This is a genomic window from Paenibacillus sp. EKM212P, from assembly GCF_011066115.1.
GTDB classification, from domain to species: domain Bacteria; phylum Bacillota; class Bacilli; order Paenibacillales; family Paenibacillaceae; genus Paenibacillus; species Paenibacillus polymyxa_B.
Genome location: NZ_JAAMNR010000001.1, coordinates 860,113 through 1,306,558, shown reverse-complemented (window position 1 = coordinate 1,306,558; position 446,446 = coordinate 860,113). Strand labels below are relative to the sequence as shown.

412 protein-coding genes, 10 tRNA genes, 7 pseudogenes, 5 riboswitches and 1 other annotated feature are annotated in these 446,446 nt (G+C 46.6%); of the genes and pseudogenes, 322 read left to right on the top strand and 107 right to left on the bottom strand.

All coding sequences use genetic code 11. The annotated features are described in order from the left end of the window. From G9G54_RS06125 to G9G54_RS06115, 3 genes are all read left to right on the top strand, one after another. A tRNA-Gly gene (locus G9G54_RS06125) sits at positions 1-75 on the top strand. Positions 76-82: 7 nt separating this feature from the next. Continuing rightward, positions 83-159 (top strand) — tRNA-Arg (locus tag G9G54_RS06120). Positions 160-171: 12 nt separating this feature from the next. Then, positions 172-251: transfer RNA gene (locus tag G9G54_RS06115), tRNA-Leu, on the top strand. Between the two features lie 405 nt (positions 252-656). On the opposite strand, the pseudogene G9G54_RS06110 reads toward G9G54_RS06115, so the two are convergent. The 4 genes and pseudogenes from G9G54_RS06110 to G9G54_RS06105 form a co-directional block, all read right to left on the bottom strand. Next, a pseudogene (locus G9G54_RS06110) lies at positions 657-881 on the bottom strand (oxidoreductase); the annotation flags it as partial. Between the two features lie 14 nt (positions 882-895). Then, positions 896-1,060 (bottom strand): annotated as a pseudogene (locus G9G54_RS25435) (IS110 family transposase); the annotation flags it as partial. Between the two features lie 38 nt (positions 1,061-1,098). Continuing rightward, on the bottom strand, positions 1,099-1,266 hold the full coding sequence (locus G9G54_RS25430; protein WP_238807759.1) for a hypothetical protein: 168 nt from the start codon (positions 1,264-1,266) through the stop codon (positions 1,099-1,101). Next, complete coding sequence (locus G9G54_RS06105; protein WP_165176675.1) at positions 1,263-1,559, bottom strand: hypothetical protein; 297 nt, start codon at positions 1,557-1,559, stop codon at positions 1,263-1,265. The genes G9G54_RS25430 and G9G54_RS06105 overlap by 4 nt, the downstream gene beginning before the upstream one ends. Positions 1,560-1,984: 425 nt before the next feature. Here G9G54_RS06105 and G9G54_RS06100 point away from each other — a divergent pair, with 425 nt between their 5' ends. Beyond that, positions 1,985-2,449, top strand: a complete 465-nt coding sequence (locus G9G54_RS06100; RefSeq protein WP_165176673.1) for a phage tail protein — start codon at positions 1,985-1,987, stop codon at positions 2,447-2,449. Between the two features lie 455 nt (positions 2,450-2,904). Here G9G54_RS06100 and G9G54_RS06095 read toward each other — a convergent pair whose 3' ends face one another. After that, a complete protein-coding gene (locus tag G9G54_RS06095) occupies positions 2,905-3,735 on the bottom strand; it encodes an SDR family oxidoreductase (protein WP_165176766.1) in 831 nt (276 codons plus the stop codon). A 46-nt stretch (positions 3,736-3,781) separates the two neighbouring features. Continuing rightward, complete coding sequence (locus G9G54_RS06090; RefSeq protein WP_165176671.1) at positions 3,782-4,534, bottom strand: SDR family oxidoreductase; 753 nt, start codon at positions 4,532-4,534, stop codon at positions 3,782-3,784. A gap of 167 nt (positions 4,535-4,701) precedes the next feature. Between G9G54_RS06090 and G9G54_RS06085 the strand changes: the two genes are divergently transcribed. Together G9G54_RS06085 and G9G54_RS06075 are read left to right on the top strand one after the other, a co-directional pair. Then, the gene (locus G9G54_RS06085) at positions 4,702-5,358 is read left to right on the top strand and encodes a TetR/AcrR family transcriptional regulator (protein ID WP_235307440.1); all 657 of its coding nucleotides are present in this window, start codon (positions 4,702-4,704) and stop codon (positions 5,356-5,358) included. 593 nt (positions 5,359-5,951) lie between these two features. After that, positions 5,952-7,082, top strand: a complete 1,131-nt coding sequence (locus G9G54_RS06075; RefSeq protein ID WP_274597334.1) for a collagen-like protein — start codon at positions 5,952-5,954, stop codon at positions 7,080-7,082. A 258-nt stretch (positions 7,083-7,340) separates the two neighbouring features. Here G9G54_RS06075 and G9G54_RS06070 read toward each other — a convergent pair. Next, a pseudogene (locus G9G54_RS06070) lies at positions 7,341-7,826 on the bottom strand (aldo/keto reductase); the annotation flags it as partial. 662 nt (positions 7,827-8,488) lie between these two features. Here G9G54_RS06070 and G9G54_RS06065 point away from each other — a divergent pair. The 20 genes from G9G54_RS06065 to G9G54_RS05970 all read left to right on the top strand — a co-directional run bounded on the left by G9G54_RS06065 (position 8,489) and on the right by G9G54_RS05970 (position 39,971). Next, positions 8,489-12,514, top strand: coding sequence for a DUF5695 domain-containing protein (locus G9G54_RS06065; RefSeq protein ID WP_165176665.1), 4,026 nt, complete (start codon positions 8,489-8,491; stop codon positions 12,512-12,514). 136 nt (positions 12,515-12,650) lie between these two features. Further along, on the top strand, positions 12,651-13,949 hold the full coding sequence (melA, locus tag G9G54_RS06060; protein WP_053324745.1) for an alpha-glucosidase/alpha-galactosidase: 1,299 nt from the start codon (positions 12,651-12,653) through the stop codon (positions 13,947-13,949). Positions 13,950-13,962: 13 nt separating this feature from the next. Then, positions 13,963-15,789, top strand: a complete 1,827-nt coding sequence (locus G9G54_RS06055) for a cache domain-containing sensor histidine kinase (protein WP_165176663.1) — start codon at positions 13,963-13,965, stop codon at positions 15,787-15,789. 16 nt (positions 15,790-15,805) lie between these two features. Beyond that, entirely contained in the window at positions 15,806-17,398 is a 1,593-nt protein-coding gene (locus tag G9G54_RS06050; RefSeq protein ID WP_165176661.1) for a response regulator, read from the top strand. Between the two features lie 123 nt (positions 17,399-17,521). Then, positions 17,522-18,877 carry an ABC transporter substrate-binding protein gene (locus tag G9G54_RS06045; protein WP_238807757.1) on the top strand — a complete coding sequence of 452 codons (1,356 nt, stop codon included), beginning with the start codon at positions 17,522-17,524 and terminating at the stop codon, positions 18,875-18,877. Between the two features lie 33 nt (positions 18,878-18,910). After that, positions 18,911-19,816 carry a carbohydrate ABC transporter permease gene (locus tag G9G54_RS06040; RefSeq protein ID WP_061832109.1) on the top strand — a complete coding sequence of 302 codons (906 nt, stop codon included), beginning with the start codon at positions 18,911-18,913 and terminating at the stop codon, positions 19,814-19,816. Continuing rightward, on the top strand, positions 19,813-20,739 hold the full coding sequence (locus G9G54_RS06035) for a carbohydrate ABC transporter permease (protein ID WP_165176659.1): 927 nt from the start codon (positions 19,813-19,815) through the stop codon (positions 20,737-20,739). The genes G9G54_RS06040 and G9G54_RS06035 overlap by 4 nt, the downstream gene beginning before the upstream one ends. Before the next feature lie 164 nt (positions 20,740-20,903). Continuing rightward, a complete protein-coding gene (locus tag G9G54_RS06030; RefSeq protein WP_165176658.1) occupies positions 20,904-22,013 on the top strand; it encodes a M24 family metallopeptidase in 1,110 nt (369 codons plus the stop codon). A 68-nt stretch (positions 22,014-22,081) separates the two neighbouring features. Beyond that, entirely contained in the window at positions 22,082-23,608 is a 1,527-nt protein-coding gene (locus tag G9G54_RS06025) for an Ig domain-containing protein (RefSeq protein WP_165176656.1), read from the top strand. Between the two features lie 46 nt (positions 23,609-23,654). Continuing rightward, positions 23,655-24,863, top strand: a complete 1,209-nt coding sequence (locus G9G54_RS06020) for an NAD(P)/FAD-dependent oxidoreductase (RefSeq protein ID WP_165176655.1) — start codon at positions 23,655-23,657, stop codon at positions 24,861-24,863. Continuing rightward, a complete protein-coding gene (locus G9G54_RS06015; protein ID WP_165176653.1) occupies positions 24,860-25,861 on the top strand; it encodes a proline racemase family protein in 1,002 nt (333 codons plus the stop codon). Before G9G54_RS06020 ends, G9G54_RS06015 begins: the two co-directional genes overlap by 4 nt. Before the next feature lie 63 nt (positions 25,862-25,924). Next, positions 25,925-26,812, top strand: coding sequence for a dihydrodipicolinate synthase family protein (locus tag G9G54_RS06010; RefSeq protein WP_165176652.1), 888 nt, complete (start codon positions 25,925-25,927; stop codon positions 26,810-26,812). 15 nt (positions 26,813-26,827) lie between these two features. Then, on the top strand, positions 26,828-28,264 hold the full coding sequence (locus G9G54_RS06005) for an aldehyde dehydrogenase family protein (protein ID WP_165176650.1): 1,437 nt from the start codon (positions 26,828-26,830) through the stop codon (positions 28,262-28,264). Further along, positions 28,257-28,571: a (2Fe-2S)-binding protein gene (locus tag G9G54_RS06000; RefSeq protein ID WP_165176649.1), complete on the top strand. Its 315-nt coding sequence runs from the start codon at positions 28,257-28,259 to the stop codon at positions 28,569-28,571. The genes G9G54_RS06005 and G9G54_RS06000 overlap by 8 nt, the downstream gene beginning before the upstream one ends. Beyond that, positions 28,568-28,903 (top strand): (2Fe-2S)-binding protein, encoded by a 336-nt coding sequence (locus G9G54_RS05995; protein WP_165176647.1) that lies wholly within the window; start codon positions 28,568-28,570, stop codon positions 28,901-28,903. The genes G9G54_RS06000 and G9G54_RS05995 overlap by 4 nt, the downstream gene beginning before the upstream one ends. Beyond that, complete coding sequence (locus tag G9G54_RS05990; RefSeq protein WP_165176646.1) at positions 28,900-30,123, top strand: NAD(P)/FAD-dependent oxidoreductase; 1,224 nt, start codon at positions 28,900-28,902, stop codon at positions 30,121-30,123. The genes G9G54_RS05995 and G9G54_RS05990 overlap by 4 nt, the downstream gene beginning before the upstream one ends. Before the next feature lie 85 nt (positions 30,124-30,208). Further along, complete coding sequence (locus G9G54_RS05985; protein WP_165176762.1) at positions 30,209-32,509, top strand: glycoside hydrolase family 127 protein; 2,301 nt, start codon at positions 30,209-30,211, stop codon at positions 32,507-32,509. Positions 32,510-32,946: 437 nt separating this feature from the next. After that, positions 32,947-33,897 (top strand): copper amine oxidase N-terminal domain-containing protein, encoded by a 951-nt coding sequence (locus G9G54_RS05980; RefSeq protein ID WP_165176644.1) that lies wholly within the window; start codon positions 32,947-32,949, stop codon positions 33,895-33,897. A 3-nt stretch (positions 33,898-33,900) separates the two neighbouring features. Then, positions 33,901-37,194, top strand: coding sequence for a DUF5704 domain-containing protein (locus G9G54_RS05975; RefSeq protein ID WP_165176643.1), 3,294 nt, complete (start codon positions 33,901-33,903; stop codon positions 37,192-37,194). 356 nt (positions 37,195-37,550) lie between these two features. After that, positions 37,551-39,971 (top strand): rhamnogalacturonan lyase, encoded by a 2,421-nt coding sequence (locus tag G9G54_RS05970; protein ID WP_165176641.1) that lies wholly within the window; start codon positions 37,551-37,553, stop codon positions 39,969-39,971. Positions 39,972-40,364: 393 nt separating this feature from the next. On the opposite strand, the gene G9G54_RS05965 is transcribed toward G9G54_RS05970, so the two are convergent. Together G9G54_RS05965 and G9G54_RS05960 are read right to left on the bottom strand one after the other, a co-directional pair. Beyond that, on the bottom strand, positions 40,365-41,237 hold the full coding sequence (locus tag G9G54_RS05965; RefSeq protein WP_165176639.1) for a DNA-binding protein: 873 nt from the start codon (positions 41,235-41,237) through the stop codon (positions 40,365-40,367). Between the two features lie 258 nt (positions 41,238-41,495). After that, positions 41,496-41,996, bottom strand: coding sequence for a hypothetical protein (locus tag G9G54_RS05960; RefSeq protein WP_061831006.1), 501 nt, complete (start codon positions 41,994-41,996; stop codon positions 41,496-41,498). Positions 41,997-42,785: 789 nt separating this feature from the next. On the opposite strand from G9G54_RS05960, the pseudogene G9G54_RS25425 reads away from it, so the two are divergent. The 15 genes and pseudogenes from G9G54_RS25425 to G9G54_RS05885 all read left to right on the top strand — a co-directional run. Next, positions 42,786-43,118, top strand: a pseudogene (locus G9G54_RS25425) (GH32 C-terminal domain-containing protein); the annotation flags it as partial. A gap of 271 nt (positions 43,119-43,389) precedes the next feature. Then, the gene (gene nifB, locus G9G54_RS05950) at positions 43,390-44,889 is read left to right on the top strand and encodes a nitrogenase cofactor biosynthesis protein NifB (protein ID WP_165176637.1); all 1,500 of its coding nucleotides are present in this window, start codon (positions 43,390-43,392) and stop codon (positions 44,887-44,889) included. 6 nt (positions 44,890-44,895) lie between these two features. Next, positions 44,896-45,762: a nitrogenase iron protein gene (gene nifH, locus G9G54_RS05945; protein ID WP_023987270.1), complete on the top strand. Its 867-nt coding sequence runs from the start codon at positions 44,896-44,898 to the stop codon at positions 45,760-45,762. An 88-nt stretch (positions 45,763-45,850) separates the two neighbouring features. Continuing rightward, positions 45,851-47,299, top strand: a complete 1,449-nt coding sequence (gene nifD, locus G9G54_RS05940) for a nitrogenase molybdenum-iron protein alpha chain (RefSeq protein ID WP_165176636.1) — start codon at positions 45,851-45,853, stop codon at positions 47,297-47,299. Beyond that, entirely contained in the window at positions 47,296-48,825 is a 1,530-nt protein-coding gene (nifK, locus tag G9G54_RS05935) for a nitrogenase molybdenum-iron protein subunit beta (RefSeq protein WP_165176634.1), read from the top strand. Before nifD ends, nifK begins: the two co-directional genes overlap by 4 nt. Before the next feature lie 79 nt (positions 48,826-48,904). Further along, complete coding sequence (gene nifE / locus G9G54_RS05930) at positions 48,905-50,266, top strand: nitrogenase iron-molybdenum cofactor biosynthesis protein NifE (RefSeq protein ID WP_165176633.1); 1,362 nt, start codon at positions 48,905-48,907, stop codon at positions 50,264-50,266. After that, complete coding sequence (gene nifN / locus G9G54_RS05925; RefSeq protein ID WP_165176631.1) at positions 50,256-51,563, top strand: nitrogenase iron-molybdenum cofactor biosynthesis protein NifN; 1,308 nt, start codon at positions 50,256-50,258, stop codon at positions 51,561-51,563. Before nifE ends, nifN begins: the two co-directional genes overlap by 11 nt. Further along, on the top strand, positions 51,560-51,949 hold the full coding sequence (locus G9G54_RS05920) for a NifB/NifX family molybdenum-iron cluster-binding protein (RefSeq protein ID WP_165176629.1): 390 nt from the start codon (positions 51,560-51,562) through the stop codon (positions 51,947-51,949). The genes nifN and G9G54_RS05920 overlap by 4 nt, the downstream gene beginning before the upstream one ends. A gap of 103 nt (positions 51,950-52,052) precedes the next feature. Then, entirely contained in the window at positions 52,053-52,817 is a 765-nt protein-coding gene (locus tag G9G54_RS05915; protein WP_165176627.1) for a HesA/MoeB/ThiF family protein, read from the top strand. Continuing rightward, entirely contained in the window at positions 52,795-53,931 is a 1,137-nt protein-coding gene (locus tag G9G54_RS05910; RefSeq protein ID WP_165176626.1) for a homocitrate synthase/isopropylmalate synthase family protein, read from the top strand. Before G9G54_RS05915 ends, G9G54_RS05910 begins: the two co-directional genes overlap by 23 nt. A gap of 243 nt (positions 53,932-54,174) precedes the next feature. Continuing rightward, positions 54,175-55,911, top strand: coding sequence for an ABC transporter ATP-binding protein (locus tag G9G54_RS05905; RefSeq protein WP_185156277.1), 1,737 nt, complete (start codon positions 54,175-54,177; stop codon positions 55,909-55,911). After that, a complete protein-coding gene (locus tag G9G54_RS05900) occupies positions 55,892-57,730 on the top strand; it encodes an ABC transporter ATP-binding protein (RefSeq protein ID WP_165176622.1) in 1,839 nt (612 codons plus the stop codon). Before G9G54_RS05905 ends, G9G54_RS05900 begins: the two co-directional genes overlap by 20 nt. Positions 57,731-57,918: 188 nt before the next feature. Then, positions 57,919-58,575, top strand: coding sequence for a DJ-1/PfpI family protein (locus tag G9G54_RS05895; RefSeq protein WP_165176620.1), 657 nt, complete (start codon positions 57,919-57,921; stop codon positions 58,573-58,575). 318 nt (positions 58,576-58,893) lie between these two features. After that, positions 58,894-59,433 carry a TetR/AcrR family transcriptional regulator gene (locus tag G9G54_RS05890; RefSeq protein WP_238807753.1) on the top strand — a complete coding sequence of 180 codons (540 nt, stop codon included), beginning with the start codon at positions 58,894-58,896 and terminating at the stop codon, positions 59,431-59,433. Between the two features lie 148 nt (positions 59,434-59,581). Next, the gene (locus tag G9G54_RS05885; protein WP_165176618.1) at positions 59,582-60,493 is read left to right on the top strand and encodes an AraC family transcriptional regulator; all 912 of its coding nucleotides are present in this window, start codon (positions 59,582-59,584) and stop codon (positions 60,491-60,493) included. A gap of 69 nt (positions 60,494-60,562) precedes the next feature. Here G9G54_RS05885 and G9G54_RS05880 read toward each other — a convergent pair whose 3' ends face one another. The 4 genes from G9G54_RS05880 to G9G54_RS05865 form a co-directional block, all read right to left on the bottom strand. Beyond that, positions 60,563-61,963, bottom strand: a complete 1,401-nt coding sequence (locus G9G54_RS05880; protein ID WP_165176616.1) for a sugar porter family MFS transporter — start codon at positions 61,961-61,963, stop codon at positions 60,563-60,565. A gap of 226 nt (positions 61,964-62,189) precedes the next feature. Beyond that, on the bottom strand, positions 62,190-63,527 hold the full coding sequence (locus G9G54_RS05875) for a response regulator transcription factor (RefSeq protein WP_165176614.1): 1,338 nt from the start codon (positions 63,525-63,527) through the stop codon (positions 62,190-62,192). Continuing rightward, positions 63,502-64,950, bottom strand: coding sequence for a sensor histidine kinase (locus G9G54_RS05870; RefSeq protein ID WP_165176612.1), 1,449 nt, complete (start codon positions 64,948-64,950; stop codon positions 63,502-63,504). Before G9G54_RS05870 ends, G9G54_RS05875 begins: the two co-directional genes overlap by 26 nt. Continuing rightward, positions 64,947-65,945 carry a sugar-binding protein gene (locus G9G54_RS05865; protein WP_165176610.1) on the bottom strand — a complete coding sequence of 333 codons (999 nt, stop codon included), beginning with the start codon at positions 65,943-65,945 and terminating at the stop codon, positions 64,947-64,949. The genes G9G54_RS05870 and G9G54_RS05865 overlap by 4 nt, the downstream gene beginning before the upstream one ends. Before the next feature lie 218 nt (positions 65,946-66,163). Here G9G54_RS05865 and melA (G9G54_RS05860) point away from each other — a divergent pair, with 218 nt between their 5' ends. The 8 genes from melA (G9G54_RS05860) to G9G54_RS05825 all read left to right on the top strand — a co-directional run bounded on the left by melA (G9G54_RS05860) (position 66,164) and on the right by G9G54_RS05825 (position 78,817). Continuing rightward, entirely contained in the window at positions 66,164-67,663 is a 1,500-nt protein-coding gene (gene melA / locus G9G54_RS05860; protein ID WP_165176608.1) for an alpha-glucosidase/alpha-galactosidase, read from the top strand. A gap of 584 nt (positions 67,664-68,247) precedes the next feature. After that, complete coding sequence (locus G9G54_RS05855; protein WP_446723014.1) at positions 68,248-70,371, top strand: glycoside hydrolase family 6 protein; 2,124 nt, start codon at positions 68,248-68,250, stop codon at positions 70,369-70,371. A 173-nt stretch (positions 70,372-70,544) separates the two neighbouring features. Continuing rightward, a complete protein-coding gene (locus G9G54_RS05850; RefSeq protein ID WP_165176604.1) occupies positions 70,545-71,480 on the top strand; it encodes a nucleoside hydrolase in 936 nt (311 codons plus the stop codon). Between the two features lie 165 nt (positions 71,481-71,645). Continuing rightward, on the top strand, positions 71,646-74,321 hold the full coding sequence (locus tag G9G54_RS05845) for a PAS domain S-box protein (RefSeq protein ID WP_165176602.1): 2,676 nt from the start codon (positions 71,646-71,648) through the stop codon (positions 74,319-74,321). Between the two features lie 161 nt (positions 74,322-74,482). Continuing rightward, entirely contained in the window at positions 74,483-74,872 is a 390-nt protein-coding gene (locus tag G9G54_RS05840) for a GntR family transcriptional regulator (RefSeq protein ID WP_165176600.1), read from the top strand. Next, positions 74,865-75,767 carry an ABC transporter ATP-binding protein gene (locus G9G54_RS05835; RefSeq protein ID WP_165176598.1) on the top strand — a complete coding sequence of 301 codons (903 nt, stop codon included), beginning with the start codon at positions 74,865-74,867 and terminating at the stop codon, positions 75,765-75,767. The genes G9G54_RS05840 and G9G54_RS05835 overlap by 8 nt, the downstream gene beginning before the upstream one ends. Further along, positions 75,742-77,838 carry a DUF6449 domain-containing protein gene (locus G9G54_RS05830; protein ID WP_165176596.1) on the top strand — a complete coding sequence of 699 codons (2,097 nt, stop codon included), beginning with the start codon at positions 75,742-75,744 and terminating at the stop codon, positions 77,836-77,838. Before G9G54_RS05835 ends, G9G54_RS05830 begins: the two co-directional genes overlap by 26 nt. Positions 77,839-78,052: 214 nt before the next feature. Then, positions 78,053-78,817, top strand: a complete 765-nt coding sequence (locus G9G54_RS05825; protein WP_165176594.1) for a class I SAM-dependent methyltransferase — start codon at positions 78,053-78,055, stop codon at positions 78,815-78,817. A gap of 59 nt (positions 78,818-78,876) precedes the next feature. Here the strand turns inward: G9G54_RS05825 and G9G54_RS05820 are convergent, their stop codons facing one another. Then, positions 78,877-79,149, bottom strand: a complete 273-nt coding sequence (locus G9G54_RS05820) for a hypothetical protein (protein WP_165176592.1) — start codon at positions 79,147-79,149, stop codon at positions 78,877-78,879. A 99-nt stretch (positions 79,150-79,248) separates the two neighbouring features. Between G9G54_RS05820 and G9G54_RS05815 the strand changes: the two genes are divergently transcribed. The 4 genes from G9G54_RS05815 to G9G54_RS05800 all read left to right on the top strand — a co-directional run bounded on the left by G9G54_RS05815 (position 79,249) and on the right by G9G54_RS05800 (position 83,517). Further along, a complete protein-coding gene (locus tag G9G54_RS05815; RefSeq protein ID WP_165176590.1) occupies positions 79,249-80,700 on the top strand; it encodes a PstS family phosphate ABC transporter substrate-binding protein in 1,452 nt (483 codons plus the stop codon). Between the two features lie 148 nt (positions 80,701-80,848). Continuing rightward, complete coding sequence (locus tag G9G54_RS05810) at positions 80,849-82,090, top strand: WD40/YVTN/BNR-like repeat-containing protein (protein WP_165176588.1); 1,242 nt, start codon at positions 80,849-80,851, stop codon at positions 82,088-82,090. 13 nt (positions 82,091-82,103) lie between these two features. Next, a complete protein-coding gene (locus G9G54_RS05805; protein ID WP_165176586.1) occupies positions 82,104-82,967 on the top strand; it encodes an aldo/keto reductase in 864 nt (287 codons plus the stop codon). Positions 82,968-82,980: 13 nt separating this feature from the next. After that, positions 82,981-83,517 carry a mismatch-specific DNA-glycosylase gene (locus G9G54_RS05800; protein ID WP_165176584.1) on the top strand — a complete coding sequence of 179 codons (537 nt, stop codon included), beginning with the start codon at positions 82,981-82,983 and terminating at the stop codon, positions 83,515-83,517. Between the two features lie 96 nt (positions 83,518-83,613). On the opposite strand, the gene ald is transcribed toward G9G54_RS05800, so the two are convergent. Beyond that, positions 83,614-84,744, bottom strand: coding sequence for an alanine dehydrogenase (ald, locus tag G9G54_RS05795; RefSeq protein WP_165176582.1), 1,131 nt, complete (start codon positions 84,742-84,744; stop codon positions 83,614-83,616). A gap of 245 nt (positions 84,745-84,989) precedes the next feature. On the opposite strand from ald, the gene G9G54_RS05790 reads away from it, so the two are divergent. The 7 genes from G9G54_RS05790 to G9G54_RS05760 all read left to right on the top strand — a co-directional run bounded on the left by G9G54_RS05790 (position 84,990) and on the right by G9G54_RS05760 (position 94,656). Next, on the top strand, positions 84,990-86,654 hold the full coding sequence (locus G9G54_RS05790) for a PucR family transcriptional regulator (RefSeq protein ID WP_165176580.1): 1,665 nt from the start codon (positions 84,990-84,992) through the stop codon (positions 86,652-86,654). A 101-nt stretch (positions 86,655-86,755) separates the two neighbouring features. Continuing rightward, positions 86,756-88,279 carry a copper amine oxidase N-terminal domain-containing protein gene (locus G9G54_RS05785; RefSeq protein WP_165176578.1) on the top strand — a complete coding sequence of 508 codons (1,524 nt, stop codon included), beginning with the start codon at positions 86,756-86,758 and terminating at the stop codon, positions 88,277-88,279. Positions 88,280-88,468: 189 nt separating this feature from the next. Further along, positions 88,469-89,779 (top strand): galactokinase, encoded by a 1,311-nt coding sequence (locus tag G9G54_RS05780; protein WP_165176576.1) that lies wholly within the window; start codon positions 88,469-88,471, stop codon positions 89,777-89,779. Positions 89,780-89,895: 116 nt separating this feature from the next. After that, the gene (locus G9G54_RS05775; protein WP_165176574.1) at positions 89,896-90,813 is read left to right on the top strand and encodes a PD-(D/E)XK nuclease family protein; all 918 of its coding nucleotides are present in this window, start codon (positions 89,896-89,898) and stop codon (positions 90,811-90,813) included. Between the two features lie 167 nt (positions 90,814-90,980). Then, positions 90,981-91,640, top strand: coding sequence for an SGNH/GDSL hydrolase family protein (locus tag G9G54_RS05770; RefSeq protein ID WP_165176572.1), 660 nt, complete (start codon positions 90,981-90,983; stop codon positions 91,638-91,640). Between the two features lie 141 nt (positions 91,641-91,781). After that, complete coding sequence (locus tag G9G54_RS05765; RefSeq protein ID WP_165176570.1) at positions 91,782-93,122, top strand: hemolysin family protein; 1,341 nt, start codon at positions 91,782-91,784, stop codon at positions 93,120-93,122. Positions 93,123-93,384: 262 nt separating this feature from the next. Next, entirely contained in the window at positions 93,385-94,656 is a 1,272-nt protein-coding gene (locus G9G54_RS05760) for a methyl-accepting chemotaxis protein (protein ID WP_061831071.1), read from the top strand. 93 nt (positions 94,657-94,749) lie between these two features. On the opposite strand, the gene G9G54_RS05755 is transcribed toward G9G54_RS05760, so the two are convergent. After that, positions 94,750-94,962: a hypothetical protein gene (locus tag G9G54_RS05755; protein ID WP_025723740.1), complete on the bottom strand. Its 213-nt coding sequence runs from the start codon at positions 94,960-94,962 to the stop codon at positions 94,750-94,752. A 140-nt stretch (positions 94,963-95,102) separates the two neighbouring features. Here G9G54_RS05755 and G9G54_RS05750 point away from each other — a divergent pair, with 140 nt between their 5' ends. Beyond that, positions 95,103-95,885 (top strand): YwaF family protein, encoded by a 783-nt coding sequence (locus G9G54_RS05750; protein ID WP_165176568.1) that lies wholly within the window; start codon positions 95,103-95,105, stop codon positions 95,883-95,885. A gap of 113 nt (positions 95,886-95,998) precedes the next feature. On the opposite strand, the gene G9G54_RS05745 is transcribed toward G9G54_RS05750, so the two are convergent. After that, positions 95,999-96,790, bottom strand: coding sequence for an SDR family oxidoreductase (locus G9G54_RS05745; protein WP_165176566.1), 792 nt, complete (start codon positions 96,788-96,790; stop codon positions 95,999-96,001). Between the two features lie 259 nt (positions 96,791-97,049). Between G9G54_RS05745 and G9G54_RS05740 the strand changes: the two genes are divergently transcribed. Beyond that, positions 97,050-98,423 (top strand): N-acyl-D-glucosamine 2-epimerase, encoded by a 1,374-nt coding sequence (locus G9G54_RS05740; RefSeq protein WP_165176761.1) that lies wholly within the window; start codon positions 97,050-97,052, stop codon positions 98,421-98,423. A 118-nt stretch (positions 98,424-98,541) separates the two neighbouring features. After that, a complete protein-coding gene (locus G9G54_RS05735) occupies positions 98,542-99,213 on the top strand; it encodes an MgtC/SapB family protein (protein ID WP_165176564.1) in 672 nt (223 codons plus the stop codon). 184 nt (positions 99,214-99,397) lie between these two features. Here the strand turns inward: G9G54_RS05735 and G9G54_RS05730 are convergent, their stop codons facing one another. Together G9G54_RS05730 and G9G54_RS05725 are read right to left on the bottom strand one after the other, a co-directional pair. Beyond that, positions 99,398-100,075: a peptidylprolyl isomerase gene (locus G9G54_RS05730; protein ID WP_069291265.1), complete on the bottom strand. Its 678-nt coding sequence runs from the start codon at positions 100,073-100,075 to the stop codon at positions 99,398-99,400. Between the two features lie 331 nt (positions 100,076-100,406). Beyond that, complete coding sequence (locus G9G54_RS05725; protein WP_023987317.1) at positions 100,407-100,664, bottom strand: YqkE family protein; 258 nt, start codon at positions 100,662-100,664, stop codon at positions 100,407-100,409. Between the two features lie 130 nt (positions 100,665-100,794). Between G9G54_RS05725 and G9G54_RS05720 the strand changes: the two genes are divergently transcribed. Both G9G54_RS05720 and G9G54_RS05715 read left to right on the top strand, forming a co-directional pair. Beyond that, positions 100,795-102,027 carry an MFS transporter gene (locus G9G54_RS05720; protein WP_061831221.1) on the top strand — a complete coding sequence of 411 codons (1,233 nt, stop codon included), beginning with the start codon at positions 100,795-100,797 and terminating at the stop codon, positions 102,025-102,027. Between the two features lie 150 nt (positions 102,028-102,177). Then, positions 102,178-102,357, top strand: a complete 180-nt coding sequence (locus G9G54_RS05715) for an aspartyl-phosphate phosphatase Spo0E family protein (RefSeq protein WP_069291266.1) — start codon at positions 102,178-102,180, stop codon at positions 102,355-102,357. A 116-nt stretch (positions 102,358-102,473) separates the two neighbouring features. On the opposite strand, the gene G9G54_RS05710 is transcribed toward G9G54_RS05715, so the two are convergent. After that, the gene (locus tag G9G54_RS05710) at positions 102,474-103,376 is read right to left on the bottom strand and encodes a DMT family transporter (RefSeq protein ID WP_165176562.1); all 903 of its coding nucleotides are present in this window, start codon (positions 103,374-103,376) and stop codon (positions 102,474-102,476) included. A gap of 154 nt (positions 103,377-103,530) precedes the next feature. Here G9G54_RS05710 and G9G54_RS05705 point away from each other — a divergent pair, with 154 nt between their 5' ends. Continuing rightward, positions 103,531-104,391 (top strand): TrmB family transcriptional regulator, encoded by an 861-nt coding sequence (locus G9G54_RS05705; protein ID WP_165176560.1) that lies wholly within the window; start codon positions 103,531-103,533, stop codon positions 104,389-104,391. Between the two features lie 85 nt (positions 104,392-104,476). On the opposite strand, the gene G9G54_RS05700 is transcribed toward G9G54_RS05705, so the two are convergent. Together G9G54_RS05700 and G9G54_RS05695 are read right to left on the bottom strand one after the other, a co-directional pair. Beyond that, positions 104,477-106,096: a DUF1593 domain-containing protein gene (locus G9G54_RS05700; protein WP_165176558.1), complete on the bottom strand. Its 1,620-nt coding sequence runs from the start codon at positions 106,094-106,096 to the stop codon at positions 104,477-104,479. Positions 106,097-106,332: 236 nt separating this feature from the next. Continuing rightward, positions 106,333-107,415, bottom strand: coding sequence for a bifunctional 3-deoxy-7-phosphoheptulonate synthase/chorismate mutase (locus G9G54_RS05695; RefSeq protein ID WP_013309063.1), 1,083 nt, complete (start codon positions 107,413-107,415; stop codon positions 106,333-106,335). Between the two features lie 88 nt (positions 107,416-107,503). Further along, positions 107,504-107,775, bottom strand: a binding site (T-box leader). A 161-nt stretch (positions 107,776-107,936) separates the two neighbouring features. Here G9G54_RS05695 and G9G54_RS05690 point away from each other — a divergent pair. From G9G54_RS05690 to G9G54_RS05680, 3 genes are read left to right on the top strand one after another with little or no spacing between them, the layout of a single operon-like run. Further along, positions 107,937-108,797, top strand: coding sequence for a carbon-nitrogen hydrolase family protein (locus G9G54_RS05690; protein ID WP_165176556.1), 861 nt, complete (start codon positions 107,937-107,939; stop codon positions 108,795-108,797). Positions 108,798-108,813: 16 nt separating this feature from the next. Then, positions 108,814-109,485 (top strand): GNAT family N-acetyltransferase, encoded by a 672-nt coding sequence (locus G9G54_RS05685; protein WP_061831215.1) that lies wholly within the window; start codon positions 108,814-108,816, stop codon positions 109,483-109,485. A 24-nt stretch (positions 109,486-109,509) separates the two neighbouring features. Then, positions 109,510-110,181 carry a GNAT family N-acetyltransferase gene (locus G9G54_RS05680; protein WP_165176554.1) on the top strand — a complete coding sequence of 224 codons (672 nt, stop codon included), beginning with the start codon at positions 109,510-109,512 and terminating at the stop codon, positions 110,179-110,181. A 90-nt stretch (positions 110,182-110,271) separates the two neighbouring features. Here the strand turns inward: G9G54_RS05680 and G9G54_RS05675 are convergent, their stop codons facing one another. Next, the gene (locus tag G9G54_RS05675) at positions 110,272-110,436 is read right to left on the bottom strand and encodes a hypothetical protein (protein ID WP_238807751.1); all 165 of its coding nucleotides are present in this window, start codon (positions 110,434-110,436) and stop codon (positions 110,272-110,274) included. Between the two features lie 106 nt (positions 110,437-110,542). Continuing rightward, a complete protein-coding gene (locus tag G9G54_RS05670) occupies positions 110,543-110,803 on the bottom strand; it encodes a hypothetical protein (protein WP_061831212.1) in 261 nt (86 codons plus the stop codon). 183 nt (positions 110,804-110,986) lie between these two features. Here G9G54_RS05670 and G9G54_RS05665 point away from each other — a divergent pair, with 183 nt between their 5' ends. Both G9G54_RS05665 and G9G54_RS05660 read left to right on the top strand, forming a co-directional pair. Then, positions 110,987-111,274 carry a hypothetical protein gene (locus tag G9G54_RS05665; RefSeq protein ID WP_165176552.1) on the top strand — a complete coding sequence of 96 codons (288 nt, stop codon included), beginning with the start codon at positions 110,987-110,989 and terminating at the stop codon, positions 111,272-111,274. 132 nt (positions 111,275-111,406) lie between these two features. Then, positions 111,407-113,296 carry a sensor histidine kinase gene (locus G9G54_RS05660; protein ID WP_165176550.1) on the top strand — a complete coding sequence of 630 codons (1,890 nt, stop codon included), beginning with the start codon at positions 111,407-111,409 and terminating at the stop codon, positions 113,294-113,296. A gap of 98 nt (positions 113,297-113,394) precedes the next feature. Here G9G54_RS05660 and G9G54_RS05655 read toward each other — a convergent pair whose 3' ends face one another. The 4 genes from G9G54_RS05655 to G9G54_RS05640 form a co-directional block, all read right to left on the bottom strand. Then, positions 113,395-113,631 carry an NHLP leader peptide family RiPP precursor gene (locus G9G54_RS05655; RefSeq protein ID WP_013309068.1) on the bottom strand — a complete coding sequence of 79 codons (237 nt, stop codon included), beginning with the start codon at positions 113,629-113,631 and terminating at the stop codon, positions 113,395-113,397. Positions 113,632-113,706: 75 nt separating this feature from the next. Beyond that, a complete protein-coding gene (locus tag G9G54_RS05650; protein ID WP_165176759.1) occupies positions 113,707-114,642 on the bottom strand; it encodes a hypothetical protein in 936 nt (311 codons plus the stop codon). Between the two features lie 177 nt (positions 114,643-114,819). Next, on the bottom strand, positions 114,820-115,893 hold the full coding sequence (locus tag G9G54_RS05645; protein ID WP_165176757.1) for a polysaccharide deacetylase family protein: 1,074 nt from the start codon (positions 115,891-115,893) through the stop codon (positions 114,820-114,822). 36 nt (positions 115,894-115,929) lie between these two features. Further along, complete coding sequence (locus tag G9G54_RS05640; protein ID WP_442955655.1) at positions 115,930-116,115, bottom strand: hypothetical protein; 186 nt, start codon at positions 116,113-116,115, stop codon at positions 115,930-115,932. Between the two features lie 451 nt (positions 116,116-116,566). On the opposite strand from G9G54_RS05640, the gene G9G54_RS05635 reads away from it, so the two are divergent. After that, positions 116,567-117,073 (top strand): hypothetical protein, encoded by a 507-nt coding sequence (locus G9G54_RS05635; RefSeq protein ID WP_165176548.1) that lies wholly within the window; start codon positions 116,567-116,569, stop codon positions 117,071-117,073. A 56-nt stretch (positions 117,074-117,129) separates the two neighbouring features. Here G9G54_RS05635 and G9G54_RS25420 read toward each other — a convergent pair whose 3' ends face one another. The 4 genes from G9G54_RS25420 to G9G54_RS05620 all read right to left on the bottom strand — a co-directional run bounded on the left by G9G54_RS25420 (position 117,130) and on the right by G9G54_RS05620 (position 119,273). Beyond that, positions 117,130-117,411, bottom strand: coding sequence for a hypothetical protein (locus tag G9G54_RS25420; RefSeq protein WP_238807746.1), 282 nt, complete (start codon positions 117,409-117,411; stop codon positions 117,130-117,132). A gap of 11 nt (positions 117,412-117,422) precedes the next feature. Beyond that, positions 117,423-117,986 carry a hypothetical protein gene (locus G9G54_RS25415; protein ID WP_238807744.1) on the bottom strand — a complete coding sequence of 188 codons (564 nt, stop codon included), beginning with the start codon at positions 117,984-117,986 and terminating at the stop codon, positions 117,423-117,425. A gap of 147 nt (positions 117,987-118,133) precedes the next feature. Next, a complete protein-coding gene (locus G9G54_RS05625) occupies positions 118,134-118,592 on the bottom strand; it encodes a MarR family winged helix-turn-helix transcriptional regulator (RefSeq protein ID WP_165176546.1) in 459 nt (152 codons plus the stop codon). 213 nt (positions 118,593-118,805) lie between these two features. Continuing rightward, positions 118,806-119,273: an AbrB/MazE/SpoVT family DNA-binding domain-containing protein gene (locus G9G54_RS05620; protein ID WP_034094986.1), complete on the bottom strand. Its 468-nt coding sequence runs from the start codon at positions 119,271-119,273 to the stop codon at positions 118,806-118,808. Between the two features lie 180 nt (positions 119,274-119,453). Here G9G54_RS05620 and G9G54_RS05615 point away from each other — a divergent pair, with 180 nt between their 5' ends. From G9G54_RS05615 to G9G54_RS05605, 3 genes are all read left to right on the top strand, one after another. Next, the gene (locus G9G54_RS05615; protein ID WP_165176544.1) at positions 119,454-120,854 is read left to right on the top strand and encodes a helix-turn-helix domain-containing protein; all 1,401 of its coding nucleotides are present in this window, start codon (positions 119,454-119,456) and stop codon (positions 120,852-120,854) included. A 225-nt stretch (positions 120,855-121,079) separates the two neighbouring features. After that, complete coding sequence (locus G9G54_RS05610) at positions 121,080-121,265, top strand: aspartyl-phosphate phosphatase Spo0E family protein (protein WP_165176542.1); 186 nt, start codon at positions 121,080-121,082, stop codon at positions 121,263-121,265. Positions 121,266-121,562: 297 nt separating this feature from the next. Next, positions 121,563-122,027 (top strand): copper amine oxidase N-terminal domain-containing protein, encoded by a 465-nt coding sequence (locus G9G54_RS05605; RefSeq protein WP_165176540.1) that lies wholly within the window; start codon positions 121,563-121,565, stop codon positions 122,025-122,027. Between the two features lie 206 nt (positions 122,028-122,233). On the opposite strand, the gene G9G54_RS05600 is transcribed toward G9G54_RS05605, so the two are convergent. Next, on the bottom strand, positions 122,234-123,460 hold the full coding sequence (locus tag G9G54_RS05600) for an acyltransferase (protein WP_165176538.1): 1,227 nt from the start codon (positions 123,458-123,460) through the stop codon (positions 122,234-122,236). 218 nt (positions 123,461-123,678) lie between these two features. On the opposite strand from G9G54_RS05600, the gene G9G54_RS05595 reads away from it, so the two are divergent. The 4 genes from G9G54_RS05595 to hcp all read left to right on the top strand — a co-directional run bounded on the left by G9G54_RS05595 (position 123,679) and on the right by hcp (position 129,411). Beyond that, positions 123,679-124,686 (top strand): substrate-binding domain-containing protein, encoded by a 1,008-nt coding sequence (locus G9G54_RS05595; RefSeq protein ID WP_068938491.1) that lies wholly within the window; start codon positions 123,679-123,681, stop codon positions 124,684-124,686. Continuing rightward, a complete protein-coding gene (locus tag G9G54_RS05590) occupies positions 124,667-126,721 on the top strand; it encodes a cache domain-containing sensor histidine kinase (RefSeq protein WP_165176536.1) in 2,055 nt (684 codons plus the stop codon). Before G9G54_RS05595 ends, G9G54_RS05590 begins: the two co-directional genes overlap by 20 nt. Beyond that, a complete protein-coding gene (locus tag G9G54_RS05585) occupies positions 126,672-127,973 on the top strand; it encodes a response regulator (protein ID WP_165176534.1) in 1,302 nt (433 codons plus the stop codon). The genes G9G54_RS05590 and G9G54_RS05585 overlap by 50 nt, the downstream gene beginning before the upstream one ends. A 145-nt stretch (positions 127,974-128,118) precedes the next feature. Next, complete coding sequence (hcp, locus tag G9G54_RS05580) at positions 128,119-129,411, top strand: hydroxylamine reductase (protein WP_028543172.1); 1,293 nt, start codon at positions 128,119-128,121, stop codon at positions 129,409-129,411. A gap of 42 nt (positions 129,412-129,453) precedes the next feature. Here hcp and G9G54_RS05575 read toward each other — a convergent pair whose 3' ends face one another. Beyond that, positions 129,454-129,801: a helix-turn-helix domain-containing protein gene (locus G9G54_RS05575; RefSeq protein WP_023987345.1), complete on the bottom strand. Its 348-nt coding sequence runs from the start codon at positions 129,799-129,801 to the stop codon at positions 129,454-129,456. 452 nt (positions 129,802-130,253) lie between these two features. Here G9G54_RS05575 and G9G54_RS05570 point away from each other — a divergent pair, with 452 nt between their 5' ends. The 5 genes from G9G54_RS05570 to mmsB all read left to right on the top strand — a co-directional run bounded on the left by G9G54_RS05570 (position 130,254) and on the right by mmsB (position 135,383). Then, positions 130,254-130,790: a hypothetical protein gene (locus tag G9G54_RS05570; RefSeq protein ID WP_165176532.1), complete on the top strand. Its 537-nt coding sequence runs from the start codon at positions 130,254-130,256 to the stop codon at positions 130,788-130,790. A 76-nt stretch (positions 130,791-130,866) separates the two neighbouring features. After that, on the top strand, positions 130,867-131,199 hold the full coding sequence (locus G9G54_RS05565; RefSeq protein ID WP_165176530.1) for a nucleoside triphosphate pyrophosphohydrolase: 333 nt from the start codon (positions 130,867-130,869) through the stop codon (positions 131,197-131,199). A 368-nt stretch (positions 131,200-131,567) separates the two neighbouring features. Beyond that, positions 131,568-132,653, top strand: coding sequence for a multiple monosaccharide ABC transporter substrate-binding protein (gene chvE / locus G9G54_RS05560; RefSeq protein WP_061831190.1), 1,086 nt, complete (start codon positions 131,568-131,570; stop codon positions 132,651-132,653). Between the two features lie 32 nt (positions 132,654-132,685). After that, a complete protein-coding gene (gene mmsA, locus G9G54_RS05555; protein WP_165176528.1) occupies positions 132,686-134,236 on the top strand; it encodes a multiple monosaccharide ABC transporter ATP-binding protein in 1,551 nt (516 codons plus the stop codon). Next, a complete protein-coding gene (gene mmsB / locus G9G54_RS05550; protein ID WP_023987351.1) occupies positions 134,220-135,383 on the top strand; it encodes a multiple monosaccharide ABC transporter permease in 1,164 nt (387 codons plus the stop codon). The genes mmsA and mmsB overlap by 17 nt, the downstream gene beginning before the upstream one ends. A gap of 97 nt (positions 135,384-135,480) precedes the next feature. Here mmsB and G9G54_RS05545 read toward each other — a convergent pair whose 3' ends face one another. Both G9G54_RS05545 and G9G54_RS05540 read right to left on the bottom strand, forming a co-directional pair. Continuing rightward, a complete protein-coding gene (locus G9G54_RS05545) occupies positions 135,481-136,380 on the bottom strand; it encodes an SDR family oxidoreductase (protein ID WP_165176526.1) in 900 nt (299 codons plus the stop codon). Positions 136,381-136,456: 76 nt separating this feature from the next. Next, positions 136,457-137,209, bottom strand: a complete 753-nt coding sequence (locus G9G54_RS05540) for an MBL fold metallo-hydrolase (RefSeq protein ID WP_165176524.1) — start codon at positions 137,207-137,209, stop codon at positions 136,457-136,459. Between the two features lie 158 nt (positions 137,210-137,367). Between G9G54_RS05540 and G9G54_RS05535 the strand changes: the two genes are divergently transcribed. Beyond that, positions 137,368-137,793, top strand: a complete 426-nt coding sequence (locus G9G54_RS05535; RefSeq protein ID WP_025720601.1) for an Lrp/AsnC family transcriptional regulator — start codon at positions 137,368-137,370, stop codon at positions 137,791-137,793. Positions 137,794-137,858: 65 nt separating this feature from the next. Here the strand turns inward: G9G54_RS05535 and G9G54_RS05530 are convergent, their stop codons facing one another. Beyond that, positions 137,859-138,371, bottom strand: a complete 513-nt coding sequence (locus G9G54_RS05530) for a GNAT family N-acetyltransferase (protein WP_165176522.1) — start codon at positions 138,369-138,371, stop codon at positions 137,859-137,861. Positions 138,372-138,504: 133 nt separating this feature from the next. Here G9G54_RS05530 and G9G54_RS05525 point away from each other — a divergent pair, with 133 nt between their 5' ends. Beyond that, on the top strand, positions 138,505-139,431 hold the full coding sequence (locus G9G54_RS05525; RefSeq protein WP_165176520.1) for an EcsC family protein: 927 nt from the start codon (positions 138,505-138,507) through the stop codon (positions 139,429-139,431). A 50-nt stretch (positions 139,432-139,481) separates the two neighbouring features. Here the strand turns inward: G9G54_RS05525 and G9G54_RS05520 are convergent, their stop codons facing one another. Beyond that, positions 139,482-140,750 carry an MFS transporter gene (locus tag G9G54_RS05520; RefSeq protein ID WP_165176518.1) on the bottom strand — a complete coding sequence of 423 codons (1,269 nt, stop codon included), beginning with the start codon at positions 140,748-140,750 and terminating at the stop codon, positions 139,482-139,484. A 357-nt stretch (positions 140,751-141,107) separates the two neighbouring features. On the opposite strand from G9G54_RS05520, the gene G9G54_RS25410 reads away from it, so the two are divergent. From G9G54_RS25410 to G9G54_RS05510, 3 genes are all read left to right on the top strand, one after another. Beyond that, positions 141,108-141,509: a hypothetical protein gene (locus G9G54_RS25410; RefSeq protein ID WP_238807738.1), complete on the top strand. Its 402-nt coding sequence runs from the start codon at positions 141,108-141,110 to the stop codon at positions 141,507-141,509. An 83-nt stretch (positions 141,510-141,592) separates the two neighbouring features. Then, positions 141,593-142,426 carry a copper amine oxidase N-terminal domain-containing protein gene (locus tag G9G54_RS25405; protein ID WP_238807736.1) on the top strand — a complete coding sequence of 278 codons (834 nt, stop codon included), beginning with the start codon at positions 141,593-141,595 and terminating at the stop codon, positions 142,424-142,426. Positions 142,427-142,636: 210 nt separating this feature from the next. Beyond that, a complete protein-coding gene (locus G9G54_RS05510; protein ID WP_165176517.1) occupies positions 142,637-144,406 on the top strand; it encodes an acid phosphatase in 1,770 nt (589 codons plus the stop codon). 125 nt (positions 144,407-144,531) lie between these two features. Here the strand turns inward: G9G54_RS05510 and queF are convergent, their stop codons facing one another. The 6 genes from queF to G9G54_RS05480 all read right to left on the bottom strand — a co-directional run bounded on the left by queF (position 144,532) and on the right by G9G54_RS05480 (position 148,786). Beyond that, on the bottom strand, positions 144,532-145,029 hold the full coding sequence (gene queF / locus G9G54_RS05505; protein ID WP_013309106.1) for a preQ(1) synthase: 498 nt from the start codon (positions 145,027-145,029) through the stop codon (positions 144,532-144,534). Between the two features lie 305 nt (positions 145,030-145,334). Beyond that, positions 145,335-146,198: a 7-carboxy-7-deazaguanine synthase QueE gene (queE, locus tag G9G54_RS05500; RefSeq protein ID WP_165176515.1), complete on the bottom strand. Its 864-nt coding sequence runs from the start codon at positions 146,196-146,198 to the stop codon at positions 145,335-145,337. Next, on the bottom strand, positions 146,191-146,682 hold the full coding sequence (gene queD / locus G9G54_RS05495) for a 6-carboxytetrahydropterin synthase QueD (RefSeq protein WP_165176514.1): 492 nt from the start codon (positions 146,680-146,682) through the stop codon (positions 146,191-146,193). The genes queE and queD overlap by 8 nt, the downstream gene beginning before the upstream one ends. Then, a complete protein-coding gene (gene queC, locus G9G54_RS05490) occupies positions 146,675-147,358 on the bottom strand; it encodes a 7-cyano-7-deazaguanine synthase QueC (protein WP_165176512.1) in 684 nt (227 codons plus the stop codon). The genes queD and queC overlap by 8 nt, the downstream gene beginning before the upstream one ends. A 134-nt stretch (positions 147,359-147,492) precedes the next feature. Continuing rightward, a riboswitch (PreQ1 riboswitch) is annotated at positions 147,493-147,536 on the bottom strand. A 79-nt stretch (positions 147,537-147,615) separates the two neighbouring features. Further along, a complete protein-coding gene (locus G9G54_RS05485) occupies positions 147,616-148,320 on the bottom strand; it encodes an AIM24 family protein (RefSeq protein ID WP_013309110.1) in 705 nt (234 codons plus the stop codon). A 25-nt stretch (positions 148,321-148,345) separates the two neighbouring features. Beyond that, positions 148,346-148,786, bottom strand: coding sequence for a hypothetical protein (locus tag G9G54_RS05480; RefSeq protein WP_023987365.1), 441 nt, complete (start codon positions 148,784-148,786; stop codon positions 148,346-148,348). A 314-nt stretch (positions 148,787-149,100) separates the two neighbouring features. On the opposite strand from G9G54_RS05480, the gene G9G54_RS05475 reads away from it, so the two are divergent. The 3 genes from G9G54_RS05475 to G9G54_RS05465 all read left to right on the top strand — a co-directional run bounded on the left by G9G54_RS05475 (position 149,101) and on the right by G9G54_RS05465 (position 151,302). Then, the gene (locus tag G9G54_RS05475; protein ID WP_165176511.1) at positions 149,101-149,256 is read left to right on the top strand and encodes a hypothetical protein; all 156 of its coding nucleotides are present in this window, start codon (positions 149,101-149,103) and stop codon (positions 149,254-149,256) included. Between the two features lie 223 nt (positions 149,257-149,479). Next, positions 149,480-150,247, top strand: a complete 768-nt coding sequence (locus G9G54_RS05470) for a hypothetical protein (RefSeq protein WP_069291299.1) — start codon at positions 149,480-149,482, stop codon at positions 150,245-150,247. A gap of 71 nt (positions 150,248-150,318) precedes the next feature. Further along, positions 150,319-151,302, top strand: a complete 984-nt coding sequence (locus G9G54_RS05465; RefSeq protein WP_061831176.1) for a helix-turn-helix transcriptional regulator — start codon at positions 150,319-150,321, stop codon at positions 151,300-151,302. A 40-nt stretch (positions 151,303-151,342) separates the two neighbouring features. On the opposite strand, the gene G9G54_RS05460 is transcribed toward G9G54_RS05465, so the two are convergent. From G9G54_RS05460 to G9G54_RS05445, 4 genes are all read right to left on the bottom strand, one after another. Beyond that, positions 151,343-152,014: a 3'-5' exonuclease gene (locus G9G54_RS05460; protein ID WP_061831175.1), complete on the bottom strand. Its 672-nt coding sequence runs from the start codon at positions 152,012-152,014 to the stop codon at positions 151,343-151,345. 243 nt (positions 152,015-152,257) lie between these two features. Continuing rightward, the gene (locus tag G9G54_RS05455; protein WP_165176509.1) at positions 152,258-154,159 is read right to left on the bottom strand and encodes a 5'-nucleotidase C-terminal domain-containing protein; all 1,902 of its coding nucleotides are present in this window, start codon (positions 154,157-154,159) and stop codon (positions 152,258-152,260) included. Positions 154,160-154,353: 194 nt separating this feature from the next. After that, positions 154,354-154,779 (bottom strand): ImmA/IrrE family metallo-endopeptidase, encoded by a 426-nt coding sequence (locus G9G54_RS05450; protein ID WP_165176508.1) that lies wholly within the window; start codon positions 154,777-154,779, stop codon positions 154,354-154,356. Positions 154,780-154,790: 11 nt separating this feature from the next. Continuing rightward, positions 154,791-155,264: a helix-turn-helix domain-containing protein gene (locus G9G54_RS05445; RefSeq protein WP_165176506.1), complete on the bottom strand. Its 474-nt coding sequence runs from the start codon at positions 155,262-155,264 to the stop codon at positions 154,791-154,793. A 332-nt stretch (positions 155,265-155,596) separates the two neighbouring features. Here G9G54_RS05445 and G9G54_RS05440 point away from each other — a divergent pair, with 332 nt between their 5' ends. From G9G54_RS05440 to G9G54_RS05325, 24 genes are all read left to right on the top strand, one after another. Continuing rightward, positions 155,597-156,073, top strand: a complete 477-nt coding sequence (locus G9G54_RS05440) for an ArpU family phage packaging/lysis transcriptional regulator (RefSeq protein WP_013309118.1) — start codon at positions 155,597-155,599, stop codon at positions 156,071-156,073. Positions 156,074-156,435: 362 nt separating this feature from the next. Next, complete coding sequence (locus tag G9G54_RS05435; RefSeq protein ID WP_165176504.1) at positions 156,436-157,404, top strand: hypothetical protein; 969 nt, start codon at positions 156,436-156,438, stop codon at positions 157,402-157,404. 10 nt (positions 157,405-157,414) lie between these two features. Then, positions 157,415-157,633, top strand: coding sequence for a hypothetical protein (locus G9G54_RS05430; protein ID WP_028543149.1), 219 nt, complete (start codon positions 157,415-157,417; stop codon positions 157,631-157,633). Between the two features lie 2 nt (positions 157,634-157,635). Then, positions 157,636-159,102 (top strand): phage tail sheath family protein, encoded by a 1,467-nt coding sequence (locus G9G54_RS05425; RefSeq protein WP_134903949.1) that lies wholly within the window; start codon positions 157,636-157,638, stop codon positions 159,100-159,102. A 122-nt stretch (positions 159,103-159,224) separates the two neighbouring features. Then, the gene (locus tag G9G54_RS05420) at positions 159,225-159,632 is read left to right on the top strand and encodes a phage tail tube protein (RefSeq protein ID WP_025720555.1); all 408 of its coding nucleotides are present in this window, start codon (positions 159,225-159,227) and stop codon (positions 159,630-159,632) included. 87 nt (positions 159,633-159,719) lie between these two features. Further along, positions 159,720-160,154: a phage tail assembly chaperone gene (locus G9G54_RS05415; RefSeq protein ID WP_025678604.1), complete on the top strand. Its 435-nt coding sequence runs from the start codon at positions 159,720-159,722 to the stop codon at positions 160,152-160,154. Between the two features lie 181 nt (positions 160,155-160,335). Continuing rightward, positions 160,336-162,237 carry a hypothetical protein gene (locus tag G9G54_RS05410; RefSeq protein WP_165176503.1) on the top strand — a complete coding sequence of 634 codons (1,902 nt, stop codon included), beginning with the start codon at positions 160,336-160,338 and terminating at the stop codon, positions 162,235-162,237. Positions 162,238-162,276: 39 nt separating this feature from the next. Beyond that, entirely contained in the window at positions 162,277-162,915 is a 639-nt protein-coding gene (locus G9G54_RS05405; protein WP_165176755.1) for a LysM peptidoglycan-binding domain-containing protein, read from the top strand. Beyond that, positions 162,912-163,892 (top strand): XkdQ/YqbQ family protein, encoded by a 981-nt coding sequence (locus tag G9G54_RS05400; protein ID WP_165176501.1) that lies wholly within the window; start codon positions 162,912-162,914, stop codon positions 163,890-163,892. Before G9G54_RS05405 ends, G9G54_RS05400 begins: the two co-directional genes overlap by 4 nt. Continuing rightward, positions 163,885-164,292 (top strand): hypothetical protein, encoded by a 408-nt coding sequence (locus G9G54_RS05395; protein ID WP_165176500.1) that lies wholly within the window; start codon positions 163,885-163,887, stop codon positions 164,290-164,292. Before G9G54_RS05400 ends, G9G54_RS05395 begins: the two co-directional genes overlap by 8 nt. Next, complete coding sequence (locus G9G54_RS05390) at positions 164,285-164,749, top strand: DUF2634 domain-containing protein (protein WP_165176498.1); 465 nt, start codon at positions 164,285-164,287, stop codon at positions 164,747-164,749. Before G9G54_RS05395 ends, G9G54_RS05390 begins: the two co-directional genes overlap by 8 nt. Beyond that, positions 164,749-165,900 carry a baseplate J/gp47 family protein gene (locus tag G9G54_RS05385; protein ID WP_165176497.1) on the top strand — a complete coding sequence of 384 codons (1,152 nt, stop codon included), beginning with the start codon at positions 164,749-164,751 and terminating at the stop codon, positions 165,898-165,900. The genes G9G54_RS05390 and G9G54_RS05385 overlap by 1 nt, the downstream gene beginning before the upstream one ends. Further along, on the top strand, positions 165,893-166,567 hold the full coding sequence (locus G9G54_RS05380) for a YmfQ family protein (protein ID WP_165176495.1): 675 nt from the start codon (positions 165,893-165,895) through the stop codon (positions 166,565-166,567). The genes G9G54_RS05385 and G9G54_RS05380 overlap by 8 nt, the downstream gene beginning before the upstream one ends. A 1-nt stretch (position 166,568) precedes the next feature. Next, entirely contained in the window at positions 166,569-169,142 is a 2,574-nt protein-coding gene (locus tag G9G54_RS05375) for a hypothetical protein (protein ID WP_165176494.1), read from the top strand. 12 nt (positions 169,143-169,154) lie between these two features. Then, complete coding sequence (locus G9G54_RS05370; RefSeq protein WP_165176492.1) at positions 169,155-169,766, top strand: hypothetical protein; 612 nt, start codon at positions 169,155-169,157, stop codon at positions 169,764-169,766. Between the two features lie 19 nt (positions 169,767-169,785). Continuing rightward, positions 169,786-170,052 (top strand): hypothetical protein, encoded by a 267-nt coding sequence (locus G9G54_RS05365; protein WP_165176490.1) that lies wholly within the window; start codon positions 169,786-169,788, stop codon positions 170,050-170,052. Positions 170,053-170,139: 87 nt separating this feature from the next. Continuing rightward, entirely contained in the window at positions 170,140-170,586 is a 447-nt protein-coding gene (locus G9G54_RS05360; RefSeq protein ID WP_023987387.1) for a phage holin family protein, read from the top strand. A gap of 157 nt (positions 170,587-170,743) precedes the next feature. After that, positions 170,744-171,709: a glycoside hydrolase family 25 protein gene (locus G9G54_RS05355; RefSeq protein WP_165176488.1), complete on the top strand. Its 966-nt coding sequence runs from the start codon at positions 170,744-170,746 to the stop codon at positions 171,707-171,709. Positions 171,710-172,551: 842 nt separating this feature from the next. Further along, entirely contained in the window at positions 172,552-174,207 is a 1,656-nt protein-coding gene (locus G9G54_RS05350) for an ABC transporter substrate-binding protein (protein WP_165176487.1), read from the top strand. A 29-nt stretch (positions 174,208-174,236) separates the two neighbouring features. Then, entirely contained in the window at positions 174,237-175,241 is a 1,005-nt protein-coding gene (locus G9G54_RS05345) for an ABC transporter permease (RefSeq protein WP_069291317.1), read from the top strand. A 35-nt stretch (positions 175,242-175,276) separates the two neighbouring features. After that, on the top strand, positions 175,277-176,188 hold the full coding sequence (gene nikC / locus G9G54_RS05340; protein WP_165176485.1) for a nickel transporter permease: 912 nt from the start codon (positions 175,277-175,279) through the stop codon (positions 176,186-176,188). A 229-nt stretch (positions 176,189-176,417) separates the two neighbouring features. Further along, on the top strand, positions 176,418-177,833 hold the full coding sequence (locus G9G54_RS05335) for a deoxyguanosinetriphosphate triphosphohydrolase family protein (protein WP_061830290.1): 1,416 nt from the start codon (positions 176,418-176,420) through the stop codon (positions 177,831-177,833). A gap of 69 nt (positions 177,834-177,902) precedes the next feature. Next, positions 177,903-178,847, top strand: a complete 945-nt coding sequence (locus tag G9G54_RS05330) for an MsnO8 family LLM class oxidoreductase (protein WP_165176753.1) — start codon at positions 177,903-177,905, stop codon at positions 178,845-178,847. Positions 178,848-178,860: 13 nt separating this feature from the next. Continuing rightward, positions 178,861-179,847 carry a TRM11 family SAM-dependent methyltransferase gene (locus G9G54_RS05325; protein WP_165176483.1) on the top strand — a complete coding sequence of 329 codons (987 nt, stop codon included), beginning with the start codon at positions 178,861-178,863 and terminating at the stop codon, positions 179,845-179,847. A gap of 3 nt (positions 179,848-179,850) precedes the next feature. On the opposite strand, the gene G9G54_RS05320 is transcribed toward G9G54_RS05325, so the two are convergent. Continuing rightward, entirely contained in the window at positions 179,851-180,807 is a 957-nt protein-coding gene (locus G9G54_RS05320; protein WP_165176481.1) for a D-2-hydroxyacid dehydrogenase, read from the bottom strand. 226 nt (positions 180,808-181,033) lie between these two features. Between G9G54_RS05320 and thpR the strand changes: the two genes are divergently transcribed. The 24 genes from thpR (at position 181,034) to G9G54_RS05200 (ending at position 212,630) form a co-directional block, all read left to right on the top strand. Next, a complete protein-coding gene (thpR, locus tag G9G54_RS05315; RefSeq protein WP_165176479.1) occupies positions 181,034-181,609 on the top strand; it encodes an RNA 2',3'-cyclic phosphodiesterase in 576 nt (191 codons plus the stop codon). Positions 181,610-181,711: 102 nt separating this feature from the next. Then, entirely contained in the window at positions 181,712-182,524 is an 813-nt protein-coding gene (locus tag G9G54_RS05310; protein ID WP_025720522.1) for a cell wall hydrolase, read from the top strand. A gap of 155 nt (positions 182,525-182,679) precedes the next feature. Beyond that, a complete protein-coding gene (locus tag G9G54_RS05305) occupies positions 182,680-183,363 on the top strand; it encodes a metal-dependent hydrolase (protein ID WP_165176477.1) in 684 nt (227 codons plus the stop codon). Between the two features lie 462 nt (positions 183,364-183,825). Continuing rightward, on the top strand, positions 183,826-188,424 hold the full coding sequence (gene gltB / locus G9G54_RS05300; RefSeq protein WP_165176475.1) for a glutamate synthase large subunit: 4,599 nt from the start codon (positions 183,826-183,828) through the stop codon (positions 188,422-188,424). A gap of 326 nt (positions 188,425-188,750) precedes the next feature. Next, a complete protein-coding gene (locus G9G54_RS05295) occupies positions 188,751-190,388 on the top strand; it encodes a sensor histidine kinase (RefSeq protein WP_061830283.1) in 1,638 nt (545 codons plus the stop codon). 116 nt (positions 190,389-190,504) lie between these two features. Further along, entirely contained in the window at positions 190,505-191,143 is a 639-nt protein-coding gene (locus tag G9G54_RS05290; RefSeq protein ID WP_069291324.1) for a response regulator, read from the top strand. Positions 191,144-191,417: 274 nt separating this feature from the next. Next, entirely contained in the window at positions 191,418-192,161 is a 744-nt protein-coding gene (locus tag G9G54_RS05285; RefSeq protein WP_023987416.1) for a YveK family protein, read from the top strand. Then, positions 192,145-192,783 (top strand): CpsD/CapB family tyrosine-protein kinase, encoded by a 639-nt coding sequence (locus G9G54_RS05280; protein ID WP_165176473.1) that lies wholly within the window; start codon positions 192,145-192,147, stop codon positions 192,781-192,783. Before G9G54_RS05285 ends, G9G54_RS05280 begins: the two co-directional genes overlap by 17 nt. Before the next feature lie 39 nt (positions 192,784-192,822). Continuing rightward, positions 192,823-193,716: a UTP--glucose-1-phosphate uridylyltransferase GalU gene (gene galU, locus G9G54_RS05275; protein WP_013309151.1), complete on the top strand. Its 894-nt coding sequence runs from the start codon at positions 192,823-192,825 to the stop codon at positions 193,714-193,716. A 16-nt stretch (positions 193,717-193,732) separates the two neighbouring features. Next, entirely contained in the window at positions 193,733-194,431 is a 699-nt protein-coding gene (locus G9G54_RS05270; RefSeq protein ID WP_013309152.1) for a sugar transferase, read from the top strand. Then, positions 194,431-195,366 (top strand): glycosyltransferase, encoded by a 936-nt coding sequence (locus G9G54_RS05265; RefSeq protein WP_061830280.1) that lies wholly within the window; start codon positions 194,431-194,433, stop codon positions 195,364-195,366. The genes G9G54_RS05270 and G9G54_RS05265 overlap by 1 nt, the downstream gene beginning before the upstream one ends. 10 nt (positions 195,367-195,376) lie before the next feature. Then, entirely contained in the window at positions 195,377-196,714 is a 1,338-nt protein-coding gene (locus tag G9G54_RS05260; protein WP_165176471.1) for an O-antigen ligase family protein, read from the top strand. Positions 196,715-196,718: 4 nt separating this feature from the next. Continuing rightward, on the top strand, positions 196,719-197,489 hold the full coding sequence (locus G9G54_RS05255) for a WecB/TagA/CpsF family glycosyltransferase (RefSeq protein ID WP_028543109.1): 771 nt from the start codon (positions 196,719-196,721) through the stop codon (positions 197,487-197,489). 5 nt (positions 197,490-197,494) lie between these two features. Next, a complete protein-coding gene (locus G9G54_RS05250) occupies positions 197,495-198,937 on the top strand; it encodes an O-antigen ligase family protein (RefSeq protein ID WP_061830308.1) in 1,443 nt (480 codons plus the stop codon). A gap of 5 nt (positions 198,938-198,942) precedes the next feature. Further along, complete coding sequence (locus G9G54_RS05245; protein WP_165176469.1) at positions 198,943-200,322, top strand: lipopolysaccharide biosynthesis protein; 1,380 nt, start codon at positions 198,943-198,945, stop codon at positions 200,320-200,322. A gap of 22 nt (positions 200,323-200,344) precedes the next feature. Further along, entirely contained in the window at positions 200,345-201,184 is an 840-nt protein-coding gene (locus tag G9G54_RS05240) for a glycosyltransferase family 2 protein (protein ID WP_039269533.1), read from the top strand. Beyond that, positions 201,171-202,358 (top strand): glycosyltransferase family 4 protein, encoded by a 1,188-nt coding sequence (locus G9G54_RS05235; protein ID WP_061830277.1) that lies wholly within the window; start codon positions 201,171-201,173, stop codon positions 202,356-202,358. Before G9G54_RS05240 ends, G9G54_RS05235 begins: the two co-directional genes overlap by 14 nt. Then, complete coding sequence (locus G9G54_RS05230) at positions 202,355-203,503, top strand: glycosyltransferase family 4 protein (RefSeq protein WP_165176467.1); 1,149 nt, start codon at positions 202,355-202,357, stop codon at positions 203,501-203,503. Before G9G54_RS05235 ends, G9G54_RS05230 begins: the two co-directional genes overlap by 4 nt. 28 nt (positions 203,504-203,531) lie before the next feature. Further along, positions 203,532-204,632: a glycosyltransferase gene (locus G9G54_RS05225; RefSeq protein ID WP_165176465.1), complete on the top strand. Its 1,101-nt coding sequence runs from the start codon at positions 203,532-203,534 to the stop codon at positions 204,630-204,632. A 5-nt stretch (positions 204,633-204,637) separates the two neighbouring features. After that, a complete protein-coding gene (locus G9G54_RS05220) occupies positions 204,638-205,966 on the top strand; it encodes a UDP-glucose dehydrogenase family protein (protein WP_061830275.1) in 1,329 nt (442 codons plus the stop codon). A 630-nt stretch (positions 205,967-206,596) separates the two neighbouring features. Further along, the gene (locus G9G54_RS05215; protein ID WP_013309163.1) at positions 206,597-207,973 is read left to right on the top strand and encodes a sugar phosphate nucleotidyltransferase; all 1,377 of its coding nucleotides are present in this window, start codon (positions 206,597-206,599) and stop codon (positions 207,971-207,973) included. A 155-nt stretch (positions 207,974-208,128) separates the two neighbouring features. After that, positions 208,129-208,209, top strand: a riboswitch (cyclic di-GMP riboswitch). 14 nt (positions 208,210-208,223) lie between these two features. After that, positions 208,224-209,792 carry a glycosyl hydrolase gene (locus G9G54_RS05210; RefSeq protein ID WP_165176463.1) on the top strand — a complete coding sequence of 523 codons (1,569 nt, stop codon included), beginning with the start codon at positions 208,224-208,226 and terminating at the stop codon, positions 209,790-209,792. A gap of 48 nt (positions 209,793-209,840) precedes the next feature. Then, entirely contained in the window at positions 209,841-212,135 is a 2,295-nt protein-coding gene (locus G9G54_RS05205) for a hypothetical protein (protein ID WP_165176461.1), read from the top strand. Positions 212,136-212,447: 312 nt separating this feature from the next. Next, positions 212,448-212,630: a hypothetical protein gene (locus G9G54_RS05200; RefSeq protein WP_165176459.1), complete on the top strand. Its 183-nt coding sequence runs from the start codon at positions 212,448-212,450 to the stop codon at positions 212,628-212,630. A 53-nt stretch (positions 212,631-212,683) separates the two neighbouring features. Here the strand turns inward: G9G54_RS05200 and G9G54_RS05195 are convergent, their stop codons facing one another. Continuing rightward, positions 212,684-213,052, bottom strand: coding sequence for a helix-turn-helix domain-containing protein (locus G9G54_RS05195; protein WP_165176457.1), 369 nt, complete (start codon positions 213,050-213,052; stop codon positions 212,684-212,686). A 327-nt stretch (positions 213,053-213,379) separates the two neighbouring features. Between G9G54_RS05195 and G9G54_RS05190 the strand changes: the two genes are divergently transcribed. From G9G54_RS05190 to G9G54_RS05115, 16 genes are all read left to right on the top strand, one after another. Then, a complete protein-coding gene (locus G9G54_RS05190; protein ID WP_069291330.1) occupies positions 213,380-214,129 on the top strand; it encodes a YveK family protein in 750 nt (249 codons plus the stop codon). Next, a complete protein-coding gene (locus tag G9G54_RS05185; RefSeq protein ID WP_061830270.1) occupies positions 214,110-214,796 on the top strand; it encodes a CpsD/CapB family tyrosine-protein kinase in 687 nt (228 codons plus the stop codon). The genes G9G54_RS05190 and G9G54_RS05185 overlap by 20 nt, the downstream gene beginning before the upstream one ends. Positions 214,797-214,881: 85 nt before the next feature. Then, entirely contained in the window at positions 214,882-215,580 is a 699-nt protein-coding gene (locus tag G9G54_RS05180; RefSeq protein WP_165176455.1) for a sugar transferase, read from the top strand. 36 nt (positions 215,581-215,616) lie between these two features. After that, a complete protein-coding gene (gene fcl / locus G9G54_RS05175; RefSeq protein WP_165176453.1) occupies positions 215,617-216,555 on the top strand; it encodes a GDP-L-fucose synthase in 939 nt (312 codons plus the stop codon). Between the two features lie 21 nt (positions 216,556-216,576). Next, positions 216,577-217,566 carry a GDP-mannose 4,6-dehydratase gene (gene gmd / locus G9G54_RS05170; protein WP_013309172.1) on the top strand — a complete coding sequence of 330 codons (990 nt, stop codon included), beginning with the start codon at positions 216,577-216,579 and terminating at the stop codon, positions 217,564-217,566. Positions 217,567-217,690: 124 nt separating this feature from the next. Continuing rightward, positions 217,691-219,034 (top strand): flippase, encoded by a 1,344-nt coding sequence (locus tag G9G54_RS05165; protein ID WP_165176451.1) that lies wholly within the window; start codon positions 217,691-217,693, stop codon positions 219,032-219,034. Then, positions 219,021-220,283 (top strand): hypothetical protein, encoded by a 1,263-nt coding sequence (locus G9G54_RS05160; protein WP_061830266.1) that lies wholly within the window; start codon positions 219,021-219,023, stop codon positions 220,281-220,283. Before G9G54_RS05165 ends, G9G54_RS05160 begins: the two co-directional genes overlap by 14 nt. 758 nt (positions 220,284-221,041) lie before the next feature. Beyond that, positions 221,042-222,274 (top strand): glycosyltransferase family 4 protein, encoded by a 1,233-nt coding sequence (locus G9G54_RS05155; RefSeq protein WP_165176751.1) that lies wholly within the window; start codon positions 221,042-221,044, stop codon positions 222,272-222,274. Beyond that, positions 222,271-223,512, top strand: a complete 1,242-nt coding sequence (locus G9G54_RS05150) for a glycosyltransferase family 4 protein (RefSeq protein ID WP_165176449.1) — start codon at positions 222,271-222,273, stop codon at positions 223,510-223,512. The genes G9G54_RS05155 and G9G54_RS05150 overlap by 4 nt, the downstream gene beginning before the upstream one ends. Further along, positions 223,490-224,299, top strand: coding sequence for a WecB/TagA/CpsF family glycosyltransferase (locus tag G9G54_RS05145; RefSeq protein WP_185156273.1), 810 nt, complete (start codon positions 223,490-223,492; stop codon positions 224,297-224,299). The genes G9G54_RS05150 and G9G54_RS05145 overlap by 23 nt, the downstream gene beginning before the upstream one ends. A gap of 51 nt (positions 224,300-224,350) precedes the next feature. Next, positions 224,351-225,691 carry a UDP-glucose dehydrogenase family protein gene (locus G9G54_RS05140; protein ID WP_165176447.1) on the top strand — a complete coding sequence of 447 codons (1,341 nt, stop codon included), beginning with the start codon at positions 224,351-224,353 and terminating at the stop codon, positions 225,689-225,691. Positions 225,692-225,705: 14 nt separating this feature from the next. Further along, the gene (locus G9G54_RS05135) at positions 225,706-226,683 is read left to right on the top strand and encodes an LCP family glycopolymer transferase (protein WP_165176445.1); all 978 of its coding nucleotides are present in this window, start codon (positions 225,706-225,708) and stop codon (positions 226,681-226,683) included. A gap of 117 nt (positions 226,684-226,800) precedes the next feature. After that, positions 226,801-227,292 (top strand): hypothetical protein, encoded by a 492-nt coding sequence (locus tag G9G54_RS05130; RefSeq protein ID WP_061830260.1) that lies wholly within the window; start codon positions 226,801-226,803, stop codon positions 227,290-227,292. Between the two features lie 109 nt (positions 227,293-227,401). Then, entirely contained in the window at positions 227,402-228,322 is a 921-nt protein-coding gene (locus G9G54_RS05125; protein WP_165176443.1) for an ABC transporter ATP-binding protein, read from the top strand. Beyond that, entirely contained in the window at positions 228,315-229,097 is a 783-nt protein-coding gene (locus tag G9G54_RS05120) for an ABC transporter permease (RefSeq protein WP_165176441.1), read from the top strand. Before G9G54_RS05125 ends, G9G54_RS05120 begins: the two co-directional genes overlap by 8 nt. 244 nt (positions 229,098-229,341) lie before the next feature. After that, positions 229,342-230,427 carry an AI-2E family transporter gene (locus G9G54_RS05115; protein ID WP_061830257.1) on the top strand — a complete coding sequence of 362 codons (1,086 nt, stop codon included), beginning with the start codon at positions 229,342-229,344 and terminating at the stop codon, positions 230,425-230,427. Between the two features lie 18 nt (positions 230,428-230,445). On the opposite strand, the gene G9G54_RS05110 is transcribed toward G9G54_RS05115, so the two are convergent. Continuing rightward, complete coding sequence (locus G9G54_RS05110) at positions 230,446-230,907, bottom strand: bactofilin family protein (protein WP_165176439.1); 462 nt, start codon at positions 230,905-230,907, stop codon at positions 230,446-230,448. 45 nt (positions 230,908-230,952) lie between these two features. Continuing rightward, a complete protein-coding gene (locus G9G54_RS05105; protein ID WP_165176437.1) occupies positions 230,953-231,984 on the bottom strand; it encodes a M23 family metallopeptidase in 1,032 nt (343 codons plus the stop codon). Between the two features lie 146 nt (positions 231,985-232,130). Between G9G54_RS05105 and cls the strand changes: the two genes are divergently transcribed. Next, the gene (gene cls / locus G9G54_RS05100) at positions 232,131-233,561 is read left to right on the top strand and encodes a cardiolipin synthase (RefSeq protein WP_165176435.1); all 1,431 of its coding nucleotides are present in this window, start codon (positions 232,131-232,133) and stop codon (positions 233,559-233,561) included. Between the two features lie 195 nt (positions 233,562-233,756). Next, positions 233,757-234,701: a YitT family protein gene (locus G9G54_RS05095; protein ID WP_165176433.1), complete on the top strand. Its 945-nt coding sequence runs from the start codon at positions 233,757-233,759 to the stop codon at positions 234,699-234,701. 69 nt (positions 234,702-234,770) lie between these two features. Here G9G54_RS05095 and ligD read toward each other — a convergent pair whose 3' ends face one another. Beyond that, positions 234,771-235,673 carry a non-homologous end-joining DNA ligase gene (gene ligD, locus G9G54_RS05090; protein ID WP_165176431.1) on the bottom strand — a complete coding sequence of 301 codons (903 nt, stop codon included), beginning with the start codon at positions 235,671-235,673 and terminating at the stop codon, positions 234,771-234,773. Positions 235,674-235,887: 214 nt separating this feature from the next. Here ligD and G9G54_RS05085 point away from each other — a divergent pair, with 214 nt between their 5' ends. The 8 genes from G9G54_RS05085 (at position 235,888) to G9G54_RS05050 (ending at position 244,647) form a co-directional block, all read left to right on the top strand. Next, a complete protein-coding gene (locus G9G54_RS05085) occupies positions 235,888-237,156 on the top strand; it encodes a sulfotransferase family protein (protein ID WP_165176429.1) in 1,269 nt (422 codons plus the stop codon). Continuing rightward, on the top strand, positions 237,153-239,078 hold the full coding sequence (locus G9G54_RS05080) for an asparagine synthase-related protein (protein WP_165176427.1): 1,926 nt from the start codon (positions 237,153-237,155) through the stop codon (positions 239,076-239,078). Before G9G54_RS05085 ends, G9G54_RS05080 begins: the two co-directional genes overlap by 4 nt. Before the next feature lie 53 nt (positions 239,079-239,131). Then, positions 239,132-239,260: a paeninodin family lasso peptide gene (locus G9G54_RS05075; protein ID WP_134902123.1), complete on the top strand. Its 129-nt coding sequence runs from the start codon at positions 239,132-239,134 to the stop codon at positions 239,258-239,260. A gap of 191 nt (positions 239,261-239,451) precedes the next feature. Then, complete coding sequence (locus tag G9G54_RS05070; RefSeq protein WP_165176425.1) at positions 239,452-240,495, top strand: dephospho-CoA kinase; 1,044 nt, start codon at positions 239,452-239,454, stop codon at positions 240,493-240,495. Then, positions 240,482-240,784, top strand: a complete 303-nt coding sequence (locus G9G54_RS05065) for a lasso peptide biosynthesis PqqD family chaperone (protein WP_165176423.1) — start codon at positions 240,482-240,484, stop codon at positions 240,782-240,784. Before G9G54_RS05070 ends, G9G54_RS05065 begins: the two co-directional genes overlap by 14 nt. 1 nt (position 240,785) lies before the next feature. Beyond that, complete coding sequence (locus G9G54_RS05060; RefSeq protein WP_165176421.1) at positions 240,786-241,247, top strand: lasso peptide biosynthesis B2 protein; 462 nt, start codon at positions 240,786-240,788, stop codon at positions 241,245-241,247. Positions 241,248-241,318: 71 nt separating this feature from the next. After that, positions 241,319-242,815 (top strand): nucleotidyltransferase domain-containing protein, encoded by a 1,497-nt coding sequence (locus tag G9G54_RS05055; RefSeq protein ID WP_165176419.1) that lies wholly within the window; start codon positions 241,319-241,321, stop codon positions 242,813-242,815. A 20-nt stretch (positions 242,816-242,835) separates the two neighbouring features. Beyond that, positions 242,836-244,647, top strand: coding sequence for an ABC transporter ATP-binding protein (locus G9G54_RS05050; protein WP_165176417.1), 1,812 nt, complete (start codon positions 242,836-242,838; stop codon positions 244,645-244,647). 22 nt (positions 244,648-244,669) lie between these two features. Here G9G54_RS05050 and ku read toward each other — a convergent pair whose 3' ends face one another. After that, on the bottom strand, positions 244,670-245,584 hold the full coding sequence (ku, locus tag G9G54_RS05045; protein ID WP_165176415.1) for a non-homologous end joining protein Ku: 915 nt from the start codon (positions 245,582-245,584) through the stop codon (positions 244,670-244,672). 213 nt (positions 245,585-245,797) lie between these two features. Here ku and G9G54_RS05040 point away from each other — a divergent pair, with 213 nt between their 5' ends. Continuing rightward, positions 245,798-246,037, top strand: coding sequence for a hypothetical protein (locus G9G54_RS05040; RefSeq protein WP_165176413.1), 240 nt, complete (start codon positions 245,798-245,800; stop codon positions 246,035-246,037). Positions 246,038-246,093: 56 nt separating this feature from the next. After that, the gene (locus G9G54_RS05035) at positions 246,094-246,273 is read left to right on the top strand and encodes an H-type small acid-soluble spore protein (RefSeq protein ID WP_069291346.1); all 180 of its coding nucleotides are present in this window, start codon (positions 246,094-246,096) and stop codon (positions 246,271-246,273) included. Positions 246,274-246,517: 244 nt separating this feature from the next. Here G9G54_RS05035 and G9G54_RS05030 read toward each other — a convergent pair whose 3' ends face one another. From G9G54_RS05030 to G9G54_RS05010, 5 genes are all read right to left on the bottom strand, one after another. Further along, positions 246,518-247,174, bottom strand: coding sequence for a 3-oxoacid CoA-transferase subunit B (locus G9G54_RS05030; protein WP_165176411.1), 657 nt, complete (start codon positions 247,172-247,174; stop codon positions 246,518-246,520). Beyond that, the gene (locus G9G54_RS05025) at positions 247,171-247,836 is read right to left on the bottom strand and encodes a CoA transferase subunit A (RefSeq protein ID WP_165176409.1); all 666 of its coding nucleotides are present in this window, start codon (positions 247,834-247,836) and stop codon (positions 247,171-247,173) included. The genes G9G54_RS05030 and G9G54_RS05025 overlap by 4 nt, the downstream gene beginning before the upstream one ends. Before the next feature lie 41 nt (positions 247,837-247,877). Further along, on the bottom strand, positions 247,878-248,618 hold the full coding sequence (locus G9G54_RS05020; RefSeq protein ID WP_165176407.1) for an acetoacetate decarboxylase: 741 nt from the start codon (positions 248,616-248,618) through the stop codon (positions 247,878-247,880). Between the two features lie 55 nt (positions 248,619-248,673). Continuing rightward, complete coding sequence (locus G9G54_RS05015) at positions 248,674-249,858, bottom strand: acetyl-CoA C-acetyltransferase (protein WP_165176405.1); 1,185 nt, start codon at positions 249,856-249,858, stop codon at positions 248,674-248,676. 611 nt (positions 249,859-250,469) lie between these two features. After that, the gene (locus tag G9G54_RS05010) at positions 250,470-251,000 is read right to left on the bottom strand and encodes a cysteine hydrolase family protein (protein WP_061829613.1); all 531 of its coding nucleotides are present in this window, start codon (positions 250,998-251,000) and stop codon (positions 250,470-250,472) included. A 133-nt stretch (positions 251,001-251,133) separates the two neighbouring features. On the opposite strand from G9G54_RS05010, the gene tsaE reads away from it, so the two are divergent. From tsaE to tsaD, 4 genes are read left to right on the top strand one after another with little or no spacing between them, the layout of a single operon-like run. After that, the gene (gene tsaE / locus G9G54_RS05005) at positions 251,134-251,613 is read left to right on the top strand and encodes a tRNA (adenosine(37)-N6)-threonylcarbamoyltransferase complex ATPase subunit type 1 TsaE (protein ID WP_023987468.1); all 480 of its coding nucleotides are present in this window, start codon (positions 251,134-251,136) and stop codon (positions 251,611-251,613) included. A 3-nt stretch (positions 251,614-251,616) separates the two neighbouring features. After that, positions 251,617-252,453 carry a tRNA (adenosine(37)-N6)-threonylcarbamoyltransferase complex dimerization subunit type 1 TsaB gene (gene tsaB / locus G9G54_RS05000; protein ID WP_165176403.1) on the top strand — a complete coding sequence of 279 codons (837 nt, stop codon included), beginning with the start codon at positions 251,617-251,619 and terminating at the stop codon, positions 252,451-252,453. A gap of 17 nt (positions 252,454-252,470) precedes the next feature. Continuing rightward, a complete protein-coding gene (gene rimI, locus G9G54_RS04995; RefSeq protein WP_039269584.1) occupies positions 252,471-252,986 on the top strand; it encodes a ribosomal protein S18-alanine N-acetyltransferase in 516 nt (171 codons plus the stop codon). Next, positions 252,983-254,047, top strand: coding sequence for a tRNA (adenosine(37)-N6)-threonylcarbamoyltransferase complex transferase subunit TsaD (gene tsaD, locus G9G54_RS04990; protein WP_165176401.1), 1,065 nt, complete (start codon positions 252,983-252,985; stop codon positions 254,045-254,047). The genes rimI and tsaD overlap by 4 nt, the downstream gene beginning before the upstream one ends. A 546-nt stretch (positions 254,048-254,593) precedes the next feature. On the opposite strand, the gene G9G54_RS04985 is transcribed toward tsaD, so the two are convergent. Then, positions 254,594-256,558 (bottom strand): ABC-F family ATP-binding cassette domain-containing protein, encoded by a 1,965-nt coding sequence (locus G9G54_RS04985; RefSeq protein WP_039270134.1) that lies wholly within the window; start codon positions 256,556-256,558, stop codon positions 254,594-254,596. Positions 256,559-256,828: 270 nt separating this feature from the next. On the opposite strand from G9G54_RS04985, the gene G9G54_RS04980 reads away from it, so the two are divergent. The 7 genes from G9G54_RS04980 (at position 256,829) to groL (ending at position 262,174) form a co-directional block, all read left to right on the top strand. Continuing rightward, on the top strand, positions 256,829-257,461 hold the full coding sequence (locus G9G54_RS04980; protein ID WP_165176747.1) for a 5-formyltetrahydrofolate cyclo-ligase: 633 nt from the start codon (positions 256,829-256,831) through the stop codon (positions 257,459-257,461). A gap of 52 nt (positions 257,462-257,513) precedes the next feature. Further along, positions 257,514-258,002, top strand: a complete 489-nt coding sequence (moaC, locus tag G9G54_RS04975; protein ID WP_013309211.1) for a cyclic pyranopterin monophosphate synthase MoaC — start codon at positions 257,514-257,516, stop codon at positions 258,000-258,002. Between the two features lie 113 nt (positions 258,003-258,115). Continuing rightward, positions 258,116-258,598: a MogA/MoaB family molybdenum cofactor biosynthesis protein gene (locus tag G9G54_RS04970; protein WP_013309212.1), complete on the top strand. Its 483-nt coding sequence runs from the start codon at positions 258,116-258,118 to the stop codon at positions 258,596-258,598. A gap of 103 nt (positions 258,599-258,701) precedes the next feature. Then, complete coding sequence (locus G9G54_RS04965) at positions 258,702-258,953, top strand: twin-arginine translocase TatA/TatE family subunit (RefSeq protein ID WP_013309213.1); 252 nt, start codon at positions 258,702-258,704, stop codon at positions 258,951-258,953. A gap of 111 nt (positions 258,954-259,064) precedes the next feature. Further along, positions 259,065-259,832 carry a twin-arginine translocase subunit TatC gene (gene tatC / locus G9G54_RS04960; protein WP_165176399.1) on the top strand — a complete coding sequence of 256 codons (768 nt, stop codon included), beginning with the start codon at positions 259,065-259,067 and terminating at the stop codon, positions 259,830-259,832. A 358-nt stretch (positions 259,833-260,190) separates the two neighbouring features. Continuing rightward, entirely contained in the window at positions 260,191-260,472 is a 282-nt protein-coding gene (groES, locus tag G9G54_RS04955; RefSeq protein WP_007429271.1) for a co-chaperone GroES, read from the top strand. Positions 260,473-260,545: 73 nt separating this feature from the next. After that, positions 260,546-262,174: a chaperonin GroEL gene (gene groL, locus G9G54_RS04950; RefSeq protein WP_013369880.1), complete on the top strand. Its 1,629-nt coding sequence runs from the start codon at positions 260,546-260,548 to the stop codon at positions 262,172-262,174. An 80-nt stretch (positions 262,175-262,254) separates the two neighbouring features. On the opposite strand, the gene G9G54_RS26125 is transcribed toward groL, so the two are convergent. Together G9G54_RS26125 and G9G54_RS26120 are read right to left on the bottom strand one after the other, a co-directional pair. Beyond that, complete coding sequence (locus G9G54_RS26125; protein ID WP_342355952.1) at positions 262,255-263,055, bottom strand: site-specific integrase; 801 nt, start codon at positions 263,053-263,055, stop codon at positions 262,255-262,257. Positions 263,056-263,057: 2 nt separating this feature from the next. After that, complete coding sequence (locus tag G9G54_RS26120; RefSeq protein ID WP_342355951.1) at positions 263,058-263,492, bottom strand: hypothetical protein; 435 nt, start codon at positions 263,490-263,492, stop codon at positions 263,058-263,060. A gap of 1,203 nt (positions 263,493-264,695) precedes the next feature. On the opposite strand from G9G54_RS26120, the gene G9G54_RS04940 reads away from it, so the two are divergent. The 15 genes from G9G54_RS04940 to G9G54_RS04880 all read left to right on the top strand — a co-directional run bounded on the left by G9G54_RS04940 (position 264,696) and on the right by G9G54_RS04880 (position 275,106). After that, entirely contained in the window at positions 264,696-265,097 is a 402-nt protein-coding gene (locus tag G9G54_RS04940) for a hypothetical protein (protein WP_165083397.1), read from the top strand. A 35-nt stretch (positions 265,098-265,132) separates the two neighbouring features. Further along, positions 265,133-265,870 carry a DUF3800 domain-containing protein gene (locus tag G9G54_RS04935; RefSeq protein ID WP_165083399.1) on the top strand — a complete coding sequence of 246 codons (738 nt, stop codon included), beginning with the start codon at positions 265,133-265,135 and terminating at the stop codon, positions 265,868-265,870. Between the two features lie 622 nt (positions 265,871-266,492). Then, positions 266,493-266,777, top strand: coding sequence for a hypothetical protein (locus G9G54_RS04930; protein ID WP_165176397.1), 285 nt, complete (start codon positions 266,493-266,495; stop codon positions 266,775-266,777). A gap of 201 nt (positions 266,778-266,978) precedes the next feature. Continuing rightward, positions 266,979-267,569 carry a restriction endonuclease gene (locus G9G54_RS04925; protein ID WP_165176395.1) on the top strand — a complete coding sequence of 197 codons (591 nt, stop codon included), beginning with the start codon at positions 266,979-266,981 and terminating at the stop codon, positions 267,567-267,569. 552 nt (positions 267,570-268,121) lie between these two features. Next, positions 268,122-268,430, top strand: a complete 309-nt coding sequence (locus G9G54_RS04920; RefSeq protein WP_134903343.1) for a hypothetical protein — start codon at positions 268,122-268,124, stop codon at positions 268,428-268,430. A 251-nt stretch (positions 268,431-268,681) separates the two neighbouring features. After that, on the top strand, positions 268,682-268,924 hold the full coding sequence (locus G9G54_RS04915; RefSeq protein WP_134903344.1) for a hypothetical protein: 243 nt from the start codon (positions 268,682-268,684) through the stop codon (positions 268,922-268,924). Between the two features lie 73 nt (positions 268,925-268,997). Further along, a complete protein-coding gene (locus tag G9G54_RS04910; protein WP_238807732.1) occupies positions 268,998-270,167 on the top strand; it encodes a ParB N-terminal domain-containing protein in 1,170 nt (389 codons plus the stop codon). Then, positions 270,086-270,301 (top strand): DNA methyltransferase, encoded by a 216-nt coding sequence (locus G9G54_RS25400; protein ID WP_238807730.1) that lies wholly within the window; start codon positions 270,086-270,088, stop codon positions 270,299-270,301. Before G9G54_RS04910 ends, G9G54_RS25400 begins: the two co-directional genes overlap by 82 nt. A 138-nt stretch (positions 270,302-270,439) precedes the next feature. After that, entirely contained in the window at positions 270,440-270,658 is a 219-nt protein-coding gene (locus tag G9G54_RS04905; RefSeq protein ID WP_076294994.1) for a hypothetical protein, read from the top strand. 145 nt (positions 270,659-270,803) lie between these two features. Beyond that, a complete protein-coding gene (locus G9G54_RS04900; protein WP_076294993.1) occupies positions 270,804-271,304 on the top strand; it encodes a hypothetical protein in 501 nt (166 codons plus the stop codon). Positions 271,305-271,460: 156 nt separating this feature from the next. Then, complete coding sequence (locus G9G54_RS04895; protein WP_185156272.1) at positions 271,461-272,342, top strand: hypothetical protein; 882 nt, start codon at positions 271,461-271,463, stop codon at positions 272,340-272,342. A 165-nt stretch (positions 272,343-272,507) separates the two neighbouring features. Then, positions 272,508-272,696: a hypothetical protein gene (locus G9G54_RS25395; protein WP_238807728.1), complete on the top strand. Its 189-nt coding sequence runs from the start codon at positions 272,508-272,510 to the stop codon at positions 272,694-272,696. A gap of 118 nt (positions 272,697-272,814) precedes the next feature. Further along, the gene (locus tag G9G54_RS04890; protein WP_165176391.1) at positions 272,815-274,230 is read left to right on the top strand and encodes a helix-turn-helix domain-containing protein; all 1,416 of its coding nucleotides are present in this window, start codon (positions 272,815-272,817) and stop codon (positions 274,228-274,230) included. Between the two features lie 176 nt (positions 274,231-274,406). After that, positions 274,407-274,610, top strand: coding sequence for a hypothetical protein (locus G9G54_RS04885; RefSeq protein WP_165176389.1), 204 nt, complete (start codon positions 274,407-274,409; stop codon positions 274,608-274,610). Positions 274,611-274,686: 76 nt separating this feature from the next. Further along, positions 274,687-275,106 carry a hypothetical protein gene (locus G9G54_RS04880; RefSeq protein ID WP_076294991.1) on the top strand — a complete coding sequence of 140 codons (420 nt, stop codon included), beginning with the start codon at positions 274,687-274,689 and terminating at the stop codon, positions 275,104-275,106. 762 nt (positions 275,107-275,868) lie between these two features. Here the strand turns inward: G9G54_RS04880 and G9G54_RS04875 are convergent. Beyond that, a complete protein-coding gene (locus G9G54_RS04875) occupies positions 275,869-276,276 on the bottom strand; it encodes a MerR family transcriptional regulator (RefSeq protein ID WP_165176387.1) in 408 nt (135 codons plus the stop codon). A gap of 193 nt (positions 276,277-276,469) precedes the next feature. Between G9G54_RS04875 and G9G54_RS04870 the strand changes: the two genes are divergently transcribed. The 8 genes and pseudogenes from G9G54_RS04870 to G9G54_RS04835 all read left to right on the top strand — a co-directional run bounded on the left by G9G54_RS04870 (position 276,470) and on the right by G9G54_RS04835 (position 285,295). After that, the gene (locus tag G9G54_RS04870) at positions 276,470-277,414 is read left to right on the top strand and encodes an MBL fold metallo-hydrolase (RefSeq protein ID WP_165176385.1); all 945 of its coding nucleotides are present in this window, start codon (positions 276,470-276,472) and stop codon (positions 277,412-277,414) included. A gap of 999 nt (positions 277,415-278,413) precedes the next feature. After that, the gene (locus G9G54_RS04865) at positions 278,414-278,791 is read left to right on the top strand and encodes a hypothetical protein (protein WP_165176383.1); all 378 of its coding nucleotides are present in this window, start codon (positions 278,414-278,416) and stop codon (positions 278,789-278,791) included. A 426-nt stretch (positions 278,792-279,217) separates the two neighbouring features. Next, the gene (locus G9G54_RS04860; RefSeq protein WP_165176381.1) at positions 279,218-280,462 is read left to right on the top strand and encodes a hypothetical protein; all 1,245 of its coding nucleotides are present in this window, start codon (positions 279,218-279,220) and stop codon (positions 280,460-280,462) included. 43 nt (positions 280,463-280,505) lie between these two features. After that, on the top strand, positions 280,506-281,117 hold the full coding sequence (locus G9G54_RS04855; protein WP_165176379.1) for a hypothetical protein: 612 nt from the start codon (positions 280,506-280,508) through the stop codon (positions 281,115-281,117). Further along, positions 281,095-282,174 (top strand): hypothetical protein, encoded by a 1,080-nt coding sequence (locus G9G54_RS04850; protein ID WP_165176377.1) that lies wholly within the window; start codon positions 281,095-281,097, stop codon positions 282,172-282,174. The genes G9G54_RS04855 and G9G54_RS04850 overlap by 23 nt, the downstream gene beginning before the upstream one ends. Positions 282,175-282,452: 278 nt before the next feature. Next, positions 282,453-282,605, top strand: a pseudogene (locus G9G54_RS04845) (TCP-1/cpn60 chaperonin family protein); the annotation flags it as partial. Between the two features lie 379 nt (positions 282,606-282,984). After that, positions 282,985-283,866 carry an AraC family transcriptional regulator gene (locus tag G9G54_RS04840; protein WP_165176376.1) on the top strand — a complete coding sequence of 294 codons (882 nt, stop codon included), beginning with the start codon at positions 282,985-282,987 and terminating at the stop codon, positions 283,864-283,866. Positions 283,867-283,966: 100 nt separating this feature from the next. Further along, on the top strand, positions 283,967-285,295 hold the full coding sequence (locus tag G9G54_RS04835) for a prolyl oligopeptidase family serine peptidase (protein ID WP_165176374.1): 1,329 nt from the start codon (positions 283,967-283,969) through the stop codon (positions 285,293-285,295). Between the two features lie 203 nt (positions 285,296-285,498). Here the strand turns inward: G9G54_RS04835 and G9G54_RS04830 are convergent, their stop codons facing one another. Then, positions 285,499-286,287 (bottom strand): polysaccharide deacetylase family protein, encoded by a 789-nt coding sequence (locus G9G54_RS04830; RefSeq protein ID WP_165176372.1) that lies wholly within the window; start codon positions 286,285-286,287, stop codon positions 285,499-285,501. 371 nt (positions 286,288-286,658) lie between these two features. Between G9G54_RS04830 and G9G54_RS04825 the strand changes: the two genes are divergently transcribed. Beyond that, a complete protein-coding gene (locus G9G54_RS04825; RefSeq protein WP_165176370.1) occupies positions 286,659-287,033 on the top strand; it encodes a PH domain-containing protein in 375 nt (124 codons plus the stop codon). Positions 287,034-287,145: 112 nt separating this feature from the next. On the opposite strand, the gene G9G54_RS04820 is transcribed toward G9G54_RS04825, so the two are convergent. Beyond that, positions 287,146-287,466: a hypothetical protein gene (locus G9G54_RS04820; protein WP_165176369.1), complete on the bottom strand. Its 321-nt coding sequence runs from the start codon at positions 287,464-287,466 to the stop codon at positions 287,146-287,148. A gap of 192 nt (positions 287,467-287,658) precedes the next feature. Here G9G54_RS04820 and G9G54_RS04815 point away from each other — a divergent pair, with 192 nt between their 5' ends. The 6 genes from G9G54_RS04815 (at position 287,659) to G9G54_RS04790 (ending at position 294,384) form a co-directional block, all read left to right on the top strand. Beyond that, complete coding sequence (locus tag G9G54_RS04815; RefSeq protein WP_043882098.1) at positions 287,659-288,624, top strand: carbohydrate ABC transporter permease; 966 nt, start codon at positions 287,659-287,661, stop codon at positions 288,622-288,624. Next, positions 288,621-289,442, top strand: a complete 822-nt coding sequence (locus G9G54_RS04810) for a carbohydrate ABC transporter permease (RefSeq protein ID WP_165176367.1) — start codon at positions 288,621-288,623, stop codon at positions 289,440-289,442. The genes G9G54_RS04815 and G9G54_RS04810 overlap by 4 nt, the downstream gene beginning before the upstream one ends. A gap of 124 nt (positions 289,443-289,566) precedes the next feature. Then, positions 289,567-290,931 (top strand): ABC transporter substrate-binding protein, encoded by a 1,365-nt coding sequence (locus G9G54_RS04805; RefSeq protein ID WP_165176366.1) that lies wholly within the window; start codon positions 289,567-289,569, stop codon positions 290,929-290,931. Between the two features lie 255 nt (positions 290,932-291,186). Continuing rightward, complete coding sequence (locus G9G54_RS04800) at positions 291,187-291,771, top strand: TetR/AcrR family transcriptional regulator (RefSeq protein ID WP_025721531.1); 585 nt, start codon at positions 291,187-291,189, stop codon at positions 291,769-291,771. A gap of 23 nt (positions 291,772-291,794) precedes the next feature. Further along, positions 291,795-293,159, top strand: coding sequence for an HlyD family secretion protein (locus G9G54_RS04795; RefSeq protein WP_165176364.1), 1,365 nt, complete (start codon positions 291,795-291,797; stop codon positions 293,157-293,159). 1 nt (position 293,160) lies between these two features. Further along, entirely contained in the window at positions 293,161-294,384 is a 1,224-nt protein-coding gene (locus tag G9G54_RS04790) for an ABC transporter permease (RefSeq protein ID WP_165176363.1), read from the top strand. 93 nt (positions 294,385-294,477) lie between these two features. On the opposite strand, the gene G9G54_RS04785 is transcribed toward G9G54_RS04790, so the two are convergent. Both G9G54_RS04785 and G9G54_RS04780 read right to left on the bottom strand, forming a co-directional pair. After that, positions 294,478-297,075 carry a glycine betaine ABC transporter substrate-binding protein gene (locus tag G9G54_RS04785; protein ID WP_165176361.1) on the bottom strand — a complete coding sequence of 866 codons (2,598 nt, stop codon included), beginning with the start codon at positions 297,073-297,075 and terminating at the stop codon, positions 294,478-294,480. Further along, entirely contained in the window at positions 297,050-298,273 is a 1,224-nt protein-coding gene (locus G9G54_RS04780) for a quaternary amine ABC transporter ATP-binding protein (protein WP_165176359.1), read from the bottom strand. Before G9G54_RS04780 ends, G9G54_RS04785 begins: the two co-directional genes overlap by 26 nt. Positions 298,274-298,788: 515 nt before the next feature. On the opposite strand from G9G54_RS04780, the gene G9G54_RS04775 reads away from it, so the two are divergent. Together G9G54_RS04775 and G9G54_RS04770 are read left to right on the top strand one after the other, a co-directional pair. Further along, entirely contained in the window at positions 298,789-299,352 is a 564-nt protein-coding gene (locus G9G54_RS04775) for a GbsR/MarR family transcriptional regulator (RefSeq protein WP_028543060.1), read from the top strand. Positions 299,353-299,505: 153 nt separating this feature from the next. Next, the gene (locus G9G54_RS04770; RefSeq protein WP_165176745.1) at positions 299,506-300,987 is read left to right on the top strand and encodes a carboxylesterase/lipase family protein; all 1,482 of its coding nucleotides are present in this window, start codon (positions 299,506-299,508) and stop codon (positions 300,985-300,987) included. Positions 300,988-301,130: 143 nt separating this feature from the next. On the opposite strand, the gene G9G54_RS04765 is transcribed toward G9G54_RS04770, so the two are convergent. From G9G54_RS04765 to G9G54_RS04740, 6 genes are all read right to left on the bottom strand, one after another. Then, a complete protein-coding gene (locus tag G9G54_RS04765; RefSeq protein ID WP_165176357.1) occupies positions 301,131-303,161 on the bottom strand; it encodes a methyl-accepting chemotaxis protein in 2,031 nt (676 codons plus the stop codon). Positions 303,162-303,402: 241 nt separating this feature from the next. Beyond that, positions 303,403-304,350, bottom strand: coding sequence for a DMT family transporter (locus G9G54_RS04760; RefSeq protein WP_165176356.1), 948 nt, complete (start codon positions 304,348-304,350; stop codon positions 303,403-303,405). Positions 304,351-304,522: 172 nt separating this feature from the next. Next, positions 304,523-304,667, bottom strand: a riboswitch (FMN riboswitch). A gap of 121 nt (positions 304,668-304,788) precedes the next feature. Continuing rightward, complete coding sequence (locus tag G9G54_RS04755) at positions 304,789-305,484, bottom strand: ABC transporter permease (protein WP_165176354.1); 696 nt, start codon at positions 305,482-305,484, stop codon at positions 304,789-304,791. Then, positions 305,477-306,400, bottom strand: a complete 924-nt coding sequence (locus G9G54_RS04750; RefSeq protein ID WP_069291367.1) for an ABC transporter ATP-binding protein — start codon at positions 306,398-306,400, stop codon at positions 305,477-305,479. Before G9G54_RS04750 ends, G9G54_RS04755 begins: the two co-directional genes overlap by 8 nt. Before the next feature lie 127 nt (positions 306,401-306,527). Next, positions 306,528-307,472 (bottom strand): sensor histidine kinase, encoded by a 945-nt coding sequence (locus tag G9G54_RS04745; RefSeq protein WP_061829584.1) that lies wholly within the window; start codon positions 307,470-307,472, stop codon positions 306,528-306,530. 1 nt (position 307,473) lies between these two features. Further along, the gene (locus G9G54_RS04740; protein WP_165176353.1) at positions 307,474-308,181 is read right to left on the bottom strand and encodes a response regulator transcription factor; all 708 of its coding nucleotides are present in this window, start codon (positions 308,179-308,181) and stop codon (positions 307,474-307,476) included. Between the two features lie 1,177 nt (positions 308,182-309,358). Here G9G54_RS04740 and G9G54_RS04735 point away from each other — a divergent pair. The 5 genes from G9G54_RS04735 to G9G54_RS04715 all read left to right on the top strand — a co-directional run bounded on the left by G9G54_RS04735 (position 309,359) and on the right by G9G54_RS04715 (position 314,384). Further along, complete coding sequence (locus G9G54_RS04735; protein ID WP_165176351.1) at positions 309,359-310,657, top strand: right-handed parallel beta-helix repeat-containing protein; 1,299 nt, start codon at positions 309,359-309,361, stop codon at positions 310,655-310,657. Between the two features lie 211 nt (positions 310,658-310,868). Next, on the top strand, positions 310,869-311,339 hold the full coding sequence (locus G9G54_RS25220; RefSeq protein ID WP_185156271.1) for a hypothetical protein: 471 nt from the start codon (positions 310,869-310,871) through the stop codon (positions 311,337-311,339). A 289-nt stretch (positions 311,340-311,628) separates the two neighbouring features. Continuing rightward, positions 311,629-312,132 (top strand): DUF6933 domain-containing protein, encoded by a 504-nt coding sequence (locus tag G9G54_RS04725; protein WP_165176350.1) that lies wholly within the window; start codon positions 311,629-311,631, stop codon positions 312,130-312,132. Between the two features lie 98 nt (positions 312,133-312,230). Then, positions 312,231-312,539 (top strand): hypothetical protein, encoded by a 309-nt coding sequence (locus G9G54_RS04720; protein ID WP_013309242.1) that lies wholly within the window; start codon positions 312,231-312,233, stop codon positions 312,537-312,539. A gap of 213 nt (positions 312,540-312,752) precedes the next feature. Continuing rightward, on the top strand, positions 312,753-314,384 hold the full coding sequence (locus tag G9G54_RS04715) for a formate--tetrahydrofolate ligase (RefSeq protein ID WP_165176348.1): 1,632 nt from the start codon (positions 312,753-312,755) through the stop codon (positions 314,382-314,384). Between the two features lie 24 nt (positions 314,385-314,408). On the opposite strand, the gene G9G54_RS04710 is transcribed toward G9G54_RS04715, so the two are convergent. Further along, complete coding sequence (locus G9G54_RS04710; protein WP_165176347.1) at positions 314,409-316,139, bottom strand: ABC transporter substrate-binding protein; 1,731 nt, start codon at positions 316,137-316,139, stop codon at positions 314,409-314,411. 107 nt (positions 316,140-316,246) lie between these two features. After that, positions 316,247-317,239: an ABC transporter substrate-binding protein gene (locus G9G54_RS04705; RefSeq protein WP_165176345.1), complete on the bottom strand. Its 993-nt coding sequence runs from the start codon at positions 317,237-317,239 to the stop codon at positions 316,247-316,249. A 178-nt stretch (positions 317,240-317,417) separates the two neighbouring features. Here G9G54_RS04705 and G9G54_RS25390 point away from each other — a divergent pair. The 6 genes and pseudogenes from G9G54_RS25390 to G9G54_RS04675 all read left to right on the top strand — a co-directional run. After that, positions 317,418-317,549 (top strand): annotated as a pseudogene (locus tag G9G54_RS25390) (lysine transporter LysE); the annotation flags it as partial. A 100-nt stretch (positions 317,550-317,649) separates the two neighbouring features. Then, entirely contained in the window at positions 317,650-318,927 is a 1,278-nt protein-coding gene (locus tag G9G54_RS04695; RefSeq protein ID WP_165176344.1) for an outer membrane lipoprotein-sorting protein, read from the top strand. 259 nt (positions 318,928-319,186) lie between these two features. Further along, complete coding sequence (gene alr, locus G9G54_RS04690; RefSeq protein ID WP_165176342.1) at positions 319,187-320,383, top strand: alanine racemase; 1,197 nt, start codon at positions 319,187-319,189, stop codon at positions 320,381-320,383. Positions 320,384-320,677: 294 nt separating this feature from the next. After that, positions 320,678-320,959 carry a CopG family ribbon-helix-helix protein gene (locus tag G9G54_RS04685; protein ID WP_007429334.1) on the top strand — a complete coding sequence of 94 codons (282 nt, stop codon included), beginning with the start codon at positions 320,678-320,680 and terminating at the stop codon, positions 320,957-320,959. Between the two features lie 6 nt (positions 320,960-320,965). After that, positions 320,966-321,316, top strand: a complete 351-nt coding sequence (locus G9G54_RS04680) for a type II toxin-antitoxin system PemK/MazF family toxin (RefSeq protein ID WP_007429335.1) — start codon at positions 320,966-320,968, stop codon at positions 321,314-321,316. 179 nt (positions 321,317-321,495) lie between these two features. Continuing rightward, complete coding sequence (locus tag G9G54_RS04675; RefSeq protein ID WP_165176340.1) at positions 321,496-323,718, top strand: Tex family protein; 2,223 nt, start codon at positions 321,496-321,498, stop codon at positions 323,716-323,718. Between the two features lie 105 nt (positions 323,719-323,823). Here the strand turns inward: G9G54_RS04675 and cmpA are convergent, their stop codons facing one another. After that, positions 323,824-323,958 carry a cortex morphogenetic protein CmpA gene (gene cmpA, locus G9G54_RS04670; RefSeq protein ID WP_007429337.1) on the bottom strand — a complete coding sequence of 45 codons (135 nt, stop codon included), beginning with the start codon at positions 323,956-323,958 and terminating at the stop codon, positions 323,824-323,826. Between the two features lie 144 nt (positions 323,959-324,102). Between cmpA and G9G54_RS04665 the strand changes: the two genes are divergently transcribed. From G9G54_RS04665 to G9G54_RS04655, 3 genes are all read left to right on the top strand, one after another. Continuing rightward, positions 324,103-324,627, top strand: coding sequence for a SprT family protein (locus tag G9G54_RS04665; RefSeq protein WP_165176338.1), 525 nt, complete (start codon positions 324,103-324,105; stop codon positions 324,625-324,627). Between the two features lie 44 nt (positions 324,628-324,671). After that, positions 324,672-324,747 (top strand) — tRNA-Asn (locus G9G54_RS04660). Position 324,748: 1 nt separating this feature from the next. Continuing rightward, positions 324,749-324,837 (top strand) — tRNA-Ser (locus tag G9G54_RS04655). Between the two features lie 177 nt (positions 324,838-325,014). Here the strand turns inward: G9G54_RS04655 and G9G54_RS04650 are convergent. After that, complete coding sequence (locus G9G54_RS04650) at positions 325,015-325,890, bottom strand: Cof-type HAD-IIB family hydrolase (protein ID WP_165176336.1); 876 nt, start codon at positions 325,888-325,890, stop codon at positions 325,015-325,017. 69 nt (positions 325,891-325,959) lie between these two features. Next, a complete protein-coding gene (locus G9G54_RS04645) occupies positions 325,960-326,721 on the bottom strand; it encodes a DeoR/GlpR family DNA-binding transcription regulator (RefSeq protein ID WP_165176334.1) in 762 nt (253 codons plus the stop codon). 247 nt (positions 326,722-326,968) lie between these two features. Here G9G54_RS04645 and G9G54_RS04640 point away from each other — a divergent pair. The 6 genes from G9G54_RS04640 to G9G54_RS04615 all read left to right on the top strand — a co-directional run bounded on the left by G9G54_RS04640 (position 326,969) and on the right by G9G54_RS04615 (position 328,956). Beyond that, positions 326,969-327,040 (top strand) — tRNA-Glu (locus tag G9G54_RS04640). An 86-nt stretch (positions 327,041-327,126) separates the two neighbouring features. Then, positions 327,127-327,202: transfer RNA gene (locus G9G54_RS04635), tRNA-Lys, on the top strand. A 15-nt stretch (positions 327,203-327,217) separates the two neighbouring features. Further along, positions 327,218-327,300, top strand: a tRNA-Leu gene (locus tag G9G54_RS04630). A 163-nt stretch (positions 327,301-327,463) separates the two neighbouring features. Next, positions 327,464-327,919: a MarR family winged helix-turn-helix transcriptional regulator gene (locus tag G9G54_RS04625; RefSeq protein ID WP_165176332.1), complete on the top strand. Its 456-nt coding sequence runs from the start codon at positions 327,464-327,466 to the stop codon at positions 327,917-327,919. A gap of 185 nt (positions 327,920-328,104) precedes the next feature. Next, entirely contained in the window at positions 328,105-328,479 is a 375-nt protein-coding gene (locus tag G9G54_RS04620) for a helix-turn-helix domain-containing protein (protein WP_023987599.1), read from the top strand. 93 nt (positions 328,480-328,572) lie between these two features. After that, on the top strand, positions 328,573-328,956 hold the full coding sequence (locus G9G54_RS04615; RefSeq protein ID WP_165176330.1) for a helix-turn-helix domain-containing protein: 384 nt from the start codon (positions 328,573-328,575) through the stop codon (positions 328,954-328,956). A 124-nt stretch (positions 328,957-329,080) separates the two neighbouring features. Here the strand turns inward: G9G54_RS04615 and G9G54_RS04610 are convergent, their stop codons facing one another. Then, positions 329,081-329,302, bottom strand: coding sequence for a hypothetical protein (locus tag G9G54_RS04610; RefSeq protein ID WP_029516349.1), 222 nt, complete (start codon positions 329,300-329,302; stop codon positions 329,081-329,083). Between the two features lie 295 nt (positions 329,303-329,597). Beyond that, positions 329,598-330,335 carry an urease accessory protein UreF gene (locus G9G54_RS04605; protein WP_165176328.1) on the bottom strand — a complete coding sequence of 246 codons (738 nt, stop codon included), beginning with the start codon at positions 330,333-330,335 and terminating at the stop codon, positions 329,598-329,600. A gap of 261 nt (positions 330,336-330,596) precedes the next feature. Between G9G54_RS04605 and G9G54_RS04600 the strand changes: the two genes are divergently transcribed. After that, positions 330,597-330,679: transfer RNA gene (locus G9G54_RS04600), tRNA-Leu, on the top strand. A 147-nt stretch (positions 330,680-330,826) separates the two neighbouring features. Here G9G54_RS04600 and G9G54_RS04595 read toward each other — a convergent pair. Beyond that, entirely contained in the window at positions 330,827-331,312 is a 486-nt protein-coding gene (locus G9G54_RS04595) for a glutathione peroxidase (protein ID WP_165176326.1), read from the bottom strand. Between the two features lie 466 nt (positions 331,313-331,778). Beyond that, positions 331,779-331,946: riboswitch (cyclic di-AMP (ydaO/yuaA leader) on the top strand. A 115-nt stretch (positions 331,947-332,061) separates the two neighbouring features. Here G9G54_RS04595 and G9G54_RS04590 point away from each other — a divergent pair. The 5 genes from G9G54_RS04590 (at position 332,062) to kdpC (ending at position 337,362) form a co-directional block, all read left to right on the top strand. Further along, positions 332,062-332,457 carry a hypothetical protein gene (locus G9G54_RS04590; RefSeq protein ID WP_165176324.1) on the top strand — a complete coding sequence of 132 codons (396 nt, stop codon included), beginning with the start codon at positions 332,062-332,064 and terminating at the stop codon, positions 332,455-332,457. Positions 332,458-332,640: 183 nt separating this feature from the next. Next, positions 332,641-332,718 (top strand): potassium-transporting ATPase subunit F, encoded by a 78-nt coding sequence (locus G9G54_RS26200; protein ID WP_071559652.1) that lies wholly within the window; start codon positions 332,641-332,643, stop codon positions 332,716-332,718. A 151-nt stretch (positions 332,719-332,869) separates the two neighbouring features. Then, a complete protein-coding gene (kdpA, locus tag G9G54_RS04580; protein ID WP_165176322.1) occupies positions 332,870-334,546 on the top strand; it encodes a potassium-transporting ATPase subunit KdpA in 1,677 nt (558 codons plus the stop codon). Positions 334,547-334,583: 37 nt separating this feature from the next. Further along, positions 334,584-336,614: a potassium-transporting ATPase subunit KdpB gene (gene kdpB, locus G9G54_RS04575; protein ID WP_165176320.1), complete on the top strand. Its 2,031-nt coding sequence runs from the start codon at positions 334,584-334,586 to the stop codon at positions 336,612-336,614. A 19-nt stretch (positions 336,615-336,633) separates the two neighbouring features. After that, positions 336,634-337,362, top strand: a complete 729-nt coding sequence (kdpC, locus tag G9G54_RS04570) for a potassium-transporting ATPase subunit KdpC (protein ID WP_165176318.1) — start codon at positions 336,634-336,636, stop codon at positions 337,360-337,362. A 110-nt stretch (positions 337,363-337,472) separates the two neighbouring features. Here the strand turns inward: kdpC and G9G54_RS04565 are convergent, their stop codons facing one another. Next, positions 337,473-338,792 (bottom strand): Nramp family divalent metal transporter, encoded by a 1,320-nt coding sequence (locus G9G54_RS04565; protein WP_061829572.1) that lies wholly within the window; start codon positions 338,790-338,792, stop codon positions 337,473-337,475. A gap of 215 nt (positions 338,793-339,007) precedes the next feature. Beyond that, positions 339,008-339,292: pseudogene (locus G9G54_RS04560) on the bottom strand (manganese catalase family protein); the annotation flags it as partial. Between the two features lie 261 nt (positions 339,293-339,553). Here G9G54_RS04560 and G9G54_RS04555 point away from each other — a divergent pair. The 3 genes from G9G54_RS04555 (at position 339,554) to G9G54_RS04545 (ending at position 340,978) form a co-directional block, all read left to right on the top strand. Continuing rightward, the gene (locus G9G54_RS04555; RefSeq protein WP_165176316.1) at positions 339,554-339,973 is read left to right on the top strand and encodes an organic hydroperoxide resistance protein; all 420 of its coding nucleotides are present in this window, start codon (positions 339,554-339,556) and stop codon (positions 339,971-339,973) included. A 123-nt stretch (positions 339,974-340,096) separates the two neighbouring features. Continuing rightward, entirely contained in the window at positions 340,097-340,423 is a 327-nt protein-coding gene (locus G9G54_RS04550) for a hypothetical protein (protein ID WP_025722703.1), read from the top strand. A 129-nt stretch (positions 340,424-340,552) separates the two neighbouring features. Then, the gene (locus G9G54_RS04545) at positions 340,553-340,978 is read left to right on the top strand and encodes a thiol-disulfide oxidoreductase DCC family protein (protein ID WP_165176314.1); all 426 of its coding nucleotides are present in this window, start codon (positions 340,553-340,555) and stop codon (positions 340,976-340,978) included. 8 nt (positions 340,979-340,986) lie between these two features. On the opposite strand, the gene G9G54_RS04540 is transcribed toward G9G54_RS04545, so the two are convergent. Continuing rightward, a complete protein-coding gene (locus G9G54_RS04540; protein ID WP_165176312.1) occupies positions 340,987-341,763 on the bottom strand; it encodes a DUF3153 domain-containing protein in 777 nt (258 codons plus the stop codon). A gap of 238 nt (positions 341,764-342,001) precedes the next feature. Here G9G54_RS04540 and G9G54_RS04535 point away from each other — a divergent pair, with 238 nt between their 5' ends. The 16 genes from G9G54_RS04535 to G9G54_RS04465 all read left to right on the top strand — a co-directional run bounded on the left by G9G54_RS04535 (position 342,002) and on the right by G9G54_RS04465 (position 359,348). Next, positions 342,002-342,973 carry a metal ABC transporter solute-binding protein, Zn/Mn family gene (locus G9G54_RS04535; RefSeq protein ID WP_165176310.1) on the top strand — a complete coding sequence of 324 codons (972 nt, stop codon included), beginning with the start codon at positions 342,002-342,004 and terminating at the stop codon, positions 342,971-342,973. A gap of 14 nt (positions 342,974-342,987) precedes the next feature. After that, complete coding sequence (locus tag G9G54_RS04530; RefSeq protein WP_165176308.1) at positions 342,988-343,752, top strand: metal ABC transporter ATP-binding protein; 765 nt, start codon at positions 342,988-342,990, stop codon at positions 343,750-343,752. A 5-nt stretch (positions 343,753-343,757) separates the two neighbouring features. After that, positions 343,758-344,687, top strand: coding sequence for a metal ABC transporter permease (locus tag G9G54_RS04525; protein ID WP_165176306.1), 930 nt, complete (start codon positions 343,758-343,760; stop codon positions 344,685-344,687). After that, the gene (locus G9G54_RS04520; RefSeq protein ID WP_165176304.1) at positions 344,684-345,580 is read left to right on the top strand and encodes a metal ABC transporter permease; all 897 of its coding nucleotides are present in this window, start codon (positions 344,684-344,686) and stop codon (positions 345,578-345,580) included. Before G9G54_RS04525 ends, G9G54_RS04520 begins: the two co-directional genes overlap by 4 nt. 215 nt (positions 345,581-345,795) lie before the next feature. Further along, positions 345,796-348,123: a histidine kinase gene (locus G9G54_RS04515; protein WP_165176741.1), complete on the top strand. Its 2,328-nt coding sequence runs from the start codon at positions 345,796-345,798 to the stop codon at positions 348,121-348,123. A gap of 217 nt (positions 348,124-348,340) precedes the next feature. Then, positions 348,341-348,484 carry a hypothetical protein gene (locus tag G9G54_RS25385; RefSeq protein ID WP_238807719.1) on the top strand — a complete coding sequence of 48 codons (144 nt, stop codon included), beginning with the start codon at positions 348,341-348,343 and terminating at the stop codon, positions 348,482-348,484. 167 nt (positions 348,485-348,651) lie between these two features. After that, a complete protein-coding gene (locus G9G54_RS04510; protein ID WP_165176302.1) occupies positions 348,652-349,818 on the top strand; it encodes a ParA family protein in 1,167 nt (388 codons plus the stop codon). 15 nt (positions 349,819-349,833) lie between these two features. Then, on the top strand, positions 349,834-351,081 hold the full coding sequence (locus G9G54_RS04505) for a CpaF family protein (protein WP_165176300.1): 1,248 nt from the start codon (positions 349,834-349,836) through the stop codon (positions 351,079-351,081). Then, on the top strand, positions 351,078-351,869 hold the full coding sequence (locus tag G9G54_RS04500; RefSeq protein ID WP_165176298.1) for a type II secretion system F family protein: 792 nt from the start codon (positions 351,078-351,080) through the stop codon (positions 351,867-351,869). Before G9G54_RS04505 ends, G9G54_RS04500 begins: the two co-directional genes overlap by 4 nt. Before the next feature lie 6 nt (positions 351,870-351,875). Continuing rightward, positions 351,876-352,760 (top strand): type II secretion system F family protein, encoded by an 885-nt coding sequence (locus tag G9G54_RS04495; RefSeq protein ID WP_165176296.1) that lies wholly within the window; start codon positions 351,876-351,878, stop codon positions 352,758-352,760. Between the two features lie 13 nt (positions 352,761-352,773). Continuing rightward, positions 352,774-352,965, top strand: a complete 192-nt coding sequence (locus G9G54_RS04490) for a Flp1 family type IVb pilin (protein ID WP_013309278.1) — start codon at positions 352,774-352,776, stop codon at positions 352,963-352,965. Next, positions 352,965-353,633, top strand: a complete 669-nt coding sequence (locus G9G54_RS04485) for a TadE family protein (protein WP_165176294.1) — start codon at positions 352,965-352,967, stop codon at positions 353,631-353,633. The genes G9G54_RS04490 and G9G54_RS04485 overlap by 1 nt, the downstream gene beginning before the upstream one ends. 42 nt (positions 353,634-353,675) lie before the next feature. After that, on the top strand, positions 353,676-355,892 hold the full coding sequence (locus G9G54_RS04480) for a DUF5702 domain-containing protein (protein ID WP_165176292.1): 2,217 nt from the start codon (positions 353,676-353,678) through the stop codon (positions 355,890-355,892). After that, complete coding sequence (locus G9G54_RS04475; protein WP_165176290.1) at positions 355,861-356,856, top strand: TadE/TadG family type IV pilus assembly protein; 996 nt, start codon at positions 355,861-355,863, stop codon at positions 356,854-356,856. The genes G9G54_RS04480 and G9G54_RS04475 overlap by 32 nt, the downstream gene beginning before the upstream one ends. A 92-nt stretch (positions 356,857-356,948) precedes the next feature. Further along, on the top strand, positions 356,949-357,461 hold the full coding sequence (locus G9G54_RS04470) for an A24 family peptidase (RefSeq protein ID WP_165176288.1): 513 nt from the start codon (positions 356,949-356,951) through the stop codon (positions 357,459-357,461). A 63-nt stretch (positions 357,462-357,524) separates the two neighbouring features. Then, a complete protein-coding gene (locus G9G54_RS04465) occupies positions 357,525-359,348 on the top strand; it encodes a DUF6382 domain-containing protein (protein WP_165176286.1) in 1,824 nt (607 codons plus the stop codon). Between the two features lie 191 nt (positions 359,349-359,539). On the opposite strand, the gene G9G54_RS04460 is transcribed toward G9G54_RS04465, so the two are convergent. Further along, positions 359,540-360,454: a TIGR01777 family oxidoreductase gene (locus G9G54_RS04460; RefSeq protein WP_165176284.1), complete on the bottom strand. Its 915-nt coding sequence runs from the start codon at positions 360,452-360,454 to the stop codon at positions 359,540-359,542. A gap of 297 nt (positions 360,455-360,751) precedes the next feature. On the opposite strand from G9G54_RS04460, the gene G9G54_RS04455 reads away from it, so the two are divergent. The 4 genes from G9G54_RS04455 (at position 360,752) to ppnP (ending at position 365,769) form a co-directional block, all read left to right on the top strand. Next, on the top strand, positions 360,752-361,879 hold the full coding sequence (locus G9G54_RS04455) for a deoxyribonuclease IV (RefSeq protein ID WP_025722686.1): 1,128 nt from the start codon (positions 360,752-360,754) through the stop codon (positions 361,877-361,879). A gap of 22 nt (positions 361,880-361,901) precedes the next feature. Next, complete coding sequence (gene purU, locus G9G54_RS04450; protein WP_023987631.1) at positions 361,902-362,801, top strand: formyltetrahydrofolate deformylase; 900 nt, start codon at positions 361,902-361,904, stop codon at positions 362,799-362,801. Between the two features lie 392 nt (positions 362,802-363,193). Further along, positions 363,194-365,239 (top strand): transketolase, encoded by a 2,046-nt coding sequence (gene tkt / locus G9G54_RS04445; RefSeq protein ID WP_061829554.1) that lies wholly within the window; start codon positions 363,194-363,196, stop codon positions 365,237-365,239. Positions 365,240-365,454: 215 nt separating this feature from the next. Next, the gene (ppnP, locus tag G9G54_RS04440) at positions 365,455-365,769 is read left to right on the top strand and encodes a pyrimidine/purine nucleoside phosphorylase (RefSeq protein ID WP_023987633.1); all 315 of its coding nucleotides are present in this window, start codon (positions 365,455-365,457) and stop codon (positions 365,767-365,769) included. Between the two features lie 108 nt (positions 365,770-365,877). Here the strand turns inward: ppnP and G9G54_RS04435 are convergent, their stop codons facing one another. Further along, positions 365,878-366,777, bottom strand: coding sequence for an NAD(P)-dependent oxidoreductase (locus tag G9G54_RS04435; protein ID WP_165176282.1), 900 nt, complete (start codon positions 366,775-366,777; stop codon positions 365,878-365,880). A 251-nt stretch (positions 366,778-367,028) separates the two neighbouring features. On the opposite strand from G9G54_RS04435, the gene G9G54_RS04430 reads away from it, so the two are divergent. From G9G54_RS04430 to G9G54_RS04420, 3 genes are all read left to right on the top strand, one after another. Then, entirely contained in the window at positions 367,029-368,384 is a 1,356-nt protein-coding gene (locus G9G54_RS04430) for a glucose-6-phosphate isomerase (protein ID WP_013369975.1), read from the top strand. 148 nt (positions 368,385-368,532) lie between these two features. Next, positions 368,533-369,165, top strand: coding sequence for a YigZ family protein (locus G9G54_RS04425; RefSeq protein ID WP_165176280.1), 633 nt, complete (start codon positions 368,533-368,535; stop codon positions 369,163-369,165). A gap of 5 nt (positions 369,166-369,170) precedes the next feature. Further along, positions 369,171-369,752 (top strand): TetR/AcrR family transcriptional regulator, encoded by a 582-nt coding sequence (locus G9G54_RS04420; RefSeq protein WP_029516378.1) that lies wholly within the window; start codon positions 369,171-369,173, stop codon positions 369,750-369,752. 172 nt (positions 369,753-369,924) lie between these two features. On the opposite strand, the gene G9G54_RS04415 is transcribed toward G9G54_RS04420, so the two are convergent. Further along, the gene (locus G9G54_RS04415) at positions 369,925-370,326 is read right to left on the bottom strand and encodes a secondary thiamine-phosphate synthase enzyme YjbQ (RefSeq protein ID WP_165176739.1); all 402 of its coding nucleotides are present in this window, start codon (positions 370,324-370,326) and stop codon (positions 369,925-369,927) included. Between the two features lie 219 nt (positions 370,327-370,545). On the opposite strand from G9G54_RS04415, the gene G9G54_RS04410 reads away from it, so the two are divergent. Beyond that, complete coding sequence (locus G9G54_RS04410; protein WP_061829549.1) at positions 370,546-371,607, top strand: sulfate/molybdate ABC transporter ATP-binding protein; 1,062 nt, start codon at positions 370,546-370,548, stop codon at positions 371,605-371,607. 165 nt (positions 371,608-371,772) lie between these two features. Then, positions 371,773-372,543: an MBL fold metallo-hydrolase gene (locus G9G54_RS04405; protein ID WP_165176278.1), complete on the top strand. Its 771-nt coding sequence runs from the start codon at positions 371,773-371,775 to the stop codon at positions 372,541-372,543. Positions 372,544-372,558: 15 nt separating this feature from the next. Here the strand turns inward: G9G54_RS04405 and G9G54_RS04400 are convergent, their stop codons facing one another. After that, the gene (locus G9G54_RS04400; protein WP_165176276.1) at positions 372,559-374,052 is read right to left on the bottom strand and encodes an aminotransferase-like domain-containing protein; all 1,494 of its coding nucleotides are present in this window, start codon (positions 374,050-374,052) and stop codon (positions 372,559-372,561) included. Positions 374,053-374,184: 132 nt separating this feature from the next. Between G9G54_RS04400 and G9G54_RS04395 the strand changes: the two genes are divergently transcribed. Continuing rightward, positions 374,185-375,096, top strand: coding sequence for a DMT family transporter (locus tag G9G54_RS04395; RefSeq protein ID WP_165176274.1), 912 nt, complete (start codon positions 374,185-374,187; stop codon positions 375,094-375,096). Between the two features lie 138 nt (positions 375,097-375,234). On the opposite strand, the gene G9G54_RS04390 is transcribed toward G9G54_RS04395, so the two are convergent. Continuing rightward, complete coding sequence (locus G9G54_RS04390) at positions 375,235-376,035, bottom strand: Cof-type HAD-IIB family hydrolase (RefSeq protein WP_023987642.1); 801 nt, start codon at positions 376,033-376,035, stop codon at positions 375,235-375,237. Positions 376,036-376,197: 162 nt separating this feature from the next. Then, a complete protein-coding gene (locus G9G54_RS04385) occupies positions 376,198-377,199 on the bottom strand; it encodes a lipoate--protein ligase (RefSeq protein ID WP_165176272.1) in 1,002 nt (333 codons plus the stop codon). Between the two features lie 159 nt (positions 377,200-377,358). On the opposite strand from G9G54_RS04385, the gene cobD reads away from it, so the two are divergent. The 10 genes from cobD (at position 377,359) to G9G54_RS04335 (ending at position 387,826) form a co-directional block, all read left to right on the top strand. Further along, the gene (gene cobD / locus G9G54_RS04380; protein ID WP_069291415.1) at positions 377,359-378,462 is read left to right on the top strand and encodes a threonine-phosphate decarboxylase CobD; all 1,104 of its coding nucleotides are present in this window, start codon (positions 377,359-377,361) and stop codon (positions 378,460-378,462) included. Continuing rightward, complete coding sequence (gene cbiB, locus G9G54_RS04375) at positions 378,452-379,423, top strand: adenosylcobinamide-phosphate synthase CbiB (RefSeq protein ID WP_165176270.1); 972 nt, start codon at positions 378,452-378,454, stop codon at positions 379,421-379,423. Before cobD ends, cbiB begins: the two co-directional genes overlap by 11 nt. 44 nt (positions 379,424-379,467) lie before the next feature. Continuing rightward, a complete protein-coding gene (locus G9G54_RS04370; RefSeq protein ID WP_446723013.1) occupies positions 379,468-380,226 on the top strand; it encodes a histidine phosphatase family protein in 759 nt (252 codons plus the stop codon). Positions 380,227-380,348: 122 nt separating this feature from the next. Then, positions 380,349-380,542: riboswitch (cobalamin riboswitch) on the top strand. 208 nt (positions 380,543-380,750) lie between these two features. Beyond that, positions 380,751-381,758, top strand: coding sequence for an ABC transporter substrate-binding protein (locus tag G9G54_RS04365; protein WP_165176268.1), 1,008 nt, complete (start codon positions 380,751-380,753; stop codon positions 381,756-381,758). Continuing rightward, complete coding sequence (locus G9G54_RS04360; RefSeq protein WP_103047604.1) at positions 381,755-382,801, top strand: FecCD family ABC transporter permease; 1,047 nt, start codon at positions 381,755-381,757, stop codon at positions 382,799-382,801. The genes G9G54_RS04365 and G9G54_RS04360 overlap by 4 nt, the downstream gene beginning before the upstream one ends. Beyond that, positions 382,798-383,631, top strand: coding sequence for an ABC transporter ATP-binding protein (locus tag G9G54_RS04355; RefSeq protein WP_053324912.1), 834 nt, complete (start codon positions 382,798-382,800; stop codon positions 383,629-383,631). The genes G9G54_RS04360 and G9G54_RS04355 overlap by 4 nt, the downstream gene beginning before the upstream one ends. A 43-nt stretch (positions 383,632-383,674) precedes the next feature. Beyond that, entirely contained in the window at positions 383,675-384,745 is a 1,071-nt protein-coding gene (gene cobT, locus G9G54_RS04350; RefSeq protein WP_165176266.1) for a nicotinate-nucleotide--dimethylbenzimidazole phosphoribosyltransferase, read from the top strand. After that, a complete protein-coding gene (gene cobU / locus G9G54_RS04345; protein WP_165176264.1) occupies positions 384,742-385,302 on the top strand; it encodes a bifunctional adenosylcobinamide kinase/adenosylcobinamide-phosphate guanylyltransferase in 561 nt (186 codons plus the stop codon). Before cobT ends, cobU begins: the two co-directional genes overlap by 4 nt. Continuing rightward, complete coding sequence (cobS, locus tag G9G54_RS04340; RefSeq protein ID WP_165176262.1) at positions 385,299-386,168, top strand: adenosylcobinamide-GDP ribazoletransferase; 870 nt, start codon at positions 385,299-385,301, stop codon at positions 386,166-386,168. The genes cobU and cobS overlap by 4 nt, the downstream gene beginning before the upstream one ends. 38 nt (positions 386,169-386,206) lie before the next feature. Further along, a complete protein-coding gene (locus tag G9G54_RS04335; RefSeq protein WP_165176260.1) occupies positions 386,207-387,826 on the top strand; it encodes a cobyric acid synthase in 1,620 nt (539 codons plus the stop codon). A 219-nt stretch (positions 387,827-388,045) separates the two neighbouring features. On the opposite strand, the gene G9G54_RS04330 is transcribed toward G9G54_RS04335, so the two are convergent. Then, the gene (locus G9G54_RS04330; protein ID WP_165176258.1) at positions 388,046-389,746 is read right to left on the bottom strand and encodes a methyl-accepting chemotaxis protein; all 1,701 of its coding nucleotides are present in this window, start codon (positions 389,744-389,746) and stop codon (positions 388,046-388,048) included. A gap of 493 nt (positions 389,747-390,239) precedes the next feature. Here G9G54_RS04330 and G9G54_RS04325 point away from each other — a divergent pair, with 493 nt between their 5' ends. From G9G54_RS04325 to G9G54_RS04305, 6 genes are all read left to right on the top strand, one after another. Beyond that, positions 390,240-391,475, top strand: coding sequence for a PTS transporter subunit EIIC (locus tag G9G54_RS04325; protein WP_165176256.1), 1,236 nt, complete (start codon positions 390,240-390,242; stop codon positions 391,473-391,475). A 69-nt stretch (positions 391,476-391,544) separates the two neighbouring features. Then, positions 391,545-391,688 (top strand): hypothetical protein, encoded by a 144-nt coding sequence (locus G9G54_RS25380; protein ID WP_238807710.1) that lies wholly within the window; start codon positions 391,545-391,547, stop codon positions 391,686-391,688. Continuing rightward, the gene (gene licT / locus G9G54_RS04320) at positions 391,685-392,518 is read left to right on the top strand and encodes a BglG family transcription antiterminator LicT (RefSeq protein WP_023987656.1); all 834 of its coding nucleotides are present in this window, start codon (positions 391,685-391,687) and stop codon (positions 392,516-392,518) included. Before G9G54_RS25380 ends, licT begins: the two co-directional genes overlap by 4 nt. Positions 392,519-392,681: 163 nt before the next feature. Continuing rightward, positions 392,682-394,586, top strand: coding sequence for a beta-glucoside-specific PTS transporter subunit IIABC (locus tag G9G54_RS04315; protein ID WP_165176254.1), 1,905 nt, complete (start codon positions 392,682-392,684; stop codon positions 394,584-394,586). A 245-nt stretch (positions 394,587-394,831) separates the two neighbouring features. Next, positions 394,832-396,229: an L-cystine transporter gene (locus G9G54_RS04310; protein ID WP_165176252.1), complete on the top strand. Its 1,398-nt coding sequence runs from the start codon at positions 394,832-394,834 to the stop codon at positions 396,227-396,229. A 248-nt stretch (positions 396,230-396,477) separates the two neighbouring features. Beyond that, on the top strand, positions 396,478-397,176 hold the full coding sequence (locus G9G54_RS04305; RefSeq protein ID WP_069291426.1) for a queuosine precursor transporter: 699 nt from the start codon (positions 396,478-396,480) through the stop codon (positions 397,174-397,176). A gap of 67 nt (positions 397,177-397,243) precedes the next feature. Here G9G54_RS04305 and G9G54_RS04300 read toward each other — a convergent pair whose 3' ends face one another. Beyond that, entirely contained in the window at positions 397,244-398,332 is a 1,089-nt protein-coding gene (locus G9G54_RS04300) for a M24 family metallopeptidase (RefSeq protein ID WP_165176250.1), read from the bottom strand. 72 nt (positions 398,333-398,404) lie between these two features. Next, positions 398,405-399,133, bottom strand: coding sequence for an MBL fold metallo-hydrolase (locus tag G9G54_RS04295; protein ID WP_061829069.1), 729 nt, complete (start codon positions 399,131-399,133; stop codon positions 398,405-398,407). A 203-nt stretch (positions 399,134-399,336) separates the two neighbouring features. On the opposite strand from G9G54_RS04295, the gene G9G54_RS04290 reads away from it, so the two are divergent. Then, complete coding sequence (locus G9G54_RS04290) at positions 399,337-399,849, top strand: GNAT family N-acetyltransferase (protein WP_061829070.1); 513 nt, start codon at positions 399,337-399,339, stop codon at positions 399,847-399,849. A gap of 121 nt (positions 399,850-399,970) precedes the next feature. Here the strand turns inward: G9G54_RS04290 and G9G54_RS04285 are convergent, their stop codons facing one another. The 3 genes from G9G54_RS04285 to G9G54_RS04275 form a co-directional block, all read right to left on the bottom strand. Further along, complete coding sequence (locus G9G54_RS04285; protein WP_061829071.1) at positions 399,971-400,405, bottom strand: threonine/serine exporter family protein; 435 nt, start codon at positions 400,403-400,405, stop codon at positions 399,971-399,973. A 20-nt stretch (positions 400,406-400,425) separates the two neighbouring features. Further along, a complete protein-coding gene (locus G9G54_RS04280) occupies positions 400,426-401,181 on the bottom strand; it encodes a threonine/serine exporter family protein (protein ID WP_061829072.1) in 756 nt (251 codons plus the stop codon). 112 nt (positions 401,182-401,293) lie between these two features. Then, complete coding sequence (locus G9G54_RS04275; protein ID WP_165176248.1) at positions 401,294-402,148, bottom strand: hypothetical protein; 855 nt, start codon at positions 402,146-402,148, stop codon at positions 401,294-401,296. A 402-nt stretch (positions 402,149-402,550) separates the two neighbouring features. On the opposite strand from G9G54_RS04275, the gene G9G54_RS04270 reads away from it, so the two are divergent. Then, on the top strand, positions 402,551-403,237 hold the full coding sequence (locus G9G54_RS04270) for an HAD family hydrolase (protein WP_165176246.1): 687 nt from the start codon (positions 402,551-402,553) through the stop codon (positions 403,235-403,237). 137 nt (positions 403,238-403,374) lie between these two features. Next, positions 403,375-404,055, top strand: coding sequence for a serine/threonine protein kinase (locus G9G54_RS04265; protein ID WP_069291431.1), 681 nt, complete (start codon positions 403,375-403,377; stop codon positions 404,053-404,055). 84 nt (positions 404,056-404,139) lie between these two features. Here the strand turns inward: G9G54_RS04265 and G9G54_RS04260 are convergent, their stop codons facing one another. Both G9G54_RS04260 and speD read right to left on the bottom strand, forming a co-directional pair. Then, positions 404,140-405,558: an NAD-dependent malic enzyme gene (locus tag G9G54_RS04260; protein WP_081330736.1), complete on the bottom strand. Its 1,419-nt coding sequence runs from the start codon at positions 405,556-405,558 to the stop codon at positions 404,140-404,142. A gap of 272 nt (positions 405,559-405,830) precedes the next feature. After that, a complete protein-coding gene (gene speD / locus G9G54_RS04255; protein ID WP_013309324.1) occupies positions 405,831-406,637 on the bottom strand; it encodes an adenosylmethionine decarboxylase in 807 nt (268 codons plus the stop codon). A 684-nt stretch (positions 406,638-407,321) separates the two neighbouring features. On the opposite strand from speD, the gene G9G54_RS04250 reads away from it, so the two are divergent. Further along, positions 407,322-408,170, top strand: coding sequence for a hypothetical protein (locus G9G54_RS04250; protein WP_165176244.1), 849 nt, complete (start codon positions 407,322-407,324; stop codon positions 408,168-408,170). Positions 408,171-408,255: 85 nt separating this feature from the next. Here the strand turns inward: G9G54_RS04250 and G9G54_RS04245 are convergent, their stop codons facing one another. Next, positions 408,256-409,269, bottom strand: coding sequence for an RluA family pseudouridine synthase (locus G9G54_RS04245; protein WP_061829078.1), 1,014 nt, complete (start codon positions 409,267-409,269; stop codon positions 408,256-408,258). A gap of 223 nt (positions 409,270-409,492) precedes the next feature. Here G9G54_RS04245 and recQ point away from each other — a divergent pair, with 223 nt between their 5' ends. The 3 genes from recQ (at position 409,493) to G9G54_RS04230 (ending at position 414,814) form a co-directional block, all read left to right on the top strand. After that, complete coding sequence (recQ, locus tag G9G54_RS04240) at positions 409,493-411,391, top strand: DNA helicase RecQ (RefSeq protein WP_165176242.1); 1,899 nt, start codon at positions 409,493-409,495, stop codon at positions 411,389-411,391. Positions 411,392-411,447: 56 nt separating this feature from the next. Continuing rightward, positions 411,448-413,316: a B12-binding domain-containing radical SAM protein gene (locus G9G54_RS04235; RefSeq protein WP_165176240.1), complete on the top strand. Its 1,869-nt coding sequence runs from the start codon at positions 411,448-411,450 to the stop codon at positions 413,314-413,316. A 184-nt stretch (positions 413,317-413,500) separates the two neighbouring features. After that, complete coding sequence (locus G9G54_RS04230) at positions 413,501-414,814, top strand: alkaline phosphatase (protein ID WP_165176239.1); 1,314 nt, start codon at positions 413,501-413,503, stop codon at positions 414,812-414,814. A 257-nt stretch (positions 414,815-415,071) separates the two neighbouring features. Here the strand turns inward: G9G54_RS04230 and G9G54_RS04225 are convergent, their stop codons facing one another. Together G9G54_RS04225 and G9G54_RS04220 are read right to left on the bottom strand one after the other, a co-directional pair. Next, on the bottom strand, positions 415,072-415,677 hold the full coding sequence (locus G9G54_RS04225) for a DedA family protein (RefSeq protein WP_103047625.1): 606 nt from the start codon (positions 415,675-415,677) through the stop codon (positions 415,072-415,074). Between the two features lie 15 nt (positions 415,678-415,692). Next, the gene (locus G9G54_RS04220) at positions 415,693-416,268 is read right to left on the bottom strand and encodes a class I SAM-dependent methyltransferase (RefSeq protein WP_165176237.1); all 576 of its coding nucleotides are present in this window, start codon (positions 416,266-416,268) and stop codon (positions 415,693-415,695) included. A gap of 287 nt (positions 416,269-416,555) precedes the next feature. On the opposite strand from G9G54_RS04220, the gene G9G54_RS04215 reads away from it, so the two are divergent. The 16 genes from G9G54_RS04215 (at position 416,556) to G9G54_RS04140 (ending at position 428,580) form a co-directional block, all read left to right on the top strand. Continuing rightward, complete coding sequence (locus G9G54_RS04215) at positions 416,556-417,326, top strand: hypothetical protein (protein ID WP_165176236.1); 771 nt, start codon at positions 416,556-416,558, stop codon at positions 417,324-417,326. Between the two features lie 54 nt (positions 417,327-417,380). Next, on the top strand, positions 417,381-417,731 hold the full coding sequence (locus G9G54_RS04210; RefSeq protein ID WP_165176234.1) for a FlxA-like family protein: 351 nt from the start codon (positions 417,381-417,383) through the stop codon (positions 417,729-417,731). A gap of 295 nt (positions 417,732-418,026) precedes the next feature. Next, positions 418,027-418,455, top strand: a complete 429-nt coding sequence (locus G9G54_RS04205; RefSeq protein WP_165176233.1) for a GNAT family N-acetyltransferase — start codon at positions 418,027-418,029, stop codon at positions 418,453-418,455. Positions 418,456-418,466: 11 nt separating this feature from the next. Beyond that, the gene (locus G9G54_RS04200) at positions 418,467-418,928 is read left to right on the top strand and encodes a hypothetical protein (protein ID WP_165176231.1); all 462 of its coding nucleotides are present in this window, start codon (positions 418,467-418,469) and stop codon (positions 418,926-418,928) included. Between the two features lie 36 nt (positions 418,929-418,964). Continuing rightward, the gene (locus tag G9G54_RS04195) at positions 418,965-419,777 is read left to right on the top strand and encodes a helix-turn-helix transcriptional regulator (RefSeq protein WP_061829088.1); all 813 of its coding nucleotides are present in this window, start codon (positions 418,965-418,967) and stop codon (positions 419,775-419,777) included. A 105-nt stretch (positions 419,778-419,882) separates the two neighbouring features. After that, on the top strand, positions 419,883-420,839 hold the full coding sequence (locus G9G54_RS04190; protein WP_165176229.1) for an aldo/keto reductase: 957 nt from the start codon (positions 419,883-419,885) through the stop codon (positions 420,837-420,839). A gap of 254 nt (positions 420,840-421,093) precedes the next feature. Beyond that, positions 421,094-421,585, top strand: a complete 492-nt coding sequence (locus tag G9G54_RS04185) for an 8-oxo-dGTP diphosphatase (protein ID WP_165176227.1) — start codon at positions 421,094-421,096, stop codon at positions 421,583-421,585. A gap of 2 nt (positions 421,586-421,587) precedes the next feature. Then, entirely contained in the window at positions 421,588-422,592 is a 1,005-nt protein-coding gene (locus G9G54_RS04180) for a phosphotransferase family protein (RefSeq protein WP_165176226.1), read from the top strand. 38 nt (positions 422,593-422,630) lie between these two features. Beyond that, entirely contained in the window at positions 422,631-423,152 is a 522-nt protein-coding gene (locus tag G9G54_RS04175; RefSeq protein ID WP_165176224.1) for a GNAT family N-acetyltransferase, read from the top strand. A gap of 28 nt (positions 423,153-423,180) precedes the next feature. Beyond that, the gene (locus G9G54_RS04170; RefSeq protein WP_165176222.1) at positions 423,181-423,630 is read left to right on the top strand and encodes a hypothetical protein; all 450 of its coding nucleotides are present in this window, start codon (positions 423,181-423,183) and stop codon (positions 423,628-423,630) included. 23 nt (positions 423,631-423,653) lie between these two features. Further along, positions 423,654-424,010 (top strand): hypothetical protein, encoded by a 357-nt coding sequence (locus tag G9G54_RS04165; protein WP_238807702.1) that lies wholly within the window; start codon positions 423,654-423,656, stop codon positions 424,008-424,010. A gap of 133 nt (positions 424,011-424,143) precedes the next feature. After that, positions 424,144-425,178: an NAD(P)/FAD-dependent oxidoreductase gene (locus G9G54_RS04160; RefSeq protein ID WP_165176220.1), complete on the top strand. Its 1,035-nt coding sequence runs from the start codon at positions 424,144-424,146 to the stop codon at positions 425,176-425,178. Positions 425,179-425,428: 250 nt separating this feature from the next. After that, on the top strand, positions 425,429-426,094 hold the full coding sequence (locus tag G9G54_RS04155) for an HD domain-containing protein (RefSeq protein WP_061829093.1): 666 nt from the start codon (positions 425,429-425,431) through the stop codon (positions 426,092-426,094). A gap of 169 nt (positions 426,095-426,263) precedes the next feature. Beyond that, positions 426,264-427,325 (top strand): SPFH domain-containing protein, encoded by a 1,062-nt coding sequence (locus tag G9G54_RS04150; protein ID WP_165176219.1) that lies wholly within the window; start codon positions 426,264-426,266, stop codon positions 427,323-427,325. After that, positions 427,322-428,323, top strand: a complete 1,002-nt coding sequence (locus G9G54_RS04145) for a sugar kinase (RefSeq protein ID WP_165176217.1) — start codon at positions 427,322-427,324, stop codon at positions 428,321-428,323. The genes G9G54_RS04150 and G9G54_RS04145 overlap by 4 nt, the downstream gene beginning before the upstream one ends. A gap of 77 nt (positions 428,324-428,400) precedes the next feature. Continuing rightward, entirely contained in the window at positions 428,401-428,580 is a 180-nt protein-coding gene (locus G9G54_RS04140) for a hypothetical protein (protein ID WP_013309345.1), read from the top strand. A gap of 76 nt (positions 428,581-428,656) precedes the next feature. Here G9G54_RS04140 and G9G54_RS04135 read toward each other — a convergent pair whose 3' ends face one another. Beyond that, positions 428,657-429,748 carry a LuxR C-terminal-related transcriptional regulator gene (locus G9G54_RS04135; protein ID WP_165176735.1) on the bottom strand — a complete coding sequence of 364 codons (1,092 nt, stop codon included), beginning with the start codon at positions 429,746-429,748 and terminating at the stop codon, positions 428,657-428,659. Positions 429,749-429,921: 173 nt separating this feature from the next. On the opposite strand from G9G54_RS04135, the gene G9G54_RS04130 reads away from it, so the two are divergent. The 11 genes from G9G54_RS04130 (at position 429,922) to G9G54_RS04080 (ending at position 438,750) form a co-directional block, all read left to right on the top strand. Next, positions 429,922-430,689, top strand: coding sequence for a class I SAM-dependent methyltransferase (locus G9G54_RS04130; protein WP_165176216.1), 768 nt, complete (start codon positions 429,922-429,924; stop codon positions 430,687-430,689). Then, the gene (locus tag G9G54_RS04125) at positions 430,676-431,761 is read left to right on the top strand and encodes a saccharopine dehydrogenase family protein (RefSeq protein WP_165176214.1); all 1,086 of its coding nucleotides are present in this window, start codon (positions 430,676-430,678) and stop codon (positions 431,759-431,761) included. Before G9G54_RS04130 ends, G9G54_RS04125 begins: the two co-directional genes overlap by 14 nt. A 145-nt stretch (positions 431,762-431,906) precedes the next feature. Next, positions 431,907-432,185 (top strand): hypothetical protein, encoded by a 279-nt coding sequence (locus tag G9G54_RS04120; RefSeq protein ID WP_165176213.1) that lies wholly within the window; start codon positions 431,907-431,909, stop codon positions 432,183-432,185. Further along, positions 432,151-432,708 carry an SMI1/KNR4 family protein gene (locus G9G54_RS04115; RefSeq protein WP_165176211.1) on the top strand — a complete coding sequence of 186 codons (558 nt, stop codon included), beginning with the start codon at positions 432,151-432,153 and terminating at the stop codon, positions 432,706-432,708. The genes G9G54_RS04120 and G9G54_RS04115 overlap by 35 nt, the downstream gene beginning before the upstream one ends. Positions 432,709-432,958: 250 nt before the next feature. After that, positions 432,959-433,672, top strand: coding sequence for an HAD family hydrolase (locus G9G54_RS04110; protein ID WP_165176209.1), 714 nt, complete (start codon positions 432,959-432,961; stop codon positions 433,670-433,672). After that, a complete protein-coding gene (locus G9G54_RS04105) occupies positions 433,669-434,256 on the top strand; it encodes a GNAT family N-acetyltransferase (protein ID WP_165176207.1) in 588 nt (195 codons plus the stop codon). The genes G9G54_RS04110 and G9G54_RS04105 overlap by 4 nt, the downstream gene beginning before the upstream one ends. A gap of 222 nt (positions 434,257-434,478) precedes the next feature. Beyond that, a complete protein-coding gene (locus G9G54_RS04100) occupies positions 434,479-434,961 on the top strand; it encodes a ribosomal maturation YjgA family protein (RefSeq protein ID WP_165176205.1) in 483 nt (160 codons plus the stop codon). A 60-nt stretch (positions 434,962-435,021) separates the two neighbouring features. Next, entirely contained in the window at positions 435,022-436,233 is a 1,212-nt protein-coding gene (locus G9G54_RS04095) for a rhamnogalacturonan acetylesterase (protein WP_165176733.1), read from the top strand. A gap of 115 nt (positions 436,234-436,348) precedes the next feature. After that, a complete protein-coding gene (locus tag G9G54_RS04090) occupies positions 436,349-437,293 on the top strand; it encodes a class I SAM-dependent methyltransferase (protein WP_165176203.1) in 945 nt (314 codons plus the stop codon). Between the two features lie 309 nt (positions 437,294-437,602). Beyond that, positions 437,603-438,160: a hypothetical protein gene (locus tag G9G54_RS04085; RefSeq protein WP_069291458.1), complete on the top strand. Its 558-nt coding sequence runs from the start codon at positions 437,603-437,605 to the stop codon at positions 438,158-438,160. Positions 438,161-438,189: 29 nt separating this feature from the next. Then, a complete protein-coding gene (locus tag G9G54_RS04080) occupies positions 438,190-438,750 on the top strand; it encodes a GNAT family N-acetyltransferase (protein ID WP_165176201.1) in 561 nt (186 codons plus the stop codon). 2 nt (positions 438,751-438,752) lie between these two features. Here the strand turns inward: G9G54_RS04080 and G9G54_RS04075 are convergent, their stop codons facing one another. Both G9G54_RS04075 and G9G54_RS04070 read right to left on the bottom strand, forming a co-directional pair. Next, positions 438,753-439,094, bottom strand: a complete 342-nt coding sequence (locus G9G54_RS04075; RefSeq protein WP_069291460.1) for a GIY-YIG nuclease family protein — start codon at positions 439,092-439,094, stop codon at positions 438,753-438,755. A gap of 33 nt (positions 439,095-439,127) precedes the next feature. Next, positions 439,128-439,886, bottom strand: coding sequence for a DUF2087 domain-containing protein (locus G9G54_RS04070; protein WP_165176199.1), 759 nt, complete (start codon positions 439,884-439,886; stop codon positions 439,128-439,130). A 208-nt stretch (positions 439,887-440,094) separates the two neighbouring features. On the opposite strand from G9G54_RS04070, the gene G9G54_RS04065 reads away from it, so the two are divergent. The 4 genes from G9G54_RS04065 to G9G54_RS04050 all read left to right on the top strand — a co-directional run bounded on the left by G9G54_RS04065 (position 440,095) and on the right by G9G54_RS04050 (position 442,729). Continuing rightward, the gene (locus G9G54_RS04065) at positions 440,095-440,583 is read left to right on the top strand and encodes a HEAT repeat domain-containing protein (RefSeq protein ID WP_165176197.1); all 489 of its coding nucleotides are present in this window, start codon (positions 440,095-440,097) and stop codon (positions 440,581-440,583) included. A gap of 51 nt (positions 440,584-440,634) precedes the next feature. After that, positions 440,635-441,258, top strand: a complete 624-nt coding sequence (locus G9G54_RS04060; RefSeq protein WP_238807700.1) for a hypothetical protein — start codon at positions 440,635-440,637, stop codon at positions 441,256-441,258. Between the two features lie 80 nt (positions 441,259-441,338). Further along, positions 441,339-442,142 carry a barstar family protein gene (locus G9G54_RS04055; RefSeq protein WP_165176193.1) on the top strand — a complete coding sequence of 268 codons (804 nt, stop codon included), beginning with the start codon at positions 441,339-441,341 and terminating at the stop codon, positions 442,140-442,142. Positions 442,143-442,171: 29 nt separating this feature from the next. Beyond that, entirely contained in the window at positions 442,172-442,729 is a 558-nt protein-coding gene (locus tag G9G54_RS04050) for a hypothetical protein (RefSeq protein WP_165175375.1), read from the top strand. Positions 442,730-442,829: 100 nt separating this feature from the next. Here the strand turns inward: G9G54_RS04050 and G9G54_RS04045 are convergent, their stop codons facing one another. After that, positions 442,830-443,051 (bottom strand): helix-turn-helix domain-containing protein, encoded by a 222-nt coding sequence (locus G9G54_RS04045; protein WP_010349271.1) that lies wholly within the window; start codon positions 443,049-443,051, stop codon positions 442,830-442,832. 344 nt (positions 443,052-443,395) lie between these two features. Here G9G54_RS04045 and G9G54_RS04040 point away from each other — a divergent pair, with 344 nt between their 5' ends. Continuing rightward, positions 443,396-443,800 (top strand): hypothetical protein, encoded by a 405-nt coding sequence (locus G9G54_RS04040; protein WP_165176191.1) that lies wholly within the window; start codon positions 443,396-443,398, stop codon positions 443,798-443,800. A 41-nt stretch (positions 443,801-443,841) separates the two neighbouring features. On the opposite strand, the gene G9G54_RS04035 is transcribed toward G9G54_RS04040, so the two are convergent. Next, positions 443,842-444,147: a hypothetical protein gene (locus tag G9G54_RS04035; protein ID WP_165176189.1), complete on the bottom strand. Its 306-nt coding sequence runs from the start codon at positions 444,145-444,147 to the stop codon at positions 443,842-443,844. A gap of 166 nt (positions 444,148-444,313) precedes the next feature. On the opposite strand from G9G54_RS04035, the gene G9G54_RS04030 reads away from it, so the two are divergent. Continuing rightward, positions 444,314-444,387 (top strand) — tRNA-Pro (locus G9G54_RS04030). Positions 444,388-444,633: 246 nt separating this feature from the next. Here G9G54_RS04030 and G9G54_RS04025 read toward each other — a convergent pair. Further along, entirely contained in the window at positions 444,634-445,905 is a 1,272-nt protein-coding gene (locus tag G9G54_RS04025) for an MFS transporter (RefSeq protein WP_165176187.1), read from the bottom strand. Positions 445,906-446,446: the final 541 nt, after the last annotated feature.

The window sequence follows — 446,446 nt, the reverse complement described above, 5'->3', positions numbered from 1 at the left end:
GCGGACGTGGCTCAGCGGTAGAGCATCGCCTTGCCAAGGCGAGGGTCGCGGGTTCGATTCCCGTCGTCCGCTCCATTTATTAGTCCCCTTAGCTCAGCTGGATAGAGCGTTTGACTACGAATCAAAAGGTCGGGAGTTCGAATCTCTCAGGGGACGCCATTAACTTCATAAGCCGGTGTGGCGGAATTGGCAGACGCGCGCGACTCAAAATCGTGAGGGAAACCGTGGAGGTTCGAGTCCTCTCACCGGCATCTATTTCGGGATGTAGCTCAATGGTAAAACTCAGCCTTCCAAGCTGGTAGCGTGGGTCCGATTCCCATTACCCGCTTTATATAGATGAAAAAGGAGAGATGGCTTATTTTTATGCCATCTCTCCTTTTTTACTTTTAAACTGTTTCTATCGACATGACAACCAGTAGAAACCCCAAGGCAATCTCCTCCGTTCTTTTGCGTTATTAACATGCACTATGGATAGGGCGTACAACTAACGAGGAACGATAGTTAAATAACACACAATGTTGAGCAGGCGTTTCAAGTCTGCTCTTTTTATTAAATTAACGGGCAAGTTAGTTTTAAATTTACTTCACCAACTCAACACAGAAAGCGCAAAAGTCTGTCGGGAAACTCGACAGACTTTTGCGCTTTAGAAGATGAATTTACCAAGGTTGACTTGTTGGTCCAATTGAAAACTCATTAACGTTCGTATCTTCTGGCTGATCAATCGCGAACGCAACAACATTGGCAACTCGATCAGGTGAAATACCATGTTGTTCATACAATGCAGTTGCACCTTTTAAAGTATTCTTATCTGTGATGGTAGTCAACAATTCTGTATTTATTGCTGCTGGATAAATAGTTGCTGTACGGATGTTCGTACCTTCAATGAAGATCCCCGATAAACACCCTTGTATTCAGGAGACATCTGATCCAATGCGTTTGGAACTGCAGCTTAATTTGAATATATCGACCGGTAAACGTGTCATGCTGTCGCGTTAAGTTTCGGAGATTCAAGCAACTGAACGCCCCTTGTTTTATAATGATCAAAGTCTTCTTTGTAGAAATAGAATCATCTTCGGTTGATTACTCCTCGGGTAAGAGTTATGAACGGTTGACCTTGGCTTCAAAACGCTTTTCCAACTCGTCCCAGTTGGGTGTAGGGACCCGGGTCTGTTCCTTCCAAAGGTGAAACACGCAGCTCAAAGCTACGATTTCCCCTACGGATCCGTTAACCAGTCGGCTGATCGGCATCCTATGATAAATTTTCATAAAAAAGGCGCATTAACGCCGGTCGTTTGCGGATTAGTGAAGCTTGCGCGGCCGGCGTTAGCGGATATTGTAAGGCCTCTAACCACGCGAAAGCCTTCGTCCATAGCCGCGATCATCTGCCGCAACAACTTGTCGTCGCCGGCGTTTTTTTTCATTTGACGCTCGTGTATAACCGTTACAAAGTTTAGCGCAATTACAGGCACGATATAATTCTTCAACCGTGCATCTATATTTTCATGATAGATAGGTATCGTACTTATTTGGTTTACATATGCGGGTACGCCCCCTTCCATGCAGAGGGTCTTTCCCAAACAAACATGGACTAACGGCCACCATCATGAATGCAAATGTCTTGGCTTGTGAATCTGAACCTCCTTAATGGAGTACAGGGCACAGGCCGAGAGTTTTTTGTTAGGACATACTCTGAGTCCTTAATTTCCCGACCTAGAGGAACCATAGGCAACATCGTATTATCTCGCTGGTCGAATATTTAAAGCGGTGTTTGTGAATACCAGTCTATGTGAACACTATTTAACAAACTAACAAATTCGCCATTCAAATCTTCTCTTGAATCAATTTTGGTATACTATGTGGTAGATAAAAGAATTAATTTGAAGTCTGGCTATAAGTGTGTTTCTACAACAACTTGAGGAATGAATTTGATTTTGGTGAAATGCGGAAGCTGTTAGGGCGTAAAGAGAGAAGAGGAGGAATGAAAATGTCGTATCTCGTTGATTTTAAAGATGTATCTACGGTTGGTTTAGAGTCATCACCTGTAGCAGAAGCGCTTGCTGGTTTACGTGCTAATGAGGCCCGTTATTTTATGAACAAATACAAGCATGAGTTTACGGTTGTACCAGCTAGCGAAAGCCAGGAGAGCCTTGAATATGTGAACCGAATTTTGATAGAAGAACGTGATATTGCGTTTGCGGCTAAGCCTTTAGAAACGTCGCGTTTTCAAGTGGAAAATATCCAATTCACCTACGTTTTTTATGAGGATGGTCTTGCAATCAACGTCATGTATACGGTGGATGACCCTAAGAAGCGGGCCGTTGGTTTTAAGCTTTCTGAGGGGATGGAGGTACCAAAGGAGCTAGAAGGGAGGTTTAAGTTTGCTAGGCAGAAGTCTAAACTAGCTGGAACAATTCGGGGTTCGTTTTTTTTAATTAAAGGACAATATTAAAGTAAGCAAAAGCGCAAATGGAGGAACCAGCCCCTTATTCTCTTTACAAAAAAATGTGAAATTAAAGCAAGGGCTATCCCGCAAAAGGATGGCCCTTTTTTGAAAGAATGATGAAAAGCTACCGCTTATCATATGATTACAAACAGGAAGATGGTGGGTAGTCTCTGATAAGGAGACTATTTTTTTGAAAACTTGCCCCTTCAGCCAACGCGGTGAACCATGCCATAAGTGAAGATGAAAAATTTTCCTGTTGGAAGTGACCTAACAATACGATTAGCCAGAAAAGTTTGCTGCGAATGAAGATAACAACACTTAGTGTGGTATGCACTCGTGTTGATCTTGTTTTAATATCCAAACTTCTATTTCATACATGTTGTTGTTAGTCCATGTCTTGCTTCGCTTTTCTCAAGTGCTTTATTAAGCGGCCCATGATCGATTCTCGGTCTCGTCTCCAATCAGTTGTTGAAGTAGTGAGACTGTTCGAGGTCGTGGATCAGTGCAGGTTGCACAGGCCGCCATCCCAGAAGTTCCTGAGTTGCAACGCTTGATCTCGGGATATCGAGCGCTGCAAGTGTGCTGAGGAAGCCGAAGTGGGTGTCTGCTTCTTCACGTGAAATGCTGACTACAGGCACGTTCAGGTGTTTACCGATAACACTTGCGATGTCGCGAAATGGCACGCCTTCATCTGCGACCCCATTTAGTCGTGAACCGGCGGGTGCCTTTTCTAACGCAAGGCGGTATAGATGTGCGGCGTCAAGGCGGTGCACAGCCGGCCAGCGGTTGCTCCCCTCTTCCACATAGGCTGAGAAGCCCTTCGTTTTGGCAATGTTGATCAGTCTCGGCACAAATCCTGTGTCACCCTCACCGTGTACCGAAGGACAAAGCTCTACGATCGCTGTCCGCACTCCGCGCTCAGCCAGCAATAACATTACGTTTTCTGCTGTCACTCCATTGGCGTGCGTGGTGATCACGAACGGCTTCCCGGACCCTTCCAGCGCCGCCCCCATCGCTTCGACGGCGTGCAGATCTGCTGCAAGTGCCCTGGCGAAGTTCGAGAAGTCGTGATTGAATGCCAGATGAATAATGCCATCCGCAGCAGCCGCACCACTACGAAGGCTGTCGAGATCGTCAATGTCACCGCGGTGCACTTCGGCCCCGGCCTCTTTTAGTTTCGCAGCGCTATTGTCTGAGCGCACAAGACCGACGACCTGATGACCCGCATCAATGAGTTCACGGACGACAGCGGAACCGATGTAACCTGTTGCTCCTGTTACGAAAACACGCATCATGAAATCCCCCTTAAGCTACTAACCATTATTGTATAAATTATAATTACCACGCGATGGGTCCATCCTCATCTGAGAACGTTCCTGTTGGACCGTCCGCACCAATCATCGCAAGCCGGACTGCTTCACGCGCCCCTTGTTCAACACTACGAGTGCCAGCAAAATTATTGAGCGCAGTCGATGTAAAACCTGGACAGGCCGCATTGACCTTGATGTTTGTCGATTCAAGCGCAAAGGCAAAGGCAAGTGTCACCGCATGAACAGCCGATTTTGATGCCGAATAGGCCCCAAACATCGCACGATGTGAGTTTTCCGGAATGGAGTTCCAGCTAAGGGAGCCGCCGGTGCTGCCCATGTTGACGATGCGTGCTGCAGGAGCCTCACGTAAAAGTGGCAACATGGCCTGGGTGACAGCAATGACACCAAAAACATTAGTTTCATAAACCGAACGAATGTCTTCGAGCGAAGCAACGGTCAAAAGACCGCTCGTCGCGCCACTGCTCGGAAACGGATCGTCCGGTTTACCTGCGTGTGATATGCCCGCATTGTTCACAAGTACATCGAGACGACCAAATTCGTTCCGAATACGCTCTGCTGCAGCAACAATGGAGTCCTGATCGGTAACGTCGAGCTGGAGAGCGTGCGCATCCGAACCGATGCTTTTGGAGGCAGTTTCTCCATTTTCGAGGCTGCGTGATCCAACGAGCACGGTGAAGCCGTGTTCCGCTAGATCCTTCGCAATCTGTAAACCTATTCCTTTATTGGCACCGGTGATCAAGGCTACGGGTTTGTCCTGCATGGTTGTAATCTCCTTTTTGGTATGGGGCACCATCTATATATTTCCCGTTGGATGTGGGATAATGATATTAAATCACACAAAAACGAAACTGTAAAGTTCCGGAACTAATTAGTTTCTGAATATATATTTTAAAAGGAGCTAAGTTTATGAGTAAAATAAAAAAGGAAATGTCTGAGAGGGGCGAATTAACTGAGGTCGTGGCAAAAAAGCCTGCGAAAACATTGGGACGCAAGAGAGATCACACGCGGGATGATAAAATCCTCGAGGCGGCAATCGACATCCTCGCCGATACGAGTTTCGATGGTATGACAATGGACATGGTCGCGGCTCGAGCAAAGGCTGGGAAGGCGACGGTTTACCGCCGCTGGTCTTCCAAGGCGGAGTTAGTCCGAGACGCCTTGGCATGGATGAATCGAAATCATCTTGAGCTCGAAAGCTTGCCTGATACAGGAACCTTACGCGAAGATCTCCTCGTGCTTTTGAAGCCGCAATCGATAGCGGAAGAAGAACGCAAATTTCGAGTCCTAGCGGGCCTAGGCTCCTTTTTGCAGCATCCGGAATTTGCCGAAGCAGGAACAGCCGGGATTTTCGAGCCATGGGTTGTTGTAAACCGCGAGCTTATGAACCGAGCCGTCGTCCGCGGTGAAATTCCTGCTCACGCGGACATTGAGATGGCTTGCCAGGTCATTACTTCAATGGCTTCTTTTCGCGGACTCATCCAGCGCAAACCGTTCGACAAGCCTTTCTTCACAGCGCTAATCGATGGTATTCTACTGCCTGCACTCAAAAACCCGCGAACAGCACCAAATATCATGGACCGATGATGACCAGGCGCTTACCAGAAGAATCTACAAGGTGGATCAAGAGGTGAGCAGGATTGGTTTCAGGATAGTGAGCCTAGGAGAAAAATATTACGGAGTCGAACGCTCTGTTGTATTATCACAGAAATGATTCAATTAACGGGAACGATACTTGAATTTAGAACAGGGAGCACACTGCCACTGTGAGGTACAAAAAAAGAACCAAATGTGATTTTGGTTGACGCAGTGAAGGACGATTTAAATTATGTAATTATACTGAAAGATTGTTGTGGTTTGTGGTATAACATCACCCTACTAAACACCCAATATTCTAAAAATGGATTTTAGTCTAGCGAATAACCGGCTATTCGTCCATGCCTAAAATAAACAACTCACGTACACTGAACCATATTTATAGGGAGGTGTCGTTGTTGAGTTGTCCGGATAAAAAAAAACGTGCAAAAAGAAAACCACAATTGTTTGCCATCCAAAAGAAAAGAAAAAAGAAACTGTTGAGTTTTCTGGATAAAAAAAAATCGTGCAAAAAGAAAACCGCAATTGTTTGCCATCCAAAAGGAAAAAAAAAGAAACGACGTCTTCTAGTTATTAAAAAAATAGTGCGGGTACCGTGTCCCCCACCTAAAGGTCAGCAATTACTTCAAGGACTTGCGGGAGCAATTGCAGAAGCTGGACCTCAAGGACTTGTAGGAGCACTTGGCCCCCAAGGATTGGCAGGGATTGCAGGAGCGATAGGCGCACTTGGTCCCGAAGGACTTGCAGGAGCACTTGGCCCCCAAGGATTGGCAGGGCTTGCAGGAGCGATAGGCGCACTTGGCCCCGAAGGACTTGCAGGAGCACTCGGCCCCCAAGGATTGGCAGGGATTGCAGGAGCAATTGGCGCACTTGGCCCCGAAGGACTTGCAGGAGCACTTGGCCCCCAAGGATTGGCAGGGATTGCAGGAGCACTTGGGGCGCTTGGCCCCCAAGGACTTGCAGGAGCACTTGGTCCCCAAGGACTTGCAGGGATTGCAGGAGCGATAGGCGCACTTGGCCCCGAAGGACTTGCAGGAGCACTTGGCCCACAGGGACTTGCAGGGATTGCAGGAGCAATTGGTGCAGCTGGATTGGCAGGACCAACAGGAGCAACAGGACCAGCAGGACCAGCAGGACCAGCAGGAGCAGTAGGACCAGCAGGACCAGCAGGAGCAGCAGGAGCAGTAGGACCAGCAGGAGCAGTAGGACCAGCAGGACCGGTAGGACCAGCGGGACCAGTAGGAGCAGCAGGAGCAACAGGTCCAGCGGGACCCGCAGGGCCGGCAGGTGGAGTATTAGGCTTTGCAGATTTCTTTGCCTTGATGCCTCCTGATAATGCAGCAACTGTTGCTCCCGATACAGACGTAAGTTTTCCGCAAGATGGTCCAATCAGTGGGACTGCAATTACCCGTATAAATGCGAGCTCTTTTAACTTGGCTACAATTGGCACTTATCAGGTTTTGTTTCAGGTAGGTGTAAACGAACCGGGTCAACTCATTTTAACACTCAACGGCGCTGATCTGGCTTATACGGTGGTCGGGCGTGCAACAGGTACTTCTCAAATAGTAGGAATGGCTCTTGTGCAAACAACGGTCATTAATTCAGTACTCACAGTGCGAAATCCTGCTGGCAATGCCGCGGCACTCACGATCACTCCATTAGCTGGAGGAACAAGACCAGTTTCCGCGCACCTTGTTATTACGCAGGTTGCATAGAGGGAAAGAAATGCAGTATTTTTCGATAATAATGCCAATATCAACGATAGTTCAATAACCACGAGGAGACGGCAGACGATAGAGTGGCTGTCGTTTTCTCAACTAACGAGCAAATTAGCTTAATAAATACATTGATGCCGCAAACGAAAAAGAGGAGTAGATATCCTTAGGGCATCTACTCCATACTTTTAACGTTAATGTTAAATTGTTGGTTCTTTTGGCGTAATCAAAACCTACGGGTGATCTTTTGAAAGATGGTTAGATATCGAGTTTACGGGTACCGATCCATTTCACCATGTCAGGATCGCGATGTGAAAAGAACAGGCTCTGTTTCGTATCTAACGTAGTAATCGACTCCATATCCTCCTGGCTTAACTCAAAGTCAAAGATATTGAAGTTTTCGATAATTCTTTCTTTACGAACAGACTTTGGAATCACAACAACTTCTCTTTGTGTCAACCAGCGTAAAACCACCTGAGCAACGGATTTATTATACTTTTCAGCTATGGATACCAATACTTCATTCTGGAACAAGTTATTTTTCCCTTCAGCAAAAGGCGCCCAGGATTCGATCTGAACATTATTCTCTTTCATGAATTTTGCATTTTCGATTTGCTGGTTGAATGGGTGCGTTTCAACCTGATTCACGGCAGGAATTACTTCATTATGAATAATCAAATCGATCAGGCGATCCTCATGGAAGTTACTAACGCCGATTGCACGGACCTTTCCTTCACGGTACAAACAGACACCCACTTCACATCTTTATTATGCACCAGATGACAAAGCGATCGTTATCCCGTTCGTGCCAAATGTTTGCCTAATCCTCTCACTACCACCTATTTAACAGATAAATATGGACTATAATCGAACTTTAAAGAATGACGGCACGGGGAGGATCAAATGTCTGAAATAATCACTAAGCAGCAAATACCCCATACCCTATCCCCAAAATTCTTTACATACGCAGACTCCAAATTCTACCTTAGGAGCGAATCTATCTTAATAAATACCCTCGCATCTGGAAAACCCAACGTATCGATTAACCACTACAGCAACTCAAAATAAATTCTCGATTTTAAGTGTCCGTTTGTATAATCTGATCACACCCCGATATATCTAAAAATGCCTCCTTGCTCTCTATCTAAATTTCTTTCTCTCCATCCTCTGTAATCTTAATTCAGATAAATCTGTCGTTGCTTGGTTGATTGCCGATCTAACAGTATCCCTCTATTAGGTTGAAATCCTATATAAATCGGTTGAAAATGTTGATTTTACCAATGGACAAGGATTTGTACAATAGAGTTGTAGCGCTTACATTTCCAAGGAGGTTGCGGCGAAATGAAGAGAATTCAGCTGATTGGCAAACAAATCAGGACCCCGAGATCCAAAAGGAGGCCGTGTTGATGAAATTTAAGGGAATATTGGCGGCATTTTTGTTTTTAACCACAGCGTCTGTGTTGTTTGGGACGCATACGGCAGAGGCCCATGAACTATCCAATGACAAGCTGACGATTCAGACAGGGGAGCATGGCGAAATTTCATCCATACGTATCAAGGGAGATGCTTTCCCGACAGAGTATGTCATGAACGCAACGGTAACACCTGAACAGAACACCGCAGATCATCAGTGGCTAGGGGAGCTGATGTTCACGTACCGATTGGATGAAGGCAGCTGGACGAAGGCATGGACCAACAAGTCGGCAGACGCACGTAAGATCACAACCAGTGGGAACCGTGTCACTGTCACGTACGAGAATTCTACTAACGCAGAAGGCATACGCAATTTTAAAGTCATTGAAACGTATTCGGCAGAGTCGAATGGTTCGGTGCTGTGGAATATACAGGTGCAGAATACAAGTGGAAAAAAACTGGAGATTGGCGATTTCGGTTTGCCTCTGCCTTTTAATGAGCAGTGGACCAACGGTGATGCGATCTACGAAACTAGAGTGGTGACGCATTCCTTTGTCGGCAATAACAGCTCCTATATTACAGCTGGGCGTCCCAGCGGCATTGGTTCTTCCCTGCTGCTGATTCCTGATTCCTCAACGGGTGCGGGCTTTGAGTATCAGGATCACTGGCGGGATGAGGAGCATCCGGGCAGCAAATGGGCCTGGAATCCGGCCAACGAAGGTAAATGGCTGGAAGGACTCAATGTATTTTATATTCATTCCAATGTCATCAAGTCCACCAACCGGGGGTATTTGCCCAATACAAGCCTAATCCTGAATCCCGGTCAAAGCAAAAACTATGGTTTCAAGTTTCTGGCGGTGAAGGACGAGCATGATGTAAAAGATACGTTGTACCAAGAAAACTTGGTGGATACAACAGTCGTACCGGGTATGATCGTGCCTACGAATCAAAAGGCGAAGGTGGACCTGCGCTCCAAGCAGGCGATCAGCAAAGTAACCTATCCAGACGGAACGGCTATTCCGCAGACGGATAGCAAGGCCGGAGGACATTACATTTATGAACTGAAATTTACTAAGCTGGGCCCGAACTTCATAACGGTAGAATACGGCAACGGCAACAAAACGGTGTTACAGTTCTATGCCATCGAGCCGATTGATCAAGCGCTGCAACGGCATGCTACATTTATGGTCGACAAAACCCAATGGAATGTACCGGGTGATCTGCGCGACAAGGTATTTGACGATTGGATGATGCATACCAAATCCAAACGCAACATTTTTAACGGCTATTGGGGCTGGGGGGATGATTGGGGTCTGACCCACGGACAGTTCCTGGCTGAGAAAAACACACTGTCTCCAGTCGCCAAAGAGGTGCGGGCAGTAGACGATTATTTGGAGACAGCGATCTGGACGAATCTGATGAACGGACATCATGAGGATTATTTAATTCATGATTTCTTGATGCCAGAGCCTAACGATACACCGACCTATCGAGGGTATGCGTATCCGCACGTATACAACACGTATTTCAGCATGTACAAGATTGCTAAGGAATACCCGGATCTTGTCACTTACAAGCATCCAAAGGAAACCTATTTGCTGCGGGCGTATAACATTTTCAAAGCATTGTATGAAGGGCCAGTCGCGTACAACTGGGAAACAGGTTTGATGGGCGAACTGACCACACCGGATATTATTCAGGCACTTCATGATGAAGGCTATGATGATGAAGCGAATGATCTCAAGGAAAAAATGGATCGCAAATATAACAATTTTAAAAATACAAAGTATCCTTACGGTTCTGAATATAGCTATGACAATACAGGGGAAGAGGCTGTATATACGTTAGCCAAACAGAATATAGATACAGAGGGAGAGCAAAGCAAAGCCCTGGAAATGATGAGTAAAATTAATGCCAAAACCCGTGCGGCACGCGGTCACATGCCCGTATGGTACTACTACACCGATCCGGTGACGATTACCGGGGAAAACTGGTTTAACTTCCAGTACACGACTTCGCTTGCTGGATATGCGATGGATGACTGGATTCGCCATCATGAAGACAATCACCGTGAGGAACAACAACGGTTGTCCTATGCAGCTAAAATTGCCAATGTCGGAGCGATTAACTCCGGGCAAATCAGCTCGGACCCTGAAAACATCGGGGCGGTCGCATGGACGTATCAAGCGGAAAAAGGCAATAACGGCACGAACGGCACTGGCGGCGGTAAAAATGTTCCGCTCTTTAACGGCTGGCGCGGCATGAGCGGCGAGGCTGATCTCGGATTGTTCGGTGCGCTCAAAACATTAAGTGCTGATATCGCGATTGATCCTATTTTTGGATTGACGGGCTACGGTGCAGAGGTGAGCAAAAGCGGCAACGTGTATACGATCAAGCCACTGGACGGCCTGTTCAAGCGGGTCAATCTGATCACGGAAAAGCTGTATATCGAGCTGGAAAAGGACCAATATACAGAAGCCAAGTTGGCAACATCCAAGGATTATGTATGGTTCCAACTGAAAAATCAAACGCCGGGCCAAGCCCATTCCACGTACGTTACATTTGACGGTTTGAAGAAAGGAACGTATCTGGTTAAAGTGGGCGGTCAATCGCAAGGAAAGTTTAATGCGTATGCGACCACCAACAAACTTAAATTGGAGATTGGTACAGCATCCTCCTATACGGTAGAGCTGACACCGACCACACCTGATCCGAACAAGGCGCCTGTCGTGGATGCCGGCAAAGATTCGAAGGTAAAGCTGCCGGATCAGATCATTCTGAAAGGCACGGCTACGGATGATGGGCTTCCGCAAGGAAAGGTGACAAACGAGTGGAGTCTGGTTGAAGGACCACAGGATGCGAAGGTCACATTCAGCAGCAAAACATCGCTGCGCACGAAGGTGGACGTTTCCGAGCCGGGAACGTATGTGTTCAAGCTGACAGCCAGCGATTCTCAGTTGTCAGCGGAGGCTAAAGTAACGGTGGTAGCTGAACCGGCGGCTCCGTTACTTGAACAGCTCGCAGTTTACAAGTTTGATGAAACAAGCGGTTCTGTAGTTGCGGATTCATCAGACAGCGGCAATGATGCTGCCGTGAAGGGGACGGCTGCATGGGCTGCGGGTAAAACAGGCAATGCTGTCAGCCTGAACGGCAAGGACAGCTATGTGCAGCTTCCGGCGGGTATTGTCAGTCGGGCACAGCAATTGACCGTATCCGGCTGGGTTAAAGCGAACACCCTGAGCGATTATGTGCGGATTTTTGACTTCGGCTCCGGGACGAATGAATATATGTTCCTGACGCCTAAAGCAGGAAACACCATGCTGTTTGCCATTACCAACCAAGGCAACGGGCAGGGACAGGAGCAGACGATTGAAGGCCCTGTACTGCCGACAGGCGTATGGAAGCATGTTGCGGTCACGCTTTCGGGTTCCACAGGTATTTTATACGTGGATGGAAAAGAAGTGGGACGCAATACCAATCTGACCTTGAATCCTACCAGTCTGGGTCAGACCAAAAATAATTTCATCGGCAAATCTCAGTACCCTGATCCGTACTTCAATGGTCTGGTGGATGAATTCCGTATCTACAGCCGTGCTTTGAATGCAACCGAGGTGGCAGGACTGGCCTCTGGTACAGCACAAAACCTAACGGGAGCCGAGAAAATCACGGCTTTAAAAGAAGTAAACGTGACGACTCGTGCAGGTGAAAAACCCGAACTGCCAAGCGTCGTGGAAGCTACGTATGGAGAAGGCTCCACCAAATGGGTGGCTGTGGAATGGGAGGATATAGACCCTGCACAATATGCTGCTCCAGGTTCGTTTGAGTTGAAGGGTAAAGTAGAAGGGACAGAGTTAAAGGCAATTGCGAAGGTAACTGTGATTGAGGCTGGGGCTGCGGATTCATCGGTAACACCGGTTAGTCCGGAGAATTCAGTAACCTCGTCAACTACGACACCCTCGGTAACATCTGCCTTACCACTTCGGCCTATTAGCTCCGCTAAATCAGCGGGGGTATCCTGAATGGGAGGCAACAACGCATAGTTATGAGTAACCTTTCCCATCGTCACTTTCCTCCTAATAAAGGGGAGAGTGGCGGTGGGTATCCTTGCATTTGAGGTGCAAAACCGCGAACAAAAAGGTGAATGGGGGAAAAAGTATGAGCAAGATTACATTTCTGGGTGCAGGCAGTACGGTATTTGCTAAAAATGTGCTTGGCGATTGTATGTTGACGCCTGCTTTGCAGGGCTTTGAACTGGCGTTGTTCGATATTGACCCTGTAAGGCTAAAAGATTCAGAAAATATTTTATCCAATTTGAAAAAAACAACAGGGAGTACCTGTGTGATTCGCTCCTACACTGATCGCAAGGAAGCACTACGTGGGGCGACCTATGTGGTAAATGCCATCCAGGTAGGCGGCTATGATCCGTGTACAATTACGGATTTTGAAATTCCTAAAAAATACGGCCTGCGCCAAACGATTGCCGATACGGTTGGTATTGGCGGTATTTTCCGCAATTTACGTACGATTCCGGTGATGCTCGATTTTGCGGCAGATGTACGCGAGGTGTGCCCGGATGCATGGTTTCTCAACTACACGAATCCGATGGCAGTGCTAACGAATGTGATGAACGTTTATGGCGGTGTCCGTACGGTAGGGCTGTGTCATAGCGTGCAGGCGTGTATACCGGAGCTGTTTAAAAGCCTCGGGCTGGAGCAGGAAGGTGTAAAGGCAAAAATCGCAGGCATCAATCATATGGCGTGGCTGCTCGAAGTGAGCAAGGATGGTGTAGATTTGTATCCCGAGATTAAAAAACGAGCCGCCGCTAAGCAGCAGGAAAAGCATCATGATATGGTGCGCTTTGAAATGATGCTAAAATTCGGCTATTACATTACGGAATCGTCCGAGCATAATGCGGAGTATCATCCGTATTTTATCAAACGGGCATACCCTGAGCTGATCGAGCGCTTCAATATTCCTTTGGATGAATACCCGCGCCGCTGTGTGAGCCAAATTGAACGATGGGAAACGATGCGTGAGGAGCTTTTGGGCAATCAGGATCTGCGTCATGAACGGTCAAACGAGTATGCTTCTTATATATTTGAGGCGATCGAAACGAATCAGCCTTTTGCCATTGGCGGCAATGTGATGAACACAGGCTTAATTACCAATCTGCCGAAGGAAGCCTGTGTGGAGGTACCTTGTCTGGTGAATCGTAACGGGGTTACGCCAACCTTTGTCGGGGATTTGCCACCCCAATGCGCTGCGCTGAACCGGACGAATATTAATACCCAGCTGTTAACGATTGAAGCTGCAATCACCGGGAAAAAGGAGCACATTTATCACGCTGCTATGTTGGACCCGCACACGTCCGCAGAGCTGTCCATGGATGATATTGTTTCTCTGTGTGATGACCTGATTGCAGCCCACGGGACATGGCTCCCAGCCTATGTGTAAGGGAGGTAGCTGAATGGGAGGCCGGGGTCGTCAAAAGTTCGCCGGGATTCCTACAATCCGTGGGAAATTCATTGTACTGACGCTGGTACTTACCGTCATTCCGATGGTGGTACTGACCTTTACCTTTTACCGGATCGCGGCCCATTCCCTTGGTGAGAAGTCGGAAGCACTGGCTATGCAGTCCCGGCAAATGAGTGAAAATTACGTCAATGCGACGCTCTCCGATTTGAATGATCTGACCAATTCCATTCTCAGCAATCCTGATGTGCAGTCTACGCTGGAGACCAAGCCGGAAGATGATTATGAATATTTACGGAACGATGAAACACTCAGTATGGTTGTCCGTACGCAAACCCAGACCAAGCCGTATATCACGTCCTCTCTCATATATGCCGCCAATGGCGGGCTCAAGCATTCTCTCTATCAAGGGAATGTTTCGGTCCGTTTTGGCGGCCTTCCTACATTAGAGGAAGCACGTGTGTACTATCGCCGCCTGCTGGCCGAGCGGCCCATGATGTGGATGGCTCATTCGCCGTTTGAATCAGGACGCGGGATGGCGGAGGATCGCATCTATGTGGGAAAACTGCTCCGAAAAACGACTGGAGATTATGCACCCCTCGGATTTTTGCTGCTGGAAATCGACAAGGCCAGTCTGTTTCGGGGGCTTGCTTTTCATGAAACAGATGGCAATACCCAGATGTGGGTGCTGGATCAGGAGGGCGAGCCTGTATACCGATTGCCGGAGCAGGGTGTTGCGGATCAAGCGCTATTGCGGCAGATTGCCAAATCCGCTGTGGATAGGCCCGTGCTCACGAAGGACTGGAGAACATGGAACGGCCGCCAGACGATGATCTCTTACGGCCCGTTAAATGAAGGACAATGGACGCTGCTGCAAAAAGTCGATCAGTCCGTGCTGTTCGAGGATGCGCGGAAAATCGGCGCCTGGACCATCTGGACTTTTTTGATTGCACTGATGCTGGGCTGGATGCTGTCTTATCGGCTGAGTGACACGATTCGTCGCCCCCTGCTGCAATTGAGCCGATTAATGGCGGTCGATGGGAGTGTGAGCGCTACAGGCTCAGCCCAAGCTTTCGAAGCTCCTACTTCCGTTGTTTTTAATCCTAAGGATGAGGTAGGGCAGATCGGGGAGCGTTTTCTTCATATGATGCAAAAAAATCATGAACTGTACGGTCAGGTCTACGAAGCGTTGCTGTCGCGTAAGCAGGCTGAGTTCCGCGCGCTTCAGGCGCAGATTAATCCGCATTTTTTGTACAACACGCTAGAATCACTGAAGGGAATGGCCTTGGCGAATGGGCAACGGGATATGGCAGAGGTAATCGGTGCCTTTGGTAAATGTTTTCGCATTTCGCTAAGTTATGGCCGAGAACAAATCAGTTTGGGACAGGAAGTCGAGCATGTAAGCGCCTATGTGAAGGTGCAGCAGTTCAGGTTTAGGAATTCGTTCGAGTGGATTTGTGAGGTCGAGGAGGATATTTGCGGATTTTATGTACCCAAACTAATCCTCCAGCCGCTCGTCGAAAATGCTATTTACCACGGCTTAAAAGGGCGCACCGACCGTGGCTATATCATGTTATCCGGTACAAGGGAAGGGGATATGTTGCGTTTGACGGTCAGTGATGATGGGGGCGGTATTGGAGCCGAGCGTCTGAACGATATCCGGAAGTCGCTGGATGCGGAACGAGGGAGTGCTATTGGCTTTGGGCTGCGGAATGTGCATGAACGTCTTCGGCATTATGGTCCGCAATATGGACTGTCCGTGACAAGCGAGCCGGATCAGTACACCTCGGTTACCTTACTGGCACCCATTCGAACCGAATAAGAAAGGGGAGGATGGCATGTACCGGCTGCTGATTGTGGACGACGAATATCATATTCGGGAAGGACTGAAGCTGATGGTGGCGGAAAGTGACCTGTCAGTGGAAGTCAGTGATGTGGCGGAGGACGGTGCAACGGCATTACGTTTGTATACAGAGCAGCGACCGGACATGATTTTACTGGATATTAATTTACCGGATATGAGTGGACTGGACGTAGCAAAAACCATTCGGGAAAAGGATCAGCAGACCCCGTTATTATTCCTGACAGGTTACGAATCTATGACATATATTCGTCAGGCGGTTTCGCTTCAAGCGGTCGATTATTTGCTCAAGCCGGTGACCAGCGGGGATTTCGAAGCGGCATTGAGCCGGGCAGAAGATCGCATTGCGCAATGGCAAAGAAGCGAGGATGAAGCCATTCACCGCCATCGTTCATTGGAGCCATTGTACAGGGAGCATCTACTGCTGGATTTGCTCCAGCAGCGGCGTCCTGCAGCCGAGGTCATTCGGGAGATGGACGGGCTGGGATTTTTCGGCGAGACGAGTGGGCCGCCTTATACCGTGCTGTGCTGCGAGCTGGAGGAGGCGTCGCAGCAGGAGGCAACCGCCACTAGCAAGCCACACGGTTCCATGCATAAAAGCAGCCATGTATTCGCCGGAATGGCGGGGGAGGCTGCGGCAGCAGCCGGGGCGAAGGCACACAGTGCAGCGGTTTCCCGCGATCGGCGTGTTGTGTTGCTGGCGACGGCATCTTGCAGGGCGGCGGAGCGGACGGCACAGCAGATTCGGCAGGCTGTGCAGGAACGATTGAGCCAGGGGGTGTCCATCGGGATTAGCCGTCCCGTACAACGGATGGAGCAACTTCCCGAAGCGTATGAGGAAGCTGTGCAAGCGGCGGAGCATCGGGGGTGGGTGGGCTATAGCCAGATCATTCCCTATGAGAGCATTCAGGCGGCCGAGCCGAACAGCAATCAATTACTGGAGAAGGAACTGCTGATGATTACGGAAATTCGAGCGGGCAATGATGCTGCCGTACATGCGATTTTACAGGAATGGTCAGGACAATTGGCGGGCTTGCCTGTCAAGCAGGTGAAAATGATTGTCACTCAGCTCGTCCTGTTCGTCATGCGCATCGTCCAGAGTGATGCATCTGTAGGACAAACGTCCATGCAGGAGCAGGACCCGTTGTTGGAGCTTTCCCGATTACGACATGGGCCCGAGATGATAGATTATGTATCGCGCTATTTTGTCCGAGTGGGTCGCCATGTCCGAGAATCACGCGAGAAGGGCATTCCACGCAAATTCCAACAGGCCAAGGAATGGATTCGCGAGCATCTTCAGGAGGATGGCGGGCTGAACCGTTTGGCAGAGTATATGAATATGAGCCCCAAGTATTTGAGTGCCCGTTTCAAGCAGGTTACAGGTGAAAGCTTCGCCGACTACCAGACGCGTGTTCGCTTTGAGCGAGCCCGAGAACTGCTGCTGGACCCGAATCGCAAGGTGGCGGAGGTAGCGGAGGTAGTGGGATTCACAGATACGAACTATTTTAGTATTGCCTTTAAAAAGCATACCGGACTGACCCCGACGGAGTTTCGTAAAACATTTTTGTAAACGCGCTGTTAAAAAAATCATACCAAAACAAAGAGAGTCTGGAGTCGTTGGGTGGTCGGCTCTGGGCTCTCGGCGCATAATAGGCTTGTAAGGAGAAACCAGTTCAGGAAGGGGCCGGTTGATTTGCTGAAACGAAGGTTACGGACATGGATGGCTCTCGTGATGACGGTGATGTTGACAGGGCTGACGGCTTGCAGTGGTAACGCTGGCGAACCGGCTAATCCCAATGCGGTCGAACTCAAGTTCATGTACTGGGGAAGCAATGACGAGAAGCAGGCGATGGAAAAAATGATTCAAAGCTTTAATGCATCCCATCCGAACATCCGGGTGAAGGGCGAGCATGTCCCTGGTGATTACACGACGAAAATTAACACGTTAATGGCTGCCAATCAGCTTCCTGATATCGCCTACCTGGGCGATTCCCTCACGATGAAATGGGCAAGTGAAGGCAGACTCCTGGATTTATCCTCTTATTATGACGAATATCCCGAATTAAAAAACAAGCTCAAATCCTCCTATCTCTACAGCGAACCCGGCAAGTCTATCGGAAATTACACCGCATTGGAAGTGATGCAGTTATTTTACAACAAGGAGTTGTTTACAGAAGCAGGGGTACCCGTCCCTCCGGCTGATCCTCAAAAAGCGTGGGCATGGGATGAATTTCTGGAAATTTCCAAAAAGCTGACCAAGGATCAGAACGGCAAGCATCCGGGAGACAGTGGATTCGATCCGAAAAATATTGTGCAATACGGCTTTGCCTTCGGCAATGACCGCAGCTCCTGGGGGCCGCTTTTAGCGAGCAACGGTGGAGGTTTGACTGACAAAACAGGCAAGAAGTACACCCTGAACAGTCCTGAGTCGGTGGAGGTATTTCAGAAGTTGCAGGATCTGGTTTTCAAGGAGCATGTTTCTCCTGATTTGATCCAGCAGCAGGACATGCCGTCCAATACGATTCGGCTTCAGACAAGAAAGGTCGCCATGGTGGTGGACGGGACATGGTCCCTGCTCGATTTTTCGAACAACAAGCAACTGCAATGGAGTATCGGCGTTCTGCCGAAGCTAAAAGAGCCCAAAACGATGATCGTTGCGGGAGCCACGGTCATTTTCCAGAGCACCAAGCACCCGAAGGAAGCGCTCGAATTTTATTTGTACCATAATAATCCCGAAAAGGTGGATTTGTTCAAGTCCGGTCTGTGGATGCCTATCGAGGAAAAATATTATACCGATGAGCAGGCCATCCAGTCATGGACCAATAATGCCGCACATCCACCGGAATTTCAAAAGGCTGGCATTGAGTATGCCAGAGATTATGCGATCAAGCCGTCAACTTCGACCCTTCGCAACTGGCCTGATATCGGTTCCAAGCTGACCCCAGGGCTGGATCTGATTTGGACGAACAAGAAGACGCCGCAGCAGGCGCTGGATGAACTGGAGCCCATCATTCAGCCATTGCTTCAAGGGGTATACCCGGATGAATAATGCGGCGGGACAGCTGCGAAAGGAGAACAGCCCATGAAGCGACCAAAATCAGGAATGATGCGCATGGAGCGAAACTGGGGTCTGCTATTCGCGCTTCCTGCCATCCTCGGATTAATGATATTTACAATTGGACCGATCGCGGCCTCGTTCGTATTCAGCTTAACCGATTGGACGATTGGCGGACAGATGACCTTTATCGGATTGGACAATTATCGAACCATTTTGACCGAGGATGCTACCTTTTCCCAATCCATGTTCGTGACCACATATTATGCACTGGGCAGCGTACCTCTAGGCTTGGCGGCAGCTTTTATCATTGCGCTGTTATTAAATCAAAAGGTGAAGGGTTTGTCGGTGTTCCGTACGATTTATTATTTACCTACCATTGTGCCGAGTATTGCCAACACGATGCTGTGGCTATGGATGTTCAACCCGGATTTTGGTCTGTTAAATTCGCTGCTGGAGAGCGTTGGACTGCCGGGGAGCAAATGGATTTATGACGAGAACACTGCAATACCCTCGCTAATCATGATGAGCACCTGGGGGATCGGGAACACGGTCATTATCTTTTTGGCGGGACTTCAGTCGGTTCCCACCCATCTGTATGAAGCAGCTGAGGTAGACGGCGGCAATAGGTGGCATAAATTTTTTCACATTACCATTCCTTCGATGACACCAACCATCTTTTTCAATCTGGTCATGTCTTTAATCAGCACCTTTCAGGCCTTCAATCAGGCGTATGTTATGACCAACGGGGGACCTAACAATTCAACCCTGTTCTATGTGTTCTACTTGTGGCGTACGGCCTTTACGGAGACTAAAATCGGCTACGCCTCAGCGCTGGCCTGGATCTTATTTTTCGTCATCATGGTGCTAACCGTCCTGATTTTCTCCACATCCAAAAAGTGGGTTCACTATGAAGGAGGGGAACGTTCATGAATCAGGTCACTTCTTCTGTCCATCCTTCAGAAACACCACAACATCCGTTGCCACAGCCTGAACGCTCCCGAAGTCCTGCTACCGCCACCCGTTCCAAACCATTCCCAATCAGCCGTGTTGTACTGTATATCGTTTTAATTATAGGCAGTGTTTTAATGCTGTTGCCATTTGCATGGCTCATTCGCAGCTCACTGATGGGAACATCCCAAATTTTCGTGTTCCCACCAGAGTGGATACCCTCTCCTTTTCAATGGAGCAATTACCTGGAAGCGCTGACTTCAGTACCGTTCGGCAGGTATTTTATGAATACGTTCATGATTGAGGTATGTGTGCTGGCAGGAGTGATGTTGACCTCGATTATATCGGCGTTTACCTTTGCCCGCCTGCGCTGGCCTGGACGTAATCTGATCTTTTCTCTGCTGATCGGGTCGATGATGCTGCCTTACGCGGTGACGCTGATTCCCACTTTCGTGATGTGGCGTGAGCTGGGCGGGCTGAATACATTTCTGCCGCTGATTGTTCCTGCATGGTTCGGTGGAGGGGCATTTAACATCTTCTTGATGCGACAATTCATGCTGACGATCCCACGCGATCTGGACGAAGCGGCTTATATGGACGGAGGTACGCCTCTGACTGTACTATGGCGCGTCATTATTCCTTTATCTTCGCCTGCATTAATTGTGATCGGAATATTTACATTTATTGATGTGTGGAACGATTTTTTAGGCCCGATTATTTACTTAAGTGACGAAAAGCATTTTACGCTAGCGCTGGGGCTGGCGACTTTCCGAGGATTGAACAATACCAACTGGCCTTACCTGATGGCGGCTTCCAGCACGATTTTGGCTCCTATCGTCCTGATATTTTTTATCGGACAACGCTATTTTATCGAAGGCATCACATTGACAGGGATTAAAGGCTAAAAGGAAGCTGGGACGCGCTGATATGCTTGAAAAAGAGACGGAGAATTGGGCGCAGGACTTACGGGAATGCGGCAGCGAGAAGAGCATACATGTGTTCAAAGCAAGTGGAGAGTGTGTTCCAAGGCATATGCCCTGAAAAGAGATGTGGATAAGGAGGCGTACGAGTGAAAGAGGAAGAGAGTCAAAAGACAAAACCGTTACAGGGTGTTCCTGGCAGACTGGCCCGGTTACGCTCGGAATTCCCGGCTCTAGGGATAGATGCACTACTTATCACACATGGGCCTAATCGAAGATATATGACCGGATTTACAGGCTCCGCTGGAATTGCGCTTGTTACGCAGGAAGAGGCTTTTTTAGTGACGGATTTCCGCTATATGATGCAGGCAACAGATCAGGCAGTGGAATATTCAGTGATTCGACATGAGGCACAAATCTTTCAAACCGTGGCCGATCTCACAAGTAAATTGGGTGTCCACAGACTGGGTTTGGAGAGCCGACATATCTCACTTCAACAGTCGGGACAGCTTCGAGTCGCGCTGGGCTCGTTGGAGTACGTGCAAACGGAGGATGTCATTGAACGGCTGCGCGATGTGAAAGACGATGAAGAGATTCGCACCATTAGCGAAGCTGCGCGTATTACCGATGCTGCCTTCACGGAGGTGCTGAATTGTATTCAGCCTGGGGTTACAGAGCGACGGATTGCGGCGGAACTGGAATATCAGCTTCGGCTCGCAGGCGCGGAATCAGGCGGTTTTGCGTTCATTGTCGCTTCAGGTGAGCGTTCGGCGCTGCCGCACGGACTGGCCAGTGACAAGGAAATTGGTCAGAACGAGTTCGTCACAATGGATTTTGGCGCAAATGTGCGTGGTTATCTATCCGATATCACGCGTACCGTATTCGTAGGCCAGCCCTCAGAACGACATGAGAAATTGTATGCCATTGTGCTGGAGGCAAATATGAAGACGATTGCAGGACTTCGCCCCGGCATAAGCGGTCGGGAGGGAGACAGTCTGGGGCGGGATGTGATTGCCTCTTACGGCTATGGGGAGCAGTTCGGTCACGGGCTGGGCCACGGCTTTGGTCTCGAAATTCACGAGCAGGTACGTCTGTCCCGCGAAAGTAAGTCGGTGCTCGTACCAGGTCATGTTCTTACTGTGGAACCGGGCATTTATATTCCAGGCTTCGGCGGGGTTCGGATTGAGGACGATGTGCTGATCACAGATGACGGTGTCAAGGTTCTGACCTCCTCACCCAAGGATCTGCTTTTGCTATAAAACGCAGTGGCGCTATAGGTAACTATCCATAGTTTGTAAATCATCCAAAAACGAGATGGAGGGATCGAATGAACACGTATAAAAGATGCACCAAAATATGGATGACCACGCTGGCGGCTTCTCTCATTGTGGCTTTGACACCAGCTATTCCTGGGCAACAGACGGCTTATGCCGAAGCGGAGTCGGATGTAAAAGTCATCGACATCTTTAGTCGGACGGTGAACGATTATGGTATAGATCTGGTTGATTGGCAAGGGTATCTAGCCAACCCGTATGTGAAGCTTAAAGTGAAGCCGCCAGCGAGTGCCGCTTTTCCGTTAACGGTTACGTTAAATGCGCAGGGCACGTCCCGGCTGATGATGGATCTGCCAAGTACGTTGTCGGCGCAAGGTGCAAGCAAAACGCTGACTTTTGCCAATGCACAGGAGGAAAAAGATTTCCGGCTAGCCATCCATCCTGACCGGATTGGAGGAAACGGTGAAATAGAGAACTATACGCTGTCTATGTCCGTTGCTGGAAATGATGGTCACACGACTACTCAGTCCATTTCGATTCGCGTGCTGGATCAGGACGATAATAAAGAGCCCAACGTCCCCCTCCATTTTGACTACAGATTCGATACGATCAGGCCTTATTTCAATGATGCAGCTACCAAAAAAGCCGCAGAGCTGGCGGTGAAGGACTGGTTCTATTTCTTTGATCTGGCGCCGTTCGATGAGGTTCCTGCCAACGCGGAGGTAAACCATCTGCCAGGAGACGATTGGCAAAATGAAATACAGGTGACGAATGACAAACCCTATAAAGGCATGTGGGTGTTTATGAGAGGGCTGAACGGGCCTTATTCTACGGGCTTTCCAGCCACGAACGGCAATTATCATACACGTAACGGTGTGACCGTCCCGGGGAACCTGAACCGTTCCTATAGTTTGATTCTGGATTTCTATGATGATGCGATTCCATTCACATCCGTGGACGATGAAGAATGGTATCAATCCGATCTGTCCAAAGTGACGGATGTGCATGGGCTGATCATGCATGAATTCGGTCATGCGATTGTGTTCAGCGACACATTCCCGGGTGTCAAAGCGCTGAAGGAAGCGGCGGGCAATGACCCTGATATTATGGCTTATCAGCACAGACCGGCTGCATTGGATGACAGCTATCATCTATCTGGAGAGCTTGCAGAAGTCGACAGATTGAGCGGTCAAAATGGAGGCTGGCGCCATCTGTTCCCGACCCGGCGCTGGATGAACACGAAGCTTTCGCTACTCGTAGCAGAAAAAGCAGGCTGGCCGCTGCGTAAGGACCTGACTCCTTTCCTCGCGCCAGAAATCATGACGAAGGAATTGCCAGCACCCGTCAAAGGCAAAGCGTACACGGCTAAGCTGGAGGCCAAGGGAGGGGTTCCGTTTTACGATTGGACGGTGACAGGCGGTCAACTGCCCGCAGGGTTCACGCTGGACCGTTTTACAGGAACGATTAGCGGAACAGCAGGCAGCGGAGCAGGCAACAAGACGTATACGTTCACCGTACAGCTGCGGGATTATGATGAGCTGAGCAAGCCTGTGAAACAAAGCTTTACGATTAAGCTGTAAAGAATACCTCTCAAACAGATTAAACGGTCGAAGGGAGGAAAAGCGAGTGAAACACGATGCCGCAGATCTGGTCATTGTAGGCGGCGGAATCATCGGTACAGCTATCGCTTATTATGCGGCTAAGTCTGGGTTGAAGGTCGTGCTGGCTGAGCGAGGGGAGATTGCTGGAGGCACTTCGTCCCGTTGTGATGGCAATATATTGGCAATCGATAAAGAGCCCGGGTTTGACAGTCGAATGTCGTTGGTATCGCAGGAGCTGGTGGCAGAGCTGGCTAGGGAACTGGAGGATGAGTTTGAGTATCGTGCGCCTGGCAGTATTCTGGTCTGTGAAAACGATCAGGAGATGCAAGCGGCTGAGCAATGGGTAGCCCGTCAGCAGCAGGAAGGACTTCCGTTTCGCATGCTGGATCAGCAGGATTTGCGAGAGGAATGGCCGCATTTAGCGAAAGATTTGCCGGGCGGACTGGAGTGTGCGACAGATTCCACTGTGAATCCGGTATTGATGACGTATGCACTGGCCGGGGCCGCGCGTCTTATGGGAGCGAGGCTACTGCCCCGCACACCGATACAATCTGTCCTTAAGGACGAAGGGGGAAACGTCCACGGGGTAGAGACGCCCAATGGCCTTATCCATGCAGGTGCAGTGGTATTGGCGGCAGGTGTGTGGACACGCAGCATCGGTCATTCACTCGGTTTGGACCTTCCGATCATGCCGCGCAAAGGACATATACTGGTGTCTGCCCGAATGCCCTCCATGGGGAACCGCAAGGTAATGGAGTTCGGCTATCTGATGAGCAAGTTTGGCGGTCAGCGGAGTGTGGATGAGCTTTATGAAAAATACGGTGTAGCGCTGGTATTCGAGCCAACCGCATCCCAAAATATTCTGATTGGCAGCAGCCGTCAGTTTGTCGGTATGGACACACGTGTCGATCAGCAGGTGATTCGCTTAATCGCCCGTAGAGCCATTCGTTTTTTTCCTGCTTTAGCCAATGTACCGCTGATGCGGGCGTATACCGGCTTGCGTCCATGGACACCTGATCATTTGCCAATTGTATCAGCGGTGGACGAAGTACCGGGGCTGTATATCGCTTCTGGTCATGAGGGAGATGGCATTAGTCTTGCGGCGGTGACCGGTAAGCTGGTGACCGAAATGGTACGCGGTGAATCCACTTGCATTCCGGTAGAGCCGCTGCGATATGACCGATTTGGGGAGGCTTTTACCAGCCATGAGATTCACGGGGAGGTAACCGGATGAGTGTACCGGGCAGAATTACTACAATTGATACCCATACGGGAGGCAATCCGACGCGGACGGTTATTCACGGCGCGCCTAAGCTGGTAGGTCATACGATGCTGGAAAAAATGACTTATATGGCAGCACATCATGATGATTTTCGCCGTTTGCTGATGTTCGAGCCGCGAGGGCATGAGGTGATGTCGGGCTGCATTTTAACAGAACCTTGTCATCCAGATGCAGATATCGGTGTGGTCTTTATAGAGACTGGCGGCTATTTACCGATGTGTGGTCACGATACGATTGGAGTATGTACAGCGCTGATGGAAGGCGGGCTGATTGCCGCGGATAAAAAATCGATATTACTGGACACTCCGGCAGGCCCGGTTCAAGTGCGGCTGGAGGTGGATGCGGGCAAGGTGCGACAAGTAACGTTCACGAACATCCCTTCTTTTGTGTACCGCCATGAGGTGAAGGTCCAGGTAGAGAGTATCGGTCAAGTCACGCTGGATATTGCGTATGGAGGCAACTTTTACGGCATTGTAGAGGCGGCTTCCATCGGTCTTGCACTGGAGCAGAGCAATGGGGCAAAAATTGTACGAACAGCAGTGCAGATTCGGGAAGCAGTGAATGCGGTTGTTGAGGTAGTACATCCTGAAAATCCGGTTATTCAAGGGTTGACACATATTGAATTTTACGGGGAGCCTATGGCTCCACAGGCCGATTGTCGCAATGTCGTCGTCATCCCACCGGGAGGTATCGATCGTTCCCCTTGTGGCACAGGAACGTCGGCCAAGGTAGCGGTGCTGCACGCCAAGGGAAAACTGGGATTAAATGAGCCGTTTATACATGAAAGCATCACAGGTTCCATGTTTCGGGCTGAAATCGTGGGCGAGACGCAGATCGGACCTTATCCGGCAGTCATTCCACAAATTACAGGCTCGGCTTGGGTGACGGGACATCATCAATTTGTGTTGGACCCCGAGGACCCGCTTAGAGAAGGATTTTTGCTGATGTGAGCATTTTGCATCATTCCCGAATGCTGAATATGAAAATAAAGATGGGAAAGGGTTGGTAAGCATATGGCACGTTTTGAAGGTGTATATGTGGCCTTGGTTACACCGTTCACGGCAGAGCTGGAGGTAGACTATAAGCGTCTGACCGAGCTGTGCGAGCATCTGATTGCAAGCGGCATTAGCGGACTGGTTCCTACGGGATCGCTGGGAGAATATGCGGCTTTGTCCCCGGAGGAACGGTCGCAGGTTGTGCATACCGTAATTGACGCTGCGGCAGGGCGTGTCCCGGTTGTTGTCGGCTCGGCGGCTCCGTCCACCAAACAGGCGGTGCATTGGATTCAGCATGCGAAGGATGTTGGGGCTGCGGGTGTCATGGCACTGCCGCCCATTAATTACAATCCACTGCCTCACGAGGTAACGGCCCATTATGAAGCATTGTCGGAGGTAGGTTTGCCGATCATTGCGTACAACAACCCCCATGATTACAAGGTTGACTTGACTCCAGATTTTCTTGCGGACTTGTCGCGAATTGAAAATATCGTAGCAGTCAAGGAATTTTCCGGTGATGTACGGCGTATTCACGCTATTTTGGAACAGACAGAGCTGGAGGTCATGGTCGGAGTAGATAACCTGGCGATGGAGGGGGCATTATTCGGCGCAACAGGCTGGATTTCGGGGGTACCTAATGCGCTGCCCAAGGAAGGGGGAGAGCTGTTCCGACTTGCACAGGCGGGAAATATGGCAGAAGCGTCCGCGTTGTATCGCCGGCTGCTGCCGCTGTTCCACTATGATGCCAGCCCGCAATTGGTACAGTCCATCAAATATATGATGGAGCTGGCTGGATTTCCGGTCGGTCCGACACGTCCGCCCAGACTTGCGCTGCCGCAGGCGGATTATGACCGCATTCGCGAAGCATTTGAGGTGGCGGTTCGTCCAAGCGAAGTATCATCCTGAATGGAGGTGAAGACGATGGAGAGCCGAAATTGGATCGGCGGTGAGTGGCTGAGCCCTTCCGGCGAGGAAATGGTGGTTCACAATCCTTCGGCCTTGAAGGAGGAGGTGGGAGTCGTCCATTTTTCAGAAAAGGGCGATATTACACAGGCCGGGGATGCGGCACGGCTGGCTCAGACGGGCTGGGCCGCGCTAAGTCCCGCAGCGAGGGGAGCTTATCTGTTCAAAGCAGCCGGGTTACTAGAGGCAGCATTACCTGAATTGGCTGAGCTGGCTAGCCGTGAGATGGGCAAGCCGATTACCGAGATGCGCGGAGAGGTCATGCGAGGTGTCCATCTGCTCCGGTACTATGCGGCAGAGGGCGTACGTTCCATCGGTACAGTCATTCCTTCGAATGAGCCGGGAGTGCTCCAATACACGAAGCGCATTCCGCTGGGTGTAACGGCTGTCATTACGCCGTGGAATTTTCCGGTAGCTATTCCGCTATGGAAAATCGCCCCTGCACTCTTGTGCGGAAACACGGTCATCTGGAAGCCTGCCGAACATGCTTCATTAACTGCAGTACGGGTCGCCGAGCTATTCGAGGCGGTGCAGCTTCCGCCCGGTGTACTGAACTTAGTCATTGGGCAAGGTAACCGCATTGGCGATGCCTTACTGGAGCATCCGGTACTGGATGCGGTCAGCTTCACGGGTTCTACTGCTACAGGTTTGGGCATTGCGGGACGGTGCGCACGCCGTAATATCAAGTACCAGACCGAAATGGGCGGTAAAAATGCCGCTGTGGTGCTGAAGGACGCGGATGTAGCACAGGCGGTGGCGATGATTGCCAGCGGAGCTTTCCGTTCAGCCGGGCAAAAATGCACGGCCACCAGTCGGGTGATTGTGGAACAGTCTGTCTATGAGACGTTCACGGAAGCCTTACGCCAAGCGGTGGAAAAAATTCAGATCGCTCCGGCGCTTGACCCCAGTGCGTATCTTGGACCTGTGGCATCCGCAGGTCAGTATGAGAAGGTCATGTCCTATGTATCACTCGCCCGCCGGGAAGCCGACATTTTGGCTGAAGGCGGAGCCACCGCCGGGACGGAGAACGGGTATTATGTGCGCCCACTGGTGGTGACTGGACTTGATTCGTCCCATCCATTGATTCAGGAGGAGATTTTTGGACCCATGCTGGGTGTGGTGCAGGCAGTCGACTTCGAGGATGCGATTCGATTGTGCAATGATTCTATTTACGGGTTAAGCGCCTCTCTATTCACCCGCGATTTGCGGCTGGCTCATCGGTTTCTGGATGAGGCGAACGCTGGTATGGTCCGGGTTAATCAGGAGACGGCTGGTGTTGAATACCAGGCTCCGTTCGGCGGTCTGAAGCAATCCAGCTCACATACTCGGGAGCAGGGCCAGGCGGCGCTGGACTTTTATTCAGCGATTAAAACCTGCGCGATTAGCTATGAGTAAACGGGCGACGGGACGAAGTGAGACGATTGGGAGTGCATCAGGTCATTTGCTCGTATGTCGCTGCGAAGAAGTGAGTATCGCACAGATGGAGCAGGCCTGCCGCATGGGCGCGGACACCGTGCGCCAGCTTAAAATGACTACACGAGTGACGATGGGGGCATGTCAGGGCAGGGTATGCCGACAGTTGGTGGAGTCATGGTTTTACAATCAGGTTCCTGCCGCCCGCCGGGAGGCAGAGCTGTTATCCCAAAGGCCTCCCGTGCGTCCCGTAACGTTTGGGCAGCTGGCAGAGGGAGGTTCTTTATGAGCCACATGCGTATTGTAAATCATCCTATTTTGGGACCAAAGCCGGAACGGCGGCAGGTATCTTTTATTTTTGACGGTCGTCCCATGCAGGGATTGGCTGGAGAGCCATTGGCAGCAGCACTGCTGGCCAGCGGTGTCCGTTTGCTGAGAAGGCATGAGGAATCCGGTACGGCCAGAGGTGTATACTGCGCCATTGGGCATTGTAACGAATGCCGCCTGACGGTTCATCCGTTCGGTACCGTCCGTTCCTGCCTGACCAAGCTGGAGGAAGGTATGGTGGTGGAAACCGGACGGCAGCTTTCGAATGAAATCACAGGGAGAATTGTGACATGAATGAAATGGCGCATCTCATCGTCATTGGGGCGGGTCCCGCCGGATTGTCCGCAGCGGTATCGGCTGCTGAGCAAGGATTGCCAGTCACGGTACTGGATGAGTTTACAGAGCCGGGTGGACGCATGCCCGGGCAATATCATGAGGAAGGCAGTCAAGGCTGGTGGGTTGGAAAACACGTTTCGGATGAGTTGATTACCCGTTGCGTGGAGCTTGGGGTGGACATTCGCTGCGGCGTTTCCGTACATGGCATGGAATATACGACAACGTGGGAAATTTCCACTTCCTGTGGATTGTTCACTGCGGATTACGTATTGCTGGCGACTGGAGCTGCCGAAATTCCCGTTCCGCTGGATGGATGGACATTGCCAGGCGTAATGTCCATCGGGGCCGCGCAGGTAATGACCAACGTTCATTACGTCAAGCCGGGAGAGCGAGGCATCATCGTAGGCATGAACGTATTGTCGATGGCGATTGCTCGCGAGCTGTCCGTCGCCGGAGTGAAGGTGGCGGCGATTACACTGCCGTGCGCTAATCCGCTGGCTGGTGCGGCGGCAGATCCGACAGCCTCCGCGAAGCTGCTGCTTCAGCTGTCGGGGCTGGCCCCGGCCGCCTGGATGCGCGCCAGCGGCAAGCTGGCAGCTGCGATGCGGATGGAGAAACTCATCGCGTGCTGCTATCCCCACAGAGGTTTCCGTCTGTGGGATATCCCGATCCGGTTGCGGACGGCGGTGCTGTCCGTCAACGGGCAGGACCGGGTCGAATCCGTGACCCTGGTCCACGTTAAACCGGACGGCTCGCCTATTCCCGGCAGCGAACGCGTCGAACCCGTCGACTTCGTGGCGCTGAGCGGCGGCTTGTACCCGCTCGCTGAGCTGGCGGCGGTAGCCGGGTGCAAATTCGTGTACAGCCCTGAGCTAGGCGGGCATGTTCCACTGCATGGTGAGCGAATGGAAACCTCGCTCAAAGGGTTGTATGTTGCCGGCAATATTACCGGCATCGAAAGCGGGCTGGTCGCGATGGCCCAAGGTCGATTAGCCGCCGCTTCCATGCTCCATGCCGCTGGATTCGGCGGAACAGGCGGAGAACAGCGGGTGCAGGAGGCGATCCGTGAGGTCCATTTTGCACGAAAACATGCGCTGATTCAGTTTCATCCCGGCATTACAGAGGCGAGAACGCAGCTGTACCAGCAGTGGGGGCAAACCTCTGGCAGTGGCGCGTAACGGCTCGTTGTGTCTGATATGCGTTTTTTATCCCAAATTCGCCTTGAAGGAGGAACGGAAAGTGACTCTTAAAGCAAAAGCCCATATGAAAGCAAGGCCGTTCGCACTGAACGAGGTGGTATTGGTTGAAGGTCCCTTCAAACAGGCGATGGAGCTGAACCGATCTTATCTGTTGGAGCTTCAACCAGACCGCCTGCTGGCGCGTTTTCGGGAATATGCCGGACTTACGCCCAAAGCGCCTCCATATGAAGGCTGGGAAGCGATGACTATTTCCGGTCATACACTGGGACATTATTTGTCCGCTTGCTCCATGATGTATGCTTCAACAGGCGATGAGCGTTTTAAAGAAATCGCACATTACATTACGGATGAACTAGACGTTTGTCAGGCGGCGCATGGTGACGGATATGTATCCGGTATTCCAGGGGGAAAGGAACTTTTTGAAGAGGTGTCTGCTGGAAATATTCGCTCGAAGGGCTTTGACCTAAACGGTGCATGGGCCCCCTTGTATACACTACACAAGTTATTCGCTGGCCTGCGTGATGCGTATCATTTGACAGGCTGTGATAAGGCATTAGGTGTAGAACGCAAGCTGGCGGACTGGCTCGAAGGAATTTTGAAGCCGATGAGCGATGAGCAGATGCAGCAGATGATGTTTTGCGAATATGGGGGCATGAATGAGGTATTGGCAGACTTGTATGCGGATACCGGGGAAGAGCGCTACTTGTGGCTGGCTGAGTGCTTCTGGCACAAGCTGGTGCTAGACCCACTTAGCTCGCAGGAAGACTGTTTGCAGGGCATTCACGCCAATACACAGATTCCGAAGCTGATCGGGCTTGCCAAGGAATATGAGCTCACGAATGACACGAAACGCCGGGTAACGGTGGAGTTTTTTTGGGAGCGGGTGGTGGATCATCATTCGTATGTCATTGGCGGGAATAGTTTTGGAGAATATTTTGGAGCGCCAGATGGCTTGAATGATCGCATCGGGCCTCATACGACGGAGACGTGCAATACCTATAACATGCTTAAGCTGACCAATCATCTGTTTCAATGGAATGCTTCCGCCAAGGAAGCGGACTTTTATGAGCGAGGTCTATTCAATCATATTTTGGCCTCGCAGGACCCGGTTCACGGGGGCGTAACGTATTTTCTGTCGCTGGCGATGGGCGGACACAAGCATTTTGAAAGCAAATTTGATGATTTTACGTGCTGTGTCGGCACAGGGATGGAAAACCATGCGAGCTACGGCAGCGGCATTTATTTTCACGATCACGATAAGCTGTATGTCAATCAGTTCATTGCCTCCACGCTGGAATGGAAGGACAGAGGCGTTACGCTAAAACAAAACACTTCCTATCCAGATACGGATCATACGACGCTGGAGATTCAATGCGATCAACCAGCTCCATTTACGTTACTCATCCGCTATCCATATTGGGCTGAACAAGGAATTACCATTCGTGTAAATGGCAAGGAACAATCGGTCGTATCGGAACCGGGCAGCTTCATCTCTATCGCCAGAACGTGGGTTGACGGTGATGTTGTAGAGGTGACGATTCCGATGTCGCTGAGGCTGGAGCAGATGCCGGATAATCCGGGTCGGGCGGCTGTCATGTATGGACCGCTGGTGCTGGCAGGCGACCTGGGACCCTTAGAAGATCCTAAAACCAAGGAGTTTCTGTACACACCCGTATTCATTCCCCAAACGGAAAAGCTAGATGCCTGGATACAGCCCGTGGAAGGCAAGACGAATACGTTTTGTACCTTGAATGCAGGGCATCCCCGGGATGTGGAATTGTCTCCTCTGTATAAAATGCATGACCGTACGTATTCCGTATACTGGGACATTTTTACGAAGGAAGCTTGGCAGGAGGCGGAACAGGAATACACAGCGGCACGCGAAAAGCTGGCGATTCTGGAGCAGTGCACGATTGATTTTGCTCAACCCGGAGAAATGCAGCCAGAGCGGGATCATAACTTCCAGGGAGATGCTTCGACTCGCACCGGATATGTGAATAACCGACCTTACCGGAATGCGGGAATTGACGGCTGGTTTTCTTTTGATTTAAATACAGATCCATCTGCTCCGATGCTGTTGGTCATTACCTACACAGCTACGCTGGAAATGCCTAACTGCGGTTTTGATATTTTGATTAACGGTCATCTGCTTGAGCATTTTAGTGAAGGTTTTGATGAGGCTGATAAGTTTTACAACATTAATGCCGCTATTCCGGCTGCATATCTGGAGGGGAAGGATCAAGCGACGGTGACCTTCAAGGCCAAGCCGGGACAGCGTATTCGCAGATTGTTTGGGCTGAGGATGGTCAACAAGGACGTGTATGAGCAACTCTATCAAGCTGGAAGTTCAGGTATACATGAATGATCTTTGAAATGTTTCGTGAGAGAAAAGTAACGTTTGATTTTTAGTCCGGTATGATTTATGATGTAAGAAATATTGGATGATGCTGGAATAATCCATATGGTGGTATGAGCTGATACATTCATAGTTTTGTTGCGCGTGAAGCACACGGGCTGTTTCTTCCTTCATAGGGGAGAGGCAGCCCTTTTTTGTTGATATTTTGCGGAAATATAACTTTTTTAAAGAGTCAGTTCTATGAATTAGGGGGAGGGCTTGCTCAATAGAGTCTATTTGTTTGGAATGCTTTGTATTAGAAGTTTTTCTTATAGATTTTGTAATAGGGAAACCCTATAATATATAAGTTGTATCCAGTATTTTCCGAAAGTGGGGATGCGATAAGTTTATGAGATTAGAGATGATATACATAGTTTAAAGTTTAAGCTGACAAAGGGGATAGAGAGATGAGTATGAAAAAATGGATGTTGAGTTTGACCGCAGTCACGTTGCTATGGGGCGCGACAAGTACGATTCCAACGACGGAGGCGGCAAGCAGCACCAAACCCATTGAAGTCTTGTTAAACGCGAAAAAAATACAGTTTCCAGATGCTAAACCTTTTCAGGATAGTAACGATTATGTGATGGTTCCGATTCGTTTTGTATCCGAAGCGCTAGGGGCTAAGGTAGGCTGGGAGAAAACAGGCGGTCAATTGGCTGTATCGATTAAAAATGATGCACATGCCGTTAACATGACAGTGGGTCAAAACACCGCTACCGTGGATGGGCAGACCAAAACGTATGAGACAAAGATTATTTTGAAGCAAAACCGTACTTTTGTGCCGCTGCGGTTGGTAAGTGAGGGTCTGGGGCAAACGGTGGAGTGGGATAAGGTCAGCCGCTGGGTCTGGATTGGGAAGAAGGAAATTGCTGCGCTGGAGGATACGGGGCATCAGGCGGTGAGTATTGAGCCGTATAAGAAGGCGATTAGTACAATTCCCAACCTCATGAAGAACGTTGTTGATGGTACGACATACGAGAAAGTGGTTATTTTTAAACGATCTGATCTACCGATCAAGCTGCTTCGGGATATTTATTCGATTGAACCTTACACAACTCCTAAAGGTGTTCCTTACCTGCGGATGAGAGTAAAAACAAGCTCAAATACAGCAGGGAGTATTTTCTACCTGACCAAGAAGAAAGATGCGCATCTTCGCCCGCCATTGGACGAAATGACACAAGATAATGGAGATGGTACGAAAATGATATACTACAAAATATACTCTTATGCTGATGCTGATCTGTATGGAGAAAAGGACTATAAAACTTTTAAATTGCAGGACATTGAGTACATTGGATTCCGCTTGCAAGGCGATGGTTATATTCCGATGATGATCAACCCGTGGAAAGGTAATTAAGCCATGAAGAAGACGCAACGCATTCTGGCTGTATTGCTGGTGGGGGTACTGCTATTATTGCAGCTCCCACCTTTTTCTTTTCCAATCAACAAGGCAGCAGCAGATACGGAAGTTACGCCACTGTCCTATTTTGCAAGTAAAAATGAACGCTACTTTGTCGGGATGATGTACTTCGACATGTGGAAGAACACCGCGGGAACTTGGGTCACTGACGGGGGTAAACAGCCTGGAAAAGGAATGCACGGTGAGGCGAAGTTCACATACAAATTTAATTTTCCGGGTCGCAAGATCAAAAGCGTTGAAGCAAATTTGTACAATCCAGCAGCAGAGGCCAACAAAAACAATCCTTATTATAAAGATTATTTCTCAAAATCTCGATCTGATGATTACATTGAGTATGCAGACTATATAAGCGATGGCACTGAAGAAGATGACATCCGTCCTTTTCAGAAACAGGGAATTGGTACAGACACTACCATCATACCGATCATGGTGAATATTAGACTCAATGCGATAACCACGGAAAAAGATATTAAGGATGAATCCTGCCCGAATTGTGCTGCTAATGTAGAAGCGTACCGCATCTACCAGCCCATCCTGTTCAAGATCGAACTGGAGAGCAGTCTAATCGTCAAGCATTTTACAACTGATGGAAAATCACTTAACAACGTATTTACACCAATAGAAGATGAACTAAAAGCTGATCAACTGTATGATTTTACCCCGCCAACCAACCCGAAATATGAGTATGTGGGTTATAAGAAAAGCACGACCGGTAAACCGCCAAGCGGAGATATATTGCCGGGAATTGTACCCGGATTTACCTATGACGGTTCTTTTGAGCAGTTTACCGCTTATTTGTATTACAAAGAAACTCAGGGCTGTCCGAAGCCTGGAGAAAGCCAAGAGGGAGCACCCTCAGATTGCCAAGATAATGAACAGCCAACAAAAGGTGTTGTCTGCTCCCGCCCCGTTCCAGGTCTGCGCTTGGAAACTGCCGAACTGGACCCGACAGTATCTGCCGTTATCAAAGCAGACCAGCGTGGTAGCGAACAATTTGACGTATCCAAAGGTATTCCTACATCTGAAAGCCTATACGGTCATATGCAAGCGAAGAGATACCTTTTTCAACATAAGTTTGTGAACATGACAGGCCAGTGTACATATACGGTGAACGTAAAACGGGAATATCGATTGACCTGGCGGCCTAAGAAAAAATCTCGGCGGAGTGAGACCGTGAAGCGAACCTATACTTACCAAATCGTCCGTCCATACTCATATTGGACGATAGATAATTTGGAGGTGTACGGCATTAAGGAGGCTACGCTCCGAAATTATGCGTTACCTAATGAAACAATCACTTTGCGTCCGCAATCCTATACACCCCCTTCCTATATTGCAGCGACTCAGGGCAATTTTTATCCGCCCCCTGCACCCGGGACAGTGGATGGCGGTAGCCGTAGCAAAAACGGTGGCAGCAGCAAGCCGAGTGTACCTGATGACCGTAGTGCACTGAAATCCAAGGCAGAGGGGGCTGTTAAGGAAATCGAAGTGGAAAACGACACTCTAACCTTTGAAAACAAGATCATTATGAATCCGGAGCGCGTTAAGGTGAATGGCCCTAGGCCAGGCGTTATGCCCTCTTCCGGAGCGATTGGGCCGGATGTGCTGTACAGTCCGGATCATGTGATTGATAAGCATAAGATAAATAAGTCCAATACGCCCAGCAGCGGTGATATCACTTACGCCATTCTCAAAGGGAATATCAATGGAGGTACGGATAAAACGTTCCCGATACAGGGGATCAATACAGTGACTGTCCACACTCCCGTAGTGAATCTGTCTAGTGTGTCGGACGATGCTGCTCATAACCAGAAAACCAAACCTACGAAAGGACGATCCGCGCTTATTTTGGAGCGCCCTTTCCGGGTGACGATCTCGACAGCAGGCCCACATTTAAATATTCCTGGCTATGGTGATCGGGAGTATGCCAAATATGTACGAACCAAGCAGGTGCGATTTCCGTTCGATGTCTACGACAAAGGGAAGACGCAATTTTATCCGCGGGGTACCTGGATCGACATTCCGGTGCAGCAGCTCGACACAGACTTTTATTTGCCCGTATGGGTGGATGAAGGCAACTATACAGTTGAGTTCCGTACCATTGCCGAAAATGCACCGGACGGGTTCACCGAACAACGCCATGCCAACACGGATATCGCCCATCATGTTGCCAATGATGTGGTGAATATTGAGGTCATAGGACGGATGTACGATTTTCATATCACGGATATTGCCGATTACCATTGGGAGCGGGTGTTTCGGCAGCGAAAAGGAAGCTCGACGCATAGTGGCCTGTCCTATTGGACGGGGCTTGGCAATATTGACGGGTTGCCTAGAGGGAACCCGGAGCCATTCACCTTGCCTGTTCGTCCCGGCAGTCACCCATATGAAGGTTATGCAAATGTGGCGGTCAAGACAGGCTATCATTTCAAGTTTGACCTCAAGACCAAAGGCAATATGTTTAGCGCCAAGGACGGTATTCGCATCACGCCATCGTTCTATTGGGTGAGCAAAGATGGGCTACAGCGGGAAGAGGTAGATCTGTATACACATTCCGGCAGTCGAAAATTTATCCGTTTGGGATCGGCGGAGGATCGGGAAAAGCGCTATGTTATTTTGAATGAACGGCTACGCAATGTGCCGATGGAGGAAATGCAGGACGCGGCAGCCTACCAATACAAGCATGAGCTGAGTGAAGCACAGCAAAGCCAGTTGACACTGGAACGTTATGTTTCCCTGTATGCCCACCGTATTGCACGCAGCAAGACCTGGGTTGGACGCTACGACTGGCTGGTGCTGCCTGCGGCTGTGCGTACTTTAATCGGTCCAAAGACAGAACTGCCGGATGGGGTTAACGTAGATCGCGCTAATGCGTCGATTCAGCGCTGGTATGGTGAATATAGCCTGCCTGCTGATGTGTACGCAGTCACCAAAGGCACGGATTTGCGCGAGGTCAGTCGCCGTCAGGAGCTAAACGAGCATACAGATATATTCAAGAAAACGGGCTTTATCGTCGTCCGCTTTAATGTGGAGTCACTGCGTCAGGGGGACGCTGAGCATCCGCATTTACAGTATATAAATGGCCCGCTACTGAACCAGTGGCAACTGGAGGGTTACCGCCGAGAGATAAAAGACCCGTACGGGCATATCTTTCATTTACAGGACGGGGATGTAGTATTTTATCATGCGGATCAGTCAAGCAGGGACGATTTCAGTTCATTTGTCCCTCACTAGCTTGTAGTAACCAGGACGAATCCTAATCCATAGCTAGCGCGAACATACGAAAACGGACAATGGGAACAATCCACTGTCCGTTTTTTTATATTTCCTTTTGTGTTTTTGCAGTCCCCTGCCTTCATGGGGAGTTTGGCGGTGTTCAGCCCTTAACATGCCGTTTTCATACAGGCTTGGTGAGGGCTGTTTTATTTGGAATGAGTAAACAACACGGATTTGTGTAGAGAAATCCTCGGATATTTAAACGCGTTTGGGGGAACGGCAAAACTATAATAGTAAGGAAATTTAATTTATGTAAGCGCAATCATTTCAGGTATTAGCTTGTCATCACAATACAATTGAGGAGGACGACCTGAATGGCTCGAGGGAAAGGCGCATGGCGAAAGGGAAGCTTGACCGCCGCGTTGGCAGCGATGCTGGCGATGACGGGGGCGACTGGAGGAGTGGCTGCGGAAGACTTGTCCGAACCCACACTGCAGGCGGAATCAGTAATCGCAGTAGAACAGAACCGTAGCGGCAGCATTCAGCTGGAAAAGCTGGATCGCGGACTGGTAGCTGCGGTGACGCAGGAGGGGGTATTTTTAAGCTGGCGGTTATTGGCTCAAGAAGTGAACGGTTACGGTCCAACGGGGCTGACAGGAGCGGACTTTAACGTATACCGTGACGGTAAGAAGATCGCGACGGTGACCGACAGCACCAACTATGTGGATAAGGAAGGAACCGGAAATGCGGTGTACAGAGTAGCTTCAGTCGTAAAAGGCAAAGAAAAGGATCGTAGCGCCAAAGTGAAGCCATGGCAGCAGGGTTACTATGAACTTCCTCTTCAAAAGCCTGCCGATGGTGTAACACCAGCGGGTGAATCCTATACCTATTCGGCCAACGACATGAGTGTGGGGGATGTGGATGGAGACGGGCAATATGAATTTTTTATAAAATGGGACCCGTCGAACTCCAAGGATGTATCTCAGAAGGGGTATACCGGAAATACGTATGTCGATGCGTATACGGCCGAAGGCAAGCTGTTGTATCGGATCGACTTGGGCGTGAATATTCGATCAGGTGCACATTATACACAGATGATGGTGTACGATTTTGACGGCGATGGTAAAGCCGAGCTGATGTTCAAAACGGCTCCAGGGACCAAAACGATTTCTTTTGATAAGAAGGGCAAGCCGAAAAAAGAAAAATATATTACTCTGCCACGCGAGGATCGCAAAGCAGGGATTACACATGAGGACGATTACCGTTTGAGTCGCTCGGATTATTATGAGCATGTGGTGAACATGTTCATGAACTGGACGAAGCATGAAGAAGTGGTCAAGGGACAATGGCCTGCTACGCTGGAGGAATGCTTTGGCATCGCTCCGAAGTACAGTTATCCGTTATCCCGAAAGGATGCGGAAAGCCTGACAGACTACTTTATGGATGTATATGCACCATCACGGAGCGACAAAAACAAGCTGAGAGAGTTCGAGGGCTTTATTGTTGATGGACCGGAGTACTTGACGATTTTCAAGGGGAAAACGGGAGCTGAGCTGGATACCATCCGCTATGAGCCGGAGCGTCATGACGATGGCCTCATGTGGGGTGACTATGCTATGGCCCGAATTGAACCCGCCAACCGTGTAGACCGCTTCCTGGCAGGTGTGGCTTACTTGGACGGGCGCAAGCCGTACGCTGTATTTGCACGGGGCTATTATACGCGTTCCACCTTGGCTACCTACACATGGGATGGTCGCCATCTCCAAAAACATTGGATGGTAGACAGTGGCTGGGCACCAATGACCAATCCATTTAACGATAGTCCGCATGGACGTGATGGAACGGACCCGAAATTTGGCACCTTGACCACACAAGGAGCGCATTCTTTGAGCATGGTGGATGTGGATGGTGACGGCAAGGACGAAATCGTATACGGTTCTGCCACGATTGACCATGATGGCAACCTGTTGTACAGCTCATTTGATGTCATGCCTCCTGAAAGCGCAACTCCGGGTCAAACCGCCAGATTGGGCCATGGCGATGCGCTGCATGTCACCGATATTGACCCGGATCGCCCCGGCAAAGAAATCTTTATGGTACATGAAGGCGGCACTTACGCTCCATATGGCTATTCTTTGCGGGATGCCAAAACAGGTGAAATCATTTACGGCGCATATTCCGGCAAGGATACAGGTCGGGGAATGGTCGGTGACATCGACCCGGATCAGCGAGGTCTGGAGACCTGGGCCATAGGCCTGTGGACCGCAGCAGGTAAACAGCTGGATACGAAGATGCCCGGCACCAATATGAGTATCAAATGGGCAGCTGATATGACCACACAAATCGTAAACGGCGCAATTGATGTAACCCCAACCATTGAGGATTGGAAACGAGGTACATTGTTGACCGCTACTGGAACCAAAACGAACAACTATACGAAAGGAACGCCATCGCTGGTAGCCGACATTTTCGGAGATTGGCGCGAGGAAATGCTCGTCCGCACAGCGGATAGCTCAGCAATCCGTATCTATCTGAGCACAGAACCTACGACGCATAAATTGTACACGTTGATGCATGATCCGCAGTATCGCACGGATGTGGCGCGTCAAAATACCGGGTATAACCAGCCGTCCTACACGAGCTTTTATTTTGCATCCGATATGGATTGGGCGAATGTGCCGATTCCCAAGCTCTACACGCCAAAAGCCTTGATGGAGGAAGAGAGCAGTGACGAAGCGGATGAAGTAGAGGCAGCAGTCCCAGTAGTTCCTGTAGTTCCAGCAGAGGATTTATAAACGACTAGCTGAAGCCTAAGATTCTACTTCCGCATATAAATTAGTTAATGGATTTAGAAAAAAGGCAAGCCTCTGAATTTTAGAGGCTTGCCTTTCTGTATTCAAAAGTTTAAGAGTATAGACGACTCTATCCATGTAGGCATTTCTGGTTTTAGACCACCTCTAAAATAGCAGATCTGTTGAAAGCAGCGGAGAGGACGGAACGATTGCGAAAAAGCGTCAGTGGTCGCATATGACCCCAAATATTAAAGAACCATCAATGTCAGGAGGACTTCCCCAACACTGATGGTTCTCATTACAGAAAATCACATTTAGTTCCAACCGTGATTTTCTGGTGAAAAAGTTGTAAAAGATCCTGTGTTGCTGCTGGTAAAGCCACTTAGGGGGACAATACTAACGAGAGCGAATATCACCATCACAGATACTAACGCCTTCTTCATGCTTCAACAGCTCCTTACAAAGATTTTGATACTGCTCTGTTTGCTTATTTGAAGCATACTGCCGATAAACCTCAAATAGTACAACAAACTTTTTAAAGTCCGCATCATTAATCATATTATAAGATGTTAAAAACAGTAAAATAAGCTGTACAGAATCTTGATACCTTTGATGTTTAGCATAGTAAATAGCCCGATGATACAAGAATCTAAAATAGTGAGTTCTATTTGTAGTATCTTCGAGATTTCCAAAATCCTCGATTTTTTCTGAGAATTTTTCAAGTAGATCATCTATATTAATCGAATGAAGCGAAGCTGTCTCCATGATCGTGACGAGTCCGGGCAATAACTCTTCCGGATTATCTTCTAAAAATTGAACATACTCAGGTAGCACGCTCAATTTTCCAGACAGCAAATCATTCGTATACAGATTTGCTTTAGCAAAAAATTTGAATCGATCGACTTCTTCCCAGCCGATTTTGTCCAACCCCGAAAACCAGCCTAATTCCGAATACTTCAAAATATACTCTCTGGCCTGATCGTACAAACCGAGTTTTTGAAGAGCCGTTCCCTTGGCCAGATAGCTGAACCCGTAATAGAATACCAAAGGCCGTTCTGCCTTAAAGAGATAAGGCAATTTTTGCAAGCTTGCTTCTTGCGCTTCGTTATACATTTTCTCAGCAAGGCTGTGCAAATGATCGGCTATGGCCAATATATCTTCCCAGGCATGTTGAGAGAACCGCAAATGAAGTAATTCAATACATTTATCCAATCTATGATGATCCGTTAATAAATAAGTAGCGTCTTTCCCTTCCAAAACTTCTTCCATCCAACTTCCTCCCATAGTTTTTTTCGTAATATATGGAGTATGTACACCAAGATGTGAGTTCCAGAAATTATAACAATATAATACAAATATAGTCATTTTCTGTCCAGTGGTCAATTTTTTCTTACATAAATGCTAATTTTTTGTATTGTCTGATATGCTAAAAGATTTATTCAAACTACGATATGACCTAAAAAAATAAAACAAAGAAGCTCCAGACCGACGACGAAGGTCTGAAGCTCTCTTTGTTTTGATCAGCTATTATTTTGCGTCCGAAGGCAATGAACCGGCTACGCCCCATACTTCCACATTAACTTTGTTTGAACCACCACGGAACTGAATTGTATATCGTCCGGAACGCATAGCATCAGCACTTCTCCAAACAGTTTCACTGTTTTTGCTGATTGTCTGGCCGTCAACATACGCTTTACCAGAATCATTGTGTTCTACAGTAAAATCAACTGGGGCATTTGCATAGTTTCTAATGCGCAATTTAACATACCCGAAACCCTTAGGAACCTCGAAGCTGCCTGGTGCAGTTGCACTTCCCCCTACAGTAAAGTTAAAGGAATTTCCCACGCTTTGAGGAGTTATAACATGGTCGCTAGTAGTTGTTGTACCAGCATCTTGGGGTGCAGTAGTGGATGTATTTGCAGAATCAGTTACAGCATCTGAATCCGCAAAGATCGCACTGGGCACGGCAATAGCTCCTCCTAGTAAACCTAAAGATAAGGCTGACGCAATTAAATGTTTTTTCTTCACTGATTATTCCTCCCTATATTTGTATAAAACTACCACCTTATTATACTAAAAGATTCCACTTATTGTAGTGTTTCGACAAAAAAATAGTAATATAGTATTAAATATATTATTTATTTCCATATTAATCCTGAATTTAATTGTTCGTATTTACTCAAAAATCTGTTTGGATTTCCTGGACTCATTTGGCTCGTTTTACTCCGAAAATCCGAACAATTTCCCAGACAGTTTATTGGGATGAATAAAAAAATGGAACAATGCTTTCATATTATCAGAGCATCGCAAGAGCATTAATGAGTTTTATTACCCAAAACGATGTTCTCCAACCTGTATTAAGCTCTGATCAATTAGAAGAACTAAATTATGCCGTACTTCAATATTTTGATTGTTCGTTGTGTTGTAGAGATTACCTATTATCGGCAGAAAGCTATTCATCGCATCACTGGTACTTTGATAAAGTGTGATCTTATCAGCCTTAGCTCTACAGTATCATGCCAGTCATCCTAATTCAGATTTTGATGTTTGCGTTACAATAGTTGCAGCTGGAGCTAAAATAGGAGCTACAAGTGGTCTTTGGTTGCTGCAGCGGGTGCGGCACTAGAGACAGGTGGCGGAGTACCTCAGCACGGATGGCTTGTAGAAGGTTAACGGGATCTGTTCAAGGCGTGATGTAATTTGGGTCTCCAACAATCCTGAGATTGTCAAGATCACTGCGTCCGAGGACGTTAGCGTGCTAATGGAGGCGGTTGCCCCGGGAGAAGCTGTTGTTACGGCTTCCGATTCGGGGAATAAGGAAGTGCGGGATCACTGATATTTCGCGCCAATGCTGACGGAACGAGTGGCTATTACCTGAATTTGGACCTCAATATGAAATCGATTCGTCTGTTCTATAAAAAAGACGGCCGTTTCGAGGATCAGCAGGTGCTTGCCAAGGTTCCAAGATTCGTTCTGCCGGAAATGTTTCATCATATTAAAATCGTGGCAGAGGGCCTGCGCATTCGCATTGACGTAGACGGTGAGCATGTCATCGACCTGGAAGAGGGTACGTTTACCGAGGGACATGTGGGTGTGAATGTATTTGGAGGGCAGGCGTTTTACCAATATGTAAGGATCGAGCCAATTTGAATTTCTTGTCTCAATAGGAGAGCCGTATCTACGGACTCTCTTTTTTTACGTCTTGATGTTATTGAGAATATGAAATGTAACCGCACACATGTAAAGTGTACGATATATTACTTGACGTAAAATTTGACACATATGTGAATTGAGGATAAATGTCAGGGATTTCATGGAGAAGCGAATTGACTGTATTTGTCCCTGTCTCTAAGATGTAATTATATTCCAGACAAAAACAGAGAATTGTGTAAGGGAATATAACGTAGAGAGGAGGGAATGAATGGACTCTTTAGCTGATCTCTCGGAAACCCCCTTAGCATTGGACACCCTTAGACGACATCCCTGTTATAACGAAGAGGCACATCGCTATTTTGCGCGCATTCATCTTCCAGTAGCCCCGGCATGCAATATTCAGTGCCATTATTGCAACCGCAAATTCGATTGCGTCAATGAAAGCCGTCCCGGCGTTGTTAGTGAACTGCTCACGCCGGAGCAGGCGGCGAGCAAGACCTATGGCGTAGCGGCACAGCTGATGCAACTGTCCGTTGTCGGCATTGCGGGACCTGGAGATCCGCTGGCCAATGCGGAGGCAACCTTCGATACCTTCCGCCGGGTCCGTGAGACAGTTAAGGATGTCATATTCTGTCTCAGCACGAATGGCCTTACCTTGATCAGGCATATCGACAGGATTGTAGAGTTGGGTATTTCGCATGTCACGATCACGATCAATGCTGTAGATCCAGTGGTGGGGAGCCACATTTATGGATGGGTCTACGATGAAGGAAAACGCTATGCAGGAGAGGAGGCCGCGCGGCTGTTGATTGACCGCCAGCTGGCAGGCTTGAAGATGCTGGCTTCGAGAGGCGTATTGTGCAAGGTAAACTCGGTGCTGATTCCCGAAGTCAATGATGCCCATCTGCCAGAGGTAGCCAGGGTGGTCAAGGAGCACGGCGCGGTACTGCACAACATTATGCCGCTCATCATCGCACCCGGCAGTTGGTATGAGCAGGAAGGGATGCGGGCCCCCCGTCCCCGTCTGGTCCGGCAGCTGCAGGAGCAATGTGCTGAGGCGGGAGCTGTCATTATGCGCCATTGCCGTCAGTGCAGAGCGGATGCGATTGGACTGCTGGGCGAGGATCGCAATCAGGATTTTACATGGGAGAACATTGCGGCTGCTCCTCCCATGGATGAAGAGGCAAGGGCACAATTTCAGAAAGAACTGGATGAGAAGGTGAGAGTGAGAATGGAACGCAAGGAGGGACAATCGCACCACAAAAAAACGTCAACCGGGGTTGGATGTAGCTGCCCGTTATCGGAGGATAAGCCTGAAGCAAGCTTTACCTCAAAGCCAGTCCTAATCGCTGTGGCCAGTCGTGGCGGAGGGAAGGTGAATCAGCATTTCGGTCGTGCCAAGGAATTCATGATCTATGAAAGCGACGGGACTATCGTAAATTTCATAGGCATTCGTAAGGTGCAATCCTACTGCCATGGGAAAGCCGATTGCAATGGAGACAAGGTCGAGACGATGAAGGAGATCCTTTCCATGGTGCATGACTGTGCATTGCTGCTGTCGTCCGGCATAGGCGAAGCCCCCAAAGAGGCATTGCAGGATGCTGGCGTGCTGCCTATTGTATGCGGCGGGGATATTGAGGAATCCGTTCTGGAATATGTAAAATTTCTGCGTTATATGTATCCTGTGCAGAGCAATAAGGGAAGTAAGCGCAATAAGGGAGTTAAGGGCAATCATTCGGATTTACCCATTGAACATTTTGGAGGCTGAGAAAATATGAGACAAATTGCGTTTTACGGTAAAGGCGGTATCGGCAAATCGACAACCTCGCAGAATACACTGGCTCAGCTCGCGACCAAATTCAAACAAAAAATTATGATCGTAGGCTGTGATCCCAAGGCAGACTCCACCCGTCTTATTCTGAATACGAAGGCCCAACAGACAGTGCTACATCTGGCTGCTGAAAGGGGCACGGTAGAGGATTTGGAGCTGGAGGATGTTGTCCAAAAGGGCTTCGGTGACATTCTGAACGTGGAATGCGGCGGGCCAGAGCCTGGTGTCGGCTGTGCAGGACGCGGCATCATCACAGCCATTAATTTTCTGGAGGAAGAGGGGGCCTACGAAGGGCTGGATTTTGTTTCCTACGATGTACTGGGGGACGTTGTATGCGGGGGCTTCGCCATGCCGATCCGGGAGAAGAAGGCTCAGGAAATCTACATTGTATGCTCAGGCGAGATGATGGCTATGTACGCTGCCAACAATATTGCGCGCGGGATATTGAAGTATGCCAACAGCGGCGGGGTGCGTTTGGGCGGCTTAATCTGCAACAGCCGGAATACGGACCTGGAAGCGGAATTGATTACAGAGCTTGCAAGAAGACTGAACACGCAGATGATCCACTTTTTGCCGCGTGACAATGTCGTGCAGCACGCTGAGCTGCGCCGTATGACCGTTACCCAATATAACCCGGAACATAAGCAGGCTGCGGAGTATGAAGAGCTGGCAGGTAAGATTTTGAATAACGATATGCTAACGGTTCCGACTCCCATTTCCATGGAAGATCTGGAGGATCTGTTGATGGAATTCGGCATTATTGAGGATGAAGAAACCGCAATTAACAAAGCTGAGGCGTCCGGGCAGTAGGCTCCAGCTAGAAGGCTTAATGACGGAACCAACGTGTGATGATGGGGGGAGCTGAACGCGTAGCTCGCAGGAGGGAGGAATAGGCCAAATGAGCAGTATTGTGGATAAGGGAAAGCAGATCGTAGAGGAGATACTGGAGGTATATCCCAAGAAGGCCAAGAAGGACCGGACCAAGCATTTTGAGATCGCGGATGAGGAGCTTGTGAACTGCGGAACCTGTTCCATTAAGTCCAACATGAAATCACGGCCCGGCGTTATGACAGCAAGGGGCTGTGCTTATGCAGGCTCCAAGGGTGTGGTATGGGGCCCGATTAAAGACATGGTGCACATTAGCCATGGTCCCATCGGCTGCGGGCAATACAGTTGGGGTACCCGACGCAATTATGCGAATGGGGTATTGGGCATCGATAATTTTACCGCCATGCAGATTACAAGCAATTTTCAGGAAAAGGATATCGTGTTCGGCGGAGATAAGAAGTTGGAGGTGATCTGCCGGGAAATTAAGGAGATGTTCCCGCTGGCTAAAGGCATCTCCGTACAATCTGAATGTCCGGTCGGACTGATTGGTGATGATATCGGGGCCGTGGCTAAGAAGATGACAGAGGAGCTGGGCATTCCGGTCATTCCTGTACGCTGTGAAGGCTTTCGTGGGGTGAGTCAGTCTCTGGGCCATCACATTGCCAATGATGCTATCCGCGATTTTCTGATGGGGCGCCGCGAGCTGAAGGAGTCTGGGCCTTATGATGTCTCCATTATCGGGGACTACAATATCGGCGGTGATGCCTGGGCCTCACGCATTTTGCTGGAGGAAATGGGACTGCGGGTCATAGCGCAGTGGTCGGGTGATGGTACGATCAATGAGCTGGGGATTGCCCATAAATCCAAGCTCAATCTGATCCATTGTCATCGTTCCATGAATTATATGTGCACAACGATGGAGCAGGAATACGGAATTCCCTGGATGGAATATAACTTCTTTGGCCCGACGAAGACGATGGAGAGCCTCAGAGCGATTGCTGCCCGCTTTGACGAGACGATTCAGGAAAAATGTGAGCAGGTCATCGCCCAATATATGCCGCAGATGGAGGCGGTCATCCGTAAATACCGCCCACGTCTGGAAGGCAAAAAGGTGATGCTTCTGATTGGCGGACTGCGGGCAAGGCATACCATTGGTGCCTATGAGGATCTGGGTATGGAAATTGTGGCTACAGGCTATGAATTTGCCCATAAGGATGATTACGAAAAGACGTTTCCCGATGTAAAGGAAGGCACTGTTTTGTACGATGATCCAACGGCATATGAACTGGAAGAATTGGCCCAGCGGCTGAATATTGACTTAATGGGCGCCGGAGTCAAGGAGAAATACGTGTATCACAAAATGGGCATTCCCTTCCGTCAAATGCACTCTTGGGATTACAGCGGGCCTTATCATGGTTTTGACGGCTTTAAGATTTTTGCGCGTGATATGGATATGACCATAAACAGTCCAGTATGGAGCCTGCTGCCGTCCCGGCAGACTGCGGAGGTGCCGGTATGAGCGAGCGTCTGAACATTGTCGATCACAATCAGCTGTTTCGGCAGGATAAATATGTGCGCCAGCGTGAGGAGAAACGGGCCTTCGAGGCCCCTTGCTCGCCAGAGGAGGTTACCGCCACCCTAGAGTACACCAAGACCAAGGAATACAAGGATAAGAATTTCGCTCGTACATCTGTAGTCGTGAACCCGGCCAAGGCTTGTCAGCCGCTGGGAGCGGTCATGGCTGCGCTGGGCTTCGAAAAAACGCTCCCGTTCATTCATGGCTCACAGGGCTGTACGGCTTATTTCCGCAGCCATCTTGCCCGCCACTTCAAAGAGCCTGTTCCTGCCGTCTCCACCTCGATGACCGAGGATGCCGCCGTATTCGGCGGCATGCGCAACCTCATTGACGGTATAGAGAACTGCATTGCCTTGTATCAGCCGGAGATGATTGCGGTATGCACGACCTGTATGGCAGAGGTGATCGGGGATGATCTGTCTGCCTTCCTGGCCAATGCCCGTCAGGAGGGAGCCCTTCCCGAGGATATGCCGGTTCCTTTTGCCAATACCCCCAGCTTCTCCGGTTCACATATTACAGGCTATGACGCGATGCTGCGCTCTGTGCTGGAGACGTTGTATAACAAGTCAGGCCAGACGCCACAGCCTGGTCATGAATTGAAGCTGAATGTGCTGCTCGGGTTTGACGGATATACGGGCAATTTTGCGGAAATGCGGCGCATACTGGGGATGTTCGGCGTTACGTATACCATTCTAGGTGACCACAGCAGTAATTTTGATTCAGGAGCTACTGGAGAGTACAGCTACTATTACGGGGGAACGCCGCTTGAGGATGTGCCCAAGGCCGCAGATGCTGCCGGCACGTTGGCGATCCAGCAGTACTCTCTTCGTAAAACATTAGGTTATATGAAGCAAACCTGGGGGCAGCAGGTGTCCTCCATTTCCACACCGCTGGGCATCCGGGCTACAGATCGGTTGCTTGAGGAGATTAGCCGCCTGTCTGGAAGAGAAATTCCCGAGGCATTGAAGCAGGAGCGCGCCCGAATTGTGGATGCCATGATGGATTCGCATGCTTATCTGCACGGCAAACGAGTAGCTATGGCGGGAGACCCGGATATGCTCATCGGCCTGATTGGCTTTTGTCTGGAGCTGGGCATGGAGCCGGTGCATATTGTGTGCTCCAATGGGGACCGGAAATTTGAGAAGGAAGCAGAGCTTCTGCTGAAGTCCAGCCCTTACGGTGCAGAAGCCACGGTTCATTCCGGTCAGGATTTGTGGCATATGCGTTCGCTGCTGTTCCAGGACCCAGTAGACCTGGCTATTGGTAGCTCCCACCTGAAGTTCGCGGCGAAAGAAGCGAAAATTCCATTGCTCCGTGTGGGCTTTCCGATCTTCGACAGGCATCATCTGCATCGTTATCCGATTATCGGCTACCAGGGTGCGCTGAATCTGCTTACCCAATTCGTGAATACCGTACTGGATGTCATGGAGGAGCAGGCTCCGGATCATAGCTTTGATCTAGTGCGCTAATTGCTGTATCGCGTAGATGGAAGTTGACAGCTTGGCTTGTGATTTCAATGGATTCTATCTGAAATAAGGGGGTTTGCGGATGGAGCCGGCTGTGTCTAACGGAAGGCTGGAGGTATCCTGCGGCAACAAAATTCCCAAAAGCACGCCCTGTCCCCGGCCTGTGCCGGGGGAGGCTTCGGGTGGCTGCTCCTTTGACGGGGCCCAGATTACACTGATCCCCATTGCAGATGCGGCTCATCTGGTGCACGGGCCGATTGCGTGTCTCGGCAATAGCTGGGAGAGCAGAGGCAGCCTGTCCAGCGGCCCGGAGCTGTCGGCGTATGGCTTCACTACTGATCTTGGAGAACAGGACATCATTTTTGGTAGTGAACAAAAGCTGCATGAATCGATCCGCTACATCGTCAGCCGCTTTGCTCCTCCCGCTGTATTCGTCTATACCACATGCGTCACAGCCCTCACCGGTGAAGATATCGAGGGAGTTTGCAAGGCTGAATCGGAGCAGCTGGGAACGCCGATCATTCCGGTGAACAGCCCGGGATTTGTGGGCAGCAAGAATCTCGGGACCCGGCTGGCCGGAGACGTGCTGTTCCAGCATATTATCGGCAGCACCGAGCCGGAACAGACAACCTCCCATGATATCAATCTCATTGGGGAATACAATATCGCCGGCGAGATGTGGCATATCGAGCGGCTGATGCAGCAGGCGGGAATGAGTATCCTGTCCCGAATTACCGGAGACGGTCGGTTCCGTGAGGTGGGATGGGCGCATCGTGCCAAGGCCAATATGGTCGTATGCAGCCGGGCTTTGCTGGGTCTGGCAGTCCAAATGGAGCGTAAATACGGCATTCCTTATTTTGAAGGTTCATTTTATGGAGCAAAGGAGACGAGTTATTCCTTGCGGCAGATGGCTTACCTGACCGGAGATCGTGATGTGGAGCGACGGGTAGATAAGCTGGCCGCACGGGAGGAAATGAGGCTATCGCTGGAGCTGGAGCCCTACCGCAAGCAACTGAAAGGAAAGCGGGCAGTGCTCTATACCGGGGGTGTAAAGAGCTGGTCTGTCATTACGGCTTTGCAGGAGCTGGGCATTAAGGTGGTTGGTGTAGGCACGAACAAAAGCACTGCCGAGGATGTATCCCGGATTGCTGACCGTATCGGAGATGATGCGGAATACATCCCGGAAGGCGGCGCCCGGCAGATTCTCAAGACCGTACGGAGCCGCAAGGCAGACATGGTCATTGCCGGGGGCCGGAACATGTATATGGCGCTGAAGGAACAAATTCCTTTTGTGGACATCAATCAAGAACGGCACAAAGCCTATGCGGGCTATGACGGGCTGTTATCTCTGGCGAAACAGCTTGTGCATACGCTACAGCATCCGGTATGGGAACTGACCGCCAAATTGGCTCCATGGGAGGAGGAGACGGAATTTGCCGATTAAATCCGCCACGAAGCCTGTCAGTGTCAACCCGCTCAAGGTAGGACAGCCTTTGGGTGGCGTGCTGGCTCTGCAGGGGATGTATCGCTCAATGCCTTTGCTGCACGGCGCTCAGGGCTGCTCGGCCTTCTCCAAGGCGCTGCTGACTCGCCATTTTCGAGAGCCGATTGCCGTTCAGACCTCTGCGCTGCAAGAGATGGACGTTATATTTGATGCAGACCGGAATCTGGAGGAGGCGCTGGATCATATCTGGTCCAAACACCATCCAGATGTCATCGGCGTTATCAGCACGGCCCTCACCGAGGTGGCAGGCGTTGATTTTCAGTCTAGGGTAAAGGCGTTCAAGCGAGAACGGGCATTGAAGGACAGTCTGCTGTTTTCTGTATCGCTGCCTGATTTTCACGGCTCTCTGGAGACGGGCTACAGCAGTACAGTAGAGTCGCTAATGGATGCCGTACTCGGGTTAGCCGGAGGCAAGTCCCCCAAAAAACAGCGCCGGACGCAGGTCAATCTGCTGCCGGCTTCTTATCTGACTGCCGGTGATGTCATGGAAATCAAGGATATTATCGCTTCCTTCGGCCTAGAGGTTATTACACTCCCCGATATCTCCACTTCCTTGTCCGGTCACCTGCTGACAGGTTTTTCCCCTTTGACGAGAGGGGGGACTCCCCTGGATTCAGCCTGCCAGATGCTGAAGTCTTCCTGCACCATTGCCATTGGCGCGAGCATGGAGCGTCCGGCGCGCAGGCTGACTCATGCCGCAGGCATTCCCTACCACTTGTTCACGGGTCTGTCTGGCTTGGCCGCGAGCGATGCGTTCATACATTTTCTGCAGAAAATCAGCCGCGAGCCAGCCCCTGTTCGCTTCCGCTGGCAGCGTGAAAATCTGTTGGACAGCATGCTGGATGCCCATTTCTATTATTCCGGTGCTTCCGCTGTAGTGGCGCTAGAACCGGATCATATGCTGTCGACCGCAGCCTGGCTGGAGGAGATGGGAGTGGAACTGAAACGGCTAATAACACCCTGCAGCACGCCCGCACTGCAAAAGACAGAACGGGAAGTCTGGATCGGTGATCTGGATGATGCAGAGGAGAGCGCGCAGGGCGCTGATTTGTGGATCAGCAATTCGCATGGAAGAAAGGGAGCGGCACGGGCTGGCGCCTCATTCGTGCCGGCAGGCTTGCCGGTGTATGACGAGCTGGGCGCCCACACATCCGTAAGCGTCGGATACCGTGGAACCATGGAGTGGGTGAACAAAGTAGGCAATGTATTGCTTGCCGAAGGGGGTAAGGGAGGATGAAGGTTGCATTTGCGACGGAAGACGGTGTGCTTGTGAATGCTCATTTTGGGCAGAGTCCTATGTTCACTGTATTCGAAATCCGGCACTCAGGCGTTCAGTTCCTGGAGCATCGGCGGATAGCCCTGGGGAGCGATGAGAACGAGGCGGGCAAGATCGCCAGCCGAATTGGCCTGATCGAGGATTGTGCCTTGATCTTTCTGGTACAGATCGGCGCTTCAGCCGCCGCACAGGTTACCAAACGGACCATTATGCCTGTGAAGGTGGCCTTCGGCAGCACCATTGAGGAGCAGGTCCAGCGTCTCCAGAATATGCTGGCTCGCAATCCGCCCATGTGGCTTGCCAAAATCCTGCATGCTGAGGAGGGCAGCGGCAAAGCCGGATCATGAGTCTTCAGTAAGGAAGAATAACCGAAGAACAACCAGATATGGTGTCAAGATCCTGCGGACCGAGTATCTTAAAGGCGGGAGCCGCACATGGAGGGGTGGACGAATGGTACAGCTGCTGGAAGACAGTAGATACGGACGCCAGTTGAAGCTGCTGGGAGTGGAAGGTCAGAACAAGCTAAAGCAAGCTACTGTTATGGTCGCAGGCATCGGAGGATTGGGAGGAACAGCGGCCATGTACCTAGCCGCTGCCGGAGTGGGGAAGCTGATATTGGCCCATGAGGGCTTAATCCATCTACCCGATATGAACCGGCAGGTGCTGATGGACAGCGGACGAATCGGGGAGGAACGGATGGAGACGGCATTGCAGCATTTGCATCGTATTAACCCAGAGACCCAACTTGAGGGCCACGCCCACAGAATCACGGAAGAATCCTCTGGACCATGGGTAGAAGCGGCGGATATCGTGATTGATGCACGGTACGACTTTCCGGAAAGATATGCGCTGAACAGACTATGTGTTCGACATGGCAGACCGATGATAGAAGCGGCCATGTACGCCTATGAAGTATCATTGATGACCATTGATCCCGGTAGGACGGCATGCCTGGAATGTCTCTACCCGGAAGGCGGACAGCCTTGGGAGCCTCTGGGATTCCCGGTTCTGGGAGCTACCTCGGGTTTAATTGGCTGTATGGCTGCACTGGAAGCGGTCAAATGGATTACAGATGCGGGCAATTTGTTCACTGACCGTATGTACCGTATGAATGTGCTGGATATGAGTAGCTGCACTATAGCGGTCAAACGCAACCCGCGTTGTCCTTGCTGCGGAACGGGAGGGGATATAGATGAGCCAGTTGCATATTTGTGATACGACACTTCGTGACGGAGAACAGGCTCCGGGCGTTGCCTTTTCGGCCGAGGAGAAAACTGAAATTGCCATCATGCTGGATTCAGCGGGGGTGGAGCAGGCTGAGATCGGAATTCCGGCAATGGGAAAGGCAGAGTGCGGGTCTATTGCCAGGATTGCTGCTCTCGGACTTCAGATGAAGCTAATGACCTGGAATCGCGCGGTGTTCACGGATATTGATGCAGCTGAATCGACAGGTGTGGGCTGGGCCCATATTTCGGTTCCCGTGTCGACGGTGCAGATGAAGGCCAAGCTGGGTATGAATCCTGAGCAGGTGACAGAGCTGATCCGCAAGTCTGTCGATTACGGTCAGTGTAAAGGATTGACTGTTTCCGTAGGCTTTGAGGATGCTTCAAGGGCAGATGACCTGTTCCTTGAGCAGTTGGCGAATCAGCTCTACAGGGATGGCATCCGGCGCTTCAGATATGCCGATACGCTGTCTGTTTACCATCCCGCTGCGATAGCTGCCCGTATAGACAGGCTTGTATTACGCGTGCCGCAGGATGTGGAGCTTGAGATTCACTGTCATAATGATTATGGCCTAGCGCTTGCCAATACCCTGGCAGCTTTGCAGGCGGGAGCTGTCTGGGCCAGTACCACGGTGTCAGGACTTGGGGAAAGGGCAGGCAATACGGCGCTGGAGGAGGTGGTGATGTCGTGGAGGGACCTATATCAAGGAACCTGCAGCGTCCGTCCCGAACTGCTGAACCCGCTGGCTGCACTGGTGTCCAAAGCCTCCAACCGAATCATTCCTGAAGGCAAGCCAATTGTGGGAGACATGGTATTCGCCCATGAATCCGGCATACATATCAACGGTCTGCTAAAGGAGCGTGCCGCCTATCAGACCCTTGATCCAACCGAGCTGGGCACTGACCATTCGTTCGTACTCGGCAAGCATTCGGGCAGAAGTGCAGTTCAATATATGCTGGAGCAGGAAGGAATCGAGGCAGGCTCCGGTGAAATCAAGTTTGTGCTGGAGCGGCTTCGCCTAGTCGGTGAAGATCCCAAGCGTGTCATCCATAGCGCGGACTTAAAGCGCTGGTTGCAGTATTATCCGGCAGAGCTGCCGAAATAATCAAAAAGGCGTTCCCGTCCGGTAAGTGTGACCGTGACTGGAACGCTTTCTTGTATATCTTTTAATTTCACAACCGGAGTCCCAATTTGCTGGTTAAACGCAGCCGTTCAGAAGGGTATAATAAAATATAGTGCTGTATAAAGTGCGTATATATGGTTTTACAGCAGACAGGTTCGAATCTTATAACCATGACACGCTGATCTGGAAGGACGGCTATGGGCAATTGGAGGAATGCTTGTGGGAATGATGTTTTCTTTTCTGAAAAAATATCGGGTTCCAGCCATCGCAGCGCTCGTGATGATGTTGCTGGAATTGACGGTAGAGCTATCGCAGCCATATTTGATCTCTAAAATCATTGATGAGGGCATCCGACAGCAGGATTTGTCCGTCGTCTGGTTATGGGGCAGTGTACTGGTGGGGAGTGCCGTTATCGCTTTTATGGCGGGGATATCCAGCTCTTTTTTTGCTTCACATGCAAGTCAGGGCTTCGGCTATGATTTGCGGGAAAAGTTGTACCGTAAAGTGCAATCTTTTTCGTATCCTGTGTTTAAACGTTTTGCCACTTCGTCGCTGATTACGCGTCTGACCGGGGATGTCACGCAAGTACAGGATACGGTGTTTATGAGCCTGCGGTTTATGACACGGGTTCCGCTTGTAGTCATCGGCAGTATTGTGATGGCACTGGTTGTACATTTCCGGCTTGGGCTGCTATTGGCGGTTATGGCCCCGGTGCTGTTCGTGTTTGTGCTGGTGATGATGCGGCGAACGGTCACTTTGTTTAAAGGTGTCCAGCGACGCTTGGATGACGTTAACGGAGTGATTCAGGAGAATCTGACAGGCATCCGACTCATCCGGGTTTTTGTGCGGATGCGGCATGAAATCGAACGTTTTGCCCATTATGGAGGCGAATTGATGAAAGGGACGGTGTCCGCTCTACGCTGGACAGAAACGACGATGCCGTTCATTTTGTTTACGATGAATGCAGGGATTATTGCAGTACTTTGGTTCGGACGCGGCCAAATTTCCACTGGGGATGCCAGTGTAGGACAGGTGGTTGCAGTCGTCAATTATTCACTGCGGACGATAGGAGCCTTGTCTGCCTTATCAGGTATCGTTGTTGTATTTTCCCGAGCTACTGCATCTACCGGGCGGATTCGAGAGATATTGGACACATCTAATGAAGATAGGCAAGAACTGGAGTCTGTTTCAACACATCATACACGGATTGAGGGGCGGGTGGAAATGGACCGGGTGAGCTTTCATTATCCGGGCAGTGATCTGGCTGTACTAAAGGATATCTCTTTTAGGGCGCGACCGGGCGAGCGGATAGCTATTATGGGGGCCACTGGCTCGGGAAAATCTTCACTTGTGCAGTTGATTACACGTCTGTATGAAGAAGATGAAGGTCATGTGCGCTTTGACGGAAAGGACGCTCGTGAACTGGACGCGTCCATATTACGAGAGGCGATTGGCTATGTCCCTCAGGAGGTACTGCTATTCACCGGCTCGATTCGGGATAATATTGCTTGGGGGCTGGAGAATGCGAGCCTGGAGCAAATTCAGGAAGCCGCACGCATGGCGCAAATCCATAATATGATTGAACGCTTGCCGCAAGGCTATGACACGATGCTCGGGCAGCGTGGCGTCAATCTGTCTGGCGGACAGAAACAGCGGCTTTCGATTGCCCGCGCACTGGTACGCCAGCCGGCAGTGCTGATTTTGGACGACAGCACAAGTGCGCTGGATGTAGGGACAGAAGCAGCACTACTGAATGCACTCGATGGTCTGTCCTGCACGACATTTCTCATTACGCAGAAGATCAGCTCGACCGCATCGGCAAATCAGATTTTACTGCTGGATGAGGGTCGCCTGATGGCAAGCGGAAGCCATGAGCATCTCATGGATAGTTCGGATCTGTATCGGCGTATCTATGAATCACAATATGGAAAGGAGGAGTCGCATGTTCAAGGAACTCATTGAACCGTTCCGTCAGCCTACACCGCCGTCTGGTGTGCTGCGAAATCCAGCGGGAGCTGAAGGACGCCACAAGGCCAAAGCGAAGAACTGGTTTGGCACCTTAGGACGGATATGGGCTTATCTGGCTCGCCGTAAGGCCAAACTGATGCTGGTACTGTTCATGGTCCTGCTCAGCTCCGGGCTAGCTCTGCTGGGTCCATATCTGGTCGGCGTAGCGGTGGATGATTTTCTCGAAGGTCCAGGTGGACGCACGTGGATTTATTTTCTTATCGGATTAGGAGCTGTATATCTGCTCAACTCGCTGACCTCCTGGCTGCAAAATATCTGGATGATCGAGATTGCCCAAGAGACGGTGTACCGCATGCGTTTCGATCTGTTTTCACATTTGCATCGACTACCGATTCCTTTCTACGGCAAACGTCAGCAGGGAGAGATCATGAGCCGTTTGACCAATGATATCGAAAATGTCAGTTCTACGCTGAACAGCTCCGCGATTCAGATTTTTTCGAGCATATTGACGCTAATCGGTACACTCACGGTGATGCTGTGGTTAAGCCCGCTGATGACCCTGCTGACTTTTATCGTGGTACCGTTAATGGCTGCCGGGATGCGCTGGATCACACGTCGTACCGGGCCCTTATATAAGGAACGCCAGAAGAATGTGGGCGAACTGAACGGATACATCGAAGAAACGCTGTCCGGGCAGCAGATTATTAAAGCATTTTCGCAGGAGAAGAGAGTCATCTATGGTTTTGGCGAGCGTAATGACCGTATTCGGCTGTCGGGTTTCTGGGCCCAAACGATTTCAGGCTTCATACCGAAGCTGATGAACGGACTGAATAATCTCAGCTTTGCTATTGTAGCGGGGATCGGTGGGATTTTGGCCATTCGCGGCTCCATTACTATAGGTACAATTATTGTATTCGTAGAATATGCCCGCCAGTTCACCAGACCGCTGAACGATTTGGCTAACCAGTGGAACACCCTGCTGTCTGCCATTGCCGGAGCTGAGCGTGTATTTGAAATATTGGATGAAGATGAAGAGTCCAAGGATGAACGCGGGGCAGTGGAGGTAGCGCATGTGGAGGGGGCGGTGCGGTTTACGGATGTTTCCTTCGGTTATGATGAGGGAAGCGCTACGCTGGAAGGTATTTCCTTTGAAGCCAAACCTGGTGAAATGATCGCACTAGTCGGCCCGACCGGGGCAGGGAAAACGACACTGATCCAGCTCCTTTCCAGATTCTATAGCCCCGACAAGGGAACGATTACGCTGGACGGGCGCGACATTATTACCATCCGGCGTGAAAGCTTGCGTTCCCGTATGGCATTTGTGCTACAGGACTCCTTCCTGTTTCAGGGGACAATTCGTGAAAATATCCGCTTCGGCAGACTGGACGCCACCGATGAGGAGGTTGAACAAGCATCGAAACTGGCTAACGCCCATTCCTTTATCATTCGGATGAAGGACGGATACGACAAGGTACTGGAAGTGAATGGAAGCGGCATCAGTCAAGGGCAAAAACAGCTGCTGGCTATTGCCCGTGCTATTTTGGCCAACCCTTCTATCCTTGTACTCGACGAGGCAACCAGTAGCATTGACACCATTACAGAGATGAAGATACAAGAAGGACTGGAGCGGCTTATGCAGGGTCGAACAAGTTTCGTCATCGCGCATCGGCTGAATACCATTCGTCAGGCTGACCGGATTCTGGTCTTGAAGGATGGCCGTCTGGAGGAGCAGGGTTCTCATGATGAACTGCTGGCTCACAAAGGCTTTTACAGTGATTTATATTATGGTCAGTTGAGAAAGCAAAGCTCTTAAGTCGGCTCTCGATCAACAGCTTTGCAGGTATACTTAAAAAGGGCTACCCCGGGGTAGTCCTTTTTAAGTATGCCTTTTTACAGGTACGTACTATTAAAGGTTTACATCATCAAATATACCCATACCCCGTATATGTATGTTAGTATAGGTGTGCAAGAATAAAATCCCACTTCAAAGGAGAGAGCATCATGAAAATCGCAATCATGCTTTTCGATGGAATTACAGCGTTAGATGCAATAGGTCCATACGATGTGTTTGCTGCTACACTGAAATGTGAAGTGAAGTTTGTCGCTAAGCAAAAAGGGTTAATCAAGCTGGACTCAAATATGGGTTATTTGCATGCCGATTACAGTTTTTCTGAAGTTAATTCAGCTGATATTCTTGTTGTTCCTGGATGCAGTCCGCCAAATTATAAAACCCCAATGAATGACGAAGAAACGTTAAATTGGATTCGCCAAATACATGAAACTACAAAATGGACCACGTCGGTTTGTAACGGCTCTTTGATTTTGAGTGCCGCAGGCTTGTTAAATGGAACCGTAGCCACCAGTCATTGGGGTTCCTTAGACCTGCTCCAATCTCTTGGAGCCATTCCAACAGATGAGAGAGTGGTTCGTCAGGGCAAAATGATTACAGCAGCCGGTGTCTCCTCTGGTATTGATATGGCACTCCAGTTAATAGCTTGGGAATTGGGAGAAGACATGAGTAAAGGAGTCCAGCTGATTTTGGAATACGATCCTCAGCCTCCGTTTGACACGGGTTCACCCAAGAAAGCTCCTGCTAAATTGGTAGAACAAATAAGAGGCATGTTACAGGAGTTTGCAAAACAGGAGCCCAATAGCTAGGCTCAATAGGTCTGTATTTTTTTTACAATAGACCCTATTTCAACTAGTATAGTTTACACATAGTAAAGGGTTACATAGTGTAAATGGTTGAAGGGGGTTACAAACATGAGCAGCTTACCTAAGTCTGCTACATTTCCACTTTTCATTCTGATGTGAATTTGTTTATTGCATCATTACGGTTGGTGCAATTATAGGCATCGTTGTGCAGATATGGCTGCTCGATTATCTCATCAAGAGACTTGGAGAGATGAGGCTAATACGTCTCTCTTTGATCATGACAGCCATCGCTTTATTGTTAATGTTAAGGATGTATGCAACGTGGCTGGTGTAAGCCGGGTCACATTCTATAAGCACTTTCAGTCCATGAACGAACTGATCTTTGAGGTTCAGATGGAAATCCTGGAGAGCATGACCGAATTTGTTAGAAGGGCGCCTTCAGCCGAAATGAGCGGTAAGAAGATGCTTACTTCGATGCTTGATGCATGGATTGATTACGCTTGGCAACATCCGGAATACATCAAGTTTATTCTTTTATTCGATCTGCATTACGAAGCTTATGGTTCAAATCAAGAACTCAAAGAACAGTACAAAAATTTTGTTAGCAGGGGAAAGGAACGACATTTCCTGATGGATGCTCTGGAAGCTGGATTCCAAGATGGATCATTGAAGTCTGATACGGAACCCTTAAAGACCGCTCATTTTATCTTCACGTCTATGATGGGTATACTCCAGAAAATGAGTCTGACGTCCAAGGACGATTGGAATAACGAACTTGAGGATATACAAATTGCTAACCGATTTGTGGGAATGTTGATTCAGTATTTAAGTCCAGAAAGCGGTAAATCCCCAACCTTTTAGGCAGAAGTCGCCTGTCATATTCCAGAGGATTTCAGATCGTCTGATGGAGTGAAATAGAAGTACATGGCTCAGTCTGTTAAACTGTGAAAATAGAGCGGTTGCAGATACGTTGTCGTGTTAGCCTTATCTATTTTGTGGAGGTGCGGGGATGAACGGAAGTCTGTTTGAGCCACGGCTGCGTGACGGGGATTATATTCCCCGTTTTTTTGCTTACTATTACAAGCAATGGCATGACTATACCATGTCTTACCACGATCATCATTCTACCGAAATTATGTACATGATTTCCGGCTTTTGCAGGGTGGATGTACAAACGGGAGAGAATGTGGAAGAAAGCATCACGCTGCGTAAAGGCGAGTTTATTATGCTAGACGCAGGTGTACCGCATCGACTGGTGGTGGAAGGAGAACAACCGTGCCGGATGCTAAATGTAGAGTTTGGTTTTTCGGAGGGAGTGAGGGTAGGGCCGTCTATCCGACAAATGGCAGCAGAGGAGCAGGAGGTCACGACGCTCATGTCACGTCCGTTCCCGTATTTGGTACTATCGGACCCGGAAGAAGTATATTATGCGCTGAAAAGTCTCGTGCTGGAGCTAGACCAACGAAAAGAACAGCCGGGTGCAATGGCAGAGATGCTTTTTATGCAATTGCTAGTACGAATTGCACGTCTACGGGAAGAGGCAGAGCGCAGCAACACGCAGCAAACGGATATGTACATCAAACGATGCATTGAATTTCTCCATCTGAACTATGATCGAGATATTGTGGTTAAGGACATGGCGGCAGCCGTGAATCTGCACCCAGGTTATTTGCACCGTATTTTCAAAAAACATACTGGGCTAACGCTCACCGCGTATTTAACGATGCTGCGAATGGACAAGGCCCGTATGCTTCTTCAGCAAACGGACATCCCCATTCAAGAAATTGCCGATTATGTAGGCGTGGCCAGCAGGCAGTATTTTCATATGTTGTTCAAAAAGCACACAGGCAAGACGCCTGTAGAATACCGCTCAGCTGTGGAGCGCAATGTGAGGAACTATGCGGAGGAGGATGGGAGCTGATAATAAGAAGCCTCTGAACCATTACCGATTTAAGGTCGGTGTGACTCAGAGGGCGTGGCTAAAGTTGGGTCATTTCCCAAGCCACATATTTTCCATCTGTTCAAGTGATCTCCCCTTGGTTTCGGGAACCTTGCGCCATAAAAAGACTACGACGAACAACGAGATGGCTCCGAATAACCAGAAAGTATTGGACGGGCCGGCTGAACTCAGCAGAGGAGGGAATGCCTGCGATACCAGATAATCGCCGGCCCACAATGCCATCGAAGCGATGGCTACCGCTTTGCCGCGAATGCGGTTCGGAAAGATTTCCGAGATCATAACCCATACGATCGGCCCAAGCGATATAGCATAGGAGGCCACGTAGATCAATATCATGATGAGTATGAGCGGTCCGGTGGTCAAACCCATTTTGAATGCGGCGCCAATAATAACCAAACAGCAGGTCATCAATGAGGTGCCGATGATCAGCAGGACTTTTCGTCCCGCTTTGTCGATCAGCCATACGGATACGATGGTGAACAACACATTGATCAACCCGATCCAAATGGTCTGGGTCAAAGAAGCGTCCGTACCGAGTCCCATTCCTTTAAAGATAACCGGCGCGTAATACAAAATGGCATTAATGCCGGTAATATGCTGCATAATGGCGAGCATAACACCGATAAAGAGAGCGACCCGAATACCGGGAGCGAACAATTGCTTCAATGAGTCGTTCTCATTTTTGAATGATTCCTTGATATCAAGCACTTCCTGCTTAGCGGCTTCTTCACCGTGAATTTTCAGCAAAATCGGCAGCGCTTCATAAGGCCGATTTTGTTTAATAAGCCATCGCGGGCTTTCGGGTATGAAGAGCATCAAGAGCATAAAGATCAGTCCGGGAACGGCTCCCACTCCGAACATCCAGCGCCAGGCTGTTGAGACACCCCAGGCTTCATCCCCCATGCTGACGATCCACGAATTCTGAAAATAAACCAGGAAAATCCCTGTTACGATCGCCAACTGATTTAAAGCAACCAAACGACCTCGGTATTTGGCGGGAGCGATCTCCGCGTTGTACACCGGACAAACGGTGGAAGTGATTCCTATGCCAATGCCGCCGATCATGCGAAAGATAACATACCCGGTGAACGTGTCTTGAAGCGCAGAGCAGATCGAGCCGACGACGAATAAAAATCCGGCGGCCAGTAATACCTTTTTTCTGCCGATCTTTTCACTCATGTAGCCGGAGAGAGCTGCTCCGGTGACACTCCCGACAATCAGACTTGAAACGGCCCAACCAACCTGAAATTCGCTCAGCGAAAAACGCTGCTGTAGGAATTCGACTGCTCCCGAAACAACCGCGATATCAAAACCGAACAGGATGCCTCCGAGCGCAGCTACGATGGATACCAACGTCACAAAAAGCATATTGGGTTTTTCTGATTGAAGCGCTTTCTGTTGAGCGCTTTCATTATTGATGATTACTGCCATATGATCATCTCCCCTCCAGATCTCTGGAACCTCATTCCGTTCTTCGAGGAGAAGTATAACATGCGCTTATAAAAGAAAGGCCGGTTATCGTCTTCAATAAACGGACCTTTTCATGCACGATTTTGGCTTCGGTTCCCGAATCGGAGATAGAGGGGCTGAACCTAGCATTACCTTGTCATTCGAGCTTAAAAAAATCCATGCCGATAGTCGGCATGGATGAATCTCACTATTTTTGGCCTTTAAACTCAGTGGGAGGAACGCCCGTTATCTTTTTAAAGACGCGGCTAAAATAGTTCGGGTCCTTATAACCCACTTCAAAGCTGATTTCCTTAAGAGTAAGGTTGCCAGCCTTAATCAGAGAGATGGCTTTATCAATCCGTAGCCGGGTTACAAAGTCGATAAATGTTTCTCCGTATTCCTGTTTGAAAATTTTGCTGAAGTAGTGAGGATTCAAATGGACAAAATCAGCCACTTCTTCCAGCGAAAGATCATCGTTGAACCGTTCCTCGATATACATTTTCGCCCTACCCAGCATAGTCAGTGTTTGAACCTCTCGCTGTTCGCGTATCCGTTGCAGTGCTGACATGACGTACGTCTGCTGAAGCATTCCATTCTCCGCTTTGACGGCAAGCAAAGAAGCGTTTCCAGCCTCTGATGACTTCAGTTCGTCAAAGTGGCAGTAACCTCCATCCCGTTTGCGTAGGGTGGAGGCAAAAACGGCTTCGAAATAGGACTTGCGAAGTCCTTCCTCGCCGCTATGCAGCGATCCGATTCCAATGGCTGTCTTTATACCAAGTTGCTGCTGGGCAAGCTCGGAAAGCTGCTGAACGAGGTGTTTAACCAACTGGCGCCAGTCGTTTTCGCTGGTGGCAGGCGGCTTGCGTAAAAAAGTGGCTACATGATGGTCGATCAAAGAGCTTACAATGGCATTCGGGCCATGCGTTTTTACATAGCTTCGGAAATGATCGTAAATTTTCTTTTTATCCTGCTCGTCCGTATATCCGTCAAAGGCGGCAATGATGGCGCTTCCCTGATCAAGAGGAAAGTCCAGCCATTCTGATAGCTGGGAAGCGCTCGAATCCACGGTCTGGTCGACCATAAGCATTAAAGCCAGCTCATTTTCTGCGAGCGGCATTAACTGTGAGATTTTATGCCTAAGCTCCAATTCTTCCGTACGTGCCCGCTTCTCGCACTCAATTTCTTCAATCAGTCGTTTCAAAGTGCCGATGATGAGTTCTCGCTTTGCCGGCTTCAGAATATATTCTTTTACGCCCAAAGAGAGCGCCTTCTGGGCATAGGCAAAATAATCGTAGGCAGTGACGAGCACGAATCGGGTATCGGAAAGCCGCTCCTTTAATTCACGAAGCGCTTCAAGCCCGTCAATTCCGGGCATATTGATATCCAGAATGGCAATATGGGGACGGTGCTCTTCCGCGCATTCAATCGCCATGCGGCCGTTGCCAGCATGAATAAACCGGAATATCCCCGGCATCGCCCGTTCCACTGTCAATTCCAGTCCTTCCCTCTCCAAAGCCTCGTCATCCGCGATCAACAACCGATACATCAGTTCGCTCACTCTCCTTCTTGACTGGAATTCGTATGGTTATGGTAGTACCTCGTCCGATATTGCTATTGATTTCAACCATTTCTTCTTCCTTTCCGTAGAACAAGTGCAGCCGCCTAAACACATTTTGCATTCCAAGTCCTGTTGAACTGCCGCTTTCGGCTTCGCCTTTAAGACGGAGTACGGACAGTCGGGTTTCCTCCGTCATGCCCTTTCCGTTGTCCGAAATTTCAATTTGTACATCTTCGTTCGCTCTCGACAGCGTTAATACGATAATGGCTCCGCTTTCCATATCTTCCACACCATGAAGAAAAGCGTTTTCAATAAATGGCTGGATCGTCAGGGCCGGAATTTGCTGCTGAAGTACGGAAGCGTCAAAGTGAAGATCAAAGCGAATCCTGTCCCGGAAGCGCGCCTGCTGGATGGTTACGTATTCGCGGATATGATCCAGTTCCTCCTGGAGAGTTACGGGTTTGTCCAGCTTCTGCAGGCTGTACCGTAGCAGATTGGACAGCGAAACGATCAGGTCGCTGGTTTTCTCCGCCCCTTCCAGGATCGCCAGCTTGGAGAGCACATTTAAGGTATTAAATAAAAAGTGCGGGTTAATTTGATTTTGCAGAGCCAGAAGCTCCAGTTCCTTCACAAGCCGCCGCATTTCCAGGCTCTGTTTATCCTTCTCGATAAGGATGCTCAAATCGGTGGACATTTGCGAAATGGCGTCCGACAGTACGCCTAGCTCGTCATCCCGTCGCGGTTGGGGCCTAATATTCAGATCACCTGTGGCGATTCGTTTCGCCAGTCCGACAAGTCTGCCGACAGGGCCAGTAATACTGCGCGAGACCCAGATTGCAAGCAAAACCCCCATCAGCGCGTTCATGCCGAACAACGCCACTCCCCATCCGTTCATTCGCTCATTCTTGTTCCGGATGTTCTCAATGATTGGCCGGTAATAAGCCAGTTCAGCATCGATCAGTTGCTGACCCTCCTCATGAATATAGCTGACGGTTTTTTCCGCTTCAATATAATGTTCAAAAGCCGATTGAGGATCTTGTGCCTTTGCATCCAGAACTGCGGCTTGTTTCTGTTCAAGAAATGTGGCCAACAGATTCATGTAGTCCTCTTCGGCGAAAGAAGGGTCGGTCGAGTCGGAGACTTCCTGAATTCTGGCTTTCAACTGCATTAATTGGTATTCTGTCGGACCCTGCACAGCCTTATCGCCTCTTGGATTAAGCAGATAGGCATATAGGAGCTTTAAGTTGCTCTCCGCCGATTCGGAGGTTTGCTCAATGAGGAGAATGCGGCCAAGCATTTCATCGTAGCTCTGTTGTACGACCTTTCCGCTTTGGAATACAAAATAAGCGATGATATTGGCGAACACAACTAGAAGAGGGATGAACAGAAGCAGCTTCGTTCTGATCGTCATCGTCTGTCATCTCCGGTCATGTTGTCGGGAGTGTCCGCATGCATCTCATATATCCTGGTGTATGTTAATTCCTGAGGGGCATTCCCCTTTAGATAATCATTCAGCAATTTTATGGCCTTAGCCCCCATTTCCTCTGGCTGTTGAACAATGGTCAGTTCAATTTTGCAATCTCTGATGGCTTCCAACGTCTCGGTCATATCGTCAAAAGCGAAAATCTGCAAACTCCGCGCGCCGCGCCGCTCCGAGGCTTCCAGAATGCCAAGGCCGTCCAGCGCACTAAATCCGACCATGTAGCGGATCTGAGGATACCGGGTGAGCATGTTCTGAGCTTGCTGTGCTGCCTGAAGCCGTGAAATATTTGAGGAGCGAATCTCCACAAGGCGGAGCTTGGGATAGCGACCGATCACGGAACGAAATCCAGCAAGCCTGAGTCGCTGATTCTCGACACGCTCGCTACTGATCATAACTCCGATGTCGCCACGCTCTCCAGAGGCTTTCGCTAACAGCGCGCCCATCCGTTTTCCTGCTCCTTCGTTATCCGTTCCCACGTAAGCTAGTCTACGGGAGCCTGGTTCATCCGTATCGATCGTGATGACGGGGATGCCAAGTCCGGCTGCTTTGTCGATTAATCGGCGATACTCTGGATCATTTATCCCTTGAACCAGAATTGCATCCGCCTTACTGGCGATCGCTTTATCCAGCAGTTTGACCTGCTCAGACGGATTAATGCGGTCCGGCCCGATATAATCGAGCCGCATACCGTACTGTTCCGCTTCCTTTCGGGCTCCTTGTTCGATTGACCGCCAGTAATAATTATCCAACTCCTGTGATATCAGTACGACTTTTGTATCGGAAACCCCGTCTTTTGGAGAAACCGTCTTCAATAACTCTGCAAATTGGTGAATCTGAAAAGAAGACAGAGTGAACTGAAAGAGCAGCCAGGCAAATAGCAGAAAGACGGGGATAAGGATAAATGTCCATTTACGGTTTGACATGTCTTGCTCCTTTGTCAATATTTAGAGACTTAATTCATTATACAGCAATAAAAGAAGCGTAGGCAGCTATCGTCAACGGCAAGCAGCATTTATTGATGCGAAAGTTAGGATTTTTGACACCTAAATACGAAACTGGTCATGATTTTGATAACGCTTTCTACGGACCTATTGCTACAATGACGGTATATACCCATTCTAATTACCGGAGGTTGAATGCCGTGTCATTTAAAGTAGCGTTTATTGGAGCAGGAAGCATCGGTTTTACCCGTGGAATTTTACGAGATCTGTTATCGGTGCCGGAATTTAATGATATTGAAGTGGCTTTTACGGACATCAGTCAGCACAATTTGGATATGGTCACTGAGCTGTGCCAACGGGATATTCGGGAGAACGGTTTACCGATACAAATACAGTCCTCTACGGACCGAAAGATAGCTTTAAAGGATGCCAAATACGTCATTTGTACTATCCGGGTTGGCGGTCTTGAAGCCTTTGCGACCGATGTGGATATTCCGCTGAAATATGGCGTGGATCAATGCGTGGGCGATACCCTGTGTGCAGGAGGGATTATGTACGGACAGCGTGGTATTGCTGAAATGCTGGCCATCTGCAAGGATATCCGCGAGCTAAGTGCACCGGATGTATTGCTGCTGAACTACTCGAACCCCATGGCGATGATGACGTGGGCCTGCAATAAATACAGCGGTGTGCGTACAATCGGTCTATGTCACGGCGTCCAGCATGGGCATCACCAAATTGCCGAGGTGTATGGTCTGGAGAAGCAGGATGTGGACATTGTGTGTGCCGGAATCAATCACCAGACGTGGTACATTCAGGCGTCACATGAAGGCAAGGATCTGACAGCTGGACTGCTGGAGGCTTTTGAAAAACATCCTGAATATAGCCGCACCGAAAAGGTACGCATCGACATGCTTCGTCGTTTTGGCTATTACAGCACAGAGTCGAATGGTCATCTAAGTGAATATGTACCTTGGTACCGGAAGCGTCCGAATGAAATTATGGACTGGATTGATCTAGGCAGCTGGATCAACGGAGAAACAGGCGGCTATCTGCGTGTATGTACAGAAGGACGTAATTGGTTTGAAACAGATTTCCCTAACTGGATGAAAGAAGACCCATTGGAGTACAAGGCGGAAAATCGCGGTGAAGAGCATGGTTCATACATTATCGAAGGTCTGGAAACCGGACGTGTATACCGGGGGCATTTTAATGTCGTTAATAACGGTGTGATTTCCAATTTGCCGGACGATGCGATTATTGAAGCGCCTGGATACGTGGATCGGAATGGTATCTCCATGCCACATGTAGGAGACCTTCCGCTCGGTCTTGCTGCCGTCTGCAATGTAAGTATTTCCGTCCAGCGTTTGGCTGTTGAAGCGGCTGTACACGGAGATGATAAGCTGCTGCGGCAAGCGTTTATGATGGATCCGCTAGTGGGCGCGGTGTGTAATCCGAAAGAAATTTGGCAGATGGTCGATGAGATGCTGGTGGCGCAGGAAGCATGGCTGCCGCAATATGGAGCAGCGATTGCCGAGGCGCGTCAACGTCTGGCTGCAGGCGATCTGATTCCAACCCGACCCTATGAGGGAGCAGCACGACTTAAGGTGAAGACGGTTGAAGAAATGCAACTGGATCGGGATGCCGCCAATAAAAATGCAGGGCAATCCGACAAAGGCAAGGATCGCGAAAAAGTGTAGAACAATAAGAGCAGAGATTGACTTCACTACAATAAAAGGGTGTTTTCATGGTCATGAGGGCCTGAAAACACCCTTTTGCTGTCGATAGATCTGACGATTTGGCATAGTTGGCGTGCTGAAGTTTATCATTGTCGATTTAGGCTGACGGAAATTAAAGAATACGGTCTTACTTTTTATGAATTTGCTCTTTTGCCGTCGATCCTAAATCTCCCGAAAGCTTGTTATAGCAGGGATGTTCAACAAATGAAGAAACCGACTTCAGAAAAAGAGGGGCCGCGATGAACCACTAGGGTGGCAATTCATATGCCTAATTAATAATGTAGTCCTTAATTTATTCAATTTACAGCAGATTTCCAGCTCACTATAATCTAACATAGGAGGTGACAAAAAGGGGAAAATGTGAGCGCATGAACAAATAGAAAGCGCTTACCTTTTACAACTATGAACGCCGCTTTTTTTTGGAGAGAGTAGGCGTAACTCACATTTAATCATGTAACAATCAGGTGCCGACATAGGAAGATTCAACAAAATCCACGGAAAGATAGGTGAAGCAATTGAAAACAAAGCAAGTGCTTCGTAAAAGCATGAAGTATGCTTTTGCGCTATCACTCGTCGCAAGCAGCTTTCTACCAGGTGCAGGATTTACGGATAAAATACATGCAGAATCCCATGTGGACAATCCTTACCAAGGGGCGACAAAATACATTAGCCCTGATTATGCGGCTAGTGTCGACACATCGATTGCAAAAATTACGGATGCCAATCTGAAAGCAAAAATGCAAACGGTCAAAACATTCCCGACAGCCGTATGGCTTGATCGTATCGCTGCTATTAACGGCGGTGGAGGCAAGCTTGGCCTGGAAGCGCATTTGGACCAAGTATTGGCGCAAAAGAAAGGCAGCACACCGATTACGGCGGAATTTATTGTGTATGATCTGCCCGGACGGGATTGTCATGCCTTGGCTTCCAATGGTGAATTGCCACTGACCCAGGCAGGTCTGGAAACCTATAAAAAGGATTATATTGACAAAATAGCTGCTATTTTTGCGAATCCCAAATATAAGGATATTCGTATTGTAACGATCATTGAACCAGATAGTTTGCCAAATCTGGTAACTAATCTGGATGATCCGAAATGTGCACAAGCCAAGTCTACAGGGATTTATGAAGCTGGCGTGAAGTACACAATGAATAAGCTGAACGAGATTCCGAATGTGTACAAATACGTAGATATCGGTCACTCTGGTTGGTTAGGTTGGGATAACAACCGTTCAGCAACGGTATCCCTGTTTACAACCATTTTCAAAGATACTAGCAAAGGTCTGGCCAGTGTAGATGGCTTTATCACGAATACAGCCAACACTTCACCGCTGACAGAACCTAATTTGCCTGATCCAAATCTGAATATCGGCGGACAACCGATCAAATCGTCCAAGTACTATGAATGGAATCCTAATTTCGATGAATCGGATTTTGCAGAGTCATTGCATAGAGATTTTGTCAGCGCAGGCTGGCCGAGCTCACTCGGTATGTTAATTGATACAGGCCGTAATGGATGGGGAGGACCTAACCGTCCGACTTCCGCAGTCGGCAATGATATTAACTCCTATGTAAACTCAGGCCGTGTTGACAAACGCTCGCACCGTGGTAACTGGTGTAATAACAGCGGAGCAGGTATGGGAACGCCGCCACAAACGGCTCCAGCTGGCCATATTGATGCCTATGTCTGGGCGAAACCTCCGGGTGATTCCGATGGTTCCAGCTCACTCATTCCGAACGATGAGGGTAAAGGTTTTGACCGTATGTGTGATCCTACCTATACAACCAAGGATGGCACATTAACAGATGCTCTACCGAATGCACCTATTTCAGGAGCATGGTTCCATGATCAGTTTGTGATGCTGGTACAAAATGCGTACCCTGCTATCGTGCCTTCCACTGGTGGTGTGGACCCAGCGCCTACAGCTCCAGCTGTACCGTCTGGCTTAAAGGCCGTAGCTGGTAATGCTCAAGTAACGCTGACTTGGAATGCGTCTACTGGTGCCGATAGCTACACGGTCAAACGTGCCACTAGCGAAGCAGGTCCTTTTACAGCCGTTGCGCCTCTTGTAACGGAAAAAGAGTACACGGATAAGGGACTGACGAACGGAACAACTTACTTCTATGTTGTAAGTGCTACGAATGCGAAAGGAACAAGTAAGGATTCCGCAGCGGTAAGTGCTGAACCTAAAGGTACACCGACAGATCCGACGGACCCTACAGATCCTACAGAACCAGCGGGAGATCTGGTTGTAATGTATCGGGCCGGGGACACTGATCCAGCGAATAACGCAGTCAAGCCTTTCTTTAACTTGAAAAATAAAGGAACAACACCTGTGAAGCTGAGTGAGCTGAAAATCCGTTACTATTTCACGAAAGATGGCAGCCAGGAGCTGCAATCTGCAGTAGACTATGCGCAAGTAGGTAATGATAACGTGCTGCGTACCTTTACTGACAACTATATTGAAATTGGTTTCAGTCCTGCTGCCGGTACGCTTGCTGCCGGAGCGCAAACAGGTGATATTCAGATCCGCATGAACAATAGCGACTGGTCCAACCTGGACGAATCCAATGATTACTCCTTCGATCCAACCAAAACCTCTTATGCAGAATGGAACAAAGCAACGTTGTTCCACAATGATAAGCTGGTGTGGGGAATCGAGCCTTAGGATTTGGTCAGAACATGTGCCCTTGAATGATTGAAAAGTATTAAAAGAAGGTTACGGCATAACTGTCGTAGCCTTTTTTACGTCTTCGAATAAAGAATTTGATGACCAAGGGAATAAGCATTGAAATTGTGTATAATGAAAAAAAGAATGCTGTTCTACTGTGGAGGGTCATCATGAGCAAAAAGTTAATCTTAGATGTAGATACTGGCATTGACGACGCGCTTGCTATTGCGTACGCGGTCCATTCGCCGGAATTGGAGCTACTCGGTATTACAACCACCTTTGGTAATATCTCGGTGGAGGAGGCAACACGTAACTCACTGATTCTGCTGGAAAAACTGGGGGTAGAGGCTCCGGTCGTGTCTGGCGCTCACAAGCCGTATACTCGTGAGCTGTTCAAACCTTATTCCCGGCATATTCACGGCGAAGACGGTATTGGCAATCAGTTGAAAGGAGTACCCTCCCGTCAGGCTGCGTCTGGGGATGCCGCTGATTTTATAATCGGACAGGCTCGTCGCTATGAAGGCAAACTTACTCTGGTAGCTGTGGGACCGCTGACCAATCTTGCGATTGCATTGGATCGCTGTCCCGAATTGCCCCAATTACTTGACCGCCTGATCATCATGGGCGGCGCGGTCACAGTGAAAGGGAATGTAACTCCGACGGCTGAAGCGAATATTTACGCCGATCCAGAAGCCGCAGCCTATGTGCTGGGAGCGGGCTTTCCGCTTACGCTCGTTGGGCTGGACGTCACGATGCAAACACTGCTTCCACAGCAGGATGTGGACAAATGGCGTGAGCAAGGGACCGAGCTGGGTGCGTTTATGGCAGATATGACAGACTTTTATATGGAAGCTTATCGCAACTTCAGACCTGGTATTGCAGGCTGTGCTTTGCATGATCCACTGGCTGTAGGATTAGCGATAGATTCCAGCTTTGTGGAGACGCGTCCAATGCACATTGCCGTTGAGGTGGACGATTCCGCCGAGGTTGGCCGCACCCGTGAGGTGCAAAATGAGAACGAAGCTCAAGCACTGACTACGGTTGACGTGGCACTTAAAGTCGATGCGGAGCGATTTTTGCGTCATTTTCTTAGCCGGGTGGTATAAAAAAATAATTCGAAGATTGCCGATGAACCTGCATCGGCAATCTTTTGTGCATACATGTTTTAAGGGCATTCATCTAGAGGCGGACTCACCGTTATAAAAATTCCATATCATGTTAGAATAGGTATAGTTAGAAAAACTGCCGGACCACAAAGGAGGAGATTCATTGTGTTTTCTGCTGCTCGACGACTGCCTTTGCTGGAACATATGTATAATCATGCCCCGACAGGAATCGTGATTTTGTCGAGGGAGGGGAAGTGCCTGTACGTCAATCCCGCCTTTTGCAAAATGGTCGGATATGAGCAGGAGGAATTACTAGATATCCGATATTACCATCTCTTATATAAAGAGGCTCAGGATCAGCAAGGGTTGAGGGAGGCTTACGCAGGTTGGCTAAAGGCTACAGATCAAGTCTATAAGACAGAGCTGCGTTTGAAACATAAACGGGGAACATCCGTCTGGCTATCGCTGGAATTAACCATATTTGATGATGAGGCTACCGAACAATCTTATTTGATTGCGTATGCAATGGATATCACGGAGAAAAAAGATATGGAGCAGGTGCTCTCGGATAATGAGGATTTGTACATGCTGATTACGGAAAATACGCCGGATGTTATCTCATATAGCACGGCGGACGGCATACTCCAATATATTTCTCCTTCGGTGGAAAAACTCCTAGGCTATACAAAGCAGGAAATGCTCGGCAAAAAGCGGCTCCAATTCTACCATGTTGAAGATGCCGATTATATGCGTGTACATGGACTCTTCAAGGAAACAGGCATTATGAAGCGGCGTGTTCGTCATAAGGATGGGCACTATTTGTGGCTGGAAGTATCGTACCGCATTATTCGGGATGAACAGGGCAGAATCAAGCGAGTACTGTCCATCGGACGCAACATCACAGAGCGCCAGAAGAGCGAGGAGAATTTGGCAAAAGCTCAGCAGTTGGCGATGTTCGGCTCATGGGACTGGGATCTGGTCAACAATGTTATGCATTTCTCCAAGGAATTTCGTAGCATTTTTGGTTATCTTGTCAAGCCGGTTGAAACAAGTATTGACGCGCTCATGGCGGCTGTTCATCCAGAAGATACAGAGCGCATGAAACAGATTATCACCAACGTTATATTAAAGGGAGTTCACGAAGAAACCTTTTACCGGATTGTATTGCCCAATGGGGAACAAAAGGTACTGCGTTCAATCTGGGAAGCTGAAATGGACGAGCATGCAGGCAAGCCCGTTCAAGTGGTTGGTATGATCCAGGATGTTACAGAGCACCGGGAAATGGAGCAGCGTCTGCGCGAAAGTGAAAACCGTTATAGGTCACTGTTTCAGCATAATCCACTTGGGATATGCGCCGTGAATATGGAAGGTCATATCTTGAGTGTGAATCCGAGCTTGGTGGAGCTTACGGGTTATACGAAGGATGAGCTGCTTGGGGCTGACATACTTATCATGGCTTCCTCTGAGGAACAGGACAAAATCAAGCGTCATATGGAACTGGCCAAGCAGGGTGAGACGCAAACCTATGAATCGGAATTCATACATAAGGAGGGGGAGCGTCTATTCATTAAGATGACGAATATCCCGATTTTCGTGCAAGAGGAAATTGTAGGCTGCTACGGGATTATAGAAAACGTTACCCCTCTCAAAAGCTACATTGCTCAAATTGAAAAACTTAGTAATGAGCATTCGCTTATTTTGAATGCCGTATCCGAAGGAATTGTGGGTTTAAGTAACGAAGGACATGTCCGCTTTATGAACCCGGCAGCTGTCGAGATGTTCGGTGTAGGTTCGGCCAATCCGCTGAATGGCGCATGCATAGATATGATCCGCCATGCTGACGAAATTGGTAGTCATTTTCCAGACGAACAGTCCTCTATTCTTCAAGCGATTCGAAGCGGAGCCTCTTATCAGGCTGAGGAAGCAGTATTTTGGAAAAAAGACGGGTCCAGCTTTCTGGCCTCCTATCGAATCAGTCCTTTGATGGATAATGGCGAGCGAAAAGGGGCTGTGATGGTTTTTGTAGACAGGACGAATGAAAAGGAGATCATTCGGGCCAAGGAGTCTGCCGAACGCGCCGATCGGGCCAAGTCAGAGTTTCTCTCTGTGATGAGTCATGAGCTCCGTACACCGATGAACGGCATTATAGGCATGGCAGGGTTACTGGCAGATACTGAATTGGATGAGGAGCAGCGTAGCTATATAGACATTATTACCAGCAGCAGCGGTGCTTTAATGCAGATATTGAATGAGATACTGGATTTGAGCAAAATCGAAGCTGGCAAAATGTCTTTGCTACACGAGCCCTTTGTGCTAGATAATGTGGTCGGCAGTGTGGCTGACCTATTCATGACGCAGGCTATGGAAAAAGGCATTGAGCTGGAATGGCATGTGGATCAGGAAATGCCGGGAATGCTGGTCGGTGATCATGTGCGTATTCGACAGGTGCTGGTGAATTTGGTGAGCAATGCGATCAAATTTACGGAGCGAGGGCGTGTAAATATCTTTGTGGAGAGAAAGGCTTACAGCCGTCGTAAAAATAGATGCCTGATTGAGTTCAGTGTAACGGATACTGGAATCGGTATTCCAGCAGACCGCCAGCATCTATTATTTCAGCCTTTTTCCCAGCTTCATCCGGCACTGAACCGAAAATATGGAGGGACAGGACTGGGATTGTCCATCTGTAAAAACTTGGTTAAGCTGATGGGGGGTTCCATTGGTGTGGATAGCGATGAGGCCAGAGGAGCGACGTTCCGGTTCCAGCTGAATCTTAAGTTGCCGGAAGGTTCAACACTTGCGAATATAAGCCGTGATGAACCTTATGAGTCAAGGGAAGGCTAAAAAGCGATAACCGTGATGCATGATGCATCACGGTTATTTTTGTAAGGAATACCCAAAGAAAAGATTGACAAACTGTTCTAACTGTACTATCGTTAATAGTACAGTTAGAACAGTTAACCTATATAAATTGAAATTGAGCCAGTGTTGGAAGGAGGAAGTCCATGTTCGAGCTGGATATCCGCAGCCGCAAGCCGATCTACGAACAGCTTATGGACAGGGTAAAGGAAATGATCGTGTACGGATCGCTTCAGCAGGATGAGCAATTGCCTTCTGTAAGGGCATTGTCCGCTCAACTTACGGTGAATCCGAATACGATTCAGAAGGCGTATCGTGAGCTGGAACGTGAAGGCTATATCTATTCCGTTCAAGGCAAAGGCAGCTTTGTCACGCCTACCCAGCAGCAGCCGCAACAAATCAAGCGAGATGAGATTCGGGCGGCATTGTTAAAACAAATGGTCGAAGCTGTCCATTTCGGTTTTACACAGCAGGAAGTGGACGGCATATACGTGGAAGCTACACAAACAAAGGAAAGGGGGATGTCCCTTGATTGAATTAAGGGAAGTCACAAAGACATTTACAGAAGAAAAAGCTGTTGATCAGCTAGCCCTTACGGTAAAGAAGGGCTCCATTTTTGGACTGCTGGGCTCGAACGGAGCTGGGAAAACGACCTTGCTCAAAATTATTGCCGGGATTTACCGACCCGATGTTGGCAAGGTGTTAATCGGTGGACAGCCGGTATATGAGCAGCCTGAAGTCAAGCAGCACATTCTGTTTTTGCCGGATGCTCCCTATTTCTTCCCACAAGCGACAATTCGTCAGATGGCCCGGTTTTACCGCTCTATTTATCCAAGTTGGAGTGAAGAACGCTACACACAGCTAACAGGTATTTTTAAGCTGGACCCGAAGCGCAAACTTCACCGATTTTCCAAAGGGATGAAGCGTCAAGCCGCTTTTTTGCTTGCCTTGAGCTGTATGCCTGAGCTGCTGGTTTTGGATGAACCCATTGATGGTCTGGACCCCGTGATGCGTAGAATGATCAAAAATCTCTTGTTCCAAGAAACCGCTGCACGTGAGATGACCGTCGTAATTTCATCTCATAATTTGCGTGAGATTGAAGACATGTGTGATCATGTGGGCATTATGCACCAAGGACGGATGCTGTTGGAAAAAGAGGTCGACGACCTCAAATCTGATACGCATAAGGTGCAGGTTGCTTTTCGGGACAGCATGCATGAGGAAGCTATCTGTGGCCAACTTTCGGTCGTACATAAGGAGCGGAGGGGCAGTGTTCTGCTGCTTATTATCCGGGGTGAGCGAGAGCGGATTTCAGAGACAATTGAAGCGTATGAGCCGTATGTATTCGATTTGTTGCCGCTGACGCTTGAGGAAATTTTCATTTATGAAATGGAGGACGCAGGTTATGACATCCAACCGATTCTTCTGTAGCGGCGGCGTAATTCGCCAATGCTTGAGACAGCATGGCTGGATCGGTCTATTGTACTTGGCGGGATTGCTGTTTACAGTACCGCTGCCATTGTTTATGAGCATTGGTGATGAACAACCGCAAGTGGTTTTAAAAAGCTTGTTCGATAGCACAAACTCGGGTAATGAATTGCAAAAATTAATTTTAATGACCGTACCGGTGCTGGCAGGCGTGATGCTGCTTCGTTTTGTTCAGCGACAGGGGCCATCCGATTTGTATCATAGCCTACCTTTGCGTAGAGAGCATCTATTAACGGCACATTTCATTAGCGGTCTTATTCTTTTACTTGTACCTGTGTGGCTGACTGCGGGAGTAACTGCTTGGGTTAACACGTCAATCGAACTGCCTTATATTTTCCATATCCATGATATTGGATCGTGGGCTCTGGTCGTATCCGTCCTTACGATTTTCCTGTTTACCTTTACCGTGTTTGTAGGGACTTGTGTGGGACAATCGTTGCTACAGACCGTAGTAGTGTATGTTTTGCTGCTATTGCCTCAGTTTCTATTCATGATGATGGGGCGTTTTCTGGAACGTAATTTATACGGTTATGTGCGGGTGCGAGAAACCGTTGTCCAATATATTAACGGTTCGGAGTTTCGTAGCAATAATAATGTTTGGGAAAACTTATCGCCGTTTGTACGCATTATGGAGAACTTGCCGCAGCGCGCCTTTTCCTACATAGAGCTACTTGCCTATTTAGGTATCTCTCTGCTGTTTGTCGCCTTGAGTTATGGTTTGTATCGTATACGCTTGGTCGAAAAGGCGACTCAGGCCATAGCATTTCCTTTCTTACAGCCTTTGTTCAAGGCAGGGGTTATACTATGCGCCATGCTAGTACTAGGTGATTATTTTTATAATGCAGGTACAAGAGGAGTAAATTGGTCGATTTTTGGGTATACACTTGGAGCTATTTTAGGCTACATCGTTGTAGAGATGGTCATCCGCAAGACGTGGCAAATTGTGCGTGTTCGTGCTTTGGTGGAAATGGTTGTTTACGGTGTGATCATGGGGCTGGTACTATATATCCCGATTTCAGGTTGGTTGGGTTATGAGGGACGGATTCCAACAGCTCACTCCGTAGAAAAGGTTTATGTGGGGCAAGAGGAGCCTCTAGGGGGAGATGCACAAACAGAAGCTTATTACTCCCAAGACAGGGCTTATATCGCCTCTGTGCTAAATTTACATCGTGAACTTGTACGTGCACATGCAGCTGGCGAGAAAACGTTGTCCAAAAACCTGGCCGTCGAATCGGCAGTCATAGTCTACCGTTTGGATGATGGTTCCACCATGACTCGCCGCTATACATTCCCGGAGAAGCCCTTCCGGACAGAACTGACTAAAGTGATGGAAGCAGAGCCTTACAAAATGGTGAGGTACAAGTTGGATAAGCTGCAAGGAAAAGCAGAGACGATTAATATCCAATCCGTAGATGATAATGAAAGACGAGTGGTTTTAACCAATCCCAAAGAAGCACGTGAATTTGAAGATATACTCAGAGAAGAAGTATTAAATATGAGTTATAGCGAAATGCAATCACATCGATATCCCCTAGGGAGTGTTTCTATTACAAACAAAGAGTCATCCTTTACCAATAACGAACCGAGTTGGACTCGTGAATTTTCATTTGATTGGCCGGCTTCATATCACAAGCTTACAGGTTGGCTAGAGCAAAAGGGGCATGCGGATAAGGTGATCATTGATGCCAAGGATATTTTTTCGATACGGGCTGTTCCTATTATTACTGAAGAGCTTGAACCTTATCAACCCAATCAGTATATTGAAGACTATAAGCTATTTAAAAGCATCCAACAGAAGCATAAAGCAATAACGATTGAAGACCCGAAGCTGTGGAGCACTGTACTGGAAAAGCGTAGATCTAATAGCTATACTCCAAATATGACGAAAGGCACTTACCTGGTTCAGGTCAAGATCAAACCTTTATTTAGTTCAGATCCCCATACACGCTATTACTATTTTACTCCGAACGATATGACACCGGAGCTTGCCAAGGCATTACCAGCAGTTCCTTAAGCTCTTACGAAGGACAGTATCTGGTTTGGATAGCATATGGACGGAGGTAGATGAACATGGGATGGTTCGGACACGACATATAACAACCTTATCGACGGGTAAGAGCTCCTCCACATTAGGGCTGACATAATAAAGGCACAGAGAGGTACAACATAGAACATACAGAGAGAAGAGTTCAATTATGTCCAGTCCAATAGTGGAGGAGCAAAATAATATGAAATATACAGAAGATCGTGAATTTCTACAGTTGTTGGAGCATCATAGGCAGCCATTTTCCGGATGGGATTTTTCATTCATTTTGGATACAGGACGAGTGGCGAGCGAGCCTTTGGACTGGTCTTATGCCAGCAAGGCTTTTGCATTGATCCATTCCTCCAAAGCGATGCTGGATATGGGAACAGGCGGGGGAGAGCTATTGTCGCGGTTACGTCCTTTTCCAGAGATCGTTTGTGCGACAGAGGCATATGCACCGAACGTTCCTATCGCCAAGGCAAGATTGGAGCCGCTGGGTGTGCGCGTGATGGCTATACATGATGACGATTCCCTTCCGTTTGGCGATGCCGGGTTCGATCTTGTGCTGAACAAGCATGAGTCATTTTCGCCAGCGGAAGTGCGCCGTATTATGCGTCCAGGAGGTACGTTTTTGACTCAACAGGTGGGAGGCCTGGATTGTGCAGGCCTTAACGCCCGCTTGGGAGCACCTGATTACGTGTATGCGGACTGGACTCTTCCTCGGACACTTACAGGTTTGAAAAGCAATGGTTTTGAAATCGTAGAGCAGCGGGAACAGTTTCCAATACAGCGGTTTTACGATATTGGAGCACTTGTCTACTATTTAAAAGCCATTGAATGGCAGATTGCAGACTTTCAGCCAGAGAAATATATAGAACAGCTGTATGGTCTGTATTTGGATATCCAACGTGATGGGTACTGGGACGTGAAGCAGCACCGTTTTTTGATCCATGCCAGAGCGATATAAAGAAGATTCGATACCAAAAAGGTCCTTCCCGTGGGGGAGGCCTTTTTTTGCCATAAGCATTAGGGTAAGAACAATATCAGAAGCCACATGGCGGTTGGCAATGAAATACCAACGGCTATCGCTATATAGGGCAAGGGAGTTCGGAAGTAGTTTTTACAGTCCGCCTCCTTGTCCTTTTTCTCGTGATAGAACGCTACCTGGGTTGCAAAGCTGTGAAGTAGCTTGAGTGCTTCATCGCTTGGAATGTGCTGTAAGGAATGCCATAGATCATCATGTGCTTTTCGGAGCAAGGTTACATCAGATGTATGATTCGGGTGATCGGTTAAGGACATTTTTATCCTCCTCTCGTATACTAATCTTTACCATAATTGTACAATGAAGAAGCAATGGCTTACAGTCTCATTTCATTCATTAGATATAGGGGGATGTACATGTCTGATCCAAAGAGAGTTATAACCAAGCCGGAAAAGGATGAGTCTGTGCGGATAGCATGGTTTTGGCCATGGCTGGGCGGTACGTTTATGTTTGGATTGTTTTCAGTCATGTTTAATGTAGTTTGGAGTATGGTTGTGGCACCCCAAGTGCAGCTTCTGCTGAGGCATGAAGGTGTCACAGATACAACTGTGTTTGTAATATTACTTCTATATGCATGGATTATCGGTCTCATTTTTGCAGCTTATGGTGCCTTGAGTGCGCGTATGTCTAGCATGGGCAAGCTTTCGCTGATGCTGACTGGGCTATTATCATTATTATGTGGGCTGTGGTTGTGGATTGTAGGAATACAAGGGTCTGGTGGCCAACCTGCTGAAGTGGGAGGGGCGTGGGAGCTCTTTTCACTCTATCACGCTTGGGCGGAGCCTGTGTTGGAGGTATTGGGGCCATATACACAGCATGGTGAAGTTTGGTTTCTACTGGCAGCATTGCTGCCGATAGCTGGCATGGTAGTAGGAGTTGGGGTGAATCGTTATCCAGCGCTAACCGACAAGAATGGTAAGGTGGATCATAGATGGCAATGGATTGTTGCCGCGATATCTGCTGCGCTCGTCATTGTGCTAACGATTACACTGATGCTTCCTCAACGTCCGTACATCGCGGAGAAGGATTTTCCGGTAGTTGACGGGGCGACGGCGGCCATTCCGTTTGCACAGGATATGCTGCATGAACTGACCGGAATGAGCAAGGCGCGAGCGGCGCACGAGCTGAGATTCAACACGACCCATCAGGCATATGTCAATTTGATCGAAAAGAAGGCGGATCTGATTCTGGTGGCCGGTCCTTCCGATGAGGAACTGCGTCTGGCCAAAAGCCGGGGAATTCAAATGAAGCTCACACCCATTGGGTGGGATGCATTTATTTTTCTCGTACATCAAGACAATCCAGTCAGGGGACTTTCTTCGGAGCAGGTTCGTCGCATATATGAAGGGACTATCCATAATTGGAATGATGTAGGGGGCAAGGATCAGCCGATCATTGCTTACCAGCGAGAAGAAAATTCAGGCAGTCAGACATACATGCAAAAGAAAGTGATGGCAGGCCATGAGATGGCTGACCCGCCACGTGAACTACAAATTGGCATTATGGGTGGTATGATTAATGCAGTCGCAGATTTTAACAAGGATCACAACGCGCTCGGATATTCATTTTATTATTTTGCAAATGTGATGCATAATCGTCAAGAGGTCAAATTTTTGTCTATTGATGGAGTGGAGCCGAACAAAGAGCACATTCGCTCGAAACAATATCCATTCACAGCTCAACTGTTCGTGGTCACACGGGAAGGCGAGAAACCAAGCCCTTCGATGCAACGATTACTCGAATGGCTGCAAAGCGAAGCAGGAACCCGGGCCATCGAAAAAGGCGGCTTTGTTCCTGTAAACTCGTAATCCTGTAACACTGGTTTGCATTCAGTCCATTCCGTATATTCACCTTAAGAGTGAAACGAAGACAGCAGGGTAATACATAGAATATGCTTTGCTGTGAATACAGTACCCGCACAGCGTGTATATCACCAACATAAGGGGATGAACGAAAATGAAGAAAAAAACATCGGTCTGGGTGCTTTTACTCGCCGTAGCCATAGTGACAGCGGGGTGTGAAACAGGCTCACAAACAAGTTCGCAAACAGGACAAACAGCTCAAAATGAGCAAAAGGGTGCCGCCTCGGCACAAGCGAATGGTTCGGGAACCACTGTAGATACACCGAAAACAGGAGGACAAGCAACCATAGACACTACGATAGCGAAGGTCCGCATGGACAATATTACCGCGCTGCGTTTGATCGACGGCCAATCCGGCTGGATCGGCGGAAATGGCTGGATTGCCCGAACGGACGCGGTTGCATCCGGTTCAGTCGGATCGACGTGGAATGTGCAATATCAGGGCCAAGGTACGGTTCAGCAGATTTTTGCCTTGAACGGGCAGCAGGCTTGGGCTGTTATGGCAGACAGCGGATCGCTGCTGGCCACTCGCGATGGTGGCAAACGCTGGGAGGTTGTCGGGACTGTACCTGAGCAAGGGCAAGCGGGCTTTTTACACTTTGTATCATCCAAGGAAGGGTTCAGTGGCAACCAATATACGAAGGATGGTGGGCGAAGCTGGTCTTCGCTCCCCGTGCCTGGCCACTTGGTAGGACAGCCATATTACCATGATCAGCAAAACGGCTGGGCAGTTACGCAGGACACAGACCGTTCGTTTCAGATTTTACACACGGTTAACGGGGGCCAAAAGTGGACTACTGTCATGTCACGGACAACGGAGGCGCCTCTAAATGGAGCCATTATTCGTTCGGTAGAACGTGGCAACGCATGGATCGAGCTGGTTGGCGATACGGGGATGAATCAGACGTCGTATTCGCTTTGGCATACTGCCGATAGTGGACAAAGCTGGCGTGCTGTGTTGGCGAATACCACTGCTGGCGGCGGTCCGGCACCAGGTATTAGCCAGCAAGACAACCAGGTTCCCAAAAATGAAGGGGCTGCACCAGGTATGCTCTATGCGGTTAATAGCAATACCGCATGGATGGGCGGTTACTGCGCACCGTGCGACAAGCCCAATACCATCGGCTGGACGACTGACGGCGGCAAGACGTGGAACAATGGCAAGCAAGGCTTTGACGGTTATGGTGGTCAGCAAATCGGGATGGCAAATGCCAAGGAAGGCTGGGCTATTTTCTCGGATTCAGAGCAGGCCCCAGTCATGTATACCACCTCGGATGGTGGACAGCATTGGACGCAGAGCCATGTATTTGACAAGCCTGTGGCATCAGGCTCCTAAGGAGGGAATGCATATGAGCCAACATAAGAAAAGTGTGATTACCTGGACTGACGGTCGTGATGTGCCGCTAATCGGGCAGGGCACGTGGCATATGGGTGAAAAAGCGTCACTCCGGCAGGAAGAAGTGCGCTCGCTTCAACTTGGCTTGGAGCTGGGCATGACGCTGGTGGACACGGCTGAAATGTATGCGGAGGGCGGCGCAGAAGAGATCGTCGGAGAGGCCATTCGGGGTCGCCGGGATGATGTCTATCTTGTTAGCAAGGCGTATCCTCATCATGCGGACCGTCAAGGACTGGCTCAAGCGTGCGAAGCGAGCCTAACCCGAATGGGAACGGAGTACGTGGACATGTATCTGTTGCATTGGCGTGGGAATATTCCGCTGGAAGAGACGATACAAGGTATGGAAAAACTGCGTGAGCAGGGCAAAATCCGCAGCTGGGGAGTGTCCAATCTGGACAAGTCCGACATGGAGAAGTTATGGAGCCTAAGTGGAGGCGAAGCCTGCGCTGTCAACCAAGTGCTGTATCACGCAGCTTCGCGGGGCATCGAATATGATCTTCTACCTTGGAGCCGTACACATGGGGTGCCTGTGATGGCCTATTGCCCGATTGCCCAAGGTGGCCGCCTGCGACGGGGGCTGTTGGAGCATCCTGTTATGGTAGGCATTGCTGCCAGCCACGGGGTAACTCCATCCCAAATTGCGCTCGCTTGGGTCATACGGGACGGTGATGTCTGGGCAATTCCGAAGGCGGTGCAGGAATCGCATGTACGAGAAAATGCAGCGGCAGCAAGTATTCAGCTCACTCCTGAACAACTTCAACAAATAGACGAAGTTTTTCCTCCGCCAACGCGGAGGCAGCCGCTGGATATGGTTTGAGGAAGGAGGGCCCATGACAGAGCGAGAGACAGAACTGCATGAGGTAGATGATCATCTGGATTATGGATTATCCGTTGTATTCATCGGCTTTAATCCCAGCTTGAAATCAGGCGAGGTAGGACATCATTATGCGAATCCGCGCAACCGATTTTGGCGCATACTGGAGGGAGCAGGCTTGACACCTCGCTTGTACGATCCATCGGAAGATCGGGAGCTGCTGAAGCTGGGCTTCGGCTTTACGAACATTGTTTCCCGTCCCACGAGGGGAGTAGAGGATATTGCACGCGAGGAATACGCCGAAGGACGTCTGAAGCTATACGAGAAGCTAAAGGAATACCGCCCGAAGGTTGCTTGCTTTGTCGGCAAAGGCGTGTACACCGAATTCAGTAAAAAATCCAAAGTGAATTGGGGATTTCAGCCTGAACCGCTCATTCCCGAGATGCATGAATTTGTGGCACCTTCGTCTAGCGGACTGGTGCGCATGTCGCTGGAAGAAATCACAGATATTTATCGCCATCTCCAAACGTTCCTTTCGTCAGAAATCGTCTGAAATGCAGTAAGCACGGTGAATACAGCTAGCACAAAAAGAACCACACGCTTCAGTCCCTGCTGGGAAGAGCGTGTGGTTCTTTGAGCTGTTTCTATTCTATTGTAAGGCTTTCGCCTGCCATGCCTGTTCCACGGGAACATAAGGATATCCCAGATCACGTGCGACCGCTTCGTAGGTAATATGTCCGTTCAGGACATTAGTGCCGCTAAGCAGTGGCTTGCTTCTGCGAAGCGCTTCCTGCACACCCAAATCTGCGAGCTGGAGAGCAAAGGGGAGCGTCGCGTTCGTCAGAGCGAGCGTTGAGGTTTGCGGTACCGCGCCCGGCATGTTTGCTACCGCATAGTGAATGACGCCATGCTTCACATAGGTAGGCTGATCGTGTGTGGTGATATGGTCAATCGTCTCGACTATGCCGCCCTGGTCGATGGCCACATCCACAATCACAGAGCCGGGCTGCATCGTCTGTACCATGGCTTCCGTTACGAGCCGCGGAGCTTTGGCACCAGTGATCAGGACAGCACCGATCAGCAAATCACTTTGTGCCACGGCTTCAGCAATGTTGGACGGGGTGGACACCAGCGTATGGAGCTGATTGCCAAAAATATCGTCTAGTTGGCGCAGTCTTTGCAGGCTCAGGTCGATCAGTGTCACATCTGCCCCAAGACCGATGGCGACCTTGGCAGCATTGGTGCCGACCACCCCTCCGCCAATAATGGTCACTTTACCGCGTTTTACCCCCGGCACACCTGCCAGCAGAATGCCTTTGCCACCCTTTGGTTTTTCCAGCAGTTGTGCTCCAATTTGTACAGCCATTCGACCGGCAACCTCACTCATCGGAGTAAGCAGCGGGAGGCTGCCTTCAACATCTAGCGTCTCATAGGAAATGGCGGTTACGCCGTTGTCTGTTAAAGCGCGGGCCAGTGCTGGCTCGGCAGCCAAATGTAGATAGGTGAATAAAATCAATCCTGGTCGAAAATATCCGTATTCAGGGGAGAGCGGCTCTTTTACCTTGATAATCAGATCCGCCTGGGACCACACGTCCGCAGCTTGCTGCACAAGAGTCGCACCCGCAGTGGCATAATCTCCATCCGTAAAGCCGCTTTCAACACCTGCACGGCTTTCCACAAATACGTGATGTCCGTGTTGAATCATTTGAGCTGCACCTGCTGGCGTTAGAGCGACACGATTTTCATTGTTTTTAATCTCTTTCGGAACCCCAATTTTCATTTCATTCACCTCTCCTAAAAATAATTGTTAAGAAAATTACACTATCATTTTTGCGCAGCCCTGCCGATTAGTTACATGGACTCAAGCCGATAAATGCAATTCATGTTAGATTAGGTACAGTTTACAAGGGGTGAAGCTCCTTGACATCATACATTTTGTCGGATTATCTGACTTAAAGGCTCGACTTTTTGATGAATATATGTCATATAAAATGACATAAAGACATAAGCATAAGGAGAATGCCGATGAACGGTAAAAAAACATTTACCATTGCGGATGTGCTGGAACGTCCCGTTTTCCGGCGGGCGAAGCTGGCGGCGGGGGAACAGGGCGTACATCGCCTTGTGGGTTGGGTCCATGTGCTAGAAATCACAAATGTTTCTCCGTTTGTGAGCCGTCATGACTTGATTTTGACGACCGGCCTGTGGCTCACCCGGAAGGGGGAAGAGCGTGCCGAGTATATGGAGCAACTGATCCGCTCGGAAGCTGCGGGATTGTGTGTGGAGCTGGGCACGAGCATTCATGAAATCCCCTCTGAAATTCTGGAGTTGGCGGAACGACATCACTTCCCGGTCATCGTATTTGAGCAGCCAGTGCGTTTTGTTGAAATTACACAAGATATTCATTCCCTACTTATTAACCGACATCATGAACTCCTAAAAGATCTGGAGCGATTTTCACGTCAGCTTCAGCAGGAGACCCTGCGCAGCACTGATATGAACGCCCTCTTGCGTGTGCTTCATGACTATGCAGCCCGGCAGGTCATCTACATGTCTTCCATTGACACCAATCGATTCGTACCTTCCGTCCAGCCGGATCTAGCGGACCGTATTGCAGATTTTTATGCTAATGAAGTGGAATCTAGTATGACTGCCGATCGGGAGGGGCATCTGCTGTTTCACCTGAATGAATCCACTGCCGTCTTGTTCCAGCCCGTTGTATGCTTTGGTCAGGTGTTTTCCGCAGTAGGTTTGGTGCTGCATAGTGAAATGCCGACGGAAGAAATGTCGCTGCTACTCGATTACACTGCCAAGGCAGCCGCTACATTGGTGCTGAGAACACAGTTTCTTGAAGACCGATTGCTGCGTAATCAAAATGAATTGATTCAGGATGTGCTGAGCGGACAGCTTCCCAGTGAAGAACAGGCGCAGACCCGGATGGGCCTGCGATTGTTATCGAAGGGGCAGTATTTATTTTGGGCAGGGGTCATTGAGGTAGAACATCAGGACAAGGATGCCAGTCAGGTACGCAAGGAATCCATCAATCAGGATGTGCTAGTGCTGCTTCGTTCATTGTTGAAAAAAGAAACGTTGCACAACCTGCTGATGATGAAGGGAAGTCAATGCTACATCCTTTGTGCCAAGGAGGAATTAACACTGCGTTCCGCAGCGCAAATGAAAAAAGTGCTTGCCCATACTGTTCAATATATTCAGAATTATGCCGCAGGACAGCTTGATAAGGTGCGCATTCATGCAGGCTTTGGTAAGGTAAGGCATCGCATGACGGGGACGGATCGCAGTTTTGAAGAGGCATATAAGGTCATTGAAGTGGCACGAAGCGTCCCACTCATGAAGGATCGGTTATTTTACGACAGCATCGGAATCTATCAGTTGTTGAAGGCGGTGCCCCGCATTCCATTTCTACAAGAGTTCGTAGAGGACCATTTAGGCGAGCTGATTGCGCATGATCGTGAGCACCATATGCAGCTTTTGGATACACTGGATGCCTATTTTCAATCCCATGGCTCCAAGCGTGATACCGCCGGAATTTTGTACATTCACAGACAGACCCTTTATAATCGGCTGGATAAAATTAATGAAATCATAGAGGGAAATCTGGCAGACCCTGACAAACGTCGTTGCCTGGAAATGGCACTACTGGCTTACCGGATGCTTCAGGCTGAAAATTGATCCTAAATAACTAGTTCTATTTTCCATTCTACTCATTTACAATGCGTGTTAACACTGAGATAATAGAAGAGATTACGGAAATATCTTGAAAGGGGATTAATATGAATATAAAAAAATGGATCGCCGTCCCTCTTATTCTGTTGATGGTAGCTTTGACAGGTTGCCAGGCAGTAGGTGGATTTGATGTAAGTAAAAATTTATTGGGAACACTAGATGTGAAATCCCAGCAGACAACGGAGAAAATCTCTCTTAAATTGACTCCAAAAGAAGGAATCACGCAAGGAGATAAGGAAATCGTAGATTTGATTAATTCGATTTCCGTCACTGTGGATGAAGCCAAAGTACAATCGGAGGAACTTGCTTCTGCCAAAGGTACATTGCACATCGATAAGTATAACTTGCCGTTTGAACTTGCTTTAGACCGCCAAGGTTTGGCTATTCAACTGGAAGGTGCCAAAAAACCTTATTACATATCTTTGAACTCGCAAGAGAGTTTGAGCGGTCTGCCTGCTGGATTTGATCCATATGTATATTCCAAAGACGTGAGAGAACTGACGAAAACAGCCGCTGCACTTATGCTCAAGCATGCGCCTAACCCTTCTACCATTTCTACAACGTCTGTAACCGAGGAAGTATACGGTGAGAAAGACAAAGTGAAACTGACCCATCTGCATGCTGAACTTCGTGGTGATGAGCTGGTAACATTGGTAAAACCGTTCCTGGCGAATCTGGCAAAGGACGAAGCAGGCTTGAAAGAGCTGATCGGGCAAGCCATTGATATGACTAAAACGATTGCTTCCGGCATGAATATTGAAGGTAGTGAAAAAGTAACAACGGAACTGAGTGCTAACAAAGAAAAAATGGTCAATGAGGCTTATACCGAAGTTAAAAAGTATTTGGATCTGGCCGTTGATCAGTATGATGTAGGCGTTAGCACCATGTATGCACAGTCCCCTGAAATCAAAACGGTTCTGAGTGCTAACACGGTTCTGAAAAGCGACATGTATTTTGATGAAAAAGGAAATGTTCGCAAAGCGGCGACAGACCTGACGGTTGCTTTGCCAGATGTGGACGGTCTTCCGGTGAAGTCCTTCACAATTCTGACCGAAACTCAATCCTGGAACGTCAATGGTAGTGTGACGGCTGATAAAGTGGATATTTCTAACGGTGTTATTGACTTGAATAAACAAGCTGAATTAACTCCGGGAGCGACGCTGCGCAATTTTGAAGCGAATTCTCCGATCTATAACATTTTAAAAAATGATTTGGAAATTACAAAAGTAGAAACCATTTTCGATCCTAAAGACGATTACTACGTCTTGGAGAATCGTGGTGGTACTGCCTTTATTCCATTGCGTGAACTGACGAGCGAACTGAACTCCGAGTTAAAATGGGATGCAGCTGCCAAACAGACTACTGTAATTGATGATATTACAGGTAAGACGATTAAGCTGAAAAGTGGCTCTAAACAGGCTGTATTGGAAGGAAGCACATTGACGCTGCCACAAGCTCCATATACGGATGAATATGGCACATTGTATGTTCCTTTCAAATCAGTTGCCGAGGCGCTTGGCGCCACAGTAACTCGTAATAATGATGGGGAATATGTACTGAAACGCGACTAAAAAGAAATTCAAGGAACCGGCCCAATTAGGGGCTGGTTCTTTTTTAGTTATATTGGTAAAATGCTCAGTAAAGCGATTAAAATAAGCGCTTACAAATTTTAAAAGTGCCATACTTTTATACAGGGAAAATTGAGATAATTATAGTATCATTCCAGCATAGGAAAACACATACAATTAGGGGGATATACGATGAAAGATATGGAACTATTGAATTCCAGAGAGGGACAAATGGTGCTTGCCCGAATGTACGGTCAACAGCAAATCTCTGAGCAAACGACTCGATATGAATCACTTATACAGGCGTATCGGGAGCATTTTGGTGTAGGGGATATTGAACTGTTTAGTGCTCCGGGGCGCTGCGAAATTGGTGGAAATCATACAGACCACAATCACGGGAAGGTGCTGGCAGGCAGTATTACACTCGATACCATCGCTGCAGCTTCTAAAGTGGAGGAGTCTGTAATTACATTCTTTTCTGAAGGCTACAAGACGAAGTACGTCATCGATTTAACCGACTTGTCGCCAAAACCGGAGGATGACAGTACGATGCTGCTGATCCGTGGCATTGCCGCTGGTCTACTTGAATTCGGATACCGTATCGGGGGATTCCAAGCTTATATATCAAGCAATGTGTTCTCTGCTTCAGGTTTAAGCTCTTCCGCTTCTTTTGAAATGTTGATATGTACGATATTAAATCATTTTTATAACGAGGGAGCGTTAGATGCTGTTGCTAAATCCAAAATTGGTCAGTATGCGGAAAATGGCTATTGGAACAAGCCGTCGGGGCTGCTCGATCAGATGGCTTGCGCGTATGGCGGCTTGATTTCCATTGACTTTGAAAATCCCAAGGAACCGATCATAAATCCTGTTCATTGGAATTTTGAACAAAACGGATATTCCCTCGTTATTGTAAATACAGGTGGAAATCATGCTGATTTAACGGACGATTATGCGGCGGTGCCCAACGAAATGTTTGCAGTGGCTCAGTCTTTAGACGCTTCGGTTTGCCGTGACTTATTGCCGGAGGATCTATATGCCAACCTTAAAATGGTCAGGGAAAAAGCAGGAGACCGTGCAGTACTGCGGGCCTTGCATTTTTTTGAAGAAAATAGGCGTGTGGATGAACAGGTGAAATCACTGGAGGAGGGGCGCTTTACTGATTTCCTGAGGCTCGTTACCGAATCTGGTAATTCCTCATGGAAATGGCTCCAAAACGTATATAGAAGTGGGATTGCGCGGGAACAAGACGTATCGGTTGCACTGGCTTTAACAGAAATGTATTTAAAGTCAATAGATAGCAGCGCATGCAGAGTACATGGTGGTGGCTTTGCTGGTGTCATCTTGACGATTCTTCCGAATGATCATGTAGATGATTATAAGGAATGGATCAGCGGCATGCTGGGAACTCCGGTACTTGTTGTCAACGTCCGTGAGGACGGTGCTGTTAATGTTAGTGATTTGATACATGTTGAACGGACTCATTGCGAGTCTACAAACTAGTCAGTCAGTAGAAGACTTTAACCCATGGGTTAAAGTCTTCGTCCTTTTTATCGCCGATACAGCTTGGGTTTGCGTTATAATAAAGAGATGATAGTTTTAATGAAGGAGGGCCTGTCATGGCTATATACCCGTCCTGGTCCTATTCGCAATCAAGGGCTCAAACGTTCGATGAATGCTTACGCAAATACTATTATCATTATTACGGCTCGCATAATGGCTGGAATTCGGCGCAGGGCACTGAAGAGCAAGTTACATTGTATCGGCTCAAGCAACTGAGCAACTTATATATTTTATTCGGGAATATTACGCATCAAATGTGTGAATCAGTCATACGTGGATGGATGGAAAAAGGGGCTATCCCGCGCACAGCATACCTCGAGACAGCTATGAAGAACATGTTGAATAACAGCTACAAGGAATCGCTACACCGTGAGCTATGGCTACAAGATCCGAAAAATCACGTCATGCTGGCGGAGATTTATTACGACGACGAGGTGCTTCCAGAACGGATCGCCCTTATTAAGGAGCGACAGCACGCGGTGATACACAATTTGTACCGTACTGCGGTTTGGCGTGAACTGCAACAGGGAAAGGCCCGAATTGTAGAAGTGGAGAAGTGGGATACGATGCTCCTTCATGAGACGAAAGTGTATGTCAAAATGGATTTACTCTATCGTAGAGACAATGGAGACATGGTCATCGTGGATTGGAAAACAGGCAAGGAAGGCGATTTTTCCGACCAACTTTTTTTGTATGCTTCCTATGTGCAGGAGCACTATCAGCTTCCTTTGGAGAAGATCGAGGTACGTGTGGAGTATTTGATGACAGGAGAGCATGAGGCATATCGTCCCGCACAAGAGGATATCGACAAAGTGGTTGGTAATGTCGGACGATACATCGATGAAATGAAGTCCTGTCTCGATGACGATTACTATAATCGCCCCAAGCCCGAGTCTTTCTTCACTCCGATTCCTTCACGCAGAGCGTGCGGAGGCTGTAATTTTCGTGAGGTGTGTAAGTACCGAGCGGTGTGAAATGACTTGATCGCCCTTGCCCCCGGATTCCTACCCTAATTAAGCTAGTGAATCCGGCTATATGGCAAATCTATAATTCTTCTATATTTTGAAACCGCTTTATAATTTAGAAGATGCGAGGTATGATAAGGGTATTATTGGAAAATACGAAGGAGGAAGTTAGGAAGATGACGAGTACAGAACATGCACGTATTCTTTTTCAGGGAGATTCTATAACAGACGGAGGAAGGGGACGAAATGAGGACGCGAACCATTGGCTGGGTCAGAGCTATGTGTATCTGATCGCAGGTGCGTTGGGGAGCCGTTTGGCTACCACGCAGCCAGAATTTGTGAACCGGGGAATTTCGGGGGATCGAGTTTCGGATTTGTATGCACGCTGGAATGAGGACACGTTTAGCCTGAAGCCGGACCTGCTCAGTATTCTAATCGGAGTGAACGATGCCTGGCGGATCGTGGAGCAGGAGCCGTCCGGGGTGACGGACCGATTTGAACGAGCCTATCGCCACCTTCTAGAAGAAACGCGTGAAGTGATGCCCGATATCGGGCTGGTGTTGTGTGAACCGTTTATTTTGAAAACGGGAGCTACCGAGGCGCGATGGGATATTTGGCAAGAAAAAATAACGGGATACCAGCGTATTGTACGTCAGCTTGCAGACGAATATGGCGCCGTATTTGTGCCGCTCCAGAGCATGTTGAACGAAGCCGCTACCCAGGCGGACGCCTCCTATTGGCTGCATGACGGGGTTCATCCGACAGCGGTTGGGCATCAGTTGATAGCTGATCAATGGATAGATATCGTACAAAAGAGTCCGCTGGCGATTCGCTAACAGGGTCATACATAGTCTACTCCTTGTCATTTTTGGGTAATACACGATTATGGACATCATTACTTATGTTATGGTTCCATCCAAAAATGAATGTCAAAGGGGGTGCTTCTTGCTTCGTTATGAACGGAGCAAGAGAGGGCTATGGAAACGATAAATATCATTCTGGTCATATTACTTATCGCATTAACTGCTTTTTTTGTGGCCTCGGAGTATTCCATCATTCGTGTGCGGGTATCTCGCATCAACCAGTTGGCCTCTGAAGGCAACAAAAATGCGAAAGCTGTTAAAAACATTCTGTCTCGGTTGGACGAGTATTTATCTGCTTGTCAGCTCGGAACCACATTAACCTCAATGGCGTTAGGCTGGCTAGGGGAATCTACTGTTGAACATCTGCTACATCCCCTGTTTGTGTTGGCTCATATTCCGGCTGGTCTGACGGGAGTGCTCTCCTTTTTGCTGGCTTTTCTGATCTTGACCTATTTCGAGGTGGTCATTGGGGAGCTGGTACCGAAAACATTCGCCATACAGATTGCTGAACCCATGGCATTGTTTTTTGCCCGTCCGATCACGATATTTTATAAAATGACCTATCCCCTGAATTGGGTGCTCAGTCGTTCATCGCGTGTCATTACGGGTCTCTTCGGGCTCAAAAAGGTATCAGAAGAAGATGCAGCACTCAGTGAAGCTGAGCTTCGTTTGGCGTTATCTGAGGGCTTTCGTAGTGGTGAAATTACACCGACAGAATATCGATATCTGAACAATGTATTTGATTTTGACGACCGTGCAGCGCAGGAGATTATGGTACCGCGCATCCACATCCGTTCCATCTCCCACCAGGCAACAGTGGCCGAGTTTATGGAGCTGATCGAGGACAAAGTTTATAATTTTCTACCTGTAGCTGAACATGGAGACCGGGATCGTATTATCGGGATGATTCGCGTCAAGGAAGCCCTGCATGATTTGGCACGTGGGCATAGCACAGGGAATACGACGATGGCTTCTTATATTCATCCGGTGCTTCAGGTTATCGAGACGGTTCAGGCTCGGGATCTGCTGATTCAGATGCAAAAACGACGTATTCCAGTAGCGGTGCTGGTGGACGAATATGGTGGAACATCTGGACTTGTCACACTAGAGGACATTATGGAGGAGATTGTTGGAGACATTCCTTCCTATACCGACACCGAAACCCCCGCAGCGTTAACTCCACTCATTACAAAAACAGATGATCATCGTTACATACTCAAATCACAGGCGCTCATTCATGAGGTCAATCGGCGCTTGGAGACGGATATTGAGGCCGGGGACGTATATACGATTGGCGGATGGATGCTTTCAGAGCGTTTTGATATCCAGCAAGGAGAAAAGCTGACCATTGGTGTATGGGAGTTTACTGTACTGGAAAAAAACAGTCACCAAATAGACACAATTGAAGCGATTAAGAAAGCAGTCGTTGACCAGAAAAATGACAATGATTTTTAATAATGGAAATTGACTTTGTCGGTAACAGCTCGCTTAAGATGTGACGAATGGCCTGTAAAGCTTGTGACAGCGCGATTCGTCCGTTTTAAGATGCAAGCTGCTACCTGGTAACATATTGTTTTTTGTAATTAGGATAGGGGACTTAGGACTCTGTATCTTTATGCTCATAAATATATCTGTCTGTGAAAAATTCTACTAGAAATGTAGCAATTTTATGGTAAAATGGAATCAAATTTGAGTTTTTTGGGGTGGGCTACAGTACATGAAGATGTCACTAGGTACGAAAATGGTTACTGCATTTGTCTCAATTTCTGCAATAACCTATGGAACAAGCGCTTTTTTTATTTTTGTACTCAAGGACTGGCTTGCTCAAGGTACACAAGAATGGGTGTACACTTCGATCATTCTGTTATTGGGTGTCCTGTGGAGTGGCATTTTGGGCTGGTTGATCTCAAAATTACTCACACGGCCAATTGTTAGGTTGGCAAAGGCGGCAGAGGAAGCTTCGGCGGGGAATCTGTCTGTTGTAATTCCTGAACGTCGTTCGGAGGATGAAATCAAAGTTCTGTATGATGCATTTCGGCATATGATGCTGAACATTAAAGATATGTTCAATGAGATCTCGTACAGCACCAGAACAACTTCGCAAAGTGCGGAAAATCTGAGCTTGGCTATTGTGCAGGCTACCACACAAATTGAGTCCATGTCTTCGGTGGTAGAAGATATTTTGAATGGTGTGGAGCAGCAAAAGCAAGCATCTGCCCAATCTATTAAAACAGCAGACCGAATGCTGGGCGATTTTAAAATGATGCGTAGCAAATCGGGGCATATGCTGGAACTGTCAGGCCATATGGAGCATTCAGTAGATTCGACGCAGACTGTATTTTCATCCCTGATGGATGGAATGGGAGAGCTGACAGCATCACATGGTCGTTCGCAGCAGGTAATTGCACGACTGGAAAAAGAAGCTTCCCAAATTGAAGCGATTACAAGCACCGTGAAGGATATTGCCGAACAGACCCATCTGCTGGCGTTGAATGCTTCCATAGAAGCGGCGCGTGCGGGAGAAGAAGGGAACGGGTTTGCGGTAGTGGCTCACCAAATTCGCGCACTTGCCGCCCAAAGTACGGAGTCTGTGCAGCAAATAAATGCCATCGTTAGCCGTGTCCAGTCACAAATCGTAGAGACAGTGCAGTTGATGCATCAGCAAACGTCATTGGTCAGTGCTGAGGCGGAACGGACAAGCTCTGTGGATCAGACGCTGAACCGTTTGAACGCTATTGTACGTGAATTTGTCGAGAGCATCCGATTAATGGAAGAAGCCGTGACGGAGCAGACGAATCGGGTAGATCAAACCTTTGAGCAGATCCATCGTATTCAGCAAATGTCAGGGGCCTTCTCTGAAGGAGCTCATAAAATTTATAAGGCTGCTCATGAGGAGACAGCAATTATGCAGGAAATTTCGTCTTCTTCCGAGGATTTGAAAGTGCTTACGAATAAACTCATGATGAAAACACGTGGAATGCAACTATAACAGAAACCATCATGTGAGGCATGATATATACAAACAAAATATAGCCGCTATACACCGGAAAACGCAGCAAAATGGTTCCCCGGTGTGTAGTGGCTATTTTTTAATTTCAAAAAACTCACATTGTTTTCTGGGGTGGTAAGCCAGATCACTGACGCTGGATTGCACGACAATGGTTTGATCGTCGAAACGGATGATGATTCCGCCAGAGCCAATCAATTGGTCATCCTGAAATACCCGGACACGCAGATGACGTTCCAGTGCCTCGCTGAAATCCTGATCTGTAATTAATCGGCGATTAATGGCCATGAGGGTTCTCCTTTGAATATAATATCTTTTATCATAAAGGTAAGGTATGGAACAAGCAAGAAACACGGCTAGAACATCATCGGCTATTGGGTATAAAATAGAATGCAACGAAGAGAGAAAGAGATCAAAGGGGGCTAGCTATGGATAGGTCGTGGTCAGGGCCTTGGTTCGATGCCAACGCGCCAGAAGGGTTCAAGGCTTTTACTCCGTCACATGGGTTGGCTATATTGGGACTCATTGTATGCACTTTGATGCTGTGGCTGACTCGGGGATGGATTCGATCGAACAAGCCTATAAGCGAGGGAATTCGCTGGTTGTTAATTACAGTCCTCATTCTGTCAGAGGTGACTCTGAATATTTGGTATGTGATGCAGCATATTTGGGATGTCCAGACCTCACTGCCATTAGAACTGTGCAGTGTGACACTGTTGCTGTCTATCCTGATGCTCATTTTTCGAAGCCGCTGGTTATATCCGATCATCCTTTTGGCCGGAATTGGAGGGGCGCTTCAAGCCATACTCACGCCTAATTTGGCATACGCATTTCCGCATTATCGTTTTATCCATTTTTTCATAGCTCATAGTGCTATTATTTTGGCAGCCTTGTATATGACCTGGATAGAAGGACTCCGACCGACGTGGAAGAGTGTGGGAGGAGTGATGCTTTTTCTGAATGGCCTGGCGCTGATGGTGTGGATCGTAGACGATGCTCTCGGAGCTAACTACATGTTTCTGGCCGGAAAGCCGTCAACACCGTCGATATTAGATTTTTTAGGGCCATATCCTCTGTATATTATGGCTGAAGAAGTCATTGCACTGCTGTTCTTTTCTCTTCTGATGCTGTTGTTCGAGGTGCTTCCGGGAGGCAGGCTGTATGTCCGCTCGCGTAAAGGAGCTGTGCATAGTGCTGACAGGTCGACATAAAGTCGTTGTAAAGCCATACAAAAGCAGCCTATTCCACAAGTATATGACTAGGGATAAGGCTGCTAAGAATGCCTAAACAGTAGTATGGGTATAACGTTCCCCATTCTTAATACTTAACGCAGTAGTGATTCTGCTCCGTCTACATAAATTTCCGTACCCGATACATGAGATGACTCGTCTGAGGCGAGAAACAGGACCAGATTGGCAACCTGCTCTGGCTCACCAGGGGCATCCTCTAGCGGATGCTCTCCGCCCTTCGGAAATTCGACTGGAATTTGTACCTGCTTCAAGTCTTCCGAAGGGTACGTGTTATCGTCAATTTGCGTGTCGATAGCTCCCGGGCATATCGCGTTGACCCGAATTTTGTAACGTGCCAGCTCCAGCGCTGCCATTTTCATAAAAGCAACCTGAGCTGCCTTGGTGGAGGCGTAGGCTGAGAATCCAATACCCGAAAAGGTTCGATTACCGTTGATGGAGCTGGTAATGATAATGCTGCCACCGCGTTCTTTCAGGTACGGGACGGCATATTTAACGGTAGCAAAGGTGCCGCGAAGATTAATGTTCATCGTGCGGTCCCATTCCTCCAGTTCCAGTGTCTCGATAGGGGCCATGGTGCCGTTAATGCCTGCGTTGGCGAACACAATATCCAGCTTTCCGTACGTTTCCACGACTTTAGCGAACCCCTGCTGAATCATATCCGGCTTGGATATATCACATTCCAGTACAAGCGCCTCGCCGCCAGCCTGCTCGATGATTGCTTTGGTCTCCTCTGCATGCTTGGGTGTCCGATCCAGCATGACCACCTTGGCGCCTTGTTCTGCAAAACGGATCGCGGTCGCCTTGCCAATTCCTGAACCTCCACCACTGACCACTGCTATCTTTCCTTGCAATCTCTGCTCTGCCATTGACTATTCCTCCCATTCCGTTCATAAACTAAACCTGACTCGTTATTCCATACCTCTGGACGTTGAGGGTGAAACAGTCACAGCTGGATTTTATCCCATTTGCGAAATATGGTAACATAGGCGAACCAGCAGGAACTTGTAGCAAAAATATATAGCAGGAACAAGTATGGAGAAGACCGAGTGACGGAGGTGGATCGAATTGAGCTATAACGCAAATGACCGACCCGAATCGACAGATGCTATAGCACTGACCGGAAAAATGAAACCGTGGGCACTGAGCGGCTCCAGTATTCAAATCGATCCGTTGTTTCCCTATTACGCCAACCGTTCGCGGGACAGTATAGCAGATGAGATCGCCCTTGCGGGCTACCAGACCGTTCATTATTTTGTAGTACGTGAAAATGAAGTGGATGGAGCGCTTGTTGCTGCTTTTCAACGCAGAGGCATAGCGGTGTGGGCAATGGTGCTAGGCAACGGTTCTTTTGGCGTGTCCCAGCTGCCGCCGGAGTGGAGAGAATGGCGCATGGAGCTGCTGCGCGAACCGAACGACGGATTTCAGCGGCTTTCGCATTTTGCTCAGGAGTATGTGGAATGGAAAAAGAAAGCCGCTGCCCGGCTCGTCACCGACATTCCGTTCGACGGGTTCGAGGTGGCGGAGCCTTATTTCCCCGAATGGAACGGGCTGCGCAGTGGAGTGTACGGGGATGTTGGGCCGCATGCACAGCGTGCCTTTCGCGAGCGTAGCGGTGAGGACATTCCTGATTTCCGCGACAAGCATGCGCGGAATTACTACCGGAAGGTTCCGAACCTGTACGCGCAGTGGGTTGATCTGCGTGTGGACGCCGTGAACGGCCTGATCAGCGAGCTGGTGAACGGCGCAGGCGGTGTGCGCGATGTCCGGCCGGACATCTGCGTGGCGACATGGTCGCTCGCTGTGAGCGGACGCGGCGATGTCCCAGGCCAGCTGCGGGAATGGCAGGGTCTGGACGCGGTAGCCATGATCGGGTGCGTCGCCCCGGATATGCACGTAATCCAGACCCATTGGCCGGACTGGATGCGCCGCCGTCTGCCGCCACAGTATGTCCGCGGCTACGCCCGCATCGCGCAGTCGATTCGTGCCGCTTATCCGAACCTGCCCCTCGGGGTGCAGGCGGATATCGGTTCGCTCGCGCGGATGGTTCGAGACCGCCAGTGGACGCGGCGGTTCGGGGCTACCGCCCTGGAGGGCGACTACGACGCCTGGACCGCCTATGAATACCATTTGGGTGGTTACATGTACGATGAGCCGCCCAAACCGCTTAGGGCGGAACGTTCAGCCGAAGATGAGGTGGTTATTTCTTTCAGCAAGCGAATTGCCACGCCTTCTGTAGATGAGCTGCGTATTTGGAGCCGGGAGGACAGAGCAGGTACAACATGCGACCTGAGCCGCCACCTAAGGAACGATTCACTAACGTTGCTAGAGCTTGTGGATGCCGTAGCAGACGGAAATCGTCTATTGCTGCGTGTACGCAATTTACCAGCGGGGGCGTTCAGCTTGCGCCTTGATGGTGTGCAGGATACACCGGAGCTATGGCTACTCAAGGGAAGGAAGGCACATCGCAATCTGCCAGAGGATGAAGTGAGGGTTCCTTAAAATTTGGGTAATAACAAAATAACAGCTGTATAAATGGCTCATTTGCCGTAGTATTTTTGAATTGTATACTTTGAGGCAACATCTTTAAAAACATAAACTATAGTGGAGTGAAAAAAGTATGTGGGATTGGGATTACCTGATTCGGGTCATGTTTGCAGGATTATGCGGCGCGTTAATCGGTTATGAGCGCAAAAGTCGGATGAAGGAGGCGGGCATTCGCACGCATTTCATTGTCGGTATTGGCGCAGCGCTCATGATGGTGGTATCCAAATATGGTTTTCAGGATCAAGCCATCTGGTCTAACCTGTCGCTGGACCCTTCCAGAATAGCAGCACAGGTTATAAGTGGAGTGGGCTTTATCGGCGCAGGGATGATTTTTACACAAAAAAATAGAATTAAAGGACTGACCACTGCCGCAGGCATCTGGACTACCGCCGGAATCGGTATTGCCGTAGGTGCAGGGATGTATGGGCTTGGTGCAGGTGTAACGTTGTTTATTTTAGCGGCTCAGTCCTTGCTCCATAGTCGTTTTTATCAGATGGCCACCCCGTCCACGCAACAAGTGGTTGTTCAGGTCGACAATGAGCCGGGCGTACTGAATCGGATCAAAGAACTGCTGAAGCACAAGAAGCTGACGATTCACAGCTTTCACGTCGAGCGCATCAATAACGGTGAGCAGTTGGTTATTCATATGCTCTTAAAGCTGTCCCGGTCAGAGGGAGTGGAGGAACTGCTGTCACTGCTTCAAGAGATGGAAGGTATTCGTTCAGTCGAGACCAAGTCCAATTAGATGAATTTACTGCTCATACAGTAGCTTTTTTGTCGAACGCTGGCGGCTTTTATAACGAAAAAAAACTTTAGAAATAATGATTGAAAACGCTTCCTTTTGTGTATATACTCTTACTACATCACAGAGGCAGCAGCCAAACAAAGACCCCATGCATATGCACAGGGCCGTTGTTATCATCCAGATATTACTTTACTTTGACTGGAGCTGGATATTTTTTACCCAGCGTATCCACAGTGACTTTTTTCATCGTAGCCGGTTGGATCGGTTTGTCATTGCTATCCCGCTTGGAATTGACGATAGCATCGACCACATCCAACCCGGACGTTACTTTACCGAAAGCGGCATATTGACCGTCGAGGTAGTCCGCATCGGCAACCATGATGAAAAATTGCGATCCGGCCGAATCCAGATCCGCTGAGCGGGCCATGGATAATACGCCACGTGTATGTTTGAGTGTATTGTTAACACCATTGCTCTTGAATTCGCCTTTGATACTGTAGCCGGGGCCACCTGTACCGTTACCTTGCGGATCACCACCCTGAATCATAAAGCCTGGGATAACACGGTGGAAAATGGTACCGTTATAGGCTCCCTTTTGCACCAAAGAAATGAAATTGTTAACCGTGTTCGGTGCTACTTCCGGATACAGCTCAAGCTTAATTTTCTTGCCATCATTCATGACAATCGTGACAATCGGATGGGAAACAGCCTTGTTCTTGTCTTTAGTCGCAGCAGGAGTTGTAGTGCTTGTCCGGCTGGCAGCTTCCACATCGGCCGCTTTTGTACCGCATCCAGCAACCAGCACGAGCATGATGGCCAGTAGGCACAGCGTGTACCATGGGCGTATCGTTTTTCGGTTCATTGATATTCCTCCTGAAAGGTTGGATGGTGTAACATCCTAATTTTAAAGTTTGGGGGCAGCGCAGAACACTTTTCCATTTTCTATCATACCTTTTTTGCTGGGGATAAGGAAATACGGGTTTGAAAGCCGTATTCTTGACCCATACTGCTGCTATTCCCAAGGAAAGGGGCAGGATCATAATGGAGGTAGACAAAAAGCTGGCGAAAGGTCTCATATGGGGTATGGCGTTCAGTCTGCCGGTTTGGGTAGGGGTGTTGTACTCAGTACAACATATTCGTGACTGGCTATAACATAAAGCGTAAAGATAGGCCAAAACCGTTATGGTTTTGGCTTATTTGTATTTGTGCCAGTCCAAATTGCTGTTATTCAGCAGATGCTCAAAGTTGTTATCCAGCTTCTTCTGTTCAGCTTTTTTTGCTTCGACGGCACGCTGCCGTTCGTCTTCTTTACGCTTGTCCTGTTCTGCTTGGGCTTCATTGGCTTGAGCCTTAAGTTTATTCAGCACATCCTGACTCAACAGATCCTTTAACGTAGCAGGTTTGTCCTGAGCCGCAGGAGCAGGGGAAGACGAATTTCTCTTCTTAGCCATGTCATCAACTCCATTCCATTCGATTATATCAGCTTCTTCACGGTTGTTCCACGATTGAAGGATGAGGGGGCGGTAGACTTTTCTAATTTAGAGGGTAATAATGGAATGAGCAGAAGGGACGTGTGGCATCATGCATCTATATTGGAAGCGAAATCTGGTCATTTTGTGGATTGGAGTATTGTTTTGCAGCATGGCCTATTCCGTGTCTATTCCGTTTTTACCTATATTTCTGAATACGGAAATGGGTGTAAATGATCATCTGGAACTGTGGTCGGGGATTGCCTTTGGAGTCACTTTTTTAGCCAGCGCGCTGATTGCCCCATTTTGGGGTTCGCTTGCGGATAAGTATGGACGTAAGCCGATGCTGATTCGTTCAGGCTTTAGCCTGGCGGTGTTGTACCTGATATGTGCTTTGGTGACAGATCCATATGTGTTCGTAGGAGTACGGTTGTTTCAAGGCCTACTATCCGGGTTTATTCCTGCTGCGATTGCGCTGGTCGGAACAGGTTCGCCTGAGGAGAAAACCGGCTATGCACTCGGTATTATGGCGACCGCTGGGGCAACAGGCAGCATTATAGGTCCGTTAATTGGCGGTGTGGTGAGCCATTATTATGGCAATCGGAATGCCTTTTTTTTCTCTGCGGCTCTTGTACTGGTATCTGCGTTAATCGCGACCTTTGGCGCTAGAGAGGACAGCTTCAAGGGAACCAGTACCCGCTCGCATGTTCGTGATGATATCAAGGAGGCTATTGCTAATCGGCCTTTGTGCTTTTTGCTTATTCTGGCAGGATTAAGTACCTTTTCCGTCATGATCTTGGAACCGTTAATTACGGTGTATGTGCTTGAAATGGGAGTTGACCGTAGCCAGGCGTCTTTAAGTTCCGGGATTGTATTCTCAGCCGTAGGCATCGCGGCGGTGCTGATGGCTCCCCGATGGGGACGGATTGGAGGACGGACCGGATTTGCACACGTGCTGCTGATTGGGCTGATCGGTTCGGGAATCGGGAATATCTTACAATTTTTTATAACCAACTTTGTTGGTTTTGGTGCGCTTCGGTTTGGATATGGATTGTTTTATGCGTCCGTCATGCCTGCTATCAACGCGATGACTGTGGAGGTCACCAAGCCGGAGTTTCGCGGACGAGCCTTTAGCTTGAGCCAATCAGCCACTCAACTCGCGACAATGGCAGGGCCGTTGATTGGCGGTATGCTTGGCAGCTGGATGCCGATCCGCTGGATCTTTGTGTTAAACGGTGGCATACTGCTGCTTGCAGCGTTGCTGCTAGGGGTGAAGGGGAAAAACGTGTTCCCGGTTTCAGCCAAGAAGAACGTCACGGATCAGGATATTCATTCTGCCGGATAAGCGAATCACACAGGATTGTCGAAGAGGACAACCTTAGAGTTCATAGAGCAGGTCTTTTTTTGTGTTATTAGATAATTATCCCAAACCTTTACTTTTAGTATACTTATTCATAACCCTCTACACTGATAATATGACAAGGAGGGATATATTATGATAAGAGACGACATTTTGTGTCAACAGCTTGAGAAAGCTCGTCAAAAGCTGTATATTTTGCAAGCAAAATATGGTTTTAATCATGCCAGTGTGCTCAGACAGTCTGTAATTATGGATAACCTCATCAATCAATATAACCACCTTTTTTATATAAAAGAAAAAAAGCCAACTGCATAAATGGAACCGATGGGCGAGAAACTTTTGGTGAGGTCACTCGCCCTTATATTGTAGCGCTGATACTTATCACAACGATGCTTGTCTTAACTTTTATAACTAGTGTGCAATCTTTCATTTTAGGTACGGTTTGTTTGATGTGCACTCAGTAAAACACCGATAATAACGACCAAACCGCCAATGATTTGGCGCCATGTAATTGTTTCTTGCAAAAGCAACACAGAAAATAAGACTCCAAATATCGGAACCAAATTCATCAGAGAAACGGAACTACTCGGTGACAGCTTGATTAATCCGTAATTGTAGAGCAAAAATGCGATAACGGAGCAGAATACACCCAGATATACTAACAACATAAACGATCCGGTTGTCGGAACCTGCCAACGATCCTTTTCTAATAGAGCCAACGGTATGAAAAAGATACTCCCTGCAACGGTTTGATAAAAAGATAACGTCACAGGCGGATATTTGTCCACAACCTTGCGCGTCATGAAAGTGTAAAACGCCCACGCAAAACCCGTCCCGATTAATATTAAATTTCCGATTAGTTGATTCTTACTATCCGAACTTTCGCCAACTGAAGTCAACAAATATACCCCGATCATGGCCAGTGCTATGCCGCAAATTTTATATTTGGATATTTTCACTTTATACAAAATAAGTTCAAGCAGCGACGTAATTGCGGGATATGATGCAACAATTAATGCTGCGTTGGAAGCGGTAGTCAGGCTAACCCCTATATTCTCCATTGAAAAGTAGAGAGTGATCCCCAAAACACCACTAAACGAAATCGTAGCCAAATCTTTTGGCTTTACTTTGACATGTTCTTTTTTAATCAGCAAAACGATACCTAGCACAACGGAAGCTATAATAAATCTGGATAGACCCAAGGTAAGAGGGGGAAACGTCGTGTAGGCTGCTTTGGTGGCAATAAACGATGTACTCCAGATCAATAGGGCTAGAATCGTAGAACCGTAGTAAATGCGGTTGCTTTCGCTGTGATGAGCTATGACTTTGTTCAAGTTAAATCCTCCCTGAAGTAGTTCCCTGTGAAATATAATAGTTGCTACTATAGTGACTACTATAAAAACGTTACTAAAAAGATAGTGTGTATATCAGTTTTTGTCAAGGGGAAGTGATATAGTAAGGATGAACACGAATTGAGGAGAAGACGTCATGAAACCAAAACCAAATATATTAGAAATTCTAAGAGATTTGAATTTTAGTGAATATGAAGCCAAGGCTTATGTGACCTTATTGGAAAGCTCTCCACTTTCGGGATACGCCGTTTCATTGAATTCCGGGGTACCGAGATCCAAAATTTACGAGGTTTTGTCTGGAATGGTTAACCGTGGGGATATCATGGTCAGTCAAGAAAATACCCCTCTATATGTGCCGCTTCCGCCACATGAATTGATTGCTCAGAGAAAACGCAAAGCAGAGCAGATTTTCAATGTGGCGCAAGAGAGTTTGGAGCAGTACACAGCATCATTTCAAAATAGAGAGAATATTTGGAATATTTCGGGGTATGAAGCCATTATCAATCGCATAAATGAAGGGGTAAAGGGAGCAAAACACCGAATTTTATTGGAAATTTGGAAAGAGGATGCCGAGGTGTTCCGAGATGCCTTAGAGCAAGTCGCTCAACAAGGAATTGAAGTGATCATTGTAGCGTATGGGGAGCTTAACTTTGATTTCGCTACTGTTTACCGCCATGATATGAGTGAGGAGATTACGTCTGAAATTGGTGGTCGGTGGATTGTACTTAGCATAGACGACCGGGAGGTCGTAGCTGGCATACTTTCACTTGGTGATGACAGCCGCGCTGCATGGACATTGCATCCGGGGCTGGTGATGCCGATTACTGAAGTGATTATTCATGATATTTATATCATGGAAATCCTATATGAGTTCCGTGAACAATTAGAGGAGAAATTCGGCCCTAATCTAATTCATCTTCGCAATAAATTTGCTATGGGTCCGAATGGCAAAGGATATTATATTCCTTTGACTGAAAAAAGCATTAAACGTGTATAGAGATTGTCCTAGGTTCGATGTGCAAAAATAAACAGGCCCATGGAGTGTTATTCCATGAGCCTAATTTTATTGATGTTGTGTTCTATTATTTTACGGTTATAATCACACGTTGATAATGCTTTAAAGGATGTTTACCATTGTCCTGTACCTCTGCGATGATATGAATCGTATTTCCAGACTTAGCATCTGCAGGAACTGTGAAACTTGCTGTATTTGTGTCACTTCCTTGCAAGTCAATCGTGTTTACTTTCTCGCCTTTAGCTACTTCTCGATGAAGTCCGAGCTGCATATCACCCAGCATTTCAGGTTTAACTTGAGCGGGTTGGACTTTAGAATCTTCATACGTGTCGGCTTCAAAATATCTCCACCATTTGTAAGTCAATTGATCACCGTCGGGATCTGCACCTTCTGCATGCAGGGTTATTTTCTCCCCTGGACTTGCCGTTAGGTCTATTCCTTCTTTAATGGCCAATGTTGGATTATGGTTGGCATCTTTGTAGTCGGATGCAATAGCCCAATCTGCACGAGCAGCAAAGTCATTTTGAATATCATCAAACCAACGCATCAGAGAATATTCTGCTTCAAATTTTTTCGTATGCACATCATAATCTAACACGGTATTTCTAAATAGTTTATCGTTAACGACACCGAAACGACCTCCCCAACCACCATAGGTTGGGTTTTCCATACTCCGCAATCCGTTATCAATTAAATAGAAGAAGGATGGAGAATCTCCTTCAGAAATAAAGTCATACTTGTCGTATTGTGGATTTTTCTTTAAGTAGGCTTCACTGCCTCTTTGTTCTTCATCCAACTCGCCTTTGATGATATTGCCATCGCCCATCAAGGCATACATATTGAGCAACTTGCCATGACCCTCTTTAATATTTTTGAAATTCCATTCCCCGTGCAACTTGCTGTTTACTTCTTCTGTGTGCATTTTCCAAGCATAAGCGAAATGCCAGAAGTTAGATTGATCATTAATAATTCTGATGTCAGGCCAATTTTTAGCGATGTAATTATTGTAACTATCGTCCTGGTCCAGAATGATGTACAGTACGAGTTTATCACTTACTTTTTTTCGAATCGTTTCCCATTGATCTGTATTTTTATATTCGTCTTCAATGGACTTTAGAGCTCTGGCCGTGGTATTGGTTCCACCCCAAGTTTGTACGTATAAATCTCTTTTGTCATCGTCCAGGAAAAGCGTTTTAAGGAAATTGGAGCCTTCCGTTTCTTTGTCCATTTCACCTTTATTTGAAATGTTACCTATTTTGGTAACGCTCTTGATATATTCAGGCTTTGGATATCCCTCGGCATGTTTAATTAAGTTGGGATAAATCTCTCCGTAGGCATCAATCATATCCGTTACCCATTGGGTTCCGGTCCATCTAAATGGCTTGATACCAGCTTTTTCATCACCTGCATAATGATATACAGAGCTAGTCAGTACAATCCCGGACAAATCCATTTCATTGGAGTAAAGAAGGAAGCGAATGACAGAGTTCATATCATCTACTTCTCCATCGGTAGTGATCACCGTTCTGGCCTTGGTAATTTTATTTTCTTTATTTTCCGTTTGTTTTTCTGTTGGAGCAGCGCTTTCATCTTTCACAACGGCGGGCGCCTTACCACTGCAACCACTGATGATCAGAATACATATCATGGCTAATAGAAAAATGCTTAACCCTTTTCTTTCTCTCATTTCTGTTCCCCTCTCTGAACGTTCCTATGATGTTTTTTGTGGATTATAACCATGTAGGTATTCTTTTTATTCAAGAATTAGGCATAAAAAAAACCTAAACATATATATGTCTCAACAAAAGTCGAGCATATATACATTTAGGTTTTGCCTGCATGATCAGTCACAATCCTGATCCAATTTTACATCATTATCTGAGAAAATGAAAGCGGTTTATGAATGCCGGCATGAAATTAGTTTTACGCTTTGAATAAACCGGATTCTTTGACTTCAGACAGGAAGTTGTGGAACTCAGGAATGTTCAGCTGTTGCTGAGCATCGGACAAAGCGACTGCTGGGTTCGGGTGAACTTCCACCATGATACCGTCAGCTCCAGCAGCTAGGGCAGCTTTGGCGCAAGGGGCCAGGATGTCCTTACGTCCTGTAGAGTGAGTCACGTCTACCAATACAGGCAGATGGCTTTCCTTTTTCAAAATCGGAACAGCGGAAATATCCAGCGTGTTACGCGTCCATTTTTCGTACGTACGAATACCGCGTTCAATCAGCATGACTTGCGTGTTACCACGGGAAACGATGTATTCAGCAGCATGAAGGAACTCTTCCATTGTGGCAGCCAGTCCGCGCTTGAGCAGAACCGGAGTTCTGGTTTCACCAGCAGCTTTGAGCAATTCAAAGTTGTGCATGTTGCGCGCACCAATTTGGATAATATCGATGTATTGGATCGCTTCCTCCAAATGTCTTGGATCGACAATTTCACTGATTGTAGCCAGCCCGAACTCGTCGCCTACACGTTTGAGAATTTGCAATCCTTCTACGCCCAGTCCTTGGAAATCATACGGGGACGTACGTGGTTTGAACGCACCACCACGTAGAATCGGCACACCGGCTTCCTTGAGAGCCGCACCTACTTCGCGAGTTTGCTGGTAGCTTTCCACCGAGCAGGGACCTGCGACCATAATGGAGGCTTTGCCGCCCACCAGCGTATCTTTAACCTTGATAACTGTGCTATCTGGTTGATTTTTGCGGCTGACGATCAGATGTTTTTTGTGTTCTTCTTTTTGATAGTTCAAAGAAGCCTTGAAAATATTTTTGAACAGCTGGCGAATCGTAGCATCGTCAAATGGTCCACGGTTAGCCGCGATGAGCTTGTCCAGCATTTGTTGCTCGCGTACCGGATCAAAGTCAGGTACCCCTTGAGCTTCCTTCAATTTTCCAAGTTGTCCCGCCAGTTCAGCGCGTTGGGACAGCAACTCCAGCAATTGCAAATTTGTAGCATCGAGCTGTTCACGCAGCAGCTCCAAAGAATTTTCATTTGTAGACATACAGTACACCCTTCCCGAATTTAAATTTGTTTTTTCTGTTAGCCCATGGACTTTTTTTTGCAGAAAATAACACAAAAAGGCATTCGCCGCAAGGGACGAATGCCGTGGTACCACCCTAATTACAGAAGTATACATACGAATCGTCAACGTCGTTCAGTCGACGGCAGTAACTTCTGATCTTGATGCCCGTAACGGGGGCTTCCGGAAACCTCTACTGCGGACAAAGGAATGAATCCTTCTGTCGGTTCAAGGCTCGACTCGGGAGTGAATTTCAACGCGGGATTGCGGTACGCTCTCAGCAATTCGTACCTTTCTGTGGGAATCCGTTAAACGTCTACTTGTCTCCGTCGATGTCTTTGTTCATGGTATTCAAAAGATTTGACCTTATTTTAAACAAAGTAGGTGCAGAAGGCAAGCCCTGATTATCAGGTTCAGTTTTCGCACCGTTTTGAATCGGTTATAATGTGAACAGCAACGGGACCCCCTTGCAATCTAAAAGACGTGATGTCCGAGGAGGAATTATGAGCAAAATCAGAGTATCGGCGGTTCAATATCACCTGCATACGATTGACTCATTCGAGCAATTTGCCCTGCAATTGGAGCATTATATCAAAACAGCGGAGGAATTTGGCGCGGAATTTGTTCTGTTTCCCGAGTTTTTTACGACCCAGCTTATGTCGATTGGTGACAGTGAAGGCAAAGCTTTGACGATCAACGACCTGCCGGATTTTACGGACCGGTACCTTGAATTATTCACTTCGTTCGCACGTCGAACCGGGATGCATATTATCGGTGGCACTCATGTAGTTAGGAGAAACGAACGTTTATATAATACGGCACATTTGTTTTACCCGGACGGGCGTGTGGCCACTCAGGACAAAATTCACATTACACCGACAGAGGTGCATGAATGGAATATGGCTCCCGGTGAGGGGCTGAATGTGTTTGAGACGTCCAAGGGCACCATAGCGATGCTGACCTGCTATGATATTGAATTTCCCGAAATCGTTCGCATGGCGAAGACCAAGGGAGCAGATATTATTTTCTGTCCTTCCTGTACGGACGATCGTCACGGATTTTACCGGGTACGGTATACAAGCCACGCCAGAGCAGTTGAAAATCAGGTGTATGTCGTTTTAACGGGGACTGTCGGCGCTTTGTCTACGGTTGATTTTATGCGTGCCAATTATGGACAAGCCGCAGTCATTACACCCAATGACATTCCTTTTCCGCCACGCGGCATTATGGTGGAGGGTGAACTGAACAACGATATGATTGTGACAGCAGATCTCGATTTGCAGCTGTTGTACGATGTGCGCGAGCGGGGCTCGGTTACAACCTGGCGTGACCGTAGAACAGATTTATACACAGACTGGAGCTAATGAAAGGAAATAAGCCATGTATCGCAAAGAATGGTTCATCTTTGACGGCGATCGACCGCTACGGGCGGTGATTCGTAATTATTCTACAGCCGATTATGAGGGGTTGCTGCGTATTCAGCAGGAGAGCTTCCCCCCACCTTATCCGCAGGAGCTGTTATGGAGCCGGGAGCAGATTGCCAGCCAGACAGAGCATTTTGCAGATGGAGCGCTGTGTGTGGAAATTGAGGGGGAACTGGCGGGTTCGGTAACCAGCCTACTGATGCATTATAACCCCGAACATCCCCAGCATACATGGGATGAAGTAGCGGATGACGGTTATATTCGTACGCACTGTGAGGACGGCAAGGCGCTGTATGTGATTGATTTGGCGGTACGTCCTGCTTACCGCAGATTGGGTCTGGGCAAATGGCTGATATTTTCCTTATATCATCTTGTGATTGAACGGAGACTGGATCGTTTGCTGGGCGCGGGGCGTATGCCTGGTTATCAGCATCATGCCGACCAATTGAGCGCAGAAGCGTATGTGGATGCCGTAGTGTCTGGTGAGCTGAAGGACCCGGTATTAACTTTTCTGCTTCGTTGCGGACGGGTGCCCGTTTGTATCCTGCCGAATTATTTGGATGATGAACAATCGCGTAATTATGCTGCCCTCATGGAATGGCGAAATCCGTTTCATACCCATCACTAATTGTAGAGGAGCGTGTCCTATCCTATGGAATATCATCGCATTATTCATATTGAAGACCCCTTGTTTGCGAGCATGCATCAGCTAATGCAGAGAGTATTTCCACCAGAGGAAGTGCTAGAGTACAGTCTGTGGAAGGAACCGCTGGAAGACCCGGGTATTCGTGTCTTTGTTGCGGTACAGGATGATAAGGTAGTTGGTGCAACAGAGTATCGTTATTATGAGGACTTTAATGTAGCTATGACAGATTTTACGATCATCGGACAATCGGGACTGGGCATTGGCCGTTTTCTTTGGACACGACGCCAGAATGACTTGCACGCGCTTGCTCAGGCCAGCGGACAGCAGTTGCAGGGGATGTTTGCTGAAATCTATGACCCTTACCGTGGCAACGAGCATCCCTTTGGTGGTGTCAAGCCAATGGACCCGTACGTGCGACGTGAGGTGCTATCTCATCTGGGCTATAAGCGTTTGGATCTGTACTACGTACATCCGTCCTGGAATAACGATGGTGTAGCAGTAGAAGGGCTGAATTTAGGCTTTATGCCTGAGGATGATAGCGTGGAAGAAGTGAGCGCCAAATTGGTGGCAGCTTTCCTACGTCGTTACTATACAGTATTGCCGAACAAGCCTGCTGTCTGGAACGAAATGATAGATGGATTGGAAGCCAAATCGACAGTAGCATTGCTGCCATTGTAAACATATGAAGTACAAAAAGGGTGCACTCAAGCCATGTGTATCATTTGTGTGGCTTAGGTAGCACCCTTTTTGCATTCTCTATCTGTCCTTTCATTTTCCTTGATCCCTGGGTTCGGGCTTCGCAGATGCGACTCCTCGTGGGTTATCTTCGGCCGAGATTTCATCTGTAGTTGTCTTGTCCGCAGACCTGCGGTCATCCTCTTCCACGGGATTCAAGGCTTTGTAGCGCTTATACTCCATATCGGCTTGAGACATCGGATCTTTATACATAGGAGATCAGTCAACTCCTTTCGGTTATACACTTCATTACCCGCATAGCAGAATGGGTAACCGTTTTCTTTCACCCGATAAAATGAAGTGTTTAATCCAGCATATCGTCGCTGTCCAGTTGCTCTTCTTCGTCCCCATCGGTACCATTCAGCAAATCGGTACCATGTAGGAATTCGGCAGGAGCAGAAGGGTCAACAGGACTGTTCGGTGTCAGTTCATCGGCATCTGGGACGTCTTCGAGAGGAGTATCTGGGCCCTCGGTTAGATTCTCCCAGTTGGTTTCTGCATTTTGCAGAGAAGGCTCAAAATCATTGTCATGTAGCTCATTAACTCGATCATCACGATTGGCCATATTGCTCAGCTCCTTTACTTTTTGTTGCTTATTCCGACCTTACCCAAACAGTAGAACGGCTAAACCTTGAGTTAGTGTGTCTGTAGGAAGTTAAAATCATGCGAATAGGGATATGCCCATTCTCAATTAGCGTTTTTTTGGTAACTGCTGTGATATGATAAAGAGGATAGGGAGGGATATGAATTGGAATGGTACATGTTTGGTCCGATGATTAGTCGTATCCGACTAGGTCAAAAGGCATCTACCCCGGGATTTTCCCGTACCCTCATTCGGCGCCCGGAAGGCTTATACTGGACAGATGGCGGACAGGCCGGAAAAATAGTAGAAATACGCGATTATTTATTTTCCGATATTTGGACGATCTATGAGGATGAAGATTGTGAACCATGGTTGGGGCTTAGAGAGCAGAAGGAGCGGCGCGAACAGGAAATGATCATTAATCAATATGAAGATTTTACAAAAAATGAGTAAAAAGAACATGATACCCTACTAATGAAGAAGGTATGCACATCATCGTATAGAATAATATAATTTCAGGACGTAAAAAATGTTAAAACGTATACAAAATTGTAAATCCTACTATGTAACTTTGAGGTGCTTAATATGAGGCATGTGCCCAAAGCTGTCGCCACCCTGCTAGCGGTCATTGTGTTGTTGTTGTCGCTGGGCTACTCCGCCTATGCGGCCAAAATGACCCCGGAAAGGGATTATAAGATACCCTCCTGGGATATGAGATGGGGAGCGGTAAACGAGGATGGCTCTTTAGATGAGGTAAAGGATCCCAGCAAAGCCTGGATGAATATTGAAGATGATACACAACTGCTTAGGCAGCCCGGTAATATAGGCTCTGCTTGGATTCGTATTAAGTTACCTTCGCTAAATGATGAAACGCCAGCGGTGCTTTTTGAAAATATTTATGGCAGGCATATTACGCTGTATAAAGATGGGACCAATTTTTACGAATCCTACCGTGGGTACAATTATGAGAATAATCGTATTCTGATTCCGCTGAAGCCGGAAGACAGCGGTAAAACATTATACATATGGACGGAAAGCAGTAAGAATAGACTGGGCATTATCGGCAATGTGATGACCGGTGATTATCGTGATTTGTTGGGGACCTTGGTCAGAATGGATGTTTTAGATATTGTACTGGGCAGTACGTTTATCTTTATCGCCCTGGTACTACTGATCTGCTCATTTTTCCTGTTCCGTCCGAGTATGGCCATGTGGCTGTCCCTAAGTGCGATTGTATTGTCTATTGGTCTGATGATCGTAACGTATTCACCATTCTTGTATACATTCTATCGTGGCTATGGCAAGCTGTACTTACAACTTTTTGATGTGGCACTATTTATTCTGCTGCCTTCATTAGCCTTCTTTTTTGAACAAAATATCAATTCGATTATACTGATTCGCAAATTCAGAAAGTTGTTAACCGCATATTCTTTGTTCTGCTTTACCATGATGATTGTGAATTTAGGAGCACAGGAGCGGTTGAACGATATATATTATTTTTTTAGTGTAGTCATCTTGGGTATATTACTCGTCGCCTTATTGATACTGCTGGTATTTGCTTCGGTTCGCATGGCACTTAAGGGTGATCATGAAGCGATCATTTTATCGACAGGCTTTGCATTTTTTGCAGTCATCTCTATCGGGGAACTGAGCTGGTTCTTCATTCTGGACGGACACTACAATATGTTTTTGTGGAAATGGGGCGTGTTCGGTTTTGTACTGGCGTTGATCGCGATATTGGGCAGAAGGCTGGCAGAAAAGCACAAGCAGGTGGTTCGGTACTCCAGAGAACTGGAAATGTTCAATAATGAGCTTCAACGTTCGGAGAAAATGGAGATTATTAGCGATCTGGCTGCATCTGTAGCTCATGAGGTACGTAATCCCCTTCAGGTTACACGTGGATTTCTTCAGTTGATGAGCAAGCAGGAGGATGGTAAAAATAAAGACTATCTACATATCGCTCTGGAGGAGCTGGATCGAGCTTCTGCGATTATTACTGATTTTCTGACTTTTGCCAAGCCAGAGTTTGACCAAACCAAAACGTTGACCATATTGGACGAATTCAAACATATTGAAGGAATCATCAGTCCAATGGCTAATTTGCAAGGTGGGAAAATTTCACTGGATATTCCCCAGGAAATCAAAGTACGCGGGAATTCCTCCAAGTTCAAGCAGGCGTTCATCAATATCATCAAAAATAGCATAGAAGCGCTGCGCGACCAGGGTCATATTCATATATGGGCTTATGTGGACAACGGAGAGGCGGTCATTCATATTCGGGATAATGGTGAAGGGATGGATGCTCAGACTTTATCCAGACTAGGTGAGCCTTATTTCTCGAATAAGACAAAAGGCACGGGTTTGGGGATGATGGTAACTTTTCGGATTATTGAAACGATGAATGGAAAAATAACTTTTACAAGTGCAAAAGGGGTGGGAACAGAAGCGACCATCCGCTTCCCCGTAGCCGGATAATATCCGGCTTTTTTGCGTTCGGAGAAAGCGGAGGAAGCTTGCTGAGCCCACCCACATGAGATTAAGGAATATAGATTAAATAAGCATGAACAACCAATCTACCACATCGAGCGAGGTTTCTGGGATGCAGCGAGCACGCCGGAGGGGTCTGGAGGAATTACCAGAAAAAACTGATCAGGCGTTTCCTCTAATGTTTTGATTTGGATATGATCGGGGATTACGACTCCTAACACATCACGAATTGCAGATTTGGGATCTGTCATCAGTTTCTCTCTGAAACTGGCATCCTCCCAAGCTTTTTGAATGACTTGTGTTTGAAGAACTTCAGTAGCCATCAAAAATCACCCTCTCATTCAATTGGTTATATTTACCTAGTCAGTATACCACGAAAGGCTCAGAAAAATCTAGCATTATTTCATATTTTTGGAGAGCCAGTAGTCAAGTCCGCCTCTTCTCAAATGCGAGCGTCCGCCTTCAATTTCCGCCGCCACTTCGCCCAGTTCTGTTGCGATAGAATGTGCAAAGCTACTTAGGCCGTGGATAGAAGGCTCCAGGGTCTCTAACTGTTGGACTGCTTGATCGGCAATGTTCACATAGCTGGCGAGCGCACCGCGTACATAAATCGCTTCCTGAATCTGTTGGGGTCCCAATCCTTCACAGTAAGCTGTCTTCTGCTCGGCACTGATATGGGACAAAAGACAGTTATAGCTATGTTCGACCAAATCTTCTGACCAATCCGCCCAATCATCCGACATTTGAAGCACGAGTAGCGACAAGTCCGTCATATTTGTAATAGTCTGGATCAGATCAGCACGGCCTGCGAGCAGTAAAGCACCCGTTCCGGCCATTTTTAATGGACTTGCTTTCAGCGCGACCTTATTTCTTTCTCCTTGAAAATAGTCCTCTGTTCCTTCGGATATCACACTAACGGCCCATTCATCAACATACGTTCGAGCATATGACCAAAAAGGAGAGGTTGCCGGAAAAAGGTCCCGATATACGCTTAGACACTCGGTATAGAATAGCTGGCTTAAGGCGAGTTGCGTTTTACGGTTGTCTGCTGCTGTGTCCATCACATCATCTTGAATTAAATAGTGGGCCATGACGAACACGTTGCCAAGTGACAGCTTGCGGCATGTTTCGGGGGGGAGTCCGGTGAGTTCTTGCAGCCAAAATGGAAGCAAATAGCATATGTAATTACGCGTGCTGTCTTCCCGCAACGGATTAAAACGCGCCAGATAGTCCAACCCCTCTTGCTGAAAGGGAGCTGGAAACGTGGACGTCCGTTCCTCCGCTTGACGAAATACTTTTTCCAATTCGTCTTTGTATGCAAAATACCATTCCATCGCCATCACCTGCATCTCTTATGAATATTTTTATAGCGACTTCTAGTTGTTACCCGCCATTATACAACAGATTGCAATTTTCAAGATTTTGTTATTTTTACATTGAGAATGTTGTAAAAAGGATATCGACAAAAATCCCGGCTGGGAAGATCCCGCCGGGATTTTGTTTTTTTTAAATTAGATGATCTCTAAATAGTCAATATAAGCATCCCATGTCCCGTTATCGGCTGTTACAACAAGCTCAATCTCTTGATTTCCGGTTCCATGGCTGACATTGTTTAAAGTATAGACCGCAGGACTGCTCCCGCCGAAGTAGAAGGTACCCTTCGTTTGTCCACCAATTTTCAAGTCAACTTTGGCCATGTTGGAATTATTTGAAGCACCACGGAGTGAAAAACTATGGGTGCCGCTGGTAAAATTCTGTGTGAATTTCACTGAATCATTGTTGGAGTATAAAGCCACTCCGTTGAACGGCGAGCTGATATTTGAAGTATACTGACCGCCTTTGGTCATATTCTCTGCTTCCACTTTTGTGCCTTTGTTTGGCGGCGTTTCGCCGTTTCCGCCATCAGGCGCTACCGCCCGGCCATTGCTTGGTGAGATCATACCAGAGCAAAGGTTACGGTTTTTGAGGCTCTGTGCAATTTGTGGAATAGCTTGGAGTGTAGTCTGGTACTGATCATGCATCAGGATCACATCGCCGTTTTTAAGTTTGCCCGCAGCAGCTACGATCTGTGCGGTGGAGGCGCCGTTCCAGTCTTGGGAGTCAACGTTCCACAATACTTCGGTAAGACCGTTTTGGGTCTCAATGGATTTGAGAGTTGCGTTGGTCTCGCCATACGGAGGACGGAACAACTTTGGTGCCGTGCCAGTAATGGACTGTATCGTTTGCTGCGTGCGTGTAATTTCCGATGACATCTGCGATGTGCTCAGTTGTGTCATATGCGGATGTGACCATGAATGATTACCGATCCACATGCCTGCTGCTTGCTGGTCACGTACAAGCGAAGGATTATTCTGCGCGTTTTGTCCAAGATTAAAGAGCGTCGCGCGTAAACCGTTTTGCTTCAGAGCACTAAGCAGCGCTTTGGTGTTAGAGGGATTGGGACCATCGTCGAAGGTTAACGCTACATAACCGCTCGAGCAATCAGCCGCAAGCGCCTGGTTGCTCGAGATCACCAGCGAGCCTGTGAATAAAGACAAGGTGATTGCCATAATCGCCGTCCATTTTCCTGCTTTAGCTATAAACAAGGTTCTACCTCCTAACAATTTTAATAGACAGTAAGGTTAGTCGATCTCCAAATAGTCAATATAAGCATCCCATGTCCCGTCATCGGCTGTTACAACGAGCTCGATCTCTTGGTTTCTGGTGCCATTATTGCCGCCAATCGTAATTGTATTACTAGTTACATTGGCACTCCGACTGCTTTGGTATCCCTCTACAGTAAGTGAAGCTTCATACATCTTGTCCATGTCTTCCCACTTTTTGAAGTGCTCGCTGACCGATATGGTTTTGCTCGTGCGTTTGGATGTCCATAAAAATAACCTTATTTTTTTGTTTCATTGGACTTTTCTCCTGTAGCCTCACTATGATGCAGTGCATTCTGTAGTAGCTTGATGCAACATGTCTTTTCCAAAAAATCAAATTGTAAACGTTTACAATTTGATTTTATCATATTTTCCTTAATATATAACTTGAAAAATTTCAAGTTATATTGTAGAAAGTATAGTTATTCATTCTTGCTCACTCTACAGGATAGGGTTCCCAAGGAGCGCGTGTAGATCGAAGGTTGGGTGTAATTGTGATAGCAATGTTCATAATTTCTTTTTCCCCACTTATGGTTACTTAACAGGTGAAAATATGAATAAAAATAGTGGGAAAAGAAAATATTATTGTAAAAAGGATGAAAGAAGGGTCTGCAACATGAAAAAACAATGGAAATTGACCGCTGCTATTCTGTATGGAGGAGTGATGATGTATGGCACTGCGGGTGCAGCTGGAGCTTCCGGGACGGAACCGAGTAATTCGTTGCAAACTCTCACTCCCAACGACTCTATCCAAGGGGCAGCCCGCCAATGGAATGCTGAACCACAGGACGACCACGGGCATGTTCACAGACATAGACACGGCAAACGGCCTGGCGGCTTGAATCACCATCTCAACGAGAAAGTAGCCAAGCTGCTGGGCATCACTCCTGTCCAATTAGAGAAAGAACTGGGACAAGGGAAGTCATTGGCCGAGGTTGCTAAAAGCAAAGGCATCCAAGAAGACCAGCTCATTGATAAATTGAAGAATGAAATGACCGTGGATCTGAAACGGCTTGTGAACCGTAAAGGCCCGATTACATTCGATCGTAAGTCCGGGGCTTCGAATGAAGCTCAATTAAAACATGAGGCAGGGACGCCCTCAACCTCGGCTAACGAAAACTAAATGTATCTTTTTGCACTAAAAAACCTTGAGAATGGCGGTCCTCAAGGTTTCCATATTCACCGGGCAGTACGCATCGGATTCCTGCTCTCGCAGGGTACCTTGGTCTGGCACAGTCCGCAACCAGCACCCGATTTGGCCTCGCCGCCGTTTAGAACCGCAAAGTCCCGTGATGCCTGTCCGTACACAAAATTCATGCAGGCGATTTTGTCATGTCCGCCGTCCTTGCTGATGGCCTGCACAGGGCAGCGGGTAATGCACACACCGCAGATGCCCTTGCTGCACAGCAGGCAGTTACCGGTATGTCCTGTGGCTGAAGATATTCTGGCATCAGGCGGCACCTTGAGATCGGTCACCACGGACAGCAGGCGGATGGCAATTCCTTTTTCGGTGATGAAGCCGTCATTGATACTGAAGGTGCCGAGACCCGCAGCATATGCAATGTGGCGCTCCGACCAGTTGGAGATCGGTCCCCCCTCGGCGCCATGGATGCTGTACCAATCCGTATCCAGCGGTGCAACCGCACGGTAACCAAGCCTGTTAAGTATCCCGCCAAATGCCGCCTTGCAGACTGTACAAAATATTCATCGCCAAAGGTCCGCAGCAGCGCCCATTCCCTTGAGGCTCTTTCTTTTTGCGCACGATTAGCCTTACGGATCGTCTCGCTGATCGGCAGCACAACGCTGATAACGGTGCCTCCATCAAAACTCTCCGTTCCAAAGGAACGTTCAAATGCTTCCTGCGGCGTGGCGTGATCGGGCCCCACTACTCTTTTGTACTCCTCAAACAAAGGATCATTAGCCGCGGCAAATTGGATAATCGGCTCCTCGTAATAAGGACTCCGCAGTTCTTCACAAACATTGCCTTTGTCTTCGCTCACATAGGTTTTCATCTCGGCTGCGATGTTTTCTCTCATATCCGATACGGATTCAACCATCCTATCCACATCCCTCTCCGTGGTTATTGTTCACAGTAAAGCTTCCCTTGATACCGCAATAAACATTTCGATCTTTTTCGTGTATATACACGAATTGAACACAACTCCACCTGGATGAGGAGCCGTCTAATATCCATCCAAATTTTCAATCTTGGATAAGAGTGAGGTCAGTATCTGCAGATTCTCGTTTCCCAATGACTCCTGCAAAAAACGTTGCGCCTCCTCCCAAAGCTCGGCTGCGTCGTTGTATACCGTTCTTCCCCTCTCCGTCAGAGTAAGGCAGCGGTTGCGACAGCCCTCAGCAGATGTATCCTCCACATACCCGTTATGCTCCAGCGCTTTCAAATTGCGCACAATCGTGGTCCGGTCGAGCCGCATCTCCAGCGCCAATTCACTTACACTTGCGGGGCCCAGTGCAGTTAAGTGCTTGAGCAGCGAGAATTGGCTAATATTGAGTCCGCTCGGGGCCAGATACCGGTCATACAGTCCCGTAACAGCCATCGAGGAACGGCGCAGATTGATGCAGGTACAGACTGAGGCTGATCGCTTCTGCGAAGATTTCCTATTCTTTCCTGTCGTTTTCATAAGTTCTCCATTCGTGTACTATTTCGTGTATCTACACCATCTCAAAAGTGGTAGGTTTTGTAAGCGATATTTGTCACAGCAGTCAGCTCTGTCGGTCTATCATGATTTATCCCCTGTAGTCCTTCCTACTAATGAAAAGTTGAAATAACCAGTCGCACGAAATCAACCGGCGACTGGTTATTTAGCTTTGCTAGAATAAGAGTTGAGCGATACCTATAATAGCTTTTTAAGCTGGGAAATACGGCCTTGGGACACGCCGAGCCATTCAGCATATTCGCCTTGCTTGGCTGTTGGATGCTCGCGCATGAGTTTTCTTAGATTTTCAACTAAATGTTGTGAAGACAACCGATGTGCATTTTTTTCTTTGTACGCAGGTTTCTTTACGACGGGAACAGGTAATTGACTCACACCTATATTTCCCTTCAGATCGTTTATGCATTTTTTACATAAAAATGAATCCCTGAAATAGCTTAAATCCTGAATCGAATAGCATAAGTGACAGCAGACTCCAATATACTTCCGCATACTCAATAAACCTGTTTCAACATCTAAATAAAATTCTAAGGACTCACCAGCTTGAATACCCATAGAGGTTCGCAACTCCTTAGGGATAACAATCCGGCCTAACGTATCCAAGGGACGTGTCATACCTGTATTTTTCAAATGATCTTCTCCTTCCATTGTCCAACATCCAATGATCTCCTAATAAAAATATAAAAATCAATAAAGTAAAATCATTTATGTTTGTTCCAAAAGATGGTATTATCGTGAAGGAAAATCAATAATTATACTATTAGTTTCCAAACTATATTGTTTATTGAAATTGAAATTCTATGAAAATGCTGAAAGGGTGGTTTATCCATGGAAATCACACCTACGATACAGGCAGAAATTCAAACCTATTTGAAACGAAAAGGCTTAACGATGACCAAGTTTGGTCACACGATTGATTTGAATGTAGGTACAGTTAGTAGCATTGTGACTGGTAACCGATCTATTTCTGTTCACCAACTGGATAGTATTACTGCGGGAATGAATTTACCACCGGATTATTTTTACGAGCGTTATATTGAAGAATGCATTGAAGAATCTCCGCTCAACTGGAAAAAAATCAGCCCTTTCTTATACCGATGTATTGAGCTAGGACGACTGGACTGCTTGCAGCGAGTTGTAATTTTGCTATTGGATAACCCTAATTATCCGCCATCGCTCTTTGAAGTTGCCGAAAATGTATACAAAGACGGTTACAATGAAGCAGCGGCATACCTTTACAAAAAGGTGGCTGAAAGTGAGAAGCAGCAGCATTCAGAGCGATTGGCGATCTGCCAGTATCGCTTGTTCCAAATCAATATTGGACAAGATAGAGCTATAAATCTTCAAGCTGCCATTGAATTTGCCCCTTTTGTGGATCGTTTAGACGAGATAGAGCAATTAGATGCTTTAAAAGATTTGGCGAACGTGTACAGATCCTTAAGTATGTGGGACAAGGTGTATGAATTTGCACATCAAATGGGTCAATTAGGACAGATTCAATATAATTTGGTTCATAACTCTAAGCGAAAAGGAACAAAGCCGCCAAAAAAACTAAGTAGGCCGTTGTTTGTATACATAGCTTACGCCGAACTGATGTGTGCTAATGCTTGTGATGCAAAAGGAGATCATGAACAGGCATTAGAACATCTTCGTGGTTATGCCGATCTAAGCTGGGTTAAGGAAAATGATCCAGATACACTCCATTGGCTAGGTAAATTTGAGCAATGGGCAAAAATTAATACCTGTGTTAATAAGCTTATGTCTGGAGATATTAGCGTGCTGCCAGATTACGTTGACCATATATCAGGAGAACAACATATATTTGCGGAACTTTTAAACGTTATAGAAGTAGCTAATCGGTACAATATCGACATTGATCATATTCTTCAGAACTTTAAACCCCAAATATCAGCTTATCGAAATCAAGCATATACGAGTACATTAACAGAGCAGCAAGTTATACTCGAAGAAACTGCACGATTCTGGTATAAGTTAGCTAAATACAACCTATTTAAAGAAAGATATCTTTCTGGATTTAAATGCTTAATAGAAGCTTTGAAAAAAGCTGGTATAATTAACCACGCACTACTTATTTCTAATTGTGCAGGCTTATTTTTCCGTTTCAGTGAGTATGCTGCTCCTGAAATGCAGGCACAATTTTATTCTTCTTATGAGGAGGTGTGGGAAAAAAATGATCAAGAAGATGGCTTTAGTTTTGGCAACAACTAGCTTTTTACTGGTATTCGCACTACCAGTTCCAACTGGAATCCCAAGCTCTAATACAATCCAAGTTCAAGGACATGTTGGTACAGCTTAAACAATTTTTGATTTTTTTTATGGACCAGCTTATTGCTGGTCTATTTTTGTATTATTTTGTAATTTTTCGGTTCAAAAAAGATCATGACGTATTTGTACATCCCTCCTTAAAATAAGATTCAATAGGAGGTATGCAGGATGAACAGGGATGAAACGGAAACGTTAATTCAACAAATGGAAAATGCTAGACAACACTTGCATGATCTTTACGAAGAGTATGGCTTCGGACATGCTTGTGTACTTGAGCAGTCTATGCTTTTGGATGAACTGATTAATCAGTACAACCGTATGTTTCAGACCAAGAAGCTGCCTCACTATGTTTAGGGCTAGATCATTAACAACGACGATATCATGTTCAGTCCATCCTCTCCCTTCTTTGTTATGCAAAACTGTGACTTTTCCCGCGTAACGTTTATTATTATTCTATATAATGACTTATTTTAAAATAAAATACATATTCATGTCATAAAATGTTAATCATCTTTTTGAGGGGACGGCATACTAAGGCAATAAAATGTTTGGAATCATGGTGGACGAATTGATTATGTCGAGGATTCAAATCATGTAGAGAAGTATACTTTTTACAAACAATGAATTCGATTAGAAAAGGATTGATGCGTTATGTTAAAAAAGGCAGTTAACACATTACTTTTTTCCTTAATCTTCTTTTTGACAGTAGATCAGGCCAATGCCGCTCTTCCTAAATACTTGTATAATCTTGTGATTAAAGTCAACAATGTTGAGGTTACATCCGATGCTAATCCTTATTTTGAAAGAGCGACGAATACTACTTATGTTCCCATTAGATTTGTATCAGAAAATCTAGGTGAAACTGTAAACTGGAACAGAGAAAAGCAAGAGGTTACAATCCGTTCGGAAGATGGTAAGACAGTGCGCTTGACAATTGGAAGCAAAGTTGCTTATGTGAACGAACAGCAGAAAATACTGCCTAGCGCTCCTGTAATGCCGATATCTCCTAACCGTGTCATGGTGCCACTCAGATTTGTTTCCGAAGTTATGGGTGCTACTGTAGACAGTAGTAAGAAAGATGAGACTCTGTATGTAAATATCACCAAGGCTAATTAATCATTCCGTCTTCTTATTGAAGTTGATAGATAGGATGGTTCTAGTTGAGGCCTCAATAATATCAAATGATAAACGCATTAGTCTGGAATCCTTGTTGTATAAAAGCTTTAGGTAATATGATAATTGTTTTTAATTTAGCTTAAAAAAGGACATTCCCGAATGAATCGGGAGTGTCCTTTTTTAGTGCTGTAGCATCCCTTTTTTTATTAGCCAAGCTCCTGCGTGCTTTTGGAAGCGCGTTTGGAGGAAAGGAACCGGAAACGAAACGAATGCCAGTTCAATCGCTGTCTGCCTTTGGAGCCAACAATCCAGTTGCCGCCGGGCAGATGGGCAAACAGCCAGCTGATGCCCAGAGAAACACTTGCCACGACGATAAACGTAATGAGCGTAGCTGTAAAATGATGAACGCCCAGTGCAAGCGGGCGGGTGTAGTAGGATATGAAGGCCAGCACGAGTGCATGGGCCAGATATCCTCCAAAAGAATAACGCCCGATCCAGTTCAACATACGGCGAAACGGCTCGGATCGCGCATCTTTTTGCAAATGGAGCAGCAGTCCGTACAATAAAAGCAGCTGCGACACAATGAGCACAAAGGTGCTTGGCTTCAAATAGGTGGAAATATTAAGATTGATCGTATCGCCCGACTGGATCAGCATCGTGTGACCCATGAGCATGAACAAACCAATGAACACAAATACATTCCACGGCAACGTCTGTTTGGCCAGTCCACGCCACGTGTCTGTCATGTAAGCACATACTGCGCCCAGCATAAAATAGAAAAAGTACATGACAAAGTTATAGGTGCGATAATCCAGCAGAGTCTGCCAAAAGGACGGCAACCCAGTGCTCCATGCAGACATGTCATAGTAGGACCATTGTAACAGCAAAGCATAAGCCGTAGCGGCAATCAGCATAATAGCCAAAACAAGCTGTTTGCGTCTTTTCGTGCTGTAACGACGTAGAAACGCTTGAACCTTCCCGGCTGCTTTTGCAAATAAAGGAAACAAAATATAAAACTGAAAGATCATCACTACAAACCATAGATGATATCCGCTGACGGGGATGATCATTTCCTCGAACATACCTTTGTAAAAATAAATATTTCCCCACTGCACCGTTGACCAGTTTTGAGTACATACCCAATAAATAACAGTCCAGCAAAGGAAAGGAACATAAATATCTCGAAACCGCCTGCCAATATAGCGAGGATAGCCAATCGGTTTGTTGCCGTTATAAAAAAGCAGCGCCGCAGACAGGAAAACGAACGTCGGTGTGCCAAAACGTGTCAAATGATACAGCATCGCGAGCATAACAGAATCTGGCTGTTGGATGTCGCTGCGATAAATATATTCGCCAATGCAATGCTGAAGCACGACAGCGAGGTAGGCAAGGCCCCGTAGTTCTGTCCACTCCGCGATACGCGGCTTGCTCATCCATATCACTCCTTTTCCTCAAGATATGCACATGTTTTCCCTAGCACAATTGTAGGTATTGTAACGTAGAAACATTAGTGCAGGATTAACGCCACCTGAAAGTAAGAAGAGTGAAGTAGTTCCAATTTAATATGATTGCGTTTACAATCTAAGTAAAACCAGAATAAATTAAAGTGAATTTATAACTTAAGGATACACACAGGAAGAGGAGAGGAAGGATGAAAAAAACGCTGCTGGTATATATGCTGTTGATTGCGGCCTTTGCTCTCTATGTGTTCAGGTATGAACAAACTGGCCCGTTGAATGGCACTTGGGAGGATAAGGGGCTACGAGGTAGCATCGGAGAAACCTATATGATGATTACGTTCCAGTCTGGTTTGGAGTATTGGAAAAGCGGACTTAAGGGCTTCGAGGATGCCGGGGATGCGCTGGGGGTGACTGTGGAGTATCGGGGAGCTACCCGTTATGATGCGCAGGAGCAGACAACTGTTATTGAGCAAGCGATTGCTCGTAAACCCGCAGGGATTGCGATTTCCGCGATTGATCCTCACTCCCTGATTCCGGTGATTAATAAGGCGCTGGATGCGGGCATTCCTGTGGTATTGTTTGATGCCGAAGCGCCGGGGAGTCGGGCGTATTCTTTTTTGGGCACGGATAATTATAAGGCGGGCGTGACCGCTGCGGATAAAATGGCAGAGCTGTTGGGACGAGAAGGTCAGGTCGCTGTTCTGACACTGCCTGGACAGCAAAATCATGAAGAACGCTCGCGTGGCTTTCGCGATACCATTCAACGGCAGTATCCTGCGATGAAGGTGGTGGAAGTCGCAGATGGCCGCGCAGACGCGATGGTCTCCCGGGATGAGTCGCAGAGACTGATGAAAGCTTATCCGAAACTGGCGGGCATTTTTGTGACCGATGCAACGGGAGGGGCAGGTGTGGGTGAAGCGGTACTGAGCCAAAAAAACAGCCATCCGCTGAAAATCATTTCTTTTGATACGAATAAAGCGACATTGGATATGATTCGTGGTGGGACGATTTCGGCAACGATTGCCCAGGGAACATGGAATATGGGTTATTGGTCGCTTCAATATTTGTTCCATCTGCATCATCATTTAACGATTCCTGCCCCTTCTTCCACTGGAGACAACACTCCGCTGCCTGTGCGGGTAGATACTGGGATTTCCGTAGTCACCCGGGCGAATGTAGATGATTATTATGCGAAATAAATTTTGGGAGCGTATCCAATTAGGGGTGCGCCAAACGATACCGCGGTTACGCTTGCGCAATATGCCTTTACGTTATCAGCTCATGCTGCTGTTCCTGTTGTTTGGCATTGTGCCTTCGCTGGGATTAGGTCTACTGGTCAATTGGACGGTGGAACGGATTATTGAGCGGCAGGTGGAAGATCATACGATGCAGTTGATTGGCAAGGTGAACGAAGCGCTGGATACCAAAATGGAAAATTTGCAAAACATGACGTATCTGATTGCTTTTAACCCCGATATCGGGGAGTTCTGGAAAGGGAAGACGCTGGCTGACGGCCACGCGGGTCATGCGAGTATCGTAACGCCGGAAAACCAGGGGGAGCGGGCACAGAACTCGGTGCAAAATCAGGCTCTCACTTCCAAGCAGGCATTAAGTTCTGTACAGGAGCAGGATACTCTGTATAAAATGAAGCAATTTTTGCAGGGCTATACCACGTTATATCCTGAAATTGCAGGGATTCTGATCGTGAACGAAAAAGGCGACTATATCAGCAACGAAATGTACGCTCGAAGCACGCGTAGCCTGACGGAAGAAGGCTGGTACCAACAGGCGGCGCAGCATGCAGGCATATTCACTGTGCTAGGACAGCCGAGCCACCGTAATGTGACCACTCATGTCCGGTACAAGGACAGTGAAATTGTCTCCGTCGTTCGTTCGGTTACAGATCCGGAAACCGGACGCGTGCTAGGCGCGATTATGATTGACCTCAAGCTGCGGGCTGTATCGCAGGCTGCCAGAGACGTAACCCTGGGCAAAAGCGGGTATTTAATGGTGACAGATGCTGAGGGGCGCAGCGTGTACAGGCCGGATATGCCTTTGATTGAGCGCATTCCGCCGCAATGGTTCGGGGCAGGTGACAGTGGGATGTTTACCCGTGAAGCTGGGGGCAGAGAATTGCTGTTCATGTTCAGGGCTTCCGAATTCACGGGCTGGAGAACAGTGGGGGTATTCCCGGCACGCGAATCTACACTGGAAGTGCGGCAAATTCAGTTCTATGTCATCTGTTTTGTTTTCATTGTATGTCTATTTGGCTTAACGGCATCCTTGCGATTGTCGAGTTCCATTGCGCAGCCAATTTTCCGGCTGATGTCCTATATGCGGACGGCAGAGACAGGGGATCTTACAGTTCGCCAATGGAGTGACCGTGGGGATGAAGTTGGAATGCTGGGGCGGAGCTTTAACCGAATGCTGGAGCAAATTCGCCGTCTCATGTCACTTAGCGAACTGAGGGAACGGCAAAAACGGGATGCCGAGTTGCGCAGCCTTCAGGAGCATATTAAGCCCCATTTTCTATACAATACGCTAGATACGATTCATTGGATGGCCCGGAAAAATGGGGCGGACGACGTATCTGACATGGTAGGAGCGCTATCGAAATTGTTCCGTCTCGGGCTGAGCAAGGGGGATGACTTTATTCCGCTGCGCTCCGAGATGGAGCATATATCGAGCTATATGCAAATCCAGCAAACCCGCTATCGTGACCGACTTCGCTGGGAATTGAATGTTCCCGACGAGCTAAAGGATCTGTTCGTGTTGAAGTTAATGCTTCAGCCTGTAGTGGAAAATGCGATTTATCACGGCATCAAGGCCAGACGAGGCCCAGGCACGATTTGGATAGAAGCTAAAGCTGAGGGCGACAAGCTGCTGCTGACGGTACGTGACGATGGCGCAGGGATGACGGCAGAAAGGCTGCGTGAGCTGCGTGAATGGCTGGAAAACCCCCTGGAGGCGATGGAAGGAAAGCAGAAGCAAAAGGGAGTTAGTACCCATGGCAGAAGCTATGGCATGCTGAATGTACAAGCGCGTATCCGGTTATCTTTTGGCGAGGAATATGGAATTGTACTGGAGAGCAAAGAAGGGACAGGTACCTGCGTGACGATCACTCATCCGTTGCTGCTGGATATGGCGCAACTGAAGAAGCCTTATGAAAAAGGAGAGGGTCAGGATGACGAAATCAAAGGCCACACACAACTCGACAACGGCGAGTCTGATTGACCAGGCCATACCAGAAGTGACCATAGGGACGGCAAAACGTTACCAAGTATTGATCGCAGATGATGAGCCGATCATTCGTGAGGGGATACGAGATTGCATAGATTGGGCGGCTCTCGGCATGGAGGTTGCAGCAGAGGCGGAGGACGGAGAAGAAGCGCTGGAGCTGGTCGGTCAGCTTAGCATCGACATCGTGCTGGTCGATATGAATATGCCGTTCATGGACGGCATTGAACTAATTCGGCGGCTGCGGGAAGAGCATCCGGAATGCCGCTGTCTGATCATTTCCGGGCATGATGAATTTGCTTATGCGCAGGAGGCTGTCCGACTTGGCGTAGAGGATTATATTTTGAAGCCGGTAAATGCGGATCAGCTTCATGCTGCACTGTTGCGGCTTCGTCAGCGAATGGACGAAGAGCACAAACGTGCCGCCTATGTAGAACAAGCCGCCGGACAGATTGAACGAAATATTCCGCTGCTGCGCCAGCGTTTTTGCCTGGAATGGATGGAAGGGCAACACACGGGAAAAGACATCATGGAACAGTTGGCGTTTTTACGGCTTCCATCGCGACCGCCTGCTCAGATCGGTGTGGTACGGTGGCCTGCGGCAGAGGCCCGGCAGACGATTATGCGTGAGAATGACCGCCAGTTGTTTCTTTTTGCCGCTGAAAATATTATTGGCGAACTGCTGGAGGACTGCCCGCATGTGTTGTTCCGCGATGCGAACGGACTGATCGGCATATGCCTGTGGCAGGAGGCACCCGAGACGATCGGCGCTTCCATGGAGCAGGCGATTGGACGCTACCTAAATATAGCGGTTCATACGCATGTGGAGTCCAACGCGGGTGGGCTGGAAGGCGCAATGGACGCGTACCGGGTGAGTCGGGATCGAGTGTATGGCGAATCGCAGCTGTCTCCCATCGTACGTCGGGCCCGGCAGCTCATTCAGGAAGGTTACGCCGATCGGGAGTTGACACTGGAAGCCCTTGCTTCGCGGCTACAGGTATCCGCCGTATATCTCAGCCGTGTGCTCAAAAAAGAGCTTAACGACAGTTTCGTGACCCTCGTCACGCGTGCCCGTATCCGTAAAGCAGTGCAGCTGCTGGATTCCACGACGTTGTCTATCTATGATATAGCAGAACGTACGGGTTACGACAGTCAGCACTATTTTAGCACCGCTTTTAAAAAGACTATGGGTGTGTCTCCTGTGCAGTACCGTAAAGGCGGGGGAATTCAGGAAAATTCGCTGGAGTAGGAATGATTGGCATGTGGAATTGTCCTACACTGTTCTATTATGATAAATGCTAAAAAAATGTGTGTGTAATCACACCTACGCATTCAGGGGTTTGTTACGCTGGGGATAACGAACAAATATCTATAAATATTTGGAGGAAAACGATATGTTTTGTTATCAGTGTGAACAGACGCCGAGTGGCGGGTGTAAAGTAGTTGGGGTGTGCGGGAAGGATGAGACGATAGCGAGCTTGCAGGATACGATGATTTTTGCATTAAAAGGGATTGCTGCCTATGCGACACATGCTCGCCAGTTGGGCTATACCGATCCTGAGGTAGATCGCATCACGCATGAAGCGTTATATATGACCTTAACCAATTCTAACTTTAATGTACAAGAACATTTGGAGATGGCGATGAAGGTCGGAAATGCGGCTGTACGGATCATGGATGTGCTGGATCGTGCGCATACGGATCGTTTTGGCATTCCGCAGCCGATTACAGTCAGCCAGAATAAAATCGAAGGCCAGTGCATCGTCGTGACCGGGCATAATCTGTATGCGCTGGAGGAATTACTGCGCCAGACGGAGGGTAAGGGCATCAACATCTATACCCACTCAGAAATGCTGCCTGCTCACGGTTATCCAGCATTGAAGAAATATGCACATCTCAAGGGGAATATCGGTAAGGCCTGGTACGATCAACGCAGACTGTTCGAAGAGTTCCCGGGCGCCATTCTGGCTACGACGAACTGTGTTATGCCGATTAAAGGCACGTATGCAGACCGCTTCTTCTCTTATGAAGTAGCCGGGCTGGAGGGAGTAGCCAAGATCATGGACGACGACTTTTCACCATTGATCGAGCGTGCGTTAGCCCTGCCAGCCGCAGATGTAGATTCGGAGCAGGTGCTTACAACGGGATATCATCATGAGACGGTTATCGGGCTGGCTCCTGAGATTATTCAGGCCGTTAAAGACGGACATATCCGTCGTTTCTTTGTCATTGCAGGCTGCGACGCACCGGGCAAAGGCGGCAACTATTACCGCGAGCTAGCTACATCCTTGCCGAATGATACGGTCATTCTGACCACGTCCTGTGGTAAATTCCGCTTTAATGACGTGGATTATGGCACCGTTGGAGATACCGGCATTCCGCGTTATATTGATTTGGGGCAATGCAACAATTCGGGTTCTACTGTGAAAATCGCTCTGGCATTAGCGGATGCTTTCGGTTGTACGGTGAACGAGCTACCTGTCAGCATTGTACTGTCCTGGTTTGAGCAAAAAGCGGTCGCCATCCTGCTAGGCTTGTTCAGCCTTGGCATCCAGGATATTCGCATTGGACCGAAACCGCCTGAGTTTATTTCTTCTGGCGTACTGGATGTACTGGTGGAGATGTTTGGCTTGAAGCTAATTACTACCGCAGAGGAAGATATGAAAGCGATGTTGGCGTTGTCGTAAGAGGTTGGTGGGGAACTGCAAAGCGCAGTTCCTTTTTTTGTTTCATCGTTCATCGATTCTAATAAAGATGTCCGTAAGAATCTTTAATGCCAGCTCAGTATCTTTGGATTCACGAGTTCTTAGGAGAGTCAAAATGGTTTTTATACTCGAATCTTCTTCGGTAAGCTCATCATTGTCCTTTACATATGTAAGCAACTGATAGACGCCCACGTTCAATGCCTTCGCTATTTTCTCCAGATTTTTCAAAGATATATTTCTCTCCGCACGCTCAATGAAACCAATATAACTCGAATTGAATCCTGCTTTTTCGGCTAAAGCTTCTTGGGAAAGCCCTTTAGACTTTCGAATATCTCGAATACGTGTACCGACTAATTCTAAAAGTTCTGACATGATTACACCTCTCTATAGTAAGAATTTCACAAAATTCGATTCCAATCGCTCCAAAGTGCAATATATAGACGGACTAGATCATCTCAATCTATATATTATTAATTGGAAGTCGCTTATTGGATTTTGCAAAATCCTCTAGTTAGAAGTGTAGAGAAAGAGTTACATCTAATTAATAAGTGTTAGTAAGTAAATTGAATTAAAAACTACTATATAGTAATATTTATTATGAAGCTTGTCCGGTAGCTAGAAAATTATACATCTTGATGGTTACATAATTGTGCTACGTTGCTCACATTGTTTCAGGATTTTGCAAAATTCGATTCCAGTCGCTCCGAAGTGCAAGATATAGACGAACTAAACCATTTCGATCTATATCTTGTTCATTGGAAGTCGCTTATGGGATTTTTGCAAAATCCTCGTTTATGAAATTTTAATTCAGGAGTTGATTCCCCTTGAAACATTACTCCTTAAGTCCCCTACATAGTGATTCCGATTTCAAATTGCCTAAGTACAGCGACACCTACATATTCAATTGCATGATGGATTTTCAAAAGCTTGCCGAATACCAGATCAAGCTTGCACAGATGATGCGCGACCATAATCAGTTTCAAAACTGCCTCATTCTTTGTGATCGAGCGATGTTTTCTATGGCTAAGGCCATGTATGTTCATCGAAACCAAATCATTCCATTGTACATTCGATCCATGACTGACCTATTCCCTTTAATTCACACAGATGCTGAGCCCAATTTAGATATGGTGCTGTTTATCGGTACGGTACATTATCTGGTTTCGGGAGAAGATGATGTATCTAAAGAGCCGATGAAGCTGGGGGAAGTAGACAAGTTGCTTTATAAAACGGACTCTATTCTAGAGTCTCTGTCACAGCGGATCGTAGCTGATCCGTCTAAGCGGTATCCATCTATTTATAAAGAAAATCCATTTAATGAGTCGTTAGATCTTTTATCAATAATCCCCGGTTCTTTTTGAGCTAATGATATAATGACGAAAAGGGAGATGTTGGATACAGGCTAATGCTTCCACATCAGAAAGGGTGTTATTTCATATGCCTACATACAACAAACTGGTGCGGGATCGGATTCCGCACCTCATTATGTCTCAGGGCAAGGAATGTCGGACACACATTTTGGACCCAGAGGAATATAAGCAGGAGCTGAGAACGAAGCTTCGTGAAGAGACTGAGGAATATTTCGCGGCGGACAAAGATCAGGATGCGCTGGAAGAACTGGCGGATATGCTGGAAGTCATCCGGGCACTAGCAGAAGAACATGGAGCGAATGCAGCAGAGTTGGACAAGCTGCGGGCGGACAAAGCCGAGGCACGGGGCGGATTCCAGGAGCGGGTATTTTTAATTGATGTAGATGAAGGTAAGAGTTAACTGTGAAAATATTTCAATGATATGCACATTCAAAAAGGTAGCTTGATAAACTGGAGCTACCCTTTTTTTGTCTCTCTTAAGCGTCCCGTATTGCTAATGTTGATAACACCGACGTACCTTATAATTAATGCGCTGTCAGTAAAGATGTAGAGTTTTAGACTAGCCTCCCCACCACAAAGGTTAAAATTTTATAAAAAAAGTTCAAAACCAGCAAAGACCTTTCCCGGGCTGGAATGATACCATGTGTTTGCACATAAAAAAAGGAGAGGTACTCGTTGCCTCACTTATGTAAGCGCTATCTCGTTTCAACTTTAATCAGCACTTACCTTCAAATTGACCCGCATCACATGAGGAAAGGGGAACTTCATATGAAAAAAGGAGCTGTTGTCGTATGGCTTCTGGTTTTGGCCCTGATGCTTTCGGCCTGTAATTTGGCGGAGAGTGGAACGGGCAGTAAGGAAAAAGGCTATGTGGGCATTTCCATGCCGACCAAATCGTCCGAGCGTTGGGTAGGGGACGGAGAAAATATGGTCCGGTTGTTTCAGGAGCAAGGCTATAAAACGGATTTACAGTACGCCGAGGACGTGGTGGAAAACCAAATCTCCCAAATCGAAAATATGATCACCAAGGGCGTCAATGTTATGGTGATCGCTTCGGTCGACGGAAACACGCTTACGGATGTGATTCAGAAGGCACACGACCGAGGCATTCAGGTCATTTCTTATGACCGTCTGATTCGCAACACACCGTATTTAACGTATTATGCGACTTTCGATAACTTCAAGGTGGGCGTGCTACAGGCGGCATATATTGAGAAAAAGCTGGGACTCAAGGAAGGCAAAGGCCCTTTCAATATCGAGCTGTTCGGCGGATCGCCGGATGACAATAACGCTTATTTCTTCTTTAATGGTGCGATGTCTGTACTGAAACCTTATATTGACTCCGGTAAACTGGTCGTGCGCAGCAAGCAGATGACGATGGCGCAGATCGCTACACTGCGGTGGGATGGAGCTTTGGCCCAGTCCCGAATGGATAATCTGCTGAGTGCCTACTATTCAGGGGCCAATCTGGACGCGGTACTATCCCCGTATGACGGCATTAGCATCGGTATCATTTCATCCCTAAAAGGGGTCGGATATGGATCAGCGAACAAGCCGCTGCCGATCATTACAGGGCAGGATGCGGAGCTGGCTTCCATTAAGTCGATTGTGGCTGGGGAGCAGACGCAAACTGTATTTAAGGATACTCGCAAGCTGGCTGAGCAAACGGTCGTGATGGCCAACAGCATTTTACAGGGCAAGCAAGCGGAAGTGAATGACACCGAATCCTATAACAACGGTAAAAAGATCATCCCTGCTTACTTACTTGATCCAATCTCGGTGGATCGGACGAATGTGGAAAAGGATATTGTCGGCAGTCACTATTACACCAAAGAGCAAATCGGACTGAAATAACAGCAGGAATCCAACCGAAAGGAGCGTATCCCATGACTGGAATCATTTTGGAAATGAAGGGAATTACCAAAACCTTTCCCGGCGTGAAGGCATTGGAAAATGTAAATCTCAAGGTCAAGGAAGGCGAAATCCATTCCCTGTGCGGTGAGAACGGTGCGGGTAAATCGACGCTGATGAAGGTACTAAGCGGTGTATATCCGCATGGAACCTATGAAGGGGATATTGTTTTCCAGGGCAAAACGTGTGAGTTCAAGGATATCAAGCAGAGCGAGGAATTGGGCATTGTCATTATCCATCAGGAGCTGGCGCTGATCCCGTATCTCTCGATTGCGGAAAATATTTATCTGGGCAACGAACGCGCCAGTGGCGGCGTGATTGATTGGAAAGAGACTTTTGTGGGTACACGCGATCTGCTGTCCAAGGTCGGTTTGAGTGAAAATCCCAATACATTAGTTACGAACATCGGGGTTGGGAAGCAACAACTAGTCGAAATTGCGAAAGCGCTCTCTAAAAAGGTGAAGCTGCTTATTCTCGATGAACCGACAGCGGCGTTGAATGAGGATGATAGTGAAAATCTGCTTAATTTGATGCTGGAATTTAAAAGACAGGGCATTTCCTGCATTCTCATCTCCCACAAGCTGAATGAAGTCGCAAAGGTGTCGGATTCAATTACGATTTTGCGGGATGGGAAGACGATTGAGACACTGGATATGAAAAAGGATGAGGTCACGGAGGATCGGATCATTAGCGGGATGGTTGGACGTGATCTGACCAGCCGTTATCCAGAGCGTCATGCCGAGATTGGCAAAGTCGTTTTGGAAGTGAAGGATTGGACGGTGTATCACGAGCATCATGCAGACCGCAAGGTGCTGGATCAGGTGAATTTGAATATTCGTCGCGGTGAAATTGTCGGTATTGCCGGGCTGATGGGGGCGGGACGGACCGAGCTGGCGATGAGCATTTTTGGCAAGTCGTACGGACGCAACATTTCCGGTCAGCTGATTAAAGACGGCAAGCCGATCCAGAACAACACGGTTACGGACGCGATCAACAACGGCTTTGCCTATGTAACGGAGGATCGCAAGGAGTATGGCCTCATTCTAATGGATGATATCAAGCGTAATATTTCGTTGACCGGCCTGAACAAGCTGACGAAGGGCGCTGTCGTCAATGAGCAGGAGGAAGTCGTCGTTGCAGAGGAAATGAAAAAAAGCATGAACATCAAAGCGCCGAGCATTTTACAGAAAACGGGTAATCTGAGTGGCGGCAATCAGCAGAAGGTGGTGCTGAGCAAATGGATTTTTGCCGGACCGGATATTCTGATTCTGGATGAACCGACACGTGGCATTGATGTGGGCGCCAAATATGAAATTTACACGATTATTCATCGACTTGCCGCTGAAGGCAAGGGAGTGCTGGTCATTTCGTCCGAGCTGCCCGAGGTACTAGGCTTGTGTGACCGGATTTATGTCATGAATGCTGGGCGGATCACTGGAGAAGTTGGCCATGAGGACGCGTCGCAGGAAACGTTGATGAGATATATGACCAAGTCAGGAGGCGTGAAGCATGGAAACCATAACTAAACTATTTAAAAATAACATCCGCCAATATGGCATGATGATTGCGCTGGTCGTCATTATGATTTTGTTCGAGGTGCTGACAGGCGGCCTGCTGTTGAAGCCGATTAATATTACAAATCTGATTCTACAAAACAGCTACATTCTCGTGCTGGCCATCGGGATGGTGCTGGTTATCATCACTGGGCATATAGATTTGTCCGTCGGCTCCATAGCCGCTTTTGTCGGTGCGGTTGCCGCCATAATGATGGTCGACTGGCAGCTTCCAGCATGGATCGCTGTGATTGCGTCTTTGCTGGTCGGGGCGTTAATCGGCGCATGGCAAGGGTTCTGGGTCGCTTATGTACGGATTCCGGCATTTATCGTTACATTGGCGGGGATGCTGCTCTTCCGTGGATTGACCATGATCGTGCTGGAAGGTCAATCGATCTCTCCATTTCCGGGGGGCTTCCAGAAAATCAGTTCAGGCTTCCTACCGGATTTTTCATCTACCGGTTATAACCTAGTATCCATCATTGTCGGTATTGCACTCACGGTATGGTTTATCGTGAACGAACTTCGCGAACGCCGTTCTCAGCTTAAATATGGATTTGAGGTTCCGTCACAAACGTTATTTGTACTCAAGTTGATTGTGGTAGCTGCGGTTATCAATCTGTTCACCTTTATGCTCGCGAGCTACGCGGGGATACCTAACATTCTCGTGCTACTGTTCATACTGATCGTTGTATACTCCTTCGTCATGAACCGCACGATTATGGGCCGTCATGTGTATGCGTTGGGTGGAAATGAAAAGGCAGCGGGTCTGTCCGGTGTCAAAACGAAAAAAGTAACGTTCTGGGTATTCGTCAATATGGGCGTGCTGGCCGCCATTTCCGGTCTGATCTTTGCTGCACGTCTGAACGCGGCTACGCCGAGAGCAGGTACGAACTTTGAGCTGGATGCCATCGCAGCTTGCTTTATCGGCGGTGCTTCGGCATCTGGCGGGATCGGAACCGTTTTTGGAGCCATTATCGGTGGTTTGGTCATGGGCGTACTGAATAACGGCATGTCTCTGATTGGTCTGGGTATTGACTGGCAGCAAGGCATCAAGGGCTTAGTACTTCTGCTGGCAGTTGCCTTCGATATTTACAACAAAAACAAAAGATCAGCTTAAGCTCAGATTTGATATCGTAAAACAAGACACCTCCAGTCCCACTTAAAATGTGGGTGCCGGAGGTGTCTTATTTATTAGGTCTTGTCAGCCAACGCAACTAATCCGTTACCATTTGTCCGCCATTGACATGCAGCGTTTGCCCTGTAATGTAGGAACCATCATCCGAAGCCAGCAGCACATAGGCGGGGGCCAATTCATAAGGCTGCCCGGCACGCTTCATCGGCGTATTGGTGCCAAAGGTGCGGATCGCTTCGGGCGACTGTGTCGCGGCATTCAGCGGAGTCCAGATCGGACCGGGAGCAATGGCGTTCACGCGGATGCACTGATCGACCAGATTATTAGCCAGAGCGCGGGTGAAGCTGACAATGGCTCCTTTGGTAGCTGAATAGTCGATCAGATTTTTTTGACCAACATAGGCTGTAACCGATGCCGTATTGACGATGCTGGCCCCAGCCCGCATATACGGCAGTGCTTCTGTAGTCATATGGAAGAAGGAAATAATATTCGTATCAAACGTATCACGAAGCTGCTGTTCGCTGATATCCAGATACGATTCGCGCACAAACTGAACACCCAGGTTGTTAATCAGAATGTCAATCCGACCGAAGGTTTCCATCGTTTTTTGAACAACCAGACAGCAGTTGCTTTTTAGCCTTAGATCGCCCGGAATTAACAAACAACGTCTGCCGAGCTTATGAATGACATCACGGGTTTCCATAGCATCTCGATGCTCATCGAGATAGGCAATGACCACATCGGCCCCTTCTTTGGCAAAAGCCACAGCAACCGCACGACCAATACCGCTGTCTCCGCCGCTAATAATAGCCACCCGATCCAGAAGCTTTCCGGTGCCGATATACTTTGGATTATCATAAATAGGGCGTGGAACCATCAGGTATTCCAACCCCGGCTGTCTATATTGATGCTGGGGAGGAAAGGTAATCGGAACTTCTTTACATTGGGTTTCTGTACCATAATAAGGATATTGACAATTCATTGATAATCCCTTCTTTAGGCGTTTTGAAATCCAATATATTCAAAATGGGCGCAAGCGGTGACTCTGGATTATTGACTTATCCCGAAACCGTCGCTCCATCTGCCGGAATATGGACGCGTTCCTTCAAACCTTCACGGTTGATGTGTTTCGTAAGCTCTGAGCGAGTTAGTAAACAATGGTTGATTGCTTCCATATGGACAGCCACGATTTGTGTGTAAGAGGCATGCTGCGCAACAGCCGTTACATCTTGGGCAGTCATAATAATGGGATCACCTACCGTGAACCGTGCTCCTCCAGCGTTCACAATTGTCCACTCAGGACGGTATTTATCCAGTGCTTCCGCGACTTCACTGCACCAGATCGTATCCCCGGCCAAATAGACGACAGGTTCACCGGGAGCCTGAAACACAAAGCCGGATACGGGTCCCATCTGTTCCCCGATTTCTCCGGTGCCGTGATGCCCGGTAGTACGGATGATCTCAATTTCTCCCACGGAGCCAGCCACCGAAATCGGAGTAACCTGTGTAAAACCGTCAGCAGTAATTTGTTCTTCATTTCCGGGCTGGCAGAAGACGGGAAGTTGTTTGTCCAACCATCGTACTGCTGCCGGGTCCCAATGATCAGGATGCAAATGTGTGACGATCACAACGTCAGGCTGTCCGAGTGTCTGCCATTGCGGCGGCAAGGGAACCAGCGGATTACGGCGGGCATTTTCCGTATTGGGAACCGGCGGATTTGCGCCAGCATCACTCAACATCGGATCAACCAGAAATTTTACTCCAGCGTATTCGATCCATAAGGTTGCGTTGCGGATTAGTGTGATTTTCATCTATGGAAGCTCCTTTGGTAGTGAATGTTTTTGGACAGAGTGTATTTTCGGTGGTTCTTTGTTTCTGTTACAATCATATCTGACGCAAGGAGCTACAGGCTACGGCCTGCTGAAAGGAAAACCAGTATTATCGTTTCATCATGAAAGGAAAAATAACTATGGAACTATTCGTACCTGATGACACCGATCTGCGCATTCTTCATCATTTAATTGAAGACAGCTCTTTATCGCACAAGGAGATCGGTCAGCTTGTTCATTTGACAGGCCAAGCAGTAGGAGCGCGTGTTCGAAAAATGCAGGATGCGGGCATTATCGAGGGCTATACGCTGCGCTGGAACCCTGAGAAAATTGGGCAGACGATTCATGCCTTTATTACGGTTTTTTTGAATTCAGGAACAACTCACAGTGCTTTCCAGGCTTTTGCACGGGAGCATCCCTATATTGTCGAAATCCATCGAGTGAGTGGGGAAGGCTGTTATTGGATGCGCTTGCGCATGTCATCACAGGCAGAGTTAAATACCATGCTGGATGAGCTTACGAAGTTTGGTAATTACAAATTGAGTTTTTCCATTGGTGAGATTTAACGATAAAAGCTTTCGGCGTTTGTGCCGAAAGCTTTTTTATTTGGGCGAGGGCTATGAGGTCAACGTTATAGGCTCATTTTTAAAATATGCTGCAATCCGTGTTGTCCCATTTTAGTGTTGCCTTCATCGATAAAGCCGCATTTGCGATACAGACTTTGGGCAGGCAGATTACGGGCATTGACGCCCAGTACAATCTCGCGAATATGTGGGAAGTGTCTGGCGATGAACTGTGGTAGTAGAAGCAGCCCTTTCTTAGCGAATCCTTGTCCCTGATCTGCGTAATGAATAGAGAACGCGCGCAGCAGCAGTGCCTCAGCAGTATTCGTATAGTCCGCTAATTCATCCCCATCGTATAAAATGAAAAATCCAACGGGTCTTCTAGTAGCCGTAATCACGACAGGATGGCGGTGCGGATCTTCCTTGGCCAGTGTCAGCATTTCATCCGGCATTCCAGTAAACTGCTTCTGCTCCTCAGGCAAGTAGAAGGTATGTAAAATGGCATCATGTTCACAATGGTAAGGGACAAGCTCAACATTAGCAGTTGAAGAAGACTGTGAGGCGAATGTGGGATTATTCATCATTACACTCCGATCTGTATGGATTTTTAACTTTCTTTATCATCTAGTTTGCTAAAAAAAGAAACCTGAACTCGCCTTACTTACGTATTACCCATACATAAACTAGCATAGTCAAAAGGAGACGTCTACGGTTATGAAGCAGCTTACAGAATATCGGGAAAGCCAGGACGTATTGCGTCATGAGCTGAAGAATATTGAAAAATGGGAAAAGGAACAGAAGGACATTTTTTTCTGGGAAAAAATCGGCAGATGGCCTTTTATGCTACTTGATCGGCTGACGCCCAAAATCATTAAAGACAAGCTAGAGCAACTGCTTAATGAGATGGGCAGTTTCATTCAGAACGGCGGCAAATATTTGGTGAAGGAAGAAACGGTTCTGAACAGGCTGAACAAGACGGCCCATGAACATGTAATTCAGCAAAATGGCGCAGATTCCGTGTCGGATACGCAGGACCTGCCTCGTGCCGGGGAAAACGCTGATTCGGAACATAGTGCCGAACCTATGTGGGAGTTGAAGCAGGCGGCTGAGCTCCCGCTAACAATCATGGATCGGACTGCTGACGATATGACGTCGGCTCGCATTACCTTTGCTACCGCTCAGGGAGCAACAACGGGAATTGGCGGTGTGTTTACGATTGCGGCGGATATTCCTCTTTTGCTCGGCTTGTCACTCAAAGTGCTTCAGGAAATAGCCTTGTGTTATGGCTTTAATCCCCATGATAAGCAGGAACGCATTTTTATTATTAAATGTATGCAATTTGCTTCATCTGATATTGTGGGTAAAAAGGCTGTATTAGAGGAGCTGGCTTTGTTCGATGATCCTTCACGTCAGGCACAGGTTTTTTCCCAGATGCAGGGATGGAGAGAGGTCATTAACACTTATCGTGACCAGTTTGGATGGAAAAAGCTGCTTCAAATGGTCCCGATTGCGGGTATTTTGTTTGGCTCCATTGCGAACCGAAGCGCTATTAGTGACGTAGCTGAAGCAGGGAAAATGCTGTATCGGAAGCGTCGGATTTTAATGCGTTTGGCAGAAGTAGAGAGTGAGGAGTTACGTTAGTTGGGTATAAAGGGGTGCAGCGGCCAAGATGGCCGCTGCACGTTTGCCTGTTACACTTCGGCTCCATTTTCTTCCGCCCAGCGGTTCAGGGTTTTATCTGTAGGAAGCAGGAAGGTTAAGATGCCGAGCAGTGGAAAAAAGCCGCACAGGAACATGATGTGAGTGATGCCTACCTTGTCGATCCAGTTGCCGAGCACGAGTGCGCCCACACCACCAAGGCCAAAAGCGAGGCCCGTAATGAGACCGGACACGGTCCCGATTTTGCCGGGCACGAGCATCTGTGCATATACGACTGTAACCGAAAAGCTAGACAGCATAATAAATCCGATAATTGCCAGCAGGATCGCCGTCCAGAATTGGTTGGCATAAGGTAGTGCCAGCGCGAGTGGTGCAGCTAATACCATGGACAGAAAAATCATGTTGCGTTTACCAAAACGGTCCGCGAGCGGACCGCCAAAGAAGGTGCCCAGCGCTCCAGCCCCGAGGAACAGGAAAATGTAAAGCTGTGCATCAGCCAATGGCATTTTGAATACTTCCATCAGGTAAAACGAATAGTAGCTTCCGATCGAGGTCGAGTACCACGAACGGACGAATACCAGTAGAATGAGGACAACCATGGCAAACATAACGCGGTTTCGCACTTCGGGCTTCATGCGGCGTGCCACCGCTTTTTTGCGTGCAATGCCTTCTGTACGCAGGACATTACCGTACCAGCGGGCGATGAACGATTGCACCACAATTCCCGCTGCCGCAATACCTGTGAACCAGATCGCACCGAATTGTCCTAACGGGATAAAAATCCAACTCGTGAGCATCGGCGCCAGCGATTGGCCCGCATTGCCGCCAACTTGAAAAATGGATTGTGCCAATCCCCGACGCGGCCCGGCCGCCATATGGGATACGCGCGAGCCTTCAGGGTGAAAGGCAGCCGAGCCCAGACCCACAAAAATGACTGCGATCAGCACCGCTTTATAATCGGCAGCATAGGCGAGCAACAGCATGCCAGTCAGCGTAAAGCCCATGCCGATGGGAAGGATAGCGGGCGTAGGTCGTTTGTCCGAAAACAAGCCAATCACAGGCTGCATGATTGAAGCTGTAAAATTGATCGCGAATGAAATCCAGCCGATCTGCGTGTAGTTCAGGCTCATAGATTCCTTTAAGATCGGAAAGATCGCTGGAATGACCGATTGAATCGAGTCATTGAACAGATGGACGAAACTGATCGCAATCAGTATCGCAAAAACGGTGCCTTTCGCTTGTGGACCCGGGAGGGGGAGCGATTGGCCCGTTTCATTTTTTGTAGCAGATTTACTAGTCATGGCAACCTCCGAATATGTATGTATATTTTAAGATATAGGAAGCGATCCGTTTGCAGCAAATGGCTGAAAGTGGGATAAAGGCCACCTTTACTCATTGCTGCTTGCCCATCCTGCTGGATACTCTTCATTGCTTCATTTAGTTAGAATTTCTAAAATGACATATCCAAATTCAAACATTTACCATCCTCAAAACCGATATATATGTGAGTATTTTGCATAAGTCCCAAGAGCGCTTTTCAAATCAGCAATATAGAGATCGAAGTGATCTAGTTCGTCTATATAATGTATTTTTGAGCGTTGGGAATGAAGTTATGCAAAATATTGATATGGAAATATAGATAGAAAAGGGGAACCACGATGAGAAAAGCAACGAAGATTTTGCTGGCAGTATCTTTGGTATGTGGAGCGGTGGTGGGAACTGCGTTAAACAATGGAGAAACAGCAGTAGCGGCAAATGTAACGACAAACAACACTTGGAAAAACGCTAAAATTATAGACGTGATCGACCGGAATAACTACATACTGGATGATGGTTCTTTATGGAGAAAGAGTATAGATGGCCCGGTTATTGAGAAATTGAATTTGAAAGGCATTACAGGCAGCAAAAACGAGAGCCAAGGTTATTATGGCTGGACTGAGGACGGGAAGGTAGCCATCTGGGATGATAACTCCGACCCAAAAGTGACGGCTCAATCCTCAGGAGTTAGAAACCGCAGGTTGCCGAGCTACAGCAGAATGGTTCCGGTACACTCAAAGTAAGGGGCATTGGAAGCACATCCGTAGCTCTGAGGACCGAAGGAATACCCTCTTCTTTTACACTAAAGGTTTCGTCCGATCAAACCTTGACCGGGGCGGCTATACTGAACGGTAATGTGTATTTGCCTGTGCAGCCTGTGTTCAAGACGCTGGGTGGATCTGTTACCGTGGCGAACCAGACCTTTACGATCAAGCTGGGTAAAAACAATATCGTACTCCAAAAAGGGAGTTCCACCGCAATGGTGAATGGTAAACCTGTTGCACTGAAGGGCAAGGTTCAAACGGTTAACGGACAGGTTGTATTCCCGGGAACATTACTGACCGATCTGAAGTTGGGCGGATTCAAATGGAATCGTGACCGCCAGCAAGGAGAATTATCTGTGGGCGCTACCAAGCTGGTCATTGAGACGCCGGAAACGGCAAAAATTATCAGAGCCATTGATCTGGGGAGTCTGTCCAAATTAATTGGAAAAACCTATTGGGTCAATAACTTCTATAGCGCTGGAGAGCGATTTGGCAAGGTAACAGTTAAAGATATCGAAGTCAGCACGGACCCGAATGGTGTTAAATCTTACGAAGTTATTTTCCAGGGGGCCAATGGCGAAACTTATGACACGTTTTCCATCATCGGAGCTTCACGCATTCCACAAATGCTGTCTGATTCCGATCAATTTCTGACTTACAATCCGTACAAGAAATACCAATGGTCGCAAGCCATCTGGAACAAGATTAAAAATAATGAGGTAAGCTTGGGCATGAATACGACGCAGGTGCAGTTCGCATGGGGAAACCCAACAGTCAGAGAAAAGGGGGCTGCTTCAAACGGAACTCAAGTCGAAGCCTGGGTATACGGCAACCGTAGTCTTTATTTCAAGGCGGTAGCTTTCGTGAATGGCAAAGTCATAGAAGTATGGCTGTAGGGTAGTTGGTTTTTCTATAACGGTTTGAACGAGGTGTCTCCAGAGTCGTATATACGGCTCTTGGGATGCCTTTTTTTCATTTAACAAAACTAAGCTCTTGATTTAACAAACTTAAGATATGATTCTTTATGTCATACATCTTGTTATATAGATAATAGCTCCGTAGAGAAAGTATGAAGAGCACAAGAGAAGAGAGGATCTGATTTGAGAATGAAATCGCTAAGGAAACCATTATCAGTTGCATTACTATCTTTACCATTACTTCTAGGTTCCCTGGGTGGAAGTTATGCAAGTGCGGCAACCCTACCAACAACGGTAACTCCAACAGAACCGTCATGGGGATACTTCGTAGATCATTATAAAAATAATAGTTCTGCAAATAAGACGGAAAGCTCTAATCCGACTCTCGGATTGCTCTCCGAATTTAATAAGCTTTGGACTCCCGGTGCTACTTGGGATACAGGTACCAAGCAAAACAGTAGCGTGCTGGACGCCAATATTCAAAAGGTGATTGATATAGCTGCCCGCCGCACTTCCAGTGAGGCTGATGCAGCTTATTTGGATGATCGCAGAAACCAGAGCTACAGTGTGATCGACGGGCTGGGTTCGCTCACTGATGTATATCGAAAGAATGCAGGTGCCACGACAACGATCAACGATATTCCGGCAGATGCTCTGACTAAGAAATACGAAGATGAGGGAACGAATGCTGGGAGTACAAGCTCCAATCTCGGCAACATCGTAAAACTGGTAAATACCTTGCGCGGGGAATACTCTACGACGAACCCGGCTAAGTCTTATTTTAGCTATCCTCGCCCGTTTCGCTGGAGCGATAACTCAGTAGTTGTTCCGAGCCTTATTCCCACTCTCAAAGCTGATGCTACTAGCGATGGCGGCTTTCCTAGCGGTCATACCAATGCTGCGTATCTCAGTTCTATTGCTATGGCCTACGCCGTGCCGGAGCGTTATCAGGAACTGCTGACACGAGCTTCGGAGCTGGGCAATAACCGTGTTGTTGCTGGTATGCATTCCCCGCTTGATGTTATGGGAGGACGTGTCATGGCAACGGCGATGGCTGCTGCTATCCTGTCTGATCCAGCCAATAGCAGCTTGAAGAAAGCAGCTTATCAGGATGCTCGCAAACAACTGCTGTCTCAAAAAGTTACAGTTCCAGATCGGTTCAGCAATTATGCCACAAACAAAAAAAACTATAATCAACGATTAACATACGGATTCAGTCAGGTTAATCCAACTACGACGCCAATGACAGTGCCTAAGGGAGCTGAGGTACTGTTGGAGACACGCTTGCCTTACCTGGATAGCACACAACGTCGTTGGGTTTTGGCTACTACAGGGATTCCTTCCGGCTATCCTGTACTTGATGATGCTGAGGGATGGGGACGATTGAACTTGTTTTCCGCTGCGGATGGCTACGGTGCTTTCGCCAATAATGTGACGGTGAATATGGACGCTTCCAAAGGCGGTTTCAATGCATTGGATCGCTGGCGCAATAATATCTCTGGTGTTGGAAAGCTGACTAAAAAGGGAACAGGTACGTTGAAGCTAATTGGTAACAATACGTATTCCGGCGGTACACAGATCGACCAAGGTACTTTGGAGGGAACTTCGGAAACGGCTTTCGGAAGTGGTGGAATTACGAATAACGGGGGAACTTTTTTTAAAAATGCTTCTGGAAAGCTGATTATTGGCGGAAATTACAGACAATCTGCTAAGGGAACACTTGAGCTTAACCTGCGCAGTAAAAATGATGTGCTCAAAATGAAGGGAACAGCCATACTCAACGGAAAATTACGTCTGAATTTTTCTAACAAATATGTACCGGCTAATGGTGCTACGGTCTTAACTTTTGCTAAACGAAATGGCGCATTTTCTTCCATTGAAACGGTAGGTTTACCAAGCAATTACAAAGTGAAGGTTATCTATACAGCTGACAGTGCTCAGTTGAAAGTCACTAAGTAAAACATAATTAGCTCGCTATATAACAATTGAAGTGCACCTTTAAAAGACATGGGGGTAAACCAGAAGGTTATTCCAGCGTGTATTCTAGGGGTGCACTTCACTGTTTAAGGATGGGGAGTATCAGCTTAACGGTTATCGATCTTTTCTGGGTACATATCATGGTTCATCATACGGTGCTCCGCTATCTGTTCATACTTCGTTCCTGGCTTGCCGTAGTTGGTGTACGGGTCGATAGAGATGCCTCCGCGTGGCGTGAATTTGCCCCATACTTCAATGTAGCGAGGGTCCATCAGCTTAATCAAGTCATTCATGATGATATTGACGCAGTCTTCATGGAAATCGCCGTGGTTACGGAAGCTGAACAGGTACAGCTTAAGGGATTTGCTTTCTACCATTTTAATATCAGGAATGTAGCTGATGTAGATGGTTGCAAAATCAGGCTGTCCTGTAATCGGGCACAGGCTGGTGAACTCCGGGCAATTGAACTTTACAAAATAATCCCGATACGGATGTTTATTATCAAAGCTTTCAAGAATGGCGGGATCATAGGCGAAAGTGTATTGTGTGCCTTGATTGCCAAGTAGGGTAACGTCGGTCATTTCTTCGGGTGTTCTTCCGGTCATTGGATGAGGCTCCTTATAGTTGGTATAGTGGTAAAAGGAATAGGGAGTTATGGTGATGGGGAGGTCGCTCCGCGAAGGATTTGAGCTTCCGATCGCTGTTGAAATGGGATTCTTTCTGATGATTTGAAAGATATAGGTTAGAATCCCATTTCAAAGGCGAACGCAATCGCTTCTCCAGCTTCAAATCCTCCGCTTCGCTGCCGACCGCCGTCAACACCATAAAGTCCCTGCTCGTTTACCTGTGGGCTGGGATAGAAGTGCTGTGTATCACATACAGCTCATACGGAATATATTACATATAAGTGTTATACGCCGCGTTTATTGCCCCATACGAGGGTGTGGAGCTGTGGGAGTACTCTTACGTCGTTAAGTCGGGAATCGTCCATGACACGGTCGATAAGCCATTCATAACGATGGAGTAGGGACTCCGCAATCTGTCCGGTGTTCTCCGTGTTTACATCTGGATTACCCGTCTGAAGGAACAATGGTACGTGTGGATAGCGCTCGTGAACGGTGCGGGCGTAGGCAAGATCGGTGTCATCGAAGATGACGACCTTCAAGCTGCAAGCTCCGGTATAGAGCTGCGCAGATTCATTAGCGGGTTCCTTCAAGCCTGTTGCGGTTGGGACGTTGGACGTAGCTCGGGGCTCACCAGCCATCTTCCGGTTCGACAGACGGGCGACGATATCATCCAGCACGTCCCAGTTGGTCGTCATACCCGAGCTGGGCGGCTTCGGGGATAGGGTTACCTCATCGATATCGTACAGCCATTCCTGCCAGCGGGACCCTTGGGTTTCGACAGCGGTGGCAATGCCTTGGCTGCGCAGCAGGGTGATTAGCTCCCCAAGCTGCGGTAGCAGGGCAGGATTGCCTCCAGAAAGGGTCACATGCGAAAACCGTTCGCCACCGATGGCCTTCAGCTCCTGCCAAATGTCTGTGGCACTCAGACGACGGATCTGATCCTTGGCGCTGCCGTCCCAGGTAAAGGAGGAGTCACACCACGAGCAATGGTAATCGCAGCCTGCGGTACGAACAAACATCGTTTTACGACCAATGACCATCCCTTCGCCCTGAACGGTGGGACCAAACACCTCCAGTACGGGAATAGGGGCTATTTGGGTCCCGTGGGAGGCTGTCATGGGTTGGTGAGTCGTCACGGTATTACTCATCGAGCATCCACTCCCGTCGGAACTCGGCGTAGCTGGTAGGTGTCTCGAACAACCGTACAAACTCGGTACGTCCACCTGCGGCACGGTTGCAGTATGCATCCGAGGTCAAGGCTGACTCCATTTGTTCAAAGATCCAGACGACCATATTTTCCGCCGTTGTATTCATTGGAGGAAGCGTCTCATTCAAGTAACGATGGTCCAGAAAAGGCTCAAGCCGCTCTTTCCAGATCGTTTTGATGTCACCAAAATCCAGCGTTAGACCCGTTTCGCCCGGTATACCGCTTATGCCAAACACGACGATATAGGTATGACCGTGCAGATTTTTGCATTTGCCTTCGTAGCAGTGCAAATGATGTGCTGCATCGAATGTAAATTGTTTGCTGACTAGTACACGTTTGCGGTGATAACGCAGCTGAGAGTGCTCAATGTCTGTCCCGAACTGCTGGAGCTTGTCGACAATGCGAAAGGTACCTGGCTCACGCATGACCTTCAACTCCTTGGGAGGAAGCACCGCGCACCGCGAGATACTGCTCGAGTCCAGCACGGCGAAGTTTGCAAGCAGGGCATTCGCCACAGCCGTCGCCAATGACGCCGTTATAGCACGTTAGTGTACGTGTTCTTACAAATTCAAAAGCTTTCAGCTCATCGGCCATCTGCCAGGTTTCGGCCTTGTTCAGCCACATGAGCGGGGTATGAATCACAAAGGGATAGTCCATCGAAAGGTTCAGTGTGACGTTCAGCGATTTGATAAAAGAATCCCGGCAATCGGGATAGCCGCTGAAATCCGTCTCACAAACGCCTGTAATCAAGTGGCGCGCTCCTTTTTGCTTGGCGAGAACTCCCGCGAAGCTCAGGAACAGAAGGTTGCGACCGTCTACAAAGGTGCTAGGCAGTTCGCCTTCCTGTTGTGTAATGTCAATGTCGGTGCGTGTGAGGGCATTAGGGGCTAGTTGATTAAGCAGGCTCATATCCAGTACCGTTTGCGGAACACCTAGTTCACGGGCGATTCCAGCGGCTACTTCGATTTCCTGCTTGTGGCGTTGACCGTAATCGAACGTCACGGTTTCTACTTCAGCAAAATGTTTTTTTGCCCAAAATAAACAGGTTGTGCTGTCTTGGCCGCCGCTGAATACGACGACTGCTTTTTCGTTTGCAAACATAAAAAAACCTCTCGATCTTCTTGGAATGGTGCAAGACACGGAGTCTTGTCACTTGGAAGAAGGAGAGTTCTTGAACCGACTTCAACAAAAAACAGGCCTTGCCCCGCGAATTCATTTTTCTTGCGGAGGACAAAGCATCGTTAGTTTTTTATAGAGGGAGTTCGCGAACCTCTCCCATGCATGACGCATGGATTTTCTTCATTAGTATCTGCCACGAGGACAGACGGCTTTAGCATTGTCATTATAGCATGGCAGGGCTATTTGATAAACACTCCACCAAATGGAATGACTTCCCGTAAAAAGCGCTTGATCACGCCATCGTCGTTCATATCCTGTTGGAGCCGCCGATGATGTTCCCCGGCATGGAATAGTACGGTACCCTGTCCGGTCATTTTAAAATGATAGTTCATATGCTGGCTGGCCAGATGGTTGCCGTACACGGTCAACTCCAGTTTGGCGTTTTCGGGATAGGCAATGACGCTGCTCGCATCCACATAGATCGGCTCTGTCGGATGAAGCTGTTCTTGACATACCAATCCCTGTGTCAAAAGACCGATTTGACCCACACCGTCAAATTTCATTTTTATAACATCGCGGCTAAACAACATGTTTTTCATGCTTAGCAGCTTGGTACGCATTTGAATACCGGAGCTGTACCAGAACAGGTTGCGAAAATCGTATAACAGATCATCGCTTCCTTCAAGCTTAATCATTTTTAGACTAAAGCCAGGTGGAAGTGCGGCAATTAGGCGACAAGCACCTGTGAAATCGGCCTGAATCAGTTTGTGTTTGCGATACATGCCCTTTATATTCATTAGTTTATCACTACGGCCTGAGCTGGGTCCGCGGTATGCGATGATTTGCTGCGGATGCAGAACGTGCAGCTTTTCTCCTTCCGCCAGATCGAGCGTTACGACCGAACCGACGCTTTCATCATGGTGTTGTCCTGCTTGTATGTCCATTCAGACCTTTCATCCTTTCAGGCAGTTAGTATCTTCCCGAACGTCGACGCATCCCGTAACGCAACAGTCGGATACCGATAAAATAACCGGCCAGCAGAATTATAGCTGTGATGATGAGCATTTTATTTCGGTGTGAAGCCTGATCGCGCTGGGTTTGAAGATTTTTTAATTCTGTGACAGTGTCAGTCAGCTTGCGGTTTTGCTCCAGTAATTGGGCGTTTTGCTCTTGATAGGCTTCTAAGCTGTTACGGGCCTTCTCCAGATCCTCCTGTGTTTGTCGGTAGCTTTCCTTGAGCTGATACACATCACCGGGCAACCGCGAAAATTGCTCGAAGCCTTGGTACACATCATCCCAATAAGCAGCATGTACTTCGGGTACACGAGTTATCCCAAAAATAAACAAAAGTGCTATAGCAGCGCAGACAATGCGACGGTACAACGCAAAACGACAAGTTGGTCGTGCCAAGAGATGTTCCCCCTTTTGATAAACCAAGATGTTAGATGATATAGATCATTACCCATATGACATGGTTACGTATAATATAACGATTCGGATGCAGATTTTAGAATAAACGGACGATAAATATGAAGAAAATGTCCTCAAAAAAAGTCGATATATTAGTTTAAGTGTACCTTAAAACGGGTATATCAAGGAAGCGGCAACATTCCGGCATTTTTCCCAGCATACGAGTAAAGAACGATCCGCACCTGATCAGGGGTTTAAGTTGAATATATGAACTGAAATATATTAAAAATTGATATAAAAGGAGATTTTGCAAGATGAATGAGAGAGAACAAAACTATAAAACTTTAAAAATCACTGTAAATGGAAAGCCGTTATCAAAGGATCTCGTCGTAGATAGCACTACTTTTGCTCCTATATCTGATATTTGCACAAAAACGAATGTTTCTTTAACAGAAACTACAATCTCATAAGTTTAAATATAGAAGTAGACTATGATATGGCCCGGCATACGCCGGGCTATTTTTGCGCATTCATGTAATTCAAATGGTTTAAAATGTTATTTACCAAACTAGGTCCCCCTTCATAAAGATTCCCATGTATAATTTTCACAATCAAACATACGTTCCCTGACAATATAATGTCAGATAACACTGTTAATTTAGAGTTACATGTTCTTTTAGGGGGAATTTACCAGTGGTGAAGTCAATGCTCAATGTAACGTACACATGGGACAAAGAGTCTATATCTGCGAATGGGTCCAAACAAGTAAATCTACTGATAGAATGGGGCTACGGAGCTATACGCAAAAGAAAAGGAAATCTAATACCGAAAGCAGCGGGATGTGACCTTCAACTCCAGTTCATTCCAGAAAACGGGGTAAGTCTATTAAAAGCTGAAGGGGTAAGGCTCGGTTTTAAACGCTCGGAAAACGGAGATAGCATGTTTGTTCACTGTGGTGATGTAAGGCGGGGAAAATATAGACAGGCTATTTTGACGTTTTCTATACCGGCCCACTCGTCCGGAAGACATACGATTGGAATGATGGAGTGGAGCTGGCGCAAGCCATCGCAGGAAAAGCGAACGCTGATCCGGACAGATCAGCTCTACATCCATTTTACGCATCATCTTGGTCTGCTGAGCATTCCATCCAACCCGAAGGTGGAAAAATACATAAAGCTGAATGAGACGTCCCCTATTGTAAAAAAGGCATTGCGTATGTACGAGAAAGGGGAATATGAGCAAGGGGCGTTCATCCTTACCAGACAAGCAGATGAATTACTTATACGTGCAGCAAGAAGCGATGATATGGACTACCTGCAGGAAGCCGAGTTGCTTCTGGCTATACGTAATAAATGGAGTGGTACTTTTGTATCATTTACAGCGTATAGTTCTAAAGTCTTTTTTAATAAGGCGATATCACTAGAAGATGTTCGTTTTACTGAAAATGATACTTTGAGATAGGCAATTATGCTAGTTTATTTGTGTAATATAGTGAGTCTAATTTACTATCTTTTTGTAAAGGAGAGACTTCCTTGACTGATCGGTTGATACGTTTAATGCGGATTATTACTATTGTTCAGGCAAATCCAGGGATATTGGCAAGAGAGCTTGCCGAACGTTGTGAAACATCAGAACGTACCATATACCGAGATATGGAGGCGCTAAGCGCTATGCATATACCGATTACGAATATGGGGCATGGCAAGGGGTACATTTTTATTAGCAATTTTGCTTTGTATCCTTTGAATTGGACGGAAGAAGAGGCAGAGGCTTTTACTAAGCTGGGAGAGATTATGGAAACGGTAAAGCCTCTTTTACCGCCAGCTTTTGAAAGTGCTTATGAGAAAGTGATGGCCTCTAGTCAGAAAAAAAAGATGGACCAGACGAGCTTCGCGCAGGAAATGAAAAATATTGTCCGGCTCGGCTCGACACTTGATCGGGAAAACCAGCCCTATCTGCTCAGGCTGATTGTTTTAGCGAGTCTTACGCAGCAGACTATTGAAGCGGAATACAGCTCACCTCAAAATGAAGATGTATCACTCGTTCAGGTGGATCCTTATTGTTTGGTTCCGCAGGATCGGCGATTCTATATGCTTGGTTTTTGTCACAAGCAATCCGCGATGAGAACCTTTCGGATCAGTCGATTTCGGAACATGAGAATTTTGCCGTATACGTTTCAAAAAAATACAACTGAAATGGAAATGTTTTTTAAAGGGACCTGGTCGGTGACCAAAGGAAATCAGAATATCCGGTTTGTGGTACGTTTTTCTGCCGAGTCTGTATATCGGGTCAAAGAAGAGGAGCTGTTCATCAAGCCTTTTCTTAGGGATTTGCCAGATGGAAGTTTGTTGTTTGAGGTGACGGTCAATCATGACCGTGAATTTTTGGATTGGCTCACTTCCTATGGAGCTGAGGCCGAGATCCTGGAGCCTTTACGGTACCGCAAACGAATGCAAGAAATGCTGCGGACCTGGGGGACATTCTATTTCGATAAAAAGGCAGGAAATCAAGAATAACAGGGGGAGATCCCCCGGAACGGGCCGGGGAGCTATCCGCTTAACGGTCCTTAAACAGGTTGGCGAGATTGCCAAAAGGACTGTACTGCTCCTGTTCTTCTTCTGGTGAGGAGTAGACGAGCTTCGATCCACGGCTTTCCTCATCGTCAGCAGCATTATGAACTAATGTAATACGATCAAAATGGTACATGAAAACCTGAGCAGTGTTCACGGCATCATCCAGTGCCCGGTGTTGTTGACCGTCAAAGTCAATGTTGCACAATTCCAGCGCCTGAGACAAGCTCAACTGACGGTACTTTCCATTGGATCCAAACAGACGAGAAATCTGCTTCTGTATATCATTTGTATTATGAATCCATCCGAGATCTACATGATGGGTACGACAATGGGATACCAGCTTCTGACGGTCATCCGGGCCCCATGCGCATAAATAATAAGGGGAATCCGTACCGAGCCAGGCTATGAATTCCTTCACAGCTTCAGGAAATAGTGGAGCGGCATCAATATCTCGTTGAGTAATACCTGTGAACTGAACGGTATCTGTAGAGAGTACAGGCCGATTCGAGGGTCTTACAAAACTGTGAAACGTATCCGCAACGTATAGGCCATCGTCTCCCTGAACAACTTTGACGGCACCAATATCAATGATTTCGGAGGAATATCTGGCGTTGCGGCTAACAGTAAATTCAAGATCGTAAATAATGTATTGCATTTCAGGACTCCTTTCACACATATAACTGATCCCGATGGGTATCGGGACGAATGTTCTCTGCCCGAATGACTCTTCTCCATCATACCTCTCGGTTCACAACTTGTCAGCGGTTAAAAGGTTTGCTTTTAAAAAAAATATGCGATGTCCAAATGAGCTTGGACTATCGCATATCTAAAAACGCCTGACATACAGCAGCATCCGAAACCACTAGGATTCCGGATGCTGCTTTTGCTAGCTATTGAATTAGGCCGGGAGGTCTAACTTTTGTCCCGGATAAATGCGGTGAGGATTCTTCAACTTATTCAACTGCTGAAGCTGTTGCCAGGTGGTACCATGTTTGCGGGAAATGTCATACAGCGTATCCCCGGATTTCACAACATATACATGGTTATTTGTAACTTGTGCAGAATTTGATGTCTGCTGTGGCTTGGCTGTTTGAGACTTTGCCGGCGCCGGTTTTGCGGGTGCTGGTTTCGCAGCCGGTGTAGGAACGGGTTGCGGCTTTTCCTGCACAGGTGCAGGTGTTGCGGTTGAGGCAGACGGCGCAGCTTGTGTGGCAGGGACAGAAGTTTTACCGTCAGCCTTGGCTTCTTGAATGCGACCGTCCGCTTGTACTTGCAGGCTAGCGGAGCCGACCTTTTGCATATAACGGATTAACGCCTCATCAAGCGAGCCGAACATACCTGCTTGTGGATATTTAGCGAACATCGTATATTGGTCACCACCTACGGCAGTAAAATCATTGGTGGCCAGTGTGTATGTTGCCTCAGGATCAAGTGTTTTTCCGCCGATCAGGATGGAATGAACACGGCTGCCTTTGGCTGCTGATGTGTCTATTTTGAACGTGATACCTGATACCTGTGGGAAACCTCCGCTTGGCCCTGGATAGGAGGCTGTACCATTTTCCAGTGCGGCCTGAATGTCAGAGCCCTTCACTTTCAGGGTAACGATCTGGTTGCCGAAGGGCAGTACAGTGATGATGTCTCCCTTGGTTACCGTCCCCGTCTTGATGGAAGCCCGGATGCCGCCACCATTCGTTAAAGCCACGTCTGCTCCCGAAACGTCACGCATAGCATCGGTGAGCAAGTCACCGAGATTGGTTTCACTTGCACGTACCTTTTCGCGTGCTCCTTCCAAATCCACACTCGTTTGCGTTACAACCTCTTTAAGAATAGGTTCCTGGTCCTTTTGAATGGAGGCGATCAATGCAGCAATCTCAGCGTTGGGCTGAACATCGACTGCTTGAGTCGAATCAATCAGCTTCGCTTGCTTTTGCGTAACCTTACCGCCGTCGACCCATAAGTCCACAACACCCAAATACTTGGTGTATTCACCTGCGCTAGCGATCAATGTACCATTGTCACTGATCAAGCCCTTTTCCAGTACGGTATGGCTGTGTCCATCGATGAAAATATCAATGCCAGGCACTTCCTTAACAACCTTGAGGCTGGTGTCCTTGCTAGACGCATCCTGCCCCAGGTGACCAAGAACAACAACGACATCTACTTTGCTGCGGATTTCATCAACAGCGGCTTTAGCCTCAGCCGCAGGATCGGTGAATTGAATACCCTCAACATTTTTGGGATTCGTCTTATATGCCGTTTCTGGCGTAGTCAGACCGATAATACCGATTTTAACGCCGTCCACTTCTTTAATAACATAGGGTTTGAACAAACGTGTTCCGTCTGTTTGTTTAATATTGGCGCTGAGCACAGGGAACTGAATATCCTTACTTAGCTCCACAAGATGCTTCCAACCATAATTAAACTCGTGGTTACCCGGAACCATAGCATCATAGCGCAGCTTGTTAATCACTTTCACAATGCTCTCGCCGTTAACCAAAGTAGCGAAGGTCGTTCCATGAACGGTATCCCCGTCATCTAGCAGCAGTGTATTGGGATTGGAAGCCCGGTACTGATCAATGATACCCGCCAGCTTGGCGAATCCCATTTCCTTGTCGTTCGCGACCACGTGGGCATGGGTATCGTTCGTATGTAGGATGGTGATGTGTTTACCGCTGACTGGAGCCGTTGCCGTTCCCGCTGTTCCCACATTGGTTGCTGGGTCTGCTGCTGCTGTACCGAGACACCCAAGTAAAAGCGCGGCAGTCGTCAGGATCGACGAGAGTTTTTTCCATGAGTTCATGTTGTTCCTTCAACCTCCCATAAAATGAATGAATTAGAGAAACCGCTTACGACCACATTTTATCAGATGATTGTAAAAATAACTTCTATTTTATATCAAAGCATTAAAATTTTTTGATATATCGGTTGTTAAATCCATCGTCTAGTTACCTATATTATAGAGGAAGTAATCAACAGCAGCTCACAGAATGAGAACTAATGTTCTAATTTATGGTTAAAAAAAAGGGCAGTCTCTTTGGGCAGCCCGATCCGGGGTAAATAGTGATCCAACGTTTCGTCAGCTAGTGGCGGTTTTCCTTCACTCAGCAAAAGCACGGCAAACCGATTGGCCTGCTGTTCAAATTTTCCTGGGGAAAAGTAGGAATGCTCCTCCATAAAAAAGCGGCTGATGCCTTTATGCAGTCGGTCATGTCCCAATTCATGCGCACAGACGAACCGTTCCCATTCGGGTGTGAGGCCATTGTGGATAACGATAAATCTTCTACGCAGCTTGTGGTAATACAGCCCTTTGGTTGTGGGGCCTAGATCGCAGTATCGGATATGGATACCTAGGGCTTTCGCAATATCGAAGGGGCAGTTGGTACGGTATTTTCGGACAAGTTTGTGAATGAGTTCGTTCATACGCTCACCTGCTATCCCTGATCTTTGCCCGTTCGGGGCTCTTTGGGCTTTTTATGTTTGTTCATCTGCTTGGCTTCCCAGAACAGACCTGTCAGCACGTCTTTGATCCGTTGACGATCTTTTTCATCCAGCGGAATGCCATCGAACATTAATTCGTCGTCTTCCTCCAGCATTTTTTTAAAATCCCGGCGATCTTTGGAGGTTGCCCATTCTGGCACAGTAGAACGATAAAGTTCATGTGGACTTTGCTCCATTGAATCATCGTCTCCCCAATATCCGGCGGCCTTCATCATTTCGGTATAGGATACGCTAAGCGCGTCCGCTATTTTGCGGAGAGTGGAGGGTTTGGGGATTCCGCGCAGACCATTTTCAATGCGGGAAATTTGTGAATTGCTAATACCTGCAGCATCTGCCAACTGGTTGATGCTCCATTGTTTGTGCTCACGCTGCTGCTTTAAGTAAGTTCCGAATGCTGGCTGTTCCACAATGGGGGCTCCTTTCTGCAAGAGAATCATAGATATTAGTTTTATTATACCATTAGGTAAATAGTAAAAGCACGTAATATGCCAAAAGGCATAGGAAAATGAAGTGAATATCCTGTTTTTGGAGCTATACTGCTTTTTTTGACGATGGATACCTATCCTAAATAATGTTATGTTATACTCAAGATACGAACAAAAGGGGAACAAATTGTAAACACGAGCGTTTTTCTATTTCAGGATTTTGCAAAATTCGATTCCAGTCGCTTCGAAGTGCAAAATCCTCATTTAAAAATACATCATTGTCAAAAGGCATAAGATAAGGAGTGTTGCTTTACATGAGAAATAACTTACCCGAATTGGACCGTCGCAAAACGCAGAATGCATTGGAGGGTGTGTTTGAGAAATACCGAATTTATAAAACGATTACTTTTATGGATCGGGAGAGCTTTATTACTGCTGGCTATACGGATCGCCCGAACGGACCAACGAATGTGACAAGCGATCCAACGGCTCGGACAGCCGTATATAATGTAGATGCTCCTGCCGCCCGCTTGGCCTACTGCGAAATGGTGGATGCGGTAGTGAGTCGCTTGAATGAACGCGAACAGCTGCTCATCCGTGAACGTTATTTAAAGGATGACGATGTGTTTGATTACAAGGTTTACAATTATGTGTTAGACCCGCCAGTCAGCAAGGATACGTATACGAAGCTTCGTACGCGTGCTTTTTACAAAATGGCGCTTGCACTGGCGGACCAAGGCGTTTTGAATCTGGCAGGCTTGCAGAAGGGTGCGGATCGAAAACTGGGTTAATGTAATAATTATCCACTTGTTCTCATTTCTATTTTAAAATCGTTCCCTAAAAGGCTTTGATTTCCTGTAATAACAGGGATCAAGGCCTTTTTTCATGATGGGAACACATGTTCTCAAAAAACCTCCCAACTTCATCCCTAGTCTCTGCTTTTATCGTCCATTTCCCCGGCAACGCATTCGTTATTAGGGTGTAAGATTATATCATCGGGAATCAAGACAAGAGGACATACCGAAGACACACACAGTCAAACGTTAGCCGGCCATTAGGGCCGGTTTTTTCATGCGGTGATCGTCTCTGTCGGTTCCCGGGAATTCGTTGAATAGAAAGGAGGAGTCGTGTTGCCTAAGCAAGGGATGCTGCAATGCATGAGTACGAGGTTACGCCGGCTGAGAACACGGAAGTGGAAAAAAGCCTGGCTGAACAGCCACAACATGCGAACGCAGGGTACGCAAAGGTGGCATGCCGCAGGATGAGACAAGCCTTTAAGCAAAAGCTCATTGAAATTATTCCAGCGCTGCAAGGGCGTGTATACGATGTTCAGCCACCGTCGCAGACGGCAGAGGAGCCGTATGCTGTTATGGCGCTGGGCGAGGAAATCTGGAAGTCTTCCTGGGCCGGCTATCGGCAGGTTGTTCGCATCAAGCTGTACGCAGGACAAGCCGGACTGGCGCAGGCTGATGTATGGGCGAATGCCCTGATTGCCGGGCTGCACCGGGAACCAGTGACAGGTGCAGGTGAGGACACATCGGCTTTTACCGCGCACTATTTGGGCGTGCGAGATGCAGAAAAGCTGGACACTGTTACGGGGAAGGCCTATAGAACGCTGCGTTTTGGCGTGTATGTGCCTGAAACGGAAAGTGGTTCAGCCGCTCCAGCAAACAGTGCTACACAGCCGGAAGAGTGGCTGGCCGCGCTGGTCCGCTGGACGCAGAAGCAACTGGGCGAAACGTGGTCGGTATACGCCGACGCTTGGCCCGCACAGCCGGGACGGCACGCGGTACTGTGGCGGATGAGCGGCTGCGAAACTAGGATGGCGGGAGCCTCCATGTATGAGCTGCGCAAACGGTTCATCGGGCATATTACCGCCCCAGACACCACTGAAGAAAACCGCGCAGCTTCCGCACTGATCGAGGGCTTTGCCGCTCAAATCCAGCTTCCTCTGGATCAGGACAAGGGCCGTTATATGTCTACAGCTGAAGCTTCAGCCGATTTGCAGGCAGATGCCATTTTAGATGGTCAGCTTCGGCTGATGCTGGTACAGCGGCGTATGCGCCCAGCTGAGGAAGCGGCGTTGATTCGCAGAGTGGAAATTCATCCTATTTTGAAATGAGGTGGTCCGAGTGACCTTGGAAAACCATGAGAAGGCCCCGGTACATTCCGGGCAGGAAGCAAGTGGCCCCCGCTATACGCTGGAGGAGCTAAAGGAGCACGCAGAACAATTGTTTTCCGTGAAAGAAGAAGTGCTGGCAGGCGCCTTTTTTGGCACACAGGACAAGCTGTTTACAGTAGCAGAAGCACACACTAAAATCGAACAATTTATGAAAGCGAAGGTGGACTAATTATGGCAGGCGGAACATGGGAAAACACGAATAAACCGGTATTGCCGGGTTTGTATATGAATTTTCAGGCAGCAGCAGCTTCAGCGATTCAAGGTGGGTCGCGTGGTACGGTCGTTGTACCCGTTAAGGCGAATTGGGGCCCTGTACGTGAGTTTGTAGAGATCGGCAGTGAAACGGCAATCAGCCAAATCTTTTCGGGTGACAGTCTGGACGGTGCGACCGCGTATTCGACGCTGTATCTGGCTTTGCTGGGCGGTCCGAAAAAGCTGTTAGCCTACCGTTTGGCAGATGATACAGCTGCTGAAGCATCTGTGACGCTGAAAAGCGGCGGTGAGACCCCAGCGGATGTGCTGCGCCTGAAGGCTTTGTATACAGGTAGCCGCGGTAATGGTTTTGCTGTAACTGTACAGCCAACTTTGGGTGATGAGCAAGCACGTGAGGTGCGCCTTTATGAAGGAACCAAGCTGCTCGGTACGTACAAAGGCAGTGACGGTACGGCTGCCTCTATTGCCAAGGCCATGAACGAGAACAGCGAAAACGTATGGGTGAAGGCTGAGGTTGTCGGTGACGGCGGCATTCCGGTGGATGTCAGCGGCGTACACCTCACTGGCGGCAACAGCGGCAATAGCAAGCTGGTTAATGCCGATTACATCGCGATGCAAGAAGCACTTGAAGGACAAGAGTTTAATGTCCTGGCTCTGGATTATGCAGCTGATCTGGCATTGCTGCAAAGCTTCGCTGCCTGGATCAAGCGTGTTCGCAACGAAGGTAAAGGCGTAATCGCTGTATTCGGCGGTTCTGCGGCAGACGATGTGTCCAAAACAGCCGTCAGCGTGGCCTCTGCACGTTCCCTGGCACTGAACCATGAAGGCATCGTGAACGTCGGTACAGGCGTACGTCTGGCAGGTACGGACTACAGTTCTGCCCAAACGGCTGCTTATGTAGCCGGACTGATCGCAGGCCAACGTCTGAATCAATCGGCAACATATGCGGTTACGCCATTTGAGGATGTAACCCGCCGCTGGACACGTTCCGAGCAGGAGCAGGCTGTCCGTAATGGTGTCTTCCTGCTGTTCTTCGACGGACGTCAGGTCAAAGCGTTGCGTGGGATTAACAGCTTGGTAAACCCGTCTGCCGGACAAAACAACGCATGGAAGAAAATCCGTTCCATCCGCGTTATGGACGCTATTAACGCTGACTTGCAGCGTGCAGCCGAAGAGACATACATTGGCAAAATCAACAACACGGTGGAAGGTCGTCTGGCGCTTATCGGTGCAATCAAAGAATACCTGGCACAGCTGTCGCTGAGCAACGTCATCGAAGCAGACGGCTACGATGTCATTCTCGACCCGGCTTACTACGGCGATGCGCCAGTCATCAAACCGGAGCCGGATCAAGTGTTCCTGCAATGGAACGTGAAGCTCACCGACGTGATGGAGCAGCTGTTCGGCACATTTTACGTGCAATAAATAGGTATTTTACGTGCATAAGCATTTCGAAGGCAATCAGCAGAAATGAAGTAGCTTGTTAACAACGAGGATTTTATGAAATCCCGAACTATATTATGGATTATTTTGAGGAGGAAAAAGAAATGTTGGATGCTTCAAGAGTCATTTTAGGTACGTATGGTCAGGCATATATTGATGGGGTATGGCAGACACATATTAACAAGCTCGAAGCTAGCGTGGAAATTGATAAAAGAGAATTGAATTTGGTTGGTAACACCTGGAAAGTGCATAAAAATGGAGCCAAAAAAGGTACTGGAACGATGAGTGGTTACAAAGTAACTTCTGATATGATCCGTCGCGGTTTTGAAAAATTCGATATTATTTCCAAGCTGGACGATCCTGAATCTTTTGGACATGAACGTGTTCGTTTGATTCGCTGCATGCCAGATAAGATTCAGTTGGCTAACTGGACTGCGGGAGAAGAAGTACCAGAAGAAACGACCTTCACCTTCGAAGGCTATGAGCTACTAGATCCGATTGTAGCAAACTAAATTGGAAAATGGGGGAAGGGATGCTGCCAGGCATTCCATTCCCCAAATACAAATGAACAATAAATGAACAATAAGGGAGAATGACTTATGAGCTTGCCTGAAAATATGTCAGAAGAACAAATTTTAGATAGTCTTTTTGAAGCTGCAGACAAATTACCTGAGGAAACTGTTCGAATTCAACGCCTGGATATGCTTCTCACACTTCGTGGTTTGACGTCCAACAAAGTAGATAGTATCCGTGAACGGTGCACAATTCGTAAAACCATTAAAGGCCGTGTGGATGAAAAAGTAGATACAGAAACATTTAATGCATTGCTTATCTCTGAAGCTACGGCTGGTCTAGAGGTAAAAGGTCTGCAAATTAATGGATGGGGTGATCCGCGAATTACTAGCAGGCTTAAATTGTCCGGTGGTGAACAGGCTGTTCGCCGTATGCTTCTGGCAGGGGAACTGGATGCGGTAGGTGACAAAGTTCTGGAACTGTCCGGCTTCGGTGTGGAAATTGATGATCTAAAAAACTGATTCGCTCCGGCGGAATGACGACTGTGCTGTATCATCTGTGGATACGGCATCATCTCCGTCCCGGAGAGTTTTGGTCCTTAAACAGAGGGGAAAAAACCATGTTAATCGCTTTTGCAGAAGAGGAACTGGACGCATTGTCAAAACAAATACAGCAATAATAGATACGCAAGGAGGTGAGTAGATGGCAGGTTCAAGTAACTATAGAGTTAATATTGTTACAGATGTAGAGGATTTAATCATTACAAACCGGGAACTTAAAGCGACAAGTCGCTATATTGAGCAGATACAAAGGCTTTCTGATCGCTTAGGTCGTACCCGTTATCAGAGTTTGATTAAGCTAAATACGGAACTCAAGTATATGCATAGGCATCTAGGTAATATTTACAGCCTAGCTATTCGTCTTAGTCGGCTACGAATTAGGCCAAAAGTCTTTCTGATTGATAAGGCGACTCCAGTGCTCGAAGCGCTTATCAGAAAGCTAAAAAGTCTTAAGGATGCCTATATTGTTGCACGTGCTAAAACGGGCATTGATCAAGACGGTACAAATAAGAAGAGAGCTAAGGGCGGCAACAGGGGAAATAATTTAAATGTTTCCAATATTGTGAACAAGTCTATCAGTGTTACTGCAAATATAGAAATAAAAGATCCTAAATTTGACTTTAACTTTAATTATGATATTAAGGTAAAACCACCAAGATTGAATATTAGAGTTGCAGCTCCAAAATATGCGCCTAAGATCAATGTAAAAACAGGTCCTATTCGAGTTTCTCCAAAAATTAAGGTGATCTGTGATTGTTGCTGTGGGAAAAAAGGAAACAATAAGAAAAGTATTGCTGAGCAAGATGGACCTGATGGTAAAAGCAAAAACAAAAATAAGAACAACAAAAAAAATCCTGGAAAGAAACAAGGACTTCCTAAGCTGTGGGAAACGATAAAACGTATTTTTACCCCAAAGCCTGGCTCTAAGCCTCATAAGCCAGGAGTTCCAGGAGGACCGAATGGAAATAAGGGGACACTTGGAAAAATCTTTGATTTCGGTAAAAAAATACTTGGTGAAAATCCAGGAAATATGCTTAAAAAGATAGGCAAGGGAGCAATGAAGGGGGGCAAGAAGCTGCTTGGCCCAATTAGCATAGTATTAGATATTGTAGACATTGCTACTGCTTCGCCGGAAGAACGTCCGGCTGCTATTACATCAGCAGTTTTAGGAAGTAGTCTTACCACAGCTGGTGCAGCTATTGGTACAATGATTGCTCCGGGTATAGGTACCGTAATTGGTGGTCTTATTGGTGCAATTGCTAGTGTTATAGTAGATAGTTTAGCAGGTGAATGGTTAGCTCAAAAGTTCTCTGAAATGAGTGATTGGGCCGGAGAAAAAGCTACTTCTGCAATGGACTGGGTTGGAGAAAAAGCTATTGGTGCAAAGGATTGGATTGGCGAGAAAGCAAGTGTTGCGAAGGATTGGGTTGGAGAAAAAGCTTCCCAAGCTACAGATTGGATGAGTAATAAAGCATCTGATGTCAGTAATTGGTTTTCTAGTCAAACAGAAAGTTTGAAAAGTGACTTCTCTAATTTGTTTGGTTACTCAAATAAACCTGAAAATACACAACCTGCTGTTTCTGTAATTAAGGCCTCACAATCTTATAATCCCGCTTCGACTGTACCTGGGGCTTCATTAGCTCTGTCAAGATTTCCTTCGGTTGATCCAGGACTGCCATTACCATCTTTTATCCAGCATGCCCAAAACCGCTCCAAGGTAATTCAAGGCATGGGGCCAGGTGGTTCACAGATTCCTACGGTGAGTGGAGGAAAACCAGCTCCGCAGCTCGTGCAAATAACAGATGAACAAATGAGTAGCTTCTCCGGTTTTCTCAAAGACTTCAAGACAGAAACGAACAACCAAATCAGTGTAACATTGCCTCCGGGAGCAGTACAGGTAACAGTTCAAGAAGATTCTATTGATTTCGACACAATGGCACTTCAAGTGGGACACCGGATTGTAAATGAGGTACGACAGGCAATTATTAATAGAGGTGGAGGGGACAATAGTTCCCTTAAAAAAGGTAAAGCTGTACTAGCCTAACGTAAATCTATCATAGTAGAAAGGAGGGAGGCTATGAGTATAGACTTTTTTCTTATTAATGGTAAAAATGTATTTCAATTCCCGGTTAATCCTGAAGAGGTGAATATTTCACGACAAAAAGGATATGAGACAGTTACGATGCTTACACACGGAGAATTTGATTTTCCACAAGGAGAAAAGGTGAAAGAAATCACCTTTTCTTCTTTTTTTCCCAAGGTGTATGATGCATCTTATTGTCGTTATAAAAATATTCCGGATCCTAACGAAGCGATGAACAAGTTAAATGCAATGTTAAAAGCAGAGAAGCCGTATCAATTTATTATTACGAATACGCTAATTAATGTTCCTGTTTTTATCATTGCTCATAATACGACCTTTCGGGGAGGCGAGGCAGGAGATATATACTTTGAAATTACTTTGCGTACATGGCGTGAACCTAAAATAGTGTTGCGGAAAGGGGATTCCCCCAAAAAAGTAAACTCTAGTAACCTTCCACGTACGAATCTTAAAACCAAATCTAAGACGTATACTGTCAAAGCTGGAGATTCACTTTCTAAAATAGCAAAGCTGGAATTGGGGGACAGTTCCAAATGGAAAAGTATATATCAAATGAATACAAAGATAATAGGCAACAATCCGAATAAGATTAAAGTGGGCCAAAAGCTGGTGATGCCATGAGCTACCAAGTAATCCTTCAAGATAAATATGATCTTACCCCTCTGGTCGAAAAAATAACTTTAAAAGATGCTCTAAACCAAATTGCATATCAGGCCAGCATCCGTGTAGCTGCTTCTCAGGATATGCCGTCGATTACCCCAGGGATGCCTATTCGTGTCAGTGGAATTCCATTTGGAAAAAATGTAAAGGTACCACTTCTCCACCCTGCCGTTGTGTGGGAAGTAGAGAGCTCAAACAGCGGTACAAAACGTTTCTCTCTGGTGGTATATGACAGGACGATTTATTTGGATAAATCCGAGGATGAATATTTATTTCCCAAAGGACAAACGGCCACACAACGGTTGCGTAAATACGCGAAGGATTGGAAGTTTCAAATTCCCTCAATACCCGACACGAAAGTACAGTTAGGAAAAGGTATTTATCGTGCCCAGACTCTATATTCCATGATGCTTGCTGATTTGAAAGAGACAGCAAAATTGGGCGGTGATTTGTACCAGTTACGCATGACAAGTGCTGGATTGGAGCTATTTAAAATCGGTAGCAATCCTTCCCCCTATGTGTTAGATCGATTTATTGATCTTACGCAGTTGCGGACACTTGAGGGAGCCGTAACTAAAGTCAAAGTAATGACAGCTAATGAAAACGTAGGAAGCGGACAAGAGGTGCCGTCTAAGGTGCTGGCTGTAGCAGAAGGGGATACTAAAGCGCTAGGTACTTTGCAAAAACTGGTGGAAGATGATCAAGTGAAAGCAGCTGGCGGAGCCAGTAAGCTTGCTAAAAGCCATCTAACTGGAATCCAGGAAACTTTTACAGTTAATTTACCAGATATTAATACCATACGTGCTGGTGAAGCTGTAATATTACAAGGATTAAAGTTAATTGTTACTTCGGTCAGTCGGGATTTGGGAAACCCGGGAAATATGACTTTAGAGCTCGCTTCCTTCGATATGGTTAAAAGGAGGTATTTTCTTGAGTAAAGACCCCTATGGCGCATTTGTAAGTGTAATGCAATCGTCTATGGCGGGACACACCCGGCAAGCGCTGAGTGGAGTGGGCGCCGTACTAGGCACGATCACCTCCACGGGACTCAAGCTGGACGATTTTAAACATGAGCTTCAGGATTATCTGGTCGCCGAGCTGCCGGGGCTGCTGTCTGTACCACGTCATATGTATAAAGGCACCTCAACCGCAGTGGAATCGGAAAATTGGGAAGGCAAAGAGCTGAAAACTTCCTTTTATATTGGGGAGGACGAGCTGGAGGATGTGAATCTCAGCTTGAACGAAGGACTCAAGCCCGGAGATCGTGTACTTGCGGTTCGGGTGAATAGCGGTAACGATGTGGTGGTCGTGTGCAAGGTGGTGAGTGGACGTGGCTAATTTATTTCCCGAAACAGATGATATGATCTGGACAGACACGGATATGACCGATCCGGATGTACTGGAGGATAACCGCGCAGTATTTGGGCGAAGCTGGCGGTTTGATTTTCAAGCTGGAGAGTTTGTTATGAGCCCTAGCCGTAAAATCGTGACTACAGGCGAGAAAGAAGCCTGGGTACAGTGGTGTGAAAAAGCCATTCGCACTCCTCGCTACCGGCATGTGATCTATTCACCTGACTATGGTAGCGAGCTGGAGGAGCTGATTGGTAGCAGTTATGGGCACGGTGTGCAGGAAAGTGAAATTAAACGCATGGTCACGGAGGCGTTACTAGCAGATGCACGTACGGCTAGTGTGGATCAATTCACGTTTCGCTGGGAAGGTGAGGCGTGCCATTTTAGCTGCCAGATTACGAACGTGCGAGATGAAACAGAAATTGTGGAAAGTGTGGTGATCTAATGGCAGACTTGCCGGAATATTTGGTAGACCAGACGGAAGAGGGAATTTTAAATCGGATGCTGGAAAAAGTGCCTTCGGACATGGATAAGTCCGAGGGCTCTTTTATTTGGGATGCGCAGGCCCCAGTGGCTTTTATGCTATCCGAAGCCGCAATCTGGGCGCAGGAGCTACTGCGACGTGGCTTTGCCAGCACCGCAGCCAGCGATAATCCGGATTTTCGCTCGCCGGAGCTGGATTTGCGAACAGCAGAGCATGGGGTGACACGGCGAGAAGCGGTTGCCGCTTCAGGTATGGTCACGTTCACGGGCACAGCGGGAACGACTGTCCCGGCGGGAACGTTGGTGGCGACCCCGGCAGATGATGTATCCGGGGAAGCTTCCATTGAATATGCGACCACGGCATCGGTCACGCTGGATGAACAAGGTGCCGGGGAAGCAGCTATTCGGGCGGTTAATCCCGGGCGTAGCGGCAATGTGCCTGCGGGTGTCATCCAAGTGATGGCAACCCCGGTTAGCGGGGTGGCCTCTGTGATCAATACCGAGGAAACAAAAAGCGGCACAGACGTTGAGAGCGACCAGCTGTTGCTGGAGCGTTTTTATGCCAAGGTGCGGAACCAGGGCACAAGCGGCAACAAGGCGCAGTATACCCAGTGGGCAAATGAAATTGCCGGAGTAGGCGGTGTAGAGGTTGTTCCATTGTGGAAAGGACCTGGAACCGTAGGGTTATATGTACTGGATACGGACAAACGAGCAGCCAGCTCGGATATCGTGGCTGCGGTGCAAAAGTATATTGATCCGACGCAGGATGGGCAAGGAGAAGGGCTGGCACCAGCGGGTCCTGTGGTGACGATCATGCCAGCGACAGAAGTGGAAATTAACATCTCAGTCAAGGTACAGCGTACCAAAGAGAAGCCGTCCACATTGGATGAAATCAAAAAGCTGATTGAGAGCGGTGTGCGGACGTATTTGAAGCAGCTTGCTTTTTACAAGGAAGACCCGTTGGTACGTTACACCCGGATTTCTGCTGTGCTGCTGGACATTCCGATTATTATTGATTTCTCTGAACTGAAAATCAATGGACAGAGCAATCAGAATATTGAGATTGGATCAGGTCAGGTGGCAGTGCTGGGGACGGTGAGCGTCAGTGAGTAACAATGGAACGAACAGCTTTGAAGATTTATTGAATAACCCAGACCAGGGAAAACGTGCAAACCGTAGTGACACTTTTGTTAATCGAGTAACTATAGCGGGAGATACATTGAGCCAAATGAGCAGCGAGCGGGGACGCGAGCTGCTTTCCTATTTGCCTGCCTATTATGAAACCTCACGTGTGATGCGTTCCGATATGGATGCTAAAGGAAGCGAATTGGACGCTTTGTATCTTGCAATGGATGCAACGGTGGGACAGTTTTTCGTACGTACCGCCACTTGGGGGTTGGAACGCTGGGAAATGGAGCTGGGGATCGAAACCGACCTGGCGAAGCCATTGGACCAACGGCGTGCTGTGGTGGAATCGAAGCTGCGAGGGGCAGGAACCTTTTCCGGCCGGCTTGTCAAAAATGTAGCTGAAGCGTACGACGGAGGCACTGTAGATGTCACTTTTCGACCCGCCGAATGGGGATTTACGGTCAAATTTATCGATACCATTGGGATTCCGCCCAACGTGGAGGATCTTAAAGCAGCCATTGAGGAGATCAAGCCCGCTCATATGGCGGTGGAGTACAAATTACGCTACCTGACCATTGCTGAAGTTGAGTCTATGACCCTCTATGAAAATGAACATACAACACAGGATAGATATTTAGGAGGTGGCGCATAACATGGCAAGCGAAAAAACACCGAATCTTGGTTTAAATCAAATTGACCGCACATCGCCCAAAACCACGTATTTTGACCTAGAGAAGTATTTGGACCAAAACTGGCGCGCTGTAGACAATTTCGCAGGTGATGTGAATGATGGTGTAAATGAGATCAAGAAGCGTCTGGATACGACAGAGCGTAAGGCAGTGACTCTCGAACCCGGGGTGCAAATTGTTCATGCGGAAAAGGCATCGCCGTTTTCGCTGACGGGCCTGAGCGGACGTATGTTGGTGAATTTGTTGGGGCGCGTAGGCTCAGGTGACCAAATCGGTAGCCTTTTAGGTTGGGAAGCCGATCTTGCAGTTGATACATCTAATAAGGCGCAGGGCATGGGATCAATCAAGGTCACTGCAAAGAACGCCACCGGCGTGTATAACGTGTACAGTAGCGGGTTAAAGCTTACTGGCGGAAGATACTATATCGCCCTGGCTGATGTTAAAAACATCAATGCTTCAAACAATATTTATGTAAACTTTTCTACGGGTGGTAATAAGGCGCTCAAGCAATCCATAGATAAGAGTAAATTTGTAACAATCTATACAAAATGTGCACCGGCAAACGATACTGCGATAAACTTGGAAGTATCAGCGATTTCCACAGCAACGGGTCAAGCTTTTTATGCAGACGCGATTCGTCTCTATGAGGTTAGCGCTTCAGAATATGTTGCGCTGGATAGCATGACCGCCGAACAGGTAGCTGCCAAATATCCATATGTAGACAGCGTAATGCCTGTACGTAATCCATATGTGATACGGTACGGCGAGAACTTACTACCAACGCTTTACGAGTGGTCAGCAAAACAAGGGAGTCCCGTAATTTCGGATATGCGAAGTGTTGTAGTTACTTCTGACAATAAGCTAATACACAATGTTTCTCCAGTAGTCCCCGGCAAGACATATACCCTATCAGTTGAATCATCCGATGCTAATGGTCGGATAACCGTCACGAATAACCCAGAATCGGCTATACTTGCTGACAAAACGGGATCGGGAGTATTGAGCGTCACATTTACCGTACCTACCGGAGAAACCAGCATTAACGTTCGTTTGTTAGGAGCAGCGACGGCAGTGGTGACTATCTCTAATCCTATGCTCAACATCGGTAGCACAGCAAAACCATTCAAACCGCGCGAGGATTCCATACTGGCATTGCAAACAGACCTGTACGCCGATCCAGTTACAGAGCTGAATGCGGAAACGGTGTTCGAACGTGACGGGCAATACTTCAAGTCCAAGAAGTGGAACCGCGTTGTATTGGATGGATCGTTTACCTGGTTTTTACCAGGATCTTATGCAGGCTACAAGGTTGTGGGTACCGCTGGGCTACCTGTCACATCCGCTTGGGACGCGCTATACGTTACAAAATACGACGGTAAGAAACTAAACAAAAATTCCGGTATGACCTCAGCAGACAATGCTTATTTTAGGAACCAAGCAACTAAAGACGCTTTTGACATTTCCATATCTAGCACAGACAGCGGATGGGGCGACAACTACACGCCGACAGCAGACGATATTAAGGCGTATTTCAATGGCTGGAAAATGAAAATATCCGGTCAGGCTGCTAGTTCTACGTACGATGGTACAGGTACAAAGGCGTGGGTCGAGCAGGCATACGCTAGGCATACTCCTTCCTATGTCGGAGAAGTTAAAGACCTTAATCGAATCTCAAGCGAGGGGCCTTTAGCGTACACACTGAACGGCCTTACACCGTACCAACTCGTATATCAACTTGCTACGTCTACTGTTGAGCCTATCGCATCTGAGGGTCAACTTACGTTTAACGAGGGCGATAATCAGGTTGAAGTAGGTACGGGGATTGTGCTGCGTGAACCTGCTGACGTATATACGGAAACTGTAACTTCCTATGGCAACAGGATGAACATAAATAACGCCAGTTTTAGCGCTCGCTTGCTTAAAAATCGTACCACGCAAATGCTATCGGTGTATAAAAATGGGGCTTTAGATATGAGGTGGTCTAAAAGCAACGGCTGGGTTACAAATGCAGGCGCTTTGGCTCAACTCCTATATGCATCAGATGAAGATAGAGAATCCGCTTACAGTGTCACATACCTTATGCTTGACCGTTCGCCCCTCGTACCGTTCACAGGCACATACGCAGTCAACGAGAAGACGATTTTGATTGACTTAGTGGAGAGCGTGCAGCAAGCCAACTCACGGGTGTCAGTGCTGGAGAATAAGAAAGCGGACAAGGATAACCCATCGTGGCTTATGCCGACTTTGCTTAATGGATGGGCAGGTGAGGTTCAATATTTGCGTTTGTCGGAAGGTCTGGTGTTGTTTAGAGGTGGTATTCGAGACGGAGCGACCCCGCCAGGCACGCACCTTTTTACTCTGTCCGCAGGCTATCGGCCCAAAAAAGACATGGAGATACGGGTGAGAACAAGTGACGGTTCAAACGACGCGCTTAACTCTACAATTATTATTAAGGCATCAGGCGTGGTAGTTACGCAAAACGCTTGGTTCAATAGGGGGGCTTGGTTTGACGGTATATCTTTTTTAGCAGAACAATAAGGAGGTAAGCACATGAAAACAGTTCCTAAAGTAAATACAGACGGCCTCTATCTGGAGGACGAGTTGGTGGACGATGCCTTTTTGGGTGTCGTCCCTTTTTATACTCCATCTTCGCCTACGCTATCTGATACAAATCAGCAGCCAGACACTTATCAGCTTACTGACAGTAGCCCTAGTATCATAGATGCAACCAATTCAGAAAGAATCCTTACTGGTTATACAGTAGGAATTCCAGTATCACCTGGTCTATACCATCCTCGTTTTGATATCCAAGGATGGCTGACCTATGAAGCGGAATATAATCAAAAGCTGTTAGAAGCACAAAACGCATACGAGCAACTTAGCAAGGAGGCTCAGGCAACGTTTCAGAAGCTGCATGATGAATGGCAAAACAAGCCTGAAAACGAACGTGGGGATGAACCTGTGTATTTTGCTCAGACATTCATGGCTCCAGAACGAAGAGACCCAACGACATTCTGGAGTGAAGGATTGAGTGAGGAAGCAATTAAGGAACTGACACAAAAAGCAGAGCAACAGCCAAGTGAGACAGATCAATTGAAGCAGCGTATTGCAGATCTCGAAGTGACGCTGACCCAGCTTATGCTTGGAAATACACAAAAATAAACGAGGTGAAGTCATAACTATGACCGCTTTATCAGAGGCTCAATTGCGTATTTGTGCTCATGCTTGCATCACCCGCTATGAGCGAGGAGAGGGCGATATAGCAACGATCATGGGAAGCTACGCTTTAAATGAAGAACAACGTGAACAAGTAATGAAGATTATTTTATCCAAGCGTTCTGATCTAATAGCGGGCAACGTAGAAAATTCGTCATCAACCGATGCTCCGAATGAACAGGAAGAAACGGTTAAATGGTATAATTCTATTTTCCGTAAGAAAACAGTATAGGGAACAAAATGAAAATTGTTGTTTTCATGCCCTTGGATCAGTCCAAGGGCATTCATTTTACACCTAGGTTCAAAAGGGGGAACAAACATGCATGAAAAGATCGATCAGATTTGGCTTGGGCTTTCCACGGGGACCTTGATCGGTTATTTTTTTGGGGGGTGGACCACAATGTTGACGTTGCTGTGGTGGATGGTCGTGATCGACTTTTTCACCGGATGGGCAGCGGCCTGGATTAATGGGGAGCTCAAAAGCCGCCAGGGGTATTACGGTATTTTTCGCAAGGTTACCGTGTTTTTGCTCATTACGGTAGCTCATCTAATCGACGGTATTCTCGGGGATGCACATTACTTCCGGGATGCCGTCGTTTTCTTTTATTTAGCGAACGAGCTGTTGTCCATTATTGAAAATGTGGGCAGAATGGGAGTGCCGATGCCGGATATTTTGCGGAATGCGGTAGCTATTTTTGAGTCCAAGTCGAGTGGAGAAAAAATAAAGCCAACCGACCCTTCCGACAAAGAAAATAAAGCTTCATAAAGTGCCACCGATGGCCACTACAAAATAGGCAGACTACCTTTTTGCCCTTTTTTCGGTGTAAAAGTGGAAAAGCCCAGACCGTATGGATGGTCCAAGCATATGGATAACAGAGACAAAGTGAGCTACAACATTATGAATGATAAGGAGGGAACGCCTTATGCAGAATCGCAGCCCTAACGCTGCCGAAGGCATTGACGTGTCCCGATATCAGGGAACAATTGATTGGAAGCGTGTACGAGCCGATGGTAAATCGTTTGCATTTATTAAAGCGAGTCAAGGACAGCGTTACGTCGATCCGACATTTATCACGAATGCAAAAGGGATCAAGGCAGCCGGGATTCTGCTGGGAGCTTACCATTTTGTAGATGCAACCACTGTAAATGCAGCAAAAGCGGAAGCCAGGCATTTCGCCGAGGTGCTGGATCAGGTGGGTGGTGCGAAAGCGCTGGACTTGCCAGCGGTAATGGATTACGAAAATAATCCGGGAGGGCTTAGCTCGGCCGTGATTCATGAGGTTGCGTTGGCATTTTTAACAGAATTTGAACGGGTAAGCGGCCGTAAGCCGATGGTATATACAGGGAATGCTTTTGCCGCCCATTTCAAAGCGCCATTGGGTAGTTATAAGCTGTGGATTGCACGTTATAGTACACGGGTGCCCGGCGACACCACAGCATGGAAGAACTGGGACTTTTGGCAATACAGCGATAGTGGACGGGTTGATGGAATTCAAGGGCCGGTTGACCTGAATGTATACGCCGGAACAGAGGCCGAGCTACGCCAAGCATTTGCAGGAGAAGAGGGGGATGAGCCAATGACAGCAGAGGAAAAAGCGGCATTTAAGGCCCTGCAGCAGCAGATCGCCGCTCTTGAAAACAGCAAAGATGTGCTCAAGCAGACGTTGAATGAACAAAGCGCTTATATTAAAAAGGTGGATCAGCGGGTAGCTGAACTGGAGACGCGTCAGGCTATGCCTGTACCGACCTGGGCGAAGGAAGCGATGGCTGCCGCTGTTGCATTTAATCCGGCAAGCCCGATTGTGGATGCGAAACTGCCAAGCAGTTACGATTTTTATCGCTTACTGGTCGTACTGAACCGTCTGGATGTGTTTAAAAAAAATAAATGACCTTTTGCAAATCATATGCCCGGAAGGGATTATTTTCATGTGAACCAAGCCATACACCTGAAACGTAAATTGACAGGCGGTTCAAAGGCAACCGCCTGCACTTATTGTAAAGTAATGTTCTTCATGATTTCTACATTAAGCTGAACTCGAACGCTTTAAAAGTTGAATCATTGGGTGAAAATGCAGCATGTCTACCAGCCGGATCGAGCTGTAAAGGCCCCTGTATGTTTGTTTATTTCAGAACATACCTGGGAATTAGGATATAAAGGATGGGAATTGTATTGTAAGGGGGAAATGTTCACGCATAAAGTGCCTGGCGATCATTTCTCTATCGTAAAAGGAGCCCAAGCCGTATCTGTAGGTTTGGTGCTGAATACATTTTTGAGGTAAGATCATGCTCCTGCTTGGAGGTTGAAGACCCTAAGCAGGAGTATTTATTTGATATGATTGTATAAATTGGTTTGTAATATTAATTGACATGATGTATAAAAACATATGGTAATGTATGAAAAACCCCCTTGTCTGCTTCCAGATTTTATAGTAAAGTATCCAATAATCAACTTTGTTTGAGCATAGTATTCACTGTTTGTGAGTATATATCACACTTTCACCACGACCTGACATACTCCTCTTTCTATTTATTACATCACATCTATTCATTACCCTACAGCATCTCTTACACCACTAGATTATGAACACTTCTGTCCTACTACACCTATTTGATGAACTCGGAATTTGGGACCACAGCTTGAGGACAAGCTTGTCATGTCAATCTAAAGGAATTGGCATTCATCCGGTATCAACGAATTAACAATATATAAGGTGTGAAAGGGGTTTGCTGCATGAGCAAAAAGTATGCAAAACACAAAATCTGGACCGTTCTGCTGGTGCTTGCGCTAGGAGCTGTTTTGGCGCTTTCCGGTTGTGGGGGATCAGGTGAAGGAGCAAAGCCAGAGGCAGGGAAAACACCAAGCGGAGCAGGAGAGGGCGTGCAGGACACGCTCATTTATGGACGCGGCGGAGATTCCGTGGCGCTAGATCCTGCCATTGTGACTGAAAGCGAGTCGCTAAAAATCGGATTGCAAGTGTTCGACACACTGCTGGAATATAAGGAAAATACAACGGAGATCCAACCGGGGCTTGCAGAGAGCTGGGAAGTATCACCGGATGGACTGGTCTATACGTTCAAGCTGCGTCAGGGTGTGAAATTCCATGACGGAAGTGACTTTAACGCAGAAGCGGTTGTGTTTAACTTTGACCGCTGGGCTGATCCGAAAAGTCCATACAAATTTGAAGGTGACTCGTTTGACTATTATGATTCTATGTTCGGTCCTGAAGGAAGTAGGGTGATTAAGGAGGTTAAAGCGGTAGATGCGAACAGCGTCCAGTTTACACTAAACAAGCCGCAGGCGCCGTTTTTACAAAATATCGCTATGCCATCCTTTAGTATTTCAAGTCCCAAGGCTATTCAGGAGAAAAAGGCTGATTTCAAGAGTAATCCGGTCGGCACGGGGCCTTTTGTATTTAAGGAATGGAAACGGAACGATACCATCACGCTGGAGAAGAATCCAAACTATTGGAAAGAGGGGCAGCCGAAGCTGGCTAAGATCATTGTTCGTTCCATACCCGACAATACCGCACGATTTAATGCTCTGCAAAACGGGGAAATTGACCTGATGGAGGATTTGAACCCGGATGATGCAAAGCAGTTAGACGGCAATAGCGAATTGGTGAAAATTGAACGTCCCTCCTTTAATGTGGCGTACATTGGCTTTAATTTAAAGAAAAAAACATTCAATAATCCCAAGGTGCGGCAGGCACTGAATCACGCAGTGAACAAGCAGGCTATTATTGATGCATTGTTTGCAGGGCAGGCTAAGCCTGCGGTCAATCCGATGCCACCTACGTTATGGGGGTACAACGATAGTATTCAGGACTACGCCTATGATCTGGATAAGGCTAAATCTTTGCTAGCGGAAGCGGGCTTTCCTAACGGGCTTCCCGAGCCGTTAACCTTCTATGCAATGCCCGTATCTCGTCCTTATATGCCTGACGGCAAAAAGGTGGCTGAGGCCATTCAAGCCGATTTTGAAAAAATAGGCGTCAAAGTAAACATCCAATCCCCGGAATGGGCTACGTATCTGGATGATGTTAAGGCGGGGGAAAAGGATGATCTGTATATGCTGGGATGGAACGGGGACAATGGTGACCCGGATAATTTTCTTTATACATTGCTGGACAAGGATACGATTCCAGGCAATAACCGTAGTTTTTATGTGAATGAGGAACTCCACAAAATATTGGTGAAGGCGCAGGTTGAGGTCGATCAGGACAAGCGTGCGGAACTGTATAAACAAGCACAAGTGATTATTAAACAGGATGCCCCGTGGATTCCATTGGTTCATAGCACCCCGCTGATGGCAGGTAAAGCGAACCTCAAGGGTTTTGTACCTTCTCCGGCAGGTATGGAAGCGTACGGAAATATTTATTTTGAATAGCCCAAACGCAAGTAGGCGGTGAATCTGATATGAATTCATATATTGTGAAAAGACTGGCTATATTGATTCCTGTATTACTGGGCATGACGCTCATCGTTTTTTCCATTATTCATGCCATTCCGGGAGATCCCGCGGAAACCATACTGGGAGATAAGGCTACGGAACAGTCCAAGCAGGCGCTACGTGAGCAATTGGGGCTGAATAAGCCGTGGTTACAGCAATATGGGACCTATTTAGGTGAGCTGGCACAAGGGGACTTGGGCGATTCCATTCGCACCAAGCAGCCGATTGCCCGGGAAATGGTCCCTTATCTGGCGGCTACGCTGGAGTTGACAGTAGCAAGCATGTTTTTTGCCGTAGTAGTCGGAATGAACGCCGGCATCGTGAGTGCCTGGAAGCGAAATTCCTGGTTTGACTATGTCAGTATGGTCATTGCCCTGGTCGGAGTATCGATGCCGATTTTTTGGCTGGGCTTGATGGAGCAGTGGATCTTTGCAAATAAACTGCATTGGCTTCCTTCCATCGGACGCATGAATTCCCGTGATCCAGTGGAAGCTGTGACACATTTAGCCGTGATTGATGCGTTCATAGGTGGACGTATGGATCAGGTGTGGACCGTCATCAAGCATTTGATCCTGCCCAGTATCGCACTTGGAACGATTCCAATGGCGGTCATTGCGCGCATTACCCGTTCCAGCATGCTGGAGGTTATGGATGCGGACTATATCCGTACAGCTCGGGCGAAGGGGCTGGCATCTTTTCAAGTCGTATACAAACATGCGCTTAAAAATGCTGCGATCCCCGTACTTACTGTCATCGGTCTTCAGACTGGCTCACTACTGGGAGGCGCGGTACTGACAGAAACCATTTTTGCCTGGCCTGGCATCGGACGGTACATTTTTGAAGCGATCAGCTCGCGTGACTATCCGGTTATTCAAAGCGGAATTCTGATCATAGCGTTCCTGTTCGTCATCATTAATCTGATTGTCGATTTGCTGTACGCGGTGCTCGACCGGCGTATCCGTTATCAGTAATCAAGTCGCCAATTGTTCAAGGGGGAGCTTGTCCGATGTCACAATTTTCAATGGAACCCAACAACATACCGACGACACGCAGCACATTGGCTCATTTGCCTGTCGTGACTGGCCCTTGGAGAGACGCATGGAGGGCTTTTCGTCACAATAAAATGGCGTTCGTCGGCCTGAGCATTATTATCTTCTTTGTCATCATTGCTTTGATCGCGTCGTGGATTGCTCCTTTTGACTATAAAGAGCAAAATTTGGTGAGCCGTTTGCAGCCTCCTTCTGCGGAGCATTGGTTCGGTACGGATGATCTCGGTCGAGATTTACTGACTCGCACGCTGTATGGAGCCAGAATCTCGTTGTGGGTCGGTTTCTTGTCTGTTATTGGTTCAATGATTGTAGGAACAGCCTTAGGTTTAATCGCAGGATTTTACGGAAAATGGGCAGATATGGCCATTTCGCGGCTATTCGACATTTTACTGGCATTTCCGGGGATTTTGCTGGCCATTGCTATTGTGGCCATTTTAGGGCCTTCATTGGAAAATGCGTTGTACGCCATTGCCATTGTCAATGTGCCAACGTATGGACGGTTAGTTCGCTCTAAGGTGCTGAGTGTCAAAACGGAGGAGTATATCACTTCTGCTAGAGCGCTTGGAGCCAATAATACACGAATCATCCTCCGCTATATTTTGCCTAACAGCCTGACACCAATCATCGTACAGGGAACGTTGGGGATCGGAACGGCCATCATTGAAGCGGCAGCGCTTGGATTTCTGGGCTTGGGTGCACAACCTCCTGAGCCAGAGTGGGGTAAAATGTTGTCCGATTCGCGGCAATATATCCAGAACGCGCCGTGGACAGTTATTTTTCCGGGGGTATCTATCATGCTGACCGTATTGGGATTTAACCTGATGGGAGACGGCCTGCGGGATGTATTGGACCCGAGGGCAAAGCGTTAGAGCAAAAGTGATGAGGTATAAAAAGTTGAGTAAAGAGGTGTTCTCTGGCCTGAAGCAAATGGCTGGGGACCACCTTTTTTATATGACATTTTTTGTATTGGAGTAGAAAGCACCATCCGACTGCGTAGTGCGCTAAAAGTAACTTTTACAGCTGAAAGTCATGTGAGCTTTCCTGAGGCGCGAAAAAAATGTATAATCACTCCAATTGAGTACGTAGGGAGTGGGCTTTATGACATGGCAGGACAAGAGAGAGCATCGGCAATTTGCGGAACAGACACGAAGCGACGCTTCACGGGCCGCATATGAACGGGACTACTCCCGTTTGATCCATTCACCGACTTTCCGTCGGTTGCAGGGTAAATCACAGGTGTTTGGCGCAGGCACGGGCGATTATTACCGCACACGACTGACGCATTCTTTGGAGGTAGCGCAAATTGCGCGTGAAGCATCACGAAGCTTGCTGCGCCGCCATCCCGAAGTAGAGCTGGAACAGGCAGATAACGCAGGACTGATCATTGACCCTGAGGTGGTAGAATGTGCTTCCATTGCACATGACTTTGGGCATCCACCGTTCGGACACAAGGGAGAAGAGGTGCTGGACGGGATTTTGGATCAACTGATTGAAACAAAGGTAGAAAAGATATCCTCCGCCGGAGGCTTCACACCGGAGTCCAAGCGTGGACAGGAGGCCTATGCGCGTGAGCGACAAATTTATGAGCATTTTGAAGGGAACGCGCACAATTTCCGACTGATTATGTTTTTGGAGAAGCGTGAGAACGTGGATGGTTTGAATTTGTCGGACGCTGTGTTACTGGGGATCAACAAATACCCATACCCGGGGATTCTGAACAAAAAAGGGTTGTACCTGCATGAGTGGGAATACATACGTTCTATCCGCGAGGATTGGGGTATCCCTGATGGTAAAAAGACGCTAGAAGCCCAGCTTATGGACCTGTGCGACGATATCGCTTATTCTGCGCATGATCTGGAGGATGGGATTAAGGCTGGGAAAATCGAGGTGCACGAGCATTTCTTATATGATCCGTATTTAATTCGTCTGATTACGGAGAAAATCACCACGTTGGAGGATAGCTTCTGGCAAGGCTGGCAACTGGCTCAGATTGAGCAGAAGGTAGCGGCTGTGCTGAGCGAATTTTTGAAGGTGTGGAATGGCAAGATGCCGATGTGTGAACACGATTATTCCCGTACCCGCCGTGAAGTGAAGGCATACTGGGTCAGCCTGTTTGTCAGCAGCTTGGGTGTAATTGATGATGGAAATTGGAAAAAGGTGACCTTCGTACGGGATGGAAGCGAAGATTTGGATATGCTGCGCACTGTGAGTGTGTTGAAAAGCTTTGCTTGGGTTACGATGATCCGCGATCTGCGCGTACAGCGACTGCAAAAACGGAGTGAGTGGATGCTCAGACGGTTGTGGTTGGCTTTTCTGGACCCGGAAACGTCCAAATCTATTATTCCAAGCGACTGGCTCCAGCGCTATGAGCGCGACCAAGCCAAGGCGAAACCGATCTGGACATGGGAGCATATGGTCATAGACTATATTGCAGGCATGACCGATGCTTTTGCTGAAAAAATTTATAATGAGTTATACGGTCTGAAGGTGGGTTCCATTTATGATCTGGATTGACCTTTAAATTACCCTTATATAGTAGAAGGAACTGGTTTGTAATGGATAGCAGGAGGGAGGAATGTGTCTATGCAATCTCGGTCTTTATCTATAAAAAGGTTGAATCTCGGTGTGCTCGATATGGTGCCGTTGCTGCCCGGTAACCGTCCGGAGCAGGCGGTTCAGCGAGCTGGTGAACTAGCGAGCCAGGCAGAAGCATGGGGATATACACGCTACTGGACCTCGGAGCACCATGATATGGAGGGGCTGGCTTCCTCCAGTCCAGAAGTGCTGCTGTCGCATATCGGGGCGGTGACGAAGACAATCAAACTGGGTGCGGGTGCTATTTTGCTTCCGCATTATAGTCCAGTCAAGGTCGCGGAATGGTTTCATCTGCTGGCCGCTCTATATCCTGGCAGAGTGGAATTGGGCCTGGGGAGAGCACCTGGTGGTGGACCTCATGCTTCAATGGCACTGAGCGGTAATTTTCTTCAACATGTGACGGAGCTGCCACAGACGATGGAGGCTCTATTGGCTTTGCTGGAAGGCACATACGAATATGAACAGGTGCCAGTGTTTGCCCGGCCGATGCCTGAACAGCCGCCAGCAGTGTGGATGCTAGGTACAAACCGAAAAAGTGCCGAATATGCCGCCCGGTATTCAACAGGCTATGTATTCGGTCAGTTTATGAGTGAACAGCAAACAGAAGAAATGTTAAGCATTTACCGCTCCAGCTTTCAGCCATCCAATCGGATAGACAAGCCACGTACCATGGTGGCTGTAGGCGCAGTATGTGCCTTGACGAATGAGCTGGCGCAGCAATGGGCTGCTCAGATTTCATTGGGCGACCCGGCAACGCGAGCCAGCTGGCTAGTGGGAACGCCGTCGGATATTGCCGAACGGTTACGCGGCTTGCAGATCAAATATGATAATGATGAGTTTCTGTTGGTCACACCGATTCCCGATTATGAGCAGCGGCTGCACTCCTACCGTCTAATAGCGGAGGCTGTAAATTCTAGCCTTGATTCCAAATGAAAAGAGATATGACATGAATAAACAGAAAACGAATATCGAAGAAATGAAACCAAGCTACATATATACCTATGCGTGTCATGAAACCGAGCGTGAGTTGTGTCTTTTGGAATTGAAATGCTTGTTCGGTCAGCCGCCCGTGCAGGACTCCATCCTGTTGTCCCATCGGCGGCTGGAGCCGGGGACGAGCCCGTTTATTCATCTTCGGCTGGATGTAATGACAGATGCGGGAACACTGGAAGAGTTATGCGAAGCAGCTTCTATGTTACAACTTGAGGAAGGAAAGACTTTCAAGGTATTGTGCCTTAAAGAAGGTAACCATGAGGCCGACTATGATGAGCGGCGCGGGATCGAACGCCGAATTGGTGCACGCATTCATGGCCAGGCGCAAATGAAGACACCGGATGTCACCCTTGGTGTTGTTCGGATAGGAGAACGGTGGCTACTGGGCATGTGTCACTATAGCGACAGATCGTGGCAGGAGCGTCGTCAGAAGCCGCAAAATTATTCTACTGGACTACCTGTTCTAGTAGCCAGAGCACTTGTGAATTTGGCAGCAACGGATCTAACAGCCGCAAAGGGAAAGTCAGGCTCATTGAAACTGCTAGACCCGTGTTGTGGTATGGGTAATGTAATGATTGAGGCATTGAGTATGGGAAAGGATATTCGCGGTTGTGACATCAACCCGTTGGCGGTGCGTGGGGCACGAGTGAATTTGCGCCATTTTGGTTATGAAGAAGATCTAGTGAAGCTCGGGGATATGAATATGCTCGAAGGCACATACGATGCGGCCATATTGGATATGCCCTATAACCTGTGCTCCGTGCTCCCGGCTGATGAACAAAAGAAAATGCTGCGCAGTCTGAGACGCTTGGCCGCGTGGGCAGTGGTCGTGAGCACGGAGCCGATGGAAACATTGTTATCCGAGTCAGGCTGGACCCTTACGGAGCAATGCCGCATACATAAGACAGGTATGAGTCGGGAAATCTGGATCTGTAAGTAGTGTTTAGTACTGAGTTTTGTAGTTAACCAAATTAAGCGGTAACTCCTGATCAGCGGCATAGGCATTCAAATTAGTAAGAAAAATATCTACCGCTCGTTCGGCATATCTATCTGTATCGCCTGCAATATGCGGTGTGATCAAGACATGGTCCAGACTCCATAGCGGATGTGAAGCAGGTAGCGGTTCTTCCTCGAATACATCCAGTCCGGCAAAGGCAATATGCTTTTGCTCCAAAGAGTGTACAAGCGCATCCGTATGAACGGTGCCACCGCGACCTACATTAATGAAGAAGGCTCCCTTACGCATAGCTGCAAATGCTTTTTCGTCAAAGAAGTGGTGGGTCTCCTTGGTGAATGGCAATATATTTACCACAATATCCGCTGCTCCCAATGCTTCGTGAAGTTGTTCGTTAGTATACATGTGCTCTACATGGGGAGCTTCCTTGCCAGAACGTCGGACTCCGATCACCCGCATGCCAAAGGCTTCTGCAATCCGCGCTGTTTCACGGCCAATTTCGCCAACGCCTGTAATCAGCAGCGTTTTACCAAGTAATTCCGTCAGTTGGCCTTTCGGTGGCTGCCATGTTTTCTGACGCTGCAAGAGAGCTGCTTGCTGTAAATAACGTGTATGCGATAGCAGCATTCCAAAGATCTGCTCTGTAATTGGAATGGCGTGCACACCACTGGTATTCGTGAGTAAAATGTTACGCTTGTCCAATTCGGTAAGCGGTAGTTTATCAATCCCAGCCGACCAGGTTTGTATCCACTTCAGCTTGCTGTCTGGATGTAATGCCTCCTCGGCAATATGCTTGGACCAGCCTAGAATAACCTCGGCCTCCCGGATTTGCTTAGACTCCAATTCTTGAGCTTTGCCAATAATCAACTCGTAGCCCGGAGCCGCTGCACGAACTTGTTTTTTTTGCTCTTCCGTAAGTTGATGTAAGCTTAAAATGTTTCCCATAGTTCATAGCCTCCTCGATTTTTGATCCCTTGGAGTTTCCAATATATTCTGGCGAGCCATCCTTTCAAGAATAACAGATTGCCGAAAAAATTGCATAAGAAGGGTAAAAACGAGCTCGCAGTGTCACTATATATAACAACAAATGGCTTTACCCTGATCAGGGACAAACCAAACAGCTACATTTTGAGATATCCACAAATATCTATTAGAAAAAGAGGTATAGGTTATGAAAAATGAATCGCAAAGACTTTTTACAGCTATTGCTCTCCCGAATGAGCATAAGAAGAAGTTACATTATTGGGTGGAGCAGGATTTAAAAGACCTGACTTTTCGCAAATGGAGTGATTTCAGAGATTACCACGTGACACTTCAGTTTTTGGGTGATGTGGAGACCTCGGTTATACCGAAACTTGAGCAGGTTTTAGTTCAAGCTGCAACTGAGCATGGCCCGTTCACACTCGGCATTGGAGAAGCAGGTTTTTTTGGCCGTGAAGAATTTCCGCGTGTACTGTGGAGGGGAGTGACCGGGCAGCGTGATTCACTGGATCAACTGTACCAGTCCATACTCCAGGCTACCGAACCGCTGGGTTTTAAACCCGAGGAGCGACCTTATCGACCTCATATCACCGTAGCACGTTCGTACACAGGGGGACAGCCCGTTCCAGCTTCTGTGTGGCAGCCAAATGACCGAAGCAGCGAGCCGTGGGAAGTGGCAGAATTTGTTTTATATGCAACCCGATTGGGTCAAAAACCAATGTACCAGATAATTCAAACATTCCCATTAATAAGGCGAAACCCTTGATCTATCAGCGAATTTAGTGATATAGTGTTTCAGCGTTATTCAAAAAGCGCATTTTGGGTTACATATCTGAGGAATGTGCTTAAAGTTAACGGGAGGAACATTATGGAAATCGTTAAAGAACATCGTTGGTTTGCACCTCTATTGAGTGTGCTGCTTGTTTGTATATTGGGGATAGGCCTCTACGCTGAGGTTCAGCAAACACAGAAAAATCATAAAAATACACCTATGCAATCTCTGAGCTGGTCAGGGAACTCTTCGTCTCCTACATATGGCGACAGGATGGGGACCCATAACGGGTCAAACAGGACAAGCCCCATCTTTGTCGCTGCTCATGGGCAATCAAGCTGGAAAGAAATCATGCCGACTCCGTTACCCGCTTCCCAGATGAAGCAGGCGGAACAAGCTCGGAATAACGTTGCTACAGGCAAGAAAAAGCCTGAGGTCCAGCATAGCAAGTCCGCAATCCTAACCCCTCCTACAACCATCTACTTTACGAAGACAAAAATGCTCACGCAGGATGACAAGGCGTTGTCTACCTGGAGCTATCCTGTCTCCGCTAAAGAACTGCTCCTGCTGCAAAAAATAGTGATGGCAGAAGCAGAAGGCGAACCGTACGAAGGCAAAGTGGCAGTTGCCAACGTTGTCTTAAACCGGCTGCGGTCAGCCCCATTTCCCGATACGATTCAGGCAGTGATTTATCAAAAAGCGCAATTTAGTCCGGTCGCGAACGGGCGTCTTCGTCGTGTTCAGCCCAACCAGGACAGCATTCGTGCGGTTACTGCTGCTTTGAACGGCCATAAAGCCGTGCCTGATAACACCTGTTTTTTCCTGTCGCTTACGTTGGCCCAGGACCTTACAGTTCATCATTCCCGTACCAAGGTGAAAACCATAGGTCATCATACCTTTTATAAATAAAGGTAGCCTTCTACAAATAACAGCCCTTTCTAAACAATAGGGTTCAGCTTTGTGAACGGATTTTAGGGTACAGGTGAAGCCAGTATGCAAAAGAGGTATAATAGGTAAAGGAAAGTAACCAAAATAATGAAAGTGACAAAGGAGGCGTAGATGATATGAAAATCACATATTATGGACATTCAGTTGTACTGGTAGAGGCAGAGGGGAAACGGATTATTATTGATCCTTTTCTGACGGGAAATCCTAAAGCAACCGTACAGGCCGAGGATATTCAGGTGGATGCCGTGCTGTTGACACACGGTCATGCCGATCATTTTGGAGATGCTGTTGAAATTGCCAAGCGCAATGATTGCCCAGTAATCGCGGTCGCGGAACTGGCCGAATATTGTTCATCCTTGGGGGCCAAAGCTCACGGTATGAATCTGGGTGGGGGGCACCACTTTAACGGTTTCCATGTGAAATTCACACTTGCGTTCCACAGCTCATCTTTGACGGTGGACGGAAAACCCATTTACATGGGAGAGCCGGCGGGGATTTTATTGACCATGGGAGGCCAAACCTTTTTCCATGCAGGGGATACTGGCCTGTTTGGCGATATGCGTCTCATTGGCGAAACTAACTCCATCGATGCTGCGGTATTGCCTATCGGAGATGGTTATACGATGGGACCGGAGGATGCACTGCTGGCAGCAAAATGGCTGCGTGCAAGTCGCGTAATACCAGTGCATTACAATACGTTCCCGGGTATTGAGCAGGACGGAGACGGCTTCTGTGATCGTCTGCACAAAGAAGGCATTGAAGGGAAAGCGTTGAAGCCCGGCGAAAGTCTCGAATTTTAATACGGATATCTGATTTGCGGGAATACACTTGATGGTCTATAACTCATCAAATCTCCTTTGTTAGCCTTTTCTGTTCCTTAGAGGAATAGGAAAGGCTATTTTTTAAAAGTGAATATTTATACATAAAAATGAGATATTTTTGCATTGATACGTTGAAGCTGTAATGTAAAAGATTTATTATCACAATCATAAAAACTTTGAATTGCTAACATGATAGGTCAATGATAAAATGATAGAACTAATTAGATTCATCAGTGGAATCGACGTGTTTTTCAAGTCAAGCCATTGCATAATTATTGAAAAACATACGCATTCGGCGGACCGTACCGCCTTGAATACGTCACATGTTTTGTCCCCCATTCCTCGTAGTTGTTCTTTGAGTTACCTCTTGTCGCCACTGTCTTCTATTCGGCCGCCTGTATTTCAGGCCAGCATGACTTTATAACAGAAAGGTTGCGTTCCATGAGACAGACAGGTTTACCACCCAAACAGGGACTATATGATCCCCAATTCGAAAAAGACGCCTGCGGCATGGGCTTTGTTGCCCACATCAAGGGAAAACCATCGCACGATATTGTAAGTCAGGCTTTGACCATGCTCGTGAATATGGAGCATCGGGGCGGTCAGGGAAGTGAACCAAACTCCGGTGACGGAGCAGGGATTATGATTCAGGTCCCTCATCTGTTTTTTCAAGAGGAAGCGGAGCGATTGGGCTTTAAATTGCCAAAGGCCGGACATTATGGCGTGGGTATGCTTTTTGTATCCAATGATCCAAAAGTTCGTGAGGTGCATGAGCAGAAGCTAAGAGATATCATCGTGGACGAAGGTCAAAATTGTTTGGGTTTTCGCGATGTTCCAACTTATGACGAAATGCTGGGTAAATCGGCAAAAGCAGCTAAACCGGGCGTGCGTCAGGTATTCATCGGTCGCAGTAGCGATTTGAAGGAAGAGCTGGACTTCGAACGGAAACTGTATGTCATTCGCAAACGTGCAGAGCTTGCTATTCGCTATAACCAAGAGGATAAGGACGGTGAGTCGTTCTATATTCCAAGTTTGTCATGTCGCAAGGTTGTATACAAAGGAATGCTCACAACCGAGCAGGTAGGCAAATTTTATTTGGATTTGCAGGATGAGCGGGTGACATCGGCGATCGCGCTGGTCCATTCCCGTTTTAGCACGAATACGTTCCCGAGCTGGGACCGTGCGCATCCTTATCGTTTTATGATTCACAACGGCGAAATTAATACTATGCGCGGCAACGTGAACTGGATGCATGCTCGCCAGGCGCAGTTTGAAAGCGAAGCGTTTGGCGGAGATATCAAGAAGGTAAAACCAGTCATTAACCCAGATGGCTCAGATACAGCTATGTTTGATAATACACTAGAGTTTCTGTATCTGAGCGGACGTTCCCTTCCTCATGTAGCCATGATGATGGTGCCGGAACCTTGGAACAAGCATGAAACCATGGACCCGAAGAAACGAGCATTTTATGAATATCACAGCACCATGATGGAGCCGTGGGACGGACCTGCTGCGATGGCGTTTACAGATGGTATCCAAATCGGGGCGATTCTCGACCGCAACGGTCTGCGTCCTGCACGTTACTATGTGACCAAGGACGATCTGATCGCACTGTCTTCAGAGGCGGGTGTATTGGATATTGCTCCTGAAAATGTGCTCTATAAGGATCGTCTCCGTCCGGGTCGTATGCTGCTGGTTGATACTCAAGAAGGCCGTATCGTTTCTGACGAAGAGTTAAAGGAACGTATCGCTTCCGAGGAACCTTATCAGCAATGGCTGGATGAGCACTTGGTTGATTTGGATGAGCTGCCGGAAGCACTAGAACAGCCGGAGCCTAAACATGAAAATGTAAATCAGCTTCAGCTCGCTTTTGGATATACGTTTGAAGAACTGCGCAAAATTCTGGAGCCGATGGCACTTACAGGTGCAGAACCGATTGGTTCAATGGGGTACGATGCACCATTGGCGGTGCTGTCTGATCGTCCGCAACGTTTGTACAATTACTTTAAACAAATGTTTGCTCAAGTCACGAACCCGCCGATTGACGCCATTCGTGAGGAGATTGTAACGTCAACCGCAACTACGATTGGACCAGAGCGCAATTTGCTGCATCCAGAACCGGAAAGCTGTCGTCAGATTCGTTTGGATTCGCCGGTGTTGTCGAATGAGGAGTTTGCTAAAATTCGCCACGTACACCGTCCTGGCTTCAAATCGATGACAATTCCGATCTTCTTTGAAGCGAAGGAAGGCGCTGAGGGCTTACGCAAGGCGCTGGAAGGATTGTTTGAGGCGGCTGACCGTGTCATTGACAAAGGTCATAACATCCTGATTTTGTCCGACCGTGGAGTGGATGCGGAAAATGCGGCCATTCCGGCGTTGCTAGCTGTTTCCAGCCTGCATCACCATCTGATTAAGCAGGGTACACGCACACGTGTGAGCATTTTGCTGGAGTCCGGGGAGCCAAGGGATATTCACCATTATGCGGTGCTGCTTGGCTACGGTGTGAGCGCGGTTAATCCGTATCTGGCTTTTGAAACGCTGGATGTCATGATTCAGCAGGGCTTGTTGCGCGGCATCTCGCACGAAAAGGCAGTTAAAAATTATATTAAAGCGGCAACGAAGGGTGTCGTTAAAATATTGTCCAAAATGGGTATTTCCACGATTCAGTCGTACCGTGGAGCACAAATTTTTGAGGCTGTAGGTCTGAAGCAGGATTTTGTTGACCGTTATTTCACCTGGACACCTTCCCGCATTGGCGGTATTGGTCTGGAGGAAGTGACTACGGAAGCGCTGGTTCATCATAACCGTGCTTTCACTGACAAGGACGGCAACGACAAAGTGCTGGATTCGGGCGGCGACTATCAATGGCGTAACGATGGGGAAGAACATTTGTTTAACCCGCAAACGGTGCATTTGCTCCAGCAGTCGGTACGCTCGGGAGACTACGAGCTTTACAAGAAGTACGCCAAGCTGGTACAGGGTGAATCTGAACAGTATTTGACGATTCGCTCCATGCTTCAATTGAAGCCTGCTGGTGAGCCTGTGCCGCTGGATGAAGTGGAATCCGCTGCATCCATTATGCGTCGCTTCAAGACAGGAGCCATGTCCTTTGGCTCGATCAGTCAGGAAGCGCATGAAGATATGGCGATTGCGATGAATCGGATCGGTGGCAAGAGCAATACGGGTGAAGGTGGGGAGAACCCTGCACGTTTCATACCGGATGCCAATGGCGATTCTCGCCGCAGTTCGATTAAGCAGGTAGCGTCGGGCCGATTCGGTGTAACATCGAATTACTTGGTGAATGCTGACGAAATTCAGATCAAAATGGCGCAAGGCGCTAAGCCGGGCGAAGGTGGACAACTGCCAGGACGTAAGGTATACCCTTGGGTCGCTGAGGTACGTGGTTCTACGCCAGGAGTAGGTTTGATTTCACCACCGCCGCATCACGATATTTATTCTATCGAGGATTTGGCAGAGCTCATCTATGATCTCAAAAACGCTAATCCGCGTGCTGACATTAACGTGAAACTGGTGTCAGAAGTAGGCGTAGGCACGATCGCTACAGGGGTAGCAAAAGGCCGTGCTGACATTATTCTGGTCAGCGGTTACGACGGTGGTACAGGCGCTTCCCCGCAAGGCTCCATCCGCCATGCGGGTATGCCTTGGGAGCTGGGTCTGGCGGAGACGCATCAGACGCTGATGCTAAACAACCTGCGCGACCGCGTGGTATTGGAGACAGACGGCAAGATGCTGTCTGGCCGCGATTTGGTAGTAGCTGCCCTGTTGGGCGCGGAAGAATACGGCTTCTCTACAGCGCCGCTCGTGGCGTTGGGTTGTATTATGATGCGGGTATGCCAAATGGATACATGTCCGGTTGGTGTGGCTACGCAGAATCCGGAGCTACGCAAAAATTATATGGGCGATCCTGCCCATGTGGTGAATTTTATGCGTTTCATCGCGGAAGATGTCCGTGAAATTATGGCGGAATTGGGCTTCCGTACGATTCAGGAAATGATTGGACGTACGGATTGTCTGGATACCGTGAACGCCGATTCGCACTGGAAGAAGAAGGGCGTAGACCTGAGCTTGCTGTTGCATGTTCCTGAGTTGGAAGAAGGTAGTGTACGTTACCGCGTACAACGCCAAAATCACGGTCTGGAAGAAACACTCGACATGCAACAGCTCGTACCGATGGCTGCGGAAGCGCTGGAGAACGGAACGCCTGTTGAGGGCACCTTACCTATTACAAACGTGAATCGGGCGGTAGGAACGATTCTGGGCAGCGAGGTTACCCGTAAGTATGGAGCGGCGGGTCTGCCTGAGGATACGATTCGCTTTAACTTTATTGGATCGGCAGGTCAGAGCTTCGGGGCATTTATTCCGAAAGGCATCACGCTGAGCGTGGAAGGCGATAGCAATGACTATGTCGGTAAAGGGCTATCTGGCGGTAAGATTATTGTGAAAAAGTCTCACAAAGCGACCTTTAAGGCAGAAGAAAACATTATTATCGGAAATACAGCCTTGTATGGAGCGACCAGCGGTGAAGCTTACATTAGCGGAATCGCAGGCGAGCGCTTTGCCGTTCGGAACTCCGGCGCACGTATTGTAGTTGAGGGCGTTGGTGATCATGGTTGCGAATATATGACGGGCGGACGTGTAGCTGTATTGGGTGGAACCGGACGGAATTTTGGAGCCGGAATGTCCGGTGGTATTGCCTATGTCTATGACCCTGAGGGGACGTTCCTGAGCCGTTGTAATCTGGAAATGGTGTTGCTGGAAGGTGTGGAAGATCCTGCAGAAGCAGCGGATTTGCGCGGCTTGATTCAACGCCATGTCACTTACACGGGTAGTGAAGCGGGACAACGTATTTTGGATGATTGGCAGACTGCGATTCAGCAGTTTGTACGAGTGATTCCAAAGGATTACAAGCGTATGATTGAACAGATCCAAAAAGAAGAGGCAACTGGTTTGAGCGGAGATGAAGCTCTGTTGGCAGCATTTGAAGCCAATATGCGTGAATTGGCGCGTGCCGGGGGCTAAAATGTAGACTACCAAACTTACTAAAAAAGGACTCGCTGAATACCGCTGTTATAATCACGGTGGTACCAGCAAGTCTTTTTTAGGTTACAAAAATGTGATTTATTTCCTTGACAAACGTCATAAATTCTGACATTACCCCCAAAATGTTTTCCTGAAACGGTAAATATGTTATAAAAAGTACCAAATTTTTTGGAATGTAACCGTTTACGTAAGAGTTTATGTCTTGTTATTTATTTTTGGATTGGTTATGATTTTTTTAGAGTACACAAACACAAACAAACCTAATATGCCCATCGTCCCTTCAAAACACAGAATAGGGTGACAGGATGAAGTTGAGGAAGTCAGCAGAAGACCAAATGATTTTTTTATACCGTTATGTATCACTATCTTTAACGTCACTTGTTTTTCTGTTCGAATCATCTAGATTAATCGTGTGGCAGAAGCTATTACTGATTGGTTTTCTATTTTTATCCGTTACAGCATTTACTTGGATTTACCGTAAATACAGACTTCATGATATGGTATTGAAATGTAGCATTGCACTAGAAACAGCAGGGATCATTTTGTTGTTGTTCCCAACCGGAGGGATGGATAGCCCGTTCAAATGGTATGTGATTACCCCCATGCTGGTGGCTTGTGCTCATCTGTCTATGAGATACAGTTGGACACTCCTCCTTTCTTATATCGGCTTGGTGCTTACATTTTGTTATATCTTTTTTACACCAGGTCAATATTTTTTGTGGGATCTTATATTGCAGAACATCAATTTGTTTCTGGTACTGATCGCAACTACGATGGCAATGCAGGTTATCGGCGTCATGAAGGACGAACTGAAGGTGGCTAAAGAACAAGCCAATGAGACGATGGATCATATCAAGTCGATTTACCACATCATGGAGACGACCAGCCACAATGAGGCTTTAAATCTCGGTCAAGTCATCTCGGACTATACGGTCAAGCTAACCAAGCAGAGCCGTGCATTTTTCTGGCTGGATAGTCAGGAGGAGGATGCACCGGAAAGCAGCCAGACAGGCTGGACGGTAGAGGAGGAGGAGCAGCTATTCGAGGAGCTGGGGAATTATCGGGAGGAATTCAGGGAAGAGCGTGAACCATTTTTTAGACATCTGCCAGAATGGGGCGATTTCCTCATGATTACCGTACCGATGACGACCCGTTTTGTAGCGACGATTGGCCTCAAGCTGGGCCCGGATCAAAGTCTGACAGGAAGACGCTGGCTCGTGCAACAACTGATATTCTTGGCTGAGCTGAGCGCTGTGTTCTTGGAGCGCTATGAGCTGGAGCGTATTGAAAATCAGCTGATTGTGACGAATGAGCAGAACCGGATTGCAAATGAAATGCATGACAATGTTTCTCAAAGTCTTTTTGGTATTGTGTACGCAACGCATTCTCTCCGGCAAACCTGGTGTCATCAGCCAAAGGAGCAGGTGGAGGAGCAAATTGATCTAATTCAGCAATCAGCCAACCAAGCGGTTAGGGAGCTGAAAGGGGCGATTCATAGTTTAAGTTCGAAAAAAAGCGGAGGCTCAACTTGGTTAGGGACGGTGAAAAGTCATCTGCATACACTCTCCAAGCTGAACCATGTACAAATTGATTTTGACATTCATGGTGATCATTATTCACTTCCGTATTTGTACCAAAAGGCTTTGTTCCGCATCATTTCCGAAGCGGCGGGGAACGCAATCCGTCATGGATTGGCCAAGCGAATTGATGTGAAGTTAAAATTGACGCCCCAAGTGATTAGACTGTCTATTCATGACGACGGAGTAGGGTTTGAGACGGCGAGAATGGTAGCAGGAGGTGAGGCGGTCAGTGCAGGCGGGGGCCTGGGCATGATGAATATGGAATATTTAGCTCAATCGATGGGAGGCGAATTTGATATTTCAAGTCGAATCGGAGAGGGAACACAGATCCGATTGTCCATTCCGGTAAATGCTTATGAATGAGGATTTTGCAAAATCCTCGAATAAAATGTGTGAACATTCTGCAATACAAAATCTGCGGTAACAATCGGATACATAGGGATTATGCAAATCCTGAACTGTAGACAGGAGGCCGAATCATGAAAATTGTCATTGTCGATGATCATCCTTTAGTACGGAAAGGACTCGCTGCAGTTATATCCATGCAGCCCAATGTTCAGTTTGCGGGAGAGGCCCAGAATCAACAGGAAGCACTTGTGGTGATCGAGGAAACGGATCCGGATCTGGTGCTGCTGGATTTGAAACTAGCTGATGAATCGGGGCTGGATATTATCAAGATAGCGCGCGGACGCGGTTTCAGAAGCAAATTTATTTTGCTGACTTCTTCCGCAACACGTGAAGATTTTCTAAAAGCAGAGGAAGCTTCCGTGGACGGTTATGTGCTTAAGGAAGCATTGCCTGAGGAACTAATTTACGCGATTCATCTTGTCAACAAAGGACGCAAATATTATGATCCGGCTATTCTCGAAAACAAGCTGCGTGAAGATGCGGGCAATCTGACCGACGACCTGACGCCAAAGGAAAAGGAAGTGCTGGTCGAGCTGGGACAAGGAGCTTGCAATCGTGAAATTGCATCCCGGTTATTTATCAGTGAGTTCACAGTCAAAAAGCATGTCAGTCAGATCTTGGCCAAGCTGCGGCTAGCGGATCGTACGCAGGCAGCATTGTATGCCAATGCCATCGGTCTGGCGAAGTACGAGCCAACAATGATGCGCTGACTCTATAAGCTACGCTGCACTTTCATATGCGAGTAGAAAGAAAAGCCTCAAAATCACCAAGCTTTGTGATTTTGAGGCTTTTTTCGATTTCTTTTTCCATAATCGACAAAGCATGGTACAAAAGTATACCATGCCGTATCCGAAAGTATACATTCCCCTCCCCCCGTAGTGAGGGAGAAAGTGCCATTCGGTTCCATGTCGTTCACACAACGGATTGTTACAATTAGATCATACTTAAAATAAGAAGAGAAATTGTGTAGGAGGGAGGATTTTTGTGGAGAAAACCATTTTGGATTATCTAGTCCTGATCAAAAGAAGATTGTGGCTGATCGCAATTTTTGTCATTCTCTCATGTGTAACAACATACTTTGTGAGCGACAATGTCGTGAAGCCAGTCTATTCCGCTTCAAGCCAACTGCTGGTTAATCATATTTCCGCCAAGCAGGGGAGCAACAATCTGAACGACGTCAACACAAGTCTTAATTTGGTGGAAAGCTACAAGCAAATTCTCACTTCACCTAAAATTATGGACGCTGTTGTAGCGGCTCATCCCGAGTTCGGTTTGACGCAGCAGAAGTTGGCAGAGAAACTGCAGATTAAATCCTCGGATAAAAGTCAGGTTATCGGTTTGACGTTTGAGGCAGGGAGCTATCCACAGGCCGCAGCGGTTGTAAACGCGGTAACCCAGAAATTCGTACAGACAGTTCCGGGATTGATGGAATTAAATAATGTGAAAATTTTAAATGAAGCGGACCCTCAGGCCAATCCTGACCCGATTAATGGGAACCCGCTCATGAATATTGCGATTAGTTTTCTCGTATCGCTGATGATTGCATTGGGCACGATTGTGTTCCTAGAAAGCATTAACGGTACGCTGCGCTCGGAGAAAGAAGCGGACGCGGACATCGGTATTCCGGTAATTGCATCGATTCCAGTCATTCGCAAGAAGGACGTCGATGGAGCAGCCGGAAATTCCAAAGAACGGGTAGGGGAGCGTAAATATGCTGCGATTGAATGACATGTTGATTACAGAAAGTAATCCATCATCGTATATCTCGGAATCATTTCGATCCCTCCGTACATACATCCGGCAGCAGGTGATTGGGCAAAAGGACCGTGGCACGGTTCTATTGTTGACCTCGCCGGAAAGCGGAGCGGGTAAAACAACACTGCTCGCCAACATCGGAGTTTCCTTTGCACAAGAAGGCAAGAAGGTGGCTCTGGTGGATTGCAATCTGCATAAACCAGCGCTGCACGAGATATTCGGAATGGAGAATACCGGAGGTCTATCGGCTTATTTGCGCGGTGGGGCTTCTTCCAAGTCTATCGTTAGACATGGTGGCCTGGAGCTATCGGTTGTTCCCAGTGGAGACACCCTGTACAACGCAGCAGATCTGCTCGGTAGCGAACGTATGGCTGAGCTTCTGGAAGAGCTCAAACGTGAATATGACATCATTTTACTCGATTCGGCTCCGGCGCTGAATTATACGGATGCTCGCCTGATTGCAGGCTTAACGGATGGTGTGATTCTCGTCGCTAGACATGGTCGTACCAAACGGGAAGATCTACGTAAAACAAAGCAACTCATGGAGCAGGCCAGTGCGACGCTGGTTGGAATTGTGATGAATCAGGTGAAGTAAGCAACACCAAAATTCGATGAAGCAAGGAGAATGAGTGCGATGACGAAAAGAGTGAAAAAGGCCATTATTCCAGCAGCAGGGTTAGGTACGCGCTTCCTCCCTGCCACAAAAGCGATGCCTAAGGAAATGCTTCCAATTATCAATAAGCCTACGATTCAATATATCGTGGAAGAAGCGATTGCTTCTGGTATTGAGGACATTATTATCGTTACGGGTAAAGGCAAACGTGCCATTGAGGACCACTTTGACAACGCATTTGAGCTGGAATCCAAACTGCTCGAGGACGGTAAGCTGAAGCTTCTGGAGGAAGTACAGCGTTCTTCAGGAGTGGAAATTCACTACATTCGCCAAAAAGAACCCAAAGGTCTTGGACATGCGGTATGGTGCGCAAGACGCTTTATCGGGGACGAGCCGTTTGGTGTGCTACTGGGCGATGATATCGTAACAGGTCAGAAGCCTTGCCTGCGCCAGCTGATGGATCAGTATGAGGAAACTCAAAATTCGGTTATCGGTGTGCAGCGGGTACCGCAGGAATTTACGAACCGGTACGGCATCATTGAACCGGATCAGCAGGACGGACGCTTGTACCGAGTAAATAATTTTATTGAAAAACCGGCTCCAGGCACAGCGCCATCCGATTTGGCCATTATGGGTCGCTACGTGTTCTCGCCGAAAATTTTCAAATATCTTGATCTTCAAGAAAAAGGAGCTGGCGGCGAAATTCAGTTGACGGATGCGATCCAAAAGCTGAATCAGAGTGAGCGTGTGTACGCCTATGATTTTGAAGGCACACGTTATGACGTAGGTGAACGTCTTGGATATATTCTAACCACACTTGAATTTGCACTTGCCAGCGATGATTTGAAGTATCCGGTTATGGAGGCCATGAATGAATGGTTGAAAAAGACCGAGAAAGCAACCACGGCAGGTTGAGAGGGGGTACGTCAGCATGAGCATGGAAAATTTACCGGAGGACGGCGAGGCTGTCATGTCAGGTAAAGCGTTTTACATGCCATACGGAAATACACAAATTCAGGATAAAACGTCCTACCTGGTCACAAAACGCCTCCTTGATATGCTGCTGTCGTTCGTGGGCTTGATCGTCTTGCTTCCGCTTTTTGTAGTGGTAGGCGTTTTGATTAAGCTCGAAGACCCAAAGGGAAGCGTGTTTTTCAAGCAAACTCGGGTGGGCAAGAATGAGAAGTTATTCGATATGTATAAATTCCGTTCAATGGTGTCCAATGCTGAGGAACTGAAAAAGGACTTGATGGAGCTGAATGAAGTGAGCGGCGCCATGTTCAAAATTAAAAACGATCCTCGGATCACGAAAATTGGCAGTTTTCTGCGCAAGACGAGTATTGATGAGATTCCGCAGCTGTGGAACGTGTTGGTCGGCGACATGACTTTAGTCGGTCCGCGTCCGCCGTTGCCCAGCGAGGTCGAGCAATATTCCGATTATGATAAGCAACGCCTGATTGTAACACCGGGATGTACGGGTTACTGGCAGGTGAGCGCACGTAACAGTGTAGGCTTCGAAGAAATGGTGCAAATGGATTTGAAGTATATTCATGTTCGCAATACGTGGCTCGATTTGAAAATCATCATGAAAACAGGCGTTAAAATGCTGTTCTCCAAGGATGCTTACTGATGGATGCATTCAAGCGATGTCCCGCAGTGTCCGTCGTTATTTGCACCTATAACCGGGCGGACCTGCTGGAGAAAACGTTAATGTCCCTGCTGGAACTGGAAGACCTTGCACTGGCTGAGATCATTGTGGTCGATAACCGATCCACTGATCATACAGCAGCGACGATCAAAAGGTTCACCGTCGCCCATGGTCAGAATATCCATCTTCGATATCATTATGAGCGCGAACAAGGACTGTCTGCTGCTCGTAATGCAGGCATTACGTTATCAAGAGCGGAAGTCATTGCTTTTCTCGATGATGATGCAATTCCGTGTGTTACATGGTTGCAAACGATTATGTCAGCATTCGGGAACAATCCTGAGCTGACGGCTATGGGTGGGAAAATTGACCCTATGTTTGAGACGGAACGACCGGGTTGGCTGACAGGCCCGCTTGAACTGCCTTACACGATTATTGATCTGGGCAAAGCCGTTCGTGAATATCCGTCGGGACTGAATCCATTTGGAGCGAATATGGCGATGCGCAAAACGGCTTTTGCCGCCGTTATGTTCCCGCTTCATCTAGGCAGAAAGGGAGATATCCTTCTATCTGGTGAAGAATCGTGGGTATTCGAGCAAATCCGTAAAAATGGTGGGACGATTATGTATCATCCACACATGTCTGTGGAACATTTTGTGCCTGCCTCACGGTTAACGAAAGAATGGATCATGAACCGCTACTATTGTCAGGGCATGTCTAACGCTGCTCAGGCCGTAGGTCTGCGCGGCAACGCGATGCTGATGGCGAAGACGGCAGCCAAAGTGTTATACATCACTGTGGATTCCCTGCTGGCGCGTAGTGAGGGCAGGAAGCTGTTGAACCGGTGCAGGCTTGAAAGTATCCGTGGGACGCTGGATACACTGCGCAACCGGAAAAGCGAGTCAGCTGCGGGGTGAAAGATGGAACATGAGTAACTATCCTTGGACTACTAGAATAAACACCATACAGCATGTTTTTATTTTTCTACTGGGCGCTCTTGCTGTAGGAATTGCGGCTACCTATCAGCCGGTGGTCAGTATTGCGGCGGTATGTTTACTGCTCTTGCTGGCTGTTTCCATACATCATCCGGAGCGCATCAGCTACGCTGTTTTGCTAAGTACAGCAGTCTCAGTCGATTCTCTGTATCAGGGTGGCGTGTTCGGTATTGAGATTTTGTCATTGTACAAATTGGGCATTTTGGCTCTGCTGGTGCCGTGTATGCTCGTGTATGGCATACGTCTCAAGTTCAGCTATCCGGTCTGGGCATTGGTGATCATGCTGGGGATCACATTTGGATTTTCAGCATGGCTGCCTTTGTTAACGACCTCGATTGCCGTCAAGGCGTTCGTCGGTTTATCACTCCCTTTCCTTTTTTTACTGATCCAGTGGAAAAAGGATGTGGCAGAAAAGCATATCCGACTGATCAGTTTGTTGCCCATTATTAGTGTGGTCATTGGACTGGGTTTGCAGGTTCTAGGGCTGCATTCGTTTACGGATGTTGAATTTACGGGCGCAGTCAGAGTACAAGGAGCGAATATACCGCCGCATCTGGCAATGCTCTCCTTTCTCGGAATTGCCGTCTCTCTGATTGAGGTCAAGCGTAGACCCAAGCAAGCCGCTTTTTATTACACTGTGTTGGCACTGAACTTTCTGATTCTGATCGCCACCGGTACACGTGGACCGATTCTGGCATTGTTATTAATGTTTGCTGTGTATCTGTTTGATATTGCCCGTCAGTACCTCAAGGGGAAAGTCAATTATTTGCTACCGCTGGCCGGATCGTTTTTGGTTGCTCTGGGGGCGGTGGCCCTGCAATGGAACAATTTAAAAAAACGCTCCTTCGAACGGGAGACCGATACAGGCATTGACCTGTCGGGACGCTCGGAGGCATGGGAATATTTTTTGAACAGAGTACATGATTACCCTTGGTCAGGGAGAGGTCTTGGCGCGGTAACGGTCGCGAACGACGGGACATTATTCAATGGCTTTGTTGTACCGCATAACGAGTATATACGCTTTTATTTTGACACGGGATATATCGGTTGCGGGCTACTAATGCTTTCATTGCTGATCGTGTTCGCTCTCATTTACCGGTCGCTTGCCAAGTCTATCAAACCTTATTTTGCAAGCTTAATTGCAGGCTTTCTGATCTACTCGTTTTCAGATAATACGTTGTCGACGGTTCAGATGATTATTCCATTTTGCTGGTATTTGAACGCGTTATACCAGACATCTACTCAAACCGATTTTCGCAAAGAGAAGTGATACGATGAGCAGAGTGAACATGTTCGATGTCAACTTTGATAATTACGATTTTAATGATCTACTCGAATTTATAGATACTTCTATTGAACATCAGCGTCATTCCTACATTTTGACCTGTAATGTCGATCATGTGATCAAGCTTCGCAAGGATGATGAATTCCGCAAGGTGTATTCGGATGCCGGAGCTGTAGTGGCCGATGGGATGCCTATCATATGGGCGTCCAAGTTACTGAAAAAACCCCTCAAACAAAAGGTGTCCGGGTCAGATTTGTTCACTCGGCTGGGAGAGGCTTTTGAGGATCGAGGCTATCGTTTATTTTTTCTGGGTGCAGCTGACGGTATTCCTGAGAAGGCTATGCTCAATCTCCAGGAATCTTATCCGAACATGAATGTGGTGGGCTGTTACTCTCCTTCTTATGGTTTTGAGAAAAACGAGGAGGAGAATAGGCACATTATCCAACTGCTTCAAGAGGCTCGCCCGGACATCGTTTTTGTAGGTGTAGGCGCACCTAAACAGGAAAAATGGATCTACAGATATTATGAGACTTACCGTGCTCCGATTTCGATTGGGGTGGGAGCGACCTTTGATTTCCTGTCGGGAAATGTGAAAAGAGCACCGGAGCTGATGCAGAAGACGGGATTTGAATGGTTCTGGAGGTTGTCTCAGGAGCCTAAACGATTGTGGAAAAGATATTTGATTGAGGATTCCCAATTTCTCGTTCTGCTGTTTAAAGAGATGTTCAAGCGGAAGCGGATGAAGGGAGGTCAGGGGTGAGAAACATGAGTCGGTTGGCAGATCAGCAGATTTCCGTTTGGCTAGGAAATCGGCGTGGAATCAGCATGATCGGCATGGGATTGCTGGCTTGTATGCTGCCACTCGCCATCGGATTTGTCAGCGCCAAGATGAATCCCACCATGAGCCAGCAGGGAGCCATATTGCTGGCGCTCGTTTTTCCGGCCTTCCTGCTGGCGATCCTGCAATCGCGGCTACTGATTCCTTACACACTGGCAGTGTGGGCAGTAGGCCCGGAAATCCGCCGCATTGCGGATTGGATGGAGGGAACATATCACTCGGTTTCCTTGTTGAGCGTGGCACCGCTGCTGGTAAGCAGTATGTTGATTATTCCTGTGTTGCGAGGCATTCATCAGGCGGAAAAACCCTTGACCCGAATTGCTGTATTTTTCGGCATAGAATTGGCCTACGGGAGTGTGGTCGGGTTATTCAAAAATGGTATTGTTTTTGCTTATGATTTAGCCAATTATGTGGTTCCTTTGATCCTGTTGCCTTATCTTGCGATTAAGCCCATGAAGGCGAAGGAGCTGGACCGACTGCTGTATTCATATGCCAACATTGCTGTTCTTGTGGCAATTTACGGCATTATCCAGTACTTGACGGTGCCTCCGTGGGATGCATTTTGGATGAATCATGTAGAAATGAATTCCATTGGTGTTCCAGAACCACTTCAAATCAGAGTATTTTCTTCCATGAACTCGCCCGGTCCCTGCGCTATTTTCCTGGCGATGGCACTTGTACCCATGCTAATGGAAAAACGTTGGCGCGGCACTTTGGGATGGATCGGAATCCTGCTGACGGTCGTTTGTCTTTTAATCACGCTGGTACGTTCAGCCTGGCTAATTGCCTTCGTCATGTTGCTGGCTTACATTCTCAGTTCATCTTCCAAGGGAAAGTGGAAAACCTTGTTTCAACTAGCTATAGTTGGCCTTCTTCTCTACATCATTGTTCCAAAACTTCCAGGGGCAGAAGGTTTGGTGGCTCGCATGCAGACGCTGACGGATATTCAGCAGGATCATTCGTACAATGAACGTTTGGATTTACTGCATACGATGCTTCCGGCGATTGCTGGCAATCCGGTCGGGCAGGGGATCGGGAGTGTAGGAATCGGAACCAAGCTTGATAACGGCGGCGATCTCGGCGAACTTGGGATTATGGATAATGGATATATCGCCATTTTCCTCACCTTCGGTATTTTCGGGGCATTCTTTTTCTTCGGTGGTCTGTTCGTTATCATCAAGCGCCTTCTCGCCCGTATTGCCGAACGAGATGCCAGTCAGCCTTATATCAGACTGGCGTTGGCTACGTGGGCCGGAGCTGTAGCCAGTCTCATATCAGATAATGGTTTCCCCGGTATGCGCGGCTATCTGATCTGGATGATGATCGGAATAGGACTATGGGCAAAAGATGTCATCGCGGAAAGAAGGTAAAGGCTGTGCAAAACTTACAAGCATTATCCGCACCTGTCCGGACACTATGGTCCACAGTGATTCGGTTTGCCAAAAGCAAGGATAACAGCTCTGCAGCAGTAAAAACGATGATATTCAGTATGCTGATTCTCGTCGTGAATATGCTGACTGGTGTGCTAACGGCACGATTCCTAGGTCCTACTGGACGCGGGGAACAGACAGCGATGGTGAACTGGTCCCAATTTCTCGCCTTCTGCATGAGCTTCGGTGTCCCGTCTGCATTGATTTACAATGCGAAAAGGAAACCGGAGGAAACGGGCAAGCTGTATGGTCTGGCCTTGCTGCTGGCTACCATGTTCGGGGGCTTGGCGACACTCGTCGGAGTTTTTCTAATTCCTTATTGGCTGCGTTCTTTTTCTTCATCGGTCATACTTTTCGCGCAGTGCTCCATGATGATGTGTCCGCTCATAGCGATTTCACAGATCAATAATGCATTGCTTCAAGTTCGCTCGGAATATAAGCAGTACAATTTATTCCGGTATCTGGTACCGCTGAGTACACTGCTGGGTCTGGCGATTCTGATCTTAACCGGAAATATGAATCCGTACACCTCGGCATTGGCCTATTTACTGCCAGGCTTGCCGATTTATATCGGTGTCACGATACGAATGATTCGGCTGTACAAACCAAAGGTAAAGAACAGCTGGACGCAATTTAAAAATCTCTTTACCTACGGTATGGGTTCATACGGAAATGATCTCATGGGGCAGGTTTCCACTTATATTGATCAGATTTTGATTGCGGGTCTGCTCAGACCCGCTGATCTCGGTTTATATGCAGTAGCGGTCAGCTTGGCCAGGATGGTGAATGTATTTTCTACCTCGATCATTGTCGTGCTGTTTCCCAAAGCCTCTGGTCTGAATAAGGAAGAGGCGGTGGCCATAACATTTCGGGCATTTCGAGTGACATCAACGGCAACCTTTTTGGCTGCGGTGATGCTGATGCTGATTGCTCCGTTCGTATTTACATTGTTATATGGTCAAGAGTTTAAACAAGCACTCACGGTATTCCGGTTCTTGGTGCTTGAGGTTGCTATCAGTGGAGGGACCATGGTGCTGGCACAACAATTTATGGCGTTGGGTAAGCCCAAACTGGTTACCATTCTACAGGGTGTCGGATTGTCGCTCGTCATTCCATTGCTGTCCATACTCGTGCCGAGATATGGATTGACGGGTGCAGGGATAGCAATGCTGTCTTCGGGGATTCTACGGTTCATTTTCATTTTATGTAATGTTAAATTCGTTCTAAAAATGAAGATTCCAAGACTGCTTATTTCCAAACAAGATTTTCAATGGCTCCGATCAACGATGTCGCACTACATCCGGAAAAAGCCAGTTAACGGTTAGATAAAGAAGGAGGCACCCGCTAATGAACCACATGTCTAGCGTTCCCGCGGACAACCGGATATCCGTAGTTATTATCGCTCAGGATGATGGCACTCGAATCACAGCCGCCATTAAATCCTGCAAGCCCTTTGCGGACGATATCGTCGTCATTGACGGAGGGAGCAAGGACAATACGATTCAGGTAGCTGAATCCTTGGGCTGTCGGGTGTTTTCTAACCCGTGGCCCGGTTATGCCAAGCAGCGCATGTTTGGTGTTGAAAAAGCGGAATTTGATTGGATATTCCTGATTGATACGGACGAAGTAGTGGATGCAGAGTTGCTTGGAGACTTGTTGAAAGTAAAGGAAACGCTCCACGATCCGGCCAAAGCATATTCCGTATTCCGGATTGGAGATTTTCTCGGCAAATGGATGAACAAAGGCGAATACCTGGTTCGTTTGTACAATCGGCGTATTTATGGCATTACGAATAGTCTTGTTCATGAAATGCCGGATGTAGCCTCCTCCCAGATTGTCAATCTGGAGGGCGTGTTATGGCACTACGGCTTCCGCAGCATCAGTGATCATATGACTCGTTTTAACAAATATACAGATCTGGAAGCAGAGACGGCATTTAACAAAGGAAGATCCTTTCGGATGACCAGACTGTTGTGGCGGCCTCCTGCCCGCTTTGTGCAGAAGTATTTTGTCCAAGGCTTATACCGCAAGGGATTGGCAGGTTTTGCCGTAGCAGTATTCTGGGTGATGTATGAGTTTCTCGTCTGCTTCAAGCATTATGAGCTAACCAAGCGGAGAAAAAAGATAGAAATCGTGGATGACGGACATACCGAGCAGAAAGGAGAAACCAGCTATGTCGTACAATAACGGATTTCGTATTGCGGCAACGGGGCTGAGCTGGCCGTCCTTGCAGCCAGGAGGCCTCAACACATATTTCAAATCCATCTGTGAGCAGCTTACGTTAGAGCGCAATACGCTGGATGCTCTAATCTGTAGTGACGAGCAGCCGCAGGCGCCCGACCGTATTCGGATTCATTCGATTGGCAGCAAGCAGCAATCCATGTGGAAGCGTCGAGAGCTAATGCAAAAATATGCAGCAGAGCTGTTCGACAAGCAACCGACGGATGTACTGTATTCCCATTTTGCTCCCTATGGTGTCGGACCGGCGCTGGAGGCGAAAAAAAGAGGAATCCCGGTAGTTACCACCTTTCACGGACCGTGGACGGAGGAAATGAAGATTGAAGGACAGGGCCTCAAGCATTTGTTAAAAACGACGTTGGCCAAATCCATTGAAATGAAAGCCTACGGATTGGCGGATAAATTTATAGTGCTCAGCGAAACTTTTCGGGATATTTTGCATGAGCACTATAAGGTTCCACTCAGCAAAATTCATATTATTCCTGGTGCGGCGAATGTAGAAAGGTTCCACCCGGCAGAGGATCAAGAAGCGGTGCGGAAGCGCCTGAATTTGCCGCAAAATGCGACGATTGTGCTAACCGTTCGTCGTCTTGTTAATCGAATGGGACTACTACAGCTACTGGAAGCATGGCGACGAGTAACCGAGCGTCATCCTGATCATGTGTTGCTGATTGGAGGAAAGGGCCCCTTGATGGAGGAATTGGCTTCCAAGGTGGCGGAATACAATCTTCATAACCATGTAAGGCTGCTCGGTTATGTGTCGGATGAGGAGCTTCCACTGTACCACCAAGCATCGAATTTGTTCGTTGTACCCACACAGGCACTGGAAGGTTTCGGTCTGATCACAGTGGAGGCGATGGCCTCGGGACTGCCGGTGCTGGCGACTCCTGTGGGTGGCAACAAGGAGATTTTAAGAGGATTCCGTCCCGAGCTTTTGTTCAAGGGAACGGATAGTGAAGCCATTGCTGAAGGGTTGCTGCGTGTGCTGGATCATCGTGAACTTCTACCGAATGCAAGGGAATGCCGGGACCATGTCCTGAGCAGATATACATGGGGACATGTAGCGGAGCAGGTGGAAGAGGTGTTCCGACAGGTCCTTGATAGAAAGGCGGCGGCGAAATGATGAGAGTAGCTTATATTGACCATACGGCAAGATGGAGCGGCGGCGAAGTCGCTTTGTACAACATACTGACGAATATCGGGGAACATATCGACCCGCTCGTTATTTTGGCAGAGGAGGGCGATTTAGCAGATCGGCTTCGGCAGCGTGATATTGATGTGCGCATCGTTCCATTGGACGATTCGATTCGCAATCGGGGACGGAATGCCGTGAATCTAGGTGCACCGGCAGCAGCTTTTCGTTTGCTGGCTTACGGTAGAAAACTTGCGCCCTTGCTGCGTGAGGAAAAGGTCGTGTGCGTTCACACGAACTCGCTCAAGTCTGCACTGTATGGTACAGTAGCCGCCAAATCGGCGAAGCTGCCCTTGATCTGGCATATCCGTGACCACATCGGTCCGCCGTATCTGAAGCCGATTGTGGCCAAAGGGATTCGGCTGATGTCCCGCTTTTTGCCCAACGGAGTGATTGCTAATTCCAAGTCCACGCTGAGTGCGTTGGAGTTACCCCCGGACAAAAAGACGCTTGTCGTTTATTCCGCTTTTGCCAAAGCAATTACAGCACGTGACACGGCTGCCCATGTACGTGGTGATGACTCGTTTAACGTCGTATTGGTCGGCAGATTGGCGGAATGGAAGGGACAGCATATTTTACTGGAAGCAGCACGCTCCTTTTTACCGGATCAGCGCGTGAAATTCTGGCTGGCTGGAGATGCGTTGTTCGGAGAAGAGGAATACAAGCAACGATTAGAGTCCACGATGCGCGAATACGGGTTGGCTAACGTCAATCTGCTGGGACACGTCGATGACATTCAAGGCCTGATGCAGCGTTGTGATTTGCTGATTCATACCTCTATTACACCAGAACCATTCGGTCAGGTCATTATTGAAGGCATGGCTGCGGGTCTCCCCGTGATTGCCTCCAATGAGGGTGGACCCAAGGAAACGGTGGTACCCCATGAAACCGGGCTGCTTATTGAACCGGGTGATCCGGCTAAGCTGGAAGCAGCCATCCGCTGGATGTTGGAGCATCCACAAGAACGTCAGCAGATGGGTGAGAGAGGGATGGAACGGGTCAAGAAGCATTTTGTCATCGAGAACACAGTTAAGGATATAGTTCATTACTATAAGGGTTTGTTGGCAGGAGTCTGACCGACATTCGCGTTAAAGGATGATTCAGATGAAAATAGCGATAGCGCACGATTACTTAATCCAAATGGGCGGAGCGGAAAGGGTAGTAGAGGTATTCCACGATATGTATCCGGAGGCTCCTATCTTCACAACGGTGTTCAGCGACGACCGCCTGTCGCGTAACTTGAAGGATGCGGATATTAGAGCCACTTGGCTACAAAAAGTCCCAGGAGTGAAGGACAACTTCAAAGGAGTGCTGCCGCTGTATCCCATTGCTATCCGTGATTTTGATTTTAGGGATTTCGACATTGTTTTAAGCTCCAGCAGTGCATTTATGAAAAGCATCCAGGTACCCAAACATACGTTTCACATTTGTTATTGTCACACACCGATGCGGTTTGCCTGGGATTACGATACATATATGGCCCGGCAGTCCAAATCCAACCTGCTCAAAAACATGCTCAAGCTGTACATGAACCGGTTGAAAACATGGGATGCCAAAACTTCTCGCAACGTAGACCAGTTTGTCGCCAACTCTTCGGTTGTTAAACGAAGAATTTTGCACTATTACCAAAGGGATTCGGATGTGATTTTCCCACCTATTAATACATCCCGTTTTAAACGCGCTACAAACATCGGTGACTATTACCTGATCGTATCCCGATTGGTGTCCTACAAGCGCATTGATCTCGCGATCGAAGCATTCAAACGTAACGGTCTCAAGCTGCGCATTGTGGGTGAAGGACCCGACCGTAAACGACTCGAAGGTATGGCTGCCCCGAACATTGAGTTCCTCGGCAGGCTTGAGGATGAAGAGGTTAACAAGCTGATGGCAGAATGCCGAGCGCTCGTTTTTCCGGGTGAAGAGGACTTCGGTATTACGCCTTTGGAGGCGAATGCGGCCGGACGGCCTGTCATCGCTTTTCAGGGTGGGGGAGCGCTGGATACGATTGTTCCTCATGTGAACGGCGTATTTTTCCGCAAGCATCAAGTAGAGGATGTGCTGGAGGCCGTCGAAAAGGTTGAGCAACATGCGTGGAATGTGGACGATATCATTACCCATGCCCGCAAATTTGATGAAGTAAACTTCAAGGATCAATTAAAAAAGTATGTAGAACAAGCCTATGTGAACTTTCTAAAAGGAGGATGAACGGAATGAAGCTGGCTGTAATCGGTACTGGATACGTTGGGCTCGTCTCGGGTGTATGTTTTGCGCAAAAAGGTAATGAGGTGATTTGTGTCGATCTGGAGCAGCACAAAATCGACATGTTGAACCGGGCAGAATCTCCGATTTATGAACCGGGTATTGAGGAATTGATCGCGTTGAATCTGGAAGCAGGCCGGTTGGAGTTCACCTCGGATTTGGCCGATGCGGTACGCCGCTCGGATATCGTAATTTTGGCGGTAGGTACCCCTTCTCTGGCTAACGGCGAGGCGAATTTGTCATACATTGAACAGGCGGCCGCTGATGTTGGGAAAGCCATGAACGGGTATAAGATTATTATGACCAAGAGTACTGTACCTGTCGGAACGAACGAAAAGATTAAGGACGTGTTGGCTCGTCACACGAGTTTGTCTTTCGATATCGTCTCCGCGCCGGAGTTCCTGAGAGAAGGTTCAGCCATCAATGATACGCTTTATCCGGATCGCATCATTATTGGTTTGGACAATACAGGATTGCGTGAAACCATGGTCACTCTGCATCAGGTGTTCACGGATAAAATCTATGTGACGGATATCCGTAGTGCTGAAATGATCAAATACGCGTCCAATGCGTTTCTGGCAACTAAAATTTCGTTCATTAACGAAATCGCTAATATTTGCGAAAAGGTTGGTGCCGATGTAACCTGTGTGGCTGACGGTATGGGTATGGACAAACGGATTGGCTCCTCTTTCCTACAAGCAGGGATCGGGTATGGTGGCTCTTGCTTTCCAAAAGACACAAATGCGCTTATCCAAATTGCAGGTAATGTAGACTATGAATTTAAGTTGTTGAAATCGGTGGTCGAGGTGAATACCGACCAGCGCTTTATGATTGTATCCAAGCTGCGCGAATCGCTGGGTCAACTGAACGGTGTGTCCATTGGCATTTGGGGCCTCGCCTTCAAGCCAAATACAGATGACATCCGCGAAGCTCCAGCACTGGAAATCGTAGAAACGCTCATTCAGGCAGGCGCTATTGTCAAACTGTATGATCCCATTGCGATGGATAAATTCAAGGAGCGCGTGGATCACCCGAATATTATGTGGTGCTCATCCCCACAGCAAGCCGCTGAAGGTAGCGACGCTGTGTGCCTGTTGACCGATTGGGAAGAGTTCAAAAAAGTCGATCTCGTACAACTGGCCTCCATTTTGCGCAAGCCGGTTCTCATTGACGGTCGTAACGTATTCGCTGAGGAACAGATCCAAGGCTCCGGGCTGGAATACTACTCCGTGGGTCGTCCGCGGATGAGTGGGTGGAATCGGGATAAAGTGGAAGTTTAAAAGTGACAGATTAAAAAGTGACTGTGGCGGTGTTGGAGGCGCTGAAGGCGCTACGCGTGCAGATTGTTCTTCCGATTGCTGTTACCCCCGGATTTTCTGGATTATATAAAACATTCAAAGGTTAAAATCCGGGGATAAAGGCAAACGCTGACGCTTCTTCAGAACAATTCTGCCCGCTCCGCTGCTTTTCGCCGTGGAGTCACAATTTTTAAACTCCCACCTTATGGGGGGAGTAGAAGGGCAGATCAGAAGGAGCGGCGCGGTTGATGCCGCTCCTTCCGATCAAAGCGCCATGCGGCTGTACCGCGGCGCCGCTCCTGTGAAGCAAGGCAGGTAAACGCCAAGCGTGAGATTTTACAGGCTGACCGGACTTAATAATGTCCGGTCGTGCCTTTTGCAATAAACGGTATGATCGGCATGATGCATTTTTGAGTAGCGCAGGGATGGATTTGAATCTGGAGAAGCGGAGCGTTCGCCTTTGACGTGGTATTCTTACATTTAAATGTCTTATACAATCCAAAGAATCCCACGGCAACAGCGATCATAAGATTAAATTCATACCGTAGCGGGTAGTCAACAACTCATCATCAGAACGATCATCCAACCAATATAGAGAGGAAGTGGAGAGTTATGAAGCTCGTACTTTTGTCTGGTGGTTCCGGTAAAAGATTATGGCCTTTGTCCAACGATTCCCGTTCCAAACAATTTTTGAAGGTACTGGAGAGCCCGGAGGGGATTTCGGAATCCATGGTACAGCGGGTATGGAGACAATTGGGAGACAATGGATTATCAGAATCCTCGTTTATTGCGACAGGGAGAGCACAGGTCGAAATGATCCAGAGTCAGGTCGGGCCGAATACGCGCATCATTGTTGAGCCGGAACGCAGAGACACCTTTCCTGCGATTGCGCTGACAGCGACTTATCTATATTCCATTGCTGGTGTTTCCCCTGATGAAATTATAGCTATTTTGCCTGTAGATCCTTATGTTGAGGATGCTTTCTTCGCTTCCGTAGCCCAGCTGGAACATACACTCCAGGAGAGTGAAGGCAAGCTTGCTTTAATCGGGGTTGTCCCTTCCTATCCTTCAGAGAAATATGGTTACATTATTCCGAAAAACGATGCCACCCAAGGTAGCACTGGCTACCGCGAAGTGAGCCATTTTCAAGAGAAACCCGACCGGGAGCAGGCGGAGCGTCTGATTGAACGCAATGCTCTATGGAACTGCGGGGTTTTTGCATTCAAATTAAGTTATTTGCTGGATATCTTGGCATCCAAGGGGTTGCCGCTTAATTATGAAGAAATGCAAAAGCAATACGCATCTCTGGAAAAAATCAGCTTTGACTATGAAGTAGTCGAGAAGGAAAAGGATATCGTAGTTCTTCCGTACGATGGTTTTTGGAAGGATTTGGGTACCTGGAATACACTCACAGAAGAAATGTCTAATCAACAAGTGGGCAGAGGTGTAGTAACGGAGGATTGCGTCAATACGAGTCTTATTAACGAGTTAGACATTCCTGTGGCGATCATTGGAACGAATGATCTGATTGTAGCCGCTAGCCCGGATGGTATTCTTGTGACCAATAAGGCTGAAAGTCCTCGCATTAAGGAAGTGCTCAAGGCTCATGATCAGCGTCCAATGTATGAAGAACGTCGTTGGGGGCAGTATCGGGTTGTGGATTATGTTAAGTATGACGAGGGTAACGAGGTATTGACCAAACGAATCCGCGTACGGAAAGGCAAAAATATCAGCTATCAGCTTCATTTCAAACGGAGTGAAATTTGGACCATTATTAGCGGTGAAGCGGAAATTATTTTGAATGAGAAGCTGCACAAAGTAAAAGCTGGTGATGTAGTTCGCATTCCTGAAGGAACGAAGCATAGCATTTTGGCTGTGACCGATGTGGATTTTATTGAGGTGCAGACTGGTTCTGAATTGGTTGAAGAGGATATTGTCCGCTTTTGTATGGATTGGAATGAAATTTCCCGTCACCAATTTATCTCATAATTGTTTTCGTAAAAACGAAAAAAAGACGAATCTATGAAAATTCATAGCTCAAACTGTCGAAATTGGGCGAAAACCTGTAAATTCATGAACATGACCTATTAAATTTTGGTAAAAGAAAGTCGATACTTAGGGTAAGAAGGAATCCAAACTCCTTCCAACGATAAACGCAGCCCTGTCGAAAGGCAGGTACGCAAAGCTAAAGGGCCTTCCGTAGGGATGGCAGCCTGGCTACCGAAAGGAAGAGCAAAAAGTGAGATTCAATTTTATTCCTCTGTATCGACTGATACGTCATGCACTCCCCGTAGTTATGCTTTTTTCTTTGTTGCCCGTCGGTTTTGGTGAATCTCTGTCTGTGGCGAATGCCGCTGCATTACAACCTGTTAATTCGGACGCTTCTACTCAGGCCCGTGAACTATACAGCTATTTACTCAGCATCTCGGGGAAAAAAATAATCACCGGTCAGCATGATTATTTGGAGAGTCCGGATGAATTAAGTAACAAGGTCCAAAAAATCAGTCAGGCGTATGTGGGTGTGCACGGCTATGAGATGGGAGCCATCTCAGGTCAATCTGCCGCTTCGGAAGCAGCACAACGTAAAAATGTTGTCGATAGCGCGATCCGCTGGAGCAGATCCGGAGGCATTGTGACGATGACTTTTCATGAAGCGCTGCCGGGTAGACCACTGACTTGGGCCAATGTGCAGGCGAAAGTAAGTCAGACGGAGTTCAATAAATACGTGACGCCAGGCACTGCGCAGTATAACCTCCTCATTGCCGATCTGGATAAGGTCGCTGTATCGCTAAAGCAGCTTCGTGATGCGGGTGTTCCGGTTTTATGGAGACCTTATCACGAAATGAATGGTGACTGGTTCTGGTGGGGAAACAAAACTAATTTCAATCAGCTATGGAATATCATGTATGACCGTTTTGTAAACACACATCAACTAGACAATCTGCTGTGGGTATGGAGCCCGAATGCTCCTAATTCGTATACCTTCCCGTATACCCCTAAATATCCGGGGGATGACAAAGTAGACATTTTGGCTGTAGACATTTACAACAATGATTTTGAACAAAGTCATTATGAAGGTCTGCTCGGGTTGGCAGGGGATAAGCCGATTGCCATTGGGGAACACGGTGAGATGCCCAGCTCCGAGGTATTACAGGCTCAGCCCAAATGGGTGTATTCCATGACTTGGGGAAAGATGCTGACCGAGAATAACACAACGGATCAAATTCAGGATTATATGAATGATTCGAGGAGCTTGACGCGAGATGATGTGAAAAATGGATTGGCAGCAGTTCAACAACCCGGGACAGATGTACCAACCCTACCGGACGAGGGGCAAAGCGAGCCTATCCCGGCTCCTCCTTCTGTTCCGGATATGGTTTATGCGAACGGGCTGCGGGGTGAATATTTTAACAACATGAATCTGGATGGTAGTGCTGCTTTGACCCGTACAGATAGCAAGCTGGACTATAACTGGCGTGCTGCCACAGCTGATGCAAGGGTGAACGCTGATCGGTTCTCCGTTCGCTGGACAGGTAAAATGAAGCCACAATATAGTGAGACCTATACGTTTACAACGATATCTGATGATGGAATCCGGGTATGGGTAGACGGCAAGCTAATTATTGATAGCTGGTTTAAGCAAAGCTGGACAGAGCGCAAGGGCAGTATCACCTTGCAAGCAGGTAAAATGGTAGATTTAAAAGTTGAATACTATGATGAATATGGTGACGCAATGGCACGTCTGATGTGGGAAAGTCAGCATGAAGCGAAAGCGGTGATTCCCGGTAACGCTTTGTTTCTTCCTTAATAGATTCTCTTTCCCGGTCAAAAATTTTGAGGAGAGAGGGTGGATCATATGATGAAAAAATGGTTGACCCACAGGTATACGCCAGTATTATCCGGGCTGCTGGGGGTCGTAGCTATAGCGCTGATCGCTTGGTTGATTTACACGCCTTCAAGGAGCGTAGAACTGCCGACGGATAAAGTAGCGGCAGCCAGTCCAGTATGGAAGCTGGGACAGAGGGATGATTCTTCAGCGGAATTTAGAGGAGTGATTGGTAGAGACAATATCAACATTCCTACAGCCTCTGCTTCTACCGAATCGTCGGCTAAAGGAATATCGTCTGCAACGTCCATAGCAGAGAATACAGCGGCCCCGGTATTGCTCAGCAGTGGAGATATTCCTCCCGGCTTGAATGCGTCCACGAATCCTGAACTGTCGCTCCAGTATAAGCTGGATCAAGTTCCTCCCAATGGAGTGATATTCCGTGTACGGATTTTGGATGCGGGCAAAGCTGTTCCGCAATTGGCTGTATTTTCAAATTATCAGCTGTCCGGTATCATTCAAATCGCTGGGGTTTCCGGTACGGGCAGTGCATATAATTACAAAAGCAACTACGAGTTGTATATCCCCAAAGAGCAATTGCAAAGCGGTGTTAACGTACTCAAGCTAAAGACAGCGCGCTGCCTATACTGCTCCTCTGCAGAAGATAAAAATGTGTGGTGGACCTGGGATGACTTGAGCTTGGAGACGTTAGCTTCACCTGCGATCGAACCGGTACACGGTAAATATATACTGACCGGAACAAATGTGAACAATAAAGAATTTTATTATGATCAGGGTGCAGTTAAGCATTTACCATACGTTCTCAAGTGGCTGGGCATTGCTTATAGTGGCAACGTCATGAGGGTCACCTGTGCCAGTAATGTGGGCAAGGCATGTACAGACGTGGATGATTACTATCAAACGTTAAAGCAGTATAATATGCAATCGTCTGCTTTGTATTTATATACAGGTGATATTAAGCTGCAAAAAGATGGTTCTCTGCCAGAGACGGCCAAGCAAAAGTTGCGCGATTATGTAAAAAAATACGGTTCTTATCTTCAATATTATGAAGTAGATAACGAACCTGGATTATTTAATCGCTCCAAGGCGGTAAACCTGGCTGTGGCCAAGTGGTTGAATACAGAAGGCAAGCAATTGGCACCGCATCTCAAAACCGTAGCACCGGGCTGGGCCTACTGGCCAACGTACTCTACCAAGGCGTGCAAAAATCAAACTAGTGGTACGCAAAAATGCGGTGACCCAGATGGATGGGAACGGGACCCGGCGCAACGTAAACAGCTGGAGGAAGTCACCGACCTGACCAATGGACACGCCTATGGTGAATCGTATAATGAAGAGGGCGGGGGCAGCTTCGTCCAAAATTTGAAAACCTTCGGCGGTTCGAGCAATGGACTGGCGAAAAAGATGCTGAACACAGAGTTCGGTACCAATGATACGCATCGAGACAATCCAGATTACGGGGCTAGTCAGCCACAAGCAGCTGCATTCGACCGGATTATGCGTTCGCAAATTGGGTTTGCCGATATGTTTATCCAGCACGCTGCTTTTTATAAAGATTATACGCTGTTTAAAACAGGCTTCGATCTGCAAAGTCATAACCCGGCCAACACAGAAATTTATCCGTTCGGGCAAGGACAGGACACCCGCGTTAAGATCATGAGACGCTTGAGCTTAGCCTATGCCACCCATGGAAAACCTCTGACTTATACAGTGCTGAATCCAGAGGATACCAAGGATAAGATGGTGTATGTTCGTGCGGTGGATACGTCCAAGCTTAAACCGCTGGCAGGTAGCGGCGCTACTTCAGACAAATTGCTGGTGAATCTAGTGAATTTCGAAGCTACCCCGCAGACCGTTCGTGTACGGGTAACGATGCCGAAATCCGGTTTGTACACGGGTGAACGTTTTGGAGCGGGTTCTACTTACAGTCAGGCACAGCGTTCCATATCAGGGCTCAAGGCTTCTCCTGCCCTTGATTTTGAAGAAAAGCTGGGTCCTGGCGAAGCGGTACAATATATTTTGGAATTAAAAAGCACAGATCAGACCGCAGCTTCAGCCCCAACAGGGGTGAAGGCTGCCTCTGTTCAGGATGGGGCGGTAAAAATTAATTGGCTTCAGGCAGAAGGCGTATCTTCCTATGATGTGCTGCGTGCTGACGGGACCGACGGGGCCTATCAGGTGATTGCCTCGCAAGTAGCGGGAAGCACGTACACAGACCGCACAGTAAAAGCTGGAGGCCACTATGTCTACAAAGTCCGGGCGACCGGAGGCACTCAGGTTTCCCAGGCAGCCGAGGTCGCTTAATAACAGATCGGAATGTATATAGGACCTGAGTTAACGAATACCTAACATCATTTCGAAATAAAACAAAAAAGAACCTATCAGGAGAAAATAGGACCTGACAGGTTCTTTTTTGTTGGAAAATCGTTCTGATTTGCCAATACTTTACGTATAATGAAGAAAAAAATAAGAAAATCCTTTTATATTCTCGTCATAAGACGACAACATTGCAGGTATGTATTCATATATAATAGTTTTGTTCATGACTATACATACATGGTTTTGTGGGAAATCTCTTTCCGATGACCAAGAATAATAAAGCGAGGTTAATGCTGAATGAACAAGGAGACAGAATTAGGGGTGAACAACCCTCTTTTTCAAAACAACGTACGGAAAGTAGACAAAGCCGCTATCGACTTGGACATCCGGGACATTTTGCTCCAATGTGGGTTCACGATGCCAGAATGGCTAGAAAGCGACGCTGATGGAACCATATACCGGAAGGACAAGCGCGTGTAAATTCCAACGGTTGGTCTTACTTGAGCGAGACGTGAAGCAATCGGCCGCTTTCTTTATTCCAACATTCGTTCCATTCGGACAAATGCAATAAAACGTTTGGCTTCTTCCTCAGACAAGGTGCGTCCGTCAATGGTCAGGTTGAAACGTTGCAGAATATCCTCGTCGGACAGTTCAAGCTGGTCCACAAATTCCCTCACATCTGAATCCAATATTGCCGCCGGATGGCTCGTACGTCCCACCAAGTAGTCAATCGTTACCCCGAAAATATCAGCGAGCTTGGTCAGGATCTCAAAATCTGGCTTGCGCCTATTTTTTTCATAGTGAGAAAGAGCTGCCCGCGTAATTCCGAGGGATTGCGCTAGTTCCTCTTGTTTTAATCCCTTATGTTCTCGTAATTCAGCGATGCGGGTGCCATAATTCATCTGTTTTTCCTCCTGAAGGCAAGGTTAAGAAAGGTAAAAAAGCAATTTTACGCTTGACAAGATACGTTTTGTATCATAAATTAGTTATGTAAGTTACATAACGTATCTTTATTTCATAGTTTTCACTTATATCTTCGTTTATATACCCTAAGAGGCCACCGATGATTGAGCATTTTGTGCTTATTCGCTGGCTAGACCTTCTATGCGCTATTATACAACATTTTACTATAGATTAGAGGGTCATGCATCGTTCTTTTCCCCGTTATGCAGAGGATCAGTACAAGCGTTATTGCATCGAAAACAAGTCAATCAGGGAGGACTGGTCTTGTGCAGTTGAAAGAGTACATCCGTTTGATCCGTAAAAGAATGTGGTTGATTGGTAGCATCGTACTGCTGGTATGTACAGTAGTGGGCATAAAAAATGTATATTTTACCCCGCAGATTTATGAAGCTACCGCAAAGCTCATTATCAACCAGACGCCACGACCGGATCGTGCAGGTGTCGTTGATTACAGTGTAGTTCAAACGAATATAGCCTTAACGAACTCATATAAGCAAATTATGATCTCCTCGGCGATTATGGATCAGGTGGTCGCCAGCTTCCCCGACCTTAAGGTCACTCCGTCAGCTTTGGCGCAAAAATTAAGAGTGAACACCGCTGGTGATTCACAGGTCATGGATGTAACAATCCGCGATTTATCGTATACGAAGGCTGTGAAAACCGTCAATGCGGTAGCCAAAGTATTCAAACGGCAAATTCCCTCTATCATGAAAATGGACAATGTCACCATCCTAAGCGAAGCCAGTCTGAATGATCCAGCAGTTCCCGTCAACAGTAATCCCGCTATACAGATATTTATTGCTTTTGCCACCTCTTTATTGTTGGGAATCGGCTTGGCGTTTTTGCTGGAGGTACTGGATGATACATTTAAGAATGAAGAGGATATTGAAAAAGAACTCGGTCTGCCTACCTTATCCCTGATTACGAAAATGAAAAAAGAAGATAAACGCTCTGACAGCTCGACTACAACTCCTAAACAGGTAGGTGAAGGGCAATATGCCGCGATTAATCAATAATCAGCTCGTTACATCCCTACATGCTCAGTCTTCCGTTTCGGAGGAGTACCGCATGCTTCGCACTAACATCCAGTTTTCTTCTATAGACGAGCCGATTGAGGTTATGATGGTGGCGTCCGCTCAGGCGGGTGAAGGCAGAACGGTCACGATTAGCAATTTGGCTGTAACCTATGCGCAAGAGGGGAAAAAGGTGCTGATTATGGATATGGATCTGCGCCGCTCCTCCTTGCACCATATGTTTGGTTTGCGTAATCATACAGGGCTGACACGGGTACTTGCCAATCAACAGGCATGGCAGGATGTGGTTCAGGAAACCGGGATTGACCATCTGCATGCAATTACAGCCGGGCCGAACCCGCCCAATCCGTCTGAGATGCTCAGTTCCCGCAGAATGAATGCTCTGCTAGTTGAGCTAAAAGAACATTATGACGTGATCTTAATGGATACGCCGCCGTTGCTGTCCTTTCCGGATGGCTTAATTATAAGCGCTATGTGTGACGGAGTCATTCTGGTGGTGCAGGCAGGGAAGGTCAAAAAGGATGTCGTCAAGAAAGCAAAAGCGAATTTGGAAAGAGTAAAGGCGCGCATTCTGGGTGTCGTACTTAATAATGTGAAGCGTTCGAATACCCGCGCCGAGAGGGGTATGGAGGAACGCAATCTGACATGAATAAAAAGGAGGAAAATGAGAGTATATAAAATTCTTTTAACAATGTATAAATAATAATTATCAATAAGGAGCGAGGTGATGAGACGTGTCTTCTTCCCGCTCGAACGATGCCGAAGTGCTGGGCGCGTCAGTGGATGTATATTCGGTCGCTCATGGGCTTGAACGGCGGCAAGGATGGAACGTATACCCGTTCGTGAAGCGAAGCATGGATATTATATTGTCTTTCATTGGAATCATCGTACTATGCCCGGTATTTCTGCTTGTCATTTTGCTGATTAAGCTGGAGGACCCAAAAGGCAGTGCGTTATTTTATCAAGTACGTATTGGGAAAAATGAGCGTCCGTTTCGCATGATCAAATTTCGTTCCATGGTGTCTGATGCCGAAGCGAGATTGTCTGCACTGCTGGTGGAAAATGAAATTGAGGGTGCGATGTTCAAAATGCGGGACGATCCCCGAATTACCCGTGTGGGTCGCTTTCTTCGCAGAACGAGCATCGACGAGCTGCCACAACTGTTCAATGTACTGCGTGGGCAGATGAGTCTGGTAGGACCCAGACCCCCGTTGCCAAGAGAAGTCCATAATTACACAGTGAGGGATAAGCTGCGTCTGACGGTTACACCAGGCTGCACCGGTCTATGGCAGATCAGCGGTCGTAATCATCTAAGCTTTAACCAGATGGTAGAACTGGATTTGGAGTACATATCCAGACGCAGTTTCCGCACAGATATGATCATTATGCTGAAAACATTTCGTGTGCTGCTAGGCTCCAAGGATGCGTATTAAAGTCTTTCATTTTCACGAAGAAGGTAGGGGATAAGTATGGATCTTCATTCCAACATATATGTAGCAGGGCATAACGGACTGGTGGGTTCCGCTATTGTCCGAGCGCTTCAGAATGCGGGTTACCGTCATATTATTACTCGCACAAGCCGTGAGCTGGATCTACGCAATAAAGAGGCAGTAGATCATTTTTTTGAAACAGAGCCTGTGGATTATGTATTTCTGGCAGCGGCCAAGGTTGGTGGGATTTTGGCGAATAACGAATATCCGGCTGATTTTATCCGTGACAATCTGCTTATACAAACGAATGTGATTGATGCGGCTTACCGGGTGAATGTAGGCAAGCTGTTATTCCTCGGCTCTACCTGTATCTATCCTAAATTTGCTCCGCAGCCGTTGCGAGAAGAATATCTGCTTACGGGTGAACTGGAGCCTACTAATGAGGCCTATGCGATTGCTAAAATTGCCGGGATTAAAATGTGTCAGTCTTACAACCGTCAGTATGGAACCCGGTTTATTTCTGTGATGCCGACGAATTTATACGGTCCGGGCGACAATTTTGATCTCCAGACCTCTCATGTGCTGCCTGCGCTCATCCGTAAGTTTCATGAAGCCAAGCTGAATCAATCTCCGACTGTAGAAGTATGGGGATCTGGTACGCCGCGCCGAGAATTTCTTCATTCTGATGATCTGGCTGAAGCCTGTCTGTTCCTGATGAACAATTATGAGGGAAATGAAATTGTAAATATCGGCGTAGGTGAGGATATCTCCATTCGTGAGCTGGCTGAACGAGTGAAGAATGTAGTCGGCTATGAGGGAGAAATTACCTTTAACACCTCCGCTCCTGATGGAACGCCGCGTAAGTTGGTAGATGTATCCCGAATTTCCGGGCTGGGCTGGTCGGCGCGTATTTCACTAGAAGAGGGATTAAGGTCTGTGTATCAGGCATTTCAAGGCCTGGATCTGGTTGAACAATAAAAAAACGGTGGGGGAATTGGAATGAAAAAAGCGCTGATCACAGGGATTACCGGACAAGACGGGTCCTATCTGGCTGAGTTGCTGCTGTCCAAGGATTATGAGGTGTACGGGGTGCGCAGACGAACCAGCACACCGAACTTTGAAAATGTAGCGCATATCCAGAATGACATCCATTGGCTTTCCGGTGATATGACCGATCTGGCTTCATTGATCGAAGCCGTCCGTCAGTCCGACCCGGATGAGGTCTACAACTTGGCTGCTCAATCTTTCGTAGCGGCCTCATGGCCGCAGCCGTTGGCTACAGGGCAGATTACAGCGCTATCTGTCACCAATATGCTGGAGGCGGTTCGAATTGCCAAACCGGAAGCGCGCTTTTATCAGGCGTCAAGCAGCGAGATGTTCGGTAAGGTGCTGGAGACACCCCAGACAGAAACGACTCCGTTTTACCCACGTAGTCCCTACGGTGTAGCCAAAGTGTACGGCCATTGGATTACAGTGAACTATCGCGAAAGCTTTGATATGTTTGCTTGCTCTGGCATTCTGTTCAATCACGAATCGCCACGCCGAGGACTGGAATTTGTAACGCGTAAAGTGTCGGATGCGGTAGCTCGTATCAAGCTAGGGTTGCAGCAGGAGCTGCGCATGGGAAATTTGGATTCACTGCGAGACTGGGGTTTTGCAGGCGATTATGTAAAGGCGATGTGGCTGATGCTTCAGCAGGATCAACCAGATGATTACGTCATTTCCACAGGAGAAATGCATTCTGTACGTGAATTGCTGCAAATTGCCTTTTCCCATGTAGGTTTAAATTATGAGGATTACGTCGTGATCGATCCTCAATTTGTCCGTCCGGCAGAGGTAGATTTATTGCTCGGCGATTGTGCCAAGGCGAAAGAAAAGCTGGGTTGGCGATTGGAAGTAGGCTTCGAGCAGCTCATTCATATGATGGTGGATACAGACTTGGAGCGGGTAAAAAGGCAGGCTGCAGTTGAAGCTTCTGTCGTCGTGTAAGAGATGGAGAGGCCACCCGCCTGGGCGGGGGGGTCTCTTCGCTGTACATGATTGCAGCTGCATTGACAGAACAGCAGGTTATAAGGCTGTGCGAAAGGTCATTTTTTAAGATGGAGTAAAACCTATGACATTAGTCAAAAAACGCGCCAAACCGCGCAGAAGTTTGCTGGTGAATACATCCTGGCTGTTCGGTGACAAAATGATTCGCATGGTGTTTGGCCTGGCAGTCAGCATCATCATGGCGAGAGTGTTGGGACCAGAGGAGCTGGGAAAGTGGAATTATGCGGAATCCTTTTTCGGGATGTTTCTGATTTTCACGACCCTTGGCTTTGATTCTATATTAGTACGCGATCTTGTCAAAGACCCCAAGGATGAGCATGAGCTATTGGGGACGGCGGTTCTGCTGAAATTGGTAGGTACTCTGATAGCCATTGTACTGTCCTATTCCTTCATTTCACTGCTCAGACCGGAAGATAGTTCAGTGCGGTTGATCAATCTGATCCTGGCTACGGCCTCGATATTTCAATTGTTTGATATCATCGACTACTGGTTTCGTGCGCAGATGCTGTCCAAATACACGGTCGTTGCCAAGAATACCGCTTTTGTTCTCGGCTCCACCATCAAAATCATTCTTTTGTTGTCCGGTGTCCCGATATGGTTGGTAGCGTTGTGTGCTCATGGAGAGTTTCTGTTGGGAAGCCTGCTGCTGCTGTATTTCTTCCATAAGGAAGGACGACGTGTGAACCGATGGACGTTCCGCTTAACCACAGCTCGGCGAATCATGAATCACAGTTGGCCGCTTATATTGTCATCCTCCGCTGTATATGTACAGGCACGGATCGATCAAGTCATTATCGGTGAACTGCTGGGGAATGCTGCGGTCGGGCAATACTCCGTTGCACTCCGACTCATCGAAGTGCTGGGCTTCATTCCGGTCGTTCTGACGACGGCTTATGCTCCGGTGGTGACGCGTTCAAAGCAGAAAGGAAGCGACGAATACAGACAGACATTGTCCAAGGTGTATCGGCTGATGTTTATATGCTTTCTTGTGACCTCGGTACCTTTATTTTTTCTGTCCCAATGGGTAGTGGTTGTGCTGTATGGGAGAGAATTTACCGAAGCAGGTTCGCTGTTGTCTCTGTTTGCGATTCGTCTGTTTTTCACCAACTTCAGTGTTGCTAAAAGCTTGTTTATTACCAATGAAAATTTGTTTAGATACACGCTGCTGACCTCGGTGGTAGGGGCGGTTACGAATATCGCTTTCAATTACGCGCTAATCCCTTTGCTTGGTGTCCGAGGGTCGTTAGTGGCGACGATCTTGTCCTTTACGATATCTGTATTTCTATTAGATTTGCTGTTTAAGGAAGTTAAATCTAATTTGGGTTGGATGATGAAGTCCATCCTGACCTTTTGGCGTGTTCAAATTACAGTACCGAAAGTTGGAGAGAACAATCATGATACCCATTAAACCGTTTGTTCGGCATGAGGAACAGTGCCCGCATTGTGGAGGTAAGGTACGTGGTGGAGAGGTGCTGTGGCAGGGAATCCATGTATGTGTCAGTACTGCGTGTGAGGGGTGCGGACGCGAATATCTCGAGGACATGAGGGTCGGTCATGCCACGTATTCACCTTATCGTGTAGAAATGCCTGACTATATTCTGACCGGTGATGCGAAGTCGAGAAAATGGCTCGGAGAGCCTTTGCGGCAATCGTTGATGAATCCTTCCTATGACTTAGCAGTCGGCATGACCGTGCATAAAATGAAAGCTTCTACACGTGTAATCATCGTCAACACTATGGATTATTTGTATGGTCATGCGTTGCTCAAGCTGCTCAATGTGCAACGCGAATACGAGCAATCCCCGGACCTGGGAATTATCGTCATTGTGCAAAAGTCGCTGGAGTGGATGGTGCCAGCATATGTGTCTGAAATTTGGACGGTTGATGTGCCATTCAGCAGGGCACGTAACTTTTATCCTGTGCTACATCATCGGATGATTGAGGAACTGATGCGTTTTGATGAGGTGTATGTCAGCCCGGCATATTCACATCCCAATCAGTTTGATATTGAGCAGTTTACAGGTGTCTCCCGCTATGACGAGGGGCGTGAGTCGGAGCCGCGCATTACCTTCGTATGGAGGGAAGATCGCTTGTGGAGCGGCAGCCATCATATCGCAAGAGCGGTACAGAAATTTCCGCAGCTCAAACGTGGGCTAAAACCGCTAATTTATCATCAGCGCAGTAAAATCATACGGCTGTTCCGCAGGCTAAAAGAAAGCTTCCCAGATCATCGTTTTACAGTCGCTGGACTTGGGCGTACCGGGAGCTTCCCGGCATGGATTTCTGATGAGCGTGTCACACGCTTCGATCGAGAAAGTGAGCTGCGGGTCTGCGAGGTATACGCAGCCAGCCAATTAGTAATCGGTATCCACGGCTCTAATATGCTGCTGCCCTCTGCGCATGCCAGCATGACCATTGATTTGATGCCCAAGGACCGATGGGGGAATTACGCTCAGGATATTTTATTTCACGAAACGGATCATCGGCTTACAGCCTACAAATACCGCTTTGTGCCGATGGAATCGAGTGTGACTCTAGTGGCAGATATGGCAGCTGCCCAGCTCAAAGGGGCAGATCATTTTAATATGCAGATGACGGAGGAAAGGCAGCGTGAACATTCAAGTTGGAGGGGAAAGGCCGCTTCGGGGCGGGTTTGATCCTGGAGCAACTATTGTGGATGGAAGGCCGCTTCGGGACGGGTTTGATCTTCCGATCGCTGTTGACGAGGGATTCCCTGGATTGAATAAGCCCTGTAAGAGGTCGGAATCCCACGTCAAAGGCGAACGCTGACGCTTCTCCAGATTCAAACCCTTACCCTCCGCTACCCACCGCCGCCAAAAAAGAATTTCCCCCAGCCTCTAGGGTGGGAAAGGTAAGAGCCGTCTGGCGATAGCTTCGCCCTATCGCCGCGAACTTCTCGCCGGGCATGCATGCCGGCGAAATTAATGCTCTGTACCGTTCTCTGTCAGGGTGACAGCGTTTGGTGGATAACACTCACGACAAGCAACAATCAAGTCTAGTTAAGGCGTCTTGCTTGGTTAACCCGGCGACAATATTACCATGCTGGCTTGAGAGCTTGCCCTAATCGTACCAAGCTCTCAAGCTGTTCGACGAAGTCAACGCCTGCGTGCATTCGCTCGCGTATATCCGCGCAGCGGGGGGCACTTCATGCCCAGCGTTCCCTTTTTTGAAATGGGGTGACTTTATAGACCCGGCGGTCAGTAGCGGAGCGGTCCATTTGAATCTGAAGAAGCGCTAGCGTTCGCCTTTGCAGTGGGATTCTTACCTCGGAATGTTTTATATATCCAGGAATCCCACTGCAACAGCGATCGGAAGATCAAATGGAACGCGCAGCGTTCTCTGAACCCTCCGTGCTCCATAACTCACCCAATATGAAATGGCAGGAGCCCTGATGATGATTCAAAAAATATTGTATCTCCGCAATTTTGCCAGCAAAGTGAACGGGGACTCATACAATTTACAGGAAGTCGGTTTGGGCAAAGCACTCGTTCGAAAAGGCTATGATTGCGATATTGTTTACTACAACGATCGTAAAGAAACCCATCTGGAACAGGTCTACCGTCACGAAGGATGCACCTTGCGTATTATCTGGCTCCACGGGTTTAAGTTCTTAAGCAACAGCATCTACAGAGATGTTCTCAAAGATTCTTTTCTGGATGCCTATGGTCTGGTCATTACTACAGAATACAACCAGATCATGACCTATCTGCTTTCCCGCAAATGTCCTGATAAGCTGGCGTTGTATCACGGCCCATACCGAGATAACACGCACGCGCTGATCCGCAAACTGTACGATATTATGCTGCTTCCGAAGGTAGCAAAATCTCTACGCCGTACCTATGTCAAATCCGATCTTGCTAAGCGCTATTTGGAGAATAAAGGTTTTGACAACGTGGTTACGATTGGGGTCGGACTGGATCGCAGTAAAGTAGAGAGAGCATTCGATAGTGAAACCAGTAACAACAGTGAAGACATAAGCGGAGAACGTGAGGAAAACCGTGAGGTCGCGAATGAGCTGCGTCGAATCGGAGATCGTCCGGTGCTACTGTATGTTGGTGTATTGGAGGAACGGAGAAATATACGTTTTATGCTGACTACGTTCAAAAGGGTACTCCAAAAGCATCCTAGTTGCCTTTTGTTAATGGTCGGGGATGGACGGAAGGCGGACACAGACCGCTATTGGACATATGCTCATGAACTGGGAATAACGGACAGTATTATACATTTTTCAAGAGTGGAGCAACGTCATCTGTGGCAGGTTTACGGAGCGGCGGATGTGATGCTGTTTCCGACCCAATACGATATTTTCGGTATGGTGCTGCTGGAAAGCATGCTGTTTCGCGTCCCGATTATCTCTTCGGTAAACGGGGGCTCGGTTACCTTGATTGAGGACGGAGTGAGCGGAGTGGTGCTGAGAAGCTTTTCAGAAGAGGAATGGTCTGGTCGGATAGGCGATTTGCTGGATAATGCTGAGCTGAGACGAAGTATGGCGGAGAAGGCCTTCCTTACGGTCGAGCGTATGTCGTGGGATCGCATTGCGGATGAAATAGTAAGCCATCAAGGGATCAAACCTACGAGTTCGAACCACGCTATGCAATCAACGCAGGAAAGAGGGGCAACCACGTGAGCCAAAAGGTCAGCAGACAGATGAGCCCTTCTGTGAGCAAGGTGCTGATCATCCATAACTTTTATCAGCAAAGCGGGGGAGAAGACAAGGTTGTCGAGCAAGAATCAGCTATGCTGCGTTCCAGAGGAATAGAGACAGAGCATTACTATGTGCACAACGACAGCATTCAAAGCAGAGGGCTAGCGAACATGGCAAAGCTGGCGGTAGAGGCGGCATGGTCCCTGCCGGAATTCAAAAGAATCAAGAAGCTGCTTTTACAGGTGAAGCCAGATGTGGTACATGTGCATAATTTTTTCCCGGTTATATCCCCTTCGGTCTATCATGCCTGTGAACGGCTGGGGATTCCGGTTGTCCAGACACTTCATAATTACAGGCTGATTTGTCCGGCGGCAACTTTTATGCGAGGGAATAAGGTTTGTGAAAAATGTCTGCACGGCACGCTGCTGCATTCCATCCGTCATGGATGCTATCGAGGTTCACAGCTTCAGACGATTCCGGTAGCGGCGATGATTAAGTTCAACGATCTGATCGGCACATGGCAGCACAAGGTAAGTCGCTATATTGCGCTGACGGAATTTGCACGGGACAAATTTGCCGAAAGCGGTATTCCACTGGATCGTATCGCGGTAAAGCCGAATTTTGTCCATCATAAAACAGTGAAAACCCAGTATGACCCGAATGATCGTTATTTATTGTTCGTGGGACGGATTTCAGCTGAAAAAGGGGTTCGCAATCTGCTGCAAGCTTGGTCACAGTTGGAAGATCGGGGGGGATTGAGACTGGTCATCATTGGGGATGGTCCGGAAAAGGCTGAATTGACCGCTGCTTATCCGCAGGAAGATGTTCGGTTTCTCGGTAAGCAGGATGGAGACACGGTACTGGATTGCATGAGCCGGGCCATGTATGTCATGGTGCCTTCCATTTGGTATGAAGGATTTCCCATGACCATTGTAGAGTCTTTTTCTGTTGGAACTCCGGTATTATGCAGCCGGCTCGGTGCACTGGAGGAAGTCGTGGAGGACGGGGTGACGGGTTTCCATTTTCAACATGATGATTTGGAAAATATAAAGACTGTGATTCGCTGTGCAGTAGCTTATGAAAACTATGCAGCTATGAGACAGAAGGTGTCGGAAAACTACGCTGCACGCTATACGGAAGAAGTGAATGTGAAGCAGCTGATGGCGATATATAGCGAGGCGATGGAGGAGCGTGATTATGAAGCAGCTGCCCCAATATAGAGTCGGAAGGATTGCGGATGCAGATATTGCAGCACTTACGTTTCAGGAGACGGTACACATGCTGGAACAATGGGCAGTCGGACGAAAGGACGGCTATGTTTGTATTTGCAACACGCATTCCATTGTCACAGCCGGGAATCATTCCGAGTTCCACGAAGCGCTCACTCAAGCCGATTTGTGTACTCCGGACGGTATGCCGTTGGTATGGGCGCTCAAGCTGTACGGATTTGAGCGTCAGGATCGGGTAGATGGTCCCAGTCTGATGCTCAAGTTGTGCGAACGTGCGCCACAGACGAAGGTAAGTATATATTTTTACGGCAGTACGCCGGATACGCTGGATAGCTTAAAAGAAAGAGTAGAACAGGATTACCCCGGAATCCGCATCGCGGGCAGCTTTTCGCCGCCATTTCGTGAGCTTCACCCAGATGAGGAGGATCGGATCATTGATGAAATCAATGCGTCTGGCGCGCATATCATATTCGTCAGCTTAGGCTGCCCGAAGCAGGAAATATGGATGCATCGAAACAAAGACCGCATTCATGGCGTGATGATTGGAGTAGGGGCGGCCTTTGACTATATCACTGGAAAGGTTCGTAGACCGCCACTAGCGATACAAAAGCTGGGGCTGGAGTGGCTGTACCGTCTGATCTGTGAACCGAAGCGATTATGGAAGAGGTATGCCTATAACAATCCGATGTATGTATACCGTTTTCTAAAATCTTATCGGCAAAACAAACGGCTTACGCTTTATCATAATCGGCTTGCAGGAAGAGATATAGAGAAGTGAAGTCGGTAAAAGCAGGATGCAATGAGACAGCAAGTAAAAGGGGGAGTTGCTTTGAAGTTATGTGTAATTGGTGCAGGGTATGTCGGGCTGGTGTCGGGGGTCTGTTTTGCCGCACTCGGGAATACCGTCGTCTGTGTAGATCAGAATGAGGACAAAATTCATCAGCTGCGTGCAGGTGGGGTGCCGATTTATGAACCGGGATTAAAGGCTCTAATTAAAGATAATGTAGAACAAGGCCGACTAAGCTTTACAACAGATACGGCTACTTCGGTGGAGGCAGCCGAAATTGTTATTTTGGCGGTCGGCACGCCTTCACTGCCAGGCGGAGAAGCGAACCTGTCCTATATTGAAGAAGCCGCCGGCGAGGTGGCAGACGCCATGAATGGCTACAAAGTAATTGTCACCAAAAGCACGGTGCCTGTCGGAACGAACGAACGTATTCAAAATTGGATTGCGAGCCGCACAAACTATTCGTTTGGTGTGGCTTCGGTTCCTGAATTTTTACGCGAAGGCTCAGCAGTCATAGACACCCTACAGCCAGATCGAATCATCATCGGAGCTTCCGATCCGCATGTGTCCGCTGTGCTGACTACACTGCACGAGCCGTTGACGACAAATATCGTAACCACGGATATCCGTTCGGCGGAGATGATCAAGTACGCGTCGAATGCTTTTTTGGCGACCAAAATTTCGTTTATTAATGAGATTGCAAATATTTGCGAAAAGGTGGGCGCAGACGTTACACGCGTGGCACACGGTATGGGACTGGATCAGCGGATCGGTTCCTCCTTTTTGTCTGCTGGTATCGGCTATGGGGGTTCCTGTTTTCCCAAGGATACACAAGCTCTGATCCAAATTGCAGGTAACGTGGACTATGAATTCAAGCTGCTGAAATCTGTGGTGGAAGTGAATCAGGGGCAACGTTTTAACGTGATTCGTAAACTGAAAGAGGCGCTGGGTGATCTGGAGGGAGCTACGATTGGTATATGGGGACTGGCCTTTAAACCGAATACAGATGACGTAAGAGATGCCCCGGCGCTGGATATCATGCAGTCGCTGCTGGAGGCAGGGGCGCAAATTCGTGCGTATGACCCGATCGCTACGGCTAACTTCCGCAGACTGCTGGACAGCTCGGAAGTAACGTGGGCAGATAGCGCACGAGAAGCGGCAGAGGGATGTGACGCACTGTGTCTATTGACGGAATGGGAAGAGTTTGGTGATATCGGGTTGGGTGAGCTGAATGAGCTTATGAAGTATCCAATTATGATTGACGGACGCAATGTGTACAGCGAAGAGCAAATCAGACAATCCGCCTTTGCATACTATTCTGTCGGCAGGCCACAGATGAACAATCTGGATGTAGATCGTCATCCGTCTGTAGTGAATCCGTAAAGGGGAGGCTGCGTATGAAACGATGGCTGAAGGTGACATTGGGGGCTGCGGCGTTATTGGTCGTAGGGGCTACTGCCTACACCGCTTATGTGTATCATTCCTTTAAAACAGCGGCGAATGCGATGTATCATCCGCGCAGCATCGTGCAGCCTGGGGCGGTTTCTACCCTTGCAACGGGCGGAGCAGGGCGATCTGTAGGTACAGACACTGGATCAAGTACACCCAATCCGGCAGCCATCTCCCAGTTCAAGCCGTTCACCGTGCTGGTGCTGGGCGTAGATCGGCGGCCTCACGATCCAGGACGATCGGATACGATGATCGTTTTGTCTGTTAACCCTGCCGAAGGCTCTATGTTGATGTTCAACATTCCGCGTGATACGCGAACAGAGTTGATCGGCAGGGGGCGTGAGGACAAAATCAATCACGCTTTTGCTTTTGGGGGCGTAGATATGTCGATCCGTACGGTAGAGCATTTTTTGAACCATCCGATAGATTACTATGTACAGATGAACATGGAAGGGTTTGCGAAAATGGTGGACCTTATGGGGGGAGTGGAGGTTCATAATCCACTTGATTTTCAATATGAGGGCCATCATTTTGCGCAGGGTAATTTGAACTTGAACGGGGCTGAGGCGTTGGCCTACGCTCGTATGCGATTCGATGATCCACGTGGGGATCTCGGAAGAAATGCCCGTCAGCGGGAGCTACTCAAGCAAATTCTGGCCCAGTCCATCAGCAAGGAAGGGCTGTTGAGGGTAAAGCCGATATTGGAAGCAGCGGGGGAGCAGATTCGCACAGACATTACCTTTGACGATATGACCACTTTCCTGACCCGGATCGGTCCGTCCCTCAAGCAGACGGATACCGTTGAACTGAAGGGACATGGGCGTAAAATTAACGGTGTATATTATTACATTGTGGAGGAGCAGGAACGCCAGCGTCTCCATGGAGTGCTGGAGAAGCACATGCTTACCACGGCCATATCGCCTTAGGTAAGTGCCCTATTTGGGAGGTCACCCGTAATTTTCTTCTAAAGACTTCTAAACAAGGCTTGTCCCACATACATCTGTAGAGAATTCGGTATAGTCGAACAGAGGGAGGGGCAGTGTGTGCTGTTTAGAAGGAGAGCGGCTTCGGCGTTCGTCCGTAAGCTATTATATTTTGCCATCATATGTGGATTGTTATGGCTGCTGTGGTTGGGTCTGCGTGGGGTGATGTCTACAGGCGAGGGCGATCAAGCGGTAGAAGCACTGAACGAGTTCTACACTATGGAGCAATCGGGAAATTTCGGAGGATCATGGGAGTTTTTTCATTCGCAAATGAAAAAGAAATTCGAGAAATCTACGTATGTACAGCAGCGTGCGCACGTTTTTATGCAGGATATGGGGACGGATACGTTCACGTTTGAACTGGGGGAGCCGCAGGCTGAATATGACATTCGTACCGATCCGAATGGAGAGGAGTTAGGGAAGGTTTACCGTATTACGGTCACTCAGCATTACAAGACCCGATTCGGTAATTTTGATATCGTACAGCCTTGTTATGTGACACAGGAAGATGAGAAATGGCGGGTGCTTTGGATATACAAGGACAAGGAATAGAGGTTGCGTGGTGTTTCTAAAAGGTTAAATATGGTACAATACTTCCAAAACCGGAAATGTAAAGTAAAATGGATAACAGCTTCACTCCGGATGGAAGGAGTTTCATAGTATGCAGCAAGCGACAGGACAGGTTCCCGTCATACGTATGGAGGGTGTGAGTAAAATCATTTCCTCAAAAGCGATCGTGGATGATCTGACGCTGGAGGTTCCGGCGGGACAGGTATTTGGTTTCCTCGGACCCAATGGTGCGGGAAAAACGACTACCATCCGTATGATGGTTGGCCTGATTTCGATCAGCAAGGGCGATATTCATATTTGTGGAGACAGCATTAATACCGATTTTGAAAAGGCCGTTTCCCATGTCGGCGCAATTGTTGAGAACCCGGAGATGTACAAGTTTTTGACAGGCTATCAAAATTTGCAGCATTTTGCGCGAATGTCTCCTGGGGTGACCCCAGAGCGCGTGGATGAAGCGATTCGTTTGGTGGGACTCGGAAACCGAATTCATGACAAAGTAAAAACCTACTCGCTCGGGATGCGGCAGCGACTTGGGGTAGCTCAGGCAATTTTGCATCGACCGAAGCTGCTCGTGCTGGACGAGCCGACCAATGGCTTGGACCCGCAGGGTATTCGAGAACTGCGAGATTATTTGCGTCAATTGACCCGTACGGAAGGAATTACCGTGTTCGTATCAAGCCATTTGTTGTCCGAGATGGAGCTGATGTGCGACCGTGTAGCCATTATTCAGAGCGGACGGCTGGTTGATATCAAGCAGCTGAAGAATACAGGGGAGGAAGTGCAGACGGCAGAAATTGCTTTTGAGGTAAATGATGCCGAGCAAGCTTATGCGCTTGCTGGAGCAGGGCGCGTCGAAGGCAATCAACTGCTGCTTCACTTGGAGCGGGAACAGATCGCAGAGATGAACAGCCTGCTGGCTGCAAACGGAATTAAAGTATATGCGATTCGCCCGATTGCCCGTACGCTGGAAGATCAATTTTTGGAAGTGACGGGAGGCGGGTTCATTGGCTGATTTTTTCAAGTTGGTACATAACGAAAATCTGAAAATTTACCTGCGTGTGCGCACATGGATTATGCTGGGTCTGCTGGCGGTCATCACGGCTGCGATTCCGATGCTGATTTCCCTGGTTTCCGATCAGGTCAGTGTGTGGGATGGAATTGCGTTGACGACGTTGTTTACATTTTTCCTCAATACGACGTTTACGGTCATTGTAGCCGCTGATTCGGTGGCTGGTGAATTTACTTGGGGAACGATTAAGTTGTTACTCATCCGACCTTGGACTCGCAGCAAAATATTGTTGTCCAAGTATATATCCGTGATTTTGTTCAGTTTGCTCGGAACGATCATTTTGATCTTGATGGTTACGCTGTCCTCATGGCTGATGTTATCCAAGGATGCACCAGCGGGTTCTGTTCCGCTGTTCAGTGATCCGATATCTTATGTAACGCTGAACTTCTTGTATAGCTATATCGCCTTATTCGTGACGATGGCCTTTGCATTTATGCTATCCGCAGTTTTCCGTTCCAGTGCCTTGGCGATTGGGCTGTCGCTGTTCATGATGTTCACCAAAACAGTCTATAACTCTATTGGCTTGTTCAGCACAGATCGTTTTGAATGGACCAAATACGTACTATTTACGCATATGGATCTGAAAAAATATCTAGATATGCCGCCGGGTACGGTAAGTTCCAGTCTAACCTTTTCGCTCACCGTGCTGGCCGCCTATTATGTGATTTTTATCGCCATTGCCTGGGTGGTTTTCGTAAAACGGGATGTTTCGACCTAAATGGAAGTGCCATAGAGTAACACAAAAGGACGTTCAAATGCCTAGCATTTGGACGTCCTTTTGTTATTTCAGGATGTTGCAAAATCCTCATTTAAGACTATTTTATCCTGTATCTATGTCATTTTTTACTACACATTCTGCGTGAAGGGGTATATTGTAAACTATTTTCAGCAACAATCAATCAATAGGGTCATTTTGCGTTTAAAGAGGTAGAGAGAAACAGAACAGAGGGGGGCCGCATGATATGCTGCAAAATAATCGTTTTTTTCGTCTGACTACTGGTATTGTCATGCTATTACTCATCATTTACTTGGGCACCAAAGTAAGCTTTATATTCAGTCCTCTCGTATCTTTGGTCAGCTTGCTGGTTGTACCGTTGATGCTATCTTTTTTCCTCTATTATTTATTGAGGCCGATTGTAGATGTAATGGAACGTAGAAAAATCAAACGATCTATCTCCATCTTGCTGATTTATTTGGTCATTGGAGTGTTATTGTTTGTTTTCTCATGGGGTGTGTGGCCTACGTTACGTGATCAAGTAACCAATTTATTTGAAAATGCGCCGAAGCTCATTAAAAGTCTGGTTGATCAATTGAGCCAATGGCGGCATAATCAATCCTTGAGACAAGTGCTGCCTCCGGGTGAAGACCCGCTGTCACAACTGTCAGATACGTTGAACGAAGCTTTTTCGACACTGTCTGATTACTCGGTAAAGCTGGTATCGTTCGTATCCTACTTTTTTATCGTATTGGCTACTTTTCCCATATTGCTCTATTACATGCTGAAGGAAGGGAGCAAGTTTGGCCCTAAAATGCTAAACTTCTTTCCTAAAAAATATCACAAAGACGCGTTGGAGGTCATGGAAGATATCGATAGCGCGCTCAGCAGCTTTATCGTGAGTCGGGTGCTGATCAATGTCGCGTTGGGTGTGATGATGTTCCTTGGATTTTTAATTATAGGTTTGCCTTATGCCTTGCTGCTCGCCGTTATTTCGATTTTTCTTAATTTTATTCCCTATGTGGGGGCAGTGGCTGCTTCTATACCTGTAGTTATTATTGGATTTCTCGAATCACCTTCGATGGCGCTCTGGTCGCTGGTCGTGGTGATTGCTGCACAGCAAATTCAGGATAATTGGCTGTCACCTATAGTTTTTGGCAAGCAGCTGGATATTCATCCGTTGACTGTCGTTATTTTACTGTTGGTTGGTGGCGACCTGCTCGGGATTCTGGGTATCATTTTGGTGATTCCATTGTATATGTGCGGAAAAATTGTCATACGTAAGGTGTACCAATTATTTTTGGAACGCAGAGTGGAGGATATTATGGAATGAATGGAGTGTATACTGATTTTATCCTGCTTCGGATTGCAGATCGACTTGGCTGTCCTCCCTGTTTTTGCTGAAACTAGATTGGGTTTCGTCGTTTGACTCATCCGTAGAAGTTGACAACTCTACATCCTTTGTTCGGTTCATTTGACTTGTGCCGTCCAGTACACCGCCTTCAGATATGACCAATGCAGCGGTCGCCGTATTTCCGTACAGTTCACCTGTCGGCGTAATGGTCAGTCGTCCTTCTGTAGTAATGCTGCCGAACACCTTACCGGCAAGAATGACGTCTTGTGCGATGATGTCCGAACGTACCACAGCAGATTCTCCAATGACGACAGTACGAGTGCTGCGGATATCGCCCTGAAAATGACCGTCAATCCGAATATTGGCCTCTGCCTCAACTGTACCTTCAAAGCTGGTGCCATTAGCGAGCAGTGTATCCATAGCTGGGGCGGAGAGCTTTTTTTTGGATTCCTTGAACATGATGGTTTTCCCCCAATCTTTTATTGTAAGGATTTTGAAAAGTCCTCATTGTACATACAGTAATGGATCGACAGGTTGGTTATGCTTGACGATCTGAAAATGAAGATGAGGTCCCGTGCTTCTCCCGGTACTTCCTAACAGACCGATGGTCTGTCCTTTGTGGACACGATCTCCCGGAGCCACCTGCATGCCGCTCAGGTGCATATACCAGCTCTGGAGTCCGTCAGGATGCTGGATGATGATGCACTTGCCGCGGGCTCCGCTAGAAGCAGCCTCCAAGACGGTGCCTGCTCCTGCTGCATAGACTGGATCACCGGTTTGTCCGGCAATGTCCACGCCTGAATGAAAGGCAGATCTACCCGTAAAAGGGTCGCTGCGATAGCCGAAGCTGGAGGTCATTCGCCGTGAACCTACAGGCCAAACGGAGGGATTCCCTTGTTCGGCAAGAGCCAGCCTACGGGTCTGGAGTAGCTGTGCGGCTTGTTTGCGCTCCAGATTCTGCTGTACGGCATTTGCTTGCTGAATAGAGCGGGGAACCGTACGTTCCACCGCGTCCAACAGAGATTCGATCTCCTGAAAATCATCCATTGCCTGGCGAGTTAGGAGGGCAGTATTTTCATGCACTGCGATCAGTTCACCTCCAATATGGCCGGAAGCATCCCAGGAGAGCGGCGTCATGGTCTTTTTATGGTTACTTGTGGCAGATGAGTTTCCATGTTTACGAATGAATTGCTGCATTTGTTGTTCCAGCTCTGTTACGCGCTGAAGGCGTTCACGAATATTGGTGGCTTGATTCGTCAGCTCCATGACTTCCTGCCGTAGTCGCCCAATGGCTGCATCCTTGTCCGCTACCGTGACCTCCATCTGCAAACTCTGGACAGCAAGATTCGTTTCCATTTGGGAGATAATATGGGAAGAACGGATTTGCAGCCCGATCACGAGTGTAGAGATAGAGGCGATCACAAGAGTCGGGACGAGAATGACAGCGGCAGTAGAGCATTGTAGCTGCTTGGGCGGTTGCTGTGCATCCCGAATAACAAGCAGGGTCATCCGCCGATTTAGGCTTCCTTTTTTCATAATCGCTCCTTTCCGGACATCGCTCCTATAGTGCTTGGTTACTATCTATTCAGCTTAAGAGGCAAACATGTCAAAAAAATTGGAGCTTAGTATAAAACGTAGATGAGGATTTTGCAAAATCCTAAGATATATAAGGAGGCTTAGACATGCTGTGGTTGCTGTTGGTTTTAATTGTTTTTATTTTTCAGACCGGGACGATCCTGCTCTTTGAATTTCGCAAGCCGTCCAAAGCGGTAGCCTGGCTCTTTATTTTGTTTTGCTTCCCGCTCATTGGCTTTGTCGTGTACTACTTTGTTGCACAGGATTATCAGAAGCGCAAAATGGTTCGAAAAGGGGGATCGCAGCTGTTTCGTGAATTTCGCGAGCGTCTGTGGGCGCAATCCAAAGTGATTGAACATGTGGAGCAAATGCATAATCCTCATTTCAAGCATCAGGAGCGTCTGTTTAACCAGTTAATTCGTATGTCGGAAAACCCGTTGACTGGATGTAATCGCACACGTGTGCTGACGAACGGTGAAGAAACCTTCGAGGCTATGCTGACAGCGATGGAAAATGCGCAACATCATATCCATGTGGAGTTTTACATATTTCGGGCTGACGAAATTGGAAGAAAGTTTCAAGAGATCATGATCCGCAAGGCACGTGAGGGAGTAAAGGTACGATTCGTTGTGGATGGTGTAGGAAGCTACAATTTGCCCTATTCCTTTATTCGTACCTGTAGTGAGGCGGGAGTAGAATTTCATTATTTTCTACCTCCGTTTTTCGCCACGCTGGACCGCCGGATTAACTATCGCAATCACAGGAAAATCGTGGTGGTGGACGGCATGATCGGATTTGTAGGAGGGATCAATGTAGGCGACGATTATCTCGGAAAATACCCCAAAGTGGGATTTTGGAGGGATACACACTTGCAGATTGAAGGAGATAGCGTCTATTTTCTGCAAAATGCATTTCTTAGCGACTGGAAGCTGGCCTCGGGGGAGAGATTGATGGATGTGAATTTATTTCCTCCACATACCTGCACCGGGGATGAGGAAGTACAGATTTTGAGCAGCGGTCCCGATCAGGTTTGGGATACGATTCAGGAAATGTGTTTTGGAGCGCTCACAGTTGCCAAAAAGCGGATTTGGATTACGACGCCGTATTTTATTCCCGATCTGGGGATTTATGAGGCGCTCAAGCTGGCAGCAGTCAGTGGCGTAGATGTGAAGATTATTATTCCCTACCAGTCCGATTCGAAGCTGGTTCATCTGGCGTCTTTATCCTATGTGCAAGAATTGCTGGAGGCAGGGGTGGAGTTCTACCAATATCGAAAAGGATTTATTCACGCCAAAGTGGTGATTGTCGATGATTTACTCGGTTCGGTCGGGACCGCCAATATGGACATGCGCAGCTTTTTCTATAATTTTGAGTTGACCGCTATAGTTTTTGCTAATTCAGCGCTGGAACGGCTTTCGGCAGATTTTGTAGAGGACATTTCCAACTCCTCACGCATAGATTTGAACGTGTTCCGCAGACGGCCTCGATCTCAGAAAATAGCTGAAATTCTAACTCGCATGCTCTCTCCACTCCTTTAAAGGCGGTTTTCGCCGTTTTTATCGATATAATCCCTCTTTATTGTGATTTATGTGCTCTTTGCTAACTTTTTTGCGCAAAATCGCAGTTTTATGGTATACTATTCATATAACACAAGCGCGGTAAAGGAGAGGGGACTGCGGATAGCAGCCCCTTTTTCGGTCCAATATACCATACTGTAACGGGGGGATTTATATATGAGTGTAGTGAGCAAGGAAGTTCAAAATCTGTCTGAGATCACAGATGTGACCGGAGAGTTGACCAAGATCAGCAAAATTCCAGCTAATCCGAAGAACAAAGTAAAACGCCTGTTTCAGCGTGCAGCCATGATTGTGGTTGGTGCAGCTCTGATGGCAGTGGGATTGGAAATATTTCTGGTTCCTAACGGCGTTATTGACGGAGGCGTTACAGGTATTTCCATCATGGCCTCCAAGATTACTGGCTATCCGCTCGGTATTTTCCTGACCCTGTTGAACCTTCCATTTTTAGTTATCGGCTACAAACAAATCGGTAAAACCTTCGCTTTATCCACATTATTCGGTATCGTCGTTATGTCCATCGGAACCGCGTTACTTCACAATGTAAGTGCATTGACTCCTGGCGAACCGCTGCTCGGCGCTATTTTTGGGGGCGTCATTCTCGGTGTTGGGGTGGGTCTTGTGATTCGGTCCGGCGGCTCGCTGGATGGGACAGAGATCGTAGCTATTCTCGTCAGTGAAAAAACTCCTTTTTCGGTCGGTGAGATCGTACTGTTCGTTAATATCTTCATTCTGGGAAGTGCAGGTTTTGTGTTCGGTTGGCCAAATGCCCTGTATTCCATGATTGCTTATTATATCGCCATGAAAATGATTGATATTACGATTGAAGGTCTGGATCAGTCCAAATCGGTCTGGATTATTAGTGAAAAATACCGTGATATCGGGGATGCCCTGACAGACCGTCTTGGACGGGGCGTCACTTATCTGGAAGGTGAAGGCGGCTTTACGGGCGAAAGCAAGAAAGTGATTTTCGTCGTCATTACCCGACTGGAGGAAGCGAAGCTGAAGAGCATCGTTGAAGATTGGGACCCACACGCTTTCGTGGCGATCGGTAACATTCACGATGTGAAGGGCGGACGTTTTAAGAAAAAAGGAATACACTAGCGCAAGGGGACAATTTCTCAGCCTAATGGCTGCGGGGTTCGTCCCCTTTTTTGTTCTTCCAAGCATGGATCAGGTTCGGTGTGCCTTGGTGCGCATATGCTTGAGGACCTCTTCTACGGGCTGGGGAGGAACCTTGTCGATCAAGTCGCCTACCTGGTTTAGTCGTTCCTCAATATTCAGCAAATGGTAGTCAAGTGGTGATACATCTTGCCGTACCTCTTCCCATGTTAGCGGAGTAGAGACCGTAGCGCCGGGGCGTGCCCGCGGGGTATAAGGAGCGGCCAGAGTTTTCCCCTGATAATGCTGCAAATAATCAAAATAGATGGCTGTTCCACGATCCTTCTTTAACCGTTCGAGTGTGAACAGATGCGGGTGCTTTTCTGTCACAAACTGTCCGACTAATAGCCCGATGCTGCGAAGTTCGTCGAAGGTTATGCCTGTACGGATCGGAACGATAATTTGTACACCTGTGGCCCCGGATGTTTTGGGGACGGAATCCATACCAAGCGAAGCCAGTACTTCACCGACAATAGAGGCGGCCTCCATAATACGTGGCTCCACCTCTCTGGATGGATCAAGGTCTATCATCCATTCACAGGGCAGCTTGCTTCCCGCTTCATGCAGAGAGGGGTGGAATTCCAACGCAGCTTGATTACCAAGCCAGAGAAGTTGTGGCAATTTGCCGAGCACGATATATTCAATACCATCATGCAGAGCGGTTTCAATATAGTCTGGCCGAGGACGTGGGGCATTTTTCTGATAAAAAAAATCACCATGAATCCCATGTGGCCAGCGGATGACGGTCAGCAGACGATGATGACAATATTTGAGCAGGAAGGGAGCCAATACCGCGAGCTTGCGAAGATATAGCGCCTTAGTCACGCCTGCTTCAGGCCACAGCAGTTTATCTGGGTTTGTGATAGGAATTTCCTGACCTTCAATGGTAATTGTACCTTTAACAGCTTGTCCCATAGTGCTATCCTCCTTTGGCTAATATGCAGCAAAATCTTTATTTACAGGCTGATTGTTGAGCTTATAGATCTACATATGGTTTAACATGAACGTGAAGTGCTGAATTTATCCATCAAAGGGATTGACAAGATACAATATGTATCATAAATTTATAATAAAAAATACGATATGTATCTATTAAAGTGTCTTGAGCAGAGGTAGAGGAGGAGTTTGCTTGATTGAAAAGCAAGGCGGAGGGCTGGTATTCCTGTTAAGTGTCCCTCGGAGTGGAAGCTCGCTGCTTACCGCCATTTTGCAAAACCATTCCCGCCTGTTTGCCACGCAGGAAATGTGGTTTCTGCTCAGTTTATATGATCTTCCTCAGTCACATGCACGGCCATATGGAGGAACAGGGATAATTCGGCAATTTTTCGAAGGTATGGTCCCCCCCGACGTATTGGAGCAGGCCTCCCGTTCGTATGCACTTGAAATATATAATGGTCTGCTTCAAGGAACAACAGCAGATATGCTTATCGACAAATCCCCGCGTTACTATACGGTGCTGGAATTTATAGACCGTTTATTCCCAGATGCCCGCAGGCTGTGGCTTATCCGGAATCCTTTGGCCATTGTGGCCTCATTCAAAAAGGTTAATCAGCTACGGAATGGACGTTTTCAACTGCTGGAAGAACTGGGGAGCCCGCATTTTAATATGAAAATGACGGATATTACGGTTGGTTTATTCCGTTATGCTCATTATTTTGCTACACCTCATCCACTTGCATACCCGCTTAGGTATGAACAGCTCGTATCCAATCCAACGATGGAGATCGAGAAGCTGTGCGGTTTTCTGGGGATCAAGTATGAGCCGGGGATGGAAAAGTACGGAGACTTTGTGGATACGCCCAAATCCAGTCTTTTTTATAGTATGGGAGCGGGCGATCCCTTCGTAGGAGAGCATGAGCAGGCGCATCAGGATTCGGTACATAGCTGGCAACATTTGTTGAGTAAAACGGAAATTGAGCTGTATTGCAGAAGCATTGGGTCCCGCATGTTTAGGCAGCTTGGTTACGCGGAAGCGCTGGAGCAGGCTGAACAGATGACTGGAGTCCGCTTTGAAGATGAGCCGGATATAGAGCTGCTGAGTCGACGTACACAACAATTCCTCCAGCAAAGCGGCTTTGAATGGAAGGCGGCTTATCGGATGCTGGAAGAACAGGATGCAGATAACAGAGAACTCGTGATAAATGCAACCCGTCATACTGCACCTCAAGATCCGGCAAGGATTCATGTGGACCAGATCGTGAACGATCGGAGGATTCAATCACTGGAAAACAGGTTGGCACATAGCTATGAGGAGCGAAACCGTCTTATCGCTCAGCTCCAAAGCTATCAACGCCCACATCAAGGTCTCCGATATCGGAGCCTCTTTGCCCGTAAGCTCAGGCACTTGGCGTCTGTAGCGTTATCAAGTATAGGAAAAGAAAAAGGGGGAAGAACGTGAGTGCGATTGCCGGAATCTATAGTTTTGGGCATGAGTCCGTATGCACCGAAGAAGGCGGGAAAATGATGCAAGCCCTGCGGAAATATCCCGCTGACCGCGTATGCGCTTGGTGTGAAGGCTCTATTTTTTTGGGCTGTCATGCCCAGCATGTGACCCCGGAATCTGTTCATGAGCGTCTTCCCTTCTATGATGAGCTAAGAGATTTGGCAATCACGGCGGATGCAATTATTGACAATCGTTCCGAGCTGTTTGAACGGCTGGGAGTTGAGCAGGAACGGCGGCAAGATATGACGGACAGCGAGCTGATTTTGCTGGCATATGACAAATGGGGAGTGGATGCAGCCGCTTATCTGATAGGTGATTTTGCCTTTGTCATTTGGGATGCCAAGGAACATCGATTATATGGTGCTCGAGATATGACAGGCAATCGTACGTTGTACATCTATCAGCATGACCGAGGATTCGCGTTTAGCACGGTAGTCGCTCCGCTTTTGGCCCTGTCCTCTCTGCGAAAAGAATTGTATGAGCCATGGCTGGCCGAATTTTTGTCCATCCGCGCCATGCAGGAATCCGTCGATATCGGAACGACCGCATACAAGCATATCAACCAGCTTCCTCCTGCACATTGGTTCACTATGGAGGAGGGAAAGCGTACCCTTCATAAATATGCATGTCTGGATGAGGTAGAGCCACTGCGGCTCAAAACAGGGGGCGAGTACATAGAAGCTTTCCGCGAGGTGTTCACACAAGCGGTCACTGCCCGACTACGGACGCATCGCGCTGTAGGGGCTGCCTTAAGCGGAGGGCTGGATTCTGGAGCGGTTGCCAGCTTTGCCGCGCCATCGCTGCACTTGCAACAAAAGCCGCTGCATGCCTACAGCTATGTGCCTGTTCAAGATTTTACAGACTGGACACCGCCTACATTGCTGGCGAACGAACGAAGCTATATTCAGTCTACGGCTCGCTATGTGGGCAACATTCACGAGAATTATATGGATTTTGAGGGGAAAAGTCCGTTTTCAGAAATTGATATTTGGCTGGAACTCATGGAAGCACCCTACAAATATTTTGAAAACTCCTTCTGGATCAGAGGTTTTTACGAAAAAGCACAGGAGCACAATGTCGGTGTACTGTTGACCGGGGCACGAGGCAACTTTACCGTATCGTGGGGCCCTGCACTAGACTATTATGCCCGGCAGTTTCGTCGTTTGCACTGGTTGCAATCCTTTCAGGGATTGTGGCGGTACAGCAAGCTTACGGGCAGGCGCATGTCACATCTACTCCCCGTAATGTTGAAAAAAGCGACTTCACTTGAATCTCATTCATGGTTGCGGCGTAGCAATCGAAGTCCCGTTCCTTCCCTGATTCACCCGGAGTTTGCCAAACGGATGCATGTAGAAGATATTCCTGTATTGAGCGGAACAGGTTGGATAAAAAATGCCGATCAGACGAGAAAAGAGAAGTTCTCAAATTTGGCGATTGCCAACAAAAATGGTGTGGTCGCGACCAAACTTTCACTACGTTATGGACTATGGGAACGTGATCCGACCGGGGACAGCCGGGTAATTCGTTTTTGCTTATCGGTGCCTTTTGAACAGTATGTGCAAAACGGTCGGGACCGTGCCCTCATTCGTAAAGCCATGCGTGATCATCTACCTGATGATGTTCGGTTGAACCAGCGGGTACGCGGCGTGCAGCCTGCCGATTGGCTACATCGTATGCTTCCTTGCTGGGATAAGTTTATGGGGGAGCTTCAACTGATGTGTCATGATTTACGAGCGGCTGAATATCTCAATATTGAGTTAATAAAGACGGCTATGGCGAAACTTCGCCATCCCCGCCCTGAACAGGCGTCTGATCCAAATATACGACTACTAATGCATAGCCTGATCGTGTACCGTTTTCTCTGTGGATTGAACTGATTCAGATTGATCCGGGCGGACAGTTCGTCATTCGTTGGAGGGGAGGTGATGAAATGAGTAAAAAAGAATGGCAGGAACCGACGATAGAGGTGTTGGATATTAGCCAGACCATGGCGGGGAAAGGCTGGAGACAGATTGATTGGGTGTCCGACCACGATGCCGATATTTATAATCCAAGCTAATAGATGGTTATACATGCAGCCGATGTTGGACTGGAAGCCAGACAGCTCGGCCGATAACGATTGAATGAACGAAAATAGCATAATCCATTGGACTCGTATTCAATACAGAGCCGTCTTTATTTCTTTCGGGTTAGAGATTTTGCCCAAGAAATAAAGACGGGATTTTTAAGGACAGAGGAGTGAGTCCTACCGTGCATGACAGGAGTGCAAATGTTAGTTGGACGAAATATACAGCCTTTGGACTCAGGATTGCCAGTGAACTGAATCTGCCTGAGCTGCTCCTGGCAGCACCGGAAGCAGTAGAGGATGTAGTCATTCGACAGGCTGATTTGACTGCATGGAGTGGTCAGCTGGAACAGGCCAATTTTGTGATGCTGGATGAACGATTTATGTTCCAAATACCAGGCACGGCCATTTATGCCGTCAGGGAAGGCAAGGAAATCGAGGTAAGCATATTCTCCGGGGCCGATCCTGACACCGTGCGGCTATTTGTGCTGGGTACGTGCATGGGTGTTCTGCTGATGCAAAGACGAATATTACCTATTCACGGAAGTGCGGTCGTCATTGGGGGGAGGGCATACGCATTTGTGGGTGAATCGGGTACGGGGAAATCGACACTGGCGGCTACTTTTAGGCAGGCAGGTTATCAGATGGTTAGTGATGACGTGATTGCTGTAGAAGCTACGGCTTCCTCAGCCATCGTGTATCCAGCTTATCCGCAGCAAAAGTTGGGATTGGATAGCTTGCTCCAACTGGAGGCTTTACGGGAGAACAAGCATGCACGCACAATAAATCACATACGGTCCCTAACGGATGGCAATTCTGTAATGCCACATTACAGAGATCTGCGTATGCTTGCAGATGAGCTGAATAAATATGCCGTACCCGCCGTAGATGAATTTTTTAACGATCCGCTGCCCTTAGGAGGCGTATTTGAGCTAGTGGCAGATTCACCAATCCGTGCGTTGATGCGCGAAGGGGAGTTAGTGGCAGTTACGGAACAGCCCTTGAACGTTCTGGAGTGCTTGCATACATTACTACAACATACATATCGTAGGGTGATTATTCCGCGAATGGGTTTGAGTGAATGGTCTTTTGATACAGCGGCTAGGATGGCTCGTAAAGTAGAGGGCTGGCAGCTGCTGAGGGATAATTCCGTCTTTACTGCGTCCGAGGTTGTACAACGGGTACTTGAACTCATTCGTAAGGAGGAAAAGAGTTATGGCAGCCACTAATCCAGCTAAAGACCATTATCGCGTCATTTACGGTGAAGAGGTCTACGTCAGTGATATGGACGGGGAAAAAGTGATGATGAGTATTAACACTGGTAAATATTACAACTTAGGCTTCACAGGAGGACGAATCTGGGAACTGGCAGAATCCGGTCCTTCACTTGGCGATATCGTAACAATCCTGACGAACGAATATGAGGTGGACGAGGAACAGTGCAGACAGCAGGTACATACCTTTGTGGCTGAGTTGGAGCGGGAAGGACTGTTAAAGCTTCTACGGGAGTCGGTATAATATGCGGATACAACGGCTTCTTCTCCTGTCTCCAGAGGTCAGGAGATTGTTGCCGGAAGCTTGGCTGGAGCTGGGATGGGCGAGGCTACGCCAGCGTCGTTCTTTTGGGGACTACTCAAGGATTTGGGGCATATGTATGGAAGAAACTCCATGGCAGTGTGATGTCGGGCAGGAGAAGTCCATTCAGCAGATTTCACACGCTGTGGAGCTGGCAAGCCGTTATACTCCTTGGCGCAGTAGTTGTCTTGTACAAGCCGCTGCGGCAATGACATTGCTGGGACGTAGAAAACTGGACTGCACGCTGTATCTGGGCACAGCCAAAAATGCCGCTGGCCGCTTGGCCGCACATGCATGGGTACGTAGCGGACCGATTTATGTTACGGGGAAACGGGAGATGGAAGCCTTTACGGTGGTGGGGATATTCGGGAGACGTGCAGTTAAGGATACAAATACAAAAAAATAGCATATAAAGGTAGTTCTTTACTTTAACGCGATGAGACAAAAGAAGTCCAAAGAATCGAAGGAGAAGAATGCATGCCCACCAAGTCTGTTTTGGAACTTGCGAATTGGAATGAGGATCAGGAATTAACGTTGTTACTCTCTCTATTAGGGAAAGACTTTTCTCATTGGCAGGATAAGACTGCTGCTACCCAGCTGCGTGGGATGGATTGGGTCCGCTTTTTACGTCTGACCGAGCACCATCGAGTGGTACCTACGGTGTATCTCCAACTGAAAACATTGAATCATCCGTTCATTCCCGCAGAATTGTTGCGAAACCTTCAGGCGCAATATCATCGAAACACGCTTCGCATGCTCCATCTTCAAGCAGAAGCCGGGCGTCTGACCAGGCTGCTCATAACTCATGGAATCCGTGTGCTTATGCTGAAGGGTCCTGCTCTGGCACAGCAATTGTACGGGGATGTTTCTCTGCGTACCTCCAAGGACATCGATTTACTCATTGCCCCTGACGATATGGATGAGGCTGAGCATTGGATGAAGGAAGCCGGATATGCGCCCAAGAGCGGAGAAGTGCGTGTCCTTGGCAGTTGGAAATGGAAGGACCATCATGCATCCTACCTCCATCCGCAAAAACGGGTAGAGATAGAGTTGCATTGGCGTCTTCACCCGGATGGGGGTGGGGAACCCTCTTTTGACGAGCTGTGGAGCTGTCGGCAAATGGGTAAAGCTACAGGAGCCAGTCGGATGGTACCGTTGGCACCTGCCGACAACAGGACTGCGATGACGTCCTGTATGTATACGCTTGGCAGCGAGCATCAATTTCTGTACTTGAGTGCGCATGGTGCGCGTCACGGCTGGTTCAGGCTGCGCTGGCTGGTTGACATCGACAGGCTTGCGGTATGTGCTGTCGATTGGGAGGCGCTACTGCCGATGATGCGCCGCTACGGGGGCCTGCCTGCTGGCGGGCAGGCCTGGGCGCTCGCCGCTGCGTTGTTGGGTACGCCGATACCAGAGCCGATGCGTCAGGTATCGGCTACCCGGCAGGCGCACAGGCTCGCGCTGAGCGCGCTGGCCTTCATACAGGCCAGCGTTCCCGCACCATACCCGATTGCCCACGGGTCGGGTACAGGTAGGCTTGCTCCATCAGAGCTGTTGCACAGCAGAGCTTTGGCGGAGCAAGCGGAGGCCGCCCCTCCGGATGGCGGTCCTTCATTGTGCGGTAGCTCTGGCGAAGCAGCCATGCGTACCACCCGTGGCGTTACTAGCATCACGGAAGATGCCAATAACGACGATCATAGCCCGATGAGCACCGCTAGCAGTTGTGCCCCCATTACTCCAGCTGTCGCCTCCAGCCAAGTCATGACCAGAAATAAGGCGGCTGCCCATCAGCCGGTCAGCCGCACTTACTTGCTTTCCTTAAAAGAGCCAAGACACAGACTAAGGTACCTCATCAGCCGTTTGTTTCCTTCTACGGGGGATTCGGCCGTTTTTCCACTGCCTCGCCAGCTGCATTTTTTGTATATCCCTTTACGTCCATTTCTTTGGCTGAAGCGGCGATTTTCAAAGCACTGACTCGATAAGGAGTGTGCATTATGGTTCACCTGCGATTATATATGACAAAGCTGTATAGCGTGAACGGAGGTGCGTTATTTCTCAATATTGGATGTATGATCATTGTTAGCCTACTGGAGGGTTTTGGCATTTATATGCTTGTTCCTATGCTGGCGGCCATCGGCGTATTTGTCGGTCATTCAGGGATGCCATTTCTGTCTGATGGATTGGATCATTTTTTGCCGTTCGTTCCTAAAAGCTGGCTGTTGCCGGGGATGTTGATGGTTTTTGTAGTGCTGCTCACAGGGCAGGCTTTGCTTCAGCGTTACCAGTCCATCCTGAATTCGCGGATTCAGCAGCGTTTTATGCGTTCTCTTCGAATAGACGTGTACACTTCCTTTATGAAGGCGCAGTGGGCCTTTTATTTGCGTCAGCGTAAATCTGATTTTAGCCATGTGATGACGACCGAGCTGGCGCGTGTCAGTCAGGGAACGAATTTGCTTCTTCAACTGACTACAGCCGTCATGTTTACGCTGATCCAGATTGCGCTGGCTTTTTGGTTATCCCCCTCTTTAACCGGACTGGTATTTCTGAGTGGATTGGGGCTGTTTGTCGTGTTCCGCCGCTCCATTCGAAATGCCAAACAATTAGGTGATCGTACGACTGAGCTGTCGCAGGTTTATTTTGCTGGAATTACGGATCACATGAACGGCATGAAAGATATTAAAAGCAATCTGTTGGAAGCGGCGAATATCCATTGGTTTCGCTCCCTGACACAACGAATGGAGGATAATACGACCCAATTTGTCCGGCAAAATGCGTCCACACAGTTTTTTCATCGTACAGCGGCAGCTGTTTTTGTCGCTTGTGTCATATTTATATCGTTGCAGTGGTTGCATGTTACATCTGAAAAACTGATTGTGTTGATTCTTATATTTTCCCGCTTATGGCCCCGATTTGCTCTTATTCAAGCGAGTCTGGAATACATCATGTCTATGATCTCCGCTTTTGAAAGTGTCACCAAGGTGCAACAGGAGTGCGAAGCTTTCTCCGATCCATCGGTATTCAATCTATCATCTGCAGCTGTACGGCAACCCCTGTCCCTTCGTCATGGGATCGAATGCAGCCATCTGGATTATCGCTACGATGGTGCAGCAGAGCCTGCGCTGCGTCGTATCAATTTGTTCATACCCGCCCGGGGAATGACAGCCATTGTAGGGAAATCGGGGGCAGGTAAAAGTACAATGGTCGATGTCCTGATGGGTTTTTTACGTCCAACTGGGGGGCAGATTACAATAGACGGGCTTGTTCTGGACGACGAATTGCTGCCCCAGTGGCGGCAGTCGTTTGGCTACGTGTCACAAGACCCATTTTTATTTCATGCGACTGTCCGCGAAAATTTGATGCTGGCAGATAAGGATGCTAGTGAGCAGCAACTATGGGAGGCGTTACATTTTGCAGCCGCAGACAGCTTTGTATCCAGACTGCCCGAAGGACTGGACACGGTCATTGGAGATCGCGGAATTCGTCTGTCTGGAGGAGAACGTCAACGGCTAGTATTAGCACGGGCTGTCTTGCATCATCCTCCGGTACTTATACTAGATGAAGCGACAAGTGCGCTGGATGGTGAGCATGAAGCCGCAATTCAGGCAGCACTGGAACGGATGAAAGGTCAAATGACGTTGATCGTCATCGCTCACCGCCTGTCAACCATCAGACATGCGGATCAAATTGTCGTACTGGATCAAGGCGAGGTCATACAGCAGGGGAACTACCGCCAACTGGAACAAGAGGAGCGGGGGGCGTTCAGTCAGCTACTATCGTATCAAAGCAGTCTCACCGCCACCCCTTAGCCAGACTTTTCTGTAACTCAGCTTAAGTTTCTTTACGTTTGGCAGTGCTTCTTTTCTTTTTGACTGGAGTCGGAGAGATGTTCTCGCCTGCAACAGCCTGCTGTGCTGTTGGGGCTGCTGGTTTACGCGCAGGGCGTTTTTTCGCAGCAGGGCCGGGATCGGTAACGACAGGTTGCACTGCTTCGATGCTGGCCTGAAGGGCGGCCATTAAATCTACTACGTTGGTCTGAGGCTGTGCTGGGGCGATTCGCACCTCTTCACCAGCCACTTTATGCTGAATGAGATCCAGCAGACGCTCGCGGTACTGATCCGTATACTTCGCTGCATCAAAAGGTGTAGATAGCTGCTCGATCAGCATTTTTGCCATGGTCAGCTCCTTCTCTTTAACCTCCTCCTGCCCCGGTAAGTTAGGAACTTGAGCAATGGGGCGAATTTCATCGGGGTAAAACATCGTCTCCACCGCTAAACATTCATCCAACACCCGAATAGCCGCCAGGCTGCTTTTAGAGCGGATGGAGATTTGGGCAATCCCGATTTTCCCGGTATCCTTCATAGCATTCATGAGCAACTTATACGCATTGGAGCCAGCTTGATCCGGGGACAGATAATATGTTTTCTGAAAGTAAATCGGATCAATTTCCTGCAAATCCACAAAATCCAAAATGACAATATTTTTATCCGCTTGTCCGCTAACTTGCTCCAGTTCCTCCTTGTCGAACATGACAAATTTTCCTTTTTCATATTCGTAGCCTTTTCCAATTTCCTCCCACTCAACCTCCTTGTCACAAACTGGACACTTTCGTACATAGCTAAGTGGGCTTCCACACTCCTTGTGAATATAACGCATGGAAATGTCCTTATCCTCCGTAGCTGAAAACATTTTAACGGGCACATGAACCAGCCCGAAGCTGATCGCGCCTTTCCAGACCGTATGCATACCGCCAGTCCCCCTTTTCTTAAATCCGCATTTTGCATCCTTCGTTTCCGGTCAACCCGTGATATGAGCAATATGATTTTTCACTTAGTATGCTTCGTACAAGTGATTGTATGAGGTGCAAATGAAGGCTACGAATTACTTCTGCTTGCGCATGGTTACAGCAATTTTGGTGCATAGTAAGGCATATCCGATTCAAAAGGAGGTACACAATTTATGTCCGGAAAATCCTTTCCTCGGCAAATCAGGCATCGTGTGGGTCAAAACCATGTCGCCTTTCGGGGACCCGCGGGAGGCGAACAGGATGCATTGCCGCCAGAGTTTGCCCTTTCCCATGGAATCCAACCGCCTTTTCCCATAGCTGTGGCTCATGTGGATTTGGAGGCTGTAGTTTCAACTTCGCCTTCTCATAGTATCCCTTCATTAGACGTTGAACGGATTATAAATGAAGACTAGGTGAACTATATTTCTGAATGAATGCAGACAACAACAATCAGGAGGGGAAGAATAGCATGAACGTGGAACGAGCAAAAGCGATTTACGATTCGCCCGATACCATTGCCGTACAAATGGATGGAAAACCGATCTGGATTGAGCATGTAGACGAAGCGAACGGTATGGCCACTGTACAGATAGGCAGCAGACCCACCAATACCCAAACCGTCCGTGTGGATCGTCTGGAAGAACAATAGAAGAGGGGCACCAAAACAGATTTTTTTCCATAGTATGGGGTATAGCTTTAGAAAGATCTTGGACAGCTATAGGCTTTCATCGTAGAATGCTGCTTGAATGGTCCCGCTCCAATCCTAAAAGGCTCGCAATTGCTCAATGAGCAATTAGCGAACCTTATTTGTAATAATAAATGCAGTCGAGGGGCATGTTAAACGCCAGACAAGTTAATTTGAAGGTGAAACTGGTTTCTTTCTATGATGACCTTTATACTGCTATGGCCCTCAAATGTGGTGAAACCATCAGTTTAGCCTCTGTTGCTAATTGAACATCTTCCACCGACAAACCCGGAGCAATTTCTTTTAGCATCAGCCCTTGACCCGGAATAACATCGATGACAGCCTTTTCGGTTACTATGGTCTTTACAACATTTACAGCGGTCAGGGGCAGTTTACATTGTTCCAGTATTTTCGGAGCTCCATTTTTGTTCACATGCTCCATGGCTACAATCACTCTCTTGGCTCCGACCACCAAATCCATGGCTCCCCCCATGCCTGGCACCTTTTTCCCTGGGATCATCCAGCTTGCAAGGTTGCCTTTCTCATCGACCTCCAGGGCGCCCAGCACGGTGATATCCACATGCCCTCCGCGGATGATGGAAAATGAAAGTGCACTGTCAAAAAAGCATGCTCCTTCCATAGTTGTAACGTAGTTTCCGCCTGAATCGATACAATCGAGCCTTTCTTTTCCCTGAGCCGCTTTGGGGCCTACACCGAGGATTCCGTTCTCCGCCTGCAGCATAATATGAATGTCCTCGGGGATATAGTCCACTACCATTGTAGGCAATCCGACACCAAGGTTGACAACTTCACCATTTTTGAATTCCTGGGCTATTCTTCGAGCAATAAATTCTCTGTTATTCATGCGTTTTCACCCACCTTTACAATTGCGTCGACAAATATTCCGGGAACGTTGACATGATTGGGGTCAATTTCACCCGTCTTTACGTATTCGTCTACCTGAGCAACTACATACTCTGCCGCTGTAGCCATAACCATATTGAAGTTACGTGAAGAGCCGTTGATGACAAGATTCCCCGCTTCATCAGCCTTATGGGCTCTAATTAATGCCGCATCGGCTTTGAGCGGCAGTTCGAGCAAGTATTCCTTTTCATCAATTTTGATTTTCTGTTTTCCTTCCTCTACAACGGTGCCTACACCTACAGGTGTTAAAACCCCGCCCAAACCGGCTCCTCCTGCGCGTATTTTTTCAGCGAGCGTGCCTTGCGGGAAGAGTTGGACCTCAGCTTCTTTCGTCATCAGGAGTCTTCCCGTTTCCGGATTGGAGCCGATATAGGATGCAAAAATCCGCTTTACTCTGCCGCTTTTAACAAGTCTATAGATAGATAATTCCGGTGTGCCTGTGTCATTGGAAACAATCGTAAGATTGCTGGCAGGATTGGTGTCGACAAGCGCACGAACCAGGTCCTCTGGAAAGCCTCCTGCCAGAAAACCTCCGACCATCACCGTGTCTCCGTCTTTGACCTTCTTAACTGCTTCTTCAGCGGAGATTACTTTGTTATTCATGGTTCCTTCTCCTTATATATATATTTTTAGGAAAGCAAACTTTATTGGAGATAGTCGTAGAGGACTCTTCCATATGGAAGCGTTAAATCAGCAATAAAATGTTTCCCGCCAATATAAGCTTTAACCGGCAAATCTGCCACTGGAGCGTTGACATGGGGGATCAAGCTTAATCTGGCAGGCCCTGACCAGGCGCCTTTTACAGTAATGTTCTCGAGATTATACGCTACTAATTGAGCGATTTTGGGGGTACCGTCAACATCAGGAATTAGCTTTAAATTAACTTGCGTTTTTGCGATGGCTTTTGCCGTTTCCTTTTCATCAAGAATGTTATATTTGAAAGGCATAGTTCCACTGGCCACCAGGACGTTATTATAATGCAATGTACCCGTCAGCGTCTCCGTTTCCTCCACGCTCAGGCGAGGCTTTGCCCATTTTTTCGGAAATCCCCAGACTTCGCGTCCCCCCAGAATAGCAGGCGCGTTATCCAAATACATTTGGGCGACAAAATTGCAGGGTTCTCCTTGAAAAGTACACGGAATGACAATACCGCTTTCCTCATAGCATCCTAAACCGGATGAATCGGGCATCTTGATCCATTCATAGGAGACCGTATTGCTTCCATCCGGCTCAAGAGGCTCTGGGACCGCCTGTCTAATCGCAGCAGGATCGGTCTCATAGGTAATGATAAAAAATTCCCGGTTGATGAAGCGGTATGGTGGGCGCCCGTAGCTGCCGCTAGCCGCAGGCATAGATTGGAGTGAAAGTACATCTTTTTGATTCATAGCGATCTCCCTTCCTTTTAAGAGATAGTTCTAAAAGTCATCCTGAACACGCACTTTAAATGAGCGCATTTTCAACTAGCATGGCTATTCCCATTCCTGTCCCGATGCATAACGAGGCGATGCCGTAGCGTGAAGATCTTCGCACCATTTCGTGAACCAACGTAGTCAATATCCTAGCACCGCTGGCACCGACAGGATGCCCGATCGCGATTGCGCCGCCATTGACATTCACCTTCTCCGGACTGACCCCTAGCTCTTTCACTACCGCTAATGCTTGTGAGGCAAACGCTTCATTAATTTCAAAAAGATCAATGGCATCGATGGATATACCTTGCTGCTTAAGAAGTGTCGAAATGGCTTTCACTGGCCCCATTCCCATATATGCAGGGTCAACGCCAACAAGTGAATAACCCTTGATATATGCCAATGGCTTTAATGCATGTTCCTTGCATTTGTCTTCCGACACTACAAGCACGGCCGCCGCGCCATCATTGATTCCTGAAGCATTTCCGGCGGTAACCGTCCCGTTCTCCTTAAACGCAGGTTTTAATTGAGAAAGTTTTTCTTGCGTTGTATTTCCTCTTATGTGTTCGTCCTCTGTGAAAGAAATAGTTTCTTTTTTGGTTTTGATCATGACCGGAACAATTTGCTCTTCAAAAAGCTTCTTGTTTTTTGCTTCTACGGCTTTTAGCTGGCTTTGATAGGCAAATTCGTCCTGTTCAAGTCTTGAAATTCCATATTTCTCGGCAACATTTTCTGCGGTAATTCCCATATGGTAATGGTTGATCGGGCACGTAAGGCCGTCGGCCACTAGGGAGTCTACCAACTCACCGTTGCCAAGTTTGTAGCCGTTTCTTGCATTCCTTAGCAGGTAAGGGGCGTTCGACATGCTCTCCATGCCTCCGGCCAAGACGATGTTGCCTTGTTCAGCCAATATTGAATTGTAAGCTAAAGCAACGGCATGAAGTCCTGAACCGCAAACCGTGTTTATCGTTGTTTCGGGTACATCAATAGGGATACCGGCTTTTAATGCCGCCTGTCTGGCAGGATTTTGTCCATTGCCCGCCTGAAGAACATTTCCCAAATAAATCTGATCAATCAAAGAAGGCTCTAATTTACTTTGCTGAAGGCATGCTGTCATCACAGTTGCCCCCAGTTCGGAAGCGCATAGAGGCGCAAGGGTTTTGTTAAAAGAGCCTACCGCTGTTCTCAACGGGCTTACTAAAGCTACTTTTTTCATTAAAAACTCACATTCCTTTCGCTGTGTTCAAAACACAATACATCCATGATTGCACTTCAATTCGTAATTTCCGCTCTTAACCTACGAGAAGCAGCGACTGCAAGATACATTTGCATGCGGGCATATCATGGTGCCTAAGACAGTGAGTGTGACGGTTCGATCGCCTTCTCTCATTGGAAATTAAAACCATTTTCATCATAGTTCTAATGCAGATTTTGCTCAATGTCCAAATATTTACACATATCTATGTACAGATGTTTATAGGGCCATATACTCCACAATAATTAGGCCATTCTAACGTTTTCTGTTAATTTCTTAATTTTTCTGAAAATCATGATCATTAATTGAATTTTATGTTAAAAATGAAAGTTGCAATCCATACGTGAGAAAGTTTTCCTCGCAATATCATCTAACTCATCGCTGGGTAATAAAAAAAGCCTCCAGAATTTTCTGAAGACGGCTTTGCCTTTCAATATTCATGATCTTCGTTATATTGTGCTAGCTCGCTTCTTGTTAACAGTGTCACCCGAAAGTGCGCTTTTTTCGCATGAACAAAAAAAGAAGCCGACTTGCTTGAAAGCAATCGGCTTGGAACATTAAACTTCAACAACTCACGAAAAATGTACATCTTCCGTCGCAAGTAAACGCACAAAACGATTGCCAAGCATACCATTATGATGAGCTACGATTTGTTCACCGCTTAGCACCTTGCTATCAAATGTACTATGCGCATCCAATACGAGTACGTTGTTCTGGTATCCCAGACTATAGGCGCTTCGGCAAGTCGTGTCGAGGCAAAACTCGGTCTGCATCCCCGCGATTACGAGTTGATCGGCCCCCAGTTCCTTCAGTACATGGCCCAATTCGGTTTGGTAGAAGCTGTCCCAGGATGATTTACGGACAATTCGTTCATGAGGAAGAGGACGCACTACGTCGGCGATGGCCCAGCCTACACTGTTTTCTCGGAAATCCTCATCCGCTTCATCGGTATGCTGTACAAAAATCACCGGTGTACCTGTAGCTCTGGCTTTGTCCAAAAGCTGCTGCAAATGCGCTACAACTTCCTGCTCACGATATAGCTTCTCATCATACATGAACATAGCCTGCTGAACATCAATCATGAGTAAAACGGTTTGCCCCATCGTTTCAATCCCTCCCTGTGTGTATCACTAACTTACAATAGCATGTCTTCATGCCTTGCGGCGACATAAGGTGAACTATATAATAAAGAACAAGTTGGAACGGTCCGATTCGGACGAAAGGTGATTAAAATATATGACAATTTCGCAGGAGCAGTTTACGTTCCGTTCTGTCTCAGAGGCACAGACCGGGTCATTGGCTGGTTTTTTGGCAGCCAAAGCGGTTCCCGGAACGGTGATTGTGCTGGATGGAGATCTGGGAGCGGGCAAAACTGCTTTTTCCAAAGCTTTTGCCGGCCATTTAGGTGTGCCTGGTATCGTTAATAGTCCAACCTTTACCCTCATTAAGGAGTACGAGGGCCGATTGCCTTTGTATCATATGGATGTGTACCGGATTTCCCAGGACGAGGCGGAGGATCTCGGGCTGGACGAATATTTTTACGGGACAGGAGTATGTCTGGTGGAATGGGGTAGTATTATACCGGATATATTGCCGGAGCAGCGGCTTCACATGTATATAGAAACAACGGATGTGGGGGAGCGCTTGATTCACCTGACCGGGTACGGCGAGCCTTATGAACAATGGTGCCGCAGTTTGCGGGAGAATGGAGTTTGAACCATGCAAAGAGAGCATACAGATGTGAATGTAAAGCCGCGTGAGCGGTTTTTGACGTTAGATACAGCGACGACCGTGATGGCGGCCGCTCTGATGAACGGAAGAGAATTGCTGGGAGAAAGCAACGTCTATGGCGAACGTAATCACTCCGTGCATGTGATTACCGAGCTGGAACGACTGCTGAATGAAGAAGGGCTGACACGAGATGATGTAGATGGTATTGCAGTTGGTGTTGGACCGGGGTCTTATACCGGTATCCGGATTGCGGTGACTGCAGCCAAAACACTCGCTTGGGCCTGGGGTATTCCGGTGACGTCCATATCCACTTTGCATGCTTTGGCGTGGGGTGGTTGGAATCGCGGCATCGAGATGAAGGGACAAGAAGATAAAAATGAGTCTGTGAATAACGGTTCGTCCGGAGCGCAGGCAGCAGACTGGATTGTGCCTGTGCTGGATGCGCGCCGTGGTCAGGTTTACACGGGGCTGTTCGCCGTGAATACAGTTGACGACGTCGAGAGTCCGCAACGGCTAGAGCCAGATGCAATTCGCTTAATGACTGCTTGGACCGATGACCTGCTGCAACGGCTGGAGGCTTTGCCCTCTGAAGAGCGTCCTCCAGTCATTTGGCTAGTCGGTGAGACGGCGGTTCACGCCGAAACAGCCGAGCACCTGCGTGCTTGGAGCGAGCTACGTATCGTACCTTATGAGCTGGAGGGAAGATGGGTTGGCCGCCTTGGGGCGGATAAGCTGCTTCGTCAAGAACATGACGAGCTACATACGCTGGTTCCTAATTATACCCAGCTGGCTGAGGCGGAAGCCAATCTGCTTCGTCAGCGCTGAAGAGAGCGGTGAACAACATGGCAAAGAACATACAGCGGGAAGAGAAACTTGAGTTTCGCTTGATGCAACTGGATGATATTCCCGATGTGCTGGAGATTGAGCATGAAGCGTTCACGCTGCCGTGGACGGAGGAAGCATTCCGCAATGAGCTGACGATGAATCATTTCGCTAAATATATGATTATGGAACTAGATGGACGAGCCATTGGTTACGCAGGCATGTGGACGATTATGGATGAGGCCCATATTACGAATATTGCGATTCGTGAGGCTTATCGCGGACGCAAGCTTGGGGACAAGCTGTTGGATGAGCTGATGCAGACGGCCTCTTATTTAGGGATGGAACGTATGACGCTGGAGGTGCGGGTAACGAACCGGATCGCTCAGGGCTTGTATGAGAAAAAAGGCTTTAAGCCCGCAGGTGTGCGCAAAGGCTATTATTCGGATAATAACGAGGATGCCGTGATCATGTGGGCGGATCTTCCCGCGCATGGGGCATCCGGTGAACAGGAAGGAAGCGTGCAGAAGCAATGACGCAAGAGGAAAAAACAGGTACAGGCTCCGCCTCCGGCGAGCCTTGCTATATACTGGCAGTGGAAACGAGTTGTGATGAGACGGCTGTTTCCGTCGTGAAAAATGGCACAGAGGTGCTCTCAAATCTGATTTCCAGTCAGATTGAAACACACAAAGCCTTTGGTGGTGTTGTGCCAGAGGTGGCTTCACGCAAACATGTGGAGAGCATCACCTACATGCTGGACGAGGCCATGCAAACATCGGGAATTACCCCTCGTGAGATTTCGGCGGTTGCCGTGACACAAGGACCAGGACTGGTTGGCGCATTGTTGGTTGGAATTGTCGCTGCCAAGAGTGCTGCCTTGGCGTTCGGCAAGCCATTAATCGGGACGCATCATATCGCGGGACATATTTATGCCAATCAGCTGGAGCATGATATCGTATATCCGTGCATTGCTCTCGTTGTGTCAGGAGGACATACAGAGCTGGTGCTGATGGAGTCCGAAGGTCATTTTCAACTCATTGGTCGTACAAGAGATGATGCGGTTGGGGAAGCCTACGACAAAGTAGCGAGAGCGATTGGGTTTCCGTATCCGGGTGGCCCGCATGTGGATCGTGTGGCTCATGAATCGGAGGAAGTGGTTACTTTGCCGCGTGCATGGCTGGAGCCGGATTCTTATGATTTTAGCTTTAGCGGTTTGAAATCTGCGGTGCTGAATGTAATTAACCAGACGAAAATGCGCGGAGAAACCGTTCATGTGGGAGCGATCGCAAGAGGCTTTCAAGAGTCGGTCGTCGAGGTGCTGGTGGAAAAGGCGATTCGTGCCATGCGTGAATACGGTGCGAAGCAGCTTCTGCTTTGTGGCGGTGTGGCTGCTAATCGTGGACTGCGTACAGCATTGCGGGAGCGCTGTGAGCGCGAAGGAATCGAGCTGCTTGTACCATCGATGAAATATTGCACAGATAATGCAGCGATGATCGGCGCTGCGGCCTACGCCAAATGGAAGCGCGGGGAATTTACCTCATTGGATATGAAGGCTGATCCAGGGCTGTCTCTGGAAGAATGGTCTGTCCAAACTTAATTGAAGAAGAATGAGCAAGACACGGCACAGTTGAGTCGTGTCTTTTTTGTCCGCTCCAAAACTATCATAAAAATATAAATTCAAGAGGATAAAATACAGGAGTTTGAGCAAATGAATGGCAGCCTCCCATTCACTCCCATTATTCGTCACAATTGTTCACGATTTTTCATGATCCATCAAAAAAATCTGGAATTTTGATGTTGCCCGAATAATGATGTGATTTGTCAAGTTGTGAACAAAGTTATCCACATATACCGCTTCGAATGTGGATAACCGTGTCCGAAGCAAGCAGGCTAAGACTTTTTGGAGATAGCAAGTTGGGGGATATGTAACACCTTTAGTTCTTGTGAAATCTGTGGATAATGTGGATAAAAGGGTGGATAAATTTGGTTTTCATTTGAAAATGGCTTTTTATCAATAAAAAAATGGCCCAAAAGGCCATTTTTTAATCTCATTCATACACATAAGCTGTGGATAATCTTGTGTACAAAAATATAGAAGAGGAAAATGTGAAATTTTTAAGGCTAAGATTTTATGCAGTAGTTTTTATTCTTCTAACAGCTCTTCCCAAGAGGTATAGGTTTCAGTCAATTCCTGTTTATGGGTGTCGAGTTGTGCCTGAATATTCTGAAGCGCTGTGTAATCCTGATAAATCTCAGGCAGGGTCATTTGTTCCTCCAGCCCTAAAATTTGTTCTTCCAGCGTTTTGATCTGGTTTTCCAATGCCTCCAGCTTGCGTTGACGGCTACGTTCCTCGCTTTTGGCTTGTTTGTCTGCCGCATAGGTGGCGGCGCGTGATTTGGATGTGGTCTCGTCTGTCACGGATGCAGAGGTAGCCGATGTTTTGCCGCGTGTGGCCTGATTTGCCTCCAGAGCTTCCTGCGCAATTTCCTCTAACTCCTGCTTTTTGGCTACATAGTCATCATAATTCCCCAGGAAATGTTCTATCCCCCCAGGATGAAGCTCGATGACACGTTCCGCCATTTTGTTCAGGAAATAACGGTCATGGGAAATGAACAACAGCGTACCGTCATAGTCCATCAAAGCCGCTTCCAGCACTTCCTTGCTAAACAGATCCAGATGGTTGGTAGGCTCATCTAGAATTAACACGTTGGCTTCGCGCAGCATGAGCTTGGCCAGAGATACACGGGCTTTTTCCCCTCCGCTTAATGCAGCTACCTTCTTAAGTACATCGTCACCGCTAAACAGGAAATTACCCAGCACTGTACGAATACGTGCTTCTTCCATATGAGGGTACTCGCTCCACAACTCCTCCAGTACGGTATTGGCGGGGTTCAGGTTCGTCTGCTCCTGGTCATACAGGCCGATTTTGATTTTCGTGCCCCAGTGGATGGAGCCAGCAGCAGGTTTAAGTGATCCGGTCAGACATTTGAGCAACGTCGATTTTCCGATCCCGTTCGGACCAATCAGTGCCACGGTATCTCCACGTTTTAAGTCGAACGATGCGTGCTGGAATAAAGGCTTTTTACCTTCATACCCCACAGAGAGGTCACGTACCTCCAGTACTTCCTTACCTGACATATGGGCTGTTTCAAAGGAAAAATGAGCCTTTTTCAAGTCTCCCATGGGCCGATCCATACGCTCCATTTTATCTAGCTGCTTGCGCCGACTTTGAGCGCGTTTGGTCGTGGAAGCCCGCACGATATTACGTTGTACGAATGCTTCTAAACGGGCAATTTCTCCTTGCTGCTTTTCGTAATGCTTCAGATTCGTTTCGTACTCGGCAGCCTTCAGCTCCATGTAGCGGCTGTAGTTGCCTGTATATCGAGTAGAACGATGGCGTTCAATTTCAATAATCGTCGTTACCAGTCGGTCCAGGAAATAACGGTCATGTGATACAACCAGCAGAGAACCGGAGTAGCCGCGCAAATAATCCTCCAACCAGGTCAGTGTTTGAATATCCAGATAGTTGGTTGGCTCATCGAGCATAAGGACATCTGGTGCGAGCAGTAGGATGCGCGCTAGCGCAAGCCGAGTTTTCTGTCCTCCGCTCAGAGTAGCTACGGGCGTCTCAGGTGCAAATGAACCAAAGCCCATACCGTGCAGCACGCTGCGAATACGGGTCTCCATTTCATAACCACCGTGATCCTTGAACCAGTCTGAACGACGTGCATAGCGTTCCAGCAGATCTGCGTAGCGTTTTTCGTTTTGAGCATTGGCCAGGTCAGCGATGTCCTGTTCCATTTGCCGCAGTTCCCGTTCCGCTTCAATCAGGGGAGTGAACACCAGCATCATTTCCCCCCAGATAGAACGGTCAGAATTCAAGCCGCTGTTTTGCGCCAGATAACCGATGCTGGTCTCCTTCGCCTTGAAAATTTGTCCACTGTCATAGGATATTTCACCAGCAATGATTTTGAGCAGGGTCGATTTGCCTGCACCGTTCACACCTACGAGTCCAATACGTTCACGTTCCAATATTTGAAGGTTAATCCCGTCCAGAACGGGCTCAATTCCATAAGATTTAGTAATTCCGGTTACTTGCAATAGCATAGCGTATCGTTCCTCCATTACATTTTGCACAGTTCTACCTGCTTTCTTCACAGGTACCTTCCTTCCAGTTTACATGAAATTACCCACTATTGCACTGATTTCACCCTGTAAACCCTTGAGCCGCGTGTAGTCAATTTGTATAAACAATGATAAACTTAAACGAGAAGTGAAAAAGAATGAAAAAAACTTGCAACGTACAGCACTTACTGACAAATGGGACAATAGTAACGTTTTAAAGATTATCGACGAGTGTGCGGGAGGGCGGATGTGATGGATGTCTGTAATGTGAAGAACGCGCTGCGTTTGCAGCAACGGGAAGCGCGTGACTCCATGGACCCGCTGACAAGGCAGAAGGCATCGGCTGTGGCCTGTCGGCATGCAATCGAGGCATGGGAGCAGCTTAGAATAGACAGAAACGGAGATAAGCTAACCTTATTTAGTTATCTCTCTTTTGGCAGCGAGATTTCGACGACTCCCCTCATTGAGCACTGCTGGTCACAGGGAGATCGTGTCCTGGCCCCAAGAGTGGACCCGGTAACTCGGACTATGGAGCTGAGGGAGATGGATCAGTACGGAGATATTGCACCCGGCATCTGGAACATCCCTGAGCCTGCTTTGACATGCAAGGAATGGTCGCCTGAAATGTGGACGGGAATTGACTGGGTTGTTGTGCCCGGCTTGGCCTTTGATCGTCGTGGGGGCAGGATCGGCTACGGCGGAGGCTATTATGACCGCTTTACCGTACAGGTAGAGGCAGAGAAGCGTAACAACAGCCATGTAGGTCCGCTTTATGTCTCGCTGCTGTTGCCGGGACAATTGCTGACACAGGTGCCCATGGAGCCAAGGGATTTGCGAGTGGACGTGCTGTTTACTCTGGATGGACGCTTAGATTGTGATTATTGACAAATGATGAATGAAGTAAAGTTGGGTATGTGAAAGGAGCTGTGAGGGAGTCGTGGATTCCTTTACTCATTTTAACGAACAGGGACGGGCTCGGATGGTAGATATTTCGGGTAAAACGTCTACGATTCGTACAGCAGTTGCCGTGACTCAGATTACGATGAATCCGGCTACATTGACGGCTGTAAAAGAAGGAAGAATCGGCAAGGGTGATGTTCTTGCTGTGGCCCAGGTCGCAGGGATTCAAGGCGCGAAAAAAACGTCAGACTGGATACCGATGTGTCATCCACTGGCCCTGACAGGCGTGAACATTACTTTTTCCGATAATGGACATGATGTGCTTCATATTGAAGTTGAAGTGAAGACCGAGGGTAAGACAGGTGTAGAAATGGAAGCTTTGACAGCGGCTTCAGCCGCAGCGTTAACCGTGTATGATATGTGCAAGGCGCTGCAAAAAGATATGATCATCGGCCCTACCATGCTGCAATCCAAAACAGGTGGCAAGCATGGGGATTTTCAAAGGGAGGACCACCGGGAACCTTGACATAGACAACATTGTCGCCGAGAGGGTACTGTGATGTGATGGAGGATGCAGCGTGGCTGTTTCTGATTTTCAGAAGAGAAAGTATTCTTTCATGATAGGAGAAGGGTGATCTTATGGTGTGGAAAACGGCGATCCTAACAGCCAGTGATAAAGGGGCAAGGGGAGAGCGTGAGGATACAAGCGCACAGGTCATCCGGGAACTCATCGAAGAAGAACTGGGCGGAGAGATTGTGGAATACCGGATCGTTCCCGATGAACCGGATGAAATTATTGCAGCTTTAATCGAAATGACCGATTATTTTCATGCAGACCTGGTACTAACTACGGGTGGAACCGAGCTGGCGATCCGTGATGTGACACCGGAGGCGACTAGGCGGGTTGTGGAACGGGAAGTGCCAGGCATGGCGGAAGCCATGAGAATGATCGTGATGCAGAAAAATCCAGCGGCTATGCTATTCCGTGGAATCGTAGGAATACGCGGACGTACACTGATCGTCAATTTGCCAGGAACGCCCAAAGGTGTGCATGAAAATTTGGCAGCGATAATGGACCAACTTCCAGAAGCGCTGCTTATGGTGACAGGCCAGTTCCGGTAGAAGGCAGCACATCGTGTGTGGTATGATACCTATAAGAATTTATAAGGCCGTATACGGACAAAGATTCTTATTTTGTCCGTCAACATAAGGAGGATTACTACACATGCCCAATATTGGAGCACCGGGTTATATTTTGTTAATTATTCTGGCGCTGCTGCTATTTGGTCCGAACAAGCTGCCTGAGTTGGGTCGAGCTGTAGGGCGTACATTCCGTGAGTTTAAAAACGGGGCACGCGATATTTTATCAGAAGATGAACGGACTGAGCGTAAAGACAGCAAAGATAGTGTGGTCAAAGCATCACAAACGACGTCTTCAGAAGTTCAACCTCAGCCTGAGGATAAACGCTTGTCATAGATTTAGTGATCGATTCTTGATCTAGTACAATAAACAAAAGCCTCTTCTTCAGTGAAGGGCTTTATTTTTTAGGAGGCGCTGCTGCGTTCCGTTCAGAAAGGAGGAGTGGACTTGACCCCACCAGAGCATGAAATGCCGCTAATGGAACATCTGGGAGAGCTTCGCCGCAGAATTATCTATGTGCTAATTGTATTTGTATTGGCACTGGCTGGTGGTCTGTTCGCGGCGGGTTCTGTCTATGACTGGCTTATTCGCTCCGGTTCGGCGCAAGCTTTTCAGTTAAACGCGTTTTCCTTTTGGGACGGGATCGGTATCTACATGAAGATCGCCATGATCATCGGGATTGCGGTGGCGCTACCGTTTGCTTGCTACCAACTGTGGAAGTTTGTCAGCCCGGGCTTAAGACCACAAGAACGAAGTGCGACTTTGCGGTATGTGCCTTATGTGCTGCTTTTGTTCATCATTGGGACAGCTTTTGCTTATTTCATTATTTTCCCGATGGCGATTCAATTTACATCGTCGGTCACCAAAAGTATGGGATTACAGGAAACGTACGGGATCGCACAATATTTCACCTTTATGTTTAATATTGTACTACCTGTAGCGCTGCTGTTTGAGCTCCCCCTGCTTATCATGTTTCTGACGGGGATTCATGTTTTAACACCAATGCGGCTTCGCAAATGGCGGAAGATTTCTTATTTTCTGCTTGTGTTCGTTGCGGTTGTCATTACCCCGCCGGACTTTATTTCCGATTTTTTGGTGGCGATTCCGTTGCTGGTGCTATATGAAGTGAGCGTGTATTTGTCTTCGGTCGTGTACCGCAGACAGCTGCGTGCACAGGAGGAACGTGAGGCCCAATTGCGTGTAGCTTCAGAATAATAAGGCGGGACCTGAATGGCTCAGTAAACAATTTATTCGGGTCCGCGCTACATGGCAATTGCAGATAATGAATGGCATTTGTATATCATGGCTATTTATAGAGCATAACAGCAGCAGCTTAGCTGCCTTAAATCTAACCATTAGCCTTGAGTTAACGGTTATTTTTCAGATAGATGGATATAATCGGGAAGGGCTGTCCATAAAAATTCCCATAAAAAATACATTAGGGACTTGAAATTCAATCCCAAGTTGAGTATCATAAAGTTGGTTGTTAGCACTGATGACTGTCGAGTGCTAATACATACAACATAACAACCAAATTACAGGATAAAACACTTAATAAGGAGGCTATTTTTTCATGATCAAACCTTTGGGTGAACGCGTATTGGTGGAAGCAATTGAGCAAGAGACAACGACTTCCTTCGGGATCGTACTTCCTGACTCTGCCAAGGAAAAGCCGCAAGAAGGCAAAATTATCGCGGTTGGCGCAGGCGCATTGAAAGACGGTGCCCGTATTCCTCTGGAAGTAAAAGAAGGCGACCGTGTCATTTTCTCTAAATACGCTGGAACGGAAATCAAATATGAAGGTAAAGAATATTTGATTATGAAAGAAAGCGATATCCACGCGATCATCGGTTAACCGGAACCCGGACAAGACCTGAATATAGGAATTGAAACAAATCATTCATAATCCATAGGGAGGTTTATCACAAATGGCTAAAGATATTAAATTCAGTGAAGACGCTCGCCGCTCCATGCTGCGCGGGGTTGATGCATTGGCTAACGCTGTTAAAGTAACACTCGGACCGAAAGGCCGTAACGTTGTACTGGAGAAAAAATTCGGTAGCCCGCTCATTACCAATGACGGTGTAACGATTGCAAAAGAAATCGAGCTGGAAGACGCGTTCGAAAACATGGGCGCTCAACTGGTTAAAGAAGTAGCAACCAAAACGAACGATGTAGCTGGTGATGGTACGACTACTGCTACTGTTTTGGCTCAAGCCCTCATCACAGAAGGCCTGAAAAACGTAACTGCTGGCGCAAGCCCAATCGGTATCCGTAAAGGGATCGACAAAGCGGTTAAAGCGGCTGTTGCTGAACTGCAAGCCATCTCCAAACCAATCGAAAGCAAACAATCCATTGCTCAAGTAGCCGGTATTTCCGCTGCTGATGACGAAGTAGGCGAACTGATCGCTGAAGCTATGGAAAAAGTGGGCAAAGACGGTGTAATCACTGTTGAAGAATCCCGCGGTTTTGCAACAGAGCTGGAAGTGGTTGAAGGTATGCAATTTGACCGTGGCTACATTTCCCCGTACATGATTACAGATACGGACAAAATGGAAGCTGTACTGGACAATCCGTATATCCTGATCACAGACAAAAAAATCACAAACACACAAGAAATCCTGCCATTGCTTGAAAAAATCGTACAACAAGGCAAGCCACTCGTTCTGATCGCTGAAGACATCGAAGGCGAAGCACTGGCTATGCTCGTTGTTAACAAACTGCGTGGTACATTCAACGCTGTAGCTGTTAAAGCTCCAGGCTTTGGTGACCGTCGTAAAGCAATGCTGCAAGATATCGCTGCCCTGACAGGCGGTCAAGTGATTACAGAAGAACTGGGTCTGGACCTGAAAACAGCTTCCGTAGACCAACTGGGTACAGCACGTCAAGTGCGTATCACTAAAGAAAATACGATTGTGGTTGACGGTGCTGGAAACAAAGCCGACATCGACGCTCGTGTTAGCCAAATCCGTACGCAACTGGAAGAAACCACTTCCGAGTTCGACAAAGAGAAACTGCAAGAGCGTCTGGCTAAACTGTCCGGCGGCGTAGCAGTCATCAAAGTCGGTGCGGCAACTGAAACAGAATTGAAAGAACGCAAACTGCGCATCGAAGATGCCCTGAACGCAACCCGTGCTGCGGTTGAAGAAGGTATCGTATCCGGTGGTGGTGTAGCGCTCCTGAACGTATACAAAGCAGTTGCAGCTGTTGAACTGCAAGGCGACGAGCAAACAGGCGTGAACATCGTGCTGCGCGCTCTGGAAGCTCCAATCCGCACCATCGCTGCTAACGCAGGTGAAGAAGGCTCTGTAATTGTTGAGCGTCTGAAACGCGAAGAAGTTGGCGTAGGATTTAACGCAGCTACTGGCGACTGGGTAAACATGATCGAAGCTGGTATCGTGGACCCTGCGAAAGTAACTCGTTATGCTTTGCAAAACGCTGCTTCCGTAGCAGCAATGTTCCTGACTACCGAAGCGGTTATCGCTGACAAGCCAGAACCAGAAAAGGCTGCAATGCCTGACATGGGCGGCATGGGCGGCATGGGTGGAATGATGTAACAAAGGGTATCAAAACCCTGTAATACCGCTATTTAAAGGGCTCCCGCGAGGGAGCCTTTCTTCGTTAAATCACGAAAAAATCACATTTCTTGCAAAGGGAGATGATCTTTCGTGAAATTGAAGTTCAATATATCTGCAAAGTGAATTCTTATTTTCTCATTAGCATCCTTTTTCATCTTTTCTGTGACGTGTGTGTAGATCTTTAGAGTTGTTTCTGGGTCATCATGTCCAACGCGCTTCATAATCGTTTTTAGGTCTACTCCAGCCTCTGAGAGCATGCTTATGTGGGTGTGTCTGAAGATATGGGGAGTGGCTTCTTTTTTGATTGATGTTTTCTTTAAGATTCTATCCATTCTAATCAAGATATTTTTTTGGATGAATGGATATCCATTGTCACGACAGAATACGAAATCCTTGTCATGATAATCAGGATACATTTTTCTGTTTTCCTGAACTATTTTTTGCTGCGTATTTCTATAATCGGCAAGCAAGTCCATAATGGTTTCGTCCAAGTCGAAAGTGCGGATAGATCCTTTAGTTTTAGGTGGAGTGAGTTTATATAGCTTCATATTGTTTTGCTCATTATATAGAGTCTTCGTTACTCGAATTTCATTCGTTTCAAAATTAATATCTGTCCATTTTAAGGCACATAGTTCACCGGAGCGCATGCCTGAAAAGGCGAGAAGATAAAAACGCTCTAAATCCATTGGTAGGCCATGCAGGTATACTGCCTGAAGGAATTCCGTTATTTCAGGATTTTCTAAAAATTCGTCTTCAATGGTCGTATTTTCAATTTCTTCTACAGTCAGCATTTTGGCTGGTATGACTGCACCGGTGCAAGGATTGCCCAATCGCATTTTATTTTTTATTGCGTATTTCATAATCATATTCGCAGTGACATGTACTCCTTCAATTGTGGTTCGGGCATATTTTTTATCATCGAGATCATTGAGTATGTTTTGATATGCTTATGCGTTATCTTGTCAATATTTACTTTGGGAATGTATCTCATCAAAATTTTAATTTCTTTGCTTCTGACTCTGACGGTGCTTTCTTTGACCTCCCCTTTAGAGTAGGTCTTAAGCCAATCCCATGCAACTTCCTCGAAAGGGAGCTTTTTTACTTTCTTGGCATCCACGCCATGTTTAACAAGATCATCTAGAACTTTTTGAGCACGAGCAAGAGCTTCCTTCTGCGTGTCTCCCCTACGAGGTATCTGCTTGCGCTTCCCCGTCACAGGATTAGGTAGGCCGTCTACTGTACAAATCCGCTTATAGCCCTGTTTGTTGTTTGCTTTAATTTTAGTGAAAGATGCCATACATTCTATCTCCTTATATAGGTACAAATGTTCGCTTTAATAGTGAAAAGAAAAGCCCGGAAGGGCTTTAGCTGTGAATGTTGAACTAATTTTATTGTACCAAAACTCCAAACGTTTGAGAATTTTCCTTATATTTAGAATTACTCAGCTCTGCTTGCTCTAAAAATAATTCCGTACTTGGTCATCATAATTTTATACTCAATATTATTCTTTGTAATTTTCTTCTCGTTTTCGGAAGTTTTATTAGAAAGAGAACTTATCAAACCTGAATTGATGTCTACTACCTCGTCCCGAGTTAAATTCTGATTTGTAAGAATAGTCACAATTGCTTTAACTGGACACCGTGCACAGATCAAAAAAATGATTGCATCCACAAAAGTATCCGATCAGGACAAAATTTTTGCAGCTCAATGGTTAGAAAACACCGAGAGTGCACATGCCAAACTTGCAAGCTTGTCTGAGGATTAATCATATCGGGGAGGTAAAAGGGATGATCAAGAATCAATACCGCCCAGGCGGTTCCATAAAAGAGGCAAAGCAGCCTGATCCTAAAAATGAAGTTAAAAAGGGCCTGATGCATTAATTGAGGTACTATACAAACCGCTGCCGGAAGTGGTGCGTCAGACAATCTTTGATCTGGATAGCCAAGGTGTTTCCCGGTCACAGATTGCCCGACAGGTTGGCATCCCGAAAACGCGAGTGGTTCATGAGTTGATGAGTTTGGACATGAAGGACACGCCATCCAATAAGTATGCGCCAAAGAGCTACGAAAGGAGCAGCACCCTATGAGTAAGGATTATCGTCAATTATTACTGGAGTATGGTTATCCGGAGGAACTGGCATGGAGTGAAAGAAGATGGAATTAAGTGAGCAGAGTAAGAATTATGCTTTTTTACTCCTATAAGTTGTAATAATCAAGTTTAATTAATGTTAGATCATTAACAATTACTTACAGAAGCATCAATCGATTTTATGGAGAAATCCTAATTTCGAGTGGGTGCTTTTTTTGATTACAAGGAGAGAGGGAAATGAAAAAATCGAAGAAGTATCAGCTCAAAAGAGTCTATAGAGGATAGATATAATAATATGTGGAAGTTATCAACAATATAGAACGTTTGTTCCCGTTGATATTGTTGATAACTTGTAATATCATAATCAACACAAGACATCATCCAATTATTACATATGAGGAGTAATACAAATATGAAAAGGAATTCTTTGCAGGAGCATCAGCATTTGAACATAATCAAACTGATTTCTGAAAGACTTCTTAATAGTGGGTACTCTGTGTTAGCTGATCATATAGATTGGCCATATGGTAGACCACTTCCTATAAACGGACAGCACCCAGATATTTTCGCTTTTAATGCCTATGAGACAATTATATACGAAGTACAAACAAAAGACACATATCAAAGCAGATTTGTTATAGAAAAGCTACGTTTATTTAGTCAAAATCCTGAATTTAGAACTTACATGGTTCTTCCATTTACGTTTGGGTTGAATGAGCACATTCCTAAGGCTCAAGAATTACTGAAAAAAGCAGAGCTTAATGTCCATTTAGCTACATGTGATTTAAAGCGGAATGAAATTGAATTCTATTAAATATAGAAAGCATTCGAGGGGAGTCAAAGAAAAAGATGAAGAGATATACGCTTTATTTAGATGAAATTCTAACTGGTGGCCATTTTGAGCATTTTTGCTTAATGGGACTTGCTATTGCTGAAGAAGACTATGAAAAAAAAGTAATACCATATGTTAATGAGTTGAAAAAGAAGTTTTTTGGTGATGATAAGGTGATAATTCATGAAATGGATATAAATAGGCATAAGACAGCAACACCATTTAAGGTATTTCAAGACAAGCAAAAACTTCAAGAGTTTTGGAATGATATCACTAATATGTTTAATTCATATGATATTCCTATATTCGGAGTTAGCATTCATGAAGATAACTGCAAAAAATTATATGAAAATGGTCGGGATAAGTATTTTATCGCGCTTCAATTAATTATGGAAAATTTCGTTCACTTTCTTGAACTCAATGATGCAAAGGGTTCTATTTACTTGGAATCGACCAATTCTGATCCGGACCAGAAAGATCAACAATTACAACATCATTTTCATTACCTTATGGCTCAGGGTACTCTATTTTATAGTAATAAAACTGTCCAGAAACGTCTCAGTACGATAAATTTTAGCTTAAAGCCTGACAACGTCATTGGGCTACAAATTGCAGATTTATTACCTAACACATGGAATCGAAAACTTTCCGGTAAGTCGCAAAGAACTTATGGTTTGCTTGATGTTATAGAAAAGCAAGCATATGATGGGGGATGCAATAAAAAGGACAGATTTGGACTGAAGATTATACCATAAATTATTGACTTCATTGCTATAAAAGGGTACCATATAATTGTGGTGATTGCGGAAGCCTTCTTCACAAATTTCTTGATAAGAACTGCGAAAGCTCTTCTTAGTACTAAAAGACATGTATATTTTTGGAGCAAGTCGATGATACTGATACTATGATACATGGAGACTGCGAAAGCTCTCTTCTGTATCAATAATTGAGGGAACTGTGAAAGCTCTTTCCTCAAAAGAAGCATCCTTCGGGGTGCTTCTTTTCGTATTATTAAGAGTTTTTGGTTTTAAATTGTAGTTTCCGCTAACTTTATTCTGTTTTTTATTAAAGTTCAATTTTTTTGTTTTTACATTTTATAAAATAAAATGATTTACCAGAACGCAATTATAGTCAGAAGTGATTGTCTGTATCATTGGTCGTCTACTTAGCAACTTCTATTCATAGAAGCGATGTTTTTTGACTGTAAAGTGGGCATAGGATGAACATTTATTGACTAAAAGTTGAGCATCACATGACGGGTTTTCCATGCTACTATGAGAGCGTGGAAATGAAGGGAACGGACCAGGGACTGGCTGATACGCCGGTCCTTTTTTGTTACCCATTTTTCCTAATAAACCATATTCGGAGGAATCAAACATGTCTACAGAAGCAAGCGCAGTAAGAACCGGTGGGTTCGCATACTTGGATCGGTTTAGAATCTTGCACATCGAAAGTACGCAGGAAGCAGCAGAGTCCAAGAGTAAGTACGGTACCGCCATTAAATTTGAAGGCCAACATGCATACGGTCATCCGGTTATCCCAGCAAGTGGTGATGAGTACGAGCAGCTCGCAATAACCGTGCATGCTGATGGCACTCTGACGGAAAAGGACGAATTTGCCATCCCAGCTCACGTAAAGGCAGCAGCTCTGGCCCTCAAATAATTAAGCATGACCCAACATTGTTCCCTGGATCATTCCAGGGCTTTATGGCACGCGCAGGCGGCAAGGAACCAGTTAACCAGCGGAAACATGGACAGCCTGGTCAGAACCCTTGCGCGGTTCAATTCCGCAGCGTGCTTCCCTCCTACCTATTAATTCCAATCACTTTATTGACGATATATACAGAATAAGGGGGAATTATTAATGGCTAGAAGACGGAGAAGAAAGCAGAAAAATTCTATTGAAGAGGCTATTGCAGGGATTGCACTAATAGCCCCGTTTTTCTTTATCTACTCAGTTACGGGTTCAATCGGTGCCTCTGTTTTTGTATCTTTTGTGGCAGTAGCAATGGTCATAGCATTTATTTTTTATCGTACAATGGCTGCTGCAACAAGACTACGTAATTCTGGGATTGCTGAAATTGATAAAATGGATGGTCATCAATTCGAAAAATATTTAGGACATCTGTTCAGAGCTCAAGGATATAAAGCTGAGGTTACACAAGCTTCTGGAGATTACGGTGCTGATCTGGTTCTTACAAAAAACGGTCAGCGTATCGTAGTTCAGGCGAAACGGTACAGTAAAAATGTTGGGCTTAAAGCGGTTCAGGAGGTTTACGGTGCGGTAGCTCATTACCGTGCATCTTCAGCATGGGTCGTGACAAATAGCGATTACACAGAGCAAGCATACAGACTGGCAAGATCCAATAACGTTCGTTTGATTAACAGGGAACAGCTTATTGAAATGATTCTGCAGGTTAAACAAAGGAATTCTGCAACTAAGAAAGCAGGATAGATGCGAGAAAGGGAGAAATTCAAAGAGTGAATAATCTGAATTCGATTTCTGAGTGTATTTACTGCTTAACTTATTTGACGTCCATTTCTAGCGATCAGTAAAATGGTCTTGTTCTTCCTCTTTAGTAACTAAGTACAAATGCTTTTATACAACAGCGTAGCGTTTTGCATCCCGCTTACGGGAATAGACCCAATCGCTGTTTCTTTTTTCGGGTTTTAAATAAGCGCATCAGTTCATTTGGTGCTGTAAATACATAGGCAGATACAGGTCACTCATTTGGGTGGCTTTTTTTATTGCCTTGAAAGGTTTGAATGGTTTGAAGAAGAAGCAGAAGAAAGGAATTTTGTTATACATGAAAGGCCCACCAAAACAGCCGAAAAAATGTAAAGGTTGTGTATGGGGTAGGTGGGATGGGGTTAAGCAGTTTTGTTCCCGTACAGCCTGTGTGAAAAAAATGAATTAATACCTTCTAAAATATTGTGCCTTACACAACTTTACACTTCTGTGCATAGGCTATCAGGAAGCAAAAACTTTCTGAGGAGTGTGACATAAATGTATTATTACCCCGGGGGCGTACAGTATTACCAAGCAGGTAGGCCGCCACAACATTTTTTAAATCCAGATCAGGTTAAAAATTACCTGAATCAAGCTGTTGATATGAGAATGAGTAGTGGACGCAGCCTTTGTAATGTCTATATTACGTATGTTTCTTCTCAGACAGATAAAGCAAAACCAGACTATGGAGATATGACTTATTTAAGAATTATTGACGGTAAGTTTGTTTCTTTCTCAAATAACACACAAAACATTGACGAGGTCGGACCTGCTGGTTCCTTATGTGGGCATCGACCATCGTGGTAGAATGTTAAGCACCCATTGAGGTGCTTTTTCTTTTGCCTTGATACGACAATATGTTATCTATTCTGAGCTTGCTTTTTATTACATGAACGAATGGCGGAAGGAGTATAAAAGAAAGCAAAGAGAGGGCATACACACGCTCTGACAGCCTGTTAGCCACCCACCCGAATAGTGGAAACCAACTCAACTCAATCTTTGTTGTCCCATTTCCAAGAATTGTGTATGATACTTTTGGAAAAGAGGTGATTCAGAGAATGAAGCTAGTTGATATAGAAACATTGGGTTTGGATTACGACGATCTTTCTAAAATCGATGCGTTAATTAGACGATCTGGTTTAAGTTATTTTGAAGCACTAAAGGTTCAGGCGGTTCATTTAGATGCCATTGTCTGGGGGTTGAACGGAATTTTAAATATTGAAGCGGATGATGCAGCCAAGGAACGGTATGGCGATTTGATCAATCATTTGGAGAATGCGCTAAGAAAAAATAATAATTAAACTGAAATAATTCAAGATCAGCTTTATCGGCTGATCTTTTTTGTTGTCACGAAACTATTGGAGGGTAGCGAGTATGAACATCAGAATAATACCAATCGGACAAATCAACGCAGCAGCATATAACCCTCGTGTTGACCTTCAGCCGGGCGATGTTGAATATGAAAAGCTGAAGCAGTCAATTGAGACATTCGGCTACATCGATCCGATCATCTGGAACGAGCGCACCGGGAACATGGTCGGCGGCCACCAGCGGTACAAGATCATGGTCAACGAGCTGGGGCATACGGATCTGGCCGTAAGTGTTGTTGACCTGGACGATCAGCAGGAAAGGCTTCTCAATCTCGCATTAAACAAAGTTTCAGGCCGATGGGATGATGAAGCCCTTTATCGACTGCTTGATGATCTGCAGATGAGTGGAGCGGATCTGGCCCTGTCCGGTTTCGATTTGGAAGAGTTCGAGGATCTGGCGGCAGAGTTTGCTGTGCCACAGGATGAATCCTTGGACCTTCCGGTTACCGATGATGACTTTGACGTCCAGCGTGCTCTAGATGAAATCAAGAAACCGGAGACCAGGCGCGGGGATGTGTGGCAGCTTGGTCGGCATCGATTAGTGTGTGGAGATGCGACCAATCCTGATGATGTAGCACTTCTAATGGACGGAGCCAAAGCAGCACTGGTCGTTACTGATCCGCCTTATAATGTAGCGGTAGAGAGCACTTCTGCCCGTTTGGCTGCTGATGGTCGCGGCTCCATAATGAATGACAATATGCCCGCTGAGGACTTTGCGGGCTTTTTGTATGCGGTTTTTGCCAATTACGCTGTAATCATGCACCCTACGGCTGCAATCTATGTATTTCATCCATCTTCCTATCAACGTGAGTTTGAGGATGCCATGAATGCTGCAGGCATTGTAAGTAGGACCCAATGTGTTTGGGTGAAGAACGCCGCCACCTTCGGGTGGGCGCAGTATCGTTTCAAACATGAACCAGTCTTTTATACCCATATGAAGGGCAAATCTCCTGCTTGGTACGGTGATCGGACACAGACAACGGTATGGAAGGATGGCCTACCTGTTGAGGACCCTCTGCCGGAGACAGTATGGAGGTTTCGAGGGGCGATGTTAACAAGTACGTCCATCCTACTCAAAAGCCTCTTGATCTGTTGGCCATTCCAATTAAGAATAGCAGCCAGCGTGGTGACGAGGTTGTCGATTTCTTTGGCGGCAGCGGCTCCACGCTTATGACCTGTGAGCAGATGGACCGGACATGCCGGACATTGGAACTGGACCCGATCTTCTGCGATGTAATTAAAAAACGATTCCTGGAGAGTACTGGTATTGAGCCAGTCCTGTTGCATCGGGCTAAACCCGTAGCATAGGAAAAGGAGGACGCGCTAACGTCCTCCCCCCCAATCCAGGGTATCCCCCCGGCTGAGATAGCGGCCCGCCACGCGTGGCATTTTGCAGACATCCGCTATCTCGCATTCCAGTATATGGGGAAGCCGAGGGATACGACAATGGGAACAGCAGACGAACAATACAACACAGCATTACAACGCGAGATTGAAATCATAGAAGGTATCCTTGAAAGCAAGGCGCAGTACCGGAAGATTGTTAAGGCTGGCATAGCTCAGTGGGTCAAAGACCTGCAAGCTGGAAATATAAAAATGCAGACGGTCCAGGACTTGGATCGTCTGATTGAGCTGGATATAAAGCTTCAAAAGGATGAGTTGTAAAAGCATATAATAATCTTGTTAGTTAATGCATAAATATGGATTTATTAAACAACATTAAGATTTTATTGTAAAAGAAATTAGAAACATGGAATCTTTTAGTAGAATGAGGTGGTAGTTTAATATATTAAGGAGGAATAGAAGTATTATGAAGAAGAAACATTTAATTGCGTCAGCCTTATCTTTGGGTTTGCTAGGAGGAGCTATTGCTGTACCCAGTGCGATCTTTGCGGATTCAGATGCTGCAACTAATTCCGCAAATACATCGACGTACGCGACCCACGATGAGGTGAAAACACCTGGTAATCATGATATAAGTCTTTTTAGAACAAAAGATCTTTTTAATGTGAACCTTGACGGCAAGTCGCCATTAACAGAGTTCTCCATAGATCCTGGATATGGTCATGTTAAGATTCGTGTAAGAAACAACACCAAAGCTACGCTTACTTTTACCTTAAAGCATGTCGACAGTGGGAAAGATTATTTTACCAAGTATGTGGGTGCTGGTGATACATTTAATTGGTATAGCACAGATGGGTTTTCAAGCGGATTGCGCTCAGGAAAATATGAAATACAGTGGCGTGCCGGCGGAGCTTATGTAGACGCCTCAGCATGGGCTATATCAGCCACTAACCCAGATGAACTTTAATTAAACCAAGCTATAAAGTTTTGTATAAGAAGAGCTAACTAGTAGCTCGCTTGATTGGAGAAGTTTCTTATACTGCAAACAAGGCAAGGAAAGCTTCAGGCCATCGGTTTGAAGCTTTCCTTGCTTCGTTTATAACTCAAAGGAGAAATGATATTGGTGAAAAAGAAAAAAATTTTTTTTTCATCAGCCTTATCTATTAGTTTGTTGGGGGCTGTTGTTGTGCCGAGTGTGATCTGTGCAAGTTCAGATGCGTCTGATTCTGCAAATACATCCAGTATTGCGACCAAAAATGCTGGTAAATCAACTATTAGTGACCCAGTCATAACTCCTCAAAAATCAAGAGATGTTTTTGATGACATTTTCGACAAAAAGGACCCAGTATCACGTTTTGTATTAGATCCGGGATACGGGCATCTTAAAATTTTTGCCAAAAATAGAGGTGGTTCAACCATTACCTTTAGCCTAGTGCATACAGACAGTGGAAAACAATATATTGTTAAGACTATTGGTGCTCATAAAAAATTGTTCTGGGATAGTGTAAATTCTTTTTCACAAGGGCTGCGCTCAGGAAATTATGAAATACAATGGAGAGCTAACGGCGACATTGTGCATGTCACAACATGGGGTGTATCAGGAAATGATTCTGCAGATACATCCACTACGGCGACCCGAGATGCTGGTAAAACAACTACTGGTGACCATGTCATTACTCCACAAGCTACTGATGGACAAATTGTCGATCGTCCAGTAGCTGGATTTAATGATTCTGCTGATTTTGACGTTAAATCAGGATATGGATATGTAAGATTGTACTTGAGAAACACAGGAGACACTACTATAACTTTTACTGTGAATCAGGGAAGTGCATCTGGTGCGGAAAAGTACAGTGGAACAGTAAAACCTGGTAAAACATTCGATGAAATATTAAATAAAAGCAAGGCATGGTCCACAGGGAAATTTTATGTTAGTTTAAGTAGCGGTTCTGGTTCCATGTCTGGAAAGCTCGGAGTTCGGGCTAGTACTAATACGAATTTTTAAATATAATCTCTGGGAATCCGCCTTATTTTTCCCATCGACCCGGCAGAATCTAATAACCGGAGGCAATGAAGTTGAAACCTTTACCGTCATAACTGGACATGAGCGCACAGGGAAACCCATCTCGAAAGTGAAACGGGTTTCTTTTTCTACTATCCTTCCGCGCTATTGGGAGAGAAAATTTGGGAGACGGATAGCAAGCAAACAGTCAGCTACAAAACGCCCGAGGTGACGTGGAAGCTGCTGGAGCAATGGAAGGGTAAGCCGGTTGTGCTCAATTTTGAAAATCTGTTTGTAATCCCACCCTGCTGGCTAAAGCCAGTGGGGTGTTTTTTGTTTACAGGAGTGCTCTTATGACAAACGCAGTATTTCTACATAATTCGCAAAAAAAGATATTGACAACTGGTTAATTGCTGGACAAAAATAGTAAATGATTATAAAATTATGGGATTTTTAAGCGAAGGGTGGCTATGGCATGAAGCATACACCTACGATTCGAGCAGAATTAGATAGATACTTACAACAAAAGGGTTTGAGCATAGCGCAATTTGGACAACTTGCAGGCATGAATAGGGGAATAGTAAGTGCTATTGTGACAGGGAATAAGTCAATGTCTGTTAACCAGCTTGACCTAATCACTGAGGCTATGGGTTTACCAGAAGGGGATTTTTACGATCTGTTTATAGAAAACTACATTATCGACCATCCCCCGAATATGAGGCGAATCGAGCCATTTTTGTTTCGCTGTGCGGAGTTGGACAAGCTGGATGCGATCCGTCGAGTGGTGGGAGCTATCATGGACAATCTACTATATTCACCCAAGCTATTTGAAATTGCAGAAGAATTGTTGGCGCAGGGACGACATGAGGCTGCGCTACTGCTCTATGAGGGTGTGGCTGAAGCGGAGAAATATCAACATTCTGAGCGTTTGGCAGTCTGTCAATATCGTATATTCACGATTCAAGTTGGAGACGATCAAAGTCGGAATCTCAAGGCAGCAACGCTATTTGAACCCTTCGTGGAACGTCTGGATGAAATAGAACAGCTTGACGCGCTGAAGGATTTGGCTAACGTGTACAGGTCTTTGCGTAAATGGGACAAGGTAGAGGAAGTAGCAAAAATAATGAGGACTAAAGCGGAAATTCAATATAATTTGAAACATGAACACAAGAGTCGAGAATGTAATGAATCTACTAATAAGCTGACTCGTCCTTTGTTTGTATACATTTCCTATGCTGACCTGCTGTGTGCAAGTGTCTATGAAGCCCAAGGCGATTATCAACAAGCTCTACAATATACATACGCCTATGCTAATTTAGATTGGGTTAAAGAAACAGATGAAGATACCCAACACTGGATTGGCTTGTTTAAGCACTGGGCAAAAGCTAATGTTATTGTGAATAAGCTTTTATCCGGAGATACTAAGGTGCTACAAGATTATGTTGAATATATTGATACGGCGGAGGATACAACTCAGGAAGACAGGGTCATCCAACTGCTGAATATTATGATAGCGGCTAACCGATATGATATCGATGTTAGTAATATAATTAAACGCTTTGAAGCGGACATGGTATCATTATTGCAACACTCATCAAGTGATATGTATACTCAACAAGTGGTACCAGACTATTTTGCGTGGTGTGGTTACGAGTTAGCTCATTATTATTTACATCGAAGCTTTTACGATGATGGTTTTAAACATTTGATGTATTCAATGGTAAGTTATCATACACTAAGTAATGAGACTTACTTCATAAATTGTATGGGGCTGTTTTTACATTTTCGGGAGTATGCAGTTCCTGAAACCAAAGCAGCATTTTTAAATCTCATTGAAAAGGTGTGGATGAACAATGTTAAAAAAAATGGTACTGTTGATCATCGCGGCTAGCTTTTTATTTATCGTTACTGTACCCGTTCACTCGCATGATATACGGCCTCAAGTACAGCATGGGGGCGCTTAAACGTAAGCAGTGCAAATCCCCGCTAACCTTAACTGGTGGGTGGGGATTTTTTATTGAAGGAATTACCACACCGTTCACCGAATGAATTATCGAGGTGATCAGCATGAACCATACATATAAAGTGTTAAACTCAGATATCGAACTATTTGCAGCTGCATTAACCCAGGTAAGAGTATACGTTGTTCAGTCATTGGGAGAAGACGTGGTATCGGTTGTAGACTATGGAGGGACAGTAGAAAAGTTTTCGCCCGATACGATTAAGATTGCCGGAGCGTACTATATGCGGAATCAGTTTGAATTAGAGTAGATATGAAAGGACCTACCAGATTGTAGACGGTAGTCTCTTTAAGGTAGACCATATCAAAAAATAGAAGGGGAAAATGATGAAGAAAAGAATATTTCTGTTCTCGGTTTTGTCTTTAAGCATGGCGATTACGGTAGGGGCTACTTCAGCTTCAACAAGTAAAACTAGCGAAAACATCATAATTAATCAAAGATCGAGCGGAGGCGCAACTGTAGGAGAGTCCTTTGATGTCCCTAAGGGATGGGGGCATGTTAAACTTCGTATGAAAAATCACTCTAATCATCCAGTAAAAGTAAGTTTAACTCATAACGGTTCAAACAAACTATATATTGAAGCATTAGTAATTGCTCCTCATGACACAGTTATTTGGAAAAGTACTGATGAAGGTATCACCAACGGTTTGCGTTCTGGAAACTACACACTTCAGTGGAGAGGCAGTGATTATAAAGTTAATGGGGAAACATGGGGAATAGCTGATTCACAGCCTGGAAACCTCTAAATTACCCTGCTATACAACTTGTCCTTAGCCATTTGGTGAGGAAGGTTAATTATGTGTTTTTTCAAGCCAGCAAGTGAATTAATCCCCTTAATTGGTCGGGAGAGCTTTTTTCATTGATCAGTTTGAATTTAGAGTAGATATGAAGAATTAGGTGTCGGGATGGTTAGCTGATATTATTGCTAGAGCTATCGAGCTATATTCCTTTAATAACTGTGATTAACAACGATTAATGACGGAGGAAGAATGAAAAGAAAGTGGTATTTAAGACCAATGGTCATAATTTTAATGATCCTCATAACTCCACCGATAGGCTATTTGATTTTGTTCTTCAATAAAAAGAAATTTGAACCATCTGAACGCTTAGGCTATTTGACAATAGCCACAGTATTCGCTGCCCTATGGTTAACAAAATTTCTACCGAATCCATGGCGAATTCCCGCTATAATAGTTGTTGCACTTATTGGGATGTTCATATTCAGAAAAAATAAATAGTCGAGTAATAAAAAAGCTCTGCAAACCTTAATTGGTCGGCAGAGCTTTTTAATTAAAGAAATTGTTTACAGACGGACATTCAAGGTCCTATGAATCCACTTTTTAAATGTTCGATGAAAATAAAGTTTTGCTAACTACAACAAAAGAAACAATGGTAGCCTAGGACGGGAAAATAAAGCCCTAGACTATCGCTATTTCATTGAACTAACGTTTCCCGTTAGTTCAATCAATTCTGTTGCCATCGTATATGCTGGTGGTGAACCAGGTCTTCTACATTACTATATCGTCTTTCGTAAGTTTTTGGTATAGGGCTATCTTCTCGTTAGCAAGGGAAATCATGCACTCAAGTTCCTGCCGCTTGGATTCCAGTTCCACCAGATGCTTTTCAAGAATTTCTATTCGTATGTGTAAGGCAGGAGTAAAATTAGCAACTTCTTCCCCTTTTTGAATTTTATCCAGTACACATCCGTCACGAGTAAATTCCGTAATCTCCTCAAGCGACAATCCCAATTTTTTTAATCTAGTTAAACATTGTATATATGAAACCTCACTTTCGGTATAAATGCGTGTCCTTCCATTTCTTCGATTTGGTTCCTGTAGCACTCCAATTTTTTCATAATAGCGAATCGTATAAGGAGTTAGCCCCGTTCTTTCTGATACTTGACTTATAGTAAGCATTGTTTTTTATGTCACTCCTTTTTTCTAAACCAAAATTTATAACTATTATACATCTTTAAGTCGACTCGAAGTCGATATTTGCACCTCTAACTTCATTTCAAAAATTTGTGCTTGATTTCTAGTTAACTCTAACTTGTAAGCTAAAGTTGCTAATTGATATACATGAAACATAAATTTGATGGAGGCATAAACAATGAACAACAAATATTTCACGATTCAACAAGCAGCGGAAGGTATCTGGGGTGCTATTTCGGTACCTGGTAGTGGTTCGCTGGGGAATGCGGCGATTATTGACATTGGGGATTTGACCGTTGTTGTGGACACGACCAATCTACCGCATTCTGGTGCTTTGTTACGTCAAACCGCAGAACAATTAACGAATAAACCAATTAAATATGTGATCAATACTCATTTCCATGGAGATCATGTCAACGGCAATCAGGAATTCATGGAAAGTGATTTTATATCTACCGTTTGGACAAGAGATTTGCTATCTGAAATGGGTAAAGTGAATATTGATCTAATGCAACAAAACATTCAGAAGTTAATAAATAGCCTACATCAAGTACGTTCACAAGAAAAAAATCCGCACATGTTAACCGAAATCGGTTATGATCTTTCCGTGCAGAGAGCCCTGTATGATGCTATCCCTTCCCTTCGTAGGGTGGTACCCACGATAACTTTTGACGATAAACTAGTTATAAAAGGAGCAAAACGCACTGTCGAAGTTTTATCCTACGGAGGCGGCCATTCTTTAAGCGATGCCGTTATTTACGTGCCTGAAGAACGAACCTTGATTGCTGGTGATTTAATAACCAACAAGACGATTCCGGTCATGCCATACGGTAATCCATTCGCTTGGATACGCATCCTTAGACGCATTCAAAGAGATCTGAAGGTAGATACTGTCATTCCCGGGCATGGAGATGTGTCCACTCCAGATAAAATCCTAGATGTCATTCGCTTTTTAGAAAAAACGATCGCTTATGTGTCTGAAGCTGCGACGAGCGGAAAACCAGAGTCTTACTGGTTAAATGAAGGTGTATTAAATGGCTATGAAGATTGGCATCTAGCTCAGTATTTCAGATGGAATTTTCGCTGGCTCTTCAATACAATGCTTGTTCAAAATAATAGATGAGACACAACTAGCACTCCCTTTAACTCCACCAGATTCACAAGGCCAGTTCTGAATGTCAACCCGGCAGCACGTTTGGGTATTTTCAAACGTAATTGGCAGTCTGCTTGTTAGGTTAACCTGCCACGTTAGCTTAACATCGCCGTTCAGTCTACAACTTTTCAGCAGGTTGCCGTAATATGTTAGATCTGGAGATAAAGACGCGGAGGTGTACAGAAAGCATAAAAGTTAGTAGCTTGCTTTTGAGCAAAATAACTATATTATGGGGCCGGATAAGTCTACACTACAAGATATCGTCATTCTGGAGAGTTGGGAGCGGGATAGAGCATACCTATGCCGCCAAGAGAAGGTGAAATATTTTAGAAAATTAAATTCTCAGAAATATCATTGCTACTTTGTATACCCCATTATACAATTGTAAGGAAGTTGTTGATTAGAATGAATTATGTGGGGGGAAACATGGTTATTTGAATCACAAAAAATCACATGAAAAATCACAATTCCGGCGAATGAGGGCGGATGTAGACGAATAAAACTTTCTGAAGATAAGCCCAAACAAGCTATACAATAGAAGATAAGTTTTACGACGTTCCTCTGCGAGAGTAAATCAAAGATGGGCGGCATGATGTAAGGCTTTTAAGCCCAGCATCATGTGTCCAGCAGAGCAGATTTTTGTCTAATTTAGACGTTAATTTGTGAAACAGTCACGTTATGAATTATAAATGATACAAAGACCACTTCTTAATAATCTCATTAAGGAGTGGTTTTTTGTTGTTGAAATTTGTTTATCAAGATTTTTCTTCAACTCTGAGTAGCTCAACTGGATTAATATCTAAAACAGGCGATATTTTGTATAAATGATGTTTATGTTTTTGATTGTGTTGTTAACAGCTTGTAGCAGTAATATGAATACTTCTGAAAAAATACCAAATTATAAGATTATTTAAGATGCATCTAATACTAACAATATTGAAAAGAAAGTAATTTGTAGCAAAGGAACTATTGAAGAAAGAGCATTTTTCTTCAATCAGAGTTCAAGAATATTTTCAAGTAACAGAACTGCTTACGGCAAATAGTGATAAGACAGATAAAGTTATATCTATCTTACGTACATATACTTCATGTATGATTGACTCTGCATTACAGGAAGGCTTTGATACATTATCAGACAGTGCATTATATCTCCATTCTAAGAACGTCGTTGCCACTGAGAAACTACAATTATTAGTCATCCCATTAGAGAATAAAAGAATTGCTGAAATTAGAGCGGAAGAAGCTGAGGCAACTCGAAAATTTAATGAGAAGTATTTTGTTCCTAGTATCGGAATGTCCGCGGAGAAAGTTCTTGAGTCAACTTGGGAGGGGAACCCAACGATATAAATAAAACGACTACTCTCTACATCTGTGGTACAAATTATCAGTAGAAGCACAAATAGGGCATCTAGCTATAATTAATTCTTTCGAAACCACTTTTTTCAGATCATCATTCAACACTATAAACCTCCTTAGTAAGTAAATAAAATTCAAATTATATTTACTCAACCTTTCCCTTTTTGTTGTAACAATATATGGTTAAAGCTCGACAAATCATTAACTTTGCCATTCGGATCTTTCTTACGTTGTTTCGCCAAAATTATTTACCTCAATTCAATTGGAATATGCTAGGATATATAATAGGTCATTATAACCATTTCTGTCTCTTGTCTAAAGTGACATCAAATATAGAGCATAAATTAAATACAGGACAACTTCAAAATGCAAAATAGAGTTGTCCTAGCCTAATTAAAAGTTCTGGAGGAATACAGGATGAACATCAACGGCGCACTTAGAAAGTTTTTTCGAAAAGTAAATAGAGAAAATGTGGAACAACTTATGAAAGAAAAAGGGGTGTTTCCTACTGATAAAAAAATCAAGAGTAAAAGAGAGTTGTATCCGTATTTTATGGAATTAGAGTCAATCGTAAGTGAGGAAGAGGTTGAAGATTTAGTTGAAATGGCGGTTCATGTAAAGACAAAAGGATTGCCAGCGTTTACTCATAAATTAGCCAATAAAGATTTCTTTGTAGGAAAGGCTCCTGAAGAACTTTCTAGAAGTTTTGAGTATAAAGTACATCCTATTGGAGATATTTATACCATTTCAACAAAAATGGCTAATACAACTGGTGGGAGATTAAAAATCGATTATATATTAAAAAAGTACGAAGAATCGTGGAGGAATGGTGAACTAAATATAGAAAGTTTATCTGCTGTTTATAAATCAAGTATTGATATTGATTTAGAAAAAAATATTCTTACAATTTTCGCAGGTGACGATGAAACTCATAGTATCATTGAAACATTTATTGGTATGGTTTTAAAATTACCAATTCAAACATATAGAATAAAAGCTTCAAACACCACTCTTTCGTGGGAACAAAATGCAAGTTATTTGACCGCTCTTTTTTTAGATTTTGTTTTTAATAGACTGAAAAATAAGGGGATTGAGTCTAGTTTTTCCCATGTGAAATTTAAAATAGCTAGTGACGACATAAAAGAAGTTACAATAAATGGAAAGAATATTTTGAATTCTTATTTAGCATGCGAATATGTAGTTTTAGGGAGAGACATCATTCAATTTAAGACATCAATGGTACAAGGCGCACGAACTTTTTCGTGTAATTTCGAGTTAAAGGGAAGCGATTTGCTTAAAATAGTTGTTCTTGATATCTCAGATGAAAATCTCAAAGAACAAATTATGAGGCATATTCAAGAAGAATACATCCTCATGTGTGAGCAAGGTATTGTTAATTACAAAGAAATAAGTAAATTACTCGAAAAAATTTACGAACGATTTATGAATAAAGAAAAACTATTTCAAGATACACTACGAGAAAATTTAGTTTCGAGTATATCACAGTTGGGATACTTATTAGAATACACTGAAAAGAACGACTTATCCAAAGAAGCCTTGTCACTCATGATTGAAAGTAGCAAGGTCTTACTTGAAAATTTAGACGTTACAGAGAAGGATTCACTGATTCAACTACTTACTTCGTGGCTAGAATCAGAGTAAAATGACTTATCACTAATAACTGATTGGTAGGTGAAATTACATTATGATTCTAGAAAGAGACTGCATTGGATATTCAATTGATAGTGCGATAAAAGTAGACTCAATAACAGTAAGTAACTTTGAAAAAATAGAAATGTTATCTGATTGTACTAACTATCAAATTCATCGATATAATTGGGTTGACCCAATAAAATATAAAGAAAAATTGATTAGTAAATCCACTAAGTCTGTCTCAATGATATATTTTAAAAACCAACTAACTATTTTCTTGTTTGGTAATTCTGAAAGCAATATTTCGTATGTGGAGTCAAGATTAAAAAGATTGTTTTCAGTGAAATTTGAGAAGGTTGACTTGTATCCTAAAATTATTAATAAATTGTCGTCGAATAATCACAAATTTAAAGTTATAAATATTCAGTTTGTAAGAGTTAAAGATAACTTGGAAAAATGGGTGTCAATAGATGCTATTGGGCTATCTAAGAATGAGTTTTTAAAAATCATAAATGAAGAAAATCCTCAAACTATCAGCCTATATGACGAGTTAAATAAAACGTATTTTAGTGTAGATATAAATTCATCGCTCTCATTTAATGATACTACAACCATATCAGATATAGTAGGAGTCCTTGAGTATGTTAGTTCGTGTATTTCTTAAAAGATGGTATTCCATTTTTCTTTATTTTGTTTCTTTAGTTTTTATCTCAATTTATATTTTCAAGGGAATTTGTGGGATGAACTATCCTCCAAACTCCAGAGATACAATTGAACTAATCAGTTGGTTGTTTTCAGGAGTGGTTTCAATTATATCATTCTTGTCAATTTTTGTTGGGTTTGTTTATGACAACAAATTAATTAATGCGTCTTCTTCATTAAAACAAATTTATAAACCTTACGGATTAGAGTATGAGAATTATCAAGCAACTCTAATTGATTATCAACAGTATGTATCTAAAGGATTAACATTAAATTCAATTTATTGGGTTATACTTGTTACATCCAATTTATCAATTATTATTTGGTTAATTAGTCTTGAAATAGTTAATAATATTTTTCCTATCTCCTTTAACTTCAATAATATTACTAATATTTTTCTTTTTATAATGTGGTTGATTTTTAGTTTCCTTTTGACCTTTCTAGTTTTTTATTTAAATAGAATCAAAAACAATAAAGACCCTTTAGGTAAAGGATATTTGCCCAAACCAAATCAATTACTTGATATGAATTTTCTTGTGACCCAAGATGTGGATATGGATGAGATTATTCAAAAGGCATTACCTATTGTAGAATTGTATTCAAATCCAGAACCACAAAACAATTACGAAATGAATTTGGTGTTTCCTCTTCCAATAAGCAACTATAAATATGTAATAAAAATTTATGATATTAATAAGCGGCTCCTACTTCGCTGTTTTGGCTATTATGAACTACAGTCTTCTTTTGGAAAGAGACAGCATATAACAGTAATAAACAACATGAGTGATTCTATTTATAATTTAATTGATGAGAATGCATCTGCTGAGATCAAAGTTTATAGTGCTTTCAATAATTCCCTGTTAGGGAGAATGAGTCTTTCATTTCGAGTAACCGCAAGTAAAAAAAATAGTCAAACAGAACGTTCAATAAGCCATCTGATAGCACGTGATATTGATCAGGGTTTAATTACTACAATTAATAATTCGTTTCATTCTTGTCAGGTGGAGAACGGTTTTTGATGGATTAGTGCCACTTCATTATCTCAATGGCTCATACCATAAAAAAATTGCATCCACTGAAAAATTTAAAAAATCGTTAATGTAACAAAATACAAATTTCGCTATACTTATCTGTAAATAATATTAATTAGGAGTGAATATTTTATAAATATTGTTTTTTTATGATAATTGATTTTATATTAGTAACATTTACACCAAGCAATCACTGCTTTATATACTATAAATTATCATTAAAAGAAGTGGTCATTGCGATCATTTAATAGTAAGAGTGCCACTTTATCGTGGACCCTGCAAAAGTAACTCGTTATGCATTGCAAAACGCTGCTTCCGTAGCAGCAATGTTCCTGACTACCGAAGCGGTTATCGCTGACAAGCCAGAACCAGAAAAGGCTGCAATGCCTGACATGGGCGGTATGGGAAGCCCTGTTTGACCACAAAGCATAAAACAAAAGGCTGATTATGGACACTCTCATAATCAGCCTTTTTAATGATCCAAAATGGAATGTTATATTTGGCCTTACACGGTAGCTATAAAGGTTTTTTCATTTATTACGCTCTAAAATGAAAGCGTTGACATGATTTTCAACTCGCTATATACTTAGCTTAATTAAATGAATAGCACTAGGATTGTTACTGTTACGCAGGCAAAACCTAAGGAACAAAATGTTAAGATCTAAGGATCTTATGTATTTTGTTATACTTAGGTTTTTTTGTTTATAGAGAAAGGAAGGTTAAATACAAGTGGTTTCGGCACTTTGCTGAAGCCATTTTCTTCTATTTATGAGTTCACATCTGAGAGGAGCGACAAACTTGGAATACAAATATGAGCTGGTCCAGGCAGACAATCATTTTCCATTAAAAATTATAATTCATTCCTCCAATGAACCAGCGTACATACCTAGGCATTGGCACGACAGCATCGAAATATCCTATGTGCTTTCAGGAAAAATCGATAATATCTATATTGATGGCGCGAGTTATAGCTCCAAAGAAGGAGACATTGTGCTCATTAATTCGAATGCTATTCATTCCTTCTCTGTGGCTAAGGGACAAGGAAGAGAGGCTATAACCGTTCTGATTCCTTCTGGATTTATTCGAAAAAATGTTAACGGCAGTGACCCGATTTCATTTGACTGCATATCCATTTTTGAAACTAACGAGCAGAGATTACTGCATTTTGCGGAGCTGCGTGATTTGTTAAACACCTTATTTGTGGCTTATCTCAACCGGCATAATGACCCTTTAGCGCATATCCATTTAACGTCATTATCTTATAAACTGGTGTATCTGTTATTAATGCATTTTAAAATGGATCATGAATCTATCCGTGGCTTTAACTCCGATAAATATTTGGAGCGGCTGACGTTGATAACCGATTATATCAAAAAGAATTACGATCAAAGTTTATCCTTGGATTCGATAGCTCAGGTTTTTGGGTTGTCTCCCGAATATTTGTCCCGTTTTTTTGTGAAGCATGTAGGGATGACCCTATTTCAATATATCAATGCCATCCGTCTGGAGAGATCTTTTCGAGTTCTCATGAATACGGATCATTCCATCATACAAATTGCGCTGGAGCATGGATTTCCGAACGAGAAGTCTTTTACCAGGGTATTTAAAAAGGTTTATCAGGCAACACCGCATCAATATCGAAAAGAGAACAAAAGGTATTCTGGAGCAAGGAGTCAGTAATTGACCTGAAATAGGCTAATAAAAGACAGGATACAAATAAAAAAATCATTAAAATAAATAATGTAAGCGTTTTATTAATGGACCCGGGAGGTAAGACATCATGTTTAAACGGTTTCAAAAGGCTACTAAAACAACTATGTTATTCACTTTAGCTATCGGTACGGCCCTTGCTTTCAGTTCCGGTGCATGGGCCAAGGATGTAAAGATACAGCCCACCTCATACCAGACAGTTGCAGAGGTTAAGGATTGGGGAGCAGCCATTACGAAGGTCATTGTTAACCTGGGTAAGCCAGTACCTAAAGAGGCGATAACAAAGGATACATTTAAGGTACATGTGGGAAGAAGCGACAACAGGCTGGTAAATCCCTTTATTGAGAGTGGCAACCGGAAAGTCACCCAGGCCTATGTATCGGACAAAAGTGGCAACCCTGTAAATAAAACCGGAAGCTATGTGGTATTAGAAATGGAAATCGGCCCAGCCTTAACACTAAGTTCAGCTATTCATTATGATGCGGCAGGTTCCGGGTTTAACGCATGGAATGATAACAAATACACAATCACGCAGCAAAAAGCTATTAAAACCACATCAGGAACGATTTCCGGCTTGAAAATTGATACTTCCGCAGGTCAGATACGGAAGCTAGTTGATCAATTTGCAACCGGCAAAGCTACTTTTGACGGGATTACTTTAACCTATGCGGACTATGCACCGTCAAAAGACAAAGTGAAAAATCCCTTGGTGATCTGGCTACATGGTATGGGCGAGGGAGGTACAGATCCGACGATTCCGATTTCCGGAAATAATGCAGCGAATTTTGCATCTAAAGATATTCAATCCTATTTTGAAGGGGCTTATGTACTGGCACCTCAGACTCCAACCTACTGGATGGATGGTTTTACAGGCTTCGGAGACGGCACCTCCAAATACGAGCAAGCATTGATGTCCTTAATTAAGGAGTACGTGGCCAAGAACAAAGACATTGATACAGATCGAATCTACATTGGCGGAGACTCCAACGGCGGTTACATGACTATGCTGATGATCCGTGATTATAAAGACTATTTTGCAGCCGCTGTGGTGGCCTGTGAAGCCTTGAAGGACAGCCTTATAACCGATGAACAGATTAACGAAATGAAGGACCTTCCGATCTGGTTTGTGGCTGCCAAAACCGACACCGTAGTACCGCCGAACGATTATACGGTTCCGACCTACAACCGTTTAGTGAATGCTGGAGCAAAGGATGTTCATATGTCGTTATTTGATAACGTAGTAGATACCTCTGGTTTGTACAAAAAGAGCGACCAAACACCGTATGAATACAATGGCCACTGGTCTTGGATTTACGTTTATAACAACGAAGTATCGAAGGTGATTAACGGAAAGAAAATAACGATGATGCAATGGCTAGCCTCCAAAACGTTGGACTGAAAGGTACAGCTAGCAAATGAAAATAGCAATATGATGTAATAGGCTTCTTTAAAGTTCAAGCCAGCCTTACCGTACATTCTCTGAGTCATTCGTTAACAACACATTATCGCTCGGAGAATTATCAGTTCCTTATTGGGTTTTCGCAAAATCCTCATGTATAAAACTCCGTCAACAAATAATTGACGGAGTTTTATTGCTCTCTTTTACTTATTCACTTCAATGAGCCCATCCGGTTTCTCCCGATTAGAGAGTAATTCGGATACCGTGACGAAGGTAAACCCTTTCTTCTTGAGCTCCGGTAAAATGATTTTCAGGGCTTCGACGGTTTGCGTACTTTGATGTACATAATCGTGCATCAGGACAATGTCGCCATTACGGGCGTTGCGAAGCACCCTATTAGCGATACGGTGTACACCTGGTTTTCGCCAATCCAGGGTGTCCTGATGCCAGGACCATAAAATAATTTTCAACCCCTTTTCCTTGGAGAGCTTGACGAGTGAATCGGTGTAGGAGCCGCCGGGGGGTCTAAAAAGATGTGTTCCTGCGCCAGTTGCTTGAACGATGCTCGCTTGGCCTTGATCCAATTCTGACAGAGCTTTGTTACGGGAAATATACTGAAAAGATGAATGATAAAAGGTATGATTGCCCACTTCATGCCCTTCTGCTCGTTCTCGTTTCACAATATCAGGAAGCTTTTCTACACGGCTGCCGACGACAAAAAAGGTCGCTTTAGCATTGTATTCTTTAAGCAAATCCAAAATGGCAGGCGTATTGCTTTCGTCCGGTCCGTCATCGAATGTGAGAGCGATAAGCTTACGATGGGTAGGAACTTCCCATACAATGTCGCCTCGTTCTTCGTAATAGGCCCTTCCCTTTGTAGGAGTAGGGGAGGCGTATGATGGGGCTTGTGCATTGGTAGATGGAGTGGGACAAGAGCTGATACACAGTAAAGAAACAGCAATTCCAGCGCACAGCAAACGGTTATATTTCATAAGGCTTCTTCTCCGTTCTAACGTATTCTCACATTAGCTTGCCAAGAAGAAGCGTATACCATTCCTCGTTTCTGAAATTCATCAATTCCAATCACTTAAAATTAGATCTAATTGCTTCTTCAGCAATGCGCAGATTGCGGAGTTATGCTGAAAAAGAGTGATAGCTTGCTTGTTGATAACATCCTGTACCCATGTTAAGTTGTACATATCCATCCTTGATTTCAATGTGCAGTTGAGGTAGGTCATTGTCCAGTTCGTGAGAATCTTAATCTGACGAAAAATGAAGAGGTCGACGGGACAAGCCGCAAAAGCTGATCTGAGGTCAAGGAGCTGCGACTCGTTCCTGAACTTCGAACAGGAGATGAGACGGGATGCAAACAAATGAAAAAGAGTTGCGAGCTATTAGTCTGACGTTAGAAGCGGGCGAACACATCCGATCATGTATGGGGTGTACGTATGATTTGCAACAGAGCTCCCAGAAGATATCGCATCATGGAATGCTGGCAGTGACATCCCAACGAATCATCTTTTATTCCTGCACTATGGGTACTCCTTGGGTCAAGTTCATCAATTATCACCATATTTCACTGGCTAAACTGGATAAGGGTTTGTCGGATTCTAGGGGGAACATCACGCTGATCAATCAGGGTGTGAACGAGGTGTTCACCCACCTGCCGAGTGGAGATTGTATAGAAAGGTTTATAGCTGTACTAGAGCAAGAAGCAGGTATCTCTTGTGAGAACTAATGATTATGAAAAACAAATAACTAAAACCTCCAACTTCGTAATGTGCCAAGAAGGCTCCTTACAGAATTTGGAGGTTTTTTTGTCTTTTTATTAGAGAGATGTGGATCGAGCGTCAGCTCAACAGAGTTATAACCAATAAATTATATAACACCAACGGCAGAATGACATTGTTGTAGGCATAGGAGCGATCAGGGGTGGTGGTGCCTGAGAAGGGTGAGTGATATTGCTGAGGGACTCTTAAATACAAATGATCCGCATCGATGTGTATAATCGTTCCTTCATATACTTGATGATCCATCGTTTGCACCCTAACCGTGTGATTCATGTAGGGGCTTAATTGATAATGCAAATGATCGCGGATATTTTTGAGTTCCGCCTGTAATTCCGGTCTAGCTTGATATAACGTTTGCGGACTGACGGTGTTGTATGGCATTCGCCTCTAACCTCCATACCCTGTAATGATGCATTATATGTAGGAGTCTATGTCCTTGTGCTTATACCTATAGAGAGTTGCTTTTACAAAAAGAAAAAACATTAACATTTTACTCCAGTCCACTTGATGTTCCCTTTACATCAAAACGATACACTTACTGAGGTTGGTTTGAAAAGAAAGGGGCGCTCCGTTTTGGGTGAGCTTAACAAATCTATGGGACTAGGGACGAGGAGTCAGCAACAGACTTCGTCTAAAGCCCGCATACGCACGGGTTCGCTAAAAATTCAAAGATTGCGCGAAAACGCGCTGGCGTATACCTTTTTGGCTCCATCGCTTATTTTGTTTGCTGTATTTATGTTTTACCCGATGATCAAGTCCGTATATCTCAGCTTGCATTCTACAGATCCCGCAGGAAACGTTGCAGCTTATGTAGGGTTAGATAATTTTACTACACTTTTCAGCTCGGGGCTGTTTCTACAAGGGATTAAGGTCACACTCCTGTTTGCACTGTTAACAGTACCAGTAGGTATTTTATTGGCGCTGGTACTGGCTGCACTTACACACAGTAAATTGCGGGGAATGCGTATCTTCCAGTTTGCCTTTTCGCTGCCGATGGTGTTGTCGGTCGGTTCATCTGCGGTCATTTGGAAATTTCTTTTTCATCCGACACTGGGGATGTTCAACTATGTGCTTTCCCTGTTACATATTAATCCGGTTCCGTGGCTGACCAGCCCGGATTGGGCGCTGTTCTCAGTAGCCATGATGACCATCTGGATGAATCTTGGCTTCAATTACATTATCTTATCGAGCGGACTTCAAGGGATTCCAGATGACATGTATGAAAGTGCCAAAATGGACGGAGCTGGACCGCTCGTCACGTTCTGGCGTATCTCCCTGCCACTGTTATCACCGACGATCTTTTTTGTAACAGTAGTCTCCATCATTGGAGCCTTCCAGTCTTTTGCTCAAATTAACATTTTGACCAAAGGCGGTCCGGTGAACAGTACGAATGTATTCGTGTATTCCATCTATCAGGAAGCTTTCGTTAATTTCCGGTTTGGAACGGGGAGCGCGCAGGCCATTGTCTTGTTTGCCGTCATTCTGCTGCTCACGATGATTCAGTTCAAATGGGTGGAAAGAAAGGTGCATTACCAATGAAACGACACCTGAATTCAACATTGCTGTATGTACTGCTTACGATTGCAGCTGCTCTCATTTTGTATCCGGTTATATATACGTTTTTTATGGCAGTCATGTCGCCGGAGGAAGCAAGCGCTTATCCACCAAACTTCCTTCCACATTCTTTTCATATGGCGAATTTCACTGAAGTGTTTGAAATTGTTCCGATTGCAGCCTTTATTGGAAATACATTTCTCATTTCGGGTCTGACGATGATTGGGCAGTTGATTACAGCGAGCTTGGCGGCCTACGCCTTTGCCAAAATGGAATTCAAGGGAAAAAACTTCATCTTCAGCATGTTTGTAGCGACGATGATGATCCCTTGGGAAGTGACCATTATTCCAAACTACCTGACGGTACGAAGCTGGAACTGGCTTGATTCATATCAAGGATTGACGGTTCCTTTTCTGGCGACGGCATTCGGAACATTCCTGTTAAGGCAATTTTTTCTCCAGCTTCCCAAGGAACTGTTTGAGGCGGCTCGTATGGATGGGTGCGGACATATCCGTTACTTTGTGTTCCATGTGCTTCCATTATCGCGCCCTGCGCTTGGAACATTGGCTGTGTATTCGTTCCTGAATATGTACAATTCGTACCTCTGGCCTTTACTGATCACCAATAGTGAAAATATGCGTACGGTACAGATCGGAATATCCATGCTCGAATTTCAGGAATCGACTTCATGGAATTTGGTATTTGCGGGTACGGCCCTTGTCATTTTACCGTCTCTGCTCCTGCTGATCTTTGGACTAAAGCAGTTGGTACGTGGAATGGCAGCGGGCGCGCTTAAAGGCTGATCACATATTTCAAATGAAAAGCAACACCTGCGCAAGCAGCCTATATACAGAGCTTCAACACACAAGAATATCGCAAGAGAATGCCAATTCAAGATCATTTAATCAAAGGGAGAGAAGAGAGATTATGAGATTTTTTCGTCTGAAAAGTGCGTTGACCCTGCTTATTCTGACTGCCATGGTGGTTGCAGCAGGTTGTAGCAATAATACTGCTGCAGAGAAGCCGAGTAATGGTAGTGATGGGGCAGCAGCGACTTCTCCAGTGAAGCTGACTTGGTGGCATTCGATGTCCGGTAACGGTGAAAAAGCAATCAAGCAGATCGCTGCTGATTTTAACGCCAGTCATAAGGACATTCAGGTAGAGCCAGTATATCAAGGCAAATATGATGATAGCTTGAACAAGCTGAAAGCGTCGCTTGGTTCCAACAGCGGACCGGACATCATTCAAGTATACGAAATCGGTAGTAAATTCATGATCGACTCCAAAATGATCACACCTGTACAACAATTTATTGATGCAGACAAGTTCGATCTGTCGCAGTTAGAGCCAAATATTACACGTTACTACACGATTGATGGTAAATTGAACGCCATGCCGTTCAATACGTCAAACCCGATACTATACTATAACAAGGATGCATTCAAAGCCGCAGGACTTGACCCAGCTAATCCTCCGAAAACGTATGATGAGTTCGAAAAGGCTGCAAAAGCCTTGAGCAAGGATGGTAAATCCGGTGCTTCCATAGCCATCTACGGCTGGTTTATGGAGCAACTGTTTGCCAATCAGAACGCGGATTATGTGAATAATGGCAATGGTCGTGACCAAGCGGCAACGGAATCCATGCTGAATTCGGATGCCGGTGTAAAAACGCTGACGTGGTGGAAGAAAATGGTCGATGAAAAGGTTGTATCCAATCTGGGACGTAACTCGGACGATACGGCAAAGGCTTTTTCCGCAGGACAAATTGCGATGACGCTGGATTCCACCGCTTCGCTGCGTAATATTGTGGAGCAGGTTGGCGATAAATTTGAAGTAGGCACCGGATTCCTGCCAAGAGCCAATGAAGCTAAAGAAGGCGGCGTGGTTGTAGGCGGCGCGAGTTTGTACATTATGAACAACAAGCCTGAAGCCCAACAGAAGGCAGCGTGGGAGTTCATTAAATTCGTCGCTTCCCCAGCTGTACAGGCACAATGGAGTGTAAATACCGGGTACTTCCCGATCACGAAAGCAGCCTATGACGAGAAGGTACTCAAAGACAATATGATAAAATATCCGCAATTCCAGACGGCGGTTGACCAATTGCACGCATCGGCACAATCCACCGCTACACAGGGCGCAGTGATGGGCGTATTCCCAGAAGCGCGCCAAATCGTCGAAGGTGCAATCGAGGCCGTTCTGAGTGGCCAGCAACAGCCAAAACAGGCATTGGATCAAGCTGCACAAGAAATAACAGGCAAAATTGCGCAATACAATCAAACGGTGAAAAAATAGTCGGCCTTCCCCTAAAATCGGTTGATAATCTGTAGAATGGCCCCCTTATCATCCGATTTTATGACATAGCGGATCGAATGAGTGACCCCCTCACTTATTCGATCCGTTTTTGCATTTTTATTTTTTAGAATAAGCGTTTAGACGAAATGTCTAAAATGAATTATTTTCATTTTTCCTATTGCTGGGTAACTAAAGATGGGCTTATAATGAACACATAATTTTTGTACTGGACGGTCAGTTCAAAAAGGAGGAAGCATGAAACAGCAAACGAAGGAAATTATTTTTAACGGCGCACTTAAAGCTTTTTCCGAACGAGGATTTAACGAAACAAACATGGAAGAAATTGCTAAGGTTTGTGGCATAGCCAAAGGAACCCTGTACTACAATTTTAAAAACAAGCAAGAATTGTACATTTACATTTTGAAGATGGGGATGGAGCGATTTGTGCAGGATATCCATGAAGCGATGGCTCAGGTTCCTATGGATCAGGTAGAATTGAGGGTTCGCAAGCTGATCCAAGTACATATTGAGTTCATTGGGAGAGAGCCGGATTTTTGCCGTTTACTGGTTAGCAAGGGATGGGTCTCACAGGAACAGCATTTTAATATTAGGCAGGTGCTGGCAGACTATTTTGATTTTATGGAGGCGGAGATCGATTCCGGTAAGTTATATGGGAAAATTTCAAGTAAGCTGGATGCCAAAACAACAGCCAATTGCTTATTTGGGATTTACATTTTCGCTCCGATGCGGTCCATGGTTTGGGGCGAAACGATGAATCTGCAAGAGGTTCGAGAAAGTATTGAAGTATTTGTGTGTAATGCATTGGGCATGCAACATTAATAGACAGATGGAGTGATGAAAACATGAAAGCTAAAAAATATACGATTTACGTCGTACTTATTATTTTAATCGCGGTAGGAATTTATGCCTTGACTGCTTTCCCACGGGGTGGGAGCAGCTTGTCTGCGGATCAGTCTTCTTCCATTCCTACGGCTTATGTGGAGTCGGATACCCTCAATGCCAGCTTTAAAATGGCAGGACGGATTGACCAGATGCTCGTCAAAGAAGGCGACCAGGTGAAAAAGGGGCAGGTGTTAGCCCATCTGGAAAGTCGTGAGCTGGAAGATAAGGTGAAGCAGGCACAGGCGGCATTACTGGCAGCTAAGAGTAATGTCTCCAAAGCAAAAGCCGGTGTATTGCAGGCTCAAGCGGGAGTAGGCCAGGCACAAGCTACTGTGAGCGCCGCTCAGGCCAAGAAGAGCCAAGGCACGACAGCGGTCAGTGTAACCGCTGAGGCTTCCTCCAGCCAGATTGAACAGGCCAAAGCGGCTGCGAACGCCGCCAAGGCAAAACTGGATGCCCTCAAGAGCGGGGCAAGACCGCAGGAGCTTGAGCAATTGCAAGTATCTGTGAAGATAGCCAAGGAAACGCTGGACCTGACCGTTAAAAATCTGGAGCGTGCCAAAAAGCTTCAAGAAGCCGGAGCAGCAACCCAGGCATCTTTGGATCAAGCGACATTGGAACATCAACAGGCAGTGGCCAAGTATAATGCAGAGTCGCAAAAATTAGATATGGCACGGGAGGGAAGCCGCAAGGAGGAAATTACGGCGGCTGAAGCTCAATACCGTCAAGCCTTGGCTGCGGTGAAGGAAGCACAGGCAGGAGCGGGCAAAGTTGCAGTGCAACAGGAAGATGTCAAAGCTGCTCAGGCTTCGATAGAGCAAGCACAATCCGCTGTGAAGGCGGCGCAATCCACAGTTGAGCAGGCACAATCTGCGGTTGCAGGTGCCAATGCACAGGTAGCCCAAGCAGAAGCCGCGCTTCAAGAGGCTCAGACCTATTTGAGCTACACTACGCTGCGTGCGTCCGAGGATGGAATCGTAAAATCCAAGTCGCTTAGCTTAGGTGAGATGGCTAGCGCAGGGTTCCCGGTCTATACCATTGAAACTTCGACACAACGTTGGGCTAAATTCTATGTACCTGAAACGTCTTTGAACGGTCTTCAAGCAGGGGATACAGTCCAAATTAAATTGCTGTCAGGCGGCAAGGAGCTGAAGGGTAAAGTCATTCTGTTAGAATCGGCTGCGGACTTTGCCATTCAAAAACCAAGCCAAAGCTCCGGTGACAAGGATGTCCGTTCCTTCGGTGTTAAAGTAGCATTGCCAGACCTTCCTGCTTCGGTTCCAACAGGCTCCACGGTTCTGTTTACAGGCAAAGGGGCGCAGTAATATGCAGGATTCACAGGAAAGACTTCGTATCCGCGATGTGTTTCGCGAGGAATGGCTGAGCATCTTCCGGGACCGCCGCTTTATGGCTATTCTGCTGATTACGCCGATTGTGTATACGATACTATTCGGCTTCCTGTATTCACATCAGCGAATTACCGAGATGCCTGTCACAGTGTACGATGGAGATAATTCGCAGCTCAGTCGCCAAATCATCCAGGCGTTTGATTCGACTGACTCATTTGCCGTTACACGGCAAGCGACCAATCAGGAAGATGCTGTCCGTCAGGTAGAGACCGGGGAAGCTAAGGTCGGAATTGTCATTCCTGACAACTTTACAACTCGGCTTAAGCATGGGGAGAATCCACCCGTGCTCACGCTGATTGACGGCAGTAATATGATGTATTCCAATAGCGCCAGTCGGATTGCGAATCAGGTCATTAGCAGCGTGAGCGCTGGAGTATCGATCAATTCCATGAAACAAAAGGGAATGAACGCCGATCAGGCCGCGTCGACGCTGACTACCATCCCGTTCCGATCCAGAGTGCTATTTAACCCGGTATATGATTATAAGCTTTTCATGCCACTAGGGGTTATCTCTGCGGCTCTTCAGCAGTGTTTGCTGCTTGGTATTGCGTTGTCCTGCACGCGTGATAAGGAAGCAGGGACTTGGGGGAGGTTTGGTGAATGGAAAAATACCCCTTGGCGCCTGGCAATTGCCAAGTTGGCACCGTATTATGCGGCGGGAGCTTTCAATGTGCTGACTGTATTCAGTATCAGTGCTCTATGCTTCGATATTCCGTTTAGGGGACAGGTACTGCCGTTAATTTTGGTGTCACTGGTCTTTAACTTTGCCTTATGCGGATTAGGCTTCCTGTTCAGTCTCTTTTCCAAGACCAGAGTGGATGCAACCCAAACGCTGATGCTGATTGCGGTTCCTTCCTTTATGCTGTCAGGCTATACGTGGCCATTGGAGGCAATGCCCGGCTTCTTGCGGGGGCTTGCTGAGATATTGCCACTGACGTATTACCTGGATGCTGTACGGAACATCACGCTCAAAGGACTGGATATCACATACATCTTCAAAGATATGATTGCTCTGGGCGTTATTGGTTGTGTGAGTCTGCTGGTGTCCTTTGCGATTTATCCGTTATTCTTTAGACAGCACCAGACGACAGGACAGCATGCAGATGTGTCCGCTCAAGAAGGATTCACGCTAAAAGGCTGAGAGCAACTTTAAATATGGATATCATAAAAAGGCAGATCAGGAGTAAACCCTGATCTGCCTTTACTTGTTTATGGTTTAAAAGCGGAAAAAATATTATTGCGGCGGATTAAGATCCTCGATAGAATCAATCGGCACATAGGATGGAACGACAAGCCCGGACATAACGCCAGTCATGCTGGTTCCGATGTCATCCACCTTATCCTTGTATTGAGCCCAATAATCAGCATGCGTCAATGGAAGCCAAGCGGCTGCGGTAGCATCTACACTTCCACCGGCCACGCCAGTCCACATCGGGCCGATTTCCACTTGCAGAGCTGTTACTTTATAGCCCAATTTTTGTTCCAATACATATTTCAATACGTTCGTGCTGGCAATTTCAGAATCCCAGGCAGCGTAGCTTAGCTTCAAAGGATCACCGTTGACGGGCTGTAGGCCCTTGATCCATTCCTGAACCTTGTCAGGATGTTTATCGGCCCAGTTCTTGGCAGCCTGCTGTGGGGCAGTACCGTCCTGAATCGCGATCATCACTTCACCCATATCTTCAGCAGTCCACTTAAAGCGGCTTAGAAATTCATAAGCCACAGGAGCATCCTGCTTCAAACCTTTACGGGCGATTGTATGAATTTCTTCCTTATCACCGTACGCTTTTTTAGGATCTTTCAAGTATTTCAAATCATATTTGTTAAACATCCAGTGAGGAGTCCAACCTGTTACGACGATAGGCTGCTTGGCTTTGATAGCTTTATCCAGTGTAGCGGTCATAGCAGCTCCAGAGCTTTCAAGTAGCTTCCAGTCGGATAAGCCATAGTCATTCATAGCTTTAGCGGTCAGCTTCATTAGTCCGGCTCCAGGGTCGGTACCGACAATGCGGTAGCCGACCTCTTTGCCAAAGTCCTCAGTTGTGGCGGAAGCCGGAGCCGCTTCGGCTCCGTTATCCTGCAAATCAGTAATCGATTTAACATCCATGTAAGCTGGAACGACCAATCCGGTTTTAACACCGCTCATATTAGCCCCAAGATCGTCGAGCTTATCCTTGTATTTAGCCCAGTAATCCGCATGTGTTAACGGCAACCATGCAGCCGGGGAGGCATCTACATCACCACTAGCGACACCCGTCCACATAGGACCTGCTTCCACTTGCAGTGCGGTTACTTTGTAACCGAGTTTGTTCTCCAAAATATAACTTAGCAAATTCGTACTGGCAATTTCGGAATCCCAAGCTACATAGCTCAGCTTGAACGCGTCGCCATTGACAGGTTGCAGTCCATGGGTCCATTCCTGAACCTTGTCGGCATGTTTCTCCGCCCAATCCTGGGCAGCTTGTTCAGGACTGGTTCCAGCTTGAATGGCAACCATCATTTCACCCATATCTTCCGGTGTCCATTTGAAACGTTTTAGAAACTCATAAGCGATAGGAGCATCCTGCTGCAAGCCTTTACGGGCAATCGTATGAATACCCTCGGCTTCACCATAAGACTTCTTAGGGTCTTCCAAATATTTGAGATCATACTTGTTGAACATCCAGTGAGGAGTCCAACCTGTAATAATGATCGGTTTTTTCGCTTTAATGGCTTTGTCCAGTGTGGCTGTCATAGCTGCACCGGAACCTTCAACCAGCCTCCAATCAGACAAATTGTAGTCTTGAATTGCTTTGGCAGTCGATTTCATAATGCCTGCCCCGGCATCAATACCGATAATTTTGTAACCGACTTCTTCGCCAACCGGGTTGGCAGCAGCGTTACCTTTGCCAGATGCGGAATGATCCGTTCCAACAAAATATTGGGATGCACCAGCGATCAAAATGACAGCTGTAACTGCAGAAGTAATCCAAACTTTTTGCTTGCTGGATACGCGGCTTTTGCCTTTTTGCGTAGGTTTAAACAGGTTTTGCGTAAAACGATCAAGCACGATAGCCAGAACGACAACAGCTAAGCCGGCTTCAAAACCTTTACCGATTTGCAGCTGTGTCACAGCACGGTACACAACAGCACCGATGCCTTCTGCACCGATCATGGAAGCAATGACAACCATGGACAGTGACAGCATAATCGTCTGGTTAATACCAGCCATTAAGGTAGGCAATGCCAGTGGAAGCTGAACTTTGAACAGCTTTTGCGCAGATGTTGAACCGAAAGCATCTGAGGCTTCGATCAGCTCACCTGATACTTGCATAATCCCCAAATTGGTCATGCGAATGGTTGGGGGGATAGCAAAGATAACAGATGCGATAACACCCGGCACAACACCCAGGCTGAAAAAGGTAACCGCTGGGAGCAAGTACACGAACGCAGGCATCGTCTGCATAAAATCAAGTAAAGGCGTGATAATGCGTGATGCGGATTTACTGTATGCACACCAGATCCCGATGGGAATCCCGATAACAATAGATACGAGCGCAGACGTGATGACCAGTCCGAGCGTATTCATTGTTTCACTCCAATAGCCGAGATTATCAATCAGCAGGAAGCCGATGACAGTAAATAGCGTAAGCTGAACTCGCCCGATCATAAAGGCGATAATCCCGATGATCACGATGAACACCAGAGGGTGCGGAAGCATGAACAGACCTGAGAAAAAGCCTACTACAGCTTCTATAATAGAAGAAATAACATTAAACAATCCAGCCAGATGAATACCCATCCAGTCGACAATGGATTGAATCCACTCAGCGATTGGTAGTTTCGGTATCATGGGCATTCACCTCCTTCATAGTGGTAACATCTCCACCAAGTGCGCCGAGCAATGCTCCACGGACGATAACGCCCAGTAGCTTCTGCTTATCATCGACTACAGCCAGCGGCACCTTGGACGAGCTTGTAATTTCAAACAAATCATTAATGACAGTCTCGGCAGCAACCTGCGGTCCGTCAGTAATCAAAATATCTTCAATCTTCAAATTATTGCGCAGTGCATGAACAGCATCCTCGGCGTTAATAACACCCAGTAGCTTTTTAGTGCGGTCAATGACGAACAAATTGGAAATCCCACGCTCCCGCATCAATTCCAGAGCCACACGTGGACCACGATCCATGGTGATGGTTTCTGGACGAAGCATGACATGAGCAGCCGTCAATACCTTGGACAGATCCACATCCTCGACGAAGCGGGCTACATAAGAGTTAGCCGGTTGGATCATAATTTCTTCCGGTGTACCGATTTGTACGACCGCACCGTCTCGCATCAATGCAATCCGGTCACCAATCCGCAACGCTTCATCCAGATCATGGGTGATAAATACAATTGTTTTCTTCATTTTATCTTGAAGCTCCAACAGCTCATCCTGCATGTCACGGCGAATGAGAGGGTCCAATGCACTGAACGCTTCATCCATCAGGAGCACTTCAGGGTCATTAGCCAGCGCCCGTGCCAGGCCGACACGTTGCTGCATACCGCCACTCAATTCATCGGGCATTTTATCGCCCCAGTTTTTAAGACCAACCAGTTCCAGCGCTTGTTGCGCCTTTTCCTGACGCTGTGCTTTTTCTACCTTTTGAATTTCAAGACCATATTCTACATTTTCTAATACAGTCCGATGTGGGAACAGAGCGAATTTTTGAAAAACCATGCTGATGGTTTTTCGACGAACTTCGCGAAGTTGTTCTTTGTTCATCTTACGGAGATCTTTGCCGTGGACCAGAATTTCACCGGAGGTAGGCTCAATCAAGCGATTTAGCATTCGCACCAAAGTGGACTTGCCACTGCCCGATAGCCCCATAATTACGAAAATTTCACCTTGCTTAATTTCCATGTTGGCCTTATTGACACCAACAGTAATCTGTTTTTCTTTGGCCAACTTTTCCTTGCCCCAGCCTTGCTCCAGGAGCGGAACACCTTGCTCTGCGTGAGGACCAAAGAGTTTGCTGACATTTTTGACTTCCAAAATCGTCATACATACACCTCTTCTTTCTATACTTTGCTTGGTATTAACCCCTTGTTGCATTAAGGATTGAGTATAAAAATCATAATTCTGAACATCCTGAACGGTTAATGACAAAATTAATTGTAACAGAAGCATTGCTTACATTTCAAACAAAAAAACTGTTCGTAAAGTACGTACAGAAAAAACTGTACAAAGTTTCCTTTGATATGCTCCTTCGTTCTATAGAATGCTCAAACATTCGGAACTTTACAACCGATAGTGCTTTTTTTAAAATAGACAATGAAATATAACCATAAGAAAAAGATTTATGTATATCCATAATTTTAAAAGTTTACTATCATTAGCAATTTTGCGAATTATGATTTTGAACGATCCATGCTGTTGTAATATAGACAGAAGCTTTGTTTTTGAAACATTTCATTTATTATTGAAAGATTTCATACATTGCGTCAAAGCTAATCTTTTACGGGTAAATCGTTCATACTAGGTTGTGCAAAATGCTCTAAAATTAGGAGGTTGCAAGCATGAGCTTGTACCAGTTAGGTGATGAGCAGCAGGCTTCGCTGCAAAAAATTCGCAAACGTGTTATAGAAGCTATAGGTAAAAACATGGACCTGTATGGGATCACTTTGTCTGCGGGGCATTTATACGGTTTGCTTTTCTTTGCGGATAAACCGATGACGCTGGACGAGATGGGCCGTGAAATGGAAATGAGCAAAACGAGCATGAGTACAGGAGTTCGAACATTATTGGATCTGAAAATGGTAAATAAGGTATGGAGCAAGGGCTCACGCAAAGACTTGTATGAAGTCGAATATGACTGGCATCAAACCTTCACTGATTTCTTCGCTATTAAATGGAGAAAAGCGGTAGAAACAAATTTACTGGTGTTGCGCAAGGCCATTGATGAGCTGGACAGATTGATGAATCAGGGTGAAGAGTACGAGGAATTTAAGGCGATTCTTCAGCAGGATCGTATGAAAATGAAGCAGGCCGTCGCTTATTACAAGTGGCTAGACCGACTAATTGACTCTATGGAAAGCGAAGAAATTTACAAGCTGATTCCCAAAGAAGAAGTTCGGGATTAATCGCTATTTCCCTATCTTGTTTATAAAAATGCCGGAGCGCAAAAGTGCTTCCGGTATTTTTTGGTTTGGTCGTGTGCAAAGGGTATAATAGAGATATGTAAAGATTGATATTATACCGTTGTGTTGAAGATACGAAATAAAGGAGGCTTCATGATGGAGAGTATTACAGTACATACTCGTTTAGGTCAATTACGTGGGGAAACGGGGAATGGATATCATGTATGGAAAGGTATCCCATATGCACAGCCTCCTGTTGGAAAACTACGTTTTCACGCGCCCCAGCCTTTGGAGTCTTGGGAGGGTGTACGGGCTGCGACGAGTTTTGGGCCAATCTGTCCGCAACCTATGCCATCCGCTGAAAGTATGACTGGAAATCTGGTGGAACCGCCTGAGCAGTCAGAGGATTGCTTATACCTGAACATTTGGAGACCTGCTTCGAAGGCTCCTGAGAAGGGACGTCCGGTGATGGTGTGGATTCATGGCGGTGCCTTTGTCACGGGGTCCGGGATTATACCTTTATATGACGGGGAACGCATGGCGAAGAATGGCGATGTTGTGGTTGTTACGATCAATTATCGATTGGGGCCGTTAGGATTTTTGCATCTGACCCCAAAGGGAGATGGCCTGACCTCTAATGCGGGACTGCTGGATCAGATCGCTGCGCTGGAATGGGTTAGGGATCACATCTCTGCCTTTGGCGGTAACCCGGACGAAGTAACGGTGTTCGGTGAATCGGCAGGCGCGATGAGTATTGCCGCTTTATTGGCGATGCCAGCAGCTGAGGGACTGTTCCAGCGTGTGATTTTGCAGAGCGGTGCGTCGCAGGTATTGCCAACCTCACAGGCCGAACAAGTGACGGCTGTGTATCTGCAGCAGCTGGGTGTGGACACTCAAAATCCAGAACGATTGTTTACGCTGCCGACAGATGCGCTGATGCTAGCTATGGCGAAGACGCATGAAGTCATCGGACCAGGGATGGCGATGATCTATCAACCCGTCGTGGACGGTGTGACCTTGCCAGATGAACCGCTGTCTGCAATCGCGCAAGGTTCAGCAAAGCAGGTATCCGTTTTGATTGGAACGAACTTGCATGAGGGGGCCTATTTCATCCGAAAAGAATCCCATCTAATGAACAAGTCAACAGCGAGTCAGGCATTGGAAATGATGACGGGCATGTCAGACATCGGCGACCTGATAGAACCATTTCCTGTTACGATTGAGGGACAGGCACAAATGTTGACTGATCTATTTTTTTGGCGTCCTGCATTGGCTCTTGCTGTTGCGCAGTCGGCGCATGCGCCTGTATGGATGTATCGTTTTGATTGGACATTGCCGGGGCATCCTACCTTTGGACAAGCGGTTCACGGTGCCGAAATTGCGTTTGTTTTTGATAATCTGGAGCTGCTAGGTAAGCTTGGATTAGAGATTCAACCGTCGATGCAGAAGCTCGCTCAAGCTATGCAGCAGGCATGGGTTGCTTTTGCACGTGATGGGAAGCCTGTGCTGTCCGAGGAGGCTTGGCCGATGTACGACAGGGAAGAGCGGACTACAGCTATTTTCCATCAGGATATTAAAATGGAGCACGACCCCGAAGGAGATAGACGCCGTCAGTTAACCGGTCAGATGACCCTATAAGTAAACAAGAGAGATCACCCCAAGTACTCACATGGAAAAAGCCTTCGCCCGTAATTAGTATACGGACGAAGGCTTTTGTTAGTAATTAGATATACTGCTGCTCATTCTTACTTGCATGAAATTGCAACGATACGATGTGTAACTTAAATCTTAAATCGCTTAACCAGCTGTTGCAAATCCTGGGCCATGTTGGACAACTCCTGAGACGAAGATGCGATTTCCTCCATGGCCGCCATTTGCTCCTGAGCGGCAGCAGAGGTTGTCTGCGAACTGTCCGCCGAATTGCGAGACAGACTTGCCAAATGGGTGACAGTAGCCGAAACTTCCTCTGTACTGGCTGAGATTTGTTCAGCCGCAGCGGACACACTTTGGATTTGTTCCACAATATGAGATGTAGAGCGTTCGATATTCGTAAATGCACCTTCTGCATCTTGGCTAATACGTAATCCTTCACCTACCTGGTTACGAACATTACCGTTCATGGTAGCGGTGGAGCGTTGAATCAAATCGAGCATCTGAGTAATGATCTGACTGATGGAATCTGCGCTTTCCTTGGATTGCTCAGACAGCTTGCGTACCTCTATAGCGACTACGGCAAATCCACGCCCGGCTTCGCCAGCTCTGGAAGCTTCAATAGACGCGTTCAGAGACAACAAATTGGTTTGCTTGGCAATGGCGGCAATAGCTGTATTCATCTGCTTCGCATCGTCTGAGAGCTGGGATAGCTCATCCATCAGGCTAGCCGTTTGGCTTACAGCTTCCAGAATACGGTCCATTTGTGTCCGCACATGGCTGATCATTTGACTGCCTTGAGCTACATCATGCTCGGTTTGTCCTGCTGAATCCACGATGGAGCTTGCTGATTCGGCAATGGTGCTGACACCCTTGGCCATTTCTTCAACGGCATTAGCGGTTTGCTCGGATGCCTCGGCGCTGGTGGCTGCATTTTCTGCGGATTCCATAACTGTTTCCGCTACGTGTTGTACGGACTCCGTCGTTTGCTCTGTGCTTTCCTTGATCATCAGAGAAGAGGAAGCAAGTCGGGAGGACGTTTGATTGACCTCGGAAACCATCGTATGCAAGGAATGAGTCATCTGGTCAAAATTCTGTGCCAGTTCGCCGAACTCATCCTTGCTGGATAGGTTAACACGTTCGGTCAGATTTCCGTCACGGACGATGCGTGTTCCTGCTTGCAGCTTGCGCAGCGGAATTAAGAACGAGCGGACCATAAGCACAATGATGATCGCAGCGGCAAGTATGGAAATGACAATCACAATTAGGCTTTGCTTCAGAATCGGTTGGGCTGCATCACTGTAATCCTCCAGATCCGACAGTGCGACAATGCTCCAACCGGTGAGAGGGTCCTTAAGTGTAAAGGCCAGCATATCTCGATTCATAAATTGAATTTGCGACATGGAAGGAGTATCATTTTCGACGGTTGTCGCCACTTCAGGAAGTCCCTCTATGGCGTCAGCCGGTTTTTTGCCTGTCTTGTTAAAGGCTGTTCCAGTCCCAGATACAACTTTATGTTCAGAATCAACAATAATGAGTCCTCCGCGTTCACCAATCTTAACAGACTGCAGACTTTCACCCATCTTGTCCAGATTCAAAGCCAATGCAACAGCTCCTTCACCGTCCTCCAGCGTTCCCGATATATTAACGACTAAATTCCCTGTCGTGACGCTGGCAACTGGAACACCGACGAATACTTTACCCTTTTCCAGCATCGCATTTTTGTACCATTTTCTCTCCCGGGGGTCATAATCGTCCTCCTGTTTTTTCGGTGAACGTATGTATTGCCCTTTCGCATTACCGAGAAGCGCGGCATCTAGCTCGGGATGAGCCTTGACGATGACATCCAACTTTTTCTGAAGGGCCTCTTGGTTGGTACCAATGGAATCAGAATTGATTTCGGTGGTAAGCACGTCCAGGTCTTTCATAATGGGCGCTACATACTGATTGACATTGCTCCGGATCAGATACAGATTCGTGTATACGGAACCGCCCATTTGCTGACTGAGTTGTGTTGTAGCCCCCTGATAGGAAAAGTACCCGATAAGTACGCTCGGAATCAATAACACAGCCAAAAAAGATATTATTAATCTTGTCCTCATTAAATAAAACTGCTTGAGAAACCTGTTCCACCACGGAACTGTTTGTTTTGTTTTAGTCATAGCTCTTGCTCCTCTGTGTCTGATGATCACTACATTGTTTTATTCGACAGAAACCGACTAATTTTATAGATGTAATCTTTGAGAAACGAAGAATAATTACATGTTTTAGACACTTTTTCTGAAAGATAGGTCTAAAGTGCTATATTTTATATGAATACGAATACATAAAAAAGCCAAATCGGAGATGCAAAAGCATCTTCACGATTTGGCTTGGGTGAGTCATGAAAGGGACGTTGAACTGTTAATTTTTTTGCTGACGTGAAATCATAAAGAGCGTAATCCAGATGAGCATAAAACCAGTCAATTGCGCTACAGTGACAATTTGCTGAAAGGCGATCCAGTTAATCACGACACCAACCATGGGAAAGCTCAGTTCTGCCATCGTAGCATAAGACGCTTTGGTCGTACTTAAGCCTTTGTAATACAGCAGCAAGCTGAGAAGACCCGGAAGCAATGCCTGCAATAGCAGATTGATAATCACAGCTGCGCCCGCCCATGTACCGGCAGGCATATTCCATGGCGCATGCTCTACAGAGGTGAGGACAATCAGCAGAGGGAGCGCCACCATGAAGCGGAGGGAGGTTACTGTTTCATATTTCATTGAACGAAGCAAGTAACTTCCCATGACTGTCGAACCGCCCCACAGCACTGCTGCACCGAGTGCAAGCAGACTACCAACCTGAACAAAATCACGAACATGTCCGAAGGGGAGCGACCAACCGAAGGTCAGAAGATACGTCCCGAACAGAGCGACGACAATTAATAATCCAAAATGACGCGGCAACATTTCCTTCAAAATAATACGGGCTAGAACAATAGCGACCAAGGGTTGAAGTTTCTGGAGTAAGAGTACAGCATTCAAATCACCATTGCTGAGTGCCATAGTGAAAATCACGCTGGCCAGAGCCGAGCCGCCCCACGAGACGAATAAAATAGCGAAAACTTGACGAAGCCGTACCGCTTTGAGTTCCTCACGATGTTTCCACAGCATCGGTGTCAGAGCAAGGAAGAGCAGCACATGCTCCATAAGTACAATTTGTGTTGAAGTAAATGACTTTAGCAAAATAATACGAAAAAGCGGGTCTGCGCCCCACAAGGCTGCTCCAATTGCGACCAGCCAAAAACCGCTTTTCATGTGGGAGCTACGATCAAAACTTTTGGATGTTAGTACAGTAGAAGATTGACTCATACTCAATTAGCTCCTTGCGAATACAGGACCGGTGGCACAAAAACCCCCGTCCATGGCGAAAGGCCATGCAAGACGGGGGTTGATCAAATAAACTTGCCGCTTTATGCAAGTTAAATGAAGTTACTGCAAAACTAATAACGCAGTATTCATCCACTTCGCGGCATGTTGATATTTCGATCTTCTTCCATCCGGACTTTACCGTCGGCTTTGGCATCTCACCAAATCAGTCCGTATCCTGTTGCCAGATACAGAGTCGCGGGCTTAGCTCCATGAGCCATACCGCCGGTTGGGAATCTCACCCTACCCCGAAGATCCTTATTCCGTTTTTAATTTCTCCTATAGGATATACCTGTTTTAGAATGAAGTCCAGTGAAAAATGTGTGTATATCTAACAATGATTTTCATCTGTTTTTTGAAAGCGCTCTACGAAATTACATATTACGAGGTAATATCCTTATACTCAATACGTCGAATCGCCGCATAAGCCACAAGCATTCCTAGTAGAGAGAAGCCAATTTGCACGGGGGCTATGGAGCTAAGTGTAGCGCCGTTATTATTGGAGAAAAGCAATGCTACAATCAGGATTGAGGTCACAATGGTGGTGGGTACAGAGTATCTTCGCATCCCCATATACAGCGGAACCAATCCCATAAAGCTGGCAGCAACGGCATTGATCAGCGTCCGTGCTGATTGTTGGCCCAGTATGGAAAGAGTAAGGTTATCCGGTACAATCAAGACAAACTGGTTGAGCAGATGAATAGCAGCCGTAATCATTATTTCCGAAATAATAATAGACAAGAACGTAAACAGCAGCACAACCAAGAGCTTGGCGATCATCAGCTTTTGACGGTGAATCGGATACATAAACAAGATCGTAATCGATTTGGATTTAAATTCTCCGACGATAAAGCGGCATAGCAAAACGGAGGAAAATACAATAAATGTTGCTCTCACAAAATTGTCTATTAGATCCAAGAGTTGAGTGTACTGTGTGAATTCGGGTATTCCTTCACTTTGACTGTCCAGCGCGATAATACAGAGCAGACCAAGAATGCATGCATTGGCGATCAGTGCTGATCGGATATAACCCGCGAGATGAAATTTTTTCAGCTCCAACTGCATCAATTTAAGCATGGAGATCACCTCCGTTTAACAGGCGCAAAAAGTAGTCTTCCAGCGTGCTGCTTTTCTGATGAATGGAATCCACCTCTATATCATTTAAAATGAGCGTTTTCGTAATTTGTTTCTGCGGTACATTTGAATCGTAAATACGTATACTCTGTTCATTTAGTACCCTAATATTATTCAGATTCAGATGATGGGAGAGGACGTAGGTCGCTTTTTTACAATCGTTGGTCGTAAATTCGATATATTCCGTATTGGTTTCCCGCACCTGCTCCATCGATACTTCCTCAATCAGTCGTCCGTGATTAATCACGCCTACCGTATCCGCAATCTGCTCTATTTCCGCTAAAATATGACTGGACACGAGCAGAGTCATCCCATATTCCTTGCATAGCATGTGGAATAATTGGCGGATTTCCTTGATTCCCACGGGGTCCAGACCATTAATGGGTTCATCCAAAATGAGTAGCTCTGGCTTAGTCGCAATAGCGCGGGCAATCCCGAGACGTTGCTTCATTCCCAGCGAAAAATCCTTTACCGGCTTGTCATCCGCATTTCGCAAATTCACTAATTCCAGGGCATCCCGAACAGCCTGCTTATTGTAGTAGCCCATGTATTCACAATGAAGTTCGAGATTTTGCTGTGCCGTCAGCCTGTCATAAAAAATCGGGTATTCAATAATCGAACCCATCCGTCCGAGCAGATGATACGATTTTGGCGTTAATTTCTCACCGAATAATTCAATTTCACCCGATGTTGGCTTGAGTAAATTTGTAATCATTTTCATCATCGTCGTCTTGCCTGCCCCGTTAGGGCCGAGAAAGCCATAGGTTTCTCCCTTGCGCACATTCATACTGACTCCCGCTACAATTTCATTGCCCTTCAGGGCCTTGGTCAACTGATGTGTACGTATTACGTAAGTCATGGGTGTTCTCCCTTCGTATACTGCTGATAATTCAAGGATAAAGGGCGAAATGTTCATTTTTCTTTCGTGATTCTTACAAATTTATTAAGTTGAGCACAAATCGAATTATGCAAAATGCTGAGTTCGATTAATAGTTGATTTTCTTCAATGTAAAAGAGAAGACCGTCCGCTCATAAGGTCTACTAGTCAATTGAATTTCTCCGTTCATCGTTTCAACCAGGCGTTTGGCAATCGTGAGGCCCAGTCCGCTGCCTTGTACCGCCTTATTACGGGAGTCCTCCAGTGTGTACATGCGTTCAAAAACTTTATCTTGCTCAGATTCCTGTATGCCTTTGCCACGATCCCATACCTCTATACGCACTGTATCCTGCTGTTCCAATAGAGCCAGACCCAGCGTCCGTCCATCTGCCCCATAGCGAATGGCATTCGAGATCAGATTGTTCAGCACCCGCCCAATCGCTCCTTCGTTCCCCAAGGCATGAATGGGGTGCTCCGGGATTTCAATATGCACAGTAAACCCCTGTGCGGTCAGCAGGTCATAAAACTCCAAAATGCTGCGTCTGCACAGTTCTCCCACTTCCAGTCGAGTCAACGGAATATCCGTATCATTAGCCTCCAGCTTCGCCAAGCTAAAAAAGCTTCCGATCAGCTCAATCGCTTCGCTTGTCTTTTGATGAATTTTGGATAGCAGCTTTATACGTTCTTCCGGCAAAATAGTCGGATCGCCATCCAGCATCTCGGCATATCCAAGCACAACCGTAAGCGGGGTCTTGAGATCGTGGGAAATGTTCGAAATCATTTTGCGCATGGCGATTTGGCTACGGTTGTAATCTGCAGACACTCTGAGATTCAAGTCCAGCAGTCGGTTAATTTCCGTCATGAGTCGTTGCAGTTCAACGTCACCTGTGACATATAGCAGCTTTTCCGCATGATTCACCGTCACAATCCGCTCTAGTAGGGTTCGGATATCCTTTATTTTGCGCTTATAGGCCATACGCTCCCGCCAAAGCCATACTATAACGACTGACATGATGAGGCCGACAATCCATTCAGAAATGTTTTCGATGTTCATATCAGCCATTCTCCCATTTGTAGCCAATGCCCCATAGCGTTTTAATGTGGACAGGATGAGAGGGATCTTCTTCGATTTTCTCACGCAGGCGGCGAATATGGACGTTAATCACGTTCTCGTCGCCCATATAATCGTCTTTCCAAATAAATCCGTATAATTGTGCTTTTGTAAATACCCGGTTCGGATTGGCTACAAATAGCTTCAAAATATCGGACTCTTTGGCTGTTAGCTGAATTTCATTTTCATTGCGTATGACTGTAAAATGATCAAAATCAATGCGCAGACTGCCGTAGGTCAAAACTTGTGCTTGCGGCTGTTCCTCCTGTTGTTGCTGACGGGCATATGTAGTAGATCTGCGGATCGCGGACTGAATACGAGCTGTCATTTCCAGCATTGAAAAAGGTTTGGCAACATAATCGTCTGCCCCAAAGCCCAGTCCAAGCGCTTTATCCACGTCGCTGTCCTTGGCTGACATAATCAGAATCGGCACGGCGCTGTGGGTACGGATCCGGCGGATCACCTCCATACCGTCCACCTTCGGCATCATCAAATCCACCAGTACCAGTTCATAGGTATGACGTTCAAAGGCGAGAAGCCCTTCTTCCCCGTCATAGGCGGTAGTTAAATTGTAGCCTTCCTTGCTGAGTGCTTTGAGTATCATTTCGGCAATGGATAGATCGTCTTCAATTAGTAAAATATGTTGTGACATAGGTGTGGAACACCCCTAATTTTTAGATTAAGCTCGCGTGACGAACTGTACCTGAATTATATAGAGCAGTGGAGGGGATTTCCACAAAAAATATCCAAAGAGAAAATGAAAACTCCCTGGATTGCCCCAGGGAGTTACGTAATCAGTCGTTTGCATCATTCGCGTTCAGGCGCACGCGAGTCCTATAGTATTTATTTGGCTTTTGTAAAGGAAGAGGCTTAGATCAGGGGAAAAGTTTGTGTGCCTTTATAGACCCAAAGTAAGTATGTTTTTCCCAACCGCATAAATGTATGAAGTAGTAAATCTCCTAGAGCCACAAGGGGTAGGATTTCAGTGAGGACAACTTGCGATTAATGGTCAGTTTAGTATTTCCTAATTGGTACTCCAAAAAAGAAAGAAAGTTTTCTGCAACTAATCTATCAAAAAATATAACGTAATCATGGCAATAGTTAAGAAGTGTTGTGGGAGATAGTTTTCTTTTCCTGCTTTCAATAAACTCGTTACAAACCAGGGAAGATCGGACAATTTTTCATCAATTCGATTCATGTAGTAGACTTTCATTTTTTGCCTATTTTAACCATAATATTGTAAAAATATATTTTTATATTACATGACTTTATACCTAAAAATGTAATACAAAAGAATTATTTAGTAATTGAGTTATACATATCTCTGTAATTTGAGCCGATGAAACTCATGCGCCGGAATAATATGGAAGGAGGTCTTCTTTGTACCAGGAGATTAGCCACAATTCACTAATGAAAAGAAAAGTTTATATGCAGAGAAAATTGCGCAAGCTCATGTTGTTCCTGAGTGTTATGAGTTTAGTATATCGCTACCTTTTTCATCGAACACGGTTAATGCTGCTGCAGATCCCGAATGACGGAAAATTTAGGACGTGGAATCGTGGCTGCACGCAGCGGTTTCCAATACTATTGTAAGTTGGAATTTATTGAAACCCAACCCTGAAAACTTTAGATTTAACATCTATCGATTTACCTATGACGATCAAGAAATAAGCTAAATGATCCCGTTCTTTTGGAAGGGATAAACTTGGGCGTGAAGAGGCGGGGAAATTCAATGATTTAGGTTACATGTAATTTTGTTTTTCATTTAAAGATCCTTGTAGTTGTTAGCACAGCATCAAACAATTGATTGACAAAAGGAGAAATGATTTATGAGGAAATTTGGAAGTTTATTTATGATCTGTTGCATGCTTGTAGCCATGTTTATGACAAGTTCTGTTTATGCAACTAAAAACACTCTAGATATGAAGGAAGAGACAGCAACAAGTACGACAAGCTATTATGTTTCTCCAACTGGCAGTGATAAAAATGCAGGAACTAAAAGTGAGCCATTTAAGAGCTTGATGCAAGCACAATCAGTAGCTTCGTCTGGGGATACAGTCTATATTCGTGAGGGAGTTTATGATGATTTTGATATTGCAAAAACCGATAGTAATTATAATTATGTAAATGCCTTTAATAAGAATGGGATTACCTATGAGGCTTATCCTGGGGAAAGACCTGTGTTTAATTTCAAAAATGTACCAACGAATCTACGTGTGGCAGCATTTTTTGTGGCTGATAATGTAACGGGCATCACTTTTAAAGGATTTGATGTGATCGGAGTTAAAGTAGGTGATCAAGCGCAATCAGAAGCTTTTAATATTAGAGGACAAGCCGATTTCGTGAATATGGCTGCTCATGATAATGAGGCCATTGGTTTTTACTATACTGGAAATGGATCAGGAACTGTTCTTAATTCGGATTCTTATAACAATATTGGACCAACACAAATATCAGCTGGTAATACAGATGGTTTTGGTGCTCATGGAGGGGCTGTTACCTTCATTAACTCTCGTGCATGGAATAACAGCGATGACGGATTTGACAGTATTAGTTCAAAAGGCCCAGTGATTTATGACCATTGTTGGTCATTTGATCATCAGGGTAATCAGAACGGTATCGGCAACAAAAATGGGTTTAAAGTCGGCGGATATGCGTACAGAATTACGGGAATTCCAGATCCATTGCCCGTTCATACCGTAAAATATTCTTTAGCTGTGAATAACGGTGCTAGTGGCTTTTATGCGAATCATCAGCCTGGACAATCAGCTACCTGGACCAATAACACGGCCTATAATAATAGTAGAGCCAATTTCGATATGCTGGAACGTGTTAGTCCAACGGACATAACCAATATTCCCGGTTACAGAGAAGTTTTACATAACAACATCGCTTTTATGGGCCGGGCAATTATTAATGACAACAATTTGCCGGAAAATGTATCTAATAATTCTTGGACCATCAACGGAGGACTTGAAATCACGGCAGAAGATTTTGTAAGTCTGGATACGGCCCAATTATCTGCACCAAGAAAACCAGACGGCAGTTTACCTGATGTTACGTTTATGCTTCCTGTAACTTCCAGTACTCTTTACAAATACAATTTAGGCTACCTTGCTGATAAATAAAATTTCTAACATCTTCCAAATGAAAGAAACGATAATAATGAATTTGTGTAATTTGATCTAACGATAGCTCTAGATAAAAGAAGGTGATGTCCAGTATATTTACAGACATCACCTTTTTAATGATTTTAATATTTTACAATTGCTACGTTCAAAGAACTACGCCATCTGGTACCACGATATCCGATTGTACTTTTCCATCAGGTAGATTCACATGTATCACCTTTACGATACCAAGTGGCGTTATGAAGGTGCCTTCCATCCACTCCAGATCGCCAAGCTACGGCTTAACACTTATGGTCCTGCAGCCCGGCTTAACCGGACGGATATCCAACACGTATTCGGAGAGCCATGCCGTCGGACCCGATGCCCAGCCATGGCACAAGCTATGGCGATAGCCCTGGTAACAATAACCTCCATACGTGCCATGTACGTCAATCTTTCCTTCCGGCGTCAGTTCGTACATGGAGCTGCTGTGAAGCGCAGTTATAGCTCTCATCGTCATACATACATGATAACGTGTAGCTTCGATCGGAAACGGGAAGTACAACCTGATTCGATGAAAAAGCGGGCTGTAGGGACGCCTGTCAGCCTATTTGTGTTAACAAGAGATGTATTGAAATTGCTTAAATGGCCGCATAGGGATGTAGAAGTAGTGGTTTTAACTGCAACATATGATTATTAAAATTGATGAATATTGGACTTTTTCGTAAATTCAAAGATGTTTAAACCACCACATAAGATAGTATTTAAATCCGCTCATGAGAAGTAAGTGAGATTACTGAGGTCAACTCAACCCTAACACAAGATGTAATCAAATTACTAGCAGTTACAGTTCTCCTATATTATACTGAAAGAGTTTATAATTCGATGTTTGGAATACGGTGTTATGATATCCGGGACATTCCTCATATGAGAGATTAGGTATGTCGAATTACGCTGCGGTACAGGACCGTCAATAAAGGAGAGCAACGATGTTTGTTATACGAGGAACACAAAAACTGCTGAAGGAATGGGAGACTGAACCACTTCAAGTTGATATTTATCCGCCTTTAAATAGTTGGCATGCCAGCTTGTTTTTACTTAATCGAAGAAAAAATATAGTGTTCATGCATGATATATCCCGCTTAAGCATCACGCTTTTTGGGATCAAAAAATCGCAGTACAACAACCTGCCAGTTCTTTTTGTGCAAACTTTGAAGGAATTAATGATCAGTGAAGGCTTTGATGAACAGATTGTAAAGGCATACACACAGGAAGGCGAGCAGATGCTGGCTACGACGACGAATAGTCATAGTGTAATGGGCACCTTGGATGAGATTATTTTCATCATGAAGGAACTGGATATGGAGCATGGGTGTGAGCTGGAAAAAAACCAGTGGAATAACCGGATTGTTTTCAAAACTGTAGAATACAAGTACCCTGTTGATGTTTTTAAAGAAATGCTAGAAAAGCATTATAAACTAGAGAGTATTTGAGAAATTTATGATTTTACGAAATGAGTTCCATTTATTCCCTCTGTCCTATATAATCTAATATAGTTCTAAAAGACTATATAAAGAGAGGTAAGGGGTAAATGAAGATTAAATTAAGAAATAAAACTGGAATGATTAAGGAACGCAAAGTAGGTTTTTCATGGACTACGCTCTTTTTCGGTTTTTTCCCTGCGTTGTTTAGAGGGGATTGGAAGTGGGCAGTTATTATTTTTCTGGTGTCGATCCTTACGAGTGGGGCGTCCAACTTTGTATTTTGCTTCATTTATAACCGCTTACATATTAATGATCTGCTGTCCCAAGGCTATGGTCCTGCTACTAAGAAATCCCAAGCTATCCTGATTTCTAAGGGATTTATTGCTGAAAATTACGCTGCTAACTTTGCAGGTTAAATTGAGAGCTGTTTGTTAAACGAGACGTATCAAAAGAGCATCCACCAAAGTCCATGCGGGCGGGGAATGCTCTTTTTTTTATAACTCACATGATAGCAACGCTTGCGATGAAATGAATCATAGCGCAATAAGCGGCACACTTTGGTAAAATAAAACGATACAGGGTTTGACACCATCGGTCAGACTTATAAAACGGGGGGTACATAACGAAAGATGAAGAGGATTATTGATATAGCCAAAGAAGCAGGCATTGAAGAAGAACATCTGGAGACGTATGGAAAATATAAAGCGAAGCTGAATCCGTCCCTGTGGGAGCAGTTAAAGGATCGCCCGAATGGAAAGCTGGTGCTGGTTACGGCAATGAATCCCACGCCGGCGGGAGAAGGAAAAACGCTGACAACCATCGGGCTGTCACAGGCGCTGAATGCGCTGGGGCATAAAACCGTTGCTGCGTTGCGTGAGCCGTCCCTTGGCCCTTGCTTCGGTATGAAAGGAGGAGCAACCGGGGGAGGACAAGCCCAGATTGTTCCGGCAGAAGACATTAACCTGCATTTTACAGGTGATATTCACGCGATTTCGGCAGCGCATAATTTGCTGGCAGCGATGATCGATAACCATTTATTTCATGGAAATGCTTTGCGATTGAAACCGGAGCGGATCGTGTGGAAACGCGCTGTTGATATGAACGACCGGAGTTTACGAAATATTGTGACTGGATTGGGGTCAGGTAATGGAGCAGTGAGAGAAAGTGGCTTTCTGATTACCTCGGCTTCAGAAGTGATGGCAGTATTATGTTTAAGTGAAGATATGGACGATCTTAAAGTGCGATTGGGTCGGATGGTGATTGGTTATAACGAAGATGGCGAAACGGTAACAGCTGAGGAACTCCAGGCGGTGGAAGGTATGGCTGTGCTGCTGCGGGAAGCATTGAAACCCAATCTGGTGCAAACGTTGGAGGGAACTCCAGTTATTGTGCATGGTGGACCTTTTGCGAATATTGCGCATGGATGCAGTAGTTTGATCGGTACGAAGCTGGCCCTGAAGCTGGGAGAGGTGGTCGTCACGGAGGCTGGATTCGGGGCCGAGCTGGGCGCGGAAAAGTTTTTTGACATCAAGTGCCGTCAATCCGGTTTGCAGCCAGATGCGGCTCTGTTGGTCGTAACAGCCAAAGCGCTGAAATATAACGGCGGTGTAGCTAAAAATGAGCTGGACGCAGAAAATCTGGAACAATTGCAACTTGGATTAGCCAACATGAACCGGCATGTACGGAATTTACAAAAGTTTGGCGTGCCAGTACTGGTAGCGGTCAACCATTTTGTAACAGATAGCGAAGCCGAGCTGGAACTGATTTTCTCGGAATGCCGCAAGCTGGGAGTACCCGTAGAGTTGTCACAGGTGTGGGCACAGGGGAGCCAAGGGGGAGAAAAGCTGGCCCAAAGCCTGCTCAACCTGCTCCAGGAGGACAAAGCCCATTTTGCACCATTGTATGAGCATACACTTGATTTGCAAGCGAAAATTAGTGTCATTGCGAAGGAGCTTTATGGTGCGGCAGAGGTAGCTTACACTCCTGCGGCCAAACGGGCGTTGGCCGGTATGGAGCAGCTTGGTTTTGGACAACTGCCTGTATGCATGGCCAAAACACCGTATTCTTTCTCAGATCAACCTTCTCTGCTAGGTGCACCGGAGGGCTTTACCATTCACGTGTCCAGCGTTTCTTTGTCCGCAGGGGCAGGCTTTGTGGTCGTGGAAACAGGCAATACTATGACGATGCCAGGATTACCCAAATCCCCAGCAGCTGAGCATATGTCGCTGGAGGCAGATGGAAGCATTCATGGTCTAATGTAGCATCTTTAGAAAAATGGCAGCTTATCAGGATGAAGTGACGAGCAGTTTGGGCAGGGCAGTAAGCAGTTTTTGCCGGGTCATGGCATCGCTCCAGTTCCATCGGTCAGCTTCTACGAAATATACCCGACCTTGACGTACAGCAGGAAGGCTGCGCCAGAGAGGGCTGCTGATCATACGTTCCAGTGTACGTTTGGATTCTGGAACTGTTGGGACAAGCATAAAAATGCGGTCCCCGGCGTAATCAGGCAATTCGTTCGGATCTATTTCTGCGAAGCCTTGTTCCGCGTCGAGCACCTTTTGGATCGGCTCAACGGGCTGAAAGCCCTGTGGGTGGTAGAGGGCCGACGAGAATCCAGACATACCCATGACAAAGAGCCGATCACCATGATCGAAGATGAAGACGGAGGCCGTTTCTCCGGCTGTGATTTGCGTACCGAGCTGCTGCCACATTGCCAGATTGCGGGCTGTAAAGGTAGACAACCAGCGTTCGGCCTCCCGCTCCTTACCGAGCCAGGCGCCAAGTGTACGCATCCGTTCCTCCAGCGTGGCGAAGGAGTTGAAGGTGACGGTGGGAGCGATACTGGCAATGCGCTCATATTCCTGTTCATCCGAATTGGCGATGATAATTAGATCGGGATCAAGAGCGCTGGTCAAGCGAATATCCAGGGGAAGGCCCACATCGACGACATTCACAAGACGATGTTTATAGACGCTGTATTCACTGAGTCGCAGACTTCCACCGATGGCTTTGGCCCCTAATGCCAATAGATCGCCCATCGTTTCTCCATGATAGATGATGCGGCTTGCTCGGCGCGGAATATGAATATGGTGACCCGTCCAATCCTTGACGCGCACAGAACTGGAGACAGAAAGCGCGTACTTGCCAGGGGGAATCCCGGTCATTTGCCTAAACCGTCGATTAAAATAATATTCGTCAGAGAAACCAACCTGACGGGCAATTTCACGTAAAGGCCGTTTGCAATCCAGCAGCAGCCGCTTGGCATGATTCAAGCGCAGCTCAGTGAGGTAATGCAGCGGCTTTTTGCCTGTGATTTTACGAAACATTTGTGAGTATTGCCATATGGAAACGTTCGCCTGCTCGGCAAGTTGTTTGACGGTAATGGGCTTTTCATAGTTGTTTTCCATATATGAGAGAGTGCCTTCTACCGATGCTGGCAATGCCGGATTAGAGGTATTATTTTGATCAATATGGGTGTGGTCTTCCTGCCACAGCAAGAGCAACTTTTGAAACATAATTTGCTGCCGTAATACAGATATCTGGTTATGCGGCTGTATCGTTTGTTGGGTACTATGAAATAGCTCTTCAGTCAACTGAATAAGTTTGGAGGAAGAAGAGGAGACGATGCATTCGCGCGGTCTCGGCAGGACAGGTCCATGATATAGGGATGGCATACGTACTGCGTGTTCACCCAAGGCTATGTCCGCTTGTGGTTCTGACGGCAAAGCGATGACCTCAAACGTGATTTTGTAGTATTCGGGCACAGTTCCATTCAGGGGAGCGATTTGATGGGATTCACCTGGAGCTAGCCAATATCCATGACCTGTATGGAATAGATACTGCTCTGAGCCAATGTCCACCATACCTGTCCCACCGACGAACATAAGCAGACAGTGATATGAATTGGGACGTGATAATAATTCATAGGTAGGCTCACCAATCAACGCAATTTCTTTAAAATGAAAAAGCAGTGAACTGAACGGGGGAGGATATACGGACGACGGAGACTGGTTCACGGTATTGCTCCTTTTATTGAGAATGGTTATCATGTATGTATAAGTATACCTCCTTTAGGTTCAACAAAAAAGAAGCTATCAACAAGTGTCGATAAGCTTCTCCAATTTTATTTGATGAGCTTGGGCAATTCCTCCAGCAGCCATTCTCGAGTGGAAGCATCACTTTCAGTTTTGCCAATATCCTGAGTGTACACATGCCCCTGTTGGACAGCAGGGAGCTGGAGCCACAGCTTGCTTTTCATTAACTGTTCGGTGGATTGTTGGGCTTCTGAACTTGGTGTTCTTAGTATGAAAATCCGGTCTCCAGCGTATTGTCCGATCACTTCCTGAGATATTTGCACAAATCCTTTGTCTTCATCCAGGGCTTTCTGGATAGGAGGGGTAGGTTTGAAACCATTCTTTTCATACAGTATTTGTGACAGTCCTGTCCGTCCCATTGCGAATAAACGATCACCTGGATAGTAGGTAAAGACTGAAGCTGTTTCCCCCGCCTTAACACCCTCTGCGTGAAGCTTGGTCCACATCTCTGCTTCCTTTATTTTATATTGGGCAAGCCAATCTTCAGCAGCCTTTTTCTTGTTCACAATGTCTCCGAGATGCAGCAAACGTTCGTTTAACGGGGCAAAGGTATCGAACATAATTGTAGGTGCAATTTTTGTTAACGCTGCGTATTGCTTTTCATCCGTATCGGCGGTAATGATCAGGTCAGGCTGTAGTTCCAAGGCTTTTTCCAAATTAATTGGAAAGCCCAGATCGGCCACGTTCTGAACCTGCTTCTCATAAACCTTGCCTTCAATCATAAAAGTCGATGTACCTACAGCTTGTACGCCTAAAACCAATAAATCCCCGTAGTTTTCTCCAAAATAAGCAATGCGTTGGGGAGTCGTAGGAATCTTCACTGTATGTCCCTTATAGTCTGTGTAGTCACGAGTTGTGGTAGCTTCCGATGTTTTTGTAGATGCTGTTGTGTTGCTGCTTGCAGTCTGATTGTCAGATGCACCGCATCCCAGCAGCAATGCCCCCATAAGAAAGAAAAGGTAGATCAGAGCAGTGTATTGTCGAGTAGAATTTTTGTTGATTGTCGAGTTCTTGTTGACCATAACAACCTCCGTATAATAGAATGATTCAGAATTTTGTAAATGAGAATTATTATCACAAAAGCAATGATAAGCGCTGAACCCTCAATACTCAATGGACAAACTTGGTCAATAAATCCGATTTTGTACAAAATAAGTCTCATGTGTTCTCAGCTCATTTCAGGCTTCAAATTTTATTGATTTGTCATTATCTGTTGTACAGGTGATCATGTGGCTCATTGGAGCTATATTTTTGTGTTACGTGGGGTACGACAGCATTAAAAATGCAGATCATGATATTGCGCTAGAAGGAGAGAAAAAGACGAAATCATTAGGATACGCGCAAGCTTGTCATGCCAGTCTGCATAAATCGAACAAGTTCTTCATAGACATGTACTAATTCATTTAAAACATGTGCTGAAGGGGTTGATGACATGCGCCGGATTTCATGGATGCTTGCCATGGTCATGTGTGTAACGCTGCTGCTGGCCGGGTGCGGCAAGAAGAGCGCGGACGATGTGGTTAAAGATTTGAGTGACGTGGTGAGCGACCTGAACAGCTACCACGGTACAGCTTTGATGACGCTGCATACCGGCGACACGCCGCAGGAATACAAGGTGGATATTTCCTACCGCAAGCCGTCCTATTACCGAATTGCCATGACGAACGAGAAAAAGGATGTTACGCAAATTGTGCTTCGTAATGATGAGGGTGTATTTGTACTGACACCCAGCCTGAACAAAAGCTTCCGTTTCAAAAGCGACTGGCCAAACAATCAGGGTCAAGTATATTTATATGAAACGTTGGTTCGCAGCATTATCGGCGATGCCTCCCGTCAGTTGGCTACCGACGATAAATCCTATGTGTTTGAGGTGGCAGCGAATTACAACAGCCATGCGCTGGTGAGACAAAAGATATGGCTGTCCAAAAATGACTATGCACCGACTCAGGTACAGGTGTCTGATGCGAATGCCAAGGTAGTTGTTGATCTGAAATTCGATCAATTTGCTTTTGATACGAAGTTTGACAAAGACTCTTTTGATATGGAGCGGAACATGGCTTCAGGTAAGACGAGTACGGGTAGCGAAGGGGCGCCATCTTCCGGAGCAGTGGAGCCCAGCGGTCAGCTTGATCCTTCCGGTGCGATAGATGGGACGACTGGCGTGACGTCTGGCGAACCCGGACAAGAGCAGGGAACAGCAGGGGATGCAGTTCAGCAGCCGTCAGGGGAAGCGAAGGTGGACGGTACTGCCACAAATGATACTTCCAAACCAGACGCAGCAGCCAACGCAGATGCGCAGCAACAAACACCAGGCACATCGGATGCCGCAAACGGAACATCAGCGGGAACAGATGCAGCAGAAGCAGTGATGGGTGAGTTCGGCTTGATCGAACCATCCTACACGCCAGCCGGAGTACAGATCAAGGATACGCCGGAGCTGGAGGATAATGGTACACATGCCGTGATGCTGCGGTATAGTGGAACGTATAATTATACCATTGTGGAGGCGCGCCCAAAAGATCGGGCAGTCGCACTAGCCGCAGGCGAACTGGTTGATATTGGAGGAAGCTTTGCCGTTCTGACCGGAAGCGAACAGCAGACGATGACCTGGATGAATGACGGAATCGAGTTCAGAATCACCAGTGCTGACCTGCCTTTGAGCGAAATGATACAAATTGCCGCTTCTATACAGGATCAATCGGGTAAATAAAACTTTATAGACGGATGCAGACGGTCTAGAGTGTAAAAATGCTCTGCTGCCGCCCGTATCCGTCTTTTGTTCATTCGCGGTCTAGGATGTGCACCGCTTGTATGTCGTGTTCATTGTAGAGGATGCTGGCAAACTTCTCCTGCCATTTGACAGCCACGTTTTTGAACATTACCATTAACCTTTGGAAGCAAGAACTTTGCCACACTCCGAATGGTAAAAGGTTATGTTACAGGCTAACAATTGAAGAAGGTGACTGGATTTGCAAGCACAATACAGATCGACCCGGGCCGAAATCAACCTGGATCACCTTGGCGCCAACTATGAAGCTTTTCGCAAGGCATTGCCAGCGGATAAGCTGATACTGGTCTGTGTCAAGGCTAATGCCTACGGACACGGCGCCGTGGAAATTTCAAAGGAATTGGAACGCCTTGGTGCGGATTATTTGAGCGTCGCTTTTCTGGATGAAGCGTTGGAGCTTCGTCATGCAGGGGTTCAGCTACCAATTCTAGTACTTGGTTACACCTCACCGGAAGCTGTACAAACGGCTTGGGATCATGATATCTCATTGACAGTGTTCAGTGAGGAAGTGCTGGAGGGTATCCGCAGACTGGACCGCCAAGGAAACGAACGCAAGTTGAAGGTGCACATCAAAATAGACAGCGGCATGGGAAGACTGGGTTTGCTGCCTGGAGAAGAGGCTATGGCTTTTGTCCGGCAGGCTCATGAATTAGAGCAAGTGCTGCTGGAAGGCATGTACACCCATTTTGCCCGCGCGGATGAAGAAGACAAAAGCTATACACTGCTACAATATGATCGGTTTCGGGGCGTGGCGGAAGCGCTAAGGGAACAAGGTATCACCATTCCCATTATACATACGGCCAACAGCGCCGCTACCATTGATACCCCTTCTCTTTCCCCCAATATGGTGCGGATTGGTATCAGTATATACGGTCTGTACCCGTCTGATGAGGTTAACCGGCAAGCCATTGAACTGCTGCCTGTATTGTCATTGAAGACGGCGGTGGTTTATACCAAGACGCTTCCTCCCGGCTGGGGAGTTAGCTATGGCACCCGGTATGTGACTTCCAGTGAAGAACGGATCGGTACACTGCCAATCGGCTATGCGGATGGATACTCCCGCATGCTGAGTGGGAAGATCGAAGTATTGATACGCGGTCGCCGCGTCCCGGTACTCGGCACGATTTGCATGGACCAGTGTATGGTATCCTTACAATCTTTCGCAGAAGATGCGGAAGAAATCCAAACCGGCGAAGAGGTTGTTCTCATCGGTCAGCAGTCCGGCGAAACTATCGCGGCGGATGAGCTGGCATCCAAGCTTGGTACGATCCACTATGAGGTGATCTGCATGATCGCAGACAGGGTACCGCGTGTATACACACGAGGTCATGTTCCTGTTGTTCGAGTGAACTCGCTTCTTCCAACCCGCTGGAATTAATTTCATAACGCAAATTACCGAATAAAAGCAGGAGTTTTCGCAGAACGTCCCGAAATATGATACAAAGGAAAGAAAAGAGCGCTATAACTGTCAAAAGACGCATCAGGCTCCGCTGACACTTGTATTTCGGGGATCAAACGCCTGTACGAAAACGAACTGCGTAGTTTATAATGGAATGCAGCATAGATGATATACGAATATCATATACATTCTCTTGTATTCCGTTTGAATAAATTACCGGGAATAACGTTATAATGGTACAATGGCGACAAGGTTTTGGGGGTGGAAGAGAAGTTGGCCAATTTGCAGAACACCAAAAGAATAATGATCAGTTTGCCAGATCATCTCTTGCAGGAAGTGGACGGGATCGTAGCTATGGAAAATTCCAACCGCAGTGAATTTATTAGGCAGGCCATGAAGCTGTATGTAGGCGAACGTAAAAAACGTTACATTCGTGAAGCTATGCAGCGTGGATACATGGAAATGGCTAAAATTAACTTAACCATGGCATCCGAAGCCTTTCACGCGGAGGAAGATGCAAACAGCACCTTGGGCCGTACAGTTAGCGGGGTGTAATCCATATTGATCGTAAAGCGCGGCGACGTTTTTTTTGCAGACCTTTCACCCGTAGTCGGTTCCGAGCAAGGTGGCGTCAGACCTGTGCTGATCATTCAAAATGATATCGGCAACCGGTTTAGTCCTACTGTGATCGTAGCAGCCATCACCGCCCAGATTCAGAAGGCAAAGCTGCCTACACACGTGGAAATCGACGCGGCGACGCATGGCTTTGATCGTGATTCTGTTGTTCTTCTGGAGCAAATTCGGACGATCGACAAGCAAAGGCTTACCGACAAAATCACCCATTTAGATGAAGAAACCATGCGCAAAGTGAGCGATTCGCTACAAATCAGTCTCGGTTTGATTGATTTTTAGCGTGATGGAACGACGAGTGAAACGGGAAAAGGGCAGCGCTTGGGCGCTGTCCTTTTGTGTGTCCGATGAAAAATGCAGGTAGGGCTTGCTTTAACGTCACCTGCTGGCGCTTTGAATCATTTTTTGTGATAATGAAAGACATGGTGTAAGACAAGAGCTGTGAGGAAGAAGGGATAGGTTTGTCTAACGAGGAAACGAAGACGGAAATCCGGCAGGAGCCGAACGAAGCAGAACGCCAAGAGCGGATTGTCAAACAAGTGGCGAGAGAGCTGTCGCTGGCACTCAAGCAAATCCGGACAACGATCAGTTTGTTGGATGAAGGGAATACAATTCCTTTTATCGCGCGTTATCGTAAGGAAATGACAGGAGAGCTGGATGAAAATCAGCTGCGTGAAATTGAAGATCGTGTGGTGTATTTGCGTAATCTGGAGGATCGTAAGGTAGAGGTCATCCGCATTATTGATGAGCAGGGCAAGCTGACGGAAGACCTGCAGGCTGCTATCACCTCTGCGGTTAAACTTCAGGAAGTGGAGGATCTGTACCGTCCGTATCGGCAAAAGCGCAAAACCCGCGCCAGTGTAGCAAAGGAACGGGGACTGGAGCCGCTCTCCATCTGGATCTGGAGCCAGCCGAAGCAGGGCGATGCTCTGAAAGAAGCCGAGTCTTATGTAAATGCGGAACTGGGAGTGGACAGCGCCGAGGCGGCCATCCAAGGAGCCTTGGATATTTTAGCTGAAAATATAGCGGATGATGCGGCTATTCGCCAATGGGTACGCCGATATACGCTGGACCATGGTATGTTGACCTCCGAAGCGAAGGACGCGGAGCAAGAATCCGTGTATGAGAACTACTACAGCCATCGTGAGCTCGCTAAGAAAATGCCACCTCACCGTATTCTGGCGATTAATCGCGGAGAGCGGGAAGGCATTCTTAAGGTTGGTCTGGAGGTAGTGCCAGATTCCATCTACAATTACGTGGCAGGTCAAGTGATTAAAGGATCGTCTGTCGTGGAGGAGCTGCTGCGCAGTGTCATTGAGGATGCGTATAAAAGACTTATCGCGCCATCTATCGAGCGTGAAGTACGCGCTGAAATGACGGAGAAGGGCGAGCAGCAGGCCATCTCCATCTTTGCAGGCAACTTGCGCAGTCTGTTGCTACAGGCTCCGATCAAGGGCCGACGTGTGCTCGGTGTCGATCCGGCCTATCGGACAGGCTGTAAGCTGGCGGTTGTCGATGACACCGGCAAGCTGCTGGAAGTGGCAGTGACGTATCCGACACCGCCGAACAACAAGAAGCGCGAGGCTGCTGAAAAGTTCAAGCAGCTGATTGCCAAATACGGGATTGAATTGATTGTCATTGGTAACGGAACCGCTTCGCGCGAGACAGAGCAATTCGTAGCGGAAGTCATCGCGGACATTGGTGACAGCAGTCTAGCGTATCTGATCGTCAATGAGGCGGGCGCGAGCGTATATTCTGCCTCCAAGCTGGCACAGGAGGAATTTCCCGATTTGGACGTGGCTGAGCGCAGTGCGGCTTCCATCGCACGTCGTGTGCAGGACCCGCTGGCTGAGTTGGTCAAGATTGAGCCGAAGGCTATTGGTGTAGGCCAATACCAGCATGATGTGTCGCAGAAACATCTGGATGAAAGCTTAAAGGACGTTGTCGAATCAGCCGTTAACCATGTCGGTGTGGATGTGAACACGGCTTCCTCTGCGCTGTTATCCTATGTAGCAGGGATCAACGCGACGATTGCCAAAAACATCGTTAAGTACCGTGAGGAAAACGGAAAATTCAGCAACCGTCGTCAGTTGCAGAAGGTGCCGCGTCTTGGTGCAAAAACCTACGAGCAATCTGTAGGCTTTATCCGTATACCGGGTGGAGAAAATCCACTGGACCGCACACCGATTCACCCTGAATCGTATGCTGTCGTAGACCGCCTGTTGGCGGAACTGAACATCAGCGCTCACGATCTGGGTACTAAGAGTGCAATGGAAGCACTGAGTGTGTCCAACATTGACGAACTGGCCGCCAAGCTGGAAGTCGGCGTGCCGACACTGAAGGATATTCTGGACAGCCTCCAGCGTCCGGGCCGTGACCCACGTGACGAGCTGCCGTTGCCGGTATTCCGCAAGGATGTGCTGAAGATCGAGGATCTGGCACCGGGTATGGAGCTTCAGGGAACGGTCCGCAATGTCATTGATTTTGGTGCGTTTGTCGATATCGGTATTAAAAGTGACGGGTTGGTTCATATTTCACAGCTGCGCAGTGGCTTCGTAAAGCATCCGATGGATGTCGTATCTGTCGGTGATAACGTAACGGTGTGGGTGTTGAATGTTGATTTGAAAAAAGGCAGGGTTGGTCTGACGATGAAACCTCCTGCAGAGGCGCAATCGCAGGCATAATACTTTAAATAAAGCTGTACAACCTTCTTGTGAAGGGTTAACAAAAGCCGGAATCTCCGAACTGTATCGGAGATTCCGGCTTTCATTTTTGGATGCCTTTAGCTTTTACCCGTTGTTGGCATCGAACTCCACGCCAGGTGCTTTATGATAAAAAAACCAACAATCGTTCAACAGTTTAATTTGGCGTCGGTCCTTTTTGTAAAAGGCCCGCATGAGCTGGTTGCTGAGCCATTGAGGCAAGCCGATCTCCTCCTCTGCGTTACATCTGTATGTTTAGCATATGGGGTGGGTACCTAAAGTGTGCTTATGAATTGGGGGTTAGACTTCGGTTGTTATTTTATAATATGCTTGTCAGTAAGGAGCAAAGGAGGAGAGACCGTTAGGATGGAGTCCAAGTCCCTGAGCAATTCAATGAACCATTCAATGAGCCGTTCTATGAGTAATGAAGAGCTTCAAGAATGGGTAGAGCGCATTTCGCTGGAGAGCTTCGGCGTGCCGTTTCGACATCAAGCCACCTTTAATGCGCGCTTGTCTTCCACAGGTGGTAGGTATTTTATGAAAAGTCATCATATTGAAATTAATCCACATCAACTCGCAGCTTACGGACGTTCTGAGGTGGAGAAAATTATTAAGCATGAGCTGTGCCATTATCATTTGCATTTGCGCGGGATGGGCTATCAGCATCGAGATGCTGACTTCAAAGCATGGCTGGCCCGTGTAGGAGGAAGCAGGCATTGTCAGACTCTGCCGGGAAGAAAAGAACGTAAGCCTCAGCCTTATCGTTACAAGCTAGTATGCGTTTCCTGTCAGCAGGAGTATATGCGCAAGCGTAAGATGAATCCTCAGCGGTATCGCTGTGGGAAATGTGGAGGTAAGCTTCGCCTGTTGGCACTTGACGGCACCCCCTGAATCATGGTAAATTAACCATACTGTAAGATAATTTACAGTAATGTTCCCTGATAGCTCAGTTGGTAGAGCACTCGACTGTTAATCGAGTTGTCACAGGTTCGAGTCCTGTTCGGGGAGCCATGGAGAGGTACCCAAGTGGCTATAAGGGGACCCTCTGCTAAGGGGTTAGGCTGCGAAAGCGGTGCGAGGGTTCGAATCCCTCTCTCTCCGTTGGTATTTTAAGTAGAAAAAGGACGCTCGTATGCATTGTAATGATGCTTGCGAGCGTCCTTTTCGTCTATATCTGCTTTGAGAATAACGGTGGACTGAAATCGTTTAAATGAAGAGGGGACGTGCTGCGTACAGCATGAAGCGGCGTTAGCCTGTCTTGTACGCAGCCAATGACTTCTATTTCACGGTGTCAGCCTCGACTGTCTTGAGTATGTTCAACAGAGCATGAGCGACGCCATCTTCCGCATTAGTCAGAGTCACTTGGGAGCAGACGGCCTTGATGTCGTCTTTTGCATTGCCCATGGCAATGCCTGTTCCTGCCATCGTCAGCATGGAGATATCATTGTAGCTGTCCCCAATCGCTACGGCTTCCTGCATGGGAATGCTCAGATGATTCGCCAAATAACGCAATGCATTACCTTTAGACGCATCCCTATGCTCGACTTCAAAGTTACGGTCTGAAGAGATGACCATGTTCAGGCCCTGAAAACCTCGGTAACGCTCACGGCCCCGCTCTAATTTGGCTTGATCAAAGGAGAAACAGAGCACGTTATAAATCTCTACATCCAGTGGAATGTCCTCATATGAAGCGATCCGGGTATGTCCAGTCTGTTCATATTGTTTTTCAGCTGCATGTAATAAAGTATCCAGCGAAATATCCGGGTTGGCACTCAGCAAGCGGTCCATTTCAACAGCAAGTAGCTGATGTCCGTTTTGTGGAGAATAAATAGCGCGGTCTGTCATGACCTCATAGTAAAAGTCGTTGTTATGCAGCCAACTCAGCACTTCAAACGTTTCACTGCGGCCCATAGGAGTAGAGGTTAACTGACGACGATGCACATCGTGTACGGTTGCACCGTTTGCTCCAATGACTGGAGTTATAAGCTCTGCTTCCTCTAGCTTCGTCCAGGCGTCATAAGCGGCTCTACCAGTGGCAATTGTCACCTGAACGCCTTGCTGCTGTACTTGGCGTATAGCCTCCGCGTTCACTTTGCTTATTTTTCCTTCCTCGTTCAGCAGTGTTCCATCCATATCAATCGCAAACAGTTTCATTTCTCTCCAACTCCTGTCTTTCGATATCTCTGTGATAAACCTTGAGTTCTAGCTAAGCAGTTTCATATTTTATGAGGGTACAACAACTTCAACATCATAATGTTGCAAAATTTCCAGCATCGCTGGTTCTGGCAATCTGTCGGTAATCACGATATTAACTTCAGACAGATCGGCAAAACGATATGGAAAATTGATTCCGAATTTCGAATGGTCCGCAAGGATGATCACCTGATCTGCCTGTTTCATCATTTGATGCATCAGCATACCGTCCTCTTCATGAATTACACTCAGTCCATGGGAGGCTATACCTCCAACCCCAATAAAGGCTTTGTCCACAAAATAGTGGGACAAGGTGGCGATGACGGAGGAGCCATATACGTAGCGGTGTTCTTTTTGCAGGCGACCTCCCAGGAGATGAATGGAGACACCGTCTTTTCCGGATAGCACGTCAGCTTGATTAATAGAATTGGTGATGACTGAGCATTCCTGCATATTTATTTTTTCTGCACACGCCTGCACAGTCGTAGAGGAATCCAATATGATGTGATCCTTGTTACGTATCATATTGGCGGCCAGCTGTCCGATCGCTTGCTTTTCTGCAGATAGAGTGAGCAGTCTTTCGTTATAATTTCCAATTGGATTGTGATGGAGTGAAGGGAGAATAGCGCCGCCGCGGGTGCGAATAATTTTTTGATGTTCCTCAAGTTTTACCAGGTCTCGACGGGCCGTATCCCGTGATACATTAAAAAAATCACAAATATCATCCACCGAAATACGCTTGTGAAGCTGTAAGTAATCAACGATTTTTAACATTCGTTCTTCCTGATACATAGAAAGCTCCTCTAATATATAATTAATTCGGTATCTCTCGTAAGTGATTATAAGTAAATGTAAGTGAAAATGCAATCATTTATCGATGTATTTCAGGATTTAAGTGATTCAGATGATATTGTGTAAGTAAATATGCATTTTACATTTATAAAAAACAGCTTATTTTAAATTTTTAAAAATAAGTATTGCCATTCGTTATTCTATTTGATATACTCTTTCTTGTCGCCAAGTTGGCGCATAATAATAAGGCCCGTTGGTCAAGGGGTTAAGACACCTCCCTTTCACGGAGGTAACAGGGGTTCGAATCCCCTACGGGTCATTGTTGTCTTTATAGACTACATGTTGCATGCTTAAGGGAAATTCCTGAGGTCTGGTCTAATGGCGGACAGCTTGGATGAACAGCATGAGCCATTAGCTCAGTTGGTAGAGCACCTGACTTTTAATCAGGGTGTCGAAGGTTCGAGTCCTTCATGGCTCACCATTTATATTTTGTTATGCGGTCGTGGTGGAATGGCAGACACGCTATCTTGAGGGGGTAGTGAGCGTACGCTCGTGGAGGTTCGAGTCCTCTCGACCGCATCAATGGAATAAACGGAAAAGTCTCTCGCGGTAGAGGCTTTTTTTATTTGTGTAGTGATGTAATAAAGTAATGATTATGATGAAATAATGATTCCATAGTATAATATAATGCCATAATGTTATAGAATGATAAGTATAAACTTATGAAGTGACGGTGAAAAATATGGACACTCAACTGTTAGGAAATATATCAGAAAATATTTTGGGCTTGTTTCCGATTGTGAAGAAGAAATTTTTCACCTACGGTCCGCTCGATTTACCATTACACTTGTCGCCTAATAACTTTCAGGTATTACTGCTTCTGCGTGAGGTGCGCTTGTCTACGGTATCTGATTTATCCAAACAGCTCAATGTCTCACGTCCGAACATGACTCCTCTTCTGGACAAACTGGTGGAGCATGGGTTGGCTGACCGCCAGTCGTGTGATTCGGATCGCAGAGTCGTGAATGTGGCGATTACACAGGAAGGCGATGCTTTTTGTGAACAGGTATTTCATACCTTCTCCAATAAAATTCAAGAAAGACTGGTGTATCTGCCAGAAGAAGATTTATTGCATCTGAGTGAAACTTTGAATGAATTGAAGCATATCTTACTTAAAATCGACAACGCTACTACGTGATTGGCGTAAGTGAACTGGCTTAAAGACCGCCCTTTCTTCGGAAAACAGGCGGTTTTTGTTGCGTGTTGTGGTATAATGGAAACCAACATACATAATTCGGTAATTTTAGCATACGTGATCTTTGAAATGGGAACAGAGAACATGATATCGTTATTTGAGAGCCTGCTAGGGAGGAAGGAACTTCTATGCAATCTATTTACCATCGCATTGAGGAACTCATCAAGGAACGGGGAATGACGAAAAAGGCGTTCTGCCAGCAGTTAGGCATTAGTACAGGGAACTTCGGGGATTGGAAAAGAGGAAAAACGACGCCGGGCACGAATAAACTCATTGAAATCGCTTCTTTTTTTGATGCCAGTCTGGATTGGATTATGCTGGGTCGAGATGTACAGGGTGAGGTGCTGAAGGAGTCGCAAGACCCTTATTTTTTTGACGCTTCAGGGCAACTGAATTGCCAGGAGGAACCGCTAAGTGAGGCGGAAAGAAATTTTATACTTGAGTATATTGAATTTACCCGCTTTCGTAAAGAGAAAAATCAGCGCAATTCTACTATGGGATAATGGTTGCTTAGGATTTGATGAGGATTACTAATGAGTAAGGCTGAAGAATGAAAATTATTTCAGAAAAAGTTACTGTGTCGGAGGGGAAACATTTTGGGAGATCAAACTATTTATCAGCGGATTGAAGCTTTGATTAAGGATCGCGGAATGACCAAGAAGGCATTTTGCGAAAAACTTAAAATCAGTTCAGGGAATCTCGGTGATTGGAGAAGAGGTAAAACAACGCCGGGTACCACCCATTTGATTCAGATTTCGGACTTTTTTAATGTATCGCTTGATTGGTTAATGAAAGGGATTAAGCCAGGGGAAGGCGTACTTCAGGAGCAGAAGGCTGCTTATTTTTTTGGAGTGATGGGGCCACTGAATTGCCAGGCAGAAGATCTTGAGACGGAAGAACAGAATTTTATTTTAGAATATGTTGAATTTGCGAAATACCGTAAGCAAAAAAGTGAGAAGGGTAAAACAAAGCCGGAATAATTTTTTGGCTAAAGATCGTCTGGGTTGAAAACCCGTAAACGAACTGGAGGGGTTCGCTTTACGGGTTTATTTGGTTTCTTGGTGATATGGAATGACCTATATGTAACTGGAATGCTTGTTGGGTTTAGAGTGGCGATGCCTCCTTATAATCGTTATCGTCGATGTTCAGAATTGCAGCAACTTGTTTTCTGTACCTTTGTGCTTTGCGGGTGCCGTGAATCAGATTGGACAAGCGTGAAGGCGGAATATTGTGTGTCTCACAAAATGTTTTCTGATCCAGTCGAAGTTCGACAAGCCGTTGTTTGATGGCCCACCCGAAGGAGGTAACAGGCATTTTGTTGTTCAAGAGAAATCGCCCCTTACGGATTATTGCGGAATAATTGGTGTGTTATAATAATCATCAGTAAACATGTTAGAATTAACCATCTGAAACTATGATACACTTTTATACGTGTTTTTACAATCGTAAATGCGTTATTTTGTTGAATTAATTACTTAATTAAGTGCTAGGCGGTTCTGATAATCCGTCTAGAGTCTGCTAATGGTGTGAATTTTGGTTATATGTGGATAAAAAACACTCTGTCACCTGAGAAAGGGACAGAGTGTTTTTGGTGATGTTGCCACATTGGCGAAACGACCCATCAGGGGGATGCTGGAAGGCGTTTGAATAGACCTGAGAAGGAAAACAGTCTAGGTTCATCCAATTGGCTATTATGGCTCATATAAAGAGGTAGAGTGATGTAGGAGCTGGACCAATGTCTGTGAAGAAAGCGACGCTGAAATGCAGTTGGCTCAGGTTCGTTAAGTTTCTTCCATGCGGAGAGCAGCTCGCTGGTCATACGCTCCATAAGAGGATTCCTTTCCTCGTAAGGAGGATTGAGTAGTTTGAAGGCATCTTCCACACAGAAGGATACCGCTGCACTAAGATAGCCGTGCACGGTCTGTTCTGCATCGTTTCCGAGGAGGAAGTTAATCCAGGTGTGAACGGTAGCGAGTGTGCCAACCGCATTGTATTGAATGAGTATGGATTCCAACTGGTCAAATTCAAGCCAAGGATAAAGAGCCTTAGCCAGCTTGAGTAGACGCTGACCGGATAGACGCAACTCCCTCACATGCTGCAAGGAGGGACGTTGGGTATGCAGCATCTTATCAATGAGAGCGATTCGCCAACCGTCATTCTGCTGGATGGCGACATACAGACTTTTGATAGCCATGCCGTCAACGGTTGTAAATTGAGGATACAAATCATCCAGCATGTAATGCTCCAGGTCTTGTAGACTGTTCAAATGTCCGCTGCGGAATAGTTTCTCCAGTCCGTTAAAACGGGTGAAGCCACCAACAGGTAGGAAAGGGTCCAACAATAATGCATAGTTCAGCAAGCGGTTGCCTTTATGCAGGACGGTTCGCCTCCTCGAAGTGAATCGTTATGTTATATTATTTCACTCTTTACTTGGAGATAACGAAAAAAACGAAATATATGTAATATATATTTACATTTAAGTGGCAGTTGTGTCAAATTAAATATTTTTATCGCTCATATATGTTAGTTAAAATAACATTGAAAATAATTATTATATTTTTGTTTACAAATAGTTGATGAGAGAGTATAATAAATCTGTTGCCTCAATACATTATGATTTGCGGTCGTGGTGGAATGGCAGACACGCTATCTTGAGGGGGTAGTGGGCGTACGCCCGTGGAGGTTCGAGTCCTCTCGACCGCATTATATGCAAGACCCAGTTAAAAAAGCATCCTGACACGGTTTACGTGAAGGGATGCTTTTTTTTGTTAAGCATTTTTCGTTATATCCTTTAGCTACAGAAGCAACGGTAGACAACAGGTCGTTTAATAACTGTGATAAAGAAGAATATCAGTTTTGCTGCAAAAGCTTCTCTATATCTCCCGCCAGCTTATCTGGAGTGGTTTGCGGTGCATAGCGCTTAAATACGTTACCTTCTCGTGTAATTAAGAATTTAGTAAAATTCCATTTGATCGCTTTGGACCCTAATACCCCCGGAGCTGTTTGGGTCAGGTAGCGAAATAAGGGGTGCGCTTGATCGCCATTGACATCTGTCTTGGCGAACATCGGAAAGGTAACACCATAATTGATCTGGCAAAACTCGGAAATCTCCTCGCTGGAACCTGGCTCTTGTTTGGCGAATTGGTTGCTGGGAAATCCCAAAATTTCGAGCCCCTGTTCATGGTACTGGTCATATAGCTCTTGTAACGCTTTGTATTGGGGGGTTAACCCACATTTGCTGGCTGTGTTCACAATAAGCAGAACATTCCCTTCATATGTGGATAACGGAATTGGTTTCCCTTGCAGGGTTTGCGCATCATATTCATAAACGGTCATAGTATCTCTCCTTATTCAATATTCAGCAATTAAATTGTAAGCAATTCAAAGTAAGGTTGCAAGTCTGGAAAAGCTGTATTAAGCCTTTAGCCGCTGTAAAATCGTATTTTGTTCAAAACAGTAAATCGCACTGCAAATGGAGCGAATTAAGGTGTTTCTTCTTATAAAAGCGGGTTCAATCGGTGTTTAGCTGGTACATATAGCGTATTTTCTTCTCTTTTTACAAAAAAAGGCCAAAAATGCTCTACCCTACGCCAATATTGACATGCTTGTCATTTTCGAAAAGGGATGAAAAACAGAGATTGAGTGAGTTGTGAGAAGGATAGTTGCATTGTAAGCGTTATTATTAATCTTCTATGCTCTAAAGGCCGATTTATAACCCCGCAGTTGAGCTTTACAGTCTTCCATGCGCGGGTGTATGATTCAAGACGTAATTTCAAATTAACTTGAATGAAGCAACAACGAAATGTCTATAGCGCTGAATTTTGCAGTTGCAAAAGCGGGGGAACCAATCGAGACTGTACGGCTTGCCGTGTGTCTCATGGGGTGAATTTTCCGGTCAAGTGCCAGAAATAGGGCGACTCTCACGTCCGAATCCGACAGCTAACCTCGTAAGCGTACAGGGAGAGGCAACAAACCGCCGTGTGCAGCCATGGTTTATTTTATCATGGATATGTCAGAAGCCGGAGGAAAGCCTTTTTCCTTCGGCTTCTTTTTGTTGTCTTTTTATACCGGGAGAGGAGCTACTGATGGAAGGTCGGTTAATTATTGTCACTGCACCGAATGAAGCGGGCAGAAGTTTTGTGAAATTGCTTATTTACAAAAAATTGGCGTTTGCAGTTCTAACGAATAGCGCCCAGGAGGAACGACAGCTCAAAAAAATGGGTGTGGAGCACATTGTCCGCATCAATACCATGCAAGCGGGAAAATGGAATTTTCCAAAAAAAGAAATTGGTAGTGTGTATTTGTTCGAGAACAGCTTGAATCTGACTTGCCGTTTCCTACAAATATGTCGACCACTAACATCGGAATCGATCTATGTTATTACGCACGGCTGTAATCCACAAGGAATTTATCGGGGATTGGGAGCGGACCATGTGATCTACACATTGAACGGAGAGGTGGGTTTTCTGCTGAACGGATAAGCACTTATAACATAGTTGTTTTATGATTTTATGATGAAATAAGAATGGCGATCTGAGGACCGATACGGAGGGTATAAACATGATGGATATATACATGCTGCTCGTCATGGCTGTGAGTTATGGAGTGATACTGCTGTTTGTACGCTGGTGTGATGCGCAGACCTCTAAAGGAGGACGAAGAGGATGATCGTTATACTTGGGCTTACGGCTATTGTGTTTATGTATTTAATCTACGCACTCCTGAACCCTGAAAAGTTCTAGTCAGCTATAGGGGATAGAGCAGGCGGGAACAACAGACCTGAATATTAAGCATCATAGGTAGCAGGTTTTCGCAAACGTGTGCACACAATTGGTGCTCTGGAAGCAGGTCTGTTGTTCCAAACGCAGGAGCATTTTGAAGGAGGAATAAAGGATGGAGCTGCTTCAAATTGGAATTGTGATCGTCATATTGCTGCTCTTGGTAAAGCCAGTGGGCACCTATATGTATCATGTATTCTCAAATGAACCCAATCGGACGGATCGGATTTTTGGCGGAACAGAAAAGCTGATTTATAAGATAGTAGGCTTGAAGAAGCTGGAGAGCATGCGTTGGACTACGTATGTTATGAGTTTCATTGCAACGAATGTCGTGCTTGTGGCGATCAGCTACTTGCTGTTGCGTTTACAGGGAATGCTTCCCGGTAATCCGGCTGGAAACAGTAATATGGAAGCATCACTAGCTTTTAATACGGTAATCAGCTTTATGACAAATACGAATCTCCAACATTATAGTGGAGAAAGCGGGCTTACGTATCTGACACAGATGGCGTTCGTCACGATGATGATGTTCACTTCGGCTGCTTCCGGTTTTGCGGTTGCTGCGGCTTTTATGAGGGGATTGACGCGGCGCGGTGAAGGGATGGGCAATTTCTTTCAAGATTTTATTAAAGCCATTATAAGAATTTTCCTGCCGCTGGCCTTTGTGCTTACGCTGGTGCTGGTTGGATTGAAGGTACCACAGACGCTACAGCCTACGGCGGATCTTACGACGCTGAGCGGAACACAACAGCAAATTTCTATGGGACCCATTGCTTCTCTGGAGTCCATCAAGCATTTGGGGACAAACGGGGGCGGATATGCGGGAGCTAACTCTGCGCATCCTTTTGAAAATCCAAGTCCTTGGACGAACGTGCTGGAAATTTTGGCAATGTGGGTAATGCCGGCTTCGTTGCCGTATACCTTTGGATTGTTTGCCCGTAATCGTAAGCAGGGCTGGATTATTTTTAGCTCCATGATGGTATTGTTTCTAATTTTTCTATCCATTACGTACGTGTCTGAAAAGACAGGTAATCCGTTAATCCAGACACTGGGTGTGGATGCTTCTCAGGGAAGCATGGAAGGGAAAGAGGTTCGTTTCGGCATTGGACAATCGGCTTTATTCACTGCGGTCACAACAGCGGCAACGACAGGTTCGGTCAATAATATGCATGATACACTAACCCCGCTGGGTGGCATGGCTGCTTTGGGAGAAATGATGCTAAACGTCATTTTTGGCGGCAAGGGTGTTGGGCTGATGAATATGCTGATGTATGCGATTCTGGGTGTGTTTATATGCGGACTGATGGTCGGGAGAACTCCGGAATTTATGGGAAGGAAAATTGAAGGCAAGGAAATGAAGCTGATCGCGATTGCCATTTTGGTACATCCGTTTCTCATTCTCGCCCCAACTGCGCTTGCGTTTATGAGTCATTGGGGATACGACGCGGTCACTAACCCTGGCTATCACGGGTTGACTCAGGTGCTCTATGAATATGCGTCATCTGCCGCAAATAACGGTTCGGGATTTGAAGGTCTTTCGGATAACAACGTATTCTGGAATATGACAACGGGGATGGTTATGTTCTTCGGACGATATGTATCTATGATTGCATTGTTGGCTGTGGCGGCTTCGTTGAATGCCAAAGCACCGACTCCGGTGACGACGGGGACACTACGTACGGACAACAAGTTATTTGGAGCTATTCTGATCGGGGTCGTGCTGCTGATTGGTGCGTTGACCTTTTTACCCGTCATCGTATTGGGACCTGTTGCTGAATTTTTGACCATGTGAAGAAGAAAATGAGAATGGATGAACGGGGTGTTTGATCATGAAGGAACAGCGCAAACACATGCTGGACAGAAGCATCTTGAAGCATGCGATCAAGGATAGCTTTATAAAATTAAATCCGATGATTATGATGAAAAATCCTGTCATGTTCGTCGTGGAGATCGGTACATTGGTCGTGCTGCTCATGTTACTGGTTCCCGGTTATTTTGGAACTGGCAAGGAAATGGGCTTTAACCTGGCCGTGTTTGTTATTCTGTTGTTTACGTTGCTTTTTGCTAATTTTGCCGAAGCGCTCGCGGAGGGGCGGGGTAAGGCACAAGCTGCCTCTTTAAAAAAATCCAAGCAGGATACACAAGCTAACAAACTCATCGGAAATGACATTCAGGTGGTTAGCTCAACCGAATTGCGTAAGGGGGACGTGGTTATTGTCTCCCAGGGCGAAATGATTCCAAGCGATGGTGAGGTCATTGAAGGTCTGGCTTCGGTGGATGAATCTGCAATTACGGGAGAATCGGCTCCGGTCATCAAGGAATCGGGTGGTGACTTTTGCTCGGTAACTGGCGGGACGCGAGTGGTCAGTGACCGGATTAAGGTGCGGATTACGACAGAGCCGGGCGAGACATTTATTGATAAAATGATTTCGCTCGTGGAAGGCGCACAGCGGCAAAAAACGCCGAATGAGATTGCACTGAACACTTTGCTGATTAGCTTGACGATTATCTTTTTAATTGTGGTGGTTACGCTAGCACCGATTGCCCGTCATTTTAACATTGATTTGCCTGTTCCTGTGCTGATTTCGTTGCTAGTCTGTCTGATCCCAACTACGATTGGAGGACTGCTGTCAGCCATCGGGATTGCCGGTATGGACCGGGTCACCCAGTTTAACGTACTGGCCATGTCAGGCAAGGCGGTAGAAGCTTCTGGGGATATCAACACGATGATTCTGGATAAAACAGGTACAATCACCTTCGGTAACCGAATGGCGAGTGAATTCGTGCCTGTGGAGGGCGTGGAGAAGGCAGAGTTAGTGAAGTGGGCAGCGATTAGCTCTATGAAGGATGAGACGCCAGAGGGCCGCTCGGTTCTCGAGTTGATGCGCAAACAGGAGCATATGTTGGATGCATCCTTGGCAGCAGGTGGAACCTTTATCGAATTCAAGGCGGAGACACGGATGAGTGGTCTGGATCTGGCCGATGGACGAAAGGTACGCAAGGGCGCGGTGGATTCTGTTCGGCAATGGATCGTATCGCAAAACGGCAGTGTTCCAGTCGATCTGGAGGAAAAAGCGAATCAGGTAGCCTCAGAAGGAGGTACACCGCTGGCAGTCGCGCTGGATGATCAGATATACGGCATTATTTATTTGAAAGATACAGTGAAGCCAGGCATGAAGGAACGGTTTGATCAGCTCCGGGAAATGGGTATCCGTACGATCATGTGTACCGGAGATAATCCGTTGACAGCAGCTACAATTGCACGGGAAGCGGGAGTGGACGACTTTGTAGCTGAGAGCAAGCCGGAGGACAAAATCGCGGTTATCCGACGTGAGCAGGAACAGGGTAAGCTGGTTGCCATGACCGGAGACGGTACCAATGATGCACCTGCGCTGGCGCAAGCGGATGTCGGTCTTGCCATGAATAGCGGCACAGTCGCGGCCAAAGAAGCAGCTAATATGGTGGACCTGGATTCCGATCCGTCCAAAATTATTGAGGTGGTCGCGATCGGCAAGCAGCTGCTTATGACGCGCGGAGCATTGACAACGTTCAGCATTGCGAACGATGTTGCCAAATATTTTGCCATCATCCCGGCGATGTTCATGCTGGCCATTCCACAAATGGGCGCTTTGAACGTCATGGGGCTTGGCTCCCCGCTGTCCGCTATTTTGTCGGCGCTGATCTTTAACGCGGTTATTATTCCGCTTCTGATTCCGCTGGCCATGAAGGGCGTGAAGTATAAGCCGATGAGCTCGGATCGCCTGCTGGGACGGAATTTGCTGATTTACGGTCTGGGCGGTATGGTCGTACCGTTTGTCGGTATTAAAGCCATTGATTTGCTGGTGCATTTGTGGATTTAGCGCAGAAAGGGTGAACGACATGAGTGGTTTTTATCGGATGATGTCTGGACGCAGATTTGCTGCGCACGAAAAAGCCGAATCTGGCGGGCAAGGTCATAACAAACGTACAGGGACCGGGACAGTGTCAAAAGGACAACCGGAGAGACAAGAGATGCGAGGAAGTGCAGTTATTGGAGTGGCTTTGCGAACTTCAGTGCTGATGATTCTCTTGTGCGGTTTGGCATATCCGCTAGTCAGTACAGGAGTAGCACAGGTTCTGTTTCCACAGCAAGCAAACGGCAGTATGCTTCGTGACGCGGAGGGGCGGGTGGTCGGCTCCGAACTGATTGGGCAGTCCTTTGCCGATTCGGCGTTTTTTCAAGGTCGGGTATCGAGCGTTGATTACAATGGGGCTGGTTCAGGCTCAAGCAACTACGCGCCATCGAATCCAGCCTTGATACAGCGAGTCAAGGACTCTATTGCGGATTGGCAGAAGCATAACCCGGATGTACCCGTCAGTCAGGTTCCGGTGGACCTGATTACGAACTCCGGCTCCGGTCTGGACCCGCACATCTCGCCACAGGCGGCACGGGTGCAAATTCCGCGCATTAGCGGCTTGACGGGTATCCCGCAGGATCAACTGAGAGCACTGGTGCAGGAGCAGACAGAAGGCCGCAGCGCCGGGGTATTCGGCGAGCCGCGTGTGAACGTGCTCAAGCTGAATCTCGCGCTTGAGGCGCAAATGCAGGTAGAGCCTGCCAAGCGTTGAGTATTCTTTATGTATACAGGACAAATAAAATAGGATGAACAAAAAAAGGTATCTCGTTGCCATTGGGGCTAGTGAGATACCTTTTTAATATATTCATATTTGGCTACCGATTATCCTGAAATCGTTTGAATGATGAGCACTACATTCAAGATGATAATGACAGCGGTCACGATCCAGGTTAATACTTTTTGCCACATTTTATTTGCGAATTCACCCATAATCTTTTTGTCGCTGGTAAAGAGAAGTAATGGAATGATGGCAAAGGGAAGCTGGATGGACAGGATGACCTGGCTCAGCACAAGTAGTTCCTCCGCACCTTTTTCACCTGCGATAGCAGTGACGATAACCGCTGGAATGATCGCGATGAGGCGGGTCACCAGACGACGCAACCAAGGTGAAAGACGAAGATTCAAAAAGCCCTCCATCACGATTTGTCCAGCTAAAGTTCCTGTAACGGTTGAATTTTGACCTGAGGCGAGTAACGCCACCCCAAATAGTATGCTCGCCAGCGTGGTTCCCAGTAGTGGCGAAAGCAGATAATAGGCATCACTAATTTCGGCTACATCTGTTCTTCCTGCCGTATGGAATACAGCAGCTGCCACGATCAAGATGGCGGCATTAATAAATAATGCGAACATCAGCGCTATACTGGAATCCCAAGTTGCAAATGTAATAGCTTCCCGTTTACCTGCTGAAGTCTGCTCAAATTTGCGAGTTTGTACAATAGAAGAATGCAGATACAGGTTATGCGGCATTACAGTAGCGCCCATAATACCGATGGCAATATACAGCATGCTTGGATTCGTCAAAATTTGCGAGTCTGGTACAAAGCCGCCCAATACGCCGCCCCATTCCGGTTGTGCCAAAATGAGATTAATCCCAAAACAGCCGGCAATCGTCGCCATCAGCACAATGACAAGTGTTTCCAATGCCCGAAAACCTTTGTTTTGCAGCAGTAAAATAAGCATGACGTCAAATGCGGTAATGATGACTCCATATAGTAACGGTAGACCAAACAGCAACTTCAGCGCAATGGCTGAACCGATGACCTCGGCCAAATCCATGGCTGCAATAGCAATTTCGCACAAGAGCCATAAGCCGATGGCGACAGGACGACTGTAAGCATCACGGCACATTTGAGCCAAGTCTTTACCTGTGGCAATGCCGAGCTTGCCAGATAAGGCTTGAAGCAGGATGGCCATCAAGTTGGAGATTAGAATGACACTAAGCAACGTGTAGCCGAATTTCGATCCGCCAGCGATGTCTGTGGCCCAGTTGCCGGGGTCCATATAGCCGACTGCGACCATATAGCCGGGTCCAGCAAAGGCAAGAAACTTCCGAAACCAGGTTCCGTCTTTCGGGACGCTCAAGGAACGATTCACTTCCGACAGTGAAGCGATTTCCGCGAAGTTACCCTTTGTATTTTTCATACGCTTCACCTTCTTTATTGATGTTGAAATATATTATTAGTGACATAACGATTGTGTTATCCCTATTGTACACTTACAATAGTTTTTGTCTAGTGCAACTTTTGTGTGGTCAAGCAAGTTAATCGTATTTTTGAAGCAATATGGGCATCGTATAAAGCTGAACACTAGAAAAAACCAAGCTATATCGCTCTGAGGGGAGCAGCTTGGTCGTTTTGGATTTTTTTAAATTGTTGTCCATCTTCCGGGTGAACGCTGCTCCATATTTTATCAATTTCCTTGTAGTTATTCGGACTGAAATGATAAACAGTCCGGTGCAATCCTTTTTCTTCGAATTTACGCGTTTCAGAAAAGGCTTCATTCTCCAAGTTCGGAATCGGAAGCATTTTGGTCATTTCTACGCCTGTAAGCTTTTCCAACGCTTTGGCATAGGCCATCACATGGACTCCACCCCCCACCAACAAGTAGCGTACGAGCTCGCGTGCGACAGGGGTGTCAGACATGGAAGTCTGAGCAGATACAATAAAATGATGCGAGTAAGCCTTCAAGACACATGTTGACGGCTCCTCAAGTTAGGGGCTTATAACATATAGTGTAAACAAGGTGAGGTTGAACTAAACGGTAAATATACTGGTTAACAAACATACTTCAAATGATTCATTTTGTGTAGTTCGTTTAAAGTACATACGAGAAGGAAATCATGTATTAACATGACGATAGATTCCTACGGAATGCAAATAATATAGAGAAGGAGAGATGAAATCATGGAAGCATTATACACAGCATCGGCAACGGTACATGGTGGAAGAGACGGTTCAGTCGCTTCATCCGATGGGGTTTTGAAGCATAAGCTCAGCACACCGAAGGAACTGGGTGGCGCAGGTGGAGAAGCTACGAATCCGGAGCAATTGTTTGCAGCAGGCTATGGTGCCTGCTATGAGAGCGCATTGGCTAATGTGGCCCGAAAGGCTAAGGTGAAGGTGGACAATGTTGAGGTCACCAGCCATGTATCTATCGGCAAGGACCCAAGCGATGGCGGCTTCCAGCTGGCGGTACGTCTGGATGTGAAAATACCCGGTATTGAACGCGCCCAGGCCGAAGATCTGGCACGCCAAGCGCATGATTTTTGTCCGTATTCCAAAGCAACACGCGGTAACATTGATGTCGAGCTTAATATCATTTGACTGCATTTCTATAACTTTTACACTCTGGCCGCCGATTTATCGGTGGCTTTTGCACATAGATCTTGATTCGCTGAGAGTTGCGACCATTTGACATCATCGCCAAAATTCATTAAGATGGCTTAGGTGATTCTGGTCATCAGGTACGAAACAAATTTGAAAAATACGGGTGATATGATGTCTTACAGACCGAATATTGTTAATTTCACGCTGGCTGGCAGCAACGAAAAAGAAGGGCTTTATGAGTTTAAAATGAGTTTGGCCGATGGAACGGAGTGCCGCGTTTTTTCTCAACGTAATCCGGAGTGGACCTTGACGAATATTAGTCGACTGCTAACGACGCCTTGCCCGGTATGCCATAAGGATTTTATCTGCAAGTGTATGGATAAGTTTCATGAGGAGTTTTTAGAGCAAATTAATACAAAACAGCTGTTTGAGAAAGCATTGAGCTAGTTTTCGAACAGGTAAAGACTATACATTTCTAAACAAGCGTCGGATACTTTCGGCGTTTTTTTGTTTATATTCATATGGTTGCGTTGCTGGTATTCATGCCGCTGATTTCCTTGGAGGTGAAATGCATTTATGAATCAGTCTGATCATGCTCGTTCAGATCATTCCATTGTGTTGGTGGATGGGGTATGCCACTTTTGTCAGGGAGCGGCCCGCTTTATTATCAAGCGTGACCCTAAGGGAACATTTCATTTTGGTTCCCTGCAATCCGAGGCAGGACAAGAACTTTTACGTGCAGGAGGACTATCTACAGATCAACTGGATACGTTCGTGCTGATTGAAGACGGTACGTATTATACAAGGTCAACCGCAGCTTTGCGAATTGCCAAACGTCTTCGTTTTCCATATCCACTGGCCTATATGTTCATCCTGGTTCCCCGCTTTGTGCGCAATGCAGTCTATAACTGGGTGGCGCGTAACCGATATCGTTGGTTTGGCAAGGATGAAGAGGATCAATGTCAGATCCCCCCACCAGAAATTAGACAACGATTTTTTTAGTTGCTTTTTTAAGTTTCTTTTTTGGAGCGATGTCTACGAATTAGTAAGATCACAGCGATCACGATCAGTATCAGGCTCGTAACAGCTACATACACGATATGTCGTACATTGGGTACGTTAACAGACAATTTTAGCTCGTTAGATTCCAAAGGAGCAATGTCCCAATACAGTGTTTTTCCGTCTTCCGACACACGGTCCGCATTATGGGTAGCAGGTTGGATGGGTAAGGATAGGCTGAAGTTAAGATCCAGCTGCCGCTCCAGTAATTTGCGCGCAAACACATTCATTTGCTCAAATTTATCACTCAGTCCTTGAGCTTCTTCAGGAAGCATCCGTGGTAGATCGAGCTTCATGGTAAGATCAATATTCGTTGTGAAAAAATGTTGGCTCACAGCGCGCTTTATTTCTAATCCCTCAGGTAGATTTAATTCCTGACTGGGATTTTTTTTGTTTGTGCTCCAATCTCCTTGATAATGCCCCTTGATTTGATATCCCTTTCTTCCCTGTTCAGCTAGCGGCTGTACATCTACATTGTTGCTTTGAATACGCTTGACTAATCGATCTAGCAGCCCGGGATTGTCCAACATCATCAGTGTCTGGTTGTTTACACTTAACGTTGCATCCATATCTACACTTTGATCGAGATGAACATCTACATGGATGTCACCTCGAGCACAGGAAGTAAGGGTAAGCAGACAACACATTAGCATAAAAATGAACAGTATTTTTCGTATTAGATTTTGCTGACGTTGGTTCCGATAAGGACTGTATCCAGTTTGCTTCATGACCTGCCCCTTCTTTAAATACGTTCTTTAATTTTACTATTGGATATCTTCTATATATTACACATTGGGAGAACGAAAATCGAACGGTATAACGAAATACATAAGAATTATATTTTATAAAAATGTTTCCCTAGGTAAAAACTTTAGTGTATACTCTAAAATATAGTATTGATAAAAAATAATTGAACCAAGGAAATAGTTTGTCCCAAAACGAATATTCAAAGGAGGATTTTACAACATGAACAAGCAGTTTAAGAAGGCTTTGCCGCGATGGGTAGCGACGGTTGGAGTATTGTCTCTAGCTCTAGTTCTAGCGACTGCATGTACCGATGCTAAGAAGAAGGAAGAGGGAACTGCAAGAGAGGCGGGACAAAAAATAAAGGCTACGGCTACCATTGGTATGATCTCTGACATTGTCGGCAAGGTCGGCGGTAATCATGTGGAGGTCACGGGAATTATGAAGTCAGGCGTTGACCCGCATTTGTACAAGGCTTCTCAGGGAGATATGCGCAAGCTGGATCAGGCCGATGTTATTTTTTATAACGGGTTGCATCTGGAAGGTAAAATGCAGGACATTCTGGAGAAAATCAGCAAGCAAAAACCCGTCATACCCGTGTCCAAAAACATCGCACAGGATCAGTTGCGTGCAGGTAGTCCGGAAATGGGATCTGAGCATGATCCGCATATCTGGTTTAACGTACAGAATTGGATGTCTGCGGTAAAAACCGTCAGAGATGAATTATCGGCGCTAGACGCTGTTCATGCGGAGGAATATAAGGCCAACGCAGAAGCCTATCTTACTGAGCTGCGAGAGCTGGATGATTACACGAGAGAGCAGATTGCCAGTATACCGGAAGCCCAGCGCGTGCTTGTCACAGCACATGATGCTTTCGGCTATTTCGGAGATGCCTACCACATTCAAGTGAGAGGACTTCAAGGTATGAGCACAGAGTCAGAAGCGGGTTCTCAAGATGTGACCAAGCTGCGAGATTATTTGGTGGAGCATAAAATCAAGGCTATATTCGTAGAATCTAGTGTTCCGAGAAAGGCCATAGATGCGGTTATTCAGGGGGCCGCTCAGCAAGGCCATACAATTAGGGTTGGTGGCGAGCTGTATTCGGATGCCATGGGTGAAGAGGGCACAGAAGATGGAACATATATTGGGATGGTCAAGCATAACGTCAATACGATTGTTAAAGCTCTTAAATAAGGAGGCAAAGATACATGGGGCATTCACCACTTGTCGTTCGTGATTTATCGGTAGCTTATCAAAAAAAGCCCGTTTTGTTCGATGTTTCCTTTGAGGTGCCGGAAGGCAAGCTGATTGGTATTATCGGCCCGAATGGGGCTGGGAAATCTACGTTGATCAAGGCAGCGCTTGGACTGATTCCAAAGCTTAGGGGCGAGGTGCTGGTCTACGGCAAGCCCTATAAGCAACAGCTGCTCAAGGTTGGCTATGTACCACAGCGGGAGTCGGTGGATTGGGATTTTCCGACGAACGCATTGGATGTGGTTATGATGGGACGGTATGGCAGATTGGGCTGGTTTAAGCGTCCGGGTGCAGCAGATCGTCAGGCTGCGATGGAGAGTTTGGACAAGGTTGGAATGAGTAAATATGCAGACAGGCAGATTAGTCAATTGTCTGGCGGTCAGCAACAACGTGTTTTTTTAGCCAGAGCACTCGCGCAGGATGCTCAGCTTTATTTTATGGATGAACCGTTTGTCGGTGTGGATGCTGCAACAGAAAAAGCCATTATTTCGCTGCTCAACGATCTGAAACAGCAGGGTAAAACCGTACTTGTCGTTCATCATGATTTATCTACAGTCACGGATTATTTTGATCAGGTTATGCTGTTGAACGGGCATCTTATGGCGTTTGGAGAGACGATAGATATTTTTACTGAGGAAAATCTGCAGCGTACGTATGGTGGGCGTCTGAGTATACTCAAAACAAGCCCGGATTCCGGCACGATACTCGGAGTGAGGTGAGCAGTATGACAAGCTTGGCAACGCTTTTGACCGACCCGAATATGCAGTGGATTTTGCTGGGCTGTATTTTGCTCGGTTTAAGCAGCGGAGTGATTGGCAGTTTTATGTATTTGCGCAAGCAGTCGCTCATGGGAGATGCTTTGGCACATGCGGCTTTGCCGGGGGTATGTGTGGCTTTTATGATCACAGGTACAAAATCCGTGTTTGGATTTATGATTGGGGCCGCCATTGCAGGGATTGTTGCGACCTTTGCCATCAGTGCATTAACCCGGTATTCACGAATTAAAAGCGATTCCGCGATTGCAGCGGTGCTGTCGGTATTTTTTGGCTTCGGCATTATGTTGTTGACCGAAATTCAGCATAGTGGCGCTGGAAACCAAAGCGGATTGGATAAATTTCTATTTGGTCAAGCTGCGGCAATGGTATTGTCTGATGTCTATACGATGGCGGTAATTTCGGTGCTACTCATCGGAATATGTATATTATTTTTCAAGGAATTTAAGTTGCTCAGCTTTGATCCCGGCTTTGCCCGCGGACTTGGTTATCCGGCAGGGTTGCTGGATAAGTTGTTGATGCTATTGATTGTCATTGCGGTGGTTGCTGGCATTCAGGCCGTGGGAGTCATTATGATGGCTGCCCTGCTGATTACCCCGGCCGTGTCGGCAAGATACTGGACAGAGAAGCTGGGTGTCATGGTGTGCCTATCAGGCTTGTTTGGTGCTATAGCAGGCCTTGGTGGGACGCTCATTAGCTCTCTGGGGCAAAATCTGCCTACAGGACCGTTATGCGTTTTGTGTGCGACTGTGGTGTTTGGAGTGAGCTTGATTTTTGCGCCGCAGCGCGGGATGATCTCCAAGGCTATCGTTCGGTTGAACGCCAGAAAAAATCTGGAGCAGACAGTCGGAACACAGCCAAGGGAGGAGCGTGCCCTATGAGTTCATTTTATGTAATTTTGACGGGAATGTTAGTGGCAGGGGGATGTAGTATCGTTGGGTGCTTTCTCGTGCTTCGAAAAATGGCTATGATCGGTGATGCAATCAGTCATGCGGTATTGCCGGGGATTGTCATTGCCTTTCTCATCAGCGGATCGAGGGATTCGGTGTGGATGATGTTTGGTGCAGCTGTGCTGGGTCTTCTAACGGTGTACCTAATTCAGCTATTCCAACAAAGCGGTCTGCAAAGTGATGCTGCCATTGGCGTGGTGTTTACGACATTGTTTGCTATCGGTGTTTTGCTGATCAGTGTGTTTGCTTCCAATGCCCATCTGGATATGGATCACGTTTTGTATGGGGAAATTGCTTATGTGCCATGGAATACGTTCGAGATTGCCGGCTTCGATGTCGGTCCGAGGGCTGTGTGGATTACGGGCGCGATGTTTTTGATCAATTTGCTCGTGATAGGGGGCTTTTTCAAGCAATTTAAAATCACTTCCTTCGACCCCGCCCTGGCAGCTTCATTAGGCATTCCAGTTGTTTTTTTTCATTATCTGCTGATGAGCCTTGTCTCGCTAACGACGGTGGCATCATTTGAGAGCGTGGGCGCAATTCTGGTGGTTGGCATGCTCGTTGTGCCGCCGCTTACCGCTTATCTGCTGACGGAGAAGTTGTCTCGTATGATTGTATACAGCGTCGGATTTGGGGCCATCAGTTCGGTCGTAGGCTTTTACACAGCAAGTGTATTGGATGCTTCTATTGCAGCATGTATGCTGTGTGTATCGGGTGTGTTGCTGCTTTTGGCTTTTCTCTTTTCTCCGTCTCACGGTGTGGTATGGCAAAAGTTATTTCAACAACGGGGGATCGTTGGCGAAGTTGGCGAAGATAGCAAGTGATTGTAGGAAGTGATCCCATATGAGTTACCCAAAATAGCGTGTATTCAGGTATAAGAGACCTGAATGCACGTTTTTTTGCGCTTATACTGCCCTGCGCGGCTTTTTTTGGAGCAAGCTTGATTGATCATCTTGAATTGATTGGGACACGGGAGTACATTCATTACAACCATATAAGAATGAACGGAATGAGCGGTTACGCTGGGGGAGGAACGAAAGTGGAGAGCTTCAAACGTAAATCACCAGAGGAAATACTGGATTCGATTAACAAACTGCATCGAGGCAGACTCAAAATATACATGGGTGCGGTCAGTGGCTCGGGCAAGACGTATCATATGTTGCAGGAGGGACAATCGTTGCAGCATGAAGGTATTGATGTTGTAATTTGCGCGGTCTCAACCATGCAGCGGCCTGTGACTGTGGAACAGGTCGGCACGCTGGAGCGCGTGCCTAGTATTCATTGGATAAAAGATGGTGAGGAGCAAAAGGATCTGAATGTGGAAGCTTTGGTGGCACGAAATCCCGAGGTGGTACTGGTGGACCATTTGGCACATCATAACCGGAAAGACGCCCCATTTCCAACACGGCTGGAGGATATTCGGTATTTGCTGGAGCAGGGAATTAGCGTCATTACGACGGTCAATGTATATGAACTCGAAGGAATTACGGAGTGGGTATATCAGCTAACAGGCTTTGAAGCGGAATATACGGTTCCAGTTGATACACTGGAACTGGCGGATGAAATTCGTCTGATTGATGCCACCCCGGAGATGATTTTGGAACGGCTGGCGAAAGGCTACATGCATACGCCCAATCCTGAGATGTTTCACCGGGGAAATCTGGGTAAATTGCGTGAGCTAGCCCTGCGATTGGTAGCAGAGGATGTGAACGATTCGCTGGAACGGCACCGAGAGGAGTTAGGCTTGCACGGGGCGTCAGGAGCGGCAGAGCGTATTTTGGTACCTGTTCAATATCATTGGAATGGGTCTATTTATGTACGTAGGGGAGAACAGGTCGCCAAGCGGTTGGGTGGAGATATGCTAGTGGTCTCCTTTGTCAGCTCGAAGCGCAGGCTGTCCAAGGAATCAGCAGCCTTCAAGCGTTCGATTGAGCAGTTGGCTGACAAGATCGGATCGACATTTGAAGAAATTCCGCTTTTTTCTCGCAGAAGGTTGCCTCGTCAACTGATTCATTATGCGGTGACGCACAATGTTACCCGAATTGTTATGGGGCATTCTCGGCAGACTCCGTGGCAGGAGTTGATGAAAGGATCGCTGGTGAACGGGATTTTAAAACGAATGAAAAATATGGATCTGCTGCTGATTGCGGACCGGGCCGAGCAGGAGGGTGAGCGGATCTTGCCAACAATGAGACAGGAGGAGGGAGATAATGATCCGTATCATCGTTTGAGCGTTGAAGAAGCACAGGCTGAGGCAGCCAAAATCCTGCGGGGCAAGCTCAAGGTATATATTGGCGCTGCTCCGGGGGTCGGCAAAACATACACGATGCTGAGAGAGGGAAATGATCTGCTGGAGAGCGGGATCGATGTAGTTATCGGACTGCTGGAAACGCATGGAAGAGCAGAAACACTGGCACAAGTAGGCTCTCTGGAGATGCTTCCCCGTCAGTCCATTGAGCGTCATGGCGCACATTTGGAAGAGATGGACACCGAAGCCATTCTCAGGCGTAATCCCGAGGTGGTGCTTATTGATGAGCTTGCACATACCAACGTGCCCGGAAGTATGAGATCTAAGCGCTATGAGGATGTGCTTACCATTTTGGAACAAGGTATTTCTGTGATATCCACAATGAATGTACAGCATCTGGAGAGCCTGAATGATGCGGTAGAACAGATTACTGGCATACGAGTGAGAGAGACTGTTCCCGACCATATGATGCGTCTGGCCGATGAAGTACAGCTTGTGGATGTGGCTCCTAAATCGTTGCAGCAACGCATGCGTGAGGGCAAAATATACGATCCTGCGAAGGTGGAACAGGCACTTAGCCACTTTTTTAAACTGGGCAATCTGATTGCGCTGCGTGAACTTGCTTTGCGGGAATTGGCAGATGACGTAGATGAGCGGCTGGAATCCTGGGATCGACATGAATCACTTCGGGGACCGTGGCGCAGGGAGGAAGTAATCTTCGTAGGCGTGACGCTAAGTGAAAATGCTGAAAGGTTGATTCGCCGTGGTTTTCGTATCGCCTTTCGTCTGAAGGCTGTGTGGATTGTGACTTATGCTCATGTCGGTGAGCGTATACCTGAGAGACTGAACCCTCGTCTGGAACAACTAAAGTTGCTGACCCACCGACTGGGGGGGACCTTTGAGATACGGCTTGTTTCTAGCCGACGCGAAATTGCCGACATTTTGATTGCTCCGGTGGAAGGATATTCAGGTACACAGCTCATCGTGGGGCAGTCTTCCCGAAGTAGCCGTTGGGGTAAGTCTGCGGTTGTGCCAAGGATTCTCCGTCAAGCACGTCATATGGATGTTCTAATTGTGGCGGATTATGATCCGGATATTAAGCTGGAGGTAGATCATTAATTAGCCCAGTAAATTCATAAATAGTCATATGCTGGTTACCGATGGTTCGCTGCTTCCATAGTATATTCTATCTCAAAGAAATGGAGGCGAATTTGAATGTATAAACATCGTAAGCATGATTGTCATTTTCCAAAGCCAAAAAAACGTGTCTTTAAGAAGATCATTAAGGTGACTGTCATTAAGTTTAAACCTAAATTTAAACGTGATCACTGGAAACATGAAGATTTTGATAAGAAATGTCATTGCCGGAAACGTCGCCATCATCGCCATCATCGCCATCATGACTGTCATCGTCGTCATCACAAATTCTACTAAGATGAAGATAGTAGGAGGCGGGGCTAGACTGCCCGCCTTCTCCTAGTACGAGGATTTTGGAAGATACTTGCACAAAAAATACTTGCTCTAATATAAGCGCTATGCTATTCTACCAGTAAATAGATTGCACGTGACGGAAGCACCGTTCACCAACCGTATGTACTTACGGATGGATGAACGGTGCTTTTTTGCGTTGTTGTGTTAGGGAAAGGGATGAGCGTTATAGTTCCAGTGAAAGTGGTATTGGCTGTAGAAGGCCGGGATTATATTGAGCCGCTGCTGAATTATGTTCACGGAAGCGAGTACGCCAGAAGGCTGAGAATAACGGCTTTTTCGCAACCGGAGGCATTTCATCAATACATGATGGAAACCAGCGGAATGAAAAGACCGGACGTGGTGGTTGGTGAAGCGGCTTTTTTGAATCTATGGACAGATAGGGAAGCTGCTGATATTCCTTGTTTGGTATTGCATGAGGGAGAACAAGTGAGCGAATATGGACAGCCTTTATTAAAATATCAGCCCTTATCTGAGCTGGTCGGTTTTATTTTGGAAACGGCGAGACAGAAGTCGAACGGTCGGAAATGTGTAAACAGCCGGGAAGGTGGACTGATTATCGGCATGGTAGCAGCTTCCGGCGGACTGGGCAAGACAACGGCCGCACTCAATATGTCCAAACAGCTGGGGAATGAGGGATATTCGGTATTCTATCTGAATCTGGAGACGGTGGATTCAAGTTCGTTGTTCACTGGTTCAGGCAGTGCTAGCAGAGCAGAAGGAGAGGGGCTATCCAGGTTGCTCTATGATCTCAAGGCGGAGGGGAATGAGGGCATTCCATTATCCGTGGCAGCCTATTGTGTTCGCCGCTCTGAAATTCAGGCGGATACTTTTCAGCCTGTCTATAATCGTAAGGAACTGACGGACATGACTTGTGATGAAGCGAAAGAACTGATTCGAACGGTTGCCGAAAGCGGACAGTATGATGTAGTGATCGTAGATGGCGATTCTGAAAAAGGTGACCGGGCTCAAGCTGTGCTTGAAGCTAGTCATAAGCTGATCTGGCTGCTGGCAGACGATTTAATGAGCATGCACAAGTGCGGATTATGGCTGGATGTTTTAGAAACCACGCAGCCTGAAGGGCTTGAAGATATGATATGCAAAACCAGCTTTGTGGTGAACCGCTATATGGGAACTATGATCAACTCGTTACCTCGTGACTTCATGGAGCTAAACGGAGCGTTACCCTATATACCTTCATGGAAGCAGATGCAGCACCGTGAGCTACTGCTTAGTTCACCTATTTATCAGCGGGAAATTCGTCATCTGTGCCACGAGCTGCTGAATGTGGACGGTGTAACACATCCGCCGGCCGTCTGGTCTTAAAAGGGGCTGATGAACATGAATGAGGAACGGTTTAAGGCATTGCGAGCAGATATCCGAAACGGGCTGGACGTAACGTCTTCGGTAAAGGATGCCGATCTGGTTCGGCATATTGAAAATCGAATTTTACACGATGTAGAGCTGGCGGGCTTAACTTCCCGTGAGAAGCACGCACTTGTCCGCAAGATTTTTAACTCTTTCCGTGGGCTAGATGTACTCCAGCCATTGATTGACGACCCGACCGTTACGGAAATTATGATCAACAGTCACCGGGAAATCTTTGTGGAGCGGGCTGGTGAGGTGATGCAGGTACCCGATCAATTTGAGTCCCGCGAGCGACTGGAGGATTTAATCCAGACGATTGTAGCCGGGGTGAACCGAATTGTGAATGAGGCTTCTCCCATTGTGGATGCCCGGTTAAAGGATGGGTCACGCGTAAATATTGTGCTGCCTCCAGTTGCTCTCAAGGGTCCGACGATGACAATACGGAAGTTTCCCGAGCGTCCTATGACGATGGATGACTTGATACGAATGGGTGCGCTGGATGCAGAAACCGTTGCTATGCTCAAGGACTTGGTACGTAGCAAGTACAACATTTTTATAAGCGGGGGAACGGGTTCTGGTAAAACAACTTTTCTGAATGCATTATCCCAGTTTATCCCGTCGTCTGAACGGATTATTACTATTGAAGACTCAGCAGAGCTGCAAATTGTGACGGTCCCTAATCTAGTTTCCATGGAAACAAGGAATGCGAACACCGAGGGAAAGGGAGAAATCACAATTCGTGATCTGATTCGCTCCTCCCTGCGTATGCGGCCCAATCGCATTGTGGTGGGTGAGGTCCGGGGAAGTGAGGCGCTGGATATGCTGCAAGCGATGAATACTGGCCATGATGGAAGTTTGTCAACTGGGCATGCGAATAATATCCGCGATATGGTCAGCCGGCTGGAAACGATGGTGCTCGGAGGGGCAGAGCTTCCGCTTGGAGTAGTACGGCAGCAGATCAGCTCAGCTATTGATATATTCGTTCATCTGTCACGGATGCGCGACAAATCCAGACGAGTGCTGGAAATTAGCGAAGTGATTGGTTTTGAAAATGGTGAGGTGACGCTTAATCCCCTTTATCGTTTTCAGGAACGAGGAGAAAGTAAGGGGCGAATCGTAGGAGGTCTGGAACGTTGTGGCGAGGGTCTGCAACATACTTTGAAGCTGCAAATGGCCGGGATCAATCCGGAAAGCTGGCACAGGGGAGGAGTATCAGCGTGAAGTTAGGAAAAACGACTGCCAAGCAAGTATCACGTGAGGTCCCTTCTCTGCCAGATTATACGGTGTATACATTATCGTCAGTACAAAAAAGTCTATGCATATTGTTTAGTGGCGTGCTGTTTGCGATGATCGGCTATCTATTTTATCACCAATGGATATTATCATTGCTGTGCGCTGCCGGGGCTGTGGTGACGCCTCGTTATTTTAGGCAATTTTTGCTGCAACGACGCAGGTCTGCTCTAAGCATCCAATTCAAGCAGGCTTTATATTCACTATCGTCTTCTCTTTCAGCGGGCAGGTCGGTGGAGAATGGTTTTCGTGAGGCTGTAGAGGATTTGAGATTGCTTAGTCCAGATGGAGATCACGACCTGATTTTTGAATTTAATATCATTACCGCCTGTCTTGAAATCGGACAGCCTGTAGAGTCTGCTTTGCAGGATTTGGCCCGTCGGGCGCAGATGGAGGATATTACGAATTTTGCGGACGTATTTGCGGCTTGCAAACGAACCGGAGGTGATCTGGTGGAAGTCGTACGACGAGCTTCAAATGTCATTGGTGAGAAGTTGGAAATTCAGCAGGAGATCGGTGTAATGATTGCGCAAAAACGTTTTGAATCGAGGGTTATGTTTGCGGCGCCTTTTTTGTTTGTATTGTTTATGACGATGACAGCGGGTGATTACATGATGCCCTTATACAGCGGTACAGGTATGATTTTATCAACCTTTTGTTTATTGGTGCTTGGTGGATGTCTTGTGTGGATCAACCACATTATGAAGATTGAAGTGTAAGGAGAGATGGGTGTGGTGATGTTGGTTTGTCTGGTCATGCTGGTTCTGCAAGTGGGAGGTTGGGTGGTGCTGAACCAGATGCATGGTGCTAAGTATGCGCATTTTCGCCATATGAAGCTGGAGGGACTGCGGCTGCAAAGACTTTCGGTCCCATTTGTACACATGATTCATGCTTCACGTGCTACTCACAGGCTGCCTTTGCTGATGTTCAAGCTCCAGCGTTCGGTGCAGAAGCTGTATGGTATGCGCAACAGCGGAGAAAAAACGATGCTTTTTCTGGCAGAAATGTTGGGTTACGGATATATGATGGCTGCTGGTGGAGCTTTAATATCGCTTATGCTGGGCGGGGATGCGACTGGGCTGGTGCTCGGATTGGGACTTGGTATTCTGGTACCCATCGCGTTGATCAAGGATTTGCATGGGAGAGTACAGAAGCGGGATCAGCAAATTTTAATGGAACTGCCTGAACTGTTGAGTAAAATGATGCTTTTAGTAGGTGCAGGTGAGACGGTACAACGGGCATTGCTACATTGCGTGGAACGTAAAGGGGCGGATACGGAACATCCGTTGTATCGAGAACTGAGGCAGACGGTGGCGGAATGGGAAAGTGGTTTTTCCTTTCAACAGGCATTTGAGCACCTGAGCAAACGTTGTGGTATTCAGGAAATGACGGTATTTACGACGACAGTTTTGTTGAATATGAGGCGCGGCGGGAGCGATTTCGTGATGGCTTTACGTGAGTTATCCCAGACGTTATGGGGCAAGCGGACTTCAATTAGCCGCACAAGGGGGGAGCAGGCTTCATCTAAGCTAGTATTCCCGATGGCGCTGATTCTGCTAACGGTAATTGTGCTGGTGGGCGCTCCGGCTTTAATGATGATGAATATGTAGGAGGAATACAACGATGATGACATTAGTAACAGGCAGTATTCGTAAATTGTACAAGGATGAGGATGGTCTGGGTACGTTAGAAATGATCCTGATCATTGCCATTCTGATTGCGGTGGCAATTATTTTCAAGGATCAGATCAAGAAAATTGTAGAAGGGCTTTTGAAAAAGGCGGATAAAAAAAGTAACGATTTTATGGATTCATAATGCTACGCAAATTGGCACAAAAAGAGGACGGGAGCTTCTCCTTGGAAGCTTCCCTCGTCTTTCCCATTCTACTGCTGGTCATTTTTGTGATGTTATTTTTTTGCCTGTACATATATCAAAAATCTATATTGGTGCAGGTCGCTGCTACTGCTTCGGAAAGGGCCGCTTACAGTTGGGATAACAGCTTCAAGGACCCGCGTACGGGAGCATTTACACAAGGGCAACGGGATTCTCTCTATTGGCGCTTGAAGGATGATGTTATGCTGGGAGCCCTGTTTGGCTGGACCGGAGCCAACAATCAGGAAAGTGTACAGGTGCCGGGCGGCAATGGGGGAGGCTCGTTACCTGCTCAAAAGCTGTCCAATGCAGAAAATAATATGCCTGCGGGCATGCAGGGGCAGATGACATATGAGAACAGTATGATTCACCGTAAGGTAACCACAAAGTTAAATAAGATAGTGAAGGTACCTTTGCTGAATCAGTTTTTAGATCAGACAGATTTGCAAGGGGAAATGAGTTCTGGCGTGGTCGAACCTGTAGAATGGATTCGTACGGTGGAGTTGGTCCGTTATTATGGTGCGAAGTTTATGGGCAGAGGATCAGGTGAAAAGGTAGATTCGGCAGTTGTAGGGAAAGTATTGATGCAATATGGTCAAAACGGTCAGTGAGAAGTAAGTAATGGGAATGGGTAACTAGAAAGGAGGAAGCGGGTGTTTGGTAAGGGACACAATACAAAGGACGGGGAATCAGGTGCTGTCACGGTCTTTTTAATTCTGATTTTGGCGGTCATGTTCGGTTTTATTGCTGTATTTATTGATTACGCGAGAATTGCTGCACTGCATGTGCAGACCGAACGGCTGACCCATGCGGCGGTTCGTTCAGTGATGTCTGCTTATGATCCGACATTACAACAGGAGTACGGTTTGTTTGCTTATGGCGAAGGCGGCGGAGAACAAATTATGGTCAAAGTACTCAATGACAGCGCGCGGCGTACGGCACGCGCAGAAACGCTACCGCTTATGAATATGAAGCTGGATTCTAGTTCCCTGCAAATGGAAAGGGAGCTTGGTAAATATGCCATATTTAACGAGCAGATCCGTGAAGAGATGAAGTATAAAGCACCTGTCGATTTTACGTTTGAAGTGCTCGAAAAGCTAAAGCCGCTCTCTCAAAATATGAAAGAGGCTTCTCATACGGTAGATTTGCTGAAACGGCTGCAAAAGCTGTACGACAGACGAGAGGCCAAACTAGATGACATGCTGGAGAAGCAGCGTAAGGCAGGAGCTTATATGGAAGAGGTTCGTAAGCGGATTATTAAACAGAAGGGCACCTATATGCCCAATCAGTATATATGGGACCCGCTTGAGGTTGTAGCTGATATTGCCGCTCAATATAAGCATTACGTACATGTATATGAAGACAATAAGAAGAGTGTGGACGACGTTAAAATCATGCAGATGGAAAAATATGCACGTAGAGCGAGGGCAGCGCTTGATCGCCTGCGTCAGATCATGGCTCAGGCTGGGGAAGAACATGATAAGCTGCTTCTGGAAGCCAAGGAACCGTTAAATGAGGCCCAACAGATTAATGAAGAGATGCGCAAAGTCATTGCCCAATATAAGCAGAGGGCGGCCAATGCAGGCTACGATGAGGTTTCAGCAGCGCCTACTCCAAGCGGAGCAGGCTCCAACGCAGATCCGTCGGTAGGAAGCGCACGGCAAAAAGCAGAGGATTTATTGATTCCAGACAAGGAATTTGAGCAATGGGAAGCAGAAATTGAAAAGCAACGGACTTCTATAAATACTGCTAACAATAGAATAACGAGTATGATGCGTACATTATCTTTTTATACAGATCCATTTTTGAATGCAGACATGCTCAAGCAAGAAGTCGCTTCAACGCTCAAAGAGATAGATAAATACTTGAGTGCGTATGCTTGGACGGGACCTGCGAATGTACTCGACGGTGAAGCCAAAATGATGGATACGCGACGTGGACCGGACAAAGAACGCAAGAAAATGGAAAAAGAGGCGAAAAACAAGCTCAAACAAGCCTATCGGATCATTGAGGTTCTTTCCAAAGGTAAACAAAGTGCAGAACAATTCAGAAATTTGGAGCGGTATTACAATGAAAGTATTTCGTTTAACCAGTCTACATCCAGTCCATCTGTATCCGCTGATTTGTCCTATGACACCTATGATGCAGCGGGAGCTTCCATGGATAGTATGGATGGTCTATACGGGTCGGCATCCAATTTACTGACTCAACTGGGAGACGAGTTTTACCAGAATGAATACGCGCTTTCTTACTTCCATCATGTGGATTTTAGCCGTTTTGGCAGTTTGGCCGGATCGGGTGGAAATGTGGGAAATGCTGCACAGATTTTGGGAGATCAGCTGGAGGTGAATAATCAGGAAGTTGAGTACATCCTGTATGGGTTCCATAATCCGACGGGTAATCTGGCATCCGCCTATGGAGAAATTTTTGCTATGAGACTCGCCATTCGAACAATGGAGGGATTGGTTAAAAACAGCTCAAAAGGTAATCCGCTGGTCGTTTTGGCGGCAGCTTTGTTATATGGAGTAGAAAAAGCGATAGAAGATATGATTATGCTGGCACAAAAGGGGGACGTGCCATTGTCTGATTTTCTAAAATTTCGAATGACATACAAAGATCATTTGCGATTGTTCCTGATGCTCCATAGCAATAATGAACGAAAAATGTCCCGTATGCTTGCTCTGATCCGCCTGAATACAGATGTCAATCCTGCTGAGCGGCAAACGTATGCAACGGGTGAGGTCAAGAATGGGATGAGGCTGTGGTTTCTACCTGGGGTAATGAAGATGCTCGGGACCGCCTCAAAAGAAGGCGAGAGTATTAAGGGAAGTGTGTACTATGTCACGAAAACAGCGCATTTTTCCTATTAATCAGTATTTACGGCAGGTTTGTGGGCAGGAGCGGCGTGAACAAGGAAGTATTGTTTTAGAAGCGTCACTCGTGTTGCCAATGTTTCTGTTTTTTATTATTTTTCTCATTTATATGGTTCAGATGACGCTGGTATCCACAGCCTTGCAGACCACCGCTTCAGAAGCGGTTAAGCAGGTTTCGACTAAAATCTACCCAGTTTCTCTAGCCGTGGAGGCGGCGTCCGCGAAAATAGATGCAGTCCGTGAACCACTGGATGAATTGCCCAAGTTATCTGTGAGTGAATATGCAAGCCAATTCGCTGCCCAGTTGCCACCTCCAATTGGTGATTGGGTAGAAAGCGCTGTTCAGGGCGGTCAAAAGCCGATGGAGGAGCTGCGGGGGCGATTTACGGAAGCTGCACTTGACCCTGTTCTGAAGCCGATGCTAAAGCCTTTTATGGAGGAAAGCATTCTCGAGTATGACCGTATTCATATAACGAGCGTACATGTACCTGCTCTTACAGGAACTAAGGACCCTTATTTTAGAGTAGAGCTGTCGTATGAACTGCCGATGAAGGTCCCCTTTCTGTATCGCAGCATTGTGCTTCAGGCGGCGGCAGAGGAACGTCTTTGGATTGGCGACACAGGGGAAGGAGCAGGTACAGGAAATGCGACAGGAGATAAGGATGCGCAGCATTCCATACATTTGCTCGTCAAGCCTGAACCTGCTGTGAAAGGTGTGTACAATTTGATCAAGGCCAAGGTTGAGCCTGGGACGACTGCTAACCTTTCTGTACTTTATAAGTCGGGTGAGAGCACAGCTCAGCACTTGGGCTGGACCTCTGCCAATGCGGACGGGATTATTGAATGGAACTGGTTTGTGGGAACGAATACAACACCCGGTCAATGGAGCTTTGTGATTGAAACGGAGGACGGTCAACGTATAGAAGTTCCGTTTACCGTGGAAAAGTCAGCTGATGGATAGATAGGATCGACTCGACATAGACGGACGGATAACTACGATGGAAAGTGATTTGGTAGTCTGCTAGTTCTATTTTATAAAGGGGGAAGATCGCATTGACGTGGATGTATATTGTATGCGGAGTTCTGCTCGCGATTGCGTTAGTTACGGATTTACGTAGCATGAAAATCCCTAATAAGCTTACATTGCCCGGCATAGTGGTAGGCTTGGTGTTCAATACTCTGTTTGGAGGGTGGCACGGTTTTTTATTTGCTGTTGCTGGACTAGGTACCGGATTTGGGTTCATGCTGATTTTGTACTGGATGGGAGCTGTTGGTGCAGGAGATGTAAAGCTGTTCGGCTTGATTGGAGCATGGACAGGTGCCGCTTTTGCATGGCAGTCAGCTTTATATTCGATTTTTTTTGCAGGTATTATTGGCATAGGAATTTTGCTATGGAAGAGGGAAAGCATCATGAGACTGCGGCGCGTGGCTTTTAATTTAGGAGGATTTTTTCTATTTCGCAGCGGCAAAGCGCTGACCAGTGGAAATGAAGCGCACCTCAGGTTTCCTTTTATGACGGCAGTCATTCCGGGAGCGATCAGTGCTTATCTTTACTTCTTGCCATGACATGTCCGCTGGGGGAGATCATGCTACCTCACGGAGATAGGAAATTGTTAGGGAGGTCATGAATTGTTGGGTTTAAGTAGGGATTTTGCCCGGAACGGCGGGACATTTATGATTCTAAACAAGGAAGACGGGCTCAAGACCGATGATTTAAATTCCGTACAGAGCGGAATGATGACTGGTAATCGGATTCCCGGTCTGCTGGAACTTAGAATAAAGGAAGTCGATTTTCAGATTGAGTTACATTACGACATTTCGGGGCAACGCATGCTTTCCCAGTTATGGAAAGGTGGGGGCGTGTCGACTTCTGATTTCTACCGGATTCTTTATGAAGTGGCAGATGCCCTCCATCGCAGCCCGCAATATATGTTAGATATCCGCCAGTTTATTTTGCATGAGGATTATATTTTTCTAAGTGGTTCAGGTACTAGGAAAACCGCCAGTTTAACCTATGTTCCTTTACGCAGTGTACAGTATGCAGGGCAAACAGGCAGTCAATTTAAGCAGATGGTTATTCGTTTAATGACTCGTGTGGCCCACTTTCAGGGAGAATATATACAACGCCTACTGGATCTGTGTGATAGAAATGAATTTGAATTGGGATTGCTAAAGGAACTGTTATTACAAGGAATGAAGGCCGGTACAGAGAGTGCTAGCGTGCAGGGAGAAAGTATGGAGGGGCGAGCTTTTTCATCAGCCGACCCTCTCATATCTGCTCATACCTCTCATGTCTCTCATACCTCACAGGGGAACTATACTGATCGTGGCGGAACATACGGGCAAGAGCATCGGGAGACTCTGCAGGAGATTCAGGAGCTTAAACGGATCAATCGGCTCAAACCGTCCATGAAACCAGAGGAGGATTCTGAGCTTGTAACAGAAAACGAAGTAGAAGATATGGAGCCTGGATTGCAAAAATATAAAACGTACATTGCTCTTGGATGTCTGCTCGCTTCGGCCATCGTGTGGCGTTATATTTATCTGGATCATCCAGAGACGGTACCGTTGATCATTTCCGTGGTGCTGACCTTGGTACTTGCCGCCGTTGCTTATATAAGCTGGACGGGGAAATGGGAGCGGAATAGAACTTCATCTCATATGTACAGCGATTCAGTACCTGTATTGGATTCGGAATGGTTAGGAACTACTTCTTCCCCAGCGCAGCGGAAAAATGATCGTTATCAGGTAGATAAGCTGACCGGATTTGTAGCGGGACAGCATCATCAAGACAAGCGATCTTCCGATTTGAGTGATCAAGGGCAGGAGAGCTGGAGATGGACTTTTCCAAACTCAGAATCTAAAAGCGTGGGAGACCGAGTTACGGAAGACAGGGAGAAAACTTCAGCAAATTATGACTTACACGAGCCATCGTGGAAAGGTGCGGAGCGGGGAAATGAATTGGAAGCCAGTGATACCAGTGAGGCTTATTATAAGTCTCTCTCCGGGATAACGGAGCTGCTAAATGCTGCATCTAAGCAGGAAACGATGCTGCTTCGTCCAGATCAAGAGATACAGATTTCACCTGTTCAGCAACCACCGATTGCTTGCCTGGATCGCAAGCCACCAGGTAGTGGAGGGACCGAGCGCATCCGGTTGCAGCCAGACCAATTCGTTGCAGGCAGCTTTATCATCGGGAGAGACCCGCAACTGGTCCAGTTTGTGGAGCATACGGATGGAGCCTCCCGTTCTCATATTGAGCTTTGTATAGTTACAGGAGAACATAGCCACATTGTTAAGGATTTATCCTCGACGAACGGAACTGTTCTGAATGGAGAGCCTATGGTGCCTTATAAGGAGTACACAATGAAGGATGGAGACACTTTTAAAATCGCCGGGGTATCTTATACTTATCGCTTGGACTCTTTTAAATCCTCCAATGCATATAAATAAAGGTTATATGGATATATGTCAAGAAGAGGCCTGTTATGTTCAGGGCTTCTTTCTTTGTAATAGGGGCTATTCATAGGAATAAATGAGCATCTTAAAAACTTGCAGTCTGCTTGAGAGATTGTGTCGGACTAAAAAAGAACTCTAAGCTGGCAGTGACACTACCTACCAGCCTGGAGTTCCTCTTTTTAGATTCAATGCTGTTTTTGGGAAGAATGGAGTTCCTCAAGAGCGTCCTTAAGTGAAGGATAGTTAAACTTAAATCCGTGCTCCAGCGCTTTGCGCGGTAGTACCTTTTGACCATCCAATACAAGCGTGCTCATCTCACCAACTAGCTTTGAAACGAGAATGCTGGGGACGGGAAACCAGTGCGGACGGTGATATACCGTAGCTACTGTCCTCCCAAACTGGTCGTTCGTCAAGGGATGTGGTGATGATGCATTCACTGCCCCAACGATTTCCGTCGTATGGATGCAGTACGTGATCAGACGAACGATATCTTCAATATGAATCCAGCTCATCCATTGATGGCCACTGCCTATTTTGCCGCCGAATCCGAAGCTATAAGGCATCTTCATGAGGGGGAATGCCCCTTTTTTTCTGTCCAGCACAAGGCTAATGCGTAACTTAATTAAACGGGCATCAGAAGGATAGGCATTGGCGGCTTCCTCCCATTGCTCAACCACCTGAGACAGAAAATCTCCCGAACGACGCGGGCTCGTTTCATCGAATGTTTCGGTCAGGGAAGTACCATAGGCGGCAACAGCCGAAGCCTGAATGATAACTTTCGGCTTTTTTTGTAGAGCATTCAATGCTTGAGCCAACCGTGCAACAGATAGCAGTCGAGATTGAAGAATTCTTTGTTTGGATTTATCCGTCCAGCGCTGATTCAGCGTTTCGCCTGCTAAATTAACGACCGCATCGGTGCCTTCCAGTACTTCAGGCTTTTGTTTTAATTCGTTCCAACTCATATATTGCAAACGGGGGCTCGCTTCGTGTCCTACCAGTGGCTTGCGGGTAACGACTTTCACAGTGTATCCGTCGTCTAGCAAGCTTTTGACCAGTGCACTCCCCACCAATCCAGTTCCTCCACATACGATGATGTTCATGGAGCCAGCTCTCCTTCCGATTCACAAAAAAATACATCTGTTATAGAATATAACCCTTTTCGAGAAAAAAACTTCATATGAATGTACCTTTATACGGTTAAGGATGTCAATCCATGATTTTATTTACCCTCGTTTGACTAACATATATTCGGATGTGTACTTTATCTACGTGTTCCCTTAATAGAGTCATTTAAGAAAGCTGCCATAAAAGCTATGTTGTTTGATTTCAATAATCACGTTAAAATGATTAAATTAAAATAAGACAAGCATAACAGGATAAGGGGATGAATCAGAATCATGCTGAAAATTGGTTCTCATGTGTCCTTCTCGGACAAGGGTCTGCTCAGCGCTACAAAAGAAGCGTCTTCTTACGGGTCCAGCTCCTTTATGATATACACGGGGGCACCGCAAAACACGCGCCGTAAGCCGATGGAGTCCATGTATTTGGAGGAAGGCAAGCAGTTAATGGCTGAGAAGGGAATGGAAGATATCGTGGTGCATGCCCCGTATATCATCAACCTTGGCTCTTACAAAGAAAATACCTATGAGCTTGCGGTCAGCTTTCTTCAGGAGGAAATTCGACGCACACACGCGATTGGTGTGAAAAATATCGTGCTACATCCAGGCGCTTTTACCGATAAGGATGCAGAATACGGAATTGGGCGTATTGCTGATGGTTTGAACGAGGTACTAAACGGCGTGAAGGAGACAGATGTTAACATTGCGCTTGAAACGATGGCAGGCAAAGGAACGGAAATGGGTCGTAGCTTTGAGGAGATTGCCTCCATTATAGATAAAGTAGAGCATAACGAGCGTCTTACAGTTTGTATGGATACCTGTCACATTCACGATGCGGGTTATGACATCGTAAATGATCTGGACGGTGTATTAGAGCAATTCGACCGTATTGTCGGCTTGAATCGCATCGCAGTTGTTCACATTAATGACAGTAAAAATCCAGTTGGCGCTCATAAAGACCGACATACTCCGATCGGATCAGGCTGGATTGGCTATCAGACGATTCATAATGTGGTGCATCATGAAGCACTTCAAGGACGTCCGTTTATTTTGGAGACGCCATGGATTGGGAAGGAAGCCAAAACTCAGCGTCCGATGTATGAGGTTGAAATTGCCCTGCTTCGCGGAAATGTAAAGGAGCGCTTTGGGGATGAGTTTTTGGGTCAGGTAGAGCAATTGCATTCGTTTTTCAAAAAACAGGATGTGGATGTCCGTAAATTTGTGCTGGACACCTGGGCTCTGCTGAAAAATGATGCCAAAGCAAGAAAAGCCGATCCACGTGAGCCGTTGGAGCGTCTGTATGACATGATAACGGAAGCAGCACTATTTCCAGATTTGAGCGAAGAACACATTAATCAACGGTTGATTGCCTGGTTTGCCGGCAGTCATTTGCCAGTGACGGTATAAGCTAAGGGGGATTAATAGCCACATGGAAATTCACGTAAAACATCAGCCAAATAGCACTCTATCAGCCCATGAAAACCGCGCGCGTATGCTTGTATCTTGTCCAGACGGACCAGGTATTGTAGCGGCCGTGTCCCGTTTTTTGTATGAGCATGGGGCCAATATCGTTCAATCTGACCAATATACAATGGACCCGTCCGGCGGTATGTTTTTTATGCGGATTGAATTTGATCTGCCGAATTTGAGTGCAACCCAGCCACAGTTGGAGCAGGATTTTGCCGCTGTTGCTGAGCAATTCCGTATGGAGTGGACGATTTCTGCGGTCAGCCGCAAGAAAAAACTGGCTATTTTCGTTTCCAAAGAAGATCACTGTCTGGTAGAACTGCTGTGGCAATGGCAGGCAGGAGATCTGGACGCGGATATTTCATTGGTGGTTAGTAATCATCCGGATATGAAGGAGTATGTGGAATCATTTGGCATCCCGTATCACCATATTCCGGTAACCGCCGATACCAAACCGGAGGCGGAGCGCCGTCAACTAGAGGTCATTGGCGAAGACATTGACGTTATCATTTTGGCCCGTTACATGCAGATTATTTCGCCTAAGTTTATTGAGCATTATCGCAACCGGATTATCAATATCCATCATTCCTTTCTGCCCGCATTCGTGGGTGGGAAGCCATATGCCCAAGCCTATAATCGCGGTGTGAAAATTATTGGTGCTACAGCGCATTATGTAACTGAAGAATTGGACGGCGGCCCGATCATTGAGCAGGACGTGCAGCGTGTAAGTCATGGAGATGATGTAAATGAGCTAAAACGGATTGGTCGCACCATAGAGCGGGTCGTTTTGGCAAGAGCCGTGAAGTGGCATGCAGAGGATCGTATTCTGGTTCATGAGAACAAAACGGTCGTATTTAACTAATCCTAAAATTTTAGAAAAAATTTTGTGAGTATATATTTTTTTGTTGAACAAAGCCCGTTGCATAACGGGCTTTGTTTTTTTATGTGAGTTATTTGCCTTATAAACGGTCAGTACATAATATTTTTTGTGATTTTATAATTTTTTAAATGAGGTTAATACATTACGGGTATATTTATATGAGGACTCGGTACAACATTTCCACAATCATCTTTATAAACGATCTGGCAAACTTTCACGGCAAATGGTACAATACTTAAGAATGTATAAGTCATATTGAAACATTCAAGCAGATTCACTCACTTCAATAGACATCGTTTCTATATCGGACGGTGGTGTTGGAGAGTATGACCGAATGCAATTGACATACTTTATACAATATGAGGAGGCAAACCATGACTGACCAGAATCAAGCGATTCAAAAGGATGAAAACTCCACGATCGACAATTTGTCCATCACAACTATTCGTACGTTGGCAATTGACGCCATCGAGAAAGCAAACTCGGGACATCCTGGTATGCCGATGGGCTCCGCGCCAATGGGATACCAACTTTTTGCTAAAACGATGAATCATAATCCGGATCAACCTACGTGGGTTAACCGTGACCGTTTTGTATTGTCCGCAGGACACGGTTCCATGTTGCTATACAGCCTTCTACACCTGAGCGGCTATGATCTTCCTATGGAAGAACTGAAACAATTCCGTCAATGGGGCAGCCTTACACCGGGCCACCCTGAGTTTGGGCACACTGCTGGTGTAGATGCTACAACTGGACCTCTGGGACAAGGTCTCGCAATGTCCGTAGGTATGGCAATGGCTGAAGCTCAACTGGGTGCAACATATAATAAAGACGAATTTAAAGTTGTAGATCACTTCACGTATGCAATCTGCGGCGATGGCGATCTGATGGAAGGTATTTCCCACGAGGCTGCTTCGCTGGCTGGTCGCTTACAACTGGGCAAGCTGATTGTATTGTTTGATTCCAATGATATTACACTGGACGGCAAGCTTAACCTGTCCTCTTCCGAAAGTGTTGCCAAACGCTTTGAAGCTTACAACTGGCAAGTACTGCGCGTAGAAGATGGTAACGACCTTCCAGCCATCCAAAAAGCCATTGAAGAAGCGCAAGGCGACTCGACACGCCCTACGCTGATTGAAGTGAAAACAGTCATCGGCTACGGAAGCCCGAACAAACAAGGTAAAGGCGGACACGGTGGTACTCATGGTTCCCCGCTGGGATCAGAAGAAGCCAAGCTGACTAAAGAATTCTACAAATGGGTATACGAAGAGGACTTCCACGTACCACAAGAGGTTCGCGAGCATTTTGCTAAAGTAAAAGAGCGCGGTATCGCGGCGAACAAAGCATGGGATGAACAGTTCGCGAAATACAAAGCAGCTCACCCTGATTTGGCAGCTCAGTTCGAAACAGCTGTAAACGGCGATCTTCCAGAAGGATGGGATCGTGATCTTCCGAAATACACGACTGGAGACAAAGCCGTTTCGACTCGTGTAGCTTCTGGTAATGCTCTGAACGGATTGGCTCCAAACGTACCTTTCCTGACAGGCGGATCTGCCGATCTGGAGAGCTCCACGATGACACATTTGAACAACCTGACGAACTTTACGCCAGAAGACTACGCCGGCCGTAACATCTATTTCGGTATCCGTGAATTTGGTATGGCTGCTGCGATGAACGGTATGGCGTTGCACCAAGGTGTAAAAGTATTCGGCGGTACATTCTTCGTATTTACAGACTATCTGCGTCCAGCCGTTCGTCTGGCAGCTCTGATGGGATTGCCTGTAACCTACGTTCTGACTCACGACAGTATTGCTGTAGGTGAAGATGGTCCGACTCATGAGCCGATCGAACAATTGGCTTCCCTTCGTATTATCCCGAACTTGACAGTAATTCGTCCTGCGGACGGTAATGAAACTTCTGCTGCTTGGGCTTATACATTGGAAAACAAGAAAAACCCGGTTGCTCTGGTATTGACTCGTCAAAACCTGCCAATCCTGGCTGCTAGTGCTGAGCATGCACGCGAAGGTATCAAACGCGGTGCTTATGTGGTTGCAGATGCAACAGACGGCAAACCGGTTGCTCAAATACTGGCTACAGGCTCCGAAGTGCAATTGGCTGTTAAAGCTCAGGAAGCACTGGCAGAACAAGGTATTCAAGTACGTGTTATCAGCTTCCCAAGCTGGGATCTGTTCGAAAAACAAGACAAAGCATACAAAGATTCCGTTCTGCTGCCAGAAGTGAAAGCTCGTTTGGCTGTAGAAATGGCGTATCCACTGGGCTGGGAAAAATATGTTGGCGACCAAGGCGACATTCTCGGTATCAGCACGTTCGGTGCATCCGCACCTGGCGACCGCGTAATTAAGGAATACGGCTTTACGGTAGAGAATGTTGTTAGCCGTGTGAAAGCTTTGTTGAAATAAAACACTGGAGCATCGAAAACAGACAGTCGTAACCTGAGAAAGGCTTACGGCTGTTTGTTTCATACAGTTGATGCTTTGCAATGAAATCACTATTGAATTCCAATTTATAGGATACGGTGATACAGTGTGTATTTTCATACTGAAGCTGGAATCAAATCTATGTTATGATGCACCAATATTCATTCAACCATTGAGAGCAGATGAGGGGATAACGAATGACACAGTTTGATGGAGTAAGCGTAGTTAAAAAAGCAAACGTTTATTACGATGGTCAGGTTACAAGCCGTACAGTCATCCTGGGTGACGGCAGTAAGGTTACACTGGGTATTATGCTGCCAGGAACGTATGAGTTCGGCACGGATTCCCGTGAGATCATGGAGATTTTGGCAGGGGATTTGAGAGTGTTGCTTCCAGGTACTGAAGAATGGCTGGAAATACAAGGGGCGGCAACCTTTCACGTACCTGCAAAGTCATCATTTAAGCTGGAAGTACGAAGTGTAACTGATTATTGCTGTTCTTATCCCGAATAATAAGCCAAAACGGGTAAGCACACTCAGCTTTCAAGCCAAGTGTGCTTACCCTAAAGCTATGCCATATGTACACAAGCACAGCCGTATGGTTACAAAGAAAGGTACAACTTATTCGAGAGGTTGACCACCAATGGTGCGGCCAATCCATGCTTCGTATGTCTTCACGACAGCGGATAGGTCTTCATCGCCGTAGCCTTGTGTTTGCCCGGCTTGAAACAGGCTTTTGGCAATGGATAACATAGGTGCAGGGACGGACAGGCTGTCTGTTAGTGAGGAAGCAAGTTTCAAGTCCTTAAGCATCAAGGCGAGTGAGAACTGGTTGCTAAAATCATGTTCAATGATTTTGCGCCCTTTCAGGTCAGCGGCCTTGCTGCCTGCCGATCCGAGTTGTACTAATTCAAGGAAGCTGTCTGCCGGGATGCCGGATTTAGCTGCGATAGCAAAGCCTTCAGCCAGAGCGAGGTTATGAATACCAACCATCGTATTATGAGCGAGCTTGGCTACGGCTCCGCTGCCATTAGGTCCCATATGAAGTACCTTTTTGCCCAACGTATCAAAAACATCTGATTGTGCCGCAATGGCTTCTGCATTACCGCCAACCATGAACACGAGTGTGCCGTCTACAGCGGCAGGCTTACTGCCTGTTACGGGAGCATCAATGAAGGAGCAGCCCAGCTTGTCCGCTTCGGCGGCCAGTTGTTTGACCAGTTCAGGTGAAATCGTACTGTTGTCCATCACGGTCATGCCAGCCGTAAGTCCGGCAAACACGCCGTCATCGCCATAATAGATGTCACGAATGGAGTGATCATCGCTGACCATGGTAATGACCAAGTGCTGACCTTCAGCTGCTTCACGAGGAGTTGAAGCTGTACGTGCACCTTGCTCTGCCAGTGGTTCGCAGCGCGAAGCGGTACGATTATAAACTGTGACTCCGAATCCCTGCTTTAGCAGATTGGATGCCATCGGGGCGCCCATGGTGCCCAGTCCGATAAATCCGATGTTTTTCATTGCTAATCACCTTTCTTGTTGGAAGTTGCCGTCCGATGCAGATTGCGAGTTCGGCTTGAATTGAATATTGAAACAGGTTGATCTCAGTTAATTGTAGCATGGGCATGCTACCCTATCTACAAGAAGGGCTGTCAAGCACAGGATACACAGGTAACGCAAGCTTGTCAGGCCCAGCAAATTAAAGTATCCTATTCCTAAGTCCTTATGTTCGTATTCATGGTCTTAGTAATACCAAACAGGAGGTTCCAAACATGTCTAAAAAAGTTATTTTTGATTACACCAAAGCACTCTCCTTTGTAGGTCAGCACGAAATTGATTATTTTGCAGAGCCTATCAAGTTGGCTCATGAGCAACTGCACAACCAAACCGGTGTAGGTTCCGATTTTTTGGGTTGGATTGACCTGCCTACTAATTATGATAAAGAAGAGTTTGCGCGCATCCAAAAGGCTGCTGCTAAAATTCAAAGCGATTCCGAAGTACTGATCGTAATCGGTATCGGCGGTTCTTACCTTGGAGCACGTGCTGCGATCGAAATGCTGTCGCATTCTTTCTATAATGCGCTGCCTAAAGATCAACGCAAGGGTCCAGCTATCTATTTTGCTGGTAATAACATCAGCTCTACATATGTGAATCATCTGTTGGAACTGATTGAAGGTAAAGACTTCTCTGTGAACGTCATTTCCAAATCAGGTACGACAACAGAGCCGGCGATCGCATTCCGCGTATTCCGTGCAGCTCTGGAGAAAAAATACGGTAAAGAAGAAGCACGCAAGCGTATTTATGCAACGACGGATAAAGAACGTGGCGCTTTGAAAAAACTGGCTAACGAAGAAGGCTACGAATCCTTCATTATTCCTGATGATGTGGGTGGTCGTTACTCCGTGCTGACAGCAGTAGGCTTGTTGCCGATTGCTACTGCAGGCATTAACATCGAGGAAATGATGCAGGGGGCGGCAGACGCTTCCAAAGAGTACAGCAACCCGAATGTAGCTGAGAACGAAGCTTATCAATATGCAGCCGTTCGTAACGCTTTGTACCGCAAAGGTAAAGCAATTGAAATTCTCGTAAACTATGAGCCGTCTCTTCATTTTGTATCCGAGTGGTGGAAACAGTTGTACGGAGAAAGCGAAGGCAAGGATTACAAAGGCATTTATCCTGCTTCTGTTGATTTCTCGACAGACCTGCATTCCATGGGACAATTCATTCAGGAAGGCAGCCGCAACATTTTCGAAACGGTAATCCAAGTAGAAAATGTACCAAGTCACATCACCATCGAAGCAGATGAGGATGATCTGGACGGACTGAATTTCCTGGCAGGCAAAACTGTGGATTTTGTAAACAAAAAAGCATTCCAAGGTACATTGCTGGCTCACACAGACGGACAAGTACCGAACTTGATTGTAAATATTCCTGACTTAAGCCCTTACTCTTTCGGCTATCTTGCTTATTTCTTCGAAAAAGCTTGCGGCATCAGCGGCTACCTGTTGGGTGTAAATCCGTTCGATCAACCGGGCGTAGAAGCTTACAAGAAGAACATGTTTGCGCTGCTCGGCAAACCAGGCTTCGAAAAAGAAAAAGCTGAGCTTGAAGCGAGATTGTCTGAATAAGAGTGCTGTAATCTCTGATGCGAAACAGGATTTCGGTCAGAAGTGTTATAGTGTATAGCATCAATTAAAGTACAGGAAAGCAGTTCACCAGCTGCCAGAAGCGGGGGACTGCTTTCTTGTAAAATGAAGTAAGGAAGGTTATACGTGTATGTTGGAACAATACCGAACCGTACGCGGTGCCGGCAACAAGGAAATTGTGATCCGAAAATCCCGTTTTATCGGCCATATTCAGCCTGTTCAAACTGAGGAAGAAGCAGTTGCTTTCATAGAGCGCATCAAAAAAGAGCATTGGAACGCTACCCATAATTGTTCTGCTTACATGATTGGGGAAAGAGACGAAATCCAAAAGCAATCGGATGACGGAGAACCGAGTGGTACGGCTGGAAAGCCTATTTTGGAGGTGATCCGCAACCAGAAGCTAAAAAATGTCGCTATTGTTGTTACCCGTTACTTTGGTGGGATTTTGTTGGGAGCAGGCGGTCTGATTCGCGCGTATTCAGATGGTGCTGTTGCAGCAATCGAGGCAGGAGATGCAATTACATGTGTGCTGCATCGTGAAGTTTTTGTAGAATTGGATTATACCTGGTTGGGCAAAGTGGAAAATGAATTACGCAATCGCAGCATCCGCACTGGAGAAACAATGTTTACGGATAAAGTTACCTTAACCTGTCTGCCGCTGGCTGGTGATGCGGAATCCTTCAGCAACTGGATAACAGACTTGACGCAGGGGCAATCGCTTGTGTCGGAGGGAGAGCAGCTTTACTTTATTGAAGGGGAATAAATAATATGGCTAGAAGAGCAGTAGAACAGGAGTTGTCAAGAGGGCGGATTCTGGAAGCGGCCAGGCACTTGTTTATTACCAAGGGCTACCGTGCGATTTCAATGCGCAGCATTGGCCAGCATCTGGGTTACAGTCATGGTTCGTTATATTATCATTTTAAAGAGAAGGCTGAACTGTTCTATGCCATTGTAATTGAAGATTTTAATACATTGCGTGGGATTCTACTGCAAGCAGCAACAGGTACGCCTGATGATGGCTTGAGCAGGCTGGAGTACTTGATGCTGGAATTTATCCGTTTTGGTTTGGAAAATCCATATCAGTACGAAATTATGTTCATGATGCACGATGAAGAACTATTTGCATACTGTCGCACAGAGCAAAACCGTTGTGTGGAACTATTTGCGTCCATGATCCGTCAAGAATTGAGTGGTCAGGGGCATTCAGAGGAAGATTGCTCTAGGGTACCGAAAAGTCTGTTTTTATCCATGCATGGCTTTGTATCATTTTATATTCAGGACGGTTTAACATTTGAAGAAATTAGGCCCGCTGCTTTAGCACATGTAAAGCTGCTGTGCAGACACCTATGAGCGTACCTGCATTCACACACTTCAGCCATGAACATGTAGGGCGCTTTTCTGGGTGTATACACTTCATGACGGTGACTTATCATTACGTTACTTTGCGAAAGCGACTAAGAATTTAACAGACGATGATGCATCCAGTAGGAAAACATCATGGTCTGTTTTTTTACCCGGTCCGTCAGCCTTTCATGATCTTTACATGGTATTGGCGTCTGCGTGGTCCGTCGAATTCACAAAAATAAAGTCCCTGCCATCGTCCGAGCAACAGCTTTCCATCATGGATGATGATCGTTTGTGAGGGGCCTGTCGTAATGGATTTTAGGTGGGAAGCTGTATTTCCCTCCATATGGCGATATTGGGGATGCTCCCACGGATAAACTTCATCTAGTCTTAATATCACATCATGTTTGACGTCTGGGTCTGCATTTTCATTAATGGCGATGCCGGCTGTCGTGTGTGGACAATAAACAAGTGCGGTTCCTTGTTGGACCCCGCTTTTTTCGATCAATGAAGCAAGCTCTCGTGTAATATCGCGCATTTCATCTCGCCGTGTAGTGGATAATTCTAAAGTATGCAACAATAACTCCATCTCCTTTCTTCCTAATACTTTACCCTTTTAATTCCTAATATAATATATAGTTGACGAAAATTACTTTCCTTTGATAAAGTATCACATAAGAAAAAACATAGTATATACATTGGAATAATTAAATGATTTCAAATGAGGTACGTGCTTTGCGGGAAGCAAGGCTGCTGCTGTTCCTGAACAGGTCCAGAAGCGGAAAGGAAGTGTACGGATATGCATGTGGAAGTAAGAGGGTTAAACAAGCATTTCGGTAATTTTCATGCAGTAAAGGACGTATCTTTTGATATTCAGGCGGGCCATCTTATTGGCTTACTCGGTCCAAGTGGTGGGGGGAAAACCTCCATTCTTCGCATTTTGGCGGGTCTGGAGCAACCGGATGCGGGAGAAATTCATTTTCATGGAAAAAGGGTAAACGAGCTATCCCCGCAGGAACGTGGAATCGGATTTGTATTTCAAAACTATGCTTTGTTCAAGCACATGAGCGTCTACGACAATATTGCCTTTGGTCTGAAAGTGAAAAAAAGCTCCAAAACCCGCATCAAGGAACGGGTCACAGAGTTGGTCGAACTAACGGGGCTCAAAGGATTTGAGCATCGTTATCCGCATCAGTTGTCAGGTGGACAGCGACAGCGGGTTGCCTTTGCGCGTGCTTTGGCACCAGAGCCTCAATTGCTGCTGTTGGATGAGCCTTTTGCAGCTATTGATGCCAAGATTCGTCAGGAGCTGCGCACCTGGCTGCGAGAGTTGATTGAGCGGGTGGGTATTACTTCAATTTTTGTCACCCATGATCAGGATGAGGCGATTGAAGTAGCGGATGAAATTATGGTGATTAATCAGGGACGACTGGAGCAGAAGGGAACACCTTGGGATATTTATAAAAAACCGGGTACTCCGTTCGTGGCTTCCTTTATTGGGGAATCTACGGTGATTGAACAGGCAGGCAGTCTCCGAGGCTTCGAAGAAGCTGCTGGAGTGGGAACACGTGCCTTGATCCGTCCAGAGTATATTGATGTCGGGCCAAGCGAGGAATTTACGCTTCTGTCGGCGACTGAGGAAGGCACAGTGAAGCATTTGCATTTTCGTGGAAGTGAGTGGATGGTTGAAGTACAGGTCGGGGATCATCGTCTCATGACATACCGCTCGCTGGAGAAGTCTACGCTGGAACCTGGTCAGCAGGTGCGAGTGTTGGTGCATCGAGCCTATCTCTATAATGACCAGTCCAGCTGGATGGTGGAAAACCGCCTGAAGGAAGATCCAATGCCTATCATCATTTGAAAATAAATACGATCACGCATGAGGGGATGTCTGGCCGGATTTCACGGCTTTGGGCATGCTCCTTTTGGCGTTAGACGCTGGAAGGATTTACGCAGATGATTTACGTAGAATCGGTCTGTTCGTTATAATAGTAGTAAAAAGACCCAGGTAGATAGGAGTTAAACCATGAATCGGCTTATTTTTCTTGGCACGGGGGATGCAATGGGGGTTCCGCGTGTATATTGTGATTGTCTCGTATGCACAGAAGCTCGCACGACAGGGGCGAATGTAAGATTGAGATCGTCTGTGCTGATCGAAAGCGAGACGGAGGACTTTATGATTGATTGTGGCCCGGACTGGCGCAGACAGCTAGAATTACGCGGTTTGCGTTTTATCCCTACGATCCTTGTGACACATGCACATTTTGACCATATTGGAGGATTACCAGAATGGGCAGATGCCTGTCGCTGGACTGGGAACAGAGGTCGCTTGTACGCGCCACAGGAAGTGATCGACACGATCTTGCGTCAATTTTCCTGGCTCTCTGGAAACTTGGATCTTATTCCAGTAGACCAGGGAGCCCAACTTGGCGGATGGAATATCCGGGGATGGCGTGTGAATCACGGGAAGAACGGATATGCCTACGCTTATCGTCTGGAAAAGGACGGTTTCTCGTGGGCTTACTGTTCGGATTCGATTGGATTGAATGAGGTGGAAATTCTGCCCTTGCACAATCTGAATTTGCTCGTCCTGGGAACGAGTTTTTATCATGAGGAGGCCGAGTATGCCACCCGTTCCGTATATGACATGCTGGAGGCTCAGGAGCTTATAGGAAGGCTTAAACCCGAAAGCACAGTGTTTACACATATGTCCCATGATGTGGATGTCACACGCAACTATGGGCTTCTGGAAGGGATTAGCTTGGCACACACCGGCATGAGTTTGCCGTTAGAATAAAGGTGACCTTTACCTTTACATCGTTTGACTGATACGTAGAAGTGTGGAGATTCCTTCTTTGATTTGTAGCTCGTTGGCGTATGAATAGGACAGCCGTACATGCGTTTTACCCTCTGCGCCGATGGGATCAAATACATTGCCGGGGACAAAGGATACAGACTTTTGTACACTTTTGGCAAGTAATTCATTAGGTTTCAACGTAGAAGGCAGCTGGAGCCACAGGTTGAGTCCCCCTGCCGGACTGGTCCATGTCCAACCGGAATCGCGGAGACTGTCTTCCATCGTTTCCTTACGAATCTGGAGCGCAATGCATAGCTTTTTAATATGCTGCTGCATACGTGGAGATTGAAAGTATTGTAAAAACAGCTTTTGATTCAGCAGTGGCGATCCATTGTCCACCAACGCTTTGACGTTCAGCAGGCTGTTCATGAGCTGTGGACGGCAGGTCACGGCTGCGATTCGTAGACCAGGTGCGACATATTTACTGTAACTTCGAATGTAGACGACGCTTCCCGAAACATCATAGGCGAAAATCGGAGAAGGCGGCTTTTGCCCAAAACTAATGTCATAGGTGCTGTCATCCTCAACAATGAGACAGCCATAGCGCTCGGCTAGTTCTGGCAGTCGTTTGCGCTGCTCATCGGGTACTGTAAAGCCCGTCGGGTTGTGGAATGTTGGATTCATATAAAAGAGGCGTGGTTTTTCCGTTTTCATGCACCATTCAATCTGGTCCATATCATAACCTTCCGGTCGAATATCTGTCATCGTCAGCCGCGCGCCTTGTCTACGGAATATTTCCATGGCAGGGCCATAGGCAGGGCGTTCGATCAATACACGGTCTCCTGTATGGAGCAGAGATCGGGCAATTAAATCAATGGCTTGCTGTGCTCCCGAGGTAATCATCACTTCATCCGGTGATAAAGCAAAATGCTTATCCACGCTAAAATGCTGCGCCATGGCCTCCCGAAGCTCGGTATCACCCTGTACAGCGGAATAGGTGGCTGCTACTTTCGGATGCTTTTCAAAAACCTGCATCATCAGCTCTCCCCAAAATCGGTTGGGCAGGAGAGAGGGGTCAATCAGCGCTTTGGAAAACTGGAAATTCGCATTCACTGATTGAACGCGGGTAAGTCCATCCATTCCTCTCCAGGCTGAAACTGACGGATCATCTGCCGCATGGGCAGATTTGGAGTGAATCGTGAGGTCTATGGACGTATGTCCCGAGTAGCCAGCATATTTTGCATGTCCAGTCGCTTGGGAAGCATGAACGTAATATCCTGATTTGTCCCTTACATAGACCAGTCCCCGTTGTTTCAACTCCTGATATGCCCGGAAAACAGTTAGCCGATGTACACCCAGTTCCTGAGCCAAGCTTCGTACGGACGGCAGCTTCATGTCTGTTTGCCAATCCCCGCGATCGATCCGCACAGTTACATAATGGATAACCTGCTCATACAGCTTTAAGGCATGATCAGCTGGAAAAAGTAGATCGCTGTTGTTCTTACCCATGCTATCCACGCTCCTTTGTGTGTATTGTACTATATAGCACTTCAAAAACGTATACAACTGTTCTGTAGTTATACAACTGTTCTGTTCGTCTCCCTGTATGCTTAAAAGCAACTGAAGGGAGAGGGACGTATCATGATTGGGATCGCGTTTACAGTAATGTGTCTTATTTTTGGCACAACGTTTTTGGCTATAAAAGTGGGAGTGGAAGCCGGGCTTCCGCCGTTTTTATCGGCAGGGGTACGTTTTTTCGCCGCAGGTGCGATATTATTTATTGCTATGAAGCTGACCGGAAAGGTGAAATGGTCGTTATTATGGCGGAAGGAAATGTTGCTGATTGGAGCAGGAACGACCTTCGGTACATTTTCAGCCTTGTATTGGGCAGAGCAATATGTCAGCTCCGGGATCGGAGCTATTTTGTCAGCTACCGGGCCGATGATGATCGTCATTTTGCAATCTGTACTGCTACGGCAAAAAACGTCACGGATTACGGTCGTTGGCTGCATGATCAGCTTTCTTGGTGTGGTACTGGTTGTGCTGCCCGGATTGGCGGTTCAGATCAGTGGTCTGTGGCTGGCGGGATGCCTTGTCATTTTGCTGGGGGAGCTGTGTTATTCCGGGGGAGCTCTGTATTCCAAGCGAGTGATGGATGTATTTCGTGAAACGAACCCGATTGCCCTGAATGCGGCGCAAATGATCCATGGGGGATGGATGCTGCTGTTACTGTCTGCGATCACGGAACCGTGGAGTTCTGAGGGGTGGCAGTACCTTCCTGCCATGGGGTCTTTACTTTATCTGATCCTGTTTGGTTCGATGATTGCACATACACTGTTCTACTGGCTCATGGAGCGTACAAATCCCCTGTTTCCGACGACGTGGCTGTATATATCACCGCCGATTGCGGTGGGCTTGGGAGCGTTGTTGTATGGAGAGCATGTAAGCTGGTGGATGCTGGCTGGGGTGCTGCTCATTGTGACCGGATTAATCCTTATGAACAATGGAATTATCCGTCTGGTGAACAGGCGTAAGGTACGTTCTGCTGCCTGATATTTTAAAGGGGTCAGGTTATTATATGATCTGACAGAAAAGGCCTCCAAACTGTCGTATGTTACTGAACATGCGACGTTTGGAGGCTTTGTTGTTGTACTACTTCATTTAAGTATTATGGGAACAGTTACTTTTTACTTATTCAACATTGAGTACGAATTTGTCGATGGCGTGCTTAACACCGTCTTCGTTATTGCTGCGAGTGATGTAATCAGCCAGCTTTTTCAAATCAGGAATGGCATTCTCCATCGCTATGCCGAGACCAGCGCATTCAAGCATCTCATGGTCGTTCCAAGAGTCACCGATAGCAATCGTTTCCGACAGTTCACAGCCAAAATGGTTTGCAAGGAAGGTAAGCGCATGGCCCTTAGTGCCTTCATGATGCATAATTTCCAGAAAATGAGGCTTGGATTTTGTAATGTGAACTTCATTGCCAAGCAGTTCGCGAAGTTCAGGAATTAATTCATCCAACACTTCAGGCTCGTCGATAATCAGCAATTTAGGAGCCGGCTGCTCTATAACTTTACTGAATACAGGCTCTACAAAATATTCCGTGTTGTTCAGCTCCGTGTAATCTTTGATTTTCTGATTATCTTCACGTGTGTACAATTTGTCATCTATATACGTTTGCAGATGCAGATTGCGTTCCACGCAGAACTCATACAGGCGACGTGCAGCCACGAGTGGAACATAACGCTCATACAGCACGTTTTCGTCCAGCAGGTTTTTAACCAAAGCTCCTTGGTACGTAATAATCGGCACGTTCAAACCCGTCTGGCGAGCAATTTTGTGTGCAGAGGCATAAGCTCGTCCAGTAGCGAGGGTAACCACCACACCTTTTGCTACAGCAGCTTCTAATGCCTGTTGTGTCGCTGGTGTGACTTCTTTCTGGTCGTTAATGAGTGTATCATCAATATCAATGGCAATTAATTTATACATATCGGTATTCTCTCCTTTATCTCTATCATGGGGCAATGTTAAAATTGTATCTTATAATATTCAAAATGACAATATCGCAATGAAAAGGGGACGGCTCCTATAAGAGCCTGTCCCCTTATAACCACTGAAGTATTGGTTTGAAACGATGGGAAAAAGTAACGGTTAGTCTTCCAAAAATACAAGTCCAACAAAATCGTCCAACTCAATATTACCAAAATAGTGCTTCAAATCGAGAGAGGATAAGGCTTGACGTACCTCACCTTCATCATAACGCTTGCCGCGCAGGATATTTTCAATATCAGCAACGTCACCCACACCGAAGAAATCCCCATAGATTTTAATATCACGGATGTAGCCTTCCTTAAGATCCATGCGGATATCAATAATACCGACTGGAAATTTACGTGTGTGCTTGATATTGCTCTCGGGGGATAGACCGTAGTTCCAATCCCACGATTGGTAGCGTTCTTTGGATATTTCATGGATTTTGGCCCAATCGGTATCGGTGAGCTTATATTGAGGTACTTGATCCAATTCTGATCCGAATATGAAACGCAGCAGTTCCTCGCGAAATTGCTCTATGGTCATCTCACGGTCCATCAGTTCGCTGATGTTAGCCACGCGACTGCGGACGGATTTAGTGCTTTTGGATTTGAATTTTTCGGGATTGGCATGCAGCGATGCAGCCACATTATCCAGATTCAGGTTAAACATCAATGTACCGTGGCTGAACATACGTCCGCGTGTGGCAAACTGAGCGTTTCCTGAAATTTTACGTTCTCCGACCTGTAGATCGTTGCGGCCTGTCATTTCAGCTTCTACTCCCATTTGGCGGAGTGCATCAATCACAGGTTGCGTAAATTTGAGGAAATTATGAAAGGACTCCCCGTTATCCTTAGTAATGAAGCTGAAATTTAAATTACCGAGATCATGATATACAGCCCCACCGCCGGACAGGCGACGAACGACTTGAATATTGTTGTCCCTAACAAACTCGGCGTTGATTTCTTCAATAGTGTTTTGATGCTTGCCTATAATAATAGAAGGCTCATTAATATAAAACAGCAAATAGCTGTCATCCAGCGGTAGATGCTTGAGCGCGTATTCCTCAATAGCAAGATTAATGGCTGGATCGTGTATGCCCTGGTTGTCGATGAACAGCATGTCCATTCCTCCGTATATAAACTGTGTAATTTATGTGTGCCTCCTTCTATTGTAACCCAAGTGAGCCATGTACAAAAGCTCATTTGCATTGACGGGACGCAAAAAGCAGCCTCATAATGGAGCTAAATGATTGGAAACGGGCGGAAAGGATGAGAGGCAATGATAGAGGTTTATGGTCATGGCGGGGACAGGGAAACAGCTGCCGCGACTTTTGGCGGAGCTGCTGCGGATTTTGTAGATTTTAGTGCAAATATTAATCCGCTTGGTCCACCGCCGGAGGTGCTTGAGGCGCTGCAACACTCATTTGACACTGTGATTCGCTATCCAGACCCCGGGCATCGGAATTTTAAAAATATGCTCGCACGGCGACTGCATGTTCCACCGGAGTCGCTAAGTATCGGAAACGGAGCGGCTGAAAGCATGGCGCTCCTACTATTGGGACTAGCTCCTAAGCGTGTGGGTACAGTGGAGCCGTGTTTTTCGGAATATGCCGAGCTGGCTGGCAAATTCGGAGCCGAGGTCAACCGGGTGTATGGGAAGGCCTCGCTTCAATGGAAGGCGGACGTGGAGGACATCCTTCAGCTCATGGAGCAGGTAGATGTTTTGTTCCTCGGACAGCCGAATAATCCAAATGGCGTGCAATATAGTGAGCAGGAGCTGTGCGAGCTGGCAGAGGCGGCTGGCACAACGGGTACCGTGCTGGTGGTGGATGAAGCATTCATTGATTTTATTCCGCTGGAACGGCGAATCTCACTGCTGCCTGTGCTGGATCGCTATCCTCATGTGATTTTAATCCGGTCAATGACCAAATTTTATGCCATTCCTGGCCTACGATTGGGTTATGCGATTGCTCATCCGGACTATATCCGGCGAATGACGGCCAAACAGGTGACCTGGAGTGTGAATGGATTGGCATTGCTGGCTGGGGAGGCGTGTTTGAGAAGTGGGCAAGCATATGAGCGCCAAACACAGGAGCTGATTGCTGCGGAGCGCAACCGCCTATTGACCGCCTTGGCGGAATGGGGCTGCGGTGTCGTTCCCGGTGAAGCCAATTACGTGCTGGCAAGGGCGCCGGGTACGTGGAGCGCATCGGCTATTCAGCAGGCGCTTGGACAACGCGGAATTCTTATACGTAGCTGTGCTATGTATCCGGGACTGACAACGAGCCATTTTCGGATTGCGGTCAAGGATGCAGAAGCCAACGACAGGCTGTTGTCTGTATTGGGTGAAGTGCTGGAGGAGGAGCAGCGGCGTGACAGTTAGCTTGATTATCCTGGCAGCCTACCTTTTGGACAGGCTGATCGGTGATCCGAGGTGGTTGCCGCATCCAGTCATCGGTATGGGACATGCCATTTCGGCATTGGAAAAATTGATTCGCCGCCAGGTCCGAAGTGACCGGGGGCTGAAACGTGCGGGCATACTGCTTCCACTCATTGTGGCGGGAGGCTCCTTTGCGCTCGCCTGGGCGCTGTTGTACTTGCTTGCCTGGATTCATCCGTGGTTGTCTGTCGGCGTAGAAATGGTGCTGATTGCGACCACGATTGCTTCCAAAGGACTAAAGGATGCAGGAATGGCAGTATACCGAGCGTTGCAGGCGGATGATCTGGCAGCGGCACGGCGGGAGCTGGGCATGATTGTCGGGCGGGATACGCAACAGCTTGATGAGCCTGAGATTGTACGCGGTACGGTTGAAACGGTCGCTGAAAATATCGTGGACGCGATTATTTCCCCGCTTTTTTATGCCCTGATCGGGGGAGCACCCTTGGCGCTGGCTTATCGTGCTGTGAATACGCTCGATTCCATGGTTGGCTACAAAAATGAAAAGTATCTGCATTTAGGCTGGGCTTCAGCGCGTCTAGATGATGTGGCTAACTACATTCCAGCACGCCTGACAGCGGCAATGCTTGTCGTAGCGGCGTGGATGTACAAGCGAGATGCTGCAAGAAGCTGGCGCACAGTCAAGCGAGACGCTCGTCTGCACCCAAGCCCGAACAGTGGCTTCCCGGAATCAGCTGTTGCTGGTGCACTGGGGATTCGTCTTGGAGGCTATAATGTGTATCATGGCGTGCGCTCCTTTCGTGCATACATGGGCGATTGGATACGACCGCTAGAGTCGAAAGATATACGGCATACAATCCAGCTGATGTTCGCCGTGTCCAGTATGTTTGTAGGATTGTGTTTGTTAGGAGCCGCAGGTTGTTTTGCCTTGGGATGGGTGCGGTGAGGGTGAGGAGTGACACACTGAATAATGATCGAGCAGGAAGTGACATGATCTTGAAACAGGATATAACAGCAAAAAGGACAGTAGAATACGCACAAAGTCCGAACTCACAGGAGGATAAGGTGCCGTATGATGCTAAAGAAGATCTGCATTGGGACATGGAACTCGTGTTAGTTCGTCACGGCACAACCTTATGGAATAAGGAACGTCGATATCTGGGACACTCCGACTTAGGTTTGCTACCGGGAGCAGAACAGGAATTAAAGCCTTTGCAAGAAGAATTGCAGGGGCAGTCCTTTGCTCGAATCTATTGCAGCGATTTAATGCGATGTCGCCAGACCTTGCAGATCATTGTGCCGGAATCAGAATTGACGTCTGGAGGTTCCCTATCTATTATGTCTCCTATGATGGAACCACGTCTGCGAGAGCTTCATTTTGGCGAGTGGGATGGAAAAACGTATGACATGCTCAAGGATGTGTCGTTGTATCGCGCTTGGATTGATGAGCCACAACGGATAACCCCTCCTGGAGGAGAGTCTTGGACAGATTTTGTGAATCGTTTGCGGAAATTTCTTGACTCTCTGTATGAATGGCGTGTTGCTATGGAAGTTCAACCCATGGATTTGGCTGCTGGGCCGCCCTCTGTTTTGGTCGTTACGCATGGTGGCGTAATTCGTCAGTTAGCTTGCATGCTGATACCGGGCCATGATTTTTGGAGTCTGAATCCGAAGCCGGGAGAAGCATTTAGGATTCAATTGAGGCTGGCAGGACCGCACAATTACATAGCGGAAATGCTCTCTCATTAGGTTAGACACCAGCGGATAAAGAGGCTGTTTGGGTTGTAAGCCGCCTCATTTTAACCTATAATCATCAAGTAAAAGAACGGCTTGACTACCACTACATCAAATATCCAGCAGACGAGGTCGGCGCAGTGTGATGAAACTATGGTTTCCCTTGCCTGCGCTGTTAAAAGGGAAGTCGGTGTAAGTCCGGCGCGGTCCCGCCACTGTAAATGGAAACATGCCCGTTAGTCCTGCTTTATGTGCTACTAAGCATATGAAGGGATTTCAGGACATGCATCTTACCATAAGTCAGGATACCTGCCCGTCCGCCTGTCACCATAATCCTTCGAGGAAAGGATGACGTGTTCGCAGTGACTGTCCGTGCGGAAAGAAGCTGCCGCCTGCGCACGATCTGCGCTAACGTGACCCCTGTGTCCTGATATAAGGATGCGGGGTTTTTTAGATAGGAAAAGAAGGCTGGATTTAGAAGATATCTGATGATGATCAAGTAACGCTCTTAACGATTTTTTTATGAAGGGGTGCAAATCATGGCAGGAAAAAAAATAAAGGTTTGGACAACAGGTCTATTGGTTCTGATTTTGGCAGTTGTGCTGAGTGCATGTGGCGCTAAGGGAAAAAATGCTGAAAATAAAGAGAATCAGACTTCTGCACAGCAGCCAGGAAAGACCGTAACCGCACAAGAGCCTCCGAGCAAAACAGTTTACCCACTCACAGTTAAAGATGCAACAGGACAGGAATTTACATTCAAAAAAGCGCCGGATAAAATCGTTTCCGTCTCCCCGGCAGAAACCGAGGCGCTGTTCGCCATCGGGCTGGATAAGGAAATAGTTGGCGTCTCCGACTACTCTGATTACCCGGAAGCAGCTACGAAAAAGCCTAAAGTAGGCGGTATTATGAAACCGAACGAAGAGGCGATCATTGCTGCTAACCCGGGAGTCGTTTTTGCAGGGATATCGCTTAGTGAACAGGCTACGACCAAGCTGCGCGACATGGGAATTATGATTTTTAAAACGGAACCGAAGACAGTTGAAGATGTCATAGCTAACATCGAATTGTATGGGAAAATCACCGATCATCAGAAAGAAGCGAGAGCGGTGACTGACAAGATGAGAGCAGATGTAGCGGAAGTGAAAGAAGGAGTTAAAAATATCGGTAAAGGGCAGAAGCTGCGGGTATACGTCGAGTTTTCACCAGGCTGGACAGTTGGTAAAGGCGAGTTTATGGACGAGCTGATTACGTTGGCGGGCGGCGAAAATGTAGGTGCCACGCAAAAGGGGTGGTACCAAATTAGTGAAGAAAATATTATTGCTGCGAACCCTGACGTGATTTTGTACAGCAAAAGTGTCAAGGACGACAAAACTGGCCAGACGCTCGGCGAAATCATTAAAGCTCGCAGTGGATGGGATCAAATATCGGCTGTTCGCCACAACCGGGTGTTTGCCGTGGATGATAATTTGATCAGTCGTCCGGGTCCACGCGTAACGGAAGGTCTCAAGGAAGTGGCCAAGGGCGTGTATCCTGAAATTTTCAAATGAACCGTAAACTGATCGGCTTTGGAGGGACAGGTCTTGTCCTGCTGTTGCTGACGCTGCTGCTCTGTCTTGGCATCGGCTCGGCCAAGCTTCCGGTCAGCCAGATCACGGGCATTCTGGTTAACCACCTTCCATGGTTAGGCGATACGTTTACACCGGATTGGAATACATCCTCAGAGCAAATTATTTTGAAGGTCAGATTGCCACGAGTATTACTGGGAATGTTGGTAGGAGCAGCGCTGGCGCTGGCGGGAGCCGGATTTCAGGGTGTGCTGCGTAATCCTTTGGCTGATCCGTATACACTGGGGGTATCCTCGGGGGCTTCGGTAGGAGCGGCAGTACTGATCTATTGGGGCCTTCAATTTTCATTTGTTGGCATATGGACGCTGCCGCTAGTGGCATTTACGACCGGAATGCTGACGCTGTGGATGGTGCTGACGTTGGCACGGGAAGGTGGAAAAATTCCGACACAAAGTCTCATTTTGTCGGGTGTGGTGATGCAATCCTTTCTGGGGGCGGTTGTTTCCTTTCTGACAGCCATGTCGAAGGAGACGGTCAATGAAATATTGTACTGGACGATGGGAAGTCTTAGTCTGCGCGGTTGGTCATATACAGGAATCCTTTTACCTTATGTGGTCATAGGACTGGTATTTCTATGGAATCGGGCACGTGTGCTGAATATATTGGCTTTGGGTGAACGTCAGGCGGCTCACATGGGAGTTCATGTAGATGCGACAAAGCTATCTGTTTTGATCATTTCCACGCTGCTGACAGCTGCCGCTGTCTCGGTATGTGGAGTGATTGGCTTTGTGGGACTTGTTGTACCGCATATCATTCGTCTGGTGACAGGCCCTGATTACCGGATGATTGTTCCATTATCTGCGCTCGGTGGAGCCATTTTTATGGCTTGGGCAGATACGGCGGCTCGCACGTTGTTAGCCCCCACGGAAATTCCTCTGGGCGTGATGACGGCCTTTGTTGGGGCACCGTTCTTTGCATATCTCCTGTATCGGAACAAGAAGCTGCGCAGGGGGGAACTGCTGTGACAGAACAAAGTGAATCACAGAAAGTGCGTGATCGGGCATTAGAGGTAGCGGGTCTGACACGTGCCTATGGAGAGTTCCATGCGTTAAAGAATATAAGCTGGAGCGTCGACGAAGGAACTTGGTGGGGGATTATTGGTCCGAACGGCAGTGGAAAATCGACCTTGCTGCATCTGCTTTCGGGTGTAGATCAGCCAACTTCAGGAAACGTTCATATCTATGGCAAAAAGGTCGGTAGCTACAGCAGAAAAGAGCTTTCCCGACTCATAGCCGTACTCCAACAGGAAGGGCTTCCTCCAGTGGGATACACCGTCAGGGAAGTCGTAGAAATGGGACGTTTTCCTCATCAGGACTGGTTAGGCAGGGAAAAGGGTGTTGATGTGGAGGCGATCACGGATCGCGTGCTGGAGCGATTGGGTCTTACCACGTTGGCGGACAGAGCATTGGACCGCTTGAGTGGGGGACAGCGACAGCGTGTAGCTTTGGCAAAAGTAATGGTGCAGGAGCCACGGATATTGCTGCTGGACGAGCCTACGACCTATCTGGACTTGCGCTATCAGCTTGAATTTATGGAACTGCTGGCAGATTGGCGCCAAGAAACGGGTGTGACGATCATTGCGGTCTTGCATGATCTTAACTTGACAGCCCAATTTTGCGAAGATTTGCTTGTACTCAAGGATGGAATGGTTGAAGGATTGGGAGCTTCATCGAAGTTATTAACCGAGGATCGGATTCGACGAGTATACGGTGTTGAGCCTGTGATGCTTCCGCATCCTGATAGCGGTGTGCCGCAGCTCTTGCTGCGCAGAAGTGCTTCGGATACAGCAGATTAAATAAACGATGAAACACACTTAAAAAGAGCAGGGAGTGGAAGGTATGAACAACAAGCTGCGTCAGCTGATCGATAGCATCGCCCAGCCGGATGGGGTGGCGGCCTCGGCAGCTTCAGCCCATTTGGACCAATTAACAAAGCCACCGGGAAGTCTTGGAAAGTTGGAAAGTGTGGCCATCAAGCTAGCAGGAATTACAGGAGTGGACAAGCCTGAATTTGATCGTAAAACGGTTATGGTCATGGCTGCGGATCACGGGGTGTGTGAAGAGGGAGTCAGTGCCTTTCCGGCTGAGGTTACACAGCAAATGCTGTATAACATGCTGTCAGGTGGCGCGGCAATTAATGTGCTGGCACGTCATGCGGGCGCAGATGTCAAGGTGGTAGATGTTGGCGTGAATGCGGATGTCGCTCACGCGAATCTGGTGGACCGTAAGGTACGTATGGGTACTTCGAATATAGCTAAAGGGCCAGCGATGCTGCGTACGGAAGCGGAACAGGCGGTTTTGGCCGGAGCTGAAGCCGTAGCAGAAGCGGTCAAAGGTGGCACACGGCTATTCGTTACCGGAGAATTGGGCATCGGGAATACGACAGCCAGCGCTGCGGTCGTATGTGCTCTTGCCGGGCTAGAGCCGGAAGTTATCGTAGGCCGGGGAACGGGTGTAGATATGGCTGGGCTTACCCGTAAAATATCGGTTGTCTGCCGCGCATTGGACGTGAACCAGCCAGATGCAAATGATGCGCTCGACGTGCTCACTAAGGTCGGCGGTCTGGAGATTGCCGCCTTGGCAGGAGTCATCCTCGGCGCAGCCGCACATCGCTGTCCAGTTGTGCTGGACGGCTTTATTTCAGGCGCAGCTGCCCTCGCAGCGCGTGCACTTGCGCCTGCAAGCGCTGCGTACATGCTTGCTTCGCACGCTTCGGACGAGCGCGGGCACGCGGCGGTGCTCCGCCAGCTCAAGCTGGAGCCCATGCTTTATTTGGACATGCGGCTCGGGGAGGGCACAGGCGGTGTGCTTAGCTTGCACCTGATTGATGCGGCGTGCCGCATTATGCGCGAAATGGCGACCTTTGCCGATGCAGGCGTATCGGACGGTCAGGGAGCCGCGCAGCGATGAAAGCGCTCGTGACCGGCGGGGCACGCAGCGGGAAAAGCGACTTTGCCGAGCGATTATGCATGTCGCGCGCTTCGCGCGCCTGCTACATTGCAACGGCGCAAGCCTATGACATAGAGATGAAGGAGCGCATCGCCCTTCATCGGGTCCAGCGCGAGTCTGCCGGATACGACTGGAAGACGCTGGAGGAAGCGCAGGCGCTGCCGGAGCTGCTGCAGCGGCTTGGTGGCGATCAAGCGTCGCAGCCCGCGCCTATGGTGCTGGTCGACTGCCTGACCCTGTGGCTGTCGAACGTACTGCTGGCCGCAGGCGAGGACGGCGAGGCTTCGGCCAGAGCTGCCATGGACGCACTGGCGGCAGCTGTGGAGCAGTATCCAGAGCAGCTCGTCATCGTAACCAACGAGGTTGGTGACGGTATTGTGCCCGAATATCCGCTGGGTCGGCTGTATCGGGATTTGAGTGGGGTTATGAATCAGCGGATTGCCCGTCTTTGTGATGAAGTATTTTTGGTGACGGCGGGCATTCCCGTAGAACTCAAACAGTTGGAATATAAGCTATGAGCCGCGAACGTCAGGCTGTTGCTGCGGCTTTTCAATTTTTAACGCGTCTTCCGGTGAAGGCGGAAATAGATTTTTCCCCAGATTTGCTTAAACGCAGTGCAAGTTATTATCCGCTGGTGGGAGTGGTTATTGGCATCATTGTCTGGGGCTTTGCGGCGCTTACTTCTATGGTATTGCCACCGTTGCCGTGTGCGATTCTTACGCTTGTTATCTGGGTTTGGTTGACGGGCGGATTGCATTTGGACGGGTGGATGGATGCGGCTGATGCCTTATTCAGCTACCGATCCCGTGAGCGGATGCTGGAGATTATGAAGGATAGCCGTGTAGGAGCAATGGGCGTTATTGCTTGTGTGCTGCTACTTATGCTCAAGGCTTCTTTGCTGTATACGGTGCTGGTTGAACGGAATGTGTCTGGCTTGCTGCTGCTTCCGATGGTTTGGAGCCGCTGGTTTATGGTACATGCAATGAAACGCTGGCCTAAAGCCCGTAATGATGATGGGCTGGCTGCGCGTTTTGCTGATATGAGTGGTGGCCGCGTAGGGTTGGCCGTATTCTGGGCAGTATTAGTGACCCTAAGTGCTGCCGTAGGACAATATCTTCTGGCAGATTTGGCTACAGCAACAAGGGGGACTGGGAATCTGTCGTTGGCAGGATCCTACTTACAGACGTTCCTTTCATATTCTGAGAGCCTTCCAATCTCGCTAGGTTTTGTGTTGCTTCCGGTCTTGGCTTACGGTGTTGGAACCTTCACGGCAAACCGTATTAACCGCCGTTTGGGTGGACTTACAGGAGATATATACGGAACTTTAAACGAATTGCTGGAGACTGTTTTATTGTTGTTTATTGTCATTTTGTACGGGTTGTGACCAGATTTGAAATGAATTCGTTAAAGGGGAAGAGGCAATTGTCAACTTTCGAACCGTCCTACACAAACCCGGCAGCCGTATTAATGCTTCAAGGAACAGCGTCGGATGTGGGCAAAAGCGTGGTGACAACTGCGCTTTGCCGTATTTTTACGCAGGACGGATATCGTCCCGCACCGTTTAAGTCGCAAAATATGGCGTTAAACTCTTATGTTACCGAGGACGGCAAGGAAATTGGACGCGCTCAGGGGGTGCAGGCTGAGGCCTGCGGTATTGAGGCCACAACTGACATGAATCCGATTCTGATTAAGCCGGTCAAAGATATGCACTCACAGATTGTTGTACACGGTGTACCTTATGCCTATATGAGCGCCTCCGATTACCGGAAGGATTTTTTGCCAAAAGCCAAACAGACCGTTATGGATGCTCTGAATCGGTTGCGTGATACCTATGATATTGTCCTTATGGAAGGGGCAGGCAGCCCGGCAGAGATTAATTTGAAGGACCGCGATATCGTAAATATGAATCTGGCAGGTTGGGCGGATGCTCCAGTGTTGCTTATTTCAGATATCGACAGGGGCGGTGTTTTTGCCTCTCTCGTAGGAACTATCGAATTACTGGAACCCCATGAAGTACAGCGTATCCGCGGATTTATCATTAACAAATTCAGAGGTGATCTTTCTCTGCTTCAGCCGGGACTAGACTGGCTGGAAGAACGGACAGGCATTCCTGTACTCGGTGTATTGCCCTATCTGCCAGACATTCGCATTGAAGCCGAGGATTCGGTAGTACTGGATAAGAAGCCCAAACAATCTGCAAAGGATAAAGAACTGGATATTGCGGTGATACGATATCCGCGGATTTCCAATTTTACAGACACGGATGCTCTGGCCGCAGAGCCGGATGTGAGCGTTCGTTATGTCACTGAAGCCGGACAGTTGGGCGTACCGGATGCCATTATTTTACCGGGAACCAAAGACACCATTGGAGACCTACTGGAATTGCGTGAAAGAGGTCTGGAGGAGGACATTCAGCAGGCCATGAATACGGGACGCACGCAGCTCGTTGGCATTTGTGGAGGCTATCAGATGCTGGGTACCGCACTATTTGATCCCGAAGCCGTCGAATCTGGGTTGCCGCAGCAGGCAGAAGGGTTAGGTTGGCTTGCTCTATCCACGACCTTTTTAAAGGAAAAGCAAACCGTACGCGTACAGGGAACCCTGTCTAATCATTGCCCGCTTTTGCTTAGCACTGCGACTGATTCAGGTTCTGCCTGCAAGCCAAGCATTGAAGGTTATGAAATACATATGGGCGTTACGGAGTATGTTACGGAACCATGCGCACCTACAGATAGAACTTTAAACCTAAGCGAAATGAAAAGGTTATTCTATATCCGGCGTGGCGAAGGAACAGCTTTTGAGGAAGGCTGGGGGACAACAGACGGTAAAGTATGGGGAACCTATTTGCACGGTGTGTTTGATAATGACCGTTTTCGCCGGTGCTGGCTGGATGGATTGCGGCAAGCCAAGGGCTTGGCACCTTTAGAAAGCACTTTTACTGTACGTGAAGCCAAGGAACGAGAGTTTGACCGTGTCGCAGAGGTTGTCCGGGCTCATTTAGATATGGAGCGAATTTACCGTATTATGGGAATGGATTCATAAACTTCATGGATGATTATTAAAATCGATTTTAAAAAATAAAGAGGTATCTTTACAGCCATTTTTAAGACTGTGAGATACCTCTTTTTATTCAGGATTTTGCAAAATTCGATTCCAGTCGCTCTGAAGTGCAAGATATAGACGAACTAAACCATTTCGATCTACATCTTGTCCATTGGAAGTCGCTTATGGGATTTTTGCAAAATCCTCTATTGTATCGGCTTACGTAATTTTAAATTTTTGGACAGCCTTTTGCAGTTCGGTTGCTTGTTTGCTTAATTGGCGAACAACCTCGCTGTGGCTTTCCATTTCATTCAGTTGCTCATCGGCATTTAAACCGATTTCTTGAATCATATGCTGTGCATTGGCTGCGATGAGAGCTGTCTCTTCCACGGAAGCAGATACTTCCTCCGAGCTGGCGGATACCTGCTCCGTTGCTGCAGAGACCGTTTGAATCGTAGCATTGATCTTTTGCATAAGCTCACTTAGCTGGTTAAAGGCTGAACTCGCTTGTTGAACCATTTCCGTTCCCGAATGAATTTCACGGCTCACCTGGGTCACAGAGTCCACAGATTGTTGCGATACTTCTTGAATGGTAACCAAATAGTCGGAAATTTCTTGTGTGGCTTCTTTAGATTGCTCGGCAAGCTTGCGCACTTCTCCAGCTACTACGGCAAAGCCCCGTCCATGTTCGCCCGCACGGGCAGCTTCAATGGAGGCATTCAGGGACAACATTTGGATTTGCTTCGTAATATCGAAAATAGCCGAAACGATACTGCCAATGGCTTCTGAGCGCTCATTCATACTATGGATGTATCGAAGCGATTCATCGGCAGCATGTCCTACCTGTGACATTTGAGCTACAGCTTTTTGAGCGAGCGTATTACCGTTAACCGTTTCTTTCGTCGCTTCACTGATTTGATCGGATACATCATTGGCAGAGGAGGCGATGTGCTGAACACCTTGAGCGATTTCCTCCATAGCCTGTGCATTTTCAGCAGCAGCTGTAGCTATGCTGGTACTGCCCTTTGCTACTTCCTCTGCGGCAACTGTAGAGTCCTGCACTTTTACACTCATAGCCTCAGTCCGACGAAGCAGCTCGTCCGATCCTTCAACAACCGCACCGGATGTAGAAAGCACATGGCCGATCATTTCTTTCAAGTTATGAGACATGGATTGGAAGCTGCGGGCAAGTTGGGCAATTTCATTAACTCCATGAACCTTCGCTTCTTGTGAAAGATCACCTTGAGCAATTTTTTCGCTATGACGAACCAATTCAGCAATGGGTTCTACAACTTTACGTATCACGAGGGTAGAAATAATGCCGCCCAGCAGGAGCGTTGCCACTGTAATACCTATGCAAATCCATAGAATTTGTTGGGATTTTTCCTGTACAAATCCGACATCTTCGTTCACACCCAGAACTAGATTACTACCCGATATAGCAAAGAAGGCGGTTTTGTGTACTCCGTACGAATCGCTGTAAATTTCACTGATATTCATCTCGCCTTGTTTTGCTTTTTTAATATCCTCAACAGGAATGAGTGCATCCTTGACCTTGTATACTGATTTTACATTCCGTGCGACGATTTCGGCTTTACCATCCTTCACTACCGCGATATATGCCGATTCTAATTTGAGGGTATCGACCTTGTCCTGAAGATAGGATTCCATCTGTATAGCGGAGCCGGAATCAGAACCGCTTCCTTGCCCAGCCTGAACAGCTAAGGAAATATTGAGATCCTGATATACATTTTTAGCTCCAGTTTCTAGCAATTGGTCTACCTGAGGCATGACACTGTTATTAATGATACTCATGGATATTGCATAGAAACTGATGCTGAACAAAAGGGATGCAAAGAGCTGAATCAGCAAAAACATAATTCGTAATTTCGCGCCAATGGAACGATTAAAACTCTTCATGAAAATTCTCCTCTCACATGATGGTAATAAAATCAGACGAATTCCCTGCTTGAAGTAGGCCGCTTGTCCAATAGATACTTGACACGCCATGATCTACTTGTGTTCCTTTCCTTGCTTGAAGAAAAGACTGAAAATGTTCGGATTCTATGTATATTTCAGCTGTATTCAAGGGACAAGAATGTGAAAGGGAAGTAATCCATGATTTACTAAAAAGTAGGTTAGACCTATTTTACATAATTAACAGACGGTTGAATAGTCATATTTGCCCAAATACAAACAAAAAATATATAACTATGGTCTTAGGTGTTTAGATGTAAGTTAGGTGTAAATTATCGGTGCATAAAAACGAATAGATTACTCCTTCTTTAAAACTATTGTAAAAAAGAAGTAATATAAGTAGCATAAGGAATACCGCTTTTTTACAATATTCTTCTAAGCTTGGTTTGTAAGTTCGAAAGTGGTCTTCAATATACATATAAAAGGGGAAAAGGTTATGAATCGGGATTTACTTTCCAAAGAAGTGATTTCGCAGGTCAGAGGAGAAGATACACAGGAGCTGACTTCCGGCAGTTATAGAGCTGCCACAGGGAGAAATCCGATAAGTCGACTATTAGATTATGTATCAGGCGTATTTACTCCGATCTTGCCGGCAATGATTGGTGCGGGAATGATCAAAGTAATTATATTAGTTTTAATGTCCTTCGGTTTATTGTTGTCTGATCCGCAGGTATATACTATTTTAATGGCTATCAGCGATGGGATATTTTATTTTTTACCTATTTTTGTTGCGGCAAGTGCGGCAAGAAGGCTGCGCAGCAATGTGTTTGTTGCGGCAGCCATCGCAGCATCCGTATTCCATCCCCAACTAACAAGTTTGCTTCAGTCTGGTGAGGAGGTACGTTTTGCCGGTCTGCCAGTTATAGACCCACAAGCTGCTTCATCTATAGTACTCATACTTGTTGTCGTCTGGATAGCATCGTATGTCGAAAAATGGTTAGACAGGTATATCCCTTATTCACTTAAATTAATAGTTGTCCCGACGTTGACACTGATGATCACTATACCTTTAATGGTGTTCGCTTTCGGGCCACTGTGGAGTTATCTCGGCCAACATGTATCCGATGGACTAGGCTGGTTGTTTGACAATGCAGAAGTGTTTACAGGGTTGTTGCTCGGAGGCACGATGTCTTTGCTTATTATTGCAGGTATGCAATATATAATGCTACCGATTATGATCAGCTCGCTTACAACATTGGGTTACGATCATATTTTTTCCATAGTCATTGCAGCGGCTTTCGCTCAGGCTGGCGCAACATTTGGCGTATGTGTTAAATCCAAAAATGCCAAAGTCAAAACGTTGGCTGCGTCCACAGGTTTGTTGGCCATGCTGGGAATCATTGAACCGGCCATGTATGGTGTCAATATCCGTTTCAAAAAACCGTTAATAGCAGTTATGATCGGTGGAGCTGTTGGTGGGACATGTATGTGTCTGTTTGAAACGGAGCTTACTAGTATTGGTGTCTCTGCTGGGCTGCTCAGCTTACCTTTATTTTCTGAACCCACGCTTATTTACGGTATTGTGGGTATACTAATTTCGTTTGTTACGGCTGGCGTAATTACGTATTTTATGGGCTTTGTGGATGAAAAAGATGAGCATTCGCAAGTAGTTTCTACTTCTGACATGAATGCTTCTCCGAACTCGGTTGTGGAAAAGAGTTCTAATAGTTAAGATGCAACGCCAACGACCCAAAGCTCCATGAAAGTGTTTACAAAAAAATATTGTCAGCTCAGTGTTTATATGATACTATGGGAGCAGTTATTCAAAACTGCACAATCGTGGATTGTTACTGAGCATATCGGGCAAAACCATAAGCAGGCACTATGTGTCAGTTTTGGTTTTGCTTTTTTTTACTACTCCAAGCGGCTTAAGGTGATGGAATGAAGATAGCAAAGGTGCTGAATAATAACGTCGTAACGGTCATTGATGAACAGCAGAAAGAATTAGTCATTATGGGTAGAGGAATTGCTTTTAAAAAAAACACAGGCGATGAGATTGAAGAAGAGAAAATCGAGAAAATTTTCAAACTTGAAAGTACCGAGGTTTCCCGCAAACTCATGACCCTGATGTCTGATATCCCTATTGAGTATGTTGAAATTTCTGATGAAATCATCCAATATGCTAAAACGATACTTGGTGTAGAGTTGCATGACAGCATCTATATTTCGCTGACGGATCATATCCATTTTGCCATAGAGCGCTATCGTTTGGGTATGGATATCAAAAATGCACTTTACTGGGAAATTAAGCGGATGTACCGCAAGGAATTCACGATTGGGACCAAAGCATTGCACATGATTCAGGACAAGCTGGGAGTTACACTTCCGGATGATGAAGGAGCATTTATCGCCTTACATTTGGTGAATGCACAGCTTAATAGCGAAATGCGCGAAACGATAACCCTGACTAACATTGTCAAGGATATCATAAATATTGTAAGTCGCTTTTTTGTAATGGATCTGGATGAAGAGTCGTTAAGCTATTACCGCTTTATAACACATCTCAAATTTTTTGCTCAACGGGTAATGAACGGAACCCCTGTACAAAATACAGATAATTCCCTTCATGATATGGTTAAGGTTCAGTATAAGAATGCTTACGCCTGCGCGGAAAAAATAAGAGATTATACGACTAAAATCTATGGTCGAAGCTTGTCCCAGGATGAGATGTTGTATCTCACCATTCATATCGAGCGTATCATTAAAAATCAATGATTTCATGTGATCAGGGATTTAGGATTGCTACTTCTAAACCAGAAGGCAAAACCTGAATGCTGAAAGAAGATTGGCTTTTTATAAAGCTGTCTGCTTTCTGTATTCAGGTTTTTTTATTGCCCATTTTCGCATTTTATACCTTAAAAGAAAAGAGGAACACCTCATGGATCGAAATCAATTATCCAAAGAGATACTTACACTAGTTGGTGGTGAAGAAAACGTAGAGCAGGTCATTCACTGCATGACCCGCTTGCGATTCAACCTTCATGATGATAAGAAAGCTCAGAAAGAGCAGTTGCAAAAAACGGATGGCGTCATGGGAGTCATGGAGAGTGGCGGCCAGTTTCAGGTTATTATCGGTAATGATGTAGCTAACGTGTACAAATCGTTGGTGAGCAATATGTCCAAGGCTCCGCAAAGTGACTCAGGAGCAAGCACTGCATCGAAGAAAAAACAAAACCCGATCAGCAAACTGTTCGACTTTATTGCGGGTATGTTTACACCAATTTTGCCAGCGATCACCGGTGCAGGTATGATCAAAGGGATCATTGCTCTTTTAGTGGCAATGAACTGGATGTCCGATAAGAGCCAAACCTATACGATTTTAGCGGCAATAGGTGACGGTGCGTTCTACTTCCTGCCTATTATTCTGGCCGTGAGTGCTGCTAGAAAACTCGGTAGTAATATGTTTATTGGTGCGGCAATTGGTGCTTCCATTTTACACCCGACGATTACAGCTTTACTGGCATCTAACGTGAAGGTTAGCTTTATTGGTCTACCGGTGACAGCGGCTACGTATTCTTCGACCGTTATTCCAATCGTTATTGCGGTCTGGCTGGCATCTTATGTTGAAAAATTCATTGATAAGTATACACATGCATCACTGAAATTGCTCGTGGTTCCGACGTTGACTCTATTGATTATTGTACCTTTGACTTTGGTTGCTGTAGGGCCACTCGGCTCCATTATTGGTAATGGCCTGTCAGGTGGTATCTCTTGGTTGTTTGAAAATACAGGTGCACTTGCAGGCCTACTGCTAGGCGGTACCTTCTCCCTGATCATTATGACAGGTATGCACTACGCGTTGGTTCCTATTATGATTGGTTCTATTGCAACGTTGGGCTTTGACTACATGATTCCGATTATGGGGGCGGCTAACCTGGCACAGGCTGGTGCTGCACTGGGTGTATTCTTAAAATCCAAAAATGCCAAAGTCAAAACAGTGGCTTTCTCGACGAGCTTGACGGCTATTATGGGTGTAACTGAGCCTGCAATGTATGGTGTGAATATGCGGTTTAAAAAACCATTTACTGCTGCGTTGATCGGCGGAGCTGTCGGCGGGGGCTTTATGAGCTTGTTTGGCACAAAAGCGTATGTCATGGGTGGACTCGTGGGTGTGCCTGGTCTGGCGATGTTTATTGGACCGACTTTCTTGTACGCAATCCTTGGTCTCATTATTGCATTTGTGGTTGCTGCGATTGTTACCTATTTGATCGGCTTTACAGATGAAAAGAACGAAGAAGCACCACAAGCAACAACAGACGCTGCCGGAGACATCTCTACTGATGAAATAGCGCAATCTGCTGTATCCTCACTGCCGAAAGGTGAGAAAATCCCGGTATACAGCCCGATTATGGGTGAAGTTAAGCCGCTCAGTGAAGTCAATGACCCTGCATTTTCTCAAGAAATTATGGGTAGAGGTTGGGCTATTGAACCATCCGAAGGCCGGGTTGTTTCCCCAGTTGATGGCACAGTGTTCTCCATTTCCAAAAGTGGGCATGCTGTTGGATTGGTGAGTGATTCAGGACTTGAAATGCTCATTCACGTTGGGATGGATACGGTTAAGCTAAAAGGACTTCATTTTACGCCTCATCTTAAAGCAGGAGATCGTGTGAAGGTAGGAGACCTCGTGCTGGAGTTTGATCTGGTGGAAATCCGCAAGGCTGGTTATGAAACGATAACGCCTGTTATTGTTACGAATGTAGCTCAGTTTAGCGAGTTGGAGTTCGCTGGTAATCAGCATAAAGTGGTTAAGGAACAGGAACTGTTATACACAGTGATCGTCTAACGGCTGAATAAAAATTTTACGCCTAAGTTGAATACATGTCGTTTTTGTTCAGGACAAAAAACAGCAAGCCTTCGAAAGATGAAGGCTTGCTGTTTGGCGTTTTCGATAAAATCCAAAGTTGAAGCGGCTTAACTATTTTATTGTTATAAAACCTACAAAAATAGTTGGATTTGTGATATAGTAATCTTCGGATTGAAGGATCACCTTATAAAACATATTAAGTATAAGTTTGGAGGAAATAATACATGGATACCTTCTTTATTATTTTAAATGTAATCGTGCTGCTTTTGCTGCTAGGCATATTGGTCTGGATACAGAAAAAGCACATTTCCTTTACAAAAAGGGTATTTGCCGGACTTGGCTTCGGACTGATCTACGGGGCTATTCTACAATATGCTTATGGTGCAGGCTCAGAGGTCATTACAAAATCGGTTGATTGGTTCAACCTCGCAGGTAACGGTTATGTCCGTTTGCTGCAAATGGTCGTTATTCCGCTTATCATGGTGTCGATTATTTCGGCTATTATGAATTTGAAGGGAAGACAGAACCTTGGCAAAATCAGCGTGTCCATTATTGCAGTACTACTGATTACAACGGCAATTGCTGCTTCAGTTAGTATTGTAACCAGCCTGTCGTTTGACCTAAAGGCAATTGAGATTCAAGGTGGGGAAAAGGAACAAGCACAGGGCTTGAAGATGGAAGAGCGCCTTGGAACAGTTCAGGACATGACCATTCCACAGCAGGTGCTGGAATTTATTCCTTCAAATCCTTTTGAGGATATGACGGGAGCACGTCGTACGTCGACGCTGGCGGTGGTTATTTTCTCGGCCTTTATCGGGGTGGCTGTACTCGGATTGGATCGTAAAAAACCAGAACAGGCGCAAACCTTCCGTAAAGTGATTGATGCAGTGTACGCTGTAGTGATGCGAATTGTAACGCTGGTGCTGAGATTGACTCCTTACGGTATTTTAGCACTGATCACTAAAGTAGTAGCTACGACCAATCCAGATGAAATTTTGAAGCTAATTAAGTTTGTGCTCGCTTCTTATGTGGCTCTGTTGGTCATGTTTATCATTCATCTTATTTTGCTGGCCTTGTTCGGCTACAATCCGGTGACGTATGTGAAAAAGGTATTGCCTACACTGGTTTTTGCTTTTACTTCTCGTTCCAGTGCGGCGACCATTCCGTTAAATGTTGAAACACAAACGAAAAAGCTTGGTGTGTCCGACGGCATCGCGAATCTGTCTGCGACCTTGGGAGCGACTATTGGGCAAAACGGCTGTGCTGGTATTTATCCGGCAATGCTGGCGGTTATGATTGCTCCAACCGTGGGTATTGATCCAACGAGCTGGGATTTTATCCTCACGCTGATTCTGGTCGTTACGGTCAGCTCGTTCGGCGTGGCGGGTGTAGGCGGTGGTGCCACTTTCGCTTCCCTGATCGTGCTTTCCACCATGAATCTTCCAGTGGCATTGGCAGGATTGCTCATCTCAGTCGAACCGTTGATTGATATGGGACGCACAGCGTTAAATGTCAATGATTCTATTACTGCAGGTCTCATTTCAGGCAAGGTGCTCAAGGAGAACGATCAAGACGTATTCAATAATCATGGTATGGATTTGGATGCAACGGCACACTCTTAAGTAATGATAAATGAAGGGTGTACGATCAGTCTCATATCACATCTGTAGCCTATATAACACACGTACTGTATGTACGCTGTACAAAGAGCCGGCCATAAGGTCGGCTCTTTGTATTGAGTTTAGGGCAGTGTAAATTATGGCTGTTCACAAATCCTAATCTATGATACATTAAAATAATGTTTTTCCGGCTTGCTTCGGATGAACCGCGGTTCGCAACCATCCCGCGCTATCAAAACTAGGAGGATTTCATGTTTAATCTGTTATGGGGGGCAGCTTTTGTCCTCGTCAATTTTATGTTCTTTTTGTTATGTTTTCGGTTGTTCGGTAAAAAAGGGCTGTACGCCTGGATTGGTGTTGCTACTGTACTGGCCAACATTCAGGTAACCAAAACGATTGATCTGGTCGGCATTACCACGACATTGGGAAATACGATGTATGTTTCTATGTATATGGCCAGCGACTTACTGAATGAAAAATATGGGCCTAAAGAAGCGCGTAAAGCTGTGTGGTTCGGCTTTTTCACTCTGATTATGACGACGATAACGATGCAGATGGTGCTGCAGTTCCAGCCTACTGCAACGGATTTTGCCCAGACACCGATGCAACAGCTGTTCGGATTGTTGCCAAGACTTGCGCTTGCCAGCTTGACAGCCTATGCGGTCAGTCAATTGCTGGACGTGCGTCTGTACGCCTGGATTCGCAAGTTCTTCCCGGAACGTCATCAGCTCTGGATTCGCGGCAATGGCAGCACGATGATCAGCTCGTTTATAGATACGCTCATTTTCTGTACTATTGCCTTTTACGGTTATGCGTGGGGGATATGGCTCGAGATATTATTCACCACCTACATCTTAAAATTTGTACTGACCGCGGCGGGTACACCCATTTTGTACATCGCACGCAATTTCCGCTTTATAGAAGAGGAGGGGCAAACCCTCAAGCCATGATGGCTTGGGGTTGCCCCTCCTTTTTTTCATCCTTTTTTACATACCAATATAATGAATAGCGATGGGTTTATCCGAGCACTGTCAGTTCTTTTGGAAAAGAGGTAAGCACTTCAACACCATTAGAGGTGACCAAAACGTCATCTTCAATCCGCACACCGCCGAGGCCTGGCACATAGATGCCGGGTTCGATTGTGAACACGAAGCCTTCATGAAGCAGATCGCTATTGCCTCCGTGTACAGATGGATATTCGTGAACACTCATACCAAGGCCGTGTCCAACTCGATGGTTAAAGGCAGGGCCGTATCCAGCGGCTTCAACAACAGCCCGTGCTGCCTGATCTACGGATGCGCAGGAAACTCCCGGGCGAATGGCAGCAATTCCCGCTTCGTTCGAGCGAAGAACCGTATTATAAATCGTTTCCAGCTCAGCAGATAGCTTTCCAAAAGCAAAAGTACGTGTAATATCCGAAGCATAGCCATCGGAGTATACGCCCATATCAAACATGAGCAGATCGCCAGGCTGTAGCTTGCGGGTGCCTGGAACACCATGAGGCAAGGCTGTTTTGGGTCCAGACAGCACTGTTGTGTCAAAGGACGGGCCATCTGCGCCGATCTTCTTCATCTGGTATTCGATTTCTGCCACCAGCTCGACTTCCGTCACCCCTTCGCGCACATGAGTGAGACCGTGACGAAGAGCATCTTCTACCAAACGAGCTGCATGTTTCAGACGTTGTACTTCCTCAGGAGTTTTTCTCACACGCATTTCTTGAAGCACAGGACCCAGATCCACATATTGAGCCGCGCCAATAGCAGTATGTAACTGTTCATAACGGAGGACGGAGACGTGCTCCTTTTCCAGCGCGAATGTTTTCACTCCGGTGCCTGTACGTTGACGCAACAGATCATATGGATTGTCCGTATCGGTGTGGGTGGATATACGAGTCACAGAAGAAGCAGCTTGGGCGGCTTCTGCATCCAGAGCGGGTACGATCAGTTCTGGTTCTTGGTCTCGAAGCAGCACGAGACCAAGAAAACGCTCATGCGGATCACTGGCAAAGCCCGTCAGGTAGTAAATATGTTTGGGATCGGTCACAAGCAGGCCATCCCAAGATTGTGATTTCAGTTCATCATATAATCTTGTAATTTTATCATTCATAGAGTCTCATTCCTTTCTGTCCATGTATTCATTATAGCTCTTATTACATCATAATTTATAGCTTTGAATGGCTTACTCTCTTGCCTGACTTAATGTTTGCAGACGTGCTTGTACGTTCTGATCATAGTAGCCGCCATGGTAGCAGATTACCTTTTCAACATCCAATACCGTCAGCTTTTCGAGGCTCTTCAGAGCCAATGGCATATCCGGCGTAGCCGACTCAGCAGGACCGACCAGTTCACCTTCGACTACCAGCAGTTCATCTGCTGCCAATAATAGCTTTTGTGCGGGCACATACAAGCTGATATGCCCGGGCGTGTGACCGGGTGTATGAATAATCTGTATGCCCCCACCATAAGGCAGATGCTCACCGTCCTCAAGAATATGAGCAAAGCGCAAATCTGGCAGGCGGCGAATCATATCCTCTGCTTGCTGCTTGAGCACAGTATCCATTTGTTTAATCCGTTCCGACGTCAGCTTCACAAACGGTCGCTCTCCTGTCATGTAAGGAACGTCATCCTTATGGGCTAACAGGGCAGTATTCGGCAGCAGATCCAGCAGTGCATGAACATTTCCGATATGGTCAATATCCTGATGTGTTAAAATAATTCTTTTCACGCGGCTGATATCCTCACCCACATCTGAGATAGCCTTGCGTAATGGCTCCAATTGGCCGAGCATTCCCGTGTCAATCAGTGTAAGTCCATCCTCGTCCTTGAGCAGTACAGGATAAATAGTCGTTTTTCCAAAAAAAGATTCCATAGGTATTTCCAAAATCAAGAGTTGAGTTCCAATATTCATATTAAGCTGCTTCAGAATCCTTGACTCCGAAACATACCTCCCGTCTCATCGTGTTAAATCGCTTTCCCCGTTTTTATTTTTCCTTATCTTCAAGCTCTATTATAAAACCCTTTGGGACTAATCCGCAAAACAACTCGATATGGCTGATCGGGCGCTTGTCTTGTACAATAAATAAATCACACCATAGGAGGCGGATACGAATAATGAATCAGGACCAATCTTTTTCCATTGAATTTGCGTGCAGAGAGGATCTTCCCGATATTGTGGATATTTATAATTCTACGATTGCAGGACGAATGGTCACCGCAGATCTGGAACCGGTGACAGTGGAGAGCCGCATTCCATGGTTTGAGGCTCATCAGGAGAACCACCGCCCTTTGTGGGTTTTAAAGCAAAAGGGGACCATTGCCGGTTGGGCCAGCCTTCAGTCCTTTTATGGGCGTCCAGCTTATAACGGTACAGCAGAAATTAGCATTTACGTCCATGAGGATTCTCGTGGAACCGGAACAGGAAGTCGACTGGTACAGCATTTGCTAAATGAATGTCCGAGACTGGGGATTACAACGTTGTTGGGATTTGTTTTTGGTCATAATGAGCCAAGTATTGGGCTGCTGCGGAAGTTTGGTTTTGAGCAATGGGGGTACTATCCGCGTGTAGCTGTGCTGGACAGCATAGAGCGAGATTTGGCGATATTGGGCAAGCGAGTGGATGAATAATAGTTTATGACAGTTAAATATTTTTTGTAATGTGTACAGAAAAAGGCTGTTTCCAAAATCGTCTCATACACTGCGGATGAATTTGGGAGCAGCCTCTTTTATTTTGCTATTTTCATCGCTTTTAACGCTGAGGTCTAAAACGTATGTTGTGAAAAATTTGATTAAGCACCTCAGAGAGCACCAAACCGACAGCAATAGCTCCTGCGATCATCAGCGTGCTCAGGGCCAGCTCCAGTGCCTGAGGATAATGTTGTTGTACGAACTGGCGCATGGCATTATAGGCCATTCCCCCTGGAACGAGCGGAATCATGCCTGCTACGCTGAAAATAATCACAGGCATTTTGTACAGCCGCGCAAAGCCTTGACTGACGATGCCGATAAGGATCGTTGCTAAAAGGCTGGCGCTCACAGGTCCCATGCTGTCCGTGGTTGAATAATAGACCAGCCAGCCTAGCATACCGACAAAACCACATTGCAGCAGCGAGCGCCGGGGGGCGTGGAAAAGTATGCCGAAACCAGCGGTGGCAATAAAGCTTGTGAATAATTGTGCAAGCATAGACTTGAATCTCCTCCGAATCACATATAAGAAATGATAACCGCAACGCCAGCTCCAATGCCGAAAGATGTCAGGCAAGCATCGGCTCCCTTGGAAAGACCCGAAACCAGGTGTCCGGACATTAAATCACGAATGGCATTTGTAATTAACAAGCCTGGAACCAGTGGCATGACGGAGCCAATTATAATTTTATCCATCATCTGTCCCCAGCCTACTATCGTTAACAGAGCCGCTAGCAAGCCGATTAGAAAAGATGCAGAAAACTCTGAGAAAAACTTGACCTTAACGAGCCTGTGAAAATACTGTACGGCTGCAAATCCGATACCGCCGCATAACACAGCTGCGGGGAAGTCTCGCCAGACACCACCAAACATAATCATAAAGCAACCGCTGGCCAACGCAGCAGCCATCAGCTGTACACGGTTGGAATAGCGGAGGGGGCCACGCTCAATCTCCGCAAGCTCCTTGACGGCAGCGCGGGGAGACAAATCACCTGTGCTGATTTTACGTGAAATGGAATTGACCTCTGTCACCTTGTGCAAATCGGTGGTCCGCTCTACGATGCGGATGAGCTTGGCAGGCTCCGAATCATTAATAGCAAAAAAAATCCCAGTTGGTGTTACATAGCTATGGGACTGGGATATGCCATAGGCTGAAGCAATGCGGGACATCGTGTCTTCAACACGATAGGTTTCGGCTCCATTTTGCATCATCAGTTTGCCCGCCAACAGACAAACTTCAATGATTTCAGGAGTAGGATAGGAATGATTATTCATACTCGCTCTCTTTCATTCGTACCGGGCCGTTCGACCCTATTATTTTCATTTATTGTAGCACAAAAAGCCGCCTTTTCAGAGGCGGTTATGTTAGGGGGAATCGAAGTTTTCGTCAAGATTCTATCATATCGGGAATAACGGTATAGTAGGACTCTTCCAGATATGTTGCGGCCTCAGATAGGCCCATCAACTTAAGCTGTCCAGCTACAAAAGCACGAAGGGCAGAATGGGTGAACAGATGCCGTGTCTGGGCATCCCGAATAAAGGCCAGTCTGGCTTCACGCGAACCGTTATAGAACAATTCACGTACAGCTTCGCCTTGTTGTTCCCAAAGGAAAGGCTCCGTTACGGTCAAGAGGGTACTTTCCATAGAAGAGCTATGCTTCGCGGAAGAAGATACCTGAATGCCCAAGCCGTTCAGCGTAGGAGCTGCTTCATTGTGCTTCCGTTCTGCTCGCAAGCTGTCGATATAGGCAGCCATATCCTGAATCGGTTCGATACCAAAGCGTTCCCGAAAGGATTCGCGTACAAACGCGGTGCGTTCATCTACAAGCTGAGGCAGTCGCTGACCTGCATGTCCAGAATAGTCGTCTCCGCTGGCGTAGTATCGTTTTAATGAACTGTTCTCTGTATAAACAACGCTTAAAAAATCCTGCAAATGACGGGCAACCACCCATACACCCGTCCAATCGACGGGAGATACGCATACGATAGGGGCCTGTGAAAGGTCCTTTTCAAGACCAAAATCCGTTAAAAAGCCATAATGTATTCCGTCCACTCCTGCGTGGGCAAAAGGAATAACATCTGGTGGTGTAGCCATATATCGTGGCGCGCGGCCCTGCTCCATAATCAATCCCAAATCAAAACTCAGAGAATGCCGGTTCGCTTCGAGCTCCTTTTCAAATTCTATAAGTGCCTCAATCAAAGGTGTAGCTGATCCATAGGCTAGGTTAGAACCGGAATCCATCGTGTATGCCTCCCTTATCCAATACATCCATAAAGCGTTCATCCCTAAAAGGTACGTGATTTTACACGAAATGTAAACCTGTATGACGAATATTTTCAAAAATGTGACCTTTTACCCGTGTGTTGTCAAATAAAACGCTTTCGGGCAAAGCAGGACAAGATACCTATGTTAGCTCGGTAGAGAAGTAAAGTGGGTTTGCGAAAATGCGGTCTTTTCAGTGTATGTTAGCAACCGTGAAGTGTGATTGCAGGATGCGCGGTGTGAAGGACAAGGTGCAACGTAACAGGCCAACGGGTATAATATCAGGACAAGGTGAAAAGGAGCGTCATCCGAAGATTTAACAGAAAGAAGTGGGCATATGAACTTGCAAAAGAAGGCTGTTTTTTTGATGTAGATGATACGATGTACGATCATTTGCACCCTACACGCGATGCATTGCGTACAGTATTAGGATTAAGTGAGCGTTTTCCTTATGAGAAAGCCTACCATCGTATTCGCTATTACAGCGATGTACTGTCGGCTAAAGGAGGACTATTGGAGGGGAAGGCAGGGCCGGATGAACTGGATGAGATGAGGGAAGGCCGTTTCATTCTGGCTTTACAAGAATTCGGGGTAGAAATTACCCGTGAGCAGGCAGTACATGTTCAGCAAGAATACTTGGATCGTCAGTACCGAATTGAGCCTTTTGAGGGGGCTACCTCGTTAATAAATGATTTGAGCTCGGCTGGCTTTTTGGTTGGATTAATTACAAATGGTCTTGAAGAACACCAGATGAGCAAGATCAAGGCGATGGCGTTGGAAAATCATGTTGCGGCAGAGCATATCTTTGTATCTGGGACCGTTGGCTATGCAAAGCCTGATCCGCGCATCTTCGAAGTAGTGAATGAGCGGACAGGAACGTTAGCAGAGCATTGCTGCTACATTGGGGATTCCTGGCGTAATGACGTGGCGGGAGCTATAGCTGCAAATTGGCAGGTGATCTGGTTCAATCACAGGAATGCTCTCCCGGAAACTGATGTGCTGGGGGACTATAAAACAGCAGCAAGCTATGCAGAGTTAAGAAGGTTGCTGCTGCCGGACGCTCGTTAGACACGGTACATACCGTATTTTTTTAAAGAATTAACCTATTTTGAAGCCATTCCAAAAGATAAACCGTAATACTATTTATCTGTTATAGAACTAACTTCATTGGTAAAGGTTTAGAACAGAGAAGGAGGGGATCGCGCATGGTAGAACAATGGAGGCAGGCAGAAGACATCATAAGTCAAGTGACCGTATACAGTACAGAGGATAATGATCCGGTTACCATTAAAACAGCTACTCAAGACGTCCGCTGTATTGGCATCGGGACAGATGCGGCCGTATTTACGCTCGATACGTTGCCAGGCTACGCGTTCAAGGTGTACTCAGACATGGCGATCGAGAAGAAAGATGCGGAGGCCGACGTATATGAGCGTTTGCGAGGGTCTGACTTTTTTCCTCATTATTACGGAAAAGGCGACAAGTATATTGTCATAAGTTATGAATCTGGTATTACGCTGCTGGATTGTTTGCTGCAAGGAATTCCTGTGCCAGAGCAGGTCATTCTGGATGTGGAAAAGGCGAGGGAATTTGTCCGGTCCAAGGGGCTGAATCCCCGTGATATTCACCTCAAGAATGTACTTATGCAAGACGGGCGTGCCAAGGTATTGGACGTATCGGAATACGTGAAGGAAGGCGATGACAAGCGCTGGGAGCATTTGGTGTGGGCATATCATACGTTTTATTCCGGTATCTCGGAGGTTAAAGTGCCCTCATGGATTTTGGATACGATTAAAAAATGGTACTACAAGCTGGATAACTCCAACTTTAATCTGGAGGAGTTTGCTCAGCGTGCCAGCCAATTGTTCTCTAAATGGAGGTCATAACCGCTGTAAAGATAACGGATATGAAGTTTGATCTCTCGATAGCAAAAAGGATTGCACCCGCATTAGGGGAGCAATCCTTTTCTTTTATCTGAAATCCCGAGGCACTCTTCTGGCTGTACCGCTCGCAATCGCGGCTTGGATTACCTTTTCACGTACCCGCTGAACCGCACTCTCGTTAAATACACCTGGGATAATATACAACTTGTTTAGTTCTTCAGGACGGATCGTGCCTGCGATGGCCTCTGCGGCCGCCAGCTTCATCTCTTCGTTGATTTCACGGGCACGGCAGTCGAGCGCTGCTCGAAAGATGCCAGGGAAACAAAGTACATTGTTAATTTGGTTGGGATAGTCCGAACGTCCGGTGGCGATGACACCTGCAATGTCCTCGACGTCCTCTGGCGCAATTTCAGGAACCGGGTTAGCCATAGTGAACAGCACCGGGGCTTCTTTCATACGTTTCACGTCTTCTCGTTGCAGTATTCCACCTGCCGACAGACCGATAAACACGTCAGCGTCCTTCAGAACCTCGGACAGCGTGCCCGACAGCCGATCAGGGTTGGTATGCTGTGCATACCAGTTCCACATTGGATGCTCGTATGTTTCATCAGCTGTAAGAGCCCCATGGCGATCTACGCCAATGATGTTGACAGCCCCTGCAGATAGCAAAATTTTGGTGCAAGCCACACCCGCAGCCCCGATACCACAGACGACAATTTTGACGTCAGACAGGGCTTTGCCGACAACTTTGAGCGCATTGATCAGCCCTGCGTATAAAACGACAGCTGTGCCGTGCTGATCGTCATGAAAAACAGGTATGTCCAGCTCTTTACGTAACCGCTGTTCAATCTCAAAGCATCGTGGCGATGAAATATCCTCCAGATTAATACCGCCAAAAGCTGGGGCCATTTGCTTAATGGCCTTAATGATCTCTTCGGTGTCCTGCGTATCCAGACAGATTGGAAAGGCATCGACGGAGCCGAGCTGCTTGAACAGCATGGCTTTGCCTTCCATAACCGGCATGGCTGCATAGGGACCGATGTTACCTAGCCCGAGGACAGCGCTTCCGTCAGAGACGACAGCGACCGTGTTGCGCTTGATCGTCAAACGGAAAGCTTTGTCGGGTTCCTCGTGAATCGCCATGCATACGCGTGCCACATCGGGGGTATATACCCGGGATAAGTCATCGCGGTTTTGAATTGGGACTTTGGGCTGCATTTCAATTTTGCCTCCGAGGTGTAGTAGGAAGGTGCGATCAGAGATGGATAATACTTTAACACCTTGTGCTTTTTTAATTCGGGCAATCATACGGTCGATTTCTGCTGGATCGGCAATGGTAACTGTAATATCCCTCACAGTGACCTTCTCAGAGGTGCTAATGACGTCAATGGCAATCACATCTCCGCCATGTTCGTTTACCAGCGTAATCAATTGACCAAATTGGATGTGCCCGGTGGAAATTTCCAATCGTAAAATGATGTTTTTACCGCCAATACCGCCTTGCATACAAATTCCTCCTTTGTTTTCCATAACAAAATCATACGTAGGATCAATTGATTGCGCTTACAATAAGAAGCGGATGTAAAATCCATGCTGTTACTTTAAATTAGTGGTTTCTTCCCCTATCATAGTGAACAATCTCTCGCTTGTACAGATCAAGTTGAGTACTATCTATTATTTTGTATTTAAAAAAGGACGAAAGCCCGGCTATATCCCAGTCCAAGCGAGCATCCTTTTTTCAATGAAATGATCTATTTTATTTTTACGCATTCGATCTGTTACGTCATATTTTTACCGTAGTAAATTTCGTCCATTTCGATTTTGAGACGTGTTGATATATTTTGTTGCTCTTTTTCACTCAGGCTTTCCTTGGTGTAGCCGAACAGGTAATTGTCCAGATCGAATTGTTTTAGCTTACATTTGGTATGGAAAATATTTTCCTGATACACATTCACGTCGATCATGTCATACTGACTGCGCACTTCGTCCGGAATATAGTTTTGAATGGAGGCGATATCATGGTCGATGAAAAGCTTATGTCCATTCGTATCACGTGTGAAGCCGCGCACCCGATAATCAATCGTCATAATGTCGGTGTCGAAAGAATGAGTCAAATAGTGGAGTGCCTTGAGCGGGGAGATTTCCCCACAGGTAGAGACATCAATATCTGCTCGAAACGTACTGATCCCCTCGTCTGGATGATATTCCGGGTAGGTGTGAACCGTAATGTGGCTTTTATCCAGCTGTATCACGACAGATTCAGGTAGGGGGCCGGGTGACTCGGCATAAGATTCAGTCGGTACCTCCACAATGGGTCCTTCTGATATAAGTACGGTCACGCTGGCTCCTTGAGGTACATAATCCTGCTGGGCTACGTTGAGCACGTGGGCGCCGATAATGTCAGATACATTTTTTAAAATAGCTGTCAGTCGATCTGAGTTGTATTGTTCATCAATATATTCAATGTACGCCTCGCGTTCTTCTTTGGTTTTGGTGTAACAAATATCGTACATGTTGAAGCTCAATGATTTGGTCAGGTTGTTAAATCCGTGCAGGGTAATCCGCTGTTCCGGTGTTATGGTCATAGGCTATTTCCCCTTATAGTCGCAGTATTCGTACATAATATTCCCAACACGCCTTTTCATATACCGATTCATAAAATCAGTTTTGTAACTGTTAGATTAAAGGCTTGAACAAGTATGTCTTACCCGTTTGGCATAATTAAAAACAGGTAGGGGAGTGGCTTTGTTTTTACATGTATGGAAATTTTAATGTATATATATTTTATTTCTTACTCAGCAATTTTTAAGTAACAGGACTTATAATGTGGACTATGCATACGAAGAAGGAACTGAATGGACAGAGGAGTCGTAGTAAGACATAAGAACCGGGTTAGTCATTCATTAATTTAATGTGTTTCACCTTCACAATGCCGAAAGCTTAACCGAATATGATTATAGACCCAAAAAAATAGTGATTTTGTATATTGCGAAAATCGAGAAAAGCAACTTCAGCTAATAATAGGCGTATAATGAAATAAACGTAAGAAGCTGAGAATTATGAAGTTAAAATGAATTTTGATAGCAAAATTCATTTTATAAACCGATCAAATATTACTATAAGGATTTTACAAAATTCGATTCCAGTCGCTCCGAAGTGCAAGTTATAGACGAACTAAACCATTTCGATCTATATGTTGTTCATTGGAATTTGCTTATTGGATTTTTGCAAAATCCTCTACTGTAAAAAACGGTGGAAGGAGTATCAAGATGCTGGCTTTGTCCGATCCGGCCTGGACTCTACTCCAAGGCCCCTACGGTTCCTCTCAATACGTCCCAGAAATGTTGAAACAGCTCCAAGCCGGATATGACGGCGAAATGGCTGACACCTTGTATTGGGAGGAACTGTATCACCAAAATACATTGTATACTTGTACATTTGCGGCTGTTCCTTACCTTGTAGACATTGCGTTAAAAAGTTCTGATATAGGGATTCGTGCAGATATTTATAACATTTGCGGAATATTCGAAGCGAAGAATAACAATCCCTTACATACCAAAGTTCCATTGGAATTTACAAGGGATCAGGTGAAAGTGGATTCTAGTGTGGCTGAATATATTTATGCGCAATATCGGTGTGCCATTGTCCGACTTGCAGAATTGACTGAAGAAATGGTGCTCTATGCGAAAGAACACGAAGGAGATGTAGGTAAACGCTATGTTCTGGCTGCGGGTGCCGCTTTTCAGGGATATCGCTGCATAGCTTATATGCTACAAAGCTTCGATACAGGTGACGAATATACGCTGGATTGTCCGCATTGCGGTACCCCGCTTTATATTTGGCCTGATGAACAGAATGACACCCTGGTTGTCTATGATAAGGATCCTGTAAATTCAGACAATCTGGTTCCCCATCCGATCCGCCCCCGTTCATTGGACCATAAAGGTGCTAATATACAGTGGTTACACGAATATGCCCAAAAAATTGAAGAGAACAAGCTTCTTGCTCAATTACCCTATTTAATCGGTTGGCTAGATTGTCCAGTGTGTAATACGCCCATATATATATGGGATGAGTTGATGAAAATGGCTGATGGTGTTCGGAGGTATACCGCTTAATCAATCAAAAAAGGGTGCTGTTTTCTACAGCCCCCTCATTTCCTCTTCTATTTTTCCATCTAATCTCCGTATGCTTTGCTCAATTCTATTCCCGAAACGGATTCAAAAAAGTTTTAGGAATATCGGATTCAAAACGCAGCAATACTCCGGTGACGGGATGAATAAATGACAATACCCTCGCATGTAGGCCAAGGCGCCCAATCGACTTGGATTTGGAACCGTATTTTTTATCTCCAACGATTGGATGACCGATATCCTCCATATGTACGCGGATTTGATTTTTGCGTCCGGTTTCCAAACGTACTTCCAGCAAAGAAAAATGACGATTGGCTTGAAGCAGCTTGTAATGAGTAACTGCGTGCTGTCCGTCATTCGGATAAGGACTGGAATACATTTTTAGCGTCTTGCTTTCTTTCAGCCATGAGGTGATTGTACCCTCAGCTTTTTTAACCTGTCCTTCTACAAGAGCAATGTATGTTCGTTCATACACAACTTCCTTCCACGCTTTTTGCATTTCCTGCTGTATGGCTTCGCTTTTTGCAAACATCATCACTCCTGATGTATCACGATCCAAACGATGCAGTACAAAAATACGATTGTACGGATGTTCGCGCCTCACATGGGCCGTAAGCTGGCGATAGGCTGTTACTTCCTGCTCCTGCGCTGAAGCCACGGACAGCAACCCGGCATCCTTATGGATAACGATAATGGCTTCATCCTCATGCAAGATACGTAGCCCAGTCAGTGGTACGACGGGAGTTACTTTTTCCTTGGAAAGCGCGACAGTCTGACCTTGCTCCAGTGGAAAATTGTGCACGGTACGCGGAATGCCGTTGACGGACACCTGCCCACGAGCCAGTGCTGATTTAATGGAGTTACGACCCATGCCAGTCACATGCTCTACTAAAAAGCTTAATAGCTCGGCAGGCTCCTGGACGATGTATGTTTTGGCAGGGGCTTTATCAAAAGCATTCGTTCTCCGTTGAGCTTCCGGTCTATGGGAGCCAGATCTTCCGGCAGGTTTGTGACTGCGTTTGGAATGGCTTGCGTTTGACGTAGATTTTGTATGATTTTTCCGTTGGGGTTTCCGATTGTTCATGGGTTCTTTCTCCTTCTTGGAACCGTGTCTCTTCATAATTATGGACAAATTTGCGGCACCGTGTTCACTATATCATGAGAAAACAGCGAACGCCATAAGGGACTAAACCAGATTGGCAGTCTTCTAGCGGTTGAACATTACCCTGAACCCCGGTAAACTAAAGGTAACGAAAGAAAAGCCGATATGCGTCAAGGACGCTAGAAATATGAGGAGTTTTGAAACTATGAGTGTACAAGCACCAACATTGGAACGGGCGCAGGACTTGCTGCAAAAATTTTATGGCTATCCCGATTTCCGGGAGGGACAAAAGAAAATTGTGGCCAGTATGCTGGAGGGCAACGATACGTTGGGCATCATGCCGACAGGGGGCGGAAAATCGATATGCTACCAGATCCCCGCGTTGTTGCATGAGGGGCTGACCATTGTCGTGTCACCGCTCATCTCGCTGATGAAGGACCAGGTGGATGCGCTGACCACCATGGGGATTGCTGCTGCCTACATCAATAGTACGTTGAGTGGTCGAGAAGTGAATGATCGCATACGAGCCGCACGGAATGGTGACTTGAAGTTACTGTATGTCGCACCGGAACGACTGGAATTGGACTGGTTTCGCGATGAAATGGCTCAGTTGCCGATTTCCTGCGTTGCGGTAGATGAGGCTCACTGCGTATCCCAGTGGGGCCATGATTTCCGTACCAGCTATCTGGCTGTGGCTCCATTCGTGGACGGGCTGTATGAACGCCCAATCGTGGCGGCGTTTACGGCAACGGCGACACCGCAGGTCATGGATGACATCGTGCGCCTGCTTCGTCTGCGCTCACCGGAGACGTTCGTTACAGGCCTTGGACGGCCCAATTTGGCGTTCAGTGTGCTGCGTGGGGAAGACAAACGCAGCTTTTTGCTGAATTATACCCGTGAGCATGAGGGTGAATCGGGCATTATTTATGCGGCGACACGTAAGGACGTGGACGATTTGTACCAACGGCTACGTGACGCAGGCATGGCGGCCGGACGCTATCATGCCGGGATGACAGATCAGGAACGTGCAGATAGCCAGGAAGGGTTTCTGTACGACGATATCCGTGTCATTGTAGCAACCAATGCCTTTGGCATGGGGATAGATAAATCGAACGTACGCTATGTCATTCACTACAACATGCCTAAAAATATGGAGGCTTACGTACAAGAGGCGGGACGCGCAGGACGTGATGGCGACCCGAGTCAATGTATTTTGCTGTTCGGACCGCAAGATATTGTGACGCAGAAGTTTCTGATTGAGCAAAATCCACAGGATGAAGACCGCAAGCGCAACGACTACCGCAAGCTCCAGCAGATGGTTGATTATTGCTACACGACTCGTTGTCTACGTACGGCACAGCTTGAGTATTTTGGAGAAGCGGAGGAGCATGAAGCTTGCGGCATATGCAGTTCATGTACAGATGAACGGGAATTGGTTGATATGACCATAGATGCGCAAAAGATTTTTTCGTGCATTCATCGCATGCGGGAACGTTATGGGGTCTCGATGGTCGCTTCGGTGTTGAAAGGATCGCGTAACAAAAAAGTGCTGCAATATGGTTTTGACAGCCTGCCAACATATGGCGTGATGGGCAACCGGACGGAAAAAGAAATTGCCGAAATTATCAATGTTCTTGTTTCGGAAGGCTATCTAATGTTGTCCGAGGGACAATATCCGGTCGTACGCTTGCAGCAGCTTGCGGCTGAGGTGCTGAAAGGCCAGCGAGAAGTCATGCAGCGTGTGGTGCGACATGCCACGGCTTTTGCAGGTGGAGCAGGTTCACGCGGACGACAGGGACGCGATGCATACCCGGCTGCAGTCAACGAAACCGTGTTCGAGCAATTGCGCCTGATCCGCCGCGATCTGGCCGCTCAGGAGCATGTACCGTCTTATATCATTTTCAATGATGCAACGCTGCGTGAGATGAGCGTAGCGAGCCCGCAATCCGAGGCAGACATGTTGCGGATCAAGGGTGTCGGCGAAGTGAAGTTCCGCAAGTACGGCAAGCCGTTTCTTGATTTTTTCCAAAATCAGGGGAGTATCGGGGGAACGGTAAGCGAGGACGAGATTTATGCAGACGATGTGTACGAGGATTTTGAATAGCTATACTAAGGTAAGGGGATATAACAGTTCATGCAAACTATAGAAGGTTGTGACCTATGAAAGTCATTTTATCAACGTTAAATGCAAAATATATTCATACCTCGCTGGCCATTCGATGCCTCAAAGCCTACAGTGAAAAGGACTTTGATATCGAGTTGGCGGAGTACACGATTAAGGACCCGGTGATGAACATCGTATCCGATTTGTTTCAACGCGGGGCAGATGTCATCGGCTTTTCCTGTTATATTTGGAACATTGAAGAGACGATCAAAGTCATTGATGTGTTGAAAAAGATTATGCCCGAGGTCAAAATTGTTCTGGGTGGTCCAGAGGTATCCTACGATACGGATCACTGGATGAAGCGCTTGGCGAATGTGGATTTTATCGTGGTTGGTGAAGGAGAGGAAACCTTCCATCAACTGCTGCAGGAGCTGGAAGGGGATGGCAAGTTCCATTTTGTGTATGGACTGGCTTACCGTAAGGGAGAAGAGGTTATTCAGATGCCCGGTCGCCCGAAAGCGGACTTGAACGAGCTACCGTCGCCCTATCGTTTTGCAGAGGATATACCGGAACTTGGGAAACGGGTTGTTTATTTTGAAACGAGCCGAGGCTGTCCGTTCAGTTGCCAGTTTTGTCTGTCGAGCATCGAAGTTGGGGTGCGCTATTACGATATCGAGCGTACAAAGTCGGATATTCTGTATCTGATCGACAATGGAGCCAACCTAATTAAGTTCGTGGATCGGACGTTTAACATTAAACGCGATTATGCGCTGGAAATGTTCAAATTTTTGATTGAAAATCACCGTGGTTGTGTCTTCCAGTTTGAGATTACGGCAGATATTATGCGTCCCGAAGTATTGGATTATTTAGCGGAAAACGCGCCGCCGGGCGTGTTTCGTTTTGAAATCGGTGTCCAATCAACGAATGATCCTACCAATGAGCTGGTTAAACGTCGCCAGAACTTTACCAAACTTTCCCGTACTGTTACCAAGGTCAAACAAAGTGGTAAAATCGACCAGCATTTGGATTTGATCGCCGGATTGCCCTTGGAGGACTACAACACATTCCGTAAAACGTTTAATGACGTTTTTGCGCTCGGCCCGGAAGAGCTTCAACTTGGCTTCCTCAAAATGCTGCGTGGCACCGGACTACGTATCGACGCAGACAAGTATAACTATACGTATATGGATGTTGCGCCGTATGAAATGTTGAGCAATGACGTCCTTTCCTTTGCCGATATCGTCCGGCTCAAGCGCTTGGAAGATGTATTGGAAAAATACTGGAACTCTCATCGTATGGATCATACAGTTAACTATCTGATCGAGCGCGAATTCTCGTCCGCCTTTGATTTCTTTCAGGAATTCGGAGACTACTGGGAAGGACAGGGCTGGCAAAAAATCGGGCATCAGCTCGAAGACTTGTTCACGCGTCTCCAGTCCTTTCTAGAATCGCGTGGAACAAAGCGAATGGATATGGTGCTTGGATTGATGAAGCTTGATTATTTCCTTAACCATAAATATAAGCCGCGTAAAATTTGGTGGGAGCATACCTTGGAGAAGAATGATTGGTCCAGTTATATGAAAATGGTTCTCCAGCATCCGGATGCGCTGTTGTCGCCTGTGGTTGCAGATTTTGTGGCAGATGCGAGCAAGGAGAGTACAGGTGGGACGGATGTAGGCAGTCAACAGTCGCAGCCATACCGCGAGATTATTCCAGCCTTTGCTTCCTTGAAGCTGAGTGAAAAAGAACTGCAAAAGCACGCTGTGCTGGATGTACTGCCGTTCAGTTTGGATCATATTCTGAGCGGAGGAAGCCCATTGACAGCCGAAGGCCGCACCCTGCTGCTTGTAGTCTATCAGCAAAATGGACAGCAAAAACCGCTCTACTACACCATGCCGATCGGCAAAAATATCGCCGCCATTTAAATAAAAACGCCAGAGGGCATCGACTTTGATATACCAAGAGTCGGTGTCTTTTTTTGTTTTATAAATAAATAGGCGCCCATCCAAATTTTACATTCGCATAATCTATTGCTTTACGATGCTTTACAAAACAAATATATGATTACTTTATCATATATGAATATCAAATTTATTGGAGTGTGACCTTGTGAAAAAGCGTTCGATGAAAAAGAGTATCCTTGCTTTAGGTGCCATTACCGTTTTGAGTGCGCCATTGTTATCTGCTAATATCCCTAACGCTTTTGCAGCCTCATCTAATACCAAGTCTACTACCGCACAGGTATCCAAAGGACTGAAAACTTCGTCAGCGAAAGTCGATGCTCCTAAGAATGTCATTCTTTTTATCGGCGATGGTATGGGAGAAGCAAGTCGCAACGCGATTCGCTTGGCGACGGTAGGGAAATCGGGATTACTTGAAATGGATAACATGCCTGTAACCGGCCTGGTTAGTACAAGTTCAGGGGATAACCTGGTTACGGATTCTGCCGCGGCTGCAACTGCCATTGCAACAGGTGTGAAAACGTATAACGGCGCAATCGGAATGGATTTGAATAAAAAACCAGTGACAACGATTATGGAGCTGGCTAAAAAAGCAGGCATGTCTACAGGTGTCGTGACGACAAGCCAAGTGACAGACGCAACGGGGGCCGCCTTTGGTGCGCATGTCGAAAAACGCTCCGCTCAAAGCGAGATTGCCAAGCAGTATCTGGAGAAAAGCAAGCTGGATGTTATTCTGGGCGGTGGTGAGGATTTCTGGTACCCTGCCGGAACAGTAGGCAAACATCCAGATGCTCCGGCAGAAGATCCTGAGGAAGCTAGTAAGGGAACTCAAGGAAATTTGGTAGAACAAGCGAAGAAGCTGGGTTATAGCTATGTGACGGATCAGACAGAAATGAAAGCAGCTAAAGGTTCTAAGTTGTTAGGGCTGTTCGCCAATGAAGAGATGTTTCAAGCTCACAACAAGCTGGGTAACTCTTACAACCCAACGGTTTCTCTACCGGATATGACGGCTAAAGCGATTGATGTTCTTTCCAAAAACCAAAAAGGTTTTTTCCTGATGGTAGAAGAAGAAGGAACGGATGAGATGGCGCATGACAATGAAGGGGAGTTAACGATTAAGGCTGGGCAACAACTTGATAAGGCCGTTAAAGTAGCTAAAGAGTATGCCAAAGCGCATCCAGATACATTAGTGTTGGTGACGGCAGATCATGAAACGGGCGGTTTGGCGATTGAAGGTGAAGATGCGGAGGATGAATCCGGTGAAGGCATTTCCAAAGAGGATGGCCCTTTTACTGTAAAAGGCTCCGATGAGAAGTTTTATATCGACTGGACCACGGGTGGACATACATCTGTTGATGTGGCGTTAACCGCGATGGGACCTGGGTCTTCTCAGTTTAGCGGGAATTATCCGAATACTGCCATTCATGACAAGTTAGTAAAGTTGCTTCAATTAAAGAAGTAACATGGTGTGAAAGGAAAGCCGCCCCTTAAAAAGATGTGCCATATTGGCAATATGGTTTTTCTTGTGATAAACTAAAGCTAATAAGTATATACTGAAAAAGAGTAAGGATGCTGCCAACATCCTCACTCTTTTACAACAGCCGCTTATAAGGGCGGTGGCTGTAGGGTTGGATTAGTAAAATAGACCGCTAACCTTTTCCAGAGGGCGGTCTATTTCTTTTTCATGTAGGTAATGAACATGCCGAATATACTTAACCTTTACTCCTCCGTTGTTTTCTTCCCCCACACAAATTTCATTATAAAAAATATAATTGTCAGCATGATGAGAAGCAATGCCATCTGCAAGCCATAACGATGGATTAGTTCTCCTACTGCTTGTACATGATCGCCAAAGATACGTCCGAGCAGAAAGAAGATCAGCGTCCAGATCAAACCCGTTGAATAAGAGAAGAGGGCATAGCGCTTGAAGCTCATTTTATTGATTCCGACAATATAAGGGATAATGTGACGGACGATCGGCAGCAAATAACTGATGCAAATAGTGAAGTTTCCATACTTATGTATCAATTTTTCCGAAAACGTAATGTACTTGTCCATTTTTTTCTTCCGGCGTAAACGTTCTAGAATAGGTGTGCCCACGGTTCTCCCCAATACATAACCTAAGGACAAGCCTGATATAACCCCAAGATATACAATTAAAAAAGCGGGTAACGGGTGAAGTATGCCCATGCCTGTTACAGCCCCGCCAGTCATCACAATGACTTCATCCGGGATGGGCAGACCTACAATTCCAAGCCATAGAGAAAAGAATAATGCTGCATAGCCGTATTGTTCGATGATGGAAATTAAATATTCCACGTCCATACCCGTACTCCTTTCTTATGTTTTCTTTCGGCATACATACACGAATGCGGGTGGAACATTCATAGGCACAAACTTGATTTCTTCAATATCAAACCATTCACCTAACTGCTGTTTCATTTGCTTAGAGTATTGAAAGGCCACAAACATTCCTCCATCCTTGAGTGATAGATGAATTTGTTCTACAATTTGATCCCGCATCGCTTGTGGAAAATTGAAAAATGGTAGTCCGCTGATTACGCAGTCAAGCTGTTCTATTTGGGCATTTTTCATAGCAAGCTGAAGCTCACGCGAGTCGGAATAGCACAGATAATTCGGGAATCTTCTTTTTAAACTCTGCTGCATGGTTTGGTCCTTTTCAAAGAGTAAAACCTTGGGTTGAAATTTAGCATCAGACGGAATGTATTGAGTAATTGCCCCCGTGCCAGCACCAAGCTCGGCAACAGCATGAACTTCACTCCATGGAATGGATTCTATCATATTTTTAGCTAAAAATCTGGAACTTGGTGTTACACTACCCACATATGTAGGCGAGTACAAAAATTTGACTAGGAACATAAGTCTCTCGTGAACCAAATGGCTAATACGGATCATACATCATTTCCCTACTTTCAATTTTTAAAATACGTTCATTTATTCTTTGCTAAGAGTAACAAATTATCCCTTTACTTACTCCTGTCTCAAGTAGGGTTGATCCCCCCGTCTTGCGGAGGGGATTTTCCTTGACTATGGTCTAGGAAATAATAAAAGGGTTACGGTATTAATGAGTCTGTATTTATTCAGTTATCATTCAGCATACCCTCAGGTTGCATTCAGATTTGTTACCGATGAAAGGTAGGTGGGCAGCTAAAAACATTATGTACACTAAGAGGGGATCTACTTTGTCATTATCCATTAACAGGCATCTCATCACGACTTCCTATGATCAATCGAATACGGTGAAGTCAAATGAGAATGGACTAAATACCGCGGGTCATACCACACACAAGAAATCTAACGATTCACTCGAATTGAGTAAGGAATTCATGGAATACACGGGAGGAATGCAGACTCCGCTTCCTACGGAAAACTACAGTAATGATTACAAGTACGACGACCAGGATACTATTGCACTAACTACAGACCAACAGAAAACGCTGTTGTCTGATCTGCAAAGTTACCTGATGTCTTCCAGTGCTTCCTCTGATACAGATGATCACACCAATAGCACGAAGAATCCGTTGGCTTCGGTTAGAGACTTATTAGCTGATGTGGATATTTCGACGGCAACAGATGAGGAAGTATCGGATCTATTCGATAAGATAGCAGAAACGATCCAAAATAATCGTCCTGCCCCGCCGCCTGAAGGTGACCCGTCCCATCCTGAAATGGATAGCAGTGGTCTGCCTCCTATGATGCAGGCAATGGGTGGAACTATGCCTCCATTCGCATGGAATATCCAAGAGGCTTCCAATCAAGTGGATAACAGCACTACATCTGAGAAAGAGCTTACAGTAGATGAAAAAAGATCCTTGCTGAGTGATTTGCAGAGCGTTCTGAGTTCCAGTCTTATATCCGGGTCAACAGCTTCGGACAAAGATCAGGAAACAGATCTGCTTTCTGCATTAAAAGACGCGTGGGGAAATACAGATGAATCGAATGCCATAGCTTAGAACCGGTTAGCCCACACGTGTAAAACTCATACTTTTATAAAGGGGAAATCTCGTATGAACATTTCATCCACATCCAGCAGTTCAATATCTATTGCAAGCACATCATCATCCAGTACCAACGATACAGCTAGTCTGGAAAAGCAAAAAGCTCAACTTGAAGCGGAATATAACAAGGTACAGCAAAGTAAGGATAGTAAAGATACAAAAGAAACAAAAATGAAGCAGCTTCAGCAGCAAATTAAACAGATTGAAGCTCAAATTGCACAGCAAAGTTCGCAATCCAGCGGCACGTCAACTCCAAAAATGGAAAATCCCGCTCCAAGTAACACGGAAACAAATCGTATCAACAGCGCTAACAGCAGCGATATTACGGGAGTTGGGAAATCACTGGATATTTCAATTTAATCATCCCCTCTCTTCTCCTGTATGGCAGACGATGTATAAACGATAGCAGGTTCTCCGTTTCATAGGGGCCTGCTTTTTTCGTTTACTAAATATTTTGCATGAATCCAGGGAGCGACTTTAATCAGCGATATTTAGATTAGAATAATTCTGTCCATCTAAATGGAATCATGTGACTAAACATAGAAAAGTATATACAATATATAACAGTAGGAAGATGAAAGTATTTTAACTCTATTATTTTCTATATTTAAATCAGTAAGTGCTGGTAATCATTTTAAATTGGAGGATTTATGCCATGACGCTGGAACCTCAGATGAATCGAAGTAGTAGAGATGAAGCGTGTTTAGTCAGAAACAAGTTGATTGAGTTTAATGCGAAACACGTCCCAGCAGATATTCGAACTCGATACGAAGAGATTAATCTTACGCTCAAAGATGAAGACGGTCAGGTCATGGGCGGTCTCCTAAGTGTACTATGTTGGAACTGGGTGGAGGTTGATATTTTGTGGGTAGATCAGCGTTACAGAGGAAAGGGCTACGGTTCACAACTGCTTGGTGAAATTGAACAGATTGCTAGAGATAAAGGGTGTGATTTTATACAACTTAATACGTTTACTTTTCAAGCGCCTAAATTCTATGAAAAGCATGGGTATGAAGTCGTTGGTGTCATTGACGATGCTCCGAGAGGCTTTAAACACTATTATTATAAGAAAAGTATCTACTGAGGACTCTATATATGCGTGTACAGATCAAGGAAATAAATAAAGATCAGCATATCATCATTCGTAGTATTGGCGAGGAAAAAGTATACGGCTACTGGACATATTTTTGGCATGAACTGACTTCCGGATATGCGTATGTTGTCCCGTATGAACAAAGCTTGAATAAGATGATTCCCGGTTGTGTAATTTCGGTCGAGACTTCTCAATCCAGTATAGAGGGGTTCAGAAGGCTGAAGTCTACTGAAGAGACAGGGATTTTTCGACCTCAACCAAAGCTAGGCGACTATTGGATTCAAGGAACGATACATCAAGTGATACAGGGCGAAGCAGGCGAGATAGAATGTCTGGAGATTGTAGTAGGAGACACTACGTTTATTTTGGATTCTAAAGAAATGAATGGTGATGTCAACGTTAAAGCGGGCGACGGTGTCGCCTTTGAAATCATAGGCCTACAGTTGTTTGACGAGGGACTGTGATCGTTCTATGGCGATTGATTGGAAAAGAGGTGACATATGTCTAATGATTATAGTAAATCGAAAACGTTGGGAGCTTTTCTGAAATCACGTAGAAATCGACTTCAACCAGAGCAGGCAGGCCTTAGACTTTCACAGGGGCAGCGAAGAACACCGGGGCTTCGCCGAGAAGAAGTTGCTATGCTGGCAGGTGTCAGTGCGACGTATTACACATGGCTGGAACAAGGTAGAGAAGTAACAGCATCTAAGGAAGTTATCGAAAGTATAGGAGAAGCTCTACAATTAACTCATGATGAGAGAGCACATCTAATTCAATTGTGGAATCCCAATGAGACGGTTGCTATTTCGCCCATCCATACAACGCTGAATCCACAGTGGCAACATATTATTGATCAGTTGTCCTATCCTTCCTTCATCAGCAATGAGAAAGCGGAAGTGCTTGCTTGGAATAGCGCGGCGAATGAGGTCATTACCGATTTTTCTTCCCTGTCTATTTCTGAACGTGTCATGATTCGTTTATTGTTCGTGGATTCCGAATTACGTCGTCGAATGGTTAACTGGGAAGAATTTGCGTCCTATTCGGTAGCTGTTTTTAGAACCTATTATGACAAGTATTTAGGAGATCCTTGGTTTGAGGAGACGGTAGAACGGCTACGTGTGGAAAGTATGGAGTTTGACACCATGTGGAAGCTGCATCATATCCAGCTCAAAAAAGTGAATCGGGTTTCCTTTCAAATCCCTGGCGCTGTGGAGGCAGTTTCCTATGATATTAATTCTTTAGCAAGCATTACGGACCAACCGGGTCTGCACTTTTGTATCTACACGCCAGTAAGTCAATCCTCTGCCTGGTAATCTTGTTACTAGTATAAACGTACTGTGGTTGCCTCCATATGGGTCCATTAGAATGAGTACATGTTCATTCCATCCATTTACCCAAAGAAAAGAGGGAACCATGATATGCTGAAAAGGAAATTGGGACATGAAGGGCTGGAGGTATCAGCTCTGGGCCTTGGCACGATGATGATGCCGAACAACGAGGAGTCGATGCGTACACTTCAGGGAGCGCTGGACCTTGGTGTAACGCTGTTTGATACAGCAGATCTTTATGGTGAGGAATACGCACAGCAGAAGTTCGGCGGCAATGAGAAGCTGGTTGGACGTGCGCTCAAGGGTCGTCGGGAGGAGGCCGTGATTGCCACTAAATTCGGGATCACGCACACTCAGGGGCCCAAGGGAGATCCGGCATATATTAAAAAATCCGTGGACGCCAGTCTATTTCATCTGGGGATTGATTATATCGACCTGTATTATCAGCATCGAGTCGATCCCAATACTCCGATTGAAGAGACCGTCGGAACGATGGCCGATTTGGTTAAGGAAGGGAAAATCCGTTATATCGGCTTGTCGGAAGCGTCGGCTGAACAGATCCGCCGCGCGCATGCGGTGCATCCAATTACCGCGGTAGAAACCGAATATTCCTTGTGGAGCAGAGAAGTGGAAGATGATGTTCTTCCGCTACTGAACGAATTGGGAATCGGCTTCGTACCCTACAGTCCACTGGGTCGAGGTTTCCTCACGGGACAGATCAAGAAATTTGACGATCTGCCAGAGGATGATTACCGCCGTCATTTTCCACGCTTCCAAGGCGAGAATTTCAACAAAAATCTAGAAGTTGTCCTCCTGATCGAAAAACTGGCTGCCCAAAAAGGCTGTACTTCTGCTCAGTTGGGGCTGGCATGGCTGCTGGCGCAAGGCGACCATATCGTTCCGATTCCGGGAACGAAGAGACTGGAAAGAGTGCGTGAAAATCTTGGTGCTCTACAGATCTCCTTGTCGGAAGTAGAGCTTCAAGAGATCGAGCGCATTTCGCCTAAAGGCTTCGCAGCAGGTTCTCGTTATCCGGGGCGTGCCTAGAAAACTGATTATTGGCATGATGGATAAGACCGTTCCTTTCTGGAGTCGCTTGGTAGTACCAACGGCTTTGCAGAAAGGCGGTCTTTTTTTTGCTGATTTTGACCGACTTAGGCATGAGTTTTCTAATCTAGTCTATGGTTAGAGTTATTGCGCTCTACAAAATAACGCGTTAAAGTATGGTGAATACCATATTTAACCACAATATGTCGGTGAGAAAGTTAAAAGCTAGTCATGAATCGTGAATAAAGAAAGGTATGATCGGATTGACAACAGAAGTGACACACAAAATATATACCATGTGTATGATTCAAGACGGAAGCAAGGTATTGCTTATGAATAGACCCAATCGAAAGGGGTTTCCGGGTTATATTGCTCCAGGAGGAAAAGTAGAGTTTCCAGAAAGCATTGTGAATGGGGCCATTCGTGAAGTAAAGGAAGAAACAGGCTTAACCGTGACGGAAATTGTATTTAAAGGAATCGACGAATATTGTGATCCAAATCAAGGGCTGAGGTATATGGTCTTTAACTATCTAGCTACAGCTACTGAAGGTGAACTATTAAAAAATCCCCCTGAGGGAGAATTGCTGTGGGTGGATATGAAGGAGGCGCTAAATCTGCCGATGCAGGATTGGTTTAAGCGGAGATTTCCATTGTTTTTCGAGCCGGGAACGTTTGAGGTTAGTTTCGTTTGGCTGGCAGATACGGATGAAACCCTGGAAGCAACGATTAAGAGCTATGGTGTGTAGAGATGACGACGACCATTTATTTTTCATCTAATCGGCTAGGCGAGGTAACAAATGACCAAATGCAAAGGATGCTGAATCGTTTTGATTTGGGACGTTTGCTGTCTTACGAAAAAACGGCAGAAGGTGTCCTAGGGCAAACCCTCTATGCTTCCTCAACGGCTGGGCAGCTTGTGCTGAAGGGGAACCCGCTTTTTCTAGGGCAATGGATAGAAGAAAAGTTTATGGTGGAGCAAATACAGACACGGACTTCAATTCCCGTGCCAACACCGTATCTTGTGGATCATACGGAGGACATTTTTGGCTGGAGCTATGCAGTTATGCCCCGTCTATACGGTCAGCATATACATACACCTGAGTTGCAAGCAAAGCTGACCTCGCTGGATAAACAGCAAATGGCTGAAATGCTTGCTAATGTTCTGTTGGAGCTTCATAGCTGGAAGGTTAAGAACAGTGGAGAACTGGATACAACAACTCTAGCCATTCGTCCTTTTGAAGTTTCTTATCGAGTATGGTTGTATGGGCGAATTCGATATTGGCTAGAGGATGCCAAAAAATACTCGAACATTTCTGTACAGGATATGGAATGGGTAGAGGAAATATTGGAAGGCTCCCGTCAAGCATTCGATCAGCTGGAAGCTGCCACCTTTGTGACGGGGGATTTTAAACCGCAAAATTTTCTTGTACAGAATGGGGATAAGGGTTGGAGAGTCAGTGGTCTTTTTGATTTTACGACAGCCTATTTTGGGGATGGGATTGCCGACCTTCCGAAAATAACCACCATGTATCTGGAGAATGGCGAAGAAGAGTTGGCAAAAGGGTTTCTTACTGCTTACGCACAAGGGATGGAAGCCAAAGAAGGATTTACTGAGCGTTTCCGGGTGCATATGCTGCATCAGCAGGTTCTAAACTGGGGATGTGCCAAAGCGATGAAGCTAGTCACTTGGGATGATAAGCTCTCTTTTGCAGATTGGGCGCAAAAATTCATGGATATTGAATATAAGCAATAGCAGATGAATTGAACGTTTAAAGAGGAGGCCGTGAGTGGATGCAGACCGTCAGATTGGTAAAGCCGGATCAGGACTGGAAGGAAGCTTATCTTTCATTTTATGAGGAATGGAAAAAGAGTCAGGAGCATATGGTACCTTGGGTGATCTCTGTAGAGCCGTACGATTTTGAAGGTATGCTGACGTTTTTGAGTAATCAGGAAAATGGAATTAATCTGTCTGAGGGCTGGGTCAAAAGCTCAACATACTGGCTTATGGATGCGGATAATCAGGTCCTCGGAGCGGTGAATATCCGGCATAATCTTAACGAGCACCTATTAAATGCCGGGGGTCATATTGGTTACGGTATCCGTCTTTCTGCACGAGGGAACAGGTACGCTGTAACTATGTTGGCCTTGGCATTGGAAAAAGCAAAAGAACTGGGGATTTCCCGAGCTCTGGTCGTATGTGACTCTGATAATATCAGCTCCAAAAGAACGATCCTGCGAAACGGCGGAACGCCGGACAAGGATTACATAGAGGAAGACGGAAACCGTGTAAACCGGTTTTGGATCGAACTGTGAGTGAGAAAGAGGGGAACGCGAGAAGCTCATGAAATTATGGCCTGAATATGCGCAAAACATTATTGTTGGTGTTATTTTTGAAGGGAAATGGAACTGGTATGTGACGGAAAGAGAGTATTGGTTTCTGAATACCGAGATGGAGGAACGGTTTGGCATCTCTATTTTGGATGAAACCACAGCGGGAGCATTTTTGGATCACATCTGTGAATATAAGGTGGCTACTGGTGAACTAACTTCAATGCTCCAGTTACTGGATGATGCTATCCAGCATAAGGATGAAGTGTTGGAGTTCTGTCCTGCTCTGTATGTTAACTTTGACGAGAAAGTTCTCTATTCGCTATTTCCTGAGCCAGCTTCGTTTGAACACTATGTCCCAGCGGGGTGGAAAGGGGAATATCAAAACTTTTTGAACGAGGTACCTTCACCTGAACAGTATTGGATGATCAATGGAAGTAATTTTTTTGAGAAATTCACTTGATAGGACGAAGGAGGAGATGAAATATGGATTCTACCATGCATGAGTTTATAATCATATCCAAGCACAGAATGTACGATCAATATTTGGTAAAGTTACGGGCATGCATTGTGCTTTTGGATGAACAGGTGCTATGGCGCGTCGGTGAGGCGGAAACGAACAGTATTGGTGGGATCATCAACCATGTCATGGTGCATGTGCGCAGAAACGCAGCCAAGCTCATGAATCCGACAATTACATACAAGCAAGGAATGGAGGATAGCTTTATACCTTCCATGCAAAACAAGGAACAACTGATGGATGAGGTAGAAGAAGCTTTTTCATCCTTCTGTGCAGCAATCCTCGCAAAATTTACGAGAATAACGGAAGTAGTAGTTATATAAACCTATAAAATATAGTTCTAAGGTCACGAAAAACTCTGTAATGGTCATGTTTTTATTTCTTAATTGATATTGATAATTATTATCACTTATAATAGGAGCAGACATATTACGCTATGATAGGGAGAGTTGCAGAGTGACAGTATCCTTGGAATTATATGATGTAACGATCATCGGCGGTGGTCCTGCCGGTATGTATACCGCATTTTACAGTGGAATGAGAGATATGAAGACCAAGCTGATCGAAGCAAAGCATGAGCTGGGCGGACGGATGCGCATATACCCAGAGAAGATGATATGGGATGTCGGGGGGGTTACCCCGGTTTTATGTGAAAAGCTGATTGATCAGCTGGAGCAGCAGGCGCGGACGTTCGAGCCTACCATTGTACTGGGACAGCAGATCACTGGTTTGGAGCGGCAAGAGGATGGCACGTTCCTGCTAACTTCTGCCACAGGGGAACAGCATTGGACACGCACGATCGTTCTGGCAGTAGGCTATGGTATTCTCAAAATGGCTAAGCTGGAGATTGAGGGGGCGGACCGCTATGAGGTTACGAACCTGCATTATACGGTACAAGAGCTAGAGCCATTCCGGGGCAAGCACGTCCTGATTTCCGGTGGGGGCGACTCAGCAGTGGATTGGGCGAATGAGCTGGAGTCTATTGCGGCGAGTGTGACCGTTGTACATCGTCGGGATCACTTTGGCGGACATGAGAAAAATGTAGCTCGTATGAAATCATCTTCGGTCCGTGTTCTCACACCATACGCGGTGAGTCATCTACATAGCAACAATGGAGAGACGATTGAACAGGTGACGATCAGTCATGTAGATACGGACGAAATACAGGTGTTGAATGTCGATGCAGTCATCGTAAATCATGGACTAAAATCCGATTTCGGCCCGCTTCGGGATTGGGGGCTGGATATGGGTGAGTGGCATGCCCGAGTGAGCGAAAAGCTGGAAACGAATCTGTCGGGGATTTTCGCGGCAGGCGATTTTGTCGAGTACGGAAGCAAGCTGTATCTGATTGCCGGTGCGTTCACAGATGCCGCCCTTGCACTGAACAGCGCGAAGCTGTACATTGATCCAGCAGCTGACAAAGCGGCATATGTATCTTCTCATAACAGCCGCTTTAAGGAGAAGAACCGCGAGCTTGGTGTCGTGGAGTAGAGTAAGATACGGAATTAAGTTAAAGAGGATCGGGTTTAGATAGACAAACGAAAAAGAACTTCCGCGACTACGATTGATGTGGTTTTGGAGGTTCTTTTTTTGTCAGGTTACTGACTTCTCGTTCTAAAGGTTGGATACCATACACCCTATAGAATAAAATGAAGAATGATTCGTAGTAAGCAAATGGACAAGCATTAAAAAATTAAACGAACCTACCATAGAAAGTATGGACGGGATTGAAAGGTGACATATGAAGAGACGAACGGAGCAACAGGAAGCGATGATGGCAGATATTATTCAAAAGGCGGAGCCCTTTGTACAGCAGCAGTTGGAGCATGATCATAGTGGTCACGATTGGTGGCATATAGACCGGGTGAGAAAGCTGTCCCTTAAAATTGCTGCCAAAGAGGGCGCAGATTCGTTTATTTGTGAGCTGGCAGCACTGCTGCATGATGTAGCGGATGAAAAATTAAATGATTCCAAACAAGCCGGGCTAGATAAAGTAGAGCAGTGGCTGCGTCTGCATATCAGCGATCCGAATGTAATCACGCACGTGATGACTATTATAGCTACGATGTCCTACAATGGTGGACAAAACCCGCCTATGGAGACGCTGGAAGGTCAAGTTGTGCAGGATGCGGATCGGTTGGATGCTCTTGGAGCGATTGGGATTGCAAGAACCTTTATGTATGCAGGCTCAAAGGGCAGTATGATGCATCACCCGGATAAAGACTTTTCACAGCATGAGTATCGTGCCGCAGGTAAAAGTGCCATATACCATTTTTACGAAAAGCTACTCAAGCTCAAAGATTTAATGAATACCACTTATGCCCGAGAGCTGGCGGAGGTTCGGCATCAATGGATGGAGATGTACTTGGAGCAATTTTATAGAGAATGGAATGTGGATAATAAATAAGTGTTTCAATAAGGCTGTTTCCTCTAACCGAGTATATCGGAGGGGAAACAGCCTTTATTTTTTTATAAATATCATATTGATATTATCGAAAATGTGTGTTATTTTATTGTTAATAACAAAATGATAATAACAAAACATTATAAACTATAAAGAAAGCGGGGAAGCGGCTATGTTTGGATTTAATTTTGTTAAATTTCAGCCCAGTGAATATGTGATGAAGGTGAAAAACGGGAAGGTGGTTCGGGAGGGTGTTGGATTATCTTTTTATTATTACGCCCCGACCACCTCGGTCGTCGTCGTGCCCGTCTCTTCCATTGATGTACCGTTCATGTTTGAGGATATGACGAATGATTTTCAGGCGGTGACGGTGCAGGGGCAACTGACTTATCGAATTGTAGATTATCGGAGAACGACGCAGATTTTAAACTATACATATGACTTGAAGGAACGACGCTACATTTCGGATGATCCGAGTAAGCTGGCCCAACGGGTGATTAACATCGCCAAAGTGCTTACCAAAAAGTATTTGGAGCGTGTCCCGCTCAAAGAAGCTGTTCAGTCCAGTGAACGTCTGGCCCAAAACATGACGAAGGATATTGCTCAGCATACGGAAATGGAAAAGCTCGGCATTGAGGTTATGGGGTTGTCGATTTTGGCGATTCTACCCAATAAGGAGACGATGAGAGCGCTGGAGGCTCAAGCGAGGGAAGAGATTCTTCGCAACGCGGATCACGCTTTGTATGAGCGTCGTAATGCATCTATTGAGCAAGAGCGGCGTGTGAAGGAAAACGAGCTGAACACCGAGATTGCAGTAGAGACGAAAAAGAAACAAATCCGCGAAACTCAACTCGATGCCGAGCGTTCAGTGAAGCAAAAGCAAAGCGAGATGAAAGAGGAGCAGCTACGATTTGACACGGCCTTGGAGGAGAAAAAGCGTGAGCTGATTGAGCTGACCGTAACGAATAAAAAGGCAGAAGCCGATGCCAAGGCCTACGAGCTGACAGCAGTCATGAAATCGTTGCAAGATGTTGAGCCGAACGTACTTCAAGCTATGGCCAACATGGATATGAGCCCGGATAAGCTAATTGCGATAGCATTCCAGGAGCTTGCAGAAAATGCAGGGAAAATCGGTCAGCTGAATATTACACCGGATCTGCTGCAAGGTCTCATGTCAGATACGGGAGCAAACGGATCAACAGGAACGAGAGGGTCTGGAGGAAGAACACGATGAGTAGCCGAATGACAGAGCAAAAGATCATTTTAGTGAAGCGTAAAACGCGACTGGAGGAACTGATTGTTCGATACAATACGGTGCAGCAGGCTCGCTTCTTTATGGAACGGCTGGGTGCGGATTTCAGTGATTATGTGCTGGAGGACGAAAATTACCGCAGGGCGGTGGCAAAGGCTACGTCGGAGTTAACGGCCTTGGGTCGAGTTCAGATTGTGGAGCGGGAGCATGTGCCGAACTTTATTTTTGGTGAGCAGGATACAGTGGTGGTACTGGGTCAGGATGGGCTGGTAGCCAACACGTTAAAATATTTGACCGAGCAGCCGCTTATCGGTGTGAATCCAGATCCATTGCGCTGGGACGGGGTATTGCTGCCGTTTACTGTATCCGATCTGCGCTGGGTGGTGCCGGATGTATTCGTGCACAGACGGCCAATTAAGGAAGTTACGCTGGCTAAGGCCCAATTAAATGATGGCCAATCCTTGTATGCTGTAAATGATTTGTTCATTGGGCGCAAAACTCATGTCTCCGCGAGATATGAGTTAAGACTGGAGGATCAGGTAGAGCAGCAATCCTCTAGCGGCATTATCGTTTCAACCGGATTGGGAGCGACAGGCTGGCTGACCAGCGTGCTTGCTGGAGCGGCCGGGATTGTCGGCAGTGCTACACGGCATCCAATCTCGCTGACTCCAGGCCAGCTGATGCCAGGTGCAGCCTTCAGTAAGGAAGGGGCAGTAGACGGAACGAGTCATGATCATCGTGCAACCTGGAGTTTGCCATCACTTTATTTTACAGTGAGAGAACCCTTCCCCAGTCGAACGACTGCTGCGGATCTTGTGTTTGGTCAGGTAGCAGCCGAAAAGCCGTTACGGATTGCATCGCAGATGCCGGAAAATGGAGTTATTTTCAGCGATGGAGTGGAAAGCGACTTTCTGGAGTTTAATGCTGGCATTGAGGCAACCATTGAACCAGCGGAGAAAAAAGGGCATCTGGTCGTGTAGAGGTTTGTACAGGACGGCAATGGGTAATTATGAGTAAGGTACAACCATCAGATGAAATTAAAAAAGGAGGAATCAACATGAGCGATCACACTCAAGACGAAGCGAAAATCCGCAACAAGAAGGACGAGGACGGAGATTCCTTGATGGAGAAAACGAAGCTGGAAAATGGCGTGGATATCGAGCCTGAGGCTGATGAATGGATTGCGAAGCCCTCACCAGTGTCATACGATGATACGAACTCCTCTTCGAAGAAATAAGGCTCTTGCGTCCAAATAGAGCAGTGATGCAAAGACAGATGACCCCTAATTGGGTCATCTGTCTTTTTTACATAGGTTAGTTGAATCTGGAATATACCTTCCATACGAGCTCACGGCGGCTGCTTACATCTGTTTTCAAGAAAATCGCTTTCAGATGATCCTGCACCGTGTAGGCAGTAATATGAAGTGCGCCGGCTAGCTCCTTGGTCGAAAAGCCTTGAACAATGAGCTGGACAATTTGTCTCTCTCGTTCGGACCATGAGTACACCTCGGTCATAAGCGGCAGCATGTCAGTTGCTTTAGCAGCCTCAAACCATACGGCTAGCTGTTTCTGGCCCGTATGCTCCTGTCCGCCTTGCAAATGGGTGGCCCTGATGGTTACCCATGGGGTTCCTGCGTCTGCGGAAGGAATACATAGTCGGGCTGGTGCAGTGGCAGTGGATAGCGCTCGCAAGCATACCGCCCGGACAGGAGCCGGAAGGCTGTCTTCATGGATTCCCTCCTGCTGCCGAAGCAGCTGTAGCCACTGCTCTGCTACTGTATTGGATGAGATCGGTTCTAGCTTATCAGAAAGTATGAGAACTCCTGGTTCAAGTTCATTTTCCGTAATCATGACAGGGGCTGGAGATAGACCGACACTGGCCTGACGCAGATGGTAGGCAATGGACGGCGCTAACGCTTCAAGCAGTTGTTGCTCTTCCTCGCTGAATACAGGCTTTCCATGATGCCGGAATAACGTAAGAAATCCCCAACAGCTCCCTTTGTACATAAACGGAACACGTAGCTCGTCCCCGAATCCGGCGGGTTGCAAAACATCTCTATATCGTGTGCTCCGATCCGGTTGGCCTTGTGTAGACCCATGTAGCGTCGCTACAGACTGTCCTTCTCGCACCAACTGATCATATTTCATCATATCGTCATGCAGATATTCGTATTCTAGCAGTTTGTTATGAATGTCCTCCACACCCGATTCTGTAAATGCCCCCGTGGAAAGCAGCGTACGCGGATCTACTGAGGTACAGCACGCCGCATCGAAAGCAACCTGAGTACGCAAGCGGTCGATTAGGGTGTGCTTGTACGTTAGGGATGAGGGGGCTTTTTTTCCCAGATCCATGATCTGCTGTCGAGCGTCCTTAAGCTGTGCAAATTGCCAGTATTGTGCGTTCATCATTTACTCCTATCGTGAAAGCTGGAGATTCTCAAGCGCGCTTATTTAAATCCCACATTTATGGGATGGTGGATATTCGTATTGTCTTTATAATTGAGAATGATTCTTAATAAAATCTACAATAAACGAATGGTCTGAGAAGATCAAGACTAAATGTTTGGAGGAAAGCACATATGAGACATACCCCTATTGGAAATACGGACTCAAATCAACCGATGAGCTGGAATCATCCGAATGTGCATAAGTACGCGGATACGATTGCTTTAAAAATACCTGGATATGCTCATTTGTACGAGATGACAGACTGTTTGATAGCCGCACAACTTGAGGCACAAGCTCATATTCGAAATATAGATCCAAATGTGCTAATTGTCGGAGCTGGAGGCGGCCAGGAATTGATTACGCTCGGAGAGCGCCATGAAGCATGGTCCTTTACGGCAGTTGATCCCTCCGAGCATATGCTGGATTTGGCACGTAAGCGTGTGACACATGCGGGCCTCAGTTCAACAATATCGTTTGTTGCAGGTACGTTGGAAGAGTCATCCAGAGAACCGATCTATGACGCTGCTACCTGCCTGCTGGTGCTTCATTTTCTTCAGAGCTTGGAAAGTAAACAGGCATTGCTACGCCAGATATCCGCTCGACTCAAGCCGGGTGCGCCTTTTTGTCTAGCTTCTATTAATGGGAATCCGCAGGAGCCTTCTTTTTCCATCCAAATGCAGGCGTGGAAAGGTCATATGCTGAGTCAGGGCATTTCACTGGAGGATTGGGAACGATTCGCTGCTTCCATCGGTCGTGAGTCAAACCCGGTGTCCAATGCGGCAATACAGGAACTGTTGATAGATGCAGGCTTTACCCACATCACCCGGTATTATGGCGCTTTTTTAGTAAATGCATGGTTTGCGGTTAAAGAGGGAGAGACGACTTATGACAAAGGATAACATCATCATCATTGGCGGGTATGGCCATGTTGGAAAAATTATATGCACGGAGTTAAGTGAAATGTTTCCCGGCAAGGTAATTGCCGCAGGTCGTAGTCTGGAGCGTGCCACTGAATTTAGTAGACAATCGAATGGTAAGATACGGCCCTTGCAGCTTAATATTCATGAGCCGATGGACCCGTCAATATTAGAGCAAGCCAAATTGGTGATCATGTGTCTGGATCAGGACAATACGGCCTTGGTACGTGCCTGTCTTCAACATGGGGTGCATTACATGGATATTACCGCTAATGCGGACTTTTTGAGTCAGGTGGAGCAGTGTCATCAGGAGGCCCGAGCTTATCAGGCCACAGCCCTATTAAGTGTAGGATTAGCTCCGGGACTGACCAATCTGTTGGCACTGCAAGCGACACAGCTCATGGATCAGACGGATGAGTTGAATATATCTTTGATGCTGGGCTTGGGAGATCGACATGGTCAGGCTGCCATTGAGTGGACAGTAGATCAGATTCATGCCGATTTGGAGGTTATAGAACAGGGACGCCTGGTGACTCGAAAAAGCTTTACCGACGGCATAGTGGCAGACTTTGGTGCAGGAGTGGGTCGTCATCGGGCGTATCGATTTCCTTTTTCGGATCAGCAGACACTTCCTCGTACGCTCAAAGTTCCTACGGTCAGCACACGCCTTTGCTTCGATTCGCGCTTGACCACCCGGCTTCTGGCAGGGCTTCGAACAATAGGAGTGTCAGGTCTACTCCGACAGAAAACCGTGCGTGATGCAGTGGTTCGCAGCTTTGGCAAGGTACATATAGGAGGGGATGCTGTAGCGGTCAAGGTAGATGCTCGAGGAACTCTCAATGGCAAGGAGACGAAGGTCGAATGCCGGCTAAGGGGGCACCATCAGTCTGATTTAACCGCTAAGGCAACCGTCTTTGCAGCGCTCGCCCTGTACCGTTCAGAACTTCCATATGGTGTATTTCACATGGAGCAGGTTTTTTCGTGGAATCGCATGCAGGCTTGGATGGGGCAGCAAGTAGCCGTAGATATTCAGGTGAACGGACAGCAAGTATAAAAGTCATATATTATAATAAAGGACTCTCATATAATCCAAGCTTATTCAGCAATGTATTGCGGATAGGTCTTGGATTTCTTTTCCTATTGAATTACACTAGAAAGAAGTACATATTTTTGGAAAAGACCTAAGGGGAAGATATGAAATGTGGAACCCCTATGAAAACAGCAGACAGCATACGCACGATTTTACAATAAAATATCGATTTTACACGCCGGAAGAAGGAGGCAGGAAACAGTTGCCTATTCAGGGTTATCGCTGTGATTTTGCCTATGAGAGTGATGATATCACGACGACGGGAATTTACGCCATACATCCTGAGTTTGAAGATGAGTATGGTCAATTGATCATGGATACCGAGCACCTAGCTGCTAAGGAGTCGATAAGAGATGGATATCGCTTATATCATAGATTTATTACGTAAACACGATGTGACCTTAGCTCCAGGCTTATCCATACAAGAGGTTACCGACGTCGAAGGCAGGTATGATATTCACTTCCCGCCCGATTTGAGGGAGCTTCTAATGAGTGTTCTTCCCATCGGTAAAGGCTTTATCCCTTGGAGAGATACGTCACCACAGCGTATGGGTGTAATTCGGCAAAGGTTGAATTGGCCGCTGGAAGGTATGATTTTTGATGTAGAGCAGCGTATATTCTGGCCTTCCGAATGGGGCGAAAAACCGACAGATTCGGCAGAAGCCGTTGCTATATGTAAACGTGAGTTTTTACGTGTGCCCAAGCTAATCCCGATCAACGGACATCGATATATCCCAGAGCAGCCATCTGAAGAAGGAAATCCGGTATTTTCCGTGTATCAAACGGATATTATCGTGTATGGGGAATGTTTGCAGGAGTATTTCAAGCTGGAATTTGGAGAGAAGCCTTATGAACAAATTGATTTTAATGCCGTAAAAAAGGTGCGTTTTTGGAGCAACTTGTGTGAGTGAGTGTCAGGAAGATGAATAAGTCGAAACGAAGGAAGGGGAGCATGATGTGAAGGTGGAGCAGGATTTGGAAGAAATCAAAGAAAGGTTGACCCAGATCGAGACCAAACTGGAACAAAAGTCGACCTCCAAGAGAATCTTGAAGTACATGATCATCATTTTCTTGTCTATTTTTTTTCTTTTATTTCTAATAGGAATTATTCAATTTGTTTCAACCTAATCGGTGCAAGAGGATGAAGGAAGGGAGCTATTTATGTCCATAGAAGCGATTGTTTTTGATCTGGATAATACTCTTATTCATCGCAAACAGGCGTTTGCGGCATATACAGAGCGCTTTATAGAACGATTTATTGTGGCAGAAGAACCTGCGATCCGCGCGGCTGTCGTTGAACAGATACGTTTGGCGGATCAGGACGGATATCGGGATAAGAGGGAACTGTATACCGAGCTGCATGCAGATTTGGAACTGAAAGATCCCGATACGTCAGTACAAGAGATGTTGGGCTTTTGGTATGGTGAATTTCATAAGTTTACGGTGTTGATGGACGGGGCCAAGGAAGTGCTGTCCGAACTGCGGTCGCGTGGCTTGAAGCTTGGTATTATTACCAACGGCTCACTCCGTACGCAGCAAGCGAAAATCGACCGAGTTATGCTGAGGGATTATGTCGATTCTATTATCGTATCGGGCGGCGTCAACATCCAGAAGCCTAATCCTCGAATTTTCGAGTTGGCTCTGAATGAGCTGGGCATTGTCGATCCTGGCCATGCCTGCTATGTAGGCGATCACCCGACAAATGATATTCGTGGTGCACAAAGTGCAGGATTGCATACCATCTGGCTGGAAGGCTTTATGACGTGGCAGGAAACGGGCATTGTACCGGACTATCAGATTGGGAGTTTGCGTGAAATCACAGGTTGGCTGGATCGTCGCAGTTATTCAACGAATAAGGAGGAGGGTGCATCATGAGTATGGAGCAGCAACCGAATCCCATTCTCTTATCGTTCCCTGACCAATTCCAGACGGAACGATTGACCATACGCGCCCCGCAGTGGGGGGATGGGGCGGCAGTCAATGAGGCGATGCGAGAGAGTGCGAATGAACTGCGGCCTTGGCTTCCGTTTGCAAGAAATCTTCCTACGGCAGAGGAATCTGAAATCCGTTCGCGCCAAGCCAGACTTAAATTTCTGGATCGGTCTGATATGATGTTGTATATATTTGATACGGTTTCGGGAGAATTTGTAGCCAGCAGCGGTCTGCATCGTATTGATTGGGATGCACGAAGATTTGAAATTGGGTATTGGCTCAGAACATCATGGACCGGAAAAGGCATTATCACAGAGGCCGTACACGGTATTACGAATTTTGCCATACAGCATTTGAATGCTAATCGGATGGAGATTCGTTGTGATTCCAGAAACACACGCAGCGCCAAGGTAGCGGAACGTGCAGGTTTTACACTGGAGGGGATTTTAAGAAACGTCGAGTATGATGAAGAGGGAAGCATGGCACACCAAATGGTTTTTGCCAAGGTGCGTGGTATTGAATTTTAGTATCCTCACATGAACAGTTTGGAAGTTGCTGATGGTTTGTACGATATTACGGAGGCTCATTATGATTAATTATATTATGAAAAATACAGACAAGTTAGTGTGCATACAATATGTCATCAGCAAAAGGTTCAGCAATCTTGCAAGCGCTATCCAAGAGAGGATGCTTTACGAATTTCCAGCAGCTTGGCGAAGATGTCCCAGCATTAGGACAGGTGATTTAGCATGAGGAGCGTTCGTAAGAGCATCATCAGGAAGGCCAATCGGGAAATAAAGGCGAAATTCCGCTGGAAGGCCCGCGCTGCGTACCTAATTGCTGTGCTGGTCACGATTTTGTTGGGTTTGGGAAGCCGGGTTTTCTCCTCCCAGTTGCCTGAATTCGTTGCTAATCACTTTGGGGATGCTTTGTGGGCGTGCATGATTTATTTTGGGCTGAGAATGTTGTGGGTGAATCGTCAATTGTCTGTAGCCCTGTGGGGCAGCTTGCTGTTTTGTTTCGCCATTGAGTTCAGCCAGATGTACCAGGCTCCCTGGATTAACCACATTCGGGCAACGACGCTGGGCGGCTTGGTGCTTGGGAAAGGGTTTCTGACCGCGGATCTGATCAGGTATACAGTTGGCATTGTGGTATCCTGGGCGCTGGATCAAGGCTGTCAAAAGCTGGCGGGGAGCAATACACGTAGAGACAATGACAAACCACTCAAATAACCTGAAAAGCGAGGGTTGCGCTTGAAACAAAAGGGAAAGCGTCACAGGTTGTTCGGTAAGATGATTGGATTATGCGCAGGATTCAGCTTGTTGTTTGCAACCATACTTATCCCCGGGCAGGCACTGGCCGAAAGACAGCTTGCGGCGCCTCTTCGATTCGACTTTGGCCCAGGGAACGTAGCTGACGGCTACACCCAAGTCACTGCCAAGGATGTTTACACGCCTGAGCGAGGCTATGGATTTACCGATCTTTCCAAGGTGGATGAAGAGGATCGTGGTGGAAGTGATGCTATACGCTCAGACTTTGTTCGTGTTCAAGGATCATCATTTGTTGTCAATTTACCACCTGCGGATTACACGCTTTCCCTTATTGCCGGAGATACTGCCGGAAACACAGACATTACGGTTAAAGCCGAGTCCATTGTCAAGGTAGAACCTACTACCAAAACAGCAGGACAATTTGTCGAGGCTGGATTTGAACTTGCACTCATCGACGGTCAGCTCGAATTGTATTTCTCAGGTAATGAAGCGAAGATTAACGCTTTGGTTATTACTCCAAAGGATGCTCGAACGGCTGGAGAACGCCCTTCGGTATATCTTGCGGGAGATTCTACGGTTCAAACCTATAAATCCGCGATGAAGCCTCAAGCGGGATGGGGGCAAATGATTGCTCCGTTCTTCACAGATGAGCCTATTTTTGTGAACCGTTCTATTGGTGGACGAAGCACGAAAACCTTTCTGGTACAAGGGCGGTTAGATGATATTTTACGCAATATCCGTCCAGGAGATTATCTGCTCATTCAGTTTGGACATAATGATGCCGCGATCAACAACCAAGAGCGTTATGTTTCACCCGCGGATTACAAAGTTTACTTAAAAACCTACATCCAAGGAGCCATCCAACGCGGTGCAACACCTGTGCTAATTACTCCTGTTGGCCGCCGGGATTATGATGCGGCAAGTGCCTCGTTTCGGATTAGTTTCCCGGAATATGTGCAGGCCATGAAGGAAACAGCATCGGAGACAAATGTTGCACTGGTCGATCTTAGCCGCTTGAGTGTAGCGTACTATGATACACTTGGCCTCGAAGGAACACTCCCGTTATTTTTACATGTGGAGCCAGGGGTGTATCCTGCATTTCCTGATGGAGTGAAGGATGATACACATTTTCAGGAATACGGTGCGGAGCAAATAGCTCGGCTGGTAGCTCAGGGAATACGTGAGCTGAATATTCCTTTATCCTCTTATGTACAGGCGGAAGATTCGCAATAAAACATTATTTCCATAGTCATGGTATACTTAGAAAATAAGCTGGCCCTACCCAAAGATAGCATTGCTGAGGCTTGGGTAGGGCTTTAATGTTCTGGATCTTAAGGAGGAAGCGAAAATGACAGTCGCTCAACTTCATAATCTTATTAACGGTCAACTCCTGTACAATCAGCATCGGAGTTTATTTTATATGCGTGAGGGTTCTGTTCTGTTAGGACCTTCAACAGAAATGACGTACTGGCTAACGCAGAGAAGCTCCGAGCTGATCCTCATGCTTCAAAGCTTGAAGCGCCAGCATACGTATAACGCTTTTGTGACGGATGTAGCGGCTAAAATACTGTCCCAGTTTGTAAATACCAATCAGTATCTACATTTTCACACAGATCATGCGAGGGAGCTTACGGAGCTGTATGATCGACTCTTCACTCGGATTGAAAAGCTGTTCCAGAAGAAATCTATAGATAGAGCAATCCTAGACTTGCTGCTTCAGCAGCATTATGGACATTTGAGAGATTTTTTAACTCGTACCAATGGACGTGAAATGTTTGCTAAGTATGCAGAGTGTGAGTATACCTTTTGGATACCTTGTGAGGAATATACGCCGGAGTTGCAAGCTAATCTACTAGGATTGGACATTGCTCGTTTGCAAGAGCCTGTTCTAGATGTTGGTTGCGGATCTGAGGCACGGTTGGTTACTTATTTACGTGCCTGTGGAATTGAGGCTTACGGAACAGATCGGTTGGCTGAAACAGAAGGTTGTGTCACTCGAGGAGATTGGTTAGAGACCACCTTTGGAGAAAGTGCATGGGGGACGATCATTTCACATATGGCATTCTCCAATCATTTTATACATCATCATCTGAAGGCAGATGGTAATATTCATGAGTACGCTCGCAAATATCTGGAATTGCTTAGAGCCATTCGGCCAGGAGGGAGTTTTATTTACAGTCCGTGCCTTCCGTTTATGGAAGAGCTTTTGGATGCCCGAATGGGTTATCAAGTAGAGTATATCCAGTCATCTGAAGGTTACCTGGCCACGAAAATAACGCGTGTACATTCATAAGCGCGAGTAGTAGTCCATTCATTTGTCAGATTCATTCTTGGAATGGTAGTATAAGGATAGATATTACTCTATTTGGGATTCTGTTAATGATAAAGATTCTCATGAAGCTAATTAGACACCATTAGAGGATGATTATTAGCTGTATGGCTGCACTGAATAATAATGATTAGCTTACGGATAACGGAATTTTCAGGAAAGATTAAATCATATTTTCCTAAAAGCCGATATATGGGAATGAGGCGAGAACATACTGTTATTATACCCGCCCGAAAATGGAAGTATATAATTTGGGTTAGGAGAGTAGAAGAAGTGTCAGATCTGTATACGAAAAAAGAAGTAGAAGATTATGTAACGAACGTGGTTTTCGAACGACCTTTAGGTGTAAGCATTTCAGCCATTTTATTGATCTTTAATGGGGCACTTCTGTTGGTGACCCAGCTATTGACGCTTAATGCATTAAATGAGGCTTCTACGTTAGTAGGCATTTGTAGGGGCATGTTTCAAGGATTTATCGCGTTACTCGGTTTGGCAGGGACGACTGCCGGTGTCGGTATGTTATTTGGTAAGAAGTGGGCTTGGTGGCTGGCAGTATTTTATTTTACATATGAGACCATGCGTTATACGTGTGCAATTCTGTTTATTCCAGATGTCCCTCCAACGTTGGGCGGTGTACAGCTAAACCCTGCTCTATACTACGTAAAATATGGTATGCGTATTATTTGGAATTTGTTGTTTACGTTGTTCATGTGTCGAAGTAAAGTCACAGGTTTTTTTCAAACAAGTGGAATCAGCAAGTGGAGAGCATGTATTGTATTATTCTTCATAAATGGAGTGATGGTTGGGATTGGCTGGTGGCTGATAAGATAGGTTCTTCGATGTAAAGGAGGAGATGGATAATGTCAATGGAAACGTTTCCGATTTTAGAAACCGATAGGCTTCGTTTAAGACAGCTTACAGTAGGGGATGCGGAGGATGTGTTCGGCTATTTTTCCAAGGATGAGGTCACACAATATTATGACTTGGAAAGCTTTATAGAGGTAGAGCAAGCCGAGAAATTTATTCGTTCGATGCTAACCAGATATGAGAAGCAAGAGGGCTTTCGTTGGGGGATTACGTTAAAAGAAGCTCCTGAGCGGATCGTGGGTACAATTGGATTCCATAACTGGCACAAGGAGCACTCCCGTATTGAAATTGGGTATGAGCTGGCACCGGAATATTGGCGGCAAGGTCTGATGACAGAAGCGATGAAGGTGGTCGTGAATTATGGCTTTCAATTGCCGCAGGTTCACCGTATAGAAGCCTTCATTGATCCAGATAACGAAGGCTCCAGACGGCTACTGCTCAAAAGTGGCTTTACTAAAGAAGGCCACCTGAGAGACTATTTTTATGAAAAAGGTCAGTTTGTCGACGCTGTTATTTTTGGCTACCTTCGGAAGGAGTTTTCCGTGGATCGGTAAGTTTACAAATATCCCTTGTCTCCGTATGGCTGGAGTCGATCAAGCCAGGTCTGCTCCAGCTTTGTCAGTGCATCTTTGACATCAAAGAACGCTGAGTCCTTTTTCTTCAAAACGTCCAGCACTTCAAATTCAAACGAATCTTCGCCATACTCATTCCATTCCTGTTGCAGTTGTTTATTCTTAAATCCACCCATGTTCAGCTCAAAACGCCGTCCATTCAGCGACTTTAAATTCGGCGTGGAAGAGACAAAAATTTTCCCATTACGTGTATTGCGAATGCAATAGATTCCTGCCTCTGTCTTCATCTCCATGTACTGCTGCACCAATTCTTTTCTTCGATTCATTGTCGAATCCTCCTATTGTATAAACGTTGAGATTCAAGATTCCTTCAACCAATATTCACTGCCATCCGGCTTACGATCCAATAGATTGTATTCAATCATATATCTTCGCACCGTGACATAATCGTCATATACTTCCTGTAAAATCGCATTGATATCTTTCTCATGATACATTTGTCCCTTTACAAAACGGCCCGCAATTTCACGCAGCACAATCAGCTTGTGCTTTTCTTGCATTTTAAAGGTCTTTAGGCGTCCGTCTGTCCCATTCGGAAAATACTTCGTGAGTACCTTTTGCCGCTCGTTTTCCGTAATGTTGTAGCGTTCGTCCACCATCCGTGCTTGTACTGGTACTTCAACAATGGCAGGAGCGTGTCGGTCTTTCTCCTTTAACAGCTCCATTAATGTAAGAAAAACCTTAGCCTGTCGTTCTTTTTCTTTGAGACCAAAGCGATGATTACGTATGGTGGATGCGCTGCCGATTCCAGTTTCCTTTTGAATATCCGCATCGCCCATGCCTTGATAAAATAACTGAAGCAACCGATTCTGATGATCCGTCAGTCCAGTCAGCTTTTTGTCCAGACCGATCAAATAGTCAAAGACCGAACCGTACGTCCGCTCAATATGAAGTCGCATGTACCTTTCCGCGTCATAAAATACCCCTTGATCCTGATATATGATGCCTTGCTCGTATCGCTGTCCGTCCAGCAGGCAAATTACCTGCTCTACATGGCGAATATATCCTCGCTTCAGTTCTTCGATTCCAGCATTCCAGAACAGTTCGGAATGATCCATTTTAGCAAACACCTCAATTAAATGATGATTATTTTATAGACAATATAACATTTTGTTTACTTTAAATCAATGAGTGGATATTTATTTAGGGTCTCGACAATGTTTGCTATATACAAAAGAGACATCGGATTGTTATCATATGTAAATTATTGAATTGCATTAAGATTGGATAGTTGCCATATATTGTAATAAGGTGGGTTGGTAAACTATGAACAAAATGCGATTAGAAGAAGTCATAGAAAGTGGAGATTTAAAGGAAGCGGTAAAGATTATAGAGGAGATAGGTGAAAAGCTGGACCATACATTCACTCCAATATTATTGAGATATTTAGCAACGACGGATAGTGTATTGCTAAGAAATGTAATCGCCATTACGTTAGCTGATCTAGGAGACCGTGAAGCGGTGTTGCCTCTTATCGACTTGTTAAGAAATCCAAAGACCAAGGGGAATAGAGGAACACTGTTATATGCTTTAGAATTTTTTGACGTATCTACTCATGTTGTGGCGCTGGTAGATTTACTGGATGATACCTTTGAAGCGAGTAGACAATCCTATCAACTGATAAGTACCGTACAAGATAAAATTACTAAGGCGCAAAAGGACATATGTAGACAAAAGATAAGAAGAAAGCTAGCCGATTATAAAAACAAATATAAGCGTGACTTTTTGCTGGAATCTTTAGAGCTTTTTACATGATTCTTTTATTAGAGAGGTTTGGTTGGAGTGGTAAAAAAAACTGTTTTATTCGTGATCATCATTGTAATTGCATATACAGTTGTATCCATTACAACAGGAAGTCCGATAGAAAGAGTCCAATTTCGGAGTAACGTTACTGACTACCTACATAAAACGTACACTATGAACTGGAAAATTGATTCAGTTGATTATGATTTTAAGAATGATAAATTTATAGCAAATGTGATCTCTGACTCAGGGATTTCTTTTTTGGTGGAAGAAGACTATTATAGGCAAATGATGGATAACTATGCCTCTTCTGTGTGGAGGGATGAGCTAAAGACGGCAGTGGCCCAAAAAGTAAAGCAAGTTACAGGATCAGATGCAGAAGTCATCATAAATGTTTCTCATATGGGGCGGGATGCTTTAACCTACCATGACGAGGTTCCAAGATATTCTAAGGTTAGTCAAAAACTCTCCTCAGAAGCTTCAATTTATATTAAAGGTAACTTTTCAGCCACTCATTATCTTCAAGAGATGTTGGAAATAAAGCAGTGGATTGTTGAAAAGAAGTATGATGCTTCGTTAACATTTAAGTCCGAAAAGGAAAAAATTTATTTTGCAATACCTGCAGAAGATCTAAAAAATATAAAAAGTGTAGAGGATCTCAATCCTTATCGGCTTCAAATTAATTGATTATTCTACTCAAGAAGCTAAAAGTGATGCCTTAAAATGCTACATTCCTTTAAAATTATTGTGAGGAGGTATGATATAAAATGAGGCCGAGATTTGCTGTCATTGACGATGAAAGTGGGCTCACAGTTGGCTATTGTAGAGATGTGGTTGGCTTAACGGGTGATATCATTGTCGAAACATATGAAAAGGTCATTTTTGAGCAATTTGTCTTTAATGAGGATTTCATAGGAAACATAACAAAGACAAAACAATCTGTACACAACTTTTACATTGCTATTTTAAATGATGAAGAAACAGTGATTGGAAGCTATTGTTATTACCTACCTGAATATTACATAATCCATAAACTAAACTATAATAAAGGAAACTTTAATCTGGAGTTAACAGGTATACTTGAAACGAAGCCCTCCCCTGTGGAATTATTAAGATTATGGGAGTTTTTTAAGGGTGCTCAGTCGCTTGAAAATAATATATGGCAAGGCTTTTCTAAAGAAGAACGGTCCGGGTGGCTAAACGTGACTAGAATACATTCTGCATCTAATCATTTTGCTAGACTGGATAAACGAGGAGAAGTCTACACCTTGGACGGCGAATACATATATGATTTTACAACATTTTTCATAGCACTTGGTGAAGCAATTAATGGGCCTGGAGGGTACTATGGATTTAGCTTGGACAGTATATCGGACTGTCTCTGTGGAGGTTTTGGGACAGTAGGACCGTTCACGATCCATTGGAAAAACGCACATTATTTCTTGGAAAGATTCGAGGAAGAATGGGATCAAGAAGAGAGATGTTATAGATTTTCACCACAGCAATATTTTACGGATCTTCTAACGATCTTAGTATCAGGTGGTGTTACCGTGAATTTTTCTTCGAGTTAAGATAGCAAAGCAAGAGGGGAATTTTTAAAATGAAATATAAATTAATGCAACCACCTTTTGTCATGAAAGATTACTCTGAAATGAGTAAAAACGAAGCTAAGGAACATTTTAATTGGTTTAAACAACAAATACCTTCGCGTTTAGAGCAACTTGGCACATTTTCACAGATACATCTGGATTATAGTGATCGTTCGCTTATAGACATTTGGGAATGGTATCTAAGAAATGTACAGATTCAAAATAAAAGTGCTTCGGAATTAGAAGAGGAGCATTCAGAGACTGAAGAATGGTTGAAGAGCTATATATATGAGAATAAACTCGCCACAAAATCCCAAGCTTTTACACTGGATATTGCCATTTATCTAGGAGAGGTTGTAAAAAGTAATCACAGTGGGTTGGATTGGGGAGTTGTTTTTAAACCCAAGTCGTATGTTAGCCTTAATCGCCCTGTTATCACTGGTTTGACTAAGCAAAAAGATATGGATGTGATCATGATTTTATCGAATAAAATGTTTGCAGTATTAAAGGGACAACGTAACCCTAATGCTTTATTTGACATTTATCATACATGGAAAGAGTTTATTTGAAATCGCCGATAGGAATGGTTTAACGATGAGCGAATCTAATTGAGTGGAAGATCGGTAAAAAATTTGAATATTGTATAAAAAACAGAGGGCCGTAAGCATGTTAACGGCTCTCTTCGTCGTCTTCTGGCAAGTATTCGATCAGTTCACCAGGGAGTACGCCAAGGGTTCTACAAAGTGTGTTCAAGGTTGGAAAGTCAATTCGGGCGTTTGCGTTGGAGGCCAAAGCTTTAACCGTATTCCTATTAATTCCCGTAATAGAAACAATATCTTTCTGTTCGAGTCCACGGTCCTTCATAATTTTATCAAGAGAAAATCTAATCACAACAATTCCTCCAAAAAGTAATCAGGTAAACTAGTTGACATGTATGAAACATAAGTGTATATTTGTAATCAAGTAATCTAGTTAACAAGATTATAAGTAAACTAAGTTGATGCCTTTATAGTATCAAAATGCTTTAAATTTAGCAACAGTCACTATTTTGATAATCCTAAAACAATTAATGCGTGAGGAGGCTTAAAAATCGTATAGAAGTTTCCTTATAAAATTCATATAACAACGTTATATAATAATTTTAAGCGGTTTTTAAAATGGATAAATTGTAATACAGGTTAATATTTCATCGAACTAAGCTGTGATAAATGAACAAAGGAATGGAGCGAGGATGTATGACAGAATGGGTAATGGGATTGGAACGAGTATCCATGGTTCAGGGGCCATATGATTTACCTCATATGTATGAGATATGCGAGGGGATTCTGTATGACCATCAATATTTCTTTTACCTCGAAAATGGCATACTGTGTTTGCGCCATGTGAAGAAGGTGGAGCAATCATATCATACACATCTTTACCTAGATGGAGAGAGCGGAGGATTGCAACTGGCAGAGGGAATACAAGGGGAAGTTATGCAAGTTGTCACGGAGATCATCGAACGCTTACGCGCTAAGGATGGACTGACATTTTTATTCGATGAACTGCTGTGGCTACATGGGAGGGGCCCCATTGAATTAAACCTTTTCAATAAGAAGGATGAAGTGACCCTGAGTGGCAGACAACTTGCTACGAAATAAATGATTCTTATGCTCTATATCATGGAACTTGTAGAAAAAAATTATGATTTCAGTGAATGTACCAGTTGTTGACTGATAAAAATGAGCGGATACCGAATCAATATGGTCAATTCCACCACAACAGCATCACCAGAGGGAGTAAATCCAAAATCACCTCCCAATAATATGTTTTGCTGCTGCTTTGATGGAGGAAATTCCGGTTCATCCAAGCCATATTGTTCTTTGAATCTCTCTTTCGTTTCATGATCTATGACAAGGTTATCCTGTGCAAAGGTATAGCACATAGGAACGCTTAACTGTATTAAAAGAAGTAATGCAACGGGTATAATCACTTTTTTGCTTTGCATGGTTAGCTCCTATGATCTCTGTATTTGACCTCTTAACTTTTGTATCTACCATAATGAAAACAACTTAAAAATGCAACGGAAGGATGAGAAAATAATCCCTTTACAGGATTTTATGACCAGAATATAATGGTAAAATAACAGCATCGATCTACATACACTTGGTTATCGGGGTATAGCGCAGCTAGGTAGCGCGCACCCTTGGGGTGGGTGAGGTCGTGGGTTCGAATCCCGCTACTCCGATTTTATCAAAATGTCCTGCTGATGCGGCTAATGCGTCTGCCGGGCGTTTTTTTTGAATATTACATACCCTATCGGTCTATGCATCTACTGGGTTGTGACGAGCTAGTCGTATGCAACCAACGTATGTACTTGTGGAGTATTTGAGGGGAGATATGATGAAGCCACCTCTGCACTGGATTCGGAGGCAGAAGTGGCAACTCAACAATCGCTGGCGGAATGGTCTGTTGTTTGACTTTTTTAATTTGCCTATAAAGATTCCTGAAGGGTCTTGGAAGAAGTGCTGTAATCAGCATAACGGGGAAGCACAATAGTGTAGTATATTCCTACAATAACGGTACAGACCCCAACTAATAAAAACAAGAGCTCAATTGAAATAAATGAAGGAAAGCTTATAGCAATGAAACCTAATGTAAGAGACTGGGACAGCATCATTAACGGATTAATCAAGCCTTGCACACGTCCCATCATTTGAGGATCTACAATACGAGGAAGCCATCCTCCTATGCCAATGTTAATGAACGGAAGTATCAGTGCAATGACAAAGTTGATAATCAGAAAAGCGTAGATGTGGTTAACAAATCCAAGTATGCACATACCTATTCCAGCTACCAGAACTCCCGCTGCAATCATTTGGTGTAGCTTTAGCTTGGCGGAGATGAGAGAAGCGATTAGGGTACCAAGCAACACACCAGCTCCAAAAATAATACCTGTCCAAACCATATACTGCTCATAGTTGCCTGGAGCTAGCTTATATTTAAGAATAAACATCGGTAAAACGCTAAAACCACCATTTAAAATACCGAACATAAAAAAGCCTGAAACCAACCAAAGCAATAGTCTGTTGCGTAATATGTAAAGAAACCCTTGTTTAAAATCGATCATGACAAGTTTGAATTTTAATTGTTTGAATTGATGTGCCCCGTTCGGAAGGCGTACTTCCTTTGGAATTTTGCAGGAACGAATAAGCAGTGCAGACACAATAAAAGAAATAGCATCAATTAGCATGGCTCCAGTAATTCCAAAGTGCCAGTAGACGACGGCCCCCAGAGTTCCTCCAAATAACATGAAAAGACTCCCCATCATTTGATTGAGGCCTGCGGCAATGGTGTAATCATCTTCGCTTAATATCCCCTGTATAATGGCACTTTCGGCTGGGAAGAAGAATTTGGAGGCAGCACTACGAATGAAGAGGAGGGCAAATATCAAAGGAATCGAATCGACCCAAATAAAAATAAGCAAACATAAGGATAAAACAGCGCTGATCCAGTCACAATTAACAGCAATTTTTTGTCTGTCCATCCGATCTGCCAGCACTCCAACCACGAGAAACACTACCAGCATCGGGAGCGAATACATTAACTCGGCAAGCGTTGCATAGTATGGCTGATTTGTAAACCGTTTCAACAAATAAAACATGAATGCAGTAACCCCGATAATTCCTCCCATTTGTGAGGCGAAGGTTGCCAGGAAAAACCTGACATAATTCTTGTTTCTGAGTACTTGTTTTAATCCAGTCACAGTTCCATCCCTTTCGCTTTCAAAGCGGTTTTTAGATGCCTAATTAAAATAATAGTGAAAAGTAGGAATATTGTACAGAAAAGTGACTTTAATGTCACTTTAAGTTTGAATTTGGATCGTATCGGACCCTCTGTCTTTTAAATTCTGCTGTTAACGTAATCATAGTGGGGTGGACTGGGAAGTTGTTTTTAAACTCGTTTGGCGTAGTATGAGGAGCGACGTAAACTTAAATAACCAGCCGTCGGTTGAGATCCGACGGCTGGTTATTTAAGTTGCCAGATGTTTTTTTGTGGAATGGCTTGTTTTAATTGTCCGATATGTTGTTTGAAATAATCAATACGGTAATCGTCTATAATGGGGGGGGAGAATTACAGAATAGCCCGATTCATCTCATTTACGCATGGATATGTTGAGAAAAAGGAAATGCTCATAGCTAGAAAACTTTATACAATGGAAGAGGAATAAGAATTGTGAAATTCGACTTTTGATGAAGGATTTCATATAATGTGAGCATATTGTGAACAACTTAAATTGAAGACTT

Excerpts from the sequence above, each read along its gene's own strand:
- G9G54_RS05900 (WP_165176622.1), top strand. The coding sequence starts at position 55,892 with ATGTTCAAGGAACTCATTGAACCGTTCCGTCAGCCTACACCGCCGTCT.
- G9G54_RS04170 (WP_165176222.1), top strand. The coding sequence starts at position 423,181 with ATGAAATTATGGCCTGAATATGCGCAAAACATTATTGTTGGTGTTATT.
- G9G54_RS04910 (WP_238807732.1), top strand. The coding sequence starts at position 268,998 with ATGAACATCAGAATAATACCAATCGGACAAATCAACGCAGCAGCATAT.
- G9G54_RS04540 (WP_165176312.1), bottom strand. The coding sequence starts at position 341,763 with ATGAAGCAAACTGGATACAGTCCTTATCGGAACCAACGTCAGCAAAAT.
- G9G54_RS05670 (WP_061831212.1), bottom strand. The coding sequence starts at position 110,803 with ATGGCCAATCGTGATGATCGAGTTAATGAGCTACATGACAATGATTTT.
- G9G54_RS05205 (WP_165176461.1), top strand. The coding sequence starts at position 209,841 with ATGATGAAAAAATGGTTGACCCACAGGTATACGCCAGTATTATCCGGG.
- nifK (WP_165176634.1), top strand. The coding sequence starts at position 47,296 with ATGAGCGAGCGTCTGAACATTGTCGATCACAATCAGCTGTTTCGGCAG.
- G9G54_RS05260 (WP_165176471.1), top strand. The coding sequence starts at position 195,377 with ATGAGTAACTATCCTTGGACTACTAGAATAAACACCATACAGCATGTT.
- G9G54_RS05325 (WP_165176483.1), top strand. The coding sequence starts at position 178,861 with ATGAATAAACAGAAAACGAATATCGAAGAAATGAAACCAAGCTACATA.
- G9G54_RS05375 (WP_165176494.1), top strand. The coding sequence starts at position 166,569 with ATGGCAAGCGAAAAAACACCGAATCTTGGTTTAAATCAAATTGACCGC.
- G9G54_RS05335 (WP_061830290.1), top strand. The coding sequence starts at position 176,418 with ATGACATGGCAGGACAAGAGAGAGCATCGGCAATTTGCGGAACAGACA.
- G9G54_RS05240 (WP_039269533.1), top strand. The coding sequence starts at position 200,345 with ATGAACCACATGTCTAGCGTTCCCGCGGACAACCGGATATCCGTAGTT.
- G9G54_RS04115 (WP_165176211.1), top strand. The coding sequence starts at position 432,151 with ATGGATATCGCTTATATCATAGATTTATTACGTAAACACGATGTGACC.
- G9G54_RS05075 (WP_134902123.1), top strand. The coding sequence starts at position 239,132 with ATGAGTAAAAAAGAATGGCAGGAACCGACGATAGAGGTGTTGGATATT.
- kdpA (WP_165176322.1), top strand. The coding sequence starts at position 332,870 with ATGGAGCTGCTTCAAATTGGAATTGTGATCGTCATATTGCTGCTCTTG.
- G9G54_RS04140 (WP_013309345.1), top strand. The coding sequence starts at position 428,401 with ATGAGCGATCACACTCAAGACGAAGCGAAAATCCGCAACAAGAAGGAC.
- G9G54_RS05065 (WP_165176423.1), top strand. The coding sequence starts at position 240,482 with ATGGCAGCCACTAATCCAGCTAAAGACCATTATCGCGTCATTTACGGT.
- G9G54_RS04595 (WP_165176326.1), bottom strand. The coding sequence starts at position 331,312 with ATGACCGTTTATGAATATGATGCGCAAACCCTGCAAGGGAAACCAATT.
- G9G54_RS05745 (WP_165176566.1), bottom strand. The coding sequence starts at position 96,790 with ATGGCAGAGCAGAGATTGCAAGGAAAGATAGCAGTGGTCAGTGGTGGA.
- G9G54_RS05035 (WP_069291346.1), top strand. The coding sequence starts at position 246,094 with ATGAACGTGGAACGAGCAAAAGCGATTTACGATTCGCCCGATACCATT.
- G9G54_RS04265 (WP_069291431.1), top strand. The coding sequence starts at position 403,375 with ATGGTAGAACAATGGAGGCAGGCAGAAGACATCATAAGTCAAGTGACC.
- G9G54_RS05015 (WP_165176405.1), bottom strand. The coding sequence starts at position 249,858 with ATGAAAAAAGTAGCTTTAGTAAGCCCGTTGAGAACAGCGGTAGGCTCT.
- G9G54_RS04565 (WP_061829572.1), bottom strand. The coding sequence starts at position 338,792 with ATGAAAAATACAAAGGGTAACTTCGCGGAAATCGCTTCACTGTCGGAA.
- G9G54_RS05305 (WP_165176477.1), top strand. The coding sequence starts at position 182,680 with ATGAAAATCACATATTATGGACATTCAGTTGTACTGGTAGAGGCAGAG.
- G9G54_RS05030 (WP_165176411.1), bottom strand. The coding sequence starts at position 247,174 with ATGAATAACAGAGAATTTATTGCTCGAAGAATAGCCCAGGAATTCAAA.
- G9G54_RS06050 (WP_165176661.1), top strand. The coding sequence starts at position 15,806 with ATGTACCGGCTGCTGATTGTGGACGACGAATATCATATTCGGGAAGGA.
- G9G54_RS04475 (WP_165176290.1), top strand. The coding sequence starts at position 355,861 with ATGTCACGAAAACAGCGCATTTTTCCTATTAATCAGTATTTACGGCAG.
- G9G54_RS05870 (WP_165176612.1), bottom strand. The coding sequence starts at position 64,950 with ATGACGATCAGAACGAAGCTGCTTCTGTTCATCCCTCTTCTAGTTGTG.
- G9G54_RS04325 (WP_165176256.1), top strand. The coding sequence starts at position 390,240 with ATGAATCGGGATTTACTTTCCAAAGAAGTGATTTCGCAGGTCAGAGGA.
- G9G54_RS04055 (WP_165176193.1), top strand. The coding sequence starts at position 441,339 with ATGAGGCCGAGATTTGCTGTCATTGACGATGAAAGTGGGCTCACAGTT.
- G9G54_RS04805 (WP_165176366.1), top strand. The coding sequence starts at position 289,567 with ATGAGATTTTTTCGTCTGAAAAGTGCGTTGACCCTGCTTATTCTGACT.
- queF (WP_013309106.1), bottom strand. The coding sequence starts at position 145,029 with ATGACCGGAAGAACACCCGAAGAAATGACCGACGTTACCCTACTTGGC.
- G9G54_RS04370 (WP_446723013.1), top strand. The coding sequence starts at position 379,468 with ATGATCTTGAAACAGGATATAACAGCAAAAAGGACAGTAGAATACGCA.
- G9G54_RS04390 (WP_023987642.1), bottom strand. The coding sequence starts at position 376,035 with ATGTATAAATTAATTGCCATTGATATTGATGATACACTCATTAACGAC.
- G9G54_RS04295 (WP_061829069.1), bottom strand. The coding sequence starts at position 399,133 with ATGAATATTGGAACTCAACTCTTGATTTTGGAAATACCTATGGAATCT.
- G9G54_RS26125 (WP_342355952.1), bottom strand. The coding sequence starts at position 263,055 with ATGAAATACGCAATAAAAAATAAAATGCGATTGGGCAATCCTTGCACC.
- G9G54_RS05775 (WP_165176574.1), top strand. The coding sequence starts at position 89,896 with ATGGCTATATACCCGTCCTGGTCCTATTCGCAATCAAGGGCTCAAACG.
- G9G54_RS05110 (WP_165176439.1), bottom strand. The coding sequence starts at position 230,907 with ATGTTCAAGGAATCCAAAAAAAAGCTCTCCGCCCCAGCTATGGATACA.
- G9G54_RS05360 (WP_023987387.1), top strand. The coding sequence starts at position 170,140 with ATGCATGAAAAGATCGATCAGATTTGGCTTGGGCTTTCCACGGGGACC.
- G9G54_RS05685 (WP_061831215.1), top strand. The coding sequence starts at position 108,814 with ATGTATCGCAAAGAATGGTTCATCTTTGACGGCGATCGACCGCTACGG.
- G9G54_RS04750 (WP_069291367.1), bottom strand. The coding sequence starts at position 306,400 with ATGACTTACGTAATACGTACACATCAGTTGACCAAGGCCCTGAAGGGC.
- G9G54_RS04825 (WP_165176370.1), top strand. The coding sequence starts at position 286,659 with ATGCAAACAAATGAAAAAGAGTTGCGAGCTATTAGTCTGACGTTAGAA.
- G9G54_RS05220 (WP_061830275.1), top strand. The coding sequence starts at position 204,638 with ATGAAGCTGGCTGTAATCGGTACTGGATACGTTGGGCTCGTCTCGGGT.
- G9G54_RS04435 (WP_165176282.1), bottom strand. The coding sequence starts at position 366,777 with ATGAAAAACATCGGATTTATCGGACTGGGCACCATGGGCGCCCCGATG.
- G9G54_RS06090 (WP_165176671.1), bottom strand. The coding sequence starts at position 4,534 with ATGCAGGACAAACCCGTAGCCTTGATCACCGGTGCCAATAAAGGAATA.
- G9G54_RS04405 (WP_165176278.1), top strand. The coding sequence starts at position 371,773 with ATGAATCGGCTTATTTTTCTTGGCACGGGGGATGCAATGGGGGTTCCG.
- G9G54_RS05450 (WP_165176508.1), bottom strand. The coding sequence starts at position 154,779 with ATGAACGAACTCATTCACAAACTTGTCCGAAAATACCGTACCAACTGC.
- G9G54_RS04090 (WP_165176203.1), top strand. The coding sequence starts at position 436,349 with ATGACAGTCGCTCAACTTCATAATCTTATTAACGGTCAACTCCTGTAC.
- G9G54_RS05675 (WP_238807751.1), bottom strand. The coding sequence starts at position 110,436 with ATGTCTCAAGCCGATATGGAGTATAAGCGCTACAAAGCCTTGAATCCC.
- G9G54_RS25220 (WP_185156271.1), top strand. The coding sequence starts at position 310,869 with ATGTATCACCTTTACGATACCAAGTGGCGTTATGAAGGTGCCTTCCAT.
- G9G54_RS04175 (WP_165176224.1), top strand. The coding sequence starts at position 422,631 with ATGCAGACCGTCAGATTGGTAAAGCCGGATCAGGACTGGAAGGAAGCT.
- ald (WP_165176582.1), bottom strand. The coding sequence starts at position 84,744 with ATGAAAATTGGGGTTCCGAAAGAGATTAAAAACAATGAAAATCGTGTC.
- G9G54_RS04740 (WP_165176353.1), bottom strand. The coding sequence starts at position 308,181 with ATGTCACAACATATTTTACTAATTGAAGACGATCTATCCATTGCCGAA.
- G9G54_RS05420 (WP_025720555.1), top strand. The coding sequence starts at position 159,225 with ATGTTGGATGCTTCAAGAGTCATTTTAGGTACGTATGGTCAGGCATAT.
- G9G54_RS04135 (WP_165176735.1), bottom strand. The coding sequence starts at position 429,748 with ATGAACGCACAATACTGGCAATTTGCACAGCTTAAGGACGCTCGACAG.
- G9G54_RS05195 (WP_165176457.1), bottom strand. The coding sequence starts at position 213,052 with ATGAATTATGGCACCCGCATCGCTGAATTACGAGAACATAAGGGATTA.
- G9G54_RS04785 (WP_165176361.1), bottom strand. The coding sequence starts at position 297,075 with ATGATACCGAAACTACCAATCGCTGAGTGGATTCAATCCATTGTCGAC.
- G9G54_RS05755 (WP_025723740.1), bottom strand. The coding sequence starts at position 94,962 with ATGGCCATTAATCGCCGATTAATTACAGATCAGGATTTCAGCGAGGCA.
- G9G54_RS05520 (WP_165176518.1), bottom strand. The coding sequence starts at position 140,750 with ATGACTAGTAAATCTGCTACAAAAAATGAAACGGGCCAATCGCTCCCC.
- G9G54_RS05575 (WP_023987345.1), bottom strand. The coding sequence starts at position 129,801 with ATGTCAGAACTTTTAGAATTAGTCGGTACACGTATTCGAGATATTCGA.
- G9G54_RS26120 (WP_342355951.1), bottom strand. The coding sequence starts at position 263,492 with ATGGCATCTTTCACTAAAATTAAAGCAAACAACAAACAGGGCTATAAG.
- G9G54_RS05025 (WP_165176409.1), bottom strand. The coding sequence starts at position 247,836 with ATGAATAACAAAGTAATCTCCGCTGAAGAAGCAGTTAAGAAGGTCAAA.
- G9G54_RS04110 (WP_165176209.1), top strand. The coding sequence starts at position 432,959 with ATGTCCATAGAAGCGATTGTTTTTGATCTGGATAATACTCTTATTCAT.
- G9G54_RS05185 (WP_061830270.1), top strand. The coding sequence starts at position 214,110 with ATGCCGCGATTAATCAATAATCAGCTCGTTACATCCCTACATGCTCAG.
- G9G54_RS04190 (WP_165176229.1), top strand. The coding sequence starts at position 419,883 with ATGCTGAAAAGGAAATTGGGACATGAAGGGCTGGAGGTATCAGCTCTG.
- G9G54_RS04535 (WP_165176310.1), top strand. The coding sequence starts at position 342,002 with ATGAACAAGCAGTTTAAGAAGGCTTTGCCGCGATGGGTAGCGACGGTT.
- kdpB (WP_165176320.1), top strand. The coding sequence starts at position 334,584 with ATGAAGGAACAGCGCAAACACATGCTGGACAGAAGCATCTTGAAGCAT.
- cobD (WP_069291415.1), top strand. The coding sequence starts at position 377,359 with ATGATAGAGGTTTATGGTCATGGCGGGGACAGGGAAACAGCTGCCGCG.
- G9G54_RS05875 (WP_165176614.1), bottom strand. The coding sequence starts at position 63,527 with ATGTATCGGTTGTTGATCGCGGATGACGAGGCTTTGGAGAGGGAAGGA.
- G9G54_RS05250 (WP_061830308.1), top strand. The coding sequence starts at position 197,495 with ATGAGTCGGTTGGCAGATCAGCAGATTTCCGTTTGGCTAGGAAATCGG.
- G9G54_RS04100 (WP_165176205.1), top strand. The coding sequence starts at position 434,479 with ATGAGGAGCGTTCGTAAGAGCATCATCAGGAAGGCCAATCGGGAAATA.
- G9G54_RS04070 (WP_165176199.1), bottom strand. The coding sequence starts at position 439,886 with ATGGATCATTCCGAACTGTTCTGGAATGCTGGAATCGAAGAACTGAAG.
- G9G54_RS06000 (WP_165176649.1), top strand. The coding sequence starts at position 28,257 with ATGAGTAAACGGGCGACGGGACGAAGTGAGACGATTGGGAGTGCATCA.
- G9G54_RS04920 (WP_134903343.1), top strand. The coding sequence starts at position 268,122 with ATGTATTATTACCCCGGGGGCGTACAGTATTACCAAGCAGGTAGGCCG.
- G9G54_RS04120 (WP_165176213.1), top strand. The coding sequence starts at position 431,907 with ATGTGGAACCCCTATGAAAACAGCAGACAGCATACGCACGATTTTACA.
- G9G54_RS06010 (WP_165176652.1), top strand. The coding sequence starts at position 25,925 with ATGGCACGTTTTGAAGGTGTATATGTGGCCTTGGTTACACCGTTCACG.
- G9G54_RS04525 (WP_165176306.1), top strand. The coding sequence starts at position 343,758 with ATGACAAGCTTGGCAACGCTTTTGACCGACCCGAATATGCAGTGGATT.
- G9G54_RS05350 (WP_165176487.1), top strand. The coding sequence starts at position 172,552 with ATGAGCAAAAAGTATGCAAAACACAAAATCTGGACCGTTCTGCTGGTG.
- G9G54_RS05715 (WP_069291266.1), top strand. The coding sequence starts at position 102,178 with ATGATAAGAGACGACATTTTGTGTCAACAGCTTGAGAAAGCTCGTCAA.
- G9G54_RS05625 (WP_165176546.1), bottom strand. The coding sequence starts at position 118,592 with ATGAAAACGACAGGAAAGAATAGGAAATCTTCGCAGAAGCGATCAGCC.
- G9G54_RS04810 (WP_165176367.1), top strand. The coding sequence starts at position 288,621 with ATGAAACGACACCTGAATTCAACATTGCTGTATGTACTGCTTACGATT.
- G9G54_RS05265 (WP_061830280.1), top strand. The coding sequence starts at position 194,431 with ATGGATGCATTCAAGCGATGTCCCGCAGTGTCCGTCGTTATTTGCACC.
- melA (WP_053324745.1), top strand. The coding sequence starts at position 12,651 with ATGAGCAAGATTACATTTCTGGGTGCAGGCAGTACGGTATTTGCTAAA.
- G9G54_RS06095 (WP_165176766.1), bottom strand. The coding sequence starts at position 3,735 with ATGCGTGTTTTCGTAACAGGAGCAACAGGTTACATCGGTTCCGCTGTC.
- fcl (WP_165176453.1), top strand. The coding sequence starts at position 215,617 with ATGGATCTTCATTCCAACATATATGTAGCAGGGCATAACGGACTGGTG.
- G9G54_RS05985 (WP_165176762.1), top strand. The coding sequence starts at position 30,209 with ATGAAAGCAAGGCCGTTCGCACTGAACGAGGTGGTATTGGTTGAAGGT.
- G9G54_RS05730 (WP_069291265.1), bottom strand. The coding sequence starts at position 100,075 with ATGAACCGAAAAACGATACGCCCATGGTACACGCTGTGCCTACTGGCC.
- G9G54_RS04645 (WP_165176334.1), bottom strand. The coding sequence starts at position 326,721 with ATGTATCAGGAAGAACGAATGTTAAAAATCGTTGATTACTTACAGCTT.
- G9G54_RS05740 (WP_165176761.1), top strand. The coding sequence starts at position 97,050 with ATGAAACCGTGGGCACTGAGCGGCTCCAGTATTCAAATCGATCCGTTG.
- G9G54_RS05040 (WP_165176413.1), top strand. The coding sequence starts at position 245,798 with ATGTCCGGAAAATCCTTTCCTCGGCAAATCAGGCATCGTGTGGGTCAA.
- G9G54_RS05720 (WP_061831221.1), top strand. The coding sequence starts at position 100,795 with ATGCATCTATATTGGAAGCGAAATCTGGTCATTTTGTGGATTGGAGTA.
- G9G54_RS04695 (WP_165176344.1), top strand. The coding sequence starts at position 317,650 with ATGCGCCGGATTTCATGGATGCTTGCCATGGTCATGTGTGTAACGCTG.
- G9G54_RS04520 (WP_165176304.1), top strand. The coding sequence starts at position 344,684 with ATGAGTTCATTTTATGTAATTTTGACGGGAATGTTAGTGGCAGGGGGA.
- G9G54_RS04530 (WP_165176308.1), top strand. The coding sequence starts at position 342,988 with ATGGGGCATTCACCACTTGTCGTTCGTGATTTATCGGTAGCTTATCAA.
- mmsB (WP_023987351.1), top strand. The coding sequence starts at position 134,220 with ATGGAAACCATAACTAAACTATTTAAAAATAACATCCGCCAATATGGC.
- tsaB (WP_165176403.1), top strand. The coding sequence starts at position 251,617 with ATGCAAAGAGAGCATACAGATGTGAATGTAAAGCCGCGTGAGCGGTTT.
- G9G54_RS05590 (WP_165176536.1), top strand. The coding sequence starts at position 124,667 with ATGATTATTATGCGAAATAAATTTTGGGAGCGTATCCAATTAGGGGTG.
- G9G54_RS04225 (WP_103047625.1), bottom strand. The coding sequence starts at position 415,677 with ATGGACGTGGAATATTTAATTTCCATCATCGAACAATACGGCTATGCA.
- G9G54_RS04745 (WP_061829584.1), bottom strand. The coding sequence starts at position 307,472 with ATGAACATCGAAAACATTTCTGAATGGATTGTCGGCCTCATCATGTCA.
- G9G54_RS04800 (WP_025721531.1), top strand. The coding sequence starts at position 291,187 with ATGAAACAGCAAACGAAGGAAATTATTTTTAACGGCGCACTTAAAGCT.
- G9G54_RS05725 (WP_023987317.1), bottom strand. The coding sequence starts at position 100,664 with ATGGCTAAGAAGAGAAATTCGTCTTCCCCTGCTCCTGCGGCTCAGGAC.
- G9G54_RS05765 (WP_165176570.1), top strand. The coding sequence starts at position 91,782 with ATGGAAACGATAAATATCATTCTGGTCATATTACTTATCGCATTAACT.
- G9G54_RS04385 (WP_165176272.1), bottom strand. The coding sequence starts at position 377,199 with ATGCTGTTCATCGACAACCAGGGCATACACGATCCAGCCATTAATCTT.
- G9G54_RS04235 (WP_165176240.1), top strand. The coding sequence starts at position 411,448 with ATGAAAGTCATTTTATCAACGTTAAATGCAAAATATATTCATACCTCG.
- G9G54_RS05600 (WP_165176538.1), bottom strand. The coding sequence starts at position 123,460 with ATGAGCAAGCCGCGTATCGCGGAGTGGACAGAACTACGGGGCCTTGCC.
- G9G54_RS05435 (WP_165176504.1), top strand. The coding sequence starts at position 156,436 with ATGCATGAGTACGAGGTTACGCCGGCTGAGAACACGGAAGTGGAAAAA.
- G9G54_RS05690 (WP_165176556.1), top strand. The coding sequence starts at position 107,937 with ATGAGCAAAATCAGAGTATCGGCGGTTCAATATCACCTGCATACGATT.
- G9G54_RS05540 (WP_165176524.1), bottom strand. The coding sequence starts at position 137,209 with ATGAAAATCACACTAATCCGCAACGCAACCTTATGGATCGAATACGCT.
- G9G54_RS04965 (WP_013309213.1), top strand. The coding sequence starts at position 258,702 with ATGCCCAATATTGGAGCACCGGGTTATATTTTGTTAATTATTCTGGCG.
- G9G54_RS05270 (WP_013309152.1), top strand. The coding sequence starts at position 193,733 with ATGAGCATGGAAAATTTACCGGAGGACGGCGAGGCTGTCATGTCAGGT.
- G9G54_RS05920 (WP_165176629.1), top strand. The coding sequence starts at position 51,560 with ATGAAGGTTGCATTTGCGACGGAAGACGGTGTGCTTGTGAATGCTCAT.
- G9G54_RS04245 (WP_061829078.1), bottom strand. The coding sequence starts at position 409,269 with ATGAACAATCGGAAACCCCAACGGAAAAATCATACAAAATCTACGTCA.
- G9G54_RS04365 (WP_165176268.1), top strand. The coding sequence starts at position 380,751 with ATGGCAGGAAAAAAAATAAAGGTTTGGACAACAGGTCTATTGGTTCTG.
- G9G54_RS05425 (WP_134903949.1), top strand. The coding sequence starts at position 157,636 with ATGGCAGGCGGAACATGGGAAAACACGAATAAACCGGTATTGCCGGGT.
- G9G54_RS05155 (WP_165176751.1), top strand. The coding sequence starts at position 221,042 with ATGATTCAAAAAATATTGTATCTCCGCAATTTTGCCAGCAAAGTGAAC.
- nifE (WP_165176633.1), top strand. The coding sequence starts at position 48,905 with ATGGAGCCGGCTGTGTCTAACGGAAGGCTGGAGGTATCCTGCGGCAAC.
- G9G54_RS06055 (WP_165176663.1), top strand. The coding sequence starts at position 13,963 with ATGGGAGGCCGGGGTCGTCAAAAGTTCGCCGGGATTCCTACAATCCGT.
- G9G54_RS04765 (WP_165176357.1), bottom strand. The coding sequence starts at position 303,161 with ATGACTAAAACAAAACAAACAGTTCCGTGGTGGAACAGGTTTCTCAAG.
- G9G54_RS05695 (WP_013309063.1), bottom strand. The coding sequence starts at position 107,415 with ATGTCTACAAATGAAAATTCTTTGGAGCTGCTGCGTGAACAGCTCGAT.
- G9G54_RS04360 (WP_103047604.1), top strand. The coding sequence starts at position 381,755 with ATGAACCGTAAACTGATCGGCTTTGGAGGGACAGGTCTTGTCCTGCTG.
- G9G54_RS04165 (WP_238807702.1), top strand. The coding sequence starts at position 423,654 with ATGGATTCTACCATGCATGAGTTTATAATCATATCCAAGCACAGAATG.
- G9G54_RS04890 (WP_165176391.1), top strand. The coding sequence starts at position 272,815 with ATGAAGCATACACCTACGATTCGAGCAGAATTAGATAGATACTTACAA.
- G9G54_RS05970 (WP_165176641.1), top strand. The coding sequence starts at position 37,551 with ATGGCTCGAGGGAAAGGCGCATGGCGAAAGGGAAGCTTGACCGCCGCG.
- G9G54_RS04880 (WP_076294991.1), top strand. The coding sequence starts at position 274,687 with ATGAAGAAAAGAATATTTCTGTTCTCGGTTTTGTCTTTAAGCATGGCG.
- G9G54_RS05475 (WP_165176511.1), top strand. The coding sequence starts at position 149,101 with ATGAATGAGAGAGAACAAAACTATAAAACTTTAAAAATCACTGTAAAT.
- G9G54_RS05410 (WP_165176503.1), top strand. The coding sequence starts at position 160,336 with ATGGCAGGTTCAAGTAACTATAGAGTTAATATTGTTACAGATGTAGAG.
- G9G54_RS04040 (WP_165176191.1), top strand. The coding sequence starts at position 443,396 with ATGACAGAATGGGTAATGGGATTGGAACGAGTATCCATGGTTCAGGGG.
- G9G54_RS06015 (WP_165176653.1), top strand. The coding sequence starts at position 24,860 with ATGAGTGTACCGGGCAGAATTACTACAATTGATACCCATACGGGAGGC.
- G9G54_RS05095 (WP_165176433.1), top strand. The coding sequence starts at position 233,757 with ATGAGTGTAGTGAGCAAGGAAGTTCAAAATCTGTCTGAGATCACAGAT.
- G9G54_RS05615 (WP_165176544.1), top strand. The coding sequence starts at position 119,454 with ATGGAAATCACACCTACGATACAGGCAGAAATTCAAACCTATTTGAAA.
- gmd (WP_013309172.1), top strand. The coding sequence starts at position 216,577 with ATGAAAAAAGCGCTGATCACAGGGATTACCGGACAAGACGGGTCCTAT.
- G9G54_RS05840 (WP_165176600.1), top strand. The coding sequence starts at position 74,483 with ATGTTCGAGCTGGATATCCGCAGCCGCAAGCCGATCTACGAACAGCTT.
- recQ (WP_165176242.1), top strand. The coding sequence starts at position 409,493 with ATGAGTGTACAAGCACCAACATTGGAACGGGCGCAGGACTTGCTGCAA.
- nifH (WP_023987270.1), top strand. The coding sequence starts at position 44,896 with ATGAGACAAATTGCGTTTTACGGTAAAGGCGGTATCGGCAAATCGACA.
- G9G54_RS04665 (WP_165176338.1), top strand. The coding sequence starts at position 324,103 with ATGGAGTCCAAGTCCCTGAGCAATTCAATGAACCATTCAATGAGCCGT.
- G9G54_RS06040 (WP_061832109.1), top strand. The coding sequence starts at position 18,911 with ATGAAGCGACCAAAATCAGGAATGATGCGCATGGAGCGAAACTGGGGT.
- G9G54_RS05635 (WP_165176548.1), top strand. The coding sequence starts at position 116,567 with ATGAAAAAACAATGGAAATTGACCGCTGCTATTCTGTATGGAGGAGTG.
- G9G54_RS04270 (WP_165176246.1), top strand. The coding sequence starts at position 402,551 with ATGTACGATCATTTGCACCCTACACGCGATGCATTGCGTACAGTATTA.
- G9G54_RS04330 (WP_165176258.1), bottom strand. The coding sequence starts at position 389,746 with ATGAAGAGTTTTAATCGTTCCATTGGCGCGAAATTACGAATTATGTTT.
- G9G54_RS05905 (WP_185156277.1), top strand. The coding sequence starts at position 54,175 with ATGATGTTTTCTTTTCTGAAAAAATATCGGGTTCCAGCCATCGCAGCG.
- groES (WP_007429271.1), top strand. The coding sequence starts at position 260,191 with ATGATCAAACCTTTGGGTGAACGCGTATTGGTGGAAGCAATTGAGCAA.
- cls (WP_165176435.1), top strand. The coding sequence starts at position 232,131 with ATGCTGTGGTTGCTGTTGGTTTTAATTGTTTTTATTTTTCAGACCGGG.
- G9G54_RS04145 (WP_165176217.1), top strand. The coding sequence starts at position 427,322 with ATGAGTAGCCGAATGACAGAGCAAAAGATCATTTTAGTGAAGCGTAAA.
- G9G54_RS04985 (WP_039270134.1), bottom strand. The coding sequence starts at position 256,558 with ATGCTATTGCAAGTAACCGGAATTACTAAATCTTATGGAATTGAGCCC.
- G9G54_RS05585 (WP_165176534.1), top strand. The coding sequence starts at position 126,672 with ATGACGAAATCAAAGGCCACACACAACTCGACAACGGCGAGTCTGATT.
- galU (WP_013309151.1), top strand. The coding sequence starts at position 192,823 with ATGACGAAAAGAGTGAAAAAGGCCATTATTCCAGCAGCAGGGTTAGGT.
- G9G54_RS04185 (WP_165176227.1), top strand. The coding sequence starts at position 421,094 with ATGATCGGATTGACAACAGAAGTGACACACAAAATATATACCATGTGT.
- G9G54_RS05320 (WP_165176481.1), bottom strand. The coding sequence starts at position 180,807 with ATGGGAAACATTTTAAGCTTACATCAACTTACGGAAGAGCAAAAAAAA.
- G9G54_RS04285 (WP_061829071.1), bottom strand. The coding sequence starts at position 400,405 with ATGCTTGCACAATTATTCACAAGCTTTATTGCCACCGCTGGTTTCGGC.
- G9G54_RS04485 (WP_165176294.1), top strand. The coding sequence starts at position 352,965 with ATGCTACGCAAATTGGCACAAAAAGAGGACGGGAGCTTCTCCTTGGAA.
- G9G54_RS04940 (WP_165083397.1), top strand. The coding sequence starts at position 264,696 with ATGAAAAGGAATTCTTTGCAGGAGCATCAGCATTTGAACATAATCAAA.
- cobU (WP_165176264.1), top strand. The coding sequence starts at position 384,742 with ATGAAAGCGCTCGTGACCGGCGGGGCACGCAGCGGGAAAAGCGACTTT.
- G9G54_RS05885 (WP_165176618.1), top strand. The coding sequence starts at position 59,582 with ATGAACGGAAGTCTGTTTGAGCCACGGCTGCGTGACGGGGATTATATT.
- G9G54_RS05910 (WP_165176626.1), top strand. The coding sequence starts at position 52,795 with ATGAGCCAGTTGCATATTTGTGATACGACACTTCGTGACGGAGAACAG.
- G9G54_RS04410 (WP_061829549.1), top strand. The coding sequence starts at position 370,546 with ATGCATGTGGAAGTAAGAGGGTTAAACAAGCATTTCGGTAATTTTCAT.
- G9G54_RS05460 (WP_061831175.1), bottom strand. The coding sequence starts at position 152,014 with ATGCAATACATTATTTACGATCTTGAATTTACTGTTAGCCGCAACGCC.
- G9G54_RS04980 (WP_165176747.1), top strand. The coding sequence starts at position 256,829 with ATGGATGTCTGTAATGTGAAGAACGCGCTGCGTTTGCAGCAACGGGAA.
- licT (WP_023987656.1), top strand. The coding sequence starts at position 391,685 with ATGAAGATAGCAAAGGTGCTGAATAATAACGTCGTAACGGTCATTGAT.
- G9G54_RS05230 (WP_165176467.1), top strand. The coding sequence starts at position 202,355 with ATGATGAGAGTAGCTTATATTGACCATACGGCAAGATGGAGCGGCGGC.
- G9G54_RS05660 (WP_165176550.1), top strand. The coding sequence starts at position 111,407 with ATGAGGCATGTGCCCAAAGCTGTCGCCACCCTGCTAGCGGTCATTGTG.
- G9G54_RS05700 (WP_165176558.1), bottom strand. The coding sequence starts at position 106,096 with ATGAGAGAAAGAAAAGGGTTAAGCATTTTTCTATTAGCCATGATATGT.
- G9G54_RS04300 (WP_165176250.1), bottom strand. The coding sequence starts at position 398,332 with ATGAATGATAAAATTACAAGATTATATGATGAACTGAAATCACAATCT.
- G9G54_RS06005 (WP_165176650.1), top strand. The coding sequence starts at position 26,828 with ATGGAGAGCCGAAATTGGATCGGCGGTGAGTGGCTGAGCCCTTCCGGC.
- G9G54_RS05565 (WP_165176530.1), top strand. The coding sequence starts at position 130,867 with ATGCCTACATACAACAAACTGGTGCGGGATCGGATTCCGCACCTCATT.
- G9G54_RS05145 (WP_185156273.1), top strand. The coding sequence starts at position 223,490 with ATGAAGCAGCTGCCCCAATATAGAGTCGGAAGGATTGCGGATGCAGAT.
- G9G54_RS05790 (WP_165176580.1), top strand. The coding sequence starts at position 84,990 with ATGAACGGTAAAAAAACATTTACCATTGCGGATGTGCTGGAACGTCCC.
- G9G54_RS05785 (WP_165176578.1), top strand. The coding sequence starts at position 86,756 with ATGAATATAAAAAAATGGATCGCCGTCCCTCTTATTCTGTTGATGGTA.
- queE (WP_165176515.1), bottom strand. The coding sequence starts at position 146,198 with ATGAGTAATACCGTGACGACTCACCAACCCATGACAGCCTCCCACGGG.
- G9G54_RS05830 (WP_165176596.1), top strand. The coding sequence starts at position 75,742 with ATGACATCCAACCGATTCTTCTGTAGCGGCGGCGTAATTCGCCAATGC.
- G9G54_RS06100 (WP_165176673.1), top strand. The coding sequence starts at position 1,985 with ATGTCGTATCTCGTTGATTTTAAAGATGTATCTACGGTTGGTTTAGAG.
- G9G54_RS05215 (WP_013309163.1), top strand. The coding sequence starts at position 206,597 with ATGAAGCTCGTACTTTTGTCTGGTGGTTCCGGTAAAAGATTATGGCCT.
- G9G54_RS05820 (WP_165176592.1), bottom strand. The coding sequence starts at position 79,149 with ATGTCCTTAACCGATCACCCGAATCATACATCTGATGTAACCTTGCTC.
- G9G54_RS04900 (WP_076294993.1), top strand. The coding sequence starts at position 270,804 with ATGAAGAAGAAACATTTAATTGCGTCAGCCTTATCTTTGGGTTTGCTA.
- G9G54_RS26200 (WP_071559652.1), top strand. The coding sequence starts at position 332,641 with ATGATCGTTATACTTGGGCTTACGGCTATTGTGTTTATGTATTTAATC.
- G9G54_RS05290 (WP_069291324.1), top strand. The coding sequence starts at position 190,505 with ATGAAAATTGTCATTGTCGATGATCATCCTTTAGTACGGAAAGGACTC.
- G9G54_RS06035 (WP_165176659.1), top strand. The coding sequence starts at position 19,813 with ATGAATCAGGTCACTTCTTCTGTCCATCCTTCAGAAACACCACAACAT.
- G9G54_RS05965 (WP_165176639.1), bottom strand. The coding sequence starts at position 41,237 with ATGGAAGAAGTTTTGGAAGGGAAAGACGCTACTTATTTATTAACGGAT.
- G9G54_RS05135 (WP_165176445.1), top strand. The coding sequence starts at position 225,706 with ATGAAACGATGGCTGAAGGTGACATTGGGGGCTGCGGCGTTATTGGTC.
- G9G54_RS05415 (WP_025678604.1), top strand. The coding sequence starts at position 159,720 with ATGAGCTTGCCTGAAAATATGTCAGAAGAACAAATTTTAGATAGTCTT.
- G9G54_RS04620 (WP_023987599.1), top strand. The coding sequence starts at position 328,105 with ATGCAATCTATTTACCATCGCATTGAGGAACTCATCAAGGAACGGGGA.
- G9G54_RS05225 (WP_165176465.1), top strand. The coding sequence starts at position 203,532 with ATGAAAATAGCGATAGCGCACGATTACTTAATCCAAATGGGCGGAGCG.
- G9G54_RS05235 (WP_061830277.1), top strand. The coding sequence starts at position 201,171 with ATGTCGTACAATAACGGATTTCGTATTGCGGCAACGGGGCTGAGCTGG.
- G9G54_RS04250 (WP_165176244.1), top strand. The coding sequence starts at position 407,322 with ATGCTGGCTTTGTCCGATCCGGCCTGGACTCTACTCCAAGGCCCCTAC.
- G9G54_RS05895 (WP_165176620.1), top strand. The coding sequence starts at position 57,919 with ATGAAAATCGCAATCATGCTTTTCGATGGAATTACAGCGTTAGATGCA.
- G9G54_RS04970 (WP_013309212.1), top strand. The coding sequence starts at position 258,116 with ATGGTGTGGAAAACGGCGATCCTAACAGCCAGTGATAAAGGGGCAAGG.
- G9G54_RS04310 (WP_165176252.1), top strand. The coding sequence starts at position 394,832 with ATGGATACCTTCTTTATTATTTTAAATGTAATCGTGCTGCTTTTGCTG.
- G9G54_RS05355 (WP_165176488.1), top strand. The coding sequence starts at position 170,744 with ATGCAGAATCGCAGCCCTAACGCTGCCGAAGGCATTGACGTGTCCCGA.
- G9G54_RS04315 (WP_165176254.1), top strand. The coding sequence starts at position 392,682 with ATGGATCGAAATCAATTATCCAAAGAGATACTTACACTAGTTGGTGGT.
- G9G54_RS04755 (WP_165176354.1), bottom strand. The coding sequence starts at position 305,484 with ATGCTTAAATTGATGCAGTTGGAGCTGAAAAAATTTCATCTCGCGGGT.
- G9G54_RS05705 (WP_165176560.1), top strand. The coding sequence starts at position 103,531 with ATGAAACCAAAACCAAATATATTAGAAATTCTAAGAGATTTGAATTTT.
- G9G54_RS04455 (WP_025722686.1), top strand. The coding sequence starts at position 360,752 with ATGCTGAAAATTGGTTCTCATGTGTCCTTCTCGGACAAGGGTCTGCTC.
- kdpC (WP_165176318.1), top strand. The coding sequence starts at position 336,634 with ATGAGTGGTTTTTATCGGATGATGTCTGGACGCAGATTTGCTGCGCAC.
- G9G54_RS04105 (WP_165176207.1), top strand. The coding sequence starts at position 433,669 with ATGAGTATGGAGCAGCAACCGAATCCCATTCTCTTATCGTTCCCTGAC.
- G9G54_RS04065 (WP_165176197.1), top strand. The coding sequence starts at position 440,095 with ATGAACAAAATGCGATTAGAAGAAGTCATAGAAAGTGGAGATTTAAAG.
- G9G54_RS05055 (WP_165176419.1), top strand. The coding sequence starts at position 241,319 with ATGCCCACCAAGTCTGTTTTGGAACTTGCGAATTGGAATGAGGATCAG.
- G9G54_RS06025 (WP_165176656.1), top strand. The coding sequence starts at position 22,082 with ATGAACACGTATAAAAGATGCACCAAAATATGGATGACCACGCTGGCG.
- G9G54_RS04855 (WP_165176379.1), top strand. The coding sequence starts at position 280,506 with ATGATTCTAGAAAGAGACTGCATTGGATATTCAATTGATAGTGCGATA.
- G9G54_RS04260 (WP_081330736.1), bottom strand. The coding sequence starts at position 405,558 with ATGCAAGGCGGTATTGGCGGTAAAAACATCATTTTACGATTGGAAATT.
- G9G54_RS05370 (WP_165176492.1), top strand. The coding sequence starts at position 169,155 with ATGAAAACAGTTCCTAAAGTAAATACAGACGGCCTCTATCTGGAGGAC.
- G9G54_RS05440 (WP_013309118.1), top strand. The coding sequence starts at position 155,597 with ATGAGAAATAACTTACCCGAATTGGACCGTCGCAAAACGCAGAATGCA.
- G9G54_RS04290 (WP_061829070.1), top strand. The coding sequence starts at position 399,337 with ATGAATCAGGACCAATCTTTTTCCATTGAATTTGCGTGCAGAGAGGAT.
- G9G54_RS04775 (WP_028543060.1), top strand. The coding sequence starts at position 298,789 with ATGAGCTTGTACCAGTTAGGTGATGAGCAGCAGGCTTCGCTGCAAAAA.
- G9G54_RS05105 (WP_165176437.1), bottom strand. The coding sequence starts at position 231,984 with ATGAAAAAAGGAAGCCTAAATCGGCGGATGACCCTGCTTGTTATTCGG.
- G9G54_RS05975 (WP_165176643.1), top strand. The coding sequence starts at position 33,901 with ATGAAGAAGACGCAACGCATTCTGGCTGTATTGCTGGTGGGGGTACTG.
- hcp (WP_028543172.1), top strand. The coding sequence starts at position 128,119 with ATGTTTTGTTATCAGTGTGAACAGACGCCGAGTGGCGGGTGTAAAGTA.
- G9G54_RS06065 (WP_165176665.1), top strand. The coding sequence starts at position 8,489 with ATGAAATTTAAGGGAATATTGGCGGCATTTTTGTTTTTAACCACAGCG.
- G9G54_RS04860 (WP_165176381.1), top strand. The coding sequence starts at position 279,218 with ATGAACATCAACGGCGCACTTAGAAAGTTTTTTCGAAAAGTAAATAGA.
- G9G54_RS04035 (WP_165176189.1), bottom strand. The coding sequence starts at position 444,147 with ATGCAAAGCAAAAAAGTGATTATACCCGTTGCATTACTTCTTTTAATA.
- G9G54_RS05770 (WP_165176572.1), top strand. The coding sequence starts at position 90,981 with ATGACGAGTACAGAACATGCACGTATTCTTTTTCAGGGAGATTCTATA.
- G9G54_RS05310 (WP_025720522.1), top strand. The coding sequence starts at position 181,712 with ATGGAAATCGTTAAAGAACATCGTTGGTTTGCACCTCTATTGAGTGTG.
- G9G54_RS05020 (WP_165176407.1), bottom strand. The coding sequence starts at position 248,618 with ATGAATCAAAAAGATGTACTTTCACTCCAATCTATGCCTGCGGCTAGC.
- G9G54_RS05510 (WP_165176517.1), top strand. The coding sequence starts at position 142,637 with ATGAAATCGCTAAGGAAACCATTATCAGTTGCATTACTATCTTTACCA.
- G9G54_RS05990 (WP_165176646.1), top strand. The coding sequence starts at position 28,900 with ATGAATGAAATGGCGCATCTCATCGTCATTGGGGCGGGTCCCGCCGGA.
- G9G54_RS04430 (WP_013369975.1), top strand. The coding sequence starts at position 367,029 with ATGTCTAAAAAAGTTATTTTTGATTACACCAAAGCACTCTCCTTTGTA.
- G9G54_RS04720 (WP_013309242.1), top strand. The coding sequence starts at position 312,231 with ATGAAGATTAAATTAAGAAATAAAACTGGAATGATTAAGGAACGCAAA.
- G9G54_RS04625 (WP_165176332.1), top strand. The coding sequence starts at position 327,464 with ATGGACACTCAACTGTTAGGAAATATATCAGAAAATATTTTGGGCTTG.
- G9G54_RS04875 (WP_165176387.1), bottom strand. The coding sequence starts at position 276,276 with ATGCTTACTATAAGTCAAGTATCAGAAAGAACGGGGCTAACTCCTTAT.
- G9G54_RS04125 (WP_165176214.1), top strand. The coding sequence starts at position 430,676 with ATGACAAAGGATAACATCATCATCATTGGCGGGTATGGCCATGTTGGA.
- G9G54_RS05050 (WP_165176417.1), top strand. The coding sequence starts at position 242,836 with ATGGTTCACCTGCGATTATATATGACAAAGCTGTATAGCGTGAACGGA.
- G9G54_RS04725 (WP_165176350.1), top strand. The coding sequence starts at position 311,629 with ATGTTTGTTATACGAGGAACACAAAAACTGCTGAAGGAATGGGAGACT.
- nifB (WP_165176637.1), top strand. The coding sequence starts at position 43,390 with ATGGACTCTTTAGCTGATCTCTCGGAAACCCCCTTAGCATTGGACACC.
- G9G54_RS04150 (WP_165176219.1), top strand. The coding sequence starts at position 426,264 with ATGTTTGGATTTAATTTTGTTAAATTTCAGCCCAGTGAATATGTGATG.
- G9G54_RS05060 (WP_165176421.1), top strand. The coding sequence starts at position 240,786 with ATGCGGATACAACGGCTTCTTCTCCTGTCTCCAGAGGTCAGGAGATTG.
- G9G54_RS05655 (WP_013309068.1), bottom strand. The coding sequence starts at position 113,631 with ATGGCTACTGAAGTTCTTCAAACACAAGTCATTCAAAAAGCTTGGGAG.
- G9G54_RS04915 (WP_134903344.1), top strand. The coding sequence starts at position 268,682 with ATGAAGCTAGTTGATATAGAAACATTGGGTTTGGATTACGACGATCTT.
- G9G54_RS04770 (WP_165176745.1), top strand. The coding sequence starts at position 299,506 with ATGGAGAGTATTACAGTACATACTCGTTTAGGTCAATTACGTGGGGAA.
- G9G54_RS05825 (WP_165176594.1), top strand. The coding sequence starts at position 78,053 with ATGAAATATACAGAAGATCGTGAATTTCTACAGTTGTTGGAGCATCAT.
- G9G54_RS05485 (WP_013309110.1), bottom strand. The coding sequence starts at position 148,320 with ATGGACATACAAGCAGGACAACACCATGATGAAAGCGTCGGTTCGGTC.
- G9G54_RS05760 (WP_061831071.1), top strand. The coding sequence starts at position 93,385 with ATGAAGATGTCACTAGGTACGAAAATGGTTACTGCATTTGTCTCAATT.
- G9G54_RS05165 (WP_165176451.1), top strand. The coding sequence starts at position 217,691 with ATGACATTAGTCAAAAAACGCGCCAAACCGCGCAGAAGTTTGCTGGTG.
- G9G54_RS04195 (WP_061829088.1), top strand. The coding sequence starts at position 418,965 with ATGTCTAATGATTATAGTAAATCGAAAACGTTGGGAGCTTTTCTGAAA.
- G9G54_RS04180 (WP_165176226.1), top strand. The coding sequence starts at position 421,588 with ATGACGACGACCATTTATTTTTCATCTAATCGGCTAGGCGAGGTAACA.
- G9G54_RS25380 (WP_238807710.1), top strand. The coding sequence starts at position 391,545 with ATGATACTATGGGAGCAGTTATTCAAAACTGCACAATCGTGGATTGTT.
- G9G54_RS05855 (WP_446723014.1), top strand. The coding sequence starts at position 68,248 with ATGAAGTATGCTTTTGCGCTATCACTCGTCGCAAGCAGCTTTCTACCA.
- G9G54_RS05650 (WP_165176759.1), bottom strand. The coding sequence starts at position 114,642 with ATGGAATGGTATTTTGCATACAAAGACGAATTGGAAAAAGTATTTCGT.
- G9G54_RS05995 (WP_165176647.1), top strand. The coding sequence starts at position 28,568 with ATGAGCCACATGCGTATTGTAAATCATCCTATTTTGGGACCAAAGCCG.
- G9G54_RS04050 (WP_165175375.1), top strand. The coding sequence starts at position 442,172 with ATGAAATATAAATTAATGCAACCACCTTTTGTCATGAAAGATTACTCT.
- nifD (WP_165176636.1), top strand. The coding sequence starts at position 45,851 with ATGAGCAGTATTGTGGATAAGGGAAAGCAGATCGTAGAGGAGATACTG.
- G9G54_RS04425 (WP_165176280.1), top strand. The coding sequence starts at position 368,533 with ATGTTGGAACAATACCGAACCGTACGCGGTGCCGGCAACAAGGAAATT.
- G9G54_RS05365 (WP_165176490.1), top strand. The coding sequence starts at position 169,786 with ATGACCGCTTTATCAGAGGCTCAATTGCGTATTTGTGCTCATGCTTGC.
- ppnP (WP_023987633.1), top strand. The coding sequence starts at position 365,455 with ATGACACAGTTTGATGGAGTAAGCGTAGTTAAAAAAGCAAACGTTTAT.
- G9G54_RS04925 (WP_165176395.1), top strand. The coding sequence starts at position 266,979 with ATGGCTAGAAGACGGAGAAGAAAGCAGAAAAATTCTATTGAAGAGGCT.
- G9G54_RS04790 (WP_165176363.1), top strand. The coding sequence starts at position 293,161 with ATGCAGGATTCACAGGAAAGACTTCGTATCCGCGATGTGTTTCGCGAG.
- G9G54_RS04735 (WP_165176351.1), top strand. The coding sequence starts at position 309,359 with ATGAGGAAATTTGGAAGTTTATTTATGATCTGTTGCATGCTTGTAGCC.
- G9G54_RS05115 (WP_061830257.1), top strand. The coding sequence starts at position 229,342 with ATGCTGCAAAATAATCGTTTTTTTCGTCTGACTACTGGTATTGTCATG.
- G9G54_RS04155 (WP_061829093.1), top strand. The coding sequence starts at position 425,429 with ATGAAGAGACGAACGGAGCAACAGGAAGCGATGATGGCAGATATTATT.
- chvE (WP_061831190.1), top strand. The coding sequence starts at position 131,568 with ATGAAAAAAGGAGCTGTTGTCGTATGGCTTCTGGTTTTGGCCCTGATG.
- G9G54_RS05295 (WP_061830283.1), top strand. The coding sequence starts at position 188,751 with ATGAAGTTGAGGAAGTCAGCAGAAGACCAAATGATTTTTTTATACCGT.
- G9G54_RS04555 (WP_165176316.1), top strand. The coding sequence starts at position 339,554 with ATGGAAGCATTATACACAGCATCGGCAACGGTACATGGTGGAAGAGAC.
- queD (WP_165176514.1), bottom strand. The coding sequence starts at position 146,682 with ATGCGTGAGCCAGGTACCTTTCGCATTGTCGACAAGCTCCAGCAGTTC.
- G9G54_RS04095 (WP_165176733.1), top strand. The coding sequence starts at position 435,022 with ATGATTGGATTATGCGCAGGATTCAGCTTGTTGTTTGCAACCATACTT.
- speD (WP_013309324.1), bottom strand. The coding sequence starts at position 406,637 with ATGACCATAACACCGGAACAGCGGATTACCCTGCACGGATTTAACAAC.
- G9G54_RS04130 (WP_165176216.1), top strand. The coding sequence starts at position 429,922 with ATGAGACATACCCCTATTGGAAATACGGACTCAAATCAACCGATGAGC.
- G9G54_RS05865 (WP_165176610.1), bottom strand. The coding sequence starts at position 65,945 with ATGTCAAACCGTAAATGGACATTTATCCTTATCCCCGTCTTTCTGCTA.
- G9G54_RS04905 (WP_076294994.1), top strand. The coding sequence starts at position 270,440 with ATGGGAACAGCAGACGAACAATACAACACAGCATTACAACGCGAGATT.
- G9G54_RS04210 (WP_165176234.1), top strand. The coding sequence starts at position 417,381 with ATGAACATTTCATCCACATCCAGCAGTTCAATATCTATTGCAAGCACA.
- G9G54_RS04715 (WP_165176348.1), top strand. The coding sequence starts at position 312,753 with ATGAAGAGGATTATTGATATAGCCAAAGAAGCAGGCATTGAAGAAGAA.
- G9G54_RS04200 (WP_165176231.1), top strand. The coding sequence starts at position 418,467 with ATGCGTGTACAGATCAAGGAAATAAATAAAGATCAGCATATCATCATT.
- G9G54_RS04835 (WP_165176374.1), top strand. The coding sequence starts at position 283,967 with ATGTTTAAACGGTTTCAAAAGGCTACTAAAACAACTATGTTATTCACT.
- G9G54_RS04930 (WP_165176397.1), top strand. The coding sequence starts at position 266,493 with ATGTCTACAGAAGCAAGCGCAGTAAGAACCGGTGGGTTCGCATACTTG.
- ku (WP_165176415.1), bottom strand. The coding sequence starts at position 245,584 with ATGCATACGGTCTGGAAAGGCGCGATCAGCTTCGGGCTGGTTCATGTG.
- G9G54_RS05620 (WP_034094986.1), bottom strand. The coding sequence starts at position 119,273 with ATGGAAGGAGAAGATCATTTGAAAAATACAGGTATGACACGTCCCTTG.
- G9G54_RS05805 (WP_165176586.1), top strand. The coding sequence starts at position 82,104 with ATGAGCCAACATAAGAAAAGTGTGATTACCTGGACTGACGGTCGTGAT.
- ligD (WP_165176431.1), bottom strand. The coding sequence starts at position 235,673 with ATGGGACAAGCTGTTAAAGGTACAATTACCATTGAAGGTCAGGAAATT.
- G9G54_RS05125 (WP_165176443.1), top strand. The coding sequence starts at position 227,402 with ATGCAGCAAGCGACAGGACAGGTTCCCGTCATACGTATGGAGGGTGTG.
- G9G54_RS05160 (WP_061830266.1), top strand. The coding sequence starts at position 219,021 with ATGATACCCATTAAACCGTTTGTTCGGCATGAGGAACAGTGCCCGCAT.
- G9G54_RS04935 (WP_165083399.1), top strand. The coding sequence starts at position 265,133 with ATGAAGAGATATACGCTTTATTTAGATGAAATTCTAACTGGTGGCCAT.
- G9G54_RS04885 (WP_165176389.1), top strand. The coding sequence starts at position 274,407 with ATGAACCATACATATAAAGTGTTAAACTCAGATATCGAACTATTTGCA.
- G9G54_RS05385 (WP_165176497.1), top strand. The coding sequence starts at position 164,749 with ATGGCAGACTTGCCGGAATATTTGGTAGACCAGACGGAAGAGGGAATT.
- G9G54_RS04400 (WP_165176276.1), bottom strand. The coding sequence starts at position 374,052 with ATGGGTAAGAACAACAGCGATCTACTTTTTCCAGCTGATCATGCCTTA.
- G9G54_RS04220 (WP_165176237.1), bottom strand. The coding sequence starts at position 416,268 with ATGATCCGTATTAGCCATTTGGTTCACGAGAGACTTATGTTCCTAGTC.
- G9G54_RS25410 (WP_238807738.1), top strand. The coding sequence starts at position 141,108 with ATGAGAAAAGCAACGAAGATTTTGCTGGCAGTATCTTTGGTATGTGGA.
- G9G54_RS04305 (WP_069291426.1), top strand. The coding sequence starts at position 396,478 with ATGTTTAATCTGTTATGGGGGGCAGCTTTTGTCCTCGTCAATTTTATG.
- G9G54_RS04280 (WP_061829072.1), bottom strand. The coding sequence starts at position 401,181 with ATGAATAATCATTCCTATCCTACTCCTGAAATCATTGAAGTTTGTCTG.
- gltB (WP_165176475.1), top strand. The coding sequence starts at position 183,826 with ATGAGACAGACAGGTTTACCACCCAAACAGGGACTATATGATCCCCAA.
- rimI (WP_039269584.1), top strand. The coding sequence starts at position 252,471 with ATGGCAAAGAACATACAGCGGGAAGAGAAACTTGAGTTTCGCTTGATG.
- G9G54_RS05280 (WP_165176473.1), top strand. The coding sequence starts at position 192,145 with ATGCTGCGATTGAATGACATGTTGATTACAGAAAGTAATCCATCATCG.
- G9G54_RS04395 (WP_165176274.1), top strand. The coding sequence starts at position 374,185 with ATGATTGGGATCGCGTTTACAGTAATGTGTCTTATTTTTGGCACAACG.
- thpR (WP_165176479.1), top strand. The coding sequence starts at position 181,034 with ATGAAAAATGAATCGCAAAGACTTTTTACAGCTATTGCTCTCCCGAAT.
- G9G54_RS04780 (WP_165176359.1), bottom strand. The coding sequence starts at position 298,273 with ATGACGATTTTGGAAGTCAAAAATGTCAGCAAACTCTTTGGTCCTCAC.
- G9G54_RS05640 (WP_442955655.1), bottom strand. The coding sequence starts at position 116,115 with ATGGACAAGATGTATGAAGCTTCACTTACTGTAGAGGGATACCAAAGC.
- G9G54_RS05810 (WP_165176588.1), top strand. The coding sequence starts at position 80,849 with ATGAAGAAAAAAACATCGGTCTGGGTGCTTTTACTCGCCGTAGCCATA.
- G9G54_RS05200 (WP_165176459.1), top strand. The coding sequence starts at position 212,448 with ATGAACAAGGAGACAGAATTAGGGGTGAACAACCCTCTTTTTCAAAAC.
- G9G54_RS05850 (WP_165176604.1), top strand. The coding sequence starts at position 70,545 with ATGAGCAAAAAGTTAATCTTAGATGTAGATACTGGCATTGACGACGCG.
- G9G54_RS05530 (WP_165176522.1), bottom strand. The coding sequence starts at position 138,371 with ATGAATAATCCCACATTCGCCTCACAGTCTTCTTCAACTGCTAATGTT.
- G9G54_RS04510 (WP_165176302.1), top strand. The coding sequence starts at position 348,652 with ATGAGCGTTATAGTTCCAGTGAAAGTGGTATTGGCTGTAGAAGGCCGG.
- nikC (WP_165176485.1), top strand. The coding sequence starts at position 175,277 with ATGTCACAATTTTCAATGGAACCCAACAACATACCGACGACACGCAGC.
- G9G54_RS04080 (WP_165176201.1), top strand. The coding sequence starts at position 438,190 with ATGTCAATGGAAACGTTTCCGATTTTAGAAACCGATAGGCTTCGTTTA.
- G9G54_RS05455 (WP_165176509.1), bottom strand. The coding sequence starts at position 154,159 with ATGAACTCATGGAAAAAACTCTCGTCGATCCTGACGACTGCCGCGCTT.
- G9G54_RS04705 (WP_165176345.1), bottom strand. The coding sequence starts at position 317,239 with ATGGTCAACAAGAACTCGACAATCAACAAAAATTCTACTCGACAATAC.
- tkt (WP_061829554.1), top strand. The coding sequence starts at position 363,194 with ATGACTGACCAGAATCAAGCGATTCAAAAGGATGAAAACTCCACGATC.
- mmsA (WP_165176528.1), top strand. The coding sequence starts at position 132,686 with ATGACTGGAATCATTTTGGAAATGAAGGGAATTACCAAAACCTTTCCC.
- G9G54_RS04650 (WP_165176336.1), bottom strand. The coding sequence starts at position 325,890 with ATGAAACTGTTTGCGATTGATATGGATGGAACACTGCTGAACGAGGAA.
- G9G54_RS04490 (WP_013309278.1), top strand. The coding sequence starts at position 352,774 with ATGATGACATTAGTAACAGGCAGTATTCGTAAATTGTACAAGGATGAG.
- groL (WP_013369880.1), top strand. The coding sequence starts at position 260,546 with ATGGCTAAAGATATTAAATTCAGTGAAGACGCTCGCCGCTCCATGCTG.
- G9G54_RS05255 (WP_028543109.1), top strand. The coding sequence starts at position 196,719 with ATGAGCAGAGTGAACATGTTCGATGTCAACTTTGATAATTACGATTTT.
- tsaE (WP_023987468.1), top strand. The coding sequence starts at position 251,134 with ATGACAATTTCGCAGGAGCAGTTTACGTTCCGTTCTGTCTCAGAGGCA.
- G9G54_RS05525 (WP_165176520.1), top strand. The coding sequence starts at position 138,505 with ATGAAGCAGCTTACAGAATATCGGGAAAGCCAGGACGTATTGCGTCAT.
- G9G54_RS05400 (WP_165176501.1), top strand. The coding sequence starts at position 162,912 with ATGAGCTACCAAGTAATCCTTCAAGATAAATATGATCTTACCCCTCTG.
- G9G54_RS05605 (WP_165176540.1), top strand. The coding sequence starts at position 121,563 with ATGTTAAAAAAGGCAGTTAACACATTACTTTTTTCCTTAATCTTCTTT.
- G9G54_RS04545 (WP_165176314.1), top strand. The coding sequence starts at position 340,553 with ATGAATCAGTCTGATCATGCTCGTTCAGATCATTCCATTGTGTTGGTG.
- G9G54_RS05915 (WP_165176627.1), top strand. The coding sequence starts at position 52,053 with ATGGTACAGCTGCTGGAAGACAGTAGATACGGACGCCAGTTGAAGCTG.
- G9G54_RS04795 (WP_165176364.1), top strand. The coding sequence starts at position 291,795 with ATGAAAGCTAAAAAATATACGATTTACGTCGTACTTATTATTTTAATC.
- G9G54_RS05880 (WP_165176616.1), bottom strand. The coding sequence starts at position 61,963 with ATGGCAGTAATCATCAATAATGAAAGCGCTCAACAGAAAGCGCTTCAA.
- cobT (WP_165176266.1), top strand. The coding sequence starts at position 383,675 with ATGAACAACAAGCTGCGTCAGCTGATCGATAGCATCGCCCAGCCGGAT.
- G9G54_RS04870 (WP_165176385.1), top strand. The coding sequence starts at position 276,470 with ATGAACAACAAATATTTCACGATTCAACAAGCAGCGGAAGGTATCTGG.
- G9G54_RS04205 (WP_165176233.1), top strand. The coding sequence starts at position 418,027 with ATGACGCTGGAACCTCAGATGAATCGAAGTAGTAGAGATGAAGCGTGT.
- G9G54_RS05680 (WP_165176554.1), top strand. The coding sequence starts at position 109,510 with ATGGAATATCATCGCATTATTCATATTGAAGACCCCTTGTTTGCGAGC.
- G9G54_RS04460 (WP_165176284.1), bottom strand. The coding sequence starts at position 360,454 with ATGAACATCATCGTATGTGGAGGAACTGGATTGGTGGGGAGTGCACTG.
- G9G54_RS04275 (WP_165176248.1), bottom strand. The coding sequence starts at position 402,148 with ATGGATTCCGGTTCTAACCTAGCCTATGGATCAGCTACACCTTTGATT.
- G9G54_RS05010 (WP_061829613.1), bottom strand. The coding sequence starts at position 251,000 with ATGGGGCAAACCGTTTTACTCATGATTGATGTTCAGCAGGCTATGTTC.
- G9G54_RS05545 (WP_165176526.1), bottom strand. The coding sequence starts at position 136,380 with ATGAATTGTCAATATCCTTATTATGGTACAGAAACCCAATGTAAAGAA.
- G9G54_RS04420 (WP_029516378.1), top strand. The coding sequence starts at position 369,171 with ATGGCTAGAAGAGCAGTAGAACAGGAGTTGTCAAGAGGGCGGATTCTG.
- queC (WP_165176512.1), bottom strand. The coding sequence starts at position 147,358 with ATGTTTGCAAACGAAAAAGCAGTCGTCGTATTCAGCGGCGGCCAAGAC.
- G9G54_RS05750 (WP_165176568.1), top strand. The coding sequence starts at position 95,103 with ATGGATAGGTCGTGGTCAGGGCCTTGGTTCGATGCCAACGCGCCAGAA.
- G9G54_RS04505 (WP_165176300.1), top strand. The coding sequence starts at position 349,834 with ATGAATGAGGAACGGTTTAAGGCATTGCGAGCAGATATCCGAAACGGG.
- G9G54_RS05780 (WP_165176576.1), top strand. The coding sequence starts at position 88,469 with ATGAAAGATATGGAACTATTGAATTCCAGAGAGGGACAAATGGTGCTT.
- G9G54_RS06105 (WP_165176675.1), bottom strand. The coding sequence starts at position 1,559 with ATGGAAGGGGGCGTACCCGCATATGTAAACCAAATAAGTACGATACCT.
- G9G54_RS04820 (WP_165176369.1), bottom strand. The coding sequence starts at position 287,466 with ATGCCATACAACACCGTCAGTCCGCAAACGTTATATCAAGCTAGACCG.
- G9G54_RS05800 (WP_165176584.1), top strand. The coding sequence starts at position 82,981 with ATGACAGAGCGAGAGACAGAACTGCATGAGGTAGATGATCATCTGGAT.
- G9G54_RS05535 (WP_025720601.1), top strand. The coding sequence starts at position 137,368 with ATGGAACTATTCGTACCTGATGACACCGATCTGCGCATTCTTCATCAT.
- G9G54_RS05815 (WP_165176590.1), top strand. The coding sequence starts at position 79,249 with ATGTCTGATCCAAAGAGAGTTATAACCAAGCCGGAAAAGGATGAGTCT.
- G9G54_RS04075 (WP_069291460.1), bottom strand. The coding sequence starts at position 439,094 with ATGAATCGAAGAAAAGAATTGGTGCAGCAGTACATGGAGATGAAGACA.
- G9G54_RS05610 (WP_165176542.1), top strand. The coding sequence starts at position 121,080 with ATGAACAGGGATGAAACGGAAACGTTAATTCAACAAATGGAAAATGCT.
- G9G54_RS25385 (WP_238807719.1), top strand. The coding sequence starts at position 348,341 with ATGAAGATTTTGATAAGAAATGTCATTGCCGGAAACGTCGCCATCATC.
- G9G54_RS04590 (WP_165176324.1), top strand. The coding sequence starts at position 332,062 with ATGGAAGGTCGGTTAATTATTGTCACTGCACCGAATGAAGCGGGCAGA.
- G9G54_RS05345 (WP_069291317.1), top strand. The coding sequence starts at position 174,237 with ATGAATTCATATATTGTGAAAAGACTGGCTATATTGATTCCTGTATTA.
- G9G54_RS05330 (WP_165176753.1), top strand. The coding sequence starts at position 177,903 with ATGCAATCTCGGTCTTTATCTATAAAAAGGTTGAATCTCGGTGTGCTC.
- G9G54_RS04760 (WP_165176356.1), bottom strand. The coding sequence starts at position 304,350 with ATGAGTCAATCTTCTACTGTACTAACATCCAAAAGTTTTGATCGTAGC.
- purU (WP_023987631.1), top strand. The coding sequence starts at position 361,902 with ATGGAAATTCACGTAAAACATCAGCCAAATAGCACTCTATCAGCCCAT.
- G9G54_RS25415 (WP_238807744.1), bottom strand. The coding sequence starts at position 117,986 with ATGAGAGAAAACATCGCAGCCGAGATGAAAACCTATGTGAGCGAAGAC.
- G9G54_RS04850 (WP_165176377.1), top strand. The coding sequence starts at position 281,095 with ATGTTAGTTCGTGTATTTCTTAAAAGATGGTATTCCATTTTTCTTTAT.
- G9G54_RS04830 (WP_165176372.1), bottom strand. The coding sequence starts at position 286,287 with ATGAAATATAACCGTTTGCTGTGCGCTGGAATTGCTGTTTCTTTACTG.
- G9G54_RS06085 (WP_235307440.1), top strand. The coding sequence starts at position 4,702 with ATGTCTGAGAGGGGCGAATTAACTGAGGTCGTGGCAAAAAAGCCTGCG.
- G9G54_RS05980 (WP_165176644.1), top strand. The coding sequence starts at position 32,947 with ATGAGTATGAAAAAATGGATGTTGAGTTTGACCGCAGTCACGTTGCTA.
- cobS (WP_165176262.1), top strand. The coding sequence starts at position 385,299 with ATGAGCCGCGAACGTCAGGCTGTTGCTGCGGCTTTTCAATTTTTAACG.
- G9G54_RS04495 (WP_165176296.1), top strand. The coding sequence starts at position 351,876 with ATGGGTGTGGTGATGTTGGTTTGTCTGGTCATGCTGGTTCTGCAAGTG.
- tsaD (WP_165176401.1), top strand. The coding sequence starts at position 252,983 with ATGACGCAAGAGGAAAAAACAGGTACAGGCTCCGCCTCCGGCGAGCCT.
- G9G54_RS05595 (WP_068938491.1), top strand. The coding sequence starts at position 123,679 with ATGAAAAAAACGCTGCTGGTATATATGCTGTTGATTGCGGCCTTTGCT.
- G9G54_RS25430 (WP_238807759.1), bottom strand. The coding sequence starts at position 1,266 with ATGAAAATTTATCATAGGATGCCGATCAGCCGACTGGTTAACGGATCC.
- G9G54_RS05735 (WP_165176564.1), top strand. The coding sequence starts at position 98,542 with ATGTGGGATTGGGATTACCTGATTCGGGTCATGTTTGCAGGATTATGC.